319 protein-coding genes, 2 tRNA genes, 16 pseudogenes, 1 riboswitch and 2 other annotated features (1 of these 340 cut by a window edge) are annotated in these 327,471 nt (G+C 41.3%); of the genes and pseudogenes, 63 read left to right on the plus strand and 274 right to left on the minus strand.

The genetic code is table 11. The annotated features are described in order from the left end of the window. The 14 genes and pseudogenes from ACWPVL_RS01465 to ACWPVL_RS01530 form a co-directional block, all read right to left on the minus strand. On the minus strand, positions 1 to 8 hold the 5' end (the start) of the coding sequence (locus ACWPVL_RS01465; protein ID WP_032462765.1) for a phage terminase small subunit P27 family. The gene continues 460 nt to the left of window position 1, outside the view; only the first 8 of its 468 coding nucleotides appear in the window; its start codon is at positions 6 to 8; the stop codon falls past the left edge of the window. A gap of 65 nt (positions 9 to 73) precedes the next feature. Further along, positions 74 to 323 (minus strand): annotated as a pseudogene (locus ACWPVL_RS01470) (Nmad4 family putative nucleotide modification protein). Between the two features lie 306 nt (positions 324 to 629). Continuing rightward, complete coding sequence (locus ACWPVL_RS01475) at positions 630 to 842, minus strand: DUF4314 domain-containing protein (RefSeq protein ID WP_032462752.1); 213 nt, start codon at positions 840 to 842, stop codon at positions 630 to 632. A 62-nt stretch (positions 843 to 904) separates the two neighbouring features. After that, on the minus strand, positions 905 to 2,173 hold the full coding sequence (locus ACWPVL_RS01480; RefSeq protein WP_011184691.1) for a DNA cytosine methyltransferase: 1,269 nt from the start codon (positions 2,171 to 2,173) through the stop codon (positions 905 to 907). Next, complete coding sequence (locus ACWPVL_RS01485) at positions 2,170 to 3,402, minus strand: site-specific DNA-methyltransferase (protein ID WP_011184692.1); 1,233 nt, start codon at positions 3,400 to 3,402, stop codon at positions 2,170 to 2,172. The genes ACWPVL_RS01480 and ACWPVL_RS01485 overlap by 4 nt, the downstream gene beginning before the upstream one ends. A gap of 14 nt (positions 3,403 to 3,416) precedes the next feature. Beyond that, positions 3,417 to 3,821 (minus strand): Zinc-finger protein, encoded by a 405-nt coding sequence (locus ACWPVL_RS01490; protein ID WP_011184693.1) that lies wholly within the window; start codon positions 3,819 to 3,821, stop codon positions 3,417 to 3,419. Between the two features lie 247 nt (positions 3,822 to 4,068). Then, positions 4,069 to 4,434 carry an HNH endonuclease gene (locus tag ACWPVL_RS01495; RefSeq protein WP_032462754.1) on the minus strand — a complete coding sequence of 122 codons (366 nt, stop codon included), beginning with the start codon at positions 4,432 to 4,434 and terminating at the stop codon, positions 4,069 to 4,071. Between the two features lies 1 nt (position 4,435). After that, positions 4,436 to 5,473 (minus strand): methionine adenosyltransferase, encoded by a 1,038-nt coding sequence (gene metK, locus ACWPVL_RS01500; protein ID WP_032462755.1) that lies wholly within the window; start codon positions 5,471 to 5,473, stop codon positions 4,436 to 4,438. A gap of 47 nt (positions 5,474 to 5,520) precedes the next feature. Continuing rightward, positions 5,521 to 5,703 (minus strand): DUF6900 domain-containing protein, encoded by a 183-nt coding sequence (locus ACWPVL_RS01505; RefSeq protein ID WP_024388637.1) that lies wholly within the window; start codon positions 5,701 to 5,703, stop codon positions 5,521 to 5,523. 88 nt (positions 5,704 to 5,791) lie between these two features. Continuing rightward, positions 5,792 to 6,019, minus strand: coding sequence for a DUF7678 domain-containing protein (locus ACWPVL_RS01510; RefSeq protein WP_032462756.1), 228 nt, complete (start codon positions 6,017 to 6,019; stop codon positions 5,792 to 5,794). A 185-nt stretch (positions 6,020 to 6,204) separates the two neighbouring features. Continuing rightward, entirely contained in the window at positions 6,205 to 6,708 is a 504-nt protein-coding gene (locus tag ACWPVL_RS01515; RefSeq protein WP_011184696.1) for a hypothetical protein, read from the minus strand. Next, positions 6,701 to 8,077 (minus strand): DEAD/DEAH box helicase, encoded by a 1,377-nt coding sequence (locus ACWPVL_RS01520; RefSeq protein WP_011184697.1) that lies wholly within the window; start codon positions 8,075 to 8,077, stop codon positions 6,701 to 6,703. Before ACWPVL_RS01520 ends, ACWPVL_RS01515 begins: the two co-directional genes overlap by 8 nt. Then, entirely contained in the window at positions 8,058 to 8,339 is a 282-nt protein-coding gene (locus ACWPVL_RS01525; protein ID WP_003084768.1) for a VRR-NUC domain-containing protein, read from the minus strand. The genes ACWPVL_RS01520 and ACWPVL_RS01525 overlap by 20 nt, the downstream gene beginning before the upstream one ends. A gap of 284 nt (positions 8,340 to 8,623) precedes the next feature. Continuing rightward, the gene (locus ACWPVL_RS01530) at positions 8,624 to 10,909 is read right to left on the minus strand and encodes a phage/plasmid primase, P4 family (RefSeq protein ID WP_011184699.1); all 2,286 of its coding nucleotides are present in this window, start codon (positions 10,907 to 10,909) and stop codon (positions 8,624 to 8,626) included. Between the two features lie 277 nt (positions 10,910 to 11,186). On the opposite strand from ACWPVL_RS01530, the gene ACWPVL_RS01535 reads away from it, so the two are divergent. The 5 genes from ACWPVL_RS01535 to ACWPVL_RS01555 all read left to right on the plus strand — a co-directional run bounded on the left by ACWPVL_RS01535 (position 11,187) and on the right by ACWPVL_RS01555 (position 15,476). Next, positions 11,187 to 11,321: a hypothetical protein gene (locus ACWPVL_RS01535; protein WP_003053585.1), complete on the plus strand. Its 135-nt coding sequence runs from the start codon at positions 11,187 to 11,189 to the stop codon at positions 11,319 to 11,321. Beyond that, on the plus strand, positions 11,296 to 11,619 hold the full coding sequence (locus tag ACWPVL_RS01540) for a hypothetical protein (protein WP_011184700.1): 324 nt from the start codon (positions 11,296 to 11,298) through the stop codon (positions 11,617 to 11,619). Before ACWPVL_RS01535 ends, ACWPVL_RS01540 begins: the two co-directional genes overlap by 26 nt. Further along, positions 11,612 to 12,733, plus strand: coding sequence for a DUF2800 domain-containing protein (locus tag ACWPVL_RS01545; protein ID WP_032462757.1), 1,122 nt, complete (start codon positions 11,612 to 11,614; stop codon positions 12,731 to 12,733). The genes ACWPVL_RS01540 and ACWPVL_RS01545 overlap by 8 nt, the downstream gene beginning before the upstream one ends. A 4-nt stretch (positions 12,734 to 12,737) precedes the next feature. Next, entirely contained in the window at positions 12,738 to 13,286 is a 549-nt protein-coding gene (locus tag ACWPVL_RS01550) for a DUF2815 family protein (protein ID WP_032462758.1), read from the plus strand. A gap of 234 nt (positions 13,287 to 13,520) precedes the next feature. Further along, the gene (locus ACWPVL_RS01555) at positions 13,521 to 15,476 is read left to right on the plus strand and encodes a DNA polymerase (RefSeq protein ID WP_032462759.1); all 1,956 of its coding nucleotides are present in this window, start codon (positions 13,521 to 13,523) and stop codon (positions 15,474 to 15,476) included. Between the two features lie 38 nt (positions 15,477 to 15,514). Here the strand turns inward: ACWPVL_RS01555 and ACWPVL_RS01560 are convergent, their stop codons facing one another. Next, positions 15,515 to 16,084 (minus strand): hypothetical protein, encoded by a 570-nt coding sequence (locus tag ACWPVL_RS01560; protein WP_011184704.1) that lies wholly within the window; start codon positions 16,082 to 16,084, stop codon positions 15,515 to 15,517. 345 nt (positions 16,085 to 16,429) lie between these two features. On the opposite strand from ACWPVL_RS01560, the gene ACWPVL_RS01565 reads away from it, so the two are divergent. After that, entirely contained in the window at positions 16,430 to 17,584 is a 1,155-nt protein-coding gene (locus tag ACWPVL_RS01565; RefSeq protein WP_011184705.1) for a hypothetical protein, read from the plus strand. 21 nt (positions 17,585 to 17,605) lie between these two features. On the opposite strand, the gene ACWPVL_RS01570 is transcribed toward ACWPVL_RS01565, so the two are convergent. Both ACWPVL_RS01570 and ACWPVL_RS01575 read right to left on the minus strand, forming a co-directional pair. Next, entirely contained in the window at positions 17,606 to 18,886 is a 1,281-nt protein-coding gene (locus tag ACWPVL_RS01570) for an LlaJI family restriction endonuclease (protein WP_024399309.1), read from the minus strand. Next, positions 18,867 to 20,504 carry an AAA family ATPase gene (locus ACWPVL_RS01575; RefSeq protein WP_227876854.1) on the minus strand — a complete coding sequence of 546 codons (1,638 nt, stop codon included), beginning with the start codon at positions 20,502 to 20,504 and terminating at the stop codon, positions 18,867 to 18,869. Before ACWPVL_RS01575 ends, ACWPVL_RS01570 begins: the two co-directional genes overlap by 20 nt. Before the next feature lie 62 nt (positions 20,505 to 20,566). Between ACWPVL_RS01575 and dcm the strand changes: the two genes are divergently transcribed. The 7 genes from dcm (at position 20,567) to ACWPVL_RS01610 (ending at position 25,015) form a co-directional block, all read left to right on the plus strand. Beyond that, positions 20,567 to 21,793, plus strand: a complete 1,227-nt coding sequence (gene dcm, locus ACWPVL_RS01580) for a DNA (cytosine-5-)-methyltransferase (protein WP_011184708.1) — start codon at positions 20,567 to 20,569, stop codon at positions 21,791 to 21,793. A gap of 113 nt (positions 21,794 to 21,906) precedes the next feature. Continuing rightward, on the plus strand, positions 21,907 to 22,596 hold the full coding sequence (locus ACWPVL_RS01585) for a LexA family transcriptional regulator (RefSeq protein ID WP_011184709.1): 690 nt from the start codon (positions 21,907 to 21,909) through the stop codon (positions 22,594 to 22,596). A gap of 2 nt (positions 22,597 to 22,598) precedes the next feature. After that, on the plus strand, positions 22,599 to 22,826 hold the full coding sequence (locus tag ACWPVL_RS01590; RefSeq protein WP_032462760.1) for a hypothetical protein: 228 nt from the start codon (positions 22,599 to 22,601) through the stop codon (positions 22,824 to 22,826). Beyond that, entirely contained in the window at positions 22,804 to 22,944 is a 141-nt protein-coding gene (locus ACWPVL_RS01595; protein WP_185761916.1) for a hypothetical protein, read from the plus strand. The genes ACWPVL_RS01590 and ACWPVL_RS01595 overlap by 23 nt, the downstream gene beginning before the upstream one ends. A 4-nt stretch (positions 22,945 to 22,948) precedes the next feature. Continuing rightward, entirely contained in the window at positions 22,949 to 24,364 is a 1,416-nt protein-coding gene (locus ACWPVL_RS01600) for a Y-family DNA polymerase (RefSeq protein ID WP_011184710.1), read from the plus strand. Next, positions 24,361 to 24,729 (plus strand): hypothetical protein, encoded by a 369-nt coding sequence (locus tag ACWPVL_RS01605; protein ID WP_000567223.1) that lies wholly within the window; start codon positions 24,361 to 24,363, stop codon positions 24,727 to 24,729. The genes ACWPVL_RS01600 and ACWPVL_RS01605 overlap by 4 nt, the downstream gene beginning before the upstream one ends. Next, complete coding sequence (locus ACWPVL_RS01610; protein WP_001072466.1) at positions 24,716 to 25,015, plus strand: DUF5960 family protein; 300 nt, start codon at positions 24,716 to 24,718, stop codon at positions 25,013 to 25,015. The genes ACWPVL_RS01605 and ACWPVL_RS01610 overlap by 14 nt, the downstream gene beginning before the upstream one ends. Positions 25,016 to 25,132: 117 nt before the next feature. Here ACWPVL_RS01610 and msr(D) read toward each other — a convergent pair whose 3' ends face one another. From msr(D) to ACWPVL_RS01660, 10 genes and pseudogenes are all read right to left on the minus strand, one after another. Beyond that, positions 25,133 to 26,596 carry an ABC-F type ribosomal protection protein Msr(D) gene (gene msr(D) / locus ACWPVL_RS01615; RefSeq protein WP_000420317.1) on the minus strand — a complete coding sequence of 488 codons (1,464 nt, stop codon included), beginning with the start codon at positions 26,594 to 26,596 and terminating at the stop codon, positions 25,133 to 25,135. 119 nt (positions 26,597 to 26,715) lie between these two features. Then, the gene (gene mef(A), locus ACWPVL_RS01620) at positions 26,716 to 27,933 is read right to left on the minus strand and encodes a macrolide efflux MFS transporter Mef(A) (protein ID WP_000417517.1); all 1,218 of its coding nucleotides are present in this window, start codon (positions 27,931 to 27,933) and stop codon (positions 26,716 to 26,718) included. 502 nt (positions 27,934 to 28,435) lie between these two features. Next, positions 28,436 to 28,516: a DUF1643 domain-containing protein gene (locus ACWPVL_RS01625; RefSeq protein ID WP_231840583.1), complete on the minus strand. Its 81-nt coding sequence runs from the start codon at positions 28,514 to 28,516 to the stop codon at positions 28,436 to 28,438. A gap of 246 nt (positions 28,517 to 28,762) precedes the next feature. Then, entirely contained in the window at positions 28,763 to 29,179 is a 417-nt protein-coding gene (locus ACWPVL_RS01630; protein ID WP_001211122.1) for a hypothetical protein, read from the minus strand. A gap of 14 nt (positions 29,180 to 29,193) precedes the next feature. Then, complete coding sequence (locus ACWPVL_RS01635; protein ID WP_001842570.1) at positions 29,194 to 30,306, minus strand: recombinase family protein; 1,113 nt, start codon at positions 30,304 to 30,306, stop codon at positions 29,194 to 29,196. Between the two features lie 128 nt (positions 30,307 to 30,434). Beyond that, positions 30,435 to 31,070, minus strand: coding sequence for a CpXC domain-containing protein (locus tag ACWPVL_RS01640; protein ID WP_000207454.1), 636 nt, complete (start codon positions 31,068 to 31,070; stop codon positions 30,435 to 30,437). A 131-nt stretch (positions 31,071 to 31,201) separates the two neighbouring features. Then, a pseudogene (locus tag ACWPVL_RS01645) lies at positions 31,202 to 32,878 on the minus strand (ComEC/Rec2 family competence protein); the annotation flags it as partial. Beyond that, positions 32,859 to 33,554 carry a helix-hairpin-helix domain-containing protein gene (locus tag ACWPVL_RS01650; RefSeq protein WP_454386393.1) on the minus strand — a complete coding sequence of 232 codons (696 nt, stop codon included), beginning with the start codon at positions 33,552 to 33,554 and terminating at the stop codon, positions 32,859 to 32,861. The pseudogene ACWPVL_RS01645 and the gene ACWPVL_RS01650, both read right to left, overlap by 20 nt. Before the next feature lie 147 nt (positions 33,555 to 33,701). Then, the gene (locus tag ACWPVL_RS01655; protein WP_454386395.1) at positions 33,702 to 34,250 is read right to left on the minus strand and encodes an HXXEE domain-containing protein; all 549 of its coding nucleotides are present in this window, start codon (positions 34,248 to 34,250) and stop codon (positions 33,702 to 33,704) included. A 72-nt stretch (positions 34,251 to 34,322) separates the two neighbouring features. Continuing rightward, positions 34,323 to 35,063, minus strand: coding sequence for a lysophospholipid acyltransferase family protein (locus ACWPVL_RS01660; protein ID WP_061422579.1), 741 nt, complete (start codon positions 35,061 to 35,063; stop codon positions 34,323 to 34,325). Between the two features lie 157 nt (positions 35,064 to 35,220). Between ACWPVL_RS01660 and ACWPVL_RS01665 the strand changes: the two genes are divergently transcribed. From ACWPVL_RS01665 to ACWPVL_RS01675, 3 genes are all read left to right on the plus strand, one after another. Further along, a complete protein-coding gene (locus ACWPVL_RS01665; protein ID WP_454386397.1) occupies positions 35,221 to 37,560 on the plus strand; it encodes a cation-translocating P-type ATPase in 2,340 nt (779 codons plus the stop codon). 92 nt (positions 37,561 to 37,652) lie between these two features. Continuing rightward, on the plus strand, positions 37,653 to 38,399 hold the full coding sequence (locus ACWPVL_RS01670) for a tRNA1(Val) (adenine(37)-N6)-methyltransferase (protein ID WP_297663775.1): 747 nt from the start codon (positions 37,653 to 37,655) through the stop codon (positions 38,397 to 38,399). Further along, positions 38,389 to 38,652, plus strand: a complete 264-nt coding sequence (locus ACWPVL_RS01675; protein ID WP_454386400.1) for a GIY-YIG nuclease family protein — start codon at positions 38,389 to 38,391, stop codon at positions 38,650 to 38,652. The genes ACWPVL_RS01670 and ACWPVL_RS01675 overlap by 11 nt, the downstream gene beginning before the upstream one ends. A 39-nt stretch (positions 38,653 to 38,691) precedes the next feature. On the opposite strand, the gene lacD is transcribed toward ACWPVL_RS01675, so the two are convergent. The 10 genes from lacD to ACWPVL_RS01725 form a co-directional block, all read right to left on the minus strand. Beyond that, the gene (lacD, locus tag ACWPVL_RS01680) at positions 38,692 to 39,672 is read right to left on the minus strand and encodes a tagatose-bisphosphate aldolase (protein WP_454386402.1); all 981 of its coding nucleotides are present in this window, start codon (positions 39,670 to 39,672) and stop codon (positions 38,692 to 38,694) included. A gap of 1 nt (position 39,673) precedes the next feature. Beyond that, positions 39,674 to 40,603 (minus strand): tagatose-6-phosphate kinase, encoded by a 930-nt coding sequence (locus ACWPVL_RS01685; protein ID WP_454386404.1) that lies wholly within the window; start codon positions 40,601 to 40,603, stop codon positions 39,674 to 39,676. Positions 40,604 to 40,613: 10 nt separating this feature from the next. Further along, the gene (gene lacB / locus ACWPVL_RS01690; protein WP_001216904.1) at positions 40,614 to 41,129 is read right to left on the minus strand and encodes a galactose-6-phosphate isomerase subunit LacB; all 516 of its coding nucleotides are present in this window, start codon (positions 41,127 to 41,129) and stop codon (positions 40,614 to 40,616) included. Between the two features lie 148 nt (positions 41,130 to 41,277). Then, entirely contained in the window at positions 41,278 to 41,703 is a 426-nt protein-coding gene (gene lacA / locus ACWPVL_RS01695) for a galactose-6-phosphate isomerase subunit LacA (protein ID WP_125379347.1), read from the minus strand. A gap of 145 nt (positions 41,704 to 41,848) precedes the next feature. After that, positions 41,849 to 42,745 (minus strand): aldose 1-epimerase family protein, encoded by an 897-nt coding sequence (locus ACWPVL_RS01700; protein ID WP_454386407.1) that lies wholly within the window; start codon positions 42,743 to 42,745, stop codon positions 41,849 to 41,851. A 156-nt stretch (positions 42,746 to 42,901) separates the two neighbouring features. After that, positions 42,902 to 44,377: a PTS galactitol transporter subunit IIC gene (locus ACWPVL_RS01705; protein WP_125370638.1), complete on the minus strand. Its 1,476-nt coding sequence runs from the start codon at positions 44,375 to 44,377 to the stop codon at positions 42,902 to 42,904. Between the two features lie 52 nt (positions 44,378 to 44,429). Next, positions 44,430 to 44,735, minus strand: a complete 306-nt coding sequence (locus ACWPVL_RS01710; RefSeq protein WP_005590672.1) for a PTS sugar transporter subunit IIB — start codon at positions 44,733 to 44,735, stop codon at positions 44,430 to 44,432. Positions 44,736 to 44,755: 20 nt separating this feature from the next. Next, complete coding sequence (locus ACWPVL_RS01715; protein WP_048763634.1) at positions 44,756 to 45,232, minus strand: PTS sugar transporter subunit IIA; 477 nt, start codon at positions 45,230 to 45,232, stop codon at positions 44,756 to 44,758. Between the two features lie 325 nt (positions 45,233 to 45,557). Further along, positions 45,558 to 46,304, minus strand: a complete 747-nt coding sequence (locus ACWPVL_RS01720) for a DeoR/GlpR family DNA-binding transcription regulator (RefSeq protein WP_005590674.1) — start codon at positions 46,302 to 46,304, stop codon at positions 45,558 to 45,560. 286 nt (positions 46,305 to 46,590) lie between these two features. Further along, positions 46,591 to 48,165, minus strand: coding sequence for a DEAD/DEAH box helicase (locus tag ACWPVL_RS01725; protein ID WP_454386410.1), 1,575 nt, complete (start codon positions 48,163 to 48,165; stop codon positions 46,591 to 46,593). 357 nt (positions 48,166 to 48,522) lie between these two features. Here ACWPVL_RS01725 and ACWPVL_RS01730 point away from each other — a divergent pair, with 357 nt between their 5' ends. Beyond that, positions 48,523 to 48,903, plus strand: a complete 381-nt coding sequence (locus tag ACWPVL_RS01730; protein ID WP_454386412.1) for a hypothetical protein — start codon at positions 48,523 to 48,525, stop codon at positions 48,901 to 48,903. Between the two features lie 268 nt (positions 48,904 to 49,171). Here ACWPVL_RS01730 and pyk read toward each other — a convergent pair whose 3' ends face one another. From pyk to ftsW, 6 genes are all read right to left on the minus strand, one after another. Continuing rightward, on the minus strand, positions 49,172 to 50,677 hold the full coding sequence (gene pyk, locus ACWPVL_RS01735) for a pyruvate kinase (RefSeq protein WP_454386414.1): 1,506 nt from the start codon (positions 50,675 to 50,677) through the stop codon (positions 49,172 to 49,174). 52 nt (positions 50,678 to 50,729) lie between these two features. Continuing rightward, positions 50,730 to 51,740, minus strand: coding sequence for a 6-phosphofructokinase (pfkA, locus tag ACWPVL_RS01740; protein WP_005590682.1), 1,011 nt, complete (start codon positions 51,738 to 51,740; stop codon positions 50,730 to 50,732). An 84-nt stretch (positions 51,741 to 51,824) separates the two neighbouring features. After that, positions 51,825 to 54,935 (minus strand): DNA polymerase III subunit alpha, encoded by a 3,111-nt coding sequence (locus ACWPVL_RS01745; RefSeq protein WP_454386417.1) that lies wholly within the window; start codon positions 54,933 to 54,935, stop codon positions 51,825 to 51,827. A 323-nt stretch (positions 54,936 to 55,258) separates the two neighbouring features. Next, on the minus strand, positions 55,259 to 56,263 hold the full coding sequence (ccpA, locus tag ACWPVL_RS01750; protein ID WP_061909588.1) for a catabolite control protein A: 1,005 nt from the start codon (positions 56,261 to 56,263) through the stop codon (positions 55,259 to 55,261). A 227-nt stretch (positions 56,264 to 56,490) separates the two neighbouring features. Beyond that, positions 56,491 to 59,337, minus strand: coding sequence for a phosphoenolpyruvate carboxylase (ppc, locus tag ACWPVL_RS01755; RefSeq protein ID WP_454386419.1), 2,847 nt, complete (start codon positions 59,335 to 59,337; stop codon positions 56,491 to 56,493). A 47-nt stretch (positions 59,338 to 59,384) separates the two neighbouring features. Beyond that, positions 59,385 to 60,599 (minus strand): cell division peptidoglycan polymerase FtsW, encoded by a 1,215-nt coding sequence (gene ftsW / locus ACWPVL_RS01760; RefSeq protein WP_454386421.1) that lies wholly within the window; start codon positions 60,597 to 60,599, stop codon positions 59,385 to 59,387. A 227-nt stretch (positions 60,600 to 60,826) separates the two neighbouring features. Here ftsW and ACWPVL_RS01765 point away from each other — a divergent pair, with 227 nt between their 5' ends. The 5 genes from ACWPVL_RS01765 to lysS all read left to right on the plus strand — a co-directional run bounded on the left by ACWPVL_RS01765 (position 60,827) and on the right by lysS (position 65,382). Further along, the gene (locus ACWPVL_RS01765) at positions 60,827 to 61,672 is read left to right on the plus strand and encodes a glycoside hydrolase family 25 protein (RefSeq protein ID WP_454386423.1); all 846 of its coding nucleotides are present in this window, start codon (positions 60,827 to 60,829) and stop codon (positions 61,670 to 61,672) included. Between the two features lie 133 nt (positions 61,673 to 61,805). Next, positions 61,806 to 62,648 carry a DUF368 domain-containing protein gene (locus ACWPVL_RS01770; protein WP_288930178.1) on the plus strand — a complete coding sequence of 281 codons (843 nt, stop codon included), beginning with the start codon at positions 61,806 to 61,808 and terminating at the stop codon, positions 62,646 to 62,648. Next, positions 62,648 to 63,124: an aminoacyl-tRNA deacylase gene (locus tag ACWPVL_RS01775; RefSeq protein WP_454386425.1), complete on the plus strand. Its 477-nt coding sequence runs from the start codon at positions 62,648 to 62,650 to the stop codon at positions 63,122 to 63,124. The genes ACWPVL_RS01770 and ACWPVL_RS01775 overlap by 1 nt, the downstream gene beginning before the upstream one ends. Before the next feature lie 33 nt (positions 63,125 to 63,157). Further along, entirely contained in the window at positions 63,158 to 63,799 is a 642-nt protein-coding gene (locus ACWPVL_RS01780; RefSeq protein WP_454386427.1) for a histidine phosphatase family protein, read from the plus strand. A 92-nt stretch (positions 63,800 to 63,891) separates the two neighbouring features. Further along, positions 63,892 to 65,382, plus strand: coding sequence for a lysine--tRNA ligase (lysS, locus tag ACWPVL_RS01785; protein WP_149518108.1), 1,491 nt, complete (start codon positions 63,892 to 63,894; stop codon positions 65,380 to 65,382). A gap of 164 nt (positions 65,383 to 65,546) precedes the next feature. Here the strand turns inward: lysS and ACWPVL_RS01790 are convergent. From ACWPVL_RS01790 to ACWPVL_RS01810, 5 genes and pseudogenes are all read right to left on the minus strand, one after another. Further along, a pseudogene (locus tag ACWPVL_RS01790) lies at positions 65,547 to 66,128 on the minus strand (IS30 family transposase); the annotation flags it as partial. A 168-nt stretch (positions 66,129 to 66,296) separates the two neighbouring features. Next, positions 66,297 to 68,132, minus strand: coding sequence for a UvrD-helicase domain-containing protein (locus tag ACWPVL_RS01795; protein WP_454386430.1), 1,836 nt, complete (start codon positions 68,130 to 68,132; stop codon positions 66,297 to 66,299). Further along, a complete protein-coding gene (locus ACWPVL_RS01800) occupies positions 68,125 to 70,170 on the minus strand; it encodes an ATP-dependent nuclease (protein ID WP_454386432.1) in 2,046 nt (681 codons plus the stop codon). Before ACWPVL_RS01800 ends, ACWPVL_RS01795 begins: the two co-directional genes overlap by 8 nt. Positions 70,171 to 70,173: 3 nt before the next feature. Next, complete coding sequence (locus ACWPVL_RS01805) at positions 70,174 to 74,874, minus strand: DEAD/DEAH box helicase (RefSeq protein WP_454386434.1); 4,701 nt, start codon at positions 74,872 to 74,874, stop codon at positions 70,174 to 70,176. Between the two features lie 101 nt (positions 74,875 to 74,975). Next, positions 74,976 to 75,461: pseudogene (locus ACWPVL_RS01810) on the minus strand (IS30 family transposase); the annotation flags it as partial. A gap of 1 nt (position 75,462) precedes the next feature. Between ACWPVL_RS01810 and ACWPVL_RS01815 the strand changes: the two are divergent. Continuing rightward, positions 75,463 to 76,161: pseudogene (locus tag ACWPVL_RS01815) on the plus strand (transposase); the annotation flags it as partial. A 76-nt stretch (positions 76,162 to 76,237) separates the two neighbouring features. Here ACWPVL_RS01815 and ACWPVL_RS01820 read toward each other — a convergent pair. Genes ACWPVL_RS01820 through ACWPVL_RS01830 form a run of 3 tightly spaced genes read right to left on the minus strand, consistent with a single transcriptional unit; the run spans position 76,238 to position 79,327 of the window. Continuing rightward, positions 76,238 to 77,494: an ABC transporter permease gene (locus ACWPVL_RS01820; RefSeq protein WP_005590694.1), complete on the minus strand. Its 1,257-nt coding sequence runs from the start codon at positions 77,492 to 77,494 to the stop codon at positions 76,238 to 76,240. Beyond that, positions 77,494 to 78,192, minus strand: a complete 699-nt coding sequence (locus tag ACWPVL_RS01825; RefSeq protein ID WP_454386436.1) for an ABC transporter ATP-binding protein — start codon at positions 78,190 to 78,192, stop codon at positions 77,494 to 77,496. The genes ACWPVL_RS01820 and ACWPVL_RS01825 overlap by 1 nt, the downstream gene beginning before the upstream one ends. Then, positions 78,176 to 79,327 carry an efflux RND transporter periplasmic adaptor subunit gene (locus ACWPVL_RS01830; protein ID WP_187421095.1) on the minus strand — a complete coding sequence of 384 codons (1,152 nt, stop codon included), beginning with the start codon at positions 79,325 to 79,327 and terminating at the stop codon, positions 78,176 to 78,178. The genes ACWPVL_RS01825 and ACWPVL_RS01830 overlap by 17 nt, the downstream gene beginning before the upstream one ends. 213 nt (positions 79,328 to 79,540) lie before the next feature. Here ACWPVL_RS01830 and gorA point away from each other — a divergent pair, with 213 nt between their 5' ends. Both gorA and ACWPVL_RS01840 read left to right on the plus strand, forming a co-directional pair. Beyond that, positions 79,541 to 80,890 carry a glutathione-disulfide reductase gene (gene gorA, locus ACWPVL_RS01835; protein WP_454386439.1) on the plus strand — a complete coding sequence of 450 codons (1,350 nt, stop codon included), beginning with the start codon at positions 79,541 to 79,543 and terminating at the stop codon, positions 80,888 to 80,890. Between the two features lie 645 nt (positions 80,891 to 81,535). Next, positions 81,536 to 82,081 (plus strand): biotin transporter BioY, encoded by a 546-nt coding sequence (locus ACWPVL_RS01840; protein ID WP_454386441.1) that lies wholly within the window; start codon positions 81,536 to 81,538, stop codon positions 82,079 to 82,081. Between the two features lie 22 nt (positions 82,082 to 82,103). Here the strand turns inward: ACWPVL_RS01840 and ACWPVL_RS01845 are convergent, their stop codons facing one another. After that, the gene (locus ACWPVL_RS01845; protein ID WP_005590703.1) at positions 82,104 to 82,319 is read right to left on the minus strand and encodes a YdbC family protein; all 216 of its coding nucleotides are present in this window, start codon (positions 82,317 to 82,319) and stop codon (positions 82,104 to 82,106) included. Positions 82,320 to 82,408: 89 nt separating this feature from the next. Between ACWPVL_RS01845 and ACWPVL_RS01850 the strand changes: the two genes are divergently transcribed. Continuing rightward, the gene (locus ACWPVL_RS01850; RefSeq protein WP_454386444.1) at positions 82,409 to 82,765 is read left to right on the plus strand and encodes a hypothetical protein; all 357 of its coding nucleotides are present in this window, start codon (positions 82,409 to 82,411) and stop codon (positions 82,763 to 82,765) included. Between the two features lie 145 nt (positions 82,766 to 82,910). On the opposite strand, the gene ACWPVL_RS01855 is transcribed toward ACWPVL_RS01850, so the two are convergent. From ACWPVL_RS01855 to ACWPVL_RS01935, 17 genes and pseudogenes are all read right to left on the minus strand, one after another. Further along, entirely contained in the window at positions 82,911 to 84,197 is a 1,287-nt protein-coding gene (locus tag ACWPVL_RS01855; RefSeq protein WP_454386446.1) for a peptidase U32 family protein, read from the minus strand. A gap of 208 nt (positions 84,198 to 84,405) precedes the next feature. Beyond that, a pseudogene (locus ACWPVL_RS01860) lies at positions 84,406 to 86,113 on the minus strand (C69 family dipeptidase). A 324-nt stretch (positions 86,114 to 86,437) separates the two neighbouring features. After that, a complete protein-coding gene (gene tehB / locus ACWPVL_RS01865) occupies positions 86,438 to 87,301 on the minus strand; it encodes an SAM-dependent methyltransferase TehB (protein ID WP_454386448.1) in 864 nt (287 codons plus the stop codon). Between the two features lie 246 nt (positions 87,302 to 87,547). Beyond that, a complete protein-coding gene (locus ACWPVL_RS01870) occupies positions 87,548 to 88,474 on the minus strand; it encodes a hypothetical protein (RefSeq protein ID WP_454386450.1) in 927 nt (308 codons plus the stop codon). A 156-nt stretch (positions 88,475 to 88,630) separates the two neighbouring features. Beyond that, entirely contained in the window at positions 88,631 to 89,098 is a 468-nt protein-coding gene (smpB, locus tag ACWPVL_RS01875) for an SsrA-binding protein SmpB (protein WP_002894882.1), read from the minus strand. Beyond that, positions 89,061 to 91,409, minus strand: coding sequence for a ribonuclease R (rnr, locus tag ACWPVL_RS01880; protein WP_454386453.1), 2,349 nt, complete (start codon positions 91,407 to 91,409; stop codon positions 89,061 to 89,063). Before rnr ends, smpB begins: the two co-directional genes overlap by 38 nt. An 83-nt stretch (positions 91,410 to 91,492) precedes the next feature. After that, positions 91,493 to 91,726 (minus strand): preprotein translocase subunit SecG, encoded by a 234-nt coding sequence (gene secG / locus ACWPVL_RS01885; RefSeq protein WP_005590722.1) that lies wholly within the window; start codon positions 91,724 to 91,726, stop codon positions 91,493 to 91,495. Positions 91,727 to 91,767: 41 nt separating this feature from the next. After that, positions 91,768 to 91,917, minus strand: coding sequence for a 50S ribosomal protein L33 (gene rpmG / locus ACWPVL_RS01890; protein ID WP_005590723.1), 150 nt, complete (start codon positions 91,915 to 91,917; stop codon positions 91,768 to 91,770). Further along, positions 91,917 to 93,113 (minus strand): multidrug efflux MFS transporter, encoded by a 1,197-nt coding sequence (locus ACWPVL_RS01895; protein ID WP_371595174.1) that lies wholly within the window; start codon positions 93,111 to 93,113, stop codon positions 91,917 to 91,919. The genes rpmG and ACWPVL_RS01895 overlap by 1 nt, the downstream gene beginning before the upstream one ends. A 10-nt stretch (positions 93,114 to 93,123) precedes the next feature. Then, entirely contained in the window at positions 93,124 to 93,720 is a 597-nt protein-coding gene (gene coaE, locus ACWPVL_RS01900; RefSeq protein ID WP_288929223.1) for a dephospho-CoA kinase, read from the minus strand. A gap of 5 nt (positions 93,721 to 93,725) precedes the next feature. Continuing rightward, positions 93,726 to 94,550, minus strand: a complete 825-nt coding sequence (gene mutM / locus ACWPVL_RS01905; protein WP_454386456.1) for a DNA-formamidopyrimidine glycosylase — start codon at positions 94,548 to 94,550, stop codon at positions 93,726 to 93,728. Positions 94,551 to 94,577: 27 nt separating this feature from the next. After that, a complete protein-coding gene (locus ACWPVL_RS01910) occupies positions 94,578 to 95,054 on the minus strand; it encodes an NUDIX hydrolase (RefSeq protein ID WP_148888397.1) in 477 nt (158 codons plus the stop codon). A gap of 56 nt (positions 95,055 to 95,110) precedes the next feature. Further along, entirely contained in the window at positions 95,111 to 96,010 is a 900-nt protein-coding gene (era, locus tag ACWPVL_RS01915) for a GTPase Era (protein ID WP_061909637.1), read from the minus strand. 15 nt (positions 96,011 to 96,025) lie between these two features. Then, a complete protein-coding gene (locus ACWPVL_RS01920; RefSeq protein WP_288932012.1) occupies positions 96,026 to 96,430 on the minus strand; it encodes a diacylglycerol kinase family protein in 405 nt (134 codons plus the stop codon). Further along, positions 96,411 to 96,908 carry an rRNA maturation RNase YbeY gene (gene ybeY / locus ACWPVL_RS01925; RefSeq protein ID WP_061909641.1) on the minus strand — a complete coding sequence of 166 codons (498 nt, stop codon included), beginning with the start codon at positions 96,906 to 96,908 and terminating at the stop codon, positions 96,411 to 96,413. The genes ACWPVL_RS01920 and ybeY overlap by 20 nt, the downstream gene beginning before the upstream one ends. A gap of 139 nt (positions 96,909 to 97,047) precedes the next feature. Continuing rightward, positions 97,048 to 97,120: transfer RNA gene (locus tag ACWPVL_RS01930), tRNA-Thr, on the minus strand. A gap of 49 nt (positions 97,121 to 97,169) precedes the next feature. Next, a complete protein-coding gene (locus ACWPVL_RS01935) occupies positions 97,170 to 97,739 on the minus strand; it encodes a GNAT family N-acetyltransferase (protein ID WP_454386459.1) in 570 nt (189 codons plus the stop codon). A gap of 175 nt (positions 97,740 to 97,914) precedes the next feature. Here ACWPVL_RS01935 and ald point away from each other — a divergent pair, with 175 nt between their 5' ends. Further along, positions 97,915 to 99,027 (plus strand): alanine dehydrogenase, encoded by a 1,113-nt coding sequence (gene ald, locus ACWPVL_RS01940; RefSeq protein WP_454386461.1) that lies wholly within the window; start codon positions 97,915 to 97,917, stop codon positions 99,025 to 99,027. A gap of 187 nt (positions 99,028 to 99,214) precedes the next feature. Here the strand turns inward: ald and ACWPVL_RS01945 are convergent, their stop codons facing one another. The 15 genes from ACWPVL_RS01945 to nagB all read right to left on the minus strand — a co-directional run bounded on the left by ACWPVL_RS01945 (position 99,215) and on the right by nagB (position 114,710). Further along, positions 99,215 to 99,775, minus strand: coding sequence for a DUF3267 domain-containing protein (locus ACWPVL_RS01945; protein ID WP_454386463.1), 561 nt, complete (start codon positions 99,773 to 99,775; stop codon positions 99,215 to 99,217). 13 nt (positions 99,776 to 99,788) lie between these two features. Then, a complete protein-coding gene (locus ACWPVL_RS01950; protein WP_454386465.1) occupies positions 99,789 to 100,481 on the minus strand; it encodes an ABC transporter permease in 693 nt (230 codons plus the stop codon). Continuing rightward, positions 100,474 to 101,307 carry an ABC transporter ATP-binding protein gene (locus ACWPVL_RS01955; protein WP_125389674.1) on the minus strand — a complete coding sequence of 278 codons (834 nt, stop codon included), beginning with the start codon at positions 101,305 to 101,307 and terminating at the stop codon, positions 100,474 to 100,476. Before ACWPVL_RS01955 ends, ACWPVL_RS01950 begins: the two co-directional genes overlap by 8 nt. 19 nt (positions 101,308 to 101,326) lie before the next feature. After that, positions 101,327 to 102,094, minus strand: a complete 768-nt coding sequence (locus tag ACWPVL_RS01960) for a DUF3169 family protein (RefSeq protein WP_148877595.1) — start codon at positions 102,092 to 102,094, stop codon at positions 101,327 to 101,329. A 196-nt stretch (positions 102,095 to 102,290) separates the two neighbouring features. Beyond that, the gene (locus ACWPVL_RS01965; RefSeq protein ID WP_005590740.1) at positions 102,291 to 102,497 is read right to left on the minus strand and encodes a helix-turn-helix transcriptional regulator; all 207 of its coding nucleotides are present in this window, start codon (positions 102,495 to 102,497) and stop codon (positions 102,291 to 102,293) included. 11 nt (positions 102,498 to 102,508) lie between these two features. Next, the gene (locus ACWPVL_RS01970; RefSeq protein ID WP_454386468.1) at positions 102,509 to 102,703 is read right to left on the minus strand and encodes an aspartyl-tRNA synthetase; all 195 of its coding nucleotides are present in this window, start codon (positions 102,701 to 102,703) and stop codon (positions 102,509 to 102,511) included. 297 nt (positions 102,704 to 103,000) lie between these two features. Continuing rightward, a complete protein-coding gene (alaS, locus tag ACWPVL_RS01975) occupies positions 103,001 to 105,619 on the minus strand; it encodes an alanine--tRNA ligase (protein ID WP_454386470.1) in 2,619 nt (872 codons plus the stop codon). 33 nt (positions 105,620 to 105,652) lie between these two features. Then, positions 105,653 to 106,231, minus strand: coding sequence for an LURP-one-related/scramblase family protein (locus ACWPVL_RS01980; protein WP_454386472.1), 579 nt, complete (start codon positions 106,229 to 106,231; stop codon positions 105,653 to 105,655). A 138-nt stretch (positions 106,232 to 106,369) separates the two neighbouring features. Further along, entirely contained in the window at positions 106,370 to 107,416 is a 1,047-nt protein-coding gene (prsA, locus tag ACWPVL_RS01985; protein WP_454386474.1) for a peptidylprolyl isomerase PrsA, read from the minus strand. 110 nt (positions 107,417 to 107,526) lie between these two features. After that, positions 107,527 to 108,210: an O-methyltransferase gene (locus ACWPVL_RS01990; protein WP_454386476.1), complete on the minus strand. Its 684-nt coding sequence runs from the start codon at positions 108,208 to 108,210 to the stop codon at positions 107,527 to 107,529. A 1-nt stretch (position 108,211) separates the two neighbouring features. Beyond that, a complete protein-coding gene (gene pepF / locus ACWPVL_RS01995) occupies positions 108,212 to 110,014 on the minus strand; it encodes an oligoendopeptidase F (RefSeq protein ID WP_454386478.1) in 1,803 nt (600 codons plus the stop codon). Positions 110,015 to 110,034: 20 nt separating this feature from the next. Beyond that, the gene (locus tag ACWPVL_RS02000; RefSeq protein ID WP_454386480.1) at positions 110,035 to 110,994 is read right to left on the minus strand and encodes a competence protein CoiA; all 960 of its coding nucleotides are present in this window, start codon (positions 110,992 to 110,994) and stop codon (positions 110,035 to 110,037) included. A gap of 159 nt (positions 110,995 to 111,153) precedes the next feature. Next, the gene (locus tag ACWPVL_RS02005) at positions 111,154 to 112,320 is read right to left on the minus strand and encodes an MFS transporter (RefSeq protein ID WP_454386822.1); all 1,167 of its coding nucleotides are present in this window, start codon (positions 112,318 to 112,320) and stop codon (positions 111,154 to 111,156) included. Positions 112,321 to 112,552: 232 nt separating this feature from the next. Continuing rightward, complete coding sequence (locus ACWPVL_RS02010) at positions 112,553 to 113,896, minus strand: DUF1958 domain-containing protein (protein WP_454386482.1); 1,344 nt, start codon at positions 113,894 to 113,896, stop codon at positions 112,553 to 112,555. A gap of 106 nt (positions 113,897 to 114,002) precedes the next feature. Continuing rightward, a complete protein-coding gene (gene nagB / locus ACWPVL_RS02015; protein WP_288930522.1) occupies positions 114,003 to 114,710 on the minus strand; it encodes a glucosamine-6-phosphate deaminase in 708 nt (235 codons plus the stop codon). Positions 114,711 to 115,027: 317 nt separating this feature from the next. Between nagB and queA the strand changes: the two genes are divergently transcribed. After that, entirely contained in the window at positions 115,028 to 116,056 is a 1,029-nt protein-coding gene (gene queA / locus ACWPVL_RS02020) for a tRNA preQ1(34) S-adenosylmethionine ribosyltransferase-isomerase QueA (RefSeq protein ID WP_288930524.1), read from the plus strand. Positions 116,057 to 116,070: 14 nt separating this feature from the next. After that, a complete protein-coding gene (locus ACWPVL_RS02025) occupies positions 116,071 to 116,541 on the plus strand; it encodes an arginine repressor (RefSeq protein WP_005590761.1) in 471 nt (156 codons plus the stop codon). Positions 116,542 to 116,631: 90 nt separating this feature from the next. On the opposite strand, the gene ACWPVL_RS02030 is transcribed toward ACWPVL_RS02025, so the two are convergent. The 37 genes and pseudogenes from ACWPVL_RS02030 to treP form a co-directional block, all read right to left on the minus strand. Further along, a complete protein-coding gene (locus tag ACWPVL_RS02030) occupies positions 116,632 to 117,966 on the minus strand; it encodes a dipeptidase (RefSeq protein WP_288930527.1) in 1,335 nt (444 codons plus the stop codon). Positions 117,967 to 117,986: 20 nt separating this feature from the next. Continuing rightward, a complete protein-coding gene (locus tag ACWPVL_RS02035) occupies positions 117,987 to 119,501 on the minus strand; it encodes a YfcC family protein (RefSeq protein WP_045499182.1) in 1,515 nt (504 codons plus the stop codon). Positions 119,502 to 119,713: 212 nt separating this feature from the next. Further along, positions 119,714 to 120,661 (minus strand): carbamate kinase, encoded by a 948-nt coding sequence (gene arcC, locus ACWPVL_RS02040; RefSeq protein ID WP_045499180.1) that lies wholly within the window; start codon positions 120,659 to 120,661, stop codon positions 119,714 to 119,716. Positions 120,662 to 120,824: 163 nt separating this feature from the next. Then, complete coding sequence (gene argF / locus ACWPVL_RS02045; protein WP_005590765.1) at positions 120,825 to 121,841, minus strand: ornithine carbamoyltransferase; 1,017 nt, start codon at positions 121,839 to 121,841, stop codon at positions 120,825 to 120,827. Between the two features lie 57 nt (positions 121,842 to 121,898). Next, the gene (arcA, locus tag ACWPVL_RS02050) at positions 121,899 to 123,128 is read right to left on the minus strand and encodes an arginine deiminase (RefSeq protein ID WP_005590767.1); all 1,230 of its coding nucleotides are present in this window, start codon (positions 123,126 to 123,128) and stop codon (positions 121,899 to 121,901) included. A gap of 304 nt (positions 123,129 to 123,432) precedes the next feature. Then, positions 123,433 to 124,119, minus strand: coding sequence for a Crp/Fnr family transcriptional regulator (locus ACWPVL_RS02055; RefSeq protein ID WP_454386487.1), 687 nt, complete (start codon positions 124,117 to 124,119; stop codon positions 123,433 to 123,435). 44 nt (positions 124,120 to 124,163) lie between these two features. Further along, positions 124,164 to 124,661, minus strand: coding sequence for a DUF1648 domain-containing protein (locus tag ACWPVL_RS02060; protein ID WP_454386489.1), 498 nt, complete (start codon positions 124,659 to 124,661; stop codon positions 124,164 to 124,166). Next, on the minus strand, positions 124,648 to 124,929 hold the full coding sequence (locus ACWPVL_RS02065) for an autorepressor SdpR family transcription factor (protein ID WP_002896078.1): 282 nt from the start codon (positions 124,927 to 124,929) through the stop codon (positions 124,648 to 124,650). The genes ACWPVL_RS02060 and ACWPVL_RS02065 overlap by 14 nt, the downstream gene beginning before the upstream one ends. Beyond that, on the minus strand, positions 124,907 to 125,695 hold the full coding sequence (locus tag ACWPVL_RS02070; protein WP_454386492.1) for a YhfC family intramembrane metalloprotease: 789 nt from the start codon (positions 125,693 to 125,695) through the stop codon (positions 124,907 to 124,909). Before ACWPVL_RS02070 ends, ACWPVL_RS02065 begins: the two co-directional genes overlap by 23 nt. A 179-nt stretch (positions 125,696 to 125,874) precedes the next feature. Then, positions 125,875 to 126,294, minus strand: a pseudogene (locus ACWPVL_RS02075) (serine hydrolase); the annotation flags it as partial. A gap of 7 nt (positions 126,295 to 126,301) precedes the next feature. Beyond that, a complete protein-coding gene (locus ACWPVL_RS02080; RefSeq protein WP_125370688.1) occupies positions 126,302 to 126,601 on the minus strand; it encodes a hypothetical protein in 300 nt (99 codons plus the stop codon). Next, positions 126,598 to 126,966 carry a hypothetical protein gene (locus ACWPVL_RS02085; RefSeq protein ID WP_454386494.1) on the minus strand — a complete coding sequence of 123 codons (369 nt, stop codon included), beginning with the start codon at positions 126,964 to 126,966 and terminating at the stop codon, positions 126,598 to 126,600. The genes ACWPVL_RS02080 and ACWPVL_RS02085 overlap by 4 nt, the downstream gene beginning before the upstream one ends. Continuing rightward, positions 126,948 to 127,589 carry a hypothetical protein gene (locus ACWPVL_RS02090; RefSeq protein ID WP_454386496.1) on the minus strand — a complete coding sequence of 214 codons (642 nt, stop codon included), beginning with the start codon at positions 127,587 to 127,589 and terminating at the stop codon, positions 126,948 to 126,950. Before ACWPVL_RS02090 ends, ACWPVL_RS02085 begins: the two co-directional genes overlap by 19 nt. Continuing rightward, entirely contained in the window at positions 127,577 to 128,197 is a 621-nt protein-coding gene (locus ACWPVL_RS02095; protein WP_454386498.1) for a hypothetical protein, read from the minus strand. The genes ACWPVL_RS02090 and ACWPVL_RS02095 overlap by 13 nt, the downstream gene beginning before the upstream one ends. Beyond that, the gene (locus tag ACWPVL_RS02100; protein ID WP_454386500.1) at positions 128,194 to 128,610 is read right to left on the minus strand and encodes a hypothetical protein; all 417 of its coding nucleotides are present in this window, start codon (positions 128,608 to 128,610) and stop codon (positions 128,194 to 128,196) included. Before ACWPVL_RS02100 ends, ACWPVL_RS02095 begins: the two co-directional genes overlap by 4 nt. Before the next feature lie 61 nt (positions 128,611 to 128,671). Further along, on the minus strand, positions 128,672 to 129,007 hold the full coding sequence (locus ACWPVL_RS02105; RefSeq protein ID WP_454386502.1) for a hypothetical protein: 336 nt from the start codon (positions 129,005 to 129,007) through the stop codon (positions 128,672 to 128,674). Then, complete coding sequence (locus ACWPVL_RS02110) at positions 129,004 to 129,420, minus strand: hypothetical protein (RefSeq protein WP_454386504.1); 417 nt, start codon at positions 129,418 to 129,420, stop codon at positions 129,004 to 129,006. Before ACWPVL_RS02110 ends, ACWPVL_RS02105 begins: the two co-directional genes overlap by 4 nt. A 61-nt stretch (positions 129,421 to 129,481) precedes the next feature. Beyond that, on the minus strand, positions 129,482 to 129,817 hold the full coding sequence (locus ACWPVL_RS02115; RefSeq protein ID WP_125370695.1) for a hypothetical protein: 336 nt from the start codon (positions 129,815 to 129,817) through the stop codon (positions 129,482 to 129,484). Beyond that, positions 129,814 to 130,230, minus strand: coding sequence for a hypothetical protein (locus ACWPVL_RS02120; protein ID WP_125370696.1), 417 nt, complete (start codon positions 130,228 to 130,230; stop codon positions 129,814 to 129,816). The genes ACWPVL_RS02115 and ACWPVL_RS02120 overlap by 4 nt, the downstream gene beginning before the upstream one ends. Positions 130,231 to 130,282: 52 nt before the next feature. Beyond that, entirely contained in the window at positions 130,283 to 131,335 is a 1,053-nt protein-coding gene (locus tag ACWPVL_RS02125) for a serine hydrolase (protein WP_454386506.1), read from the minus strand. 112 nt (positions 131,336 to 131,447) lie between these two features. Beyond that, complete coding sequence (gene sodA / locus ACWPVL_RS02130; protein ID WP_454386508.1) at positions 131,448 to 132,053, minus strand: superoxide dismutase SodA; 606 nt, start codon at positions 132,051 to 132,053, stop codon at positions 131,448 to 131,450. A 91-nt stretch (positions 132,054 to 132,144) separates the two neighbouring features. Continuing rightward, positions 132,145 to 133,182, minus strand: coding sequence for a DNA polymerase III subunit delta (gene holA, locus ACWPVL_RS02135; protein ID WP_454386510.1), 1,038 nt, complete (start codon positions 133,180 to 133,182; stop codon positions 132,145 to 132,147). A gap of 99 nt (positions 133,183 to 133,281) precedes the next feature. Continuing rightward, the gene (locus tag ACWPVL_RS02140) at positions 133,282 to 133,464 is read right to left on the minus strand and encodes an XRE family transcriptional regulator (protein ID WP_454386512.1); all 183 of its coding nucleotides are present in this window, start codon (positions 133,462 to 133,464) and stop codon (positions 133,282 to 133,284) included. Beyond that, positions 133,409 to 134,221 (minus strand): hypothetical protein, encoded by an 813-nt coding sequence (locus ACWPVL_RS02145; RefSeq protein ID WP_454386514.1) that lies wholly within the window; start codon positions 134,219 to 134,221, stop codon positions 133,409 to 133,411. Before ACWPVL_RS02145 ends, ACWPVL_RS02140 begins: the two co-directional genes overlap by 56 nt. Before the next feature lie 30 nt (positions 134,222 to 134,251). Further along, positions 134,252 to 135,781 (minus strand): accessory Sec system glycosyltransferase GtfA, encoded by a 1,530-nt coding sequence (gtfA, locus tag ACWPVL_RS02150; protein ID WP_454386516.1) that lies wholly within the window; start codon positions 135,779 to 135,781, stop codon positions 134,252 to 134,254. A gap of 14 nt (positions 135,782 to 135,795) precedes the next feature. Next, positions 135,796 to 136,644, minus strand: coding sequence for a hypothetical protein (locus ACWPVL_RS02155; RefSeq protein WP_454386518.1), 849 nt, complete (start codon positions 136,642 to 136,644; stop codon positions 135,796 to 135,798). A 267-nt stretch (positions 136,645 to 136,911) separates the two neighbouring features. Beyond that, complete coding sequence (locus tag ACWPVL_RS02160) at positions 136,912 to 138,087, minus strand: family 1 glycosylhydrolase (protein WP_125373624.1); 1,176 nt, start codon at positions 138,085 to 138,087, stop codon at positions 136,912 to 136,914. A 63-nt stretch (positions 138,088 to 138,150) separates the two neighbouring features. Next, positions 138,151 to 141,165 (minus strand): hypothetical protein, encoded by a 3,015-nt coding sequence (locus ACWPVL_RS02165; protein WP_454386520.1) that lies wholly within the window; start codon positions 141,163 to 141,165, stop codon positions 138,151 to 138,153. Positions 141,166 to 141,234: 69 nt separating this feature from the next. Then, the gene (gene secA2 / locus ACWPVL_RS02170) at positions 141,235 to 143,622 is read right to left on the minus strand and encodes an accessory Sec system translocase SecA2 (protein ID WP_454386522.1); all 2,388 of its coding nucleotides are present in this window, start codon (positions 143,620 to 143,622) and stop codon (positions 141,235 to 141,237) included. Then, positions 143,612 to 144,646, minus strand: a complete 1,035-nt coding sequence (gene asp3, locus ACWPVL_RS02175) for an accessory Sec system protein Asp3 (protein WP_454386524.1) — start codon at positions 144,644 to 144,646, stop codon at positions 143,612 to 143,614. Before asp3 ends, secA2 begins: the two co-directional genes overlap by 11 nt. Next, positions 144,643 to 146,202 (minus strand): accessory Sec system protein Asp2, encoded by a 1,560-nt coding sequence (asp2, locus tag ACWPVL_RS02180; protein WP_454386526.1) that lies wholly within the window; start codon positions 146,200 to 146,202, stop codon positions 144,643 to 144,645. The genes asp3 and asp2 overlap by 4 nt, the downstream gene beginning before the upstream one ends. Beyond that, positions 146,189 to 147,790 carry an accessory Sec system protein Asp1 gene (asp1, locus tag ACWPVL_RS02185; RefSeq protein WP_454386528.1) on the minus strand — a complete coding sequence of 534 codons (1,602 nt, stop codon included), beginning with the start codon at positions 147,788 to 147,790 and terminating at the stop codon, positions 146,189 to 146,191. The genes asp2 and asp1 overlap by 14 nt, the downstream gene beginning before the upstream one ends. A 6-nt stretch (positions 147,791 to 147,796) precedes the next feature. After that, complete coding sequence (secY2, locus tag ACWPVL_RS02190; RefSeq protein WP_454386530.1) at positions 147,797 to 149,056, minus strand: accessory Sec system protein translocase subunit SecY2; 1,260 nt, start codon at positions 149,054 to 149,056, stop codon at positions 147,797 to 147,799. Positions 149,057 to 149,226: 170 nt separating this feature from the next. Then, positions 149,227 to 150,450, minus strand: a complete 1,224-nt coding sequence (locus tag ACWPVL_RS02195) for a glycosyltransferase (protein WP_454386824.1) — start codon at positions 150,448 to 150,450, stop codon at positions 149,227 to 149,229. Between the two features lie 349 nt (positions 150,451 to 150,799). Then, the gene (gene pflA, locus ACWPVL_RS02200) at positions 150,800 to 151,597 is read right to left on the minus strand and encodes a pyruvate formate-lyase-activating protein (protein ID WP_314480627.1); all 798 of its coding nucleotides are present in this window, start codon (positions 151,595 to 151,597) and stop codon (positions 150,800 to 150,802) included. Between the two features lie 376 nt (positions 151,598 to 151,973). Beyond that, entirely contained in the window at positions 151,974 to 153,599 is a 1,626-nt protein-coding gene (gene treC, locus ACWPVL_RS02205) for an alpha,alpha-phosphotrehalase (protein ID WP_454386533.1), read from the minus strand. A gap of 62 nt (positions 153,600 to 153,661) precedes the next feature. Continuing rightward, positions 153,662 to 155,629 (minus strand): annotated as a pseudogene (gene treP, locus ACWPVL_RS02210) (PTS system trehalose-specific EIIBC component). A 185-nt stretch (positions 155,630 to 155,814) separates the two neighbouring features. Here treP and treR point away from each other — a divergent pair. Continuing rightward, positions 155,815 to 156,528, plus strand: coding sequence for a trehalose operon repressor (treR, locus tag ACWPVL_RS02215; protein ID WP_454386535.1), 714 nt, complete (start codon positions 155,815 to 155,817; stop codon positions 156,526 to 156,528). 352 nt (positions 156,529 to 156,880) lie between these two features. Here the strand turns inward: treR and ACWPVL_RS02220 are convergent, their stop codons facing one another. The 18 genes from ACWPVL_RS02220 to typA all read right to left on the minus strand — a co-directional run bounded on the left by ACWPVL_RS02220 (position 156,881) and on the right by typA (position 177,854). Continuing rightward, positions 156,881 to 158,221, minus strand: a complete 1,341-nt coding sequence (locus ACWPVL_RS02220) for a hemolysin family protein (protein WP_454386537.1) — start codon at positions 158,219 to 158,221, stop codon at positions 156,881 to 156,883. Between the two features lie 90 nt (positions 158,222 to 158,311). Then, entirely contained in the window at positions 158,312 to 159,958 is a 1,647-nt protein-coding gene (locus ACWPVL_RS02225) for a phosphoenolpyruvate carboxykinase (ATP) (protein ID WP_454386539.1), read from the minus strand. A gap of 387 nt (positions 159,959 to 160,345) precedes the next feature. Further along, positions 160,346 to 161,470, minus strand: a complete 1,125-nt coding sequence (locus ACWPVL_RS02230) for an AI-2E family transporter (protein WP_125407029.1) — start codon at positions 161,468 to 161,470, stop codon at positions 160,346 to 160,348. 273 nt (positions 161,471 to 161,743) lie between these two features. After that, positions 161,744 to 162,046 carry a DUF1827 family protein gene (locus tag ACWPVL_RS02235; RefSeq protein ID WP_005590795.1) on the minus strand — a complete coding sequence of 101 codons (303 nt, stop codon included), beginning with the start codon at positions 162,044 to 162,046 and terminating at the stop codon, positions 161,744 to 161,746. A gap of 99 nt (positions 162,047 to 162,145) precedes the next feature. Continuing rightward, complete coding sequence (locus ACWPVL_RS02240; RefSeq protein ID WP_015605494.1) at positions 162,146 to 162,598, minus strand: NUDIX domain-containing protein; 453 nt, start codon at positions 162,596 to 162,598, stop codon at positions 162,146 to 162,148. Positions 162,599 to 162,791: 193 nt separating this feature from the next. Then, positions 162,792 to 165,584, minus strand: coding sequence for an isoleucine--tRNA ligase (gene ileS, locus ACWPVL_RS02245; protein ID WP_454386542.1), 2,793 nt, complete (start codon positions 165,582 to 165,584; stop codon positions 162,792 to 162,794). 45 nt (positions 165,585 to 165,629) lie between these two features. Beyond that, positions 165,630 to 165,832, minus strand: a binding site (T-box leader). Next, a complete protein-coding gene (locus ACWPVL_RS02250) occupies positions 165,832 to 166,617 on the minus strand; it encodes a DivIVA domain-containing protein (protein ID WP_454386544.1) in 786 nt (261 codons plus the stop codon). Its footprint overlaps the feature before it by 1 nt. A 9-nt stretch (positions 166,618 to 166,626) precedes the next feature. Beyond that, a complete protein-coding gene (locus ACWPVL_RS02255; protein ID WP_454386546.1) occupies positions 166,627 to 167,412 on the minus strand; it encodes a YlmH family RNA-binding protein in 786 nt (261 codons plus the stop codon). Then, positions 167,406 to 167,681, minus strand: a complete 276-nt coding sequence (locus tag ACWPVL_RS02260) for a YggT family protein (protein WP_080978279.1) — start codon at positions 167,679 to 167,681, stop codon at positions 167,406 to 167,408. The genes ACWPVL_RS02255 and ACWPVL_RS02260 overlap by 7 nt, the downstream gene beginning before the upstream one ends. A 3-nt stretch (positions 167,682 to 167,684) precedes the next feature. Continuing rightward, positions 167,685 to 168,251, minus strand: a complete 567-nt coding sequence (locus ACWPVL_RS02265) for a cell division protein SepF (RefSeq protein WP_454386549.1) — start codon at positions 168,249 to 168,251, stop codon at positions 167,685 to 167,687. Positions 168,252 to 168,260: 9 nt separating this feature from the next. Continuing rightward, complete coding sequence (locus ACWPVL_RS02270) at positions 168,261 to 168,932, minus strand: YggS family pyridoxal phosphate-dependent enzyme (RefSeq protein ID WP_454386550.1); 672 nt, start codon at positions 168,930 to 168,932, stop codon at positions 168,261 to 168,263. Between the two features lie 4 nt (positions 168,933 to 168,936). Next, on the minus strand, positions 168,937 to 170,202 hold the full coding sequence (ftsZ, locus tag ACWPVL_RS02275) for a cell division protein FtsZ (protein WP_125371315.1): 1,266 nt from the start codon (positions 170,200 to 170,202) through the stop codon (positions 168,937 to 168,939). Between the two features lie 16 nt (positions 170,203 to 170,218). Continuing rightward, on the minus strand, positions 170,219 to 171,583 hold the full coding sequence (gene ftsA / locus ACWPVL_RS02280; protein WP_454386553.1) for a cell division protein FtsA: 1,365 nt from the start codon (positions 171,581 to 171,583) through the stop codon (positions 170,219 to 170,221). A gap of 123 nt (positions 171,584 to 171,706) precedes the next feature. Further along, positions 171,707 to 172,900: a cell division protein FtsQ/DivIB gene (locus ACWPVL_RS02285; protein WP_454386555.1), complete on the minus strand. Its 1,194-nt coding sequence runs from the start codon at positions 172,898 to 172,900 to the stop codon at positions 171,707 to 171,709. After that, a complete protein-coding gene (locus ACWPVL_RS02290) occupies positions 172,897 to 173,967 on the minus strand; it encodes a UDP-N-acetylglucosamine--N-acetylmuramyl-(pentapeptide) pyrophosphoryl-undecaprenol N-acetylglucosamine transferase (protein WP_454386557.1) in 1,071 nt (356 codons plus the stop codon). The genes ACWPVL_RS02285 and ACWPVL_RS02290 overlap by 4 nt, the downstream gene beginning before the upstream one ends. A 1-nt stretch (position 173,968) precedes the next feature. Beyond that, positions 173,969 to 175,321, minus strand: coding sequence for a UDP-N-acetylmuramoyl-L-alanine--D-glutamate ligase (gene murD, locus ACWPVL_RS02295; protein WP_454386826.1), 1,353 nt, complete (start codon positions 175,319 to 175,321; stop codon positions 173,969 to 173,971). Positions 175,322 to 175,714: 393 nt separating this feature from the next. Then, the gene (locus ACWPVL_RS02300; RefSeq protein WP_005590808.1) at positions 175,715 to 175,972 is read right to left on the minus strand and encodes a DUF3165 family protein; all 258 of its coding nucleotides are present in this window, start codon (positions 175,970 to 175,972) and stop codon (positions 175,715 to 175,717) included. A gap of 34 nt (positions 175,973 to 176,006) precedes the next feature. After that, positions 176,007 to 177,854 carry a translational GTPase TypA gene (gene typA / locus ACWPVL_RS02305; protein WP_125446241.1) on the minus strand — a complete coding sequence of 616 codons (1,848 nt, stop codon included), beginning with the start codon at positions 177,852 to 177,854 and terminating at the stop codon, positions 176,007 to 176,009. A 193-nt stretch (positions 177,855 to 178,047) separates the two neighbouring features. On the opposite strand from typA, the gene ACWPVL_RS02310 reads away from it, so the two are divergent. Then, complete coding sequence (locus tag ACWPVL_RS02310; RefSeq protein ID WP_454386560.1) at positions 178,048 to 178,773, plus strand: 16S rRNA pseudouridine(516) synthase; 726 nt, start codon at positions 178,048 to 178,050, stop codon at positions 178,771 to 178,773. A gap of 35 nt (positions 178,774 to 178,808) precedes the next feature. Here the strand turns inward: ACWPVL_RS02310 and ACWPVL_RS02315 are convergent. From ACWPVL_RS02315 to ACWPVL_RS02355, 9 genes and pseudogenes are all read right to left on the minus strand, one after another. After that, a pseudogene (locus ACWPVL_RS02315) lies at positions 178,809 to 178,952 on the minus strand (DUF4190 domain-containing protein); the annotation flags it as partial. Between the two features lie 41 nt (positions 178,953 to 178,993). Then, positions 178,994 to 179,374, minus strand: coding sequence for a rhodanese-like domain-containing protein (locus tag ACWPVL_RS02320; RefSeq protein WP_454386562.1), 381 nt, complete (start codon positions 179,372 to 179,374; stop codon positions 178,994 to 178,996). Position 179,375: 1 nt separating this feature from the next. Next, positions 179,376 to 179,594, minus strand: coding sequence for a YqgQ family protein (locus ACWPVL_RS02325; protein WP_005590812.1), 219 nt, complete (start codon positions 179,592 to 179,594; stop codon positions 179,376 to 179,378). A 268-nt stretch (positions 179,595 to 179,862) separates the two neighbouring features. Then, positions 179,863 to 180,048 carry a transposon-encoded TnpW family protein gene (locus ACWPVL_RS02330; RefSeq protein WP_154293436.1) on the minus strand — a complete coding sequence of 62 codons (186 nt, stop codon included), beginning with the start codon at positions 180,046 to 180,048 and terminating at the stop codon, positions 179,863 to 179,865. Positions 180,049 to 180,138: 90 nt separating this feature from the next. Then, a complete protein-coding gene (locus ACWPVL_RS02335; RefSeq protein ID WP_268721048.1) occupies positions 180,139 to 180,552 on the minus strand; it encodes a nuclear transport factor 2 family protein in 414 nt (137 codons plus the stop codon). Between the two features lie 26 nt (positions 180,553 to 180,578). Beyond that, positions 180,579 to 180,917 carry a GNAT family N-acetyltransferase gene (locus ACWPVL_RS02340; protein WP_454386566.1) on the minus strand — a complete coding sequence of 113 codons (339 nt, stop codon included), beginning with the start codon at positions 180,915 to 180,917 and terminating at the stop codon, positions 180,579 to 180,581. 603 nt (positions 180,918 to 181,520) lie between these two features. Beyond that, positions 181,521 to 181,667, minus strand: a pseudogene (locus tag ACWPVL_RS02345) (recombinase family protein); the annotation flags it as partial. Positions 181,668 to 181,691: 24 nt separating this feature from the next. After that, positions 181,692 to 181,892, minus strand: coding sequence for a hypothetical protein (locus ACWPVL_RS02350; protein ID WP_454386568.1), 201 nt, complete (start codon positions 181,890 to 181,892; stop codon positions 181,692 to 181,694). A 226-nt stretch (positions 181,893 to 182,118) separates the two neighbouring features. Continuing rightward, a complete protein-coding gene (locus ACWPVL_RS02355) occupies positions 182,119 to 182,634 on the minus strand; it encodes a Dps family protein (RefSeq protein ID WP_015605512.1) in 516 nt (171 codons plus the stop codon). A gap of 165 nt (positions 182,635 to 182,799) precedes the next feature. Between ACWPVL_RS02355 and ACWPVL_RS02360 the strand changes: the two genes are divergently transcribed. Next, entirely contained in the window at positions 182,800 to 183,462 is a 663-nt protein-coding gene (locus tag ACWPVL_RS02360; protein WP_454386570.1) for a prepilin peptidase, read from the plus strand. Here the strand turns inward: ACWPVL_RS02360 and trpA are convergent. The 37 genes and pseudogenes from trpA to ACWPVL_RS02545 all read right to left on the minus strand — a co-directional run bounded on the left by trpA (position 183,431) and on the right by ACWPVL_RS02545 (position 215,574). Next, on the minus strand, positions 183,431 to 184,210 hold the full coding sequence (trpA, locus tag ACWPVL_RS02365) for a tryptophan synthase subunit alpha (protein WP_454386572.1): 780 nt from the start codon (positions 184,208 to 184,210) through the stop codon (positions 183,431 to 183,433). The two genes, ACWPVL_RS02360 and trpA, sit on opposite strands and share 32 nt — an antisense overlap. After that, the gene (gene trpB / locus ACWPVL_RS02370) at positions 184,203 to 185,426 is read right to left on the minus strand and encodes a tryptophan synthase subunit beta (protein WP_454386574.1); all 1,224 of its coding nucleotides are present in this window, start codon (positions 185,424 to 185,426) and stop codon (positions 184,203 to 184,205) included. The genes trpA and trpB (ACWPVL_RS02370) overlap by 8 nt, the downstream gene beginning before the upstream one ends. Next, positions 185,416 to 186,003 carry a phosphoribosylanthranilate isomerase gene (locus ACWPVL_RS02375; protein ID WP_454386576.1) on the minus strand — a complete coding sequence of 196 codons (588 nt, stop codon included), beginning with the start codon at positions 186,001 to 186,003 and terminating at the stop codon, positions 185,416 to 185,418. The genes trpB (ACWPVL_RS02370) and ACWPVL_RS02375 overlap by 11 nt, the downstream gene beginning before the upstream one ends. Then, positions 185,990 to 186,757, minus strand: coding sequence for an indole-3-glycerol phosphate synthase TrpC (gene trpC / locus ACWPVL_RS02380; protein ID WP_454386578.1), 768 nt, complete (start codon positions 186,755 to 186,757; stop codon positions 185,990 to 185,992). Before trpC ends, ACWPVL_RS02375 begins: the two co-directional genes overlap by 14 nt. Beyond that, a complete protein-coding gene (gene trpD / locus ACWPVL_RS02385; protein WP_454386580.1) occupies positions 186,754 to 187,758 on the minus strand; it encodes an anthranilate phosphoribosyltransferase in 1,005 nt (334 codons plus the stop codon). Before trpD ends, trpC begins: the two co-directional genes overlap by 4 nt. Before the next feature lie 10 nt (positions 187,759 to 187,768). After that, a complete protein-coding gene (locus ACWPVL_RS02390; protein ID WP_454386582.1) occupies positions 187,769 to 188,332 on the minus strand; it encodes an aminodeoxychorismate/anthranilate synthase component II in 564 nt (187 codons plus the stop codon). Beyond that, complete coding sequence (gene trpE, locus ACWPVL_RS02395) at positions 188,329 to 189,687, minus strand: anthranilate synthase component I (protein ID WP_454386584.1); 1,359 nt, start codon at positions 189,685 to 189,687, stop codon at positions 188,329 to 188,331. Before trpE ends, ACWPVL_RS02390 begins: the two co-directional genes overlap by 4 nt. Before the next feature lie 403 nt (positions 189,688 to 190,090). After that, positions 190,091 to 191,272, minus strand: a complete 1,182-nt coding sequence (gene trpB, locus ACWPVL_RS02400) for a tryptophan synthase subunit beta (protein ID WP_454386586.1) — start codon at positions 191,270 to 191,272, stop codon at positions 190,091 to 190,093. A gap of 61 nt (positions 191,273 to 191,333) precedes the next feature. Continuing rightward, positions 191,334 to 191,563, minus strand: a binding site (T-box leader). Between the two features lie 75 nt (positions 191,564 to 191,638). After that, the gene (locus ACWPVL_RS02405) at positions 191,639 to 192,178 is read right to left on the minus strand and encodes a VanZ family protein (protein ID WP_454386588.1); all 540 of its coding nucleotides are present in this window, start codon (positions 192,176 to 192,178) and stop codon (positions 191,639 to 191,641) included. Further along, positions 192,165 to 193,253 carry a 23S rRNA (adenine(2503)-C(2))-methyltransferase RlmN gene (gene rlmN, locus ACWPVL_RS02410; protein ID WP_454386590.1) on the minus strand — a complete coding sequence of 363 codons (1,089 nt, stop codon included), beginning with the start codon at positions 193,251 to 193,253 and terminating at the stop codon, positions 192,165 to 192,167. The genes ACWPVL_RS02405 and rlmN overlap by 14 nt, the downstream gene beginning before the upstream one ends. Before the next feature lie 9 nt (positions 193,254 to 193,262). Continuing rightward, positions 193,263 to 193,826: a YutD family protein gene (locus ACWPVL_RS02415; protein WP_247950705.1), complete on the minus strand. Its 564-nt coding sequence runs from the start codon at positions 193,824 to 193,826 to the stop codon at positions 193,263 to 193,265. A 161-nt stretch (positions 193,827 to 193,987) separates the two neighbouring features. Then, positions 193,988 to 195,085 (minus strand): SepM family pheromone-processing serine protease, encoded by a 1,098-nt coding sequence (locus tag ACWPVL_RS02420; RefSeq protein ID WP_454386593.1) that lies wholly within the window; start codon positions 195,083 to 195,085, stop codon positions 193,988 to 193,990. Next, positions 195,078 to 195,563 (minus strand): pantetheine-phosphate adenylyltransferase, encoded by a 486-nt coding sequence (gene coaD, locus ACWPVL_RS02425; protein ID WP_454386595.1) that lies wholly within the window; start codon positions 195,561 to 195,563, stop codon positions 195,078 to 195,080. Before coaD ends, ACWPVL_RS02420 begins: the two co-directional genes overlap by 8 nt. Then, on the minus strand, positions 195,553 to 196,092 hold the full coding sequence (gene rsmD / locus ACWPVL_RS02430) for a 16S rRNA (guanine(966)-N(2))-methyltransferase RsmD (protein ID WP_454386597.1): 540 nt from the start codon (positions 196,090 to 196,092) through the stop codon (positions 195,553 to 195,555). The genes coaD and rsmD overlap by 11 nt, the downstream gene beginning before the upstream one ends. An 85-nt stretch (positions 196,093 to 196,177) precedes the next feature. Continuing rightward, entirely contained in the window at positions 196,178 to 196,438 is a 261-nt protein-coding gene (gene yidD / locus ACWPVL_RS02435) for a membrane protein insertion efficiency factor YidD (RefSeq protein WP_268731488.1), read from the minus strand. Continuing rightward, positions 196,435 to 197,166, minus strand: coding sequence for a pseudouridine synthase (locus ACWPVL_RS02440; protein WP_454386599.1), 732 nt, complete (start codon positions 197,164 to 197,166; stop codon positions 196,435 to 196,437). Before ACWPVL_RS02440 ends, yidD begins: the two co-directional genes overlap by 4 nt. A 132-nt stretch (positions 197,167 to 197,298) precedes the next feature. Continuing rightward, complete coding sequence (scpB, locus tag ACWPVL_RS02445) at positions 197,299 to 197,844, minus strand: SMC-Scp complex subunit ScpB (protein ID WP_454386601.1); 546 nt, start codon at positions 197,842 to 197,844, stop codon at positions 197,299 to 197,301. After that, positions 197,837 to 198,547, minus strand: a complete 711-nt coding sequence (locus ACWPVL_RS02450; RefSeq protein WP_454386603.1) for a segregation/condensation protein A — start codon at positions 198,545 to 198,547, stop codon at positions 197,837 to 197,839. Before ACWPVL_RS02450 ends, scpB begins: the two co-directional genes overlap by 8 nt. A gap of 2 nt (positions 198,548 to 198,549) precedes the next feature. Then, a complete protein-coding gene (gene xerD, locus ACWPVL_RS02455) occupies positions 198,550 to 199,281 on the minus strand; it encodes a site-specific tyrosine recombinase XerD (protein WP_454386605.1) in 732 nt (243 codons plus the stop codon). After that, complete coding sequence (cbpB, locus tag ACWPVL_RS02460; RefSeq protein ID WP_005590833.1) at positions 199,278 to 199,739, minus strand: cyclic-di-AMP-binding protein CbpB; 462 nt, start codon at positions 199,737 to 199,739, stop codon at positions 199,278 to 199,280. Before cbpB ends, xerD begins: the two co-directional genes overlap by 4 nt. Further along, complete coding sequence (locus ACWPVL_RS02465; protein WP_454386607.1) at positions 199,736 to 200,257, minus strand: metallophosphoesterase; 522 nt, start codon at positions 200,255 to 200,257, stop codon at positions 199,736 to 199,738. The genes cbpB and ACWPVL_RS02465 overlap by 4 nt, the downstream gene beginning before the upstream one ends. Beyond that, positions 200,233 to 201,210 carry a nucleoside-triphosphate diphosphatase gene (locus tag ACWPVL_RS02470; RefSeq protein WP_454386609.1) on the minus strand — a complete coding sequence of 326 codons (978 nt, stop codon included), beginning with the start codon at positions 201,208 to 201,210 and terminating at the stop codon, positions 200,233 to 200,235. The genes ACWPVL_RS02465 and ACWPVL_RS02470 overlap by 25 nt, the downstream gene beginning before the upstream one ends. Beyond that, the gene (gene racE, locus ACWPVL_RS02475; RefSeq protein ID WP_454386611.1) at positions 201,207 to 202,001 is read right to left on the minus strand and encodes a glutamate racemase; all 795 of its coding nucleotides are present in this window, start codon (positions 201,999 to 202,001) and stop codon (positions 201,207 to 201,209) included. The genes ACWPVL_RS02470 and racE overlap by 4 nt, the downstream gene beginning before the upstream one ends. 99 nt (positions 202,002 to 202,100) lie before the next feature. Beyond that, a complete protein-coding gene (locus ACWPVL_RS02480) occupies positions 202,101 to 202,343 on the minus strand; it encodes a YneF family protein (RefSeq protein ID WP_454386613.1) in 243 nt (80 codons plus the stop codon). A gap of 57 nt (positions 202,344 to 202,400) precedes the next feature. Beyond that, positions 202,401 to 203,651 carry a diaminopimelate decarboxylase gene (locus tag ACWPVL_RS02485; protein WP_454386615.1) on the minus strand — a complete coding sequence of 417 codons (1,251 nt, stop codon included), beginning with the start codon at positions 203,649 to 203,651 and terminating at the stop codon, positions 202,401 to 202,403. A gap of 372 nt (positions 203,652 to 204,023) precedes the next feature. Further along, a pseudogene (locus tag ACWPVL_RS02490) lies at positions 204,024 to 204,630 on the minus strand (HNH endonuclease). Continuing rightward, a pseudogene (locus ACWPVL_RS02495) lies at positions 204,630 to 205,261 on the minus strand (hypothetical protein). Before ACWPVL_RS02495 ends, ACWPVL_RS02490 begins: the two co-directional pseudogenes overlap by 1 nt. Further along, positions 205,254 to 207,662, minus strand: a complete 2,409-nt coding sequence (locus ACWPVL_RS02500) for an ATP-binding protein (protein ID WP_454386617.1) — start codon at positions 207,660 to 207,662, stop codon at positions 205,254 to 205,256. The pseudogene ACWPVL_RS02495 and the gene ACWPVL_RS02500 overlap by 8 nt, the downstream one beginning before the upstream one ends. A gap of 10 nt (positions 207,663 to 207,672) precedes the next feature. Beyond that, positions 207,673 to 208,578 (minus strand): annotated as a pseudogene (locus ACWPVL_RS02505) (Eco57I restriction-modification methylase domain-containing protein); the annotation flags it as partial. Then, on the minus strand, positions 208,557 to 208,781 hold the full coding sequence (locus ACWPVL_RS02510) for an Eco57I restriction-modification methylase domain-containing protein (RefSeq protein WP_454386828.1): 225 nt from the start codon (positions 208,779 to 208,781) through the stop codon (positions 208,557 to 208,559). The gene ACWPVL_RS02510 and the pseudogene ACWPVL_RS02505, both read right to left, overlap by 22 nt. Before the next feature lies 1 nt (position 208,782). Continuing rightward, on the minus strand, positions 208,783 to 209,052 hold the full coding sequence (locus ACWPVL_RS02515) for a hypothetical protein (RefSeq protein WP_454386619.1): 270 nt from the start codon (positions 209,050 to 209,052) through the stop codon (positions 208,783 to 208,785). A gap of 76 nt (positions 209,053 to 209,128) precedes the next feature. Next, positions 209,129 to 211,777: a valine--tRNA ligase gene (locus ACWPVL_RS02520; protein WP_454386621.1), complete on the minus strand. Its 2,649-nt coding sequence runs from the start codon at positions 211,775 to 211,777 to the stop codon at positions 209,129 to 209,131. After that, positions 211,774 to 212,880 carry a hypothetical protein gene (locus ACWPVL_RS02525; RefSeq protein ID WP_454386623.1) on the minus strand — a complete coding sequence of 369 codons (1,107 nt, stop codon included), beginning with the start codon at positions 212,878 to 212,880 and terminating at the stop codon, positions 211,774 to 211,776. Before ACWPVL_RS02525 ends, ACWPVL_RS02520 begins: the two co-directional genes overlap by 4 nt. Then, entirely contained in the window at positions 212,881 to 213,456 is a 576-nt protein-coding gene (locus ACWPVL_RS02530; RefSeq protein ID WP_454386625.1) for a GNAT family N-acetyltransferase, read from the minus strand. 242 nt (positions 213,457 to 213,698) lie between these two features. Next, complete coding sequence (locus ACWPVL_RS02535; protein WP_454386627.1) at positions 213,699 to 213,953, minus strand: DUF1912 family protein; 255 nt, start codon at positions 213,951 to 213,953, stop codon at positions 213,699 to 213,701. A gap of 26 nt (positions 213,954 to 213,979) precedes the next feature. Continuing rightward, positions 213,980 to 215,341: a DUF438 domain-containing protein gene (locus ACWPVL_RS02540; protein WP_454386629.1), complete on the minus strand. Its 1,362-nt coding sequence runs from the start codon at positions 215,339 to 215,341 to the stop codon at positions 213,980 to 213,982. Positions 215,342 to 215,343: 2 nt separating this feature from the next. Continuing rightward, positions 215,344 to 215,574 (minus strand): DUF1858 domain-containing protein, encoded by a 231-nt coding sequence (locus ACWPVL_RS02545; RefSeq protein WP_061422459.1) that lies wholly within the window; start codon positions 215,572 to 215,574, stop codon positions 215,344 to 215,346. Between the two features lie 292 nt (positions 215,575 to 215,866). Between ACWPVL_RS02545 and ACWPVL_RS02550 the strand changes: the two genes are divergently transcribed. Next, positions 215,867 to 216,799: a nitronate monooxygenase gene (locus tag ACWPVL_RS02550; RefSeq protein ID WP_288932943.1), complete on the plus strand. Its 933-nt coding sequence runs from the start codon at positions 215,867 to 215,869 to the stop codon at positions 216,797 to 216,799. A 232-nt stretch (positions 216,800 to 217,031) separates the two neighbouring features. Here ACWPVL_RS02550 and rlmD read toward each other — a convergent pair whose 3' ends face one another. Then, positions 217,032 to 218,390, minus strand: coding sequence for a 23S rRNA (uracil(1939)-C(5))-methyltransferase RlmD (gene rlmD / locus ACWPVL_RS02555; protein ID WP_454386632.1), 1,359 nt, complete (start codon positions 218,388 to 218,390; stop codon positions 217,032 to 217,034). A gap of 55 nt (positions 218,391 to 218,445) precedes the next feature. Here rlmD and ACWPVL_RS02560 point away from each other — a divergent pair, with 55 nt between their 5' ends. From ACWPVL_RS02560 to ACWPVL_RS02575, 4 genes are all read left to right on the plus strand, one after another. Continuing rightward, on the plus strand, positions 218,446 to 219,222 hold the full coding sequence (locus ACWPVL_RS02560) for an aminoglycoside 3'-phosphotransferase (RefSeq protein ID WP_454386634.1): 777 nt from the start codon (positions 218,446 to 218,448) through the stop codon (positions 219,220 to 219,222). Positions 219,223 to 219,247: 25 nt separating this feature from the next. Continuing rightward, positions 219,248 to 220,024 (plus strand): recombination regulator RecX, encoded by a 777-nt coding sequence (recX, locus tag ACWPVL_RS02565; protein ID WP_454386636.1) that lies wholly within the window; start codon positions 219,248 to 219,250, stop codon positions 220,022 to 220,024. A gap of 86 nt (positions 220,025 to 220,110) precedes the next feature. Next, positions 220,111 to 220,644, plus strand: coding sequence for a nucleoside tri-diphosphate phosphatase (gene ntdP, locus ACWPVL_RS02570; RefSeq protein WP_005590859.1), 534 nt, complete (start codon positions 220,111 to 220,113; stop codon positions 220,642 to 220,644). 187 nt (positions 220,645 to 220,831) lie between these two features. Next, positions 220,832 to 221,149 (plus strand): DUF960 domain-containing protein, encoded by a 318-nt coding sequence (locus ACWPVL_RS02575; protein WP_045498988.1) that lies wholly within the window; start codon positions 220,832 to 220,834, stop codon positions 221,147 to 221,149. A 57-nt stretch (positions 221,150 to 221,206) separates the two neighbouring features. On the opposite strand, the gene ACWPVL_RS02580 is transcribed toward ACWPVL_RS02575, so the two are convergent. After that, on the minus strand, positions 221,207 to 221,641 hold the full coding sequence (locus tag ACWPVL_RS02580; RefSeq protein WP_454386639.1) for a GNAT family N-acetyltransferase: 435 nt from the start codon (positions 221,639 to 221,641) through the stop codon (positions 221,207 to 221,209). A gap of 62 nt (positions 221,642 to 221,703) precedes the next feature. On the opposite strand from ACWPVL_RS02580, the gene ACWPVL_RS02585 reads away from it, so the two are divergent. Beyond that, on the plus strand, positions 221,704 to 222,129 hold the full coding sequence (locus ACWPVL_RS02585; protein ID WP_454386641.1) for a MarR family winged helix-turn-helix transcriptional regulator: 426 nt from the start codon (positions 221,704 to 221,706) through the stop codon (positions 222,127 to 222,129). Positions 222,130 to 222,249: 120 nt separating this feature from the next. Here the strand turns inward: ACWPVL_RS02585 and ACWPVL_RS02590 are convergent, their stop codons facing one another. The 4 genes from ACWPVL_RS02590 to ACWPVL_RS02605 form a co-directional block, all read right to left on the minus strand. Continuing rightward, a complete protein-coding gene (locus tag ACWPVL_RS02590) occupies positions 222,250 to 223,791 on the minus strand; it encodes an ABC-F family ATP-binding cassette domain-containing protein (RefSeq protein WP_454386643.1) in 1,542 nt (513 codons plus the stop codon). A 254-nt stretch (positions 223,792 to 224,045) separates the two neighbouring features. Then, positions 224,046 to 224,702, minus strand: coding sequence for a CBS domain-containing protein (locus ACWPVL_RS02595; RefSeq protein ID WP_048763750.1), 657 nt, complete (start codon positions 224,700 to 224,702; stop codon positions 224,046 to 224,048). 278 nt (positions 224,703 to 224,980) lie between these two features. Then, positions 224,981 to 225,835, minus strand: coding sequence for a bifunctional methylenetetrahydrofolate dehydrogenase/methenyltetrahydrofolate cyclohydrolase (locus ACWPVL_RS02600; RefSeq protein ID WP_454386646.1), 855 nt, complete (start codon positions 225,833 to 225,835; stop codon positions 224,981 to 224,983). 139 nt (positions 225,836 to 225,974) lie between these two features. After that, positions 225,975 to 226,205 (minus strand): DUF1797 family protein, encoded by a 231-nt coding sequence (locus ACWPVL_RS02605; protein WP_005592360.1) that lies wholly within the window; start codon positions 226,203 to 226,205, stop codon positions 225,975 to 225,977. 241 nt (positions 226,206 to 226,446) lie between these two features. Here ACWPVL_RS02605 and ACWPVL_RS02610 point away from each other — a divergent pair, with 241 nt between their 5' ends. Continuing rightward, positions 226,447 to 228,720 (plus strand): AAA family ATPase, encoded by a 2,274-nt coding sequence (locus tag ACWPVL_RS02610; RefSeq protein ID WP_454386648.1) that lies wholly within the window; start codon positions 226,447 to 226,449, stop codon positions 228,718 to 228,720. Positions 228,721 to 228,845: 125 nt separating this feature from the next. Here ACWPVL_RS02610 and ACWPVL_RS02615 read toward each other — a convergent pair whose 3' ends face one another. The 8 genes from ACWPVL_RS02615 to ACWPVL_RS02650 all read right to left on the minus strand — a co-directional run bounded on the left by ACWPVL_RS02615 (position 228,846) and on the right by ACWPVL_RS02650 (position 235,332). Then, positions 228,846 to 230,900 (minus strand): cation:proton antiporter, encoded by a 2,055-nt coding sequence (locus ACWPVL_RS02615; RefSeq protein ID WP_454386650.1) that lies wholly within the window; start codon positions 230,898 to 230,900, stop codon positions 228,846 to 228,848. Between the two features lie 12 nt (positions 230,901 to 230,912). Beyond that, positions 230,913 to 231,167 (minus strand): hypothetical protein, encoded by a 255-nt coding sequence (locus ACWPVL_RS02620; protein WP_125378818.1) that lies wholly within the window; start codon positions 231,165 to 231,167, stop codon positions 230,913 to 230,915. Between the two features lie 47 nt (positions 231,168 to 231,214). Beyond that, a complete protein-coding gene (locus ACWPVL_RS02625; RefSeq protein ID WP_454386653.1) occupies positions 231,215 to 231,763 on the minus strand; it encodes a tRNA (mnm(5)s(2)U34)-methyltransferase in 549 nt (182 codons plus the stop codon). After that, the gene (locus ACWPVL_RS02630; RefSeq protein ID WP_454386655.1) at positions 231,757 to 232,704 is read right to left on the minus strand and encodes a TIGR01212 family radical SAM protein; all 948 of its coding nucleotides are present in this window, start codon (positions 232,702 to 232,704) and stop codon (positions 231,757 to 231,759) included. Before ACWPVL_RS02630 ends, ACWPVL_RS02625 begins: the two co-directional genes overlap by 7 nt. 59 nt (positions 232,705 to 232,763) lie before the next feature. Then, positions 232,764 to 233,063 (minus strand): MGMT family protein, encoded by a 300-nt coding sequence (locus ACWPVL_RS02635; protein WP_454386657.1) that lies wholly within the window; start codon positions 233,061 to 233,063, stop codon positions 232,764 to 232,766. Between the two features lie 102 nt (positions 233,064 to 233,165). Continuing rightward, a complete protein-coding gene (locus tag ACWPVL_RS02640; protein ID WP_454386659.1) occupies positions 233,166 to 233,816 on the minus strand; it encodes a phosphatase PAP2 family protein in 651 nt (216 codons plus the stop codon). After that, a complete protein-coding gene (locus ACWPVL_RS02645; RefSeq protein WP_062004384.1) occupies positions 233,806 to 234,363 on the minus strand; it encodes an ECF transporter S component in 558 nt (185 codons plus the stop codon). The genes ACWPVL_RS02640 and ACWPVL_RS02645 overlap by 11 nt, the downstream gene beginning before the upstream one ends. A 144-nt stretch (positions 234,364 to 234,507) precedes the next feature. After that, a riboswitch (FMN riboswitch) is annotated at positions 234,508 to 234,742 on the minus strand. 80 nt (positions 234,743 to 234,822) lie between these two features. Then, positions 234,823 to 235,332, minus strand: coding sequence for a tRNA (cytidine(34)-2'-O)-methyltransferase (locus ACWPVL_RS02650; protein ID WP_454386661.1), 510 nt, complete (start codon positions 235,330 to 235,332; stop codon positions 234,823 to 234,825). Between the two features lie 305 nt (positions 235,333 to 235,637). On the opposite strand from ACWPVL_RS02650, the gene trkA reads away from it, so the two are divergent. Together trkA and ACWPVL_RS02660 are read left to right on the plus strand one after the other, a co-directional pair. Then, positions 235,638 to 236,987 carry a Trk system potassium transporter TrkA gene (gene trkA / locus ACWPVL_RS02655; RefSeq protein ID WP_062122652.1) on the plus strand — a complete coding sequence of 450 codons (1,350 nt, stop codon included), beginning with the start codon at positions 235,638 to 235,640 and terminating at the stop codon, positions 236,985 to 236,987. 4 nt (positions 236,988 to 236,991) lie between these two features. Then, positions 236,992 to 238,431, plus strand: coding sequence for a TrkH family potassium uptake protein (locus ACWPVL_RS02660; RefSeq protein ID WP_454386664.1), 1,440 nt, complete (start codon positions 236,992 to 236,994; stop codon positions 238,429 to 238,431). Between the two features lie 405 nt (positions 238,432 to 238,836). Here ACWPVL_RS02660 and ACWPVL_RS02665 read toward each other — a convergent pair whose 3' ends face one another. From ACWPVL_RS02665 to ACWPVL_RS02765, 21 genes are all read right to left on the minus strand, one after another. After that, positions 238,837 to 239,289 (minus strand): YrhA family protein, encoded by a 453-nt coding sequence (locus ACWPVL_RS02665; protein WP_454386666.1) that lies wholly within the window; start codon positions 239,287 to 239,289, stop codon positions 238,837 to 238,839. Beyond that, positions 239,271 to 239,672: a hypothetical protein gene (locus ACWPVL_RS02670; RefSeq protein WP_454386668.1), complete on the minus strand. Its 402-nt coding sequence runs from the start codon at positions 239,670 to 239,672 to the stop codon at positions 239,271 to 239,273. Before ACWPVL_RS02670 ends, ACWPVL_RS02665 begins: the two co-directional genes overlap by 19 nt. Positions 239,673 to 240,074: 402 nt before the next feature. Continuing rightward, positions 240,075 to 240,722 carry an imm11 family protein gene (locus tag ACWPVL_RS02675; protein ID WP_061422405.1) on the minus strand — a complete coding sequence of 216 codons (648 nt, stop codon included), beginning with the start codon at positions 240,720 to 240,722 and terminating at the stop codon, positions 240,075 to 240,077. A 148-nt stretch (positions 240,723 to 240,870) separates the two neighbouring features. Continuing rightward, the gene (locus tag ACWPVL_RS02680; protein WP_454386670.1) at positions 240,871 to 241,440 is read right to left on the minus strand and encodes a hypothetical protein; all 570 of its coding nucleotides are present in this window, start codon (positions 241,438 to 241,440) and stop codon (positions 240,871 to 240,873) included. 64 nt (positions 241,441 to 241,504) lie between these two features. After that, the gene (locus ACWPVL_RS02685; protein WP_454386672.1) at positions 241,505 to 241,891 is read right to left on the minus strand and encodes a hypothetical protein; all 387 of its coding nucleotides are present in this window, start codon (positions 241,889 to 241,891) and stop codon (positions 241,505 to 241,507) included. Positions 241,892 to 242,012: 121 nt separating this feature from the next. After that, positions 242,013 to 242,399, minus strand: a complete 387-nt coding sequence (locus ACWPVL_RS02690; protein WP_454386674.1) for a barstar family protein — start codon at positions 242,397 to 242,399, stop codon at positions 242,013 to 242,015. Between the two features lie 85 nt (positions 242,400 to 242,484). Continuing rightward, a complete protein-coding gene (locus tag ACWPVL_RS02695) occupies positions 242,485 to 242,910 on the minus strand; it encodes a hypothetical protein (protein WP_061416846.1) in 426 nt (141 codons plus the stop codon). A 228-nt stretch (positions 242,911 to 243,138) separates the two neighbouring features. Next, positions 243,139 to 243,456, minus strand: a complete 318-nt coding sequence (gene imm40, locus ACWPVL_RS02700; protein WP_454386676.1) for an Imm40 family immunity protein — start codon at positions 243,454 to 243,456, stop codon at positions 243,139 to 243,141. Between the two features lie 225 nt (positions 243,457 to 243,681). Then, positions 243,682 to 243,999, minus strand: a complete 318-nt coding sequence (locus tag ACWPVL_RS02705) for a hypothetical protein (protein ID WP_061422392.1) — start codon at positions 243,997 to 243,999, stop codon at positions 243,682 to 243,684. 1 nt (position 244,000) lies between these two features. Further along, positions 244,001 to 244,912, minus strand: a complete 912-nt coding sequence (locus ACWPVL_RS02710; protein WP_454386678.1) for a hypothetical protein — start codon at positions 244,910 to 244,912, stop codon at positions 244,001 to 244,003. 60 nt (positions 244,913 to 244,972) lie between these two features. Continuing rightward, the gene (locus ACWPVL_RS02715; protein WP_454386680.1) at positions 244,973 to 245,458 is read right to left on the minus strand and encodes an immunity protein YezG family protein; all 486 of its coding nucleotides are present in this window, start codon (positions 245,456 to 245,458) and stop codon (positions 244,973 to 244,975) included. Between the two features lies 1 nt (position 245,459). Next, positions 245,460 to 245,921, minus strand: a complete 462-nt coding sequence (locus ACWPVL_RS02720) for a DNA/RNA non-specific endonuclease (RefSeq protein WP_454386682.1) — start codon at positions 245,919 to 245,921, stop codon at positions 245,460 to 245,462. 188 nt (positions 245,922 to 246,109) lie between these two features. Next, positions 246,110 to 246,424, minus strand: a complete 315-nt coding sequence (locus ACWPVL_RS02725; RefSeq protein WP_454386684.1) for a DUF6572 domain-containing protein — start codon at positions 246,422 to 246,424, stop codon at positions 246,110 to 246,112. Further along, the gene (locus tag ACWPVL_RS02730; protein ID WP_454386686.1) at positions 246,421 to 247,077 is read right to left on the minus strand and encodes a hypothetical protein; all 657 of its coding nucleotides are present in this window, start codon (positions 247,075 to 247,077) and stop codon (positions 246,421 to 246,423) included. The genes ACWPVL_RS02725 and ACWPVL_RS02730 overlap by 4 nt, the downstream gene beginning before the upstream one ends. Positions 247,078 to 247,087: 10 nt before the next feature. Continuing rightward, the gene (locus tag ACWPVL_RS02735) at positions 247,088 to 248,137 is read right to left on the minus strand and encodes a hypothetical protein (RefSeq protein WP_454386688.1); all 1,050 of its coding nucleotides are present in this window, start codon (positions 248,135 to 248,137) and stop codon (positions 247,088 to 247,090) included. A gap of 60 nt (positions 248,138 to 248,197) precedes the next feature. Beyond that, positions 248,198 to 248,683, minus strand: a complete 486-nt coding sequence (locus tag ACWPVL_RS02740; protein WP_454386690.1) for an immunity protein YezG family protein — start codon at positions 248,681 to 248,683, stop codon at positions 248,198 to 248,200. A gap of 1 nt (position 248,684) precedes the next feature. Further along, positions 248,685 to 251,300, minus strand: coding sequence for a DNA/RNA non-specific endonuclease (locus ACWPVL_RS02745; protein ID WP_454386692.1), 2,616 nt, complete (start codon positions 251,298 to 251,300; stop codon positions 248,685 to 248,687). Next, positions 251,293 to 252,012: a DUF4176 domain-containing protein gene (locus ACWPVL_RS02750; protein WP_015605576.1), complete on the minus strand. Its 720-nt coding sequence runs from the start codon at positions 252,010 to 252,012 to the stop codon at positions 251,293 to 251,295. The genes ACWPVL_RS02745 and ACWPVL_RS02750 overlap by 8 nt, the downstream gene beginning before the upstream one ends. After that, positions 252,012 to 252,311: a hypothetical protein gene (locus ACWPVL_RS02755; protein WP_454386694.1), complete on the minus strand. Its 300-nt coding sequence runs from the start codon at positions 252,309 to 252,311 to the stop codon at positions 252,012 to 252,014. Before ACWPVL_RS02755 ends, ACWPVL_RS02750 begins: the two co-directional genes overlap by 1 nt. Before the next feature lie 11 nt (positions 252,312 to 252,322). Beyond that, complete coding sequence (locus ACWPVL_RS02760) at positions 252,323 to 252,751, minus strand: hypothetical protein (protein WP_297663482.1); 429 nt, start codon at positions 252,749 to 252,751, stop codon at positions 252,323 to 252,325. A gap of 65 nt (positions 252,752 to 252,816) precedes the next feature. Next, complete coding sequence (locus ACWPVL_RS02765; protein ID WP_061422435.1) at positions 252,817 to 254,430, minus strand: ribonuclease Y; 1,614 nt, start codon at positions 254,428 to 254,430, stop codon at positions 252,817 to 252,819. A gap of 276 nt (positions 254,431 to 254,706) precedes the next feature. On the opposite strand from ACWPVL_RS02765, the gene ACWPVL_RS02770 reads away from it, so the two are divergent. Further along, entirely contained in the window at positions 254,707 to 255,189 is a 483-nt protein-coding gene (locus tag ACWPVL_RS02770; protein WP_005590897.1) for an S-ribosylhomocysteine lyase, read from the plus strand. Positions 255,190 to 255,284: 95 nt separating this feature from the next. Here ACWPVL_RS02770 and ACWPVL_RS02775 read toward each other — a convergent pair whose 3' ends face one another. The 6 genes from ACWPVL_RS02775 to ACWPVL_RS02800 form a co-directional block, all read right to left on the minus strand. Beyond that, positions 255,285 to 255,974 (minus strand): response regulator transcription factor, encoded by a 690-nt coding sequence (locus ACWPVL_RS02775; protein ID WP_005590898.1) that lies wholly within the window; start codon positions 255,972 to 255,974, stop codon positions 255,285 to 255,287. A gap of 9 nt (positions 255,975 to 255,983) precedes the next feature. Continuing rightward, positions 255,984 to 257,408 (minus strand): NADP-dependent phosphogluconate dehydrogenase, encoded by a 1,425-nt coding sequence (gndA, locus tag ACWPVL_RS02780; protein WP_048766212.1) that lies wholly within the window; start codon positions 257,406 to 257,408, stop codon positions 255,984 to 255,986. 162 nt (positions 257,409 to 257,570) lie between these two features. Continuing rightward, positions 257,571 to 259,034: a flotillin family protein gene (locus tag ACWPVL_RS02785; protein ID WP_223367675.1), complete on the minus strand. Its 1,464-nt coding sequence runs from the start codon at positions 259,032 to 259,034 to the stop codon at positions 257,571 to 257,573. A gap of 182 nt (positions 259,035 to 259,216) precedes the next feature. Further along, positions 259,217 to 259,900 (minus strand): Bax inhibitor-1/YccA family protein, encoded by a 684-nt coding sequence (locus ACWPVL_RS02790; RefSeq protein ID WP_454386698.1) that lies wholly within the window; start codon positions 259,898 to 259,900, stop codon positions 259,217 to 259,219. 19 nt (positions 259,901 to 259,919) lie between these two features. Next, complete coding sequence (locus ACWPVL_RS02795) at positions 259,920 to 260,411, minus strand: HDIG domain-containing metalloprotein (RefSeq protein ID WP_454386700.1); 492 nt, start codon at positions 260,409 to 260,411, stop codon at positions 259,920 to 259,922. A 44-nt stretch (positions 260,412 to 260,455) separates the two neighbouring features. Further along, positions 260,456 to 261,196 carry a TrmH family RNA methyltransferase gene (locus tag ACWPVL_RS02800; RefSeq protein ID WP_454386702.1) on the minus strand — a complete coding sequence of 247 codons (741 nt, stop codon included), beginning with the start codon at positions 261,194 to 261,196 and terminating at the stop codon, positions 260,456 to 260,458. A 141-nt stretch (positions 261,197 to 261,337) separates the two neighbouring features. On the opposite strand from ACWPVL_RS02800, the gene ACWPVL_RS02805 reads away from it, so the two are divergent. Further along, a complete protein-coding gene (locus ACWPVL_RS02805; RefSeq protein ID WP_005590906.1) occupies positions 261,338 to 261,616 on the plus strand; it encodes an acylphosphatase in 279 nt (92 codons plus the stop codon). An 81-nt stretch (positions 261,617 to 261,697) separates the two neighbouring features. Then, complete coding sequence (yidC, locus tag ACWPVL_RS02810) at positions 261,698 to 262,618, plus strand: membrane protein insertase YidC (RefSeq protein WP_247950690.1); 921 nt, start codon at positions 261,698 to 261,700, stop codon at positions 262,616 to 262,618. A gap of 271 nt (positions 262,619 to 262,889) precedes the next feature. Here yidC and ACWPVL_RS02815 read toward each other — a convergent pair whose 3' ends face one another. Beyond that, positions 262,890 to 263,825 carry a dihydroorotate oxidase gene (locus tag ACWPVL_RS02815; protein ID WP_454386705.1) on the minus strand — a complete coding sequence of 312 codons (936 nt, stop codon included), beginning with the start codon at positions 263,823 to 263,825 and terminating at the stop codon, positions 262,890 to 262,892. 222 nt (positions 263,826 to 264,047) lie between these two features. Here ACWPVL_RS02815 and gdhA point away from each other — a divergent pair, with 222 nt between their 5' ends. Together gdhA and ACWPVL_RS02825 are read left to right on the plus strand one after the other, a co-directional pair. Continuing rightward, positions 264,048 to 265,394: an NADP-specific glutamate dehydrogenase gene (gdhA, locus tag ACWPVL_RS02820; RefSeq protein ID WP_454386707.1), complete on the plus strand. Its 1,347-nt coding sequence runs from the start codon at positions 264,048 to 264,050 to the stop codon at positions 265,392 to 265,394. Between the two features lie 92 nt (positions 265,395 to 265,486). Continuing rightward, a pseudogene (locus ACWPVL_RS02825) lies at positions 265,487 to 266,469 on the plus strand (IS30 family transposase). 208 nt (positions 266,470 to 266,677) lie between these two features. On the opposite strand, the gene ACWPVL_RS02830 reads toward ACWPVL_RS02825, so the two are convergent. Further along, positions 266,678 to 273,535 carry a mucin-binding protein gene (locus ACWPVL_RS02830; protein WP_454386709.1) on the minus strand — a complete coding sequence of 2,286 codons (6,858 nt, stop codon included), beginning with the start codon at positions 273,533 to 273,535 and terminating at the stop codon, positions 266,678 to 266,680. A gap of 460 nt (positions 273,536 to 273,995) precedes the next feature. Between ACWPVL_RS02830 and ACWPVL_RS02835 the strand changes: the two are divergent. Next, positions 273,996 to 275,262, plus strand: a pseudogene (locus ACWPVL_RS02835) (ISL3 family transposase). Between the two features lie 64 nt (positions 275,263 to 275,326). Here the strand turns inward: ACWPVL_RS02835 and ACWPVL_RS02840 are convergent. The 5 genes from ACWPVL_RS02840 to ACWPVL_RS02860 form a co-directional block, all read right to left on the minus strand. Next, complete coding sequence (locus ACWPVL_RS02840; RefSeq protein ID WP_454386711.1) at positions 275,327 to 276,067, minus strand: D-alanyl-D-alanine carboxypeptidase family protein; 741 nt, start codon at positions 276,065 to 276,067, stop codon at positions 275,327 to 275,329. Beyond that, positions 276,064 to 276,753 carry a histidine phosphatase family protein gene (locus tag ACWPVL_RS02845; protein WP_125373770.1) on the minus strand — a complete coding sequence of 230 codons (690 nt, stop codon included), beginning with the start codon at positions 276,751 to 276,753 and terminating at the stop codon, positions 276,064 to 276,066. Before ACWPVL_RS02845 ends, ACWPVL_RS02840 begins: the two co-directional genes overlap by 4 nt. Positions 276,754 to 276,862: 109 nt before the next feature. After that, the gene (locus ACWPVL_RS02850) at positions 276,863 to 277,564 is read right to left on the minus strand and encodes a histidine phosphatase family protein (RefSeq protein ID WP_454386713.1); all 702 of its coding nucleotides are present in this window, start codon (positions 277,562 to 277,564) and stop codon (positions 276,863 to 276,865) included. Positions 277,565 to 277,828: 264 nt separating this feature from the next. Then, entirely contained in the window at positions 277,829 to 279,166 is a 1,338-nt protein-coding gene (locus ACWPVL_RS02855) for a PFL family protein (protein ID WP_454386715.1), read from the minus strand. 11 nt (positions 279,167 to 279,177) lie between these two features. Next, positions 279,178 to 279,444, minus strand: coding sequence for an ACT domain-containing protein (locus tag ACWPVL_RS02860; protein WP_454386717.1), 267 nt, complete (start codon positions 279,442 to 279,444; stop codon positions 279,178 to 279,180). A gap of 243 nt (positions 279,445 to 279,687) precedes the next feature. Between ACWPVL_RS02860 and ACWPVL_RS02865 the strand changes: the two genes are divergently transcribed. Next, positions 279,688 to 282,969, plus strand: coding sequence for an LPXTG-anchored zinc carboxypeptidase (locus tag ACWPVL_RS02865; protein WP_454386719.1), 3,282 nt, complete (start codon positions 279,688 to 279,690; stop codon positions 282,967 to 282,969). Between the two features lie 122 nt (positions 282,970 to 283,091). On the opposite strand, the gene ACWPVL_RS02870 is transcribed toward ACWPVL_RS02865, so the two are convergent. Both ACWPVL_RS02870 and ACWPVL_RS02875 read right to left on the minus strand, forming a co-directional pair. Further along, positions 283,092 to 283,328 carry a transposon-encoded TnpW family protein gene (locus ACWPVL_RS02870; RefSeq protein WP_454386721.1) on the minus strand — a complete coding sequence of 79 codons (237 nt, stop codon included), beginning with the start codon at positions 283,326 to 283,328 and terminating at the stop codon, positions 283,092 to 283,094. 175 nt (positions 283,329 to 283,503) lie between these two features. After that, positions 283,504 to 284,268, minus strand: a complete 765-nt coding sequence (locus tag ACWPVL_RS02875) for a class I SAM-dependent methyltransferase (protein ID WP_454386723.1) — start codon at positions 284,266 to 284,268, stop codon at positions 283,504 to 283,506. A 234-nt stretch (positions 284,269 to 284,502) separates the two neighbouring features. Here ACWPVL_RS02875 and ACWPVL_RS02880 point away from each other — a divergent pair, with 234 nt between their 5' ends. Further along, positions 284,503 to 284,655, plus strand: coding sequence for a hypothetical protein (locus tag ACWPVL_RS02880; RefSeq protein WP_454386830.1), 153 nt, complete (start codon positions 284,503 to 284,505; stop codon positions 284,653 to 284,655). Positions 284,656 to 284,737: 82 nt separating this feature from the next. On the opposite strand, the gene ACWPVL_RS02885 is transcribed toward ACWPVL_RS02880, so the two are convergent. The 20 genes from ACWPVL_RS02885 to ACWPVL_RS02980 form a co-directional block, all read right to left on the minus strand. Beyond that, the gene (locus ACWPVL_RS02885) at positions 284,738 to 285,619 is read right to left on the minus strand and encodes a class II fructose-bisphosphate aldolase (RefSeq protein ID WP_001019005.1); all 882 of its coding nucleotides are present in this window, start codon (positions 285,617 to 285,619) and stop codon (positions 284,738 to 284,740) included. Between the two features lie 182 nt (positions 285,620 to 285,801). Then, positions 285,802 to 285,887: transfer RNA gene (locus ACWPVL_RS02890), tRNA-Leu, on the minus strand. Between the two features lie 131 nt (positions 285,888 to 286,018). Next, positions 286,019 to 286,369 carry a 30S ribosome-binding factor RbfA gene (gene rbfA, locus ACWPVL_RS02895; RefSeq protein ID WP_005590924.1) on the minus strand — a complete coding sequence of 117 codons (351 nt, stop codon included), beginning with the start codon at positions 286,367 to 286,369 and terminating at the stop codon, positions 286,019 to 286,021. A gap of 328 nt (positions 286,370 to 286,697) precedes the next feature. Then, entirely contained in the window at positions 286,698 to 289,505 is a 2,808-nt protein-coding gene (gene infB, locus ACWPVL_RS02900; protein ID WP_454386726.1) for a translation initiation factor IF-2, read from the minus strand. Positions 289,506 to 289,521: 16 nt separating this feature from the next. Next, positions 289,522 to 289,821 carry a YlxQ-related RNA-binding protein gene (locus tag ACWPVL_RS02905; RefSeq protein WP_005590926.1) on the minus strand — a complete coding sequence of 100 codons (300 nt, stop codon included), beginning with the start codon at positions 289,819 to 289,821 and terminating at the stop codon, positions 289,522 to 289,524. Further along, on the minus strand, positions 289,814 to 290,110 hold the full coding sequence (rnpM, locus tag ACWPVL_RS02910; RefSeq protein WP_045498837.1) for an RNase P modulator RnpM: 297 nt from the start codon (positions 290,108 to 290,110) through the stop codon (positions 289,814 to 289,816). The genes ACWPVL_RS02905 and rnpM overlap by 8 nt, the downstream gene beginning before the upstream one ends. 11 nt (positions 290,111 to 290,121) lie before the next feature. After that, entirely contained in the window at positions 290,122 to 291,357 is a 1,236-nt protein-coding gene (gene nusA / locus ACWPVL_RS02915; protein ID WP_454386729.1) for a transcription termination factor NusA, read from the minus strand. Between the two features lie 63 nt (positions 291,358 to 291,420). Further along, positions 291,421 to 291,909 carry a ribosome maturation factor RimP gene (gene rimP, locus ACWPVL_RS02920; RefSeq protein ID WP_185761049.1) on the minus strand — a complete coding sequence of 163 codons (489 nt, stop codon included), beginning with the start codon at positions 291,907 to 291,909 and terminating at the stop codon, positions 291,421 to 291,423. A 146-nt stretch (positions 291,910 to 292,055) separates the two neighbouring features. After that, positions 292,056 to 293,942 carry a Stk1 family PASTA domain-containing Ser/Thr kinase gene (gene pknB / locus ACWPVL_RS02925; protein ID WP_454386731.1) on the minus strand — a complete coding sequence of 629 codons (1,887 nt, stop codon included), beginning with the start codon at positions 293,940 to 293,942 and terminating at the stop codon, positions 292,056 to 292,058. After that, the gene (locus ACWPVL_RS02930) at positions 293,939 to 294,679 is read right to left on the minus strand and encodes a Stp1/IreP family PP2C-type Ser/Thr phosphatase (RefSeq protein WP_454386733.1); all 741 of its coding nucleotides are present in this window, start codon (positions 294,677 to 294,679) and stop codon (positions 293,939 to 293,941) included. The genes pknB and ACWPVL_RS02930 overlap by 4 nt, the downstream gene beginning before the upstream one ends. A gap of 18 nt (positions 294,680 to 294,697) precedes the next feature. After that, positions 294,698 to 296,014, minus strand: coding sequence for a 16S rRNA (cytosine(967)-C(5))-methyltransferase RsmB (rsmB, locus tag ACWPVL_RS02935; RefSeq protein ID WP_454386735.1), 1,317 nt, complete (start codon positions 296,012 to 296,014; stop codon positions 294,698 to 294,700). After that, the gene (fmt, locus tag ACWPVL_RS02940; protein ID WP_454386737.1) at positions 296,004 to 296,942 is read right to left on the minus strand and encodes a methionyl-tRNA formyltransferase; all 939 of its coding nucleotides are present in this window, start codon (positions 296,940 to 296,942) and stop codon (positions 296,004 to 296,006) included. Before fmt ends, rsmB begins: the two co-directional genes overlap by 11 nt. Positions 296,943 to 297,041: 99 nt before the next feature. Then, positions 297,042 to 299,447, minus strand: a complete 2,406-nt coding sequence (locus ACWPVL_RS02945) for a primosomal protein N' (protein ID WP_454386739.1) — start codon at positions 299,445 to 299,447, stop codon at positions 297,042 to 297,044. Between the two features lie 65 nt (positions 299,448 to 299,512). Continuing rightward, a complete protein-coding gene (gene rpoZ / locus ACWPVL_RS02950) occupies positions 299,513 to 299,827 on the minus strand; it encodes a DNA-directed RNA polymerase subunit omega (protein WP_005590937.1) in 315 nt (104 codons plus the stop codon). A gap of 26 nt (positions 299,828 to 299,853) precedes the next feature. Continuing rightward, positions 299,854 to 300,486, minus strand: a complete 633-nt coding sequence (gmk, locus tag ACWPVL_RS02955; protein ID WP_005590938.1) for a guanylate kinase — start codon at positions 300,484 to 300,486, stop codon at positions 299,854 to 299,856. 112 nt (positions 300,487 to 300,598) lie between these two features. Then, positions 300,599 to 301,132, minus strand: coding sequence for a DUF177 domain-containing protein (locus tag ACWPVL_RS02960; RefSeq protein ID WP_454386742.1), 534 nt, complete (start codon positions 301,130 to 301,132; stop codon positions 300,599 to 300,601). A 143-nt stretch (positions 301,133 to 301,275) separates the two neighbouring features. After that, complete coding sequence (locus ACWPVL_RS02965; protein WP_454386744.1) at positions 301,276 to 302,661, minus strand: amino acid permease; 1,386 nt, start codon at positions 302,659 to 302,661, stop codon at positions 301,276 to 301,278. Between the two features lie 206 nt (positions 302,662 to 302,867). Beyond that, positions 302,868 to 303,566, minus strand: a complete 699-nt coding sequence (locus ACWPVL_RS02970; protein WP_454386746.1) for a 3-oxoacyl-ACP reductase — start codon at positions 303,564 to 303,566, stop codon at positions 302,868 to 302,870. Further along, a complete protein-coding gene (locus ACWPVL_RS02975) occupies positions 303,559 to 303,795 on the minus strand; it encodes a DUF2829 domain-containing protein (protein WP_000141914.1) in 237 nt (78 codons plus the stop codon). Before ACWPVL_RS02975 ends, ACWPVL_RS02970 begins: the two co-directional genes overlap by 8 nt. Before the next feature lie 95 nt (positions 303,796 to 303,890). Beyond that, a complete protein-coding gene (locus tag ACWPVL_RS02980; RefSeq protein WP_454386748.1) occupies positions 303,891 to 305,036 on the minus strand; it encodes a tyrosine-type recombinase/integrase in 1,146 nt (381 codons plus the stop codon). Positions 305,037 to 305,463: 427 nt separating this feature from the next. Between ACWPVL_RS02980 and ACWPVL_RS02985 the strand changes: the two genes are divergently transcribed. Further along, positions 305,464 to 305,658, plus strand: coding sequence for a hypothetical protein (locus ACWPVL_RS02985; RefSeq protein ID WP_454386750.1), 195 nt, complete (start codon positions 305,464 to 305,466; stop codon positions 305,656 to 305,658). Here ACWPVL_RS02985 and ACWPVL_RS02990 read toward each other — a convergent pair. Further along, on the minus strand, positions 305,639 to 306,532 hold the full coding sequence (locus tag ACWPVL_RS02990; protein WP_454386752.1) for a DUF6414 family protein: 894 nt from the start codon (positions 306,530 to 306,532) through the stop codon (positions 305,639 to 305,641). The genes ACWPVL_RS02985 and ACWPVL_RS02990 overlap by 20 nt on opposite strands. A gap of 47 nt (positions 306,533 to 306,579) precedes the next feature. After that, positions 306,580 to 307,260, minus strand: a complete 681-nt coding sequence (locus ACWPVL_RS02995) for a helix-turn-helix domain-containing protein (RefSeq protein ID WP_454386754.1) — start codon at positions 307,258 to 307,260, stop codon at positions 306,580 to 306,582. A 162-nt stretch (positions 307,261 to 307,422) separates the two neighbouring features. Here ACWPVL_RS02995 and ACWPVL_RS03000 point away from each other — a divergent pair, with 162 nt between their 5' ends. The 12 genes from ACWPVL_RS03000 to ACWPVL_RS03055 all read left to right on the plus strand — a co-directional run bounded on the left by ACWPVL_RS03000 (position 307,423) and on the right by ACWPVL_RS03055 (position 313,962). Then, complete coding sequence (locus tag ACWPVL_RS03000; protein WP_454386756.1) at positions 307,423 to 307,620, plus strand: helix-turn-helix domain-containing protein; 198 nt, start codon at positions 307,423 to 307,425, stop codon at positions 307,618 to 307,620. A gap of 14 nt (positions 307,621 to 307,634) precedes the next feature. Beyond that, complete coding sequence (locus ACWPVL_RS03005) at positions 307,635 to 308,273, plus strand: Rha family transcriptional regulator (RefSeq protein ID WP_454386758.1); 639 nt, start codon at positions 307,635 to 307,637, stop codon at positions 308,271 to 308,273. 281 nt (positions 308,274 to 308,554) lie between these two features. Beyond that, positions 308,555 to 308,857, plus strand: a complete 303-nt coding sequence (locus ACWPVL_RS03010; RefSeq protein WP_454386760.1) for a hypothetical protein — start codon at positions 308,555 to 308,557, stop codon at positions 308,855 to 308,857. Positions 308,858 to 309,046: 189 nt separating this feature from the next. Then, positions 309,047 to 309,262, plus strand: coding sequence for a hypothetical protein (locus ACWPVL_RS03015; RefSeq protein WP_454386762.1), 216 nt, complete (start codon positions 309,047 to 309,049; stop codon positions 309,260 to 309,262). After that, positions 309,249 to 309,581 carry a DNA-binding protein gene (locus ACWPVL_RS03020; protein ID WP_239191566.1) on the plus strand — a complete coding sequence of 111 codons (333 nt, stop codon included), beginning with the start codon at positions 309,249 to 309,251 and terminating at the stop codon, positions 309,579 to 309,581. Before ACWPVL_RS03015 ends, ACWPVL_RS03020 begins: the two co-directional genes overlap by 14 nt. Further along, positions 309,574 to 309,855, plus strand: coding sequence for an XRE family transcriptional regulator (locus ACWPVL_RS03025; protein WP_239191568.1), 282 nt, complete (start codon positions 309,574 to 309,576; stop codon positions 309,853 to 309,855). The genes ACWPVL_RS03020 and ACWPVL_RS03025 overlap by 8 nt, the downstream gene beginning before the upstream one ends. After that, positions 309,842 to 309,988 (plus strand): hypothetical protein, encoded by a 147-nt coding sequence (locus ACWPVL_RS03030; RefSeq protein ID WP_454386765.1) that lies wholly within the window; start codon positions 309,842 to 309,844, stop codon positions 309,986 to 309,988. Before ACWPVL_RS03025 ends, ACWPVL_RS03030 begins: the two co-directional genes overlap by 14 nt. A 1-nt stretch (position 309,989) precedes the next feature. Next, the gene (locus ACWPVL_RS03035) at positions 309,990 to 310,850 is read left to right on the plus strand and encodes a primase alpha helix C-terminal domain-containing protein (RefSeq protein WP_454386766.1); all 861 of its coding nucleotides are present in this window, start codon (positions 309,990 to 309,992) and stop codon (positions 310,848 to 310,850) included. Between the two features lie 19 nt (positions 310,851 to 310,869). After that, positions 310,870 to 312,372, plus strand: coding sequence for a DNA primase family protein (locus tag ACWPVL_RS03040; protein ID WP_454386767.1), 1,503 nt, complete (start codon positions 310,870 to 310,872; stop codon positions 312,370 to 312,372). Between the two features lie 335 nt (positions 312,373 to 312,707). Beyond that, the gene (locus ACWPVL_RS03045; protein ID WP_187423344.1) at positions 312,708 to 312,884 is read left to right on the plus strand and encodes a hypothetical protein; all 177 of its coding nucleotides are present in this window, start codon (positions 312,708 to 312,710) and stop codon (positions 312,882 to 312,884) included. An 11-nt stretch (positions 312,885 to 312,895) separates the two neighbouring features. Then, positions 312,896 to 313,354, plus strand: a complete 459-nt coding sequence (locus tag ACWPVL_RS03050) for a hypothetical protein (protein WP_454386769.1) — start codon at positions 312,896 to 312,898, stop codon at positions 313,352 to 313,354. A gap of 98 nt (positions 313,355 to 313,452) precedes the next feature. Further along, positions 313,453 to 313,962, plus strand: a complete 510-nt coding sequence (locus tag ACWPVL_RS03055; RefSeq protein WP_454386832.1) for a hypothetical protein — start codon at positions 313,453 to 313,455, stop codon at positions 313,960 to 313,962. Positions 313,963 to 314,213: 251 nt separating this feature from the next. On the opposite strand, the gene ACWPVL_RS03060 is transcribed toward ACWPVL_RS03055, so the two are convergent. Both ACWPVL_RS03060 and mazE read right to left on the minus strand, forming a co-directional pair. Then, the gene (locus ACWPVL_RS03060; protein ID WP_062198914.1) at positions 314,214 to 314,567 is read right to left on the minus strand and encodes a type II toxin-antitoxin system PemK/MazF family toxin; all 354 of its coding nucleotides are present in this window, start codon (positions 314,565 to 314,567) and stop codon (positions 314,214 to 314,216) included. After that, the gene (gene mazE / locus ACWPVL_RS03065; RefSeq protein ID WP_239191583.1) at positions 314,551 to 314,766 is read right to left on the minus strand and encodes a type II toxin-antitoxin system PemI/MazE family antitoxin; all 216 of its coding nucleotides are present in this window, start codon (positions 314,764 to 314,766) and stop codon (positions 314,551 to 314,553) included. The genes ACWPVL_RS03060 and mazE overlap by 17 nt, the downstream gene beginning before the upstream one ends. Positions 314,767 to 314,899: 133 nt before the next feature. On the opposite strand from mazE, the gene ACWPVL_RS03070 reads away from it, so the two are divergent. Next, positions 314,900 to 315,334, plus strand: a complete 435-nt coding sequence (locus ACWPVL_RS03070; protein ID WP_454386772.1) for a DUF1492 domain-containing protein — start codon at positions 314,900 to 314,902, stop codon at positions 315,332 to 315,334. A 1,204-nt stretch (positions 315,335 to 316,538) separates the two neighbouring features. Here the strand turns inward: ACWPVL_RS03070 and ACWPVL_RS03075 are convergent. From ACWPVL_RS03075 to ACWPVL_RS03145, 15 genes and pseudogenes are all read right to left on the minus strand, one after another. Further along, positions 316,539 to 316,994 carry a GNAT family N-acetyltransferase gene (locus ACWPVL_RS03075; protein ID WP_454386774.1) on the minus strand — a complete coding sequence of 152 codons (456 nt, stop codon included), beginning with the start codon at positions 316,992 to 316,994 and terminating at the stop codon, positions 316,539 to 316,541. 18 nt (positions 316,995 to 317,012) lie between these two features. Beyond that, positions 317,013 to 317,438 carry an N-acetyltransferase family protein gene (locus ACWPVL_RS03080; protein WP_454386776.1) on the minus strand — a complete coding sequence of 142 codons (426 nt, stop codon included), beginning with the start codon at positions 317,436 to 317,438 and terminating at the stop codon, positions 317,013 to 317,015. A gap of 156 nt (positions 317,439 to 317,594) precedes the next feature. Then, positions 317,595 to 317,864: a hypothetical protein gene (locus tag ACWPVL_RS03085; protein ID WP_454386778.1), complete on the minus strand. Its 270-nt coding sequence runs from the start codon at positions 317,862 to 317,864 to the stop codon at positions 317,595 to 317,597. Between the two features lie 42 nt (positions 317,865 to 317,906). Beyond that, positions 317,907 to 319,307: an amino acid permease gene (locus ACWPVL_RS03090; RefSeq protein ID WP_454386780.1), complete on the minus strand. Its 1,401-nt coding sequence runs from the start codon at positions 319,305 to 319,307 to the stop codon at positions 317,907 to 317,909. A 130-nt stretch (positions 319,308 to 319,437) separates the two neighbouring features. Continuing rightward, positions 319,438 to 321,426: an FtsX-like permease family protein gene (locus ACWPVL_RS03095; protein ID WP_454386782.1), complete on the minus strand. Its 1,989-nt coding sequence runs from the start codon at positions 321,424 to 321,426 to the stop codon at positions 319,438 to 319,440. Then, complete coding sequence (locus ACWPVL_RS03100) at positions 321,419 to 322,186, minus strand: ABC transporter ATP-binding protein (RefSeq protein ID WP_005590953.1); 768 nt, start codon at positions 322,184 to 322,186, stop codon at positions 321,419 to 321,421. Before ACWPVL_RS03100 ends, ACWPVL_RS03095 begins: the two co-directional genes overlap by 8 nt. A 527-nt stretch (positions 322,187 to 322,713) precedes the next feature. Further along, complete coding sequence (locus tag ACWPVL_RS03105; RefSeq protein WP_005590956.1) at positions 322,714 to 322,845, minus strand: hypothetical protein; 132 nt, start codon at positions 322,843 to 322,845, stop codon at positions 322,714 to 322,716. A 193-nt stretch (positions 322,846 to 323,038) separates the two neighbouring features. After that, positions 323,039 to 323,386 carry a class Ib ribonucleoside-diphosphate reductase assembly flavoprotein NrdI gene (locus ACWPVL_RS03110; protein WP_454386785.1) on the minus strand — a complete coding sequence of 116 codons (348 nt, stop codon included), beginning with the start codon at positions 323,384 to 323,386 and terminating at the stop codon, positions 323,039 to 323,041. A gap of 9 nt (positions 323,387 to 323,395) precedes the next feature. After that, positions 323,396 to 323,743 carry a hypothetical protein gene (locus ACWPVL_RS03115; protein WP_454386787.1) on the minus strand — a complete coding sequence of 116 codons (348 nt, stop codon included), beginning with the start codon at positions 323,741 to 323,743 and terminating at the stop codon, positions 323,396 to 323,398. A 175-nt stretch (positions 323,744 to 323,918) separates the two neighbouring features. Further along, a complete protein-coding gene (locus ACWPVL_RS03120; protein ID WP_454386789.1) occupies positions 323,919 to 324,485 on the minus strand; it encodes a TetR/AcrR family transcriptional regulator in 567 nt (188 codons plus the stop codon). Positions 324,486 to 324,669: 184 nt separating this feature from the next. Beyond that, the gene (locus ACWPVL_RS03125; protein WP_048766511.1) at positions 324,670 to 325,071 is read right to left on the minus strand and encodes a DUF3021 domain-containing protein; all 402 of its coding nucleotides are present in this window, start codon (positions 325,069 to 325,071) and stop codon (positions 324,670 to 324,672) included. A 10-nt stretch (positions 325,072 to 325,081) separates the two neighbouring features. After that, the gene (locus tag ACWPVL_RS03130; protein WP_125390197.1) at positions 325,082 to 325,537 is read right to left on the minus strand and encodes a LytTR family DNA-binding domain-containing protein; all 456 of its coding nucleotides are present in this window, start codon (positions 325,535 to 325,537) and stop codon (positions 325,082 to 325,084) included. Between the two features lie 20 nt (positions 325,538 to 325,557). After that, positions 325,558 to 326,421, minus strand: coding sequence for an ABC transporter permease (locus ACWPVL_RS03135; RefSeq protein WP_048791831.1), 864 nt, complete (start codon positions 326,419 to 326,421; stop codon positions 325,558 to 325,560). Then, positions 326,422 to 326,643 (minus strand): hypothetical protein, encoded by a 222-nt coding sequence (locus ACWPVL_RS03140; RefSeq protein ID WP_454386834.1) that lies wholly within the window; start codon positions 326,641 to 326,643, stop codon positions 326,422 to 326,424. Beyond that, positions 326,640 to 327,288 (minus strand): annotated as a pseudogene (locus ACWPVL_RS03145) (ABC transporter ATP-binding protein); the annotation flags it as partial. The pseudogene ACWPVL_RS03145 and the gene ACWPVL_RS03140, both read right to left, overlap by 4 nt. Positions 327,289 to 327,471 lie beyond the last annotated feature (183 nt).

The raw sequence follows: 327,471 nt of genomic DNA on the forward strand, positions 1-327,471 counted from the left end.
TGTGCCAGGTCGCTCACCTCCTATCTTCCATTTTTCTGACACGCAAAAAGGCCTCTTGCGAGACCCTTTCGGTTTATTGTAATTGTTCAAAAGCCCATTTTACTGCATGCCCAAATCTTGAAATGTTTCTTCAGCTTCAATGATTCTGTCAAACTTTCTTTCAAAGTTATCAAAGTCTTCTAGGCTATCTATGGTTTCATAGATATGAAGTCCAACCCCTTTGTATCCATTGAAAGCTACAATCACCCAATCTATGTAAGGGATGATACTTGAGGTTGTTCCATAGTTTGAAACATTTTTTCAAGTGTTGTGGATGTTGACATTTTTTGTTCTCCTCTTCTTTTGTTGTGAACATATTACCTCTAAAGGAGTTTAATAGCCAGTTATAAGCTCACTATTATCAATTATAATCTGCTATTATTTCTTTAAAAACTTCCCTATCCAAAGCATTCATTGCATCTAATGAGACCCCACGATGGTAAGCATACACAAGATGACCGTCACGTTTCAAGGTCAAATGAGCAATCTATTCACCATTGATATAACTTGGGTCAGTTGAAGATTCTCTGAGCAAATCGCAGACATAATGTCTCTCACCTCTATCAATGACTACCAACTCCCACATAGCCTTATTCCACCTTTACTATCCTATCAACTCCATAGACGACACTCAGCCCACTACCATTATCCCAATGAACTAAAACTGAAGCTAAGTCGTCATGTCCATAGACAGTACCTAGCGTTCCAATAGGTGGTGGAAATGGATCATCCATTTCAAGTAGTTTAACTCGACAGCCTACAGGGTATAAACATTCAACTCTTTCTTTTGCACCGTTATTCATTGTGAAGCCTCCTTCTTTTTGGTAGCTGTATATTACCATTAGTACCAAACACTATCCAGTAATCATCTAAGATTTAAGCAAGAAAGAATAGCCTTTCCAATCGCATAAACAACGGTAACTGTTACACCATTACCTGCTTGTTTGTAGAGTTGGGCATCAGAGTTTACGGCTTGAGCTTTCTCAAAGAGGTCATCCGTGAAACCTTGAAGTCTAAAACACTCACGAGGTGTTAATCGTCTGATTTTAACCATTCGACCATTCCAGACCACCACACCCATTTGACCACTGCAAGAGAGGTTATGAGCAATGCCCTTACCTACTCTTGCTCGTTTCGTTGGAGATGCTGGATAAGATAAATCAACAGAGTCACCAAGTTCTGCCACTTGATACCCTTGCTTTGTACCGTTCCTTACTTTAATTCCTTCTACAACTCCGTGTCTGTCTTGAGAAGTTAAGGTAAACATAGGCTCACCTTTCTCTTTTAATCGACGACCATTTTGACGTTTGTTCACTCGGTCTGGAGTTAGAATAGGTTGTACTTCCATCACACCAGAGTTCATGGCTGTCCTCTTGGTAGAACCTGCTGTGTAACGAGCAGTGATGCACCGTGCTTGGTCTGTTACCTTTGGTTTGGTTGTAGATTGGTCAATCAAGTAAAGCCCTGTCTTTGCCCCAACACCGCCACCAGTGCCAACTAAAGTTGTAGAAATACCGTCCGTATCATAGACACGATAGGACTGCATACCTCCTACAAGTTGCTTAAGATTGCCACTGCTTTCTGGCTGGAGAGGTAATACTTGTCGTCTACCTCTGCTTCTAAGATGTCCGATAGTGTAGACACGTTCTCGGTTTTGGGGAACTCCGTAATCTTTGGAATTGAACACTTGCCATTCAAGGTCGTACCCTGCTTCGTCCAGTTCAAGGAGATAGTCGAGGAAATCGACTCCTCTGCGACTTGATAAAAGTCCCTTAACATTCTCAAGGATGAGCCACTCGGGCTTATCTTCTTCACTTTGGCTCTTGAGGAGGTCAACGAGTGTAAAAAAGAGTCCACTTCTTTCAGCTCGTAGTCCAGCTCGCTTTCCTGCGATAGACACATTTTGGCAAGGACTTCCCGCAGTCCATATATCTGCTTTTGGAATGTCATTTGGCTTAAGTTTTGTAATATCATCTGAATACCATTCTCCTTCCGTATCATACATGGCTTGGTAACTTCTAACCGCAAATTTATCCTTTTCACAATAACCAATGCAGGTCATCCCAGCCAGCTCAAGTCCACGTCTAAAACCACCAATACCTGCGAAGAAATCAATGAAGGTTAACTGATTCATACTGACACCTCAACTAAATCCGCATACTTGATTTCTTTCCCATCTCGCATAACCTTGATTGATTGGTCACCAGTCGCTTCAAAGTAACGTTTCACAATCACGTCCACAAACTTCTCATCCAATTCAATACCATAACAAATCCGACCTGTTTCTTCACAAGCGATCAAGGTTGACCCACTTCCAAGGAATGGATCAAGGACGACTGTTCCACGCATGGATGAGTTTTGAATGGGATAGGCCATCAATTGAATTGGTTTCATGGTTGGGTGCTCTTTGCTTAACTTAGGACGGTCGTATTCCCAAATGGTAGTTTGTTTGCGGTCAGAAAACCATTGGTGTTTCCCTTTGTTCTTCCAACCAAAGAGACAAGGCTCATGTTGCCACTGATAAGGGCTGCGACCAAGAACAAGTGAGTTCTTTTTCCAGATGCAGCATCCACTCAAGTAAAAGCCTGCATCTTTGAACGCTTTACGGAAGTTATACCCTTCCGTATCAGCATGAAAAACATAGATAGAGGCATCGGACTCCATGTTCTGTTCAACATTAACGAACATAGCAAATAAGAACTTATAGAAGTCAGAGTCACTCATATTGTCGTTCTTAATTTTACCTGCTGTCTCTTCCACATTGACGTTATAAGGTGGGTCTGTCAAAACTAAGTTAGCTTTCTTATCCCCCATCAATGTGATGTAAGTTTCTGGCAAGGTAGAGTCGCCACAAATGACTTGATGTTTTCCTAAGTACCAAATGTCACCTTGTTTAGCAACAGTTGGTTTCTTGAGTTCTTCATCCACATCAAAGTCATCCTCATTGACTTCCTTGTTATGGACCTTAGAAAAAAGCTGGTCAATTTCTGGGAATTCAAAACCAGTTAGGTCTGTATCAAAGTCAGCTTCTTGTAAGTCCAACATCAAATCCGCAAGCAACTCTTCATTCCAGCTACCAGTGATTTTATTTAGGGCAACGTTCAGTGCCTTAACCTTATTCTCATCTTCAATATGGACTTGAACGCACTGTACTTCTTTAAAGCCCAAGTCCTTCAAGACCGTCAGTCGTTGATGACCACCAATGATAGTCATATCATAGTTGACAATAATAGGTTCGACATAACCAAACTCTTGAATCGACCGTTTGATTTTTTCGTATTCCTTGTCGCCCTTTTTGAGAGCCTTCCTTGGGTTATAACTAGCTGAATTAAGTTGGTCAACTGTTAATGTTAACCATGTCATACTTTCTTTCGTCATCATGTCCTCCGTGGTGTTCTTGCGCAGGTTCTGCTACAAAATTTTCTTCTAGGGCTACCATAAGCTGTGAAGGTCTTACCGCACAGTTCACAAACATGGCTATCCGCTTTTTCAGGATGTTGCGTCACCCAATTCTTACGACGGCAACTGTCTGAGCAGAATTGTTTCGTTCTCCCTTTACGAGGTTGCTCAATGGGTTTCAAACATTCTTTGCACAATTGTCCATTTCTTTGTCCGTCAGAAATCATAGCCACTACTGCCTGACCATAACCCTTTAGATGAGGGTTAGTACTGCAGTAGCGTTTGACTGCCGTCAGACTGAGGTCAAGCAAGTTTGCGATTTTGCGATAGCCCAGACCCTCGTTTCTCATTTTCCACACTTGTTTTGCTTTAAAATCGTTCATTTTAACCTCTTTTAGTTAGCTTTTATCCCAGTTTTTGGGTAAAAATAAACGACAAGATTTAATGAAAAACCTTGTCGTAGATAATGTTTGGGGTCAGTAAAAATCTATTTTTGTGTACCCCCTTTTGAATTTTGCGATTTTTCACGTTTGAGGGGGCGTCGGTCTTAGTCTCCCAAGGGTTTAGAGATTTCATCCCCCCTCCCCCAAAGGGTTAAAAATTAGATACTTTTGTAACGAAACTCCAAGACTAAAATCGATACGTATACTCCACATATCGGTCAGTCGTCTTGGTCTTCCTATCATGACAAGACTTACAAAGTGCTTGCCAGTTGGTTTGATTCCAAAAGAGGTCTTGGTCACCTCGGTGGGGTGTGATATGGTCAACCACTGTTGCCTTGGTCAATCGACCTTTGACTTTGCATTGAACACAAAGTGGTTGAACTTTTAAGTAACGAAGTCGTGCTTTATTCCATTGGGCATTGTATCCTTTGGCTTTGGTTGACTTGGTATCCAGTTGGTAGTTTGCTTTATGGTTGTCACAATACTTGTGACCATAAGGTACTAGGTTAGGACAACCATTTTGTTTACAAGGTGTGCTTGGTCTTCTTGGCATCTTACTTCTCCCAAGGAAGATAGGCTTTTGTGAAATGCCCAAAGCAAGATGTTTTGGTGTAGTCTACATTCAAGAGATGAAGTTCCTTAATGATACCTTGTGGGGTCAAGTCGTAGCGTTCACGAATCATTCCTTCCAGTTGTGTTGAGGTGTAGCGACTGGTTCCAAAGGTTTCTACATATACCGACACAGGTTCTGCAACTCCAATGGCATAGGCTAATTGTACTTCACATCGTTTCGCATACCCTTCTCGAACAATATCCTTAGCAATCTTTCGTGCCATGTATGCTGCTGAGCGGTCAACCTTGCTTGGGTCTTTTCCAGAGAAAGCACCGCCACCATGATGTGCAAAACCACCATAGGTATCGGCCACAATTTTTCGACCAGTAACTCCTGCATCCGCAAACGAACCACCAAGAACAAAACGTCCGGTCGGATTGACTAGAACTTTGAAATCTAGATTCTGACGGTAACGAAGTGCTACTGACATCATAGCTTCAGTCACAATTCGTTTCACTTTGGCAAGGTTGGCTATTTCAGTATGTTGGATGGAAACTAAAAAGGTATCAATCCGTTTCTTCTCATAGTCGTAGGATACCTGTGCTTTCGCATCCTTTCCAAGTAAGGGGTGACCAAGCGACATCAGTTTCTCAAGGACTCGGGTTGCTAGAACATAAGGAAGTGGCAGGTACTCAGGTGTTTCGTCTGTCGCATAACCAAACATCATTCCTTGATCACCAGCACCTCCATTATCTACTCCTTGTGCAATATCTGAGCTTTGGAGTCCAAGTAGGTTAGTTACCCGAACATTTTTCATACCAAGTGGCTCGACAACCTGACGAACAATGTTCTCGAGATTAAAGTAATGTCTAGTTGAAATTTCACCAGCTACCACAACTTGGTTATCCTTGATTAAAGTCTCAACTGCCACTCGACTTGATTTGTCATACTTTAGACACTCCGTCAAAATGGCATCTGAAATCTGATCACAGATTTTATCTGGGTGTCCAACTGAAACTTGTTCACTAGAAATAATCATAATTCCTCCACGCAAAAAGCCCAACCTTTATGAGGCTAGGCTTTACTTTATTTTACTGATTTTTGGCCTGCTTCGTAGGCTCTCTCCAATGCTCTTTTGATACCCCATACCGAAACATCGTAGAAGTCAAGATTGTCGCTCCAACGTTTTTCCAAGGTTTCTACAAAAAGTTCTTCTTTTGCAATTTCTGTTAAAAGGGCATTGAGTTTTTCTTGTTGACGCTTTGTCATGGTATTGTTCTCCTCTTCTTTTGTTGTGTACATATTAACTCTAAAAAGGAGATATATCCAGTCATTTCTGCATAAATTTAAAGATATTTTAAACAGTTAAAACCATCAAAACCGCCTCAAGAATGGCTTCACGTTCTTCTGTTTCAGGATAGAGTTCCCATCCTCTGTCGTAAGAAACGATTGTTTCTTCAGCTACTTCAATATCTAATTTGAAAATACATCCAAGGTCAATTCCAACTTCTGAAGGTTGGGGACTAACCTTGGCAATGTAATCCACTTTTTGTCCCTGATAATCAATCCGTCCGTCAGTCCACATGGTTATTCTCCTTTGGTTTTTCTAGGTTTATATTACCCTATCAGCCAAAGAATATCCAGTCATTTGAGGGAGATTTTTATCTTTTTTGACATCTTAAGTATATCACATGTCTAGGTTGAAAATCAGTACTAAACCAGTACAAATTTAGTGCTAATTTAGTACCAATTTAGTGCACTCAACCATCACTAGATAGGGATGTGATAATCTTCCACCTTAAGTTCAAGACTTTTTGAAGTCCAACGATAACACTTGCGTAATTGTTTTAGAATCTTACGCCTACGATAAGCAAGTGTTGAATGACTGATTTCATAAATCTCTTCTAGTTCAGTCCAACTCTTGCCTAAGTAAATTAAATCCTTGGATAATGGCTTCAAATCCTCAGGTATTAGCTCCATAACGAACTCAAAGTAGTAAAGATCCATTTTTAAGCAGTAGTAGGTATTAAGCAAACTACTGAGGTACTCTTGATTTTCTTGTTCTTGTTTTTCTCTAAAACTAAGAGAAATCAGCTCACTACGACCATGGTTTTTACTTTTCTTGACCTTTTCATGCTCTGACTTCTCAAATACCAGTGACTGAATCACACTATTCTCTGAGATAGGTCGATAGTTGAGCAATTTCTCCTGAACTAAATGTAACTTCATTTTCATGTCACGATAGTTTTTAGCTATATATTCCACCTTATCCATCTGTTCCTCCTACTTGTGCTTTAACAGCTTCAATCAGCCGTTCTTGTTGTGCATCTTTGTTTCCTAGTGCCTTGAGGATTTCCTCATCAATCGTTCCTTCAGTCACAATGTGTTGAATAACAACTGTCTCAGCCTCCTGGCCTTGACGCCAAAGTCGTGCATTGGTTTGTTGGTATAATTCCAAAGACCACGTTAATCCAAACCAGACCAAGTGGTGACCACCTTTTTGGAGGTTCAACCCATGACCTGCTCCAGCTGGATGAATTAAGCCAACTGGTACATTGCCCTTATTCCATTCACGAATATCTTCTTCTGTTTTCAACACCCGACTCGTTACCTTGAGTTTTTCTAAACGACCCGTAATCCGAGCCAAGTCATGTTTGAACCAATAGGCAACTAAGACAGGTTCTCCATTTGCGGATTCGAGGATATCTTCAAGGGCATCTAGTTTTTGTTCATGAAGTGGCACAACCGTATGATCATCAGAATATACAGCTCCATTGGATAACTGAACTAACTTGTTCATTAGGCTTGCAGCATTTGCGGCAGTTACTTCTAATCCGTCTAACTCTGACAAGACATACTCTTTCTTAAACTGAATGTATTTTTCTTTTTCCTTTTCTGACATACGCACCAGTTTCTTAGTTGAAATTAATTCGGGCATATCCAGATAATCTAGGGCTTTCATAGAAATGGTAATATCACTAATCTTGTCTTGAATTTGACACTCCGCATAATCCATGGGGATGTATTCATAGACAATGTTTCCATTGCGACGACCTTCTTCAAAGTAGCGACTACGAAACTCACCGATGAAGCGACCAAGACGTTCTCCTCCGTCAATGACTTTAAACTCTGCGAACAAGTCCATCAGTCCATTCGAGCTTGGTGTTCCTGTTAGTCCAACCACTCGCTTCATGTAAGGTCGCATAGTCATGAAGGCTTTGAAACGCTTGGACTGCCATGACTTGAAAGAACTCAATTCATCAATTACAACCATGTCCCACTTGAAATACGGACTGCATTGTTCCACCAGCCAAGGTAGGTTTTCACGATTTACGATATAGATATCCGCATCTTTCTGAAGGGCTACTTTTCGTTGCTTGGGAGTACCAACTATTTTCGAATACCGTAAGTTACGCAACTCAGACCATTGCTCAATCTCGTCACTCCAGACAGTATTTGCGACTCGCAGTGGGGCAATAACCAAAACCTTAGTAACCTCAAATCGGTCAAACATCAGCTCATTTACTGCAGACAAGGTTGTAGCCGTCTTCCCCATCCCCATGTCTAGGATGACTGCTGCATAAGGGTGACCTATGATGAAGTCCTTAGCGACTACCTGATAGTTATGTAATGTCAATTTCATCTAACACTTCTCCAATCATCTCAATGCGGTCAATGACATAAACCTTAAAGCCTAACCGCTCGAACAGTTTATGTCTTGACACTTGTAACTTCCTTGGCTTCTGGTCGGGAGCCTTTACTTCCACCAAGCCAAACTTGCCCTTGGGTAAAAACACCAAACGATCTGGAACACCAGAAAAAGAGGGCGATACCCATTTAGGACAAATACCTCCTCGAGCTTTCACAGACTTCACCAAAGCTTGCTCAACGTACTTTTCTCTCATCGTTCTAAATCCTTTCGTCAAATTGAAGTGTGTAGGTCTAGTGCAGTCATTTCCAAAACTCCTCTTATAGGCTTTTTTTATAGTAATTTTTGCTTATAGGATAGTTTTAGAAAAGACCATAATAGACCTACACAAAATCAAAAAATGTCACTCATGCTGGTCGTTTTAATCATCTATCTGAAACCTCATTCAAAATAAGTTCCAACCTTTCAGTCAACGACTTACACACCTAAAATAATCAAATACCTCTATTGTGGAGATCTGTTGACTAAAAATGCTGGTCATTAATCTAAGAAATCATAACCATCCTCTACCAATTTCAAACCAAGAATGTGGTTCCCTTTACTTGTCCGTTTTCGTTTAAACCCTGCCTGCTCAAGTGCAGAATAAAAATCGGTTGTACTGCGTGTATACTCCATGTTTTTGGCGCAATAGGCACGATACTGACTGTATAGTTCTCCTGATTTTTCTGACAACTGGTCGCCAACTTGACAACAGTCACCAAGGAAGTGTCCTAACCAATCATTTGCTTCACGATAGGCTTTGACGGAAGATGAAACGGCAGTTGGTACATTTGTTTTGAAGTTCGCTTTGATGGCTTTTTCTGCACCTTCGATAATCCAAGACATGATGGCTGGTGCTGCATTGTCATACAAATGGTCCGCAAAGTTTTTGATGTCAGAGCGACCAGTTATTTTGGCATTAAAGGGAATAACAACCAAACGTCGCCAAGTTCCATCATCGTTCGCCCCTACTTTAGGCAGATGGTTGGTGTAAAGAACTAGCGTGTGTGAGGGCACGAAGTGGAATGGATCCTTGTACTTCTTCTCTGCTTGAATCTCATCAGTTGAAGTAATCTGCTTCACAACGGCTGTATTGAGTCGCATACCCTCAGCCATCTCAGAAGCAATGACCAGTCGTTTCCCTTTAAGCTCAGCAAGCTCAGGACTGACATTTCGCTTGTTTGACATAGTTAAGGCATCCGCAGATAATTTACCTGAATAGCTACCTAGCACACGAGCAATGGTATTCCAAAAAGTAGACTTGCCGTTCGCTCCGCCTCCGTAGGCAATAATCATGTGTTCCTGATAGACCTTACCGATAGCTGCCATACCAATAATTTCTTGAACATAATCAATTAATTCTTGGTCATTACAGAAAAAGGTAGCTAAAGTTTCCTGCCATAATCCCATTCCCTGATCACTAGGGGAGACCGCGGTAATTTTTGTTATGTAATCTTCAGGATTGTGTTCTTGTTGCCCATTTATTCCCTTTCGTAAATCATAGGTAGCCTCTGGGGTATTGAGTAATAAGTCATCACTATCTAATTCTGACAATTCTACTGAAAGAATTGGTTTAGCTGTATTATAGACAGCCATCAAATTCTTATAGTCACGATGTTTCATAACAAATTTATGAAACTCTTTAGCTGCAAGATAAGCTTTTAAATATTTCAATTGAAGTGGAGTTTCGACTGCATTTTCTAGACGCTTTCCTCCAGCCTTTATGGTTAATTCATCAATACCTGAAGACTGAAGTTGCTTATCCGCAGATTCCAAGAGTGCAATCGCTTCAGCAAGTTGCTCATCAGTAAAGTGTACAACTGCACCTAGTGCCAACTGCTTATTCTCACGCCAGTGAGTTCCGTCATAGTAAAGATAGTCAGTTGCGTTGGTGTAGGCCAGCTTATTAGCATATTCTCTAGCAAGCACACCAGCCTCGCCTACATCTGAGTAATCATCTGGTTTTAAAGTTTCTCGATTGAAAGCATCGGGAGCCACATAACTTTTTGATGTTTTTATAGTTCTGTTGTAGAATCGGACCGCGCTCCCCCAAATGGTATCTAACTCAGCTTTGTCAAGTGGCGGTACACATTTCTGTGCCTGCTCATCAAAACCATCCCTAGCTTCTTGGGTCACGCCTAACCGTTTGAGAATTTTCGCAGCAAAAACTGACATCGTTGAATTACGACTCCCTTGCTGGATTGGTCCACTTGGAGGAGTATAGAAGTCTGCATCGAAATCTTCCTCATCTTCAATAGAAACAACTTGAAACAAATCTTCATCAATAGTTAGCCATGAATCATGCCATATAACCTGTGCATTTGGATTTCCAAAGAAGAATCGTGCCGCATCCTTGGCATGATCATCAAAAAACTTGTATTGATTACAGAGTTCTTCCTTCATTGCTACATAGATGTCTTTATCTGTTACCTCATTAATTTGGAAGTAGATATGAAACTTGGGTCTAGGTGCTTTTCCTGCCTTAGTCTGCATGTGACTACGGCTCGTCACCAAAGCGAAGTTATAATCCGCAAAGACGTCTTTAAGGAATTCTTCGGTAAGCCATTCATCAGGATTTTCTGTGTGATCATTATCAATATCCATGACTAACACATCTGACTTGATAAAGTTGGCATTGGAGCGAGTATTTTGGACAAAAAGACCTGCCACATGGTCGAATTGAGCTACGTTTTGTAAGATAGCTTTATCAGTGATAGTTACCATATTTGGATAGACCGTAGTTGTTTGTATTCCTGTCTGTCCAGAATGAGATAGGGTAAATTTCATTTGATATGCCTCCGTCTTTAGTTTTTAAATTAGGAAACTTGCTTCCTACCTTACTAAGTAAGAAACAGAGATGATTTTCCGCACTTCCGAAATTTTTTTTAGAAAAGTAAAAGTTTCCTATTAAATGCACAGGAAACTTTTTTATGTTCAAAAAATTATAGTGAGAAGCGGAAAAACACCTCTTAGATCTACTTAGTAAGATGTAAGGGATAAAAATATTCCTTACAAAACGGAAAAATCATTCGAAACCTTACTTAGTAAGATAGGAGGACCAAATATGGTAAACGAACCATACATCGAACCTGATGATGATGTAGCAGATACTCTCATCGCCATCAGCGTCATCTCAAAACTACTCGCTAGAAAAATTATGGAGGAAGAAAACAATGAGCAAAATGAAAGAACTGAATAGACTGATTCATGATATGGAAGAAACCGCAAAGTACTACCTTCGCTTGGTGGATGAGTTCAAGAAACTCCTCACTACTGAGGATGAAACAGCACCTAAATCAAATCCACCAAAAAATGAACCACAAAAGGAAATTCAATTGGAGGATGTCCGTGCTGTACTTGCCACGAAAGCAAAAGATGGCTATAAGGAAGACGTCCGTGCTCTTCTAAATGCTTACGGTGCTTCTTCACTCTCAGTACTTGACCCAAAACACTTTGCGGCAGTACTTGAAGAAGCTGGAGGAATTGGTAATGACTAACCACGCCATTCTATCCGCATCTGCATCACATCGTTGGTTGAATTGCCCACCGTCTGCTCGTCTCACCGAAGATCTGCCAGACACAACATCTGATTTTGCTATCGAAGGTTCGGATGCTCACGAGTTGTGTGCTTATCTAGTCGAGAAAGCCTTGGGTAGGAATGCGCGTGATCCAACTGAAGATTTAACATTCTACAACGATGAGATGCAGGAATGTGCAGAAGAATATCGCAACTATGTCATGGAACAAGTCGAGAAAGCTAGAGGTTACTCTCGTGACCCTACAGTTCTTATAGAACAACGACTGGATTTTTCTAAGTGGGTACCTGAAGGCTTTGGAACTGGAGATTGCATCATCGTGGCAGACGGACGTCTTCAGGTTATTGATTATAAACATGGACTTGGTGTTCAGGTTGATGCAGACCACAACCCTCAAATGATGTGTTATGCACTTGGAGCACTTGAGATGTTTGATGGACTTTATAATTTCGATAACGTTACCATGACAATCTTTCAACCACGAAAACATAACATTTCTACCTTTAAGATAGAAAAGACTGAGCTGCTTGAATGGGCTGAAAATGTACTCACTCCAAAAGCTGAACTTGCATTCAAGGGTGAGGGGGAGATGCAATCTGGTAAACACTGCCAATTCTGTAAACTCAAGAATGTCTGTCGCAAACGTGCTGAGGATAATTTGGCACTAGCCAAGATGGAGTTTGCGGATCCAGCTTCCCTTGACAACGAGGACATTGCAGAGATTTTGCCTAAACTAGACCTGTTGATTTCATGGGCAAACGACATCAAAGCTTATGCTTTAAATCAAGCAACAGATGGACATCCTATCCCAGGATACAAACTGGTTGAAGGTCGCTCTGTTCGTAAATTCTCAGATGAGTCAGCCGTTAGCCAAGCAGTGATTGAAGCAGGCTATGACCCTTATGAGAAGAAACTGCTCACTATCACTGCCATGACTAAGTTACTTGGCAAGAAAACTTTTAATGACCTGCTTGGTGGTCTTATCATAAAACCAAGTGGAAAACCGACACTCGTTCCTATTGACGATAGCCGTCAAGAGATGAACCTAGCAAAAAATGAATTTAAAGAGGAATAACTATATGACAACCAAAGTAATAACAGGACCAAACACTCGCTTCAGCTACTTAAATGCCAACGAGCCAAAATCTATAAATGGTAGCACTCCCAAGTACAGTGCCTCACTCATCATCCCAAAAGAGGATACTGCCACCATTAACAAAATCAAGGCTGCTATTGAGCAAGCATATAAAGAAGGTGAGTCAAAGCTCAAAGGCAATGGCAAATCAGTACCTGCATTATCTACTCTGAAAACTCCCCTACGAGATGGTGACCTTGAACGCCCTGATGATGAAGCATACAAAAATGCCTACTTCGTAAATGCCAACTCGCCACACAAACCTGGTGTGGTTGATGGCAACCGCCAAGAAATTATCGATACGTCTGAGCTATACTCAGGTATCTATGGTCGTGCTTCTATCACCTTCTACGCATTTAATTCCAATGGCAATAAAGGGATTGCTTGCGGTTTGAATAACTTGCAAAAATTGCGTGATGGTGAACCCCTCGGAGGACGCACTCGTGCCGAAGATGATTTTGCGACAGAAGACGATGATGACTTTTTGAACTAGAAATGGAGAATTTGGTAGATGATGTATACGATTTTAACTTGTACAATTATGGGTCTCTGGGTGCTTATCGGTCTATACTTCGGGTATATGACCATTAGAGATGACATTCGAAATGAAGTGGAACGAAAGGCAAAGCAAAACAAAGAAAAACTTAGCCAAACACCACTCAGTCGAAAAAACAAATAGAACTTTAGGTGGCAGTACTTCTGTCACCTTTTTCAGAAAGGACAAACTATGCCGATTAAAGAACTTAGCATCGACATTGAAACCTATTGCGAAATTGACCTACGAAAATCTGGTGTCTATCGCTATGCGGAAGATGACAGTTTTGAACTCCTTTTAATTGCAGTTTCTGTCGATAATGGACCAGTGACTGTTTACGACTTTAATAAAGAGAAGTTACCACAAGATATTCTTGAAGCTTTAGTAGAAGATAGAGTCATCAAATGGGCATTCAACGCTTCATTTGAGCGAATTTGCCTATCCAACTGGCTCAAGAAACATCATCCTGAATTCTTATCAGATGGATTTCTCTCCCCAGTTTCGTGGCGATGTAGCATGATTTGGTCCGCCTATTTAGGACTTCCACTCTCCCTTGAAGGAGTTGGAACAGTTCTCAAACTCAAAGACCAAAAGATGAGAGAGGGGGCTGACCTTATTCGCTACTTCTGCTTGCCTTGTAAGCCAACCAAAGTCAATGGGGGACGAATTCGTAACTTTCCTCATCACGCACCTAACAAGTGGTCTACATTTATCGACTACAACAGACGTGATGTTGAGGTCGAATTGGCCATCAAGGAACGGGTGAAAAACTTCCCAGTACCTAGCTTTGTTTGGAATGAGTACCACCAGGATCAGATTATCAACGACCGCGGTATTGGCATAGATGTTGACTTTGTAAAAGCTGCTTTAAAAATAGACGGAGAGAGCAAAGCCAAAATTCAAGCAGAGTTAAAAACATTAACGGGTCTTGAAAAACCCAACTCTGTTCTGCAGATGATTAGTTGGTTGCGAGAACACGGAGTAGCAACAGATTCTCTAGACAAAAAAGCTGTGAAAGAATTACTCAAAACGGTTGATGAAACAACTGCTCAAGTTCTCAAACTTCGTCAGCAAGCTGCCAAATCAAGTGTCTCCAAATACCAGGCTATGATGAACTGTGTTTGTAAAGACGGTCGAGCAAGAGGAATGTTTCAATTTTTCGGGGCTAATCGTACAGGTCGTTGGGCTGGTCGCTTGGTACAACTTCAGAATTTACCACAGAACCATCTTCCTGACCTAAAGGAAGCTAGAGAACTTTTCAGAACAGGTGACTTAGAATCTACTGAGCTACTCTACGACACACAAGATACCTTATCTCAACTTATCCGAACAGCCTTTGTCCCTAGTAAAGGAAAGAAATTCATTGTTTGCGACTTTTCAGCTATCGAAGCTCGTGTACTCTCCCACCTGGCAGGAGAGAGATGGCGCAGTAAAGTATTTGAACAAGGGAAAGACATCTACTGTATGTCCGCTTCTCAGATGTTTGGAGTACCAGTTGAAAAACATGGACAAAATTCTGAACTCAGGCAAAAAGGAAAAATTGCAGAGCTTGCTTGCGGCTATGGTGGTTCAGTCGGTGCATTGAAAGCCATGGGAGCACTTGATATGGGACTATCAGAGGAAGAACTCCAACCACTTGTTAACTCATGGCGACAAGCAAATCCGAATATCGTTCTCTATTGGTGGGATGTCGATAATGCTGTAAAGACTGCTGTAAAGGAACTACTTCCAACATCTACTCAAAATATTCAATTTGAAGTCAAAAGTGGTATATTGTTCATCACCCTTCCTTCTGGTCGCAAACTAGCGTATATCAAACCAAGAATTGGCGAGAACCAGTTCGGTGGAGAGTCCGTCACTTACGAAGGAACTGGAACTGCCAAACGTTGGGAGAGGTTAGAAAGCTACGGTCCAAAATTTGTAGAGAACATTGTTCAAGCTATCAGTAGAGACATACTTGCGTTCTCTATGAAGCAACTAAATGATTTCAAGATTGTAGGCCATGTCCACGATGAAGTAATAATCGAATGTCCAATTGAACAAAAACTTGATGAAGTTGCATCATTAATGGGGATAGCACCTGACTGGTTGTCTGATATTAATCTTAGGGCTGATGGATATGAATGCTTTTTCTATCAAAAAGACTAGCAAAAAATCGCCACCTCGTAATTGAGATGGCGATTCTGTTATTTATTAAATTTGTTGTAAAGCTCTAACCCTTCTTTCTGAGTATTTTTTACTTTCTTATATCCAGCAGATTTCTGTACTCCTAGTTTTTCAAAGATTTCCTTATTCTCGTAACCATCAAATAACATTTCCAAAATATCTGGTGCTTGAAAATTTGATTCTGCAAGTTTTGCTTTCAAAAACTCAAACTGATCCATGAATAGATAAAGCTCAATGTCATCATCTATCATTGGTAAATCTTGTTTCTCTGTGAATGCTTCCCAAGATGAAATCTTAGGAGCATTTTTACTTGGCTTACGATAATCTTTAAGATAATCATTAACTGAGTTATTGTACCACCAGACCATCTGTTCATAGTCCTCTTCTGCGACTGGAACAAAGGCAGTTAGTATTGGAATACCCATAATACGACATTGACGAAACGTACCACGTAGCAAACCTGAATGGCGTGAATCCATGTAATAATCCTGCACGAACATGGGTGCTAGTACTTCACTTTCAGTTGGTTGTACTCCAGTTGATGAAGATTGAGTTTGGCAGTAGTTGAAAAAGTTGACATTGATTGTCATGATAAATTGGCTTCCCAGTTAATACCGAAAGCACACATGACAAATCAAGGCATGCAAAAAATATTCTTGACCGCATAGTTACTTTCCTCTATGTTATCGGTCAGCCAATTTCACAAGCTGAAAAAAGTAATCAATACCAAAACATCTGAAATTATGGTCGTCGTCACGACTCCGTTTTTGTAATGATAATCGTTTAGAGATATCTCATCTCTTAGTTAAATTGTAATAGAAAATAATCCGTAATTGAAGTTCACGATTAAAACGATTACTATTTATTATCGTTATTGTTTTTTTGTCTATTTTAGGTTAAAATTACATTATTATAATCCGGAAAGTAATCTATATATGGAAAGTAAATTTACATTCAAAAATAAGATTGAAAAGTATTCATTAACAGACACTTTTGATCCGAACTCTGGTCAGGAGATTCTTACATTATATTGCTCACACATGCCTAAACCTGATTATGCAAAGTATAATTTTGATAGCTTAACGGGTCTTGTTACAAGTAATGTAGACTCAAAAAAAAATAATCCGTTTGGTGAGTTCTTGTCCATTAACAAAAGTACCTTTATAGATTATTTAAATAAATATGGATTTTTATTTGATTGGGAAAGTAGTGAAAATTATGATAGCATTGAGTTTAATTACATTCTTGAATTTCAAAGCAGACTTAAACTTCTTTTATCAATTTTTAACAATATCGCCAAATCGATTGAATACAAAGAATTATTATTAAGTACATTCTTATTAATTGGTAAGCCACAGTTAGAGCTAAATCTTGGAAAAAGTAAATTCATATTCCCCTCTTTGTTTCCATTTCATGTGCTTCGCAATTCAATACCAGAAAAAAACTTAAGTGATATGACAACCAGGCATACCTCTTCAACTGGTAAAATAACGACGTACATAAAGGTAGAGAATAAATTTTCCGAAAACGGATACACATGTGATTTAGATTTTTTATATTATCAAGACATAATTGAAAATTTACAATACGATGATTTTATAAAAGATATTTTTTATCTGTATGTAAACAAGCCTGCAAATCTTGAACCTATAACAGCACACATTATTGACTTCATATATTTGTTTTTCAGTAAAGTTGGTATTTGCGACATTTCAAATACGAATTTAAAATTTGAAGATGAAGACTTATCAAATTTTATGAAATCAAGTGAATTGAAAAATGCACTATTAATCTTGTCAAAGGAAATACTTGCACTGGAAATTAATAGAGGATTAGCTAAAGTCCAACCTAAAATAAATTTAGATACTTTACTACCTGATTGGAATTTACCAGATTTAATTTCAGCATTTTACTTCACTTTATTTTACTCAAATCCTAAAATTGCCATGTATAAAATTTGCGAGAATATAGGATGTAACACCCCATTTTATGTCCAAAGGTCAAATACAATAAAAAAATATTGCTCTGAAAGTTGTAAGAACGCTTCTTCTCAGAGAAGATATAGAAATAAACAAAAAGACTTTCAGTGAAAATTATCACTGAAAGTCTTATTACATATTTGCTAATTTTTCATCAACCTTCTCGGAGATTAAATCGGATAATTCTTGGATATACTGAGTCCGATTTCTAGCAGAATTATGTACCAAAGTTTTTACATCGACTAAAATACCTTGAACTCGCTCATAAGTTTTATCCTGACCCTTCCACTCACCAAGAGCTTCTCCGATATACTGATACATTCCATCTGTTTGAAAAATTTCGTGACTCTTTGAAAATGGCATTAAGAATGCATTATAAACTTTTGAATTCTGTCCATGTAATTTTTTAAGCAAATCTTGATTTGCCACATACTCACCATATGTAATTTGCTTATTAATACTTGTAGAAGGAGGCAAATCTTTCATTAAGTTAGTTTGACCAAACTTGTAATATTTTGCATCTAATACAAAAACATTGTCATTATGAACCATAATAGTATCCGGTTCTAATGCATACCCTTTTGAAGTTTTTGTCTCAAAAACTAAATCCCATTTTGTTCTAGGAAAATATGAAGTTTTATTGGCAATTCCATATGTATAATCTATAAGATTTTCCCAGATATATTGGAAATTATTAGTTCCAAAATAAAACTTATCAGGTTCCTCTTGCCTATCCTTATAATTAAGTATGTCAATCATACTTTGGAAAAGTCTTCTCTCCATATCATTAAAAGTTGTAGCCATCTTTTTTTTGATTATAGACTCAAACTGAGATCTATTATAATTAATACGAGCTTTTTCAGGTTGAGGAAGCTGATACAGCCATCCCATATTTAGAAAAGCTTCATATACACAGAATTTGTTTATTTCCGTTAAAAGAGTAATATCAGTATCACTTTGCTTCTTAGATTCCATTTTCAAAAATTTAAATCCATTTCCTTGAACAACTGGTTGAACACGTTTTATAGTTCTCGCCCAATTAATTCGGCCACCCAAAGTTTGAATATAGTACTCTTCAGTCTCCTTGTAATATGTACCACGATTAATAAAATCATGTATAACAAATGTATAAGCCTCCATAGGAAAGTTTAACGTTTTTAGAGCTTGATTCACGTTTACAGTTCTTAGGCGAGACTCTTCATCATTATGAGCTTGTAAGACGGAAACAAGGGCAATTATGTCTCTTCTTGCTGTTTCTACATCTTTTGCAATCTCAAACCCTAATGGAAAATTTACAGTAACTTCTTGTACACCTTCTATTATCTCAGCTTTAATACCAACAAACGTATCACCTTCCATATTTGTTGCAACACGACACATATCCAGTAAGGATTTATTCGGTACTGTCAACATCTTCTTCTCCTGTGTCGTTGTTATTATCTATTAAAGTTGCTTCCTTAAGATTTTCTAACTCCTCTTTGATATCTTTGGCGAAAACATCAAAACGCCCATTTTCAGGATTATCATTATCCGTGAATCGCTTAATAATTGCCTCTAAACTTGGATACAAAGCAACATCAAAGATATCTTCACGATTAAACTTGAAGGCATCATCCCAAAGATATTTCAAAACTTTTTCTGCAAAGCGTTTATTTTTTTTATTGAATTCATTACCGGAATCACCTGCTGGTACTTGATGTATCCGTTCAATATTCAATACATTACCAGAAATAAAATATGCTCCCATTCGCTTATCTTCTGAAGTTAGAGTCTGGCTACTAGTCTCAAGAATTTTTTTATTGATAACTTTGTTGAATACTTTCCAAGAATATTGTGTATCAGCAATAAAATAATTCCCATATTCCGATAAATCAACATCATTTTCAATCATTTCCATTGTCCATCGACGTTGAAATGCTGTATCAAGAGTGAATACATTTTGGTCTGCGGTATTCATTGTTGCAAGTAACGATAAGTTAGAAGGGATTTTAATTTGATGAGACTTATCACCATAAATTTCCGTAGCAAGTATTGAATTGTTAATACCGTAGACGCTTTCACCGCTAGCACTTCTATCCAATAATTGAAAGATTTCTCCAAATATTCCGGGAGCATTGCCTCGATTTAACTCCTCAATTACAAGATAATAGTGTTCACTAGGGTTATCAATTGCCTTTTTCACAATTCTTGTAAAAGGTCCAGGTGAAAAAAGATAGGTAATATCTCCATTTTCTTTTACAGTAGGCATTATTTGTCCGACAAAGTCAGTATTCATATAGTCCGGATGAAAGACTAATCGCTCCATTCTATTTTCATCATTGCAATATTCGGTAGCAATTTTAAAACTTTTTCCAGACCCAGGAACCCCATAGAGAAGAATATTATCACCCACAAGGTTCGTATTGTCATAATTGGTAGTAACTACACTTCGGCTGTCCATTTCAACAAGTTCAAAGTACTTATTTACATCACTTAAATCAAAATCTGCATCAACGAGATACTTTACAATTATTGCTACATGTTCAGAAGAAGCATTAATTAACTTTAATAAAGCTAAAATTGGTGATATAAAACTATCCCCCCTGTGGATTTCCTTCCCGCCATGCCACCAATGATAATCGGTAACAAATTTCTTTAGAAATAACGTATCAGTTTCAGTAAGATCTACTGAGATAGTATCAAATAAATTTTCATCTAATTCACCATTTCTAGCTGTTTGGCAAAATTCTTTAAAATCATCGCCCGATAGTGTGTCCAACAGGATTGATTTATATTTAAGGAATTCTTTATAATATGGCGCTGCAATAAAAGCAAGATAAAACCACTGATTCGGAATTATAATAAACTTACTATTAGTGTGATATTTTGAATTATACTGTTCAAAATAAATTTCATCACCTAACATATCAATATGTTTTTTATAATTCTCTTTAAATTCAGTAGAGAGAATTACCTCAGTGTCATTTTTTGATAGAAATTCCGATGCTATTCTGCTTTGCTCATCAAAAATAACTCCTAAATCCTTTAGCATAATTAGGCCTCCTAAATTGACTAATATCATAAAATGTGTTAAAGTGTCAATTATAGGACAATTTGACCTTTGATAGACACATTTTAGAAAGTAATAGAAAATTGACTACTACCAATATTTTATCAAAAAAAACTACAATTGCAGAAAATCTTTCGGGAAATGATATAAAATATCTACGAAAAAAATATAATCTCACTCAAAAAGAATTAGCAGATGCACTCGGTCTTCAAAAATTTGGAGATAGAACCATTAGACGTTGGGAAGCAGAAGAAACGCATCCTTCAAAACTTGAACAGTCCAGTATTCAGTCTTTTTTTAATTCTCTAAAGAATCCGCCTTTTATTATTAGTGAAAATCTTCCGTTCAAAATGATCGATCTTTTTGCTGGAATAGGTGGAACTAGATTAGGTTTCCAATTAACAAATGAAGTAGAAACTGTATTTACAAGTGAATGGGATAAATTTGCTCAAAAAACATACATTACTAATTTTGGAGACACTCCAGAAGGTGACATCACTCAGATTGATGAAAATACTATACCAGATCATGATATACTCGTTGCTGGTTTTCCTTGTCAAGCTTTCTCCCAAGCAGGTAAACGTCTAGGATTTGAAGATACTCGTGGAACTTTATTTTTTGACGTTGCTAGAATAATAAAAGCTAAACGTCCAAAAGCTTTTTTACTTGAAAATGTCAAAAACCTAAAGACACATGATAAAGGTAAGACATACAAGATAATCATTTCAACTCTTGAGAATTTAGGATATAGTACATCAACTGTACTTTTTAAGGCCAGAGATTTTGGTGTACCACAAAATAGAGAAAGGATTTATATAGTTGGATTTGATAAGACTTGTGTAAATAATTTTAGTGAATTCCGTTTCCCTGAACCGTTTCATTTAGAAACTAAACTAGGAAATATTCTACAAACTGATGTTGATGAAAAGTATACTATCTCCGATAAACTCTGGGAAGGACACCAAAGAAGGAAAGCTGAACATAAAACAAAAGGAAATGGATTCGGCTACTCACTATTTAATGCTGATAGTCCATATACAAATACACTTTCTGCTCGATACTACAAAGATGGAAGTGAAATATTAATAGAACAAAAAGGTAAAAACCCACGTAAAATTACTCCACGAGAAGCTGCTAGACTCCAAGGTTTCCCTGAAGAGTTTATAATTCCGGTTTCTGATACACAAGCCTACAAACAATTTGGAAATTCTGTCTGTGTACCAACAATTCATGAAATTGCTAAACAAATACTAGCCGTCCTAAAAAAATAGTTAATATATAAAGTCTATCAATTGAATTGATAGACTTTTTTAATTCTAGTTGCAAAATATAAATATTCTGATATAATTTTGTTGAGTTATAACTAGACAAAAAGGAGGGGAACATGTTTTCTCACGGAAGATTAAAACAACGAAGACTTGAAATAAAGTTATCACAGACTGCAATCGCTAATCAATTAAATGTTCATCGTTCCGCTTACCATAATTGGGAAAACGGAAGAAACACACCTAATCAAAAAAACCTCACCGCTCTCGCTGCTATTCTTGATGTACCAGTCACTTATTTTGAATCTGAATACAATATCGTAAATAACTATCTTCAGTTATCTCCCGATAACCAGCTAAAGGCAGAGGAGTATGTTGAGGAACTTCTTCTTTCCCAACAAACTTCAAACGTCATTCCTCTCTTCTCAGTCCAAGTGCTATCAGATATCCAACTCTCAGCTGGTCTTGGAGAAGGATTCTTTGACGAGTTTGAAACTGAAACAATCTACTCTGATGAGGAACAATACGGTTACGACATTGCTGCTTGGATTGAGGGAGATTCTATGGAGCCTGTATATAAGAGTGGAGAAGTCGCACTAATTCGTTCAAACGGTTTCGACTATGATGGTGCAGTCTATGCATTATCATGGAATGACTCAGTCTATATCAAAAAACTCTACCGTGATGAGGATGGATTTAGAATGGTATCCTTGAATAAGGACTATCCAGAGAAGTTCATCCCTTACGAGGATGAACCTAGAATTGTTGGTCTAGTTGTAGGTCACTTTATGCCTGTCGAGGGAGTATAGTCATGAAGCTAAAGGATATTTTAGAACTTGGGACGTATGGTTTCAATCCGAACTGTAAAGTTGAAATATTCTGTATGGACAACTTTGAAGAGCGGCTAGAGAATGAAGGATTCGATGAAATTCTTATTCCTCAAAATGATGATGCAAAAATCTATCCTTACGCTTTTTTGATAGAGGATTCTATTTTGATTGCTATGACCGAGGTGGATGACGATATCAATGAATGTTAAAGAAATGATTTACATCAAAGACGAACGTATTATCTTCACCCCTGACAAATTTGAATACGACATCACTGACTACATCGGAGAACTTATCGAAGAGCTAGAGAAACTAAAAAGGAGATAATCCTATGGGCTATATCGACTATTCTATTGAACCTCAAAGTGACATAGCCTTCCTCGATATGAAGTCCTTCTACGCTTCTGTAGAATGTGTGGATAGAGGTTTACATCCACTCTACACATCACTGTGCGTCATGAGCCGTGCAGACAACTCGGCAGGATTGATTCTCGCTTCTTCTCCAATGTTTAAAAAAGTATTCGGTAAAGCAAATGTAGGTCGTTCCTACGACTTGCCATTTGATATAAACACTCGAAAATTCAGCTATCAGAATGCGTGGAAACAAGGTCTTGAGGTAACACCGAAGTATAAATCTTTCATCGAACACTGGGCAAAGCGTACACTCATCGTTCCTCCGCGAATGGACAGATATATTGAGAAGAATCTAGAGATTCAGCATATATTTCAAGACTATGCTGCTCCAGATGACATTCTCCCCTATTCAATCGATGAAGGCTTTATTGACCTTACTAGCTCACTTTCTTACTTTATTTCTGATAAGTCAATGTCAAGGAAAGATAAGTTAGATAATGTTTCGGCTATGATTCAGAGAGATATTTACAGTAAAACAGGTATTATCTCAACTGTTGGAATGAGTAATTCCAATCCTCTTCTAGCTAAACTAGCTCTAGATAATGAAGCTAAAAAAACTGCTACAATGAGAGCGAACTGGTCATACGAAGATGTAGAAACCAAGGTATGGGCCATTCCAAAACTAACAGACTTTTGGGGGATTGGTAGTAAAACCGAGATTCATTTACAAAAACTTGGTATTCATTCAATCAAAGAACTAGCCAACTTCAATCCTGATATTCTCAAAAAAGAATTCGGCAAAGTTGGTGTTCAGCTATGGTTTCACGCAAACGGTGTTGATGAGAGCAACGTCCATGAACCCTATAAACCAAAATCACGAGGATTGGGTAACTCACAAGTACTTCCTAGAGATTACAGAACCCAAAGAGAAATTGAAATCGTATTAGCTGAAATGGCTGACCAGGTTGCTAACCGTCTTCGCTCGGCACATAAAAAAGCTACTGTCGTTTCTATTCATATTGGCTATTCTAGAACTGAGATGAAAAAATCAATTAATGCTCAGAAAAAAATTGACCCAGCAAATCTTCCAAAAACAATGGTTGGTCATGTACTTGAATTATTCCGAAAGAAATACACCTCTGGTGCAGTGAGGCAAATCGGTGTGTCTTATGGTGGCTTTGTAGATGAAAACTTTACTCTACTGTCACTTTTTGATGATGTAGAACAAATTGAAAAAGAAAATAGACTTCAGACAGCAATTGATGTTGTCAGAGAACAGTTTGGCTTTTTAGCTATTCAAAAAGGAACCGTCCTAACCGAAGGTTCCAGAAATATTGAACGTAGTAAACTTATCGGCGGTCATTCCGCTGGTGGATTGGAGGGATTAAAATGATTGATCGTTCATACTTGCCATTTCAGTCAGCAAGAGAGTACCAGGATACTAAGATGCAAAAATGGATGGGCTTTTTCCTATCTGAGCATACATCAGCACTCACTGACGATGCAAACAAAGTAACGTATATGTCAGATTTGTCACTGGAGAAGAAATTATTACTCCTCAGTCAGGTGTATGCTGGGCAACTGAACACGCGCATTCATGTTGTTAAAAAAAACAATCAAGTTTCCTATACTGGAACAATACCAAGTCTGACCAAAGATTTCATTTTGATAAAAACTACAACAGGTCACATTAATTTGAAATTGAAAGACATTGTTAGTATTGAACTTGTAGAGGAGGTGCTCTATGAATCAGCTTGAATTTCAGCGTAATCACCTGCAAATGGACTATTACAGCGAGAGCTACCAAGATTTTGAACGTGACTTCTACCGCTACTCCAACATGAATATTCCATTGACCTTCCTGACCGATGATATCCTCAAAACAATGGCGACTTCACGTAAGAATTACTTTGTCCTCAATAAGGAAAAGTCCAGAGATAACCGCGATCACTTCTTCATATTTGAAGTAAGAACCTTAGAAGAGAATCCACTAATCTATCATTATACATATAAGAAAACTACAACATATTTAGCAGAAAAATAGGAGCAGTTCGATTTACTGTTCCTATTTTTAATCTTCATAAAATCTCAAGTCTTTATACTCTTTAACAATGGAGTCGCCAGCCAGAACAGACTATACTGACCAGCGACTACCTAAAATTTAATGTTTCAGCTTAATTTTCTTATCTCTAATTTCATAAACTACATCAGCTACATTTTCGAGTAATCGTTTATCGTGGGTGATAAACACGATAGTTCCGGTGTACTCCTTCATTAGTATTTCCAAAGCCTCTAAACTTGGTATGTCAAGGAAGTTACTGGGTTCATCCATTATTAGGATGTTATATCTACCCATGAGCATTTTAGCAAGCAACAATTTTATAATTTCTCCACCGCTTAAAACAGATAAGCTTTTTCCAATATCGTTCTGTTTGAACCCCATAGATGCTAGCACAGAACGAATTTCTGATATATTGTAATCACAATCCTTCTGCATAAACTCCATAACATTCTGATTACTGTTGTACTTGTAACCATTCTGTGCAAAGTAACCTATTTTTGCCTTAGGTGAAATAGAAATTCCTTCTTCATGGTTTAAGATCATTTGGATTAAAGTTGTTTTTCCGGTTCCATTACCACCCGTTAATGCCACTTTTGCTCCTAGCGGAATTTGAAAAGATGCATTTTCAAACAGTGCCTTATCCCCAAATACTTTATTAATTTCCGCACCGACTATAGGGTATGGATTATGGAGCTCCAATGCTTTACTTTGCCTGAAACGAATTCTGCGAATGCCTTCCGGAGCTTCTACTTTTCCTAATGCCGCAATCCTGTTCTCTAGGGATTTAGCGGCATTATGCATCTTTTTTTCCTTACTTCCTATTGATTTTTGATGAGCTAAACGCCCTCCGCCTTCAGTACTTTTTTTCTTTGAAGAACCTTTTGCCTTCTGTTCTATTTTACGAGCCTGTTTTCGCTTTTCCTCCGCAGCCCTTTCCAATCGAGCACGTTCCGCAATAAATTGTTCGTATTCTGCAGCTTGTCTCTTACGTTCTTCCTCTTTCTGACGAAGATAATCAGAATAGTTTCCCCAATACTCAGTGATTTTGCCATCTTTCAGTTCCCATATTTTATCTACTATTTCATCAAGAAAATAGCGGTCATGGCTAATAACTAACAGTGCACCTGTAAAATATTTTAGCTGTCCTATTAGAAAATCAATTCCTTCACGGTCTAAATGGCTCGTAGGTTCATCCGCTAAAATACCATGAACCTGTGCCGATAAGGCCTGTGCTATTTTAAGCCTTGTTTCTTCACCACCGCTCATGGTCTGTATATTTAATTGCTCAACACCTAGCTTGCCTACAAGCGCAAAATCTTTTTCCTCCTGCAGAGTTACTTCGTCCAACTGGGGAATATAGGCAAGTTCACCCAGATGATTCATTTTACATCCTGGGGGAATTAATTCTCCTAAAAGTACCTTGAATAAAGTGCTTTTTCCTGCACCATTTGCTCCTACTAAACCAATACGGTCATAATCATATACTTCTAATTCATTTATATCTAAAACATCGTGTCCTTTGAATTCCACACTAATGTCTTTTGCTTTTAATATTAATTCCATAACATTTCCTCCTGTCTATAATCGCATGCTTTCATTTGCTTGTACGCAGGAAAAACCCTGCGATTTTAGCAGGAAGAATTACATGAAAATAAGATACATAAATATCCCTCCAATATTGTTTATTTTAAATCTAATTTTCTAATCTCATTTATCATTGGGCAAACTATTGCAATGCAAATAATTAAAGTACCTGATAGTAAAAACCAATGATTTACACCGATTCTATCAGCAAAGAGTGCAGAAAGAATTAATCCAATTGGCATAGCAAGAGACATGATACTTCCAGTTAAAGAAAATACACGTCCTAAATATTCAGGCTTAATTTTCTCCTGAAAAAGAGCTGTTTGCACACCGCTGTAAAACGGAACAGAAAGCCCCATTATTGCACAGCAGACTACAAAAATGAAAAATCCACTTTGGGGAAGTAATCCTGAAATGGTTAAGCTTATCCCCATCATAAAAATGGATGCCGTTATTAATAAGATTCGCTTTTGGTAATTCCCAAATAACCCTAATAATAGACCCCCTATCAACATTCCAGATGCAAAGGAAATTTCCGTAATAGAAATATGCACAGGTGTTCCATTAAAGTAATCCATGCTAATTAAAGGGAATAGTGCATTAATTGGCATATAAACAAACATATATAATGTTCCAACGAGTAATAAAGCAAATAATCCTTTATTTTGCCGTAGTACAGCCATTCCTTCTTGCATTTCTCTTATGAAATTTGGGTCCAAACTTTGCACGCGATCACCCAGCTTAGGAATACGTACAATTGCTACCGTAATAGATGCAATCACAGCACCCAATACATCGATGGCAATAATAGCATTTAGTTCCCAAACGGAGTATAAGAGTGCTGCAACCGCCGGACTAACAATATAGCTTATAGACTGCAAAGACTGACTATAGCCTGCACATTTCGTAAGCTGTTCTTCTGGTACTAAAAGTGGCGTAACCGCATTGAGAGCCGGGGTGTGAAAAGCTGTTCCAATGCTACGGATAAACAATACTATCATAACCATCCAGACAGGTAGCTCCATATAGAATGCAACAATAGTAAGCACCGAACCAGCTGCTGCGATAATTAAATCAGCACCAATCATTATCTTCTTCCTATCATGACGATCCACTAGCACACCAATTGCAGGTCCAAAGACCGCATAGGGTAAAAAACCTAATAGTGAAGCCATAGACAAGACCATCGCGGATCCAGTTTTTTCTGTAAGGTAAAAAATAATCGCCATTTGCAAGATGGCACTAGTGATTAATGATACTGCTTGCCCTGCCCATATTGTATAAAACTTAAGTTTCCAATTGTTGTATTTTTCCATTTATATTATCTCCTGCATATTATTTTGCTTAAATTTCTATTTTGAATAGCATTATAGGCAATAAAAAAATGCAGGCCTAAATCCACAATGTGGCTTTTGGTCTGCATACATACAATTTGGAAACATTCATATTAAAGACATAGTTAAATAAAGGTATAGTTAAATAAAGGTATAGTTAAATAACCAATATCCTCACCGTAACTAATGAATGCTCAATATCGTATAAATAAGCACAACAAAAAAGCCTATCATCGGGTATAGATTCTGCTTTTCTTATTGCCAGCTTATCTTAAACGCATTGAGGCTGTCATAGTTTCGGTTCCTCCTAAATTCTTATTTGGATTATCATATATTTTAACATAATAAGTCATTTTAAGCAACTTATAAATTAAAAAAATCCATTAAAAACCGCCAAAGGGGGTTAGCCCTTAAATTGCGGTTAATATTCTATATCTCTTCGTCAATCTCAATCCCTGACTTGAATTCAACGGTGAGCTTATCTTCATATAATTTTTTTACTAGCATTTAGAATTCGGTTGATTGTACGATCGCTATAGTCCTCATTAGCTGCTGAGGGATTCATACATATAGCCACGAGTGGATTCGTTCCTAAGCATCCCAGTAGGAATCTACGGTAGGCATTATATTTTTCAGGAATACATAGATTAGGTCTTCTCCCAAAGGATAGGCTAGTCTGACTTTTGTAACTTTATCGTTCATAGAGTTACCTCCTACAGTATATTTTAACATGAACCCCCTTGCAAGGATATGAAAATGGCAGGAATACAATAGTTGTACTCCTACCAATAATTTTTATCTTCGTTCCTTACTATCTATTGTCGTTTTTACGAAAATCAGATAGTTCATCAAAGTCCTTCAATTCAAAAACAAAAGCTTTATCTTCAGGAATGTGAATCCCCTCTACTCTATAACGCTTATCAGATTTCCATTCACTCATGATTGTTAAGAGTGTTTCTTTTAAAGTTTTATGACCTACCTGAACAATACCTTTTTGCTCCCCAACAGGTTTTGAAAAAGAAAATGCTCCCCTAGTTTTTGCACGACAAACTTGTATACCCATTACCTTTGTATCCTTATTAAAGGCAACCAGTACATGTGCTGGGTATTCTAAAGCTTGGACAATTCCTTTACTAAATGTAACAAAGTTCTTGTTCACCGTCATGCTATAATCTGATGAGTAACGTTCAACATTAACAACTTCAAGATTAAAATCTTTAAAACGCATAATTTACCTCTTTCTTATTTAAAAACTTCGTGAATGTCTTCCGATTTCCAACTAGGATCAAGTACAACAAAATCCCTCAACTTACCAGATTTGAGTTTCTTGATGTAGAGTTTAGGTACAAATATCTCAGAAGTAGATTTCGATTTTCTTCTAGGTTGCTTGAGTAATTCTTGTACTAAATCCCATCTTGATTCTGGTATGATAGAGGGAATTCCATTTTTTAATCGATATTTTGGCTTTTCACCATTATTTTTCCGTGTTTTATGACTAAAACAATCAACAGTATATGTCTTCTGCATGATGATTTCGCCTTTATATTTCTCGTTTCTGAGAATATTATAAACAGCTAAACTTGTCCAACGCTCCAAACCAGTAACTGTTGGTATATGATTGGTCATTAAAGTAGAGGCAATCTCACTTGCAGTCATACCTTCGATGTACGAATCATATATTAGGCGAACAATTTTTGCTTCTGTCTCATCTATCACTACTCGACCATACTGGTCTTTCGTATACCCAAGAAGGTTATGGGTAGGAATCATTGGTATCCCTCTTTTAAAGCGTTCAATGACAGACCATGTAATTGACGCACTTTTTTGTTCACTCTCACCTTGAGCTACTATGGCCATAATACCAAGAATGAATTCACTATTCGTATCAAGTGTATTCAAATTTATATCTTCGATATATATTCCAACTGGAGGGGATAGTGCCTTCAACTCTCGGTAAATACTAATGAAATCTAGCTGATTACGAGCAAACCTGCTAACACTCTTAACGATTATCAAGTCAATCTTCCCACATCTACAATCATGAAGCATCTGTTGGAATTGTTCACGTCGTTTGATTGATGTTCCTGATGCACCTTGGTCAGCATAGATTCCAGCCATTATCCAATCAGGATTACTATTGATTCTTTCAGTATAGGTTTGTTTTTGAAGTTCAAAACTACCTGACTGAGATTCGTCAAAAGTACTTACTCGACAATATGCAGCAACACGTAACTTCTTAGTTTTAACATCAGTGAACTCTCGCTTTGCAGGAATAATTTCAACAGTTCTCTCAGATACAAATGCATCTCGAATTTTCTTCTGTTGACGGGTAATTTTAGAATTCCGTCTTACCATTGGTTTTACCTCCTTTCTACAAATCTACATAATAATTATATATATTAACTACGTTTTTCTAAATTAGAAGATAAAAAATGACCTAACCAAAAATCAGGCCATTTATACTTATAAATAGATTTTGAATTTTATGCCAAACTGGTACGAAAGAATGATTCCGCCCATCTAGAGTCTATGTAATATGTGTTAGTTTCTAGGTCTTCAACATCAGCAAGGTAGTACTCATATTGTTCTTGAGAAAAGTCGAGAGATGCTACTGCAATCTGGTTATTAATAAACATAAATTGATAGTTTTCATGTCCAACCTTGGTGAAAACCATATGTTCATAGTTAAACTGAATATCACCATCCTCAAGAGGACTATTCATATACTTCATAAGCTCAATTGCTCTATCATCATACCCTACTGAAACAATCTGTACCTTCTCAACGAAAGACTCTATATCCGAAACTACTCGAATTCTATACTCACTGAGATTGACACCCTCTGAAATCAAAGAGCATATTTGCATTGAAAGTACATCAACATTACCATCTGCACAATACTGAATAATTGTTTTTTGTTCTTCATCTACTACGACTGTTGGGTAATCAATTAGCACCTTGTGGTTACAGTTATGGCAAGTAAACTTAAAGAAATCCCAGTCTAAAATAGCAGAAATAATCTCAGGAGTCTTCGCCGCATAAACCCTATCAAATCTTTCAAATGTACTTTGTTTTCCACAATTGCTGCAGCTTGTTCTTGTTAAAAAAATTGTTGTCATTCTAATTTTCCTCTTCATCATTATTAAGTAAGCAACTTGCTCTCACTTATTATATTCGCAATGCAAAATAAATTTTGGAATTTTTTTCAAAAAAAAGTTAAATTGTATTGTATCAATTTTAGAACTCACACTTCGGTGTGGGTAAGAACCAACACATCCAAGTGACTCAGTCCCCGACTTTTCAGATAGGGAATCAAGGTCTTTTCTGCATTTGTCGAAGAAATCCGCTTCTGCCATGCTTCTTTCTTGCCAATCTCCACTCGACCACCTACATCAATCAGAACAGATTTTCCCCGCCAATCGCGCAAGAAAATGCTATCTCCCTGCCCAATATCAATAACTGTAATTTCATTTTGCAAGGGATGCTTAGTGAGGAAAAATAGCAGAGCAAGAGCCAAGCTAAGTAAGGTCACAACTTTCTTCTGTCTGCGAAAATCATAGAGCATGCCTAGAGTGACAAGCAGACCTAGCATCATCCAGATAGATGGCTGACCAAAAACCACTGGCCGTGAGGAAATAGACGCCGTCCAACGGATTAGCCCTTCTAATAGTTCAAATAAGACATTGACCTGAGTGATTTTCAAAAGAGGTGATAGGGCAAAAATAAAGGTCAGAGCTGGAAGCATAAAAAGATCAAAAACAACTGAGAATAGAAAGGTCAGCAGAATAGACCAAGGCTGAAACTCTGAAAAATAGAAAATCAGAATCGGTAGAATTCCCAGTGAAATGGTCAGACTTTCTGCCAGCACCTTTCTCATAGAAGGTAAATGCTCAAAATCCATGACAGAGATGACAAAAGCATAGGCACAGGAAAGAACGCCACCCGTCGTTAAGAGAAAATTGGGCATGAAAATGGCTAATAGCATGATTGTCAAAGCAAAGTTGTCCAGCTTAGTCACACCAAACTGCGAGAGCAGCTTTTGCACTAAACTCCTCACGACCGATACTGAAAAACCCGTCAAACCCGCATAGATGAAGGAAAAGGGCAGCTGTATCCAATCAACAGTTTCTCTTTTCAAACCAGATTTGAGGAGAAGTCTGCGAAAACCATCCATGAAATAGCCGACCTGCATGCCAGATAGGGCAAAGAGATGGATAATTCCCAGACTGGAATAAAGTTCATTCATCTCAGCAAAATCTGTGTCCAAATCACCAAACAAGAGTCCAGTCATATAGTGGCTCATGGGACTAGGAAAGTTTTCCTTAATATAAACTAAGGCTTTTCTCCGCCAGACTGACAGCCAGTCCCAAGGATTAAGACTGCTAAAATGCTGACTGGACTTGATTTGATTGATTTTCAAAATCCTGTAAATCCCCTGTGTTTTCAGGTAAGCCCGATAGTCAAAACCTGAAAAATTGCGCTGGTCTTCTGCTAAACTAAGCTCTCCATCAATCTCTAAAAGAAGTTGATCGCTCAGCTTTTGAAAAGTGATTTTTTCCTTTTCTGACTGGATTTTATAAAAGGCCTGATAGGTTCGACCATTGGAATAACCACGAAAAGAAAGCGAGTCGCCATTGACTTTAATTGTATCTGGCTTGATCACAATGGTAGAAATGATTTTCGGTTCATCTTGAAAGGCTTGATTAGCCACTTCTCTCCGAAATAGGAAAAATCCTGCAAAGAGACTCAAGAACACCAAAACAAGTAGACTATTTCTAGTCGAATAAAGCCAAAAGAGCCGAACAAGAAGGACTGCTAAACCTAGATAAGCTGGCAGACTGCCTGTGTAAATCGCAAAGTAGGTCAGCACCAGCAAAAGACAGAAATAGATGGGTTTGATGGGAAATTTATTTATCCACTGTGACATAGTCTTTTAATTTTTCTAAGGTTTTTGCACCGATTCCTGAAACATTTTTCAGCTCGTCTACTGACTTAAACTTACCATTGGCTTCCCGATAAGCAATGATGTCTTGCGCTTTCTTTTGACCGATGCCTGAAACTGTCTGAAGTTCAGCTTCGGTCGCCGTATTGAGATTGACCAAGCCAGACTTTCCTTTTTCTGTTCCCCCATTTCCAGCTGGCGTCTGACTAGTTTGCGTCACATCTGCTCCTTCCTCACCGACTTTAGCTACATAAACAACCGCCTCATCTGTTAATTTTTGTGCTTGGTTGATGGATTTTGACTCGGCATCTGGCAATAAGCCACCTGCTTTTTGTAGAGCATCGTGCACACGCGCTCCTGCCTGCAACTGATAAACTCCTGGATTTTTGACAGCTCCTTTGACATCAACTGTTACTTCTTTCTCAGATTCCTCTGAATCCATATCTTTTTCTGAATCGATTTTTTCTTGATTCGCACTTCTTTTTTCTGCATTGGTTTCAGATGAAGCTGATGTAACCACTTCCTGAGTTAGTGCGCTGACCTGATTCTGTGGCTGAGCGTTGCCCTTCAGCAAGAAAAAGCCAGCCAAGACGACTCCCAGCAAGGAAAGTCCAACAAAAATCTTGTATTCCTTTAATTTTTCAATGATTTCTTCAAGCATATTTTTCTCCTTTATCTTTATATTCGTAAAAAATTCAAAAAAATATGACAAACCGAGAGAATTTTCAGCTTATCATATTTTAAAATCTTTATTTTGCAAGAAGTCGTATAGATAGAAAGGCCATTGATGAAAATAGAAGCTGCAATATCAGTCTGCTTTGCTTATCCTGTATATCCAAGCTTCTAACTTTTTAGCTCTGCTATGTAAAAAAGCCAGATTTGCCAAAAGAAAAGCCATCACAAGCGAGCTTAGAATCAGAAGCAGCGGCCAAGAAACTGACTGCTGACTCAGATAAAGGACAAAGACCAAGATGAGTATAGGAAAAGTCGTCAGTGCTGTGAAGCCGCCCGGTACCCAGCGACGAAAGCGAAACACTTGCATGATATGGCCCAGCAGATGGAGGGTATGACAGAAGCCAATAGCCAAAGCTAGCTCAGGAATGCGAAATAGAATGGCAAGCAGCAAGAGAATAAAAGCTAGCAGAAATTCCTCCGCAATCATTAAGGCAATACTTTCAGCAGAAAGATAACTCCCTTTCCTAGCAATAAACATTTCCTTTTGATAGACTTGATGGTCTTGATTCTGAGAAATCCAAGGCCGAATCAGGATAATCTCATCAAACTCGTGCAGCATAAAAAGTGACAAAGTTACAAAAGATAAAAAAGCAAGAGACATAGCATCCTCCTTATAAAACATACCAACATTATAACTCACTCACATACAAAAATCAGCTCCCAAGCAAGATTGCTCAGGAAGCTGATTCGTATCTTATTTTCTATGCTTATCTGGATCCCAGACAAAGCTTGCAAGAAAGCTAAAAATGAAGGTCAGAATACCAATCAATGCTGCTGGAATAAAGGCTATTGCTCGTAAAATCCGCCAGAAGATATTTGGTTTTTTACCTGTCTGATAAGGCGCTACTTCTGCATCCAAGCGGTCAAACTCTGCCTGAATCCGACGAGCCACTTCCTCAACTCCCTCATCATTCATCTTTTTGATATCAGAAATATCAATTGGATTGCCGAAGTTCATGTCCACGCGCTCCCCAGCTGCCAAGCCTTTGAGGCTCATGGGACCAGCATAGACTACTGGCATGATACGGACCTTAGCCATCTTAGCAATCACTGCCACTCCTCCCTTGACATCCGTAGAATGGCGGCTGCCGCTCGGGAACATAATCAGAGAGCGATTGCTCTTTTTCAGCATATTGACTGGGTACTTGATCGCTGACGGACCAGGATTTTCCCGGTCGATAGGAAAAGCACCACACATGCGAATCCACCAGCCGAACACCCGATTTTCAAAGAGCTGTTTCTTAGCCATGAAAATGAACTGCTTGGGCTTGGTCGCAAAAGCCATGTAAACTGGATCCCACCATGTTCGGTGAGGGGCAACCAAGATATAATTTTCATCTTTTGAAGGAATCTTCTCTTTATTATGGTAATGGGCATTGCCATTCAAAGCCCAGAGGATAAAAATTACCAATCCTCGCAAATAGGTATAAAACATAAACTCTCCTTATTTCAAACTGTGATTGTACTTGAAATTTATTACATCCTTTCCCATTATACCCTATACCCTTATAGTCTGCAATATTTTTCCAAACTTTGGCTGTAACAGCTGATTCTGATAGCCATTTCCATAAAAAAATGGTATCATTAATCTCATGAACAAGAAAGAATTAATCGGTTTAAACCAAACCCAAGTAGATGAAAAGATTTCGCAGGGCTTGACCAACGATTTTACAAGTGACACCAGTACTAGTAACTGGCAAATCGTTAAGCGGAATGTTTTCACCCTTTTTAATGCCCTAAACTTTGTGATCGCTCTGGCCTTGGTCTCTGTCCAAGCTTGGAGCAATCTGGTCTTCTTCGCCGTCATCAGCTTTAACGCCATCACTGGTATTATCACGGAGCTGCGGGCCAAGCACATGATTGACAAGCTCAATCTGGTCAGCCGAGAGCTGGTCACAGTCATCCGTGACGGCCAGGAAGTCAAAATTCAGCCAGAAGAAATTGTGCTGGGCGACCTGATTAAGCTGTCAGCCGGCGAGCAAATTCCCAGTGATGCTCGTGTAGTAGAGGGTGTTGCAGAGGCCAATGAAGCTATGCTGACAGGTGAGAGTGATTTGGTTCTCAAGGAAAAAGGCGCTGAGCTGCTGTCTGGTAGCTTTCTGGCTAGTGGGCAGATCTATGCTGAGGTGCATCATGTCGGTGCAGACAACTATGCTAACAAGCTCATGACTGAAGCTAAAACCCTCAAACCTATCAACTCGCGCATTCTATACAATCTTGCAAAAATTTCCCGCTTTACCGGAAAAATCATCATTCCTTTCGGATTGGCTCTCTTCTTTGAAGCCCTAATGATAAAGGGATTGCCTGTCAAAAACTCTGTCATTACCAGCTCGACAGCTCTTTTGGGTATGCTGCCTAAGGGAATCGCCCTGCTGACAGTCACTTCACTCCTGACAGCTGTCATCAAGCTCGGCATGCGCAAGGTGCTTGTTCAGGAAATGTATTCTGTTGAGACCTTAGCTCGGGTGGATACTCTCTGCCTGGACAAGACCGGGACAATTACCCAAGGTAAGATGACTGTTGAAGCCTTGCATAGTCTGTCAGATAAGTTTTCTGATGAGACCGTCGGTCAAATCTTAGCAGCCTACATCCAAACCAGCGAGGATAATAACCCAACAGCCCAGGCTATCCGCAAGGGCTACGGCCACCTGGAACACACCTATACTAGCGACAATGTCATCCCATTTTCTAGTGACCGAAAATGGGGCGCTATGCATTTATCCAGTGTCGGAACCATTTTTCTGGGAGCGCCCGAAATGCTGCTGGACAGCAATCCTGCAGCGGTTGGAGAGGCCCAAAAACGCGGATCTCGGGTTTTGGTGCTGGCTCACAGCGACCAAGTGCTAGACAAACACAGTATCCAACTGCCTGAAGATATGACCGCTTTAGCTGTTCTGGAAATCACTGACCCTATTCGGGAGGGAGCGGCTGAAACACTGGACTACCTGCGCTCTCAGGATGTTGACTTGAAAATCATCTCTGGTGACAATCCAGTGACTGTTTCCCATATCGCTAGCCAGGCTGGATTTGCCAACTACGCCAGCTACATCGACTGCTCTAAAATCAGCGATCAAGAACTGGTTGAGCAAGCAGAAGAAACAGCCATCTTCGGTCGTGTTTCTCCCTATCAGAAAAAACTGCTCATCCAGACTCTCAAGGCCGCAGGCCGGACAACAGCCATGACCGGAGATGGGGTTAATGATATCTTGGCCTTGCGTGAAGCAGACTGCTCCATCGTCATGGCCGAGGGCGACCCAGCAACTCGGCAAATTGCCAACTTGGTCCTTCTTAACTCCGACTTTAACGATGTACCTGAGATTCTTTTTGAAGGCCGCCGAGTCGTTAACAATATCGGTCGGATTGCTCCGATTTTCTTCATCAAGACCATTTATTCCTTTATCCTGGCTATCATCTGTATTGCCAGTATCCTGCTAGGAAAACCGGAATACCTCTTGATTTTCCCATTCATTCCGATTCAAATCACCTTGATTGACCAGTTTGTCGAAGGTTTCCCACCCTTTGTCCTCACTTTTGAGCGCAATATCAAACCAGTTGAAAAGCACTTCCTCAAACGCTCCCTACAGCTGGCTCTGCCAAGCTCCCTCATGATTATCTTCAGCGTGCTATTTGTCCGTATCTGGGGCAGCAGCCATGGCTGGAGCAACATAGAAATGTCCACCCTGACCTACTACTTGCTAGGCAGCATCAGCTTCTTGTCAGTCATTCGGGCCTGCCTGCCACTCAACCTCTGGCGCGCTCTTCTGATCATTTTTTCAGTCGCAGGCTTCTATCTATCCGCCTTTGTCCTGCAACACCTTTTGGAAATTGCAACGCTGACAGCCGCAACCTTGCCAGTCTATCTGATTCTCATGGTTTTCTTTATCGGAATTTTCATCGCTTGCACCATCAAGCAAAAATATGAATTCAACTAAAATTCGCACCTGACTGTTTCTGTCAGGTGTTTTTTCCTATAAAATTTCTCTTTCTTCTTTGGAATGGCACTTAATCATGCTATAATGTTGGTATGACAGAAACAAAATTAAAAGACGGAGAAAGAGTTAATCAGCTCTTTTCCACTGATATTAAAATCATTCAAAATAGCGAGGTTTTTAGCTATTCAGTCGATAGTGTCCTGCTTTCTCGCTTTCCAAAATTACCCAAACGAGGGCTCATCGTTGATCTCTGCGCTGGAAACGGGGCTGTTGGTCTCTTTGCTAGCACACGGACTCAGGCCCAGATTCTAGCGGTGGAAATTCAGGAACGTTTGGCAGATATGGCCCAGCGTTCCATTGAATTAAATAACCTTACTCAACAGATGCAGGTCATCCATGACGACTTGAAAAATCTAGGCAACCACATCTCTGGCAGTAAGGTTGACATCATTCTCTGCAATCCTCCCTATTTCAAGGTCGATGAACATTCCAATCTCAACGGCAGTGAGCATTATCTGCTAGCGCGTCACGAAGTTGCTACGAATTTAGAAGAAATTTGCACGATTGCCCAGCGAGTTCTCAAGTCCAATGGTCGCTTAGCAATGGTTCACCGTCCTGACCGATTTTTGGATATTTTAGAAACTATGAAAAACCATAATCTAGCGCCCAAGCGCATCCAGTTTGTCTATCCCAAGCAGGGGAGAGAAGCCAATATGCTCTTAATCGAGGCTATTAAAGATGGTTCACCAGACGGCCTGAAAATCCTCCCACCTCTCTTTATCCACGAGCAAGACGGCAGCTATACACCAGAAATTCAAGAGATTTACTATGGAAAATAAAGCCTATATGTATGTCCTTAAATGCGGAGACGGCACCCTCTACACAGGCTATACTACCGATGTAGAAGCTCGTCTCAAAACACATCAGTCTGGAAAAGGAGCCAAGTACACTCGCGCCCGATTGCCCGTCACACTCATCTATCAAGAGGAACATCCCGACAAATCTGCAGCCATGTCGGCTGAAGCTCTTTTCAAAAAGAAGAAACGAGCTGAAAAACTAGCTTATATAGAAGAAAAACGTAGTAAGTCCTGAAACTTACTACGTTTTTTGATTTCTACATTCAAGATTAAATTAGATGCGTTCTTTCCATGAAGTCGCTGTTGTTTGAAGAACCTTGTTGAGTTCATCAATGTTCTCAAATCCAGTTGTGCGAAGCCATTCACGAGCTGCTGCCTCACCGTCTTTGATGTAAGCTTCAACTGATCCTGCCCAGGTTGCACGGCCACAAAGAACTCCATTGAAGTTTGCGCCTGATTCGTGGGCAAAGACAAGAGTTTCTTGGAAGAGTTTAGCTGATACACCCGCACTCAAGTAGATGTATGGCAAGTTAGTTGCTTCATCTTGTGCTTTGAAGAAAGCTGCTGCTTCTTCACGAGTATGCACGATTTCACCATCGCCAAAGCCTTCAACGTATTTGACATTGACTGGAACTTCCACTTTCAAGACATCGATGTTAAAGCGTGGGTCTGAGAAAACCTTCATGGCACCGATAACCTTGTGTGGTTTCACTTTTGCGTATTCTGCAGAGCCTGCGTCAGCGATTTTTTCATCATAAGCCAAGATTTCAAGGAAGAATGGAATGTCTTCTGCCACACACTCTGAACCGATACGTTCGATGTAGGCTTGTTTTTGTTGGTTGAGTTCGTCAGAGCTGTCTACGTCATAGTAAAGCAAGAATTTGACTGCATCCGCACCTTGTTCTTTGATTCGTTTGGCAGACCAAACATCCAAGCAGTCTGGCAAGCGTTTAGTGCTAGTGGTATCGTAGCCAGTTTTCTCATAAGCTAGGAGAAGACCAGCATTGGCATCAAGCGCTTTTGTAGCTGGAAGTCCATATTCTGGGTCAAGAAGCATAGAGGATGCGTATTTTGTCAATTCATCTGCTACCAAGACTTTGAGTTCTTCCATTTGAGCAACTGTTGGTTCTTCTGTTTGGTATTGAGCCATGAGGCGTTTCAAAGCACCACGTTGGTCAAAGGCAAGAGCTGAGATGATGCCGTTCTCGTCAGAGAGTTTTTCCAAATATTTGCGTTTTTGTTCTGTTAAAGCCATTTTATACCTCTTTTACTATTAATTGATCATATAGAGCTTGATAGTTGGCCATATTGACATGACCTGTCATTTTTTCTTGAGCATTGAGCATACCAAGGACATTGGCCTTGATGAGGAGTTCTTGATCAGATTCCTTATGAAGAAGTCCTGAAGAAATCCCTGCAACAGTAGAATCTCCAGATCCAACAGGATTGACTACCTGAATTTTTGGAATATCTACCTTGTAGAAAGTATCACCATGTTTAGCAAAAGCACCATTGGCACCAAGTGAAACGATAATCCACTCAATACCTATAAATAACGGTTCTTGAAGAACTTCTTTTAATTCATCCAAATCCTCAGAAACTTCTTTCCCAAGAAGCTGAGACAATTCTTCGTTATTGGGTTTGATAACTGTTGGTTTGTGTGGTGATTCAAGAACTGCCTGAAGAGCAGCACCTGAGCAATCCAAGACTACAGGTTTGCCAGCTTGATTTGCAAGTTCTACCAAACTCGCATAGTAGTCAACTGGAAGACCTACTGGCAGACTACCAGAGATAGCAACTACTTCCACAGTATCAAGGAGATTCTCGAAATGAGCCAAGAAATCTAGGCCTTCTTGTTCCAGAACTTCAGGTCCTTTCTCAAGAATTTCTGTTTGGTTGTCTCCGTGTAGAATAGCGATACAGTTACGAGTCTCTCCTTGAATGGAAAAGAAACGTTTACTTACTTTATCATCGATATGCTCTACTAGATAGTCACCAAGTTTGCCACCAACTAGACCAGTAGCAGCAACAGAATCACCAAATTCTGAAAGAACTCGAGTAACATTGAGACCTTTTCCACCAGCTGTTTTTGTCACGTCCACCACACGGTTGACAGTGTCAATTTTTAATTCATCCAAAGGATAAGAAATATCAATGGATGGATTCATTGTGACTGTTAAAATCATGCATCACCTCTTAGTCGTGGTATTCACCGCGATCCCATTTTTCAAGGAATTCTGTAAAGAAGTTTGCATCTGCTTGATGAGCATTGTGAGTTTCAACGTGCTCGATTTTAGCGATCAATTTTTTGTTTTCTTCTGATGGTTTGTATTCAGCATTGATGAAAGCTTCGATGATATCACACATGAGCAATTCACCAGTAATCTTACCACCAAAACCAATAACGTTGGCATTCAACTGTTCTTTGGCGTAAAGAGCTGTTGTCATATCACGAACCAAAGCAGAACGGACTCCAGGAACTTTATTTACAGCGTTGTTGATACCAACTCCAGTACCACAGATACATACCCCAAGATCAGCTTGACCGCTAGTTACAGCTTCACCGACTTTTTTACCAAAGATTGGGTAGTGTGTACGAGCATGGTCGTAAGTACCAAAATCAATGACTTCATGTCCTTTTGATTTCAAGAATTCTGAAACCGCCATTTTTTCATCTGTTACGATGTGGTCACATCCAATTGCAATTCTCATTAGTTATTCCCTCCGATTAATTATATAAATCTCATATCATTTATCCTTACTCAAGAAAAATCAAGATTAGCTTAGGAAGCGAGCTGCGAGCATAACTGAAGTTAGCTAAAGGGAGCTGACGACAGATTATCTTGATTTTTGAAGAGTATTAGCACATTTTGTTCAACATATCGACCCGAATCTGGTGACGACCGCCGTCGTATTTACCATTAACAAAACCTTTAGCAATATTTTTCGCCAATTCATCACCAACGACTTCTGCACCCATAGTGATCATACGTGAGTTGTTGTGGCCACGAGTCATATAAGCTGAACGTTCATCAGATACTTCTGCGGCAACCATTCCTTTAATCTTAGTTGCAACCATGAACGGACCAGCACCATAGGCATCAATCACGATACCAAGGTTTTGTTCTTCTTTGTTTACTTCTGCAGCAACAGCAAGAGTCACATCAACAAAGTCTTGACCTTCAGCCGTAACATCCACTACGTGGAAGTTTTCTTTTTCCAAGAAGTCTTTCACAACTTCTTTCAATCTCAAACCTGCAGCATCTGCACCAATGATAATAGACATATTAAGTCCTCCTTTAATTTTCTATATAATGAACTAAAATGTTTTAAAACATTAAACGTTATTTGATTCACAAGTTTATAATACAACATTTTATGTTCGCTGTCAACATTATATGTTTACTTTTAAACATTTTTAAAATTTTTCTTTAAAAAATAGTAATATCAAATCCGATTTCTTCTTTTTCTCCTGCTGGGAGTAGACGGACATTTTTCTTGCTTTCTAAATAATCACCCTCTTCTAACGAGGTCGACAAACCTGACCAAGGTTCCAAGGCTATAAATGGCCCTTTGTTAATAGTTGACCAGATAATTAGATTTGGAAATTCTTGAAAATCTAAACGTAACCCTTTATCATGATTCCGAGAACGAAGAGCAACGGTCCGTGATTTTAGCTCATCAAGGGTCACTGCATCTTTATCAAAGATGGCATAGTCCAAATTTAGTTCTTTTTGATGATCTAGGAAACTTGTACGTTCCAGAAAGTTCAACATACCAGTTTCAGGATAAGAGAGAGGAACACTGCAGGTTTCTTCCTGTTCAAACTCCAAATAGTAATCCTCATAATTTTCATCATCAAATAAAGGGCAGTTAAATCCCGGATGACCTCCGATGAAGTACGGCATAGCGCCACTATCTCCACGATTTTCTACGATATACTGGGTACGAAGCTTCTTACCAGTCAAGCTATAGCGAATTGATAAGCGAAAATGATAGGGATAGTTCTGAAACATCTCCTCTGTGTCCTCAATAGCAAAAGTCACACTCGTATCCGTTTGTTCTACTAATTCAAATTCTTTCTTGCGAACGAGACCATGCCGAGGAATGACTCCACTCGCTTCTTGACCATCTTTTAATACATAGTGAGCGGTGTCATTGCGCAAACTCCCACAAATGGGGAAAAGAACTGGAGCTTGACCACTCCAATAGGTCGCATCTCCCTGCCAGAGGTATTCTACACCATCCTTATCCTTGATTGAAGAAAGTGCTCCTCCCAATTTCTCAAACTGCACTGTCAATTTATCGTTTTCTAGCGCGATCACCATCCAAATCTCCTCTCTACTTCAGAGATAAAGGCAGGCTTCTGACTTCTCTCTGCTTAGTATTTATCACATAGGAAAAGCTAGATTATCAACATTCCCATTGGAAATGGACAATCTAGCTTCCCTAGTCTTACAATATTTAACAATAGTTAACGGATATTATTTTGCTTTTGCTGCATATTCTGCATTCCGTTTGATCATTTGCTTTCTGTACCAAGCAAAGATTCCAATATAAGCACCAAGGAAGACAATAGCACCAATGATAGCTTTAATATCACCTGTAGTAGTATTACCAATAGTCCAGCCCAAGAGTTTTTCGATTGGTCCTTCAAGTGTTGAATGAGTGATCAATTGAGACTGGCTAACTCCTTCAGGGAAGGCACCTACGCCTTTAGCAAGTTCTGTTGCAAACGGTGCAATCAGGGTACCTGAAAGAAGGAAGAGTGGTAACAAGAGTGTTCCAAAGACAATCATACGAAGCAATTTACCACGAGTAACAACCAGAAGGGCAGGTGTCACACCCATGGCGATGATACCAGCCAATGGCAAGATACCGTTCCCTACATTAGAAAGCAGAACTGCTTCAATCAACATGATTGGGGCAAGTACGTTAGCGCAGGCCCAGATTTCTGCACGACCAGCGATAAATGGCCAGTCAAGACCGATGTTGAATTTACGTCCTTGAAGACGTTTTGTTGCTACGTTAGTAATACCTTGTGAAAGTGGTTCTACGGCTGCGATAAACCATGATCCGATAAGTGAGAAGAGCTCCAAGCAGACGCCGGCAGTCAAACCGAGAGACAACCAGCCTTTAATAACCAATTGCCATGTGTTACCATCTTCTACACCTGCTACTGGGTGCGGAGTTCCCATGATGCCGATAACTACACCGAGAAGGAAACCGATGAAGAATTTAGATCCCCAGAAACCGATTTTCTTGTTCAAAGCGGCAGCATCAAAGTCATATTTATCCAACCCAGGGAAGAACTTATCAAAAATCTTATCCAAAACCATGATAACAGGGTTCATCATGTAGTTCATGTGAGTTGAAGTCATTGGAGATGAGCTTGGTGCATTCAACAAATCATCAAAAGTTGGTTTCATCAAGTCAGAGTTGATAATCTTCAAGACACCAACCAAGACAACTGCTAAAGTTGCAATCAAGAGTGATACAGCAGGACTTACATGGCTCTTATCTGCATACCATTTGATGAGCAAGCCAGTAATTGACAAGTGCCAAATATCAAAGATATCCACATCCAATGTATCTGTTTTCTTTATGGCTAACATCACAACATTGACAATGAGCATGATGAGCAAGAAGTACAAGGTCCATGGAGAACCCCAAGTGATAGTTGCAAGCGGTGCCCAACCAACGTCAGTGATGTTCAACTGGATACCAGTGTTTTCAACGAATTTAGCAAGTGAAGCTGAGAAAGCTCCGTTAAGCATACCGATGATGGCACCGATACCAGTAAGAGCGATGGCAAGTTTGATACCACCTTCAAGCGCTTTGGAGAATTTTACTCCAAAAAGTAGAGCCAATACTGTCAAAATGATCAGCATGATGATAGGACCACCCATATCTAAGATGGGTTTAAAAATCTTATTGGCTAGGTCAATAATGACATCCATAATAATTCCTCCCTTTTTTTGTTATATGAATGTTAACAAGATAAAGAATAGATTAACTTAGTCCGTGCTCTTTAATAGCTGCTTCAATATTGTCAAACACTGGAGCGCTCATTGCAGGAATACGGAACAAGATTGGTCCAGCTTCGATAACTGGGATTCCTGGTTCAAAACCAAGATCCGTTGCAGCGATTGGCGTGAAGATATCATAACCTTGCATTAGATCTTCATTGACATCCTTAACCATCACGGCATCACAATGTACATCATAACCGCGGTTTGACAACTCTTCCTCAAGAGCACTCTTGATTTGGTGACTTGAGTTTACCCCAGCTCCGCAGGCTGCTAAAATTTTAATCATAATAAAATCCTCCGATTTATTTATTTAATAACTTTTGAAATATATTGAAACAACTCTTCTTTAGAGTTCAAAGAAGCTAAACCAGCTAGATTTCCTTCACTAGTGAAGAAATCCATTAACTGTGCTAAGATATTGGTCTGGCTTGAGCTAGAGTTGTTGATAATAAAGAACAAGAGAGACACTTCAACGGTTTGCGTAGGAGAAATCATATTGTGGAAGGTTACAGGCTGATCTAGCTTAACAACTACCACATTTTCAGTCAAATTATGCGCAATATCCGTATGAGGTATGGCAACATTCGGCAAGTCCTTGCCTAAAAATTCCATATCCAATCCGGTTGGAAACGCCTTTTCTCTTTCAAGTAAAGCGTTTCGATAAGAAGAAGTTACAACTTCTCTTTCTTCTAACAAATCAGCTACTTGATGAAAAAGATCTTCTTGATTTTCTGCATGTAAACAAAACACTAGATTTTCATCAAATAATTGGGCAAGCGCCATTTTATCATCTCTCCTTTTGTTTCTTTTTGTTCGTTTAATTAATTATATCATTATGTGATAGCGCTGTCAATAGTTTGTTTTGTTATTTTTTGTTTATTTATCTAATAACTTAAAATTTTAATGTTCATATGAAGATAGAACATTTCGTCATTCTGCATGGCTGAAGAACAACACGAGTCATAAGAATATCCTAGCAAGTCTAAGCTGATATACAAGAACTTTTCGTCCACTGTAAAATACAATTATTCATCTGCAATAAGAAATAAAAGCTACGAAATTCGCAGCTTTTATTTCTTAAATCAACATTCATGACAACGCGATCAAATCAGAGAACCTTGGTGTAAGAACTATATTTTGCTCTCACTTTCGGAGAGATATGGTCATCCGTTACAATCGCGTCAATATTGTCCAAACGGTAAAAACTATAGAAAGAATAGCTATCAAATTTGCTATTATCTGCAACAATGTATTTTTCAATTGCATTGTTGAGAATAATGGCATTTCCATTTCCCTCTTCTTCATTGGCAGTCGTCACATTGTGACCGTCGATTCCGTTCACTCCAATAAAGGCCTTTGATACCTTGATTTCTCGTAAAAGTTTATTGGCAAACTGCCCCACAAAAGTCTGGGTCTTGACCCGATAGCGTCCTCCGATCAAAATCAAATCAAAATTAGGGTAATCCTTCAATTTTTCAAAAATAGGGAGTGAATTGGTTACAATACTGATATTTTTCCCCTCTAAATAATCGCCTATAAAATCCGTTGTAGTACCTGATCCGATAAAAACTGTGTCTCCTTCAGCAATTAAATCAGCACATTTCTTAGCAATCAGCTTCTTTTCTTCGATATTTAACATCGTTTTTTCAGAATGCGAAGCTTCATTCAAGCTATCTTTCACCTTTTTATGAGCCCCACCATGCACCCGAATCAAAAGTCCTTGCTTCTCAAGATCAATCAAATCTCGCCGAATGGTCATATCTGTTACATTCAGCAATTCCTTCAGGTTCTTTACAGACACAACTCCCGTCTGGTCCAGCTCTTGTAAGATCACTTTATGACGACTTTCCTTCATGTACAATCCTCCTTGTTGTTGATGTCTAGAGACGTCTCATCAAAGTTTCCCCTTTGATTCTTAGGTTCCTTGGACACCTCAAATCACTTTAATGTCCATGCACCTTTGCTTATATCATTATACTACAATTTTTTCATATAAACAAAATAATGTATACTTTTTTTCAAAAAAATAGATTATTGTTTGTTTATGCGTTTTCATTGTGCTATTTTCAAACAATTCTTGAAAGATATTCAAATTATTTTCAATAGAAAAATCCGATATCAGCTGACATCGGATTTTCTGTTTATTTATCGCCTTTATTACGGATAACAAAGCCGGTTTTCTTTTCGCTAGAAGTGCGTTGTGGGCGTTTATTTCCTCTGCTTTCGAAGTCGCGACTGTTCTTGTTTGACTTGCGTTTAAAGTCACGGCGGCCGCCCTCTCGATCTTCGCGTCCACCACGACGATCACGGACTTGGTCACCTCGACGACCGTTGCCACGACCACTCTTACCTTTTCCGCCAAAGCCACCGCCAGATGCTTTAAATGGCAATGGTTTTTCACGGGCAATTTCTACTTCAGGAAGGGTATCCGGATCCTGTACCGTCAAGCTGAGGATATACATGGCCAGCTCTTCTGGGCTGAATTCTGCTGCCAGCTTGCGGGCATCCTTACTGAATTTCTCAAAGTTAGAACGGATGCTTTCGTCAGCAAAATCGCGTTCAATCTTCTTAAGGGCAACTCTTTTCTTAGCTTGGAAAGCTTCCTCTGCAGTCGCAGGCTTGAGGCCTTTCATACGCTTCTTGGTCAGATTTTCGATAATCTGCAGATAGCCCATTTCATTTGGCGCTACAAACGTGATAGACTGACCTGACTTACCAGCACGACCGGTCCGACCAATCCGGTGAACATAGCTTTCTGGATCCTGCGGAATGTCGTAGTTGTAGACATGGGTCACACCAGAAATGTCCAATCCACGCGCAGCCACATCTGTCGCCACTAAAACATCCAAATTGCCGTTTTTAAAGTCACGCAGAACGCGAAGGCGCTTGCCTTGATCCAAATCACCATGGATACCCTCTGCTCGGAAACCACGGATTTTCAGACCGCGAGTCAGCTCATCCACCCGGCGCTTGGTCCGACCAAAGACGATTGACAGCTCAGGCTGCTCCACGTCCATCAGGCGAGTCATGGTATCAAATTTTTCATTTTCTTTGACACGGATATAATACTGGTCTACCAGCTCCGTTGTCAATTCCTTGGCAGCAATCTTGACATGCTCAGGCTCCTTCATGAACTTGACACCAATACGCTTGATAGCATCAGGCATGGTCGCTGAAAAGAGCAATGTCTGACGTTCTTCTGGCACACGGGAAATGATAGACTCAATATCTTCCAAAAAGCCCATGTTAAGCATTTCATCCGCTTCGTCCAAGATCAAAGTTTCAATCTGATTCAGCTTAAGCGCCTTGCGTTTGATCAAATCCAAGAGACGACCAGGTGTTCCTACGACGATATGAGCACCAGACTTGAGGGCCTTGATTTGCTTTTCGATGCTGGAGCCACCGTAAACAGAACGCACCTTGACACCCTTGCTGCGGCCAAAACGAAACAGCTCTTCCTGACTCTGCACGGCCAATTCACGGGTCGGTGCGATAACCAACGCCTGCACAGCAGGATTATCGGTATCAATCTTTTCCAGCGTTGGAAAACCAAAAGCTGCTGTCTTTCCTGTCCCTGTCTGGGCCTGACCAATGACATCCTTACCTGCCATAGCAAGTGGAATCGTCTGCTCTTGGATAGGACTTGCTTCTACAAAGCCAGCTTTTTCAATCTCTGCTAGTAATTCAGTAGATAAATGTAATTCATTAAATTTCAATGTTCTTCTTCTTTCTAAAGGCAGTGCGAAGCCACCTTATAAGGCTTTTGATACTCATCTATCGAAACATACCAAGTGCTTTTCTCTTACTAAATCTCGATTTTCTGAGAGTATTCGCTCTTCTCTTCATAAATATGGTCTCTCAAGTCTAGGCACTAAAAAAGCGCCGACTCGGTCGCTAGTTCCCACTGAATAGAAAAACTGTATTTCTGCAACTAATTTAGTATACCACAAAAGCACCTAAAAAGATAGGACTTGCTTGTAAAATATTTTATTAGAGATTTCTTTTGTAAAAAATGAAAACTTGAAAATCATTTTCAAAAACATTATAATCTACAAAGAAGAAAGGAGACAGATATGAATAAATTTTTACGAGTGACTTTCATTTTACTGATCTTAGCTATGCTGGGCGCGGCTATAATCCAGATTTTCCAGCCCCAGCTCTTGGGCAATGAGTCCATCTATGGTCTAGCTCCCTACTGGCAGCGGGAAATTGGTTTCTGGAATCTGGCTATTCTGCCTTTAGTCATTGCCGCCAACATAAAGTATGATTGGCTCTATCTACGTATGACCTTGCTAGCACTGATTCTGGGCGGGCTGGGCTTTGGCACCAACCATCTGCTAGGCTATCTGGAAAAAGCGAATCAAGCGAATCTACTGGGCTGGATTGAAAATTATCTGCTCGTCTGCTGCTGGATAATCGGTTGGGGATTAGAATCTAGAAAAGAGAAAAAGTGATATAGAGAGTATCCATTATTAACCAATAATATAACGATAATCCATAATTATCATCGTTACACTATTGGTTCTTTGACTCCTTATTAACTGTGGCCGATTGAAAAGTCAAAAATCTGGAGAGGATCATAAGGATCTTCTCTTTTTTGATATGCAAAATGTTAATATTCTTATTTTGAAGTTTTCATAATTACGAAATCAATTAAAAACTCTAGAACAAAAAATAAACCGATAGAATGGATCTATCGGTTTTTGCATACTATGAAATAAATTAGCGTACAGTGCGGATGCGCATTGTGTTTGTACGAACCGCTTCGCCAAGTGGTACACCTGCAACGATAACGATATCGTCACCAGACTCAACAAGACCTGCTTCAACTGCTTTACGTTCAGCGATTTCGAACATATCATCAGTTGATGAAGGTGCTTCTGTCAACATTGGGATAACACCCCAGTTCAACATCAAGCCACGTTCTGTCAATTCATCGAATGTCAATGCCAAGATATCAGCATTTGGACGGTATTTAGAGATTAAACGAGCAGTGTGACCAGTCTTAGTCAAAGTAACAATCAATTTGATATTCATTGAGTTTGTAGCATCTTTAACAGCTGAAGCCATAACTTCTGTCTTAGAGTTACGTTCGAAAGTATCTGAGTTCAAACGTCCGTATTCGTTAAGAAGAGTTTGAGCGTTCTTATCGATTGTAGCCATTGTAGTCACTGACTCAAGTGGGTATTTACCGTTTGCAGACTCACCTGAAAGCATTGTAGCGTCAGTTCCATCGATAACAGCGTTAAATACGTCTGATACTTCTGAACGAGTTGCACGTGGTTTTTCAGTCATTGTTTCAAGCATGTTTGTTGCTGTGATAACAACTTTACCAGCTGCATTGACTTTAGTAATGATCATTTTTTGGTAAACTGGAACCATTTCGAATGGTACTTCGATACCCATGTCACCACGAGCGATCATGATACCGTCAGCAGCTTCAATGATTTCATCCAAGTTGTCGATACCTTGTTGGTTTTCGATTTTAGCGAACAATTGAACATGTCCGTTACCAGTTTCTTCACAGATTGCACGTACTTCGTTGACGTCTTTTGCAGTGCGTACGAACGAAATCGCGATGAAGTTGATACCTTGTTCAAGACCGAAGCGGATATCGTCGTTATCGCGCTCAGCAAGAGCTGGGAAAGGAATTTTAGTATTAGGGATGTTTACACCTTTTTGTTTAGCGATAACACCGTCATTTTCAACTTCAACTACAAATTCACGGTTTGCATCGTCTTTTTCTACAACGCGAAGACCAAGTTTACCATCGTCAACCAATACTTGGCGACCTACTTCAACATCATCATAGATATCAAGTCCACCAGCAACGTTCAAAGCAATCACATCGCGTGTTGATTTGATTCCTTGTTTTGTCGCAACGCGGATTTTTTCACCAGTTTTGTATGAGTACTCTTTTGCTTCGCCTTCGAACAATTCTGTACGGATTTCTGGACCTTTAGTGTCAAGAAGGAAACCAACTTTTTTACCAGCGATTTCTTCCGCACGTTTAACAGTTGCCATACGCTCACCTTGTTCTTGGTGGTCACCGTGTGAGAAGTTGAAACGGAAAGTGTTTGCTCCTGCTTCAATCAATTTTGCAATATTTTGAGCTGAAGCTTCAACGTCCAGTTTTTCACCCCAGTATCCGTCTTCACCGAATTTTTTACCGCCACGGATTTCTACCGCAGGACCTAAAGTTGCAACGATTTTTACGCGTTTGTTCATGATATTAAGAAACTCCTTCTACTATTTGGGGATTTCACCCCTGATTGACCAATTAAATATTAATGCTGCGATTGAGCTCTGCTAGGCCGATATCAGCTTTGTGTGGATTGTTGACAACGATTTTGCCGTCTGCAGTCAGGCTAAAGAGTGCGCCTTCTTCAGCAGTTCCCAAGATTGGGCTTTCCACCATTTTTTCATTACGGATACCTACGGCAACACCACCGATACCTTCTTTAAGTAGTTTAACGGCATGCGCTCCCATACGAGAAGCCAATACACGGTCGCGAGCAGTTGGTGAACCACCACGTTGGATGTGACCAAGTTCAGTCACACGAAGATCGCTAGTATCACCAGCTTCTTTCAGCTTTTTACCAAACTCATCTGCTGACATAACACCTTCAGCAAGAACAATGATATTATGCTTCTTACCTTTTTCATAGCCACGTTTGATGCTGGCAACGATATCTTCAATCTTGAAGCCTTCTTCAGGAATGATAATTTCATCTGCACCTGTAGCAATACCTGCCCAAAGTGCGATATCACCAGCGTTACGTCCCATTACTTCAACAACGAAAGTACGACGGTGACTGGATGATGTATCACGGATCTTGTCAATCGCGTCCATTGCAGTTGTAACAGCAGTATCAAAACCGATAGTGAAATCTGTTCCGACAATGTCATTGTCAATAGTTCCAGGTACACCAACAGCTGGGAAGCCATGCTCTGTTAAGCGCATCGCACCATGGTAAGAACCGTCTCCACCAATAACAACTACACCTTCAATGCCGTGTTTCTTCAGTTGTTCGATTCCCTTTAATTGCCCTTCAAGTTTTGCAAACTCAGGGTAGCGTGCTGAATGAAGGAAAGTTCCTCCACGAGAAATAATGTCTCCAACTGAAGTCGCATCAAGTGGATAAATATCACCAGCAACCATTCCAGCGTAGCCGCCATAAATTCCATAAACTTCCATTCCTTCGGAAATTGCTTTACGAACGACTGCACGAATAGCAGCATTCATACCAGGGGCATCTCCACCACTGGTCAAAACAGCAATACGTTTCATTTCGTAATGTGCTCCTTTATCTTTTTAACATTCTTATAGATTATACCACAATCAGAATAAAAATTCTCTTATTTTCCTGATTTTTTACCGAAAAACCGTTTTCATGCTGTAATTTTCTAGTTCAGCTTGAAGTTGGTCTGATTTTTGAACTTGAAAGCCTGATGCAGGAACCGTTTTCTTTTCATTCTCATAGCGTAGCACCACGGGAATATCCCCAGGGTATCGCTGCAGGATCTCCGCAATCTGCCTGTCGTGACTAGAGTCAGCCAATTGGATCCAAAAGCGTTCTGAGCTTGCTTTCTCCACCTCTGCTAGAACCATCTGTAGTCGGCCATCCCTCTCCTGAATTTTTCCAGTCAGATAGTAATAGCCTTTTTCTTGGATTAGTTGAGCAAAGCGGCGATAAACTTCAGGGAATAAAGTAACATCTAACTTTTTCTTCGTATCTGTCACTTGCATAAAGGCCATGTTTTCACCATTTTTTGTGCGAATAACCTTGATAGACTGGACTTCAACTAGAATGGTCGCCTTACTATTATCGGCCAGCTCTTCAATCCAGACAAAAGGATGATGGGCTTTCTTGGCTAAGCTAATGAGTGGATGGTCACTAAGTCCAATCCCAATCAGAGCTTGCTCCTGCTCAAACTTTTCTGCAGCAGTAAAATCCTCGGCATCCGTCCATGAATAGCTAGTATCAGCAAATAAACTCCCCAGCTCATCCGCAAAGACAAAAAGATTCGGTAGATTGTGCAAAATCTTCTGGCGATTGGGCTCAAAAACATCAAAGAGCCCCAATTGCACCAAAGGACTTAAAAGCGGCAATTTATGATAACTCTGAGGCAGGCGTAAAATGAAATCTTCCACACTGCTAAAGGGATTCTTTTGACGCTCTTCTATGATCCAGAAAGCAAAATCCCTTGGTAAGCCCTTAATATTTTTCAAACCAAGATAGATTTTCCGCTCCTGAAACTTATCTTTATAGGGAATGTTATGGATGGTCAAGGGAGCTAGCTCAAAGCCAAAGCCGAGTGCATCTGTTATATAGTCCGAGCTAGAATAATTAAGCATGACATCAAAGAAGATGTCTGGATAATGAGCCTTGAAATAGGCCAACTGAAAAGCTAGAGCCGAGTAAGCATAGGCATGACTGCGGTTGAAGCCATAACCAGCAAATTTCTCCATGACCGCAAAGACTTCCTTGGCCTTGGTCTCTGAGTGCCCCAATCTGACAGCTCCCCTGACAAATTCTTCCTCCATTTTATGCATTTCAGCAGCATTTTTCTTGCCCATTGCCCGCCGTAAAATATCGGCCTTTCCCAGACTAAAACCACCAAAGCGCTGGGCGACCTGCATGACCTGCTCCTGGTAAAGCATGATGCCATAGGTTGGAGCTAAGATATCCTCCAAGCTTGGATCAATCATCTCCACGCGCTCGCGACCATGCTTGCGCTTGACAAAGTTATCAATATAGTCACTAGCTCCGGGACGATTGAGAGAGGTGGTAGCCACTACTTCTTCAAACTGGACGGGTTGGACTCTTTTCAAAAGACTGATGGCACCCGCTTGTTCAAACTGGAAAATACCCTTGGTATTACCCGCTGCAAAGAGGCGTAGAGTTTCCTCATCTTCCAGGTCAATACCAGCAATATCAATATCAACTCCGTATTTGTCTAGAGTCGCTTCTTTCATCCGCTGGACAAAGGTTAAATTGCGCAGGCCCAGAAAGTCCATCTTAAGCAGTCCATTACTTTCCACACCGTGGGCATCGTACTGGGTGATATACATGTCTTCCCCATATTTTAAAGGAATCTGATTGGTCAAATCATCGTCGCTCATGACAACACCAGCCGCATGGATTGAGGTCTGGCGTGGATTTCCTTCGATTTTCTTAGCAATTTCAAAGGCCTTCTGGTATTCTAGTTTGCTATTGATAATCTGACGAAAAGCTATATTTCGCTCATAAGCAGTGGTTAAGTTGTCTCGAAAACCGATTTTTTTAGTGATATTGGTCAGCTCGTACTCTGGCAAACCAAAACGCTTAAAGACATCTCGGATGGCCTGCTTGGCTCCAAAGGTTGAGTAGGTCACAATCTGGGCTGCATGCATGCTACCATAACGATCTCGGACATAGCGGATAAACTCCGGCCGATACACATCGGGAATATCAATATCAATATCGGGCATGGTATAGCGTTCTAGGTTTAGGAAACGTTCAAACAGCAGGTTCTTTTCTACTGGGTCAATGCCAGTAATCTCCAAAGCATAAGCTACCAAACTACCAACTGCAGAACCACGCCCCATCCCCATATAATAACCTTGACTACGACCAAAGCGCAGCAAATCCCAGACAATAAGGAAATAATCATCAAAGCCCATCTGATGAATGACATCCAGCTCCTGATCCAGCCTTACTTGATAGACTTCCCCTGCAAGTCCCCGCTTGGCCAATCCCATCTCAGCCAATTCTCGCAGCTCCTCTACAGCTGGCCGCTCAGGATTAAAGCGTGGAAGTTTCAACTCAGTATTGATTTCATAATGAACACCAGCCACCAATTTCTCCAAGTTGGTCAAACTCTCTGGAAAGTTTTCAGCGAAAGCGTCCACTAAAGAGGCTGGCGCTAATAAAAATTCATGGTTTGACAGATGGCCGACCTCTCGCAAGCTGATATTGTCCCGAATCGCCCTCAACATCTGCAAAGTCTCCAAGTCTCCTTGCTCAAAATAACGAACCGTATGTAAGGGCAGGACTGACCTAGTCAATTCCTGTCTAGGCGTATCCGGAAAGACCCCAACATAAAAGTCTAAGCCAAGATCTAGTTGATCCACGCCCTCAAAGATTGGCACAATCAGAGCCAGCCCCTTAAAAAGATGTTGAAAATCTTCCCAATTTTGACGATTCATCATTTTTAGAGTCGAAATCTTCATCAAATTGCGATAACCCTGACTATCTATGGCTAACAGTCTCAGATTGAGAGGATTTCCATCTTTATAAATTTCCATTTCCAGACCCAGCAAGGGCTGAAGTCCTGCCGCTTTTGCCTCCTCTAGGAAATGATAAGCCCCATAAAGATTGTCCACATCCATCATGCCCAAACTTTTGTAGCCCAAGTCCTTGGCCCCTTGAACATATTTTTTGATAGAGACTAAACTATCCATAAAGCTATAAACAGTCTTGGTATCTAGTTGTGTAATCACAAAATTCTCCTTAATACAGCTACAATAAATGATGCCTACTAGTAAAAAGAAGACAGAAAAAATGCGTTTCCACTTCTTTATTTTTACATTTTATCTGAAAATCTATGCCAAATCTTGGCTAACTCCTGACCTCTTCATTCCTATCAGTTAAGCAGATTGGACAAGCAATGATTTTCAACATTCCTGCTTCTATTATACCTAAATTTCTGTAAAGAAGAAACTCAGAGTCTTTTATATTCGGCGACTGTGCTTAACTAAAATAAAAAACGAGACAGAATTAAATTCTTTCAAAATTTAATTCCGTCCCATCCCGTATCAATTTATTATTTACGAGTTGATTTACGTTCATTGATCGTATGAGCTAGGAGAACTTCGCGCTCTTCCAACTCTTCTTTATGCATAATCTTCGTCAGCATCCGCATACTAATTGCACCGATGTCATACAGAGGTTGTCCGATAGTAGACAGATTAGGGCGAGTAAAGCGAGCGATTTGCGAATCATCACTAGTAATGATTTCAAAGTCTTCAGGAATACGAACACCTCGATCGGCCAAACCATTAAGCAAACCTGCTGCCAACTCATCTCCGGTCACAAAGGCCGCTGTTGCCTTTGAAGCAATCAGACGTTCAGCTAGATGATAACCATCATCGTAGCTATACTTAGACTCGAAGACCAAGCCCTCGCTGTATGAAATTTTCTTGCTCTTCAGAGCTTCTTTGTAGCCAGACAAGCGAATTTTACCATTGATATCATCTACCAAAGGACCGCTGACAAAAGCAATTTTCTTGTTGCGCTTAGCCAATAGTTCCACAGCATCAACGGTTGCCTGTTTATAATCAATATTGACACTTGGTAACTGATGTTCTACATCCACCGTGCCCGCTAGAACCACTGGTGTCCGTGAACGTGAAAATTCTGAACGAATTTTCTCTGTCAGATGGTAGCCCATAAAAATAATACCATCTACTTGCTTAGAGAAAAGGGTATTAACAACCGAAACTTCCTTGTCATCATCTTCATCGCTGTTTGCCAGGACGATATTGTACTTATACATTTCGGCAATATCATCAATCCCTTTGGCTAAAGTAGAGAAGTAACTATTCGTGATATTGGGAATTACAACACCAACAGTGGTCGTTTTTTTGCTGGCCAAACCACGGGCAACTGCATTAGGACGATAGTCAAGACGTTCAATTACTTCTAGTACTTTTTTTCGTGTATTTTCTTTTACATTCTTGTTACCATTTACAACTCGGCTGACTGTCGCCATTGAAACTCCCGCTTCACGGGCGACATCATAAATGGTTACTGTGTCGTCTGTGTTCATATAGTTTCCTTTCTTTTGTTGAAAATATCGTTTTCATTTTTCTACACTTATCATTGTATCACTAATTGTAAACACTTTCAAGTATTTTAGCGCACAGATATGAAAACTTTTTCATTTTTTATTTACACAAATCGCAGGAAATAAGTTATTGATTCAAAATAGTTTAAACTCAATAAAAAATCGGCTCAAAAGCCGATTCTTTTATATCATTTAAAGCTGCCTATACATCAACCAGAATTTCGTAGTCCTGTTGCAATTCCATTGATGGTAATGTGGATCAAACGTTCTTGTTCTGGTGAAAGTTCTCCTCGGCGCTGACGCTTGATCAGCTCAAGCTGAATATAGTTCAAAACATTGAAATAAGGCATACGATAGTTCAAACTATCCTTGAGATAGGCATTTTCTTCCAAGAGCTCATCATGGTCTTCAATCGCCAAGATAACATCCTTGGTCAGCTGCCATTCGTCGAGGATGGTATTGAAAATATCCCGCACATCTTGATCTTCACAAAGTTGCGCATATTCAAAGGCGATATTCATATTGGACTTAGACAGGACCATATCAACATTTGACAAAAGGGACTGGAAGAATGGCCATCTCTTGTACATAAACTGTAGGAAGGCTAGATTCTTTTCAGGATCTTCATCAATAAATTCCTTAAAGCTGGAACCGACACCATACCAACCAGGGAACATAACCCGACTTTGAGACCAAGAGAAGACCCAAGGAATGGCTCTTAGGCCACCGATTTCAGTGATCGTTTTACGGGCGGCTGGACGAGATCCGATATTAAAGCTAGAAATCGCCTTAATAGGACTGGACTCAAAGAAATAATCGTAGAAACGTTCGTCGCCAAAGACTAGATCGCGATAGATTTGGTAGCTTCGATCAACCACTCGATCCATCACTCTCTCGTATTCATTGGTCGTATTACTATCACTCTTCTTATAGCTTATCATGCGGTTAATAGCCGCCGATACAAGCATTTCCAGATTATAGTAAGCAGCGTCCTTATTACCGTATTTATTTCCGATGACCTCTCCCTGCTCTGTTAGGCGGATACGATCATTGATACTACGCAATGGTTGTGAAGTGATTGCCTCATAGGTTGGGCCACCGCCACGACCGACAGTTCCTCCGCGACCATGGAAGAAGGTAATCTTGACGCCAAACTTGTCGCCAATAGCTGTCAGTTGTTGCTGAGCCTTGTAGAGTGTCCAGCATGATGATAAATAACCACCATCCTTGTTACTGTCTGAGTAGCCCAGCATGATTTCTTGGTAGTTGTTTTTAGAAGCGATCCATTTTTGAGCAATTGGCAGAGACAGATATTTCTCCATAGTATCGCAAGAATTATCCAAGTCCTCAATCGTTTCAAACAGAGGTACAATCTGCACACGCGCACCTTCTTCATCGATCAAGCCGACTTCCTTGAGCATAATCGCCAACTCTAGCAGATCTGATACGCTAGTCGAATGAGAAATAATATTTTGCTTGATAACATCTTCGCCAATCGCATCCTTAAGCTGACGAGCCGTCTTGAAAATCTCCAATTCTTTTTGTAGAAGTTCAGATTTAGGTGCATGAGTGGCTGACAGGATCCGTGGATCCTCCAGAAGCTGCTTGAGGAGAACTTGGCATTTTTCTTCCTCTGACAAGCTGCTGTAATCTTTTACGATATTAGCAGAAGCCAAGAGCTCCGCCACACAAGCCTCATGGACACTGGAATCCTGACGCATGTCAATGCTGGCCAAGAAGAAACCAAAAATATCAACTGCTTGTAGCAATTCAGTAAGTTCTCCGGTCACCAGAGCTTGTCCATTGTGCTCCAGCAAAGAATCACGAATAACTAGAAGATCTTCCTTAAACTCTTGCGCATCTTTGTAAGATGGAAGTTGTTCTTTTCGTAATTCATCTAAACTACCACTAAGTTTAGACTGGATATAATTTGGAATGATTTCTCTACCATTATGGCTGACCGAGGTAGCAGCATTTGCATGCAGGACTGCTTCAGCTTTATCAGCCAAACGATGCCCTTCACCGGAGAAATTACCTTCTTTCAGATAAAGTAAGGTCTGAATCAACTTGGACTGAATGTAATGAAAAGCACGGCGATAAGGCTCATTTTCCCGATAAACAGACTTGTCGCTTGACAAAGCTGCCATCTTGGCTACAGCTTCACTTGTTTTTGAAAGATTAGTAGACAGGGAGAAGTTACGATAGAGCGTATAAACCTTGTCAATGTAGTAATTCAGAATAACTTCGCTCTGTACCGTCGCAGACAATTTCAGAGTTTCAGCGGTTACAAATGGATTCCCATCCCGGTCACCACCAATCCACATTCCCATGGTGATTGGTTTAGGATTTTCCAAATGGATTCCTTTTTCTTCTGCTAAGCGTTTATACTCTAGCATCAGGTTCGTGATTGCTTGAAGAAAAGAACTGTTATAGTATTCCATAACGTTAGTGATTTCATTGGTAACCTTAAGTTTCTTTTCCCGAATCATATCAGTCTGCATCATCAGCTCGATATAGCGACGGAGATTGGCTAACCATTTCTTTTCGTTCACCAGACCAGCTTTAACATCACGATGCTGGCGCAACAGTGTGTGAATATGATTGGTCAAATCCAACATGGTCTTGCGCTGAACCTGAGTCGGATGAGCAGTCAAAACGGGAACAACATTTAGATTTTCCAGGATTTCTTGTGCATTTTCTCGTGTTGAAACCAAATCAATCGTCGTCGAAAGCTTACCAAGGTAGTCTTGATCGATATTATTTTGATGATTGATCTCATAAGCCAAGTCAACATCTTCAGAAATATTGATGAGTAGAGGTAAAATAGCAAAATAGCGTGAGATATAGACCATATCATCCGTGGATAATTCTTCTACTACTGCTTTCAGCTCTTGGTATTTAGATTGAACTGCTAGTTCTTCAATCATGGAGATTTTAGCAAAAGTGTCAGGACTGAGAATATCCCGGGTAATATCTACCAACAAGTCCGTTAAAATAGAAACTTCTTCTCGAATCATTTCTTTATTGCTATAATTTTCTAATTTTGTAAATGACATTATTTACACCTTTCTATTGTTGAAGAGCTAACATACAAGAAGATCTTTTAGGATTGACTTACTTCTAGTTCCTGATACATGGCGTTTCGTCGCTCATTGGCATCAATATTTAAAACAAAGGCAATGGCAACTGATAGAACCAACAAACTATTTCCCCCCTGAGATAAGAATGGGAAGGTTACACCGGTTGAAGGAATCAAGCCCGAAATACCACCAATATTAACAAAGGTTTGCATCAGAATCATACCGCCAATTCCCAAAGCCATCATAGAGTTAAATGGATCCTTGGCTCTTGTACCTACGAGAATAATCCGTAAAATCAAGAAAAAGAGCAGGGCTAAAATTAAAGTTGCTCCAAAGAATCCGACTTCCTCAATAACAATCGAGAAAACAAAGTCTGTATGAGCCTCTGGTAGGTAACCCCGTTTTTCGATAGAGTTTCCTAAGCCTAAGCCAAACCAACCACCATTACTCATGGCATAGTAAGAATTGGCCAGCTGGTGTCCTGAGCCAGACAAATCGTCGAAAGGGTTGAAAAAAGCACTAAAACGCTTTGCAACATATCCAAAAACAGGAACTTGCTCAACACGCTTGACACCTATCAACCAAATACTCGCTAAAACTGCTGCCGACCCTCCTACAACAGCACCAAGCATGGTTGAGAACCATCTGTAAGCAATTCCGCTGGTGGAAATTACAATCAAAACTGTTAAGAGCAAAATGGTCGCATTTCCTAAGTCGGGCATGATAACCACCAGGCCTATCAAGAAAGCAACAATAACCCGCCAATCAGTAACGGCACGCGGAATCAACTGATTAAAGGTGATTGCTTGATAATCATATACTTCTATTTGCTCTTGTTTCTTAGAAAACTGTAGGGCCAAATACCAGACCAAAATAATCTTCAGATATTCTGCCGGCTGAGCAGTAACTGGGCCGATTTTTAGCCAACCGTGTGCCCCATTGATCGTTCCTGTGATAAAGCGTGAGAGTAAAAGCAGAATAATTTCAGCTATGATAACAAACGTAATCACTCCTGGCCTCTTCAGAAAATCCAGCTTCATTCGGTAAATAATCCCAATCATCACCAAGCTGAAAAGCCAAAAACCTGCTTGAGTGGCGACCATTCGAAAACTATTGAGCCCACTTTGAATGAGGATGGGGCTCGTCGTGGAATAAACGACAATCAAGCCAATGCCAGATAACAGCATGTACGGAATCAAAATTGAGTAATTCAATAAATGCTTTTTGTCAATTTTCATATTTCACCAATTTATTCTAAAAATTCAAACTTCATTATACCACTTTTTGATTCGAAAAAAAAGCATTAGGATGGCTTCAAAAGATATTTACTTATTTATCGCCTCAAAAATCCAATTATTTCAAATTGTTTTATCTTCTATTGCAATCAGATTACATTTTCATATTTCGCTGGAAATATAGATAAATATTTTGCTTTTCTATTTATTTTACGTTACAATGAAACAGTATGAGAAAAAGGATTAAACCGCTTGCACTCTTGTTATTTTTTGCTTGCTTTATTCTATATATTGTCATAAGCAAACACCATCTTGATGTGCAAATTAAACAAGCCCAAACAAAAAAAACTCAAGTCAGTCAGGTGACAACCAAGAAAAAAAAGGAAGAAGCTCCTTCAGACGAACCTGAGGAAGAATTGCTTAATAAGCCTATCGTTGACCTTTCCGGTTGGCAATTGCCCAGCGAAATAGACTATGATACCTTATCAACAAATATTTCTGGTGCTATCATTCGCGTGCATAGTGGAGCTCAAGCAAAAAAAGAAAATGTTGCCACTCATTTAAATGGACTTGACAAATCATTTGCCACCCATATCCAAGAGTTTCAAAAACGGGGGATTCCTGTAGCTGTCTATGCTTATATAGCAGCAGGCAATATCAAAGAAATGGAAAAAGAGGCTGAAAGCTTCTACAAGGCCTCTTCGAAATATAAGCCTACCTTTTACTGGCTTGATGTTGAAGAAAAGACCATGGGCGACATGAACGCAGGAATCGAGGCCTTTCGTGCCAAACTTGAAAGTCTTGGAGCTCAAAATATTGGTATCTACATTGGGACCTATTTCATGGAAGAGCACAGTATCTCAACTGAGAAATTTACTGCCGTTTGGATTCCAACTTATGGCTATAATGACGGCTACTATAACGCTGCTCCAAATACTGAACAGCCCTATGACCTACATCAATACACCTCAGAAGGTAAATTGGAAGGTTTCCCACATAACTTAGACCTCAATCAGCTCTCTCCTGTACAGGATAAAAAAGAGACTTATAAAAAATTATTTTCAACACCAAAATAAAAAGGATGCAAGATAATTGTTAGGAAATCTTGTATCTTTTTTTCTCTGTACAAGATATTTTTCTTGCTTTTTTCAGAAAAGTATGTAGCTTTATGGTACAATAGTCTAATGAAAAAACTTGTAGGGAGATATTATGATTTCATGGATTGCTAGAGTTTTAAAAGGAATGATTATCGCGCTTGGTTTCATTCTGCCTGGTGTGTCTGGCGGTGTATTAGCTGCTATTTTGGGGATTTATGAGCGAATGATTCGCTTTTTAGCCCATATCAAAGAAAATTTTGTCGAGAATGTTCTCTACTTCACTCCTGTGGCTATTGGGATGGTTTTAGGGATCGCAGCCTTCTCCTATCCAGTCAATCTCTTGCTGGATAATTACAAGGTTATCGTTCTCTGGGGCTTTGCTGGAGCCATCATCGGTACCATTCCCAGCCTGATCAAAGAATCCGTCAAGGAATCCGACAGAGATCGAGCTGATACTGTTACCTTCTGGCTTAGTTTCATCTTGTCAGGGATCTTTCTTTACTCGCTGAATGGAATGGTGGGAACACTGCCAGCTAACTTCCTGTCCTTTGTTTTAGCGGGTGCTCTTATCGCTTTAGGAATCTTGATTCCGGGACTCAGTCCTTCAAATCTGCTATTGATTCTAGGACTCTATTCTCCCATGCTGACAGGATTTAAACGCCTGGATTTATTTGGCACCTTCCTGCCAATCGGCATCGGCGGCGCTCTGGCTCTGATTCTCTTTTCAAAAGCCATGGACTACATTTTGAAGCATTATCATTCCCGCGTTTACCATTTTATCATTGGCATTGTATTGTCCAGCACCTTACTCATTGTTCTCCCTCAAAGCGGCAACAGTGAGAGCATTAGTTATGCAGGAGTATCCATTTTCACACTTGTTCTTGCTGCCTTTTTCTTTGGACTAGGCATCTGGCTAGGAATTTGGATGTCCCAACTAGAAGAGAAATATAAATAATGGCTAAAAAAACAAAACTCAAAAAAACACTGGTCGAGCAAATTTTAAACAAGGCAAAAATCGAACACCAAGGTTTGCAGATTAATGCTTTAGATGATAGCCTGACAGAGGAATTTGACCGCTCGCAAATTTATAAAACACTGGCTTTAAACGGGGATAAAACAGGAACAGTCATTGGCATCCTGCCTATCACCGAACATCTGTCGGAAAAGAAATTAGCAAAAATTTCAGGCAATAAAAAAGTTAGTATGATTCCGCAGAAAGATTTAGAAAAAACGACTGGTTACATCCATGGCGCTAATAATCCTGTCGGCATTCGCCAAAAACACTCCTTCCCCATTTTCATTGACCAAACGGCTCTGAGTCACGAAAGCATCATTGTTTCTGCTGGTGAAGTCGGCCGTAGTATCCAGATCAAGGCTCAGGACTTGGCTGACTTTGTTCAAGCACAGTTCGCGGACTTGAAAGAGGACTAGGCTATTCGCTTCAAAAGGAAAAAGGATCTTGATATGAAATTGTATTTTATCCGACATGGAAAAACCGAATGGAATCTAGAAATGCGTTTCCAAGGGACAAGCGGAGATTCTCCACTACTGGCGACATCCATTGATGAGCTCAAGCGCTTGGGCAAGCATTTATCAAACGTTCAATTCGATAAAATCTACTCTAGCGATTTGCCGCGTGCTTGCCGTTCTGCAGAAATCATCCAAAGTGAAAATCAGTATCAAACCGATATTGTTCCAACTCCTCAACTAAGAGAGTGGGCTCTTGGAAAACTGGAAGGAGCTGAAATTGCTACTGTAGAAGCCACTTATCCTCAGCAGATGTGGGCTTTTCGCCACGATCTATCCCAGTTTGATCACCAACTATTTGACGCAGAATCCGTCGCTCAAACCACCAATCGGACAATTGCCTTCGTGAAGTCTCTCAAAGGGAAAGGTTATCAAAATGTCTTGATTGTCGGACATGGAGCCAACCTAACTGCCAGCATTCGTCGGCTGCTCGGTTACGAAACATCTTTGCTCCGTAAGGACGGAGGCTTGGCCAACGCTAGTGTCACCATTTTGGAAACAGAGGACTTTGACTCTTTCAAGTTACTTACTTGGAACAACTTAGATTACATGCTAACTGATGAAACTGCGAATCTTTAAACATCGCAGTTTTTCTATTTTTATCGATAATTATTGCTGAATTTCCTTTTATTTTGTGATAGAATAGAAGGGAAAGCCTTAGGAGGAAGAAAATGACTACTGAACATATTGAAGAACTAAATGACCAGCAGATTATTCGCCGTGAAAAAATGGCTGCGCTAGCTGAGCAAGGAATTGATCCTTTCGGAAAACGTTTTGAACGTACTGCAAATTCTGCTCAACTTAAAGAAAAATACAGCGACAAATCCAAAGAAGAATTGCATGAATTGAACGAAAAAGCAACTATTGCTGGTCGTTTGATGACTAAACGTGGAAAAGGGAAAGTCGGCTTTGCCCACATCCAAGACCGTGAAGGCCAAATCCAGATTTACGTTCGTAAGGACGAAGTTGGTGAAGAAAACTATGAGATTTTCAAAAAGGCTGACTTGGGTGACTTCTTGGGAATTGAAGGCGATGTGATGCGCACAGATATGGGAGAACTCTCTATCAAAGCAACGCATATTACTCACCTTTCAAAAGCTCTGCGTCCCCTTCCAGAGAAATTCCACGGTTTGACTGACGTTGAAACCATCTACCGCAAACGTTATTTGGACTTGATTTCCAACCGTGAAAGCTTTGAGCGCTTTGTCACTCGTTCAAAAATTATCTCAGAAATTCGTCGCTATCTTGATGGACAAGGATTCCTTGAAGTTGAAACACCTGTTCTCCACAATGAAGCTGGCGGTGCTGCTGCCCGTCCATTCATCACCCACCACAATGCCCAAAACATTGACATGGTATTGCGGATTGCGACTGAGCTTCACTTGAAACGCCTTATCGTTGGTGGTATGGAACGCGTCTATGAAATTGGTCGTATCTTCCGTAACGAAGGGATGGACGCTACTCATAACCCTGAGTTTACTTCTATCGAAGTTTATCAAGCCTATGCGGACTTCCAAGATATCATGGACTTGACAGAAGGCATCATCCAACATGCTGCCATTTCTGTAAAAGGAGATGGACCAGTCAACTACCAAGGTACTGAGATCAAGATCAACGAGCCATTTAAACGTGTTCATATGGTAGATGCCATCAAGGAAATCACTGGCGTAGACTTCTGGCAAGATATGAGCTTTGAAGAAGCTGCTGCCTTGGCTAAGGAAAAGAAAGTGCCGCTTGAAAAGCACTTCACCGAAGTAGGCCATGTCATCAATGCTTTCTTTGAAGAATTTGTTGAAGAGACCTTGATTCAGCCAACCTTTGTCTACGGTCATCCCGTTGCTGTGTCACCTCTGGCTAAGAAAAACCCAGAAGACCCACGCTTCACGGACCGCTTTGAGCTCTTCATCATGACCAAAGAATATGCTAATGCCTTCACTGAGCTGAACGATCCAATTGATCAATTATCTCGTTTTGAAGCACAAGCAAAAGCTAAAGAACTTGGCGATGACGAAGCGACAGGTATCGACTATGATTACGTTGAAGCCTTGGAATACGGTATGCCACCAACTGGAGGCCTCGGAATCGGTATCGACCGTCTCGTAATGTTGCTCACAGATGTGACTACGATTCGCGATGTATTACTTTTCCCGACTATGAAGTAATCGGCTCTAAAATTATTGATTTGACGGGCTTTGTGATTGGAAAACTTACCATCTTACCAAAAATTTACCAGAAATTATTTATAGGATTGTAAAACTCTATAAAGACTTACAGCTTCTCTTGGACTTTTCCAAGGGATGTTTTTTGATTTTTGAGACTTGAATTGTCAAATTAAGTGCACAATTTCACCATGAAATACTTCATAAGGAGTATTCCAGTTGAGACACTTTCGTGGTCTATTATTTAGTTTAGCTTCCCACAGCTGAATGGTGTGCTCGTCAATAAATGTTAAGTCGCTCCCTTTGGGAAAATATTCTCGTAGTAATCCATTGGTATTCTCATTGGTTCCTCGGTGCCAAGGCGCATGAGGATCTGGGAAATAGACTTCTACCTTTAATTTGTCAGTCAAGTCTTGATGATTCGTGAATTCTTTTCCTCTATCTGGAGTGACAGTTTCTTTCGGCAAGGGCTCCAACATTTGTACCATAGCCTCTATGACAACCGCTAGCTTCTTGATTTTAAGAAAACGAGAATAACGATCCGTTAGAGTAACTAGACAAGCTTTTCCAGTTTTTCCTGCAACGGTGTCTGCTTCCCAATCACCGATCCTAGTTCGCTTGTTTGCTTCTTCGGATCTTTCGTGAATGGTATGAGAAACAGGAAATTTCCCTCTGTTTTCATCATGACCTTTCGTATGGCGTGTTTTCCCACGATGACGAAGTTTGCGAATCACACCGCGAGCACCATATTTTACTAAAAAATCTTATTGGTTTTTATTGTGCACTTATATTGTATATTCAAGGATAAAAAAACTGACAGCAGAATTTCTACTGTCAGTTATGTTTTTCCGAAAAATGATGATTTTTTGGAAAGATATTAAGTAATTAAGTAATTCAGTATACGTGAACTAACATTCCTATGAACTTTCCATCCATCCAGCACTTTTAAAAACATTTAATAAGTTTTCATTCTCTGTTACTTTGTATTCTGGAATCCCTATACAGATAAGATGAGTTGGTCTACTTAGAGCAACATAAGCAAGTTTAAGAGCCTTTTCTGTTTCTTTCTCCATATCACTTTTATCTTGTGGAAGTTCAACATAATTTTTAGTCAAATATTTTTCGAGTAATTGAAGCATAGAATAGCTAGTGGAACTATCACCATAACCAGTAGAAAACTCTGAATCCAACATTAGCAAAGTTGCCTTGTGAGTCTCTCCTTTCACCGAATGTATGGTAGCTAGACTTATATCTTCACCGTCATTATATACTGACTGGTCTGATATAGTTTGTGAGCCATTAGAGAAATTAGATTTCAGCAACTCCTTAATCTCAATACATAAACCATAATTATTTTGCAACAGTTCTTTATCAATTACAAGTCCATCAAGAAGTTCACTTAACTCATCAATTATTTTCTCATCATTATCATTCCTCAGTTCTTTAATAATTTTAAATGCCTTTATTCTAAATTCATCTTTGTTTAAGCTATCTTCAAAGTCGTTATCAAAATATTTTGATAATGACTTTAGCAAAATACTCGAAAATAACTCAAAATCACTCTTATAATTTGTATTCTTTGTGACAGCACGATTATATCTTTCACCAAAAGTGTTTTCCAAATCCCTGTGTAGAGCTGATACAATAACTTTAGGTTTTCTTGATTTCTTAAAAGTTTCATTCTTATCTTCTAATTCATCAATTAACAATCTATATTTCTTTATCAAATCATCTCCATCTTCGTAAATAATAAAATACGGAGAGAAGGAAGTATGGTTAGTAGTTGATTTAAAATCATCGTATTTCACAATACAAACATTTTTTACAACATCTACAATAGTTTCGCTGAATCGTGAGGTTTTGGAAATACGCTTCTCCCTAGAATCGTCGACTTCCCACGCCAATTCTGTATCACCACCCCAAATATTGTAGATTGCTTGATAAGGATCTCCAAACTTTTGAACGATTACAGAAGTATTATCAAATAATGATTGGAGTAATTCAAATTGAAATTTACTTGTATCCTGTGCCTCGTCTAATAACAAATAAGCAAATCTTTTAGAGATTATTGCTTTAAATATTTTGTTATACTGTTCAATATACCAATTTGACAGTTCCAGACAACAATGATTTGTAATAATACCTGATTTAAATAACCTATTTATACTAGTATTAAAAGCGTTGTTATATTGTTTATTTTTTCCACCAACCTTAGATTCTACTCTCACTGGATTTCCCTCATGCAAAAAATTCCATTTATCTATTTTTCCAGCTGGATTGGGTAATTTCTCGGGAACTGATTTAACACTACCTTTTTCAATCAAAGTTTGATAATATCGAACAAACTGTTTATCAAATTTTTCTCGGAATATTTCATCATCAAGCACTCTCATTTGTTTATCACCTAGAATCAAATGAAATGCTTTCTTAGCAAAAAATGTATTGAAAAAATCTTGAATTGTTCCAATAAAATGAGGATTTTTGATTTCTTCAACACCGAGCTTTTTTAAACTCGATTTTATTTCATCAACAGCAACATTTGTATGAGTTAGAACGCAGATGCCTTGTCCAGAACCTTTCAATTGTTCCAATAGTATTTTAATGCGTGCAGTAAGAACTGTGGTTTTTCCTGTCCCAGGTCCAGCGACAACATCCATATCATTGTTCTCATAGATAACGGATTGCTGTTCCTCAGAAAAATGACATCCAGATGGGAGTAAACTTTTCTCAATTGATGCTATTAATTCATTCATCAGTACATCCCTCTTCTTCATTTATCTGAGCAGCATGTTTAATCGCATCAACTAAATATTGAGTGTACTTATTGGATAGTACTTCTGATTTTAGTTGCTCTTTGCCTTCATTATCTAAATTTCCTATTTCAATCGCCAACTTTTGTGCAACGATTGCTTTAGATACAACTTTATCATTCAAAGACTTAAATACATTGTATGCTAGCTCAGCGCTGATTGATTCACTACCATCGGTAAACAGATTATTTATTTTATCAAATTTTTCTTTATTATTAGTACTATAGGGTTCCTTATATCTTGTTTCATGAATAGATTTCCAAAGCAACTTTACTAACGGGCTCTTTGCTAAACTATATTCTAATGTCCATTCGGGAGCAACGAAGGTTTTAGAATTAGCATTGTAATCGTCATATTTTTGGATAATTGTATCATTTTTTATTCTTATGAGTTCTTCAATGTGCTCTTCATTCAAATCTTTAACAACTTTATTTTCTAATTGGGATTCATCAAAATTTTGCTTGAGTCCAAATCCATCTATTAGATTTTTTTTTGTAGAAAATATTGTCCCATAAGGACGGTCTTCTTCAGGTAAATCAGATTCTAGGTTCAATTCACTTGAAATCTGTTGAAATTCAATTTGATTTCCTATTATGTATACTTTTCCAGATGTACCTTTATCCTTATAATATTCCAGTGGTCTAACATCTACATCAGTTATAATAGAAATAGGTAATTGAATCCTATCAGCTCCACTTCTTGAAAATAGTTTAATATACCGTTCAAAGGCTGTATTCCCTATATTAACTATTGAAATCCCATATTCATGTAAAGGATAGCCTATTAGCTCAGCAAATGTTGGTAAAAGCAAATTTTCTGCGTCACCCTCCACAAATATTAATCCTTTTGCAAAAAATAAATTACTCTTTGTCGCATCCAAAAATCTCTCCAAAAATTCATAATCTTCTGTTTTTAACAAAGTTTCTGATTCTGCCATTGAAAACGCTTGATTATTATATAGCAAAATAAGATTTTTAGGATTTATAGAAGAAGCTAGATTGGTACTGTGTGTTGTTAGAATAAATTGGGTAGAGGAATTACTCTCCATATGCTTAATCAATCGAATCTGAGCTTGTGTGTGAAGATGAGCTTCTATTTCTTCGATCAATGCAATTCTAGGACCAATATAATTACTACCATCTCTCATCAGAAGCAATTCAACTGCTATATATAAAAGGTTAGAGTTCCCTAATCCTAAATTGACACTTTCAGTATCTAAACTTAGTCGTGATAATATAGAATAAATATTAGCTTCTGAGACATTAAAGGCAATCTTACTTTTTTCAAAATCATTTTTATCATAAAAGGTTTCTAGTTGATTCATAATTAACTGAACCACATTATGTTCATCCTTAGAGAAAAATTCTTTTACCTCTCCATTCGCCTTATCAACAATATCCAGAAGTTCTTGTTTTCCACTTTCACCAACCTGAGGATGGGCAGAAAGAATGTTTGATAATCGAGAATATGGACCCGGCCGTAACTCCCTCTGAGCATCCCTCAGTGGCTTCAAATAAATTGCTCGTAACAGCTGCCTTCTTTCACTATCAATAACAGTTTCTGAATTATAGTCACCACCATAGATTTTCCTATCAAAATATTCATTTCCATTAGGATTTTTCTTTTTGGTAACCTTTAAAGTTACTTTTAATAATGGTTTGGCATCTTGAGTGAATGAAATCCACTCTAAAAACTTCGCAGCCTCTTCATATGAAAGATCTGTAAAATAACCTACTATTTTCAATTCTTCTTTGAATGTTTTTCCATCGCGTGTATAGAAATCTGTATCTGAAATTCTATCATAGTCATCACTCAACGTACCTAGCAGTAATTTAATACCATCAATAATCGCTGTCTTTCCCGCATCATTCTCACCTACTATCAAGTTCATGCCTTTTTGAAGATTCACAATTAGGCCAGGAGAATCATCATTTGATTTATACTTCCGAAAATCCCAATATTCCACCTTTTCTAAAAACATACCCTACTCCTCCACCTCAAATTTAGGCAAACTATTGATTAAATCAACAGTTTGGATAGATACATTGATGATTCTCAAAAGTAAATTGAAGATGTACTTTTCATCATCACTATACTCATTTGGATCATCAGTAATTCCAGATTTTTTATCAATTTTGACTTGATACTGATCTATAATCCATTCAATAGCAGAGCGCCCATTTACAACATATTCATACGCTTTTTCAGGAATATTACTGACGGTGATGTCGCTGTTAAATATGATTGTAGATAGATCATTTACAGATTTTCCTTTTTCATCACGCTTTTTAGCGAATCTCATCTTGGTTACTTTGTAACTTGGATTCCCTGCTGTCGTAATTTCAACTCCATCATAGACAGGAACTTCTTCATAGTTAAGATGCAAGTTAATCAATTTCTGACCAACTTCAACATACTTTTCTTTATTCTTAACAATGGGAATTCGAGCTAAGTCTTTCTTCAAATCATTAGCATACTTCTCTTGATATTCTTTAGAGTTGAGCAACCCATAAACATAGGCAAAAGTGTCATCCAAATTCAATCCCAGCTTATCAGAAAACGCTTGATTCATATTATCATTGTTTTGGAACAATGACGTTTCATCAACTTCGTTGTCAAAACGCATAAAATGTTGTCCTGTATCCATTGTATGTAGATTAGGCATTAAATTAGTTATTAAAGTAGAAAAGGGACGAGATATACCCTTTCCAGTTGTCATAATAACTAGATTATTTTTCCCGAATTTTCTATGCCACTGTCCAGGCCTTTCAATAACATCGCTACTATAATACAAGTATTTTTTTGTGAAAGGTCGGTACATTGATTCGATTATATTATCCTTCGAGAATTGTATTCTTTTTGACTTTAAGATTGAATCTTCTAATTTAACTGACCACTTAATAAAGTTATCATTTCTATTCAGTATCGACTTCCGGTTTTCAGGAGCTATGATTTCTGTTCTATCTACTTCTAAATTATAGTTATTAATTAACCTTTCAGCATTTTCTTTTGTTTTCTGTTTTGAAAAATTGTATACCCACAAATCTCTCGCTGTACTAATACCAACTGCATTGCTGTTAAAGACAGAATTAATCTCTCCAGCTAGATTATCATATTTCTGATAATTCGGATCTCTCTGATTGAGCCAATCATTATTTTCGTCTGGTAGAATAGTTGACCAATCAATGGATGATATATCAGTGAAGTCTTCGATAATTTTCAACTTATCCTTTTGTGACAGGTAATCACCAATGTCATGATAGTGAAGTTCATGACTATCTGAGCCATCTTTTACTAGAATTGAAATTGCTACAGGAGTACGACTACCCGAACCAAAGATTTTCCCGCCTTCTTTTCGGGATTGTTCTCCTAGTGTTCTCTGGTCACCACGGAGATTAAAAATATAAAGATGATTAAATTCTTCGTAAAGTCCAGCACGTAAACCATCAGCAGAATTCGTATTGAGATAGTTTCCATTCGTTACAAATCCAATCACTCCTTGATTTTTAAGGCGATCTGATGCCCAACGAAAAGCTTTGATATAAGAATCATATAATCCTTTTGTGAGACCTGCATTAGATTTAGCTACATAGGTCTCTGCTAAGCGTTTATCTAATTTTGGATACGAGATATTTTGGTTATTGTCATTTTGACTGTTTTGTCCAATGGAATATGGTGGATTACCAATGATAGCAGTAATTGGTTTTTCCTGCTGGCGTTTTAAACGTTTGTCATTAGTACCAAAGAATGAGTCATCAAGCGTATCTTCTGTTTCTGTTGATTCAAAGGTATCCGTTAAAACAATACCTTCAAATGGTGTATATGCTTCATCACCATTAATTTCATCAAATACAGCTTCAATATTAATGGCAGCAATGTAATAGCTTAGAAGAACAATTTCATTAGCATGCAATTCTTGTGTATATTTTCTTAAAATGTCATCAAAGGTAATTTCACCACTATCCATCAGTGATTTCAAGTAATGCAATGTTCTAGTGATAAATGTTCCAGTTCCAGTAAATGGATCCAAAATATGAACATTTTCACTCGCTAAAGTCTTACTAAAGTGCTTTCTCAAGACTACATCGACTGATTTGACAATAAAATCTACAACTTCTACAGGAGTAAAGACGATACCTAATCTTTCTGTGGTTGATTTGAATCCTGTAGAAAAGAATTTATCGTATAGAGTAATAATGATTTTCTGCTTAGCTTGGGCGTTATCAATCCCCTCTGCACGTAAACGAACTGAATCATAAAATGGTTGTAACTCTTTCTGCTCTTTTTCAAAACCAAATTGTGATAATTCTTCTACAATTTGTTCCATCGCAGAACTTACTGGATTGTTCTTAACAAAACTGTATTCTCCAAAAAGTGCATCAAAAATTGGTAAAGTGATTAAGTGTTGCGCTAACATCTCAATCGCTTGACTTTGGTCAATTGATTCATTGATATTGTGTTGAAGGCTTTGAAGAAATTTTTCAAAAGCAGATTTACTATCAGAATTTTGTTCTAAGATGAACTCAATTCCTTGAATGTGACGTCTCGCAATATCAGCTACATCTTTAGACCAATCCTCTAGATAACGTCTATCACCGACCTTTTGGACAATTTTACCATAGATTGCCCCTTCGACAGCTTCCCATTCAAGTTCAAGTTCTGTTTGGTAAGCAACTATTGGCTCTTTCACATAACTATCATTGAAATTAGGATCGTCTGGTGCACCACCAACCCCAATAACTTGGATATTTTTGGGTTTTTGTTTATTTAATTCCAATTTATTAACTGTAGCTTCAAAGCGTTCATCAACTGAACGCAAGGCGTTTAACACCTGCCAGATAACATCGTATGTTTTATTATTGTCTAAAATTGATTCTGGCGTTGCCCCCTCAGGAACTACAATAGGTAAAATAATGTAGCCATAATCTTTACCTTCAAATTTACGAATGATTCGACCGACAGCCTGAACAATATCCACTTGGGATTTTCGAGGAGACAGGAAAATAATAGCATCTAGGTTAGGAACATCAATTCCTTCTGTCAGGAAGCGAACATTTGATAAAATACGTGCTGAATCTTCAGGTATATTATCACTTGCTAACCAATCTAATGCTTCATTTTTTTCAAGGGCATTCATGCTACCATCAACATGACGAACATTTACGGAGTATCCTTCATCACTATTAAGGTATTCATTAACAACATTTTCAAACTGAGTTGATAGTCGTTTACTATCTTCGATAGTCCGAGAGAAGGCTATAGCTCTTTGCATTGGTTCTCCAGAAACTTTATCTGCAAAACTTTCTCGTTTAATCATTCCATTCCAAACACCAATGATACGCCCCACATCATCAATATTCAATCCATTCTCTGAATCAGCAAGAGCTTTTTGCATATCTTTCTGAACAACTGTTTCATCAACTGCTAAAACCATCAGTTTATAATCAGTAAGAATGTCATGACTAATAGCATCTCCAAAACCTAAACGATAGAACACACTACCATATAGGCTTTCATCATCCATACTAGAAATAATGATTGAGTTTTCTTCTGCTTTTTTCTTAGCATCAGTACCATATAATTTTGGTGTTGCTGTTTGGTAAAGGCGCTTCGCCCCCTTTACATTTAGATTACTATGTACCTTTGTAAACGCTGATGCTTCATCTCCTAAAGCTTTCGCTCCAGTAGTACGGTGGGCTTCATCAGCGATAATTAAATCAAACTCTGGAAAACCGTCCTTTTGAGCTTTTCCAAGAACGTCAATTGACTGGTAAGTCCCAAAAACAACTAATAGTTCTTTTTTGGGTCTAGTCATTAATTCCAAATAGTTCTCAACAACCTTTTTTGAAGAAGTTGTTGCTGGATATCCAATGTCACTGGCTTTGATAGCTATATTGGACTCATCTTGCTTGACAGTGCCACGACTAGCATTTCTATCACTGGTAACTGCCATAGAAGACATTGTCATTTCTGTATCATTATTCCACCCTCTCAAGGTTTGCGTAAGTAGTTGAATACTAGGTACTAGATAAAGAATAGTGTATTGTTCCTTAGAGGCATCTCTTGCCATTGCTTCAGCAATTTTTAGACTCGTAAAAGTCTTACCAGTTCCAGGCGCCATTATAAGTTGTCCACGATCATTTTCTGTAAAATGATTCAATGCAGACTGAATTGCACTTTCTTGATAATATCTTAACTTCTTTTTAGCTTTTACAGCTACTACTTCTGGTGATTCAAAAGAAAATTTTGACCAATCAATCTGAGAATTTCTTAAATCTGAAAGCCCAATACGAATAACATCACTACGATCTGCTAGAGCTTTTTCAGCATTTTTGCCCCATTTATCGGTTGAAGCAACAATAATACCTGATTCGTAATAATCTTTTCCAAGCTCCCCTAAAAAAGAATCAATATTAGATTTTTTGATACTATGATTATAGAATTTTGCCTGAATCGCTACTAATTCACCAGTAAATTTTTCAGCAACTAAGTCTACTCCAAGATCAACTTTAGGTATTCCAAATTCCTCTGGAACATCTGCTAGCATCCATACATTCTTAAACTCATTCTGGTATGTTGGTTCATTTTGAAAATAGGCACGAGCCAAATATTCAAAATATGTCCCTCGATCTCTCTGCGTTTCAGCAAGTTCATTAATTTGTGCAACTAGATTATCAAAAGTCATAATTTCTCCTTTAGCTATTATCCAAGGTCTGCTCAATTATTGAACATGTTAAAACTATTATAAACTTTTTTGAGTTCGAATTGTCAAATTAAGTGCATAATTTAACCATAAAATACCTCATAAGGAGTTTTCCAGTTGAGACACTTTCGTGGTCTATTATTTAGTTTATCATCCCACAGCTTAATGGTATGATCGTCAATGAATGTCAAATCACTCCCTTTGGGAAAATACCCTCGTAGTAATCCATTGGTATTCTCATTTGTTCCTCGTTGCCAAGGCGCATGAGGATCTGGGAAATAGACTTCTACTTTTAATTTGTCAGTCAAGTCTTGATGATTCGTGAATTCTTTTCCTCTATCTGGGGTGACAGTTTCTTTCGGCAAGGGCTCCAAAATTTGTACCATAGCCTCTATGACTAGTTTACTTTTCTTGACCCCTACCTTCTTGATTTTAAGAAAGCGAGAATAACGATCCGTTAGAGTAATTAGAAAAGCTTTTCCAGTTTTCCCTGCAACCGTGTCTGCTTCCCAATCACCAATCCTAGTTCGCTTGTTTGCTTCTTTGGGTCTTTCTTGAATGGTATGAGAAAAAGGAGGCCATATGAAAAATGGCCAACTCAAGGCTGCTTATAATCTTCAAATCGCTACTGAAAATCAATTTGTTCTTCACTATGATGTCTTCTCAAATCCGACAGATACCAAGACTCTTCTGCCCTTACTTGAAACCTATCCGCATGACATAAAGACAGTTATCGCAGATGCTGGATATGGAAGTGAAGAGAACCTCCTTCGTTTAGATGAAAAGGAGGTGAACCATCTGATTAAATATGCCATGTTTGATAAGGAACAGAGGAAAGGGTATAAACAGTCGGCTAGAAACTTAGCGAATTGGCACTATGATGACAAGGAGGATAGCTACACACATCCTGACGGCTGGTGCTATCGTTTTCACCATATCAAACATCAGAAAACACAGACGGACTTTCAACAGGAACTCAAGGTTTACTACGCTGATGAGCCTGAGTCAGCCCCTCAAAAGGGACTGTATATTAACGAACGCTATCAGCACTTAAAAACGAAAGAATGCCAGGCGCTTTTATCTCCCGAAGGTAGATAGATGTTCGCTCAACGTAAAATTGATGTGGAACCTGTTTTTGGGCAGATAAAGGCTTGTTTGGGTTACACGAGATGTAACCTAAGAGGTAAGCGTCAAGTGAGAATTGACATGGGATTGGTACTCATGGCTAATAATCTCCTTAAATACAATAAGAGAACGAGTCAAAATTAAAAGCTAGAGTTCCGCCATTGGGAATCTCTAGCTTTTTTATGGCTGAGAACTATTTTGTCCCAGCCTCTTGATGACATTATTCATATCTCAGCGCTTCAATCGGATCTAGTTTAGAGGCTTTATTAGCCGGCAAGATACCAAAGACAATCCCAACCATGGCTGAGAAGACAAGGCTTCCAACTGCTGCAGTGACAGAGACAACTGGTGGGCCTCCAAATACGTTTTCAGGCACGACTGCAGCTAGCAGAGCATTGATTCCATAGGCAAGGCTAAGACCAAGCAGGCCACCAATAAGGGTCAATACCATGGATTCAATCAAGAACTGTGTGAGAATATTTCCACGCGTTGCTCCAAGAGCTTTTCGCAAACCAATTTCCCGTGTCCGCTCTGTAACGGATACTAGCATGATATTCATCACACCGATACCACCAACAAAGAGGGAAATTCCTGCAATAGCTCCGATAACACCGGTCATAGTTCCTGTGATTTGATTGTACTGCTCCAGCAAGGTATCCATATTTAAGATTTGATATTCTCCTTGACGAGCTCCTGAAAGAGCCGTCAATTCTTTGGCTGCTTCTACACCAACTTCGTTGATACGATCCACTTCTGGCACATAGATATAGACAGTTGCAATTTCATCTGTATGAAATTCAGATGCTACCTGTGTATTAGCCATCAAGGCGCTACCTGAGCTCATACTCATGCTCTGACCAGCATTGGGATCCTTATAGATACCAACGACCCGATAGTTGCTGTCACCGACTGAAACTATTTTATTCAGGGCTTCCGCACTACTTCCAAACAGGCTGGTTGCCACTGTTTCATCAATCATCATTACATTAGAAAAACTTTGATAGTCACTAGGCAAGAGAGTCCGTCCAGCTAAAATCTCATATTTTCTAATTTTAAAGAATGTAGCATTCACTCCCGTAATGTTGACCTTATCAGACTTCTTGTTCTGATAAGAAAAGTCAGCTGTCGAACCATTGGTCACATAATAGCCCTTGACTCCGTCAATCTTCAATAGTTCCTTAACCCAAGACTCTTGGACAACAGGTGGTTCCTCTAGTATCTCACTATCTGCATCTTGACCACCATTGACCTCCATCAAATTAACTCCCATCGTATAATTATTTTTAGTGGGAGAATAAAGCAAGCTTACATACTTCTGTTCTTTTGTGATGCTCTTGGTAACTCCCTGTTGCATTCCATTTCCCAATGCCAAGATGACGACAACAGACGCAACCCCGATGATAATCCCGATCATGGTCAGAAAAGCCCGCATCTTATGCCCAAGAATGGAACTAATAGCAAATTTGAAATTTTGCATTAATCACGTTCCTCCTTCTCAGCGCTATCTGAAGAGATGACTCCATCACGAATGACAATCTGGCGCTTAGCATAGGCAGCAATTTCAGGTTCATGAGTAACCATGATAATCGTTTTTCCCTCAGCGTTCAACTCCATCAAGAGTTCCATGATTTGCTCTCCAGTTTTGGTATCAAGGGCTCCTGTAGGCTCATCGGCAAGAATAATCGAAGGATTGTTTACCAAGGCACGCGCAATGGCAACACGTTGCTTCTGTCCCCCAGACAACTCTGATGGCAAGTGGGTCATACGAGTACCCAAATCTACTTTTTCTAAATACTGCTTAGCCAGATTTTTGCGACTTCCTTGTGACGCCCCTGCATAAATCAGCGGGAGTTCCACATTTTGAAGTGCGTTTAATTTAGACAAGAGGAAAAATTGCTGAAAAACGAAGCCGATTTGATTATTTCGAACCTTGGCCAATTTCTTATCACCCAAGTTTGCAACATCTTCATTTTCTAAAAAATACTCGCCAGTAGACGGGCGATCCAACATCCCGATAATATTCATCAGGGTGGACTTCCCGGAACCAGACGGCCCCATGATAGCCACAAACTCGCCCTCTTCAACTGTCAAATTGATATTTTTTAAGACTTTAAGTTCTTGATCACCATTCCGATAGGTTTTATTAATATTTCGTAGATCAATGAGTTTTTTCATCCGCTTTCACCTCTTGACCATCTTTCAAGCTATCTGTTGGATTGGTGATAACTTTACTGTCTTTTGTCAAACCAGATGAGATTTCTTGATTTTCAGCATCAGCATTTCCTAAGGTCACTTCCACTTTCTTTGCTTTACCTTTTTCGACAGTCCAAACGTAGTTCTTGTCTCCGTCTGAGATGATACTGCTTGCTGGTACAAGAATCCCTTTTGTATTGTTTTTCACTTCAACGCTGACAGAGAAACCTTGCTTCAAATCACCAATTTCACTTGTAATATCGACTGTAAATGGATATTTTGCAGAGGAAGCCGCGCCACCTGTATTAGTTGATGAAGCTTGCTGTCCGTCCTTAGGATAGTTGGAAATATAGCTAATTTTACCTGTCCATTTTTTATCTGGATACACTTTTGAGGTAATGGTTACTTCTTGTCCAACTGACAAATTAGCCAGATTGTATTCAGAGAGTTCTCCCTTGATTTGAAGACTGCCGTTGCTGACGATGTGCACCAAGGTTTGGTTAGTTCCTGTTGTTGATTTGGATACATCGCGGTTTACTTCCACTACTGTCCCCTCAACAGTGCTTGTAACAGTCGCTGCATTCAACAATGCTTGCGCCTTGTTCATATTGTCCACAGCGTCTGAACGTGCATCGCGCAAATCAGCCAGTTGAGAATCGACGGTACGTTGAGCAGAGGCAAGGGACTTATTATCCGTTTCTTCATCGCCAGTTTTTTCTACTGTCGCCCCATTAGTCTGTAAGTCATTAATCTGACGGTCAGCCTTATTGACAGCACGAACTGCTGCATCATAATTTGCTTGAGCTTCTGTGCTCTTATATTGAACAAGTGCTTGTCCTACAGCTACTTGGTCACCAACATTGACTAGGACCGACTCCAAGTCGCCCTTGGTAGCATCATAATAAACATATTGCTCTGAGTTAGCCGTTACGGTCCCCGTCAACAGGACAGATGAGGCTATGCTACCTTCTTTTGCCTGTTGCACAATTGGTGCAACTTCCTTAGGTTCTGTTGTAGAACTAAGATTGCTCAGGACTATTGCAGAAATTGCTCCCAATACAACTACAACAGCAACTCCGATAATACTAAATAGCTGCCATTTTTTCAGCTTTTTCATCTTTTTTCCTCCTCTTGATGAAAACCATTTTTCTTTTATACTACATTATATCATAAGCCTAACATATTGTGATAGGAAAAGGGATAAAATCCCTAAAAGGCCATTTTTCCTCTACAAACGCTGTAAAATCTCTAGATCATAGCAGATTTTTGCATTCATTTTCTAAAAAAGGTACAATTACTTCATATTGATTAAAGGAGCTTCTATCTAACTATGAAAGAATTCGATATTATTGCAATTGGCGGGGGTAGCGGGGGTATTGCTACCATGAATCGTGCTGGTGAGTATGGTGCTAAAGCAGCTGTCATTGAAGAAAAGAAATTAGGGGGAACCTGTGTCAATGTCGGTTGTGTCCCTAAAAAAATCATGTGGTACGGTGCTCAGATTGCCGAGGCCATCCGACACTATGGACCAGACTATGGCTTTACTTCAGAAAATCAGCACTTTGACTTTGCTACCTTACGAAAGAATCGGGAAGCCTACATTGACCGCGCTCGCTCATCCTATGATGGAAGCTTTAAACGCAACGGCGTTGAATTGATCGAAGGTCGCGCTCATTTCGTTGACAAGCATACAGTCGAAGTCAATGGAGAATTGATTCGCGCCAAACACATCGTTATCGCAACAGGTGCTCATGCAGCCATTCCTCAGATTCCTGGTGCCGAATACGGCGAGACTTCTGACGATGTCTTTGCTTGGGAAGAGCTGCCCAAGTCTGTTGCTGTCGTCGGAGCAGGCTATATCGCAGTGGAGCTTGCTGGTGTCCTCCATACTCTAGGTGTCAAGACGGATCTCTTTGTCCGTCGCGACCGTCCTCTCCGCAATTTCGATAGCTATCTGATTGACGGATTGGTATCTGAAATGGAAAAATCTGGTCCTAGTCTTCATGCTCACAAGATACCCGAACGAGTGGAAAAACTTCCTGATGGTCAGCTACAACTCTACTTCCAAGACGGTAGTAGCCATATTGCTGAGCGGATTATTTGGGCTATTGGCCGTAAGCCAAATGTCCAAGGCCTCAATCTTGATGCTGCAGGGGTTACCCTAAATGACCGAGGCTTTATCGCTGTGGATGAGTACCAAAACACTGTCGTACCTGGCATCTATGCCTTGGGCGATGTGACGGGCGAAAAAGAGCTGACGCCAGTAGCAATCAAGGCTGGCCGCACCCTATCTGAGCGCCTCTTTAACGGCAAGACAGATGCCAAGATGGATTACTCCACTATTCCGACTGTCGTCTTCTCCCACCCCGCTATCGGCACAGTAGGGCTGACGGAGGAAGAAGCTATTCGAGATTATGGTGCTGAGCAAGTTCATGTCTACACCTCTAGCTTTACCTCTATGTACTCAGCTGTCACCCAGCACCGCCAGCAAGCCAAGTTTAAGCTTATCACTGCGGGTCACGATGAAAAGGTTGTCGGCCTCCATGGCATTGGCTATGGCGTAGATGAGATGATTCAAGGCTTCGCTGTTGCTATTAAGATGGGAGCTACCAAAGCCGACTTTGATACGACTGTTGCCATCCACCCAACTGGCTCCGAAGAATTTGTCACCATGCGCTAAAAGTTTCTTCTTTCGTATTTCTAAAGCTCATTATTATCATAAAATAAAGAATAAAGGGCAACCATAACTTATCCTTTCATTTTTGATTTTTATCTTACATTTTTGTAAGAAAGAAGTCTTAGGCCATTTTGATAGAGCTAAACACACTATTCTGGCTTTATTCTTTGACTTCTTTCTTTATTTTAAAGCACAAAATTCAATTATCATTCAAGCAATTCTAAATTATTTCTAAAATTAGGGAAGATTTATGTAAAGAATCTTCCTCTTTTTTATTTAGTTGACTTACTTCTTCTAGACAAGCTTATAAATTGTAACTTGTCAAGATGATCCTATTTTCTTAAAATATTCATGACTCCCTAGCCATCTTTTACCCTTTCTGCTATTCAAGAAACCGTATTTTTGATATGATAGTAAGAAATACTAAGAGAAAGGGGATTGGAAATGAGCAAAACGAAAAAATTACTAGCAGCTCTAGGAATTATTTTCTTTAATATTTTTGGCTTAATCGCCTTTATCTTCCTCCTCATTCGGAGTCGCAAAAAGCGGAAATAAACAAACAACTGTCTAGTCTGATATGAAAAGACTTGACTTTTTTTTATTTTGATTTAAAATAGTTACCATAATTTTAAAAAGAGGTTTACTATTATGAACAAGAACAAAGCATTTCTTCTTGCACTCCCAGCTATTGGCGCTGCTTTCCTAGCTGTACTCTCCCAGCTTAGTTTCTCCATTGGGACCATTCCCATTACGCTACAGACCTTTGCTGTCGGTTTGATTGCGACCATTTTTAAGCCCAGAGAGGCTGTCCTCTCAACAATTCTCTATCTCTTGCTGGGCGCTGTTGGTCTGCCGGTATTTGCTGGTGGAAGCGGTGGATTTCAGGCTCTCTTTGGTCCAAGCGCGGGCTATCTTTGGGCCTATCTACTCTTTGCGCTGGTTACTTCCAGTCTGACAAGCAAGGATAGCAAGTTTTACACGATCCTTTTGGCTAATCTGATCGGAGATACACTGGTCTTCGTTGGTGGCGTAATCGGACTTCATTTTCTGGCTAATATGGATTTTTCTAAAGCCATTGCTGTTGGAGTCACACCTTTCATTCTTCCTGATCTTTTAAAAATTGTAGCAATTACTCTCATCAGCATTCCTATATTTAGAAGCCTAGCCTTTCATCCCTATTTTTCAGATAAATAGAAAAAACGGATAGACTGAAAGTCTATCCGTTTTTAAATGCATCCAAAAGAACTTGAAATTCTTCATTGGAAAGGGTGATTCCCTTGCCCATCTTGCTGTGGTCAGGACTCCAAGTGCGAATATCGTACTTGGCTGGCGCACCGTTAAAACTTACGCGGTTGAGCTCCTTGGTCCAGCCTTTTTCATTTTCCGATAAAACGAGCAATTTTTCCTCGATTTCAAATTTAAAATCTGCCATACTTTACCTCTTTTCTACTTTCTATCTCATTATTCGTAAAAGATTTTACTTTTTAACTTATTTTATTATATAATATATTGTAACAAGTTATGGAGATTTTATCTATGAAAAAATATCTCGAAATGATTTTACAAAAGACGAATGAGTTCATTAACTATAAAAAGACGGATAAGGAAGAGGATGACAAAAGTCATATCCTACATACGATTGATTTGGCTCTGCGAAAAAATTCTGGTGTCCATGTTATTTTTCTGGATAAGAATTTTACTGGAGATATTGTCAAATATGACCGTGACCGCCAACAGTTGATTGTCAAAAATTTCAAAAAAAGCATGACGACGATCATCCGTGTGCCTGATATCCAGCGTATCAGTCTGGTCCCTAATAATATCCGTGAAGCTCAAAAGAAAGATATTCGGCTCGAAAACCGCAAATTCAAAAAATAACTCTTCAAATCAAAAGCGATTTGAAGAGTTTTATTTTTAAAGCCAATGGATGAATTTTTAGAACAAGGGCTTCCGTTATCAATTCGTATCCACCATGTAGGCAAGGCCTACTTGATGAGCACATTACTCCAGCTTTCGCGCCTGATTAAGCCCGAACAGTCACACTAGTGCCATCTTCTTTATACAAATTGATTAAACCTTCCTTGCGGGCACGGACCATATCACCAGGTTGGACTGGTTGCGGAACTGTAATCGTCAGTAATTCCATTGGATTTGGTGCACGGTCAATCTTATTTCCTCTTTCATCATGGAGGTCAGTAATGTAGGTTTCAAAATGGCGGAAACCAGGTCCATAGAATTCCACTTGATCGCCTTCATGGATAACATTCCGCTGGCGAATCGTTGCAGTTTGTGTAGCCTCATCATAAGCAACCACTTCAGCAACGAACTTGTATTCTGGAATCTTACGACGGGCCCCAAAAAGCTGCTCATTCTCAGTTGGCGTATGGTAGTAAAAGCCAGTTGCCAGCTCGCGTTGAGCTACTTTCCACATTTCATCTACTAGATCTTGCTTAATAGCTTCAAACTTTTCTGGGCTTTCCAAATAGGCGTCCACAGCTGCTTTATAGCAGTTTGTCACCGTAGAAACGTAGTGAATGGACTTCATCCGGCCTTCGATTTTCAAACTATCGACACCATTTTCAATCATATCAGGAATGCGGTCAATCATGGACATATCAACAGCTGACATTGAGAATTCTTCTGGAATTTCCCCCTTCAAACTCTTGCGTTCTTGTCCGAAAGGCATGTCGTACAAATCATATTTCCAACGACAAGATTGCGAACAACCGCCACGGTTGGCGTCACGCATACTCATATGATTGGAAAGGGTACAACGACCAGAGTAAGAAATACACATCGCTCCATGGACGAAGGCTTCGATTTCTACATCGGTACGCTTGCGAATCTCAGCTAGCTCAGCCATGGAGACCTCACGTGCCAAAACAACCCGTGTCAAACCAAGATTTTTCCAAAACTCAAGCGTTTCATAATTGGTTGCACTAGCCTGCGTTGACAAGTGAATCTCCAGACCAGGTGCTTCAGAAGCTGCAATCGCAATCAAGGCTGGGTCAGAAACAATAACAGCCGCGATCCCAATGTCTCGCAAACGACGGAACCATTCTCCAGCACCGGCTTCATTTCCTTCGTGCATGACCATATTGGCCGCTACATAGACCTTGGCACCATGCTCAGCCGCAAATTGGACACCTTCTTCCATTTGCTCAAAAGTGAAGTTCCCCGCACGGCTGCGCAAACCATAGGCTTGACCACCAATAAAAACAGCATCTGCCCCATAGCGAACAGCTACTTTTAACTTTTCTAACGTACCAGCTGGTGACAGTACCTCTGGACGTTTTAATTTTTTTGTCATCTTTTCTCCTATTTGCAATATAAAAGTATTGATGTTTAACCCTATCTATTTTATAGCAATTTATCGCTAAAAGCAAGATGAAGCCTAGTTTTTTGACAATTCTAATCTTCTATCCTCATCTCCTTACTAAGTATTTTAGGATATAGGTTTATTATCTGAGAGAGGAAAAAAGCCAGAAGTCTTAAACTTCTAGCTTTTCTTTCAAAATTTATTCTTCCTCCTTCTTTTTATTAAATTGTTTGTATCCGAAGAATCCAGCAACTAGCACAACCAATACGCCGATGACAATCCAAGTAGTTTGACTTGAGCTATCTTTCTTCGTATCGCTAGCTTTGTCCGCTGATTTTCCTTTTTCTGCTTCAGCTAGGAGGTTTGCTTTGTTATAGCCTGTATAGACAAGATCTGCATCTTTACCTTTTTCTTTCTTAATCTTTTCTTCCATCTCTGCTTCGACTGCTTTGATTTCCTTAAAGATTTTTTTCTGAGCGTTCCAAGGCTTCCTTCGTCACTTCTGGTCCAGCGGCTTTGGCTTGTTCATCTGTGTAGTTTGCATATTTGGCATCGCGTTCAGTTTGTTCTTTATCCCATTCAGCTTCTTTTTCTTTCCATTTTTCTTGGATGCTGTTACCAAAGATTTCTGGATATTTCATAACCATTTGGTCAATATGCCAAACAGTCCAATACCAAGATTTTCCGTCATATTTAGTAGAACGGTTCTTGAAAGCTTCGTAAGTATCTTCTACATTACCATAGAATGGCACATATGGTGTGTTGCGACTTTGTGCCAGACCCAGCCACATAACACCGCCAAAGGCATTTGGTAGGTTTGGTTTGATTTGATAAACGTGGGCGTCGATTACGTTTTCGTTACCTAGCGCATATTTGTATACATTGCCATCGATCTTCTTACCGACTTCAACTAAGTCATCTGCTTTATATTCTGGCAAGTGTTCAAAACGATTTCTTTGTTCAGCGATCACATCATGAACCGTGTATTTCTTATTTGGATCAGTTGGTTCGCGCAAGAGATCAAAAGCTTCATCGTCATAATTTACTTTTGCTTGTGGATCCATCCACTTGATACCTGCGTAGGTCCGAGAACGGTTACGTTCCATATATTTATCAGGTCCGTATGATTTAGCAATCATAAAGTTGCCATCTTTGTCAGTCTTATAGTTGTCTGCTTTTTTAGCTACTTCTTCCACATCTTTAGAAGCAATGACATTTTCCTTATCGTTCAAGTCAACGTGACCAAGATAGTAAGTGTTCGCAAAGACAGCATACTTATTTGTTGGGAATTTGATGGCTACATATTGGTGACCAGACAAGATTTCCATATACCATAGCTCATTTTTATCTGCTGCAACGATGATATTTCCTTCTGCTGACCCTTTTTCATCCAGAACTTTCGCAACTGTCTCAATAACTTCACGTGCTGTTTTTGCACGAGGCAAAGCAAGGTCAACTAATGATGCTTCTGGAAGACCATCTTTTACAAGTGGGTCTTCTTTTAACACTTTATCATTTGGTGTTGCTGAAACGGTCGCTGTCATAGCTACACCAAGTTCATTAAAGCCATGCGCAGCGAAGTTTCCGTTACTTCCGTTGTCACGATCAGAGTCGTAGACAGCTGTGTATTTCATTTCATTCGCCAAATGCGGATAGGTAAAGCCATTTGACTCATCTTCTATCTTATCGCCATCTTTATAGGTCTTAGCTGGCACAACTACATAGTTTTGATTGTGCCGACCACCGTCAGGGGCGTATGGATAGTCCTCTGTCCGACCAAATAGAGTAGAGCCATCTGCTGTCAGATCTTTACCGACAATAAAAGCAGAACACGCTTGTGCCACATGAACAGGCAAAAGAGCAACTAACATTGCAAGGAACATTAGTCTGAGCAGTATTTTCTTCATAGTCTATCTCCTTTTGACTATCTGCGGGGCTGGAATCAACTCCCAGTCTAAACAACATAAACCGTAATACCTTAACATTCCTATTTTAGTATACTCTCTTTCTAAAATTTTTGCAAACGTTTACATAAAATTGTGTATATTTTTTATTTAATCTATATTTCCTCTACTTTTTTCTCAAATCAGAGCAAATAAACTAAAAAATAGCCTCATCTTATTTAGAGGAAAGGCTATTATTTTTTGTCTTATCAGAAAACATCCTGCTATAAAATCTTTATAAGCAATTCACTAGAGATTTTGGCAGAGCCGACTTGAGCTTCAAAGAATTTATCTCACTTTTTTAGCTAACATCGTCGCAAAGCGGAGCTGAATTCGATTGCCGTTTTCATCACGGCGATGGAGGTAGCCAGGATTTTCATTGTACTTGACCAGCTCCCAGTCCTTGTAATACTCGGCAAGCTCCCCTTCCTTAAAGGTAAATGGGAAGGGAACAGAGCAAGGGAAATCCTCTGTATCCATAGCACAGACGATGAGATTGTAGCCGCCAAGCGCTGTATGTTCTTGCATATTGCGGATAATATCTGGAATCCGCTCTGCCTGCAGGAACATCAGAACAACGGTAGAGACGATCAAGTCATAAGTCTGAGTCAGACTAGCTGAGTTGATATCGTAGGTACCCACTGGCAGATCCAAATCTTCCTGCTCGACAATGCTACGTAAGATTTCCAGTGCCAGCTCATTCTGATCTACGGCCGTTACTTCAAAGCCCTGCTTGGCTAGAAAAAGAGCATTGCGACCTTGACCACAGCCTAGATCTAAGGCTCGTCCTGGGCCAACCGTCTGCATAGCTTCCAAAACCTCTGAGTGCACTGGATTGCTGCCGTATTTCTTGGGGAAGTAATCCTCAGGTCGACAGTAAAATTCCAAATACCACTCCAAATCATCTGTCAAAGCTTCAACCCGATGCCAAGCTTGGGGCTGGGCGAAAGGATTATCCTGACCAGCTTCAAAGATGTGCTCAGCCAGCTCCTCACCTTCCTCTGACATCTCAATAAACTTAAGGCGTCCCTTGATAACAGTGATTTTGCCCCAAGTTCCCTCTTTGGTATTGTGCTTGTTCTTGACCAATTCGGGCATGGTCTCAGCTGTCCACACTGGCATGCGTTTATAAGCTAGCAATTTTTCTGTCATAAAAAATCCTTTCTCTGAAAGCCAAATTTCAAAATTTTCACTATCTTTATCATACTCGAAAAGAGCAGACTTGACAAGTGGCAAAGTGGTCAGAACTTTTCTGTTTAGTAAATTTGAAAATAAACAATTTAAGACAGCTACTGTAGATGAAAATCACTAATATAAAACTAAAAAAGACTGGTCGCCCAGTCTTTTAATGTCATTAGTCATCTTCCCCTATAGCTACTATTCACTTCTTTGCCCATCTCAATCATTTTGATGTGACTCTTTCCACTTTAAAAAATCTTCATAAGAATTAATAGGTGTTACTTCATTAGTTTCCTTATCAGTTATAGAAAGAGAAAGCTTATCTTGCCCTACTGGAGCAAACCAGTGCATTAGTGTATTATACCATTCCTCTGAGCTAATATTGCCTTGACGAGTAAAAATCTTTCCCTCAAAAGAATTCATTTTTTTAACAACCTCAGGGTAAAGTTGCGAAATATTTAGATTGCTAGGTATTTCTTTTCCTTCTCTTATTGAAGGTTCGAGATCAGTAAAGTGTGAATCAATACCGTATGAGTCAGTGAGATAAGCCGACAAGCCACTTGTAATGGACGCTTCGTCAAACTGTAACTTATATTTAACAAACTCTTTAGAATAATCAATTACCTCTTCTGTATCTACATTAAAGAGGATCTCTTTAAACCTCGTTGAGCTGTTTTCTTTTACTAATCTAATGTAAATATAATCCTGACCTTGAATGTTTAGAACATCGCCAGATAAATCAACCCCCAACGAAGGATCATAATGTCGAACAATTTCAAAAATATCCAATCTTTTCTTAAACTTCTTCGTCTTTAGATCATACACATTAATAAAATAATACTCTCCTTCATTCTGACGACTATCAGCTCCATTTTCTTTACTATAATCGAACCTCCAATCTTGTATATAAAATTTATTTTGTCCAACTCTTAATCCTTGAAATTCCTTTTCAGAATCCTTAGTTGTCACAAATACAAGTTTTTCATCTTCCAACTGCTCAAAACTGAGTTTTTCAACAGATACCGCATTTCCCGATGCAAAACGCTCCTCTTCTACTGGCGATTGGTGATGAAGGAACAGAGCTCCAAATAAAGCCGTAAGAAGAATTATGAAAAAGATACTTTTTTTCGATTTTATAACTTTCATTCCTTAACCTCAAGTAATTTACTGAAGAATTTATTACATGTTTATATATGCTATCTGTCTGTAAGATAGCTTCCGAATTACATTCCTTATCCTTTCCATTATAACATAAATCCAAAGTCACAGTTGAATACTAAAAAAGACCGGTCACCCAGTCTTTCATCTTGTATTAAAGTTCTTCATTTGTCTTGCGATGTCGCGGTTTTGCTCGCGGCGTTTGATGGACTCGCGCTTGTCATAGTCGTGCTTCCCTTTGGCTAAGCCCAGAAGGAGCTTGGCATAACCGTCCTTGAGATAGACCTTGAGCGGTACCAGCGTCATACCAGTTCCCTTGGTCTCCTGCTCCAGCTTTTGGATCTGCTTCTTATGCAGCAGCAGCTTTCTGCGGCGCTCAGGCTCTTGGTTCCAGATATTGCCCTCTTCATAAGGCGCAATATGGACATTACTGAGCCAGGCCTCACCGTTCTTGATCTGGGCAAAGCCGTCTTTGAGATTGATACGAGCAGCGCGAACACTCTTAATCTCCGTCCCTGTCAGCACCATGCCAGCCTCGATGGTGTCTACGATGGTGTAGTCGTGTCTGGCCTTTTTATTTTGCGCGACGACCTTTCCTTCTCCCTTTGCCATGCTTGGCTCCTTTCTTGACTAGTTCCTTGTAAAATGCCTTCTGGCTCTTGCCTTTCTTGGACTTCTTATCTTTCTTATCTCTGTTGCCTTTTTCTTTGGAAGAATGGCTGCGCTTGTCATCCTCACGGCGTCTCTTCCTGCCAGACTTGCCTCTGCTACTCTTGCTAGTCTTTTCTACCAGGTCAAATTCACTAGGCAGGTATTCAAAGTCAATCTCGCCCGTAGCCTTATCCGCTCGAACCAGCTTGATGCGAATCTGCTGACCGACTTTAAAGACCACGCCAGACTTTTCTCCTTGCAGGGTCATCGTCCTCTCATTGTAGCTATAAAACTCTGGCAGGTTAGTAACATGGATCAAGCCTTCGACCGTATTGGGCAGTTCGACGAAGAGTCCAAACTTAACCACGCTTGAAACCACGCCGTCAAACTCTTCCCCAACAAATTCTCCCATGTACTCAGCCTTCTTCATGGCTTCGACTTCACGCTCGGCCTCGATTGCCCGACGCTCTCGGCTGGAAGACTGACTGGCAATCTCTGGAATCACTTGCTCAAAATGCTCTGCTATTTCTTTAGACTGTCCATAATCCCGTACCATCCGGTGAACCAGCAGGTCCGGATAGCGGCGAATGGGACTGGTGAAGTGAGTATAAAACTCCGCTGCTAGACCATAGTGGCCGTGATTGTGCTCAGAGTAGCGAGCCTGCTGCATGGAGCGCAGAAGCATCATAGATAGAACATCCTCATAAGGCTGGTCTTTGACCGCCTCCATAATATCCTGCAGAGCCTGCTGACTCATAGAGCTAGCCGTTCCGTAAATCCTAATCCCAAAGCTAGAGGCGTAGTCGATAAACTTCTGCACCTTCTCCGCCTTAGGCTCCTCGTGAATTCGATAGATAAATGGCAGATTCAGCTTGGCAAAATGCTCAGCCACCGTCTCATTCGCCACCAGCATAAAGGACTCAATCATGCGCTCGGCAATCCCCCGCTGACGCAGGACAATATCCACCGGCCGGCCTTCTTTATTGACTATGATTTTGGCTTCATTGGTATCAAAGTTGAGCGCTCCACGTTTAAAGCGCATGCTTTCTAGAATCTCATGCAGCTGGACCATGCTGTCAATACTAGGTACAATAGCCTTGAACTGCTCAGCTTTTTCCTCATCACCTGCGATGATGTCGTTGACATCGCTGTAGGTCATGCGGAAGGTCGTTTTAATGACAGACTGGGTGATGGTATGCTTGACCACGCGCCCCTTGGCATCAATCTCCATAATAGCCGACTGGGTCAGCCGGTCCACATTTGGATTGAGGGAGCAGATACCATTGGACAGGCGCTCCGGCAGCATAGGCACCACGCGGTCGGTCACATAGACTGAGGTTGCTCGATTGAGGGCTTCCTTGTCCAGCTCAGAGCCTTCTTTGACATAGTAGGACACATCTGCGATATGGACGCCTAGCTCAAAGTTACCATTTTTCAAGTGCTTGATATGGACAGCATCGTCCAAGTCTTTGGCATCCGCTCCATCGATGGTGAAGGTAATCTCTTCACGCAGGTCCAAACGTCCTTCCAAATCACTTTCTGTCGGTGCATCTGGAACTCGCTCGGCTTCTTCCAAGACCTTTTCTGGAAATTCGGAGACAATGTCCATCGACTCCAGCACTTCCAGTACATCAATGCCAGGGTCGTTGACATGACCGACTACATCAATCAGACTGGCCACAAAGAAATCGTGTTTCTTGGTCGGATATTTGTCAATAGCGACCTTGAGCACCTCTGTGCCGTCCAAAACCATGGCTGGTTTTTTGACATAAATAGGCTGACGGATTTTCTGATTTTTCGAGCGGATATAGCCTGCGTACTTGGGCTTTTCCTCATCCAACACCAGCTGGCCAACCGCTGACGTCAGGCTGTGCTCCAAAATATCTATAATCTTAGCTTCAGCTGACGTTCCCTTGATGCGGTCTGCCACCTTGGTAATGACCACTTCCACCGTATCGCCATCAATGGCATGATTGACATCATTACGGCTGACAAAAAGATCATCCTCTTCTTCATTCAAGGTGACAAAGCCAAAGCCATTCTTATGGGCATGAAAAACACCCTTGAGCGTCAGACGCTTCTGCTTTTTCTTCTCGTAAAGCTCAATCCGCCCCTCATCATCAAAGCGAATCTGATGCTTTCTTTCCATTTGGGAGATCATCTTGACCAAGGCACTAAAGTCCTTGGAAGACTCTTTCCCCAAAGCAGCCGTCAGCTCATCCACGCTGGCCTGCTGCTTTTCTTTTAAATATTCTATAATTTCTTCTTTCATACTTTCTTTCTATACTATGAGGGACTCTTGTTATTGCCCTTTTTAAACTTTAAAAAAAGGCCAAGACAAAGTCAGAGCCCATTTTATTTACTAGATAATACTGCCAATATCAAGGCAATCAGCAACCAGACAAAGATCAAAAATCCTGTCAGACGCTGCATCACAGCTTCAAATCCCCGTGCTTTTGACCGCTCAAAAAGGTCGTTGGCACTCGAATCAAACACGTTACTAGATTGGTTTTTAGTTGGTTGCATGAAAATAGCAATGACAATAAAACCTGATAAAATGACTAAAATCGTTAATAATAGGCTATACATAAATAAAACTCCTTAAAATCCTTTCTATTTTATCATAAAATCTACTTAGATTCAAGATGTAAGGTTACTTTTCTTTCCTTGGGGCAGTACTTCAATACCTCAATCTTATCAGGATGAGTCTTACTATTCTTACTGGTCAGATAATTCTGACTGCCGCAACTGGAGCATTTCAAATGAATTTTAACGCGCACTAGATTTCCTTCTTTTTCAATAAATTTCCAAAACAAAAAAGGTTGATAAGGAGACTCAGTCCCACTAAGCCTGCTGTAGCATAAAAGACTGAATGATAGCCTGCTGTCGCTGCAATAGCCGAACCTGACATGGGGCCGATGACGCCACCCAGATAAAAGAAAATCTGGTTGTAGCTAAAGATTCGAGAAATCCCAAACTTAGGCGTGATTTTGCTCAATAGGGCATTGACCCCTGGCACCAAAGCTCCAGTCCCTAAACCAAACAAGAAACGGTAAAAACCGAGTTGGAGCGAAGAGCCTGCATGAGCACAGAGCAGGTAAATGATAATAGAATAAAACTGAGCTAAAACGAGCAAACGATGATTGCCCATCCGATCCCCCATCCGACCTAAAATACTTGAGCTCAGCATACTAGACAGCCCCATACTCGAAACAATCAGGCCAGATACAAAAATTAAATTGTCCGTTTGGCCTAACTCCCGAATATAAAGGGAAAGAATCGGACCAATAGACTGGGCTGCAAACTGGATAACAAAGCTAGTCAGAAAAAGAGTTAGCAATAGCTTGGGATATCTAATCTGACGAATCAGTTCTCCAAATCCAATCTCCTCTTCCTTGGTGACCGGCCTAAAATCTTCTCGGATGAAAGCAGCCGTCATCAGGGTCGCAATCAAAAAGAAAAAGCCAATCAGTAGAAAGACATTGCGGATGCCAAAGACTTCAGCAATCACTCCACCAATCAAGGGTCCCATGAGATTGCCCGCAACGACACCTGTTGCCAAAGTTCCCAGCGCATAGCCCGTCTTTTCCTTAGGAACCTGACTGGCAATCAAGGCGGTGCTGTTGGGCACATAGCCCGCAAAAACGCCGTTGAGAAAGCGCAGAACCAAGAGCCAAAAAATATTAGGCACAAAGGCAATGCCACCCATGGTAAAGACCATAGCCGTAGCAGCCCGAATCATCATAGGTTTACGGCCATAACGGTCAGCCAAACTGCCCCAGACAGGGGATAAAAAGGCTGCCGAAACAGCCGAAAGAGCAATGCCAAGACCAGCATAATACTCCACCTCATGACCACGCGCTCCTAGCTGCTCCACAAAAAGGGGCATGAAAGGAGTGACCAGAGAAATACTGGCACCTGTCAGGAAATTCCCAAACCAGGCGATTTTCAGATTATGTTTCCAATTTACTTGTATCGTGATAGAATCATCTTCTTTCTAATTTCTGCAAAGCATCGCGAAGCTGCTGTCTTGTTTCCTCAAGCGAGCCATTATTATCAATCAGCACGTCCGCCCTCTTTCGTTTTTCTTGGAGAGATAGCTGAGCTGCTATGCGTTTTTCTGCCTCTTCCTGATTCAGAGCATTTCGATTCATAAGGCGACTGAGCTGAGTTTCCTCCGTCACATCTACCAGCCAGATTTGGTCAAACCAGTTATCATATTCTAACTCAAATAGCAAGGGAAGATCCATAAAAAAGACAGCTTCCGTCTCTGCCAACAAGTCCCGTCTGCGAGCCAGTTCCTCTCGAATAATCTCGTTCTGAAGCTGGCTGGACTGCGCCAAGAGGTCTGGATTCCCAAAAATCATGGCTCCCAGCTTGGCCCGGTCCAAGCGGCCATCTTCCCGTAAGATAGCTGGACCAAAAGCGGATAAAAGAGCTTGATACAGTCGTCCTCCCGGCTCTTGCAGCTCATGCACCACTTGATCCGCATCAATGACTTGATAGCCCTGCTGCTTCAAAAAATCTGTCACAGTTGACTTACCCGAGGCAATGCCGCCAGTGATACCGATAATTCTTACCACAACAGCTACCTCGCTTTCTGGCAATGAGGACAGAGATGAGTACCGCGTCCGCCCAGCTTAATTTTTTCAATCGGGCTGCCGCATCTAGCACAGGGTTGACCAGTCTTTCCATAGACCTGCAGAAAATCCTGCATCGTGCCATTTTCACCAAAAGCATTATTGTAAGTCCGAATGGTCGATCCTCTCTTTTCAATCCCAAGCTGCAAAACTTCTATAATCTGCTCACGCAACCGCTTTACTTCAGCAGGCTTTAGACTAGCTGCTGGCCTTGCCGGATGAATCCGCGCCCGCCAAAGGGCCTCATCTACATAGATATTGCCCAGACCAACGACTAAAGTCTGCTCTAGCAAATAGGGTTTGATGGGCTTCTTGGAACGACTCAAAGCTGCAGCAAAAGGCGGCAAAAGAAAGTCCGCCTCTGTCGGCTCAGGACCAAGCTTTCTGGCAGTGAAATAAGCCTCTAGCCGATCCTTTCTCAACAGCTCCATGGTTCCAAATTTGCGGACATCCTCATAAACAAGCGTCCCACCATCCGTCATCTCGAAAAAGACATGGGCATGCTTGCGCTCAGGCACCGCATCCGGATAAAAAAGATACTTGCCTTCCATTCGCAGATGGGAAACCAGCACCCCGCCTGTCAGGTAAAAGAGCAAATACTTGCCCCGACGGCCAATCTTTTCAATGGTTTGACCTGGCAAATCGTGGACAAAGGCATCCACTCCCGCGCCAATCATCTTGGCATAGCGGACCTGCACCTGCCTAATCGTCTTGCCAACAACCAGACGCTCCAAACCGCGCCGAACCGTTTCCACTTCAGGTAATTCAGGCATAAAGTTCCTTTCTTAGTATTCTCAATATCATAGCCCCATAGCAAAGCTGTCCGAAAAATACTCATCCAGCATCAGGCGGTGTTTATCCGATACATTTTCCAGCTCTGCTATTTCTTCTTTAGAAAAAAAGACTAAACGCAGTGTTTCCTCATTATGAAAATTGGAAATATCAATATTCTCCAATGCCTGCAGTTCATACAGAAAGACAACCGTCTGCACTTTGTCACCATTAGGATAAGATTCATCAAAATTCGTATAAACATTCAGCAAGCGCTTGGCTTCAACGGCAATGCCTGTCTCTTCGTAAAACTCACGCACGGCTGCTTGCAGAGAAGTCTCCCCGAGCTCCATAGCTCCTCCAGGAATCGCCCATGTTTTCTTATCGCCTCGTAACTGCAGAAGCACACGGCCGTCCTCGTCTGCTAGAATTCCACCAGCAAAATTCAGAATAACCTTATCATGCCCCACCTTGGAGCGAATATAGGAAATGTAGTCTTTGTTCATTCAATTTTCCTATCTACGATTCAATCAATAATCAGAAATGAACAATTCTTGCTCTTTTAATATTCCTTCTCATTATAGCCAAAGTCCGCCAAATCCAGCTTCTTGTCTCGCCAGTTTTTCTTGACCTTGACCCAGGTTTCGAGGAAGACCTTATCTCCCAGCATGAGCTCAATATCGCGGCGAGCCATAGAACCGATTTTCTTGAGCATGGAGCCACCTTTACCGATGATAATGCCTTTTTGGCTGTCTCGCTCGACCATGATCGTCGCTCGGATATGGACCTTGTCCGTCTCCTCGTCTCGCTTCATGCTATCAACAACTACCGCAACTGAGTGGGGAATTTCTTCACGAGTCAGGTGTAGAACCTTTTCGCGAATCATTTCTGAAACCAAGAAACGTTCTGGATGGTCGGTAATTTGGTCTTCTGGGAAATATTGAAAACCTTCCTCCAGATTTTCACTAAGGATATCAATCAGACGGGAAACATTGTTGCCCTGCAGAGCCGAAATCGGAACGATTTCTTTGAAGTCCATCTGCTGACGGAAATCATCAATTTGCGCCAAAAGCTGATCCGGATGGACTTTATCAATCTTATTGACCACCAAGATCACTGGCACCTTAGCCGCTTTCAGGCGTTCGATAATCATATCATCGCCCTTGCCACGCGGCTCATCTGCCGGTACCATGAAGAGAACCGTGTCCACCTCACGCAGGGTGCTATAGGCAGATTCAACCATAAAATCACCTAGAGCAGTCTTGGGCTTATGGATTCCCGGCGTGTCGATAAAGACAATCTGCTCCTTATCCGTCGTATAAATGCCCATAATCTTGTTGCGGGTCGTCTGAGCCTTGTCACTCATGATGGCAATCTTTTGCCCCATGACATGATTCAAAAAAGTTGATTTGCCGACATTTGGTCGGCCTAAAATGGCTACAAAGCCTGATTTAAAAGTCATTGTTCTATTCCTTCTCTAAAAAATAATATCCCACAGTTTTGGCAGAAAAATAATCAAACCTGTTATAACTGCAAAACCAGAAACCACCAAAACTGCACCAGCTGCCATATCCTTGGCATTCTTTGCCCGCATAGAAAAGTGATAATCACTAGCCAGATCCACAACATTTTCAACAGCTGAATTCATGATTTCAAAGGCGATCACCAAAAAGATGCTTAGCAGCAAGAACAGCCACTCCGTCGCTGAAATCCGAAAAATCAAACCTGCAATGATGGCAGCTACAGCTGAAAGAACATGGCTCCGCATATTCTTTTCTTCCTTAAAAGCTGTGAAAATCCCCGTCAGGGCAAACTCCAAGCTCGATATGACATCTCGATTTTTCCACTTGCGCTTGTTTTTTTTATTGTCTCGTAAGTCCATAAGCTGTCAAAATTTCTTCCTGTAAGCCAAACATTTCTGCTTCTTCTTCTGGTGTATAATGATCGTAGCCGTTGATATGCAGAAAACCATGCACCGCCAAAAAGCCCATCTCCCGTTCAAAGCTGTGGCCGTATTCTTCTGCTTGCTCCCGCGCCTTGTCCACCGAAATAAAGAGCTCGCCGATATAAGCATCAAAATCCTCCAGCATCTCAGCCAGCTCAGGATTATCCGCCAAGTCTTCCTCGTCAAAGGCAATATCCAGCTCTGGCTTGTATTCCAAGCTGATGACATCCGTCGGCCGATCTGTGTCTCGGTATTCCAAGTTGAGCTCATGGCTGCGCTCATTGGTCACAAAGGTTACAGCCATTTCCTTATTTTCTTTGCCCGTCTTTTTAGCCGCAAACTCCAAGATTTCCTGAGTCTGCTTGATGATTTCTTGAGAAACCTGACCGGTTTCATCCACCATTTCGATATACATATTTTACCTGCCTTGCTAATATTACTTTTATTATATCATATTTGGGCGCCTATGAGAGCCACAAGCATTGCATTTAAACGAGGAGAAATCCTAATTTAAAACCAAAAAAGGCTGAGAAAATCTCAACCTCTTTATCTAGTGCTAATTGCCGGGATCGAACCGGCGACCTCATCCTTACCATGGATGCGCTCTGCCTACTGAGCTAAATCAGCATTACCTATCTACTATATCATGTAGATAGGCACTTGTCAATATTCTTTCTCATTTTTTTGCGAAATATTGGTCCTTAGTCAGATAGTAATGCATCCGCGTCACTATGCGCCCTTCCTCATGCTTGTCCAGGGCTGCATAAGGCTCTTCGTGCGAAAAGATCATGCCTGACTTTTGCATGACACGGCCGGAGGCAGGATTGTCAATATCATGTACGGCGACCAATTTGTTCATGCCAATTTCTTCAAAAGCCAGCTCAAGCACCGCCCAATTGGCCTCAGTCGTATAGCCCTGATTCCAGTATTTTTTATGGATCACATAGCCGATAGCTGCCGTTTTCAAGTCCAAGCGGATCTTATGCAGATCAATTGTCCCGATAAAGTCGCCAGTCTCCTTCAGCTCAATGCCCCAGCGCCCCAAAGGATTCGCCAAGTAAAACAAGGCAATATTATTGCGGGTTTCCTCTAAATTTTTGTTGGTCGCAAAGGTATAGCGAACATTCTCCTCGTCTGAAGCATATTCAAACATGGCTGGAGCGTCATCCAAAGTCACTGGACGCAAGATCAATCGCTCCGTCTCAATTCTGGAATGCTGGCTCAGCTTGACATAGATATTTTCCATTTCTTCCTCCTAATTTTTCTTATCAGAATAGCATAATTCTCTGTCTAAAACAATCCTTTTTTTCTTGCTTTTTGCGCCAGTTTCCTTTAAAATGAAAACAACACAATAATTGGCCTAGGTCCCTTTGTAGTCCTGTATTCGGAGATCCTAGCGTTAGAAAAAGGAGTAAAGCTCTATGTTAATCGGAATTCCAAAAGAAATTAAAAATAATGAAAATCGCGTTGCCCTGACGCCAGCTGGTGTGCACAGTCTTGTAGGAAAAGGCCATCAGGTGCTGATCGAAACAAATGCTGGACTTGGATCTGGCTTCGCAGATGCAGACTATGAAAAGCAAGGTGCAAAAATCGTTGCCACTGCTGCTGAAGCTTGGGCAGCTGAGTTGGTTGTTAAGGTTAAAGAACCGCTGGAAGCTGAGTACCAATTCTTGCGTGATGACCTCCTACTCTTCACTTACCTGCACATGGCCGCTGCTCCCGAATTAGCCCAAGCTATGGTAACTGCTAAAACTACCGGGGTAGCCTACGAGACTGTACGTGACGGACAAGGACAACTACCACTCTTAGTACCTATGAGTGAGGTTGCTGGTCGTATGGCGGTTCAAATCGGAGCTCATTTCCTAACCAAGCAAACAGGTGGCTCTGGCGTTCTCCTTGGCGGTGTACCAGGAGTGCCAAAAGGTAAAGTTACCATTATCGGAGGCGGTGTTGTAGGAACTCATGCAGCCCGTATCGCTCTGGGACTAGGCGCTCAAGTTACGATTCTCGATATTAGCGCCAAACGTCTATCCGTACTGGAAGAAGTCTTTGGCAACCAAATTCAAACCCTCATGTCCAATCCATTTAACATTGAGGCAAGCGTCCGCGAAGCAGATGTCGTGATTGGGGCTGTACTCATTCCTGGTGCTAAAGCACCAAAACTGGTAACTGACGATATGGTGAAGCAAATGCGCCCTGGTTCTGTTATTGTTGACGTGGCTGTTGACCAAGGTGGCGTTATCGAGACTGCTGACCGCGTGACAACCCATGATGAGCCAGTTTATGAGAAACACGGTGTCCTCCACTATGCGGTAGCCAATATCCCTGGTGCCGTAGCCCGCACTTCTACTATTGCTCTGACCAATGTTACTCTTCCTTATATCGAAGCACTGGCTGGCAAAGGCTTCAGACAAGCTATTGCAGACGACGCTGGATTGCGTGAAGGGGTCACAACCTATCATGGCCACATCACTAGCAGACCAGTTGCAGAAGGCTTGAATCTCGATTACACTCCTATTGACGAACTTGTCTAATCATTTTTCTCTTATATACAAAACCCGAAGGAACTTCTAGTCCTTCGGGTTTCATTTGTTTTAAATTTGAATTTGGTATCATGCTGCCATCCATTTAGACAAGATCAACATTGCTCCACATCATTAAATTATCAAGTATATTACCCTTTAATAGACATTTTAAAAAAGCATACAATACTTGTGATTCCTAGCCCTGACTAGGCTCTTCTTTCTGGTAAAAATTCATCCCAACCTCAGTATCCTCAACCAGAATATCATCAGTCTGGCCCAACAGCAGCAAAGCGATGTAAAAGTCACCAACACAGCCCGCTGCATGAATACTAGCTAGAGGCATGTAGAGAGTTGAACTGAGCAAGCCCAGCATGGCCAATAAGGTCAGAAGCAAGCTAATCAAAACAAAAGGTGCCAAACCAATGACCAAGAAGTCCTTACGATTGTAAAAGGTTCCTGGACTAGTCGCATAGGCCATCCCTTTTTTAAAACCAAACTTGACCTTGGCCTTCCCTTTACCAAAAAACTTGAAGAAGAAACCGTGGATGTACTCATGGATGACGACAAGGATAAAGGTAAAAACTAACAAATAGGCAAGATCTAGACCCGAAAAATCATAATGATCGGCTCGGAAGATTAGCTGGGTCAATTTCGCAAAAAGCATGGAGAAGGGAAAAATCAGTAAGAGTCCCGCTACATTTAGACCGATTACATATTTCTTTTCTTCCATAAAGTTGAATTTTTTAATGAGTTTCATAAAATCTCCTCCATCATTTTCGACCTTTACTCAAGACATAAGTGCTTGCACTGATAAAAATAAGAAGCCAAATCACCAAATTAGAGAAATCTTCAATTTTAAATGAATAGTCTCCTGTTTCAAAGAAGTTGATAAAAGCATTCATAAAAGTAAAACGTAGAATATGCTGTATTGTTTTATCAAAACTAGCAAATAGAGGCACGAAACTAATCAGCAACAGCGGAAATAAACTATAAACCTGAGCTTGAGATTGTGTCTTGGAAATACCACCAATAAAAAGATTGATTAAAAGGATAATAACAATAATTAAGAGATTGATCAAAAGATAGATAGGCCATTTGCCAGAGAGATCTACATGCAAATAATATGGGAAAAAAATTAAGGCAAAGACTGTAAATAGGAAGGGATAAACCAACATGGATAAGAGGTATTCAGTAGAACGAACCCCGCTCAACATCAAGGTTTTTAGATTACGCTTCTCCTTGTCCTCTGCCATCATAATAGACACCATATAGCCGCCACTCATGGCAAAGGTCATAGGCAGGATCATCTTCAATAGTCCTTGGCCTGCATTGCCATTCTTATTTAAAATCATATTGTACAAAAAGAGGAGGCCAAAGGGCAGCAAGACGGACATAAGCAAAGAAGAGTTTGTCAATAAAATCTGAGTACGCAGCCATGTGAGAGCTTTAATTTTTTTATACATCTAATTTTTCTCCTGTTAATTGAATAAAGATTTCTTCTAATGTAGGTTCGCAAGAATGTACTGTAATAGCTAATTTTAGGTCTTTTGTAGCCAATTCTGAGAACGAAATTTGCTCGGTTTCTCCATTTTCATAGCTAATTTTAACTTTCTTGGCTGTGTTATATTTTTGAATAATAGCTTTCGGCTCGCCATATTCTACTAATACTCCCTTATTTAGCAGGGCCAGTCGATCACAAAGGGCGCTCGCTTCATGCATATCATGCGTTGTCAGAAAAATGGTTGTTCCCTTTTTCTTCAGCTCAAGCAAAAGCTCATGAATCACCTTGGAAGTACGGGGATCAAGTCCACTCGTTGGTTCATCCAAGAATAAGACCTCAGGATTATTTAAAAGAGCTCGAGCTAGAAACATCCGCTGCTTCATACCTGTCGAAAGTTTCTCTGCTACAATATTTTTGCTTTCTAACAGACCAACCTGCTCTAAAACTTCATCTATCCGTTCATTTTTTAAATCGTATAATTTCGCATATATCTGCAGGTTTTTATAGAGAGTCATCTTCTCATAAAAGCCACTTGTATCAGATACTAGGCCAATCTTCACCAAATCCTGAGCATTAATAGCATCTGAAGCTTTACCAAGGATTTTACTTTGACCATTGTCGGCATCAAGCTGGCCTGTTAGGATATTAATTAAGGTTGTTTTTCCCGAGCCAGATGGTCCTAAAAATCCGAAAATTTCTCCTTGATCGATATGAAAATTAATCCGTTCTAAAGCTTTTTTATCTCCAAAACTTTTAGAAATATTCTCTACTTGAATCACTTGTGACATAAGGCCTCTTCTCACTTTCTTACTTATAATAACGTTTAACGATTTTGTACTGGCTGACAGTAACATAAAGATAGATGACCGATACCGCAATCCAAGCCAAAATCGTATCCAGTTGGAACAGAAGATTTAGCAGTATCAGTCCAATATAGATACTAGGAAAGATAAAGCTTACTAATTTCATGACTAATTCAAAATTTTCTTCATAATTAATCTGTTTTTCTGCCTCGTCCATCTTATCCATTAAGAAATCTCTGGTTTCCCTGACATTGCTATAGCGAGGGAGCTCTTCTCCATTCACCGTTTTAAATCCTTTTCGAACTAGAATGCTAGCTACAGTTATTAAAAGAACCAAGAAGAAAAATTTACCAAAGACTGGCAGAATATTAAAATCTGCGTGACGGATTCCCTCTGCAAAGCCAGTAGCCGCATAAAACATGAAGGGAATCTGCATTAAATTCGTTAAAATACCAGCTAGAGCATAAGCTCGATTTCCCGCTTGTTCTAATGATTCTATCTCCTCGTCATCTTCCATCTTCTCCAAGCGTGACATACTTTCCCGGCTGATGTGAAGATAATAAAGCGTTCCTAGAAAAAGCAGAAATATGGCTACTATCATGATATCTTGCACTGCCTTCAGGCTAATCAGCTGGCTAAAATCAATTCTAACTGCTAAGTCATAATAAACGACCAGAGAGCCAGCGATAAAACCCACTACACCTCCCACAGCAATAAACACAATATTTCTCCAAAAACGGTATCGAGTTGACTTCTTTCTTTTTTCTTTCATTCTAATTCTCCTTTTTTTCTCAGCATCCATTTCAGGCATAACAACGATATAAACAAAAATTAACAGAGGCAAATCAAGCAGTAGCTGCCAAGACAGCATGTGCAAACCACCCAAGATAATCGTAACAAAATGGACCAATAAACTATAAATACAATCACTAAGATATTATTTCATCTACTTTATCTCTTTTTTATATCTACTCTTCCTCCACTAGGCGAAAGACATTTTCGACACTTTCGTTGAAAATCTGAGCAATTTTGAGAGCAATGACCACGGAGGGCGTATATTCATCCCGCTCAAGCAAGCTAATCGTTTGCCGCGATACGCCGGCCTTCTTAGCCAAGTCGGTTTGATTCAGCCCGTCTCTGGCCCTCAGCTCTTTGAGTCGATTTTTCAGCTTCATGACAACACCTCTCAGTCTTCTTTCAGTTCAACAGACTTGATATCGTCAATGCGCATGAGCTTGATTCTTGTTTGACTTTTTTTATTGGTCTTACTCAACTTAACCCAATCGTCATCAGCATCAACTACCTCCCAGCAATCTGTCCCGAAAACTTCACCGATGATGATCGGTTTTTTCCCAATCATTTCTTTAAAAAAACGTGACATTTCTCCACTCCTTTCTTTATTTCTCTCTAAACGTTTCAACTTCCTTTTTACATTTTTCAATTCACTGGATGACGTCAGCCACAAACCAGAAAATATCGGAAGTAGACACCAAAACAGTATCTCCATTAGTTCCTCCTTTTATCTTTTCTTCTTAACTTAAATACATTGTAACAGATTCTTTTCTTTTTGACAAGTATATTTGTCAAAAAAATAAAGATTTTTGTCATAAAGACTTAGATCCTTTACAAAATAAGAAGTAAAAAAGACCAGGACTGAATCCTGATCTTAAAAAGCATACTACAATTTACCTGCAACTGCATCCAAGAGTTCTTGAATTTTCGCTTGGTTGCTTCCTCCTGCCATGGCCATATCTGGTTTACCACCACCACGTCCATCGACGATTGGTGCCAATTCTTTGACAAGGTTTCCTGCATGAAGGTCTTTAGCCTTGCTAGCTACGAGGACATTGACTTTGTCTCCAATAGCTGCTACTAGGACAAGAAGGTCAGAGTAGTCTTTTTGTTTCCAGTTATCCGCAAAGGTACGAAGGGCACCTGCATCTGATACAGAAACTTGACTAGCAATGTAACGGTGGCCGTTGACTTCCTTCACATCCTTGAAGACGTCACCTGCTGCCGCCGCTGCGGCTTTTTCTTTCAATTCTGCATTTTCTTTTTGCAATTGACGGAGTTGCTCTTGAAGTCCTTCGACTTTGTGAGGTACTTCCTTGAGTTGCGGTGCTTTCAAGGTTGCTGCTACTGCTTTCAGAGCGTCCTCTTGTTCGCGGTAGGCTTCAAAGGCTTCCTTACCAGTCACTGCTAAGATGCGGCGAGTTCCTGAACCAATCCCCTCTTCTTTGACAATCTTGAAGAGGCCAATTTCAGAAGTGTTGCCAACGTGGGTACCACCACAAAGCTCAACAGAGTAATCACCAATGGTCACAACACGGACTTCTTTACCGTATTTCTCACCAAAGAGGGCCATGGCTCCCATTTCTTTAGCAGTGTCAATATCTGTCTCAACCGTTTCTACTGCGATTGCTTCCCAGATTTTCTCATTGACTTGTTGTTCAATGGCGCGCAATTCTTCAGGAGTTACTGCTTGGAAGTGCGTGAAGTCAAAACGAAGGAATTCGACTTCGTTAAGGGACCCTGCTTGTGTCGCATGGTTTCCAAGGATATTGTGAAGAGCTGCATGGAGCAAGTGAGTTGCTGTGTGGTTCTTCATGACACGAAGACGACGATTGGTGTCGATACTAAGTATGTATTCTTGGTTCAAAGCAAGCGGAGCATGGACTTCAACTGTGTGCAATGGTTGGCCGTTTGGTGCTTTTTGAACATCTGTCACAGTAGCCACAACGTTTCCTGCAGCATCCAAGATTTGACCGTGGTCCGCTACTTGTCCACCCATTTCAGCGTAGAATGGAGTCTCTGCAAAGATGAGAGAGGCAGTTCCTTCTGAAACAGCTTCTACTTCAGCATTGTCTGCTACGATAGCCACCAACTTAGAAGGCAATTGGCTGGCATTGTAGTTAAAGACACTTTCTACTGTGATATTTTGAAGGGTTTCATTTTGCATACCCATTGAGCCACCCTTGACAGCGGACGCACGCGCTCGTTCTTGCTGCTCTTTCATGGCTGCCTCGAAGCCTTCACGGTCGACAGTCATGCCTGCTTCCTCAGCGATTTCTTCTGTCAACTCCACTGGGAATCCGTATGTATCGTAAAGTTTAAAGACATCTGGACCAGTGATAACCGTTTGTCCTTTTTCTTTCAAGTCTGCTACAATGGTTTCTGCAAAATGTTGACCTGAGTGAAGCGTACGAGCAAATGACTCTTCTTCGCTCTTAACGATTTTCTCGATAAAGTCACGTTTTTCAAGCACTTCTGGGTAGTAGCTTTCCATGATTTTTCCAACTGTTGGAACGAGTTTGTAAAGGAAAGGCTCGTTGATGCCCAATTTTTGACCGTGCATAGACGCGCGACGGAGGAGACGGCGAAGGACATAACCACGACCTTCATTTCCTGGAAGGGCACCATCCCCGATGGCAAATGAAAGGGAACGAATGTGGTCAGCGATAACCTTGAAGCTCATGTTGTCGCCGTCTTGGTCATAAACCTTACCAGACAATTTCTCAACTTCACGAATGATCGGCATGAAGAGGTCAGTTTCAAAGTTTGTCTTAGCCCCTTGGATAACTGCCACCAAACGCTCCAAACCAGCGCCCGTATCAATATTCTTGTGTGGCAATTCCTTGTACTCACTACGAGGTACAGCCGGATCTGCGTTAAATTGTGACAAAACAATGTTCCAGATTTCGATATAACGGTCGTTTTCGATATCTTCTGCAAGCAGGCGAATACCGATATTTTCTGGGTCAAAAGCTTCTCCACGATCGAAGAAAATCTCAGTATCAGGTCCAGAAGGTCCCGCACCGATTTCCCAGAAGTTATCCTCGATTGGAATCAAGTGGCTTGGATCCACTCCTACTTCAATCCAGCGGTTGTAAGAATCTTTATCGTCTGGATAGTAAGTCATGTAGAGTTTTTCAGCTGGGAAGTCAAACCACTCAGGGCTTGTCAAGAGTTCATAAGCCCAAGTAATAGCTTCATCACGGAAGTAATCCCCGATAGAGAAGTTCCCCAACATTTCAAACATGGTATGGTGGCGAGCAGTTTTTCCGACATTTTCGATATCGTTGGTACGAATCGCTTTTTGCGCATTGGTAATGCGTGGATTTTCAGGAATAATGGTCCCGTCAAAATATTTCTTAAGAGTGGCTACCCCAGAGTTAATCCACAAAAGAGTTGGGTCATTTACTGGAACCAAGCTAACTGATGGTTCTACAGAGTGACCTTTGCTTGCCCAGAAATCCAACCACATTTGGCGAATTTGAGCACTTGACATTTGTTTCATTTTATTTTTCTCCTTCAATCTTTTTAATGTTTTTTATGATGAACTTTCCAGCATTTCCACATAGTCAATGGCGACACAGAGGGAAATGACCAAATCTGAGTAAGCCTCATCATAGACACTCACCTGATAAGTGGAGGTCAGATGGAAAAGTTCCTTGGTAATCTCTGCCACGACTTGATCGCGATCATCTAGTAATTTAAAGTTTAAATCCCAGATATTGCCCTCAATCCTTAGGCCTAAATTGTCAAACTCATATTTATCACGGAAGAAGGTCAGTTTCTTGCGAATATAAAAGCTTGTCCCGTCACTGAGCTTGATTTCAAACCGAGGCAAAAATGTTAGAAAGATTTTGCTGATCTGGCTAACTGTCTGTCCTTGGGCATCATAGATGGTGAAGCTCTTCGGAATCTGGAAAAATGATCCTTCTACTTGGTAATCTATGTTACCTCGATCATCCTTGATATCAAAACGTTCGCCACCTAGACGCAATTTTTGTTTGACAAGATAGGTCTTCATCGCTTTACCTCCATAGTCAAGATAAAAGACAAGCTCTTTGTCTGAAGGGCGAAAAACCGCGGTACCACCTTCATTCAATGAACTTGTCATTCTCATTAGCTATTTAGTTTGAAACATGAGTAGCATGAATTTTCCTCTCACATGGCTCGCAGCACCGCCAATTCTCTGAGCTGAGATCTAGAAAATCAATTCTCAATAATTTTATTATACTGACTTCTTGGCTTTTCGTCAAGCTTATTCTGCTGCAGGAGCTGGGTTTTCTTCAGTATGAGCAGCTTCTGACTTGCTTTCTTCTGAGCTAGAAGATTGTGATTTCTTTTCTTCTGAACTAGAAGACTGAGACTTGCTTTCTTCTTTAGACGATGAGCTAGAAGTATCTCCTTCTACATATTGGGCAAAGACATTTTGGAAAGCTGGATCCTTAACTTTCAGATTCGCTTCCTTCAATTCTTTAGAAATAACAGAACGAATAAAGCTTGCATCGTTTTGTTTTTGAGTCAGGATTCCCTCTTTTAGTTGCTTCTTATAATCTGTCCATTTTGCAGATTTTTGAGTTTTCTTCACCAATTTAACAATGTAGTAGCTTGCTGAATAGTTCTGCTTACCTCGTACAGTGATTACATCAGAAACGCCATTTTCTTCTAAGGCAAAAGTAGCTTTTTTAACAGCATCCGCAACTGTTGTTGAGGTTGAATCAAATTTCACCTCGCCGCCCTTATCTTTGGTGTCCTTGTCGGTCGAGTTTTCCTTGGCCAACTGACCAAAGTCTGCTCCCTCAGCCTTAGCTTTTTCAAGCACTTCCTTAGCCTTTTCTTCACTATCTACCTTGATAATTTGAGCCGTCACTTCTGGTGTATACGTTTCAAAGAAAGCCTTGTAGTTGTCATCTGTCAACTCTTTTTCAGCTGCTTTCTTAACAGCGTATTCAACTAATTTATTTGCGCGGATCTGGTCTCTGTAGGCATCTTCTGTCATTCCGCTTTGAGCAAGAACATTTTGGAAAGCAGAACCATAAGCGGATTTCATTTTTTCAAAGGCTTCTTCAACCTCTTTATCCGTCACTTTTTTGCCATACTTTTCTTCAAAAACTTGCTTAATTGCCATTTGAAGCAAGACTTGTTGAGAGGATCCATTATTTTTTACTTGATCGTAAAATTCACTTACTGTGATTGTCTCACCTTTCATTGTCACAATATCTTTATCTTTTGCTGTTTGTGAACATGCTGCTAAAGCCACTACAGAAAAGAGAGTTACTGCTCCTGTAAGGATTTTTTTCTTCATTATTTCATCTACTCCTTCAATAAATTCACTTTGTCTATTGTACCACAAATCCAACTTGATATCTTAATTTTTCCTAAAAATTTTTGGAAATCAAGAAAAAAGTGAAGGGATTATTTTTTTCTAACCATAAGCAGCCCATCTCCTAAAGGAAGCAAGCTCGCAGTCAAATCTGGACTATACAAAGTTGCGTCAAATAGGCTGTGCAAACCTCGGTAAATAGCCCGTTGACCGCGCTTAATGTCCTCAAAAGGCTTGGCAACATCACCGCCTTGGAAGACATCATCAATGAGGACCAGACCACCAGGATTGAGGCGCTTGAGAACCTGAGGCAGAAAGACCACATACTTGGACTTGGCAGAGTCCATAAAGACAAGGTCGTAGGAATCCTCCAGTGTCTCAAGCAAATCCACCGCATCGCCTTCTAGCAGGGTGATCTGCTGACGGCTGTCATACTTAGCAAAATTAGCCTTAGCAAGCTCAATCATCTCTGGATTGCGGTCAATAGTCGTAATCTGAGCCTGAGGCGCATGTTCCGCCATCAAAAGGGCCGAAAATCCAATAGCCGTCCCGATTTCTAAAATCTTCTCTGGCTGCAGACTTTCAAGTAGCAGGCGGAAGTAAGCCACTGTCTCATGGGGAATCACAGGTACATTTTCAGCTCTGGCAAAATCCTCCAGCTCCTTGAGCCCGCCAGTGACCGGCTGGAGACGCTGTCTCATAAAGTCTACAATCTCTTCCTTGACCACTGGCCGACGCATATTGGGATTAGAGTTTTGATTATAAGTCTCGACCATCTTATGCCAGTCCCAACTTTTCTACCAAGGCTTCAAATTCATCCAAGCGGCGTTCGAAGACTGCAAAGGCTGCATTTAGATAGTCTTCTTTTTCCATATCTACACCTGCTTTTTTGATGACATTGAGCGGATAGTCAGAGTTCCCAGCTTTCAAATAGTCCAGATACTTGTCCTTGTCTTCCTGACTGCCATAGACAATCTTTTCAGCCAAGGCAGAAGCGGCTGCAAAGCCTGTCGAATATTGGAAAACATAGTAATCATAGTAGAAATGCGGAATCCGAGCCCATTCGTACTGAATCTGTGGATTGTCTTCTTTTTTCAAGCCGTAGTATTTCTCGTTCAAGTCAGCATAGAGGTCATTGAGAAACTCGCTGGTCAAAACTTGCCCTTCTTGGTCAGCCTTGTGGATAGCATGCTCAAACTCAGCAAATTGGGTTTGACGGAAGACGGTTCCTCTAAAGCCATCCAAGAAATGATTGAGAATAGCAAAGCGGGTAGCATCGTCTTCTACTTCTTCCAAGAGCTTCTCTGTCAGGATGTTTTCATTGGTTGTCGAAGCAATCTCAGCTAGGAAGATAGAGTAGTCCCCGTAAACATAAGGCTGGGTCTCACGAGTATAACTTGAGTGCATACTGTGACCTGTCTCGTGCACCAAAGTAAAGAGATTATCCAGCGTGTCCTGCCAGTTAAGCAACATAAAGGCGTTTGTGTCGTAAGAACCGCCTGAGTATGCTCCTGAGCGCTTGCCTTGATTTTCATGAACATCAATCCAGCGCTCTGAGAAAGCTGTCTTCACTCGGCTCAAATAATCCTCACCCAAAATAGCCAGGACTTCCTCAGACTTAGCCAATGCTTCCTCATAAGTGAACTTGTAGTCTGTCTCTGACAAAGGTGTGTACATATCATACATCTTCAGGTCAGAAATTCCTAAAATCTTCGCTCGTAAAGCAATATAACGTTGCAAAAGAGGCAAATGCTTATTGACAGCTGAAACTAGGCTGTCATAGACACTTTCTGGAATGAAGTCCGCTGACAAGGCCGCTTCACGGGCAGATGAAAACTTGCGGACTTTCGCATTGTAGTTGTGAACCTTGACATTGGTCTGCAGAGTCTTGGCATAGGTATGCTGATACTGCTCGTATACGCTGTAGAGAGCCTCGTAGGCTTCCTTACGGACTTCTCGGTTCTTAGACTCAACCAGAGTGATATAGTTACCGTGGCTGAGCTGAACTTCATTTCCATCTTCGTCATGCACCATCGGAAAGACGATATCTGCATTATCCAAGATAGCAAAAGTTTCGCCCGCTGCACCGAAGATTTCACCAGCACCAGCCAATAGCTCCTCTTCGCGCTGGGTCAAGATATGAGCCTTCTTTTTCAAAAGCTTGTCAAAATAATGCTGGTACAGTTGCAGTGCTGGCTGCTCAGCCAAGAAAGCTTGGTATTGCTCTTCTGTAATCGCCATAAATTCGGGCTCGTAGAAGGCAAAGCTTTGACCAAAATCGCTGTAAAGAGTCATGCCTTTAGCCTGATACTCTTGGTACTTAGCCACACGAGTATCCTGGTCGTTCTTCATGTGAGCATAAGAATAAAGCTTTTCAATACGACGCATCAAGTCCAACTGCACTTCAGTCGTTGTCAAAAGACTGTCCGCTGAATCCAGCAAATGTCCAGCTAGACTAGCTGCTTTCTTCACTTCCTCTGAAACCTGCGCCAATTCTGCTTCAAAGGCTTCATCTGTTGGGAAAATGGTTGTCAAATCCCAAGTATATTTTTCTTCAATTTCATTTCTTTGTTTTGCCATAGAAATTTCCTCCATCTTTTCTATTTTATCATAAAAGTGGGGGAAATCCTCGCATAAAATACTGGTGGATAGATAATTTGAAGCTGCTTATTTTTTTCAGCCTGATAATAGCGATAAAAGCGCTGGTAATAGGAAGTTAAATCCTTTGTTATTTGACAAAAGGAGGTGGCTTGGACAGGCCGAACTTGCGGATAAAAATCCTCGGCCGACTTGGTTAGAAGATTGTCTCCTTTTTGATAGAGCTGGGCTTGGAGCTTCATCCAGCGAGGCTGCTGGTAATAAAGCTGCTGACGAACATAGCGGCAAATCTTCGGATCTTGCTTAGCCAGATAGCTCTCTAACCCCTGCTTTTGAAAGGGACTGCGCAAGACGGATAAAAGACAGCCTTGGCCAAAAGGAAAGGATTTGACCTTGTACTGAGCTCGTCCATGCAAGTCCTCGTGAATGAGATATTTAAGCCGAATCTCCTGCTTTTTCTCATCCAATTCCCAAAGATGAAAGCCCATATTTTGACTGAAATAAAGAAAGTCCTTTTGCAGTTTCGTCAGCGACTGTTTTAACCATAATTTCTTGCCCAAAAGCCAGAGAACTTGATAGCCATGCTGTCGATAGGACAGCGTCCTTTCCTCAAGTCTTTCCTGACTGAATGGACTACACTGGACCTCCAGGGCTATACGACCGTCCAACAAAAGGTCAGCAATCTGCCTTATCTCAGGCAAAAAGGCCTCCACCTGCACCTCTTGGCTTTGCTTTCCCCAGCTATAAAGGCCAGCTTTCAAGTTCAAATGCTCCGCACTTTCACTTTCCGTATAAAACGAACAATTTTCAAGAGAAATATGAGCAAAATGCGGTCGCATGACCCTTCCTTTTTTGAAGCGGACCGCTCCCGAACAGGCCGGACAAAAGAGTTGTTCGCCTAGAGACGGCTGATTTTCCATCGCATTCAGCAAAATTCCCTCTTCATTTTTCGCAAGCAACATGAGCATCTCCCTCTCAATATAATGTCTTTTATATTTTTATTCGTAATTAAAACACCAAAGAGAGGGCTTGTGAAATGGAACGAAGGTATTATTTACTCTCTCACTTATGTAATCTCTCCAAACAAAAACGAGCTGAAAAGTTTCCAGACTCGTTTTTTCTTATCCAAATAGATTCTGATTCTTTTTTTCAGGAACTTTCAAAAAGAGAGCAAGCAAGAGCACTAGACCTATAATGGCTGCCAACATGAAATTCATACTACCATAGCCAAAACCATCTAAGATAGACCCTGACATATTCTGGATGAAAATTGTTCCTAGATTTCTCCCTGTCTGTAGTAACGCAAAAGCGGTCACCAAATATTTTTCATCCACCAAATTTGCTACGATGCGCAGACTAAGCATAGTCAGTACCATGCCAGAAGCATGCTTGGAAAGCAGGGTCACTGCAATTTTCGAACCCAAGCCAAAGTTTAAAGCATAAACCGCATACTGAAGGAGCATCATACCTAAACAAATATAGAGCAACTTTTTGACAGATATCTTATCCATGAAAAGGTAGGAATAAAAGATCAAGGGCGCCTCGCACAGCACAGAAACAGCGACAACAGTCGTTGCCCAATCAACACTCAAGCCACTGGATTCTAGCATGGATGGAATATAGGTATGCCCTGTATTGCCCACACCAGAGTAAAGAGCAACAAGGAAAAGATAAAAAAGATAGGTTCTGTTTTTAAGAATGGCTGAAAAGAGCGAATGGCCTTTTTTTTCAGTCTTTTTAGTCAACCTATCCCGCTTGGGATTCATGCCAAGAACTCCTAAAATACTCAGCATCATAGTCCCGATAAAGACCAGATAGATGGCCTGGGGAGAAATATTCTTATAAATCAAACCTGCCAGCTGTGAACCAATGGCATAACCGATCGTTCCCCAAATTCGGATTTTCCCATATTTATAAGGACTTTGGGTTGCTAGTACATCCATCACAGTGCCCACCCCATTGATGAGCATCAAGACAAAACTATACCAGATGGCCAAGAGCCATAGATTATCAGCCTCCATGAAAAAGATATCTCCCAGGATAATCAGGAAAAAACTGATAAGCGAAACTCTCTTGATGCCAAGTGTATCATTTAACAGCCCCATGATCGGCTGAGCCAGCATGGAAGAAAAGAAAGAAGCTGATACGACGATAGATACTTGGCCAGCTGTGTAGCCCTTATCCAGCATATAAACGGATATCAAGGTCGAAAACAATGAATTGGACAGAAAATAAAAATTATACATCAAAAAATAAGCCAAATAGCTATTAGAAAACTTTTTCCCCATCATCAAAACCTCTCCAAAAATAGAATAGAGAGTGGGACAGAAATCGGTAATTCGTTAGAATTAGATTTCGTCGTCCCACCTCCGCACAGTTGAGTAGGGCTGTAAAAGCTGATGAAATCAGCGTAGTAGAGCCCACTCAACCACTGCGTCTTGCTCGACAATCCAAAGACAATTGAGAGGCTAGGACTTTTGTCCCAGCCTCTATCTCAGCTTGCAAAATAAGCACAAGCCTTTATTTAAATCTTTGCTTTCTAGCCCTTGCTTTAGCTTTTCTCGATTTCCGATTCTCGATATAGAAAATCAGAATAATAATGACAATTGGCAAGGCAAGTAACCAGCGGTTGCTCAGCAGGTCACTATACCAGACTTTATTATTGTCTTTTTCAGTAACTTCTTCTTTGGCAGACTGGGTAACAGAAGTATCTACTTCCTCCACTTTCATCTCATCAGAGATCTTTGGAGAGAGCGTGTACAGATCATTTCCAGCCTTCAAGACACCATTCTCAACTACAGGCTTTGCCTTCGCATCTTTTTTGATTGTCGCATAAAAATCTTCTGGCAGATTGTAAGTTTTTCCATTAATCTCCTGCTTCCCTTTAGAGAACAGTTTCTTGTACTCGTAGTCAGCATAAGATTTTTCGATCAAGGCATTTCCAAATGGATGGCGATAATATTCACCATCTTGGTCAGCCCAGTCACCAACGCCCATGATAACGCCAATCACGCGCTGGTTTCCGCGCTTGACAGTTGCAATGTAGTTGAAGGCACCGTTCGGACTTGAACCCGTCTTCAGACCATCTACTCCCTCCAGAGCGTAGCGAGCACCCGGCAGTGAGTAATTATAAGTCTCAAATGTTTCTTCATAAGGCGTGCCAGCCTTGACAGTTACTTTAGCCTGATTGGTATAATTTAAAATATCTGGATAGTTCTTTACAAAATTATAAACTAAAATCCCTAAATCACGCGCAGTCGTTTGGTTGCTAACATAATTATTATATCTCTGAGGAGTATAGTAACCTTTGAAGGAAACCGCAGCAGCACCACTGGCATTAAACCATTTGGTGTTGGTCATGCCTAGTTCTTGCGCTTTGGCGTTCATCTTATCCAAGAAAGCATCGGGATCGTTATCTGATAGGTAATTTGCCAGCATCACTGTTGTTGCGTTAGAAGAGGGTACAACTGTCATGGTAATCAGCTCAGAAACAGTATAATTGACCCCAGCCACGATTTTATTATTGGAAATTTCATAAATTTCCGCAACCGCCTGATCTTGCGGCGTCGCCTTAATCACCGTATCTAAACTGAGTTTTCCCTCTTTAATGGCTTCAAAAACCAAATACAAGGTCATGATCTTACTCATACTGGCTGGATCGCGAACCTCATCGATGTTATCCTGCCACAGTATATCGCCCGTATTTCCGTCAATCATCAAAGATGACTTAGGACGATTGATTGCTTGTACATTTTCATTGGGATACATTTTTCGTGCCATATCTACCAATTCATCTGCCGCAGCAGAAAGCGGTGATAAAAAGGCAGACAAAATCAATCCAAACACCAAAAACTTCTTCTTCACATTTATCCTCCAAAAAAATTCATTCCTAACTAGTATATCATATTTTTAATCAAGTTTTTGATAAATATAAAAAATCCCACCTAAAAATTAGATAGGAAATAGATTGTTAAGCTTCTAATAAACTTAGAGCTTCTTTGTCTGCAATAATCACGACATCTTCATGGCCTTGAAGGGCGCTAGCTGGCACAGCTTCTGTTACCTCTCCTCGGACTGTTCCTGCGATGGCTTGAGCTTTAGAAGCGCCATAGGCAAAGAGGATGATTGATTTTGCATCTAAGATATTCCGAATTCCCATTGAGATGGCTTGAGTCGGTACGTCCTCTATCTTCTCAAAGAAGCGAGCGTTTGCTTGGATAGTTGACTGCTCCAAATCGACAATATGAACAGTGCTATCAAAGCTAGTTCCAGGCTCATTAAAGCCAATATGCCCATTGGTACCAATTCCCAAAATTTGTAAATCTACTGGGTGGTCAGCCAAGACTTGGTTGTAGCGTTTCACTTCTGCTTCCACATCTTCTGCTGCACCGTTTGGCAAAAAGCTCTCTTTGAAAGGCTTTTTATTAAATAGCTGCTCATTCATAAAGTAACGGTAAGACTGGGGATTATCTTCTGAAAGTCCCACATACTCATCCAAGTTTACACTGGTCAGCCCTGACAAATCTAGGTCACTGGCAATGATTTGCTTGTAAAACTCAATCGGGCTACTTCCTGTTGCCAACCCCAATGTTTTGGCCCCCTGAGCTAGCTTTTCTTTCAAGATTTCTAAAGCTACCTTTGCGCCTTCTACTTGATTCTCAACACGAATAACTTTCATTCTGTTCTCCTATTTTTCTTGATGTATTCCTTATTTTATTATATGGTATAGACCAATTTTTGTCAAGTAGATTCTACTTAATTTTTTCAAATTTTACTGAGAGACTTAGCGTCAAATCATGGTATAATAAAAGCATGCTATTACCAATGATTATAATTTTTTTACTCGGAATTGCCCCTTTTACCGCTGGGCTTTTCTTAAAAAAACATCTCGGTTGGCAACTAATTTTTTTATGCCTGGGAATTTTCTTTATCAGTATTCCCTTTTTACTTGCCGCCTACTATATTTGGATCATGAGAACAATTTAAGGAGATAGAATGAATACTGCTGATTTTGATTTTCACTTACCGGAAGAACTGATTGCTCAAACTCCTCTGGAGAAACGAGACTCTTCTCGCCTCCTCATTGTAGATCGGGAAACTGGCCAGTTTAGTGACCAACATTTTGACAATATTATTGACCAACTTGAGCCAGGTGATGCTTTGGTTATGAATAATACCCGCGTCCTGCCAGCTCGCCTTTATGGAACCAAGCCTGAAACCGGCGGCCATGTCGAGCTCCTACTCTTGAAAAATACCCAAGGAGACTTCTGGGAAGTCCTAGCTAAGCCTGCCAAACGACTCAGAGTCGGAACGCGTGTTTCTTTCGGTGATGGCCGTTTGACTGCCACTGTTACAGAAGAGCTAGAACACGGCGGACGGATCGTTCGCTTTGATTATCAAGGCATTTTCCTAGAGGTCCTAGAAAGTTTGGGTGAAATGCCCCTGCCGCCTTATATCCATGAGAAGCTAGAGGATCGTGAACGCTACCAGACAGTCTATGCCAAAGAAAACGGCTCCGCTGCCGCTCCAACCGCTGGCCTCCATTTCACAGAGGAATTGCTGGATAAAATTGCGACAAAAGGCGTTAAGCTCGTCTACCTGACGCTGCATGTCGGGCTCGGAACCTTCCGTCCCGTATCAGTTGACAATCTGGAAGAGCATGAGATGCATTCCGAATTTTATAGTTTGTCTGAAGAAGCAGCTGAGACCCTGCGCCAAGTCAAGGCAAGCGGCCACCGCATCGTTGCTGTCGGTACCACTTCTATCCGAACACTGGAAACAATCGGCAGCAAATTTGAGGGTCAAATCCAAGCAGACTCCGGCTGGACCAATATCTTTATCAAACCGGGCTATCAGTGGAAGATTGTCGATGCTTTTTCAACCAACTTCCACTTGCCAAAATCAACCCTTGTCATGCTGGTATCAGCTTTTGCTGGACGCCAACTGACACTGCAAGCCTATGAGCATGCTATCACTGAGCGCTACCGCTTCTTTAGCTTTGGCGACGCTATGTTTATCAAATAAATACAGGTGAATCTATGAATAAAATCGAAAGTAGGCATCGCCTCATTCGCTCCCTCATCATGGAAAAAAGAGTCCATACCCAGCAGGAACTCCAAGAACTACTGGAAGCAAACGGCGTCATTGTCACCCAGTCTACTCTCTCTCGTGACATGAAAACTCTCAATCTAGTCAAGGTGACCGAAAACGACAAATCCTATTATGTCATTAACAGTATCGCCCCTTCTCGTTGGGAGAAAAGACTACGCTTCTATATGGAAGATGCCCTCGTCATGCTACGCCCCGTTCAGCATCAAGTCGTCATGAAAACCTTACCCGGACTAGCCCAATCTTTTGGTGCTATTTTAGACGCTCTGGAATTACCCCAGATTGTTGCTACAGTCTGCGGAGACGATGTCTGCCTGATCATCTGCGAAGATAATCAAGCTGCTATCGAATGCTTTGATAAACTCAAAGAATTTGCCCCCCCATTTTTCTTTAGTAAATAACAAAAGAGTTGGAAAATCCAACTCTTTTTCGTGTTGATTCACAGTTTTTACTTGGAAAAATTCGCAACACTGATATCTATCCTAGCAATTTTACTCTCCTGCCAAGCGGTAAATAGTCTCAGCATAGATATCCATTGCACGATAGAGATCTTCCAAAAACGCTCGTTCATTGGCCTGATGTTCCGTTTGCTCTACACCTGGGAAAAGAGCACCAAAGGCCACACAATTTGGCATCGTCCGAGCAAAGGTTGCCCCACCAGAGGACATAGCTGGACTAGTATCGCCAGTCTTTTCTTGATAGATAGTCATCAGCGTGCTGACTAGTTCACTATCTTTAGGTACATAAAGCGGAGCCAGATAGTCAAACTCTTCATAGTCCAGTTGGTAGCGCCCAGCAATCTCTGCTAGTTTTGCCACTAGCTGATCTTTATCCGCCAAGACAGGAATCCGAATATCAATACGGATTTCAGACTTTTCTGAGTTCAGTGTCAGACCTGCAATGTTAAAGGAGAGTCTGCCAGACGGTTCATCCGAAATGTCACCAAATAAACGGCAACCAGTCGCATCTTCTCCCACCGCTTCTGCAATAAAGGCCAGAGCAGGATGAGCTTGTAAAGGCTGCAAAACTGTCGCCAGCCGAACAATAGCATTGATACCTTCAGCTGCATCCTTGGCATGCTTAGGTAGGCCGAGAACAGTGACTTGTTGGTCATTTTGTTCGTAGTCAAAATAAGCTGCCTGCAAACCTGCCACGACCGGCTCCAAAAGTTCTCCTTGATAGCTGGCCTTGCCAGGCACGACATTAAAGGCTGCTCCTGCTTCTAAATCTAGCTGATCTGAGCCAGGACCATGCAGCTTGACCTGTAAGAGGCCTTTCTCAGCATAGGTCAGAGGGAAGGAAGAATCTGGTGCAAAGCCAAGCGTTGCTGTTTCTTCTAGTTCATTGTACCGCCCCATACAGCGCCAAAGTGTCTCTTCGTCCGTACCAAAGATAAACCGAACCCGCTTTTTAAATTTTACTCCGCTATCTAGCAGAGCCTTGACCGCGTAAAGAGCAGCCATTGATGGCCCCTTATCATCTTGGACACCACGTCCGAAGATCCAGCCGTCTTTGATAGTTACCTCAAATGGCGGGGTCTGCCAATCCGCTTCATCACCTGATGGAACAACATCCAAATGACAGAGAACGGCCAGGAGCTCTGCTCCCTGACCGATTTCTGCATATCCGTAATAACCTTTAGGGTCAAGATAGGTAGTGAAACCTAAACTTCGACAAATCTCTAAAGTTTTTTCTAGGACATCTTGAATTGCTTGTCCAAAAGGTGTTTCACTTTCTCCTTCATTGAGTACTGAAGGATAGGAAATCAAGGTTTTTAATGATGTAAGAAACTCATCTTTAACTTGATTTGTGATATATGTTTTCATGGACTCACCTCACTCACTCTTTATAGGAATGGAATGAATGTTCCAAGGAGAAGGAGAGCAATGGTCACTACAATGATAGCAACTACAAGTTTGCCCATGAATTTCCACCAAGTACCAATGTTGATACGTCCAAGCGCAAGAGCTCCCATCACAATACCAGATGTTGGTGCGATCAAGTTCAAGACACCTGAAGCAGATTGGTAAGCAGTGATGATCAAGCTAGGACGCACATTGACAAATTCTCCGAGTGGAGCCATGATACCCATAGTCGCGCTGGCAAGACCAGATGAAGATGGGATCAAGAATGACATAGGCAGATAGAAGATATAAGTCAAAACGATAAAGACTTGTGAAGACAGACCGCTCAGACCTTCTTTACCCCAGTTGAGGATAGTATCTGTAATCATACCATCGTTCATGATAACTTGGATACCACGAGCAATTGCTACGATCAAGGCTACACTGAGCAAGTCAGCAGCACCATTCATGAAGGCAGAAATAATCTTGTCTTCTTTAAGACCATAAACAACACCAATAAGGATACCCATAAAGGCGAAGAGCATTGCTCCTTCTGGGAAGTACCAAGTACCCAAAGCAGCTGTAGATGAGCCAACAATCTTACCGATAACTGGAAGACCAGTCAACCAAGTATTTAAGTCTCCAAAGAGAGTAATACCTAAGTCACTCCATGGAATGAAGCTCAATACCATCAAGACAAAAGTAAGAACAAAGAGTACGAAGACATGTTTTTGTTTCTTAGTAAGAGTTGAGTTGACATTTTCTTCGTCTTCACCAACATTGAAGAATTTCATATCTTCATCACGTGTTGCATAAGTGAGAGACTTAGTTGGATCTTTTTGGATCTTATCAGCATACTTGTAAACGAACCAAGTGCTAAGACCAGTTAAAGCAAACCAGAAAATCAAACGAAGGATAATCCCTTCACCAAGACCTACACCTGCAGTTGATGAAGCAATACCTGTCGCAAATGGGTTCAAAGTAGATGCCAAACATCCAATCTGTGAACCGAGCAAGATAATGGCAACCCCAGTCAGGCTATCAAATCCAACAGCCATCATAACTGGCACAAGAAGAGGATAGAAGGCCATGGTTTCTTCACCCATACCATAAGTTGTACCACCGAGGGCGAACAAAGGCATGAGTACCAAAATCAACATTTTTTCGCGGCCCTTGTACTTCTTCACAATAGAAGCAATACCAGTGTCTAGCATACCAGTTTCATTGACAACACCAAGGAAACCACCAACCATGAGGATGAAGAAGGCTACATCGATCGCTGCACTTGTTTCTTTAATCAGCGAGCCTTCCTCTGGATGAGTACCTAGCATAGCCCGAATCGGTGCCATGAGAACATCCCAAATCCCTTGCGGATTTTGAGGTTGGGCTTTATAAACACCATCCACAAAGGCACCCGCAGGGATGATCCAAGTTAACACTGCCATAATAGCAATAATTATCAACAAGACGGTGTAAGATGAAGGCATCTTAAACCCTTTTTTAGCTTTTTCACTCATTTGTTTTTCCTCCTAATGTCTAACAAAGTGCAAAAAACCAACCACTTTCTTAAATAAATATTTAAGAAAAACGCTTTCTATTTATATTTATTTTACCACATTAAGGTCTAAAAAACTAGTATTTTTTGAAAATATCGCATTTATTTTCAAGAAATATTCCTAACTTGATATAAAGACGTTAGAAATACCATGTATTTTACTAGTAAAATAGCTTATTCTTTTTCGATAATTGTTCCACTTTCAGATTCGATCAAAGCGCCAAGATTTTCAAGGGAAGTAATAACTGCTTTTCCTTCTGGACGACCGTTGACAAAAGCGATAGCTGCTTCTACTTTTGGAAGCATGCTGCCAGGGGCAAATTGGTCTTGTTTGATATATTCTTCCAGCTGAGCAACATTCACATGTTCCAACTTTTCTTGGTCTGGTTTGTTGTAGTTGACAAAGACATAGTCTACACCAGTCAAGACGATAAAGAGGTCAGCTTCGACTAATTCTGCCAAGCGTTGAGAAGCAAAGTCCTTATCAATAACAGCTTCAACACCAGCCAAATGACCGTTGTCTTCCTTGATGACTGGAATTCCGCCACCACCAGCAGCAACGACCACTTGACCAGCATTCAAGAGGGTACGAATTGTTTCGATTTCCTTGATATCAACAGGTTTTGGTGAAGCAACAACCTTGCGCCAGCCACGGCCAGCATCCTCTTTGAAAGTAGCTCCGCTCTTTTCAGCTTCTGCTTTTGCTTCTTCTTCTGAATAGAAAGGACCGATTGGTTTGCTCAAGTTGACAAAAGCTGGGTCATTTTTATCGACAACAACTTGTGTCACAACTGAAGCAACATCTTTTTCGATGCCTTCATCCAAAAGAGCATTTTGCAAGGCATTTTGCAGCCAGAAACCGATGCTACCTTCTGTCATAGCAACAAGTGAATCGAGTGGGAAAGCAGGGTTCTTTTCAGAATCAGCCGCCAAGTGTTGGAGCAAAAGATTTCCAACTTGAGGACCATTACCGTGAGTGATGATCAAATCATCCCCATTTTTGATCAGTTTTACAAGGTGCTTAGCTGTTTCCACCAAAGCTTCTTGTTGAGCTTTTGCTGATGGATCAGAAGAAAGAATCGCATTTCCTCCCAAAGCCACTACTATTTTACGATTTGCCATAAATTCTCCTTTATCACATTCAATTGAATGCCTTTAGATTTCGGTTTAATATTTTTTCAAATTTTTATAAGAAATAACAGATTTCCATCATATAAAAGAGGACTGGACTAAAGCTATTAGTCGCAGCCCTCATAGCTGTTGGTAGACGGTTTCTTATGTAAGATTATACTTTTGGAATGTAAAGGTTGCCGAGTGTAGCAGCCATAACAGCTTTGATTGTGTGCATACGGTTTTCTGCTTGGTCAAAGTGGCGAGCGTATTTGCTGCGGAAGACTTCGTCTGTTACTTCCATTTCTTCTACGCCAAATTTTTCAGCGACATCTTTACCGTAAACAGTATTTGTATCGTGGAATGCTGGCAAGCAGTGCAAGAAGATCAAGTCTTCATTGTCAGCTTTCTTCACCAATTCCATGTTAACTTGGTAAGGTTTCAAAAGTGCAACGCGTTCTGCGAATTTATCTTCTTCACCCATAGATACCCAAACGTCTGTGTAAAGTACATCTGCACCTTTAACAGCTTCGTCTGCATCTTCCGTGATGAGGATGTGTGCGCCACTTTCTTTCGCAAAGCCTTCTGCCAATTCAACAATTTCTTTTTCTGGGAAGAGTTCTTTTGGTGAGAAGATGTGAACGTTAACGCCAAGGATAGCTCCTGTTACCAGCAAGCTGTTAGCAACGTTGTTACGTCCATCACCACAGTAAACCAATGTCAAGCCTTCCAAACGACCAAAGTTTTCTTGAACTGTCAAATAGTCAGCAAGCATTTGAGTTGGGTGCCATTCGTCAGTCAAACCATTCCATACTGGAACACCTGAGAATTCTGCCAATTCTTCTACCATGCGTTGGCTGAAGCCGCGGAATTCAATCCCGTCAAACATACGTCCCAATACTTTAGCAGTATCTTCTGTAGATTCTTTCTTACCAAGCTGAATATCATTAGCACCAAGGTATTCTGGATGTGCACCAAGGTCGATAGCTGCTGTAGTAAAGGCTGCACGCGTACGAGTAGATGTTTTTTCAAACAAGAGAGCGATATTCTTACCAGCAAGATAATGGTGTTGAATATTGCGTTTCTTCAAGTCTTTCAAGTGAGCTGAAAGTCCGATTAGGTATTCTAATTCTGCACGAGTAAAGTCTTTTTCTGCAAGGAAGCTACGTCCTTGGAATACTGAATGTGTCATTCTGTTATTTCCTCTTTCTAATTATTAAATTTCTATTGATAAATTGTCGAACACGAATTAAACTTCTTCACGTTCAAATGGCATAGACATACAACGAGGTCCACCACGGCCCCGAACCAATTCACTTCCGCGAATCTTAATCAAGCGAAGCCCGTATTCTTCCAAAATCTTGTTGGTTACGGTATTGCGGTCATACACCACTACCACACCAGGAGCGATAGTCAAGGTGTTAGAACCGTCATTCCATTGTTCACGTCCAGCTGCTACGATATTGCCGCCACCGCAACGAATCAAATGAACTTTTTCTACGCCAAGGTTTTGAGCCAGAAGTTCAGCCAAGTCACCTTTTTCTTCAACGATCTTCAGTTTTTCGTTTTCATAAGTAACGGAGTAAACGCGAAGGTCGCCTTCGATTTCTGGGTGAATGGTGAACTTATCATAGTCGACCATAGTGAAGACAGTATCCAAGTGCATGAATTTACGGTTGTTAGCAAATTCAAATGCTAATACTTTCTTGAAGCCAACATTCTTCTTGAAGATGTTCACCAAAAGTTTTTCGATAGATGCTGCGTCTGTACGTTGAGAAATACCAACTGCCAGTACATCTTTAGAAAGAACTAGCTCATCGCCACCTTCGATACGAGTATCTTCTTCACGGTTGTAAACCAATTCCACTTTTCCAGCGTATTCTGGGTGATATTTGAAGATGTATTTACCGTAAAGTGTTTCACGGTTACGAGTATCTGCAAACATGTGGTTGAGCGATACAGCATTACCAATTGTAGCAAATGGGTCGCGTGTGAAGTAAAGGTTTGGCATTGGATCAATCGCAAATGGATAATCTGATTCTACCAAGTCAGTCAGACCTTTCGCTTCATCAGGGATTTCTGGCAATTCAGCTTTTTGAACCCCTGCCATTGTTTTTTCAACCAATTCTTGGTTGTCCTTGATACCATGCAGCAATTCACGAATAGCTTTCTTCGTTTCGCGTCCACGAATATTTGCTTCTTCCAAATATTCTTCGATGAACTGTTCACGAATTTCTGGAGAAATCAAGGATTCAGCAGCCAATTTTTCGAGATAAAGAACTTCAATTCCTTCATCACGAAGAGCTTGAGCGAATGCATCGTGTTCTTTTTGAGCATCTTCCAAGAAAGGAATGTCATCAAAAAGAAGACGTTCTAGGTAGTCCGGTAGCAAGTTTTCCAGCTCTTTGCCCGGACGGTGCAACATAACTTTTTTCAGTTTTCCAATTTCTGAGAAAACATGAATTGGATGTGTAGACATCTATTGTCCTCCTTTTCGTTGAGGTTTGGTTTCCCAATCCCTTTTATGCTATTATTCTATCATGGATTGGAAAGGCTTACACCTAAAATCTTACATTACAAATGCCAAATTCTTTGCATTTTTTATAAAACATCATGATATTTATTTATTTTAAAGCGTTTTCTTTGCATATTTTGGTTGTTCTATTATTTTTAGGAATATATATTTTTTTGTAAAAAATATATGTTCAATTAATATTAGAATATGATCAGAAAAAGCTTTTAAATGTGTAAAAATGTTTGAAAAAAGCCAATCAAATGATTGATTAGCTTCCTTCAAAATATCTCATAAAGTAATCCTTATTCTTAAATGTCAATTTTTTATGCTCGTAGTCAATCACTCCTTCTTCTCTTAGTTTTTTTAGAACCTGATTGACTGTTTCACGTGTAGTGGCTCCTAACTTGGCCAACTCTTTCATACTCATTGGAAAAGGGAGCGTGTTCTGTTCTTTGCACAAATCCATGCATAAAATAGATAGAGACTGGGTCACGCGATCCGTAGCACTGGCTGAGACGACATTCCGTAAGCGCAATTCCTGAAATTCTAAAATCTGCGATAAACGCTTGGTGATAAACAACAGCTGATCAACATTCTTTTTTGAATAGTCTTCAAACAAATCCATCGGAATGCTGAAATACTCGACATTGGTGACCGCGCTAGCCGTATAATGATAACGCTCATCGAAAAACATACCTCCATATGGAAACACACTATTCATTTTAATATAATCCATATAAGAAAAAGTATCGGTTGAATCATACTGTTCGATACGAACATAGCCTCGATGCAGGAGGAAAAGGCGATCTCTACGGTCCCCTGAAAAGAAGATAATCTGTCCCTTGGGAATCTTGCGGAATTGAATCTCAATAGCAATTTTATCAAAAATTTCCACAGGAAAATGTGCAAATGCTGGATGCTGTCTAATAATCTGATAATGTTCCTTATTGATCATAATAACCCTTCTTACTTGCTATTAGTATTATAGCATAAATCCGCTTACAGGCAGAAAACAGCCATTATAAAAATAAGAAAGCCTAGCAAAACTAAAAGATGTGCCCACTTTCTATTCATGGGTTTTCTATCCGCCTGGACTCTTTTCGGCAGATAATTTCCCATAATTATAAAAACCACACCAACGATCACAGTTGCTATTTTACGGATATCAAAGTCCTCGTCTAAGCCCCCATAGATAGTCGCCATATAGAGTAAGACAAAGCTAAAGGGAAAGATCCAGCGAATAAGGTGTTTAAAAGTGGGATTTAAGATATCTTTAGCAACAGTAGACCAATAAATCATAACTTCTAGCAGCATCATGACAATTGGAAAAGCAGAGATTAACAGAAACTTAGGTAAAAAGCTGTCTCCTTCCCCAGATAAGTCAAAGTGAATCGCTAGGCTATCTGGTAATTCTTGATAGACCCAGATGGCATAGAAAACTGGCAAGAGCATGACGCCAAGTGCCCATCCTAATTCTTGTAAACTATTTTTTTTCATTTTCGTTTCCTCCTCCAAGAGATTGAAACCAGACAAGAATTTCTTCAAAAACGGTGACATCTAAGCTGTAATAAATAAAGTTCTTCTGCTTTTCTTCTATGAGTAGACCGGCTTTCTTTAGCTGAGAGAGGTGGTAGGATACCGTCGCAGGCGTCAGCTCAAAAGCTTGGGCAATTTCCCCTGCAGACTTCGGACCATGCTTGAGCATTTCCAGAATCCCCCTTCGAACTGGGTCAGCTAGAGCTTTAAGCGTTTGACTGATCCCCATGATTAGACCTTTCTTTCAGGTAAATTTTCAAGATTTTCTTGGTCAGAAAGACTAGTGCCACTACTTCTACCAAGAGCAAAGCTTCAACTGCAAGTGGCGGAAGAAAGCCTACCTGAGCCAGAGCAGGCGCTAAGTCAATCAGGGCGTGAAGTCCTAGAGCGGCTAAAAAATACACTGGAACCTTCTCCTTGACCGCCTTCCAAACCCAGAAGGTCAGCAAGATTTGGATAAGAATAGCCAAGATCCGCTCAAGAGCCAAAAGATAGATGCTGCCAGCACTCATGGAACGGACATTGTCAATAACTGCTTGAGGAATTTGAGCCAGCATCTGAGCATTCCCCTGAGTCACTACTTGAGCTATAACCCAAAGGTTTAAGAGACTGACAATACCAACAAACAAAGCCTCAATACCACCATGCCCCAAGCCATAGGCCACACCATCCCCAAAGGTCAGTGGACGCTTCTTTTGCAGCCAGTAAAAGATGACCCAGCGACCTGTTTCTTCAAAAATAGCTGCCGCAGCAACAGTATAAAGAACGTATAGCCAAGGATTTTCCATCCGCAAAGCAATAGTCCCATCAGCCTGAGGCTGTAAAACGATACGATGCAAGATATTTTCCAGAACCTGACTAGACAGATAAAATCCAACTCCCCCTAAAAGGAAAACTAGCAGAGAAATATGCTTGGTCTTTTTAAAATAAACCAAAGGAACAAGGACTGCCCCTAAAATCAGCAGCATAGCAATCAAGATATGAATGGAAATCATCGTTTTTTCTCCTGAACTGTTTAGATTTTTTTCTAAATAAATTATACATTTTCCCTTTCTTTATGTCAAATCTATTTCGAATTTTTTCTAAACAACGTTCAATCTAAAAATCATCAAGCTCTACTGCTATAAAAAAACAAAAATACGCCCAGATTTTCATCTAAGGCGTATTTATTAGATTAATTCATGTTGACCCGGTGCCACTCATTGATGATATAGGCAATTTGACCGACCTGATCAATACCAACTCCGCTAGTCTCCTCACTGGCTTCTGTGCTGCCACCTAGATAGGCTGTATAAAGTGCCACAATATAGGGCTTCTCCTCCATGACAATAGCATCAACATTAAGAGCCTCTCTAACATATCCAGGCTTTTGGTAAATTGTCAAATCGTATAAATAACGTTTGTAATATTCACCAGAGAAGGAAAGACCGATAAAATAAAGAATGTCCTTGTATTTTTCTTGATTATTCCACAGATACTCTAGAACTTGAATATAATAGTCCGTTGTTGTTTTATTATTCTCCCGGCTGATCGTCTTAATATCAGCCTTGGACTGACCGTAGCGACTGAACATATCATAGGCCTTTTCCATCCCGTCAGCTTTAATCTCTAAAACACTCCAATTTCTTGGTTGTTCTAGTAACCTTATCTTTAACTGCCTGCGACCACTTTCCTTGCATATTGGAATCCATATCAGAAAGTACCAAAGCTATATCTGAACGAACTTCTTCAGAGAAAGATTTTATCTTTTGCTGGAGTAATTGGCGATTCTGAGTTTGTCTTACAATACCAGCCTGCCCTATGAATCCAACATTCCACTTTTGTAGCATTTTTTCATATTGAAGAAAAGAATCATCGTATCCTCTCGTTGAATGATCTAATAAATCTGTTGTAACAATCATTGATTTCTCCTTTGCAAATGGTGCATTTGTTCTTCATTATCGTCCAAATTTCGTTGATATTGACGCTTATGTTCTGAAAATTCTTCCATTAAATCTGATCGCTTTTGATTGATAAACCATTGAACCTGCTCACTACTTTCTTGATATTCCTGATAAACCTGCCTTAATAAAATAGAATCTGGTTCAAAAACATTCAAAGCAAGGCGAAGCTGATTCATGTTTTCTTCAAACATATTACGATAAAGATAATCCGCTCTTTCTAAGTCTTCTTCTCGTCTATCATAATCCTGCTTATATTCCTTGAAATCTTCTTCGATCTTTGCACGTTGATTCCGCAAGTTGCCCATTATCTCATCAAATCCCATTGTTTAAAATTCCTTGCCAATTCTTGATCCTGATCCAACTGTTTTTGAATACCAGAACGCATTTTCTGAGCAATGCCTTCAAATTCTCGCTTAAGCTCATAGGCTAACGCCTTCTTTTCGCGGTAACGCTGAAAATCCGACACGCTAATGCTTTCTCTTGTCACACCAACATCTGACAGAGCAGAGTAAATTTCAGATTCACTCAATTTGGGACCCGCAGTATAAGCCTGGCGGACAATTAGATTCCAGAGATCTTCGGCTTCTTGAATGGCATCATCATACAGACTAATCAGCAAGTCCAATCCTTTTGTTGCAATATTTTCAATGGCCGAAGCAGTAACTAAGGCCTGCTCACTGTCTAAGTAGATTTTTTCCCCTTTCGAAAGACCATCTGCTTTTAGACGATCTCGCAATCCGACCAATGAAGCCAATTCCGTGTCCAAAGACTGCAGACTGTTTTTAGCCGTCTCCAAGTAATTGAAACGCATGGCAGTGATAACCACCCTGCCATGCTCATCAATCACTTGTCCTTGTTCATTAAACTGCCAATCAAAAATCTTATGGCTAGAACCATAAACCCAATAGATGGTGCCAAAGCCATCTCCACCCTTTACTCCTTCCAAGTTTCCATCTTGATATTGAACGACATCATCTTGAGCATGACGATAATTTTTAAATAGATGAGTATTTCTCTTAAGAAATTTTCTTCATCTTTACTCAAGGTATCATAACTAAACCAGCCATTAAAGACAGTTGTTGGAATATGATATTTTGCGCCTAGCTTTATCATATAAGCACCTTGTGAATAGCCAGTCAGTTGTGTTACATGATAGTTTTTTCTAACTTCCTGAAGAAATTCATCTGCAACCGCTAATTGTGGTGAGCTCAACTCAGGATTGATACTGGTAATTGCACCTTTCAAATCATTAAAATCAGTAGGAGTGGTTCCCGCAGCAACTACAGCCACACTATTCGTATCTACCCGGCCATTAACAATCGGCGCAACGGCCATACCCTGAAAACCAGTTGCAGGGTCATTTTTGACGGAGACAACACGGAAATCTTGATTTCCTATAGCTATTGTATTTTTCTCATCATCAGCCAACTCATTATCCTTCTTAGAAGTTATAATTTCATGCCCATTGGTCTTAGCTAAATTCGGATCAACGCTATAAACATTTTTTTCTTGATTAAATTCATTTAATTCTTTATCAGAATAATTATATATCATTTCAAAATCATCTCCTCTTTTACTGAATAGATTACTTTAATTTCACCTTCTGTATGACCAACTCTAGATCGCAAATTGGCCATATTTTCATTGTAAGTAGGTCCCCCAAATGAAGCATCATGATTACTAACATCATCTAAATGATGAGCCGCCCCATATTTTAATTTTGTTCCATCAGCAAAGGTCAACTGAACATGAACATACCATCCACCAGGCTTATCAGAATAACTTGGATCACTAAATTGAATCTCTTTAATATCTTTATAGCTATTTTTTAATGCTTTCGCTAAACTCGTCTCATATTCACGATTGCGTTTTAGTTCTGTTTGATAATTAAAATAGCTAACCGCACCAAAAATCAAGAAACCAGTCAACAACACGCCTAAAACACTCATAAGAATTCGCTTCTTCATCACAGCTACCTTTCATTTTTACTTTAAACAAAAAATAAATTCTACATTCATTTTACCATACTTACTTTTTCCTTAAAATAAAAATTAAATCATTCACATCCGTTGGCATCGTACCTGCAACTACAGCCACACTATTCGTATCTACCCGGCCATTAACAATCGGAGCAACTGCCATACCCTGAAAACCAGTTGCAGGGTCATTTTTGACAGAAAGAATCTTAAATCTTTGACCATCAGACGTTCTATATATGTTTGTTTCTCCTGCTTTTATCTGATCATCGGATTTATCAGTTATAATATCATGCTCTTTACTTTGTGCTAAATTTGGATCAACACTATAAACAGCCTCTTCTTGATTCAGTCCATTTAATTGTTCATCTGTATAAGTATATATCATTTTATTTCCCCTTTAGAACCATCTGAGAACTCAATTAAAATTTTATAACTAGTAATTCCTTTTTGAGAATCTAAATAGTTCCACTTTTTCTCGGCTTCTTTACCACCAATTGAACCACCATAATTTGTTTTCAAATGCAAAGCATGGATTGTGCTATATTCAACCTCTTCTCCGTCATTAAAATTTAATTTCACACGAACATACCAGCCACCAGGCTTTTCAGAATAACTTGGATCACTAAACTGAATCTCTTTAATATCTTTATAGCTATTTTTCAGCGCTTTCGCCAGGCTCGTCTCATATTCATGATTTCGCTTTAGCTCTGTTTGATGATTACAATAGCTAACCACACCAAAAATCAAGAAACCAGACAACAACACACCTAAAACACTCATAAGAATTCGCTTCTTCATCGTAGCCACCTCTCATTTTCACTTTAAGCAAAAAATAAATTATATATTTATTTTGCCATATTTACTTTTCCCTTAAAACAAAAATAAAATCATTCACATCCGTTGGCGTCGTACCTGGAGCTACCACTGCTACACTGTTTGTATCTACCTGACCATTGACAATCGGCGCAACAGCCATACCCTGAAAGCCAGTTGCACGGTCATTTTTGACAGAGACAACACGGAAATATTGATTTCCTATAGTTATTCGATTTGATTCTCCACCTTGGAGCATTTCACTTGGTTTATCTGTTATAACATCACGCCCTTTATTTCTGGCTAATTTCGGATCAACACTATAAACAGTTTCTTCCTGATTAAAAAGATTTAATTCCTTATCAGTATATTCATATGTCATTTTAAAATTACCTCTGTTTTCATTGAATACATTACCTTAATTTGATTCTCTGTATAACCAACTCTTGATTTTAATTTATCACTCTCTTCATCTAAAGTTGGACCAGAAAAAATTGAATCATGATTAACAGTATCACCAAGATGGTGTCCTGTTCTATACATCAACCTTACTCCATCTCTAAAGGTCAGCTGAACTTTCACATACCATCCACCAGGCTTATCAGAATAACTTGGATCACTAAATTGAATCTCTTTAATATCTTTATAGCTATTTTTCAGCGCTTTCGCCAGGCTTGTCTCATATTCATGATTTCGCTTTAGCTCTGTTTGATGATTACAATAGCTAACCACACCAAAAATCAAGAAACCAGACAACAACACACCTAAAACACTCATAAGAATTCGCTTCTTCATTGCAACCACCTCTCATTTTTACTCAAATCAATTATTAAATAAATAACTTGTCTTAATTCATGTTGACTCGGTGCCACTCATTGATGATATAGGCAATTTGACCGACCTGATCAATACCAACTCCGCTGATCTCCTCACTGGCTTCTGTGCTACCACCTAGATAGGCTGTATAAAGTGCCACAATATAGGGCTTCTCCTCCATGACAATAGCATCAACATTGAGTGCCTCTCTAACATACCCAGGCTTTTGGTAAATTGTCAAATCGTATAAATAACGTTTGTAATATTCACCAGGAAAGGAAACACCGATAAAATAAAGAATATCCTTGTATTTTTCTTGGTTATTCCACAGATACTCTAGAACTTGAATATAATAATCCGTTGTTGTTTTGTTTTCTCTGCTGATCGTCTTGACTTTAGCTTTTGATCGGCCATACCTTCCAAACATGCTGTAGGCCTTATCCATACCGCCTAGTCGCTCTGCTAGCGCATAAGCGGGCGTATTTTCAGAGTAGACCAAGGAATACTCCTGCATATCAGGAATAGACATGGCACCATTGAAGGCCGCTACATAGTTATCGTGCTCTCCCTTGTATTCATAGCTGGTATTGGTAATATCAAACCGCTCTTCCAGCGATAATTTTCCTGCTGCTACCTCATCAACAACCAACATATTCAGGGGGAGTTTATAAGTAGAGCCTGCTGTCATAGGCTGGGTATCATTCATGGCATAAGTTTGCCCACTCGTCAGATCTTTATAAGAAAAAGCAATCTGAGAAGAGTCAATTCCCATGTCATCCATGTAAGCCTGAACAACTTGTGGCAAGGTCATATTCGCATAATCGTAAGATAAACCCAATGCTTCCATAGTCGGAAGGTCTTGCTCTATCACCTCTTGCTTCTCTTCCATCGTCTTACTAGTACGCGCAGTCGCCTCAGATTTTGTTTCTTCTCCTTCTGTAGACTGTGAAGAAGCGATTGATTGACCTGCCTCTGCTATCTTTTTATCAGCTTGCTGTGGTTCCACCAAAAGACCCAAATAACAAATAAATAAGAAAACACCACCGAACCAGCAAGCCAGTTTCTTTATGTCATTTTTAATCAAAGTTTTTCTCCTAATATTTTAGTATTATAAAAGATTCTCATTAAAATAACAAGTAGAAAGGTCAATTTAAGGGCATTTAAAAACGAATCATTGCGATCCGTTTTATAATCTATTATTTAGCTGCTGCGTAGAGCTCATCCACTTTATTCCAGTTGATCACTGAGAAGAAAGCCTTGATGTAGTCAGGACGCACGTTGCGGTATTTCACGTAGTAAGCATGTTCCCAAACGTCCAAGCCGAGGATTGGTGTCTTACCTTCTGAGATTGGTGTATCTTGGTTTGCTGTTGAAGTTACTTCAAGTTTCCCTTCTTTGTTGACAACCAACCATGCCCAACCTGAGCCGAAACGAGTTGTAGCTGCTGCAGTGAAGGCTGCTTGGAATTCTTCGAATGAACCAAATGTCGCATCGATCGCTGCTGCAAGTTCTGCTGAAGGAGCTGTCTTTTCAGGAGTCATCAATTCCCAGAAAAGAGCGTGGTTCAAGTGTCCACCACCGTTGTTGATCACTGCTTGGCGAATATCAGCTGGGATAGACTCAACATCTGCCAACAGTTTTTCTAAGTCTTCACCAATTTCAGTATGTTTTTCAAGCGCTGCATTTACGTTATTCACGTAAGTTTGATGGTGCTTGTCATGGTGAAGGTGCATTGTTTCCTCATCGATGTAAGGTTCCAAAGCGTCGTATGCATAAGGTAGATCTGGTAAAATAATTGCCATTTACTTGTCCTCATTTTCTTTATTATTATACAAATCATAACGCAAAAACGCACATTTTTCAACTATTTGGCTTATAAATTTTGCTAAGCTTTTAGAAGTTTCCTGTTGCGATTTTCAGCAAGGCAAGGTCGAAAAGGTAGTCCTTGTCATAAAGGCCAGACTTGATCTGGTAGTCCGTTTCAATCAAGCAGGTCAGGGTTCTTTTCAGAAAGTTGAGGCTAAGCCCACGCGCATCCTTAAGCGCAAACTTGACTTGGAAGGGATTCATCTTGCGGCCTAGATAGTCTGATAACTCCGCCACGATTTGGCTCTCAGATCGGCCATTATCCGCCAAAATCTTAACCTGAGTAAACATTCGAAACTGGCCTAACATGATGGCAATCAACTTGATTTCATCTTCACCCTGCAAGGTTAGATCGCGCACCAAACTCCGTGCGGCATCAATTTGTTTCTGTAAAATCAGCTGGGTCAAATCAAAAATATTGTCCTGCAAGGTTTTGGGAATGCCCTCAGCGATGTCTTCTAAACTGATTTGCCCCGACTCCTTATAAGACTTCAGAAAAGCCAAGTTTTTACTGATTTCACTAAAATGAAAGCCTGATTTGATCAGCAAGTGGTCAAAAGCCTTCGGAGCAAAGTCCAGACCTTCAAGCTGGGCCTGTTTGGCAAAATACTGGCGTAAGTCTGCTTCCTTAATCTCAGCCGCTTCAAAAATCTGTCCGTCTCGCTTTAGTAGCTTGACTAGTCGGCGTTTGCTGTCTAGCTTACCTTCCGCGAAAATGACCAATTTGGTCGTGCTACTAGGAGCTTCCAAATACTGCTCAAAGGACTTGAGCTCATCATCCGATAAATAGCGCTTTTTTGCTGTCGTTAGATCCGCAAAATGATCTAAAATAATAATCTTTTCATCCGCAAAAAAAGGCAGGCTGACTAAATCTAACTCCACATCTGCATAAGACGTTTCTTTCATGTCAAACAACGTGACATTCAAATCCGCTGGATCGTAGTGAATCTGCTTCAGAAACTCGTCTTTTAACAGCTCAAATTGTCCCAAGTCATCTCCCGTCAAAATCGTTAAGGTCGGCAGATGTTCGGGAGTGATTTTCTTAATTTTTTCAATTGCTAACACAGTGACACTCCCTTCTATTTTCTTGATTCTTAGTCATGTATAAATTGTAACAAAAAACAGCAGGAAAGTCTGCTGTTTTTCATCATTCTGATTAGAATATCAGGAGCTAAAAAAGTGTCCCAACTGCATGATGATTGTGACCAAAAGGGTGATAAGAAAAAGAATACCGCCTAACATTGCAATCATACTAAACTCTTGCTTCTCTCTTTTCAACGGTTTTCTACGATTATCTAGTTGCTCGTTGATATGTTCCTGCAGAATTCCCTTTTTCTTCTCTGGCATGATTGTCCTGAACAGCGATGCGGATATTGCGATGAGGCATTTTCATAGCTACTTTCATATTTCCAGGTAAGGCTTCTCCGATAGGCTCTTGCCAGAAAAGAACATCTTCTGCACGACCATTTTTAGGACGAAGAGCGTAGGCCACCAAGAAGGGGGTTGCTAGAGAATTATAAATAATACGATCTGTATCATATCCACGATATTGCAGATAAAAGACGACAAATTCTTGTTTAGATTTAAAAATATGACGCTTTCCTTCAAGTGTCAAGATGATATCACCAGTCAGATGATTTTCCATAATCACCACGACATTGTTCTGGTCAAAATAACGTGTATGGGTCGGACGTTGTGTCTGATCGTAGGTTATTTGTGCGAAAAGCCGTCCTTTGCGATTGTAGATATCTGCCGCTCGGACTTGCCCCTCTGTATCCAACCATTCGACAGCCCGCACACGTCTTTCATGTGTCGGTTGGCGATAGAAAATATTGGCACGCTTCTTGCCCATATCCAAGATTTCGCCATTTACATTGCTGGAGCGAATCTCCCATAGGTGCGGTTTGGGGACAAGATTAAAATATATCGGCCGACCTTCCGGTGTGTCCAAATCTCCTGTAAAATAACTGTAAGGAGACTCGACATCTGGTGAAAGATAGCCATCGTCTTGTACAACAACAACAGGACAATCAAGTCCTGTTGCTTTTAATGAACGTAACAAATCAAAACTTGCTTGATCATAGCGGTCAAACAAACAAATCATAGTGGTTATGCCTTTCTTTCTGAATCCTACTTAGTTGGTCTGAGCCGATCGAACCAGATCAGACCAGCGCTGGGCAATATGCTCATCAAGGTAAGGCTCAGCTATCTCGTAGGATACACGGGACAAATCTTCTTGAGAATGTTGAGTTAATAGCTGAACAATCTTTTTTGCGTACTCTGTTGTCATGGCATCTAGATCATCTGGACGAGCCTTGGGAATCAGGTAGCCATTTTCTCCATCGCGGATAAAGGTCGGATTGCCATAACGAACATCAAAGCCAATGATGGGCAGGCCAGAACCTACTGCTTCCAACAGAGTCAGACCAAAACCTTCACTTGTCGATGCTGCTAGATAAGCGGAATAATTTTTGTAAATATCCGCCATATGATGATGCCCCATCAGTCGAATATACTCTTCTGCCTGCAGATCCGCAATCAACTTCCGTAGCATAGCTTCCTCACCACCTGTACCGTAGATATCAAAGGTGATTTCCGGTAATTGCTCATGCGCCTTCACTACAGAGTGAATCAGCCAATCAATATGCTTTTCACTGGCTAAACGAGAAGCTGTCATCAAACCAAAAGGTTTCCGCTGACCTTCTGGTCGACGCAGTTGATCCAAGCTACCCACAGGAATAGTTAAAATATTCTTCGGCTTGATGTCGGTATATTGAGCAAACTGCTCCTTCAGCAGCTCTGTTTGAGCATCCGTCGAGTTGATGATGTAGTCCACTTCTTCCGCATACTCAAATTGATACTCGTAGTAATTATTCCATAAGATATACTCTTTTTCTGCGGGATTTTCACTGAAGTGGTCTGCGTGAACGATGACAGCTAGTTTAGCAGCCCCCTTATTGGCGAAGATTGGCTGGCCAATATCTGTCTCTCGGTCTAGAATCAGTAAATCCTTGTCTGTCAACTTCAAACTTCTCATGAAATGAGCAACAAACTCCTGCTTGGAGTAGAAGACCTGATCTGGAAAACGATAAACTTGCGTTTCTTGCTTACCGTCTACCTCATCGATAATCTCTTCGTAAGCCACACTACCGTCTTCATTGAGCCAAGTCCGTTGATAGAGACGAGCCCGACCATCTACAGGACTATAGTATTCAATAAAGTTTTTGGTATACGTATAATATTCTTTCTGAATGAGACAGCCGCGCGAAACAATCTCTGCCCGCTCAATCAGCTCATTATCCATATCGCAAGCATAGCACGTTACGAAATCATTATCTCCAAACAAGATCCGAAAGGTCTTGTTCTCAGGATTACGGACGATTTCTAGAGGTTCCCTATCAAAACTAGCTAAAACATGTGCCAGAGTGTAGGTCGTTGGAGCAATCTTAACATCTGTAAAATACTGATAGAGCCAAATGACCTCAGAGTCTTCAAAGCCGATATTCTTCGTCAAATGTTCAATATTATCGGCTGAAATAAAATCCATAAAGATGAATTTTGCCTCTAAGCCCACACTGCGAAGCAATTTTGCACGATAAATTTGTGCGTACTCAACCCCGCTGCTTGCCCAACCAATTCCTAGGTTGATGTTATAAATTGTCATAAACCATGTTCCTCTTACAAAAGATTATCTTTTTTAATTCTTGAAAGGCGTTTGATGATTTTTCCTTTCTTCTTTTTCTCTTTTTCTTTATCTTCGTCTTTAGACTTTTTGACAGGAGAAGTGAAGTAAGTAACGGGAACAGAGCTATCTGTACCTGTCTTAGCAAATGTTTGCTCAATATTTACAACTTCTTTTTGTGGAGCAGAGATTTCTACTGGGACTTCTTCCTCACCAAAAACATCTGATTCATTTACTTCTTCTTCGTGCGCTTCAAGAGAAGCTTCATCGAATAGACTTTCAGCTTCAACTTGCTCATTTGAAGCCTCGTCTTCTTCCAAAGGCGTATCAAACAAACGCGTAGCTTCATCTTCCTCTAAAGGAGTATCAAATATGCTTGCAAATTCGTCGTCTTCCGAAGCTTCCTCGATTAGACTTGCGATGTCAATTTGACCCTCTAAAGTTTCTTCGTCTAGAATCTGACCAATTTGACTAAGAAGCTCTTTGATTTTTTCCTTTTGCGCCTTATAGAGTTGTTCCGTTTCAAGACGTTTTTTCGTCAATTCATCGATTTCTTCAAGGATAGACGATCTTACTTGTAAGAAGTCTTTCTGAGCTTTCTCTAGAACCTCTTGAGCCTCTTTTTCTGCCTTTTCATGTGCTTCAATAATCAGCGATTTAGCATAAACAACGGCTTCACCGATTTCTCTTTCTTGGTTCTTTAAAGCATCCATTTTTTTATGTAAAGATTCAATTTTCTCATTCTTTTTACGAATTTCACTATCAAATCCTTCTTCTAACGATTCAATGTATTCTTCAACTTCCTTGGCACGATAGTTACCAAATAGGGTCTTTTTAAGTCTCATTCTGCTCCCTCTATTCTTCATTTATTCTAATTATATACTATCTTATCAATTGTAGCATAAAATGACGCTTATTACCATTGTTTTATAAGCCTCCGAGCAAAAAAATCCGGATACTACAGGAGCAAATAAAATTCTATCCACCTGCTAGTTCCATGGTTCTCTTAGTTTTGTAACCTAATTCTTTTATAAGCAAAAACACCTGAATAGATGACATATAATCCATTCAGGTATTTTCTTAAAAGGTAACTAGATGTAAACGCATCTATTTTAGAAATTGAGATCTACCCAGCTAAGAGGTGTATAGCCAAGAAGTTCAACGCCATCATATTCTACTGTTTTAACGATCTCTTGAATATTCGTTTTTAGCTCTTCTATTGATCGGCTGTCTGACTCATCTAATACTAGATCATCTTCCACAATAAATAGTGGCTTTTGATAGCGGTCATAAAGATTATTCATAGCTAGACGAAGACCTACAGGATCAATTGGATTCTTATTGGTGTTATTATAGCCATATTTATTGATAAAGACTTCTTGAGAATTACTAGATGCATGGTAACTAAAGCTAACAAAATCAACCTTTCCGACTCGTAAGTCAAAGAAGTCATCATTTTCAATATCCAAAGCAATCTGCTCACGTTCTAAACGGCGCAAGAAATGGTTTGGATAAGAACCACGAACTTGTACATCTGTAAAGACATAGTTTTCACGGTTCTTAACTTCTGCTTCCATCGCATCAATCGCACTATCTAGATTTTGACTATAGTTACGACTAACTACCAACATGCCACCAAATTGAAATTCTGGATTGATTGATTTTCCAAGCTTAACAGCACGTGCCGAAGCGACTAATTGATAATGAGCCGCTTGCCAGATTCGTTGGTTCCGATTTTCTCCCTCTTCAAAAGACAGACCACCACCAAGATATGGTAAATGGTGTAAAATATTAAATTCATTAAAAGTAATCCAATATCTTACCTTGTCTTTAAAATGTCTGAAAACAGCTTCTGTATAATGCTCATAAAGTTCAATCATCTTGCGGCTCTTCCACGCACCGTATTTTTCATACAGATGAAGAGGAAGATCGAAATGACTTAAAGTTACAATCGGTTCAATGTCCTTTTGCAACACTTGATCAATGATAGCTTCATAATATTTCAAACCTTCTTCACTTGGCTGCGCTTCTTCACCAGTTGGGAAAATTCGCGCCCAAGAGATAGAAATTCTATAAACATTGAAGCCCATCGATTGAATCATATTCAAATCACTAACATAATCCGGTTGACTCGCTAAAGTAAATTGCCCCAGAAGATCATAGGCACCTATTGGTACTTTTTTGTAGTTGATTTCCCCTGTCAGTACTCCTATACGTGGTTCACTAATTGGTAATACATCCGTCGTTCCCAAACCTTTATTGCTGTTGGGCATCGTATTTCTAATCATAATGACTCCTTTTGATTTTGTGAATATATGTGGATACTATTGCATCCTCTAGTATCTTTAAAATTATCGCTGGTCTTTCTTATTTTGAGCGATAGAAGCCAATCCAGATAATGTACTAGCGACATTTTTTAAGTCAGGAGAAATTGGCTGTAAACCTGGTCTTACCATCTGATATGCCTCTTGATCTGTTACGCTCAAGTTTGGAGTTGTAGATACTTGGACAGACAGGCTTTCTTGAGATAGTGCGACTGTCTCTGAAAGTTCCTGAGATGCAAGACTCATACTTTCAAGCGATTCTTGTTGATAGGCAAGAAGCATTGACTCTGTTCGAGACAAGCTAAGTGACAGAGATTCTGAGACTTGTAAACTATGTGATACTGACTTAGACTCTGAAACACTCTGTCTGTAAGAAAGCAACTCTGAGACTGAAATGCTATAAAACTCAGATAAGGAAACTCTCACAATACTTTGACTGATTTGCTCTGATTCACTCAGGGAAATCGATTCACTCAAACTAAAGGAAGTTGAGATGCTGACACTATGACTAAGAGATTCGGAAAGACTGATAGAGGTTGAGGTGCTCTGACTAGCCGACTCTGAAACTGAAATTAACTTGCTCTCATATGCAGATTGGGCAACAGAAGCACTAACTGAGAGTGAAGAACTGAGCCAATTATACTCTGAAATTGATTGACTCAAACTTAAAGAAGTTGAAAGGCTCGCACTTTCACTTAATGATTCAGAGATACTGAGACTCTGGCTAAGGCTTTCGGACTCACTCAAACTCAAGGAGCTTGAAACACTCAGGCTTTGACTCAAGGATTCTGAAACACTGAGGCTCTGACTAAGGCTTTCATACTCACTCAAGGAAACTGATTCACTTAAACTAAAGGCAGTTGAAAGGCTTGCTCTCTGACTGAGAGATTCTGAAACACTCAGAGAGATTGAAGCACTCTGACTAATAGAGTCGGAAATCGATGTTAACTTGCTTTCCAATTCAGATTGGGCAACAGAGGCACTAGCTGAGAGTGACGAACTGAGCCAAGTATATTCGGAAAGCGATTCGCTCAAACTAAAGGAAGTCGAAAGGCTTGCACTCTGACTCAAGGATTCTGACACACTAAGGCTCTGACTTTCTTGTTCAGATTGACTGACTGAAATTGACTCACTGAGGCTCAAAGAGAGTGAAGTGCTGACACTCTGGCTCAAGGATTCTGAAAGGCTGAGACTCTGACTAAGGCTTTCAGATTCACTCAAGAAAATTGACTCACTCAAACTCAAGGAGCTTGACGCACTGAGACTTTCGGATTCACTCAAGGCAACTGACTCACTCAAGCTGAAAGAAGTGAAGACGCTCACACTCTGACTGAGAGATTCTGAGACACTAATAGACTCGGAAATTGATGCCAATTGGCTTTCCAATTCGGATTGGGCAACAGAGGCACTAACCGATAATGAAGAACTTAACCAAGTATACTCGGCAATGGACTCACTCAGGGAGATTGAATCGCTCAAAGAGACTGACTCACTGAGACTGAGAGAAGTTACTGTCCATTCACTCAAAGATTCTGAAAGAGAAAGGGACTGGCTATGGCTAAGTGATTCTGATAGCTGCTGACTCTCCTTGGCTGATTCAGATTCAAAAAGAAGTTGAGAAAATGCTTCACTCAAGGATAGAGACTGACTGATGCTCAAAGATTCAGATGCCGAAAGGCTAAGTGAAGTAAACTCAGACTGAGCCAACCATTCAGAAGTAGAGAGGCTCAGGCTAGTGCTAAGAGAAATCAAGAAAGTATCTGGCTTATTCTCGTTTACTGAAAGTGAATACGCTTCCTCCTCATAAACTGAATTCGAAAGACTCATAGAAGTCTCTTCTAAGGCACTTAGAGACTCAGATTCTGAAAGGCTCAGACTAGCACTAATGGATTCTGACAGAGAAACTGACTGACTATCCGCTACCGAAGTTGAAACGAATTCGCTAAGAAGGATAGAAGCCGACTCGGAAAGACTCTCGCTGGCACTGATAGAAGCGGATAACCATTCACTCTCATAGAGTGAATCTGACTCTGAGATGCTGAGAGATTCAGATTCAAAGATACTCCAGTACTCAGACTCGGAAAGACTCTCACTGGCACTAATAGAAGCGGATAACCATTCACTCTCATAAAGTGAATCTGATTCTGATATGCTGAGAGATTCAGATTCAAAGATACTCCAGTATTCAGACTCAGAAAGACTCTCACTGGCACTAATAGAAGCGGATAACCATTCACTCTCATAGAGTGAATCTGATTCTGATATGCTGAGAGATTCAGACTCAAAGATACTCCAGTACTCAGACTCGGAAAGGCTCTCGCTTGCACCGATAGAAGCGGATAGCCATTCACTCTCATAAAGCGAATCTGATTCTGATATGCTGAGAGATTCAGATTCAAAGATACTCCAGTATTCAGACTCGGAAAGACTCTCACTCGTGCTAATAGAAGCGGATAGCCATTCATTCTCATAAAGTGAATCTGACTCTGATATGCTGAGGGACTCAGATTCGAAAATACTCCAGTATTCAGAATCGGAAAGTCTCTCGCTGGTGCTGATAGAAGCAGATAAGGATTCATCCTCAAGAACCAGCTCAGATTCTGAATCTGACTGATCGATAATGTGAGAAGAAGAGTCTAAAGAATAAGTCTCTAATGAATCCTTCTCCCACAGCGAATCTTGAAGAGAACTCTCGCTTGTTGAAACAGAGCCACTATCGAAATGTTCAGCAGACAAACTCATTGAGGTCGAAACGCTCATTGATAAACTTTGACTGACATTTTTTATCAGATCATCTACTACCAAGCTATTGTTGGCTTGAAAATCCTCAAAGTCTTCCATAATAGAAATTGGCTCTGTCTGTGGTTTTAATTCTTCATTAATACCTAACACAACCTGATTCTGCTCTTGGGGTTTTCGGCTAATCGGTTTTAAGATGGCTGCATCCGGATCATAATAATTATCATCCTCCGTCACCAATCGTTTAAACTTCGATATAACGCGCTTAAACCCCTTTGATTTTGCTTTATTATTCTTACCCATAAATATACATTTTCTCCCGAATGCAGTTATATCCTTATTATAAAGTCTATAGCACAATCTGTCAAAACTTTAGCCAAAGAAAACCTCTAATTTCCCTGTAGGCTGAACATTAACATAACTAAGCGCCATATTTTTTATAATTTTAAGATTCATGTCTGCATTCATTCTCTTATATGACTCAAAAGCCTCTTTATGAAACTCATATATAGGATTCTTTTGCGCATAACCTTGACTAACCACTAAAGTTTGAAATTGTTGGAGATAGTCAACTTGCTCCACCCAGCAATCATCCACTGCTCTTAACACTGCGATGCGCTGAAGCTGCCCAAACAGTTCTGAATCCTCAATTCTATCGCGTTTTCGCTGATATTCTTCAATGAAAAGCTTAGATAGGAACTTCTTAACTTGACGAATGTTTGTCACATCTAAATCTCTTGGAATGCCTTGACAATAGTAGCTAATATTATCCAAAACAAATCGATACAAATCGGCCTGCTCTTTAAATGGATGCTTCTTCATATAGGCGTCCATAGCATCTGATAAAACAGATAAAAAATATTCTAGTTTAAAGTCAGGACGAGCAATAATGTCATTACGCTTGTTATAAATGATTTGCCGTTGAATTCGGATACTTTCGTCATACTGCTCCGTTGATCGTCTTGAAGCAGCTGCCGCATTATCGCTGTTTCTCTGAGCTTCTGTCACCTCATATTTAATACGAACAGATTTTAGATGAACCTTCTGTTTTTCCTCTGGCTTGGCGACTTCTTTCTGATAAAAATCATTGATCCACTTACTGCCAGTCTTTGTAATAATATCATCTTCAAGTGAAACAAAGAATTTACTTAGTCCAGGTGCGCCTTGACGGCCTGCACGACCACGAAGCTGCAAGTCCACTCGTTCACTGGACATTCTCTCTGTTCCAATAACCGCCAGTCCGCCTAATTTAGCAACACCTTCTTCTAGGATAATATCCGTTCCACGACCAGCCATAGAAGTTGCGACGGTTACCGCAGAACGCCGGCCAGCCTGTGCAATCATCTCTGCTTCTTTTGCTGCATTGTAGGCATTTAGCACGTTATGAGCAATTCCTTCCTGCAGCAGGAGCATGGAGTAAATTTCTGACATTCTTACCGATCCTGTCGCAATCAAAACTGGCTGCCCCTTTTTGTGTAGTTTTTTAATATAATCCAAAGAAGCATAAAGTTTTTGAGGGATAGTTAGATAGATCTCATCTGGATAATCAATCCGCTGATTGGGTTTTCTAGTCGGTACAACGACCACTCCCAAGTCATACACTTCACGAAATTCATCTTCACAGACCTTCCCTGTACCCGTCATCCCCGCCAATTTAGGAAACATCTTGAACAGATTTTGATAGGTAATAGAGGCCATGGAACGTGTTTCTAAGGAAATCTTTACGCGTTCTCTCGCTTCCAAGGCTTGGTGCAAACCAGATTGAAGTTTATTCCCTTCTAAAACTCGCCCTGTTGCCTCATCCATCAACTTGACTTCGCCATTTTCTACAGTATACTGACGATCTTTTTCAAATAAATGATTGGCCCTTAAGGCCAAATTGATTTGACGGATCAGTTGGTAGTTATTTGGATCGTAAGCATTTTGTACACGGAAGTATACTTCTGCTTCCTTGACACCTTTTCTCGTCAACCAGACTGAAGTCCGAGTCGAATCTAGCTTAAAATCTTCCCCTTCCTTCAAGGTCTTAACAAACTCATCACAGGTAACAAATAGATTGGACTGAACCCGCGGAGAGCCTGATATAATCAGAGGCATCTGTGCACTATCCAAGAGAGCTGCATCAACCTCATCCACTAAACAGAAATAGAACTTAGGCAAAAATTTCTTTACTTGAGAGGTCGCTAAATTTTCTTCAAGGTAATCAAATCCCAGCGCACTATGTGTTGTATACACGATATCACTTTGATAAATCCGCTGCTTTTGCGCAACCTTCAATCTTTTAGCTGGATTTTCTGAAACACCAACCCCAACTGTCATCCCTAAGTAATGAAAAACAGGAGCCATTTGTTTAGCGTCACGAATCGCCAAATATTCATTGGCCGTAACCAAGATGGTGCTGTTTCCAGTCAAGGCATTTAAGTACAGGGGCAGAATTGCTGTTAGTGTTTTGCCCTCTCCCGTCCTCATCTCGGCAATCTGATTGTCTTGCATGACTAAGGCACCTAAGATTTGTACATCGTAAGGATAGAGCCCCAAGACGCGCTTAGCCGCTTCACGAATGGTGGCATAAGCTTCTGGTAAAATTTCCTGCAGCCTTTCTTCCTTAGAAAGACGGCCTTTAAACCATTGAGTTTTAGCCTGCAATTCTTCATCTGACATGGCTGCATAATTGTCAGAAAGCTGATTAATCTTTTCTAAGATTTTTTTATAACGCCTTAGTTTAAAGGAATTAGCTAAATGTAATTTTTTAGGCTTCATTCTTTCTCATCCACTCTTCCGTTTTCTCCAAGTCTATTTTTTGAAGCAAAAAGGACTGATCCAACAAATAATCAATTTTGGTTAGTACCCGCGGCCTATTTTTCAGATGGGCATATTCTTTTACTCTGGCTGAATTGAAGCGTTCCAGCAGCAAATCTCTAAATAAAGGATAATTCACCCTATTTCGATAGCGATCCAGAACATGCTGATAATCCAATTCTGACATAAAATCATCAGTCACTAAAGCATAGGCATTTTCAAATTGCTTGGAGTAAAGTAAGGCTGCGATATTTGAAATCGGTCCATAGCCAGCAAAAGCGACCTTCTCAAAAGAATATTCTCGAGACAGCTTTTCAATTGTTCCAAGCAAGATTTCGAAGAACTCTTTTTCCATATACAAAAGAGCGTCTTTATAGGAAGAATTGACTACCAACAAATTTGGAAAATGCTCCCGAACAATTTCTGGAATGTAGCCCGTCCGATTGAAATCAGGCTCCGTAAAGCAAACGTAAATCGTCTCTTGATTGACGTCCTTATGCAACAATTTCGAAATCCAATAGCGATCGACTGTATAATCTGCCACACCTTCTTCGGCAATATAAATGCTTTCAAACAAGAAACGATGGCAACCTGAACTCACTAATTGAATTTTATAATGATGGGTATTATTAGGAACACGAACGCTCATCGTCTCACCCTGCTTAATGATTTGATTAAAAATCTCCTCATCACGCGCATTCATAAATTCAATCTTTAAGTAGGTCGAATTTTCAGGAAGAGTCTCCAGATGACTGCCAAAGATATATTTTTCTCCTCGCTTCAATTCAGGAAGCTGGCTCGTATTTCGTAAAGCCTGATAGTTTGCTTGCGAATGCCATTCATGAATGACTGTACCAGACGGCATGAATTGATTCTCATATAAGACATGCCCATCTGCTAGCAGCTTCACAGACGATCCATATAGATACTGAGATACACTTTGCATATCCCAATAAGCAAAATAGATTTCTTCCTTGTATCTCACGAATCAAACTTCCTTTCAAAACTATTCACTAATAAAGTTTTATATTGATTAAAGAACCATTCGACAATTCCTTGCGTATCATCATTGTGTCGTCCTGTCAATCCTTTACTAATGACATTAACGCGATAAGCTCGCTTTCCTAGATCTTCTAGCATATCAGGGTAGGCCGTACCATCGTAGTCATCATGATACATATAAGACACAATAAATTTCGTCCTTGAAAAATCAGCCTCTTTGAATGCTGTCCAGAAGTGCTCATTAAGTTGAGCTGTTCCTTCCTCTGATAATTCTCCTGTTGTACGAAGCACCAAATCTAAAGAAGTAGGAAAACCTCCAGGACGAATCGTGGATTCATTCTCTGCAATATCACCTAAATTTACTAAGGGCTTACCAACAATCACCGCATGAGGCTCTAACTTGGAAGCATAGTACAGAGCTCCAAAGGTCCCCATTGATAGTCCGGATAAGGTCAACTGATCCCTTGTAAAGCCTAATTCATCTAAACAGTGATAAATGACCTGAACAAGCTTTTGCTCTAGCTCTTCTGAGCCGAGATAGAAAGCACCACCCTCAGAACGCGGATCTCCAATCAACAAGAAAGGCGCTCCCAAATTGTTCATCATCCAGTATCCCTCAAATCCTTCAGCTGGACGATATCCAGAAAAATAAATATTGAGAGGTGGCTTCAAATCACCAGGATGGAAGTAGTAAATCAATTCCTCCCGATTTTTATCCACGACACGATTTCCACCAATCAATAAATCCCCATAACCCAAATGAGACTGGCGATGGTGGAATGGTCCAATTTTCACAATTCCTTGACCTTTCACTTGAACACTGACGCTTAGGTAATAAGAATCGCTGGTATCCAAAACGAGAGGCTTATCAAAAGATTCTTCATCATAAATCCATTCTTGCATAGGAGAATTGCCAACTGGATAACCCTTGATGACATAACGAATTGCGCAATCTTCAGAAATTCTGAACTCTGGCCATAAATCCAAAGGGGCGTCTGCACTCAGAAAGATATTGTACTGATAGGTTGCTACAGTTTGGTAATCCTCACCATATTGGCCACACAGACGGAGATAGTTAGTTCCTTCATAGTTAATCTGACCTGAAAAGGAGGGATTGACGGCTAGGTGATTAACACTGAGCTTGGTACCACTTTGCTTGGAAGAAAAGCCCCGTGAAAAAAGATACAGCATCTGAGCTGGATCTTCAAAAGTAGACTGAACGGCCCTTTTGCGTAAAAGGAATCTTTCCAAAGTTTTTGTAGTGATCTGACAGCGTTCATGATAAAACAAGCGATAAACCTGAATTAAGCTGTCCAATACTGTAATATACTCAAAATGCTCAACAGTATCTACCAATACAACATCATAGGGCTTAGCAGCCTTTGGTTTCTTCCCATCCTTTTTTAAAATACCAATATCTTCAGGCAAGAGAGACATGATATCTTCTGGTTTAACAAATGTCCATGCGATATTACTAGGAATCTCATATTGGTGCTGCCAATTCTCATTGGCAATCTGTAGGACACTAATTCTGTTCATTTAGCTTTAATTCCTTTATCGTATTTTTCCACATTTCGACAATTTCTCCCCTTGTATACAGCTCAATCCTCTTAACCGAATGCACCAAAGACTGATTCCAGTGTTCCAAATCTGTGAGGTAATACAAGAGTGCCTCTATCAGGTTAGAAATATCATTCATGATCCAACCATTTTCGCCATGCTTGACATAGGAAGAATTATACAAATTCACTTGAGGAATCCCTCCGCTGATACCTGCAATTTGGGTTCGTATATCTGCTGGGCTTCCCAAATCCAAGATGACCCGAACATACTTCAGAGCCTTTGCCAAATCGGTATCACTATGAATCACCACAGTATCAATTCGCTCTCTGAGGCTATCATCATCCTCTAAACGTGGATCGCCACTCTTAGCAGCCTTATCTTTGTCAACAAGGAGCAATTTTTCTGCATACTTTGTTGATGATAAAGATTCCTCAAGAAACTGTCGAATAGAAGCTTCTCGACCAAAATCTTGACTCTGCGTCCCGACCAATAAGTCAATCCACTCATGTTGCAACATCATATCAAACAAGGAAGTAAAGACATATTGAAGATGATGTTCTGGTAAAGTATCAAAATTGACATAGATGATCAACTCTTTTTTCCGCTGACTATGCCCAAGATTCAACTGTGTGTCATAGGGTGGAATCTCATAATAAGCAGGAAGTTGCTCTTCTTCTACTTCCCCCACTTGTTCTGCAATCTTCACGATTTTATCCAAGCTATCTACCACAAAAAATGGGGTATCTTTTAAATCAGACAAGAGCTGTTCTGTATTCATAATCGGATAACGATTGCTAAAGAAGGACAGAACAACAAGATGATCCTTCTTAATCTGTTGGAAAAAATGATTATGCTGCACATCTGCTGAAACAATAATCGAATCATCCTTGGTTAAAACAGAAGCCAAATGCTGCTCTAGCTTTTCTTTAACAAGCTCCTCAATATTCTGATAGACATCCTTAGCAAATGTGCCCTGTGCCTCAGGATTGATAATGACCTGCTGGTTATCAGCTGTCAAAAATTCTCTGAATTGCCATATCCCTTGTGCATTCAGATAGTCCTGATAATAAGGCTGATTATGCTCAAAATAGATAATACTGGAGACAAAGCCACGGTCATCAAAAACAAGCTGATAATCTATCTGATTATTTTCAAAATAGGTAATATCAAAAATATTACCTATTTGTGAAAAATTAATCTGAGCATGAGGTAGGTGATCGACGTGAACATCTACAATAAAAGGAGTATAAAAGATTTCTGCTCCCTGAGGCCATTTCAAATCATCCAAACGAATTTTTCGTGCAGGCACATCTGTCAGACCTTGTATGCTATCAAATAGATTCCACATTTCATCTGATGAAAGTCTTTGTTGATAAAAGAAAGTTCGGATATGAGGTGAATAATTCAAAATCAGGACAGAGTTGGTTTCTCCTGATTGTTGAAACATCCGCAATAAATTTACGGCATCATCAAACATCATATTTTTCGGTTGCAGATAGAAAGGTAGGGCAGTAGAATACCATTTTCGATCTTGTTTATACCAAGAAGGTACAAAGTAAAACATATCCCTCTATTCTCCTTTTACTTCTAGTTCTTTATGATAATAAGTCCCGATTCTTAAGATTCGTATTTCTTCACGCAAGGGCAAGAGCATGCTGATCAAAATGACTAGTGTGCTTGGCAAGGTCAAAAAGAAACTTGGCAAAGGCAAGAAGAAATTAATAAAATAGGGCAGGCCGACATACAAGATGAGATAAATAGCTCCTATATTTGATTGCAAAGAAATATAGTGTTTTAACACTTTTAAGGTTTCTTTCCCAGGCTGAATATAGTCAAAATATTCTCCCTGACGCTGCAAGCGTTTCGCTGTCTCTTCCGGTTCTAAATTGATATAGGCAAACAAAATACCCAACAAGTAAATCGCAACTAGATAAACAAAGAGACCCAAGGGCTTTGTAAAGTCAAACAAATTCCCAAATTTTACTGAAAATCCTTTCCCCGTCCAGTCTAGTAATAATTGGAACAACATCAAGACACTTGTTGCGTACATAATGGGCATTCCACCAGAAGGAATGAACTTAATTGGCAAATAAGATTTATCATAGTAGCGACTGCTCAACATGATCCGATTAAGTGGCAGACGTATCTCAGCTTTTTCACACACAACAGCAACAAAAGTCAAAAGAAGATAGGCCAATAAAGCCACAACTAACATCATTCCTCCTCGGACAGAAGACAAGGACTTCCCAATCAAGACTATTAATTGGTCAGCAAATTGGAGTAAAATCCCTGAAATGATAATAATGGTTGATCCTCCCACTCCTTTACGAGTATTAAGACTTGACAACCAAATAATGATAAAACTGCCTGTCACAACTGTGAGTAAAACTGCTAGATTATAGAGCCAATCATCCACGAGAAGTAGAAAGCGACCATTTCCTCTATAAGCGGTGTACATAATGGCTAGTCCCTGCACAATCGCAAAGAACAAGGTTAAAATTTTTTGAAAGAAATCTGTTTTTTTAAGAGACCAAGATTGTATATTCCAGCTTTTCTTTAGGTTCATGACTTGCCATACAATCATCGTCGTAATCCAGGGTCCTAAGCCCAAAGAAAATACTGAAATCTGAGAAACATCAATTCCTGCCAGCAAATAGAAAGCGGCCAAGGGATTGTCTTCCTTTACCCGAAAAGCTTCCATACTGCCATTGTAGCCTGGAAGCAAGATATGTCTTCCTAATATATAAATAGCTATAATAAACAGTGTAAAGAAGATTCTCTTTCTAAAAATATTCTGACGCTTCTTTATCTTAAGACCAAAGTGCTCCATTTATTATCCTTTATTATTTGTATTGTGGACTTGCCCAGAGCCCTCTTTTCATACATAAACTTGTCTTTTAAGTCAAAGACTTAAGAAAGCAAGCCCATTCCATAGAATTATAGATAAGGAATCAACTTGCTTTCTCTATTTTGATTACAAAATGTGGGGCAGTTCGTCATTTAATTAAAATCTGATCGAATTTTTTCCACCATTTCCTGATAATTCCCATGTGAGAATACTTGCTCTGAAACCCCTTCTGTTTGTACATTATCAAAGGCATAAACAGGCTTACCAGACTCTTGAAACTCTCTAATTACAGTATCGAATTTCTGATCGTGATTGATATCAAGATAAATGTCACAGCTTGCAAGTAAATCTCTCAAAGGATATGGCAGAATTGCAGGGTGCAAACGAACATTTTCATAAGCCATCAGTTTGAGTAACTTATCAGACATCTGTGTATAGGCAGCAATATGAAATAGACAGTTTGGTAATGCATTCACCAAATCTTCAATTCCCTCTAACCTATCTGAGTTTGTCAAGGTTACACAGTGGAGAGCAAAACCTTCATCCCTCTGTTTAATAGCTTTCTCGACATCAAATTCATCTGTCTCAATAATTGTAGACCAATCAAGAGAATTGTAAAACCACCATACTTCACGCAGACGCATGTTGGAAACAGTGTTCCATGGTTTTTGACCAGAAATATAATGCAAAACAGCAGGTAGTGGAGAAAGTGGAATTTCGAAAATCCAGTCATGCTTATCTAGCGCAGCTCCCATGTCAAAACCGATTTGAAAATTATAAGTATCTTCCAAATCAAGTTTTTTGCCCTCAAACATCAAATTCAAGATAGACTGATCACCTTCAGTAAAATTGGCTAATTCTCTATCTGTCAACTCAACCAATTGCTGAGCCATGTTTTCTTCACGCCAACGCTTATTATTGATGAGCATCATTCCAGAATTAAAGCCAAAGCCTACTCCATATGTCGCGCGAGTCGTTGCTACATAATAATCCTCCAGATCTATCTCAAAAAGATGATCCAGATTTCGTGTCACAACAATATCACAATCTAAATATAAGACTTTATCTGCTGCAACGTAATTCGGTATAAAATAGCGCCCATAGGCCATGTAGTTGATATGAGCGTAAGTCCCAGCTTCCCATTTCGATTTCACCTGATCGTCAATCTGGTCATTAAACAATTTCACATCGTTCAACTGACTCCCAGCTGCTTCTACCTTCCGACGCGTATAGTAAAACCATTCTTGAGGAATATCCTGATTGAAAACATAAATATCTAGATTTTTATGATGACAGCAAAGAGATTTTATTGTTGTTTCAATCTGTCTAATATACCCGTAATCTCCCGAAACCACAATGGCTTTTTTCTTTTCCAAAACACTACTCCCACTACGCTTATTCAATTCTCTAAAAAAATCGCTATTAGGGTTTATTATACCATAAATTCCGCCTTTATTCAAACACCTTCTTGGAAGCTGGACCTAACTTTTCTAGCCTTACACATAGAGGTGAAAGCTAAGCAGGCAAAAAGAAGAAAGCTTGCTATAAGCGCCTCTAATATCTATATCCTTTTAAAATCAGACAGCCACTAGCTGCAATGTACTTAAATGTGTGCTTCCATGCTATCAAATCTTATAAAATTAGGCTATCCCAAAGAATTAGCCGGTGTTTTATTGAAAAAAATGGACTGGTTTCTCTCCAGTCCATTTCCCCTACTTACATCACTTAGTTATTATGCACTCGATTCATGTATTCGGTGTAAGATTCTGTATGCATCAATTCCTTGGCATTCTTGACCCGGTCAGCAGTCGGTGGCTTCACACCTTCCAGTGAATAAGGAATGCCCAGCTCCCGCCACTTAAATTCTCCCATAGTATGGTAAGGAAGGATTTCAAACTTATCAACGTTCTTGAGTGTTTTGACAAACTTACCTAGCTCAATCAAGTCCTCATCACGGTCTGTTAAGCCTGGCACCAGAACGTGTCGAATCCACACTGGCTTTCCAATATCTGAGAGATATTTTGCACAGGCCAAGATGTTTTTATTGGTCTGGGTAGTCACGATCCTATGCTGCGCCTCATTAATTTCCTTGATATCCAGCAAAACCAAATCCGTCACCGCCATCAGTTTATTAAACTTTTCTAGATAACGAGGCGTATTTCTAAAAGGCAGGGCGCAAGTATCCAGCGTACAATGAATCCCCAGCTCTTTGGCCTTGGTAAAGAAAGCAATCAGAAAGTCGATTTGCAGAAGGGCTTCTCCCCCGCTGACGGTAATACCACCTTTATTACCCCAGAAACCTTTGTAACGAAGGGCTTCTTGTAGGATATCATCCACAGTCCGCAGTTGAGACTTGTTAGTCTCCATCTCCCAAGTATCTGGATTGTGGCAATATTGACAACGCATATGACAGCCCTGTAAAAAGACGATGAAGCGGATACCTGGTCCATCCACTGCTCCAAAACTCTCCGTAGAGTGCACCATTCCCGTTACTTTCCCATAATCAATCGCTTCTTCAACCATAATAATCCTCTTGTACCTGAAAACGTTTTACTATAACTACATTATACCACGATTCGAGTGAAAATAGATAGATTCTGCCTATTTTTTAGGAAATAAACTGTTTTTCAGTTTCATTTTCATTGTGTTACAACAGATAAAGTCTTCCATTTTTCTTAAAATTACCTCTCTCCGTTTCCAGCTTTCTCCATAAAAAAGCCGCCCTAGAGGGCGACCTTTTCGGAGATTGTTATGAAAAAAGGTGCGGAACTATAGCTATAACAGCTGCTCATCTGTTAAACTAAAGGACTCCTTCTATCAAATAAAGTTAAGAGGTCTTCATTTGATGCTTCTAGTATACTGCACCATACTTAAAAGAAGCTTAAGCTGCTTTTAATCATTATTTTACTAGAATAGCTAACGTTTCGTAGGGTTTCAAAGTCATGGTCACGGCTACTGCTGTTTCCTCGTAATTTGAAATCAGCACCTGACCGCTTTGATAGTCTGGTAGGATGTCCAACGTAATCGGATCAGCATAGAAGTTGTTAAGTACTAAAAGTTTTTGTCCTTGCCACTCCCGCTCAAAGGCATAAATCTGAGGACTATCCTCATAGGCTGGCTGATAGCTGCCCTCTGCGATGATCGGCAGTTCCTTACGCAGGGCAATCAATTTCTGATAAAAGGTAAAGATCGATCCCTTGATTTCATTTTCCACATTGATAAGAGGATAGGATTTGCCCACCTTTAGCCATGGAGTTCCTGTTGTAAAACCTGCATTGACTGAATCATCCCACTGCATAGGCGTCCGAGAATTATCACGAGATTTAGCCTTGATAATCCTGAAGGCTGCCTCTGGCGATTGCCCTTCAGCAAGTAGAGTCTGGTAAGCATTGAGAAACTCGACATCTACATAATCTTCCATAGAGTCGTAGTCAGGGTCCACCATGCCAATCTCCTCACCCATGTAGATATAAGGCGTCCCGCGCGACAGATGAATACTGGCTGCCAACATGGTCGCTCCTTCATTGCGGAAATTCTCTACATCAACGAAGCGGTTGAGAGCTCGCGGCTGATCATGGTTGTTCCAAAAGAGAGCCGACCAGCCATCATGATCACTCATTTCCTTGCCCCAAGTATGGAAGAGGCGTTTTAACTCTTCAAAGTCAAAGGCCTTAAGAGTCCACTTCTGTCCAGCTTCATAGTCCACCTTGAGATGATGGAAATTAAAGGCCATAGATAGCTCCTGCCGATCTGGTGCGGTGTAAAGGATGCAATTTTCAATCGTCGTAGCACTCATTTCACCAACCGTCATAACAGAATCGTCCTGCCCAAAGGTCGCTTCATTCATCATACGAAGATAGTCATGCACGATTGGCTTATCAGTATAGGCTGGCTTCCCATCCTGCTCTGGACAGTCCGCCAGAACCTCATCCTTTCCGATAACATTGATGACATCAAAGCGGAAGCCCTTGACTCCTTTGTCTCGCCAAAAATTCACCACCTTGAAGAGTTCTTGACGAACATTGGGATTGCGCCAGTTAAGATCAGCTTGAGTGACATCATAGAGATGCAGATAATATTTACCCGTATCGCCAAATGGCGCCCAGGCACTGCCACCAAACTTGGATAGCCAGTCCGTCGGCTCATCCCGAAGGATAAAGAAATCCTGATAGTAGGAATCCCCAGCCAGCGCCTTTTGGAACCACTCATGCTCAATCGAGCAATGATTGAGAACCATGTCCAGCATAAAGTCAATACCATGCTGCTGGCCGACCTTGACCATCTCTTCAAAATCTGCCATATCCCCAAAGATAGGGTCTACCGCAGTATAGTCAGAAATATCATAACCATTGTCCCGCTGCGGACTCGGATAGAAAGGATTGAGCCAGATCATATCCACTCCCAGCTCTTTCAGATAAGGAAGTTTTTCAATAATTCCGCGAAAATCTCCCAAACCATTGCCAGTCGTGTCTTTAAAAGATTTTGGATAAATTTGGTAGACAACCTTTGTTTTATCAAGTGTCATATTTTCTCCTTTTTTGATAAAAGGGAGGGGCTCAGAGCCGCCATCCCATGAGTTAACTATTCCTAGATCCGTTTTGCTATCATCAATTTATCACCGCGTTTGATATGGCTAGGATACTCTCCACTTATATCTGCTACAAAAGCATCCTGGTTGGTGATAATGATAGGTGTTTCTGTCACGAGCCCTGCAGCCTTGATGACATCCATATCAAAACTAATCAGTTTTTGTCCAATAGCCACATGATCACCTTGCTCAATGTGGGCTTCAAAGCCCTTGCCATCTAGACCGACCGTATCCATACAGATATGCATAAGCATTTCCACACCTTCGTCCGATACGATGCCGACGGCATGTTTGGTTGGGAAGAGAACAGTCACCGTACCGTTCACAGGTGACACCAACTCACCTTCACTTGGCTCAATCACTAAACCTTGTCCCATTACGCCAGATGAAAATACTGGATCCGTTGCCTGACTGAGTTCTTTTACTTGACCAGCAAGAGGACTAACGATTTCTACTGGTGCGACAATCTTTGTTTCTTGATGAGCAAATTCTGCTTCTTCTTGGGCTGCAAATTCTGCTTGCAGTTCTGTATCATCTTCCGTTTTTGTGAAAAATCCTGCTTTACGGAAGAAAAAGGTCAAAGCCATTGGTACAACGATTGCGACAAGCATAACCCCCGCAAATGGGAGCATATATTTTGCTTGGATAGAAAGAATACCCGGTAAGCCACCAATCCCGATAGCATTGGCTGTGATATTAAAGGTTACAGAAAGCAGGCCAGCAATAGATGAACCAATCATCCCTGCAACGAATGGATAGATGTACTTGACATTGACCCCGAAAAGGGCTGGTTCCGTAACACCAAGGTAAGCCGAAATAGTAGCTGGCAAGGAAATTTGTGCTTCCCGCTCATCGTGACGATTCATAAGGTAATAAGCAAAAACAGCTGAGCCTTGAGCGATATTTGACAGAGCAATCATTGGCCAAAGACCAGTACCACCGGCATCAGCCACTAGCTGAGTATCAATCGCATTGGTCATATGATGAAGACCAGTGATAACAAATGGAGCGTAAAGCGCACCAAAAATTGCACCAAAGAGTCATTTAACCGGACCGGTTAAACCTGCAAGAACGACCGTTGAAAGCCCCTGACCGATTGCCCAACCGATAGGCCCCAAGACTGTGTGAGCCAAGATTAAGGCTGGAATCAATGATAAGAAAGGCACGAAAATCATAGATACCACTTCTGGAATATGTTTCCGCCAGAAGATTTCTAGATAAGACAAGGAAAGTCCTGCCAGCAAAGCTGGAATAACCTGCGCTTGGTAACCGATACGATTAACAGTGAAGAAACCGAAATCCCAAACCCAATTCTTAGCAATTTCGGCTGCTGGTGTCGATGCCACGGCGTAAGCATTGAGCAATTGCGGTGACACCAAACAGATACCTAATACAATCCCTAGAATCTGGCTAGTCCCCATCTTACGAGAAACAGACCAAGTGATTCCTACTGGTAAGAATTGGAAAATCGCTTCACCTGGAAGCCACAAGAAATGGTTGATCCCAGCCCAGAATTGAGACACTTCTGTGATGGTTTTCCCATCCAACATAGACCAATGCACGCCTTCAAGAACATTCCGAAATCCGAGGATCAATCCACCGACAATCAAAGCCGGAATGATTGGAGTGAAGATTTCAGCTAGAGTCGTCATGACCCGCTGAACTGGATTTTGATTACTCTTAGCTGCTGATTTAGCTGCTTCTTTGGAAACACCCTCGATACCTGATATAGCTGTAAAATCATTATAAAAAATCGGTACGTCATTTCCAATGATGACTTGGAACTGCCCAGCATTGGTAAAGGTTCCTTTTACGACCGGAATGGCTTCAATGGCTTTAACATTAGCTTTCTTTTCATCACCAAGTACGAAACGCATCCGAGTCGCACAATGAGTGACTGCTGTGACATTCTCTTTGCCGCCAATTGCCTTCAGCAAATCTTTAGCTTCCTTTTCAAATTTTCCCATTTGACTTGTGGCTGGAAATCATCCAGCACTCTCCTTATATTTTGATCTCGCTAGTTTCTTAACTAGCTTACAAACTCAATTGTAATCGATAACAATCCTGTATGCAACTTGTTTGTTGTAAAAATGAAAGATTTCTGCTAAAATTTTGATAGTTGTATGGTAAAAAGAATACAAGAGAGGGATTTATGAAGAAATACAAACAATTATTCAAACAACTTGAAAGAGATATTTTAGGCGAAAAATACCAGCTCGGTGACTTTCTTCCTAGTGAACATCAGCTGATGGAAATCTACCAAGTCAGTCGGGATACGGTTCGCAAGGCTTTAGCGCTCCTGCAAGAAGAGGGACTGATTGAGAAAGTGCGGGGGCAGGGCTCCAAAGTCGTTAAACAAGAACAACTAGATTTCCCTGTTTCTAACTTAACCAGCTATCAAGAATTAGTGGCACAGCATCAGCTTCAATCCAAGACCAATGTCATCAGCCTTGATAAAATCACTGTAGATAAAAAGCTCTCAAAAACAACCGGCTTTCCAGAGTACCGCTTGGTTTGGCGCATTGTCCGACAGCGAGTGGTCGACAACATTGCTTCTGTCTTGGATATTGACTATCTAGATAAAAGCTTGGTGCCAGATCTGACCAGAGAAATCGGAGAGTATTCTATCTATGCCTACTTAGAAGAAACCTTAAAGCTTAACATTGCCTATGCCAGAAAAGAAATTACAATCGATCATGTTAGTGACCAAGACCAGATCCTTCTGGACATCGGCCGAGACCAGCATGTCGTTTCCGTTAAATCTCAGGTTTATCTAGCTGATGGCCGCCAGTTTCAATACACGGAGAGTCGACACAAATTAGATAAATTTCGCTTTGTGGACTTTGCTACTCGGCAGAAAGAATGAAATCTTGATTCAGCAAACATAAAAAATCTCCTCTGTCAGCTAAAATCTAGCGAGCAGAGGAGTTTTCCTGTTCTTTGGTTTGTTTTTAGTTTTATAATTTTTTTACATTTAGGAGATGATATGAAAAATTTATGAAATGTTGATACGAGAATCTATTTCTTGCTTCTATTGCTAGTACTGGTTAGGCTGCTTCGTTTAACTTGGAGCGGATGAATGATTTCTGATAGCTTACTTTTACTTTATATGTCATTGGACTGTCCTCATTTCTTATTTGTTGAGACTAGTATAAGACTTTCAGCTTAAGCATTCCTTATAAAAATCTTGCGGAAAACTTAAAACAAAAGAAGCTGAATTATTTTTCAGCTTCTTCATCTTCTTCAATCATTTCAGATATTTCCACTTTTACCTTAGTGACACGGCCATTTTTAACCTTATCATTGGTCAAAATCATTTTTTTATTCTGGCTTTCCACTTCATAGCTGAGCCGTTCTGTTGGATTTGGAATGGTTCCAACACCAGTCAGATAATAACCAGCAATAGTATCCACATCATCACTATCAATTTCAACTTCAAAATATTCATTAAAGTCATTGAGAGTCATCGTTCCTAAAACAATGTAGGTATTCTCACCGATTTCATGAACCTCGATAGCGACCTTGTCTGTCTCATCTTCAATTTCGCCGACGATTTCTTCTAACAAGTCTTCGAGCGTCACCAGACCTGCCATACCACCATACTCATCCAGCAGAATCGCCATTTGATTTTGGGTATTCCGGAGAGATTTGAGCAAATCATCTACAAAAATCGTTTCAGGGACAAAGAGTGGCTCTTGTAGAATCTTGCGGAGATTTAGATTGTCGAATCCATTAGCGAAGGCTTCATTCAGCAAGCGCTTGGTATGAATCAAACCGATCACATTGTCCTTGTCTCCATCATAGACAGGAATTCGTGAGAAATTTTGCTTGAGGATACTTTCGATGATTTCCTTGGTATCATCCTGAATATCAACCATAAAGGCATCTGTCCGCGGCACCATGAGTTCACGCGCCACCATTTCATCCAGCGAGAAAATCCCCTGCAGCATTTCGATTTCATCTGCATCCAGCGTCTCCTCACTATTGGTCAGCATGTACTCAATCTCATCTCGGGTCATTTTTTCATCTGCATCATCAAACTTCATCGGCGTCATCTGACTGAGAAGATTGGTAGAGGCTGAAAGCAACCAAACGAAAGGACTGACAATTTTCCCCAGAAAGATAATCACTGGTGCTGTCCGAATAGCCAAACTATCCTTAAGATTCATAGCGATTCTCTTAGGATAAAGCTCCCCCAAAACAATGGAAATATAAGTCAAGAGAGCAAGGGCCAAGAAACTAGCAACTGCATGTGCTGTTTTGGAATCACCCATCCAAGAAGCAAAGATTTTCCCTAGATTATCCGCAAAGCTTGCCCCCGACAGGATATTGATGACGGTGATACCGACCTGAATCGTTGACAGAAAGTTATTGGGACTTTCAAGAACTTTTAATAAACGAACGTATTTGACATCGCCTTCTTCCGCTTTCTGCTCGACGCGAGCTCGATTGAGCGACACCATCGCCATCTCAGAAGCTGAGAAAAAGGCATTTAGTAAGGTTAAAACAAATAGCAGTATTGCTTGCAATAAAATACTCTGACTGCCAGGGTCTTCCATGGATTCTTCTCCTAAAAATTATAATCGACCTTGATTATAACATATTTTTGGGATTCGTGCACAAGGATTTATGGGAAAGCGTTTTGCAGATTAATCCTCTAAGTCCTGCAAGACTTTTTCTAGCCGAGAAATAGCTCCAACAGGCAGGGCTGTCTTGGGATATTTCTGATTAAAGGCCAATAGGAAGTTTAAACGAACCTGCATTCTTTCACAAATGAGCTGTTTGTACTTGTCGTCAAAGTTTGGAACAGCATAGCCTTTATAATCCAGGTATTCAAAACCCTCCAAAGGACCAAAAGGCTTAAATTTAGCCTTACCCTCTACAATCTGCTCGATAATATCTAAAGATACTTCCTTTGATATACCCTTACCCATATAAAAACCAGTATTGATAATGTAGCAAGCAACTCCCGACTCAAATAAACGACGAAATTTCCGATAATCTTCCACCAGTGGATAAACGCGGAAAGGATTGGCATAAGGCTCAATAACCAGGTCTTCGTGCAAGCCAGTGACATTCTCGGCATTGGAGCGCTTGGTCATCAAGGTGCAGCCCATTGTGGAAGCCATCAGCGGATCATTGATCTTAACCAGAGGCGGCAGAGAGTCATCTTTCATAATCCAGAAGATAGCGTTGATGGGCTCATCAATTCTGTCTACTCGATTTGGAGTCGCAAAGCGCGATTTGACAGTCCGTCCATTCCCATTGCGGATGTCCTCAGTCACTAGCTTTTTCCGCCCATTTTCATCCAGCGTCACTCCACAATTCTGCACGGTGACAAAGAAATCCTGCTCACTATGGCCTGTAGGATAGTCATTGGTCTTGTCAAAATAAGACGGTTCGAGGGCAATAGAGGAGCCATCCTTGACCGAGATAATGAAGGCATCGTCATGGAGAACCTTGATATCATATTTATGGTCATGTTTGGCATGCGTCAATGTGGATTTTCCTGAACCGGATAGACCAAAGAAAGATGCAACATAGTCCTCTTTGTCCGTATTTTGCTTGAAAATTTTCAGACCTCCGTGGCAGGCAACATAGCCATTTCTAGCAGCTGTTCCCCAAGCCAAAGTCAAAGTTGCCTTTTTCAGCTCTCCGAAATAATTTAAGCCCAGAATAACGGCGCAATTATGATTGGTATCAAAGTAAACCAAACCTTCTGGATAGTCTGGATGCGTCCACTTGGGATCAAAAAAGACAAAGATATCATTTTCCTCGTACTTTTTAGAAGCTCGTAGGCGGTTCTTAAATTCCTCATCCAAAATCTGGAAATTCAAAAGCCAAGAATAAAGATTATTAATTTCTTCCTGAGGCACCATCAGGTGGGCGCAAACCATGAAGTCCTCATCCAGCCCCACAACTGCATCTGCCTTATAAAAATTCCTCTGATGTGCCTGATAAACAGCACTACGAACTAGAAACAGCAAGTGCTCATCTTCCTGACGATCTCTGCCATAAATTCGTCTAGCCTTAGCAGTTCGGCCGACAACCGCCCCCGAGTTAGTTAATAAAACGCGGGCATAAGAAGGAAGTCCCAGCTCCTTAGTATGAATCACCGGCATGTCCAGCACAACCGTTCCAGCAGCTACCGAGGCCAGTTGATAGGCCTCTTCTACGGTCTTGATTGCCTGCACCTGATTCTCATAAAAGGCTGTCTCTACAATGGTCTTCAAGGGCGAAAAATAAGAAGAATCTTTTCTTATTTCTTGCGGAGAAAATTTACGACGTGTTACCATAACGATACCTCCTTTATGCTATTACTATTATTTTAGCATAAATATCCAATGATGAACCATAAAAAATGTAGTAAAAAAGAGTTTGGGACAAAAGTCCGACCTCAAATATAAAAAGCGAACAAAACTAGTTTTCTGGTAATCAGAATTCTGCTTTGTTCGCTTTTTGCATTTAATTATAGATTTGAAGGGCTTAATAATTAAGATTTTTAAAAATTAAAATCTTTTTGTCCCAGACTCCTCAATTGTTTTTGGATTGTCGAGCAAGACGCAGTGGTTGAGTGGGCTCTACTACGCTGATTTCATCAGCTTTTATAGCCCTACTCAACTGTGCGGAGGTGAGACGACGAAATCGAATTCTAACGAATTACCGATTTCTGTCTCACTCTCCTATTTTTTTATAATACCAAATTCTTCATTCTTCTTTTGCTGCTGAGCTTCTTTGTGATTGTCATAGAGGTTGGCAAGGAATTTCACAATTTCCTTGAGGATGGAGTAGGTCGGAATCGCTACAATCATGCCCATAATACCATAAATATTACTAGACAGAAGCAAGAGAACCATAATCGTAATGGGATGCACTTTCATAACACTCCCAACAATACGAGGATAGAGGATATTCCCATCAATTTGCTGGATAATCAACATATAGATCAAGGCTGCCAGCATTTTATTAGGGTCAGTAAAAAAGTAGGTAATCAGCATGGGAATCAAGCCGATACTAGGACCCACATAAGGGATCAAGTTAGCTAAAGCCGAGAAAATAGCAAAGACTAAGGCATACTTGAGTCCAATGACACTGTAACCAATATAAGCTAAGGTCCCGATCAGCAAGGCATCTATCGAAATACCGCTGATATAACGGGCAACGGTCGCATTGAGATTGGTCAAGAGACTAGATATATTGAGCTTATCGCGCTTGAGAACGGTCCGCTCCAACATAGGCAGGAGCTTGTGTCCATCCATCAGGAAGTAGACCAAAAAAATCGGCGTCATGATGAGAATCATGAGGGTATTGATGACAGCAGACACTACGCTACCCAGACTATTGGTAACACTATTTAGAATATTTTGTAGAATATCTACATAGGACAGGTTAAGCTGCTGGATAGTAGACTGAATATTTAAACTCTTAAATAAAGGATTTTTGGATAATTGATTGACAAAACTCTGAATTTCCCAATAGAGATTTTGCGTCGAGTTGATCAAGCTGGACAGCTGGTTAATCAAAATTGGCAAAAGGTAGATTACTCCGACTGTCACTAGACCAAACAGTAGGAAAAGAGTGATTAAAATCCCGAAAATTCGATTGATTTTCAACTTTTTTTCGAGCAGTGTCACCAAAGGATTTGTGATATAGTAGAGAAACCCTCCCATAACAAAGGGAATTAAAATCGTATTGATAACGCTCACTACTGGCGTAATCATATCTCCCATCTGGCGCCAGATGAAAAAGATAATCGTCAACAGCAAGACTTCACTGGTCCAAAACATTAACTTACTTTTATGAAACATCTTTACTCTCCTCTAAGTTATTTTACCATAATTTATCATAAAATAAAGGTGATTTCATAAAAGAAAGAATAAAAATGGAAACATTATTAAGTTCGAAGAACTTGGCTAGTCAGAAAAGATCACACAATTTAAAATCTAAATCAGACAAATAAAAAAACACCTGAAAGCAAGAGCTGAAAAGCGGAGTCTTTCAAGTGATTTTGCTATTACCTCCATCGGGAAGCAAAGAATACAATTGAGAATGTAAAACTGTTTAAACCCGTAAACAAGTCATTATCCTTTAATCGGGATCGAAATCTCAATCAAACTATTGGCATAGATCGTCCGAATGGCAGAGGCGTCAATATTCTTTTGGTCAATTTTTCGTTTCAAAAAGAATTCTCTAATTTTTTCAATTTCTTGCTCTCTGATTGCGCGATGCTTATTTGAAATGAGAATTTCGTAATGGCTAGGGGCCTCTGTGAAAATAACATCACTATTGCCCGCAGAATAAACCTCTACAAGCGTTGCGTCTGTACTTTCCAACTGATTTTTTACTAATTCTGCGTGGGTATTCGTCGTATTTATAAGCTTCATTCATTTGCCTCCTACCTTAAATCGTCGCTATTATTATAACACGTTTTTCCGGAATTGTGAATGATTGCCTGTAATTTATATCATTTTACATATAGCAGGCTAGTTATTCTGATATTTACGCTTCCACTGCTCAATTCCCCATTTATGACTGCCACGTTTCAATTTTTCAATTGCAAGATCGACAGGAAACCATGCTAGATTATTGAAGTCTTCCAGCGGCTTTTCTACTTCCTGATAAGAAAGGGCTTCGTAAATATAGGCAGGATTATAGAAATGCGTGTCCCGATGGCGAGAATAAAAATACTCGTCCGCCTGGCCAAAGTAATCTCCTACTTGGATGCTAAAGCCAAGCTCTTCCAGCAATTCCCGCTCGAGAGTAGCCAGCTGGTCCTCTCCTTCTTCCATTTGTCCTCCAGGAAGAAACCACGCACCATTAGGTGCCTGTACCAAAATGATATTTTCTTTCTTTTCATCCGGAATCACTGCGTAAACTCCATAGCGTGTCACATACTCGACATTTTCCTCATGAACTCCAAAAACTGGATGGGTCATTATCTTTCCTCATTCCTTCTAATCTTTACTACTATCATAAATAACTTATACTAGCCTGTCAAGAGTTTGAACTTATTTTTTCAGCTTTCACAAGAAGGCTTAGCCCCTTAGTTCTCAAGTAAAAAAGCCCGCCTCAGTTGAGACGGAACTTCTTCTACTAGCCATCAGTCAAACCTAGTCATGTTAGACTGGATTATTTTTCTTCAAATCCTTCTGCAACTGCGTCTGCAAAGTTTTCTTCTACAATGCTTGCACAGTGGTCACAAATAACTGCATGATAGCTACGGTCTGCAGTAGTTGGATCGATACGACGGCAACGGTCACATACTTCACCTGCAGCACGTTCAACTGTAAAGGCAACATCCTCAAAACTAACTGCGCCTTCTGGAGCTGATCCTTCTGCAATGGTCAATTCTGACACGATCAAAAGTTGAGCTACATTGCTATCCACTGCTCCAAGGAGAGTTTTCACTATTTCATTTGGATAAACTGTCAAGTGTGCTTCAAGTGATTTACCGATCACTTTGGCATTACGGGCTTCTTCCAAGGCTTTTTGAGCTTGTCCACGGAAATCCATGAAGGCTGCCCATGTATCCAAGATTTCTTCTTGGTTAGCAAAGATTTCCGCTTCTGGTAGTTCTGACAATTGAACGAAGTCTTCTGCTTCATGCTCAAGATATGACCAGATTTCCTCTGCTGTATGAGGCAGGATTGGTGTCAAGAGCTTCGTGATTTTGACAAGAATGTCATAGAAGACAGTCTGCATTTGACGGCGCTCAAGTGATTTGGCACCTTCGATGTAGACAACGTCCTTGGCAAAGTCAAGGTAGAAGGCTGACAAGTCAACGTTAATAAAGTTCACCAAGGCCTTGTAGATTGTCAAGAATTCAAAGTTGGCATAAGCATCACGAATAGTCTTGACAAGCTGGTTAAAGCGGATGGTCATGTACTTGTCAACGGAACGAAGCTCATCGTAAGCCACTGCGTCTTGAGCTGGGTTAAAGTCTGATGTATTAGCAATCAAGAAACGAAGAGTGTTACGGATCTTACGGTAAGTTTCCGAGACTTGGCTCAAGATATCCATAGAGATACGCACGTCGTTGCTTGAGTCAACACTTGTTACCCAAAGACGCAAAATTTCAGCGCCGAATTGTTTTTCAACATCGCTTGGAGCAATGGTATTTCCAAGAGATTTAGACATCTTCTCACCCTTACCATCAAGAGCAAATCCTTGTGATAAGATTTGTTTGTATGGTGCTACGCCATGGTTGGCAACAGATGTGATGAGTGAAGAGTTGAACCAACCACGGTATTGGTCAGAACCTTCTAGATAGAGATCAGCTGGGTATTTAAGCTCTGGACGGTTTACCACAACTCCATTCCATGATGAACCTGAGTCGAACCAAACATCCATGATATCCGTTTCTTTCTTGAACTCGCCATTTGGTGAACCTGGATGCGTAAATCCTTCTGGCAAGAGGTCTTTGGCATCACGTTCCCACCAGACAATAGAGCCGTGCTCTTCAAAGAGTTGAGCCACGTGTTCGATGGTTTCAGCTGTCATGATTGGTGTTCCGTCTTCTGCGTAGAAGATAGGAAGGGGAACTCCCCAGGCACGTTGACGAGAGATAACCCAGTCGCCACGGTCACGAATCATGTTGTAAAGACGCACTTTCCCCCATTCTGAGTGAAATTTCACTTTTTCAATTTCATCCAAGATTTCTTGGCGGAATTTAGATACAGAGGCAAACCACTGTGGCACTGCACGCCAGATGATTGGTTTTTTCGTACGCCAGTCAAATGGATATGAGTGAGAGATTTCTTCTTGGGCAAGAAGGAGGTTACCAAGTTTTTCGATAACAGTTGGAACCACCTTGTCATAGAATTGACCCGCAAAATCAGGACCAGCATTTTCCATCATAATACCGCGTTCGTTAACTGTTACAGCAACTTCAAGGCCGTTGGCAACACCGACATTGTAGTCATCCTCACCAAAACCAGGGGCTGTATGGACAATACCAGTACCAGAGTCAGTCGTAACGTGGTCACCAAGGATCACCAACTCATCTACAGCTGTATCCCATGGGTGGACTGTCACAATGTGGTTCAATTCTTGACCACGGTAGGTCGCCAAGACTTGAACATCCGCCCAACCAAATTTCTCAGAAAGACTATTCAATAATTCTGAAGCAACTACAAACTTACGAGATTCACCAGCTGGTTGTACCAATACATAATCAATATCTGCTCCAACTGTCAAACCACGAGATGCTGTGATGGTAAAAGGAGTTGTTGTCCATACAACGATATAGGTATCCGTATCTAGCACACCTTTCCCATCTTTAACTGGATTGGCATAGTAAAGGGAAGTTGAAAGCAAGTCATGGTATTCAATTTCCGCTTCAGCCAGGGCTGACTCAGATGACCATGACCAGTAAACTGGCTTGGCACCACGATAGATATAGCCTTTCTTAGCCATTTCACCAAAGACACGGATTTGAGCTGCTTCATAGTCTGGAGTCAAGGTCACATAAGGGTTTTCCCAGTCACCAGAAACACCCAAGCGTTTAAAGTCTTCTCGCTGTTTGTCAACTTGAGAGAGAGCATACTCACGGCAAAGTTTCAAGTACTCAACCAAGTCCATTTCTTTGCGTTTAACACCCTGTTTTGCCAAAACTTGCTCGATTGGGAGACCATGAGTATCCCAACCTGGGATGTAAGGCGCATAAAATCCTGACATCGATTTTGAACGAACAATAATATCTTTAGAAATCTTGTTCATAGCGTGTCCAACGTGGATATTTCCGTTTGCATATGGAGGTCCATCATGCAAGGTGAAATGCGGTTTTCCTTGGTTCAATTCTTGACGACGTTGGTAAAGTTTAGCTTCTTCCCATTCTTTTTGCCAAACTGGTTCTTTGGTTGGAAGGCCAGCACGCATTGGAAATGCAGTTTTCCCAAGATTCAGGGTATCTTTGAGTTTCATTATATCTCCTTTATTATATAGACAAATTAAAAACCACGAATCGTTAAAAAGGACGAAAATCGTGGTACCACCTTTGTTTAGACAGGAAAAATCCTATCCCTCTTAGCCTGTAACGTAGGCGGACGTCGTTTCTTACTCGATTCAGAAACGATGAAGCAGAATGATAAACCAAACAAAAGGGATTACAGGTCTCTCACCACCACCTGCTCGCTGAAAATATTCTGTCTGATTTGTGTTTCTGCACTTATTATAAAAGATCTACTGGAACTTTAGAATCTTCATCCAAATCTGAAAGTTCTCCAGATTCTAAAATTTCTTTCTGTTGTGCTTGGATCAGCTCTTCATCTATAGTCTGAAGAGTCTGTGTTTCTGCCAAATCTCGATTTGCTTGCTCAATTCGTTCTTGCAATTCAGCTAATTCTTCAGGTGAGAATTGGCGCGTAACATCTACTTCTTCCTCTAGCTCGACTTTTTCTCCAATCGCTTCTTCAACCACTTCTTTAAAGGCTTCATCACTGGTTTGGAGATAGGCAGCAGTTGGGCGAAGGATATCTTCCCAATCTGGAGAGTCAACAATACTTAGTTGACTTTCAATTGTCGATTTGAGACGCTGATGGAAGACACGCGTTTTATTTTTCAATTCTTCTGTCTCAACAGCTACTCTTTTGGCGTTATCTGTAGCCTGACGAAGAATATCATTTGCCTTATACTTGGCTCTATCTAATAAACGTTGCGCATCTTGCTCTGCTTGCTGCACAATATTTCCTGAACGTTCTTGTGCTGCCTGCTTGACCCGCTCTGCTGTATCTTGTGCAATCAAAACAGATTGGCTGAGCGAGTCTTTCATTTCATCAAAATAAATTAGACGTTCTTCAAGATTACGGATTTTTGCTTCTTTCTCACGATTCTCACGGATTAATTCCTCATAATCATTGACAATGATATCAAGAAATTCTTCAACTTCATCAATATCGTACCCTCTAAATCTGGTTGAAAAACCTTTATCTCTAATATCTAATGATGTTAGTGCCATGTTCCCTCCTTATTTACTAGGTAATAATTCAACTGTTAGTTTATGCTTCCCATTTTTGGAAAAACCATTTTCTGTTAAAATCTTAAATCTTCCATATTTCCTAACGCTAATCAAATCCCCCAGAGAGAGCTGTTGGCTAGGATTATCAATGGTTCTGTAGTTCTGCTTTACCTGCTTCCCCATGATTAGTTCCACAGCTTGACTACGTGACAACTTAAAGACTGTGGCTACCAGCTTATCCAATCTGAGACTAGAGACCAAAACATCTGTTGTTTTAGTAGCTGGTGAGTCTTGTAACTGATCTCTGAAATCAACTCTTCTTAGCCGAACTGGGACTTTAGCTATTTTAGAAACATTCGTAATGAAATATTCTTCTAATCTTCTATCCACAAATACTTGTGCACGGTCATCCACGACGATAATATCGCCAAACGTCCGCCTCTCAATCCCTAGCTGATGCAAAAGAGTTCCCATAATTTGTGAATGAGTCACCTTATAGAACTTACTTGCATAGGTAATCTCTAGCAAGACCACATCAAAATCTTCGAGTTCTAATTGATAATAGCTAGGTGCAATCAACACTTTAGCAAACTCACTTGGAAAATAATCTGAACTAGCAAATACTTGCACATCATATTGCTTACTCAAATTTTTGAGAATATTGACCTGATGAGGATTCAAAAAAGCAGTCGTCTCATAGCTATATTGATTTTCTACTCTTTGAAGCAATTCCATGCTTTTATCCAGAAAATCTTGATCATCCTGAGAATAATGCTGATAGATACTGTTTACCATAGCAATAACAAGGAAGCGAGGAAGTGTAGAAATAAGGTATCAAGCACTCTCAAGGCAAAAAGTGCCGCCAGAACAGTAAAGTCTAATCTACCAAACTGCAAAGGCAACCTGCGGAACAAACGCAAAAATGGTTCAACCAGAGAACCGACAAGCCTTCCTAGGGCTGTTTGGTAAGCTCCAGGGAACCAAGACAAGAGTGCATAGATGAAGACGAGAAGGGAGTAAAGATCAATTAGATTAGAAACTAATTTTAAAATAAAGTAAATCATTAATTATCTGCTGCGTTTCATATCAAAATCGTATTCACTCAGATCCACATCGTTGGGAAGGCGAATATCTTCTACATTGACGACAACATTGATTGGAGTGAGCAAGTACATGGTACTAGCAACTTTTCTCAAGTTCCCAGCCAAAACATAGCGCGCCCCATCAAGATAATCCAAGCAACGTCTTGCTTGTACCTCTGTCATATATTGAAAATCAATTAAGATACTCTCATTCGCCACAAGTAAATCAACAACCTCTGTTGCTTCCTCATATTTTTTCGGATAGCGAACATCAATCGTAACCTTCTCACTAGATTTCACTCGATGCTGAGCCAGTTCTTGTTGGCGAGCATGCAATCTAGTAATATTTTCCGTTGCAGGCTTTTGTTGGACTTGTGAAGAAGCTGAACGAGTACGTGCGTTTTCCTTTGCCGATGCAGCCGGAACTGGCTCGATCTCTGCAGGCTTCAAAACAGAATCAGATTCATCTGAAGGCTGTACTGATAAGTCAGACTTCTCTCCATCTTCTGTAAAGTATTCTATAAATTTATCAAATTTATCTTTAAATGACATTGTTCTTTCCTATTTAAAAAATGCTGTTCCGATTCTGACATAGGTTGAGCCGTTGGCAATCGCTTCTGGATAATCACGGCTCATTCCCATACTCAAATCAGAAAAGGGCATGTTTTTTAACTGTTTGCTTTGTAAGTTTTGTTGAAGCTGATGTGCCTCTGAAAAAATCTGATTCAGTTCTTGATGATCAGCTTCGAGTGGAGCCATGGTCATCAGGCCAACAATGCAAATGTTTTCTAAGGCTGCAAGCTCTGGTAAAACACTATCTAGTTCTTCAACTAAAAAACCGTGCTTGCTTTCTTCTTTTGAGATATTGACTTGCAAGAAACAATTAATCACATGTTCTGCTCGCTTGTTGATTTCTTGAGCCAATTTGACAGAGTCTAAAGCATGGAAATAATCAACATAGTTGATCACATCTTTCACTTTTCTTCTCTGCAAACTACCAATTAAATGCCAAGTAAGATTCTCTTCCTTTAAGGCATGATATTTTTCAAGAAACTTATCTACTCGATTTTCTCCAATATGTTTGATTCCTGTATCCACGAGTTTTTTCGCTGTTTCACAGTCAACATACTTGGTAACCGCAATAATGTTTACGGAGTCCTTCAATCGATTTTCTTTTTCAACTATTTGAGCAACATTTTGAAAAATTAAATCTTTATTTGCTTGAAAATACATTTAATTAGCGATTTCTAAAGAATGGCGGTGTTTCAAGTTCGTCATCTTCTTCCTTAATATCTGTAAAGCGCTCTACACGGCTAGAAGGCACAGGTTCTGCTTGACGAACGATTGATTCACGGCGTAAATCCCAGTCTCCAAAGGCAGAAGCTCTAGAAGTTTCTACAGTTGAGCGATGAGAAGGAGCTGGCATTTCTCTTGTTTCTGCCATATCGAAGTTTCGATCATAATGAGCAGATGATTGTGCTGAGCGTACTTGCTCAGCTCGGCTCGCAGGTTTAACGCCTTGCAATCCACTTACCTTATCAACCTTATCCTCTTTAACACCTGTTGCAACAACAGTCACACGGATTTCATCCTTCATAGATTCATCAATAGAAGTACCGAGCCAGATGTTGACACCATGACCAGCTGCCTGATTAACGATTTCAGAAGCTTCTTCCGCTTCAATCAAAGTCATATCTAGGCCACCAGTAACGTTGACGATCACGTCTTCTGCACCATCAATAGTTGTCTCAAGAAGTGGAGAGTAGATAGCTTTACGAGCTGCTTCGATAACGCGTTCTTCACCGCTTCCGATACCGATACCCATCAAGGCATTACCTTTATTTTCCATAACAGTCTTCACGTCTGCAAAGTCAAGGTTGATCAAGCCAGGGCTGGTAATCAAGTCAGTAATACCCTGAACCCCTTGGCGCAATACGTTATCCGCTTCACTCAAGGCTTCGAGAAGCGGAGTTTTCTTGTCAACAATTTCCAAAAGATTGTTGTTTGAAATGATCAAAAGAGTATCTACATGTTCACGCAGTTCATTGATTCCTTCAACGGCAAAATTACCACGCTTGTTTCCTTCAAAGCCAAATGGACGAGTCACAACTGCTACAGTTAGGGCGCCTACTGATTTAGCGATGCGAGCAATAACTGGTGCTGCTCCTGTACCAGAGCCACCACCCATACCAGCAGTGATAAAGACCATGTCTGCTCCTTGAAGGGCTTCTGTCAAAACTTCTTCGCTTTCTTCAGCTGCTTTACGACCAACCTCAGGTTGACCTCCTGCACCCAGACCACGAGTCAACTTAGGACCAAGCTGGATAACTGTTTCTGCTTTTGCACTGCTAAGTGCTTGCACATCTGTATTTGCTGCGATAAATTCTACGCCAGCAAGACCTTCATCGATCATACGGTTAATAGCGTTTCCGCCGCCACCGCCGACACCAATTACTTTAATGACTGCGCCTTGTGCAGCAGCCGCATCAAATGAAAATGTCATAATCTATTTATTCTCCTTACTCAAACATATTCCCAATTAAATTGCGCATCTTATCTGTAAGACTAGCTTTTGGTTCCTCTTGTGGTTCTTCATTTCTAAGCGGTGCAATTTCTGGTTCCACCTCTTGAACTGGTTGAACTGGTTCAACCGGCTGATGATCAAAGCGAGGTACTCTATGACTTGGACGTTCAAAGCTAGTTGCTTGATGACGCAACTGCTCGTCTCCACGAACAGCAGCTTGTGCAATTCGATCCACTTCGGTCAGATTGCCAGCATACTCTGAAAGACTAATCACGTGGGCAAAAGCTGGATTACGGATACCGATTTGATTTGGTACGTATAATTTAGCGTGAACGCCAAATACTTCCTGAGCTAATTCTACAACGCCAGGCAAGATCGCTCCACCACCAACGATGACGATACCGCCAGGAAGATCTAACACGTGTCTTCTATCTAAATCTTGCTTGATTTGTTCAAAAACATGTTTGATACGAGCAGAGATGATCTCAGCTAGATAGGTTTCTGTTATTTCAACTGGATTAACTTCCCCGATGACTTCAACTGGGAAAGATTCTGTGCCTGCAAATGGTACATAAGCTACACCATAGTTAAATTTCAAGCTTTCTGCCAATTTCTGAGAAGTTTTCAAGACTTTTGAAATGTCTTTCGTGACATAGTCGCCGCCTTCTTGATAGATATTTGTAAACTGTAATTCTTGATTTTTTACAGAAGCAACTGTAATTTGTCCGCCACCCATATCAATGACTGTCGCACCAAACTCCCGTTCTCCTTCGTTCAAGATGGATTTTGTCATCGCTAAAGGAGAAATGATGATATTCTCCAATTTCACTCCTGCACGCTCTACTGTCTTACGGAGATTATGCAGGATTGTACGAGGACCAGTGTAGAGTAGGCCGCGCATTTCTAGGCGAATCCCCATCATACCACGAGGATCACGGATCCCTTGGAAGCCATCAACAACAAACTCTTCTGGGATGAAGGTAATTACTTCACGGTCAGGAGTCATGCTCTTGGTCAAGGCAGATCTTACAACGCTCTCGACATCTTCATCGGTAATTTCTTTGGAGTCACTAGTCACAGGAATCATTCCTTGAGTTGGCTCAATTTGCAGTAAATTTGCAGGCAAGCCAACATTCACTAGTCCAATTGAAATCCCCGCTTTTTCCTCTGCTTGAGAAATTGCTGACTTAATAGCCGCTGCTGCTGCTTCAATATCGACAATAATCCCATCTTTAACGCCAGCACTCTTTGCATTGCTGACTCCAATAACATTCATTTCACCGTTGATGTGCTCTGCCACCAACACTTTAATTGTGCTACTTCCTATATCTAATCCAGTAAAAAAGCCATCTCTAGCCATTACATCAGTCCTCTCTGTCTTCCACGTTTCCATTCTAATACAAATAACTCTAGAAAATAGGGTTATCCAAACTTTATTATATCATAAAAATACGAAATTGGCGCAGTTTTTTATCTATAATAATTAGTTATTTTCAGAAATCTCTGGCTTTTCTGCCTGAGATTGAGCAGAATGCTCGGTAGATTGCTCTGCATGTTGAGTTGAAGATTCTGTATCTTGCGCATCGTTGCTAGCTTCATGGATAGCTTCATTTTCTGTGCCTTGCGCGTAGCTAAAAATACCAGCCTCCATATCAACCACACTTGGCACTTCCAACTGAGGATGAATTCCTTCATAGTAAGGAAGTTTCTTAGCAATATGAGAAATAGGAACTAAAATTTGGTGTTCATCAGACATGGTAATAGTCACTAAATCCTCTGTCACCTTGCTAGGAGTTAAATCAACTTTTCTTATGCTCTTTTTGACTGAATCGGGAACATTCTTCAGTTGTTGAACAAACTCCTTGATCAAACCTGCATCCGAAAAGGTCACATCCATCCGTTCTTCTGGCAAGGCATCAGCCGCAACCTCATTTTTTACGTATTCTCCACTGGTTAAAATAGGATAATACTTAGAATCTTTCTGCAAATAACCTAAAATGCCATATTCCTGAACATCGATTTTGAAAGTCAGTGGGAATTGATAGGTCATCTCTACATTTTCAATCCAGGGGCTAGAAGCTTTCAGATTTTGCTCATAATGATGGCGATTTTTGTAAACAGTGACAGTGTAATCGCGCTGATCGATTTTGCTACTGCTTCTTAGCTCCTCCTGACTCACAACCTTGTTCCCAGTAAATTCAATGGTCTTCATGGTTGCCAGCGGTGTAAGGAAATAAAGGGAAGCTAAAAAGATCAGAGAACTTGTCACTAAAACAGGCAAAGCTCGATACCAATGAATTTTCTCAATTGGAACTTTTGAAAACTCAACCTGCTCTACTTCTTCCTCTTGCTCTTCTTCTTGTTCTTGGACTTCCTCTTGCTCCTCAACTTCAGATTCACTTTCAGAATCTTGAACTTCATCTTCTTTCTCACTTGTCGGAGAGTCTGTGTCAATTTCTTCAGAAACTGTATCTTCTTCGTTAGAAGGCTCCTGATTTTCCAGTTCTGCCTTCATTTCTTCTTTTTTCTGCTCTAGTTCAGCTCTTTTTTTCTCTAACTCAGCTTGCTTTTTTGCCTTTTCTTGAGCTTTTTTCTCAAGATACTCTTTGTTTCTGACTTGCCATTCAGAAAGAGAAAGTTGAGCCGTTTCTTGCTTGTCTTCCTTGCTTTTTTTCATTTTTTCCCTTTGTTAATATCTTGCTTCAAAATTTCATAAAATTCATCTACTGATGTTAATTCAGGTGCTTTTTCCATTCGTTGATAGTAAGCATCCTTTTCTCTTAGTAAATCATCCACTGCTACTTGGAGATTGACCCGATTCAAGTTTTCTTCATTGATTTTAAGCGCATAGCCTTTTTCCAAGAAGTAGTTGGCATTTTCAATTTGATCTCCTCGACTTGCCCCCAGCCCCAAAGGTACAATTACTTGCAACTTCTTCATCGCCAGTAATTCAAAAATAGTATTGGAACCACCTCGTGTCACGACGACATCTGCCATAGCCATCAGTGGCTGATACAGATCTGTTACATAGGACACCCGGTAGATACGATGGGAAAGCTCATCCAAGCTGGCATCGCCCGTCAGATTGATAATATTGTATTTTTCAATCAAGCGATCCTTGTTTTTTGTAATAAAATCATTGAAAACTTTCGCACCTCCTGAGCCCCCGACAAAGAGCAAGGTAGGTTTTCCTTCTGTGAAATGAGCCTTAATTTTCTCAATCTCAGCCGGTTCCGTTTGAGGGAGGGCAGCAATCTTGGTCACCGCTCCAACATGTTCAGCCTTGCTCAGTCCTTCTGCTTGTTCAAAAGTCGTGAACATCTTTGTCGCGCATTTATAACCAATTTTATTAGCCAAACCAAGCGACAAATCAGACTCATGGATAAAGACTGGAACGCCCGTCACCTTCGCAGCAATCACTGGTGGAACAGATACAAAGCCTCCTTTTGAAAATAGGGCTTTGGGACGGACTTTTAGCATGATGCCCAACGACTGGAGAATGCCACCTGCCACTTTAAAAACATCCCAGAGATTCTGCCAAGAAAAATAGCGACGGAGCTTGCCAGTTGCAATCGAATGGAAAACAACAGGTAGACCTGATTTCTGAATTTCCTTGTACTCAATCCCATGACGGTCACCGATATAATGGACTTCCCAGCCCTCTTCGATAAATTTAGGCATCAGCAAAAGATTGAGGGTCACATGGCCAACTGTCCCTCCGCCTGTAAATACTATTTTTTTCATTTTATTCCTTTAATTCTTTAAACACGGCAAGAAATTCATCGCCCCGCACTTCAAAATTCTTATACATATCCCAGCTGGCATTGGCTGGACTGAGAAGAACAACATCCCCAGGCTCCGCCACAGAAAAGGCTTTGCGAGTAGCATCTCTGACATCTGAAGCGTCCAGATAGCTCACTTCTGCCTGATCCGCAGCCCGCTTAACACGCGCAGCCGATTCTCCCAAAATCACCATCTTTTTCAGGCCCTTGATATCTGGCACCAATTCATCAAATTCATTACCACGATCCAGACCACCAGCAATCAGAATGACCTTGCTATTGTCAAAGCCTGACAAAGCTTTTTGTGTCGCTAAAATATTAGTTGATTTACTGTCATTGTAAAATTTGACTTGATTGATTTCGCCCACATACTGGAGACGATGCTTGACACCACCAAAATGAGCCAGAGTTTCTCTAATAACTTGATTGTCAATCCCACGAAGTTTGGCTACTGCAATGGTTGCTAGAGCGTTTTCTACATTATGGCTACCAGGAACGCCTAGTTCAGAAGCTTTCATAATGGCTTCCCCACGGAAAGTCAGCACATCGCCGTCCAAGTAAGCTCCATCGACCTTTTCTTTAGTTGAAAAAGGAAGCACTTTGGCAGCCGTCTTCTTAGCCAATTCTTTCGCCAAATCTTGATTGAAATTCAACACGACATAGTCAGAAGCTGTCATATTTTTTTGGATATTCCACTTGGCCGCCACATATTCCTCAAAAGATCCGTGATAGTCCAGATGCGTCGGCATCAGATTTGTAATCACTGCTATTTCTGGATGGAAAGCTTCTATTCCCATTAGTTGGAAAGAAGAAAGTTCCATGACCAGAGTATCTGTTTCACCCGCATCTTGGGCAACTTGACTAGCTGGAAATCCGATATTTCCTGACAAGAGGCCATTTTGACCGCCTGCTGTTAGCACCTCCGCAATCATGGTCGTGGTGGTCGTTTTTCCATTGGAGCCAGTAATCCCGATAATCGGTGCATCCGAAATCAGATAAGCCAGCTCTACTTCAGTAATAACAGGGATCTTCTTTTCCAAAGCCCTCATGACCATAGGATTATTGTAAGGAATGCCTGGATTTTTCACCATCCATTCAAAATCTTCATCCAACAATTCTAATGGATGACCACCAGTTATGACCTTAATTCCTTCTTCCAGCAAAGATTGGGCAGCTGGATTTTCCTCGAAAGGCTTCCCATCATTGACCGTCACAATCGCTCCCAGTTTATCCAAAAGACGGGCAGCTGACTCCCCTGATTTGGCCAAACCCAACACCAAGACTTTCTTATTGGCAAATTTTGAAATAGTCTTCATCATGTACCTCTTCATTCATACTACCTTCTATTTTACCTTTTTTTGCGAAAATAAAAAAGTCATATCAGCCTTTTATTTTAACTGTTATCAGCTTTTAATAAATAAGAAGAAATATTATTCTATTGAAATCCTTGCAAAACCTATTTATATAGGCAAAAACCATCCAAAACATTTAATTACCAGTGTCTTATCAAACCCGACCTACTCACTGATTATCAACAGCATTCAAAAAACATGTTCTCGCTAGATGAGAAACTACCAGTATTTGTATGTCATTTCTAGCCAGCCAAAACCACCTTAAAAGAATCTCGCTTTAGATAAACAAAAGGAATTAGGCTACTGAAAGTCTACACGACCTTTGAAATCCTAATTCCTTCCTTATAATTTATGGGTTTAAAGTTCTTTTGATTTCTGAGATGGTACTAGACGCTCGATGTCCATCAAGGCCCACACTGTTATAATAATCAAAAAGATACTCACAAATAATTCTCCAGGCAATTTAAAAATTTGAAAAATTGCCAAAGCAAGCAAAATGATCAAGGCAACCAGCAAAAGTACAAATGTCAAGACATTCAGCGTTCCCTTAATACTAGTTGGAATGGCAAATACATAGAAAAGCAGGATTAATATTCCAATAATCAGGTAAATCATGCTGCTCCTTTCTACCATCAGTCAACTCAATGATTTATTCTGCTGCTTGTTTTTTCTTGTTTTTATTAGCTTTTTCGCGTTCTTGCTTGTTCAAGATTTGTTTACGCAAACGGATAGACTCAGGTGTTACTTCCATGTACTCATCGTCGTTCAAGAACTCAAGTGACTCTTCAAGGGTCAAGATACGAGGTGTCTTGATAACAGCTGTTTGGTCCTTGGTTGCAGAACGAACGTTGGTCATTTGTTTGGCCTTGGTGATATTCACTGTCAAGTCGTTTTCACGAGAGTTTTCACCAATGATCATCCCTTCGTAAACCTCAGTACCTGGGTTGACAAAGATGGTACCGCGCTCTTCAATAGACATGATTGAGTAGGTTGTTGCCTTACCAGCATCGATCGAAACAAGGGCACCACGGTGACGACCACCAATTTCCCCTGGAATCAACGGCAAGTATTGGTCGAAGGTATGGTTCATGATACCGTAACCACGCGTCATTGACAAGAACTCAGTTGAGTATCCGATCAAACCACGCGCTGGAACGAGGAAGACCAAACGAGTTTGACCATTACCAGTTGAAATCATATCCAACATTTCACCCTTACGTTCAGAAAGGCTTTGGATAACAGATCCTTGATATTCTTCAGGTGTGTCGATTTGGACGCGCTCAAATGGCTCACATTTGACACCGTCAATTTCTTTTACGATAACTTCTGGACGAGACACTTGCAGCTCATAACCCTCACGACGCATGGTTTCGATTAGGATTGACAAGTGCAATTCTCCACGACCTGAAACTGTCCACTTATCTGGTGAATCTGTTGGATCAACACGAAGGGAAACGTCTGTTTGTAGCTCAGCCTGCAAACGTTCTTCCACTTTACGAGACGTTACCCATTTACCTTCACGACCTGCAAATGGTGAGTTGTTAACCAAGAAGGTCATTTGGAGCGTTGGCTCATCAATGTGAAGGATTGGAAGTGGTTCAATGGCGTCTGTCGGTGTGATGGTTTCACCAACAAAGATATCTTCCATACCTGAAACGGCAATCAAATCACCCGCTTTTGCTTCTTGGATTTCACGACGTTCCAAACCAAAGAAACCAAAGAGTTTCGTAACACGGAAGTTTTTAGTTGTGCCGTCTAGTTTAGAAAGAGTAACTTGGTCTCCAACTTTCACACTACCACGGAAGACACGTCCGATACCGATACGACCTACGAAGTCATTGTAGTCCAAAAGTGACACTTGGAACTGCAAAGGCTCATCTGAGTTATCCACTGGAGCTGGGATATGGTCGATGATGGTATCAAAGATTGGTGCCATTGTTTTTTCTTGATCAGCTGGATTGTCTGACAAAGAAGATGTTCCGTTGATCGCTGAAGCATAAACAACTGGGAAGTCAAGCTGGTCATCGTCTGCACCAAGCTCAATGAAGAGCTCCAATACTTCGTCTACTACTTCTGCTGGACGAGCAGATGGTTTGTCGATTTTGTTAACCACAACGATTGGAACAAGATCTTGTTCCAAGGCTTTTTTCAATACGAAACGAGTTTGTGGCATAGTTCCTTCGTAAGCATCTACGACCAAAACAACCCCGTCAACCATTTTCATGATACGCTCAACTTCTCCACCGAAATCCGCGTGTCCTGGTGTGTCCATGATGTTGATACGAGTTCCGTTGTAAGCAACAGCTGTATTCTTAGCCAGGATGGTAATTCCACGCTCTTTTTCGATATCGTTTGAGTCCATGGCACGCTCTGCCAACTCTGTACGTGCATCAAGAGTTTCAGATTGTTTCAATAATTCGTCAACGAGGGTTGTTTTCCCGTGGTCAACATGGGCGATAATCGCAATGTTACGGATATCTTCTCTTAATTTTGTCATGATTTCCTCTAAATCTTAATTATTATTTCCAACTAAAAATTATAACACAGTTTTTTCCAAAAAACACGGGCTAACCAAGTGTAAATGTTTTCATAGGTAAATCGTAAACTGTAGCTATTTTTGCAATTTTACTTCCGAAAGTGTATGATAAAAGGAGAAAAAGAATCGATCCAAACCTTTGAAAGGAAAACTCATGCGCCTTGATAAATTCTTAGCCCTAGCTAAGATTAGCCGAAAAGAGATGAAACAAAAACTGCGACTAAAGCAGATTGTAATTGACGGTCAAGCTGCTCGCTCCCTCAGTCAAAATGTCGATAGTGACCTCCAGTCCATTAGCCTAGCTGGTAAACCTTTAAACCACCTAGCCCACCATTATTTTCTGATGAACAAGCCCGCTGGTGCTGTCACTGCCAATTCTGACGCAGACAAGCTGACTGTCCTAGATCTAATTGCCTCAGAAGATTTTAACGACCAGCTTTACGCCATCGGCCGTTTGGATCGCGACACACGTGGCCTACTCCTGATTACGGATAATGGGCCACTGGGATTTCAACTCCTCCATCCACAATACCATATCGCAAAGACCTACTATGTCGAAGTCAACGGTCCTCTTGACCAAGAAGCCACAATCGCTTTTCAGCAAGGAATTGTTTTTCTGGATGGCACTCGTTGCAAGCCCGCTCAACTTCAGATTCACACGACTAGCCCCGAGCACTCCACCGCCTCAGTTACCATTTCTGAAGGGAAATTTCATCAGGTCAAGAAAATGTTTCTAGCAGTTGGTGTCAAAGTCACCTATCTCAAACGCACTCATTTCGGTGATTTCCAGCTGGATCCCAATCTAACAGAAGGCAGTTATCGACCGCTTAATCCTTCCGAACTCGAGATTATCAGAGGCTATTTGGAACAAACCTGGTAAAACAAAAAGGCTTATTCAAGCCTTTTTATTATTTATTACATAAATCCATTCATAGTCAGAAGAATTCCTGCAATCCAGTTGATGACAGAAATGACAATACCGACAATATTAAGAATTCTTTCTGTTTTATAATCTAATTGAGTTTCTTTTTAATGAGAATTGCCCAAAACCAGACCAATTGAATTATAGGTAGTTAACTTTGTATATATTTATACAAAGATCAGCTTGTCTTAACCTTACCACTCCAAGAATCGAGGCCGTAAGACAGGATATAAATATCATTAAAACCTTGCTTCTTCAAGTAGATTGCCGCATTGGTTACACGTTGTCCACGGCTATTTTCATAAAGAAGAACTGGTTTGTCTTTGCGAAGCGCATTGATACTAGACTTGAGCTGTTGAGATGGGATGTTACGCGCGCCCAAGATATGCTTGCGGTGAAAATCCGATGGGTCACGCAAGTCAATCAACTGTCCCTGACGAATCAAGCCTTCAAACTCACTATTATCTACTATCTTAGCTGCACGGCGAATACGGAAATAATTGAAACCCATCCAAGCCAACATCCCCAACAAAATTGCCCATAAAATCCAAATTCCCATTCTAGTTTCTCCCTTTATCTTCTAAATACTTCAACTCTACTTGATGCTCTCTGCGCAGGACCGCCTCAGCCTCCAGATAATCAAGCTTATCCATCAGGCCAGCATCGTAAATCCGCTCCAACTCAATTTTCATCATCTCAATATCATAAAGACGCTTGCCCATATAGATAATGATCCCGAAATTTTTAAGAAATTGCTGCACATCATAGAGTGTTTTCATGAGCTATATTTTATCAGATTTTAGCAAAGTTTTCAAGATGGCAAAACAGAAAAGACAGCCACGGAGACTGCCTTTTCGGGAGATTATTATGAAAAAGAAAAGTTTAGGAGTTCTATCAAACAAAGTTAGGAGGTCTTCATTTGATAATCTTAGTATAAAGGAAGAAGCTTAAACAATCCTTAAGAAAAAACAGAGAGTGGGACAGAAATCGGTAATTCGTTAGAATTCGATTTCGTCGTCCCACCTGTTGCTACTTGTCAAGGATTTTTTAATCAAAATCATCTTTTTTTTCGTCCGATTTTCTCCTAAGCTCCCTCAGCATTATTCTTGTAAGTTTATCTTGCATTGTTTCAGTTGCATTTTCATTGAAATGGACAACAACCTCATAGGTGGTCTTTCCAATCTTTCTCTTTGTGCTAATGCCTTTTTTATCTGTGTTTTTCAGTTCTTCCATAAATTCTCCTTTCCTCGTTGAAATAAAAAAAGCGATTAGATTTTTTATTTTCTAATCGCTCTTACCAATATTTTGAAATTAGTTCTAAAATCAAGAAGCTCCATCATCTCTAAATTGAGGTTTCTCACTATTTTCATAAGGATTATAATGATTGATGTTGCAACCAAATTCTTTTAGTTTCTTGATTTTATTCTCTTTTGTCCACTCAACCAATGATATACCATCAAATCCTTCTATTCTTCCATCATTCATCTTACTTTTGAAGTACCATTCAACAACTGTTTGATGTTCACTATGGAAAAACTGCTTTATATCCCACGTAAGCACTTTTCCTCTTGTATTCCACTCATTAAACCAATGCTTTACAGTTGCTCGATTTTCATATTTAGGACACCAACTTTCAGTATAAACAACATCTTCCGCAAATATATCGTCTATTCCTAAATCTTGTTGTTTGAGCCACATATCAAACCATAAGCTAATGATCTTCTCTCGGTTTTTCATATTTATCACGCTCCTAATGCTCGGACTTATAAATCCATTTTTAGATAAATCATATCTACTAATTGGACACCTTCTTCGTAAATCGGATGTTCATAATTATCTATAAAAAAATTCTTGATGATATGAGAACGAATAAAGCCACATTTTTCATAAAAAGGGATGGTAGTCTGACTTTCTCCCGTTCCCACTTGTAATACGGAATATTCCCCTTTGTATTTCTCTATAATAAAATCAATGAAAGCCTGTCCGTATCCTTTTCTTTGATAATCCGGATGAATGGCGATATTTTTGATTTCAAGAGTATTATTCCCCACATTTAGGACAACACACTCGCCATTTAATCCATTATCGTCTAAAACATACATTGTGCCATCTGCTATATATCTGTCATATCATATCTTCTTGTTCATCTGCCAATAATAAAAGCGATAAAAACTGCTTCTTATTTTCTACAACTTCCCTTATTTCTATCAATGTGAATACCTCTCAAATCAATGATGTTTTATTTCTCTTAAATTTTATTATACCATTAATTTCCAAGCCTTTCCATTTCCAAATGCCACAAAGGAATATTTTTAGTAAACCCACTACAAAACGGTGGTAATCGTTTTATACTGTAACTTCGTTTGTTGTTTCAGTATGTCGGCTTGATAAGTAGTATCCGTTTCAAATTTTTAGGGTCAAGGGTGAGCGGTAGCGAATGCACTTTACCCTTGACGATAAAAAAGGGAATGGGGGATATGCGATAATCTTCGCTACTTCTCGATTGCTCCCTGCAAGGGCTAAATGCTCCGCAGGACGCAGGGACACCCTTTAGGGTGTATAATTGCGCCCTTAGAAAATCTAAGGGAATTGTTCTTTTTCTTTAATCATTCCTAAAACAATCAAATCTATTGCTGACATATTTTCTCCTCCATAAAAAAACTACTATAAATTATATCAATATATTTTATAGTAGTCAATAAGAGGAAATATCTAATGTTCTCCAAATGATTTTTCTTTGCGTATTCTTCCAAGATTTTCTTCTGATTGACAATCGAATTGCTCTCGCCTTGTAGTTCATCATCTCGGCTTAACCTTTCATACAAGGCGGTTATTTTCTCGTAGTTTCTCACGATACCCTCCTTTCGCCGGGATTCTTAATACCAAGTATAGGAATAGGTATAGTGATACCATTCTCCATTTTTCAGCCTTGCACAAACAACTCCTTTTTCCAACCATACCTCTACAATGCTGATCCCATCTTTGTAATCATTACCGACTGCATTTTTATGGAGTTCATTGGTTTTGAATAGGATTTCTCTTTGTCTGTCATTTAGTTTTTCCAAGCCTTTTATCATAAATCACTCCTTTCAAACAATAAAAAAAGAATTAAGCAAAACATCTTTCACTCAAATAGTGATGAAGTGTTCTTCTTAATTCTATAACTCCTCCGCACAGTTGAGTAGGGCTGTAAAAGCTGATGAAATCAGCGTAGTAGAGCCCACTCAACCACTGCGTCTTGCTCAACAATCCAAAGACAATTGAGAGGCTAGGACTTTTGTCCCAGCCTCTTTAAACATCATTTTACAAACCTGGTGCTTGACCAAGCTCAGCTGTCAACATCCAGATAGTCTTTTCAAGGTCTGCCTTAGCACCAACGAAGATATCATTGGTTACATCGTCGCCTTCTTCATCTGTCACATCCATAGCTTCTTGGTAAAGATCTGTCAGATAACGGAAGATTTCAATCACGCGCTCCAAGCTTTCTTCAACATTCTTGCTGAATTCGCCAGCTTTTTCTTCAATCTTGCTGTGTTGAATAAACTCTGTCAGAGTTGAATAAGGCTTGCCACCTAGAGTAATCAAGCGTTCGCTGACTTCATCCAAGGTTTCATCAATTGTATCCATGTATTCGTCCATTTTTGGATGCCATACCATGAAGCCTGCACCACGCATATACCAGTGAACTTGGTGAAGAGCGATACGAGCTGTATAAAGATCTGAAACTACTTGGTTAAGAACTGCTTTTGTTTTTGGTAAAGAATTTTGGTTAGTAAAAGTTGCTACATCTGCTGCAGCGCCATGTTTTACTTGAGTCATAATGATACCTCTCTTTTTATTTATAATCATTCTAATCTTTATTGATTATGTTTTAATTATAATGCTTCTAATTAAGAAAGTCAAGTATTAAAACTCAAAATTTTACTTTATTAGAAAAGTTGTAAAATTTCAGATTTTTCTACTCAAAATCACGAATAAACAAGTATGATTCATCTATACTTTTTTCTAGTCGGAACGGTTCTGGCCTCATTTCTAGGCTTAGTTATTGACCGCTTCCCAGAGCGGTCTATCATCACTCCCGCTAGTCATTGCAATGCCTGCGGGAAAAGATTGGCTCCCCGTGATTTGATTCCTATTTTTTCTCAAGTCATGAACCGTCTTCGTTGCCGCTTCTGTGGAGACAAGATTCCCTTATGTTATTTATTTTTTGAATTTATATTAGGCAGTCTTTTTCTGGCAACTTCGCTTGGTACGATTTCCATCAGTCAACTTCTACTGCTCACTATGGGCTTGATCCTAGCCATCTACGATCAAAGAGAGCAGCAATATCCCCTGATGGTCTGGTTGGTTTTTCATCTCTTGCTGATAGTGACAGCGAGCATCAACCTTCTCATGCTCTTCTTTTTAGCCCTAGGACTTCTGGCCTTCTTTTGTAATCTTCGTATTGGAGCTGGCGACTTTCTATTCCTTGCTTCCTGCTCAGCCATTTTCAGCCTGACAGAAATTCTCATTCTCATCCAAATCGCTAGCTTCTCTGGCCTCGCTTGTTTCTGCTTTAAAAAGCAAAAAGACAGGCTAGCATTTGTCCCCTGTCTCTTGTTTGGTGTGGTGGTTCTTATTTCTTATAAGCTGCTGCTTCTTGGATAAAGGATGCTATGCTGGCGTCCTTTTCATGAAGAGCTTTGACAATCTTAGATCCGACAATGACGCCGTCTGAGACTTGATTGAAGCGGTCAACATCCTCTAAAGTTGAAACACCAAAACCTGTCAGCACTGGAATCTCAGCAATATCATGGAGCTTGCTCAAATGCTGGTCCAAATCATTGCGGTAACTGCCGCTCTTACCTGTCACACCGTTGATGGCTACAGCGTAGATAAAACCTTCTGCATCCTTAATCAACTCCTGCTGACGTTCTAGGCCAGTCGTCAGGCTCACTAAAGGAATTAGAGCAATATCCGAATCTTCCAGCAGAGGCAAGATAAAGTCTCTATGCTCGTAGGGCAGATCCGGAATAATCAATCCTTTAACCGGCGTCGTAGCTAGGTCCTTGACGAAATCTTTGAGGCCGTACTGGAAGATAGGATTGAAGTAGGTCATGATGATGAGAGGCAGCTGAGTGTCCAAATTCTGCAAGCTTGCGACTAAAGACCTGGCCGAAGTATGGTGACCCAGACTTCTCAGACCGGCTTCTTCAATAACTGGCCCATCTGCAACAGGATCTGAAAACGGCAGACCGATTTCAATGGCTGACACGCCCAAGTTTTCCAAAAATGAGATGGTTTCTGGTAATCCTGCTAAACCTTTCTCATGATCACCAGCCATAATATATGGAAGGAAAATTCCCTTACCTGCTTTTTTAATGGCTTCTAAATGCTGAGTGAGTGTTTTAGTCATGGGCACCTCCTTTTTGAGCCGCTTCTCTTTCCAAGCGTTCCTTTACCTGAACGACATCCTTGTCACCACGGCCGGATAGGCAGACGATCATTGATTTATCTGGTCCCAACTCCTTAGCCAGCTTAACTGCGTAAGCAATAGCGTGGCTAGACTCTAGAGCAGGGATAATTCCTTCGATACGAGACAGGAGCTGGAAGGCTTCCAAGGCTTCTTCATCTGTGACTGGCACATAAGTGGCGCGTTTGATAGCATTAAAATGAGAATGTTCAGGACCGATGCCCGGATAGTCTAGCCCGGCAGAGATAGAGAAAGCTTCCAGAATCTGTCCTTGCTCATCCTGCAAGACATCCATCAAGGCACCGTGCAAAACACCTGGCCGGCCCTTGGTTAAGGTCGCAGCGTGTTCATCTGTATCGATGCCTCGCCCAGCCGCTTCTGTTCCATACATGGCAACTGTGCTATCGTCTACAAAGGGATAAAAGAGCCCAATAGCATTGGAGCCACCGCCAACGCAGGCGACTAAAGCATCGGGTAAGGCACCTGCATTTTGCTCAGCAAACTGGCGCTTGGCCTCACGCCCAATCACGCTCTGATAGTCGCGAACAATCTCTGGGAAGGGATGAGGTCCCAAGGCCGACCCCATAATATAGTGAGTATCATCGACCTGAGCCACCCAAGCTCGCAAGGCAGCGTTGACTGCATCCTTGAGGACTCGAGAACCATCGGTCACAGACTCTACCTTGGCTCCTAAAAGTTCCATCCGAAAGACATTAAGGGCTTGGCGCTTGACATCTTCTTCACCCATGTAGATAGTACAGTCCATGTTGAAAAGGGCTGCAGCTGTGGCAGTGGCTACTCCGTGCTGACCCGCACCAGTCTCTGCAATAATTTTCTTCTTGCCCATTCGCTTGGCTAAGAGGACCTGGCCTAGGGCATTATTGATTTTATGGGCCCCAGTATGGTTGAGGTCTTCCCGCTTTAAATAAATCTTAGCACCGCCAGCATAGGCTGTCAGATTTTTAGCAAAATAGAGAGGATTCTCCCGCCCTACATACTGCTTCAGCAACTCGTCCAGCTCAGCCTGAAAGGCTGGGTCTTTTTTACTCTCACGGTAGGCTTTATCTAGCTCCAAAACTGCTGTCATCAGCGTTTCGGGAACAAAGCGTCCGCCAAACTCACCATAAAATCCTTCTTGATTGGGTTGATTATATACCATCTTTCACTCTTTCTATAAATTCTGTTATCTTTTCTAAGTCCTTCTGACCGTCAGTCTCGACCCCGCTTGAGACATCAACTGCGTAAGGGGCAAAGTGCTGAATAGCTTCTCGGACATTTTCTACATTCAAACCACCGGCGATAAAGAAGGGCTGCTGGATTTGATTCTTGTCAAAAGCTTGCCAGTCAAAGGTCTGACCACTACCGGCAAGAGGGGCATCAAAGAGCAGGTAGTCCGCTTGTTGGCTGACATCTTTTAACGCTCCCTTGACCTGATGAGCTCGAATAACCGGCCGGCCAATCTGAGTCAGAAGCTCTTCATCAAAATCACCATGAAGCTGCACCAAATCCAGATTTGCCACTGAAATAGCTTCCTGCAGCTCTGCCAAGCTTGGAGAAACGAAAACTCCTACCTTTCGGACAGCAGGCGGCACCAATGCAGCTAGCTTCTGAGCTTGATCCAAACTGACCCTCCGACGGCTTTCAGCAAAGACAAATCCAATGTAATCTGCACCAGCCTGGCATGCCGTTTCCACAGCGCTGGCCGTTGATAAGCCGCAAATCTTAACCTTTGTCAATTTTCAGCTCCTTAATCTTTTCTGCTACATTCTCAGCCTGCATCAGGGCAGTTCCGACTAAAACCGCATGGAAATAAGGGGCTACTAGCTCAGCATCTTCCTTGCTGAAAATAGCGGACTCAGATACGTAAACCCTGTCATCTTTGAAATGGGCAGACAGCTGGAGACTGGTATTGATATCTGTCTCAAAAGTAACTAGATTGCGGTTATTGACACCGATAATCTGAGCTCCTATTCTATGGGCAATTTCCAGCTCCGCCAGATTATGGGTTTCGACCAGAACTTCCAAGCCTAACCCCGTCGCAAAATCATAGAGTTCTTGTAGCCGCTTTTCAGGCAAGGCAGCCACAATCAGAAGAATAACCGTTGCTCCTGCATTGCGGGCGCGAACAATCTGTTTTTCATCAATGATAAAGTCCTTATTGAGGGTCGGAATCGTGACTTGACTGGAAATCTCTCTCAGGTAATCCAGATGTCCTTTGAAGAAAATCTCATCTGTCAGGACCGAAATCATGGCTGCACCACATCGTTCATAGGTGCGAGCCTGCTCCACAATATCCACACCGAGATTAATATCTCCCAGACTTGGACTGGCTTTTTTGACCTCAGCAATCAGCTGCAGCTCTTGGGACTGGCTTTTGAGATACTCATAGAGGGAATAGGTCGAGCGCAGGGGCTGCAGCTCTTCATAGGACATGACCGCCACTTCCTGCTCTTTTTGCTTTAGAATGGTCGGGAGAAATTCTTTGCTCATTTTTGATACTCCTGTAGTTGCTTGAGTTTTTCATAGGCTGCGCCACTAGCGATCACTTGGCGGGCCAAAGCTATTCCTTCTTCTATGCTGTCTGATTTCCCATTAGCAAAGAAGCCTAGACCTGCGTTCAGAACTGTCATTTCCAGATAAGGGCTGGCTTGATTTTGCAGGACAGATACCAGAATATCTGCATTTTCTTTGGCATTACCTCCACGAATTGCTTCAAGAGAGATTTCTTCCATTCCAATATCTGACGGTAGAAAGCTATGCAGGCTGATCTCCCCATCTGCTAGCAAAGCGTACTGGGTACGACCATGAAGACCGGCCTCGTCCAGACCATCTGGACCCGACACGACCACTGCACGCTTGCGGCCCATATTTTTCAAAACTTCTGCCGTGCTCTCCAGCATATCTGGCCGACTGGTGCCCAAAAGCTGGGTTTCTAAAACCATAGGATGGATGAGGGGCCCTGTCAAGTTCATGATAGTGGGAACACCTAGACTGAGACGAGCTGGCATGATATATTTCATAGCTGGATGAAGGTTTTTAGCAAAAAGAAAGACTATTCCCGTCTGATCAAAGACCTTACCCAAGCTAGCTGTATCCATGTTTAGGTTAATCCCCAAAGCTTCTAAAACATCAGCCGATCCCGATTTAGAAGTAATAGAGCGATTGCCGTGCTTGGCCATCTTGATCCCACCACCCGCTAATACGAAGGCCGCTGTGGTCGAAACATTGAAACTAAATGATCTGTCACCACCAGTTCCACAATTGTCCATGGCTGTGCGAATTTTTGTAGGGATCTGCGGAGTATGGCCTCGCATAGCCTGAGCCAAAGCCGTCCGTTCCTCTACTGTTTCCCCCTTCATCTTTAGAGCCAGCAAAAAGGCTGCAATTTGTGTTTCCGTTACTCTTCTAGTAACGATGCGCTCTAGCACATCTGACACTTCGGAGCTGCTTAAATCCTTAAAATCTGCTAGTTTTGCAATAATTTCTTTCATAATTCTTCCCCTATTTTACTAAGTCGATGAAATTTTTGATGGACGACAAGCCATCCGGCGTGCCAATACTTTCTGGATGATACTGAAAACCATAAATAGGCAGGCTCTTATGCTGGATAGCCATAATCGAGTCATCATCAGCCGCTCGAGCCGTCACTTCAAAGTCCTCTGGCATCTCCTCAATCAAAATCGAATGATAACGCATAACTGGCTGCTCATCCTCTATTCCTTCATAGATAGGAGATTTGCCCTCAAAGCGTAGAATGCTTTGCTTGCCGTGCATGACTTTGGGAGCCAAACCTAGCTTTCCGCCAAATACTTCTGCAATGGCTTGGTGCCCTAAGCAAATCCCCAAAATCGGCTTTTTACCAGCAAAATCGCGGATAAGCTCTTCCATCCGTCCTGCATCTGCTGGCCAGCCTGGACCTGGAGACAGCACCAAGGCATCCGCTTCTTCTGCCGCCTGATAAAGACCTGCATCATCATTTCGCAAGACCCTAACTTCTGCGAAATTGCCGATATACTGGGCTAGATTGTAAGTAAAAGAATCATAATTATCAATCAATAAAATCATTGCATCTCTCCTATCTTGGTCATTGATTTGGCCTTGTTGATGGTTTCTTGGTATTCATTAGCAGGGATCGAGTCATAAACAATACCAGCTCCAGCTTGAACATAAGCTCTGCCATTTTTCAAAACCATGGTCCGAATAGCAATAGCAAAATCCATATCCCCTGTCGCAGACAGATAGCCAATAGCCCCCGCATAAACGCCACGTTTTTCCTGCTCCAACTCATAAATTCGCTTCATGGCTCGAATCTTAGGTGCACCCGAGACGGTGCCGGCCGGCAAGGTGGACTTGAGCGCATCCATAGCCGTCAGTTGAGGCAAAAGCTGACCACGAACCACGCTGGTCAGATGCATGACATAGCGGAAATACTCCACTTCCATGTACTTCGTGATCTCCACGCTGTTATTCTGAGCAATTTTACCGATATCATTACGCCCCAAATCAACTAACATACGGTGCTCAGCCACTTCCTTCTCGTCAGCCAGCAGCTCCTTCGCCAAGGCTTTATCTTCTCTTTCATCCTGCCCGCGCGGTCTGGTCCCAGCAATAGGATCGGTCGTAACCTGCCCCTGCTTGACAGACACCAGACTTTCTGGGCTGGCCCCGATGATCTGATAATCTCCGAAGTCATAAAAGTAAAGATAGCTAGAAGGGTTGGTCACACGCAAATTGCGATAGTAATCCAGCGGCCTACCAGAATACTCTGCTGAAAAGCGCTGACTGAGTACACATTGGAACATGTCGCCCTGCCGAATCAAGCTGCGCGCTTCTTCCACCATTTTTTCAAAAGCTGACTGCTCAATATGACTCTGGAAGTTCAAACTGGACAGTTCCAGCGGTGAGAATTCATCTACCGCAGGCTGCGCCAGCTCAGCCATGATACGCTCCAGACTTGCAGCTAAATCAGCTTCGCTTCTATCACTGTAGAGGGCCTCCTCAAGGATATAGACCTTGTCTTTTTTATGGTCAAAAATCATGTAACTTTCATAGACGAAAAAGTGCATGTCCGGCGTTCCAATCACATCAGCTGGAATCTGGCCAATCTCCTCATAGAGGGAAATCATATCATAACCGACAAAACCGATGGCTCCGCCTCCAAAAGGCAGGTCTGAATAATGATCTTTTTTTACAGCTAACTCATGCAGATAGTCCAATGGATCTGCCTCAATTACTTGCCCATTCTTTGTTAACTGGCCATTTTCATAGCGAACTTCAAAGACTGGATTATAGGCTAGGATAGAAAAGCGGGCTGTCTCACTATCTCTCGGAATACTTTCCAAAATCACCTTGTGGTCGCCCTGAATCCGCATATAAGCTAGAATCGGCGATAAAATATCAGCTGGTAAAATCTTTTGCATAATCTTTCTTTCTATTCAATCAGAAGCGTTTAGGTAGGAGCAATTCGCTAGCCATGACTGCATTTCACAAGAACAGATAGCTCCTGTCCACTGTCATAACTTGCTCTAAAACTACAGAAAAACGCCCACACAGTTCATCCTGTGAGGGCGTGTTATCGCGGTGCCACCTCAGTTATGGAGTTTTTAGGCTCCACATCTCATTTACCTATTTACAGTCATTTAGATCCCTTTTAGTAGAAGGCAGCATACTGGTTTACAGCAAAGTAGGCTAACAAAGTAATAAAAGATCAACTAAATGACAAAATGTTGACTCCAGCAGTCCATTTCATAACTTCTCCTGCCTGTTTACAGCAACCACAGACTCTCTGAAAGGAGGGATGTTACTACTCTTCTGCTGGGTATTTTATTTTCGTTTTTCTAGATAGTCGGCAATGGCTGCCACATCCTTGTCTCCACGACCAGATACATTGATAATGATGATTTGGTCAGATGACAGTTGTGGAGCTCGCTTGATGGCTTCAGCAATGGCATGAGAGCTTTCGATTGCCGGCAAAATTCCTTCCTTTTGTGTCAAGAGAAGCAAGGCATCCACAGCTTCATCATCTGTCGCTGCCACGTATTCTACTCGACCAGAATCTTTAAAGAAAGCATGTTCGGGACCAACTCCAGGATAGTCCAAGCCTGCTGAAATAGAGTAAACCGGCGCCACCTGACCATCTTCAGCAAAGACAGCGTAAGTCTTCATACCATCCACTACTCCGACGCTTCCCTTGGTCATGGTCGCCGCATGCTGGTCTGTATCAAGTCCACGCCCAGCCGCTTCAACACCAACCAGCTTGACTTCTTCATCCGCCACATACTGGGAGAAGGCGCCGATAGCATTGGAACCACCACCTACACAGGCAATAACATAGTCCGGCAAGCGGCCTTCCTTATCCAAAATCTGACGACGAGATTCTTCACTGATCACCTTTTGGAACTCATGGACAATCGTCGGATAAGGATGAGGACCGACAGCAGAACCCAAAACATAGAAGGCTTCCAAATCACTCATCCAAGCTCCAAAGGCTGCATCAACCGCATCCTTGAGGGTTTTGGTTCCTGTTTTCACCGCGTGAACAGTCGCTCCCATAATTTCCATGCGGAAGACATTGAGGCGCTGGCGTTCTACATCTTCTGCCCCCATGTAAACATCGCACTTCATACCAAACTTAGCTGCAGCTGCCGCAGTTGCCACACCATGCTGGCCAGCTCCAGTTTCAGCAATGACTCGGGTCTTGCCCATGCGCTTAGCTAGAAGAATCTGCCCCAAAACATTATTGAGCTTATGGGAGCCCAGATGATTGAGATCTTCCCGCTTCAGATAAATCTTCGCCCCGCCCAGATACTGAGTCAGACTTTCTGCAAAGTAGAGCGGAGTCTCCCGACCTGAATAATCTGCCAAATAATGTCGGTATTCATTTAAAAATTCTGGATCATCTTTATACTTTTCAAAAGTCGCTTCTAATTCATCCAGCAAGGCTTGGATAGGCTCCGGTACAAAGGAGCCGCCGAATTGTCCAAAATATCCTTTAGTTTCTGTCATCTTGATTTCCTCTTTTCTTTATTTTCAAGCAAAACAAAAACCCACACACAGAAAAACTCTGTGTGAGGGCGTAAAATCGCGGTGCCACCTCAATTATGGAGAAAAGTATAGACTGCCTCCATGTCTCTGCCTTGTCTAACAACAAGTCGCACTGTAAGGTGTGCTCACCGAATTTTTATTGCTTCAAATTCATTTTTTACATCAGCCCACTTCATAATCCTCCACTACCTGTTTCCACCAACCACAGGCTCCCTGAAAGTAGAAAAAATTATTACTTTTCTGATGATTCATTTTATTATAGGCCTTTCCCTTTTTCTTGTCAAGAAAAAATTTAATTTTTTAACCTAAATCCGAACCTTTCTCTCGCTAATCCCTTTTGAAAACGTCATCTTGACGATTTTTCCAGATTTTCTGACCAAGCTGAAATGCCCGCCAAGCCAGATACCCACCCAAAGTATTGGTCCAAAGATCATCAATCTCAAAGACTCGATTGGCGTTGATGAGAAGGTCCAGCAGAATCTGAGTCACTTCGATAGACAGACTCATCCCAAAGCTCAGCCAAACAACCTTCTTGGTCTTCCGCAATGTTGGAAAGAGCCAAAGCAATTGAAAAATTAAGGGCGACAGCAAGAAGATATTAGCTAGATTTTGGATAAAAACCTTGACCAGCTGGATCCAAGAAGTAATCTCGCCAATATTGACAAAGGAATTAAAAGGGATTAACAAAACCACTATTCGGCCAAAATACTGAACTCCCGGCGTCTCCATTCCTGGCTCTGGAACCTGAGGAATAAAGCACAGGATGCAAAGCATCAAGAAATAGAGTCCGCATCCTCCTACTAGCAATTTCCGGCCTCGAGCTGTCAGCTCACCGTCTGAAGTCAGATAATTTTTAAGGCTGAACATTTTCTACCAATGCTTTCTCACGATCTCGCTTCATAGTATTGGAACGCAACTGGCCGCAGGCTGCATCAATATCTGTACCATGCTCCTGACGTACCACACAGTTAACTCCATTTTTCTTTAGAGTGTCATAGAAGGCCATCACACGCTCTTTGGGACTGCGGCTGTATTGGTCATGCTCGCTTACTGGGTTGTAAGGAATGAGATTGACATAAGATAGCTTCTTGATGTTTTTCAGCAATTCTGCCAATTCCTTGGCCTGCTCTACCCCGTCATTGACTTCATTGAGCATAATGTACTCAAAGGTCACCCGACGGTTGGTGGTCTCGATATAGTATTCAATGGCCGCAAAGAGCTTCTCAATCGGAAAGGCACGGTTGATTTTCATGATACTAGAACGCAGTTCATTGTTGGGTGCGTGCAGTGAAACAGCCAGATTTACCTGCACGCCTTCATTGGCAAAGTCACGGATCTTATGAGCCAGCCCTGAAGTTGAAACAGTGATATGGCGGGCACCGATGGCCAGACCTTTATCATCATTAACCGTCCGTACAAACTTCAAGACATTCTTATAATTATCGAAAGGCTCGCCGATTCCCATAACCACGATGTGGCTGACCCGCTCATCCTGACCACGCTCGTCAAAATACTTCTGAACCAGCATAATCTGAGCTACAATCTCACCGTTATTGAGGTCACGTTGCTTTTTAATCAAACCAGAGGCACAGAAGGTACAGCCGATATTGCAGCCGACCTGGGTGGTCACACAGACAGAAAGTCCGTAGTGCTGGCGCATGAGCACCGTCTCAATCAGCATACCGTCCGGCAACTCAAAAAGGTACTTGACGGTACCGTCAGCAGACTCCTGAACAATGCGCTGTTTAAGCGGATTGACGACAAACTGATCATTGAGCTTGGCAATCAAGTCCTTGGATAGATTGGTCATCTCCTCAAAAGACTGGACCCGCTTACGATAGAGCCACTCCCAAATCTGGGCAGCACGGAATTTCTTTTCTCCCTGAGCTTCCGCCCATTCAATCATTTCTTCTCGCGTTAAGCTATAAATCGATGGTTCCATGTTTCTCCTTTATTTCTGACGAATGACAAAATGGCGCTGCGATTGGCTAGATGCCGCTTGCTTTGCCTGTTTGCCTTGTTTCTGTTGTTTGTTCTTGTTTGCCTTTGGACGATGTTTTTGCTGATCGTCCTTCGTTTTTTTAGAGCCACGTTCTCTAGAAATTTCTGGATGTTTTTTGCCATCCGATTTTCTCTTATGGTGGGATTTTTTGTCAAAGGCAGCCCGTCTTGGCTGAGCATTTTCCAAAACAAAATAGGCGCAGCCATAATTACAATATTCTAGCAGATAGTCTTGCAAACGACTGATTTTCTCTGCATTTTCCTTGGCTTTCTCATCCCGATAAAAACCGCGCAATCGCAACTGTTCATTGCCCCAATCGCCGACAATATAGTCGAACTTGTTCAGAATTTCTGAAAAGCGTTGGTGAAAGGCGGTCAAGTCAAAGGCCTCTTTATAATTCTCCACCAATTCAAACTCGAATTTTTCTGCAACTATCTTGCTGCCCATTTGCTTAAATTCTGGGCCGGGGAATTTATTGTAATTATACAACTCAGGTGAAATCTCTTTACGCATACCTATCCTTTGTCATTCATCTATCTTACTTCATATTATTTTATCACAAAACAAGGGGAATTTATATTTTTTCAGAAGAAAAAGATCTTTCTGTAAAAAGTCAGACGATTTAATAAAAACACCCTTCGTTCGTCTCTAAAAGACAAAAATCTTAGCCGAAACTAAGATTTTTTGGTTTTTTCTAAATAATCAATCGCGTCCTGAAGGGTTTTAACCGGTACGATTTTCATATCCGTTTTGATTTCCTTGGCTGCTTCAAGCGCCGTTTCATAGTTAGTCTTGGCTTTGGGATTAGCCTTTTTTTCTTCCTCGCTGACAGGGTTATCAGGAGCAAAGAAAATTGTCGCTCCGATCTTGGCCGCAGAGACGACTTTTTTGTCAATCCCACCAATATCTCCAACCTTGCCTTCTCTGTCAATGCTGCCCGTTCCCGCAATCACACGGCCGTCTCGCAGGTCTGGATTGGCCAGCTGAGTATAAATGGCTAGGCTAAACATGAGACCAGCACTAGGACCACCGATACCTTCAGTTGAAAATTCAATTGGAACACTGCTGTTGACTTCCGTGCGGTCAATCAAACTAATGCCAATTCCGTTTTTGCCATTTTCCAGCTTGATGATTTTCCCAGTCGCTGTCTTGGTTTCTCCATCTTCCTCATAGGTCACCTTGACACTATCGCCCAAAGACTGAGAATTGACATATTTGACCAAGTCTTCCGAGCTTTCAAAGGTCTTGTCATTGACTCCCGTCACCGTATCCGCAATATTCAAAATCCCTTTAAAGGTCGAATTTGGAGCTACTTTCAGAACATACACACCCAGATAGTTCATCTTGATGTCTTTTCCTGCGGCTTTGAGACCTTGGTATTTGGCCATATTCTGCGACGTTTCCATATAAAATTGGTTGATACGCATATACTCAGCATCACTTGAGCCACCCGTCATATCCTGAGCCGAATAAATATCCGTAAAAGGCGTCAGCCAAGCGTAGACCAGGTGGGCAAAGGTTGCATGCTGGATCCCAACAGTTACAAAGTTGTAGGAACCTGCTGCCTGGTCCTCTTTTCCGTCCACAGTCAGAACCTTCCGAATATCTTCTGCTCCTCCAGGCACCTCAATATAGTAAGGCAATGGAACAATGAAAGAGAAAAGGAAGAGCACAAGCACAATAATCGAGGCTACTCCAGCACAACCAACTACTGTTAAACCACGTTTATTTTCCTTCGTCATCTTTTCCGGATTTGTCATGTCATTATTCATCTTTTTTCTCTAACTCCTCAATCACACTCGCTGGTACATAGGCAGAAAGATCCTGCTGAAAAGCAATCAATTCCCGCATCGCTGAAGAACTGATATATCGGTAGGCCGGCTGACTCAGCAAAAAAACGGTCTCCAAATCAGGTGCCAATTCCTTATTAAAAAAATGCAGGCTAGCTTCATAGTCCAAGTCCTGGCCGTTTCGTAGACCTCGGACAAGAGCAGTCACACCTAGTCTTTTTGCCACATCAACCGCCAATTCATCATGGGAAGTGATGACTTCCACATTTTCCAAATGCGCCAAAGCCGCTAGAACCATCCTTTTTTTCGCATGGATACTAAAAAATCCTTCTTTGTGAGGATTGTAGAAGATTCCCACATACAAGCAATCAAACAACCGACTGGCACGCTCAATCAAGTCCACATGTCCGTTGGTAATGGGATCAAATGACCCTGTAAAGAGCCCAATTTTATCTGACATAGACCGTCACCTTTGAAATTCCATATATTTTTTGCTTCCAGATACCCAAGTCTGCGATTTCCTCTGGCAAATCAACCGACTTATCCGTCTCGCAAACAACCATAATATCCTCGCTCAAGAGCTTGCGCTCCGCCATTTTCTTAATATCCGCAGTAATCTGCTCCTTGGCATAGGGCGGATCCAGCAGAACCAGATCAAACTGACCAGTCAACTGCTCTAGCGCTCGACTCGACTCCATCTTGAGCAGCTCAAAGCGTGCTACTTCCTTAGTCATAGCAATATTTTCTGCCACGATAGCTTGCGCTCGACGATCTTTTTCAACCAAAACAGCCGACTCCATACCGCGAGATACTGCCTCGATCCCCAGACTGCCACTACCTGCATACAGATCCAGCACTCGGCCGCCATCAAAATAGGGACCAATCATATTAAAAATCGCGCCCTTGACCTTATCTGTCGTAGGTCGCGTTGTCTTGCCATCTAATGTCTTGAGGGGTCTGCCCCCGTACTTTCCTGAAACAACTCTCATAAAAAATATTATAACAAAAATATTGAAAAGCTGATAGTAATTGTTAAGACTGGACTTTATTCTCTAGCAAAAAACGGAAACAAGGCTATTTCCGTTCTATGTCTATTTTAGAGTCATTTCGCCGAAGACTAAAATGATCCGGTACTGGATCGTCCCCTTCCTCGGACCAGGGATGGCAGCGACCAATTCTTGCCAAGCCCATCAGAACCCCCTTGGCTCCGTGTTTTTCTATGGCTTCAATCATGTAATTGGAACAGGTCGGCCGAAAACGGCAGGAAGGCGGAAAGGCAGGGGAAATAAAGCGCTGGTAAAAACGAACCGGCGCTATCAAGATTTTCTTAATCATTTTTTCTTAGTCTTGGTCACAGCCAAGTTATGCAACTGGCTGACTTCCTTTTTACTCAATCGACGTGCTTCACCCGGCTTGAGCCCAGTTAAGTCCAGATGTCCAAACTGAGTCCGTGAAAGCTTGTCCACTGGCAACCCCACCGCTTCAAACATCTTCTTGACCTGATGATTACGCCCTTCGTGGATGGTCAACTGAACAACCGAACGATTCTTCACGGGATCGACCTTAAGAATCTCATAAACCGCTGGCTTGGTTTTCTTGCCCTCAATGACTAGACCGCGAGTCAGCGGACGCAGAACTTCCTTATTGGCCACACCTTTGACACGCGCCACATAGACCTTGTCAATTTCATTTCGCGGGTGAATCATTTCATCCGTGAAATCACCATCATTGGTCAAAATCAAGGCACCGGAAGTGTCCCAGTCTAGTCGGCCAACGGGATAAATCCGCTCCTTGACCTGTGGCAGCAAATCAACGACTGTCTTGCGCCCCTTGTCATCGGTTACGCTAGATATCACACCGCGCGGTTTATTGAGCAAGTAGTAGACCTTTTCTTCATTGTAGATAGGCTGGCCTTCTACTTCCACTCGGTCGCCCGACTTGATGATAGTTGCTAGCTCACGCACCACATGACCATTTACGGTCACCAGCCCCTGCTTGATCAACTCCTCAGCCTTTCTCCGGCTGGCAATTCCCGCATGGGCAATGTATTTATTGATTCTCATCGATATTGTCCTTTCACAAGATACAGAGACCATTTTCACAACTTTAACAGCTGGAAAAATGGCAAATAGGGAAAGCAGGGTCTCCCTCAAAACTTGGAAGCGTTCAGAAAACATCCCTTTAGGATTAACTTGTCACTCTCCGAAAAGCTGACTTTCCTCAGCAATGAGCTCCTCTTCGTCCACAATCGGCAATTCGTCCAAATGATTGATGCCCATATAGTCCAAAAAATAATCCGTCGTCACATAGAGATTGGGACGGCCGATGACTTCCTTCTTGCCATCTTCCCGAATCAGCTCAAAGGCTAATAACTTAGAAATCGCTCCGCTGGAATTGACCCCGCGAATATCATCAATTTCCACCCTTGTTATGGGTTGCTTGTAAGCAATGATCGACAAGGTTTCCAGTGCAGCTCGGGATAAGCTCTGGTTAATCGGCGCCCGCGAATACTCTCGTAAAATCTCAGCAAATTCAGGCTTGGTGACCAACTTATAGGTCTTTGACGTTTCCAACAAGGTCAAGCTGGAGTCGGGATTTGCTTGATAGTTCTCCGCTAATTTTTCCAAACTCTGGAGTACACCAGTCGGCGGCAAGGAGAGAATTTCTGATAGCTGATGAACTTTCAGACCGTCTTCCCCCGCCACAAAAAGCAGGGCTTCAATCTCTGCTAATTTACTCATTCTTTCTTCCTACTAAATAAATATTTCCAAAGTTTTCCTCCTGAATGACCTGCACCTCCTGCACTTTGACTAACTCCAAGGTTGCCAAAAAGAGCGTAATCACTTCATTCATATCTTTGGTTTCTGCGAAAATATCCTGCAGGGCAAGGCGTTTTTGAGCCTGACAGCGCTGGCGCACTACTTCCATCATGTCCTCGATCTTATACTCATCTCGCACAATGGTCGTATGACTCTTTGAAAACTCCTCCTGCTTCTTGGTCATCACCTTGGAAAAAGCTAAAAAGAGATCAACGGCTGTCTTGTCGTGCAGGAGTTCAGCATCTTCATAGACCAGTTCCAGCTTGGGCTTAGAGTAGTAAAGAGCCCGGTCCTCATGTTGGAGAGACATTTTCTGCCCCAGCAACTTGAACTTCCGATATTCCTCAATCTGACTCAGCAAGTCCTGCTCTAGATCGTCCTCCAGATCCACCTGATCTACCACCTTGGGCAAGAGCTTGCGGCTCTTGATCAACATGAGCTGACTGGCCATGACCATGTATTCCCCTGTCACTTCCAGCCGCATGGCCTGCAGAGTAGACACATAAGCCAGATATTGCTCGATGACCTCGGTAATGGGCACATCGTAAATATCCATCTGATACTTGGATACGAGGTGGAGCAACAAGTCCAGCGGCCCCTCAAAATCTTTTAACTTGATATCCATTCTTATCTGTATTTTTCTAATGTAATGACTGTCTTCAAGCCCAAATCACGAGCAATGTCGTAGATACCGACACCTTTTTCCCGCTGGCGCAGGATAAATTGTTCCCGCAGGCTTTGAGCCGACAAACTGGCCTGCCCCTGCTCAATCAAGAAAGCTTCTAGCTGGCGAAAGCCCCATTGGCGTGAATAGGACTTGCCATTCTTTTCAAATAAATAAGTCCCTGTCAAATAATCGCCCAACTCGCTCGTCAGACTTTCAGGGATCTTAATAATCCGCTTCTGCCCGGCCTTCTCAATCCGTAAAACCTGAAAATCAAGATTGACATCTTCAACCTTGACCTGCAGGATTTCACTTGGCAAGAGACCCATTTCCAAAATCAAGAGCGCTATCAGCCGGCCTTGCGGTACCGTAGAAGCTTCCCAAAAGGCTGACAAGTCCATCAGCTCGCTTCCCAGTTCCTTGGAAATAGCAACTTTTGGCAAGGTCAAGCGGTGAAATTCCCCAATCATCTTGTTCTCGTAAAGATAGTAGAGAAATTGATTGACCGCTGAGAGCTTCCGCTTCTGGACAGCTACCTTGAAATCCTTGATAGAGGCTTGATAAATCCGCAAATTGGTCTCCGTCACCTTGCTGTGGATTTCATTGACAAATTGCTCCAGATCATAGGAATAGGCTAATTTTGAATTTTCTGAGATATTTTTTTGTTCTAAAAAAGGAGTGATATGTTCTTTCATTTTTTGGAAATCTCATACTGACTCGTGAAGGTATGCATCAACGAGTTAACAGCTTTTAAAATCGACTTTCTAGTAATGATGCCATAAAAATGTTGTTCTTTATCCACAACAGGCAGGAAAGACTCATCCACCAGCTTGTGCAAAACGTCCGCAATCTTGTAATCTGGCTCGACAGTCAGACCATCCTTTCGTGTCATGTGGACAATGTCCATAGACATAAACTCTTCCTCTGCCAGCTCATGCTGCATCCGATAAGCCATAATATCCGTCAGAGAAATGGTGCCAACGAACTTTTTCTCCGCAGTCACCACTGGAATGCGCGAATAAGTCATCTGGCTAAGCAAGAGAATGGCATGATCCACATTGTGCGTGTCAATCATGACCGCCAGATTCTCCCCAGGTGTCAAAAAAGTGTCTTCATGTTGCAGCAGATAATCTTCAAATTCCTTAGCAATCATCGGGCAAACTCCTTAGACAAGCTTGGATAGAGCTCATGATTTCGCGTATAGAAATCAATCTTAAAGCGGGCATCGTCAATCTCTACCTTAGCGTAAAGACGTTCGTTAATTAAGCCACGAGGTTGGCTAATGGAACCCGGATTGAGAAAGAGAGTCTTCCCTTGCATCCAAGCATCTGGAACATGCAAATGGCCATAGAGACAAATATCTGCCCCCACTTCCTGAGCCCAGAGATCCAACTTTTGGAAGCTAAAGTTGATATTGAAAAGGTGCCCGTGGGTCTGGGCAATAATGGTCCCATCCAAATCTGTCACCAGCCGTTCTGGATAACCAGGATAAAAGTCCATATTGCCCGCTACGACATGAATCCCTTTCCAGACTTCATCCTCAAAAGGCAATTCTGAGTCTCCATCATGGAAAATAGCATCGACTTTTCCTAGATAATGATGTTTCATTTCTTCGACAATGGCACGGTCCCCATGGGAATCGCTCATTACGATGATTGTTTGCTTTGCCATGCTGGAAATACCTCCATTAATTTTTGCACTGCTTGCGCACGATGGGACTGGGCATTTTTCTCTTCGATTGTCAGCTCAGCCGAAGTTTTTCCCGTCTCTCCGACCAAGAACAAAGGATCATAGCCAAAGCCATTTTCGCCTTTGGGTTCATGGGCAATGTAGCCTGGCCAATCCGCTTCGACCACCAAGGATTCCTTATCTGGACTAGCCACCACCAGAGTCGTGTGGAAATGAGCAGAGCGGTCCTTAATATCAAAGACCATGGCCAATTCATGCAGGAGCTTGATATTGTTTTCTGCATCTGTCGCACCAACGCCAGCAAAGCGAGCCGACCAGACACCTGGTAGACCACCCAAGACATCCACTTGCAGGCCTGAATCATCTGCCAAAACCATTTTGCCAGTCAACTGGCTGATCGTTTCAGCCTTGAGACGGGCATTTTCTTCGAAGGTCATGCCTGTTTCAGCCACTTCTGGCAAATCAGGATAGTCATTCAGATTTTCCACCTCATAGCCTAACTTCCCGAAAAGCTTGCGAAACTCTGCTGTCTTGCCCTCATTGCGCGTCGCAATCAAGAGGGTGTCTTTGACATCTTTTGCTCCTAGAAAAGCTTGTAAATCCACACCCGTTTGGGGCAGATGGACATAGAGCAATTTGCCCCCTTCAACCAAAAGAAGGGCTCCCTGTCGCTGCAACAATTCCAAGCTTCGACCCGTTTCCTGGTTTAAAATATCCAGCAAGAAGGTCAAAAAGCGAAAGGCTGAGCCATAGCGAATAACCGTGATATTTAAGGGCAGGCCTAGCTCTTCTTCTGCCAAAACACTCTCTAAGCGGTCTAAAATCTCAGAAGCTTCTGCAGGCACTCGCTCAAATTCACTGTAAGAGGCACTTTGTCCCCATTCAGCTACATACCAGTCAGAGGCATCTTTGTATTCATAAATGTTCTTTGTCATAAGGTCACATGCTCCACATTGACTTTCAGATTCAGCCAGTTTTCTGCGATTTCTGCAAACCTCTTAGCATTGGCTGTAGTATAAAAACGATGATTCAGTTCGTGCTTGTCGCGGCTACGATTGATTTCGAAATAATTGAGCAGGACAGAAATATCCCGTACACACTCAGCGCCGCTGTCAATCAACTTGACGCTCGGCCCCAGCATATTTTGAATAATCGGTCGAAGCAAAGGATAGTGGGTACAGCCCAAAACAAGCGTATCCACCTTGCCCGCCAGAGGATGAAGTGTCTCATAGACCACCTTTTTAGTCAGGCTGGACTGGAGCTCATTTGACTCCACCAGCGGGACAAACTTAGGACAAGCCAAGCTCTGCACCTCCATCTCGGGAGATAGGGCTTCAATCTTTTTCCGGTAAATATCGGACTGAACCGTCATAGGGGTCCCGATGACGCCAATCTTGCCACCAGTTGTAGACTTGATAGCAGCGCTGGCTCCGGGCAAAATCACACCGAGGACAGGAATGTCCAACTTAGCCTTGACCTCCTCCCAGACAACAGCTGTGGCAGTATTGCAGGCAATGACAATCATCTTGACATCCTTGGTCAAGAGAAAATTGACCAACTGCCAAGTATAGTCTCGAATCTGCTCCGCCGGCCTAGGACCATATGGAGCCCGAGCCGAATCACCTATATAAACCACTTCCTCGTGGGGGAGTTGCCGCATCAATTCACGGACAACAGTCAGACCGCCCACCCCTGAGTCTAAAAATCCAATCGGTCGGTTATCCATACAGTCTTCTTTCTAAAACAAGGGATTGGAAGCCTAGCCCAAATCCCCATTTTTTATATAGAAATCTCCGTCTGCCACCAGAGGGCGGCTGAGAGAAGCTTATTTTTTGTTTTTAGCAACTGCTGCTTTTTGTTGGTTGATGATTTGACGGTAAACTTGTTGAACGCGTGCTTCACTTGGTTTTTGGCCATTGGCACTGAGCAACATCCGCACTGCTTCTACATTAAGACGTGGGTTTTCCGCAAATTCCTTTTCGACCTGACGGCGAAGCAAGTACATACCAAGCAAAATCCCACCAAAGAAAGCCAGCATAATCAATAAAATTGCTAACAATGTATTCATAATAATCCGAACTCCTGTTTCATTTTTTACATTACTCTTTATTATACCAAATTATCTCTATTTTTCAAAATCAAAGCCATAGAGAGTCGCGAAATAATCTTCTGGCCTTTCTGCCCGACGAATCATGCGAGCCTGACCATTTTCCTCTAGGAGAATCTCGCTAGAGCGCAGCTTGGCATTGTATTGATAACCCATGGAGAAGCCGTGGGCACCAGTATCATGAATGACCAGTGTATCGCCAATCTGACTGACAGACAACTCCCGCTGGATGGCAAATTTGTCGTTGTTTTCGCAGAGACTGCCGACCACATCGACAATCTCCGTCGGTCCCTCTGGCCGATCCATATTGGTAATATGGTGATAAGCTCCGTACATAGCGGGACGCAGGAGATTGACCGCAGAAGCATCCACTCCCAGATAAGTCCGATAGGTCTGCTTTTTGTGGGTCACCTTGGTCACCAAGAGGCCGAAAGGCGCCAGCATAAATCGCCCCAGCTCTGTGAAAATCTTGACTTGCCCCAGACCAGCTGGTGTCAGGATTTCCTCATAAGCCTGATGAACTCCTTGACCGATGACTGCAATGTCATTTTCCTCGCCATCAGGCTGATAATTGACTCCGACACCGCCAGACAGATTGATAAAGTCCAGCTTAATTCCCGTCGCCTCTAATATCTCGACCGCCAGCTCAAAAAGCTGACGAGCTAGCGCTGGATAGTAGTCATTGCTGACAGTATTAGAGGCCAAGAGGGCATGAATGCCGAATGTCTCTGCTCCCAGCTCCTTGAGTTCTTTGAAGGCCTGAATCAGCTGCGCCTTGGTCATACCAAACTTGGCTTCCTCTGGATGATCCATGATACTAGTCCCCAGCTCAAAGACACCACCGGGATTATAGCGGCAGGAAATCACCTTGGGAATCCCAGCCACTTCCTTCAAGAAATCCACATCTTCGTAAGCATCTAGATTGATGGTCGCTCCCAGCTCCCGCGCCAGACGAAATTCCTCGGCTGGCGTATTATTAGACGAAAACATGATCTCATTCCCAGCAAAGCCCAGCTTTTGGCTCATGAGCAGCTCCACATAGCTAGCACAGTCCACCCCGCAGCCCTCTTCCTTGAGGATTTTTAAAATAGCAGGATTTGGTGTCGCCTTGACGGCAAAATATTCCTTAAAACCAGAATTCCAAGTAAAAGCCTCATGCAAAGCCCGCGCTCTCGCTCGAATCCCCTTCTCATCATAAAGATGGAAAGGCGTTGGAAACTGCGCGGTCAGCTCCGCCAAGCGCTCACGACTGATAAATGGAGTTTTCATACACGCTCCTACTTTCTCTTTTACTGACAATATTATACCACAAGTGTAGGCTGGGGAGGGGAAAAAATAGGCTCCAGAATTTCTACAATGGTTTTATCCATCGCAGAAACCCTAGAGCCTTTAAATCATAAAATTAGGAAATATTTATATGCAATAAGTTAGAAGTTATGAGATCAGATTCATTTCTATACGCACTCTGAACTCGTTGGTCTGTGCAAAAAGCCAACTCAATTCCCCAACATGTATGAAGAAAGCTGTTATGTTGTAGTTTTTTGCTTGCAGAATTGATGAGGTAGTTACTTATTTTCTGAAAATTAAACATATTCTGTGAAACAACAACCTCAATTTGCCTTGATATCAAAATTGACTAAATTAAAATTTTTGTCTACTATTTCTAATATAATTGTCATCAATAAAATCTAATATCCTTTGAATACTACAAATTAATGATTCATTAATTTGTCCTGACTGACCAGATTTTCTTTTAATAATGTTAAGTGAAGAATAGATATAGTCTAACTTATATAATTCCTTTGATAGACCTAAAGTTTTTATATATTCCTCTGATAAATTTCTTTCTACTGCTGTTATGGTATTGTTTGGTACAATTGCACCTCTATTATTTCTATAAAATAATTTTTTATAGTCTTCCCTAAAGGATCTAAATCAGAAGGGAGGGATTTTTTATTTTTGTAGTATTACATATTGGGCAAGATAAAGCCAAATTACTATATTCATCTATTAAATCTTTATTATCATTTTGACTTTTTATATGTTCAATATGAAAACTAGCTCCACCATACCTTTTACAATTCCATCCACAATATATGCACATTCCGCCAAAATCCTCTACTAGATACCCTTTTAACAAATCTCTTTGACTTTTGACAGAATATTTTTCACTAACGTTTTCTCTTCTGATCGGAGGAGATTCAAAACCTCTATAATCTCGTTTGAATAGTTGTCTAATATAATTCACTACATATCTCCTGCCTCATCAATAATTTGATAAGCTTTCGCAATTAAATCATCTAATTGATCAGCAATATCATCATTTAAAAGCCGAGGTTGTTTAATAGAAAACTGATATTCTATTTTAGTTTCGTTAATTGCTACTTCTGTAGAAAAAGCATCCGATTTCTTTAAACCTTGGTTTACTCTCTCCAGCGTATTGATATTTTCTATTCCTAATTTAACTTGTCTATCAATATACTCTAACATTTTTTCGATTTCATCTTCCTTACCAAATACCTGTTCGTCAGGCGAATCTCCATCTTTAGAAAATTTCTTTTCTACTGAAGGGTCAATTTGAACATCATCACTATGAGAAGTGTAAATGCAAACAGGAAAGAAAGGATTTTGTTCTTAATAGTTTGCCATAATTCAATAGCATCTCCATAAATCTCACTCATAGATAAATCGTAGTCTAGAATAATTCCATATTTTTCTTTTGAATATAATGCGTCTAAAAATCTTCCTTTGATGTTTCATTTTTTATTCCCAGAAACTGGACATCATATCCTTTGCTTAAAAATTTCTTTCAGATCTTTTAATGTATAAATAGCATCATCATCATCATCAATATAATAAATTATTTTCATTTCAGACATTTAATTCTACTCCACCTTTTAAAATCATTCTAAATTTAAATCCTCTGTCACCAGGATTGGATAAAAGTTCTTTGTCTCCCTTTAGATTAGATATTACTGAAGCTAAAATTGTCATCCCAAGACCAGTCCCACCCTTAGTGTACGATTTATAAGCTTCAAAAATTATATCAGGATTTTTAATATTCTTATTTAAACCATTACCATTATCTTCATAAGTTATCTTAATTAAGTCAGAATCTACAACCTCTAGGTCAATATTAATAATTCTGTGTTTAATTTTAGTTGGATATTTAAAATTTTTATAAGAATTAGTTATTAAGTTTAGAAAAATACTATCTAACTGCGTTTCACTTGCATAAATATAAATATTTTTAATCTGTTCAGGCAATACTTCTCTAGATGATTCACCATTAACTAAATAATCATATGAATAAAAATTATCTTTAACAGACTTATCCCACCAAGAATAAATTTTAAACAGATAGGTCGATAAATTAATTTTCTCTTTTTTATCTCTTGTTGGATTATTAACACTACTCTCTAAAAATCCAAGTATATTGGTTGTTTTTCTTTCAATTGCTTTTGAAAAATTATATAAATTATATGGTTGTTTAAATTCATGAAAATCTGAATTAAAATACTCTGAATAATAATCCCCAGTATCTATCAGATGTTGGGGTATCTTCTGAAAGAATTTCTTATCATTTTTTATTTGATGTGCAAAAGTTGACATAACTATTCCTTGAGTTGCCATAGTTCGTAACGTATCACCCTCACTAACAAGTGAACTATTCTCTTCCTCAGTAGTATCCTGTAATGAATACATCTCAAATAACGATTGGGGATTAGAGACCAGCGCCTCATACTCTGGATCTTTATAAAGTCCTTGTAAATTTCCTTGGTGTCTATTAACAAGACTGTCTAACTTTTTCTTTGTCTTCTTTCCTCTTTCACTAAAAAGTGGAACATCAGCTTTCTCTTTCAAAAATTCATTATATAAAATAATAATTTCTGAACGCACAGAAGAAAAATCTTTTACAATTCTGAGAATGACACTCTCAAGATATTCAAACTCTGCACTATTTTTTAAACCTTCACGATTAGCTTGATCTTCAAACCCTCCATTTTTTTCCTTGGTGATGTTTACATAACCACTCAACTGGTTTGCTTGCATTATGTAGCTACTACGGCCAACACCAGCTGGATTTTTAGTTCTTTCTTTTTCAATTCCAACCCAGTCAAACCCGATAGTATCAACCTCACCATAAGGTCTAATCCTAAAACCATCTCTATATAATAAGATTCCGGGTTCAATATCAACAGTATTTGTTCCCATTGCTGGTCTCTTTAAAAAAGGATACTTATTAGAACCAGTTTTCTTTGTAAAATAGAGAACTCCATCAAAATCACCTATCGGATTATTAGGCATTTTATCAGGGATATACTCTGAAATTTTAAACTCTCTCTCAAAATGGTATCTACTTCTTTTTTTACCACTCTTTTCTTGAATATAATCTTTTAGTTTATCGAATTTCGCATTTACAAAATCCGGCGGTAATTGACTAATATCAATTTCATCAAAATACCCCTCTAAGATTAACATATCACTGTCGTGTGAAAAAGCAAACGAAATTTCTGCATCTGTTGAAACATCAGCTAAAGAAGGCTCTATTTCTTCTTTTTCTTCAAAGTAGTCTAATATAATTTTAAATTCGCCTGATTTTTCTAATTTAAGAGGGTTTTTTAATTTATTTAAAGTTAGCTTCAATAGAGAATAATTTGTCCCCGATTGTCCTTTATCTGATAGTAACCATTCATCTTTCAACTCACTGGCTATTAAAATTGTTCCTGAGCATTTGGGGTTTTCTAAACCTCTATTTGTATACTCTAAAGTGAACTCACTCAATGATAATTGTTCAATATCTACTTTTACAGTATCTAAATCTTCTCCTGTTATGAAGTTATTCCAATTGATACTAAATCTATATGCTTCGCTACCATCTGAAGTAATGACGGTGCTTATATTCCCAAGTCTACCAAGTGATAATCTACCTATTCCCATAGAACCATTCATCACACGCTCAGAATCTAGGTGTTTTATTGAAGTAGTATAAGTTTTATCATCAGTCCCTAATGTAAAAAAGACATTAATGATTTTATCCAAGCTCATCCCTTGACCGTAGTCAATTATTTCTATAGAAGTAGCTCTCTTATCCTTCTCTTCATTAATAATTACATCTTTCCCAATTATTCGAATATTTACTTGATTAGAAAATGCATCATAGCTATTTTTTACCAATTCCAATATTGCACTTCTGTAATCTAGTACATTATCTCTACCTAAGAGATTTACTGTTCTTGTTGTTGATTTAAAACTTACTTCTTTCACTTTTTCAGCCATTGTTCGTTCCTCATACTCTTATTGGATAATTTTTTACATCATTCACGGATATACGAATTGATTTTCCACTCGCATTAATTGCTCTAGTTTCTATATAATTATAGAAATCTTCTGATTCAAGAATTTTTTTTGCATAATCTAGTCCTTCTTCCGCTATTGGAATAATATAAAATCCCGAATATGGTATTGTCTGAGAATCTAACTCGTATACATTTACTTTCTCAGTAATTACCGATGAAATCATTAATTTTTCCTGATTCATGAATTTCAAACCTTGTGATCGACCATACTCAAACCATTCCCCATCAGATTTTCTGTTATCTAAAACCTCTTTCCATTCTCGAAGATATCTAGTTGCCTTAGGAAAAATTCTTTCAAACTCTTCTCTGGAATATCTTATAAGTTCATTGTTTACAAATTTATATGGAAAAATAATTTTATCTACAATATTTTTAGATAACTTTCTTGGACTAGCCGCAGGTTTTAAAATTTCATCTTCTAAGTCCAAATCTTTTTGCTTAGGGATTATAAATACCTTATTAGATAATGTAGCTACGCTATTTGAGACTTTAAATAACTCTCCAAAGGTTAATTGATCAGCCTTAAATTCGATATTTTCAGTAAAATACCATTTGGACCCCAAATCTTCTTTTTTTATAAGAAAAGACTTGTTAAAATCACTATCAATATATTCTAAGTAATTACATATCCTAGAATTATCAATGACTATAATTGCTGATGACGTTAGAATTCTCCCAAAAATATGCGTATGTCTGTAATCAATTAATTGTAGAATATTTTTTTTAAAGATTTCCCTTAGATTTTCAGCAAAAACATTTTTAAATATGCTGTTAGGGATTAGATAACACATTTTTCCTGTCGTTTTTTTCAAATCTAGTAAACTCTTTTCGATAAAAGCATAACAATAATCAAATTTACCTTTTTACAAGAAGTAAAATTGTTTTTCAAGAAACTTCTATCCATATTATTGAGTTCTTGATATGTGATATATGGAGGATTACCAACAATAAAATCAAATCTCATTTTAAGATTGTATCTTAAATAATCATCAGAAATAATTTGCCAGTTTACCTTTTGAATCCCGTATTCTAAAGCAATATTATCTAAGTTTCTTAAACAATTTCTTTAATTTAGGATCGATTTCAAAAGCAACAAAGTACTTTTCTAAATCAGATTTTATGGATGAAATGGAACACTCGTGCATCAGTGCTACTTCAATGTATCTTTTAATTGCAACACACAAAATATTTCCTTCACCTACAGAATTCTCTAAAAAATATTTTTTTAGTATATTTTCCCCTTCATATTTTACCTTATCAAGCATAAAATGAACATACTTTTCAGGCGTAAAAACTTGGAATTTTTCCATATTCGTTTTTATAAATCGCTTTCTAACGTTTTATTTATTATACCAAAAACCCCAGCAAATTGCCGAGGTTTATAGCTTATTTCACCAACTTCTTCATCTCATCAATACGAGCCACTGTCGCATCATACTTAGCTTGGTAGTCGGCTTGTTTGTCGCGTTCTTTTTGGACGACTTCTGGTTTGGCGTTGGCTACGAAGCGTTCGTTAGAGAGCTTCTTACCGACCATATCCAGTTCTTTTTGCCATTTAGCCAGTTCTTTGTCGAGGCGAGCCAGTTCTTCTTCGACATTGAGGAGGTCTGCGAGTGGCAAGTAGATTTCTGCTCCTGTGATGACGCTTGACATAGCGAGTTCAGGTGCAGGGATGGTTGATGCGATTTCCAAGTGTTCTGGATTTGTGAAGCGTTTGATGTAGTTGACATTGCTGTTAAAGAAGGCTTCCAAGTTGCTATCGCTAGTCTTAACAAGGATTGTGATTGGCTTGCTTGGTGCTACGTTTACTTCTGCACGCGCATTACGAACAGCACGGATCAAGTCTTTGAGGCTTTCGACACCAGTGTGGGACGCAATGTCTTCAAAGGCTGAGTTGACAGTTGGGTATTCTGCTGTAACGATAGAACCTTCTGAGATTTGTCCAAAGATTTCCTCTGTTACGAATGGCATGATTGGGTGAAGGAGACGAAGGATCTTGTCCAAGGTGTAAAGGAGAACAGAACGTGTGATGACTTTCTCTTCTTCGTTATCGCTATAAAGGACTTCCTTGGTCAACTCAACGTACCAGTCCGCAAACTCATCCCAGATAAAGTTGTAGAGGATGTGGCCAGCCACACCAAACTCAAACTTATCAAAGTTTTCAGTGACTTTGCCGATGGTTTCATTGAGGTTGTGGAGAATCCAGCGGTCTGTAACATTTCCAGCTTCCTTGTTGGCAACTTTTTCCACATTGGCAGTTGCTTGCTCAAGGGTCAAACCTTCATTGTTCATGAGGATATAGCGAGAGATGTTCCAGATCTTGTTAATGAAGTTCCATGAAGCATCCATTTTCTCGTAAGAGAAGCGCACGTCTTGCCCTGGTGCAGAACCGTTTGAAAGGAACCAACGAAGGCTATCTGTTCCGTACTTATCAATAACATCCATTGGGTCAATCCCGTTACCGAGAGATTTAGACATCTTGCGTCCTTGCTCATCACGAATGAGACCATGAATCAAGGCATTTTTGAATGGCGACTTGCCAGTAAATTCCAAACCTTGGAAAATCATCCGAGACACCCAGAACGGAATAATATCATAACCAGTCACCAAAGTTGATGTTGGATAATAACGTTTAAAGTCTTCTGAGTCGACATCCGGCCAGCCCATGGTAGAGAATGGCCAAAGAGCCGAACTGAACCACGTATCCAATACGTCCTCATCCTGAGTCCATCCGTCGCCTTCTGGAGCTTCTTCACCAACGTATATTTCACCCTCAGCATTGTACCAAGCAGGGATTTGGTGACCCCACCAGAGCTGGCGAGAGATTACCCAGTCGTGGACATTTTCCATCCATTGGAGGAAGGTATCGTTGAAACGAGGTGGGTAGAATTCTACCTTGTCGTCTGTGTCTTGGTTGGCAATGGCATTCTTAGCCAATTGGTCCATCTTGACGAACCACTGAGTAGACAAGCGTGGCTCAACCACAACACCTGTACGCTCTGAGTGACCAACACTGTGGACACGTTTTTCGATTTTAACGAGGGCACCGATTTCTTCCAACTTAGCAACGACTGCCTTACGAGCTTCAAAACGGTCCATACCTGCAAATTCGAAGGCCAAGTCATTCATGGTTCCGTCCTCGTTCATGACGTTAACTTGTGGTAAGTTATGGCGTTGACCAACCAAGAAGTCATTTGGATCGTGGGCAGGTGTTATTTTCACGACACCCGTACCAAACTCAGGATCTGCGTGCTCGTCTCCAACGATTGGAATCAATTTATTAGCGATTGGAAGGATGACGTTTTTACCAATCAAGTCCTTGTAGCGTGGGTCTTCTGGATTGACCGCAACCGCAACGTCCCCAAACATGGTCTCAGGACGAGTTGTCGCCACTTCAAGGGCGCGTGAACCGTCTTCCAGCATATAGTTCATGTGGTAGAAAGCACCTTCGACATCCTTATGGATCACCTCGATATCAGACAGTGCTGTGCGAGCTGCTGGGTCCCAGTTGATGATAAACTCACCACGGTAAATCCAGCCTTTCTTATACAGGTCGACAAAGACTTTGCGGACGGCTTTTGACAAACCTTCGTCAAGAGTGAAACGCTCGCGAGAGTAGTCTACAGAGAGCCCCATCTTGCCCCATTGTTCCTTGATAGTAGTGGCATATTCGTCTTTCCATTCCCAGACCTTTTCGAGGAATTTCTCACGACCGAGGTCATAACGGGAAATACCCTCACCACGCAAGCGCTCCTCAACCTTAGCCTGAGTCGCAATCCCCGCGTGATCCATCCCAGGCAGCCAAAGGGTATCAAAACCTTGCATCCGTTTTTGACGGATGATGATATCTTGCAAAGTCGTGTCCCAAGCGTGACCAAGGTGAAGTTTACCAGTTACGTTTGGTGGTGGAATCACGATAGAGTATGGCTTAGCCTTTTTATCGCCTGAAGGCTTGAAAACATCAGTATCAAGCCATTTTTGGTAACGACCAGCCTCAACCTCGGCTGGATTGTATTTAGGTGAAAGTTCTTTCATTTTAGTTCTCCTTTTATTATTCTATTCTTTTCGGTTTCACATTTCGAATAGGATAGATTTAACAATCTCATCTCCTCATCAGTACAATTAAACATTACACAAGTAACATTTGACATATCTAGACACTTATCATATGTATCCTTTGGAAAAGCGATACATAATAGGTCTAATCTATCATCTTGGTAATTAGATTTATAATCTATTGCATCTTTAAACGCAACAGAGATATATGACCATCCTTTATACTCTTTATTTCTGGAGAGTGGAAAATATTTTTCTATTATATAATTTGATAACTCATATACCTTCTTGTCATGTTCCATATCTCCACTAGACTTAGATGAAAAAATTTCATTTAAAACTTTTGTTGTTTGTAATCCATAATCTTGTAATTCTTTTGGAAATCGCACATTGCAAAAGGGGTTTACTTGAATAGGCAATATTTTAAAATTGTCTTTTACATTATATATAAACAACGCAAACTTATCTGTTTGTTTTTTTATACCAACTTCTTCTATTGCTACTCTATCAAGTACTGATGTATAAAATACAGACTCTTTCTCGGTATTCAATCTTTGTAAACTAGAGTTAGGATTGATAAATCGCCAAGTATTCGGATCAAAATCTATTTTTAGGTTACCATTTTCATCAACTAAAGGAATAGCTCTATAAAATTCAGCATTTTTATTAACTCCTAAAGCTTTATGATTGTTTTGGATATAAGAACCAAATTCATCAATGCTAATGATTTTATCAATAAATTCTTTGAGTTCATTAAAGGTATAATTTGATTCATTTTTTATAAAGGAGAGAACCTTTTTTACTAAAATCTCAATTTCAATCTCATCTCGTCTCAACAAGCTCTTTTGCAACACTGATTGAAGTGATTCATCTGTTGTATATGCTGGAGTAATTGCACCGATGGTTCCATTACTAAATTTCTGTAGTTTAAACGGATGAATTATTTGAGCACCATTTTGAATAGGAATATGTGCAAAGTAAGTCTCTCCTTCTTTAATATCCACCTTACATTCCATCGAGGGAGAACTTTCTTCTCTCACTTGATGCCTTAATTCTTTTTTTCTATTCTTCTTTCTAGCCATCTATTTCACCCCCCACTCACTCCTCAGCAATCCATAAGCCAACTCTGCACAGCGATTGCCTTGGGCATCTTTGCGGTCTCTTATACGAGCTTCAAGAGTAAAGCCAAGCTTCTCAGCGACCCGCTGACTTTGTTTATTGTAATCAAAGCATCGAATTTCAACCTTGTGAAGTTTAAGAATGGTAAAAGCAACTTCTATCAAAGCACTGACGGCTTCTGGTACATAACCCTTCCCCCAATAATCTGGATGCAGGAGATAGCCAATTTCAAAGACATCATCCTCATGACGGTGATTGAAGTCACAAGAGCCAATGACTCGGTCATCCCCCTTAACTGTAATGCCATAGCCCGACGGAAGTTCCTTCTTTTCTAAATTTTCAAAATAGCGATTTTCAAAATAGTCACGCTCTGCTTCCAAGCTATCTACAGGAGGAAATCCAGCTGGATAACAGACTTCAGGCAGACCAGCATAAGTAAACATATCCTCCACATCATCTGCCGTTCGCTGACGCAATATCAACCGCTCAGTTTCCAACTTTGGCAACTCTTTGCCATTATAAGATTCAAGAAGTTTCATTCAAACCTCCTTTCCGCAACATAAAAATAATCCCTTCCTAGTCAGACTAGAAAGGGACGAATGTGTTTATCCGCGGTACCACCCAATTTCGGGCAGATGCCCGCTGCTTTGTTTATTTCATTTTCATCCATCAGCAACCAGCTTTGACACACTTGTGGACTTCTCAGCACCGCCACTTTCTGTAAAATGCTTGACTCAAAACACCTCTGATGAACTTATTCTATCACCTTTCCAGCGAAAAATCAATAATTTCTCTCACTAAACAAGCCCTCTGGCAGGTCATGAAATGCTTTGCCCGCCTGATAGTTGGCGAATTTCCCTAAAAGGAACTGGTAGGCATCGAGACGACTTTCATAGCGAATGGCTGCTTCCTTGGCCCGCTCGTCCTGGTCCGCCTCGTAGACTGCCTGACTCTCCTTGAGGGCCATCTCGTTAATCATGACCTGGGTCTTGACCCAAGCTTCAAAGTCCTGTAAAAATTCCTGTTCGTAACTCATTTTTCTCACTTTCTAACTGCAAATACCTAGTCCAAATCTCGGTAAAAATCACTGTCAATGTCACGGAAGGGCTGAATGTCCTGTACATACTCCAACACCCCCTGAAATGCGCCAGCCTCATCCCGCACCGCTGCATAGGTCACATGGACAAACTTGCCCCGCGATTCCGAATTGAACCACATCTCAAACTTGTCCCGCTCTCCCTCACGCAGAGCCTTGAAAATCCGCCGCACCTTGTCCAAAAACTTGGGCGGGTGGCAGAGCTCGACATTGCGCCCTATCTGGGACGGAGTCCGCTTGAAAATCATCTCGTCTGCAGGCACACTGTCATTATAATACTGGAAAATATCGTCCTTATTGACAAAGGTAATCTCCATGGGCAGATGGTCCAGAATCAGATTGGCCTCCGCCACCGACAGATAGCCATGACCAAAAGGCTGCTGGGAGTCCCGATTAAAGGCTTGCTCCTTCTTTTCCTTAGGCTTAAAGGAAATAGTGACCTGACCATCCGGCGTATCAATGACCTGCTCAAATCTGCCATCACTAGTCTGCTCTGTGCTGGCTGGCGCTTCGCTTCCTTCATCATCAGCATCCCCAGCTTCCTCCTCCGAGAATGAGTGTCGCGCAGGAATCCATTTCTCTGTCGGCTTGATGATGGCATAGCCATAAGCATCACTCTCCTCAGCAATCTTGATCCAATCATCCTGAGTAAAGGATTCGAGGAGGATCATGAGAAGGATAGACTCTTCCTTGAAAATCATAGCTTCAAACTCAGCCGCAAAAGTCTCAAACTTGTTCTTGACTTCTTGAATCGAAGTGTCTGGCAGCTGCTCTGCTGCAATCTTAGCTTCTTGGAAAAGATCTCGAATCTGGTCATCTACGCCCCACATGACTTTGGGCGGCGAATCGTGGCCATAGCTCTCCATGATGGGAAACATGAGCTCTTCCTTACGCTGATAGTGGATATCAAACTGACCCACCAAACCCAGCTGGCGCTGGAGTCCCTTGCGAATTTCAGGTAGAAGCTCCTCATCTTCTGTGCTTTCATAGGTTGATAGGAGTCTGCGAACCCGCATAAGGGCAGCCCGCAAGGCTAGATTTTCCTGCTTAAAGACTTGAACCGGATGGCCTGGGTGGTCGGTATCTGCCACCTCCACATCCTTAATAGCACCTTTAAAGAGGTTGGCATGAACATTGCAGAGGGACATGACATCTTCAAAGGTCACTCCCGTATCCGAGTTCATCAGCTCATGCTCCATCAGGCTGATTTCAATAGCGGACACACCAGCAAAATGCTCATTGAAAAGCTCCTGAACGGATTCTGCAGAAGCTCCGTTATGTAGATCCAGCAAGATTGACTTGAGGACTTCAATGCGTTCAGTAGCCATGCCTAAATCCCCACCACTTCATAGCCGTTTAATTCCAGCGTTTGCTTGATTTTATCCAGGTCAATACCGTTCATGCTGGCTCCTTTTTTGATCGAAACCACGCGCCCGACAGTATTTCGCATGACAGGATTGGCCAGAGGCTTAAAGCCCAACTCGACCAAAACATCCAAAACCTCTGGCTGCTTCTCAATCACTTCTGCCACTGGGATAGACAAATCAATTACATTATCCATATGCTCTACCTCCGTATATTTTTTATTATTATATCACAAAAGATGCGTCCAATAAAAATCCTTCCCACACTTGCTCAAATTCGGTCTTAGAGAATATAACAAATTCTAATAGACTATAAGTTATTGTTATAAGGACACTGATAAACGGAGTTTCACAAGAAAAAGCCAGTCCTATCAAGGATTTCTGAGATTATTTTCACAAAGTCCTAGCTTTTGTCAGACCAGAGCTTTCTTGAAAACGCTTTATTATAGTGATATAATGATTTTAAATACAGAATAAAGGAGATGCCCTATGTCTATTACAGAATTGTTGAACATCAAGTACCCTATTTTCCAAGGAGCCATGGCTCAGATTTCCCACTACCAACTGGCGGCAGCTGTTTCAGAAGCTGGTGGGCTGGGAATCATTGCTTCAGGTGGAATGACGGGTGAGCAGTTGCGCGAAGAAATCCGTGAACTGCGTAAATTGACTGACAAGCCCTTTGCCGTCAATGTTATGCTCATGATGAAAAATATCAAGGATATTGTGACAGTCATCATTGAAGAAAAAGTTCCTGTCGTAACGACTGGGGCTGGTACACCAAAATTCATCATGCCTTATCTGAAAGAGGCTGGTATCAAGGTTATCCCTGTTATTGCCAGTGTCAAACACGCGCAAAAAATGCAAGAGCTCGGAGTTGATGCCGTGATTGCTGAAGGTTCTGAAGCTGGCGGCCACATCGGTGAAACCAATACTATGGCTCTCATTCCTCAGATTGTTGACTCCGTTGATATTCCAGTCATCGCTGCAGGTGGGGTTGCAGATGGTCGTGGTCTCGCTGCCGCTTTTGTCCTCGGTGCGCAAGGGGTTCAGATGGGAACGATCTTCCTAGCTTCAGAAGAATGCCCAATTTCAGCAGGTTACAAGGATGCCATTGTTGCAGCCAATGACACTGCTACTGCCGTGACTGGTCGTATTGCTGGTGCACCGGTTCGTTGTATACGCAATGAAATGACCGACCACTATATCGAACTAGAAAACAAAGGCACCAATCGTGACGAACTCGAAGAAATCACCATCGGTTCTCTTTCTAAAGCTGTTTACGAAGGAGATACCGTACATGGCTCTATGATGAGTGGCCAAATCGCAGGCTTAGTCAAGGAAATTCGTCCATGTAAAGAAATCCTCGACACAATCGTTGCCGATGCTCAGAAGGTTCTCCAAAACACTGAAATCAAGCTATAATCCTCTAACTCAAAAGAGAGTGGGACAGAAATCGGTAATTCGTTAGAATTCGATTTCGTCGTCCCACCTCCGCACAGTTGAGTAGGGCTGTAAAAGCTGATGAAATCAGCGTAATAGAGCCCACTCAACCACTGCGTCTTGCTCGACAATCCAAAGACAATTGAGAGGCTAGGACTTTTGTCCCAGCCTCTTTTGCTGTTCATTTAGGCTTGTTTTTCAACAAATCGCTCTGTTACTTGACTTTTTTGACCAATTTCACCACTGCTTCGGTCCGAGCGGTATGGGGAAACATATCAACCGACTGGATATAGTGGACATCGTAGACCTGACAGAGCTTGACCAAATCCCGAGCCAGAGTTGAGACATTGCAGGAAACATAAACCATCTTTTCAGGTGCATAGCGGACAATCGTCTCCAGCAGCTTATCATCCAGACCTGTTCGCGGCGGATCGACAATCAAGGCATCCGCCCGATAACCCTCAGCATACCAGCGAGGAATAATCTCCTCTGCCGTTCCAGCCTCGTAAAGTGTATTATCAAAGCCCATCTGTTTCGCATTGCGCTTAGCGTCTTCAATGGCCTCAGGGATAATGTCCATACCACGCAGAGACTTGACCCTTTTCGCAAAGGCAAAGCCGATGGTCCCCACTCCGCAATAGGCATCGATCAAATGGTCCTCAGCCGTCACATCCAAAGCCTTGACTGCTTCCGCATAAAGCACCTCTGTCTGCTCCGGATTGAGCTGATAGAAAGCTCGAGGCGAAAGGGAGAACTCATAGTCCAGCACACCTTCTTGGATGGCTTCCTCGCCCCAGATAATCTCTGTCTTATCCCCATAAATCTCACTGGACTTGCTCGTATGATAATTGACTGCCACCGTCTCTATCTCTGGGAATTCAGCCACTAGGTCTCGAACGACTGGAGAAAAGTCTAGCTTGCGTCCTGTTACAAAAATCATCTGCACCTGACCCGTTTTTCTGGCCCTGCGAATCATGACAGTGCGTACGCCAGCAATCTTGCGCTCATCATAGATAGGCAGCCTATACTTGCCTAAAAGTCGAGCCACCTTATTGACAATAGCCTGCGTCACCTTGTCCTGAACCAAACAATTTTTCAGCGAGACCAGATAGTGGGAATTCTGGGCATAGAGCCCTGCCTTGACCTCATCCTTAAACTTGCGAGTCTGAAACTGCAGCTTCGCCCGGTAATAAAGTGGCTCCTGCATACCAATGGTCGGACGAATCTCATAGTTTTCGTAGCCAGCTGGCGCAAACTTTTTCAGAGCCTGACGCAGCAAATCTTCTTTAAACTCCAACTGCTTGTCATAGTGGAGGTGCATGATTTGACAGCCTCCGCAGCTTTCATAAATCTCACACGGCGCTTCAACTCGAAATTTCGACCGTTTGTTGATTGTGAGGAGCTTAGCCTCGATAAAATTACGCTGAACCTTAGTCACCTGACAGTAAACTTCCTCACCTTTCAAAGCCCCCGGCACAAAGACCAGCGTTTTCTTATAAAATCCAATTCCTTCCCCATTGATTCCCATTTTCTTGATTTTGAGAGGGATTCTTTGCTTCACTTTTACATTCATGCCTCTATTATACCACGCTAGAGTCGATTCGTTGAGAATATGTTACAATAAAAGTATGAAAGCAGAAAAAATATCCCTTCCACTAGCCCATTTCCCTGAGCAAATCCGAACTTATCTAGAGGGAGCCAACTTTTACGACAGCTCCTCACATTCAAGCGCCCGTGTTTTCTATGCCGATACGGGCTATTATTTGAAAATTGACCAAAAAGGCCAGTTAGCCCAAGAAGCCACACTTGCCAAATGGTTTGAGAAGCAAGAACTCGGTGTGCCTGTCACTCACTACCTATCAGCAGATCATGACTACCTGCTGACTAGAGAAGCCGAGGGCAAGGACGCCCTAACCTTTCTTCAACAGCCAGAAGAGCTTTGCCAAACAATGGCTGCCGCACTCAAAAAACTTCACAGCATCCAACCCCAGCATTTCCCAATCCAGCATCGCCTCCAACACTATAAAGAGCAGGCAGAGGAAAATTATCAGAAAGGTTGCTTTTATCAAAAAGCCTTGCTGCCTCAATTTCACATCCAAAGCCGTAAGGAAGCATATCAACTTATCCAAGAACAGGGACATCTACTAACGGCGGACGCCTTGATTCACGGAGATGCCTGCTTGCCTAATTTCATTCTGAAAGACGCTTCAACCTTCTCCTGCTTTATCGACGTTGGTCTCGCTTGCCTTAGCGATCGCCACCTTGACCTTTACTGGGCCATCTGGTCTCTTACTTATAATTTATCTGACCCCCAATACGCAGAGCTCTTTCTTGACCACTATGGCAGGAAGGATGTTGATACAGACAAACTGCGCTTGATAGCTGCCTTTGAAGCATTTGGTTAAAAGAAAGGACTTTACCAAATCCCCTATGAAAATCACAAAAATCGAAAAGAAAAAACGGCTCTACCTCTTGGAGTTGGACGACAGTGAAAAGCTCTATATTACAGAAGACACTATCGTCCGCTTCATGCTGTCTAAAGGGATGGACATCACGGAGCAAGAGTTGAAAGAGATTCAAACTTACACCCAATTTTCCTACGGGAAAAATCTAGCCCTCTACCATCTCTCCTTCAAGCAAAGAACTGCCAAGGAAGTTAATGACTACCTGAACCAGCACGATATCCAACCAGAAATCATCAGCCAAGTCTTGGACGCTTTGAAAAAAGAAAATTGGATCAACGACAGAAAATATGCCAATTCTTATATCCAATCCAACCTTCTCACTGGTGACAAGGGCGCTTTTGTTCTCAAGCAAAAACTCAGCCAAAAAGGGATTTCTAGCACTATTATCGAAGAAGAGCTAAGACGATTTGATTTCACTGAAGTAGCTGAGCGAGTTGCTGAGAAACTTTTAAAGAAATACCAGGGAAAACTGCCCAGCAAGGCCTTGCAAGATAAACTCCTCCAAGCCCTGATAAACAAAGGATTTTCCTATAGCCAAGCCAAAGAGGCCTTCCATCATTTAGAAATCGAAGAAGACCAAGAAACCCAACAAGAGCTGCTCTATAAAGAGCTAGACAAGCAATACCGCAAGTACTTCAAAAAGTACGAGGGCTACGACTTAAAACAACGTCTGACCCAAGCTCTGGCCCGCAAAGGCTATGATTTTTCGGACATTGCCAGCGCTCTGAGAGAATATCTTTAAGATTTTCTATGAAAACTTAGGCATTTTTATGAAAATATGTTACAATAAAGAGGATAAACTTAAAAATTGTAGAAAGTTGGTAGGTTATGAAACTTCCCAAAGAAGGCGACTTTATTACAATTCAAAGTTATAAGCATGATGGGAATCTTCACCGCACTTGGCGAGATACCATGGTACTAAAGACAACAGAAAATGCCATTATTGGCGTTAATGACCACACACTGGTAACAGAAAGTGATGGCCGGCGCTGGGTAACGCGAGAGCCTGCCATTGTCTATTTTCATAAGAAATATTGGTTTAATATCATTGCCATGATTCGTGATAATGGCACCTCATACTACTGCAACCTTGCCAGCCCCTATTATCTGGACAATGAAGCCCTTAAGTATATCGACTATGATTTAGATGTCAAGGTCTTCACAGACGGGGAAAAACGGCTGCTTGATGTGGAAGAATATGAGCGTCATAAAAGGCAAATGAACTATTCGGATGATTTGGATTTCATTCTCAAGGAAAACGTCAAGATTCTGGTTGACTGGATCAACAACGAACGCGGTCCCTTCTCCGATGCTTATGTGAAAATTTGGTACAAACGTTATGTTGAACTAAAGAATCGATAAAGTTGTCAAAGAGCGCAAGCTCTTTTTTCTTGTTTTCTTTCTCAAAAGACCTTCGTCCAGCAAAAAAGCAATTTCTTGCAATTCCTACTTATTTCTTGTATGATAGAACCATCAATGCTGCTAGTAAAGCACTAGAGGACCAATTTCTGGTCCTCCACAGCAAAATTTCCAGAAAGGAGTGAGTCTCATGGCTTTTACCAATACTCGTGGTCGCTATGCCAGCTTTGGCGCTATCACTAGCCTTCCAGATGATGTGATTGACACTTTCTGGTACATCATCGACAACTTCCTTAAAGATGTCTTCCCTTTGAATAATCTGATTCGCTTCGAATTGATCAATAACGAAGGGAAGCTGACTTTTCGCTTCTCTGAGGACCATCTCGATACACTCATCTCCTTTGATTTCACCTATAAATTTGACCCATTCTACCCTCGCATGATCTACGTTGTGGATAATAACGGCAGAGAGACGGTCATGTTAGCCGATGAATACTCCATGTTTTAAAAAAATAAAATCCAGTTGAGACACCATCACTATGAACGGTTCATCAACTGGATTTTTTTATTTTTTGTAAATCATTTTGATATGAGGCGTCGATTCAAAGATAAAGGGCTCTCCTTGAGTCACAAAACCGAATTTTTCATAAAGCCCCACGACTTGCTCCTGAGCTTCAATTTCAATCATTTTTCTCGGCCACTTTTTCTCACAAAGAATCAAGATTTCCTCTACCAATCTATTCCCTAGGCCCTTTCCCCGGGCTGACGGAGCTGTCACAAGGCGGCCAAAAACGACTTTTTCAGCTTCCTCAAACACGCGGGCATAGGCATCTATTTCCTCTTGTTTATTAACATGAAAAATGTGAACAGCTTTTAAGTCTTTTTCATCCAATTCATGATAGATTCGCTCTTGCTCGACGACAAAGGTATCGATCCGCAGTGTTAAAATCTTGTAGAACTCTAGCGTGTCCAACTCTTGCAAATATTTTTTATGCCACATGCTTGTTTCCGTCCTTGGTTTATTATATAATCATTGTAAATGCAACTATCAAAGGAGTTCTTATGGATTATCGTCAGTTATTTCGTCAAATGGGATTTATCTCCCGTCAAGCCATGATGAGAATGAATCAAGAAGCTAGCCAATACGGGCTTGATAATAATCTCTTTCTCATTCTTACTCGCATTGTCGAACATCCTGCCATTCATCAATCTCAGCTGGCAGAGCTGGTTCAGATTGACAAGACTACCCTAAGCCGCTCTCTACAAAAGCTGGAAGAACGAGGATTGATTATCAAAAAGACCAAGCAAGAGAATAAGAAATTCAAGGAGGTCTATCCACTGACTCCTGCACTAAAAGTATATGATAAGCTGATTGGCTACGAGGACAGATACATCCAGACCAGTCTGCGTCAACTAACATCGTCTGAACTCTTTCAACTAGATCATATCTTACAGAAAATTCAGAACTCCCAACAAGAAGAAGTATAACACAAAACAGTTGCATTTGCAACTATATGGCATTAAAAACTAAAGCTATTAAAAGCGGCTGCTTGCAAGTGACTGAGAAGACACCCTCGTCTCTGCAAGCAAAACCACCTTAATAGCTTTTTAAGTTAGTTGATTGAAATCCCAGATCTGATCCATCCAGCCTTCATAGAAATCAGGCTCGTGGCAGACCATGAGGATGCTGCCCTTGTATTCTTTCAAAGCGCGCTTGAGCTCTTCCTTGGCATCTACATCCAAGTGGTTAGTCGGCTCGTCCAGCACCAGAACATTATTTTCTCGGTTCATGAGGAGGCAAAGTCGAACCTTGGCTTGCTCGCCACCTGAAAGAACCTGAATCTGGCTCTCGATGTGCTTGGAAGTCAGACCACATCTGGCCAGAGCCGCTCGGACTTCTGCCTGATTAAGGGCCGGAAAGGCATTCCAAACTACTTCCAGTGGTGTCTGACGATTGCCGCCTTCGACTTCCTGCTCGAAATAACCCAGCTCCAGATAGTCCCCGCGTTCGACTTGACCTGCGATAGGCGGGATAATCCCTAGCAAACTCTTGAGTAGGGTTGTTTTCCCAATCCCGTTTGCTCCGATGATGGCCACCTTCTGATTGCGCTCAAAGGTAAGATTAAGAGGCTGGGTCAGTGGACGGTCATACCCAATCTGCAAGTCCTTGGCTTGGAAGATAAAACGACCAGGCGTGCGAGCAGACTTGAAATCAAAGGAAGGCTTTGGTTTCTCACTTTGCAGCTCAATAATGTCCATCTTATCCAGCTTTTTCTGACGTGACATGGCCATATTACGGGTCGCTACACGAGCTTTATTGCGGGCCACAAAATCCTTGAGGTCTGCAATTTCCTTCTGCTGGCGTTCATAGGCGGCTTCCAGCTGAGATTTTTTCATCTCATAGACTTCTAAGAACTGGTAATAATCCCCAGAATAGCGGGTCAACTGCTGATTTTCCACATGGTAGACGATATTGATCACATCATTCAAGAAAGGAATATCGTGGGAGATCAGGACAAAGGCGTTTTCATAGTTTTGGAGGTAGCGCTTGAGCCAGTCAATATGCTCCGCATCTAGATAGTTGGTTGGCTCGTCCAAGAGCAGGATATCCGGTTTTTCCAGAAGCAGCTTAGCCAAAAGAACCTTGGTCCGCTGCCCACCAGATAGCTCCGTCACATCGCTTTCCATACCGTAGTCCATGACACCCAGAGCCCGTGCGACCTCGTCAATCTTGGCATCTAGCGTATAGAAATCCCGGCTCTCCAAGCGGTCCTGCAGCTCGCCCACTTCTTCCATCAGAGCATCAACGTCGGCTCCATCCTCAGCCATGCTCATATAGATTTCATTGATACGAGCCTCGGTCTTGAAAAGCTCGTCAAATGCCGTACGCAAAACATCACGGACAGATTGACCTTGCTCCAAAACTGCATGCTGGTCCAGATAGCCAGCCGTCACATACTTGGACCACTCGACCTTCCCTTCGTCCGGCAGCATTTTGCCCGTCACAATGCTCATAAAGGTTGACTTCCCTTCACCGTTGGCACCAACCAGACCGATATGCTCTCCCTTGAGCAGACGGAAGGATACATCCTCAAAAATAGCCCGGTCCCCAAAACCGTGGCTGAGATTTTTTACTTCTAAAATACTCATCTTTTCTCCTCTACATTGATTGCAGTTTCTTGATTATACCATCTTAGGAAGCCAATTGGCAAGAAAATAAAAGAGGCTGGGACAAAGGTCCTAGCCTCTCAATTGTCTTTGGATTGTCGAGCAAGACGCAGTGGTTGAGTGGGCTCTACTACGCTGATTTCATCAGCTTTTACAGCCCTACTCAACTGTGCGGAGGTGGGACGACGAAATCGAATTCTAACGAATTACCGATTTCTGTCCCACTCTCTCTAACTTTATAAAACTTTTGCGCTAGTGCGGGTAATATCTTCTACTTTTATATTGTGTGCTTCAAACTTGGACTTCAAGGAAACCAAGTCAATATCTCCGTCAATTTGTACCTCAATGACAACTTTACCGTCCTTACGAGGAATATTGACTGTGTTTGAAATATTGAGGTTTTCTTCGACAAGCAAGGCGATAATATGCGATAGGACACCAACCTCGTCTTCTGTGACAAAGCGCATCCGAACGCCCTTTTCGCCATAACCAGAAACTTCTAGAAAAGCTTTGAAAATGTCGCGATCCGTAATGATTCCATAGACCTGCTCATTGTCAACAACTGGTAAGATTCCAATTTTATTTTTCAGCATCAAATAAGTCGCATCTTCCAGACTAGCATACTGGGAAATCGTAACGACATCGTGAATCATCACATCTTTTACCTTGGTTTTATTCAGAAGATAGTTCATTTCATAAATAGATAGGCTCGTTGCCTTTGATGGACTTGCTTCTGCGATTGTTCCTTCTGTCACAAGGCCCACCAGTTTATCATTTTCAATCACGGGCAAGCGGTGCAATTTTTGGTCGCGCATAATATCTGCCGCATGCGCAATCGTTGTGTCTGGGCTAATGTATACAACCTTGCGTGTCATAAAATCTTTTACTGCCATGAGAAGCCTCCTCTAGTTTCTTTTTCTAATCTTATTATACTGTATTTTCCAACCAATTTCAAACGCTTTCACAGTTTTCTCTTATGTTTTCAAAATTTAGAAAAATCAGGCAGACTACCTATAAAAAAGCTAGATTCTTCTATGAGAAAACGAGGGGGAACGTTTGACCCAGCCTCGCTTTAGCCTATCTCTATAGTTTCTTGTCTAATACCTCTAGCGACAAGATTACAAAAAAACAATTGAAAGAGAAAATTGATCAGCCAAATGCTACTTTTCTATTATTTCTCCAAACTTCTAACAAAGGCCTGGTAAGTCTGTTCCATTAGCATGGTAATGGTCATCGGTCCGACTCCCTTTGGAACTGGAGTAATAAGACTAGCCACTTCTGCCACTTCGTCAAATTTAACATCGCCAATCAACTTGCCATTTTCATCCCGGTTCATGCCGACGTCAATAACGACAGCTCCCTCCTTGACAAAGTCCTTGGTTACAAAGTGTCCTCGTCCGATCGCCACCACTAAAATATCAGCTTTCTTTGCAATTTTTGCTAAATGATGGGTCCTTGAATGCGTCAATGTAACGGTCGCATTTTTAGACAACAGAAGCTGAGCCATAGGTTTGCCGACAATATTACTACGGCCAATCACCACCGCATTCTTGCCTTCCAAGTCTACCTTATATTCGCGGAACATTTCCATGATTCCTGCTGGTGTAGAAGGGATCATCAAGGGATGCCCTGACCAAAGTCGCCCCATATTGGTCGGATGAAAGCCATCTACATCCTTGTCTGGATCAATGGCTAATAGAACTGCTTCGTCATCAATGTGGGCTGGCAAAGGAAGCTGGACTAGGATTCCGTGCCAAGCTGGATCCTGATTATATTTAGCAATCAAGGTCAGCAATTCTTCCTGACTCGTTGACTCGGGCAGGCGCACAACTTCACTGCGAAAGCCAGCGGCTAGAGCAGACCGCTCTTTATTTCTCACATAAACCTGACTGGCTGGATTGTCGCCCACCAAAATCACCACTAAACCTGGTTCCTGACCTGTTTCTTCTTTTAGTTTTGCTGTTTTTTCAGCAAGTTTCGCTTGAAGCTTTTCTGCTAAAGCTTTCCCGTCAATAATATTTGCCATTCTTTTCTCATTTCTTTTTCACTATATTTATTCATTATATCAGAAATCCTTCTGTCCCACTTATACATTTTTCTTATATAAAGTTATAAGATTAAAGACTGAGCTTGACAAGCAAAATAAAAAAGCAGAACCCTGCTTTTTAGTATAATAATTCATAAATTTCCATGGCAATCAAGTCAATACTATCGAAAGTATAAGTCTCACGCGCTGCCACATCACGCAGAGTAAAAATTGGTCCATTTTCTTCGTCGTAGCTGTACGCCACTTCGGCAACAACCACTCCTTCACGTTCAAAATTACGTTTTAAATTTCCACCATCTTTGGCCATAGCTTCCAAACGATTGATGATTCTAACTAAATGTGATTCCATTTTATTTCTCCTATTTACTTGCTTCTCTCCTATTTTACCATAAAAAGAAACTGAAATACCAGTAAAAGACCATTTTTTTCTCTTTTTCGCGCTATAATTTCTCAAAAAATCAGTCTCAGGGAGGATTTTGTAGTAAATTCTTGCATTGTGCAAGAATACTGATATAATGAAACTATAATACTTTGACTATTTTTGACCATTTAAAAATAGGTGGATCTACGGCCAAAGAAAGAGGTAGAATATGCTTTGTCAAAATTGTAAAATCAATGAATCAACCATCCATCTCTATACAAATGTAAACGGAAATAAACAGCAGATTGACCTTTGTCAAAACTGCTACCAAATCATGAAGACAGACCCTAACAATAGCCTTTTTCGAGGACTGACTCAGGCTAACAACCAAGGAATTGATCCTATTGACGATTTCTTTAACAGTCTTGGTAATTTCCAACAACCCCAAGAACCAAATCCAAATATCCCGCCAACTCAATCTGGAGGAGGCTACGGTGGCGGTGGCTATGGTGGCAATTCCAATCATGGAGGCGGAGCACGCCAACAGGCTCCGCAAAAGCCAAAAGGTCTCCTAGAAGAGTTTGGTATCAATGTGACTGAGATCGCCCGTAAAGGAGAAATTGACCCTGTCATCGGTCGGGACGAAGAGATTACTCGTGTTATTGAAATCCTCAACCGCCGCACCAAGAACAATCCTGTCCTTATCGGAGAGCCCGGTGTCGGAAAAACAGCTGTGGTCGAAGGCTTGGCCCAGAAAATCGTAGATGGGGATGTACCTCACAAACTCCAAGGCAAGGAAGTTATCCGCCTAGATGTTGTCAGTCTAGTACAAGGGACTGGTATCCGTGGTCAATTTGAAGAGCGGATGCAGAAGCTCATGGACGAGATTCGTTCTCGTCAAGATGTCATTCTCTTTATTGATGAAATCCATGAAATCGTAGGAGCTGGATCTGCTGGCGATGGCAATATGGACGCTGGAAACATTCTCAAACCAGCTTTGGCTCGCGGAGAACTCCAAATGGTTGGAGCGACTACCCTCAATGAATACCGTATCATCGAGAAGGATGCAGCCCTCGAACGCCGCATGCAGCCCGTTAAGGTAGATGAGCCAACAGTAGAAGAAACAATCACCATCCTCAAAGGGATTCAGAAAAAATACGAAGACTACCATCACGTCAAGTACACAGATGCGGCCATTGAAGCTGCGGCACTTCTCTCCAACCGCTACATCCAAGACCGCTTCCTGCCAGACAAGGCTATCGACCTCTTGGATGAAGCTGGCTCTAAGATGAATCTGACCCTCAACTTTGTTGATCCTAAGGTTATTGACCAGCGGCTGATTGAGGCCGAAAACCTCAAGGCTCAGGCCACTCGTGACGAAGATTTCGAGAAGGCGGCTTACTTCCGTGACCAGATTGCCAAATACAAGGAACTTCAGAAGACGAGCGTGCTGGATAACGATATTCCAATTATCAGCGAGAAAACCATTGAGCACATTGTAGAGCAAAAAACCAATATCCCCGTAGGCGACCTCAAAGAGAAAGAACAGTCTCAACTGGTCAATCTCGCCAGCGACTTAAAAGCTCATGTCATCGGCCAAGATGATGCCGTGGATAAGATTGCCAAGGCCATCCGCCGCAACCGGGTCGGACTGGGAAGTCCTAATCGCCCAATCGGCAGCTTCCTCTTTGTTGGCCCAACTGGTGTCGGTAAGACTGAGCTGTCTAAGCAACTAGCCATTGAGCTCTTTGGCTCTGCTGACAGCATGATTCGCTTTGATATGAGTGAATATATGGAGAAACACAGCGTGGCCAAGCTGGTCGGTGCGCCTCCAGGCTACGTCGGATACGAGGAAGCGGGTCAGTTGACTGAGCGCGTCCGCCGCAATCCCTACTCGCTCATTCTACTGGATGAGGTGGAAAAAGCACATCCTGATGTTATGCACATGTTCCTGCAGGTTCTAGATGATGGCCGCCTGACCGATGGTCAAGGTCGGACTGTCAGCTTCAAGGACACCATTATCATCATGACATCCAATGCCGGAACTGGCAAAGCTGAAGCCAGCGTTGGCTTTGGGGCAGCTCGTGAAGGCCGTACCAATTCCGTCTTGGGTGAGCTGGGTAACTTCTTCAGTCCTGAGTTTATGAACCGCTTCGACGGCATTATCGAATTCAAGCCACTCAGCAAGGACAATCTGCTGCAGATCGTCAACCTCATGCTGGACGATGTCAACCAGCGCTTGGCAACCAACGACATTCATCTGGATGTTACAGAGAAAGTCAAAGAAAAATTGGTTGATCTTGGCTACGATCCGAAAATGGGTGCTCGCCCACTGCGCCGTACCATTCAGGACCATATCGAAGATGCTATTACTGACTTCTATCTGGAAAATCCAAGCGAAAAAGATCTCAAAGCTATCATGACTAGCAATGGAAAAATTCTCATCAAGTCAGCCAAAAAGGCTGAAGCAGAAAAAACCAAGCTGGATGAAAGCCAAAGCTAACTGATTTTAGCTCTGCGTCTTGATAAACTTTTAAAAACAAAGCAAGAAGAGAACGGATAAAGCATTCCGTTCTCTTTTTTGCATCTATTTAATTTTTAGTGGAGCTCACTGGATAGCCTTATCTTCTAGCGCTCTCTAGCGTAATTAACCATATCATAAGGTAGAGTATTGGCTCTTTCTTTCAGTGAGTAATTTTCTAAATTATTGACATTTTGGCGCAGGCGTTTAGCATAGCTACTTGAGATCAATTTCTTTTTCTCATATTCAAAGATAATTTTTCTCTCCAAATAATAGCCCCAGATCATTTCTGAGATATTATTGGGCTTGAATCGCGCAATAACACGCTCGACGAAGGCACCACTACCGATGATCTCCGTTTCCCTTAGTCGAGATTCCTGCAAAAAAGTAATTAGAGAAGGCTTATAGATGCCTTTTAGATGTTCCAAACTTTCGATAATGACTTCGGTATTGGACAGATAAAGCTCTGCTATATCCTCCATATCCTCAGCAGTTAGATACTTAGCTCCACCTTGCCTCCAAGAGCGCCATCTAGCACCAAGGGTGACGATTTCATGGAGCAACATGCGCAATACGCGCAGTGTAACGAGAAACATATAGGTAAATCGAGAAACTAAGTTTCGATTGATGCCCTGCTCAATATTATGTAGGTAACGCTGATAAAGATGATAGCCACGATCGCTGATTTTTCCTTCCTCAAAAGCTTGCTCTAAACCATCATTTTCGATACTCAAAATCAATAATTTCAGAGCCGCCAAGTCTCGCTGAGTGGCCTTGTCTTCCTGTTCAAGGATTAGGTTTTCGATACGACCATGGTAATTGTCAATAGCCGCATAGAGAGGTGCCTTAGCCTTGGTTTGCTTGAGGCCTGCTTCCAGCTCACTCACCACTTCATTTAAAATAGCAATGTGCATGAGGTGCTCGTTTTCTTCTTCTCTTTCCTCAGACAGATGAGGAAGTGTGAGTAAACCCGTCAGAAAGCTAAGAAAGGTCACACCTGCTACCAAGAAAAGCAACAAAGGATGATCTTGCTCCAACTGACTCGGAATCAAAAGAATAGTCGCAATGGAGACGGTTCCTTTGACACCTGAAAAGGTCAGCAGCAGCATTTCCTTCAGGTAGTTTCCAACATTCTTGTGCAATCTTCTGATTCGAATGAAGTAAAAAGTGAACAGCATGACAAACCGAAGGGCAAAGAGTAGGAAAGTCAGAAGGACAATGCTCACGAGTAGCAAGAGATTATCGTAAATCGGACTCTTTAAGATTGGCTCTGCAATCATCTCCAGTTCGATCCCTAAAATGATAAAGACAGAGCCATTGAGCATAAAGTTCACTGTATTCCAGATGGTTTCTGTAACCGAATCCACTTGGGCTTCCAGAAGCGTTATCCGCTTGAAGCGGCTAGCCTTAAAGATACCTGCGACGACCACTGCGATAATCCCTGAAACATGGATTTCTTCTGCTAAAAAGAAGGTAACCAAGGGTAGGCTCAGCTCCAGCAAGAGCTCACTAGCAATATCTGATACTTGGGCACTCATCAACAGTTTATGCAACCAGCGATTAAGAGCTGCGCTGGCCATCCCAACAGCAAATCCTCCAATAATGGAAAGAACTAAGGAAATACTAGCTTTTCCTAGGGAAAAACTTCCTGTAGTCCAGGCCAAAAGAGCCACACGAAAAGCAACTAGACCAGACGCATCGTTGAGCAATCCCTCTCCTTTTAGGATATTTTCCACCCGCTTGGGGAAGGAAAAACGTTCTGATAGGGAAGCAAAGGCAACCAGGTCTGTTGGACCCAAAGCAGCTCCTACGGCAATGCAGGCCGCCAAGGGCAAAGCAGCCCAGAGAAGATGAGCCAGATAGCCCAAACCAAGCGTTGAAATAAAGATAACTGGAAAAATCAAATACAAAATGATTCGCCAGTGCTTGAGAATACTGGTAATATTGCTTTCCTCAGCCTCCCGAAAGAGCAATGGCCCAATTACCAAGGCCAAAAATAGCTCTGTATCTAAATGAAATTTCCCCTGAGGAAGGAGAAAACCAAGCGAAATTCCCAGCACAATTTGCACTAGAGGTAAAGGAAGCTGGGGCAGCAAGCGGTTGGTCACATTCGATACAACCAATAAGAGCAAAAAAACAATCGTGTAGAGAAGGATTTCCACTTTGAACCTCCTTTATCTTTGCTGGCAGCACTCTTTAAACAATTCTTTTTGCGCTGAAATCTTTTGATCGATTTTGGATAGGTCGCGGTGCTCAATCATCTTTTGGCAGCGCTCCATCTCTAAATTTACCAATTTTTTCTTGATTCGCAGCATTTTTTTATTCATTTTGGCCTCGTCCAAAAGGCCAACAGTCGTTTCTTCATTGGCAGACTCGACGTATTTGTTTCGTAAGCCAGCTAATTTTTCATGCAAATATTGCTTGTCCATTTTTTCTCCAAATGATTCCTTAGAAAGTTTTTAAAACTTTGGAATCCTTATTTTTCTTTTAATTTCTCAATCATAACCAAGAAAGGCGGATTATTAATCTGATTGATGGTCTTGTAGAGGGCAACAGTAAAGTCCTGCTGGGACAGCTGACTGACAAAGTCTAGCACCGCATCTTTTTCAACTTCACCACCTTCATGCCCGTAGTAAATCATGATAGCTGCACGTCCGCCTTTTACTAAACATTGGCAGACCTTTTCCAAAGCTTCCAGCGTCGTATCGGGTCGGGTAATGACAGACTTGTCCGCCGAAGGCAGGTACCCCAGATTAAAAATAGCAGCCTTGAAATGGTCTGTGTATTGGTCCAGACTCTCATGGCCAGCCAAGATTAGCTGAGCATTGTCCAAGCCAGCTTCTGCCAAGCGCTGGCGGGTCTTTTCCACAGCCTGCTGCTGAATGTCAAAAGCATAGACTTGCTTGGCCAACTGAGCCAGAAAGAGGGTGTCATGCCCATTGCCCATAGTGGCATCCACAACGACATCTTCCCTGGTCACGACTTCAGCCAAAAAGGCATGAGCCATCTGTAAGGGTCTTAACATACGAATCTCTGCTCCTTTGCTTTACAGCCTTGCTTGCTGCCACGACGACGCATTTCTGCCTCGATGGCATTGAGAACTTCCCATTTATTGAGGCTCCACATAGGGCCAATCAACATATCTCGCGGAGCATCGCCTGTGATGCGGTGGATGACGATATGCTCGGGGATAATCTCCAGCTGGTCACAGACGATGGAGACATACTCCTCCTGACTGAGCAGTTGCAGTCGCCCCTCATGATAATCCCGTTGCATGCGGGTATTGGTCATCAAGTGAAGTAAGTGAAGTTTAATTCCCTGAATGTCATTGTCCGTCACACAGCGGCAGACATTCTCCAGCATCATCTCATGGGTTTCGCCCGGCAGGCCGTTAATCAAGTGAGAGACAATCTCCGCCTTGGGAGCAAGCCTACGGACTCGCTGGACCGTCTCCACATAGAGCTCATAAGAATGGGCACGATTGATAAGGTCCGAGGTCACCTCATAGGTAGTCTGAAGGCCCAGCTCCACAGTAACATGCATGCGCTCAGACAAGTCAGCCAAGTAGGCAATGGTCTCGTCGGGCAAACAGTCAGGCCGAGTTCCGATATTGAGTCCAACGACACCTGGCTCGTTAATGGCTTGCTCATAACGATCACGGATCACCTCAAGCTTCTCATGGGTATTGGTGAAGTTCTGGAAATAGACCAGATACTTGCGAACATCTGGCCACTTGCGGTGCATAAAGTCAATTTCCTTATAGAACTGCTCGCGAATGGGCGCATCAGGCGCCACGATGGCATCACCAGAACCCGAAACAGTACAGAAAGTACAGCCTCCATGCGCTACCGTACCATCCCGATTGGGACAGTCAAAGCCTGCATCAATAGGCACCTTAAAGGTCTTTTCTCCAAAAAGTTTTCGATAATAATCGTTCAAAGCATTGTAAGATTTCATACCTTCCATTCTACCACAAAAAGGATCCTAGAAACAAAAATTTCCTCTTTCACCAAGAAAGAAGAAAATCATGCCTCCCATTGATAATGCTTGAGGTCCACAAAGCCATTGGCCTTCAAGTCCACTCCTTCCGCCCAGAGCAAGTGTGCTTGGTCTTCCCAGCCTGGTGCGAGGCGCCCTGCCGCATTGACCACCCGATGGCAAGGATGCTTGCCATCATAAAGCTCCGACTGGCTGAGAATCTTCCCGACTAAACGGGCGTTTTTAGGCCGCTCAATCAAACGAGCAATCTGGCCATAGGTCGCCACGCGCCCAGCAGGAATCACATCCACAATGTCTAAAACTAACTTGATGACTTCTGGATTCAAAACGGACAACCTCCTCCTCATCTCACTTGCTCCTATCTTAAAAGAAGAGGCCTCCTTTGTCAAGACAAAAAGGCTGGCAAAGCCAACCTTTCTCATCTCTATTTATTTCTGCTTTCCCCTGAAACGCCATTGAAAGCGCAGCTTGTCATAAAAAGGAAATTCGATATTGAGAATGGCAAAGCCCATCAAGGCTCCTCCGATCACATCTGTCGGATAGTGCACGCCCAGATAGACTCTGGATGCCATAATGGTCAAGATAAAGAGCAAGAGCAAGCCCTGTACCAGACGTTTGATTTGTTGATTTTGCATCCGTTGCTGGACAATGATAATCAAGGTGCCAAGAACAATGGCTGTCGCCATGGCATGCCCACTTGGGAAAGAATAGCCTCCCTCTTCGACCAAGTGCAAAATACTAGGCCGACTTCTTTGGTAAACGAGTTTAATCAGCTTAATCAAAATCCCATGTAAAACCAGATTTCCCGCCAGCAAGGCAGCTTCCAACTTCCATTTTTTATAAAGGAAAAATAGGACAAGGGCAGAAACCCAGATAATAATTCCTAGTGGGTCAATCACACTGGTCACTAGTTTGAAAAATGTCGTCAAGAAGGCAGGCAAGTCTCCCCGCAGCCAAGTTTGAATAGGGTTATCAAAGCCAACCAGCTGCTCTGGATAAAACTTGACCATGTAGCCTAGTATGACGAAAAGTAAAAGGGCAAAAGAGCCCTTTGTTAGATAAGATTGTTTATTTTTCATAGCGTTTTAGAACGGGCGTCAAAAGCGTGTAAATCAGCCAGAAAGCCACCGCCCAGATCACTCCTTCTAATAGGTTAAAGGGGACAATCATGGTCAGCAGATACTTACTTACACCAATCATCTGACCGATATCAAAGTTTGCAAAACGAGCATAAAGCGGGATGGCATAAAAAGCATTCAGCGCCAGCATACTTGCAGTCAAGGAAAGAATTCCTAGGAATGATGCAAGCAGGTAGCTCATCAAATCTCTCTTCTTTTCCCAGAAAAGAGCAAAGAAGATGACATAGACCAGAATCGCCACAATATTGATTGGCAAACCGATCAAGGTTTCCACTCCATGACCATTTAAGGACAATTTTAAAACAGAGCGGATGAGCAGAACTGCTACAGAACTCTTAAAATCCAAGAGAACCAAGGCTAATAAAATCGGAATAATCGAAAAATCCAATTTTAGAAACTCGGCTACCAAAGGGATTTGATAGAACATGAGCAGGAAAGATAGTGCAGATAGAGCCGCTACTATCGCCATTTTGCGCGTATTTGTCATAACAGGTTCCTCCAATTTATAAAAATTAGAGAAGCTGGAAGGCTGCTAACACAAGGCCCGAAAAATCCTTTCAGAATTTATAAGAGTATATAAAATACCCCTTAAAATAAAATTAAAACGACCAACCGGCCAGGCAATAACGCCTTTCGTCTTCTCCCATCCAGACTATACTGTCGGTTGTGGAATCGCACCACATCAGCTTTCGCTCGCGGACTTGAGTCAACATTGAGGAAATAAAGATTTTTCTTTTAGACGAGGCGACAAGCTGAAGGCATAACTAGAGTTAGGCAAAGCTTGTCAACAAAGTATAAAAGAAAAAGATTATTTCCGCGTCAAATTTACCGCCGGTCGGGAATCACACCCTGCCCTGAAGACACTCTTATCATAACAAAAAAAGCCTGCCAGAGCAAGCTTTTTGATTGATGTAATAAATATTATTTCAATTCAACTATTTTTCTTTTACTTCAACTTATCCGCTTCGTATTCATGCACCAAGTCCAGTCCAGCAAAGTTCTGTTGGCGTAGGGCTTCGTAGACTATCATACAGACTGTATTAGAGACATTTAAGCTGCGGACGTGCTGGTCATTCATGGGAATGCGTAAAGCCTTTTCTGGATGCTGGCGCATAAATTCCTCAGGCAAGCCTTTATCTTCACGACCAAACATGAAATAATGTGGTCCTTCTGCTACGAAATTCTCCTCCGAGTAGACCTTCTCGGCAAACTTAGAAATCAGATAGAGCCGTCCGTCCATCTGCTCCATAAAGTCATCTAGACTCTCATAGAAGCTAATATCCAGCTTATCCCAATAATCCAGTCCAGCCCGCTTCATCTTACGGTCATCAATGGGAAAGCCCATGGGCTTGATGATATGGAGGGGAGAATTGGTCGCTGCACAAGTACGAGCGATATTGCCGGTATTCTGTGGAATTTGTGGTTCAAAAAGGACGATGTGATTTTGCTGTGACATGATTTTTTCCTGATTTTCATTAGAATAAAAAAATAGCCACACTGCCCGGAGTCAAGCTCAGCAAACAGCGTGGTTAAGGCATCATTAACTTACATCACAACAGGTTTGATGTAAATCAATGAGGGTACTTTCCTAGTATATCATTTTCTTCCGACAAGTCAATAAAAATGACCTCAAAAAGTGAGATTTTTATAGGATTTCTTTTGAAACAGCTTACTATTCTGTAAAAAACGACTTTATTGAGATTTATAGATGAAATTTTATATAAAAAAAGGTATGATAGATACATATTCGGGAGGAATAATATGAAAATTATCGTCGTCGGAAGCGGGAAGGTCGGAGCCGCCCTTTGTCGCTCGCTCGTTGCTGAAAAGCATGATGTCGTTTTAATTGAACAAAATGAAGCTGTTCTAAATCATATTACAAAACGTTACGATATTATGGGCATCGTTGGAAATGGTGCGAATTTTAAAATCTTGGAGCAGGCAGATGTTGCCCACTGCGATATCTTTATTGCCATGACTGAGCAGGATGAGGTTAACATGGTTTCAGCCGTTCTCGCAAAGAAAATGGGGGCCAAAGAAACCATTGTCCGCGTGAGAAATCCTGAATACTCTAATGCTTATTTTAAAGAAAAAAATATTCTAGGCTTCTCTCTGATGGTCAATCCTGAACTCCTAGCTGCTCGTTATATTGCCAATATTATTGATTTTCCTAATGCACTGTCATTGGAGCATTTTGCCAATGGCCGAGTGACCTTGATGGAGTTCAAAATCAAGCCAGAAAGCTATCTCTGCCAAATGAATCTCTCGCAATTTAGGAAGCATTTCCCCCACGTTATTATCTGTGCTATTGAGAGAGAGGGCAAACTCAGTATTCCAGATGGGGATTTCACCTTGCAGCCATCTGATAAAATCTTCCTAACTGGAAATCGTTCAGAAATTGTCCGCTTCCACAATAAAATCCGGCCAAGAGTCATCAAGAGCCTCATGATTATCGGGGCAGGTAAGATTGCCTATTATCTATTAAACATTCTCAAAAATAGCAAGATTGAGCTCAAGGTCGTCGAGATCAATCGCCAGCGGGCAGAGTTCTTCAGCCAAGAATTCCCTGAGCTCTACGTGGTCAATGGAGACGGTACAGCCAAAGATATTCTACTCGAGGAAAGAGCTGCGCATTACGATGCAATAGCTACTCTGACAGGCGTCGATGAAGAGAATATCATCACCTCAATGTTCCTTAACAATCTTGGCGTTCAAAAAAACATTACCAAGATCAACCGGACAAGTCTCCTCGAGATTATTGACAATCAAGACTTCGCAAGTATTGTCACGCCAAAAGGGATTGCGGTTGATACCATTATGCACTTTATCCGCGGACGGAATAACGCGCAATTCTCCAGCCTAGAAGCCTTGCACCATGTAGCAAATGGCCAGATTGAAACGCTCCAATTCCAGATCAACGAAGGAAATAAAATGGTCGAACAGCCTCTTTCTCAGCTCAAATTGAGGAGCGGGGTGCTGATTGCTGCTATCATTCGTCAAGGCGTAGCCATCTTCCCAAGTGGAGATGACTATTTGGAAGTCGGAGATAAGATCATCGTGACAACCTTGATTCAAAACATCGATAAGATTTACGATTTGTTAGAGAGGTAGCCCCATGAATAGACCTATGATTCGCTTTCTCCTCTCCAAACTCCTGCTCATCGAAGCAGCTCTCTTGTTGGTTCCAACAATCGTTGCCCTGATCTACCGTGAAGATCTTAAAGTCTTCCTTTCGATCGGCGCGACAATGATTATTTTAGTGATTTTGGGTGGATTAGGTTCAGCCTTTAAGCCTAAGGATGCCCACATTTACACCAAGGAAGGGGTACTGATTGTTGCCCTTTGCTGGATTCTCTGGTCCTTCTTTGGCGCTCTGCCTTTTGTCTTTTCTGGTCAGATTCCTAATCTAATTGATGCTTTCTTTGAAGTTAGCTCTGGCTTTACCACTACTGGTGCTACGATTTTAAATGATGTATCTGTCCTTTCCCACTCCCTCCTCTTTTGGCGTAGTTTTACCCACTTGATTGGAGGAATGGGGGTGCTGGTCTTTGCCTTAGCTATCATGGACAATGCCAAAAATGGCCACTTAGAGGTCATGAAAGCGGAAGTTCCTGGACCAGTCTTTGGTAAGGTTGTGTCGAAATTAAGAAACACCGCCCAGATTCTATATATTATCTATCTAGCGCTCTTTGCCCTTTTTACTTTTCTTTATTTCCTTGCCGGCATGCCACTCTTTGATAGTATCGTCATCGCAATGGGAACAGCTGGTACGGGAGGCTTCACTGTCTTTAACGACGGAATTGCCCACTACAACAGTTCGCTAATCACCTACCTTGTCAGCTTTGGCGTTCTGACCTTTGGGGTGAACTTCAATCTCTACTATTATCTCTTGATTCGAAGATTTAAAGCCTGTTTTCATGACGAGGAGTTGAAAGGCTATCTCTGGATTGTCCTCACTGCCACTATTTTGATTAGCTTCAATGTTCTCCATGTTTACGGGGAATTTGCAAAAAGCTTAGAAATTTCATTTTTCCAAGTTTCCAACATCATTACTACGACAGGATTCGGCTATGGAGATACCGTACAGTGGCCTCTCTTCTCACAAATCATTCTGCTGCTGCTCATGTGTCTAGGAGGTTCTGCTGGCTCCACCGCTGGCGGTTTCAAAGTGATCCGTGCCATTATCATCGGCCGCATCGCTAAAAACCAAATCCTTTCCACACTTTCGCCAAACCGCGTTCTAACCATGCATATCAACGGCGCTGTTTTGGATAAAGATACCCAACACAAGGTTCTTAAATATTTGGCAGTTTATATTTTGATTATCGCAGCTTTGATTTTCATCATCAGTCTGGACAATAACAATCTAATGACTGTTACCAGTGCTGTCATCAGCTGTTTCAATAATATCGGACCAATGATTGGGACAACCGAGACCTTCTCTATCTATAGCCCATTTTCTAAATTCCTCCTCTCTCTTGCCATGATTGCAGGACGTTTAGAAATCTATCCTATCCTGCTTCTATTCCTACCAAGAACCTGGTCTAATAGATAGCAGGAAAATAGCTATAATATTATACTCAGGTTTATCATCGAGTTCAAAAATAAAAGCTCTATAATTCTGTAGTGAGTAAAACTACTGTAGGAATTATGGAGCCTATTTTGTTATCTCGAATATATAATATACAAATCATCTCATTTACTTAATACATGATTTCGATAATTTCCTCATTAATTTATTTTTCCATGTTATCCTCCGATTTGGCTTGCTACTGATTTCCTTTTCACGCTTCATTATGGTTCTAGTATGCCACAAACAATATATATATAAGGTTTGATAAACCATAAAAGACCACCTCAAGGTGGTCTTTTATCCAAGCAAACTATTTCCATTATATTCCTGCTGAAAGGCTTCCATATCTACCATTGGAAAATTATTTATCATACTTTACCTATCTTTTTAAGAGGCATATTCAATAGCATCTGAAAGAAAACTTTCAAGCAAATCATCTAAAGAATTAAATTTCTCTACTACATCCGCGGATGGCATATCTAGTTCTAAATAATCATTGTTACTAGGATTATATACAAACCAACTAATATTGTTCTCTCCAATAAAAACAAACTGTTTATTTTCTTCAACTTCATGCCAAATTTTATTATACTCAAAGAAATCATAAATCTCTGAAGAACAACTATCGTCTGCTTTTAAACCATAAAGAACACACCCATTAAAATCAAGACCATTTACTTTTGTTAAAAATCGTGAATATTCTTGCTCCATGAATGTCTTAACTTCGTTTGTTTCATTTTGACTAAGAGATTTAATTTTCTCTAAATCAATTGGAGAATTTAACTTTTCTCCATAACCAGATTCAATTTTTTCTATTTTTTCTAAAAGTTCAAACCACATTTATTTACCTCACTAATTATATATGTCCTTCCTATGATTGGCCACAAAACTTCCTTACTATCATCTATTTTCATTGTTCTAGCAATACTGTTTTGATAATTGGTAATAACTTTATAGTAAGGGGCATTCTTTATCAAGACCAAGTTGCTAAAGTCATTAGTTCCGCTATCATCAAGTGGCAATTCATGGTGCACTTGATAACCTTTCTGCACAAATCCATCTTTCAACTTTTGAATATCTGTTTCACTAAGCCCATGAGATTTCAAATTTTTAATATCTGATGAAATTGATTCCAAAAAATCTTTTCGAACAGACTTATTAAAATCATTTCTTAATTCTTTTAGAACACTTCTATCATGTTTCACATAATTTATTTTCTTCATTTCTATATCAGGTAAAGTAACATCCTCACCTCTAAGCTTACCGATAAAACGGCTTTGAGGCTCACTTAAATCTCTTGAAATGTTTTCAACTGCTTTCTCACCAAACTCTTCCTTGGTATGTTTACCAACTTGTTCTGCAGCCTCTTTCGCACCTTTAGCTACTTCATCGCCATGTTTAGCTAACTGCTCACTAGCTTCTTTGCTGAACTCTTGTTGGGATCACAGACATGTTCCAATGTATTCTGTAAATGTGATTTTTTGATAATTATAAAGAGTAGAGTAATACTTCAAAATTTCATAAAAACACCCTGAAAGCTAGATTTTTTATTCTAACTTTTAGGGTGCAGGTCTCCTTTCTGTCAATGGACTTCTTCATTTTTGGAGTAGGAACCTAACTGACTATTATTCATATATACCATGTTTTTCTATATATTCTTGTTCCTCATTATCTTCAGCAACTCTATAGAATGCAAAACCAGTCCACTTATGTTTCATAACCATTTGACGAAATTTCTCTGATACATATATCACAGTAAAGTTTTTCGAAGCGCGAAAAACATCTACTCCTTGACACTTTAAGGAGTCTATTCTTTCTCCTTTGGGTTCGAAAAAATAAACATCGTATTTCTCATTATAACGGTATTTACTATTTTTCATATCAAATGCATCAATTACACAGAGAACATGTAAAACAAAATAATTTGTATTGATGCTTCCAGTAGCTACATCAATTAATTTTACAGGATAAAATTCTAAATTGGGGTATTCTTTTTTTAGTATTTTTACTACATTCTTTCTAAATATAGGCCATGAATCAATATTACCTAAGTAATCACTTTCCTCTGTCATCTCCAATGAATTATAATAGAATTCTACATTTGGCCACGACTCTACTTTCTTTTCAGAATATATTATTGTATGAAATCTACCTTTAGGATAATTTTCATATTCGATGTCATTGATATTATTACCATCCCCATAAATATAGCATTTCTTTTTTTCAATAACCTTATCTACAAGATCCATATCATATTTTAATTGATAAAACATTAGTCTAAACCTTTCCAATAATTCGAGTAAAGCATTTTTTTATCTTGCAAATCTAACCCCATCTCAATAATCATCTTCGTTATATCGAACAGTTATTAAGGGACTAAACTCAACTTTTTAATTTTAGAATCCATCTGAACAAACTTACTCAATAAAAATTACTTGTCCAGAAAGGAACTTCTTTATATTTTTTTGAGTCAGATACAAGTCGCTTATGTCCGAATTCAACCTCAAAATAATCATACAAATCCATTCCATAATAGATAATATCTAAATCTACAATAGATAAAACGGGCATTTCCTTATTTTCAAATATTGGAAGAAAACGATGCCCATATAAAGGAATTAGAGAGGGAGCTGATTCTAGCATTTTTCTTATTTTCTTATTTTTCTCTTCTACTCTAGCAGGCTCTAGTCCCCAGGAAATATCCCAAACTATTTCATCAATACTTTCCAAAATTCCATTATAAGGACTCGCTAATCTTTCTTTTATAGCTGCTATGTTTTCAACTGAAAAATCTCTCCAGTTATAAAAACGTTCTGAAACAGGCAGTATATTTTGATAAAATTCCAACCACTGCTGGGGAAATTTTACATTATATATTTTCTCAATTTTTCTTACTTCGCTATCGCTTAAGCCTTGCTCTATATGAACATTATTCTCAAGCAGTAGCTTTTTAATCTTATCTATTTTCATTTTCAAATCATCTCGCTTCATATCTATTTCCTATACTCTCATTTGAAAATTTTAGGTGGATGTTAATCTTGTCCTTTCTACACCTTCAATATTCCTCATAAATAACTTCGATGTCTTTATCTGAAATATTAATATCAGACTCTAGTATAAAATTCTTAATATTATTTATTTCCTTATTCGTCAGAGACTCAGCTTGAAACTCAATAATGAAATCAATCATATCTTTGTCTCCAGAAATGATAATGATAGCATCTTCAATATACTCTCCCAAAAATATTCGCTTCAAATGCAGATAACCAGTTGAGGGAGTGGAGAAATATTCCTTCCAATTTATAGTCTCTGAATAGTCCATATCTACATTCTTATAGAAAAAGTGTGAATGATCTATTTGATGACTAGTATCCAATAATTTCAACAATCTATCTATCACAACTAACTCGGTTATAACTATTCTCAGTTCAATACCTAACATAATCTCATTTCTATATAAATAATTTAAAGATTGGCCTAGTAGTCCGTATCTTGCTAGGGCTTCATCTCAGATTCTTCAAGTGCTGTATACTTGTATTTGTTTAAATCTCGATGAAGTGGCATTATTCAATGATATAAACATTAAATTTTTTTCTCTTACCACCAACTATGTATCTCTCAACAAATTCATCCCACCACAAAACAGTGTCAGATAAAATCTCTAAAAAAATATTTTTAGAAATTTCATCATTGATAAAAAGATACTTTGCATTATTTATAAAAATATTAATGTTGTCTGGGATTATATAATTAGGACGCTCAAGACGATCAGCTAGTGCATCCCAATTACCATTTTGAAGGTCATCAATATTAAAACCTTCCGCTAATATCTGTACCGCATCTTTTTCACTCTGTACTGTTTTTCCATCAATATGTAAATAAAAATAACCAGAGAATTTGAACATTAAATATATTTTCTCTAATTTTGTTATTGTTTTATATACATTCACCTTATTTTACCTTATAAATTGTTCTCAATGCTTAGTTATGTAATACAAACCAGTTTCTCGTTCTTTGATTCTTTGGATGATTTATCTATAAAACATCATTATCCTGCCAAAAGAAATGAGCACTCTTTAAATCAAGATGTTCTATCTGAATGTCACGACAAACAATTGTTATTTGCAACAAACCAATATCAACCATACACTTCACAAAATCAGGATTCTCCTCATAAATTTGTAAAGAAATTTCTTGACCATGATGATGTAATTCTCCTCTAGTCATGTTTTTAACGGGTTGATCTTTTCTCCACTGAATGTCTAAAGCATCATTGCTATACTCTACTTTTGCGCATACTAAAAACTTAATTTCCCAGTATTTTTCTTTGTTATGATAATCTTCTATGCACAAAGAAACCTCATCTCCAAAATAGGATATCTTTAAATCTAGTATTCCCATTTCCCAATAATCTATTGCTGCAATCTCTTTTTGTTTGCTTTTTAAATCAAATCGTAACACGACTTCTCTCCTTAATACTTATATCTCAAATTTGTCTATGATGTTTATAGTAATATTATTTTCATGAAAAGTCCGAATCTCTAGCAATCTGCTTTTCAATTCATCAATCATTTTTCACCTCATTTAATCCACAACATCTCTAGTTCTATTTTCTCAATAATTTCCTATCCTACTTATATTTATGATTTCTATTTACACTGAGCAATTCTTTTTGACTATCAATTCCATCTATGCTGAAGTAACTACTGTAAAATAAAAATGTTTTCCATTACTATCTATATACTGGTTGATATAATCTTTTGCTACAGAAATTGACTGGAGTAAGTCGCTATCATTATTTTTAGGAGAATAATACCAGCTATCATAAGTCAATTCAAATCCTTCATCTCCTTCTACATAGACATCGCCACCAAGAATCATAAACTTTTTCGTCTCTATCCAGTCAATATATGCCAACATATCTTGATATGTATATGCATAACTTGCAACACCCAATTCTGCTAGCGACTGACCTCTATTTTCAAAATTAAATTTACCTAGTTCCATATGATTAGACTCCTACTTTTTCATTTTTAAAAAGATAAGAAAAACATTTAATTTCATATTTTTCATAGGCCACGACAACCTCTACTTCTCCAATTTCCTTATCAAGTCATGTAATAGCTTTTACTATCATATATCCTATTTATAAATAATTCTAAGATTAAGAGTCAATCCTAACAAATCTGTCAGAGATTTTAAATGGAGGACAGGAATTGATTGAGCATTCTGTCATAAAATAAATTTCCTGAATAATTCTGGAATTCCACCTTCCTGTGTAAATAAAGTCTTTACAGCAAAATCATTATCGCAAAAAACAACTTCTTGAAAGTCATTATCAATTCTCCACTCAATATCCGTATAAGGAATATTATCATTTTCTACATTAACAATTTCAAACCACCCTATTTTCACTCCATAAAAAATAATATCTTCTAATATCTGAGTTGAATATCCTTTATTTTTAATAAAAAATGAAAATAAAGTCGAAATGATAGCATCTTCTTCCGCTATTGATAGTAGTAGTTCTCTTAAATCCTCAAAAGTCATTTTACCTACCTCCAGTCAATGGAATTCTAACTGTACCCTCACCTACTGTTGCTTTTAAATATGGACCACTATGAATTTCATCCGTAGCATCAACATAACCATAATTCAATTGCCAAGACTTTCCTTTTCCATCATAATATCTTACTCCGTCCCCACGTTTTAAAGGTGCTTTTGTATAGCCTTCCAATGTTTCGTCCAAATATCTTTCAACAGTTTTTATATCAGCTCCCCTAAATGAATCAATGTCTGATATACTCATAATATGACTAACATCATCTACTTTATCCGCCACACGAGCAGCATCTGACGTCTTGTCCACCGCCTTGACTGCATCTGCTACATCATCGCTATGCTTAGATAGTTGTTCACTGGCTTCTTTGCTGAACTCTCGGCCGACCTTCCGGCCGCTCTGCTCGCTTGCATCGCCATAAAGATCCCGAAGTATACTCTGATACTCCGCACTCTCACCCGTACTCTGGTAGAGTCGAGCTGTATGCTTGCCAATGTCCTCTCCATAACGGAAGTCATCCAACCCCACAGGGGAGAGCTTCTTGAGACTAAAGTCATCCCAAAGATTCCCCAAACGACTTCTAAAGAAGTCCTTGGTCGCACCATAGCTCTCCCGTGCTAGTGTGCTCAGATAGTTGTCAGACAACATCGTACGAGCTTGTTTTATATAAGATAAGCCCTTTTCAATCTTGGGCACCTGTGACAATCGGCTAATCAGCTTGCTCTTGCCGGCTATCTTGGCTAACTTAGCAGGACCAATAAATGAAACGTTCTCACTGATGATTTCACCCGCAGCCTGTCCACTTTCATAACTCGAAAACTGTCCAGCTAGTTCGATTTTATCACGAATCGGTTGCTGTTTCAAATCTTTGGCATGACGGGCATCATGTAGAATCGACCCCATGAGACTGCCGTTTATCAAACCATAAAAGACCACCTTAAGGTGGTCTTTTATCCAAGCAAACTATTTTCCATTATGTTCCTGCTGAAAGGCTTCCATGGCCTTGAACTTCTCAAGTTCTTTTTCACTAGACGGTTGCTTACCTAGATATTTATATTCAAAGAAATCCATACGTGCACTTGGGCCAAAGTCACTTTCTAACCACGGCGCGTAGTCAAAGTCTACTGATAACTTATTGTTTTCATCCAAATGAATGATACAAATATACCAATCTGCCAAGTCATTTTCAACAAACACCTTTTTCAGTTCTTCAGATTTTTTAAATAAAATCTTATTTTCGTTTAAAACTTCTACCATAGATAGACCAAAATCTTCTGACATTTCAAGATGGTAATGATATTGATTTTTATATTTGAAAAAGAAATAAGCCCCTCCACTGTAAGTCTTGTCAATCTCGATTACAATATACAAATCATCCCATTCAACTGGAATCATATCATTGGCTTGATGCACAATCTCGATAATCTTCTCATTAATTTGTTTTTCCATTTTATCCTCCAATTTGATTTTTGATGTTTCTTACTTCAAGGCGTTTCCCTTCAATCTTATACGTGACATCAAAACTATCTGGTCTCAGTGACTTACCTGAGTAGACCGGTTTAATATCCACCGTGACTTTTCTAGGTGGCACTTCCTTAAGTGCACTCGCCCATTCTTGTTCCATATTGTACCAGGCTCCACCAGAACGATTGATTTCACGGTTCATAGCCACAACATTATCAAAGTCTCCAGAACCATTGAAACGAGTCCCAATCAAGTGTCCACCATCATCCAGACCTTCCCAAAGCTCTGCCTCGGTAATCCGGTATTCTCGACCAGCCACACGTTGACTATAGGCATTTCGTTTCCCTTTCTTGAGAACCAATTCATCCACTTCAACACGAGAAATACGGCCAAACTCGTCTGTCGTATAGCGGTAGCCATTCTCTGTCACATACTGAACGTTTGGCAAGAGTTCCTTACGGCCATTGACTCCTTTAGTGAAGTGCTCGCCATATTCAACCTCTTTAACAGTTTTACTAGTGTTCTCAGCGTTTTCTTCCAGACCTTTAGCTACATCATCGCCATGCTTAGATAGTTGCTCACTGGCTTCTACGTCTGAAAAACCACCCTAAAGGGTGGTTTCATCAATTTACAGTCCTATTCTGGAAGATGGATATGAAGGGTATAGCCACTTTCTGCAAGTTGTTGCGAAACGACATTTAAGAACTTGACTGCATCTTCAATCAAGTCGTACATGAAGTGAATGGAGATAATGATCTTATCAAAGTCATCTCCGTATTTCGGTACATATTGCTTGCTATCCAGATAAAGAAGGTAATTATTGAGCTTATCCTCAAGCAACTCAAAATGCTCTTCTTCAAATTCCCAGTTACAGGTATCAATAATCAATAACTCCAAGTTGCCATTCACAACACCCATTGTGTCGATTTGGTCTGTTTCAAATACACTCATTTCGCAAGCCTTTCTTTACAATAATCAACGATATATTCATTAATCCATTTACTCTTATTTTGGAAGTCTCCGAAATCTCGTTTTGCGATTAAGCCTTCTGCCATTTGAAGTGCTTCTTGGTATTGTTCCCGGTGGATCATCAAAAGCATCCCTATTAGATCATAGCCGGCAATCCTTGGTCCATTCTCAACTGTGTAAGCATAAAAATCTTCAAAATCAGAGAAGCTAGTGATAAGGTTTAAGGCTTCTTCATGGGCCTCTGAGAGCACCTCGAAAACCTTAGATTCGACCTTTTCTAAGTCGAGATCCTCCATCTCCCAATCTTCTTTGGCAACCTTATCTGGTAGCGATAAGCCTTCAACTGTAAAAGCTCCAACTGCTCGAAGACTCATTGGCTCCTGAGAATTACTCGCCATATCAAAGACTTCCCAAAAAATATCATCAATAATATAGGGCTTGATTCGAGTATTTACATCCATCGCAAAACTACCAGTTTGAAAACCAATTCCTATCCTATGAATAATAAAATAATTTCCAACTTTTTTAAAATATGCCCAGTCTCGAGACTTCAACTGTAATTTCTTTGCTGCATTGCTCTGAACTTTTTTCAATTCTTTTTTTAATTCTTTACTAACTAGAATTCGTTTTGCCATTTACTTCTCCTTATTTAGGCCTAATTACTTTTATATTTGTTCCTGGCGGAATTTCAAACCCACCTTTAAATATTCCCTTACCTTTACCAACAACAGTACCATTAGACCCTTTCCTGATTAACTCAAATGCCTCTAACTGATTTTCTGTAAGCGGAGCAGTAGCAGAGGATTTATACTCTTGAATTAATAATTCCCCAGTTTTTTTATCATATCCTATAGCATCTACCCTTGTACGAACAATTTCTCCTTTACTGTTTACTACGTCAATAGTAATCTGCTCTTCAACATCCCTAGCAATTTTCTTAAATTCTTCAAGTTTTTCTAGCTCGTACTGACGACCTTGGTTGCGTATTTTAGCCATTCGATCTGAAGCCTCTTTCCAATCCAGGGGTTCACGAGGTGTCTTTCCTTGTTTTGCTTTTTTCTTAAGATATTTTTCATATCGAGCCTGAACTTCTGGATCAGTAAATTTACCGTCCACAAATTCTTCAGCCACATTCTTAGAAAACTGCTCACTAGCTTCCTTGCTGAACTCTCGGCTGACCTTCCGACCGCTCTGCTCGCTTGCCTCGCCATAGAGTTTCTGGCGTATACGCTGATACTCCGCACTCTCACCCGTACTCTGGTAAAGTCGAGCTGTATGTTTGCCAATGTCCTCTCCATAACGAAAATCATCCAATCCCGCGAAGGAGAACTTCTTGTAACTAAAGTCATCCCAAAGATTCCCCAAACGACTTTTAAAGAAGTCCTTGGTCGCGCCATAGCTCTCCCGTGCTAGTCTGCTCAGATAGTTGTCAGACAACATCGTACGAGCTTGTTTTATATAAGATAGACCCTTTTCAATCTTGGGCACCTGTGACAATCGGCTAATCAGCTTGCTCTTGCCGGCTATCTTGGCTAACTTAGCAGGACCAATAAATGAAACGATTTCACTGATGATTTCTCCCGCAGCCTGTCCACTTTCGTAACCCGAAAACTGTCCAGCTAGTTTGATTTTATCACGAATCGGTTGCTGTTTCAAATCTTTGGCATGACGGACATCATGTAGAATTGACCCCATGAGACTGCCGTTTATCAAACCATAAAAGACCACCTTAAGGTGGTCTTTTATCCAAGAAAACTATTTTCCATTATGTTCCTGCTGAAAGGCTTCCATAGCCTTGAACTGTTCCAGTTCTTTTTCGTTTCGAGGTTTAAAGCCAAGATATTGATATCTAAAAAAATTTATTCTCGCCGTTGGCCCAAAGTCACTTTCATTCCATGGGGCATAGTCAAAATCCAAAGAGACTTTATTATTTTCATCCACCTTGATTGTAAAGGCAGACCACTCTGCCAGACCGTGCTCGATGAATATCTTCTTCATCTCACCACCTAAATCAAACAAATCCATAAAGTCATTATCAAATTCGTCTTCAGAAATGTTAAATAAAGATGGAATATCCATGTAATAATGATATTCTCCTTTATATTTAAAGAAAAATATGACGCCTCCACTAAGCGTTTTATCCACTTCAAAGTTGATATAAAGATCTTCCCATTCAACCGGAATCATATCATTCACTTTATAAATAATCTCTGTCATTTTCTCATTAATTTGTTTTTCCATTTTATCCTCCGATTTGGTTCTTAATTACCTTAGTAACTGGGATATCGTCTCCCATTTGATATTTCACCTTAAATGAATCTGGCCTCAGTGACTTACCTGAGTAGACTGGCTGGATGTCTACCGTTACTTTTCTAGGTGGCACTTCCTTAAGTGCACTCGCCCATTCTTGTTCCATATTGTACCAGGCTCCACCAGAACGATTGATTTCACGGTTCATTGCAATGACATTGTCCAAGTCTCCAGGTCCGTTGAACTGAGTTCCAATCAAGTGTCCACCATCATCCAGACCTTCCCAAAGCTCGGCTTCCGTAATCCGATACTCACGACCAGCCACACGTTGACTATGGGCATTTCGTTTCCCTTTCTTGAGAATCAATTCGTCCACTTCAACACGAGAAATACGGCCAAACTCGTCTGTCGTATAGCGGTAACCACTCTCTGTCACATACTGAACGTTTGGCAAGAGTTCCTTACGGCCATTGACTCCTTTAGTAAAGTGCTCGCCATATTCAACCTCTTTAACAGTTTTACTAGTGTTCTCAGCGATTTTTTCCAGACCTTTAGCTACATCATCGCCATGCTTAGATAATTGTTCACTGGCTTCCTTGCTGAACTCTTGACTAACTTTCTTACCAGCTTGTTCTGCCGTTTCCTTCACGCCTCGAGCGACATCATCGCTATGCTTAGCCAGTTGCTCACTAGCTTCCTTGCTGAATTCCTTGCCAACTTTCTTACCAGCTTGTTCTGCAGCTTCTTTCGCACCTTTAGCCACTTCATCGCCATGCTTAGCTAACTGCTCACTGGCTTCTTTGCTGAACTCTTGACGAGCTTTCTTGCCTACTTGCTCTGCAGCTTCTTTCGCACCTTTAGCTACATCATCGCCATGCTTAGCCAACTGCTCACTAGCTTCCTTGCTGAACTCTCGGCCGACCTTCCGACCGCTCTGCTCGCTTGCCTCGCCATAGAGTTTCTGGCGTATACGCTGATACTCCGCACTCTCACCCGTACTCTGGTAAAGTCGAGCGGTATGCTTGCCAATGTCATCTCCATAGCGGAAATCATCCAACCCCGCAAAGGAGAACTTCTTGTAACTCAAGTCATCCCAAAGATTCCCCAAACGGCTTCTAAAGAAGTCCTTGGTCGCACCATAGCTCTCCCGTGCTAGTGTGCTCAGATAGTTGTCAGACAACATCGTACGAGCTTGTTTTATATAAGATAAGCCCTTTTCAATCTTGGGCACCTGTGACAATCGGCTTACCAACTTGCTCTTGCCGGCTATCTTGGCTAACTTAGCAGGACCAATAAATGAAACGATTTCACTGATGATTTCTCCCGCAGCCTGTCCACTTTCGTAACCCGAAAACTGTCCAACCAATTTAATTTTATCACGAATCGGTTGCTGTTTCAAATCTTTGGCATGACGGGCATCATGTAGAATCGACCCCATGAGACTGCCATCGCGAGTACTGTCGTCTAAGGCATTAATCAAATCATTCACTTCTGGAATCATTGTGACTAATCCATAAGCAGTCCCAAGCGTATTTAGTAAGACTTCACCAAGAGCATTCTTCCCACCTTCTAGATCATCCTTCATCCACTGCGGAGTTTCTTTCCCCATGAGAGAATTATAACCAAACGTCAGACCTTCGTGGGTGTATTGGGCAAGATCAACACCAAATTCTACAGCTCCAAACGTTGCATCACCTAAAATGCCAAAGGCTGCATCCCCAAAACCTTTGATGTAGGCCCAGTTCGGATCATCCTTCATCCATTTAGTCATTCCGTCTAAACTATCAGAAAGGCCCTTACGCCAATCTCGCAACGTGGCCTGAATTGGATGGTGAAGGCGCCAATCCTTTTCTATCCTCTCCTTTTCCTTGTCTTCCAATTCCTTGGCTTTTTGTGCCTCTAGCTCGGCTTTCTGGACACTCTCATCTATCTGATCATCTATCTCCTTGACCTTATCTGCCATGGGGGAAAGATTGTTCACTACTTGGCTGATAATAGGATCGCTATAGTCTAGCTCATTTGTCTGCTGCAGTTGACCCAGCAATTCTTGCAGATATTGGAGACTAGTCTCCGTTGCCAATGCGGTGCCTTGGCCATCCCAAGTCGAGACTTTTTCTATCGTAGTCGTTATCACTTCCTTAGCATTCGAGAGATTACCTCCAAAATACTCATAGTTCCGAGCATCACTGGTTACAGAAATCAAATCACTGACACTATCTGTCGCGCTGTTGATTGTTTTCCGAATTTGGTCAATCTCACCTTTTAGCGTATCAAAATAGTCTCCTGTAGTCTTCAAAATACCTTGATTCAGTACAGCAGTACTCGACTTCTCACCAGTCGCTGATTGAAAACTCTCCACTTCCTTAGCAAAGTCACTTTGCAGACTGTATAGAAGATCCTTTAGCTGCATTAGCAACATATTATGCGAACTATTAATCTCGCCGGCGATCGCTTGCCCCACATTACCATACATGGAATTAGAAGTGATCACAGAATTATAAGAGCTTTTAGCAGCTTCCAAACTGCTAATTAATTTTTTAGATTGCGATTGGATTTCCTTAAAAACATCGTATAGCTCTGCTATATCAACATGAAATTCATCACTCATCTAATCCCTCCTTCTCTACTAACTTCTCATTCAAAAAGGCTAAATAAGCCAACTGATCTACCCTAGTCATAAAGGCTGTTGACAACTGGTGGCTTTTGATATAAGTCTGGCGAATGACTTCTTCTGAAATTCTTTCCTCCCATTCATTTTCATAGCCAAAATGAACAACATTCTTAATCATCATGTTGCTAACAAATACAGGCGGAAAAGCAGCAACTTCACCAAATGGCCATACTCGGCCAAAATAATCGATCACATAAGGGTCAAAACCTTCTGCTAACGGTGCCTTGCGTCCAGTCAGCATGACCAACGCTCCTGGCTCCTCAGAAAACATTTCCTTAAGCTCACTGTTCAGCAAATCCAAATCAAGCTCAACAACTGAACCAATCGGATAAATTTTTCCAAAATAGACATCTAGAATAGCCAAAAATAGAAAAAATGAATCTTCCGACCACACCTGCTCTTCTCCGTTAAAAGAGAAGGTAATCTGACCGTTCTGAGTACGGGTAAAAAGAATAGTCGTTCCAAGCAAAGAATTGTATTCGTACTGAGATCCTTTCAGCTTGATTAACTTGTATAATTCTCTCATCAAAGGGGGCCGTGCTCCCAGAAAATCTCCGAATTTGATAATAGTATCTGTTATTTCGAAATCAGTATCCGGCCACGTAGACAAGACTGTGCGAAAGTCCTCCAACTCTTGAGTATCTGCCATTAATTAAACCTCACATAATTCTTATTCTTATCAATTTGACTAGCATAGACAGCATCATCCTCAATGATTTTGTCACCCATCTTAGCCATCATATCTGCCCTTGCTTCTCCATACGTTTTATAAGCAGTCAAGGCTGAGTTCCAAGTATCTTGAATTGTATTAAATTTTTTAAAACGAGAAAGAGTTGTCGAGCTAACTTCTTTTTTTGACAAAGCTACTAGCTCATGAACACTTTTCTTAGCATTACTGACAACACTAGACCATTCTTCGGGTTGTACACCTACTTTATCTTGAGACATATTTCCTCCTTCTATTGAATGGAATTCCACCAAGACTGAGCTTGATCCCAAAAACTCTGCGCCGCTCCCAATAAATCTAACTGAGAGGCTTTCAATTTCACTAATTCACCATTGATATTTTTCAAGGTATCCTGATAATTATTTTCCATGTCGGTTAGATTTGTAACGCCACGCTCAAAATGAAATTTACATTGCTTTTTCAAATCTCCTTTCCAAGAACTATCAACAGAGATATCACCTGCAGGACTATTAAAAACTTTTTCTGCATCATCGATACTCTTATTTAGTAGAACGAGCTGTTCGTCTAAAATTTTCTTTGCAGCCTCTAATCGCTCTATTTTTGCGCCTACATTATCTGCTTCTTGCTTTTTTTGATCTCCGCTTAATTGGCAATTTCTCGCATTTTGAGCATATAAATCATTGTCGATAATTTCTACCATTACGTCTCCTTTCTTTATTCGTTTCCTCAGCTTTTCAAAAAAGACTAGGACAACGTCCTAGTACTTTATTTTGCATAATCAACTGCTCGCATTTCGCGAATGACTGTGACCTTGATATTTCCTGGATATTCCAAGTTGTTTTCAATCTTTTCACGCACATCATGCGCCAAGATTGTAATCTTATCATCCTTGATTTTCTCTGGACTGACCATGATTCGGATTTCACGACCTGCTTGAAGTGCAAAGCTTGTCTTAACTCCTTCAAAACTGTTCGCAATTTCTTCCAAATCTTGCAATCGCTTGATGTAGCTTTCCAGCGACTCACTGCGAGCTCCTGGACGAGCTGCGCTCAAGGCATCCGCTGCTGCAACGATGACTGCAATAACGCTCTCAGGTTCCACATCTCCGTGGTGGCTAGCAATTGTATTGATAACAACTGGATGTTCCTTATACTTGCGAGCTAACTCAGTTCCGATTTCCACGTGGCTACCTTCTACTTCTCGATCGATGGCCTTACCAATATCATGGAGGAAACCAGCACGACGAGCCAAGTTAACATTTTCACCCAACTCTCCAGCGATAACTCCAGCCAGTTTGGCAACCTCAATCGAGTGACGGAGAACATTTTGCCCGTAAGAAGTACGGAACTGCAAGCGACCCATGATCTTCATCAAATCAGGATGCAGATTAGGTGCTCCGATTTCATAGGCTGCGGCTTCACCATACTCTCGAATACGGTTATCAATCTCTAAGCGATTCTTTTCGACCAATTCCTCGATACGAGCCGGATGGATCCGACCATCCTTGAGAAGAGCTTCCATGGTCATCCGAGCAATCTCACGGCGAACTGGATCGAAACCTGAAAGAGTAACCACTTCAGGCGTATCATCAATGATAACATCAATCCCTGTCAAGCTTTCAAAGGTTCGAATATTGCGGCCTTCACGTCCGATAATCCGTCCCTTCATACTGTCATCAGGAAGATGAACCGTTGAATTTGTCTGTTCAGCCACATAGTCACCAGCAATCCGCTGCATAGCTTGAACCAAGATATCCTTGGCCACCTTGTCCGAACGCTCTTTGATATCCTGCTCTGCTTCCCGAATACGAGTCGCAATCTCCTTGGACAACTTGTCCTCGGTCTTGGTCAAGATAATCTCACGCGCTTCCGTCTGAGTCAAGGACGCTACCCGCTCAAGCTCAGCTTCTTTTTGCTTCTCTAGCTCAGCTACTTGTGCTTCACGCGCATCAATGTGTTTAGCTTTATCAGTCAGACTTTGTTCTTTGTGCTCCAAAGTCTTTTCCTTGTTGGTTAAATTATCATCTTTGCGGTCAAGACTACTTGCACGCTCTGTCAAGCGGCTTTCAATTTGTTTTAACTCCTGACGCTCAGACTTAAATTCTGCATCAACCTCTTCACGATATTTTCTGGCTTCTTCTTTTGCCTCCAAAAGTGCTTCTTTTTTAAGCGAACTGGTTTCGCGCATCGCTTCTTTGACAATCAAATCAGCTTCGCGTTCTGCCTGACCGCGTAAATTGGTTGCTTCTTGTTCAGCATTTAAAAGAGTAAGTTCCGCGGCTTCTTTAGATGCTTTCATCTTAACCGCGATTCCTACATACCCAATCACTAAACCAATGATGGCAGCAAAAACAAATGCAGCTATCGTATATAAGCCCATGTTTTTACTCCAAATCTATTTAATTATTGAATTCAAAATTCCTTTTTATTCTATCATAAATAGCAGAAATTCACAAATCAATTTTTTGAAAAAGAAGGCCGTTTTTTGCCTATTATTGGGCGAAAAGGCGCTAAATCAAAGAATTTAATATATAAAATTTTTTTATTTCCTAACTCTTATTTTTTTATGCTATAATCAAAAGGAAGTGTTTGAATGTCGCTTTTGAAACCTGATCTCATTTTCAGGTTCCAATTTTAAAATTTTAAAGGAGAAATCATGTCTAAAGAAGTTATCGTTGAAAGTTTTGAGCTTGACCATACAATCGTAAAAGCACCCTATGTCCGCCTCATTGGCGAGGAAACTGGTCCCAAAGGAGATATTATCTCTAACTTTGATATTCGCTTGGTGCAGCCAAATGAAGACTCTATTCCGACGGCTGGCCTGCATACCATCGAGCATTTACTAGCTATGCTCATTCGCAAGCGGATTGATGGTATGATTGACTGCTCACCTTTCGGTTGCCGCACAGGTTTCCATATGATTATGTGGGGACAGCACTCAGCGACTGAAATTGCTCAAGTCATCAAATCTTGCTTAGAAGAAATCGCTGAGACAACTACTTGGGAGGATGTCCCTGGTACTACTATCGAATCCTGTGGCAATTACAAGGATCATAGCCTCTTTTCTGCCAAAGAATGGGCGAAACTCATTCTCAGCCAAGGGATCTCTGACAATGCTTTCGAGCGCCATGTCCTCTAAGCAGAGGGATTTTTATCTTCTAGGATTTTATTATTTGCGCTAAAAATAAAAAAATTAACCCGTCCTTCTGGAAACAGAGGGCGGGTTTGTTCTTTTTATTCCTGCATAGCATAGCCAATGCCACGGACAGTTTTGATATAGCTAGTCTGACCAGCAATATCAATCTTACTACGTAGATAGCGAATATAGACATCTACTACATTAGTTTCAGTGGCACCTTCATACTTCCAGACACGTTCTAGAAGCTGCTCGCGGCTCATGACCTTTTGGTTGCTCATCAACGTCACTAGTAGATCATATTCCCGTCGTGTCAAGGCAATCACTTCCTCTCCACGATAGACGATATGATTTTTCAAATCAACTCGTAGATTGCGGTAAGCAGTCGGTGTTTTTAGCTTGCTACAATGCTGGTCGATAAAGTCCCGACCTCGAAAAATATCGGAGACCTTCTCAACCAAATCACTAATAATAAAAGGTTTGACGGTATAGGAAACAGCAAAGCGCTGAATCTCATCTGCATGTTCTTTGATCTCTTCACGGCTGGCTAAGACGATAATGACTGAGGCCGGCTTGAACAAACTCAGTTGCCTAGCAAACTCACTAGCGGTCATATCCTGCAGGTCATAATTAAGCAAAAATAGATCATAGTCATTTTCTCTAGCTAGTGCCAAACCTTGACTTCCTGTCTCAACTACATCCAAAAGAAATGCTTCCTTTTGCAGTTCCAAAGTCACAAATCGTGCAAGATTCTTTTCATTTTCTACTAATAAAATTCGCTTTGCCATAGGCCTATCCTATTTTTCGTCATACCAAGAGTAGTGGAAGGTTCCTTCTTTGTCTTTACGTTGGTAAGTGTGGGCACCAAAGTAGTCACGTTGCGCTTGGATCAAGTTCGCTGGAAGGTCAGCTGAACGGTAGCTATCAAAGTAAGTAATGGCAGCTGAGAAGGTTGGTACTGGTACACCAGCTTGAACAGCAAGAGCTACGATATCACGCACTGCTTGTTGGTACTTAGCAGTAACATCCAAGAAGTACTCATCCAAGAGAAGGTTGGCAAGGTCTGCATCACGGTTGTAAGCATCTGTGATCTTTTGCAAGAAACGAGAACGGATGATACAACCATCACGCCAGATAGATGCGATGTCCGCAAATGGCAAGTTCCAGTTATTTTCTTTAGAAGCCACACGCAATTGAGCAAAACCTTGTGCGTATGAAATGATCTTTGAGAAGTAAAGGGCTTGACGGATCTTTTCGATCAACTCAGCCTTGTCTCCTTCAAATTTGAAGGCAGCTGGTTTTGGAAGCACCTTGCTAGCATGCACACGCTCTTCTTTGTAAGTAGAGATGTAACGGGCAAATACGGACTCAGTGATTAGTGACAATGGCACACCAAGGTCAAGCGCTGATTGGCTGGTCCATTTACCAGTTCCCTTGTTACCTGCAGCATCAAGGATGTAGTCTACGATTGGTCCATCTTGGCCTTCATCGTCTTTGCGGCTCAAGATATCAGCTGTGATTTCGATCAAGTAGCTGTCCAATTCACCCTTGTTCCACTCAGTAAAGATTTCGGCCATGTCTTCTGCAGAAAGGCCAAGCAAGTGTTGCATGAGGTCATAGCTTTCTGCGATCAATTGCATATCACCGTACTCGATACCGTTGTGGACCATTTTCACATAGTGACCAGCTCCATCAGGACCGATGTAAGTCACACATGGTTTGCCATCTTCTGGTGCTTTAGCTGAGATTTCCTCAAGAACATCAGCAACCAATTCGTAGGCTTCTTTTTGTCCGCCAGGCATGATAGAAGGACCTTCAAGGGCACCTTTTTCACCACCAGAAACTCCAGTACCGATAAAGTTGATACCTGAGTTTGCCAATTCTTCATTACGACGGATGGTATCTTTGTAGAAAGTGTTTCCTCCGTCAATCAAGATATCACCCTTGTCAAGGTGTGGAAGAAGGGCTTGGATGGTTGCGTCTGTACCAGGTCCAGCTTGAACCATGAGCATGATGCGACGAGGTTTTTCGATAGATTGAACGAAAGACTCTACATCGTAGCTTGGAACAAATTTCTTTTCAGGATGGCAAGCGATTACGTCTTCTGTTTTTTCTTTACTACGGTTGTAAATGGCAACTGTATAACCACGAGATTCGATATTTAGGGCAAGGTTACGACCCATTACGGCCATACCTACGACACCAAAGTTTGCTTTTGTCATTTTCTACTCCTATAATCTTAGTTGTTTAATCTGTTATATTTTAACATTTTTACATGGTAATGAAAAGTATTTAGCTGATAGAAATGCTTTTCTGATGGATGATAAACAAACAGCCAGAAGTTGTAACTCCCAGCTGTTTGGATATCTTAGACACATTTAGATTTATTTCTCATCAACTTCGATGACAGCTTGTTCATCTTGTTTAAGCTTGTTGACAGTCATATTGACGCCAAGTGCTCCAGCTAACAGTTGACGAATGTCAAAGCCTGCCCCTTGAGAAACTTGATCAATGCTCTGCATGATGTCGCCGACCATTTTAGAAGCGTTGCCTTCACCATACATGGTAATCTTATCTACCTTGGTCAATGGCTCTGCCACCGCACGAGCGATTTCTGGCAATTTATCGACAATCATCTCCGTAATCGCAGCTTCCTGCATCTTCTTCATGGCTTCTGCTTTCTTGTCCAAACCTTGGGCTTCCGCTTCTAGTTTAAGACGAATGGCTTCCGCTTCTGCACGTCCTTTGGCTTCAATAGCTTCTGCTTCTTGCAGTTGCGCAAATTTCTCAGCCTCGGCTTGAGCCTTGCGGGCTTCCGCTTCTTTTTGTGTTTCAAAGAGTTCCGCTTCGGCCTGACGCTGACGTTCAATCAATTGCGCTTCTGCGGCCTGTTGACGGGCATATTTTTCAGCTTCGGCTTGCTTGCGGATATTGGCATCCAATTCCTGCTCACGAACCTTAACTTCCCGTTCTTTGACTTCCGCTTCTTTTTCCTGCTTCATGATGTTTGCTTCTGCCGCCACACGTTCTTGTTCACGACGCTGGATTTCTGCCTCAATCCCTTTAGCCGCGTCCGCTTTAGCTTGCGCAATATCTGCTTCCTGCTTGAGGGCAGCTTGTTTCAGTTTGAGTTCATTTTGCTTTTGAGCAATTTCCAAGTCAGCGGCCACGCGCTTGTCGTTAGCCAACTTGTCCTGCTCAGCCTCAACTTCCTTACGCTCACGTTCAGCCTTCGCCTTGGCAATCAAAGCGTCTTTCTTGATCGTTTCGACATTTTCGATACCGAGATTATCAATCACACCACCTTCATCAGAGAAGGATTGAACGGTAAAGGCAATGACTTCCAGACCCATCTTAGCCAAATCTGGTGCTACGTTATCTTGCACTTTAGAGGCAAATTCCTGACGGTCATTGACCATCTTGCGCAATTCCATCTGGCCGATTACTTCACGAAGGTTCCCTTCGAGGACATCTTGGACAGAGTTGGAAATATCAGTGGTATTCCAATTAAGGAAGTTTTCTGCCGCACGATCAATCATTTCGTCCGTAGTACCAATCTTCAACTTAACAGCCGCATCCGCACGAACGTTGATAAAATCAAGTGTCGGCACAGACTCAGAAGTACGGACGTCTGTAGAAAACTGCTCAATATCCAGATAAGAGCGCTGCTCTACAAAAGGAATCATGAAGCCAGCCTTACCTCTCAAATGGCGCTGCTTACGCAGACCAGTAATAACGACTACTTCATTTGGCTTAGCATTGACATACCCCTTAGCCAAAAGAATAATAAGCACGATGGCTGCAACGATTGCAAAAATCAACCAGCCTGGGATAAATAACATATCCATAGAAACTTCCTTTCTTTTTCCAGAGCAATAGACGAATGCATTGCCCAAATATATTTTTAGTTAGTATATCAAAAAATTAACAGTTTGCAAAACTTTTACTGCTACTCCTATCCAACTTCCAAAATTCCCCCTCAAACAAAAAAAGATAGCCCCCATTCATTGAGGAAGCTATCCATCTTTTATTAGTCATTTCTTCCAAAAATACGAAGGATGCTGAGGAAGAGATTGATAAAGTCGAGATAAAGGCTCAAAGCCAGAGAAAGGGCCCAACCAAGTCCAGCTTGTCCCCCTGTCTGCTCATAGACATAGCGAATTTTTTGATTATCCCAAGCAATCAAACCTGCGAAAATGACAACACTGACGTAGCTGACAATATAGTCTATCATATCGCTACCGAGGAAAATATTGACAAAACTTGCGATTACAATCCCAATCAGGCCTGCAATCATAGCTCGGCCCATGCCAGATAAATCTTTTTTAATGATGGCGCCCATGGCTGCCATAACAAGGAAAACAGCCGCACTAACTGCAAATGCTTTGAAGACCACGCCTCCTGTGTACATGGCCACAATGAAACTCATGGTAAATCCGTTTAGGGCTGAGTAGCTCAAAAAAAGCGGAAGAGCAGCTGGACTATTGCGGAGGCCTCTGCTGGAAGCTGACCAAACCAAGGCCAGCTCAATAAAGATAGCTCCATAGTAAATCCAGCTATAATGGAGCAAAATCTCAACTAGAGCTGTTTGGAAGGTCGTCAGCATTAAGCCTGAAACCAAGGCAGAGATGGCAATTCCCATCCCAACAAATCCGTAGACCTTAGAATAAAAACTAGAAAGTCCACTGTTTTCTTGAATAATTGTATTGTTCATAATGTCTCCTTTTTACATTTTAATTTTTCATCATCTTTCGATGATATTTTTTACGCCCACTCAGCTTTTGTCGCCAAGGTGCCGTCGCCTCTTTGATCGCCCAATATTTGTCCACCATGGTCACAACGAAGGACTCCTTGTAGCGCGGTGGTGCTAAGGTAGCCCCCCACATGTGCTTGATGATAATATCTTCTTCAACTCGATTGAGCTTGGTAATCTTGCGGGCATTTCGGACTGCTAGGCGGGGATGAACCCAGGCATGACTCTTTTTAAACTTGGTTTCGCGCCAGTCATAATAAAATAGATCATGCAGAAGAGCACCTCGTGCTGTACTGCGGGCATTCCAGCCAAATTTTTTAGCAATCTTATAACTAGTATAACTGACATTGATCGAATGTTCAAGCCGATTGGAATGAATATGATGCGTAATTCCTTTTAAGCGTTGGACGCTGGGCTTCTCGATCAAATGCCCCACATAGGCCATAAATTCATCATCTTCTCTGTAAGGCATGTCATCACCTCCATTTAGTTTTATTATAGAGAGATTTCTAAAAGCTAGCTTAAAGCAAACATCAGAATGCCGGCTGCCACAGCAACGTTAAGACTTTCAGCCTGCCCCTTCATGGAAATATGAACCAAAACATCAGCCGCATCCGTCATTTCTTGGCTGATACCTTGACCTTCATTACCCATGACTAGGAGGAAATTCTCATTTTTTTCGACCTCTTGATAATCCACAGAATCTTCTGATAAAGTCGAAGCCAGAATTTGCAGGTCACTTTGACGAGCTAGGGCCAGCATATCCTCTCTGCTCACGCGATAAATGGGCAGATGAAAATGGCTGCCCTGCATAGAACGCAAGGTTTTAAGATTGTAAATGTCAGCGGAGTGGATAGAAATGAAAACTCCTTGATAACCCGCCGCATCCGCTGTTCGGATGATGGTTCCGACATTACCCGGATCCTGCACATCTTCTAAAAAGAGATAGGCTCCCTCAAGCTTTTCAGGAATATTCTGCTCATCAAAGGCCAATTCTGCGACGATTCCCTGAGGAGTCTTGCTGTCTGCCAAATCACTGAGAATCTCTGGACTGACAAAAATCGTCTGGGAAAATGCTGACAAACGCTCTTCGTACTCCGCTAAAGCAAAAATTCGAAGAATCCTCGCCTGACTGGCCAGAGCCTCCTCAAAAAGATGCCAGCCCTCAATCAAATAAGACTCGCTACGATATTTTTTTTGATGTAGCTTTTTAGCTTTTTTCACCACATTATTGGCTTTTGAGGTTATAATATTCATAAATACATTATAACACAATTTAGCAGTTTTGAACTCATCCTCTAGACTTATCCTCAGAGAAAATCTTGTCTCCAGCAAGCAGCTGCTCTTTGCGCTCTGGGCTGAGAAGCGAGTTTCAAACCGCTACAAAAGGAGGTAACTATGCAAAAAGTAAGAATGATTGCGCAAGGACGAGTCCAAGGCGTCGGCTTTCGTTGGGGCGTTTACTCCCTCGCTCTGCAAATCGGCGGGATTACCGGTCGCGTCTGGAATAATGACGACGGTACAGTCGAAATTTTGGCTCAAGCTGAAAGCTCTGCTCTCATGGCCAAGTTCATTCAAGAAATCCGCAAGGGACCAACTCCTTTTTCAAAAGTCAGCTATTTAGATGTCACTATGGCCAATTTTGATTCCTATACCGACTTTAAAATTGCAAATTAGGTCTGCAGAACTATTGTATATTTCCTTAAAAAACAGTAGAATAGATAGGTATTATTTTTTAGAAACAAAGGAAATGAACTCGTGAAAACATTTAAACGTATTTTATTCTCTGGAATGAGCTTGTCCCTCCTTCTATTATTGACAGGGTGTGTCGGACGAGACAAGGCCGGCAATCCTTCTGGTATCATTTGGGATGTGCTTGGTCGGCCTATGGCAGATAGCATCCAGTTCTTTGCCAAGGATTCAGGCCTTGGTTATGGTCTAGCGATTATTATCGTTACACTCATCGTGCGGCTGATTATTTTCCCATTGGGAATCTATCAGTCTTGGAAGGCTACTCTTCAGTCAGAAAAGATGAACTACTTCAAGCCCATCTTTGCCCCTATCCAAGAACGAATCAATAATGCCGAAACGCAAGAAGAAAAACTAGAAGCGCAGCAAGAACTTATGGCTGCTCAAAGAGAAAATGGTCTGAGTATGTTTGGCGGTATCGGCTGCCTCCCTCTACTCATTCAAATGCCTTTCTTCTCAGCCCTCTTCTTTGCTGCCCAATACACAAACGGTGTAGCCAGCAGTACATTCCTTGGCATCAATCTTGGAAAACCTAGTCTAGCCTTGACTCTCATTGTCGGTGTACTCTACTACATCCAGTCACTTCTTTCCCTACATGGTATCGAAGATGAGACCCAAAAAGCGCAGATGAAGAGTGCAACTTACATGAGCCCGATTATGATCGTAGTCTTCTCTTTCATGTCACCAGCAGCCGTGACGCTCTACTGGGTAGTCGGTGGTTTCGTTCAAATTATCCAACAATTCATCATTAACTACTTAATGCGTCCTCGGATCAGAAAGCAAGTAGCTGAAGAATACAAAAAGAATCCTCCGAAAGCTATGAGCAATGCAGGTCGCATCAAAGATGTGACACCAAAAGCGAGCCAAGCAATCACTCAAAACAATAAAAAGAAAAAGAATCGCAACGCTGGCAAACAACGTTCTAGATAAATAAACTATCCACGTCCCTTCAAGATTTCCTATCTAATCTTGGAGGGATTTTTTTACTACTCGCCCTAATAATACTAAAAGAGAGGCTGGGACAAAAGTCCTAGCCTCTCAATTGTCTTTGGATTGTCGAGCAAGACGCAGTGGTTGAGTGGGCTCTACTACGCTGATTTCATCAGCTTTTACAGCCCTACTCAACTATGCGGAGGTGGGACGACGAAATCGAATTCTAACGAATGACCGATTTCTGTCCCACTCTCTCTTTCTTAAACTTTTAATCAATATACTTCAACTTTCCTCGGAAATCTTCCAGACTTTCATAACCTTTTTCTGCCATAATAGCCTTGAGTTCTGCGGTAATGCGCTCAAAGGCTGCCACTCCTTCTTTATGAAGGGTTGTTCCTACCTGCACCATACTGGCTCCACAGAGGATATGCTCAAAGGCATCGCGCCCTGTCAGGACACCCCCAGTTCCGATGATTTGGATTTCCGGTTTCAGGCGTTGGTAAAAGGCATGGACATTGGCCAGAGCCGTAGGCTTGATGTACTGGCCTCCAATACCGCCAAAACCGTTTTTCGGACGAATGACCACTGACTCATCTTCTATATAAAGACCGTTTCCGATTGAATTTACACAATTGACAAACTTGAGCGGATAGTTGTTAAAAATCGCAGCGGCCTGATCAAAATGCACGATATCAAAGTAAGGAGGCAGCTTGATGCCCAGTGGTTTGGTGAAATAAGCAAAAACCTCTGATAAGATACGATCAGTTGTTTCAAAATCATAGGCAATCTGTGGCTTACCTGGAACGTTTGGACAGGAGAGATTGAGCTCAGTAATCCCTTTAAAGTCGCTTGCCTGCACTTTCTTGAGAATGGTGTGAGTCTCTTCTGGCGACATACCGACCAAAGAGAGGAAGAAAGTGCGATTTGGTTCACTTTCCTGGAGTTCCAGCAGATAGTCAAGATAATAATCTAAACCATTATTGGGCAGGCCCATGGAGTTGATAGAGCCCAATGGCACATCCTGATAGCGAGGCTCTGGGTTTCCTTGACGAAATTCCAGCGTTGCCGTCTTAGTCACAAAGGTTCCTGCAGCAGAGTTTTTGACTTCTTCTAACTCTTCCACTGTCATACAAGCAACTCCTGCAGCATTCATCAGGCAGTTATCAAAATCAAAACCCGCAATTTTTGTCTTGGTTGTTGTCATTATTTTGACCTCTTATTCCTTAATTTTCTCTATTATATCATTAAAATTCTTCCTATAAAGGATTTCTCCTAATTTTCTAGCAAAAGGTTCGGCATTTCCACCTAGAACCTTCAAATAAATATTATGGAAATTTTCAGAAAATTCAACTTTTTTCTTTACACCCTAAAAAAATTCTGCTATAATGGCTCGTGTAATAAAATATAACAACAAAAGGAGAACGATATGACATCTGCTAAAGACTATATCCAAAGCGTGTTTGCAACTGTAAAAGCTCGTAATGGGCATGAGGCCGAATTTCTCCAGGCGGTTGAAGAATTCTTCAGCACTTTAGAGCCTGTATTTGAAAAACACCCTGAGTATATCGAAGAAAACATCTTAGCACGTATCACTGAGCCTGAGCGCGTGATTTCTTTCCGTGTTCCTTGGGTTGACCGTGATGGAAAAGTGCAAGTCAACCGTGGTTATCGCGTGCAATTCAACTCAGCTGTTGGACCATATAAAGGCGGACTTCGTTTCCACCCAACTGTAAACCAAGGGATCTTGAAATTCCTCGGATTTGAACAAATCTTTAAAAACGTCTTGACTGGACTTCCTATCGGTGGAGGTAAAGGGGGATCAGACTTCGATCCTAAAGGAAAAACGGACGCCGAAGTCATGCGCTTCTGCCAAAGCTTCATGACTGAATTGCAAAAATACATCGGACCATCACTTGACGTCCCAGCTGGTGATATCGGTGTCGGCGGACGTGAAATCGGTTATCTCTACGGTCAATACAAACGTCTTAACCAATTTGATGCGGGTGTCTTGACTGGTAAACCTCTTGGATTTGGTGGTAGCTTGATTCGTCCAGAAGCAACTGGTTATGGTTTGGTTTACTACACTGAAGAAATGCTCAAAGCTAATGGTAACAGTTTTGCTGGTAAGAAAGTGGTAATTTCAGGTTCTGGTAACGTAGCTCAATATGCTCTTCAAAAAGCGACTGAACTTGGTGCGACTGTTATCTCTGTATCTGACTCAAACGGTTATGTCATCGATGAAAATGGTATTGACTTCGATCTTTTGGTTGATGTTAAAGAAAAACGCCGTGCTCGTTTGACTGAGTATGCAGCTGAGAAAGCAACTGCTACTTACCATGAAGGTTCTGTATGGACTTACGCTGGAAACTACGACATCGCTCTTCCATGTGCGACTCAAAACGAAATCAATGGTGACGCAGCTAAACGTCTGGTTGCTCAAGGAGTTATCTGCGTATCAGAAGGTGCTAACATGCCTAGTGACCTTGATGCGATTAAAGTCTACAAAGAAAACGGAATCCTTTACGGACCTGCCAAAGCTGCCAACGCTGGTGGTGTAGCTGTATCAGCGCTTGAAATGAGCCAAAACAGCCTTCGCCTTTCATGGACTCGTGAAGAAGTTGACGGACGTCTCAAAGACATCATGACCAACATCTTCAATACAGCTAAAACTACCGCTGAAACATACGGTCTTGGTACTGATTACCTTGCAGGAGCAAATATCGCTGCCTTCGAAAACGTAGCAAATGCTATGATTGCTCAAGGTGTGGTTTAACATCTTGAATATACAATATAAGTGCACAATAAAAACTCATAAGATTTTCTAGTAAAATAGAGTTGAACCAACTAGTTACGAAAGGAAATCTTATGAGCTATCACCATTTTACTATAGATGAGCGCGAAAGTATTCTGATTTACCGTATGCAAAGTCTAAATTTTTCTCAAATTGCTAAGTTACTTCATCGTCATCCGTCTAGTAGTAGTCGCGAGTGGAAACAACATCTAAGAGAAGGAAGCTATTCTCCAAGTCATGCACAGGAATCTTACCATATTGCTAAATCACACTGTGGGCGGAAACGGATACTTGAAATAGATCATCATTTAAGTAATACTGTCAAACATCTATTTCTCGATTGCCATGGTCTCCTGAAGAAATAGAAGGTCAGTTGCGATTAGAGTATAGAAAAGCTGTTATTAGTTATCAAACGATTTATAGAGCCATCTATCGCGGTCACTTTGGCGACAAGCTTTCATATGGTACTCCTGGTGTCATTCGAAAGCTCCGCCACTGTGGGAAAACACGTCATACGAAAGCTTATGTAGAAAATAGAGGGAGGATTTCTATTTCTCATACCATTCACGAAAGACCCGAAGAAGCAAACAAGCGAACTAGGATTGGTGATTGGGAAGCAGACACGGTTGCAGGAAAAATTGGAAAAGCTTGTCTAGTTACTCTAACGGATCGTTATTCTCGTTTTCTTAAAATCAAGAAGGTAGCGGTCAAGAAAAGCAAACTGGTCATAGAGGCTATGGTACAAATGTTGGAGCCCTTGCCGAAAGAAACCGTCACTCCAGATAGAGGAAAAGAATTCACGAAGCATCAAGATTGGACCGACAAATTAAAGGTAGAGGTCTATTTCCCAAACCCTCATGCGCCTTGGCAAAGGGGAACCAATGAGAATACCAATGGATTACTACGAGAATATTTTCCCAAAGGGAGCGATTTAACATTCATTGACGAGCACACCATTCAGCTGTGGGAGGATAAACTTAATAATAGACAGCGAAAGTGTCTCAACTGGAAAACACCTTATGAAGTATTTTATGGCAAAATTGTGCACTTAATTTGACAATTCAAGCTACAACAAAAGAGACTCCATAATTCCAACAGTGATTTTACCCACTACAGAAATTATAGAGCCTTAAAAGCTAGAGTTCCGCCACTGGGAATCTCTAGCTTTTTTTGTGACTGAGAACTATTTTGTCCCAGACTCTTTTTCTGAGATGTTAACCCATCGTTCACAACTCTTTAGTGATTCATATCCAAGCTAGAAAGAATTAATCTTCTTCCTTCAATCTTGGTTTAATCAAGCTGACACCTGCGAGTGTCGCAACAATTCCTAAACCAAGTACTGCTGCAGACGATGATTTCTCACCTGTATTTGGCAGAGCAGTAGTTCCAGGAACTCTTGGTTCCACCGGCTTATTCGGTACTGGTTTATTTGGTACCGGAGCTGGAGTTGGTGGAACAGGTTTTGGTTCTGGAGTTGGTGTTGGTGGAACCTCTGCCTTCTTGTACGTTACGACTTCATCTGCTGGTTTAGCTGAATCTGCTGTAACCTTCACATCTGCTACGCTTGCTTTGTCCGCTACGTAACCCTTGATGTCTGGTGAAGTTTGTCCCTTGATCACGTCATCTTGTGAGGTCCATGCGCCTTTTTCTACGATTTCTTTCGTTACGACATTGACTTTCAGAATACGCGTGAATTTAGCGCTGTCTGTGAAGCTTGGTGCTGCTTCCTTGCCATTTTCGTATACGTACTTGATCGTACGGCTCAATTCTTTCACAGCTTCTTGTTGAGCTGACTTGATCTTGTCATCTGTCCACTTAGGTCCATCCGGATTCTTAGGATCCATTGGATCGTTTGGTTTCGGTGGATTGTTTGGATCGAATGGTACTACAACTTGACGCATAACAACGGTGAAGGTTTGGTCCTTCTTAGCGTCATTATCGAAGGTCTTAGGTCCCTTGAACTCATCGTTCACCACTTCGTAGCCCTTGTCTGTCAATTCTTTCAGACGAGTTGCGTAGTTAGTAGTTCCGATTGGCTCACCTGACTTACCGCTTTCAACGACCTTACCAACTTCCTTGTTGTTATCATCTTGGTCTACGAATGTGATAATCGCTTTTTGACCATCTTTAACATAATTGATTGGTGTATCCTGAGTTGGATCACTTGGAATTGGTGGTGGGTTGTAACCCTTGCTTGGATCGCTCGGATCTTTCGGTGTCAATGGGGTTGTGCCATCTGGGCCTACTGGGGTAGTGCCTGGTACATCTGGAATTACTGGAAGGTCAGTGCCTGGTTTCGTTGGATCTGTTGGATCATTTGGATATGGAAGATTTGGAACTTTTGGAAGTCCGTCTGGTACATTTGGTACATATGAACCAAGTTTCTTGTATTGTACAACTTCTTCGCTATCCTTATCATCAGGAGTCACTGTCTTCGCTGCTACATTAGCCTTATCTGCCACAAAGCCAGTTACAACTGGTGTAGCTTCTTGAGCCAATTCTTTCGTAGCTGGTGTCCATGGAGTGAAAGTCTTTTCTCCAGTGGCAGCATTTATTTTACCAGTACGTGTGAAGGCTGCTTCTTGAGTCACTGGAGCTTTCAGAGCTGGACGACCGGCTGTTTGGCCATCTGCGTATTCGTACTTAATCTTACGAGTGACTTTTCTATTCAACTCAGCTGGATTAGTATTGTCATCCAAGCGAGGTGTCACAACAACTGTCCAAGTTTGGTCTTTTGTCTTATCATTATCAAACTTCTGACCATTTGGTTGAGTGAAGCCATCACTTACAAGTTTGTAACCAGCTTGTTTCAATTGTTCGATACGAGCTGCTGTTGAGTAAGCTACTGGCTCACCTGACTTACCAGCTACAGAGTCTGTGTAAAGAGTCTTAGCTTCAACACCATTCTTACCATCTGTTACGTACTTGATAGAACCACGTTGCTCATCCAAATTATATTTGACAACTTCCACTGGATTTTCAGAAGTAGGGTCAACAGTCACACCTGGAACTTTTGGTTTGTCTGGACTGTAGCCTGTGATCGCCGGAGATGTCACTTCTGGAAGATTAGCATTTGGTTTATCCCAAGCACCAGGAGTTTTCTCACCTGTCACCTTGTTAACAGAAACTGGACGAGTAAACGTTACTGGCTGAGTAACTGTTGGAGGAAGTGCTGGGCGACCTTCTGTTACACCATCACCGTATTGGTATTGAATAGTCCGAGTAACATTTTTCGTTTCTTGTGTAGTTTCAATAACTGGAGTAACGACAACTGTCCAAGTTTGGTCTTTTGTCTTATCGTTATCAAACTTCTGACCATTTGGTTGAGTGAAGCCATCACTTACAAGAGTGTAACCAGCTTGTTTCAATTGTTCGATACGAGATGCTGTTGAGTAAGCTACTGGCTCACCTGACTTACCAGCCACAGAATCTGTGTAAAGAGTCTTAGCTTCAACACCATTCTTACCATCTGTTACGTACTTGATAGAACCACGTTGTTCATCCAAGTTATACTTGACAACTTCTACTGGATTTTCAGAAGTAGGATCAACAGTCACACCTGGAACTTTTGGTTTGTCTGGACTGTAGCCTGTGATCGCTGGAGATGTCACTTCTGGAAGATTAGCATTTGGTTTATCCCAAGCACCAGGAGTTTTCTCACCTGTCACCTTGTTAACAGAAACTGGACGAGTAAACGTTACTGGTTGAGTAACTGTTGGAGGAAGCGCTGGGCGACCCTCTGTTACACCATCACCATATTGGTATTGAATAGTCCGAGTAACATTTTTCGTTTCTTGTGTAGTTTCAACAACTGGAGTAACGACAACTTTCCAAACTTGGTCTTTGGTCTTATCATTATCAAACTTCTGACCATTTGGTTGAGTGAAGCCATCACTTACAAGAGTGTAACCAGCTTGTTTCAATTGTTCGATACGAGATGCTGTTGAGTAAGCTACTGGCTCACCTGACTTACCAGCCACAGAATCTGTGTAAAGAGTCTTAGCTTCAACACCATTCTTACCATCTGTTACGTACTTGATAGAACCACGTTGTTCATCCAAGTTATACTTGACAACTTCTACTGGATTTTCAGAAGTAGGATCAACAGTCACACCTGGAACTTTTGGTTTGTCTGGACTGTAGCCTGTGATCGCTGGAGATGTCACTTCTGGAAGATTAGCATTTGGTTTATCCCAAGCACCAGGAGTTTTCTCACCTGTCACCTTGTTAACAGAAACTGGACGAGTAAACGTTACTGGTTGAGTAACTGTTGGAGGAAGCGCTGGGCGACCTTCTGTTACACCATCACCATATTGGTATTGAATAGTCCGAGTAACATTTTTCGTTTCTTGTGTTGTTTCAACAACTGGAGTAACGACAACTTTCCAAACTTGGTCTTTTGTCTTATCGTTATCAAACTTCTGTCCACTTGGTTGAGTGAAGCCATCACTTACAAGTTTGTAACCTGCTTGTTGAAGTTGAGCGATACGGCTAGCAGTTGAATAAACAACATCTTCACCTGATTTACCTGTAACACCGTCTGTATAAAGAGTCTTAGCTGGAACACCGTTTTGTCCATCTGTTACATACTCAATGATACCGCGTTGATCATCTTGGCTGTAGCTTACTACTTCATCTTCGTTAGGAGATGTAGGAGTAACAGTTGCAGCTGGAACGCTTGGTTTGTCTGGAGTGAAACCAGTAACTGCTGGAGAATCAACTTTTGGAAGTTCTTCACTTGGCTTGTTCCATTGACCAGGAGTTTCAACACCTGTCACCTTGTTCACAGAAACTGGGCGAGTAAATGTTGTTGTTTGAGTAACTGGGCGAGGAAGTGCTGGACGACCTGTGGTCACTCCATCCTTGTATTGGTAACGAACGTTACGAGTAACATCTTTCGTTTCTTGTTTTGTCTCAATACGTGGAGTAAGAACAACTTCCCATTTCTGATCTACATTGTTATTACTGTCAAATCTTTGACCGCCGGCTTTAGTAAAGCCATCGCTAACAAGATCATAACCTAACTGTTTAAATTCGTTGATTTTCTCAGTTGTTGTGTAGTTGACAGGTGTGTTTGAGTTGCCTGTTACGTTATCTGTGTGGAGAGTCTTGGCTTCAACACCATTCTTACCATCTGTACGGTAAACGATGTTTCCCTTTTGAGTTGCAGCTGAATAGCTTACAATTTCACGCCAACTTGGATCTGTTGGTGAAACAGATGCTGAATTTACACGTGGTTTATTTGGTGTAAAGCCTTTAATCGCTGGTGTATCAACCGCAGCTACAGTACGAGTATTTGGAGTCCAGTTTCCATATGTCTTTTGACCAGTTACTGGATCTTCTGACACTTGACGAGTGAATTGAACATTTTGTTGCACTTCACGTGGAAGGGCTGGACGACCTGAAGTCACACCATCTTCGTATTCGTAAGCGACTGTACGAGTAACATCCTTAGTTTCAGTTGTTACTTTCGGATCATTCTTACGGTATGAAACGATTTCACGCCAGCTTGGATCTGTTGGAGCAACAGATGCTGAATTTACACGTGGTTTATTTGGGGTAAAGCCTGCTACTTCTGGACTATCAACCGCAGCTACATTTTGACGAGCTGGTGTCCAATTGCCGTATGTCTTTACTCCAGTTACTGGGTCTTCTGACACTTGACGAGTGAATTGAACATTTTGTTGCACTTCACGTGGAAGGGCTGGACGACCTGCTGTCACACCATCTTCATATTCGTAAGCGACTGTACGAGTAACATCCTTAGTTTCAGTTGTTACTTTCGGATCATTCTTACGGTATGAAACGATTTCACGCCAGCTTGGATCTGTTGGTGAAACAGATGCTGAATTTACACGTGGTTTATTTGGGGTAAAGCCTGCTACTTCTGGACTATCAACCGCAACTACATTTTGACGAGCTGGTGTCCAATTGCCGTATGTCTTCACTCCAGTTACTGGGTCTTCTGACACTTGACGAGTGAATTGAACATTTTGTTGCACTTCACGTGGAAGGGCTGAACGACCTGAAGTTACACCATCTTCGTATTCGTAAGCGACTGTACGAGTAACGTCTTTAGTTTCAGTTGTTACCTTAGGAGCATTCTTATCATAGTAAACAATCTCAGTTCCTGGAGTAGAACTTGCGTTCACTGTGATACCATCCACACGAGTTCTATCTGGTGTGAAACCAGTAATGCTTGGTGTGTTTACGCCACCAAAGTTTTGTCTTGCTGGAGTCCATGGACCAGGTCTGCCACCCACCACTTGACGAGTAAACTCAACTGTTTGAGTAACTGGGCGAGGAAGTGCTGGACGACCTGAAGTCACGCCATCTCTATAGCGGTACTTAATTGTACGACTAACAGTCTGTCTTTCTGTCTTCGTATCAGTTGCACCCTTACGGTAAACGTAGGTTACTGTACCGTTAGTATCCCAGTCAGCCAGAGTTCCTGAAGGTGGCAAACTACCAATACCCATTCTGATGAAACTATAGCCAGGAATCGTCTTCTGCTCAGTGGTATAAGGCTTACCTTTAAAGGCACCTTGTGGATAGGTTACTGAACCTTCAGCGATTTCTCGACCTTGCTCATCAACATAACGTACGTCGACAGAGGCACTCTGATAGAAATCAAAACGCTTGATTTGAAACTGTTGCAAGTTCTTGTAGGTACCAGTCGTCGCCGTAACCACCATGGACATCAGTTCTTCCGGAGTAGAAACTTTCTTCTTCCATTGCTTGATACCAAGATTACTTTCGTAAGAGACAGTTAATTCCTTGGTTACACCGTCATACTGGATAGCAAATCTGTGGAAACGACCATCTAGGTCTCTTGAGTCTAGACGTTGAGCACTACCAGCATCTGTCTCAGCCCACCAAAGATGATATTCACGGGCGGGCTGACCTTGTGTTTCAATCTTTTTATAAGTAGTATTGACCCAGGCACCGAACTGTCCCAAAGCAGGGTCTTCCGCCCAACCATTTTGGAAAGAGTCCGCGTTGGTAGTATCACCTTGTGGTGACTGGTAAACGTTAGAGAAGGTATCCAGTTTGAAACCAGTTGCGTTACGCAAACCACCGATACCAAGGTTACCACCATTTGCCCCTAGGTCTGTTGTATTCCCTGTGTGGAAGGCAAAACCGATACCGTCGGCACCGCCATGTTCTTGAGTCTTATCACCAAGGTTAACTCCACCAGTCAGCTTGAAGCTTTGGTTCATATTGATCTTACTCTTCAGACTGAAGTTACCTGTCTTATAGTCTTCATCTGGAGTAAGGGTTACGATACCGTCGTATGAATTATAGGTAGCTGAACCATTCAATCTGAAGTAGTCAAGGAAGTTTTCTTTCGTTACAGTTGTCTTCCCTGTTTGTGGGTCAAACGAACGGAAGCCGCTTTCTCCTGATTTGCGGAAATCAGCGTAACCTTTATTTACCTCGTTTTGAGCAGCTGCTAATGTTGAATTAGCTTCACTTTTGGCTACTGCATTTGCTGCTTGGCTAGCTGTTGCCAAACTAGCTGCTTGGCTAGCTGCCTTTTCAACTGATACCTTAGCAGGTTCTACAGCAGCAGTTGATTCTGTAGCTGCTTCAGATGAAACCGCAGTTGACTCTGCAGTAGCTGAAGTAGCTGGGCTAACTCGAGCCTCAGACTGAGTTGCAGCAGTTGATTGGCTAGTCGCTACTGAAGCTTTAGATACTTGTGAAGTAGCCTCTTTTAAAGCTGCTTCACTTTTTGAAGCAACTTCTGATTTAACAGTTTTTTCTTCCACTTTGCTTGATAGGTCTTCAGCAGAGGTAGAAGATGCTGTAGATGCTGCACTTGAAACTGCGTTGCTTTCAGCGACAGTTGCTACGGTAGAATTCTTTTCTATGGCCGACTCGGAGTCAGAATCATTCGCTCCCGAATCTTCTCCTGAATCTGGCACAGAGGTCGTTTTCTCCGTAGATGTGCTTGAAGAATCCGTCTTAGCTAACGTATCGGCTGAAACGACATTCCCCCCAAAGAACATGAAAGCTGCGACTGCTACAGAAGCTACGCCCACATTAAACTTACGGACTGAGTATCGAAGTCGTTTCTCAGCACTCGCACGGTTTAATCTGCGTCTCGCATTTTTATCCATGAACATCTCTCCTTTTTAAAATATAGTTCAACCACCTATTACTCAACACCTTAACGCCTGAGCAGCAAAGTATTTTATAACATATGATTGGTGATCATAATTCCAAAGTTTGGAAATCAAACTATACCTATAACTATACAGTTTTTTCCCTATCATATCAAGGATTTTGCTGTCTAATTTTTTTCTGTAACGAAAATGACATATATTATTATCGGAACAAGGAGATCTTGTGTCTTTGTTGTCTTGGAAACGCTATCCTTAAAGAGAAATCATCCTCCAAGACTAAAAAATAATCCAAAATAAAAAAGAATCCTTCACAGGAATGTGTACCAAAAGTGGCTCAATAATTTCTGTAGTGGGTAAATCCGCCGCAGGGATTATGGAGCCTCTTTTGTTGTAGAAAAAAAGTCCCATAAGACCTATAATGAAAAGCAACGAAACCATCATTAGAAAGACTCTTATGGAACAACTCAATTTTATCACAAACCTACTGGAAATCAAAGACCCTTACATCACTATTTTAGATGCTGGAACGCATAAAGAAATCATCGCAAAGCTGGATTCCCCTGCTCCTAAATGACCTTACTGTCAAGGAAAAATGGCTAAATATGACTTTCAAAAAGAATCGAAAATTCCTTACCTAGAATGTGCGAGATACAAGACATTGATTCGTCTAAGAAAACGGCGTTTCCGTTGTAAAGTCTGTCGGAAAGTAGCTGTCGCTGAGACTTCCTTAGTCAAGAAGAACCACCAAATCGCAACCATCGTCAACCAGAAAATCACTCAAAAATTGATCGAGAAACTCCCTATGACGGCCATCGCTGAAAGCTTAGCAGTTTCCACTTCCACCGTCATTCGCAAACTAAAAGAATTCGAGTTCAAGACTGACCTCAACTGGCTTCCAGAACACATGAGCTGGGATGTGGAAACAGTCAGGGAAGTGACTGTTTCAATCGGCAGATAGAGATGAGCTTCATTGCACAGGATTTTGATTCAAGAAGGATCCTAGCTATCTTAGATGGGCGGACTCAAGCAACGATTCGCAATCACTTCCTACGCTATTCCAGACAGGTGAGAAGTCGCGTCAAGATCATTACCATGGACATGTTTAGTCCCTACTACGACATCGCCAGACAGCTCTTTCCTTCTGCGAAAATCGTCCTCGATCGCTTTCACATTGTACAACATCTCAGCTGGGCTATGAGACGTGTTCGTGTTCAAATCATGAAGCAATTTGAGAGAAAATCGCACGAGTACAGGGCACTCAAGCGCTACTGGAAATTGATCCAACAAGACAGTCGGAAACTCAGTGACAAACGCTTTTATCGTCCGACTTTTCGGTTGCATTTGACAAATCAAGAAATTCTTGAAAAACTGCTCTCTTACTCTCAAGAACTCAGAGAACACTATAAGCTCTATCAGCTTTTACTCTTTCATTTCCAAGTAAAACAGGCTGAACATTTCTTTGGACTCATTGAAGAAACAATTTCTTGTGTAAACCCTATCTTTCAGACTATTTTTAAGACCTTTTTGAAAGATAAGGACAAGATCATGAACGCCCTTGAACTACCTTACTCAAATGCCAAGCTAGAGGCAACAAGCAATCTTATCAAGGTCATTAAGCGCAACGCTTTTGGCTTCAGAAACTTTGAAAACTTCAAAAAACGTATTCTTATCGCTTTGAACATCAAAAAGAGAGAACCAATTCGGTCCTCTCCAGGGTATGACTTTTCGTTAACCCACTACAGTTGACAAAGAGCCATTTTTTGTCTATCCATCAACTGTAAATGCTTACCAATCCGACTCTTTCAAAAGGGCCAGATATTCCTCTAAAACTAGGTGATGTTTTTGCATATATTGGGCCGACTCTACGCCAACATAACGATAGTGCCAATTTTCAAAATCCACACCAGTAATATCGCTTTTCCCTTCTGGATAGCGCAGAATAAAGCCGTATTTAGGGGCAATTTCCGCAATCTTATTTGCTACCTCATCATTCTGACCTTCTGGCTCGCTCATATCAATCGCCAAGCCTGTCTGATGCTCACTGGCACCTGGCAGCTGAATCCGCTTTTGCACTTCTTGCTCCGCTTCTTGCCGAGACAAGCCTTCTTCTTCGGCCAAAGCTAGGGCTTCTTCATAGAGCTCTGTCTGCTCCGCTCGGCTACGATAGCCCGAAATCAAGGTTTCTCCCGGCGCAATGGCCCGAGCTGCAGCTAAAAATTGTCTAGTATTTTCAGCAATCCGACTATCTACCTGAATATCATCGATTTGGGTCAACTTAGGATGAGACTCTTCCTGTAAATGGCTACGATTGATTAAAGTCAACTCCCAATCATCAACTGACACTTTGGGCAAGTCAGAACTCTGGGCTTTAAGAGCATGATTAATAAAAGTTGGCAAGTCTTCATCCATATCTTGCACTCGCAACAAAGCGAAAACCAAGCTGATGGAAATTCCCAGAAATAAGAGCCTATTTATTAGTCGAAACAGAGAGAGTTTTCTCTTTCTTTCGTGGCGACCTCTTCTCAAGCCTTGTCCTCCAGCTCTTTCGCTCCAACTTCACGATAGGACATATCACCGATGGAAACAACCGAAAATTGTCCATCTTCATAGTCTACGATGGTCACACTACCATTGCCTAGACCATGAGGTTGCATGCGATTAATTAGATAGACAAAGGTTCCGATGGTCATGCCATGACTAACTACCAAAGCATTGCCACCGCCCGCAGCCTCCAGCTCCTCAGCAATCTCTGAGAAGCCTTGCCAAATTCGGCCGCTGAGTTTTTCCCAATTCTCAGCCCAGCCAGCCGTGTCGACTTCTACTAAACCTTCTGCCAGCTCGGCATAGCTGAGTTGATGGACATGGTCGATATTAAAGACCCTAGGCATAACTCCCATAAAAAGCTCACCATCATAGCCACCATCAAAGCTGCCAAAACACCACTCTCGAATGCGCTTGTCAAACCGATAAGGAATCTTTCCAGTCAAACCCAGCTCTTCCAGAATAATTCCCATGGTCTGAATGGTTCGACCTGAATCACTGGATCTAGCTAGTTTAAAATCAATACCCGCTTTTCGCAAACCAATCCCTAATTCATGGATGCCACGTTCCCCTTCTGCCGTCAATGGACTATCACTCCAGCCCTGAGCTCGTCCGATTGTATTAAACATCGTTTTGCCATGTCGGATCAGGTATAATCTTGTTTTTGCCATACACTTTCCCCCTTATTCTCCTCTCATTATATCACGTTTCTGAAAAAAAGCAGTTTCTAAGATTGAAAGAAGACAGCTCAATAAGGCTCAATTATTGCCATGCTTTCTTTTAACTGTTTATTTCAGCGTCCAATATTTTGGCACCAACTTCACGATAAGACACATCTCCCAAGATCTGAATCGTAAATTGCTCTTTTTCATATTCAACAACCGTCACACTGCCGTTGTCAACCTCAGGATTTTTGCTAATGGCTTTATCAATCAGATAAGCAAAAGTCCCGATGGTCATACTATGGCTGACAACCAAAGCATTGCCTCCACCAGCAGCTTCCACTTCTTGGGCAATAGCTGTAAATCCAGCTAAAATCCGCCCACTGAGTTGCTCCCATGGCTCAGCCCAGCCAGCCGTGTCTACTTCAACCAAGCCGTCCGCCAATTCTGGGAAAGTCAGCTCTTTATAATTATCGGTGTCACTTACCCTTGGAATCACTCCACGGAAAAGATCGCCACCATAAGCCCCGTCAAAGCTCCCGAAGCACCACTCTCGAATACGCTTGTCAAACTTATAAGGAATCTTCCCTACCAAATCCAGCTCTTCTAGGATAATCCCCATGGTCTGAATGGTTCGGCCAGAGTCGCTCGAGAAGGCCTTGGTAAATTCCAAGCCAGACTCTCTCAGCCCAATCCCTAGCTCACGGATACCACGTTCGCCTTCTTCAGTTAAGGGAGTGTCCGACCAACCTTGAGCCCGACCAATGGTATTAAACATGGTCTTACCATGCCGGATGATGTATAATTTTGTTTTTGCCATGAATATCTCCTTTTTAATCAAGGCCACTCGTCTAAGAGTGGCTTATTTGTCTCACACTTGACTGAGCAAGACAGAGGGAAAGAGAGTGGGATAGAAATCGGTAATTTGTTAGAATTCGATTTCGTCATCCCACCTCCGCACAGTTGAGTAGGGCTGTAAAAGCTGATGAAATCAGCGTAGTAGAGTCCACTCAACCACTGCGTCTTGCTCGACAATCCAAAGACAATTAAGAGGCTAGGACTTTTGTCCCAGCCCCCTATTTACTTAGTTTTTAAAACTGTGAATCGGCGCAGGAATCTGACCGCCACGTGCGATAAAGGCAGCTGACGAAGCCTGATTGACCTTCATAACTGGCGCTGTTCCCAAGAGTCCACCAAATTCAATCATATCGCCTTCCTTGCCTTTCGGAATAATCCGCACAGCAGTCGTCTTTTGATTGATAACGCCAATCGCCGCTTCATCCGCAATCATGGCTGCGATGGTCTCAGCTGGCGTTTCCTCTGGAATGGCAATCATATCCAAGCCTACCGAGCAGATAGCTGTCATAGCTTCTAACTTTTCTAGATTGAGCGATCCATTTTGCACAGCCGCAATCATGCCCTCATCTTCAGAAACAGGAATGAAAGCACCAGACAGTCCGCCAACCTGATTGCAGGCCATAACACCGCCTTTTTTAACTTGATCATTGAGCAGGGCAAGCGCCGCTGTTGTGCCATGAGTACCGACTGTTTCCAAGCCCATTTCTTCCAAGACACGGGCCACTGAGTCCCCGACCGCGGGCGTTGGAGCCAAACTCAAGTCAACAATCCCGAACTTGACGCCCAGACGCTCGCTGGCCATCTGACCTACCAACTGGCCGATGCGAGTGATTTTGAAAGCTGTTTTCTTGACCGTTTCAGCCACCACATCAAAGCTCTCACCACGGACCTTTTCCAAGGCTCGCTTGACAACACCTGGCCCAGAAACACCGACATTGATGACCACATCTGCTTCACCAACACCATGAAAGGCGCCCGCCATGAAAGGATTGTCCTCTACCGCATTGGCAAAGACAACTAGCTTGGCCGCCCCCATGTCAGAAAGCTGGGCCGTTTCCTTAATAATCCGCCCCATATCCGCAACTGCTGTCATGTTGATGCCGGTCTTGGTTGAGCCGATATTGACAGAGGAGCAGACTTTGTCCGACTCCGCCAAAGCGCGTGGAATGGAATTAATGAGGATTTCGTCTCCTTTTTGATAACCCTTTTGGACCAAAGCAGAGAAACCACCGATAAAGTCCACACCGATTTCTTTTGCTGCCCGATCCAGAGCATGAGCCAGAGGCAGATAATCCGTAGCATCGGTAGCTGCCCCAATCAGAGAAATCGGAGTCACGGAGACGCGCTTGTTAACGATAGGAATCCCGAGCTCTGCAGCAATTTCGTCCCCAACTGCCACCAAATTTTTAGCCTTGGTCGTGATTTTTTGGTAAATCTTCTCAGCAGCCCGATCAATATCTGTGTCGATGCAGTCTAAGAGAGAAATGCCCATGGTAATGGTCCGAATATCAAAATTCTGCTCCTCAATCATGGCAATAGTTTCTGTAACTTGTCTAATATCCATGTGCCCTCTCCTTAGATATTGTACATCGCGTCAAAAATCGCTGCGCTTTGAATATTGATTTTGACATTAAGGGTCTGACCAAAGGCCTCAAATTCACTACGAAGTGCTGCAAAATCCTGCTTTTCGTCGCTAGAAACGACAGCCATCATGGTAAAAAATTCATCCAAAACAGTTTGAGAAATATCGTCAATATTGAGCCCCAGCTCGGCAATTTCACTAGCTACACCAGCCACAATCCCTGCCTTATCTTTTCCAACAACCGTAATAATCGCTTTCATCGTTTGCTCCAATCATCTTTATTGCTAATATTGTAGCATAAATGCCTGTTTTTTGCATGAAATTGCAAAAATCCAAACTGCGAATATTGCGTGCTGTTTAAATATCAGACTCAATTACTCTTCAGGAATTATACATATCTCATCCTTTCGTTAGAAGTTTATTTTTTATCTATGTTTTTGTTTGTAAACGATTTCAAACTTTGTTATACTAAATTTAAGAACACATTAAAAAGGAGGTTTCTTATGAAAAATTCTTATAAGAAACGCTTATATACACAAGCCCTCAGCCTATCCGCCGCGGTTCTATTGGCCGTTTTAACTCAAGGAAATGCGGCAGCTGATACGCTTAACCCTGCTGAACCTCCGCAAGACAGCAGCAAAAACAGTACTCTTGTGGAACAGCCTACACCTGCAAGTACAGAGAAGGCTGAAGAAACTTCGGATACTCCACAAGCTGAACCACTAGAGAAAAGCAGCCCATCTGAAGCTTCATCTGATAAAGCCGACAGCAAGTCTCCAAGTCTTCCTTCCACAGCGTCAGAGGAAAAAGCAGCTGAAACTACCCAAAAACTGGACACTACGACTAAAACAGAAGTCCGCGCAGCTAGCTCCCAAGAAAACAAGGTTCAGCTTGCCGACAGTAAGGTTTACATGTCCGAAAAAGCTAGTATTGAAGAAACTATTCAAGAGCAAGGAGCTCAAGCTGGTAAAATCACTTGGACACTGGATAACAAGCCGATTAGCGAGTGGAAAACTTGGAAAATGGATGATGGAAGCTTCACAGGTGATCCATTTGTCACTGTCGAAGAAAAAGCTGATGGAAACGACCTAAAAGTTTCCCTAAAATTTAATGAATTATTTGGGCAAGACTTAAGCCTGCGGACACCAAACAATATCCGTAGAACCTACCGCAACTTTATGGGAACTCATGAATTAGTCGGAACCAGCGAAGATCTTGGCCTGACTATTCGCAAGAATATTGTCCTTCGTCCCTACGAAGATTTCCATACCCACGATGAAATGCTGGCAGCTATTGAAAAGAGTCTCCAAGATGCTAAAACGGATCGCTTGGTACAGATTGAGAACATCGGAAAGAGTGCTCAGGGTCGCGATATCAAGTTGGGTATCATCAGCTCTGACCAAAAGAGCATCGACGACTATCTCAACACAACCAATAAAGTTGCCCTTACTAAACCAGCTGAAATGTTAGCTGCGCTAAAAAATGGTACGCTAGACTACAAACTTCCAGTTCTTATCAATAACACCCACGCTGACGAACAGCCAGCTATTGACATCATCACTGGACTCTTCAATACTTTTGCGACCAAAGAGCAAATTTCCTTCCAAACAACGGATGCCAACGGTGCTGCTAAAAATATCACCCTCAATGTCAAAGAACTCCTCAAGAAATTTATTTTCCTCTTTGACTTTACTGAAAATCCTGACGGAGATGTTGCCAATACGCGTGCTCTTGCCAACGGAATCGATCCAAACCGCGACACTAGCTATCAGGCCAACCCAGAAACCCGTACTGTAGCCGTACTCATTAACAAATGGAATCCAATTGCTCTTTATGACATTCATGGATTCGTTAAAGAATTCTTGATCGAGCCAGCGACACCGCCGCACGATCCAAACTTTGAATATGACCTTCTGTCAAAAAATATGTTGGAAAACGCCCACCACATGGGACGTGCCGGCGTCGCTAACTCTAAGTATGACAGCTATATCATCCCTAAACTAGACTGGGGCGATGGCTGGGATGACTCCTTCTCAGGCTACACTGGTGTCTATGCCATGTACCACGGCATATTAGGTCATACCATTGAAATCCCTGAGGGCAATCAGGAATCCTACAAGGCTGGCTACCACGCTGTCCTCGGAGGTATCTCTTACCTGTCCCAAAATCCTGACAAGCTCATGGAAATGCGCCTTAACTTCTATCTCCGTGGCATCAATAAGGTTGAAGATCCAAAAACTGAAAATGAATTGGTCGGACCTGACGGCAAGGTTGTTGGACGGGTAAAAAATGGTCAGAAAAAATTCTTCCCTGATTATTATGTCATCCCTATGGGTCTCGACAAAGACAATGATTCCCAACAAGCCTTTAATATGATTGAATACTTCAAGAGAAATGGTGTTGTCATTCAAGAATTGAAGGAAGATGTTGGCAACTATAAGAAGGGCGACCTAGTTGTCGATATGGCTCAAGCTAAACGTGGCTATGCCAACCATATCCTCTATAAAGGTTCAAACGAATCTGCTTGGGCTGCCATGTATGCTGAACTTTTGGTCAACTTCCCAGATATGAGAGGCTTTAAAGCTGAACCTATCTTTAAAGATAAACTCTTTGATGGCAAACTCGGCGAAGTCACTGCTCTCCGTGCTACTCGGACGCGCGATATCAACTACTCAGCACCTTACTATGTCATCGCTAATACATCTGACAGCGCAGTCAAAGCTGTCAACCAAGCCATTCGCCAAGGTAAGAAGGTCTATCTGACAGAAGATGGCTATATCGTTGATACATCAACCTTTGCAAATCTTTTAGGTGATTATGCTATTTATGGAGATGCCTTATATAAGGTTCCGGAAGGGCCAAGCTTGAAAGCACTGAAGGTCTATGCACCTCCTCATCAATTCTACTGGGCAGGAGTGGACTCACCTACCCATACCGCTCTGGCATTGAAAAATCTAGGCTTTGATATAGTCGATACCCCTGAAGAAGCTGATGTCATCGTCCTTGAAAGCAACAAGTTTGACAAGTCTATTCTTGGTCGCAAACCAACCATTGTAGTAGGGGGCTCTGCTATGCAACGCCTTGAGAAACTCGGTGTTCTAGATGGATTTGATGCGGAAAGATTCTCTGGCGGCAGCGATTTTGAAGGTCTGATGAAGGCTATTATAGACGATAAAGATCCATTGACTAGCGGCTATAAGAAGAATGATCTCTTCTATTCTAATTCTGGAAACTGGATCGCAAAAGCTCCTGCCAACTTCAAGACTTTGGCGACTATTGCAGACAGTGACTATTACATTGCAGGCTGGTGGCCAGGCAACGAAAAATTAGCCAATAAAATCGTTGCTATTTCTGGTAATTACAAGGAACATCCGCTCTTCGTTTATGCTGGAAATCCAACCAATCGTCTGCATACCATTCACTTCTACCGTTGGGTATCGAACGCTGTCTTTGGCGATCAATTGGCTGAGCTGAAAGATATGCCTGTCACTCACAAACCAAGTGTCGAAATTGTAGAAATTTTGAACCAAAAACCTCAACCAAAACAAGCAGGCAAACCAGCCGACAAACCGACAGCTCCGAAAGCAAAAGAAGAGCAATTAGAAAGCCTAGCTCAGAAAACAAGCGAAGCACAGCCTTCCGCTACAGCTCAAAAAGCAGCGAATACTCAGCAGGCCCAGCTCCCACAAACAGGAAGCAAGGAAAACTCTGCTCTCTTTACAGTTGCAACGATTCTTCTGGCTACAAGCGGTGGTCTCATCTTGCTCAAAAAGAAAGAAGCGTAAGAATTTCTATTCTGCTAGATAAACCTTTGCTTACGATAGTTCCTTAAATATAAAAATCGCATGGACAAATCATTTCAGATTCATCCATGCGATTTTTTTCGTGACTTACTATCTTGTAGTATTCAGCTGACATAGACTTCGCTGTTTTTCCTGTTGCTACTTGTCAAGGACTTTTTAATCAAAATCATCTTTTTTTCATCCAATTGTCTCCTAAGCTTCCTCAGCATTATTTTTGTAAGTTGATCTTGCATTGTTTCAGTTGCATTTTCATTGAAATGGTCAACAACCTCATAGGTGGTCTTTCCAATCTTTCTCTTTGTGCTAAGGCCTTTTTTATCTGTATTTTTCAACTTTTCCATAAATTCTCCTTTCCGTTTTTGAATTTTTGACAAGAAAAAAAGGAAGTATCAGCTATTTGCTTTTACTTCCTCTCTCTAATTTTATTCAATTGTTTTACTTCGACAAGCTGAGATTTAGATTTTAACCCTTACGGAAAATGAAACGGGCTATTCTCCTGAAGTAGGTTCTATAAGATTATAGTTTAATGCAGAGTGTAGCTATATAGTCATTTCCATAAGGTGATAATCGATGTCTTTTATCACACGATTCATAAAAATCTATCATAGCGAGACCATTTTTAAGTTGTCCTCTAATCTGAGTTTCTAAGGTATGACTAAATTCATATCCATATTCTGGATTTATGGTTATCTTGCCTTCCTCTTCAAGCTCTTTTGAATTAAAAGGTATTGAAAACTTTAAAAGTAATTCCTCATCAGGTTTATCCCATACAATGTCAGCATCATACATGTATATCCAAGGGTTCATAAATCCAACCATTAACAGTCCTCCCTTTTTCAATACTCGAGAGGCTTCTTTATACATATTTTCTAAATCCTCTATATATACATTTGAAACTGGATTAAAAATAATATCAAAGGTTTCATTTTCAAATGGAAATGATTTTGTCATATCGCCTTGAATTGTGTTGATTTTTAATCCTTCTCTTTTAGCAACCAACTCATCTCTTTCTAATTGTGATTTAGAAAAATCCATTATGGTTACATCATAACCTTTTATAGCAAAAACCGGTCCCTGCTGTCCACCACCACAAGCTAAACCTAATATCTTTTTTCCGTTTGCTTTTTCAAACCATTCTTTTGGAACTTTTTTCCCAACAGTTAATGCAACAGAAATTGGATGTTTCCTAACTTCTTCTAATTCTTCATGTGTCAATGGCTCAGTATAGTCATTTTTTACATTATTCCATCTATCTTCATTTAATTTTATATAATTGTTCATCTTATAATCTCCTCGTAATTTTATACTATTTCGATTAAGTTAAATATATTGCCATTACTTGATTTCATTTTATTATACCATATGTTCAATTACTATGTTTTATGTCATCTTTAAAATATTTAAAGCTTTTGTACTAGCTATTCCTGTTATTATAATTCAAATGTTGAACGTCATCGCTCAAACTCTCGTACTAATGATGATTCTATTTCAACTCACATTTTTCGTCACACACATATCAGTTTTTTAGCTGAGCAAGGAATTCCACTCGAAACAATTCAAGATCGTGTTGAACACACACGAGGAAGTCGTGTTGCAGATATCTATTTGCACGTTACAAAAAAAACAAAAGACCTAATTATTCCTGTATTAGATTCGTTAACTAAATAAGTGTGGAAAATTTGTGACAAAACAAAGAAAAAGGCTTATCCAAATTGGATAAACCCTGTTATATCAAGCTTTTACAAGCTTCTTATGCTTTACCTTCTGAACCGAAGACGTCGATACGTTCTTCAACAGATGCTTGGATAGCTTTTACACCGTCAGCCAAGAATTTACGTGGGTCGAAGAGTTTCTTCTTGTCGTATTCTGCTTCGTTTGCTTCGTAGTCACGAGCAAATTTACGAGTTGCGTTAGCGAATGCGATTTGGCATTCAGTGTTAACGTTAACTTTTGCAACACCAAGTTTGATAGCTGCTTGGATTTGGTCATCAGGGATACCTGAACCACCGTGCAATACGATTGGGAATCCTGGTACAGCTTCAGTCAATTTTTGCAAGTGGTCAAGATGAAGACCTTTCCAGTTTGCAGGGTATGGACCGTGGATATTACCGATACCAGCTGCCAAGAAGTCGATACCAGTTGCAACCATTGCTTTAGCATCTTCGATTGGAGCCAATTCACCATCACCGATGATTCCGTCTTCTTCACCACCGATAGTTCCAACTTCAGCTTCTACTGATACACCATTTGCGTGAGCAAATTCTACAACTTTACGAGCTTTTTCAAGGTTTTCTTCAACTGGAAGGTGTGAACCGTCAAACATAACTGAAGTATAACCAACTTGAATACACTCAAGTGCATCTTCGTAGTGACCGTGGTCAAGGTGGATCGCTACTGGTACAGTGATACCCATTGATTCAACAAGGTTAGCGATCAAGTTGCGAGCAACTTTGTAACCACCCATATATTTAGCAGCACCCATTGAAGTTTGGATCAAAACTGGTGCTTTTTTAGCTTCTGCTGCGCGCAAGATAGCTTGAGTCCACTCAAGGTTATTTGTGTTAAATCCACCAACTGCATAACCATTGTCACGAGCTGCTTGGACAAATTTTTCTGCTGAAACGATTGCCATTTGTAATAGGCCTCCTCTTATTTTTTGTGGAATGAACCACTTACATTGTTTATTTTATCACTTTTTCATTAAAATTGCTAGTTTTTCCTGAAATTTTAAGTAATTCCCAAGCAATTTTTGAATTCAGACATCTTCAGCTTCTTTGAGAAAACAAAAAAACTGACCGAAGTCAGCTAATTCTATGCGGAGAGAGGGACTTGAACCCTCACGACCTAAAGCGGTCACAGGATCCTTAGTCCTGCGCGTCTGCCAATTCCGCCATCCCCGCGATTGAGTACTTTACTAGTATAACAGGATAATCTCCCCTTGTCAACACCTTTTTTCAAAACTTTTAAAAAGTATTTTCAAAAATAAAAATGAGACAGGACTCGTAAACACTGCCCCATCTCACTCTTTTCATTAATGTTTTTCCAAATTGCGCAACATTTGATCAATCTTATTACCGTACTCAATAGACTCGTCTTTGACGAAGGTCAAGTCTGGAATCTTATACATCTTGAGGTTTCGACCCAGTTCACGCTTAATGGTACCGGTTGCCTTTTCCAAGCCCAGCTGTGCCTTTTGATTATCCGAAGCCAAGTCACTCATGATGCTATAGTAGACCTTGGCCATAGACAGATCGCCCAGCATTTGGACATCGGTAATGGTCACACCTTGGACACGTGGATCACGGACCTTCTTTTGCAAAATCTCATTGACTTCACGCTTGATTTCCATTCCTACACGGTCGGTACGAAAATGATTTGCCATAGGATTTCCTTTCTAATTTTTTCTTCTGCAATATAAGGCTGGGACAAAAGTCCTAGCCTCTCAATTGTCTTTGGATTATCGAGCAAGACGCAGTGGTTGAGTGGGCTCTATTACGCTGATTTCATCAGCTTTTACAGCCCTACTCAACTGTGCGGAGGTGGGACGACGAAATCGAATTCTAACGAATTACCGATTTCTGTCCCACTCTCATATTTTTAGTTTTAGTTGAATGAAAGTCGCTCTAAACTCTTTGTGAAAAGGTGCTTGGGATAGAAGTATCGACTTCCACCCAATATGCTTTTTACTGGGAGTTTTCGGCGGAGTTCTCTTATTTCTTAATTTCTTCCATGATATAGGCTTCAATCGTATCATCCACTTGGATATCGTTATAGCCGTCAATCATGAGACCACCTTCGCGGCCGTTTGTAACTTCTTTCACATCATCCTTGAAGTGCTTCAAGCTAGCTAACTGACCGTCGTAAATTACGACGCCATCACGGATGACACGAACCTTAGAATCACGGGTAACTTTACCATTGATAACCATAAATCCACCGATAGTACCAACCTTGGAAACTTTGAAAGTTTCGCGGATAAGAGCTTCCCCGATGATTTTTTCTTGGTATTCTGGGTCCAGCATTCCTTTCATGGCATCTTCCATTTCTTCGATAACCTTATAGATAATGCTGTGAAGACGGATTTCTACATCATCAGCTTCTGCTTGCTGGCGAGCTTGCGGTGTAGGGCGAACGTTAAATCCAATGATAAAGGCGTTTGAAGCTTCTGCCAAAGTTACGTCGGATTCATTGATAGCACCAACCGCTGAGTGGACAATGGTAATCTTAACACCTTCCACTTCAATCTTCTGCAAGGAAGCAGCCAAGGCTTCTACAGAACCTTGTACGTCGGCTTTAATAATGACGTTAACAGACTTAACTTCACCAGCTTTGAGGGTATCAAAGAGATTTTCCAGACTGACACGATGAGTAGCTTGACGTTGCTTGAGAAGGGCACGTTTAGCACGTTCTTCACCGGCTGCACGCGCAGCTTTTTCATCTTCATAGACGGCAAAGTGGTCACCTGCCATCGGAGTTTCATTAAGACCTGTGATAGAAACTGGCGTAGATGGACCTGCTACTTTGACACGACGACCTAAGTCATTGGTCATAGCACGGACACGTCCGAAGGTATTTCCGACAACGATTGGATCTTGAACATTCAGCGTACCTTGTTGGACAAGAAGGGTTGCAACCGCACCTTTTCCTTTATCCAAACGGGCTTCGATAACCGTACCGATAGCGCGAACAGTCGGATCTGCTTTGAGTTCCTGAATTTCTGCTACAAGTAGAACTGTTTCCAAAAGTTCATCGATGTTTTGGTTGAACTTAGCTGAGATTTCAACAAACTCAGAATCTCCACCCCAAGCAGTTGACATAACACCATGCTCAGCCAATTCACCAATCACGCGCTCAGGATTGGCACCTGGCTTATCGATCTTGTTAATGGCTACGATAATTGGCACATTAGCGGCTTTAGAGTGGTTGATCGCTTCAATAGTCTGAGGCATAACACCGTCATCAGCTGCTACGACCAAGATGGTAATATCGGTAACAGAAGCACCACGCGCACGCATCGAGGTAAAGGCCGCGTGGCCAGGCGTATCCAAGAAAGTAATCTTCTTGCCATTTTCCTCAATCTGGTAGGCACCGATATGCTGAGTGATACCACCTGCTTCACCTGTCGCAACGCGAGAGTTACGTAGAGTATCCAAGAGGGTTGTTTTACCATGGTCAACGTGTCCCATGATAGTGACAACTGGCGGACGTTCTACTAATTCATCTGGATTGATATAGCCTTCTTCGACAAAGAAGCGCTCAATATCAGCTGTATCCACTTCTACCTTCTTCTTAGCTTCGATACCGTAATCTACCATTAGGAGCTCAATAGTATCACCGTCAAGAGATTGGTTTTGTGTTGCCATCACGCCCATCATAAAGAGCTTCTTAACAATTTCAGCTGGCTCGCGCTTGATCCGTTTTGCGATTTCCGCAACGGTCATGCCATCTGTGTATTCGAATTCGCTTGGCAACTCATGGAACTTGCGTTCTGTAACAGGTTTTGGAACCTGATTCTGGTTACCTTTTCCTTTTTTATTTTTCTTATTGTTATTCCAGTTACTGTTTCTTTGATTTCTCACTTGATTTTGACTATTTCGATTCTTTTGTTGTTTTCTTGGACCTTCTTCTTCGCGATCAAAATCATCGCGCTTCTTATCTGGTCGAGCTTGCTTTTTACGACGAGTATCTACCGCAGCTTGTGCTGGTGCAGGAGCAGCCGGTTGGACTGTTTCAGCCGGAGTAGCTTTAAATACTTCAGCAGTTGTTAGCTCTACTTGGACTGGCTCTTTTCGTCTATTCTGGCGTTCCTGCGCTTCTTTAGCTGCTTGAGCCTGTTTGAAACGCTCCTCACTAGAACGTGCGTACTCCGCATTTTGCTCTGCTTTCAGAGCTGCTGCCCGAGCCTTAAAGTCAATTTTCGGACCTTGAGGCTGTTGGCGGTTTTGACCGTTAAATCCTTGATGATTCTGACCATTCCGACGGCCATCTTGACCACGATTATCACGACGGTCATTACGGCGCTCTTGGCGATCGTTGTTGGCCTTGCGGTCATGACGATCACGCTCATTGCTTTCCTTCTGGTCAGAATTTTGTGGTTTCCGATTTTGTTGCTGCTTACGACGCTCTGCTTGTTCCTTGGCACGTGCTTCACGCTCTGCCTTAAAATTTCGACTTTGTGGCCGAGCTGGAGCCGGTTTAGCAGGAGCTTCAGCTGCCGGTGCGTCAGCTACTTTTGGCTCTTCTTTTTTAACAGGGGCCACTTCTTTTTGGACTGGAGCAGCAGGTTTCTCAGCTACTTTTTTGGGTGCGGGCTGGACTGCCACTTCTTTCTCTGGAAGAGGCTTAGCAACTTCTTTAGTCTTAGTCGCGAAGCTAGCCTTGATACGCTGACCTGCTTCTTCTTCTACGCTGGAAGAATGGCTTTTGACTTCTAGGCCTAATTCCTTAGCTCGAGCTACTACCTCTTTACTTTCCTTCCCCAATTCTTTTGCGATTTCGTACAATCTAATTCTAGACAATTCTTGTCCTCCTCTTCTATTGCATAAGAGACCTCATTTTCTTTGTAAAACCAGCATCTGTGATGGCGGCTACTTTACGAGCTTTGCCAATCGCAGTGCTTAATTCCAGTGTTGAAAACACGGTTGACACTTCTATCTTGTAATAATGGCTTTTATCAGTAATCTTTTTCGTCAGATTTGGTCCCGCATCTTCAGCTAGAAAGATCAGATGAACCTTTCCTTCTTGGATGGCTTTGATGACCAATTCTTCTCCTGAAATGATGCGGCCAGCCCGCTGGGCCAAACCCAGCAAGTTTGCTAGTTTTTCTTTATTCAAGACCCAACTCTCTTCTCTTGACCTTGTGATCGACATAGGCAATCAGCTCGTCGTAGAAACTTTCTTCTACTTCCATACTGAAACTACGATTAAAGACCCGTTTTTTCTTGGCCTGCTGAGCTTCTTCGTTATCTAGCTTGATATAAGCACCTCGCCCATTAGCCTTGCCTGTCGGATCAATGAAGACCTGACCTTCTTTATTCTTGACGATGCGCAACAGATCACGCTTGTCAATCACTTCATTTGACACAACTGATTTTCTTAAAGGGATTTTTCTTGTTTTTGCCATATCTGCCTCCCTTATTCTGCGGCTACTGCTTCACTTTCTTCAAGTTCGATTTCAGTTGCCACTTCTGTATCACTCAGCTCTTCCGCTTCAAATTCTGCTGAAGGAGCATCTACTTCGGCTGGTACGTAATCTTGGCCAAATCCACCAAGCTCGTTGGCTGCTTCCATTGCTTCAAATTCGCTGGCTGACTTGATATCAATTCTAAAGCCAGTCAAATGAGCTGCCAAGCGAACGTTTTGACCACGACGGCCAATAGCCAGAGAAAGCTTATTATCTGGCACAACAACGAGTGCTCGCTTGTTGTCTTCTGCATGGAAGATAACTTGATCGACCTCAGCTGGAGCAATGGCATTGTAGATGTACTCGGCTGGATCAGCAACCCATTCGATGACATCGATATTTTCCTCAGTCGGAATCATACGGCCACTTTTGGCATCGTATTTAGCTGGGTGGAATTTGCTGGTAATCTTCTTGATATTGGCACCACCACGTCCGACGATGGTTCCGATCGCATCCACGTTTGGATTGTGGCTGCGAACCGCTACCTTGGTCCGATCGCCCGCTTCACGAGACACGCTCATGATTTCCACAGTTCCGTCGTAAACTTCAGGAATTTCCTGCTCCATCAAGCGCTTGATCATCTCTGGATGGCTACGGCTAACGAAAACATTGACACCACGAGGATTGTCTTCTACCTTGTAGACAAAAACTTCGATGCGGTCATGAGAGGCAAAGACCTCACCAGGAATCTGGTCTTGTTTAGATAATTGTGCTTCAATAGTACCCAGATTGACATAGATAAAGCGATTATCAAAGCGCTCCACTGTTCCTGACATGATTTCATTTTCATGTTCTTTGTAGGTATTGTAAGTGATGGCGCGAGTTTGCTTACGCATCTTTTCCATGATGGTCTGCTTGGCAGATTGAGCTGCTACCCGTCCAAATTCAGCTGGCGCTTCTTCAAACTTGATCTTATCTCCCAACTCATAGGCAGAACTGATAGCCAAGGCGTCCTTGAGACTGATTTCCAAGCGGCTGTCAAAGACCTCGTCCACGACTTCACGGACAGTATAAACATGGAAATCACCTGTTTTTTCATTAAACTCAATGGCTGCGCTGTCTGCCTGACCGTAGCGACGACGATAAGCAGAGCGAAGGGATTCTGTCACTGCTTCGATAATATCTTCTTTTTTAATACCTTTGTCCTCTTCCAAAATACGGAAGGCCTCTAGCATTTCTTTACTCATCTTCATGTAACTTTTGCCGAAGCAAAAGTATTCCTTTCTTCATTATATTATTGCGATCTGTTACTAAAATTTAACGGCCAGTCTTGCTTTTGACACTAGACTATATGGAATTTCAACTTCTTTTTTGCGTGTTTTATCCATATATTCCATGAGCAAGACATCGTCTTCAAATCCAAGTAACGTTCCTTCGAAAACCTTATTTTTATCCAGTGCCTTATAAAGGCTTACATGGATATAGCTTCCAACTGCAGCTGCCACAGCTTCCTTGGTCTTCAGCGGACGCTCCAAGCCTGGGCTAGTCACTTCCAGAAAATACTGGTCAGGAAAAGGATCGGGCTTGATAGAGTCCAACAGAGGACTGATAATATCGGTCAAATCTGCTGTATCATTGACCGTAATCCCCTCGGGCTTGTCTACAAAAACACTGAGAACATAGTCACCGCCCATCTTGCCGTATTCAATATCTACTAATTCATAGGGTTCTTGGATGGCTGGCTCAATGACTTCTCTTACTAATTCAACAATTGTTGCGATAAGACTGCACCTCCTCACAGACAAGAGGCGAAGATACTTCCTCGCCTCTCTTTTATATTCACTAAAATGATTATAGCATAGTCTGCCTTGAAAATCAAGGGATATACTTTTATTTATCTAGAAAGCCTAAAATAGACTCAATCAGATCACTGCGACTAGCTGCCTCACTGATGGCTCGTCGATGCGCTCGTAGAGCCGCTCGAAGAGCTGCTCGAAGAGCTAGAGTGACTTTCCTCCTCGCTCGTGCTGCTTGAAGAGGATGATGGTTCTGTTCGCTCACTTGTACTAGAAGAGCTAGTGACCGTGCCATCTGTTACGTAGAACCTAATCTTGGTATTTGATTTCAATTTGATGCTTTGACCCGCTGCTGGAGACTGGGATATCACCAAATCAGCTTGACTTGACTCTACAGAACTATCGATAACACGCTCGATTCGAGACGCAGAAATTCCCATCTCCACCAGATAGGCCCGTGCATAGGCATAGGAAACTTGGAGATGACCAAAGTCCGGCATTGGAACAGTAGTCACTGTTTTAGCAACGGTCAGAGTAATCTGTTTATTTGACGTCACATCATAAGAAGAGCCTGCAGCTGGGGTTTGGCTGATGACCACTCCTTCTTCAACATCAGAACTTTCTTCTTCTACAATCTTGATCAGCTTCTCAGGAATATTGTAAGTGCTTTTCAGATCTTCAATCGCCTCTGAGGACTTCTTACCAACGTAATTTTCTACTGTAAAGGTTTTTGCTCCTTTGGAGACAATCAAATCCACTTTACTGTTTTCACGACGTTGACTATTAGCTGGTGGATCTGTCTTGATGATCTTACCTTCCGCCACTTTATCACTGTAGTCCTCCTTGATCTCTCCTACCTCAAGACCCTTAGCAGTAATGGTCGAACGAGCTTCCGCCACTGTTTGTCCTGCTACATCTGGAACCGTAGTATTGGCAGGACTCTTGTAGATCAGAAAGAAAAAGGCTGCAAAAACTAAGAGAATAGCTAAGAACAGAACTTTGTATCTAGCTCTTAAATGACGTTTTTTCGGCTTTTTGACTGGAGCTTTCAAAACAGGTCTCTCTCTCTTCACATCAGCCGCAACTTTAGGAGCCACTGCTTCTGCGACAGGACTTGGAGCTGACTGAGGAATTGGAGGAACTTTTGGCAAAGTTTTAGTATCTGCCTTGGCCCCATCATCAAAGACCAGTTTCTTTTCATTTCGACGGTCATAAGATAAGCTACTGGACAAATCAACATACATCTCTGCAACGGATTGATAGCGATCGCTCAGCTTTTTAGCTGTTGCCTTAATGACCACATTTTCCAAGGCCTGAGGAACATTAGGATTTTCTGCGATGATTGAAGGCAGAGGTTTTTGGAAATGCTGCAAAGCGATCGTCACAGCACTATCTCCGTCATAAGGGATATGCCCTGTCAACATCTCATAGAAAATAATCCCCATGGCATAAATATCGCTCTGAACAGTGGCTTTGGAACCCCGTGCCTGTTCTGGCGAGAGATAATGCACCGACCCCAGCATCGAATTGGTCTGGGTCAGGCTGGTCTCTGCGAAAGCCACGGCAATTCCAAAGTCTGTTACCTTAGCATCGCCATCTGGTGTCAAGAGGACATTTTGTGGTTTTAGATCACGGTGGACAATCCCGCGTGTATGCGCCAGGCGCATAGCCAGTAGGATTTGCCCCATGATTTTGACTGCTTCTTCGTTTGAAAGTGGAGAATTTTCTTTGATGTAGCGTTTGAGGTCAATCCCAGACACATATTCCATGGCCAGATATTGCTGACCATCTTCTTCTCCAATATCGGAAATCCGGACAATGTAAGGATGATCCAAGTCCGCCATCGCTTTGGCTTCTCTCTGGAAGCGAGCAACTGCAATAGGATCCGTCTGATAATTGGTTCTAAGAACCTTTACAGCAACCTCTTCACCATCAAGTATCAGATCTCGGGCCAGATAGACATCTGCCATGCCTCCACGGCCAATCTGTTTGATGATTTTATATCGCCCGGCAAAAATCTTGCCGATTTGAATCATTCCTGTTCCTCCTTGTCAAAACGAACCAGAGCAACTGTGATATTATCCAGCCCTCCAGCATTGTTGGCAAAGCGAATTAAGGTTTCAGTTTTTTCAGATAGGCTGATATCGCTGGTGACAATATCATAAATTTCGCTGTCTGAAATCATATTGGTCAGACCGTCACTGTTGAGCAGAAGGTAATCACCATCTTCTAACGTAATCATGCCATAGTCAGGCTGCACTTCGTCTTTTTGACCGATAGATTGAGTAATAATATTTTTCTGCGGATGGCGTTCCGCCTCTTCTTGTGTAATCTGTCCAGCCTTGAGTAAAGCATTAACAAGTGAATGGTCACTAGTTAATTGGCTATATTCCTCACCACGAATCAAGCCAATGCGAGAATCACCAATATGAGCATAGATGGCTTGATTATCAATAATGGCCAAGGCTTCTAGCGTTGTGCCCATGCCCTTGTATTCTTCATCCTGACCAAATTGGTGGACGCGCTGATTTTCTTGTTCCAAATGTTCTGCAAACCATTCACGGACTTGGTTCACTGAGTCAATCTGAGTATCAACCCATGCGGCACCCAGGTCTGTTACAGCCATTTCGCTGGCAATGTTACCAGCTCTGTGACCACCCATACCATCAGCCAAGATAATCATGGTCTTGCCAGCCCGATTTACAAAAAGATTGGCATAATCCTGATTATTTGTCCGCTTTTGACCAACATCTGTTAATATTGAAATTTCCATACTGTCAGTTTCCTCCTCTTAGTCTGATATCTTCCTAAATTGACTGATAAAAAATCCATCGCTTCCATATAATTCCGGCGTAATCAAGATACAGCCGTCTTTCACGATATCTTCTCTTTCATGTTCTAGTCTAACTTGCTCAAAATTTGGATGTCTTTCTAGAAATTTCTTGACTACTTCAAAATTCTCTGCAGACACAATCGTGCAAGTACTATAAGTTATTATACCACCTTTACGTAGACTTTGACAAACGCTGTCTAGTATATCCAGCTGAATTTTTTGTAAATTTTCAAAATCAGCATTTTCTTTATTGTACTTAATGTCTGGTTTCCGGCGGATTAAGCCGATACCAGAACAGGGAGCGTCCACTAAAATCTTATCAAATGCATTTGGTCCAAAAGTCTCAAATACCTTGGTCGCATCCAGTTTTTTTGTCGTGATTTTATCCGATAAGCCTAGACGTTCTGCATTTTGACGAATCAAGTTCAGCTTGTGATCGTAAAGATCCAAGGCTGTAATCTGGCCGCTTGTCAGATAGGAAGCCATGTGCACTGCCTTGCCACCCGGCGCACTGCAAGCATCCAAAATCTGCTCATGGCCCTCAATCTGCAAGGTTGGAGCAACCAGCTGGCTAGACTCGTCTTGAATGGTAATCAAGCCTTTTTCAAAGAACTCATGACCAGCAAAATGGCCTTGCCTCTTGACCAAGGCTGAAGGGGCTAAGAGCGAATCGTCCGCATCCAAAACTGCTTTAATTTCTTCCTTTCGAGCCACATCCGTCACTCGAATGCTGGCCTTGTTGCGCTCAAAGAGACTAGCAAAGATGGCTTCCGCGCGTTCTTCCCCGTATTCGTCAATCAACACCTTGACCAGCCAGACTGGCAGAGAATACTGGACTGAGTAGCGCTTGTTCTTGCGTTTGATAGTAATCGGATCGGCCGCACCGTCCCGCTCGATTTTCCGCAGGATCGCATTGACATATTTTTCACTGCCACGCTTGCGGCCTTTTGCAATCTCAACAGCTTCATTGACAACAGCATGCTGGGGGATTTTATCCAGATAGAGCATTTGATAGAAGCTGAGCTCAAGCAGGATATAAAGCCAAGCATCCAGCTTGTCTCTATCCTCCACAAAATGAGCCAGTTGCCATTCCAGGGTAATTTTGCGAGCGACCGTTCCATAGACCAGCTCGGTGACCAAACTTTTATCAGCTGAACTGAGGGCACTCTGTTTCAGAGCCTTATTAAGGGCAATATTGGAATAAGCTCCCTCTTCAAAGACTTCTTCTAGAATTTCAAGAGCAAGCTCTCGAGCTCTTTTTTGCTTACTTTCCAAATTCATCACCTACTGCTAAACTTCGACCCAGACCGTTGAGAAAGTCCTTGATGTCCATCTTAGGCTTGCCGAATGGCTGCACCGTCTTTAGAGAAAGGGCTCCCTGACCCGCTGCGACCACTAATTCTTTCTTGCTGATTGTCAAGATTTCACCTGGACGACCGCTGCCTTCCACTTGGCTAACTTCATAAATCTTGAAGCGCTGACCAGCTAGCAGGGTATGGGCTACCGGCCAAGGATTCATGCCCCGAACCTGATTGAAAATCTGGCGACTGGTCTTTGTCCAATCAATCCGCTCTTGCTCTGGGCTAATATTCGGTGAAAAAGTCACCAGCTCTGGATCCTGAGGCTGAACTTGAATCTCTCCCGCTACATAGGCTGGCAAGACTTCTAAAAGAAGATCGCGACCAATCACAGCTAGTTTTTCAAAGAGAGTTCCCACGTTATCAGACTCTTCAATAGCTGTCGCTCGACTGGCAATCATATCACCAGCGTCCATCTCCTTGACCATTTCCATAATGGTCACACCTGCTTCTTGGTCACCATTTATCAAGGCATAATGAATAGGCGCTCCGCCACGGTATTTTGGCAAGAGAGACGCATGGACATTCACTGCGAAGTTAACACTGTCCAGCAAACGGCTAGGCAGAAATTGGCCAAAGGCTGCTGTCACGATTCCGTCAGCTCCCAAGTTCATAATTTCTTCCAATTCAGCGCTTTTAGCCAACTTTTCTGGTTGGTAAACTGGCAAGTCATTAGCTAAAGCCACTTCCTTGACCGGTGTCATACGGATTTCCTTTTTGCGACCCACCGCTCGGTCTGGTTGAGTAACCACCGCTAAAATTTCATATTGTTCGCTTTCCAGCAGGCCTTTTAAGACTGTTGCTGAAAAGTCAGGCGTTCCCATAAAAATTAATTTCACTGTCATTTCCTCAAATCTGTCGCAGAATCCCATCCCTGCGACTGTTTTTCTTTCTATTATATCAAAAAAGCGAGCAAAGCTGACAGCTCTCGCTCACTTTTGCCATCAGATAAAATTCTGGGGTTCATTATCAATACTGAGCCGCAGGTCCTTGTTTTCCGCTTGCTGCGTTAGTTCCAAGACCCGATTGAGTGTAGCTTGCAGGTCATCCTCAAAGCGATACTTCAGTAAAATCTGATAGTGGTAGAGATTGTGGGTGCGGGCAATGGGTTTGGGTGTGGGACCCAAAATTTGCACCTTGTCCGACAGGCCACTCCGTAAAATATCCATGACCTGATAAGATTTCTTGACTACCGTTTCCTCATCCTTGTGGGATAGGGTCAGCCCGACTGTATAGTAATACGGCGGATAGCCCAACTGCCGACGTATTCCCATTTCATAAGCGTAGAAGCCTTCGTAGTCCTGCTTTCTGGCAAAGTCAATGGCATAGTGATGCGGGTTGTAAGACTGGATAAAGACTTGTCCTGCTTTTTCAGCCCGACCTGCCCGACCTGCTACCTGAGTCAGCAGCTGAAAGGTCCGTTCAGAAGAGCGAAAATCTGGCAAATTCAATGCCGTATCCGCATTGAGGACACCGACCAAGGTCACATTAGGAAAATCCAGTCCCTTGGCAATCATCTGAGTTCCCAGCAGAATGTCTGCCTGCCCCTGACCAAAAGCCTCTAGGAATTCTTCGTGACTCCCTTTCTTACGGGTCGTATCCACATCCATCCGCAGAATGCGAGCCTCTGGAAAGAGAGTCGCCAGCTCATCATAGGCTTTCTGCGTTCCTGTACCATAGTAGCGAATGCTGCGACTGGCACAATTAGGACAGGTTTGCGGAATGTCCTTGGTAAAGCCACAGTAATGGCAGTTCATGGTTTTGGTATCCATATGCAAGGTCAGAGAAATATCACAGTTGGGACAGGTGTCCACCGTGCCGCATTCCCGACACATGACAAAGCTGGAATAGCCTCGCCTGTTGAGCATGAGAACCGTCTGCTCGCCTTTCTCCAGACGATCCTGAATAGCTTCTAGCAGGACTGGAGTGAAATTACTAGCTTCATTTTGCCCGATATAATCTCGGAAGTCCACCACTTGAACCTGAGGAATCTGTGCCAGCGGATTGGCCCGCTTAGTCAACTGCAAAAAGTCATAAACGCCTCGGCTGGCTCTGGCCCTGCTTTCTAAGCTAGGAGTCGCCGAACCCAGTACTAAGACAGCTTGATTGTAGCGAGCTCGCAGGATAGCTACATCTCTGGCATGGTAGCGAGGATTGGAGTCCTGCTTGTAGGAAGACTCATGCTCCTCGTCAATAATGATGGCTCCGATATTTGTCAGCGGAGCAAAGATGGCCGAGCGCGCACCGACAACGACCTGAGCCTCTCCCCGCTCCACCTTGCGCCACTCATCATACTTCTCACCGTCAGATAGGCCTGAATGCAAAATAGCCACCTTGTCACCAAAGCGCGAGATAAAACGGTCGGTCACCTGAGGAGTCAAAGAAATTTCCGGCACCAGCATAATCGCGGTCTTTCCTTGGATTAGAGCCTCCTCAATCACCTTGAGATAAACCTCGGTCTTGCCACTCCCCGTCACTCCTTCTAGCAAAACGGGCTGAGCGTCAGCTTGGCCGATTTTTTGACAAATCGCAGTGACTGCGGCTGCCTGCTCCTCATTTAGAACCAGCTTTTTATCCTGTCGCTCCTTTTGGAAATGCGCTGCAGACCGGCTGACCTCTCTCTCCTCTGTATGAAGAAGCTCCTTTTCTAAGAAAATATTGACGACTGCAGGTGAAAAGAGTTTGCGTAAGTCTTTGAGAAGCCCTGATTGCGGATTTTCCAGCAGAAATGCCTGAAGCTCCTGCTGCTTTTTCGCTCGGGCAGAAGGCAGAAACTGAGCCAATTGCTCTCTATCAACTTGATACCAGGTTTCTGTCTTGATATGCTTACGGTCCGTTGCTTGGTATTCCAAGCGAATCTTACCAGCCTGAGTCAACCGCATGAGCTTGGACTGACTTTTCTTGTCCAAATCAGAAAAACGAAGACTAGCTTCCTGACCGAAAATGGCCTGCCGCTCCTCAGCTGAAAGCTGCTCCGTTGGATAAAGCAACTTGTCATAGCTGGAATTAAGAAGACTCGGTAACATAGCCTTCAGGATGGAAATTTTATAGGAAAAGACAGACTGGCGCAACTGGTCAGCCAACCAGAGCTGCTCCGCATTGAGAACTGGTCTAAAGTCCAGAACTTCTGCAATATCTTTCAATTCTCCAATCTGTCCAGCCAAATCTTCAGCTGTCTCATCCGCCAAGCCAACAATCAACCCTTGAATCAACCGACCGCCCTTACCAAAAGGCACATGCACCCGCATCCCAGCTTGCAGCATGCTAGAAAACTCCTCTGGAACCGCATAGCTGTATGGTTTGTCCGTCTGCATCAGAGGAACATCAACAATAATCTTGGCAATTTTCACACTCTCACCCCGCTTTCTCTAAACGCCATATTCATAGAAAAAAATAAGATTGAGTAGCCCCAACCTTAAATCTTCTCACCCTCTTCTTTTTCTTTGGCAATTTGTTCTTTGATCTTGCGCTCTTCTTCTTCTTTGCGCAGGCGTTCTTCTTCCGCACGTCGACGAACTGCTTCGCGTTTTCCTTCTGGATCTGGGTGAATCACAACATTACCAGATTCAATTTCTTCCAAAGCACGTAGCGTTGATTTCACTGACTTGAAATCCTGAGTTGGCTTAGCACCAGCCTCTAGCTCATGGGCACGCTTAGCTTCTAAAATAACCAAAGAATATTTTGACGGTACCTTGTCCAACAAGGTGTCAATAGACGGTTTTAACATCATAATTATTTACCTAATTTCTAACTTTATTAACGGACGACTGCTTCATCCTTAGGAAGCATGTCTTGGTAGTGACCGATGACCCGGTCTACACGAAAATGCTCGGCTTCAATCACACGTTTCACACGTTCAGCTGCCAAAGGCACTTGGTCATTGACAATAGCGTAGTCATACTCACGCATCAAGGCAATTTCTTCTTTTGCTTTCTCAATCCGCTGAGCAATAACGTCTGCACTGTCTGTACCACGGCCAACCAAACGGTCTTTCAGCTCTTCCAAGTCTGGCGGAGTCAGAAAGATAAACACAGCATCGGGCACTTTTTTCTTGACTTGGAGTGCTCCTTGGACTTCGATTTCCAAGAAAACATCTATCCCTTTATCCAAGGTCTCATTGACATAAGTAAGTGGAGTCCCGTAATAATTGCCAACATACTCTGCATACTCGAGCATCTGCCCTTGACGGATCAACTCCTCAAACTCTTCACGAGTGCGAAAGAAATAATCAACACCATCAACTTCTCCAGGACGCTGCGGACGAGTCGTCATAGATACAGAATACTGAAACTGATTGTCCGTACTCTCAAAAATTTCCCGTCTTACTGTTCCTTTTCCAACGCCTGAGGGGCCAGAAAAGACAATTAACAAGCCTCGTTCTGTCATCATATCTCCTTCACAGTCTTTCTATCTAGTGTAACAAAATTGCGCTCATATTTCAAGAAGATTCAAAGAGATTTCCTTGATAATACTCTAGAATTCTACTAGATTTTAGACGCTTTTATTCATCAAATAAGCCTTGAAGGCTGGCGAAAGGACTATTGGCTTCTTTCTTCTCCATTTGCTGCTTTTGGTAGGCTTCCTCCGTCAACACCTGCCAGTCATTTCCCGTAGGCATACTCGCACCAGCCTCCTCTTCAGGAGTCAAAACTTTTAGCGGAATATGAAGTAAAATATTGTCCGCCACACTGGCTGCCAGATCGATCGAATCTCCCTCAAATGGCAGAACCAAATCATCTTCAAGCAAATCTTTTTGCACAGAGCTATCTTCAACGGAAGCAAAGACTTCATGAACCGTGTAGGCTTCCTCTCTATCAACCGGAGCCATACTGCGACTAGAAGCGAGGGTAATCTTATAGGTCAAGGTGTAATCCAAAAAATAAAGCCCATTTTCATACTGAGCCTGACCTCTGGCCACGATCTTCTGGATATCTAGCACTTCACGATTACGTTCTTTTAGCTCTTGCGCCAAATCAAAGTCTTGATCAAACTGCAAACCGCCAGCATTTTTCTTAATTTCTTGAATATTTAACATTTCAGCCTCGTTTTACATTATTTCTTTCTTCATTATATCATTTTCTCGACCAAATACCTATACCCCAAATAGCCAATGAGACAAGAAAAAGAAAATCTCTCAGCCAGCTAGACTGAGAGAAAACATGTTTTTCCTACAAGGGGTTATTTTCGGAATTTGAACTGGCTGTAAAGACCAAAAACGATGATCCAGACAGCTGATCCGATTGCTCCCACTACCGTTGACTCTTGTAAGAAAAGAGTGACAAAGACAAAGGCAAAGAAGAGCATGGTCAAAGGATTGAGAAACTTGTAAGCTGGCATAAGGTAACCATCTGCCATAAAATCTGGTGACTTACGATATTTGAGGTGGGCCAGCATAGTCAGACCATAGATAGCGATGTAAACACCAGATGAGGAAGCCGTAATCAGAGCAAAGGAGTCCGATACTCCCGGAAGAATCTTGATAAAAGCTGCAAAGGCAATGACAGCCGCCGAAGTCAAAATCGCATTCTGCGGAACGTTTTGCCGAGACAGCTTCCCAGCTCCTATTTTCTCAAGAAAAGGATTGGGCGTATCGTGGGCAATCTGATACAAATGGCGACCTGTTGAGTAAAGGGTCGAGTTCAGTGCGGAGGCCGCTGAGGTCAGAACCACGAAGTTAATCAAGGCTGCCGCCCATTTGAGACCAGCTAACTGAAAAACAATAACAAAGGGAGAATCAGCCGTTGCCAGTTTTTCCCATGGAATGATAGCCATAATGGCAAGGAGAGAACCCCCGTAAAACAAGACAATCCGCAAAGGAATTTCTTTGATGGCCTTTGGCAAGACCGCTCGTGGATTAGCCGTTTCAGAAGTAGTAATACCGATAAATTCAATGGCCTGATAGGCAAAGAAAACCATCTGGAAAGCCATGACAAAACTTACAAAGCCATTAGGGAAAAGCTGAAAACCTCGGCCAATATTCCCAAGACTAGCTACTCCGTGAGGCGTTTTAAAGCCTGTCAATACCATAAAGACAGCCGTTGCAATCAAAGCAATGATGGCTACAATCTTTATCATAGCAAACCAAAATTCGACCTCGCCGAAGACTCTAACCGCTATCAGATTGACCAAGCTAAGAAGAGCTAGAAAGACAAGCTGAATCATCCAAGCTGGCCAGTCAGGAAACCAGTACTGCACATACTGGGCAACAGCCGTAATCTCAGCCATTCCGATAAAAATCAGAGAAATCCAGTAGGACCAACCAGAAAAATACCCCCAGCCAATTCCCAAATATTTGGTAATAAAGTTGATAAAGGTATGCTGGTCAGGGTCGTAGTAAAGCATTTCCCCAATCGCCCGCATCATCAGATACATGAAAAGGCCCGTCAGCATGTAAATCAAGATGATAGACGGACCAGTCAGACTAATCGAGCGCCCCGCCCCCAAGAAAAGTCCCGTACCAATGGTTCCAGCAATGGCTATAATCTGAACATGCCGATTTTGTAAGCCGCGTTCCATACCATTCTTTTCTATTTTTTCATTATTTTTCAACTCATTTTCACTCATTCGATCATTTCCTTTCACAAATCGCTTTATTGTATCACAATTCAGACAATTCTGCTAGAAATTCTTTTATTTTTATCAAGAAAAGTTAGAAAAAATTTTCATTTATTAAACAATGGTCAACTTCTCTAGTCTCCAGCCCACGCTCTTAAAATCGTCTTCCCTCTTTTAGATTTGGCCGCTGAAGGAATTTCAAAATCAGCAAATCCCTACTTCAAACTCCAGCCACCGTCGATTTTAATAATTTCGCCCTGCATAGCAGCTGCCTTACCGCTTGCCAGAAAGAGACTAACATCTGCCACTTCCTGAGGATCTAGCCAGCGCTTGATCGGCGTTTCGTCTGCCACCCAATCTGCCAGTCCGCCTGGCTCAAAATCTGAGGCAGTCATAGCTGTCTTGACAGCGCCTGGCGCTAGGCCAAAGACTTGGATATTTTGATCCGCATAGTCCAGGGCTATCTGCTTGGTCAGACCAGCCAGAGCATGCTTAGAGGCTGTATAGCCAGCACCGCCACCGCCAGCCAGAAAGCTAGCAATTGAGCACATGTTAATGATGATACCAGACTTTTTCTCCAGCATTTTCTGCAGGTAAAAGCGGGTGATTTTCATAGTTGCGGTCAGATTTAGTGCGAAAATCTGCTCCCAGTCCTCGTCACTGGTCTCGTGCAGGGGACGATAATCGTCCAAGACACCTGCTGTATTACAAAGAATATCCACCTCAGGCAAGCTGGTGAAGAGCGGTGTCAAATCCCCTGTCAAATCCATCTTGACAAAACGCAGCTCATTGAGAAAGCCTGGATTTTCATTCTTGTCCACCCCATAAACTCGGTACCCATTTTCCAAAAAGGTCAGAGCCTGAGCTCGGCCGATGCCAGAGCTAGCTCCCGTCACCAGTACTGTCTTAGTCATTCACTTCCACCCAATCTGTCGCCAGCACATCACAAGGAGTCGGACTCCACATGGAGAAGCCCTCTCCTTCGCCTGAAACATTGATGAGGAAATAAGGTGTCACCTCGAGAGCCACCCCATTCTGCTCAATCGTGTCAAAGAGCTGGACGTAGTTTTCCGCTCCACCCCAGCCTGTACGTACATATTTTTTCTTGGCCTTAAGGCCTGGTAAAATTTCTTCAAATGTCATAGTTTTCTCCTTTATTGTCTATAAACCTTGATTTGATAAGGTTTTTGAACCTCTGAAATGAGGTGGTTTTTAAATTTGTTCACCTTTTTGTGGACTTACAGGTCATTTATAGCTTTTTCGTAGTATGAAGCAGCCTCTTTTTCTTTGTCCTTGGATAGGTGACTATAGATGTCCATGGTCATAGCCAAGGTAGCATGGCCTAACCGGTATTGTAATTCTTTATAGCTGATACCAGCGTTGAGCAATAAACTAGCGTGAGTATGGCGGAAGGCGTGGAAAGTAAAGCGGGGTATTCCAATTTCTTTGCAGCGCCGATCCAGGGAATCTTGCCTTGTGGCCATATTCTGATATTCTTTGGTCGGGATAGCAAATACTACAGACGGAGCACGCGCCCCATCTTCTACGAATAGTTGCCTTTGCCTATTTTTGTAGAGCTTCAGCATATTGACTGTTTTCCGGTCAATACTAATCACTCTAACCCCTGCCTTACTTTTAGGTGGGCCTACTAGATCCACCAGCCTATTATAATTCTTTGATATGCTGATGGTCGCATTCTCCAAGTCGATATCAGACCACTCCAGAGCCACTGCCTCACCAAAGCGACAACCAGTCGCAAGTAGTAGGCTATACAGCACATAATCAAAATAATGACTGTATTTTTTGAATGCCAGCTTCTCCATATAGCCTAAAAGAGACTTCAAGTCCTCCGGAGCGATAAACTTGATTGCTTTACTCTCACGCTTTGGCTTCCTGGGTAGGATAATATCCCTCGCTGGGTTGAATGGCAAGAGCTGCAGCGAAACGCCATATTTTAAGATACGGCTATTTATCGAGTGAACCACGCCAAAGTGAACCAAGCGACTTGATAAGTCATTGATGAAACTCTGGATATAACTAGCGGCCAGCTTATCCAGCTTCACCTTTCCAAAAACCGGGATTAGGTGGCTATTCACCATTCTTTCTGTCGCTATGAAGGTTTGGGGTTTGACAGTCAGCCGGTAACTTTCTAGCCATAACTTAGCCAATTCTTGATAATTCTTCACCCGCACAGTTTTATGAACCGTTGACCCGTTCGCTTTAAAGTCAAGCTGCGCGTGCTGGATTTTGCTCTTGACCTCTTTTTTTGTCCGTCCAGTGATACTGGTTTTTACTTTCTTCCCTGTTACCTGATCCACTCCCAGATAGACACTTGCGCGGTACACGTTGCTACCGTCTTTCTTTTTGACTTCTGTTATTTTCATGATATACCTTTCCATCAGCAGGCAAGCTGTTATTAAAAAGATTTTAGATTGAATTAGGTTTATATCATGCTAGGAGTTACGAGAACCCCTCTATTTTTGATTTTAACGAGTTGAACGGTCAAATATACCAGAAAAGAAAACACGCGCTTAAACGGGCTTGTATTGCGTTTTAAAACGTGGCGTGTTTTGGGTGAATAATCTAGGTCAAGAAATGAGATTGTGAGGGTATGAGACTATTCATCCGATAGGTGCTTGATTTGTCTTTCAAAGTCCGAGTTTATCTTTTGGGTTTTGTTGAATAGATTGTAAAAATCAACTTGGCTAACAACTTCACGACCACTTCATATTTTGAGCTGTTTCCATTTTGGAAATAGTTGCTTTTTAATCTAATTCGTTATAAAATAGTGGCGAAAGGTGGTGCAGTAACATGTTTCCTTTTTTTACTCACGTTAACCAAGAACGCCAAAAGATAGAGCAATCTAAAAAAGAAATGGAACTGCGCCATAAAGAGTTTGCTGATAGAGCTCACAGGGATATCCAAATAAGCAAGGAAGAACTCACTTTAAAAAGAGAGGTCTTCAAACAACGATACGGACATTTTTTTAGTCCTCGAAATAAATAGCAATAGGTCTTACGAGGTGGTCATCCTTGGATATCATTCCAAATGAACCAAGCATTATATTTAAGATCGTTGTTGGAGCGTATTTCAACATCAAATTGCTATCTGTCATATGAGAGAAGTCGCTAGGTATTTGTTCATCAAAAGTGGATGAGCAGATACCTAGCATTTTTATTTTTCTCTTTCCGAGTTGCATAAAACTAAGTTGAACACTTTGAACTCTAAGAAATTCAAGAGGCAGTATGCTGAAGGTATTGCTGATCTTAATTAGATTTGTTTCAGGTAATAACTTTTTCAAGTAGGATGACATATGTTTAATCATTTCGAAATTATTCCAACCATTTATCGAAAGTGCTTCTTGGATTTGTTTAGCTCTACTTAGATGTTTCTCTTTGCCTTTTATTTTTCCATATTCTGATTTCAGCGCTTTGAATTCATCATATTCAGGGAGTAGGAATCCTATTTCTTCCAAATCACTTGTTTCGGCTAATTGTTCAAAGTTGAATACTGTTAATTCACCAGATGTAGAAATTAAGTCACCGTCTTTATAATCACTATGTTTTATTAGATGTTCCTCCTCAAGACAAGTGATAAGCAAGTCTAATGAATAATCATCCAGAGCAGTTTCTACTAAATTTTTATTTGACTTAGAAAACACAAAGTTGTAACTATCGGCGTTTGTTGTAGAATATCTACCCGAAGCTTTTAATAGAGCAGAAAGACCAATCTCGCTGGATGTAGTCGCTTGTTCTGTACTACCTTCAGTTCTAGCATCGCTCTCGCTGTCTTCATTCACCAACTTCGTAACCAGACCTGAGTTTTGTTGCGCCAACAATGAATTGACTAGCTTGGTATCTAAATAAATTATTTCTTTCATTGTGTTTTTTCTCCTTGGGTGTGTTTTATGCAGTTGTGGCGCGTGGGTTAGTCAATTTTGATAATTTTGTCCACTTGAACTTCTTTAGGTGCGTGTGAACTTCCATAATCATCAAAAAATGAAATAATCACCTTGTCGTTTTTATTTAGAGAAATTTCCGTTAAATACTCTTTTGTGGGGTGAAAATCATACCTATATGCAGAAATCACTGTTTTAGAATTGAGATAGTGATTTTTTAGCACCTCAATTACATCATTATAAAAATGTGTTTGAAATCCAACGGGTAACGATGAAATAAAATTATAGAATTCCTTATACCCAAAGTTTCCGCTATCTTCATCTAGTGAAAGGCGTACCCACAGTTTGATACTATCGTCATCAGTTGGAGAATCAATATGTTTTGGGGAGAAAAAGAATAATTTAGCGATATAAATCCTCTCACTATGAGGAGATTTTAGGTTAATCGCGATTACATTATCCCCATCTTCTTTATACTCATAGTTATCTTTATTGTAAACCTTCCAGATATAAGGACTATATACAAAAAAATCTTTTAGTTCTATTCCAAGGTAATTACATAACTTATCAACGGTATCAAATTGAACACCTTTCCCAGTATTTTCTGCTAGAGCCATCAGAGTGGTTTTAGAAATACCAGTATCTTCATAAACGTCTGCTATCTTCAGACCTCTTTCGGCCATTAGTACAGCGAAATTTGTCTTAATCATTGTAAGTTTCCTCCGTAGCTAAATTATAACCGATATTGTAAAAAAAAACAAACAACAAAAAAATATAACAGACTATTGACAAAAGTTTTAGAGTAGTGTAATATGTTTTTTGTTAGCGACATAGCTAATATATAACAAAACTCAAAAAAGGAGGATAGAGATTTGAAAAATAATCTAAGAATTATTTTAGCAAAGCAACGCAAAAAGGTTTCGGACGTTCACGAAGCTACGGGTGTTTCTAAAACCACTTTGACAGCTTTGTACTATGAACGTACCAAAAACCCTGAAGCAGAAACTTTGCTGAAAATTGCTGATTATCTAGGAGTCACACTTGACGAACTACTAACACCAGAAGAGTAGAAAGGAGCTAAACAATGGAACTAGTTTACATGGACGGCAAGAAAGAGCCGTATACAACCCACGAAATAGTGGCAGAACATGCTGAAATAGAAATAAATTCAGTAAGAAAACTAATTGATAAGCACAAAGAAGATTTAGAAACCTTCGGGGTTTTGTCATTTGAAATCCATAAACCTGAAAAAGGATCATTAGGCGGACGGCCTAGAAAAATCTATCGCTTAAACGAACAGCAAGCGACTTTATTAGTGACTTATCTAGGGAATACCCGACCCGTTAGAAACTTCAAGACAAATCTAGTCAAAGCATTCTTTGAAATGCGGGATGAGCTATCTCAGTTTAAGCTGCAGCGTGCTTTAGAGAAGCCAAAGCGCAAGACTTTGCATGACAGTATAGAAAGCTGGAAAGAAGCTCCAAAACACGCGCATAGCACTATCACAAACCTTCTGCTAAAAGGCACTAGCGGCATGAATAAAAAGCAACTGATGGCAGCGCGTGGCGGTCTGACAGGTATCGATAGCCTGACCAGTACCGAGCTTGTCAGATACCAAGCCTTGGAAGATATGGCTATTGCTATGATTAACCTAGGCATGACCTATCAAGATATTAAGTCCATGGTCTTCAGACCAAAAGAAAACGCACCACAGGGCGCGTGAGAGCAACAAAAAAGGCTTACCGAGACCAATCAGCAAAGCCTTTCGCACTATCACTAAAACATAATAAACAAGCAGGCAAGCTGTTATTAAAAGGGTTTTAGTAAAGATTTATACCTAGATTATAGCATATCTAGGACACTTTGACCATACGGAGAGCGCCAACTCTTAAAACTGGTATCACTTCACGCTTTCAAACTTTGGCGACTCTGGGCGTGGGGAAATCATGTATAAGAAACAACCATTCAAAAAACTCTAAATACATAAAAATAGAGGTAAATGCCATGAAAAAACAAGACCAAAATCAAACAATTGCTCTGACAGTTAAGCAAATCAAAGAACAAGGCCGACGCACTACCGACATTATAACGAGAGTAGATACTCTAAAAGGATATGCTAACAGTCTTATGCTAGCCATGAACAGCGAGCCAGACAGAACTGTTCTATTGAGCTGCCTAAATAACTTTCTAAGCCAGGTATATGACCAGATGGATGTAATGCATCAGGAACTAGACGCTGTGGCATATCAGCTACTGGAATGTGACAATCCAGAAGAACTAAAAGCCTATCTGAGCGCGAAAGTATAAAAAAACACAAGGAGTTATCAAAATGAGCGAGCTACTAGGTGCAATTTTAACACTACTACTTTTCTTTCTAGCTGGCGTATGTGCTGAGCTGTTTCACTCCTGGGCTATTGCTTACAGACGCCGAGGATATATCACCAAACGGCAACTCAGAAAGATGGAAAAATGGCTTGAAACAATGGAGGGCAGAGGATGACGGATAAAACGAATGATATTCTAGTGGACTATGAAGGGCTTTGCGGACAGTTAAAGGACATTCTAGATGTCTTAGAGTTAGCTAGTGCAGAGGAAGGGCAGAGAACTTTTTCCCTGCTCCATACAGCTAACCACGCTCTAAAACAACTTATTTCAGAACATGACGCTCTAGCCGAGACATACCGGAAGGAGGTCAGCCATGACAGAGCTTGAAGAAAGAATTCTAAGACTTATACCAGTAGGGGCGGACGAGCCACGCGCAGGGCGGGATATAGCCAATGTGCTAGGGCTGGAGATGAGAGCCTTACGAGATCATATTCTCCGGCTTATCGTTCGCTATGGTATTCCCATTGTGGCCAAACGTGGGGCAAGTAACGGCTACTATATCCCTGCTAATGATACCGAACGCCTAGTAGGTATCCGAGAACTAAAGGCTCAGTACGACACAGAGGGAAAGCGTCTAGATGTGCTAATTAAAGCTGATCTAGAAAGCTACAAAGAGCTGCTGAAGGGAGCTGATCAGAATGTTTAGTCTCAGCAAAGAAAGTGAATATGAGCTAACTCATGGCGTTCTGGAGCTTGTGGAGAACTATCTAGAAGCGCGTGAGAAGACCAAACCACGCTTGACAGGGTTAATTTCAGCCCAGCAAGCCATGGACGAACTGGACATAAAATATAAGACACTGCAACGGTGGGAAAATGCAGGGCTAAGACGATACAAGCCACCGCTAGAGGACTCTAGAAAAGTGTATTACAGGGTTAGCGAACTTTTAAAATTTTTGGGGGTGGAAAATGGCAAGGTATAACATGCATCCCGCCCAAGGTGGCGGCAAGTATCATGATATGAAAATCTATAAGGATCGGCAGCCTAAACCTCTTACACACGAGGAACAAAAACGCTTAAAACGCCTGAAAAAGAAACGGAGAAAGGGGCGATAGGATGGCCATCTATGAAAGCCGAGGATTTGGATCACTAGTTCGGCCATATAAAGGCAAACTAGAGCCGTTTGAATATATCGTACAGTTTAAACCCATGGCAGTCCCAGAGGGTGCAGATATTGAGGAATACAAACGAACTGCAGCACCCTACTGCTTAAGTGGAAAAATAATTGCAGAAAAAAATGGCAGCTATCGCAGAAGTAATCAAAGTTTGGTTTATCGTGATTTGATTTTTCTTGATTATGATGAGATTAAGGGAACAACTGAGAGCTTCATAGGAGCTGTTTCTAACGCCTTGTTTGGCATCTCCTATATTTTGTACCCCACCATAAAACACACCACAGAAAACCCCCGTTATCGGCTTGTGGTGAAGCCTGACAACGTGATGAATGAGTCAACCTATAAGCAGGTAGTGAAGGAGATTGCTGACAGGATAGGGATCCCCTTTGACATGGCTAGTCTAACCTGGTCACAACTCCAAGGGCTACCAGTAACCACTGGAGAACCATCCGAATATCAGAAAATTGTCGAGCACGGTCTAGATTATCCAGTACCCAAGGTTGAACCAAGAGCGAAGCAAGAAACTACGGAGCGTTACAAGCCTAGAGCAAGTGGCCAGAGGTCAATGACTATGAGAATCATTGACACGCTTTTTAATGGCTTTGGAGACGAGGGAGGGCGTAACGTGGCAGTGACACGATTTGTAGGCTTACTCTTTAACAAGTGGGTTGATTGTGATCTAGAGACCGCCTACGAGCTTACAAAGATAGCCAATAGCGTGACGGCTGAACCTTTACCAATCGAGGAACTAGACCGTACTTTCAGCAGTATAGCACGGGCAGAATACAGAAAGAGAGGGTAGAACCATAGAACTAGAAGAATTGGAAAACCTAAAAAGTGAAATCTTAGAGGTTAGAGAGAAAGAGCAACCCCCTAGGACGATGAAGGAGCTTGAAAATCGTATCTTTCGGGCTGGTGAAGAATGGCGGGCAGAACATACTGAAACAAAGGTAAACGAGTCCACAGGGGACGTTACCGAGAAGGTAGCCATGCCCCAAACCTTCACCGTTGCTAAAATACTAAGCGATATTGTCACGTTTACTTTTATCAGTAAAAGCAACATAGCAGACTATAGCCTACTCTATATCTATGATTTAGACGAGGGTATCTATACCGCTAGTAATGACTTGTTTAACCTATTCTGTAAGACTTTTGACGTGAGAATTAAGCCTAGAGAGTGGCCACAGATTAAGTTAATGGTTAGGACATTGACCAAGATTAAGAAACCGCTGGAGAGTGCTAACCTTGTCCCCGTCAAGAATGGCATTATTGACCTAAGAACTAAGGAGCTACTAGCATTTAGCCCTGACTATGTCATTACAAGCAAGATCAGTACAGCCTACCACGCGCCTACACGAGTTCCGACCGATAGGGAAGGAAAGACATTTGACGATTGGTTAAACTCAATCGCTTGTAATGATACTGAACTGGTAACACTGTTTTGGCAGATTATCCTAGAGGCTATCAATCCTAACCACACCCGAAACAAGTTCGCAATCTTCTACGGGGACGGTAACAATGGTAAAGGGACATTTCAGCGCTTCCTTATCAATCTGATAGGAGAAAGCAATGTATCAGCATTGAAGCCCGCCCAGTTTGCTGAAAAGCATAACTTGGAAACGCTAGTAGGTAAAGTTTGCAATATTGGAGACGAAGCCCCAAACGAATACTTAAAAAATCCGTCTGATCTAATGAGTATCACTAGCGGGGACACCGTGCTAGTCAATCCAAAAGGGCGGCCAGCTTTTGAGGCTACTTTTAAGCTCTTTAATATTTTTTCGGGCAACTATATCCCCAACGGAGGCAACAAGACTAAAGGCTGGTATCGTCGAATTATGATCGTCCCTTTTAACGCTGACTTTAACGGGGAAAAGGAAAAGCCTCGGATAAAAAACGAGTTTTTAGCAAATAAGGACGTCCTAGAATATGCCTTATACAAAGCTATCAATCAAGAGCCATTTACTCACTTTATCGAACCTCAAGCAGTCAAAGACCTGTTAGAAGAATACCAAGAGGATAATGACTACTTACTTTCATGGGTTAAGCATGAATACATGGAAAAAGGTTGGCATGAGCTGGACGTAGTGCCTGTTTTTATAATGACCAGATCTCTGAAACATTATGCTGAAGATATGGGAATACCTAAGCCAAATGTTTACGGGGCAGGAAAAGAGACGATAAGACACTTACAACAGTTAACACCTAATAAGTATCAACTTAAAAAAGCTCGTGTTAGGATTGAAGATTTTGACAAACTAGATCCGTTGGAGTTTGAGAGACCGAAACTGGGGCGAGTAAATCACGCTATAACTAAAAAAGAATAATGTTGACCTTCTCATAATGCTCTAAACCATTGATACGACTGGGTTTTTACAAAATTTGTTGACCTTCTTGTTGACCTTGCTTTGAAGAAGGTCAACATCTTAAAGCCTTGATACTACTAATTTTATGTCCTTTATGTTGACCTTGTTACCTTCTTTTTAACTCTCTATATAGAGAAAAAAGCAGTATTTATATATAAGGGATAAGGACTTCAAAAGAAGGTCAACATGGTAACAAAACGACCTAAAGCCTTGTGGCAGTAAGGCTAAAGTATGTTACCTAGAAGGTAACAAAATCACTAAAGAAGGTAACAAATTGAAGAAAAGGAGCTAAAAAAATGAAAATCAAGATATTTTATCAGCAACAGAAGCAAAGCCTGCAGGAATTCGAAGCTCAAATCAATAACTTTATGGCAAGTGTTGAAGTTGTAGATGTAAAATGCACTGAAGCAACTGAGGGTGACGATGAGAATTTGAGTGCAACATTGGGGCTACTGGTCCTATATAAAGAATAAGGAGGAAGCCCATGACAGAACCAGCATACTTTAAACAGGCAGATCAGGAACTGGAGGAACTCAATCGCAAACGTGACGATTTTATGGCGGATGCAACACCAGTATGTCTTGCAGATACGCCTAAACTGATTGAACTAGGTGAGAAGCTCCGGATGGAAGACGCCAGCATAAACGCCTATGAATTATACAGACACCCTGAAGCGCGTGCAAAGTTATTCGCCCAAATCGCGGAAGCCTGCTTCTTGCTGATTGCAGATAGTTCACCAGTAACAGTGCAGCCAACACAAGCACAGCGGATCCATTTTTGCGAGTACCTAGAAGGGCAGTTCCAGAATATCATTAAAAAGTTGATTGCAAGCACAGATAAGCAAGCTCTGGAGTCTTTACTTGAAGCCCTGCAACTGCCCAAAGAAAAACAAGCTCAGTTTATCCGTAATGTGGTAGCAAGCGGCTTACTCAGTGAAGAATAGCAGCAAAGGAGCATTGCCTCTTTCTGTGGTTTCATTGCTACTGAACCCAATCAATTTGGGTTTTTCTATATAGGGGTATTTTTGAACGAATGGAAACTATAAAATCAATAGCCATAGAGACATTTATAAAGCCAATGAAAAACAAGAATATTAGTCATGGCATAGCTGAGTTGGACAGCAAAAAACTAGAAATAGACTTAGATAATTTATGGATCACCCTTGGCAAAGACTCCTTTGATTTAGCTAGCATACCAGGGACTAAGGGAGGCTATCGCTACTTCTTTCTATGTCCTATCTGCAGCAAGCGGTGCAGAATACTCTTTAAGCGACATATACTTTATGGTTGCGGATCATGCCAGAAAATACACAAGTCAACCCTAAACCGCAGTAAGACAGATTGCCAATACTATTGGGAGAGAGCACTGAGAGAGGCTAGAAAGGTAGAGCCGGGCTGGAGTCCTAAACGTGGCGGATATATGTTTGACGCTTTTCCTGAACGACCTAAGTATATGAAACGCGCAAGGTATTATAAGCACTACCAAAAATTCCTGAACTATACTAGAAAAGGTGACAGTCTTTGGATGAATGGTTTGGGTAGATTGAGGTAGCTTCTCGGCAACTAAACGGAATAGCTAAAGTTCTAAAAAATACCAGATTTTGGGTTATGCTGCGCGTGCTCGAACCTCGAGCGAACATAGAGAAATAGCAAAATATCCCCTGTCATTTATCAAGCAGAGAAGGAACAAATAACTTGCCTTATCTGTTTACAACATGCTCTCTGGTTCTTAAAAGTTCCTACATATTCCACCAGCCGTTGAAAATACAAAAAGCCAAGGCGCTCCGCCTCAGCTTGATCAATTCATGCTTCAAAGATGAAGTTATAGAGTTGAACAACCTTCTGAAAGCTCGGTGTGTCCATGGTGGTGATTTTTTGCGCCTGGCGTTCTCGAAAGTCGAAGGTGTAGAGCTGGAGCGGATTCACTGAGCCGTCTACCTCAGAGGATAGAACAGGAACCAGCAAGCCTAGCTTTTCTAGTTTCTTCTGGCCATGCGTAACAGGGCAGACGGCAACGAAGCCAGTGCGTTCTGAGTATTCCTTACGAGATACCACCACGGCAGGGCGGCGCTTCTGTATCTCACGCCCAACAGATGGATCAAAGTCTATCCAGATGATATCCTGCTTTTCTGGGATATAGTTAGATTTCGCTGTCAAGTAGTTTCACCCCTTCAAAGTCATTTTCCATACGGAGGTCAGCCACTTCAGCGAATGGATCTGCAATCTTTGGAGCTAGGACGATCACATTATCAGCGCCCTTGTAAACGACCATTTCTTGACCTTCCGGGACATCTAGCGCCTTGGGAATGGTCACAGTCAGAGAGTTCCCAACTTTACGGGTTTTTACTGTATTCATTTCTTTTCTCCTTTGTTTGTATATATCTAGTATATACAAAAACAGAGAGAATAGCAAGCAAAAAGCCAGCCTTGCGACTGACTCCTTGGTATAGATTTGATAGATTTATTATACCACAAGAGGAGGCTAAGGCATGACACCAGAGCAAGTAAAAGTAAAGTTAGAAGGTATTAGATGGTTAGATAAAGAGATTCAGAGTTTGCAGTTAGAACTTCAGTATTTAGATCAAGGTTTATTTAAAAAATCAACTCTGACACAAACCAAAGTCCAGACTAGTAGAGTGAACAATACAGAGAATGAACTTGTCTATGTTTTGAAGTTGAAAGAAGATATACAAAACAGACTCTCCAATCTAATCAATGAACGTTTAGAAACTTCTAAACTCATTGACAAGCTGGGCGATCCTCTTGAAAGGTCAGTATTGCGGATGTTCTATGTCAATCACTTGGAAATATGGAATATCGAAGACAAGATAGAAAAGTCAAAAACTACAATTTACAGGATAAAGAGTTCAGGAATAAAGAATCTTGCTAAGCTTACGAGTGATGGAGCTTCTAAACTTACTTAGCAAAGCAGCTTCTTCCGCTGCTTGCCTTTTGGCCAAATGCCTCAGGCTATCACGTATACTGTTCAACATTCGGAAACTACCCCCTGTTTTTTTGAACGGGGCTATATTGTTTCAGTTTTAAAGGACGCGGCCTTTTCCGTGCGAAAAATTCCCTTTTTGAAAATTTTAAAGCAGAAAGAAATGCGGTATTATTAGGCTTTTAAGTTGATTTTTTAACTATAAGGCTACCCATTGACTAAGGATATTTATAAAAACAACCTAGTACTAACAAGTTCTTACACATTCCACCAGTTATCGTGAGGACGAAGCTACGCATGATCGAGCCGAGAGTGAACCAAGAAAGATTTTCATTTTTTAATTGAACAAGGAGCGAACAAAGAGGACTGCAAATATCGAGAGTAATAAAAGATTAATAATATCAAAGGCAGGGGCTATGGGCCTACCCTCTACTCTTTACAGCCTTCACACCAGCACTATACATTTTTTCACGGGACAATTAAGAAAAGGAGTGTACTTTTTACGGCCGATATGGACATAAGGATAAGAATAATTCTTCACAGATTTAGATTAAGAGGAAATATGATATAATCAAGATATAAAGGATAGAGGTTGAAAAGTATCCGCCTCCAACGCGCCACTTAGCTAGTGGGTCGAGAAATGCGGGCGACATTCGGCGGTCCCGCCTATCCTTCCTTATAGCCAAGCCCTTAGAAACAAATCTGAGGGCTTTTGTGAGGCTGAAACCTTAAACGAGGCAATTTATAACGCCAGTGAGGTGCTATAAGTTCCTACAATTATGTTTGAAAATAAAGGCAAAGAATTACAGGTATAACATCGTAAAGCACACGCTTCGTGGTATAATATACCTATCAGCAATCAGAAACTAAAGTATGGAAAAGTATGTACATATTTCGTCAGAAAACAAAAAAGCACCTTGTGGGGTGCTAGTTTCTTGCCTGCTGAACTCATCAAATTTCACGCCCTTTTTGAGGGCTTTTTTTGTTCACCTTTTTGTGGACTCCTGAAGAATATCAAAGATGAACTAATATTGGTATTCTTGCTGTAAACCGCTATAAACCACTGTAAAGAGACACTAAAGAATATATAAAATCATGGTTTTTCTAAATTTCTTCAAATGTCATGTTTTTCTCCTTTTGTTTATTTATACTCTTATCAAAATTTGCTATTAGCAGTCATAGGTAAGTTAAAGCTTCTTCTCCATTTCCAAAAAGAGATGAATATCGCCATTGCTTTCCTGCGGAATGCGCCTCACCACTTCAAAGCCCATGTTGAGATAAAGCTGCTGGGCTCTTTGGTTAAAATCAGCTGCAGACAGTGCTAGCTTCTTGACTGAGAACTGACCGCTGACAAAATCCAAAATCTCCTCTAAAAATGCAGCGCCTTGACCTTTTCCACAGTGCTCCGGCTTCATCCCCAAACCAAGCTCCAAACTTCGCTCTCCTTTCTGCTCCAAGCAGAAAAATCCATAGAGTTTCCCATCGCGCATAACTTGATAATAACGGTCTCCACGCGCTTCTTGGGAGACTATTTCTTCATAATCCTCCAGGTCATTTTTCATATCATAAAAATCATAAGGTGCCTCGTAATGCCAGTCGTTAGCAATTTCTAAAGCATGCTGCTGGCTTAGTGGTTCAATCATCAGCTAGTCCTCTTTTCTTTAAAATTCCCAATAAAATCGTTTTTGGTCTGCTTTTTCGCTGCAGCCGAGGTTGCGATAAAATTCATGGGCTGCGGAGCGGGAAATGCCTGAATTAATCCGAATTCCTGTGTAGCCTGCTGCTTTTCCCTCTTCACGCAAAGCTTGCATCAGAGCTCTGCCATGTCCCTGCCCTTGAAAATCCTGAGCGACGGCCAAAGCCAAGAGATTGAGCAAGGACGAGAAATAGAGACAGTCGTAGCTAGCCGCATGAGCGTAGCCTATGACCTGACCGTCTTCTTCAACTACCAAAATCAAATGCTGGTCATTCTCTAGCAGCCTCTTCAGTTGAGCCTCCGTCGCTTCCCTATCGAAGTCATAGCCCAGGCACTCAGCATTGAGCCGCTGAATGGCTGCAGCATCTCTTAGTTTTACTTTACGAATCATTTGTCACCTCGTTCTTCTCTTTATTATAGCAGAAAAGCAGTCTCTTTGACTGCTTTCAATAAACTATTCTACCATCTGTCCCTTCAACTAAGACTCCGCCTCTTCTAAAGGCTGGTCTGTTAGATCATCGGGCTGGATTGCCTCATTTTCAAGAGCTTATTTCCATCTTTCACTATTGGAAAATGCAATCATTAAACCAGAACCAGCTAGAACCGCTAAAATGACAAGGCAGATATTTTTCAGGGGATAGAGCCAGTCTTTATTTTCCTCATGCCATCTTGACTTCCAAAGGCCAACATAGTCAGCGCTCATATGTTCGGGTTGATTCAGCTGGATATTGATTACAATGGCTAGTAAGATAAGGGCAAGCAAAGCAAGCGCAAACAGCCAAACTTTCTTCTTTTTCGTTAGGTTAAAACTCTTCATTCTTTTCTCCTTCTACGTTCTGTTCAGAACAACTTTTTTACACTATTTTTCTTTCACTTCTATTTCTGAATGGCGGTAGCCATAGCCAAAGTAAATCAAAATTCCTAAAAGTAGAGCGATGCCAAAGGCCAACCAAGTGTCCCACGTGTACTGAGTCATAAAGGAAAGGCAGATGATAATAGATAAAATCGGAGTTAGAGGCACTAGCGGAGTTTTGAATTCTCCAGCTTTAGGCTGTCCCTTTTCCTTACGCAACTTCAAAATGGCAAAGGCCAGCATAATCAGATAAGTCAAGGTACAGATATTGAGGAAAGAGGCGATGCTAGCAAGAGGAAAGATACCCGCACAAATAGCTGAGGCAATCCCCACTAAGATAGTAGCATTTTGAGGAACGCGGCTAGTAGCAGTTAATTCCTTGAAAGACCGCGGTAAAAGTCCGTCGCGCGCTATACTGTAAATCATCCGAGACAAGGCATAGGTCATGGAGATGCAGACAGTGATCAGGGTCAAAATCGCTACGATAGAAACATAATTGGCCGCCCAATCCAACCCAATACTGCGAAGTGAGAAAGCTACTGCATCTGGAACATTTAGCTTGGTATAGTGGACCAAGCCTGTCAAGACCAAGGTTACTAAGATATAGAGGATGGTCACAATCCCAAGGGAAAGGACAATGCCGCGCGGCACATTTTTTTGAGGCTCTTTGATCTCATCCACAGACATAGAAATCGACTCAAAGCCCAGAAAAGCAAAGAACATCAGAGAAGCTCCAGCCATAATCCCTGTCTGACCGCCATAAATCTGACCAAAACCAAAAGGCGCAAAGTTAGACCAATTCTCAGGTCGAAGATGGAAAAGCCCAACGAGAATAAAGAGAGTCAAGGCTGAGAATTTGAGGACGACCAAGGCTGAGTTAAAGCGCAAGGCTGCTTTTGAGTTTAAAAGTACCACGCCTGTCACAAAGACCAAAACCAGAATAGGCAACAAATCCACATAAGTTCCTGCTTTTGGATTGAATGTGCCATTCAAGGCTGTCGGTAGCTGGATATGAAAGCCGCTCAAAAGCCCTTTCAAGTAAGAGCCCCAGCCAGAAGCCACACCTGATATAGCTGTCATAAATTCCATAATGGTCAGCCAACCAGCCAGCCAAGCCGGAAATTCCCCTAAAACAGCGTAAATATAGCTGTAAGCTCCGCCATTAGCCGGAACTCGAGAGGCAAACTCCGCATAAAATAGGGCAGAGATGCTGACACATAGGGCAGAAATCACGATCGACACAATCAGAGCTGGACCAGCATAAGTCGCCGCCCCAATTCCTGTAACCGTGAAAATCCCTGTACCAACCATGGCACCGATCCCTAAAAGAATCAAATCCATCAGTTTCAGGTGCCGCCGCATTCCCGTCCTATTTTTACTGGCATCTTTTTTTCGAAAAATATTCATAAAATCCCCCTCCAAAGCATAGATGGTTTATTATATCATAGATTATTGGATTTACCAAAGTCTCTTTTAAAATGCCACTTTATCGTTTGGCACAGAAATGCAAAATAAGAAGCTGGGAAATCCCAACTTCTTACATAGAGACAATTTTACGATAACTGCGAGAAGTAATCATGAAGACGATCACATAGCTGATAAAGAAGATTGCACAGACACCCAGTGTCACAGCCAGCATGAGAGCTGAGTTAAGAACACCAAGAGCAGACAAGATCAAGCTCAGCATATGATAGGCAAAGGTCAGATGGATAAAGGCAAAGGCCAGCGGCAGGAAGAAAACAATCAAGATCTGTTTCTGAATGGTTTGTCTGATTTGCTTCTCATCCAGACCGACCTTTTGTAGAATCACAAAGCGATCCCGATCCTCGTACCCTTCTGAAATCTGCTTGTAGTAGATGATGAGGATGGTTCCCAGCATAAAGACGATTGATAGGAAGATTCCGATGAAGAACATGCCACCCAGCATGCCTTTGATTTCTTGCTTATCAAAAGCTGTTACCGAACCATATACCGCTTGATTCTCAGGCAAGGTCTGATTAAACTGCTGCAATTTTTCTTGATAAGCATCCCTCAGATTACGCTGTTCTTCCGTTGACAGCTTTGTATCAAGCCAGCCATAATAATTAAGGTTTACAGCATATTTATCTGTCATTGCAGAGAATATTTGGTCAGGGTTTTTAAGAACCATATAGATTTTCTCTGGGACGATCATGTTCATCTGATCGGGTAAATGACCAAAGATAAAGTCTTCTTTGAGTTCTTCTTTTATTTTAAAGGTCTGACCAGCCAGCTGCAAGTCTTGCTTGGGATCCAGTTTCACTCCTTGCTGATAAAGTGCCACTTCATCATCCCCAAGATTCAGAGTTTTCCCCGTCATACTCTGATAATCCGCTTCTGAAATAGCCAAAATATACGTTTTCGGTGTGACAAATTTTTGAGCAGCAGCATTGATATCGAGCTGGTTGCCAGCACGGCTCGTCACTCCCATCGTATAGTATGGATAGACACCTTTCTTAGTGACTGGCAACTGCTGCTCATTCACAAACTCTGTCAGCACTTGGTCCATCTGCTCACCTGTGGTTCCTTTTCCTTGAATGCTAAAGTCATGAGGAAACATAGCCTTTTGCATGTAGTCACCACCAGCATAAATATTAGCCCCGCCAGATAAGGTCACCAAGACCATGGTTGATAGGATGGCAATTGTTGCCAGACCCACCGCGTTTTTCTTCATACGGAAAATCAAGTTGGAAACGGAAATCATGTTATTGGGTTGGTAATAATAGGACTTCCTCTTTTTCAAAAATTGTAGAAAGACTGTAATTCCAGCATTAAAGAGCAAATAGGTTCCCAGAATCACAAAGAGCACTGCGACAAAGAAGGTAAAGACTGCTGACAAGGGATTGGTTACTCCTAGTGCAAGGAAGTAGCCGTATGCCAAGGCAGCAAGTCCAAGTAGCGTTTGTAGGAATAAAAAGCGACTTTTCTTTTCTCCACTATTCTTCTCTTTGACCAATTGCAGCGCATCAAGCTTTCTCAAGCGCAAACCATTGCTAATCATCAAGCAGAAAAAGACAAAGGCATAGAAAACAGCAACCGCGATAACTACAGCAGGCTGAAAAGTTGACACCAATACGACCTTTATCGACATGATTTTCAGCAAGAGAGCATAGATCAACTGGTCAAACAAGAGTCCAATCCCTAGTCCAAGGATAAGGGTGACCAGACCAAATACCAGTAATTCAATTACCACCATGACAAAGAGGTGGAATTTATTGAGCCCTAGCACACTGTAGAGACCCAGCTCTTTGGAGCGATTCTTGAAAACAAAGCTATTAGCATAAAAGACGATAATGCTGGTCGTGATGCTGACAATCACCATCCCAAAAGATAGCACCATAGAAACGGCGCTTGCCCCCGTCATTTTTACTAGGTTGGGATTAAAAGTCAGGGAGAAAAAGATGTAGGAGATGGCGATAGCCAGACAAGTCGCCAGAGCGAAAGGATAATAAAGCTTACGATTTTTGATTAAGTTAGAAAGCGCAAGCTTACTAGTTAATCTAAGCATGAGCTTCTACCTCACTTGCCATAACAGTCAGAGTATCGGAAATCTCTTGGAACATCTGCCGCTCGGTCTTGTTGCCACGGAAGATTTGATTGTAGAGAATCCCGTCCTTGATAAAGAGCACCCGCTTGGCGCGGCTAGCCGCTGAAGTCGAGTGAGTTACCATGAGAATGGTCTGGCCGCGATCATTGATGTCGTCAAAGACATCCAAGAGAGCCGCCGAAGACTTAGAATCCAGCGCTCCTGTTGGCTCATCCGCCAACAAGATCTCAGGCTCAGTGATAATAGCGCGGGCTACCGCCACCCGCTGCTTTTGACCACCAGAAATTTCATATGGAAACTTCTCTTGGAGTTTATTTATCCCCAGCTCATTGCAGGTTGTGACCAGCTTTTGCATCATCTCGGTAATGGGACGACGAGAGAGAACCAGGGGCAGCAGGATATTATCCTTAACCGACAGAGTGTCCAGCAGATTGAAGTCCTGAAAGACAAAGCCTAATTTCTCCCGACGGAAACTGGAAGCCTGGCTGTTTTTGATGGTTGCCGTGTCAGTTCCGTTGAGAAAGACGCGGCCCTCAGTTGGCTTGTCCAGCATGGCTAGGATGTTGAGCAGGGTGGATTTCCCAGAGCCTGACTCCCCCATGATGGCAACATATTCGCCTTTTTCTACCGTAAAGTGAATGTCTTTCAGTGCCTCTACTTGGCTGCCCTGAAAGCGGGTTTTATAAATCTTTTTCACGTGCTGTACATCTAATAATGTCATACTTGAACCTCTTTTTTTATTTATGTGTAAAATGGTTATTTAGCTTAGCTTCCGATGCTTTATTAGCTGGCTCTGCTCCAAGATTACCTGAGCCACTGCCTCCTACTGAAAGCAAACTAAAAACGATACTATTATCATACCGAAAAGCCCGATAAGTTTCCATAAGCTAATCTTTCATTTTGGACTCGAATCTTACATTTTTATCACTTAGCGATTTTCCAGTTATGGAAATACCTGACTTCCATTAGAGGGAAAGGGCTGTATGATTTGGGCTGCTTTCCCAGTTTGCCTCTTTAAACTTTCAGTTACATTTGAACAAAAAGGCGGTAGGACTGGGAAAAAAGGCCTAGCCTCTCAATTGTCTTTGGATTGTCGAGCAAGACGCAGTGGTTGAGTGGGCTCTACTACGCTGATTTCATCAGCTTTTACAGCCCTACTCAACTGTGCGGAGGTGGGACGACGAAATCGAATTCTAACAAATTACCGATTTCTGTCCCACTCTCCAGCCCCTTCACTGCATCTGCTTCTTAATGACTATATTGTAGCCAGAAATAATACTGGCTTGATGCACAGCCCAGTCTAGTTTTTTCGATTTCTTCCTTAGAAATCTTTTGCGCCATTTGCGTTTTTTGTTTATGGTTGAAGAGATTTGTTTTCATAGTGGGCCTCCTTTTATTTGGATATTATTTTTGATTTGTTTTTCCTTACACCTATATGATATAAAATTCCCCGTCCCGCTACCATCGAATAACCTTTCATTTTAAGCTTTAAACTTACATTTTTGTCATCTTAAAAGGATGAGTCATTATCACCCATCCTTTCCTAGAGATTTATCATACAAATAATCCGTACTTATAGTTTAGCCAAGTATTCCTGCACAAGTTTGATGTCCGCTTCCTTACCACCTCTGTCAATATCGCAGATGTGCGGCAGCCCATATTTTTCGATAATCAAAGCTGTTGCCCCGCAAAAGGTCCGTCCATGCTTAACAGAATCTCCATTATTGACAAAACCTTTAATCAGATCGTGATGTTTCTTAATAAAGCGCTTAGTGGACCAAGGAATTTTCCCAGCCCCTGCATTTCGAGTAATGAGAATACAGGGTTCTTCCAACTTTTCCTTGATGCTTTGTGTCGGATAGCCCAGCGATTCTGCAAATCGCTTCCCGACTCCCGTTACTGAATCATAAACTATAATCATTTCCTCTCCCTACTTTCTCAAAAGAAGTATTGCCAAAAAACCAGCAAAGCCTATAACAGCCACATCCGCTATCAGTTGTAAGAGAATTTCCAAATCAGGCATACTGTGAATATAGAGCAAGATACTGATCACCGTCAAGGCCAAAACCACCAACTTGATAGCTGCCGCCACGCCTGGTATCACAAGCAATCCAACCAAGATACAAATAAGACCACCAATCAGAAAAGACTGAAAGCCCAAACTTAGGCCAAAGCCAAATTCCACCCCACCATAACCAAGGGTCAAAAGACCAATCACAACTAGACAAAACCCCAAAATAGGCTTTCCACTCAACAACATTCCACCTTGTTTCATCATTATTTCCTCACTTTCTCATTTGAATGAATATATTTTAATATTCATTCACTCCTTCTCAAAAAAATTTTTTCCAATTCACTTCCACTTAAGACTCTATCTCACACAAATCCACCTCCTTTATCGAATGAATATTCTTAGAAATTCATTCACATTATCTTCCAATAAAAGGAAATTCTTATTTAGCAAAAATTCCCTTTAAAAAATATTTCACCAAGGTCTCGATACTCTCAAAATAGCCTGGAAAATCCTGCTCTGTCACATGCATGTCAATGTAGTAGATCAAATCATAAGCCTTCATGATTTGGGCGACTTCCTCCTGTGAAAAGCCCTTCTCTTGCAAGCGCTGGCTGAAAGTCTGAATCAGAAACTGATGAAAGGCATTGGCCGCGCGACCAGCATCCTGATTATAGTAGTCGTGCAAGATTTGAGAAATCCCCGGCTTGCTCCACTCAGCCAAAATTTTATTAGGCGAAATCAACTCAAAAGTGACTGCAAAAAGCTGTTCAACGACTGCCTCTGGCTCACCCTGCCAATCCACGCGCTGCATGGTTTCCTCACGTATGCGGTTATTCTCCGCTACATAAACCTCTAAAAAAATAGCTTCCTTGGACTCATAATACTTATAAAAGGAGCCAACTGCCATACGGGCACGCTTGGTAATATCAGAAATATTCGTCTTTTTATAGCCTTTCTCAGCAAACACCTGCCTAGCCTCAGCCAATAATTCAGCTTTTTTGTCCATGACCTTCTCCTTTTATGAATGAATTAAATTTTCTATTCATTCAAATTATAACACTTTAAAAATCTTTGTCAAGAAAAGCGGAAATCGTACTTTAAAAGGAAGACGGCAGTTTGATATAATAGCTCCTTTGTTAAACAAAAAAACAAACAAGTTCTTGATAAAACTTGCTTGCATCTTGGATACATTAGTGTTTTCTACGATTTTTCAAGGCCTCGTTGATTTTCTTGGTTTTGATCATCGAATCAACGGAGATAAGAAACCAAACCAAGAGGTAAATCAAAACAAAGTTTAGCCAGAAGAACCAGCCGAAAAGCATGGTCCCCCAGCCGTTGCAGATCACAGCTAGACAAACGATGGTCGCTGTCACTACAAAGTGGCAGAAAAGTAGGAAAGGAAATGGAAAGCGATCTGTCGCATCAAAGATATAGCTTGCTACTCCAATCAAGGCGCTGACAAGGAGGACACTGAGAATAGAGCTAGGAGTCAACAAAAATGTTTTTCCTGAGAACAGGCCTACCAGCAGAAAGACCAAGCTACCTGTTCTCAGACCATCCTGCATACCGATAAGAATTTTTTTAAAGGTCATAATTTTTCTCCTAAATTCCCAAATAGTCCATAAGCAGCTTGACATAGCGGCGACTGACATCGGTTTTGAGCTGATTGGTCAGCTTAGCAGTCATATTACCCGAAAAGCTATCCGACAAGGATTCCAGATGATCGATGTTAATGACTGCATGCCGCGACACCTGAATGAAATTGCGACTATTGAGACGATTTTGAAAACGAGTCAACGTTTCTGTCGTTGTGTAAATGCCCTCGGTACTGTAAATCATCAGGGTTGTCTGATTGATATCAGCCAGGATAATGTCTTCCGTCTTGAGCATGACCAGCTTATCATCCGATTTAATAGGCAGGACACCACTTGGACCAGCCTTATAGTGTTCCAGATAGTCTAGGACGGTCTTGGCCTCGCCAGCCAACTGATCCGCTTTCACGACGACCAGCGGGTCTTGGGAGGAAATCTGAGCATCTTCTTCAAATCTTGTCTGCAAACCTAGGCCTCCTACTTTCTTTACTTGAAGCTCATCCGTCGATTCAGCAGCCAATTTTGACCTAGCCAGAACAGAGCTGCTACCGTGAGCACTACTCCAACTATATAGTATGTTTCTTGGCTTGTCAAGAGCTTTTGCCATTCGATACGGATACCTAAGAGCTTCTCAAATTCTTGCTGGAGCTGACCCTGGACCTCAAAAACTTCAGTCAGAGAATCCTTCATCAGGACTTGTCTGAAGAGGGAAGCCATGTAGGTTGAGGGAGTCAGTTTCATGAGATTTTGAGCAAGGCTGGGCAGAGTCCCAATCGGAATATAGGTTCCCACTAGAAAACCAGAGGCGGCACCGATGACCGTTGCGTATTGCCCCAAGGAATTCACCGATTTGAAACAAGGAACAACTAGCGCATTGAGGAGACTTGCCAGCAAGCTATTGAGCATCATGAGGCCGACCAGCTGGGGAAGAAGCCCCCAGTCAAAGGAAATCTTGTCTGCTAGAATAAAGTAGGTCAGCATGACAGCAAACATGAAGACTTGCATGACAAAACCAATCACAAGGGCACTGATTAAGTAGCTAAACCGCAAGCCCCATTGCCCTAAATCTGTGATAAAGAGGTCAGCGGTCACCTTTCTTTCTCGGTCTTCAGTTTGTTGTGAAAAAGCTGATAGGGTGGTTGTCAAGGCGGTGACCGCCAGCGTTCCGCTAATCAACCAAAAGTCGAGCAGTTCCGCCGCATGGCTACTGTCTGACCAAGAGCCTTTTATGTTGTTCTTTAGGAAAACCAGATATAAAACAAAGGGAATAATGGCTCCAAAGAGAGATAGGATCACCCCACTATGATTGCGAAAATAAAGTAAAAAGTTTCGTTTGATCAACATTAACATTTAACGTACCTCTCTTCCTGTCAGAGCCATAAAGGCATCATCCATCGTCCCTGGTTGGAATTCAAATTGTTCAATATAGGAGCCAAGCTGGCTCAGCAACATCAGCGCTTCTTGGGTCGTCTCTGGATAAAAGAAAAACTCATTCTCCTTGCCTTGCTCCCATTCGCAGCTAGTCGACAAAACAGCCTTCAAGCCCTCTGAATCTGGGGTCAGAATCCGCAAAACATTGCGGGCATAGCGCTCCTTGATCTGGTCAGCAGAGCCTTGCGCAATGACTTGACCATGATCTACGATATAAATCTTATCTGCGTCGTCAGCTTCATTTAGATAGTGGGTGGTCAGGACTACGGTCATCTTTTCTTTCTGCTGCAGGTCTTTAAGCAGCTTCCAGATACTTTCTCTAGTCTGGATATCCAAGCCTGTCGTCGGCTCATCTAGAAAAAGTAGGTCAGGGCTATTGAGCAGCGCACGGGCAATGTCCACCCGTCGCTTTTGTCCACCAGAAAGGGTCCCGTAGCGTTGTTTTGCAAAGCTAGCCAGTCCTAGTTGCTCGATCAATTGCTCAATCTTACCAGTTTCGACCTGCTTGTACTGCTTGGCACGGATTCGCAGATTTTCAACTACTGTCAAATTGGCATCTAGCACACTGTTTTGAAAAACTACGCCCAGCTTGGTTTGCTCAGCATAAATGATTTGTCCTGATGTTGGCTGCAAAAGTCCAATCAACATCTGAATCGTTGTCGACTTGCCTGCTCCATTTGGCCCTAAAATGGCTGTGAAACTGCCTGACTCAATTTCTAAATTCAGGCCATTTACTGCTACCTTGTCTCCATAAACTTTGGTCAGATTTTTTACTTGGACTAACATGATCTTTTCTCCTGTCTTAACTTCTGAGACTATGATAGCAAGTCTTTTTTAAAAAATCTCGGCTTTTTGGACAAGCGGTAAAATGAGGGAGATGAGTGGTTGAAAAAAATATATGAAATTCCAAGTTTATTTGGGAAAGATATTATGCTATAATAACGATAATAAATAGTTATCACTAGGAGA

It is taken from the genome of Streptococcus sp. Marseille-Q8145, from assembly GCF_965112035.1.

Coding starts and splice junctions, on each gene's coding strand:
- ACWPVL_RS01475 (WP_032462752.1), bottom strand. CDS start 842: ATGAATAACGGTGCAAAAGAAAGAGTTGAATGTTTATACCCTGTAGGC.
- ACWPVL_RS01480 (WP_011184691.1), bottom strand. CDS start 2,173: ATGAATCAGTTAACCTTCATTGATTTCTTCGCAGGTATTGGTGGTTTT.
- ACWPVL_RS01485 (WP_011184692.1), bottom strand. CDS start 3,402: ATGACATGGTTAACATTAACAGTTGACCAACTTAATTCAGCTAGTTAT.
- ACWPVL_RS01490 (WP_011184693.1), bottom strand. CDS start 3,821: ATGAACGATTTTAAAGCAAAACAAGTGTGGAAAATGAGAAACGAGGGT.
- ACWPVL_RS01495 (WP_032462754.1), bottom strand. CDS start 4,434: ATGCCAAGAAGACCAAGCACACCTTGTAAACAAAATGGTTGTCCTAAC.
- metK (WP_032462755.1), bottom strand. CDS start 5,473: ATGATTATTTCTAGTGAACAAGTTTCAGTTGGACACCCAGATAAAATC.
- ACWPVL_RS01505 (WP_024388637.1), bottom strand. CDS start 5,703: ATGACAAAGCGTCAACAAGAAAAACTCAATGCCCTTTTAACAGAAATT.
- ACWPVL_RS01510 (WP_032462756.1), bottom strand. CDS start 6,019: ATGTGGACTGACGGACGGATTGATTATCAGGGACAAAAAGTGGATTAC.
- ACWPVL_RS01515 (WP_011184696.1), bottom strand. CDS start 6,708: ATGGATAAGGTGGAATATATAGCTAAAAACTATCGTGACATGAAAATG.
- ACWPVL_RS01520 (WP_011184697.1), bottom strand. CDS start 8,077: ATGAAATTGACATTACATAACTATCAGGTAGTCGCTAAGGACTTCATC.
- ACWPVL_RS01525 (WP_003084768.1), bottom strand. CDS start 8,339: ATGAGAGAAAAGTACGTTGAGCAAGCTTTGGTGAAGTCTGTGAAAGCT.
- ACWPVL_RS01530 (WP_011184699.1), bottom strand. CDS start 10,909: ATGAAATTTACCCTATCTCATTCTGGACAGACAGGAATACAAACAACT.
- ACWPVL_RS01535 (WP_003053585.1), top strand. CDS start 11,187: ATGGTAAACGAACCATACATCGAACCTGATGATGATGTAGCAGATACT.
- ACWPVL_RS01540 (WP_011184700.1), top strand. CDS start 11,296: ATGAGCAAAATGAAAGAACTGAATAGACTGATTCATGATATGGAAGAA.
- ACWPVL_RS01545 (WP_032462757.1), top strand. CDS start 11,612: ATGACTAACCACGCCATTCTATCCGCATCTGCATCACATCGTTGGTTG.
- ACWPVL_RS01550 (WP_032462758.1), top strand. CDS start 12,738: ATGACAACCAAAGTAATAACAGGACCAAACACTCGCTTCAGCTACTTA.
- ACWPVL_RS01555 (WP_032462759.1), top strand. CDS start 13,521: ATGCCGATTAAAGAACTTAGCATCGACATTGAAACCTATTGCGAAATT.
- ACWPVL_RS01560 (WP_011184704.1), bottom strand. CDS start 16,084: ATGACAATCAATGTCAACTTTTTCAACTACTGCCAAACTCAATCTTCA.
- ACWPVL_RS01565 (WP_011184705.1), top strand. CDS start 16,430: ATGGAAAGTAAATTTACATTCAAAAATAAGATTGAAAAGTATTCATTA.
- ACWPVL_RS01570 (WP_024399309.1), bottom strand. CDS start 18,886: ATGTTGACAGTACCGAATAAATCCTTACTGGATATGTGTCGTGTTGCA.
- ACWPVL_RS01575 (WP_227876854.1), bottom strand. CDS start 20,504: ATGCTAAAGGATTTAGGAGTTATTTTTGATGAGCAAAGCAGAATAGCA.
- ACWPVL_RS01585 (WP_011184709.1), top strand. CDS start 21,907: ATGTTTTCTCACGGAAGATTAAAACAACGAAGACTTGAAATAAAGTTA.
- ACWPVL_RS01590 (WP_032462760.1), top strand. CDS start 22,599: ATGAAGCTAAAGGATATTTTAGAACTTGGGACGTATGGTTTCAATCCG.
- ACWPVL_RS01595 (WP_185761916.1), top strand. CDS start 22,804: ATGACGATATCAATGAATGTTAAAGAAATGATTTACATCAAAGACGAA.
- ACWPVL_RS01600 (WP_011184710.1), top strand. CDS start 22,949: ATGGGCTATATCGACTATTCTATTGAACCTCAAAGTGACATAGCCTTC.
- ACWPVL_RS01605 (WP_000567223.1), top strand. CDS start 24,361: ATGATTGATCGTTCATACTTGCCATTTCAGTCAGCAAGAGAGTACCAG.
- ACWPVL_RS01610 (WP_001072466.1), top strand. CDS start 24,716: ATGAATCAGCTTGAATTTCAGCGTAATCACCTGCAAATGGACTATTAC.
- ACWPVL_RS01625 (WP_231840583.1), bottom strand. CDS start 28,516: ATGAATCCCTCAGCAGCTAATGAGGACTATAGCGATCGTACAATCAAC.
- ACWPVL_RS01630 (WP_001211122.1), bottom strand. CDS start 29,179: ATGCGTTTTAAAGATTTTAATCTTGAAGTTGTTAATGTTGAACGTTAC.
- ACWPVL_RS01635 (WP_001842570.1), bottom strand. CDS start 30,306: ATGGTAAGACGGAATTCTAAAATTACCCGTCAACAGAAGAAAATTCGA.
- ACWPVL_RS01640 (WP_000207454.1), bottom strand. CDS start 31,070: ATGACAACAATTTTTTTAACAAGAACAAGCTGCAGCAATTGTGGAAAA.
- ACWPVL_RS01650 (WP_454386393.1), bottom strand. CDS start 33,554: ATGCTTGAAGAAATCATTGAAAAATTAAAGGAATACAAGATTTTTGTT.
- ACWPVL_RS01655 (WP_454386395.1), bottom strand. CDS start 34,250: ATGTTTTATAAGGAGGATGCTATGTCTCTTGCTTTTTTATCTTTTGTA.
- ACWPVL_RS01660 (WP_061422579.1), bottom strand. CDS start 35,063: ATGTTTTATACCTATTTGCGAGGATTGGTAATTTTTATCCTCTGGGCT.
- ACWPVL_RS01665 (WP_454386397.1), top strand. CDS start 35,221: ATGAACAAGAAAGAATTAATCGGTTTAAACCAAACCCAAGTAGATGAA.
- ACWPVL_RS01670 (WP_297663775.1), top strand. CDS start 37,653: ATGACAGAAACAAAATTAAAAGACGGAGAAAGAGTTAATCAGCTCTTT.
- ACWPVL_RS01675 (WP_454386400.1), top strand. CDS start 38,389: ATGGAAAATAAAGCCTATATGTATGTCCTTAAATGCGGAGACGGCACC.
- lacD (WP_454386402.1), bottom strand. CDS start 39,672: ATGGCTTTAACAGAACAAAAACGCAAATATTTGGAAAAACTCTCTGAC.
- ACWPVL_RS01685 (WP_454386404.1), bottom strand. CDS start 40,603: ATGATTTTAACAGTCACAATGAATCCATCCATTGATATTTCTTATCCT.
- lacB (WP_001216904.1), bottom strand. CDS start 41,129: ATGAGAATTGCAATTGGATGTGACCACATCGTAACAGATGAAAAAATG.
- lacA (WP_125379347.1), bottom strand. CDS start 41,703: ATGTCTATTATCATTGGTGCAGATGCTGCAGGTTTGAGATTGAAAGAA.
- ACWPVL_RS01700 (WP_454386407.1), bottom strand. CDS start 42,745: ATGGTGATCGCGCTAGAAAACGATAAATTGACAGTGCAGTTTGAGAAA.
- ACWPVL_RS01705 (WP_125370638.1), bottom strand. CDS start 44,377: ATGGATGTCATTATTGACCTAGCCAATAAGATTTTTAAACCCATCTTA.
- ACWPVL_RS01710 (WP_005590672.1), bottom strand. CDS start 44,735: ATGATTAAAATTTTAGCAGCCTGCGGAGCTGGGGTAAACTCAAGTCAC.
- ACWPVL_RS01715 (WP_048763634.1), bottom strand. CDS start 45,232: ATGGCGCTTGCCCAATTATTTGATGAAAATCTAGTGTTTTGTTTACAT.
- ACWPVL_RS01720 (WP_005590674.1), bottom strand. CDS start 46,304: ATGAAGGAAAGTCGTCATAAAGTGATCTTACAAGAGCTGGACCAGACG.
- ACWPVL_RS01730 (WP_454386412.1), top strand. CDS start 48,523: ATGAATAAATTTTTACGAGTGACTTTCATTTTACTGATCTTAGCTATG.
- pyk (WP_454386414.1), bottom strand. CDS start 50,677: ATGAACAAACGCGTAAAAATCGTTGCAACTTTAGGTCCTGCGGTAGAA.
- pfkA (WP_005590682.1), bottom strand. CDS start 51,740: ATGAAACGTATTGCTGTTTTGACCAGTGGTGGAGATGCCCCTGGTATG.
- ccpA (WP_061909588.1), bottom strand. CDS start 56,263: ATGAACACAGACGACACAGTAACCATTTATGATGTCGCCCGTGAAGCG.
- ppc (WP_454386419.1), bottom strand. CDS start 59,337: ATGTCATTTACAAAATTAGAAAATTATAGCAATAAAGAAATGATTCGA.
- ftsW (WP_454386421.1), bottom strand. CDS start 60,599: ATGAAAATTGACAAAAAGCATTTATTGAATTACTCAATTTTGATTCCG.
- ACWPVL_RS01765 (WP_454386423.1), top strand. CDS start 60,827: ATGAGAAAAAGGATTAAACCGCTTGCACTCTTGTTATTTTTTGCTTGC.
- ACWPVL_RS01770 (WP_288930178.1), top strand. CDS start 61,806: ATGATTTCATGGATTGCTAGAGTTTTAAAAGGAATGATTATCGCGCTT.
- ACWPVL_RS01775 (WP_454386425.1), top strand. CDS start 62,648: ATGGCTAAAAAAACAAAACTCAAAAAAACACTGGTCGAGCAAATTTTA.
- ACWPVL_RS01780 (WP_454386427.1), top strand. CDS start 63,158: ATGAAATTGTATTTTATCCGACATGGAAAAACCGAATGGAATCTAGAA.
- lysS (WP_149518108.1), top strand. CDS start 63,892: ATGACTACTGAACATATTGAAGAACTAAATGACCAGCAGATTATTCGC.
- ACWPVL_RS01795 (WP_454386430.1), bottom strand. CDS start 68,132: ATGAATGAATTAATAGCATCAATTGAGAAAAGTTTACTCCCATCTGGA.
- ACWPVL_RS01800 (WP_454386432.1), bottom strand. CDS start 70,170: ATGTTTTTAGAAAAGGTGGAATATTGGGATTTTCGGAAGTATAAATCA.
- ACWPVL_RS01805 (WP_454386434.1), bottom strand. CDS start 74,874: ATGACTTTTGATAATCTAGTTGCACAAATTAATGAACTTGCTGAAACG.
- ACWPVL_RS01820 (WP_005590694.1), bottom strand. CDS start 77,494: ATGCAAAATTTCAAATTTGCTATTAGTTCCATTCTTGGGCATAAGATG.
- ACWPVL_RS01825 (WP_454386436.1), bottom strand. CDS start 78,192: ATGAAAAAACTCATTGATCTACGAAATATTAATAAAACCTATCGGAAT.
- ACWPVL_RS01830 (WP_187421095.1), bottom strand. CDS start 79,327: ATGAAAAAGCTGAAAAAATGGCAGCTATTTAGTATTATCGGAGTTGCT.
- gorA (WP_454386439.1), top strand. CDS start 79,541: ATGAAAGAATTCGATATTATTGCAATTGGCGGGGGTAGCGGGGGTATT.
- ACWPVL_RS01840 (WP_454386441.1), top strand. CDS start 81,536: ATGAACAAGAACAAAGCATTTCTTCTTGCACTCCCAGCTATTGGCGCT.
- ACWPVL_RS01845 (WP_005590703.1), bottom strand. CDS start 82,319: ATGGCAGATTTTAAATTTGAAATCGAGGAAAAATTGCTCGTTTTATCG.
- ACWPVL_RS01850 (WP_454386444.1), top strand. CDS start 82,409: ATGGAGATTTTATCTATGAAAAAATATCTCGAAATGATTTTACAAAAG.
- ACWPVL_RS01855 (WP_454386446.1), bottom strand. CDS start 84,197: ATGACAAAAAAATTAAAACGTCCAGAGGTACTGTCACCAGCTGGTACG.
- tehB (WP_454386448.1), bottom strand. CDS start 87,301: ATGACAGAAAAATTGCTAGCTTATAAACGCATGCCAGTGTGGACAGCT.
- ACWPVL_RS01870 (WP_454386450.1), bottom strand. CDS start 88,474: ATGAAAGTTATAAAATCGAAAAAAAGTATCTTTTTCATAATTCTTCTT.
- smpB (WP_002894882.1), bottom strand. CDS start 89,098: ATGGCAAAGGGAGAAGGAAAGGTCGTCGCGCAAAATAAAAAGGCCAGA.
- rnr (WP_454386453.1), bottom strand. CDS start 91,409: ATGAAAGAAGAAATTATAGAATATTTAAAAGAAAAGCAGCAGGCCAGC.
- secG (WP_005590722.1), bottom strand. CDS start 91,726: ATGTATAGCCTATTATTAACGATTTTAGTCATTTTATCAGGTTTTATT.
- mutM (WP_454386456.1), bottom strand. CDS start 94,550: ATGCCTGAATTACCTGAAGTGGAAACGGTTCGGCGCGGTTTGGAGCGT.
- ACWPVL_RS01910 (WP_148888397.1), bottom strand. CDS start 95,054: ATGAACAAAGACTACATTTCCTATATTCGCTCCAAGGTGGGGCATGAT.
- era (WP_061909637.1), bottom strand. CDS start 96,010: ATGACTTTTAAATCAGGCTTTGTAGCCATTTTAGGCCGACCAAATGTC.
- ACWPVL_RS01920 (WP_288932012.1), bottom strand. CDS start 96,430: ATGGACTTACGAGACAATAAAAAAAACAAGCGCAAGTGGAAAAATCGA.
- ybeY (WP_061909641.1), bottom strand. CDS start 96,908: ATGTATATCGAAATGGTGGATGAAACCGGTCAGGTTTCTCAAGAAATC.
- ACWPVL_RS01935 (WP_454386459.1), bottom strand. CDS start 97,739: ATGGAAAATATCTATGTCAAGCTGAGCCAGCATTCCAGAATTGAGACG.
- ald (WP_454386461.1), top strand. CDS start 97,915: ATGTTAATCGGAATTCCAAAAGAAATTAAAAATAATGAAAATCGCGTT.
- ACWPVL_RS01945 (WP_454386463.1), bottom strand. CDS start 99,775: ATGAAACTCATTAAAAAATTCAACTTTATGGAAGAAAAGAAATATGTA.
- ACWPVL_RS01950 (WP_454386465.1), bottom strand. CDS start 100,481: ATGTATAAAAAAATTAAAGCTCTCACATGGCTGCGTACTCAGATTTTA.
- ACWPVL_RS01955 (WP_125389674.1), bottom strand. CDS start 101,307: ATGTCACAAGTGATTCAAGTAGAGAATATTTCTAAAAGTTTTGGAGAT.
- ACWPVL_RS01960 (WP_148877595.1), bottom strand. CDS start 102,094: ATGAAAGAAAAAAGAAAGAAGTCAACTCGATACCGTTTTTGGAGAAAT.
- ACWPVL_RS01965 (WP_005590740.1), bottom strand. CDS start 102,497: ATGAAGCTGAAAAATCGACTCAAAGAGCTGAGGGCCAGAGACGGGCTG.
- ACWPVL_RS01970 (WP_454386468.1), bottom strand. CDS start 102,703: ATGTCACGTTTTTTTAAAGAAATGATTGGGAAAAAACCGATCATCATC.
- alaS (WP_454386470.1), bottom strand. CDS start 105,619: ATGAAACAAATGTCAAGTGCTCAAATTCGCCAAATGTGGTTGGATTTC.
- ACWPVL_RS01980 (WP_454386472.1), bottom strand. CDS start 106,231: ATGAGAATGACAAGTTCATTGAATGAAGGTGGTACCGCGGTTTTTCGC.
- prsA (WP_454386474.1), bottom strand. CDS start 107,416: ATGAAGAAAAAAATCCTTACAGGAGCAGTAACTCTCTTTTCTGTAGTG.
- ACWPVL_RS01990 (WP_454386476.1), bottom strand. CDS start 108,210: ATGGTCGAGACTTATAATCAAAACTCTAATCCCAATATGCGTCGGCCA.
- pepF (WP_454386478.1), bottom strand. CDS start 110,014: ATGGCAAAACAAAGAAATGAAATTGAAGAAAAATATACTTGGGATTTG.
- ACWPVL_RS02000 (WP_454386480.1), bottom strand. CDS start 110,994: ATGTTGCTTGCGAAAAATGAAGAGGGAATTTTGCTGAATGCGATGGAA.
- ACWPVL_RS02005 (WP_454386822.1), bottom strand. CDS start 112,320: ATGGGGAAAAAGTTTTCTAATAGCTATTTGGCTTATTTTTTGATGTAT.
- nagB (WP_288930522.1), bottom strand. CDS start 114,710: ATGAAAGTTATTCGTGTTGAGAATCAAGTAGAAGGCGCAAAGGTAGCT.
- queA (WP_288930524.1), top strand. CDS start 115,028: ATGAATACTGCTGATTTTGATTTTCACTTACCGGAAGAACTGATTGCT.
- ACWPVL_RS02025 (WP_005590761.1), top strand. CDS start 116,071: ATGAATAAAATCGAAAGTAGGCATCGCCTCATTCGCTCCCTCATCATG.
- ACWPVL_RS02030 (WP_288930527.1), bottom strand. CDS start 117,966: ATGAAAACATATATCACAAATCAAGTTAAAGATGAGTTTCTTACATCA.
- ACWPVL_RS02035 (WP_045499182.1), bottom strand. CDS start 119,501: ATGAGTGAAAAAGCTAAAAAAGGGTTTAAGATGCCTTCATCTTACACC.
- arcC (WP_045499180.1), bottom strand. CDS start 120,661: ATGGCAAATCGTAAAATAGTAGTGGCTTTGGGAGGAAATGCGATTCTT.
- argF (WP_005590765.1), bottom strand. CDS start 121,841: ATGACACATTCAGTATTCCAAGGACGTAGCTTCCTTGCAGAAAAAGAC.
- arcA (WP_005590767.1), bottom strand. CDS start 123,128: ATGTCTACACATCCAATTCATGTTTTCTCAGAAATTGGAAAACTGAAA.
- ACWPVL_RS02055 (WP_454386487.1), bottom strand. CDS start 124,119: ATGATCAATAAGGAACATTATCAGATTATTAGACAGCATCCAGCATTT.
- ACWPVL_RS02060 (WP_454386489.1), bottom strand. CDS start 124,661: ATGAAAAAAAATAGTTTACAAGAATTAGGATGGGCACTTGGCGTCATG.
- ACWPVL_RS02065 (WP_002896078.1), bottom strand. CDS start 124,929: ATGGGGATCAGTCAAACGCTTAAAGCTCTAGCTGACCCAGTTCGAAGG.
- ACWPVL_RS02070 (WP_454386492.1), bottom strand. CDS start 125,695: ATGATTTCCATTCATATCTTGATTGCTATGCTGCTGATTTTAGGGGCA.
- ACWPVL_RS02080 (WP_125370688.1), bottom strand. CDS start 126,601: ATGATTGTTACAACAGATTTATTAGATCATTCAACGAGAGGATACGAT.
- ACWPVL_RS02085 (WP_454386494.1), bottom strand. CDS start 126,966: ATGGGATTTGATGAGATAATGGGCAACTTGCGGAATCAACGTGCAAAG.
- ACWPVL_RS02095 (WP_454386498.1), bottom strand. CDS start 128,197: ATGATATATAATTATTCTGATAAAGAATTAAATGAATTTAATCAAGAA.
- ACWPVL_RS02100 (WP_454386500.1), bottom strand. CDS start 128,610: ATGAAGAAGCGAATTCTTATGAGTGTTTTAGGCGTGTTGTTGACTGGT.
- ACWPVL_RS02105 (WP_454386502.1), bottom strand. CDS start 129,007: ATGATATATACTTATACAGATGAACAATTAAATGGACTGAATCAAGAA.
- ACWPVL_RS02110 (WP_454386504.1), bottom strand. CDS start 129,420: ATGAAGAAGCGAATTCTTATGAGTGTTTTAGGTGTGTTGTTGTCTGGT.
- ACWPVL_RS02115 (WP_125370695.1), bottom strand. CDS start 129,817: ATGACATATGAATATACTGATAAGGAATTAAATCTTTTTAATCAGGAA.
- ACWPVL_RS02120 (WP_125370696.1), bottom strand. CDS start 130,230: ATGAAGAAGCGAATTCTTATGAGTGTTTTAGGTGTGTTGTTGTCTGGT.
- sodA (WP_454386508.1), bottom strand. CDS start 132,053: ATGGCAATTATTTTACCAGATCTACCTTATGCATACGACGCTTTGGAA.
- ACWPVL_RS02140 (WP_454386512.1), bottom strand. CDS start 133,464: ATGCCAGAGAAGAAAAAGGGAATTCTGCAGGAACATATCAACGAGCAA.
- ACWPVL_RS02145 (WP_454386514.1), bottom strand. CDS start 134,221: ATGATTTGTTTGTTTGACCGCTATGATCAAGCAAGTTTTGATTTGTTA.
- gtfA (WP_454386516.1), bottom strand. CDS start 135,781: ATGACAATTTATAACATCAACCTAGGAATTGGTTGGGCAAGCAGCGGG.
- ACWPVL_RS02155 (WP_454386518.1), bottom strand. CDS start 136,644: ATGAGACTTAAAAAGACCCTATTTGGTAACTATCGTGCCAAGGAAGTT.
- ACWPVL_RS02160 (WP_125373624.1), bottom strand. CDS start 138,087: ATGATTAGAAATACGATGCCCAACAGCAATAAAGGTTTGGGAACGACG.
- ACWPVL_RS02165 (WP_454386520.1), bottom strand. CDS start 141,165: ATGGGTAAGAATAATAAAGCAAAATCAAAGGGGTTTAAGCGCGTTATA.
- secA2 (WP_454386522.1), bottom strand. CDS start 143,622: ATGAAGCCTAAAAAATTACATTTAGCTAATTCCTTTAAACTAAGGCGT.
- asp2 (WP_454386526.1), bottom strand. CDS start 146,202: ATGAACAGAATTAGTGTCCTACAGATTGCCAATGAGAATTGGCAGCAC.
- asp1 (WP_454386528.1), bottom strand. CDS start 147,790: ATGTTTTACTTTGTACCTTCTTGGTATAAACAAGATCGAAAATGGTAT.
- secY2 (WP_454386530.1), bottom strand. CDS start 149,056: ATGGAGCACTTTGGTCTTAAGATAAAGAAGCGTCAGAATATTTTTAGA.
- pflA (WP_314480627.1), bottom strand. CDS start 151,597: ATGGTTGAAGAAGCGATTGATTATGGGAAAGTAACGGGAATGGTGCAC.
- treC (WP_454386533.1), bottom strand. CDS start 153,599: ATGACACTTGATAAAACAAAGGTTGTCTACCAAATTTATCCAAAATCT.
- treR (WP_454386535.1), top strand. CDS start 155,815: ATGAAGAAATACAAACAATTATTCAAACAACTTGAAAGAGATATTTTA.
- ACWPVL_RS02220 (WP_454386537.1), bottom strand. CDS start 158,221: ATGGAAGACCCTGGCAGTCAGAGTATTTTATTGCAAGCAATACTGCTA.
- ACWPVL_RS02225 (WP_454386539.1), bottom strand. CDS start 159,958: ATGGTAACACGTCGTAAATTTTCTCCGCAAGAAATAAGAAAAGATTCT.
- ACWPVL_RS02230 (WP_125407029.1), bottom strand. CDS start 161,470: ATGTTTCATAAAAGTAAGTTAATGTTTTGGACCAGTGAAGTCTTGCTG.
- ACWPVL_RS02235 (WP_005590795.1), bottom strand. CDS start 162,046: ATGAAGCTTATAAATACGACGAATACCCACGCAGAATTAGTAAAAAAT.
- ACWPVL_RS02240 (WP_015605494.1), bottom strand. CDS start 162,598: ATGACCCATCCAGTTTTTGGAGTTCATGAGGAAAATGTCGAGTATGTG.
- ileS (WP_454386542.1), bottom strand. CDS start 165,584: ATGAAACTCAAAGATACCCTGAATCTTGGGAAAACTGCATTTCCAATG.
- ACWPVL_RS02250 (WP_454386544.1), bottom strand. CDS start 166,617: ATGGCACTAACATCATTAGATATTAGAGATAAAGGTTTTTCAACCAGA.
- ACWPVL_RS02255 (WP_454386546.1), bottom strand. CDS start 167,412: ATGGTAAACAGTATCTATCAGCATTATTCTCAGGATGATCAAGATTTT.
- ACWPVL_RS02260 (WP_080978279.1), bottom strand. CDS start 167,681: ATGATTTACTTTATTTTAAAATTAGTTTCTAATCTAATTGATCTTTAC.
- ACWPVL_RS02265 (WP_454386549.1), bottom strand. CDS start 168,251: ATGTCATTTAAAGATAAATTTGATAAATTTATAGAATACTTTACAGAA.
- ACWPVL_RS02270 (WP_454386550.1), bottom strand. CDS start 168,932: ATGTATTTTCAAGCAAATAAAGATTTAATTTTTCAAAATGTTGCTCAA.
- ftsZ (WP_125371315.1), bottom strand. CDS start 170,202: ATGACATTTTCATTTGATGCGGCTGCTGCACAAGGCGCAGTCATTAAA.
- ftsA (WP_454386553.1), bottom strand. CDS start 171,583: ATGGCTAGAGATGGCTTTTTTACTGGATTAGATATAGGAAGTAGCACA.
- ACWPVL_RS02285 (WP_454386555.1), bottom strand. CDS start 172,900: ATGAAAAAAAGCAAGGAAGACAAGCAAGAAACGGCTCAACTTTCTCTT.
- ACWPVL_RS02290 (WP_454386557.1), bottom strand. CDS start 173,967: ATGAAAAAAATAGTATTTACAGGCGGAGGGACAGTTGGCCATGTGACC.
- murD (WP_454386826.1), bottom strand. CDS start 175,321: ATGAAGACTATTTCAAAATTTGCCAATAAGAAAGTCTTGGTGTTGGGT.
- ACWPVL_RS02300 (WP_005590808.1), bottom strand. CDS start 175,972: ATGATTTACCTGATTATTGGAATATTAATCCTGCTTTTCTATGTATTT.
- typA (WP_125446241.1), bottom strand. CDS start 177,854: ATGACAAAATTAAGAGAAGATATCCGTAACATTGCGATTATCGCCCAT.
- ACWPVL_RS02310 (WP_454386560.1), top strand. CDS start 178,048: ATGCGCCTTGATAAATTCTTAGCCCTAGCTAAGATTAGCCGAAAAGAG.
- ACWPVL_RS02320 (WP_454386562.1), bottom strand. CDS start 179,374: ATGGGAATTTGGATTTTATGGGCAATTTTGTTGGGGATGTTGGCTTGG.
- ACWPVL_RS02325 (WP_005590812.1), bottom strand. CDS start 179,594: ATGAAAACACTCTATGATGTGCAGCAATTTCTTAAAAATTTCGGGATC.
- ACWPVL_RS02330 (WP_154293436.1), bottom strand. CDS start 180,048: ATGGAAGAACTGAAAAACACAGATAAAAAAGGCATTAGCACAAAGAGA.
- ACWPVL_RS02335 (WP_268721048.1), bottom strand. CDS start 180,552: ATGAAAAACCGAGAGAAGATCATTAGCTTATGGTTTGATATGTGGCTC.
- ACWPVL_RS02340 (WP_454386566.1), bottom strand. CDS start 180,917: ATGTATGTTTTAGACGATAATGGATTAAATGGCGAGTGTGTTGTCCTA.
- ACWPVL_RS02350 (WP_454386568.1), bottom strand. CDS start 181,892: ATGATAAAAGGCTTGGAAAAACTAAATGACAGACAAAGAGAAATCCTA.
- ACWPVL_RS02355 (WP_015605512.1), bottom strand. CDS start 182,634: ATGACTCAAGTAAAACATGGCGCTGCAGCAGATGTAGCAACTTTTACT.
- ACWPVL_RS02360 (WP_454386570.1), top strand. CDS start 182,800: ATGATTCATCTATACTTTTTTCTAGTCGGAACGGTTCTGGCCTCATTT.
- trpA (WP_454386572.1), bottom strand. CDS start 184,210: ATGACTAAAACACTCACTCAGCATTTAGAAGCCATTAAAAAAGCAGGT.
- trpB (WP_454386574.1), bottom strand. CDS start 185,426: ATGGTATATAATCAACCCAATCAAGAAGGATTTTATGGTGAGTTTGGC.
- trpC (WP_454386578.1), bottom strand. CDS start 186,757: ATGAGCAAAGAATTTCTCCCGACCATTCTAAAGCAAAAAGAGCAGGAA.
- trpD (WP_454386580.1), bottom strand. CDS start 187,758: ATGAAAGAAATTATTGCAAAACTAGCAGATTTTAAGGATTTAAGCAGC.
- ACWPVL_RS02390 (WP_454386582.1), bottom strand. CDS start 188,332: ATGATTTTATTGATTGATAATTATGATTCTTTTACTTACAATCTAGCC.
- trpE (WP_454386584.1), bottom strand. CDS start 189,687: ATGCAAAAGATTTTACCAGCTGATATTTTATCGCCGATTCTAGCTTAT.
- trpB (WP_454386586.1), bottom strand. CDS start 191,272: ATGACAGAAACTAAAGGATATTTTGGACAATTCGGCGGCTCCTTTGTA.
- ACWPVL_RS02405 (WP_454386588.1), bottom strand. CDS start 192,178: ATGTTCAGCCTTAAAAATTATCTGACTTCAGACGGTGAGCTGACAGCT.
- rlmN (WP_454386590.1), bottom strand. CDS start 193,253: ATGGAACCATCGATTTATAGCTTAACGCGAGAAGAAATGATTGAATGG.
- ACWPVL_RS02415 (WP_247950705.1), bottom strand. CDS start 193,826: ATGCGTAAAGAGATTTCACCTGAGTTGTATAATTACAATAAATTCCCC.
- ACWPVL_RS02420 (WP_454386593.1), bottom strand. CDS start 195,085: ATGAATAATGACATGACAAATCCGGAAAAGATGACGAAGGAAAATAAA.
- coaD (WP_454386595.1), bottom strand. CDS start 195,563: ATGTCAGATAAAATTGGGCTCTTTACAGGGTCATTTGATCCCATTACC.
- rsmD (WP_454386597.1), bottom strand. CDS start 196,092: ATGAGAGTTGTTTCAGGAAAGTACGGGGGCAGACCCCTCAAGACATTA.
- yidD (WP_268731488.1), bottom strand. CDS start 196,438: ATGATTAAGAAAATCTTGATAGCGCCGGTTCGTTTTTACCAGCGCTTT.
- ACWPVL_RS02440 (WP_454386599.1), bottom strand. CDS start 197,166: ATGAGAATCAATAAATACATTGCCCATGCGGGAATTGCCAGCCGGAGA.
- scpB (WP_454386601.1), bottom strand. CDS start 197,844: ATGAGTAAATTAGCAGAGATTGAAGCCCTGCTTTTTGTGGCGGGGGAA.
- ACWPVL_RS02450 (WP_454386603.1), bottom strand. CDS start 198,547: ATGGATATCAAGTTAAAAGATTTTGAGGGGCCGCTGGACTTGTTGCTC.
- xerD (WP_454386605.1), bottom strand. CDS start 199,281: ATGAAAGAACATATCACTCCTTTTTTAGAACAAAAAAATATCTCAGAA.
- cbpB (WP_005590833.1), bottom strand. CDS start 199,739: ATGATTGCTAAGGAATTTGAAGATTATCTGCTGCAACATGAAGACACT.
- ACWPVL_RS02465 (WP_454386607.1), bottom strand. CDS start 200,257: ATGGCAAAGCAAACAATCATCGTAATGAGCGATTCCCATGGGGACCGT.
- ACWPVL_RS02470 (WP_454386609.1), bottom strand. CDS start 201,210: ATGACAAAGAACATTTATGAATACAAAGATGCCTCTGACTGGTATGTA.
- racE (WP_454386611.1), bottom strand. CDS start 202,001: ATGGATAACCGACCGATTGGATTTTTAGACTCAGGGGTGGGCGGTCTG.
- ACWPVL_RS02480 (WP_454386613.1), bottom strand. CDS start 202,343: ATGAATACATTGTTAGCAATTTTATTGATTATGCTGGCTTTCTTTGGT.
- ACWPVL_RS02485 (WP_454386615.1), bottom strand. CDS start 203,651: ATGAAAACTCCATTTATCAGTCGTGAGCGCTTGGCGGAGCTGACCGCG.
- ACWPVL_RS02500 (WP_454386617.1), bottom strand. CDS start 207,662: ATGGCTGAAAAAGTGAAAGAAGTAAGTTTTAAATCAACAACAAGAACA.
- ACWPVL_RS02515 (WP_454386619.1), bottom strand. CDS start 209,052: ATGGAAAAATTCCAAGTTTTTACGCCTGAAAAGTATGTTCATTTTATG.
- ACWPVL_RS02520 (WP_454386621.1), bottom strand. CDS start 211,777: ATGAAAGAACTTTCACCTAAATACAATCCAGCCGAGGTTGAGGCTGGT.
- ACWPVL_RS02525 (WP_454386623.1), bottom strand. CDS start 212,880: ATGGCTAGAAAGAAGAATAGAAAAAAAGAATTAAGGCATCAAGTGAGA.
- ACWPVL_RS02530 (WP_454386625.1), bottom strand. CDS start 213,456: ATGAAACTTCTTGAATCTTATAATGGCAAAGAGTTGCCAAAGTTGGAA.
- ACWPVL_RS02535 (WP_454386627.1), bottom strand. CDS start 213,953: ATGAGTTACGAACAGGAATTTTTACAGGACTTTGAAGCTTGGGTCAAG.
- ACWPVL_RS02540 (WP_454386629.1), bottom strand. CDS start 215,341: ATGGCTACTGAACGCATTGAAGTCCTCAAGTCAATCTTGCTGGATCTA.
- ACWPVL_RS02545 (WP_061422459.1), bottom strand. CDS start 215,574: ATGGATAATGTAATTGATTTGTCTATCCCAGTGGCAGAAGTGATTGAG.
- ACWPVL_RS02550 (WP_288932943.1), top strand. CDS start 215,867: ATGTCTATTACAGAATTGTTGAACATCAAGTACCCTATTTTCCAAGGA.
- rlmD (WP_454386632.1), bottom strand. CDS start 218,390: ATGAATGTAAAAGTGAAGCAAAGAATCCCTCTCAAAATCAAGAAAATG.
- ACWPVL_RS02560 (WP_454386634.1), top strand. CDS start 218,446: ATGAAAGCAGAAAAAATATCCCTTCCACTAGCCCATTTCCCTGAGCAA.
- recX (WP_454386636.1), top strand. CDS start 219,248: ATGAAAATCACAAAAATCGAAAAGAAAAAACGGCTCTACCTCTTGGAG.
- ntdP (WP_005590859.1), top strand. CDS start 220,111: ATGAAACTTCCCAAAGAAGGCGACTTTATTACAATTCAAAGTTATAAG.
- ACWPVL_RS02575 (WP_045498988.1), top strand. CDS start 220,832: ATGGCTTTTACCAATACTCGTGGTCGCTATGCCAGCTTTGGCGCTATC.
- ACWPVL_RS02580 (WP_454386639.1), bottom strand. CDS start 221,641: ATGTGGCATAAAAAATATTTGCAAGAGTTGGACACGCTAGAGTTCTAC.
- ACWPVL_RS02585 (WP_454386641.1), top strand. CDS start 221,704: ATGGATTATCGTCAGTTATTTCGTCAAATGGGATTTATCTCCCGTCAA.
- ACWPVL_RS02590 (WP_454386643.1), bottom strand. CDS start 223,791: ATGAGTATTTTAGAAGTAAAAAATCTCAGCCACGGTTTTGGGGACCGG.
- ACWPVL_RS02595 (WP_048763750.1), bottom strand. CDS start 224,702: ATGGCAGTAAAAGATTTTATGACACGCAAGGTTGTATACATTAGCCCA.
- ACWPVL_RS02600 (WP_454386646.1), bottom strand. CDS start 225,835: ATGGCAAATATTATTGACGGGAAAGCTTTAGCAGAAAAGCTTCAAGCG.
- ACWPVL_RS02605 (WP_005592360.1), bottom strand. CDS start 226,205: ATGGAATCACATTTAGTTAGAATCATCAATCGTTTGGAAGCTATGGCC.
- ACWPVL_RS02610 (WP_454386648.1), top strand. CDS start 226,447: ATGCTTTGTCAAAATTGTAAAATCAATGAATCAACCATCCATCTCTAT.
- ACWPVL_RS02620 (WP_125378818.1), bottom strand. CDS start 231,167: ATGGACAAGCAATATTTGCATGAAAAATTAGCTGGCTTACGAAACAAA.
- ACWPVL_RS02625 (WP_454386653.1), bottom strand. CDS start 231,763: ATGTTAAGACCCTTACAGATGGCTCATGCCTTTTTGGCTGAAGTCGTG.
- ACWPVL_RS02630 (WP_454386655.1), bottom strand. CDS start 232,704: ATGGAAGGTATGAAATCTTACAATGCTTTGAACGATTATTATCGAAAA.
- ACWPVL_RS02640 (WP_454386659.1), bottom strand. CDS start 233,816: ATGAAAAATAAACAATCTTATCTAACAAAGGGCTCTTTTGCCCTTTTA.
- ACWPVL_RS02645 (WP_062004384.1), bottom strand. CDS start 234,363: ATGACAAATACGCGCAAAATGGCGATAGTAGCGGCTCTATCTGCACTA.
- ACWPVL_RS02650 (WP_454386661.1), bottom strand. CDS start 235,332: ATGTCACAGCAAAATCACATCGTCCTTTTTGAACCACAAATTCCACAG.
- trkA (WP_062122652.1), top strand. CDS start 235,638: ATGAAAATTATCGTCGTCGGAAGCGGGAAGGTCGGAGCCGCCCTTTGT.
- ACWPVL_RS02660 (WP_454386664.1), top strand. CDS start 236,992: ATGAATAGACCTATGATTCGCTTTCTCCTCTCCAAACTCCTGCTCATC.
- ACWPVL_RS02665 (WP_454386666.1), bottom strand. CDS start 239,289: ATGTGGTTTGAACTTTTAGAAAAAATAGAAAAAATTGAATCTGGTTAT.
- ACWPVL_RS02670 (WP_454386668.1), bottom strand. CDS start 239,672: ATGAAGAAAATAAATTATGTGAAACATGATAGAAGTGTTCTAAAAGAA.
- ACWPVL_RS02675 (WP_061422405.1), bottom strand. CDS start 240,722: ATGTTTTATCAATTAAAATATGATATGGATCTTGTAGATAAGGTTATT.
- ACWPVL_RS02680 (WP_454386670.1), bottom strand. CDS start 241,440: ATGAAGCGAGATGATTTGAAAATGAAAATAGATAAGATTAAAAAGCTA.
- ACWPVL_RS02685 (WP_454386672.1), bottom strand. CDS start 241,891: ATGTTAGGTATTGAACTGAGAATAGTTATAACCGAGTTAGTTGTGATA.
- imm40 (WP_454386676.1), bottom strand. CDS start 243,456: ATGGAACTAGGTAAATTTAATTTTGAAAATAGAGGTCAGTCGCTAGCA.
- ACWPVL_RS02705 (WP_061422392.1), bottom strand. CDS start 243,999: ATGACTTTTGAGGATTTAAGAGAACTACTACTATCAATAGCGGAAGAA.
- ACWPVL_RS02710 (WP_454386678.1), bottom strand. CDS start 244,912: ATGGGGTCGATTCTACATGATGCCCGTCATGCCAAAGATTTGAAACAG.
- ACWPVL_RS02715 (WP_454386680.1), bottom strand. CDS start 245,458: ATGGAAAAACAAATTAATGAGAAGATTATCGAGATTGTGCATCAAGCC.
- ACWPVL_RS02725 (WP_454386684.1), bottom strand. CDS start 246,424: ATGAGTGTATTTGAAACAGACCAAATCGACACAATGGGTGTTGTGAAT.
- ACWPVL_RS02730 (WP_454386686.1), bottom strand. CDS start 247,077: ATGGCAAAACGAATTCTAGTTAGTAAAGAATTAAAAAAAGAATTGAAA.
- ACWPVL_RS02735 (WP_454386688.1), bottom strand. CDS start 248,137: ATGGGGTCAATTCTACATGATGTCCGTCATGCCAAAGATTTGAAACAG.
- ACWPVL_RS02740 (WP_454386690.1), bottom strand. CDS start 248,683: ATGGAAAAACAAATTAATGAGAAAATGACAGAGATTATTTATAAAGTG.
- ACWPVL_RS02745 (WP_454386692.1), bottom strand. CDS start 251,300: ATGAGTGATGAATTTCATGTTGATATAGCAGAGCTATACGATGTTTTT.
- ACWPVL_RS02750 (WP_015605576.1), bottom strand. CDS start 252,012: ATGGCAGATACTCAAGAGTTGGAGGACTTTCGCACAGTCTTGTCTACG.
- ACWPVL_RS02755 (WP_454386694.1), bottom strand. CDS start 252,311: ATGTCTCAAGATAAAGTAGGTGTACAACCCGAAGAATGGTCTAGTGTT.
- ACWPVL_RS02760 (WP_297663482.1), bottom strand. CDS start 252,751: ATGGTAGAAATTATCGACAATGATTTATATGCTCAAAATGCGAGAAAT.
- ACWPVL_RS02765 (WP_061422435.1), bottom strand. CDS start 254,430: ATGGGCTTATATACGATAGCTGCATTTGTTTTTGCTGCCATCATTGGT.
- ACWPVL_RS02770 (WP_005590897.1), top strand. CDS start 254,707: ATGTCTAAAGAAGTTATCGTTGAAAGTTTTGAGCTTGACCATACAATC.
- ACWPVL_RS02775 (WP_005590898.1), bottom strand. CDS start 255,974: ATGGCAAAGCGAATTTTATTAGTAGAAAATGAAAAGAATCTTGCACGA.
- gndA (WP_048766212.1), bottom strand. CDS start 257,408: ATGACAAAAGCAAACTTTGGTGTCGTAGGTATGGCCGTAATGGGTCGT.
- ACWPVL_RS02785 (WP_223367675.1), bottom strand. CDS start 259,034: ATGGATATGTTATTTATCCCAGGCTGGTTGATTTTTGCAATCGTTGCA.
- ACWPVL_RS02790 (WP_454386698.1), bottom strand. CDS start 259,900: ATGAACAATACAATTATTCAAGAAAACAGTGGACTTTCTAGTTTTTAT.
- ACWPVL_RS02795 (WP_454386700.1), bottom strand. CDS start 260,411: ATGCCTTACAGAGAAGATGATGAATTTATGGCCTATGTGGGGCATTTG.
- ACWPVL_RS02800 (WP_454386702.1), bottom strand. CDS start 261,196: ATGAATATTATAACCTCAAAAGCCAATAATGTGGTGAAAAAAGCTAAA.
- ACWPVL_RS02805 (WP_005590906.1), top strand. CDS start 261,338: ATGCAAAAAGTAAGAATGATTGCGCAAGGACGAGTCCAAGGCGTCGGC.
- ACWPVL_RS02815 (WP_454386705.1), bottom strand. CDS start 263,825: ATGACAACAACCAAGACAAAAATTGCGGGTTTTGATTTTGATAACTGC.
- gdhA (WP_454386707.1), top strand. CDS start 264,048: ATGACATCTGCTAAAGACTATATCCAAAGCGTGTTTGCAACTGTAAAA.
- ACWPVL_RS02830 (WP_454386709.1), bottom strand. CDS start 273,535: ATGGATAAAAATGCGAGACGCAGATTAAACCGTGCGAGTGCTGAGAAA.
- ACWPVL_RS02845 (WP_125373770.1), bottom strand. CDS start 276,753: ATGGCAAAAACAAGATTATACCTGATCCGACATGGCAAAACGATGTTT.
- ACWPVL_RS02850 (WP_454386713.1), bottom strand. CDS start 277,564: ATGGCAAAAACAAAATTATACATCATCCGGCATGGTAAGACCATGTTT.
- ACWPVL_RS02855 (WP_454386715.1), bottom strand. CDS start 279,166: ATGGATATTAGACAAGTTACAGAAACTATTGCCATGATTGAGGAGCAG.
- ACWPVL_RS02860 (WP_454386717.1), bottom strand. CDS start 279,444: ATGAAAGCGATTATTACGGTTGTTGGAAAAGATAAGGCAGGGATTGTG.
- ACWPVL_RS02865 (WP_454386719.1), top strand. CDS start 279,688: ATGAAAAATTCTTATAAGAAACGCTTATATACACAAGCCCTCAGCCTA.
- ACWPVL_RS02870 (WP_454386721.1), bottom strand. CDS start 283,328: ATGGAAAAGTTGAAAAATACAGATAAAAAAGGCCTTAGCACAAAGAGA.
- ACWPVL_RS02875 (WP_454386723.1), bottom strand. CDS start 284,268: ATGAACAATTATATAAAATTAAATGAAGATAGATGGAATAATGTAAAA.
- ACWPVL_RS02885 (WP_001019005.1), bottom strand. CDS start 285,619: ATGGCAATCGTTTCAGCAGAAAAATTTGTCCAAGCAGCTCGTGACAAT.
- rbfA (WP_005590924.1), bottom strand. CDS start 286,369: ATGGCAAATCATTTTCGTACCGACCGTGTAGGAATGGAAATCAAGCGT.
- rnpM (WP_045498837.1), bottom strand. CDS start 290,110: ATGGCAAAAACAAGAAAAATCCCTTTAAGAAAATCAGTTGTGTCAAAT.
- nusA (WP_454386729.1), bottom strand. CDS start 291,357: ATGAGTAAAGAAATGCTAGAGGCCTTCCGTATTTTGGAAGAGGACAAA.
- pknB (WP_454386731.1), bottom strand. CDS start 293,942: ATGATTCAAATCGGCAAGATTTTTGCCGGGCGATATAAAATCATCAAA.
- ACWPVL_RS02930 (WP_454386733.1), bottom strand. CDS start 294,679: ATGGAAATTTCAATATTAACAGATGTTGGTCAAAAGCGGACAAATAAT.
- fmt (WP_454386737.1), bottom strand. CDS start 296,942: ATGACAGTGAAATTAATTTTTATGGGAACGCCTGACTTTTCAGCAACA.
- rpoZ (WP_005590937.1), bottom strand. CDS start 299,827: ATGATGTTAAAACCGTCTATTGACACCTTGTTGGACAAGGTACCGTCA.
- gmk (WP_005590938.1), bottom strand. CDS start 300,486: ATGATGACAGAACGAGGCTTGTTAATTGTCTTTTCTGGCCCCTCAGGC.
- ACWPVL_RS02960 (WP_454386742.1), bottom strand. CDS start 301,132: ATGTTAAATATTCAAGAAATTAAGAAAAATGCTGGCGGTTTGCAGTTT.
- ACWPVL_RS02965 (WP_454386744.1), bottom strand. CDS start 302,661: ATGAGTGAAAATGAGTTGAAAAATAATGAAAAAATAGAAAAGAATGGT.
- ACWPVL_RS02970 (WP_454386746.1), bottom strand. CDS start 303,566: ATGACTAAGACAGTACTGGTGACGGGAGCTAGCTCTGGCATCGGCCGA.
- ACWPVL_RS02975 (WP_000141914.1), bottom strand. CDS start 303,795: ATGACATTTGAAGAAATTTTACCAGGCCTTAAGGCCAAGAAAAAATAT.
- ACWPVL_RS02980 (WP_454386748.1), bottom strand. CDS start 305,036: ATGAAAATAACAGAAGTCAAAAAGAAAGACGGTAGCAACGTGTACCGC.
- ACWPVL_RS02985 (WP_454386750.1), top strand. CDS start 305,464: ATGTTTCCTTTTTTTACTCACGTTAACCAAGAACGCCAAAAGATAGAG.
- ACWPVL_RS02990 (WP_454386752.1), bottom strand. CDS start 306,532: ATGAAAGAAATAATTTATTTAGATACCAAGCTAGTCAATTCATTGTTG.
- ACWPVL_RS02995 (WP_454386754.1), bottom strand. CDS start 307,260: ATGATTAAGACAAATTTCGCTGTACTAATGGCCGAAAGAGGTCTGAAG.
- ACWPVL_RS03005 (WP_454386758.1), top strand. CDS start 307,635: ATGGAACTAGTTTACATGGACGGCAAGAAAGAGCCGTATACAACCCAC.
- ACWPVL_RS03010 (WP_454386760.1), top strand. CDS start 308,555: ATGAAAAAACAAGACCAAAATCAAACAATTGCTCTGACAGTTAAGCAA.
- ACWPVL_RS03015 (WP_454386762.1), top strand. CDS start 309,047: ATGACGGATAAAACGAATGATATTCTAGTGGACTATGAAGGGCTTTGC.
- ACWPVL_RS03020 (WP_239191566.1), top strand. CDS start 309,249: ATGACAGAGCTTGAAGAAAGAATTCTAAGACTTATACCAGTAGGGGCG.
- ACWPVL_RS03025 (WP_239191568.1), top strand. CDS start 309,574: ATGTTTAGTCTCAGCAAAGAAAGTGAATATGAGCTAACTCATGGCGTT.
- ACWPVL_RS03030 (WP_454386765.1), top strand. CDS start 309,842: ATGGCAAGGTATAACATGCATCCCGCCCAAGGTGGCGGCAAGTATCAT.
- ACWPVL_RS03035 (WP_454386766.1), top strand. CDS start 309,990: ATGGCCATCTATGAAAGCCGAGGATTTGGATCACTAGTTCGGCCATAT.
- ACWPVL_RS03045 (WP_187423344.1), top strand. CDS start 312,708: ATGAAAATCAAGATATTTTATCAGCAACAGAAGCAAAGCCTGCAGGAA.
- ACWPVL_RS03050 (WP_454386769.1), top strand. CDS start 312,896: ATGACAGAACCAGCATACTTTAAACAGGCAGATCAGGAACTGGAGGAA.
- mazE (WP_239191583.1), bottom strand. CDS start 314,766: ATGAATACAGTAAAAACCCGTAAAGTTGGGAACTCTCTGACTGTGACC.
- ACWPVL_RS03070 (WP_454386772.1), top strand. CDS start 314,900: ATGACACCAGAGCAAGTAAAAGTAAAGTTAGAAGGTATTAGATGGTTA.
- ACWPVL_RS03075 (WP_454386774.1), bottom strand. CDS start 316,994: ATGATTGAACCACTAAGCCAGCAGCATGCTTTAGAAATTGCTAACGAC.
- ACWPVL_RS03080 (WP_454386776.1), bottom strand. CDS start 317,438: ATGATTCGTAAAGTAAAACTAAGAGATGCTGCAGCCATTCAGCGGCTC.
- ACWPVL_RS03085 (WP_454386778.1), bottom strand. CDS start 317,864: ATGAAGAGTTTTAACCTAACGAAAAAGAAGAAAGTTTGGCTGTTTGCG.
- ACWPVL_RS03090 (WP_454386780.1), bottom strand. CDS start 319,307: ATGAATATTTTTCGAAAAAAAGATGCCAGTAAAAATAGGACGGGAATG.
- ACWPVL_RS03095 (WP_454386782.1), bottom strand. CDS start 321,426: ATGCTTAGATTAACTAGTAAGCTTGCGCTTTCTAACTTAATCAAAAAT.
- ACWPVL_RS03100 (WP_005590953.1), bottom strand. CDS start 322,186: ATGACATTATTAGATGTACAGCACGTGAAAAAGATTTATAAAACCCGC.
- ACWPVL_RS03105 (WP_005590956.1), bottom strand. CDS start 322,845: ATGAAAACAAATCTCTTCAACCATAAACAAAAAACGCAAATGGCGCAA.
- ACWPVL_RS03110 (WP_454386785.1), bottom strand. CDS start 323,386: ATGATTATAGTTTATGATTCAGTAACGGGAGTCGGGAAGCGATTTGCA.
- ACWPVL_RS03115 (WP_454386787.1), bottom strand. CDS start 323,743: ATGATGAAACAAGGTGGAATGTTGTTGAGTGGAAAGCCTATTTTGGGG.
- ACWPVL_RS03120 (WP_454386789.1), bottom strand. CDS start 324,485: ATGGACAAAAAAGCTGAATTATTGGCTGAGGCTAGGCAGGTGTTTGCT.
- ACWPVL_RS03125 (WP_048766511.1), bottom strand. CDS start 325,071: ATGACCTTTAAAAAAATTCTTATCGGTATGCAGGATGGTCTGAGAACA.
- ACWPVL_RS03135 (WP_048791831.1), bottom strand. CDS start 326,421: ATGTTAATGTTGATCAAACGAAACTTTTTACTTTATTTTCGCAATCAT.